Annotated in this window: 413 protein-coding genes, 12 tRNA genes, 1 other RNA gene and 3 pseudogenes (2 of these 429 only partly in view); 256 read left to right on the top strand and 173 right to left on the bottom strand. The window is 69.0% G+C overall.

The window, feature by feature from the left end:
• From M8445_RS07535 to M8445_RS07555, 5 genes are all read left to right on the top strand, one after another.
• A protein-coding gene (locus tag M8445_RS07535; protein ID WP_273990860.1) for an ImmA/IrrE family metallo-endopeptidase crosses the window boundary here: on the top strand, window positions 1-323 show its final stretch. Its footprint begins 469 nt before the window's first position; the window shows 323 of its 792 coding nt (coding positions 470-792); its start codon lies beyond the left edge, outside the window; its stop codon occupies window positions 321-323.
• Entirely contained in the window at window positions 320-1,279 is a 960-nt protein-coding gene (gene folP, locus M8445_RS07540) for a dihydropteroate synthase (protein ID WP_380090730.1), read from the top strand. Before M8445_RS07535 ends, folP begins: the two co-directional genes overlap by 4 nt.
• Window positions 1,276-1,638, top strand: a complete 363-nt coding sequence (gene folB, locus M8445_RS07545; RefSeq protein ID WP_273990780.1) for a dihydroneopterin aldolase — start codon at window positions 1,276-1,278, stop codon at window positions 1,636-1,638. The genes folP and folB overlap by 4 nt, the downstream gene beginning before the upstream one ends.
• Window positions 1,639-1,641: 3 nt before the next feature.
• Window positions 1,642-2,154, top strand: a complete 513-nt coding sequence (folK, locus tag M8445_RS07550; protein WP_273990781.1) for a 2-amino-4-hydroxy-6-hydroxymethyldihydropteridine diphosphokinase — start codon at window positions 1,642-1,644, stop codon at window positions 2,152-2,154.
• Between the two features lie 136 nt (window positions 2,155-2,290).
• Window positions 2,291-2,785: a hypothetical protein gene (locus M8445_RS07555; RefSeq protein ID WP_273990783.1), complete on the top strand. Its 495-nt coding sequence runs from the start codon at window positions 2,291-2,293 to the stop codon at window positions 2,783-2,785.
• Between the two features lie 143 nt (window positions 2,786-2,928).
• Here the strand turns inward: M8445_RS07555 and M8445_RS07560 are convergent, their stop codons facing one another.
• The 4 genes from M8445_RS07560 to M8445_RS07575 are packed head-to-tail and all read right to left on the bottom strand — an operon-like array spanning window position 2,929 to window position 4,771.
• Window positions 2,929-3,243, bottom strand: a complete 315-nt coding sequence (locus M8445_RS07560) for a hypothetical protein (protein ID WP_273990785.1) — start codon at window positions 3,241-3,243, stop codon at window positions 2,929-2,931.
• 55 nt (window positions 3,244-3,298) lie between these two features.
• Window positions 3,299-3,640: a YraN family protein gene (locus M8445_RS07565; protein ID WP_273990786.1), complete on the bottom strand. Its 342-nt coding sequence runs from the start codon at window positions 3,638-3,640 to the stop codon at window positions 3,299-3,301.
• Between the two features lie 19 nt (window positions 3,641-3,659).
• Window positions 3,660-4,325 (bottom strand): HAD family hydrolase, encoded by a 666-nt coding sequence (locus M8445_RS07570; protein ID WP_337961614.1) that lies wholly within the window; start codon window positions 4,323-4,325, stop codon window positions 3,660-3,662.
• Window positions 4,322-4,771 (bottom strand): putative dsRNA-binding protein, encoded by a 450-nt coding sequence (locus tag M8445_RS07575; RefSeq protein ID WP_273990787.1) that lies wholly within the window; start codon window positions 4,769-4,771, stop codon window positions 4,322-4,324. The genes M8445_RS07570 and M8445_RS07575 overlap by 4 nt, the downstream gene beginning before the upstream one ends.
• A 46-nt stretch (window positions 4,772-4,817) precedes the next feature.
• Between M8445_RS07575 and M8445_RS07580 the strand changes: the two genes are divergently transcribed.
• From M8445_RS07580 to M8445_RS07590, 3 genes are all read left to right on the top strand, one after another.
• On the top strand, window positions 4,818-5,354 hold the full coding sequence (locus M8445_RS07580; RefSeq protein ID WP_273990788.1) for a hypothetical protein: 537 nt from the start codon (window positions 4,818-4,820) through the stop codon (window positions 5,352-5,354).
• Between the two features lie 180 nt (window positions 5,355-5,534).
• Window positions 5,535-6,779, top strand: a complete 1,245-nt coding sequence (locus M8445_RS07585; RefSeq protein WP_273990789.1) for a uracil-xanthine permease family protein — start codon at window positions 5,535-5,537, stop codon at window positions 6,777-6,779.
• A 74-nt stretch (window positions 6,780-6,853) separates the two neighbouring features.
• Window positions 6,854-7,384, top strand: coding sequence for a hypothetical protein (locus M8445_RS07590; protein ID WP_273990790.1), 531 nt, complete (start codon window positions 6,854-6,856; stop codon window positions 7,382-7,384).
• A gap of 60 nt (window positions 7,385-7,444) precedes the next feature.
• Here the strand turns inward: M8445_RS07590 and uvrB are convergent, their stop codons facing one another.
• Complete coding sequence (uvrB, locus tag M8445_RS07595) at window positions 7,445-9,460, bottom strand: excinuclease ABC subunit UvrB (protein ID WP_273990791.1); 2,016 nt, start codon at window positions 9,458-9,460, stop codon at window positions 7,445-7,447.
• A 138-nt stretch (window positions 9,461-9,598) separates the two neighbouring features.
• Here uvrB and M8445_RS07600 point away from each other — a divergent pair, with 138 nt between their 5' ends.
• Complete coding sequence (locus M8445_RS07600) at window positions 9,599-10,819, top strand: TCR/Tet family MFS transporter (RefSeq protein ID WP_273990792.1); 1,221 nt, start codon at window positions 9,599-9,601, stop codon at window positions 10,817-10,819.
• Window positions 10,820-10,869: 50 nt separating this feature from the next.
• Here M8445_RS07600 and M8445_RS07605 read toward each other — a convergent pair whose 3' ends face one another.
• Window positions 10,870-11,796, bottom strand: coding sequence for a LysR family transcriptional regulator (locus M8445_RS07605; protein ID WP_273990863.1), 927 nt, complete (start codon window positions 11,794-11,796; stop codon window positions 10,870-10,872).
• 148 nt (window positions 11,797-11,944) lie between these two features.
• On the opposite strand from M8445_RS07605, the gene aceE reads away from it, so the two are divergent.
• From aceE to M8445_RS07625, 4 genes are all read left to right on the top strand, one after another.
• Complete coding sequence (aceE, locus tag M8445_RS07610; protein ID WP_273990793.1) at window positions 11,945-14,671, top strand: pyruvate dehydrogenase (acetyl-transferring), homodimeric type; 2,727 nt, start codon at window positions 11,945-11,947, stop codon at window positions 14,669-14,671.
• Window positions 14,672-14,761: 90 nt separating this feature from the next.
• Window positions 14,762-16,522, top strand: coding sequence for a dihydrolipoyllysine-residue acetyltransferase (aceF, locus tag M8445_RS07615; protein WP_273990794.1), 1,761 nt, complete (start codon window positions 14,762-14,764; stop codon window positions 16,520-16,522).
• A 131-nt stretch (window positions 16,523-16,653) separates the two neighbouring features.
• The gene (locus M8445_RS07620) at window positions 16,654-18,051 is read left to right on the top strand and encodes a DNA-3-methyladenine glycosylase 2 (RefSeq protein ID WP_273990795.1); all 1,398 of its coding nucleotides are present in this window, start codon (window positions 16,654-16,656) and stop codon (window positions 18,049-18,051) included.
• The gene (locus M8445_RS07625; protein ID WP_273990796.1) at window positions 18,048-18,896 is read left to right on the top strand and encodes an isocitrate lyase/PEP mutase family protein; all 849 of its coding nucleotides are present in this window, start codon (window positions 18,048-18,050) and stop codon (window positions 18,894-18,896) included. Before M8445_RS07620 ends, M8445_RS07625 begins: the two co-directional genes overlap by 4 nt.
• Here the strand turns inward: M8445_RS07625 and lepB are convergent.
• Genes lepB through M8445_RS07640 form a run of 3 tightly spaced genes read right to left on the bottom strand, consistent with a single transcriptional unit; the run spans window position 18,885 to window position 20,220 of the window.
• Window positions 18,885-19,574: a signal peptidase I gene (lepB, locus tag M8445_RS07630; protein WP_273987100.1), complete on the bottom strand. Its 690-nt coding sequence runs from the start codon at window positions 19,572-19,574 to the stop codon at window positions 18,885-18,887. The genes M8445_RS07625 and lepB overlap by 12 nt on opposite strands.
• A complete protein-coding gene (locus M8445_RS07635) occupies window positions 19,571-19,906 on the bottom strand; it encodes a hypothetical protein (RefSeq protein WP_273987101.1) in 336 nt (111 codons plus the stop codon). The genes lepB and M8445_RS07635 overlap by 4 nt, the downstream gene beginning before the upstream one ends.
• Complete coding sequence (locus M8445_RS07640; protein WP_273987102.1) at window positions 19,903-20,220, bottom strand: PadR family transcriptional regulator; 318 nt, start codon at window positions 20,218-20,220, stop codon at window positions 19,903-19,905. The genes M8445_RS07635 and M8445_RS07640 overlap by 4 nt, the downstream gene beginning before the upstream one ends.
• A gap of 175 nt (window positions 20,221-20,395) precedes the next feature.
• On the opposite strand from M8445_RS07640, the gene M8445_RS07645 reads away from it, so the two are divergent.
• The 4 genes from M8445_RS07645 to M8445_RS07660 all read left to right on the top strand — a co-directional run bounded on the left by M8445_RS07645 (window position 20,396) and on the right by M8445_RS07660 (window position 23,053).
• Entirely contained in the window at window positions 20,396-20,818 is a 423-nt protein-coding gene (locus M8445_RS07645; protein WP_273990864.1) for a DinB family protein, read from the top strand.
• A gap of 69 nt (window positions 20,819-20,887) precedes the next feature.
• Entirely contained in the window at window positions 20,888-21,682 is a 795-nt protein-coding gene (locus M8445_RS07650; protein ID WP_273987103.1) for an FAD-binding domain-containing protein, read from the top strand.
• Window positions 21,679-22,167, top strand: coding sequence for a hypothetical protein (locus M8445_RS07655; protein WP_273987105.1), 489 nt, complete (start codon window positions 21,679-21,681; stop codon window positions 22,165-22,167). The genes M8445_RS07650 and M8445_RS07655 overlap by 4 nt, the downstream gene beginning before the upstream one ends.
• Before the next feature lie 49 nt (window positions 22,168-22,216).
• Window positions 22,217-23,053: a hypothetical protein gene (locus tag M8445_RS07660; protein WP_273987107.1), complete on the top strand. Its 837-nt coding sequence runs from the start codon at window positions 22,217-22,219 to the stop codon at window positions 23,051-23,053.
• Between the two features lie 24 nt (window positions 23,054-23,077).
• On the opposite strand, the gene M8445_RS07665 is transcribed toward M8445_RS07660, so the two are convergent.
• Complete coding sequence (locus M8445_RS07665; protein ID WP_273987109.1) at window positions 23,078-23,248, bottom strand: hypothetical protein; 171 nt, start codon at window positions 23,246-23,248, stop codon at window positions 23,078-23,080.
• Between the two features lie 69 nt (window positions 23,249-23,317).
• Window positions 23,318-24,547 carry a S8 family serine peptidase gene (locus tag M8445_RS07670; protein WP_273987111.1) on the bottom strand — a complete coding sequence of 410 codons (1,230 nt, stop codon included), beginning with the start codon at window positions 24,545-24,547 and terminating at the stop codon, window positions 23,318-23,320.
• 125 nt (window positions 24,548-24,672) lie between these two features.
• Between M8445_RS07670 and M8445_RS07675 the strand changes: the two genes are divergently transcribed.
• The 3 genes from M8445_RS07675 to M8445_RS07685 all read left to right on the top strand — a co-directional run bounded on the left by M8445_RS07675 (window position 24,673) and on the right by M8445_RS07685 (window position 27,824).
• Window positions 24,673-25,458 carry an SDR family NAD(P)-dependent oxidoreductase gene (locus M8445_RS07675; protein WP_273987113.1) on the top strand — a complete coding sequence of 262 codons (786 nt, stop codon included), beginning with the start codon at window positions 24,673-24,675 and terminating at the stop codon, window positions 25,456-25,458.
• Between the two features lie 156 nt (window positions 25,459-25,614).
• Complete coding sequence (locus M8445_RS07680) at window positions 25,615-26,532, top strand: SDR family oxidoreductase (protein WP_273987114.1); 918 nt, start codon at window positions 25,615-25,617, stop codon at window positions 26,530-26,532.
• A 197-nt stretch (window positions 26,533-26,729) separates the two neighbouring features.
• Window positions 26,730-27,824 carry an App1 family protein gene (locus tag M8445_RS07685; protein ID WP_273987116.1) on the top strand — a complete coding sequence of 365 codons (1,095 nt, stop codon included), beginning with the start codon at window positions 26,730-26,732 and terminating at the stop codon, window positions 27,822-27,824.
• A gap of 254 nt (window positions 27,825-28,078) precedes the next feature.
• Here M8445_RS07685 and glgX read toward each other — a convergent pair whose 3' ends face one another.
• From glgX to M8445_RS07710, 5 genes and pseudogenes are all read right to left on the bottom strand, one after another.
• A complete protein-coding gene (gene glgX, locus M8445_RS07690) occupies window positions 28,079-30,202 on the bottom strand; it encodes a glycogen debranching protein GlgX (protein WP_273987117.1) in 2,124 nt (707 codons plus the stop codon).
• A 509-nt stretch (window positions 30,203-30,711) separates the two neighbouring features.
• Window positions 30,712-31,485, bottom strand: a complete 774-nt coding sequence (locus tag M8445_RS07695) for a hypothetical protein (protein WP_273987118.1) — start codon at window positions 31,483-31,485, stop codon at window positions 30,712-30,714.
• 117 nt (window positions 31,486-31,602) lie between these two features.
• Window positions 31,603-32,577: pseudogene (locus tag M8445_RS07700) on the bottom strand (ABC transporter substrate-binding protein).
• A gap of 147 nt (window positions 32,578-32,724) precedes the next feature.
• Window positions 32,725-34,209 carry a proline--tRNA ligase gene (gene proS / locus M8445_RS07705; protein WP_273987119.1) on the bottom strand — a complete coding sequence of 495 codons (1,485 nt, stop codon included), beginning with the start codon at window positions 34,207-34,209 and terminating at the stop codon, window positions 32,725-32,727.
• 195 nt (window positions 34,210-34,404) lie between these two features.
• Window positions 34,405-35,883 (bottom strand): carboxypeptidase regulatory-like domain-containing protein, encoded by a 1,479-nt coding sequence (locus tag M8445_RS07710; RefSeq protein WP_273987121.1) that lies wholly within the window; start codon window positions 35,881-35,883, stop codon window positions 34,405-34,407.
• Window positions 35,884-36,398: 515 nt separating this feature from the next.
• Between M8445_RS07710 and M8445_RS07715 the strand changes: the two genes are divergently transcribed.
• The 6 genes from M8445_RS07715 (at window position 36,399) to rplT (ending at window position 41,962) form a co-directional block, all read left to right on the top strand.
• Window positions 36,399-36,662, top strand: coding sequence for a DUF2171 domain-containing protein (locus tag M8445_RS07715; protein ID WP_273987122.1), 264 nt, complete (start codon window positions 36,399-36,401; stop codon window positions 36,660-36,662).
• A 282-nt stretch (window positions 36,663-36,944) separates the two neighbouring features.
• Window positions 36,945-37,781, top strand: a complete 837-nt coding sequence (locus M8445_RS07720) for an alpha/beta fold hydrolase (protein ID WP_273987124.1) — start codon at window positions 36,945-36,947, stop codon at window positions 37,779-37,781.
• A gap of 243 nt (window positions 37,782-38,024) precedes the next feature.
• Window positions 38,025-39,956 (top strand): alpha-amylase family protein, encoded by a 1,932-nt coding sequence (locus tag M8445_RS07725; RefSeq protein WP_273987125.1) that lies wholly within the window; start codon window positions 38,025-38,027, stop codon window positions 39,954-39,956.
• A 340-nt stretch (window positions 39,957-40,296) separates the two neighbouring features.
• Window positions 40,297-41,103 (top strand): GNAT family N-acetyltransferase, encoded by an 807-nt coding sequence (locus tag M8445_RS07730; protein WP_273987126.1) that lies wholly within the window; start codon window positions 40,297-40,299, stop codon window positions 41,101-41,103.
• Between the two features lie 302 nt (window positions 41,104-41,405).
• The gene (gene rpmI / locus M8445_RS07735) at window positions 41,406-41,609 is read left to right on the top strand and encodes a 50S ribosomal protein L35 (RefSeq protein WP_055362162.1); all 204 of its coding nucleotides are present in this window, start codon (window positions 41,406-41,408) and stop codon (window positions 41,607-41,609) included.
• Window positions 41,609-41,962, top strand: coding sequence for a 50S ribosomal protein L20 (gene rplT, locus M8445_RS07740; protein WP_273987127.1), 354 nt, complete (start codon window positions 41,609-41,611; stop codon window positions 41,960-41,962). Before rpmI ends, rplT begins: the two co-directional genes overlap by 1 nt.
• 127 nt (window positions 41,963-42,089) lie before the next feature.
• Here the strand turns inward: rplT and M8445_RS07745 are convergent, their stop codons facing one another.
• Together M8445_RS07745 and moaA are read right to left on the bottom strand one after the other, a co-directional pair.
• Complete coding sequence (locus M8445_RS07745; protein ID WP_189064093.1) at window positions 42,090-42,782, bottom strand: GntR family transcriptional regulator; 693 nt, start codon at window positions 42,780-42,782, stop codon at window positions 42,090-42,092.
• 296 nt (window positions 42,783-43,078) lie between these two features.
• Window positions 43,079-44,107, bottom strand: coding sequence for a GTP 3',8-cyclase MoaA (moaA, locus tag M8445_RS07750; RefSeq protein ID WP_273987129.1), 1,029 nt, complete (start codon window positions 44,105-44,107; stop codon window positions 43,079-43,081).
• Between the two features lie 613 nt (window positions 44,108-44,720).
• Between moaA and M8445_RS07755 the strand changes: the two genes are divergently transcribed.
• From M8445_RS07755 to acs, 4 genes are all read left to right on the top strand, one after another.
• Window positions 44,721-45,023 (top strand): DUF485 domain-containing protein, encoded by a 303-nt coding sequence (locus tag M8445_RS07755; protein WP_189064091.1) that lies wholly within the window; start codon window positions 44,721-44,723, stop codon window positions 45,021-45,023.
• The gene (locus M8445_RS07760) at window positions 45,020-46,615 is read left to right on the top strand and encodes a solute symporter family protein (RefSeq protein WP_273987131.1); all 1,596 of its coding nucleotides are present in this window, start codon (window positions 45,020-45,022) and stop codon (window positions 46,613-46,615) included. Before M8445_RS07755 ends, M8445_RS07760 begins: the two co-directional genes overlap by 4 nt.
• A 107-nt stretch (window positions 46,616-46,722) precedes the next feature.
• A complete protein-coding gene (locus tag M8445_RS07765) occupies window positions 46,723-47,934 on the top strand; it encodes an MFS transporter (RefSeq protein ID WP_273987134.1) in 1,212 nt (403 codons plus the stop codon).
• Between the two features lie 268 nt (window positions 47,935-48,202).
• Entirely contained in the window at window positions 48,203-50,188 is a 1,986-nt protein-coding gene (gene acs / locus M8445_RS07770; protein ID WP_273987135.1) for an acetate--CoA ligase, read from the top strand.
• A gap of 163 nt (window positions 50,189-50,351) precedes the next feature.
• On the opposite strand, the gene accC is transcribed toward acs, so the two are convergent.
• From accC to efp, 3 genes are all read right to left on the bottom strand, one after another.
• Complete coding sequence (gene accC / locus M8445_RS07775) at window positions 50,352-51,689, bottom strand: acetyl-CoA carboxylase biotin carboxylase subunit (RefSeq protein WP_273987136.1); 1,338 nt, start codon at window positions 51,687-51,689, stop codon at window positions 50,352-50,354.
• 98 nt (window positions 51,690-51,787) lie between these two features.
• Window positions 51,788-52,315, bottom strand: coding sequence for an acetyl-CoA carboxylase biotin carboxyl carrier protein (gene accB / locus M8445_RS07780; protein ID WP_273987137.1), 528 nt, complete (start codon window positions 52,313-52,315; stop codon window positions 51,788-51,790).
• A 198-nt stretch (window positions 52,316-52,513) separates the two neighbouring features.
• Window positions 52,514-53,071 carry an elongation factor P gene (gene efp, locus M8445_RS07785; protein ID WP_273987139.1) on the bottom strand — a complete coding sequence of 186 codons (558 nt, stop codon included), beginning with the start codon at window positions 53,069-53,071 and terminating at the stop codon, window positions 52,514-52,516.
• 238 nt (window positions 53,072-53,309) lie between these two features.
• Between efp and M8445_RS07790 the strand changes: the two genes are divergently transcribed.
• The 21 genes from M8445_RS07790 (at window position 53,310) to M8445_RS07890 (ending at window position 77,912) form a co-directional block, all read left to right on the top strand.
• Complete coding sequence (locus M8445_RS07790) at window positions 53,310-54,002, top strand: 50S ribosomal protein L25/general stress protein Ctc (protein WP_273987141.1); 693 nt, start codon at window positions 53,310-53,312, stop codon at window positions 54,000-54,002.
• Between the two features lie 107 nt (window positions 54,003-54,109).
• Window positions 54,110-55,699: a lysine--tRNA ligase gene (lysS, locus tag M8445_RS07795; protein WP_273987142.1), complete on the top strand. Its 1,590-nt coding sequence runs from the start codon at window positions 54,110-54,112 to the stop codon at window positions 55,697-55,699.
• A 387-nt stretch (window positions 55,700-56,086) separates the two neighbouring features.
• Complete coding sequence (locus M8445_RS07800; protein ID WP_273987143.1) at window positions 56,087-57,484, top strand: ROK family transcriptional regulator; 1,398 nt, start codon at window positions 56,087-56,089, stop codon at window positions 57,482-57,484.
• Window positions 57,481-58,716 carry an ABC transporter substrate-binding protein gene (locus tag M8445_RS07805; RefSeq protein WP_273987144.1) on the top strand — a complete coding sequence of 412 codons (1,236 nt, stop codon included), beginning with the start codon at window positions 57,481-57,483 and terminating at the stop codon, window positions 58,714-58,716. Before M8445_RS07800 ends, M8445_RS07805 begins: the two co-directional genes overlap by 4 nt.
• A gap of 312 nt (window positions 58,717-59,028) precedes the next feature.
• A complete protein-coding gene (locus M8445_RS07810; RefSeq protein ID WP_273987145.1) occupies window positions 59,029-60,153 on the top strand; it encodes a carbohydrate ABC transporter permease in 1,125 nt (374 codons plus the stop codon).
• Window positions 60,150-61,016, top strand: a complete 867-nt coding sequence (locus tag M8445_RS07815; protein WP_273987146.1) for a carbohydrate ABC transporter permease — start codon at window positions 60,150-60,152, stop codon at window positions 61,014-61,016. Before M8445_RS07810 ends, M8445_RS07815 begins: the two co-directional genes overlap by 4 nt.
• A gap of 206 nt (window positions 61,017-61,222) precedes the next feature.
• Window positions 61,223-62,374 (top strand): ATP-binding protein, encoded by a 1,152-nt coding sequence (locus tag M8445_RS07820; protein ID WP_273987147.1) that lies wholly within the window; start codon window positions 61,223-61,225, stop codon window positions 62,372-62,374.
• Window positions 62,375-62,839: 465 nt separating this feature from the next.
• Window positions 62,840-63,175 carry an NADH-quinone oxidoreductase subunit A gene (locus M8445_RS07825; RefSeq protein WP_273987148.1) on the top strand — a complete coding sequence of 112 codons (336 nt, stop codon included), beginning with the start codon at window positions 62,840-62,842 and terminating at the stop codon, window positions 63,173-63,175.
• A 97-nt stretch (window positions 63,176-63,272) separates the two neighbouring features.
• A complete protein-coding gene (locus M8445_RS07830) occupies window positions 63,273-63,809 on the top strand; it encodes a NuoB/complex I 20 kDa subunit family protein (protein ID WP_230283777.1) in 537 nt (178 codons plus the stop codon).
• A 20-nt stretch (window positions 63,810-63,829) separates the two neighbouring features.
• Window positions 63,830-64,507: an NADH-quinone oxidoreductase subunit C gene (locus M8445_RS07835; protein WP_420704103.1), complete on the top strand. Its 678-nt coding sequence runs from the start codon at window positions 63,830-63,832 to the stop codon at window positions 64,505-64,507.
• Window positions 64,508-64,677: 170 nt separating this feature from the next.
• The gene (gene nuoD, locus M8445_RS07840) at window positions 64,678-65,847 is read left to right on the top strand and encodes an NADH dehydrogenase (quinone) subunit D (RefSeq protein WP_273990866.1); all 1,170 of its coding nucleotides are present in this window, start codon (window positions 64,678-64,680) and stop codon (window positions 65,845-65,847) included.
• Window positions 65,848-65,859: 12 nt separating this feature from the next.
• Window positions 65,860-66,483 (top strand): NADH-quinone oxidoreductase subunit NuoE, encoded by a 624-nt coding sequence (gene nuoE / locus M8445_RS07845; RefSeq protein WP_273987149.1) that lies wholly within the window; start codon window positions 65,860-65,862, stop codon window positions 66,481-66,483.
• Window positions 66,480-67,823 (top strand): NADH-quinone oxidoreductase subunit NuoF, encoded by a 1,344-nt coding sequence (gene nuoF / locus M8445_RS07850; protein ID WP_273987150.1) that lies wholly within the window; start codon window positions 66,480-66,482, stop codon window positions 67,821-67,823. Before nuoE ends, nuoF begins: the two co-directional genes overlap by 4 nt.
• A gap of 103 nt (window positions 67,824-67,926) precedes the next feature.
• On the top strand, window positions 67,927-70,107 hold the full coding sequence (gene nuoG, locus M8445_RS07855) for an NADH-quinone oxidoreductase subunit NuoG (RefSeq protein ID WP_273987151.1): 2,181 nt from the start codon (window positions 67,927-67,929) through the stop codon (window positions 70,105-70,107).
• Complete coding sequence (gene nuoH, locus M8445_RS07860; protein ID WP_273987153.1) at window positions 70,107-71,267, top strand: NADH-quinone oxidoreductase subunit NuoH; 1,161 nt, start codon at window positions 70,107-70,109, stop codon at window positions 71,265-71,267. Before nuoG ends, nuoH begins: the two co-directional genes overlap by 1 nt.
• A 198-nt stretch (window positions 71,268-71,465) precedes the next feature.
• On the top strand, window positions 71,466-72,017 hold the full coding sequence (gene nuoI / locus M8445_RS07865; RefSeq protein WP_273987154.1) for an NADH-quinone oxidoreductase subunit NuoI: 552 nt from the start codon (window positions 71,466-71,468) through the stop codon (window positions 72,015-72,017).
• Between the two features lie 139 nt (window positions 72,018-72,156).
• Complete coding sequence (locus tag M8445_RS07870) at window positions 72,157-72,792, top strand: NADH-quinone oxidoreductase subunit J family protein (RefSeq protein WP_273987157.1); 636 nt, start codon at window positions 72,157-72,159, stop codon at window positions 72,790-72,792.
• On the top strand, window positions 72,792-73,094 hold the full coding sequence (nuoK, locus tag M8445_RS07875) for an NADH-quinone oxidoreductase subunit NuoK (protein WP_055362417.1): 303 nt from the start codon (window positions 72,792-72,794) through the stop codon (window positions 73,092-73,094). Before M8445_RS07870 ends, nuoK begins: the two co-directional genes overlap by 1 nt.
• Before the next feature lie 6 nt (window positions 73,095-73,100).
• Window positions 73,101-75,023 (top strand): NADH-quinone oxidoreductase subunit L, encoded by a 1,923-nt coding sequence (gene nuoL / locus M8445_RS07880; protein ID WP_273987159.1) that lies wholly within the window; start codon window positions 73,101-73,103, stop codon window positions 75,021-75,023.
• Window positions 75,020-76,462 (top strand): NADH-quinone oxidoreductase subunit M, encoded by a 1,443-nt coding sequence (locus M8445_RS07885; protein WP_273987160.1) that lies wholly within the window; start codon window positions 75,020-75,022, stop codon window positions 76,460-76,462. The genes nuoL and M8445_RS07885 overlap by 4 nt, the downstream gene beginning before the upstream one ends.
• 1 nt (window position 76,463) lies before the next feature.
• Complete coding sequence (locus tag M8445_RS07890) at window positions 76,464-77,912, top strand: NADH-quinone oxidoreductase subunit N (RefSeq protein ID WP_273987162.1); 1,449 nt, start codon at window positions 76,464-76,466, stop codon at window positions 77,910-77,912.
• A gap of 126 nt (window positions 77,913-78,038) precedes the next feature.
• Here the strand turns inward: M8445_RS07890 and M8445_RS07895 are convergent, their stop codons facing one another.
• Together M8445_RS07895 and M8445_RS07900 are read right to left on the bottom strand one after the other, a co-directional pair.
• Window positions 78,039-79,565, bottom strand: a complete 1,527-nt coding sequence (locus M8445_RS07895; RefSeq protein WP_273987164.1) for a CHASE2 domain-containing protein — start codon at window positions 79,563-79,565, stop codon at window positions 78,039-78,041.
• Window positions 79,549-81,201: a FecR domain-containing protein gene (locus M8445_RS07900; RefSeq protein ID WP_273987166.1), complete on the bottom strand. Its 1,653-nt coding sequence runs from the start codon at window positions 81,199-81,201 to the stop codon at window positions 79,549-79,551. Before M8445_RS07900 ends, M8445_RS07895 begins: the two co-directional genes overlap by 17 nt.
• Before the next feature lie 58 nt (window positions 81,202-81,259).
• Between M8445_RS07900 and abc-f the strand changes: the two genes are divergently transcribed.
• The 3 genes from abc-f (at window position 81,260) to M8445_RS07915 (ending at window position 84,202) form a co-directional block, all read left to right on the top strand.
• Window positions 81,260-83,152: a ribosomal protection-like ABC-F family protein gene (abc-f, locus tag M8445_RS07905; RefSeq protein ID WP_273987167.1), complete on the top strand. Its 1,893-nt coding sequence runs from the start codon at window positions 81,260-81,262 to the stop codon at window positions 83,150-83,152.
• A 133-nt stretch (window positions 83,153-83,285) separates the two neighbouring features.
• Entirely contained in the window at window positions 83,286-83,792 is a 507-nt protein-coding gene (locus M8445_RS07910; RefSeq protein WP_273987170.1) for a hypothetical protein, read from the top strand.
• 227 nt (window positions 83,793-84,019) lie between these two features.
• Complete coding sequence (locus tag M8445_RS07915) at window positions 84,020-84,202, top strand: DUF1540 domain-containing protein (RefSeq protein WP_055362967.1); 183 nt, start codon at window positions 84,020-84,022, stop codon at window positions 84,200-84,202.
• 138 nt (window positions 84,203-84,340) lie between these two features.
• Here the strand turns inward: M8445_RS07915 and M8445_RS07920 are convergent, their stop codons facing one another.
• Window positions 84,341-85,561 carry a toxic anion resistance protein gene (locus M8445_RS07920; RefSeq protein ID WP_273987171.1) on the bottom strand — a complete coding sequence of 407 codons (1,221 nt, stop codon included), beginning with the start codon at window positions 85,559-85,561 and terminating at the stop codon, window positions 84,341-84,343.
• Window positions 85,562-85,650: 89 nt separating this feature from the next.
• On the opposite strand from M8445_RS07920, the gene M8445_RS07925 reads away from it, so the two are divergent.
• The gene (locus tag M8445_RS07925; RefSeq protein WP_273987173.1) at window positions 85,651-86,214 is read left to right on the top strand and encodes a GNAT family N-acetyltransferase; all 564 of its coding nucleotides are present in this window, start codon (window positions 85,651-85,653) and stop codon (window positions 86,212-86,214) included.
• Window positions 86,215-86,270: 56 nt separating this feature from the next.
• On the opposite strand, the gene M8445_RS07930 is transcribed toward M8445_RS07925, so the two are convergent.
• Window positions 86,271-86,861 (bottom strand): flagellar hook assembly protein FlgD, encoded by a 591-nt coding sequence (locus M8445_RS07930; protein ID WP_273987175.1) that lies wholly within the window; start codon window positions 86,859-86,861, stop codon window positions 86,271-86,273.
• Between the two features lie 89 nt (window positions 86,862-86,950).
• Window positions 86,951-88,429 carry a serine hydrolase gene (locus tag M8445_RS07935; RefSeq protein WP_273987177.1) on the bottom strand — a complete coding sequence of 493 codons (1,479 nt, stop codon included), beginning with the start codon at window positions 88,427-88,429 and terminating at the stop codon, window positions 86,951-86,953.
• A gap of 62 nt (window positions 88,430-88,491) precedes the next feature.
• Between M8445_RS07935 and gatC the strand changes: the two genes are divergently transcribed.
• The 5 genes from gatC (at window position 88,492) to M8445_RS07960 (ending at window position 93,161) form a co-directional block, all read left to right on the top strand.
• A complete protein-coding gene (gatC, locus tag M8445_RS07940; RefSeq protein WP_078300654.1) occupies window positions 88,492-88,785 on the top strand; it encodes an Asp-tRNA(Asn)/Glu-tRNA(Gln) amidotransferase subunit GatC in 294 nt (97 codons plus the stop codon).
• The gene (serS, locus tag M8445_RS07945; protein WP_273987180.1) at window positions 88,785-90,062 is read left to right on the top strand and encodes a serine--tRNA ligase; all 1,278 of its coding nucleotides are present in this window, start codon (window positions 88,785-88,787) and stop codon (window positions 90,060-90,062) included. Before gatC ends, serS begins: the two co-directional genes overlap by 1 nt.
• Before the next feature lie 97 nt (window positions 90,063-90,159).
• Window positions 90,160-92,127, top strand: coding sequence for an endonuclease (locus M8445_RS07950; RefSeq protein WP_273987181.1), 1,968 nt, complete (start codon window positions 90,160-90,162; stop codon window positions 92,125-92,127).
• Window positions 92,128-92,190: 63 nt separating this feature from the next.
• On the top strand, window positions 92,191-92,718 hold the full coding sequence (locus M8445_RS07955) for a DinB family protein (RefSeq protein ID WP_273987183.1): 528 nt from the start codon (window positions 92,191-92,193) through the stop codon (window positions 92,716-92,718).
• Complete coding sequence (locus M8445_RS07960) at window positions 92,715-93,161, top strand: hypothetical protein (RefSeq protein ID WP_273987185.1); 447 nt, start codon at window positions 92,715-92,717, stop codon at window positions 93,159-93,161. The genes M8445_RS07955 and M8445_RS07960 overlap by 4 nt, the downstream gene beginning before the upstream one ends.
• A gap of 212 nt (window positions 93,162-93,373) precedes the next feature.
• Here M8445_RS07960 and M8445_RS07965 read toward each other — a convergent pair whose 3' ends face one another.
• Window positions 93,374-93,652: a hypothetical protein gene (locus M8445_RS07965; protein ID WP_273987186.1), complete on the bottom strand. Its 279-nt coding sequence runs from the start codon at window positions 93,650-93,652 to the stop codon at window positions 93,374-93,376.
• Between the two features lie 266 nt (window positions 93,653-93,918).
• Here M8445_RS07965 and M8445_RS07970 point away from each other — a divergent pair, with 266 nt between their 5' ends.
• On the top strand, window positions 93,919-94,437 hold the full coding sequence (locus M8445_RS07970) for a hypothetical protein (RefSeq protein ID WP_273987189.1): 519 nt from the start codon (window positions 93,919-93,921) through the stop codon (window positions 94,435-94,437).
• Between the two features lie 38 nt (window positions 94,438-94,475).
• Window positions 94,476-95,072, top strand: coding sequence for a ComF family protein (locus M8445_RS07975; protein WP_337961621.1), 597 nt, complete (start codon window positions 94,476-94,478; stop codon window positions 95,070-95,072).
• A gap of 15 nt (window positions 95,073-95,087) precedes the next feature.
• On the opposite strand, the gene M8445_RS07980 is transcribed toward M8445_RS07975, so the two are convergent.
• From M8445_RS07980 to M8445_RS08000, 5 genes are all read right to left on the bottom strand, one after another.
• Window positions 95,088-95,633: a DUF1684 domain-containing protein gene (locus tag M8445_RS07980; RefSeq protein WP_273987192.1), complete on the bottom strand. Its 546-nt coding sequence runs from the start codon at window positions 95,631-95,633 to the stop codon at window positions 95,088-95,090.
• Window positions 95,633-95,854 (bottom strand): RNA-binding S4 domain-containing protein, encoded by a 222-nt coding sequence (locus tag M8445_RS07985; protein WP_273987194.1) that lies wholly within the window; start codon window positions 95,852-95,854, stop codon window positions 95,633-95,635. The genes M8445_RS07980 and M8445_RS07985 overlap by 1 nt, the downstream gene beginning before the upstream one ends.
• A gap of 73 nt (window positions 95,855-95,927) precedes the next feature.
• On the bottom strand, window positions 95,928-96,479 hold the full coding sequence (locus M8445_RS07990) for a hypothetical protein (RefSeq protein WP_273987196.1): 552 nt from the start codon (window positions 96,477-96,479) through the stop codon (window positions 95,928-95,930).
• Window positions 96,476-97,036, bottom strand: coding sequence for a hypothetical protein (locus tag M8445_RS07995; protein ID WP_273987198.1), 561 nt, complete (start codon window positions 97,034-97,036; stop codon window positions 96,476-96,478). The genes M8445_RS07990 and M8445_RS07995 overlap by 4 nt, the downstream gene beginning before the upstream one ends.
• Window positions 97,033-98,067 carry an Ig domain-containing protein gene (locus M8445_RS08000; protein WP_273987199.1) on the bottom strand — a complete coding sequence of 345 codons (1,035 nt, stop codon included), beginning with the start codon at window positions 98,065-98,067 and terminating at the stop codon, window positions 97,033-97,035. The genes M8445_RS07995 and M8445_RS08000 overlap by 4 nt, the downstream gene beginning before the upstream one ends.
• A gap of 136 nt (window positions 98,068-98,203) precedes the next feature.
• On the opposite strand from M8445_RS08000, the gene M8445_RS08005 reads away from it, so the two are divergent.
• Window positions 98,204-101,191 carry an insulinase family protein gene (locus M8445_RS08005; protein WP_273987200.1) on the top strand — a complete coding sequence of 996 codons (2,988 nt, stop codon included), beginning with the start codon at window positions 98,204-98,206 and terminating at the stop codon, window positions 101,189-101,191.
• A 194-nt stretch (window positions 101,192-101,385) separates the two neighbouring features.
• Here the strand turns inward: M8445_RS08005 and M8445_RS08010 are convergent, their stop codons facing one another.
• The 3 genes from M8445_RS08010 to M8445_RS08020 all read right to left on the bottom strand — a co-directional run bounded on the left by M8445_RS08010 (window position 101,386) and on the right by M8445_RS08020 (window position 106,079).
• Entirely contained in the window at window positions 101,386-102,372 is a 987-nt protein-coding gene (locus M8445_RS08010) for an MBL fold metallo-hydrolase (RefSeq protein ID WP_273987202.1), read from the bottom strand.
• Between the two features lie 377 nt (window positions 102,373-102,749).
• Window positions 102,750-105,380: a sensor domain-containing protein gene (locus M8445_RS08015; protein ID WP_273987204.1), complete on the bottom strand. Its 2,631-nt coding sequence runs from the start codon at window positions 105,378-105,380 to the stop codon at window positions 102,750-102,752.
• A gap of 195 nt (window positions 105,381-105,575) precedes the next feature.
• Complete coding sequence (locus tag M8445_RS08020) at window positions 105,576-106,079, bottom strand: DUF3197 domain-containing protein (RefSeq protein ID WP_273987206.1); 504 nt, start codon at window positions 106,077-106,079, stop codon at window positions 105,576-105,578.
• Between the two features lie 95 nt (window positions 106,080-106,174).
• Here M8445_RS08020 and M8445_RS08025 point away from each other — a divergent pair, with 95 nt between their 5' ends.
• Together M8445_RS08025 and zapE are read left to right on the top strand one after the other, a co-directional pair.
• Window positions 106,175-106,873, top strand: a complete 699-nt coding sequence (locus M8445_RS08025) for a S4 domain-containing protein (protein WP_273987207.1) — start codon at window positions 106,175-106,177, stop codon at window positions 106,871-106,873.
• 10 nt (window positions 106,874-106,883) lie between these two features.
• Complete coding sequence (gene zapE, locus M8445_RS08030; RefSeq protein WP_273987209.1) at window positions 106,884-107,885, top strand: cell division protein ZapE; 1,002 nt, start codon at window positions 106,884-106,886, stop codon at window positions 107,883-107,885.
• A gap of 319 nt (window positions 107,886-108,204) precedes the next feature.
• On the opposite strand, the gene dnaG is transcribed toward zapE, so the two are convergent.
• Complete coding sequence (gene dnaG / locus M8445_RS08035) at window positions 108,205-109,977, bottom strand: DNA primase (RefSeq protein WP_273987211.1); 1,773 nt, start codon at window positions 109,975-109,977, stop codon at window positions 108,205-108,207.
• Between the two features lie 261 nt (window positions 109,978-110,238).
• Here dnaG and M8445_RS08040 point away from each other — a divergent pair, with 261 nt between their 5' ends.
• The 3 genes from M8445_RS08040 to M8445_RS08050 all read left to right on the top strand — a co-directional run bounded on the left by M8445_RS08040 (window position 110,239) and on the right by M8445_RS08050 (window position 112,144).
• Window positions 110,239-110,568 carry a cupin domain-containing protein gene (locus M8445_RS08040; protein WP_273987212.1) on the top strand — a complete coding sequence of 110 codons (330 nt, stop codon included), beginning with the start codon at window positions 110,239-110,241 and terminating at the stop codon, window positions 110,566-110,568.
• 154 nt (window positions 110,569-110,722) lie between these two features.
• Window positions 110,723-111,289, top strand: a complete 567-nt coding sequence (locus M8445_RS08045; protein WP_273987214.1) for a type 1 glutamine amidotransferase domain-containing protein — start codon at window positions 110,723-110,725, stop codon at window positions 111,287-111,289.
• 99 nt (window positions 111,290-111,388) lie between these two features.
• The gene (locus M8445_RS08050) at window positions 111,389-112,144 is read left to right on the top strand and encodes a sugar nucleotide-binding protein (protein WP_273987215.1); all 756 of its coding nucleotides are present in this window, start codon (window positions 111,389-111,391) and stop codon (window positions 112,142-112,144) included.
• A 624-nt stretch (window positions 112,145-112,768) separates the two neighbouring features.
• On the opposite strand, the gene M8445_RS08055 is transcribed toward M8445_RS08050, so the two are convergent.
• The 5 genes from M8445_RS08055 to gcvT all read right to left on the bottom strand — a co-directional run bounded on the left by M8445_RS08055 (window position 112,769) and on the right by gcvT (window position 119,261).
• Window positions 112,769-113,437: an HNH endonuclease gene (locus M8445_RS08055; protein WP_273987216.1), complete on the bottom strand. Its 669-nt coding sequence runs from the start codon at window positions 113,435-113,437 to the stop codon at window positions 112,769-112,771.
• On the bottom strand, window positions 113,397-114,638 hold the full coding sequence (locus M8445_RS08060) for an AAA family ATPase (RefSeq protein ID WP_273987218.1): 1,242 nt from the start codon (window positions 114,636-114,638) through the stop codon (window positions 113,397-113,399). Before M8445_RS08060 ends, M8445_RS08055 begins: the two co-directional genes overlap by 41 nt.
• Window positions 114,639-114,692: 54 nt before the next feature.
• A complete protein-coding gene (gcvP, locus tag M8445_RS08065; protein WP_273987220.1) occupies window positions 114,693-117,572 on the bottom strand; it encodes an aminomethyl-transferring glycine dehydrogenase in 2,880 nt (959 codons plus the stop codon).
• A 173-nt stretch (window positions 117,573-117,745) separates the two neighbouring features.
• On the bottom strand, window positions 117,746-118,108 hold the full coding sequence (gene gcvH, locus M8445_RS08070; RefSeq protein ID WP_273987222.1) for a glycine cleavage system protein GcvH: 363 nt from the start codon (window positions 118,106-118,108) through the stop codon (window positions 117,746-117,748).
• A gap of 82 nt (window positions 118,109-118,190) precedes the next feature.
• The gene (gene gcvT, locus M8445_RS08075) at window positions 118,191-119,261 is read right to left on the bottom strand and encodes a glycine cleavage system aminomethyltransferase GcvT (protein ID WP_273987225.1); all 1,071 of its coding nucleotides are present in this window, start codon (window positions 119,259-119,261) and stop codon (window positions 118,191-118,193) included.
• 138 nt (window positions 119,262-119,399) lie between these two features.
• Between gcvT and M8445_RS08080 the strand changes: the two genes are divergently transcribed.
• The 4 genes from M8445_RS08080 to msrB all read left to right on the top strand — a co-directional run bounded on the left by M8445_RS08080 (window position 119,400) and on the right by msrB (window position 122,949).
• A complete protein-coding gene (locus M8445_RS08080; protein WP_273987226.1) occupies window positions 119,400-119,954 on the top strand; it encodes a 2'-5' RNA ligase family protein in 555 nt (184 codons plus the stop codon).
• Between the two features lie 47 nt (window positions 119,955-120,001).
• Complete coding sequence (locus tag M8445_RS08085) at window positions 120,002-120,628, top strand: SDR family NAD(P)-dependent oxidoreductase (RefSeq protein WP_273987227.1); 627 nt, start codon at window positions 120,002-120,004, stop codon at window positions 120,626-120,628.
• A gap of 199 nt (window positions 120,629-120,827) precedes the next feature.
• Window positions 120,828-122,390, top strand: coding sequence for an acyl-CoA carboxylase subunit beta (locus M8445_RS08090; RefSeq protein ID WP_273987228.1), 1,563 nt, complete (start codon window positions 120,828-120,830; stop codon window positions 122,388-122,390).
• 106 nt (window positions 122,391-122,496) lie between these two features.
• Entirely contained in the window at window positions 122,497-122,949 is a 453-nt protein-coding gene (gene msrB / locus M8445_RS08095) for a peptide-methionine (R)-S-oxide reductase MsrB (RefSeq protein ID WP_273987230.1), read from the top strand.
• Between the two features lie 58 nt (window positions 122,950-123,007).
• Here the strand turns inward: msrB and M8445_RS08100 are convergent, their stop codons facing one another.
• The 3 genes from M8445_RS08100 to M8445_RS08110 form a co-directional block, all read right to left on the bottom strand.
• Entirely contained in the window at window positions 123,008-123,847 is an 840-nt protein-coding gene (locus M8445_RS08100) for a CAP domain-containing protein (protein ID WP_273987231.1), read from the bottom strand.
• A gap of 152 nt (window positions 123,848-123,999) precedes the next feature.
• Window positions 124,000-124,692 carry a hypothetical protein gene (locus M8445_RS08105; protein WP_273987232.1) on the bottom strand — a complete coding sequence of 231 codons (693 nt, stop codon included), beginning with the start codon at window positions 124,690-124,692 and terminating at the stop codon, window positions 124,000-124,002.
• A 233-nt stretch (window positions 124,693-124,925) separates the two neighbouring features.
• Window positions 124,926-126,377 (bottom strand): magnesium chelatase ATPase subunit I, encoded by a 1,452-nt coding sequence (locus M8445_RS08110; protein ID WP_273987234.1) that lies wholly within the window; start codon window positions 126,375-126,377, stop codon window positions 124,926-124,928.
• A gap of 128 nt (window positions 126,378-126,505) precedes the next feature.
• Between M8445_RS08110 and M8445_RS08115 the strand changes: the two genes are divergently transcribed.
• Both M8445_RS08115 and M8445_RS08120 read left to right on the top strand, forming a co-directional pair.
• The gene (locus M8445_RS08115; RefSeq protein ID WP_273987235.1) at window positions 126,506-126,853 is read left to right on the top strand and encodes a hypothetical protein; all 348 of its coding nucleotides are present in this window, start codon (window positions 126,506-126,508) and stop codon (window positions 126,851-126,853) included.
• Window positions 126,854-126,919: 66 nt separating this feature from the next.
• The gene (locus M8445_RS08120) at window positions 126,920-127,507 is read left to right on the top strand and encodes a DUF2268 domain-containing putative Zn-dependent protease (RefSeq protein ID WP_273987237.1); all 588 of its coding nucleotides are present in this window, start codon (window positions 126,920-126,922) and stop codon (window positions 127,505-127,507) included.
• Window positions 127,508-127,510: 3 nt separating this feature from the next.
• Here M8445_RS08120 and M8445_RS08125 read toward each other — a convergent pair whose 3' ends face one another.
• From M8445_RS08125 to M8445_RS08140, 4 genes are all read right to left on the bottom strand, one after another.
• Window positions 127,511-128,014: a hypothetical protein gene (locus M8445_RS08125; protein WP_273987238.1), complete on the bottom strand. Its 504-nt coding sequence runs from the start codon at window positions 128,012-128,014 to the stop codon at window positions 127,511-127,513.
• Between the two features lie 114 nt (window positions 128,015-128,128).
• Window positions 128,129-129,073 carry a hypothetical protein gene (locus M8445_RS08130; protein ID WP_273987240.1) on the bottom strand — a complete coding sequence of 315 codons (945 nt, stop codon included), beginning with the start codon at window positions 129,071-129,073 and terminating at the stop codon, window positions 128,129-128,131.
• A gap of 76 nt (window positions 129,074-129,149) precedes the next feature.
• Window positions 129,150-130,076: a DMT family transporter gene (locus tag M8445_RS08135; RefSeq protein ID WP_273987241.1), complete on the bottom strand. Its 927-nt coding sequence runs from the start codon at window positions 130,074-130,076 to the stop codon at window positions 129,150-129,152.
• Window positions 130,077-130,111: 35 nt separating this feature from the next.
• Window positions 130,112-130,633 carry a DUF1697 domain-containing protein gene (locus M8445_RS08140; RefSeq protein WP_273987242.1) on the bottom strand — a complete coding sequence of 174 codons (522 nt, stop codon included), beginning with the start codon at window positions 130,631-130,633 and terminating at the stop codon, window positions 130,112-130,114.
• Between the two features lie 64 nt (window positions 130,634-130,697).
• Between M8445_RS08140 and M8445_RS08145 the strand changes: the two genes are divergently transcribed.
• The 4 genes from M8445_RS08145 to M8445_RS08160 are packed head-to-tail and all read left to right on the top strand — an operon-like array spanning window position 130,698 to window position 133,693.
• Window positions 130,698-131,138 (top strand): GNAT family N-acetyltransferase, encoded by a 441-nt coding sequence (locus M8445_RS08145; RefSeq protein WP_273987243.1) that lies wholly within the window; start codon window positions 130,698-130,700, stop codon window positions 131,136-131,138.
• A gap of 4 nt (window positions 131,139-131,142) precedes the next feature.
• Window positions 131,143-131,544 (top strand): hypothetical protein, encoded by a 402-nt coding sequence (locus M8445_RS08150; protein WP_273987244.1) that lies wholly within the window; start codon window positions 131,143-131,145, stop codon window positions 131,542-131,544.
• Between the two features lie 45 nt (window positions 131,545-131,589).
• On the top strand, window positions 131,590-133,035 hold the full coding sequence (gene gatB, locus M8445_RS08155; protein WP_273987246.1) for an Asp-tRNA(Asn)/Glu-tRNA(Gln) amidotransferase subunit GatB: 1,446 nt from the start codon (window positions 131,590-131,592) through the stop codon (window positions 133,033-133,035).
• 16 nt (window positions 133,036-133,051) lie between these two features.
• Window positions 133,052-133,693, top strand: coding sequence for a hypothetical protein (locus M8445_RS08160; protein ID WP_273987248.1), 642 nt, complete (start codon window positions 133,052-133,054; stop codon window positions 133,691-133,693).
• Window positions 133,694-133,754: 61 nt separating this feature from the next.
• On the opposite strand, the gene M8445_RS08165 is transcribed toward M8445_RS08160, so the two are convergent.
• The 4 genes from M8445_RS08165 to M8445_RS08180 all read right to left on the bottom strand — a co-directional run bounded on the left by M8445_RS08165 (window position 133,755) and on the right by M8445_RS08180 (window position 139,880).
• Window positions 133,755-135,821 (bottom strand): cation:proton antiporter, encoded by a 2,067-nt coding sequence (locus M8445_RS08165; protein ID WP_273987249.1) that lies wholly within the window; start codon window positions 135,819-135,821, stop codon window positions 133,755-133,757.
• Window positions 135,822-135,916: 95 nt separating this feature from the next.
• Window positions 135,917-137,962, bottom strand: a complete 2,046-nt coding sequence (locus M8445_RS08170; RefSeq protein ID WP_273987250.1) for an ATP-binding protein — start codon at window positions 137,960-137,962, stop codon at window positions 135,917-135,919.
• A gap of 44 nt (window positions 137,963-138,006) precedes the next feature.
• The gene (locus M8445_RS08175) at window positions 138,007-139,317 is read right to left on the bottom strand and encodes a sensor histidine kinase (RefSeq protein WP_273987251.1); all 1,311 of its coding nucleotides are present in this window, start codon (window positions 139,315-139,317) and stop codon (window positions 138,007-138,009) included.
• The gene (locus M8445_RS08180; protein WP_273987252.1) at window positions 139,314-139,880 is read right to left on the bottom strand and encodes a hypothetical protein; all 567 of its coding nucleotides are present in this window, start codon (window positions 139,878-139,880) and stop codon (window positions 139,314-139,316) included. Before M8445_RS08180 ends, M8445_RS08175 begins: the two co-directional genes overlap by 4 nt.
• Window positions 139,881-140,020: 140 nt before the next feature.
• Between M8445_RS08180 and M8445_RS08185 the strand changes: the two genes are divergently transcribed.
• From M8445_RS08185 to M8445_RS08200, 4 genes are all read left to right on the top strand, one after another.
• Window positions 140,021-140,980: a carbohydrate kinase family protein gene (locus M8445_RS08185; protein WP_273987254.1), complete on the top strand. Its 960-nt coding sequence runs from the start codon at window positions 140,021-140,023 to the stop codon at window positions 140,978-140,980.
• Complete coding sequence (mltG, locus tag M8445_RS08190) at window positions 140,977-142,008, top strand: endolytic transglycosylase MltG (RefSeq protein ID WP_273987256.1); 1,032 nt, start codon at window positions 140,977-140,979, stop codon at window positions 142,006-142,008. Before M8445_RS08185 ends, mltG begins: the two co-directional genes overlap by 4 nt.
• A 143-nt stretch (window positions 142,009-142,151) precedes the next feature.
• The gene (locus tag M8445_RS08195; protein ID WP_273987258.1) at window positions 142,152-142,358 is read left to right on the top strand and encodes a hypothetical protein; all 207 of its coding nucleotides are present in this window, start codon (window positions 142,152-142,154) and stop codon (window positions 142,356-142,358) included.
• Window positions 142,355-143,191 carry a DUF421 domain-containing protein gene (locus M8445_RS08200; protein ID WP_273987260.1) on the top strand — a complete coding sequence of 279 codons (837 nt, stop codon included), beginning with the start codon at window positions 142,355-142,357 and terminating at the stop codon, window positions 143,189-143,191. Before M8445_RS08195 ends, M8445_RS08200 begins: the two co-directional genes overlap by 4 nt.
• Window positions 143,192-143,264: 73 nt before the next feature.
• On the opposite strand, the gene M8445_RS08205 is transcribed toward M8445_RS08200, so the two are convergent.
• The 3 genes from M8445_RS08205 to M8445_RS08215 form a co-directional block, all read right to left on the bottom strand.
• The gene (locus tag M8445_RS08205) at window positions 143,265-143,639 is read right to left on the bottom strand and encodes a 2Fe-2S iron-sulfur cluster-binding protein (RefSeq protein ID WP_273990868.1); all 375 of its coding nucleotides are present in this window, start codon (window positions 143,637-143,639) and stop codon (window positions 143,265-143,267) included.
• Window positions 143,640-143,672: 33 nt separating this feature from the next.
• Entirely contained in the window at window positions 143,673-144,239 is a 567-nt protein-coding gene (locus tag M8445_RS08210) for a 5-formyltetrahydrofolate cyclo-ligase (protein ID WP_420704084.1), read from the bottom strand.
• A gap of 89 nt (window positions 144,240-144,328) precedes the next feature.
• On the bottom strand, window positions 144,329-145,186 hold the full coding sequence (locus M8445_RS08215; RefSeq protein WP_273987265.1) for a DUF4394 domain-containing protein: 858 nt from the start codon (window positions 145,184-145,186) through the stop codon (window positions 144,329-144,331).
• Window positions 145,187-145,424: 238 nt separating this feature from the next.
• On the opposite strand from M8445_RS08215, the gene nucS reads away from it, so the two are divergent.
• The gene (gene nucS / locus M8445_RS08220) at window positions 145,425-146,228 is read left to right on the top strand and encodes an endonuclease NucS (RefSeq protein WP_273987267.1); all 804 of its coding nucleotides are present in this window, start codon (window positions 145,425-145,427) and stop codon (window positions 146,226-146,228) included.
• 52 nt (window positions 146,229-146,280) lie between these two features.
• On the opposite strand, the gene hisIE is transcribed toward nucS, so the two are convergent.
• Together hisIE and hisF are read right to left on the bottom strand one after the other, a co-directional pair.
• Window positions 146,281-146,955: a bifunctional phosphoribosyl-AMP cyclohydrolase/phosphoribosyl-ATP diphosphatase HisIE gene (gene hisIE / locus M8445_RS08225; RefSeq protein WP_273987268.1), complete on the bottom strand. Its 675-nt coding sequence runs from the start codon at window positions 146,953-146,955 to the stop codon at window positions 146,281-146,283.
• A 119-nt stretch (window positions 146,956-147,074) separates the two neighbouring features.
• Window positions 147,075-147,872: an imidazole glycerol phosphate synthase subunit HisF gene (hisF, locus tag M8445_RS08230; protein ID WP_273987269.1), complete on the bottom strand. Its 798-nt coding sequence runs from the start codon at window positions 147,870-147,872 to the stop codon at window positions 147,075-147,077.
• Window positions 147,873-148,120: 248 nt separating this feature from the next.
• Here hisF and M8445_RS08235 point away from each other — a divergent pair, with 248 nt between their 5' ends.
• The 3 genes from M8445_RS08235 (at window position 148,121) to M8445_RS08245 (ending at window position 150,848) form a co-directional block, all read left to right on the top strand.
• Window positions 148,121-148,558, top strand: a complete 438-nt coding sequence (locus M8445_RS08235) for a response regulator (RefSeq protein ID WP_273987270.1) — start codon at window positions 148,121-148,123, stop codon at window positions 148,556-148,558.
• Window positions 148,559-148,733: 175 nt separating this feature from the next.
• Window positions 148,734-149,846, top strand: coding sequence for a transposase (locus M8445_RS08240; protein WP_273987271.1), 1,113 nt, complete (start codon window positions 148,734-148,736; stop codon window positions 149,844-149,846).
• 132 nt (window positions 149,847-149,978) lie between these two features.
• On the top strand, window positions 149,979-150,848 hold the full coding sequence (locus M8445_RS08245) for a DUF72 domain-containing protein (RefSeq protein WP_273987273.1): 870 nt from the start codon (window positions 149,979-149,981) through the stop codon (window positions 150,846-150,848).
• 158 nt (window positions 150,849-151,006) lie between these two features.
• Here the strand turns inward: M8445_RS08245 and tnpC are convergent, their stop codons facing one another.
• Window positions 151,007-152,416, bottom strand: coding sequence for an IS66 family transposase (gene tnpC, locus M8445_RS08250; protein WP_273987275.1), 1,410 nt, complete (start codon window positions 152,414-152,416; stop codon window positions 151,007-151,009).
• A 140-nt stretch (window positions 152,417-152,556) separates the two neighbouring features.
• Here tnpC and M8445_RS08255 point away from each other — a divergent pair.
• From M8445_RS08255 to M8445_RS08300, 10 genes and pseudogenes are all read left to right on the top strand, one after another.
• Window positions 152,557-153,030, top strand: a pseudogene (locus M8445_RS08255) (recombinase family protein); the annotation flags it as partial.
• A 1,302-nt stretch (window positions 153,031-154,332) separates the two neighbouring features.
• Window positions 154,333-154,467 (top strand): annotated as a pseudogene (locus M8445_RS08260) (DUF72 domain-containing protein); the annotation flags it as partial.
• Window positions 154,468-155,445: 978 nt separating this feature from the next.
• Complete coding sequence (locus M8445_RS08265; RefSeq protein WP_255674718.1) at window positions 155,446-155,643, top strand: helix-turn-helix domain-containing protein; 198 nt, start codon at window positions 155,446-155,448, stop codon at window positions 155,641-155,643.
• Window positions 155,644-155,926: 283 nt separating this feature from the next.
• Window positions 155,927-158,452, top strand: a complete 2,526-nt coding sequence (locus tag M8445_RS08270) for a hypothetical protein (RefSeq protein ID WP_273987278.1) — start codon at window positions 155,927-155,929, stop codon at window positions 158,450-158,452.
• Entirely contained in the window at window positions 158,446-158,823 is a 378-nt protein-coding gene (locus M8445_RS08275) for a TubC N-terminal docking domain-related protein (RefSeq protein ID WP_273987280.1), read from the top strand. Before M8445_RS08270 ends, M8445_RS08275 begins: the two co-directional genes overlap by 7 nt.
• Window positions 158,820-159,038: a hypothetical protein gene (locus tag M8445_RS08280; protein ID WP_273987282.1), complete on the top strand. Its 219-nt coding sequence runs from the start codon at window positions 158,820-158,822 to the stop codon at window positions 159,036-159,038. Before M8445_RS08275 ends, M8445_RS08280 begins: the two co-directional genes overlap by 4 nt.
• The gene (locus M8445_RS08285; protein ID WP_273987283.1) at window positions 159,035-159,265 is read left to right on the top strand and encodes a helix-turn-helix domain-containing protein; all 231 of its coding nucleotides are present in this window, start codon (window positions 159,035-159,037) and stop codon (window positions 159,263-159,265) included. Before M8445_RS08280 ends, M8445_RS08285 begins: the two co-directional genes overlap by 4 nt.
• A gap of 75 nt (window positions 159,266-159,340) precedes the next feature.
• The gene (locus tag M8445_RS08290) at window positions 159,341-160,078 is read left to right on the top strand and encodes a hypothetical protein (RefSeq protein ID WP_273987285.1); all 738 of its coding nucleotides are present in this window, start codon (window positions 159,341-159,343) and stop codon (window positions 160,076-160,078) included.
• Window positions 160,075-160,260, top strand: coding sequence for a hypothetical protein (locus M8445_RS08295; RefSeq protein WP_273987287.1), 186 nt, complete (start codon window positions 160,075-160,077; stop codon window positions 160,258-160,260). The genes M8445_RS08290 and M8445_RS08295 overlap by 4 nt, the downstream gene beginning before the upstream one ends.
• Window positions 160,250-161,209, top strand: a complete 960-nt coding sequence (locus tag M8445_RS08300) for a hypothetical protein (protein WP_273987288.1) — start codon at window positions 160,250-160,252, stop codon at window positions 161,207-161,209. Before M8445_RS08295 ends, M8445_RS08300 begins: the two co-directional genes overlap by 11 nt.
• A gap of 1,176 nt (window positions 161,210-162,385) precedes the next feature.
• On the opposite strand, the gene M8445_RS08305 is transcribed toward M8445_RS08300, so the two are convergent.
• The 4 genes from M8445_RS08305 to M8445_RS08320 form a co-directional block, all read right to left on the bottom strand.
• Window positions 162,386-162,667 carry a hypothetical protein gene (locus tag M8445_RS08305; RefSeq protein WP_273987290.1) on the bottom strand — a complete coding sequence of 94 codons (282 nt, stop codon included), beginning with the start codon at window positions 162,665-162,667 and terminating at the stop codon, window positions 162,386-162,388.
• Complete coding sequence (locus M8445_RS08310) at window positions 162,664-162,960, bottom strand: hypothetical protein (protein WP_273987291.1); 297 nt, start codon at window positions 162,958-162,960, stop codon at window positions 162,664-162,666. Before M8445_RS08310 ends, M8445_RS08305 begins: the two co-directional genes overlap by 4 nt.
• Window positions 162,957-163,136: a hypothetical protein gene (locus tag M8445_RS08315; protein ID WP_273987292.1), complete on the bottom strand. Its 180-nt coding sequence runs from the start codon at window positions 163,134-163,136 to the stop codon at window positions 162,957-162,959. The genes M8445_RS08310 and M8445_RS08315 overlap by 4 nt, the downstream gene beginning before the upstream one ends.
• A 61-nt stretch (window positions 163,137-163,197) precedes the next feature.
• Window positions 163,198-163,641, bottom strand: a complete 444-nt coding sequence (locus M8445_RS08320; RefSeq protein WP_273987293.1) for a hypothetical protein — start codon at window positions 163,639-163,641, stop codon at window positions 163,198-163,200.
• A 161-nt stretch (window positions 163,642-163,802) separates the two neighbouring features.
• Here M8445_RS08320 and M8445_RS08325 point away from each other — a divergent pair, with 161 nt between their 5' ends.
• Both M8445_RS08325 and M8445_RS08330 read left to right on the top strand, forming a co-directional pair.
• On the top strand, window positions 163,803-164,048 hold the full coding sequence (locus tag M8445_RS08325) for a helix-turn-helix domain-containing protein (protein ID WP_273987294.1): 246 nt from the start codon (window positions 163,803-163,805) through the stop codon (window positions 164,046-164,048).
• A gap of 318 nt (window positions 164,049-164,366) precedes the next feature.
• Entirely contained in the window at window positions 164,367-165,365 is a 999-nt protein-coding gene (locus tag M8445_RS08330) for a tyrosine-type recombinase/integrase (RefSeq protein WP_273987295.1), read from the top strand.
• Window positions 165,366-165,461: 96 nt separating this feature from the next.
• Here M8445_RS08330 and M8445_RS08335 read toward each other — a convergent pair.
• The 4 genes from M8445_RS08335 to lon form a co-directional block, all read right to left on the bottom strand.
• A tRNA-Asn gene (locus M8445_RS08335) sits at window positions 165,462-165,536 on the bottom strand.
• Window positions 165,537-165,679: 143 nt separating this feature from the next.
• Window positions 165,680-166,207 carry a YqgE/AlgH family protein gene (locus M8445_RS08340; protein ID WP_273987296.1) on the bottom strand — a complete coding sequence of 176 codons (528 nt, stop codon included), beginning with the start codon at window positions 166,205-166,207 and terminating at the stop codon, window positions 165,680-165,682.
• A 56-nt stretch (window positions 166,208-166,263) separates the two neighbouring features.
• A complete protein-coding gene (locus tag M8445_RS08345) occupies window positions 166,264-167,136 on the bottom strand; it encodes a hypothetical protein (protein ID WP_273987298.1) in 873 nt (290 codons plus the stop codon).
• Between the two features lie 114 nt (window positions 167,137-167,250).
• Window positions 167,251-169,707 carry an endopeptidase La gene (lon, locus tag M8445_RS08350; RefSeq protein WP_273987300.1) on the bottom strand — a complete coding sequence of 819 codons (2,457 nt, stop codon included), beginning with the start codon at window positions 169,705-169,707 and terminating at the stop codon, window positions 167,251-167,253.
• 275 nt (window positions 169,708-169,982) lie between these two features.
• Here lon and M8445_RS08355 point away from each other — a divergent pair, with 275 nt between their 5' ends.
• The gene (locus tag M8445_RS08355; RefSeq protein ID WP_273987301.1) at window positions 169,983-171,050 is read left to right on the top strand and encodes an alpha/beta hydrolase; all 1,068 of its coding nucleotides are present in this window, start codon (window positions 169,983-169,985) and stop codon (window positions 171,048-171,050) included.
• On the opposite strand, the gene M8445_RS08360 is transcribed toward M8445_RS08355, so the two are convergent.
• Entirely contained in the window at window positions 171,051-172,193 is a 1,143-nt protein-coding gene (locus M8445_RS08360; RefSeq protein ID WP_273987302.1) for an acyl-CoA dehydrogenase family protein, read from the bottom strand.
• 106 nt (window positions 172,194-172,299) lie between these two features.
• Here M8445_RS08360 and M8445_RS08365 point away from each other — a divergent pair, with 106 nt between their 5' ends.
• The 18 genes from M8445_RS08365 to ppk1 all read left to right on the top strand — a co-directional run bounded on the left by M8445_RS08365 (window position 172,300) and on the right by ppk1 (window position 189,833).
• The gene (locus M8445_RS08365) at window positions 172,300-173,115 is read left to right on the top strand and encodes an AfsR/SARP family transcriptional regulator (RefSeq protein WP_273987303.1); all 816 of its coding nucleotides are present in this window, start codon (window positions 172,300-172,302) and stop codon (window positions 173,113-173,115) included.
• 168 nt (window positions 173,116-173,283) lie between these two features.
• The gene (locus M8445_RS08370; RefSeq protein ID WP_273987305.1) at window positions 173,284-173,721 is read left to right on the top strand and encodes a CBS domain-containing protein; all 438 of its coding nucleotides are present in this window, start codon (window positions 173,284-173,286) and stop codon (window positions 173,719-173,721) included.
• Window positions 173,718-173,891 (top strand): hypothetical protein, encoded by a 174-nt coding sequence (locus M8445_RS08375; protein ID WP_273987307.1) that lies wholly within the window; start codon window positions 173,718-173,720, stop codon window positions 173,889-173,891. The genes M8445_RS08370 and M8445_RS08375 overlap by 4 nt, the downstream gene beginning before the upstream one ends.
• Window positions 173,888-174,463 carry a cupredoxin domain-containing protein gene (locus M8445_RS08380; protein ID WP_273987310.1) on the top strand — a complete coding sequence of 192 codons (576 nt, stop codon included), beginning with the start codon at window positions 173,888-173,890 and terminating at the stop codon, window positions 174,461-174,463. The genes M8445_RS08375 and M8445_RS08380 overlap by 4 nt, the downstream gene beginning before the upstream one ends.
• The gene (locus M8445_RS08385; protein WP_273987312.1) at window positions 174,460-176,190 is read left to right on the top strand and encodes a b(o/a)3-type cytochrome-c oxidase subunit 1; all 1,731 of its coding nucleotides are present in this window, start codon (window positions 174,460-174,462) and stop codon (window positions 176,188-176,190) included. The genes M8445_RS08380 and M8445_RS08385 overlap by 4 nt, the downstream gene beginning before the upstream one ends.
• Entirely contained in the window at window positions 176,187-176,669 is a 483-nt protein-coding gene (locus M8445_RS08390) for a c-type cytochrome (protein ID WP_273987313.1), read from the top strand. The genes M8445_RS08385 and M8445_RS08390 overlap by 4 nt, the downstream gene beginning before the upstream one ends.
• A gap of 85 nt (window positions 176,670-176,754) precedes the next feature.
• Window positions 176,755-176,831, top strand: a tRNA-His gene (locus M8445_RS08395).
• Window positions 176,832-176,910: 79 nt separating this feature from the next.
• Window positions 176,911-176,995: transfer RNA gene (locus tag M8445_RS08400), tRNA-Leu, on the top strand.
• 211 nt (window positions 176,996-177,206) lie between these two features.
• Window positions 177,207-178,517 carry a trigger factor gene (gene tig, locus M8445_RS08405; RefSeq protein ID WP_273987314.1) on the top strand — a complete coding sequence of 437 codons (1,311 nt, stop codon included), beginning with the start codon at window positions 177,207-177,209 and terminating at the stop codon, window positions 178,515-178,517.
• Between the two features lie 147 nt (window positions 178,518-178,664).
• Window positions 178,665-179,702, top strand: a complete 1,038-nt coding sequence (locus M8445_RS08410) for a beta-ketoacyl-ACP synthase III (protein WP_273987315.1) — start codon at window positions 178,665-178,667, stop codon at window positions 179,700-179,702.
• Complete coding sequence (gene fabD / locus M8445_RS08415; protein WP_273987316.1) at window positions 179,699-180,604, top strand: ACP S-malonyltransferase; 906 nt, start codon at window positions 179,699-179,701, stop codon at window positions 180,602-180,604. The genes M8445_RS08410 and fabD overlap by 4 nt, the downstream gene beginning before the upstream one ends.
• A gap of 34 nt (window positions 180,605-180,638) precedes the next feature.
• Window positions 180,639-181,388, top strand: coding sequence for a 3-oxoacyl-[acyl-carrier-protein] reductase (gene fabG / locus M8445_RS08420; protein WP_273987318.1), 750 nt, complete (start codon window positions 180,639-180,641; stop codon window positions 181,386-181,388).
• 107 nt (window positions 181,389-181,495) lie between these two features.
• Window positions 181,496-181,726, top strand: coding sequence for an acyl carrier protein (gene acpP / locus M8445_RS08425; RefSeq protein WP_273987320.1), 231 nt, complete (start codon window positions 181,496-181,498; stop codon window positions 181,724-181,726).
• Window positions 181,727-181,932: 206 nt separating this feature from the next.
• Window positions 181,933-183,162 (top strand): beta-ketoacyl-ACP synthase II, encoded by a 1,230-nt coding sequence (gene fabF / locus M8445_RS08430; protein WP_380090686.1) that lies wholly within the window; start codon window positions 181,933-181,935, stop codon window positions 183,160-183,162.
• A gap of 607 nt (window positions 183,163-183,769) precedes the next feature.
• The gene (locus M8445_RS08435) at window positions 183,770-185,974 is read left to right on the top strand and encodes a hypothetical protein (RefSeq protein WP_273987322.1); all 2,205 of its coding nucleotides are present in this window, start codon (window positions 183,770-183,772) and stop codon (window positions 185,972-185,974) included.
• Between the two features lie 65 nt (window positions 185,975-186,039).
• A complete protein-coding gene (locus tag M8445_RS08440) occupies window positions 186,040-187,014 on the top strand; it encodes a hypothetical protein (protein ID WP_273987324.1) in 975 nt (324 codons plus the stop codon).
• Between the two features lie 37 nt (window positions 187,015-187,051).
• Complete coding sequence (locus M8445_RS08445; protein ID WP_273987326.1) at window positions 187,052-187,576, top strand: hypothetical protein; 525 nt, start codon at window positions 187,052-187,054, stop codon at window positions 187,574-187,576.
• A gap of 124 nt (window positions 187,577-187,700) precedes the next feature.
• Window positions 187,701-189,833, top strand: a complete 2,133-nt coding sequence (gene ppk1, locus M8445_RS08450; protein WP_273987328.1) for a polyphosphate kinase 1 — start codon at window positions 187,701-187,703, stop codon at window positions 189,831-189,833.
• Window positions 189,834-190,007: 174 nt separating this feature from the next.
• Here the strand turns inward: ppk1 and M8445_RS08455 are convergent, their stop codons facing one another.
• Window positions 190,008-191,732: a 30S ribosomal protein S1 gene (locus M8445_RS08455; protein WP_273987329.1), complete on the bottom strand. Its 1,725-nt coding sequence runs from the start codon at window positions 191,730-191,732 to the stop codon at window positions 190,008-190,010.
• A gap of 296 nt (window positions 191,733-192,028) precedes the next feature.
• Between M8445_RS08455 and M8445_RS08460 the strand changes: the two genes are divergently transcribed.
• Both M8445_RS08460 and treS read left to right on the top strand, forming a co-directional pair.
• A tRNA-Gln gene (locus tag M8445_RS08460) sits at window positions 192,029-192,102 on the top strand.
• Between the two features lie 170 nt (window positions 192,103-192,272).
• Window positions 192,273-193,928: a maltose alpha-D-glucosyltransferase gene (gene treS, locus M8445_RS08465; protein ID WP_273987331.1), complete on the top strand. Its 1,656-nt coding sequence runs from the start codon at window positions 192,273-192,275 to the stop codon at window positions 193,926-193,928.
• Between the two features lie 198 nt (window positions 193,929-194,126).
• Here treS and wrbA read toward each other — a convergent pair whose 3' ends face one another.
• Together wrbA and glpX are read right to left on the bottom strand one after the other, a co-directional pair.
• Window positions 194,127-194,741 carry an NAD(P)H:quinone oxidoreductase gene (wrbA, locus tag M8445_RS08470; RefSeq protein WP_273987334.1) on the bottom strand — a complete coding sequence of 205 codons (615 nt, stop codon included), beginning with the start codon at window positions 194,739-194,741 and terminating at the stop codon, window positions 194,127-194,129.
• A 188-nt stretch (window positions 194,742-194,929) separates the two neighbouring features.
• Window positions 194,930-195,967 (bottom strand): class II fructose-bisphosphatase, encoded by a 1,038-nt coding sequence (glpX, locus tag M8445_RS08475; protein ID WP_273987337.1) that lies wholly within the window; start codon window positions 195,965-195,967, stop codon window positions 194,930-194,932.
• A 360-nt stretch (window positions 195,968-196,327) separates the two neighbouring features.
• Between glpX and pgm the strand changes: the two genes are divergently transcribed.
• The 3 genes from pgm (at window position 196,328) to murJ (ending at window position 200,137) form a co-directional block, all read left to right on the top strand.
• The gene (gene pgm, locus M8445_RS08480) at window positions 196,328-197,962 is read left to right on the top strand and encodes a phosphoglucomutase (alpha-D-glucose-1,6-bisphosphate-dependent) (RefSeq protein WP_273987339.1); all 1,635 of its coding nucleotides are present in this window, start codon (window positions 196,328-196,330) and stop codon (window positions 197,960-197,962) included.
• Window positions 197,963-197,964: 2 nt separating this feature from the next.
• Complete coding sequence (locus M8445_RS08485; protein ID WP_273987340.1) at window positions 197,965-198,474, top strand: hypothetical protein; 510 nt, start codon at window positions 197,965-197,967, stop codon at window positions 198,472-198,474.
• Between the two features lie 91 nt (window positions 198,475-198,565).
• Entirely contained in the window at window positions 198,566-200,137 is a 1,572-nt protein-coding gene (gene murJ, locus M8445_RS08490; protein ID WP_420704104.1) for a murein biosynthesis integral membrane protein MurJ, read from the top strand.
• A 67-nt stretch (window positions 200,138-200,204) separates the two neighbouring features.
• Here the strand turns inward: murJ and M8445_RS08495 are convergent, their stop codons facing one another.
• Window positions 200,205-200,777, bottom strand: coding sequence for a YdcF family protein (locus tag M8445_RS08495; protein WP_273987342.1), 573 nt, complete (start codon window positions 200,775-200,777; stop codon window positions 200,205-200,207).
• A 226-nt stretch (window positions 200,778-201,003) separates the two neighbouring features.
• Between M8445_RS08495 and topA the strand changes: the two genes are divergently transcribed.
• The 3 genes from topA (at window position 201,004) to M8445_RS08510 (ending at window position 204,806) form a co-directional block, all read left to right on the top strand.
• Window positions 201,004-203,919 carry a type I DNA topoisomerase gene (gene topA, locus M8445_RS08500; protein WP_273987344.1) on the top strand — a complete coding sequence of 972 codons (2,916 nt, stop codon included), beginning with the start codon at window positions 201,004-201,006 and terminating at the stop codon, window positions 203,917-203,919.
• A gap of 1 nt (window position 203,920) precedes the next feature.
• Window positions 203,921-204,235: a hypothetical protein gene (locus M8445_RS08505; RefSeq protein ID WP_273987345.1), complete on the top strand. Its 315-nt coding sequence runs from the start codon at window positions 203,921-203,923 to the stop codon at window positions 204,233-204,235.
• Window positions 204,236-204,368: 133 nt separating this feature from the next.
• Window positions 204,369-204,806 (top strand): acyl-CoA thioesterase, encoded by a 438-nt coding sequence (locus tag M8445_RS08510; protein WP_273987346.1) that lies wholly within the window; start codon window positions 204,369-204,371, stop codon window positions 204,804-204,806.
• 73 nt (window positions 204,807-204,879) lie between these two features.
• Here the strand turns inward: M8445_RS08510 and M8445_RS08515 are convergent, their stop codons facing one another.
• The 3 genes from M8445_RS08515 to M8445_RS08525 are packed head-to-tail and all read right to left on the bottom strand — an operon-like array spanning window position 204,880 to window position 206,736.
• On the bottom strand, window positions 204,880-205,431 hold the full coding sequence (locus M8445_RS08515) for an SRPBCC family protein (RefSeq protein ID WP_273987347.1): 552 nt from the start codon (window positions 205,429-205,431) through the stop codon (window positions 204,880-204,882).
• 48 nt (window positions 205,432-205,479) lie between these two features.
• Window positions 205,480-206,235: a PIG-L deacetylase family protein gene (locus M8445_RS08520; RefSeq protein ID WP_273987348.1), complete on the bottom strand. Its 756-nt coding sequence runs from the start codon at window positions 206,233-206,235 to the stop codon at window positions 205,480-205,482.
• A 48-nt stretch (window positions 206,236-206,283) separates the two neighbouring features.
• Window positions 206,284-206,736, bottom strand: a complete 453-nt coding sequence (locus tag M8445_RS08525; protein WP_273987349.1) for a DUF4870 domain-containing protein — start codon at window positions 206,734-206,736, stop codon at window positions 206,284-206,286.
• A gap of 41 nt (window positions 206,737-206,777) precedes the next feature.
• Between M8445_RS08525 and rnhA the strand changes: the two genes are divergently transcribed.
• A complete protein-coding gene (gene rnhA, locus M8445_RS08530; RefSeq protein WP_273987350.1) occupies window positions 206,778-207,332 on the top strand; it encodes a ribonuclease HI in 555 nt (184 codons plus the stop codon).
• A gap of 123 nt (window positions 207,333-207,455) precedes the next feature.
• Window positions 207,456-208,838, top strand: coding sequence for an MFS transporter (locus M8445_RS08535; RefSeq protein WP_273987351.1), 1,383 nt, complete (start codon window positions 207,456-207,458; stop codon window positions 208,836-208,838).
• Between the two features lie 57 nt (window positions 208,839-208,895).
• On the opposite strand, the gene glmU is transcribed toward M8445_RS08535, so the two are convergent.
• The 5 genes from glmU to M8445_RS08560 form a co-directional block, all read right to left on the bottom strand.
• Window positions 208,896-210,344: a bifunctional UDP-N-acetylglucosamine diphosphorylase/glucosamine-1-phosphate N-acetyltransferase GlmU gene (gene glmU / locus M8445_RS08540; protein ID WP_273987352.1), complete on the bottom strand. Its 1,449-nt coding sequence runs from the start codon at window positions 210,342-210,344 to the stop codon at window positions 208,896-208,898.
• A gap of 115 nt (window positions 210,345-210,459) precedes the next feature.
• On the bottom strand, window positions 210,460-211,386 hold the full coding sequence (locus M8445_RS08545; protein WP_273987353.1) for a prolipoprotein diacylglyceryl transferase: 927 nt from the start codon (window positions 211,384-211,386) through the stop codon (window positions 210,460-210,462).
• A 133-nt stretch (window positions 211,387-211,519) separates the two neighbouring features.
• Entirely contained in the window at window positions 211,520-212,308 is a 789-nt protein-coding gene (gene tatC / locus M8445_RS08550; protein ID WP_273987354.1) for a twin-arginine translocase subunit TatC, read from the bottom strand.
• Between the two features lie 10 nt (window positions 212,309-212,318).
• A complete protein-coding gene (locus M8445_RS08555) occupies window positions 212,319-212,549 on the bottom strand; it encodes a twin-arginine translocase TatA/TatE family subunit (protein ID WP_273987356.1) in 231 nt (76 codons plus the stop codon).
• Between the two features lie 346 nt (window positions 212,550-212,895).
• Entirely contained in the window at window positions 212,896-213,624 is a 729-nt protein-coding gene (locus M8445_RS08560; protein WP_273987358.1) for an SDR family oxidoreductase, read from the bottom strand.
• A gap of 58 nt (window positions 213,625-213,682) precedes the next feature.
• Between M8445_RS08560 and mqnB the strand changes: the two genes are divergently transcribed.
• Complete coding sequence (gene mqnB / locus M8445_RS08565; RefSeq protein ID WP_273987359.1) at window positions 213,683-214,414, top strand: futalosine hydrolase; 732 nt, start codon at window positions 213,683-213,685, stop codon at window positions 214,412-214,414.
• Window positions 214,415-214,468: 54 nt separating this feature from the next.
• Here mqnB and M8445_RS08570 read toward each other — a convergent pair whose 3' ends face one another.
• Together M8445_RS08570 and M8445_RS08575 are read right to left on the bottom strand one after the other, a co-directional pair.
• The gene (locus M8445_RS08570; RefSeq protein ID WP_273987361.1) at window positions 214,469-214,894 is read right to left on the bottom strand and encodes a uracil-DNA glycosylase; all 426 of its coding nucleotides are present in this window, start codon (window positions 214,892-214,894) and stop codon (window positions 214,469-214,471) included.
• A gap of 69 nt (window positions 214,895-214,963) precedes the next feature.
• Window positions 214,964-215,101, bottom strand: coding sequence for a hypothetical protein (locus M8445_RS08575; protein ID WP_273987362.1), 138 nt, complete (start codon window positions 215,099-215,101; stop codon window positions 214,964-214,966).
• A 207-nt stretch (window positions 215,102-215,308) separates the two neighbouring features.
• Here M8445_RS08575 and tdh point away from each other — a divergent pair, with 207 nt between their 5' ends.
• From tdh to dnaJ, 3 genes are all read left to right on the top strand, one after another.
• Window positions 215,309-216,334, top strand: a complete 1,026-nt coding sequence (gene tdh, locus M8445_RS08580) for an L-threonine 3-dehydrogenase (protein ID WP_273990871.1) — start codon at window positions 215,309-215,311, stop codon at window positions 216,332-216,334.
• 284 nt (window positions 216,335-216,618) lie between these two features.
• Window positions 216,619-217,650, top strand: coding sequence for a tryptophan--tRNA ligase (gene trpS, locus M8445_RS08585; RefSeq protein WP_273990872.1), 1,032 nt, complete (start codon window positions 216,619-216,621; stop codon window positions 217,648-217,650).
• A gap of 207 nt (window positions 217,651-217,857) precedes the next feature.
• Window positions 217,858-218,982, top strand: coding sequence for a molecular chaperone DnaJ (gene dnaJ / locus M8445_RS08590; RefSeq protein WP_273987363.1), 1,125 nt, complete (start codon window positions 217,858-217,860; stop codon window positions 218,980-218,982).
• A 45-nt stretch (window positions 218,983-219,027) separates the two neighbouring features.
• Here dnaJ and M8445_RS08595 read toward each other — a convergent pair whose 3' ends face one another.
• Entirely contained in the window at window positions 219,028-220,488 is a 1,461-nt protein-coding gene (locus M8445_RS08595; protein WP_273987364.1) for a phytoene desaturase family protein, read from the bottom strand.
• A 231-nt stretch (window positions 220,489-220,719) separates the two neighbouring features.
• On the opposite strand from M8445_RS08595, the gene M8445_RS08600 reads away from it, so the two are divergent.
• Window positions 220,720-221,715 carry a ribose-phosphate diphosphokinase gene (locus tag M8445_RS08600; protein ID WP_273987365.1) on the top strand — a complete coding sequence of 332 codons (996 nt, stop codon included), beginning with the start codon at window positions 220,720-220,722 and terminating at the stop codon, window positions 221,713-221,715.
• An 89-nt stretch (window positions 221,716-221,804) separates the two neighbouring features.
• Here the strand turns inward: M8445_RS08600 and M8445_RS08605 are convergent, their stop codons facing one another.
• The gene (locus M8445_RS08605) at window positions 221,805-223,271 is read right to left on the bottom strand and encodes a hypothetical protein (RefSeq protein ID WP_273987366.1); all 1,467 of its coding nucleotides are present in this window, start codon (window positions 223,269-223,271) and stop codon (window positions 221,805-221,807) included.
• A 152-nt stretch (window positions 223,272-223,423) separates the two neighbouring features.
• On the opposite strand from M8445_RS08605, the gene M8445_RS08610 reads away from it, so the two are divergent.
• From M8445_RS08610 to M8445_RS08625, 4 genes are all read left to right on the top strand, one after another.
• Entirely contained in the window at window positions 223,424-224,332 is a 909-nt protein-coding gene (locus M8445_RS08610; protein ID WP_273987367.1) for a fructosamine kinase family protein, read from the top strand.
• Window positions 224,333-224,437: 105 nt separating this feature from the next.
• Window positions 224,438-225,307 carry a VOC family protein gene (locus M8445_RS08615; RefSeq protein ID WP_273987368.1) on the top strand — a complete coding sequence of 290 codons (870 nt, stop codon included), beginning with the start codon at window positions 224,438-224,440 and terminating at the stop codon, window positions 225,305-225,307.
• Window positions 225,308-225,382: 75 nt separating this feature from the next.
• On the top strand, window positions 225,383-226,270 hold the full coding sequence (locus M8445_RS08620; RefSeq protein ID WP_273987369.1) for a hypothetical protein: 888 nt from the start codon (window positions 225,383-225,385) through the stop codon (window positions 226,268-226,270).
• A 33-nt stretch (window positions 226,271-226,303) separates the two neighbouring features.
• The gene (locus M8445_RS08625) at window positions 226,304-226,621 is read left to right on the top strand and encodes a non-heme iron oxygenase ferredoxin subunit (protein WP_273987370.1); all 318 of its coding nucleotides are present in this window, start codon (window positions 226,304-226,306) and stop codon (window positions 226,619-226,621) included.
• A gap of 60 nt (window positions 226,622-226,681) precedes the next feature.
• On the opposite strand, the gene M8445_RS08630 is transcribed toward M8445_RS08625, so the two are convergent.
• The 3 genes from M8445_RS08630 to M8445_RS08640 all read right to left on the bottom strand — a co-directional run bounded on the left by M8445_RS08630 (window position 226,682) and on the right by M8445_RS08640 (window position 229,387).
• On the bottom strand, window positions 226,682-227,194 hold the full coding sequence (locus M8445_RS08630; RefSeq protein WP_273987371.1) for a hypothetical protein: 513 nt from the start codon (window positions 227,192-227,194) through the stop codon (window positions 226,682-226,684).
• A gap of 70 nt (window positions 227,195-227,264) precedes the next feature.
• Complete coding sequence (locus M8445_RS08635; protein WP_273987372.1) at window positions 227,265-227,963, bottom strand: ankyrin repeat domain-containing protein; 699 nt, start codon at window positions 227,961-227,963, stop codon at window positions 227,265-227,267.
• Window positions 227,960-229,387: a serine hydrolase domain-containing protein gene (locus M8445_RS08640; protein WP_273987373.1), complete on the bottom strand. Its 1,428-nt coding sequence runs from the start codon at window positions 229,385-229,387 to the stop codon at window positions 227,960-227,962. Before M8445_RS08640 ends, M8445_RS08635 begins: the two co-directional genes overlap by 4 nt.
• A gap of 157 nt (window positions 229,388-229,544) precedes the next feature.
• Between M8445_RS08640 and M8445_RS08645 the strand changes: the two genes are divergently transcribed.
• Window positions 229,545-230,516 (top strand): SMI1/KNR4 family protein, encoded by a 972-nt coding sequence (locus M8445_RS08645; protein ID WP_273987375.1) that lies wholly within the window; start codon window positions 229,545-229,547, stop codon window positions 230,514-230,516.
• Between the two features lie 101 nt (window positions 230,517-230,617).
• On the opposite strand, the gene M8445_RS08650 is transcribed toward M8445_RS08645, so the two are convergent.
• Window positions 230,618-231,790 carry an acetyl-CoA C-acetyltransferase gene (locus M8445_RS08650; RefSeq protein ID WP_273987376.1) on the bottom strand — a complete coding sequence of 391 codons (1,173 nt, stop codon included), beginning with the start codon at window positions 231,788-231,790 and terminating at the stop codon, window positions 230,618-230,620.
• Between the two features lie 142 nt (window positions 231,791-231,932).
• Here M8445_RS08650 and M8445_RS08655 point away from each other — a divergent pair, with 142 nt between their 5' ends.
• Together M8445_RS08655 and M8445_RS08660 are read left to right on the top strand one after the other, a co-directional pair.
• Window positions 231,933-232,574, top strand: a complete 642-nt coding sequence (locus M8445_RS08655) for a hypothetical protein (RefSeq protein ID WP_273987378.1) — start codon at window positions 231,933-231,935, stop codon at window positions 232,572-232,574.
• Between the two features lies 1 nt (window position 232,575).
• On the top strand, window positions 232,576-232,803 hold the full coding sequence (locus tag M8445_RS08660) for a helix-turn-helix domain-containing protein (RefSeq protein WP_273987379.1): 228 nt from the start codon (window positions 232,576-232,578) through the stop codon (window positions 232,801-232,803).
• Between the two features lie 133 nt (window positions 232,804-232,936).
• On the opposite strand, the gene M8445_RS08665 is transcribed toward M8445_RS08660, so the two are convergent.
• Complete coding sequence (locus M8445_RS08665) at window positions 232,937-233,356, bottom strand: DoxX family protein (RefSeq protein ID WP_273987380.1); 420 nt, start codon at window positions 233,354-233,356, stop codon at window positions 232,937-232,939.
• 69 nt (window positions 233,357-233,425) lie between these two features.
• Window positions 233,426-233,647, bottom strand: a complete 222-nt coding sequence (locus tag M8445_RS08670) for a hypothetical protein (RefSeq protein ID WP_273987381.1) — start codon at window positions 233,645-233,647, stop codon at window positions 233,426-233,428.
• A gap of 249 nt (window positions 233,648-233,896) precedes the next feature.
• Here M8445_RS08670 and M8445_RS08675 point away from each other — a divergent pair, with 249 nt between their 5' ends.
• Together M8445_RS08675 and M8445_RS08680 are read left to right on the top strand one after the other, a co-directional pair.
• On the top strand, window positions 233,897-234,661 hold the full coding sequence (locus M8445_RS08675) for a metallophosphoesterase family protein (protein WP_273987382.1): 765 nt from the start codon (window positions 233,897-233,899) through the stop codon (window positions 234,659-234,661).
• 95 nt (window positions 234,662-234,756) lie between these two features.
• Window positions 234,757-235,983 carry a hypothetical protein gene (locus M8445_RS08680; RefSeq protein ID WP_273987383.1) on the top strand — a complete coding sequence of 409 codons (1,227 nt, stop codon included), beginning with the start codon at window positions 234,757-234,759 and terminating at the stop codon, window positions 235,981-235,983.
• Window positions 235,984-236,063: 80 nt separating this feature from the next.
• Here M8445_RS08680 and M8445_RS08685 read toward each other — a convergent pair whose 3' ends face one another.
• The 5 genes from M8445_RS08685 to M8445_RS08705 form a co-directional block, all read right to left on the bottom strand.
• The gene (locus M8445_RS08685) at window positions 236,064-236,759 is read right to left on the bottom strand and encodes a Bax inhibitor-1/YccA family protein (protein WP_273987384.1); all 696 of its coding nucleotides are present in this window, start codon (window positions 236,757-236,759) and stop codon (window positions 236,064-236,066) included.
• A gap of 170 nt (window positions 236,760-236,929) precedes the next feature.
• A complete protein-coding gene (treY, locus tag M8445_RS08690; RefSeq protein WP_273987385.1) occupies window positions 236,930-239,770 on the bottom strand; it encodes a malto-oligosyltrehalose synthase in 2,841 nt (946 codons plus the stop codon).
• The gene (treZ, locus tag M8445_RS08695) at window positions 239,767-241,629 is read right to left on the bottom strand and encodes a malto-oligosyltrehalose trehalohydrolase (protein ID WP_273987386.1); all 1,863 of its coding nucleotides are present in this window, start codon (window positions 241,627-241,629) and stop codon (window positions 239,767-239,769) included. The genes treY and treZ overlap by 4 nt, the downstream gene beginning before the upstream one ends.
• 218 nt (window positions 241,630-241,847) lie before the next feature.
• Window positions 241,848-245,507 (bottom strand): ribonuclease R, encoded by a 3,660-nt coding sequence (gene rnr / locus M8445_RS08700; protein WP_273990873.1) that lies wholly within the window; start codon window positions 245,505-245,507, stop codon window positions 241,848-241,850.
• A 1,051-nt stretch (window positions 245,508-246,558) separates the two neighbouring features.
• Window positions 246,559-247,392, bottom strand: coding sequence for an exodeoxyribonuclease III (locus M8445_RS08705; protein ID WP_273987387.1), 834 nt, complete (start codon window positions 247,390-247,392; stop codon window positions 246,559-246,561).
• Window positions 247,393-247,490: 98 nt separating this feature from the next.
• Between M8445_RS08705 and M8445_RS08710 the strand changes: the two genes are divergently transcribed.
• Entirely contained in the window at window positions 247,491-247,799 is a 309-nt protein-coding gene (locus M8445_RS08710) for a hypothetical protein (protein ID WP_273987389.1), read from the top strand.
• A gap of 259 nt (window positions 247,800-248,058) precedes the next feature.
• Here M8445_RS08710 and M8445_RS08715 read toward each other — a convergent pair whose 3' ends face one another.
• Both M8445_RS08715 and M8445_RS08720 read right to left on the bottom strand, forming a co-directional pair.
• Window positions 248,059-249,210, bottom strand: coding sequence for an aminotransferase class I/II-fold pyridoxal phosphate-dependent enzyme (locus M8445_RS08715; protein ID WP_273987391.1), 1,152 nt, complete (start codon window positions 249,208-249,210; stop codon window positions 248,059-248,061).
• 153 nt (window positions 249,211-249,363) lie between these two features.
• Window positions 249,364-249,759 carry a hypothetical protein gene (locus M8445_RS08720; RefSeq protein ID WP_273987393.1) on the bottom strand — a complete coding sequence of 132 codons (396 nt, stop codon included), beginning with the start codon at window positions 249,757-249,759 and terminating at the stop codon, window positions 249,364-249,366.
• 221 nt (window positions 249,760-249,980) lie between these two features.
• On the opposite strand from M8445_RS08720, the gene M8445_RS08725 reads away from it, so the two are divergent.
• Window positions 249,981-250,517: a DUF2721 domain-containing protein gene (locus M8445_RS08725; protein ID WP_273987394.1), complete on the top strand. Its 537-nt coding sequence runs from the start codon at window positions 249,981-249,983 to the stop codon at window positions 250,515-250,517.
• A 31-nt stretch (window positions 250,518-250,548) separates the two neighbouring features.
• Window positions 250,549-250,833, top strand: a complete 285-nt coding sequence (locus tag M8445_RS08730) for a DUF1905 domain-containing protein (protein WP_273987395.1) — start codon at window positions 250,549-250,551, stop codon at window positions 250,831-250,833.
• A 114-nt stretch (window positions 250,834-250,947) separates the two neighbouring features.
• Here the strand turns inward: M8445_RS08730 and M8445_RS08735 are convergent, their stop codons facing one another.
• Together M8445_RS08735 and rpoB are read right to left on the bottom strand one after the other, a co-directional pair.
• The gene (locus M8445_RS08735) at window positions 250,948-255,594 is read right to left on the bottom strand and encodes a DNA-directed RNA polymerase subunit beta' (RefSeq protein WP_273987396.1); all 4,647 of its coding nucleotides are present in this window, start codon (window positions 255,592-255,594) and stop codon (window positions 250,948-250,950) included.
• 112 nt (window positions 255,595-255,706) lie between these two features.
• On the bottom strand, window positions 255,707-259,162 hold the full coding sequence (gene rpoB / locus M8445_RS08740) for a DNA-directed RNA polymerase subunit beta (protein WP_273987397.1): 3,456 nt from the start codon (window positions 259,160-259,162) through the stop codon (window positions 255,707-255,709).
• A 369-nt stretch (window positions 259,163-259,531) separates the two neighbouring features.
• On the opposite strand from rpoB, the gene M8445_RS08745 reads away from it, so the two are divergent.
• The 4 genes from M8445_RS08745 to M8445_RS08760 all read left to right on the top strand — a co-directional run bounded on the left by M8445_RS08745 (window position 259,532) and on the right by M8445_RS08760 (window position 262,263).
• Window positions 259,532-260,323 carry a hypothetical protein gene (locus tag M8445_RS08745; RefSeq protein ID WP_273987398.1) on the top strand — a complete coding sequence of 264 codons (792 nt, stop codon included), beginning with the start codon at window positions 259,532-259,534 and terminating at the stop codon, window positions 260,321-260,323.
• 439 nt (window positions 260,324-260,762) lie between these two features.
• Window positions 260,763-261,338: a DUF2239 family protein gene (locus M8445_RS08750; RefSeq protein ID WP_273987399.1), complete on the top strand. Its 576-nt coding sequence runs from the start codon at window positions 260,763-260,765 to the stop codon at window positions 261,336-261,338.
• Window positions 261,335-261,679, top strand: a complete 345-nt coding sequence (locus M8445_RS08755; protein WP_273987400.1) for a GIY-YIG nuclease family protein — start codon at window positions 261,335-261,337, stop codon at window positions 261,677-261,679. Before M8445_RS08750 ends, M8445_RS08755 begins: the two co-directional genes overlap by 4 nt.
• On the top strand, window positions 261,637-262,263 hold the full coding sequence (locus tag M8445_RS08760; RefSeq protein WP_273987401.1) for a variant leucine-rich repeat-containing protein: 627 nt from the start codon (window positions 261,637-261,639) through the stop codon (window positions 262,261-262,263). The genes M8445_RS08755 and M8445_RS08760 overlap by 43 nt, the downstream gene beginning before the upstream one ends.
• Window positions 262,264-262,341: 78 nt before the next feature.
• On the opposite strand, the gene rplL is transcribed toward M8445_RS08760, so the two are convergent.
• The 14 genes from rplL to M8445_RS08830 all read right to left on the bottom strand — a co-directional run bounded on the left by rplL (window position 262,342) and on the right by M8445_RS08830 (window position 268,591).
• Complete coding sequence (rplL, locus tag M8445_RS08765; protein ID WP_273987402.1) at window positions 262,342-262,704, bottom strand: 50S ribosomal protein L7/L12; 363 nt, start codon at window positions 262,702-262,704, stop codon at window positions 262,342-262,344.
• Window positions 262,705-262,800: 96 nt separating this feature from the next.
• Window positions 262,801-263,295, bottom strand: coding sequence for a 50S ribosomal protein L10 (gene rplJ, locus M8445_RS08770; protein ID WP_055362215.1), 495 nt, complete (start codon window positions 263,293-263,295; stop codon window positions 262,801-262,803).
• Between the two features lie 223 nt (window positions 263,296-263,518).
• Entirely contained in the window at window positions 263,519-264,211 is a 693-nt protein-coding gene (rplA, locus tag M8445_RS08775; protein WP_273987403.1) for a 50S ribosomal protein L1, read from the bottom strand.
• Entirely contained in the window at window positions 264,204-264,638 is a 435-nt protein-coding gene (gene rplK, locus M8445_RS08780) for a 50S ribosomal protein L11 (RefSeq protein WP_273987404.1), read from the bottom strand. Before rplK ends, rplA begins: the two co-directional genes overlap by 8 nt.
• A gap of 243 nt (window positions 264,639-264,881) precedes the next feature.
• Window positions 264,882-265,454, bottom strand: coding sequence for a transcription termination/antitermination protein NusG (gene nusG / locus M8445_RS08785; protein ID WP_273987405.1), 573 nt, complete (start codon window positions 265,452-265,454; stop codon window positions 264,882-264,884).
• On the bottom strand, window positions 265,454-265,630 hold the full coding sequence (secE, locus tag M8445_RS08790; protein ID WP_189065881.1) for a preprotein translocase subunit SecE: 177 nt from the start codon (window positions 265,628-265,630) through the stop codon (window positions 265,454-265,456). Before secE ends, nusG begins: the two co-directional genes overlap by 1 nt.
• Before the next feature lie 82 nt (window positions 265,631-265,712).
• Window positions 265,713-265,880: a 50S ribosomal protein L33 gene (rpmG, locus tag M8445_RS08795; RefSeq protein WP_022800165.1), complete on the bottom strand. Its 168-nt coding sequence runs from the start codon at window positions 265,878-265,880 to the stop codon at window positions 265,713-265,715.
• A 145-nt stretch (window positions 265,881-266,025) separates the two neighbouring features.
• Window positions 266,026-266,364 carry a hypothetical protein gene (locus M8445_RS08800; protein ID WP_273987406.1) on the bottom strand — a complete coding sequence of 113 codons (339 nt, stop codon included), beginning with the start codon at window positions 266,362-266,364 and terminating at the stop codon, window positions 266,026-266,028.
• Complete coding sequence (locus tag M8445_RS08805; protein ID WP_273987407.1) at window positions 266,361-266,717, bottom strand: pyridoxamine 5'-phosphate oxidase family protein; 357 nt, start codon at window positions 266,715-266,717, stop codon at window positions 266,361-266,363. The genes M8445_RS08800 and M8445_RS08805 overlap by 4 nt, the downstream gene beginning before the upstream one ends.
• An 89-nt stretch (window positions 266,718-266,806) precedes the next feature.
• Complete coding sequence (gene tuf, locus M8445_RS08810) at window positions 266,807-268,024, bottom strand: elongation factor Tu (protein ID WP_273987408.1); 1,218 nt, start codon at window positions 268,022-268,024, stop codon at window positions 266,807-266,809.
• A 180-nt stretch (window positions 268,025-268,204) separates the two neighbouring features.
• Window positions 268,205-268,279 (bottom strand) — tRNA-Thr (locus tag M8445_RS08815).
• Between the two features lie 9 nt (window positions 268,280-268,288).
• Window positions 268,289-268,361: transfer RNA gene (locus M8445_RS08820), tRNA-Gly, on the bottom strand.
• A gap of 7 nt (window positions 268,362-268,368) precedes the next feature.
• A tRNA-Tyr gene (locus M8445_RS08825) sits at window positions 268,369-268,454 on the bottom strand.
• 61 nt (window positions 268,455-268,515) lie between these two features.
• Window positions 268,516-268,591: transfer RNA gene (locus M8445_RS08830), tRNA-Thr, on the bottom strand.
• Between the two features lie 457 nt (window positions 268,592-269,048).
• Between M8445_RS08830 and M8445_RS08835 the strand changes: the two genes are divergently transcribed.
• Both M8445_RS08835 and M8445_RS08840 read left to right on the top strand, forming a co-directional pair.
• Window positions 269,049-270,971 carry an ABC transporter ATP-binding protein gene (locus M8445_RS08835; protein WP_273987409.1) on the top strand — a complete coding sequence of 641 codons (1,923 nt, stop codon included), beginning with the start codon at window positions 269,049-269,051 and terminating at the stop codon, window positions 270,969-270,971.
• Window positions 270,968-272,836 (top strand): ABC transporter ATP-binding protein, encoded by a 1,869-nt coding sequence (locus tag M8445_RS08840; RefSeq protein ID WP_273987410.1) that lies wholly within the window; start codon window positions 270,968-270,970, stop codon window positions 272,834-272,836. The genes M8445_RS08835 and M8445_RS08840 overlap by 4 nt, the downstream gene beginning before the upstream one ends.
• A gap of 66 nt (window positions 272,837-272,902) precedes the next feature.
• Here M8445_RS08840 and tsaB read toward each other — a convergent pair whose 3' ends face one another.
• Window positions 272,903-273,496 (bottom strand): tRNA (adenosine(37)-N6)-threonylcarbamoyltransferase complex dimerization subunit type 1 TsaB, encoded by a 594-nt coding sequence (tsaB, locus tag M8445_RS08845; RefSeq protein ID WP_273987411.1) that lies wholly within the window; start codon window positions 273,494-273,496, stop codon window positions 272,903-272,905.
• 107 nt (window positions 273,497-273,603) lie between these two features.
• Between tsaB and M8445_RS08850 the strand changes: the two genes are divergently transcribed.
• Entirely contained in the window at window positions 273,604-274,737 is a 1,134-nt protein-coding gene (locus M8445_RS08850; RefSeq protein WP_273987412.1) for a citrate/2-methylcitrate synthase, read from the top strand.
• Window positions 274,738-274,846: 109 nt separating this feature from the next.
• Here M8445_RS08850 and M8445_RS08855 read toward each other — a convergent pair whose 3' ends face one another.
• The 5 genes from M8445_RS08855 to M8445_RS08875 form a co-directional block, all read right to left on the bottom strand.
• The gene (locus M8445_RS08855) at window positions 274,847-275,299 is read right to left on the bottom strand and encodes a hypothetical protein (RefSeq protein ID WP_273987413.1); all 453 of its coding nucleotides are present in this window, start codon (window positions 275,297-275,299) and stop codon (window positions 274,847-274,849) included.
• Window positions 275,300-275,639: 340 nt separating this feature from the next.
• Window positions 275,640-276,101: a hypothetical protein gene (locus M8445_RS08860; RefSeq protein ID WP_273987414.1), complete on the bottom strand. Its 462-nt coding sequence runs from the start codon at window positions 276,099-276,101 to the stop codon at window positions 275,640-275,642.
• A 133-nt stretch (window positions 276,102-276,234) separates the two neighbouring features.
• The gene (locus tag M8445_RS08865; protein WP_273987415.1) at window positions 276,235-277,236 is read right to left on the bottom strand and encodes an MBL fold metallo-hydrolase; all 1,002 of its coding nucleotides are present in this window, start codon (window positions 277,234-277,236) and stop codon (window positions 276,235-276,237) included.
• Window positions 277,237-277,335: 99 nt separating this feature from the next.
• A complete protein-coding gene (locus M8445_RS08870; RefSeq protein ID WP_273987416.1) occupies window positions 277,336-278,199 on the bottom strand; it encodes a PEGA domain-containing protein in 864 nt (287 codons plus the stop codon).
• 347 nt (window positions 278,200-278,546) lie between these two features.
• Window positions 278,547-279,041: a hypothetical protein gene (locus M8445_RS08875; RefSeq protein ID WP_273987417.1), complete on the bottom strand. Its 495-nt coding sequence runs from the start codon at window positions 279,039-279,041 to the stop codon at window positions 278,547-278,549.
• Between the two features lie 133 nt (window positions 279,042-279,174).
• Between M8445_RS08875 and M8445_RS08880 the strand changes: the two genes are divergently transcribed.
• On the top strand, window positions 279,175-280,848 hold the full coding sequence (locus M8445_RS08880; protein ID WP_273987418.1) for a PQQ-binding-like beta-propeller repeat protein: 1,674 nt from the start codon (window positions 279,175-279,177) through the stop codon (window positions 280,846-280,848).
• 159 nt (window positions 280,849-281,007) lie between these two features.
• Here M8445_RS08880 and M8445_RS08885 read toward each other — a convergent pair.
• A tRNA-Ala gene (locus M8445_RS08885) sits at window positions 281,008-281,083 on the bottom strand.
• Window positions 281,084-281,199: 116 nt separating this feature from the next.
• Between M8445_RS08885 and guaB the strand changes: the two genes are divergently transcribed.
• Together guaB and trhA are read left to right on the top strand one after the other, a co-directional pair.
• Window positions 281,200-282,702 carry an IMP dehydrogenase gene (gene guaB / locus M8445_RS08890; RefSeq protein WP_273987419.1) on the top strand — a complete coding sequence of 501 codons (1,503 nt, stop codon included), beginning with the start codon at window positions 281,200-281,202 and terminating at the stop codon, window positions 282,700-282,702.
• Between the two features lie 105 nt (window positions 282,703-282,807).
• Window positions 282,808-283,452, top strand: coding sequence for a PAQR family membrane homeostasis protein TrhA (trhA, locus tag M8445_RS08895; protein WP_273990874.1), 645 nt, complete (start codon window positions 282,808-282,810; stop codon window positions 283,450-283,452).
• A gap of 75 nt (window positions 283,453-283,527) precedes the next feature.
• Here trhA and M8445_RS08900 read toward each other — a convergent pair whose 3' ends face one another.
• From M8445_RS08900 to M8445_RS08910, 3 genes are read right to left on the bottom strand one after another with little or no spacing between them, the layout of a single operon-like run.
• Window positions 283,528-284,139: a site-2 protease family protein gene (locus M8445_RS08900; protein ID WP_273987420.1), complete on the bottom strand. Its 612-nt coding sequence runs from the start codon at window positions 284,137-284,139 to the stop codon at window positions 283,528-283,530.
• A 24-nt stretch (window positions 284,140-284,163) separates the two neighbouring features.
• Window positions 284,164-285,288 carry a tRNA nucleotidyltransferase/poly(A) polymerase family protein gene (locus M8445_RS08905; protein ID WP_273987421.1) on the bottom strand — a complete coding sequence of 375 codons (1,125 nt, stop codon included), beginning with the start codon at window positions 285,286-285,288 and terminating at the stop codon, window positions 284,164-284,166.
• A complete protein-coding gene (locus M8445_RS08910) occupies window positions 285,269-286,540 on the bottom strand; it encodes a S1C family serine protease (protein ID WP_273987422.1) in 1,272 nt (423 codons plus the stop codon). Before M8445_RS08910 ends, M8445_RS08905 begins: the two co-directional genes overlap by 20 nt.
• Window positions 286,541-286,602: 62 nt before the next feature.
• On the opposite strand from M8445_RS08910, the gene M8445_RS08915 reads away from it, so the two are divergent.
• Together M8445_RS08915 and M8445_RS08920 are read left to right on the top strand one after the other, a co-directional pair.
• Window positions 286,603-287,631 (top strand): nucleotidyltransferase domain-containing protein, encoded by a 1,029-nt coding sequence (locus tag M8445_RS08915; RefSeq protein ID WP_273987423.1) that lies wholly within the window; start codon window positions 286,603-286,605, stop codon window positions 287,629-287,631.
• Window positions 287,632-287,721: 90 nt separating this feature from the next.
• The gene (locus tag M8445_RS08920; RefSeq protein ID WP_273987424.1) at window positions 287,722-290,256 is read left to right on the top strand and encodes an ExeM/NucH family extracellular endonuclease; all 2,535 of its coding nucleotides are present in this window, start codon (window positions 287,722-287,724) and stop codon (window positions 290,254-290,256) included.
• Between the two features lie 90 nt (window positions 290,257-290,346).
• Here the strand turns inward: M8445_RS08920 and hslO are convergent, their stop codons facing one another.
• Window positions 290,347-291,255, bottom strand: a complete 909-nt coding sequence (gene hslO, locus M8445_RS08925) for an Hsp33 family molecular chaperone HslO (RefSeq protein ID WP_273987425.1) — start codon at window positions 291,253-291,255, stop codon at window positions 290,347-290,349.
• A gap of 513 nt (window positions 291,256-291,768) precedes the next feature.
• On the opposite strand from hslO, the gene M8445_RS08930 reads away from it, so the two are divergent.
• The 3 genes from M8445_RS08930 to M8445_RS08940 all read left to right on the top strand — a co-directional run bounded on the left by M8445_RS08930 (window position 291,769) and on the right by M8445_RS08940 (window position 297,285).
• Window positions 291,769-293,520 carry an ABC transporter substrate-binding protein gene (locus M8445_RS08930; RefSeq protein WP_380091472.1) on the top strand — a complete coding sequence of 584 codons (1,752 nt, stop codon included), beginning with the start codon at window positions 291,769-291,771 and terminating at the stop codon, window positions 293,518-293,520.
• A gap of 107 nt (window positions 293,521-293,627) precedes the next feature.
• On the top strand, window positions 293,628-294,314 hold the full coding sequence (locus tag M8445_RS08935) for a response regulator (RefSeq protein WP_273987427.1): 687 nt from the start codon (window positions 293,628-293,630) through the stop codon (window positions 294,312-294,314).
• A 4-nt stretch (window positions 294,315-294,318) separates the two neighbouring features.
• Entirely contained in the window at window positions 294,319-297,285 is a 2,967-nt protein-coding gene (locus M8445_RS08940; RefSeq protein ID WP_273987428.1) for a sensor histidine kinase, read from the top strand.
• Window positions 297,286-297,317: 32 nt separating this feature from the next.
• Here the strand turns inward: M8445_RS08940 and M8445_RS08945 are convergent, their stop codons facing one another.
• Window positions 297,318-297,869, bottom strand: coding sequence for a VOC family protein (locus M8445_RS08945; protein ID WP_273987429.1), 552 nt, complete (start codon window positions 297,867-297,869; stop codon window positions 297,318-297,320).
• Window positions 297,870-297,885: 16 nt separating this feature from the next.
• A complete protein-coding gene (locus M8445_RS08950; RefSeq protein WP_273987430.1) occupies window positions 297,886-298,941 on the bottom strand; it encodes a YkoP family protein in 1,056 nt (351 codons plus the stop codon).
• A 192-nt stretch (window positions 298,942-299,133) separates the two neighbouring features.
• On the opposite strand from M8445_RS08950, the gene M8445_RS08955 reads away from it, so the two are divergent.
• Entirely contained in the window at window positions 299,134-300,315 is a 1,182-nt protein-coding gene (locus M8445_RS08955; RefSeq protein WP_273987431.1) for a glycosyltransferase family 4 protein, read from the top strand.
• On the opposite strand, the gene M8445_RS08960 is transcribed toward M8445_RS08955, so the two are convergent.
• Window positions 300,257-300,949: a glycosyltransferase family 2 protein gene (locus M8445_RS08960; RefSeq protein WP_273987432.1), complete on the bottom strand. Its 693-nt coding sequence runs from the start codon at window positions 300,947-300,949 to the stop codon at window positions 300,257-300,259. The genes M8445_RS08955 and M8445_RS08960 overlap by 59 nt on opposite strands.
• A gap of 95 nt (window positions 300,950-301,044) precedes the next feature.
• On the opposite strand from M8445_RS08960, the gene M8445_RS08965 reads away from it, so the two are divergent.
• Window positions 301,045-302,280 (top strand): MFS transporter, encoded by a 1,236-nt coding sequence (locus M8445_RS08965; protein ID WP_273987433.1) that lies wholly within the window; start codon window positions 301,045-301,047, stop codon window positions 302,278-302,280.
• Window positions 302,281-302,312: 32 nt separating this feature from the next.
• Complete coding sequence (locus tag M8445_RS08970; RefSeq protein ID WP_273987434.1) at window positions 302,313-302,999, top strand: polysaccharide deacetylase family protein; 687 nt, start codon at window positions 302,313-302,315, stop codon at window positions 302,997-302,999.
• Window positions 303,000-303,088: 89 nt separating this feature from the next.
• Here M8445_RS08970 and recR read toward each other — a convergent pair whose 3' ends face one another.
• The 4 genes from recR to M8445_RS08990 all read right to left on the bottom strand — a co-directional run bounded on the left by recR (window position 303,089) and on the right by M8445_RS08990 (window position 306,924).
• Entirely contained in the window at window positions 303,089-303,697 is a 609-nt protein-coding gene (gene recR / locus M8445_RS08975) for a recombination mediator RecR (RefSeq protein ID WP_273987435.1), read from the bottom strand.
• Window positions 303,698-303,704: 7 nt separating this feature from the next.
• Window positions 303,705-303,995: a YbaB/EbfC family nucleoid-associated protein gene (locus tag M8445_RS08980; RefSeq protein WP_273987436.1), complete on the bottom strand. Its 291-nt coding sequence runs from the start codon at window positions 303,993-303,995 to the stop codon at window positions 303,705-303,707.
• A 68-nt stretch (window positions 303,996-304,063) separates the two neighbouring features.
• Window positions 304,064-304,741: an NUDIX hydrolase gene (locus M8445_RS08985; RefSeq protein ID WP_273987437.1), complete on the bottom strand. Its 678-nt coding sequence runs from the start codon at window positions 304,739-304,741 to the stop codon at window positions 304,064-304,066.
• Window positions 304,742-304,824: 83 nt separating this feature from the next.
• Window positions 304,825-306,924: an amylo-alpha-1,6-glucosidase gene (locus M8445_RS08990; protein ID WP_273987438.1), complete on the bottom strand. Its 2,100-nt coding sequence runs from the start codon at window positions 306,922-306,924 to the stop codon at window positions 304,825-304,827.
• A 129-nt stretch (window positions 306,925-307,053) separates the two neighbouring features.
• Here M8445_RS08990 and infC point away from each other — a divergent pair, with 129 nt between their 5' ends.
• Window positions 307,054-307,716: a translation initiation factor IF-3 gene (gene infC, locus M8445_RS08995; RefSeq protein ID WP_273987439.1), complete on the top strand. Its 663-nt coding sequence runs from the start codon at window positions 307,054-307,056 to the stop codon at window positions 307,714-307,716.
• Window positions 307,717-307,949: 233 nt separating this feature from the next.
• Complete coding sequence (locus tag M8445_RS09000; RefSeq protein WP_273987440.1) at window positions 307,950-308,195, top strand: glutaredoxin domain-containing protein; 246 nt, start codon at window positions 307,950-307,952, stop codon at window positions 308,193-308,195.
• Window positions 308,196-308,264: 69 nt separating this feature from the next.
• On the opposite strand, the gene M8445_RS09005 is transcribed toward M8445_RS09000, so the two are convergent.
• Complete coding sequence (locus M8445_RS09005; RefSeq protein WP_273987441.1) at window positions 308,265-309,299, bottom strand: metallophosphoesterase; 1,035 nt, start codon at window positions 309,297-309,299, stop codon at window positions 308,265-308,267.
• A 60-nt stretch (window positions 309,300-309,359) separates the two neighbouring features.
• Here M8445_RS09005 and M8445_RS09010 point away from each other — a divergent pair, with 60 nt between their 5' ends.
• From M8445_RS09010 to M8445_RS09025, 4 genes are all read left to right on the top strand, one after another.
• On the top strand, window positions 309,360-309,803 hold the full coding sequence (locus M8445_RS09010; protein WP_273987442.1) for a DUF805 domain-containing protein: 444 nt from the start codon (window positions 309,360-309,362) through the stop codon (window positions 309,801-309,803).
• Between the two features lie 101 nt (window positions 309,804-309,904).
• Complete coding sequence (locus M8445_RS09015) at window positions 309,905-310,414, top strand: hypothetical protein (protein WP_273987443.1); 510 nt, start codon at window positions 309,905-309,907, stop codon at window positions 310,412-310,414.
• Complete coding sequence (locus tag M8445_RS09020) at window positions 310,414-310,914, top strand: GNAT family N-acetyltransferase (RefSeq protein ID WP_273987444.1); 501 nt, start codon at window positions 310,414-310,416, stop codon at window positions 310,912-310,914. The genes M8445_RS09015 and M8445_RS09020 overlap by 1 nt, the downstream gene beginning before the upstream one ends.
• The gene (locus tag M8445_RS09025; protein ID WP_273987445.1) at window positions 310,911-311,462 is read left to right on the top strand and encodes a GNAT family N-acetyltransferase; all 552 of its coding nucleotides are present in this window, start codon (window positions 310,911-310,913) and stop codon (window positions 311,460-311,462) included. The genes M8445_RS09020 and M8445_RS09025 overlap by 4 nt, the downstream gene beginning before the upstream one ends.
• Window positions 311,463-311,477: 15 nt before the next feature.
• Here the strand turns inward: M8445_RS09025 and M8445_RS09030 are convergent, their stop codons facing one another.
• Window positions 311,478-312,332, bottom strand: a complete 855-nt coding sequence (locus tag M8445_RS09030; protein ID WP_273987446.1) for a PH domain-containing protein — start codon at window positions 312,330-312,332, stop codon at window positions 311,478-311,480.
• A gap of 277 nt (window positions 312,333-312,609) precedes the next feature.
• Between M8445_RS09030 and thrS the strand changes: the two genes are divergently transcribed.
• Window positions 312,610-314,559: a threonine--tRNA ligase gene (gene thrS / locus M8445_RS09035; RefSeq protein WP_273987447.1), complete on the top strand. Its 1,950-nt coding sequence runs from the start codon at window positions 312,610-312,612 to the stop codon at window positions 314,557-314,559.
• Window positions 314,560-314,612: 53 nt separating this feature from the next.
• On the opposite strand, the gene M8445_RS09040 is transcribed toward thrS, so the two are convergent.
• The 4 genes from M8445_RS09040 to M8445_RS09055 all read right to left on the bottom strand — a co-directional run bounded on the left by M8445_RS09040 (window position 314,613) and on the right by M8445_RS09055 (window position 318,155).
• Window positions 314,613-315,749: a permease prefix domain 1-containing protein gene (locus M8445_RS09040; protein WP_273987448.1), complete on the bottom strand. Its 1,137-nt coding sequence runs from the start codon at window positions 315,747-315,749 to the stop codon at window positions 314,613-314,615.
• Entirely contained in the window at window positions 315,746-316,087 is a 342-nt protein-coding gene (locus M8445_RS09045; protein ID WP_273987449.1) for a PadR family transcriptional regulator, read from the bottom strand. Before M8445_RS09045 ends, M8445_RS09040 begins: the two co-directional genes overlap by 4 nt.
• Window positions 316,088-316,168: 81 nt before the next feature.
• Window positions 316,169-317,197 carry a DsbA family protein gene (locus M8445_RS09050; protein WP_273987450.1) on the bottom strand — a complete coding sequence of 343 codons (1,029 nt, stop codon included), beginning with the start codon at window positions 317,195-317,197 and terminating at the stop codon, window positions 316,169-316,171.
• A gap of 193 nt (window positions 317,198-317,390) precedes the next feature.
• Complete coding sequence (locus tag M8445_RS09055) at window positions 317,391-318,155, bottom strand: glycerophosphodiester phosphodiesterase family protein (RefSeq protein WP_273987451.1); 765 nt, start codon at window positions 318,153-318,155, stop codon at window positions 317,391-317,393.
• A gap of 326 nt (window positions 318,156-318,481) precedes the next feature.
• Between M8445_RS09055 and M8445_RS09060 the strand changes: the two genes are divergently transcribed.
• The 4 genes from M8445_RS09060 to M8445_RS09075 all read left to right on the top strand — a co-directional run bounded on the left by M8445_RS09060 (window position 318,482) and on the right by M8445_RS09075 (window position 320,297).
• A tRNA-Cys gene (locus tag M8445_RS09060) sits at window positions 318,482-318,555 on the top strand.
• Between the two features lie 40 nt (window positions 318,556-318,595).
• Window positions 318,596-318,670 (top strand) — tRNA-Val (locus M8445_RS09065).
• A gap of 253 nt (window positions 318,671-318,923) precedes the next feature.
• The gene (locus M8445_RS09070) at window positions 318,924-319,184 is read left to right on the top strand and encodes a hypothetical protein (RefSeq protein ID WP_273987452.1); all 261 of its coding nucleotides are present in this window, start codon (window positions 318,924-318,926) and stop codon (window positions 319,182-319,184) included.
• A gap of 84 nt (window positions 319,185-319,268) precedes the next feature.
• Window positions 319,269-320,297: a PIN/TRAM domain-containing protein gene (locus M8445_RS09075; protein WP_273987453.1), complete on the top strand. Its 1,029-nt coding sequence runs from the start codon at window positions 319,269-319,271 to the stop codon at window positions 320,295-320,297.
• A 156-nt stretch (window positions 320,298-320,453) separates the two neighbouring features.
• Here the strand turns inward: M8445_RS09075 and M8445_RS09080 are convergent, their stop codons facing one another.
• Together M8445_RS09080 and M8445_RS09085 are read right to left on the bottom strand one after the other, a co-directional pair.
• Complete coding sequence (locus M8445_RS09080; RefSeq protein WP_273987454.1) at window positions 320,454-323,189, bottom strand: AAA family ATPase; 2,736 nt, start codon at window positions 323,187-323,189, stop codon at window positions 320,454-320,456.
• 88 nt (window positions 323,190-323,277) lie between these two features.
• Window positions 323,278-324,456 (bottom strand): exonuclease SbcCD subunit D, encoded by a 1,179-nt coding sequence (locus M8445_RS09085; RefSeq protein ID WP_273990875.1) that lies wholly within the window; start codon window positions 324,454-324,456, stop codon window positions 323,278-323,280.
• 297 nt (window positions 324,457-324,753) lie between these two features.
• Between M8445_RS09085 and M8445_RS09090 the strand changes: the two genes are divergently transcribed.
• The 7 genes from M8445_RS09090 (at window position 324,754) to M8445_RS09120 (ending at window position 332,957) form a co-directional block, all read left to right on the top strand.
• Window positions 324,754-324,888, top strand: coding sequence for a hypothetical protein (locus M8445_RS09090; RefSeq protein WP_268243905.1), 135 nt, complete (start codon window positions 324,754-324,756; stop codon window positions 324,886-324,888).
• A gap of 128 nt (window positions 324,889-325,016) precedes the next feature.
• On the top strand, window positions 325,017-327,152 hold the full coding sequence (recD2, locus tag M8445_RS09095; protein ID WP_273987455.1) for an SF1B family DNA helicase RecD2: 2,136 nt from the start codon (window positions 325,017-325,019) through the stop codon (window positions 327,150-327,152).
• Window positions 327,153-327,314: 162 nt separating this feature from the next.
• On the top strand, window positions 327,315-329,318 hold the full coding sequence (locus tag M8445_RS09100) for a DUF4900 domain-containing protein (RefSeq protein ID WP_273987456.1): 2,004 nt from the start codon (window positions 327,315-327,317) through the stop codon (window positions 329,316-329,318).
• Complete coding sequence (locus M8445_RS09105; protein WP_273987457.1) at window positions 329,315-329,776, top strand: GspH/FimT family pseudopilin; 462 nt, start codon at window positions 329,315-329,317, stop codon at window positions 329,774-329,776. Before M8445_RS09100 ends, M8445_RS09105 begins: the two co-directional genes overlap by 4 nt.
• Window positions 329,763-330,212, top strand: coding sequence for a prepilin-type N-terminal cleavage/methylation domain-containing protein (locus tag M8445_RS09110; RefSeq protein ID WP_273987458.1), 450 nt, complete (start codon window positions 329,763-329,765; stop codon window positions 330,210-330,212). Before M8445_RS09105 ends, M8445_RS09110 begins: the two co-directional genes overlap by 14 nt.
• Entirely contained in the window at window positions 330,209-331,042 is an 834-nt protein-coding gene (locus M8445_RS09115; RefSeq protein WP_273987459.1) for a PilW family protein, read from the top strand. Before M8445_RS09110 ends, M8445_RS09115 begins: the two co-directional genes overlap by 4 nt.
• Window positions 331,043-331,316: 274 nt before the next feature.
• Window positions 331,317-332,957 carry a CTP synthase gene (locus M8445_RS09120; RefSeq protein ID WP_273987460.1) on the top strand — a complete coding sequence of 547 codons (1,641 nt, stop codon included), beginning with the start codon at window positions 331,317-331,319 and terminating at the stop codon, window positions 332,955-332,957.
• Window positions 332,958-333,157: 200 nt separating this feature from the next.
• Here the strand turns inward: M8445_RS09120 and coaE are convergent, their stop codons facing one another.
• Entirely contained in the window at window positions 333,158-333,835 is a 678-nt protein-coding gene (gene coaE, locus M8445_RS09125; RefSeq protein ID WP_273987461.1) for a dephospho-CoA kinase, read from the bottom strand.
• Window positions 333,836-334,233: 398 nt separating this feature from the next.
• Between coaE and M8445_RS09130 the strand changes: the two genes are divergently transcribed.
• The 3 genes from M8445_RS09130 to gatA all read left to right on the top strand — a co-directional run bounded on the left by M8445_RS09130 (window position 334,234) and on the right by gatA (window position 338,098).
• Window positions 334,234-335,436: a tetratricopeptide repeat protein gene (locus M8445_RS09130; protein ID WP_273987462.1), complete on the top strand. Its 1,203-nt coding sequence runs from the start codon at window positions 334,234-334,236 to the stop codon at window positions 335,434-335,436.
• Window positions 335,437-335,796: 360 nt separating this feature from the next.
• Window positions 335,797-336,372, top strand: a complete 576-nt coding sequence (locus M8445_RS09135; protein ID WP_273987463.1) for a CAP domain-containing protein — start codon at window positions 335,797-335,799, stop codon at window positions 336,370-336,372.
• A 250-nt stretch (window positions 336,373-336,622) separates the two neighbouring features.
• Complete coding sequence (gatA, locus tag M8445_RS09140) at window positions 336,623-338,098, top strand: Asp-tRNA(Asn)/Glu-tRNA(Gln) amidotransferase subunit GatA (RefSeq protein WP_273987464.1); 1,476 nt, start codon at window positions 336,623-336,625, stop codon at window positions 338,096-338,098.
• A 70-nt stretch (window positions 338,099-338,168) separates the two neighbouring features.
• On the opposite strand, the gene truB is transcribed toward gatA, so the two are convergent.
• Entirely contained in the window at window positions 338,169-339,095 is a 927-nt protein-coding gene (truB, locus tag M8445_RS09145; RefSeq protein ID WP_273987465.1) for a tRNA pseudouridine(55) synthase TruB, read from the bottom strand.
• 118 nt (window positions 339,096-339,213) lie between these two features.
• Between truB and M8445_RS09150 the strand changes: the two genes are divergently transcribed.
• The 3 genes from M8445_RS09150 (at window position 339,214) to rnpB (ending at window position 340,903) form a co-directional block, all read left to right on the top strand.
• Window positions 339,214-339,585: a hypothetical protein gene (locus tag M8445_RS09150; protein ID WP_273987466.1), complete on the top strand. Its 372-nt coding sequence runs from the start codon at window positions 339,214-339,216 to the stop codon at window positions 339,583-339,585.
• On the top strand, window positions 339,582-340,388 hold the full coding sequence (locus M8445_RS09155; RefSeq protein WP_273987467.1) for a pseudouridine synthase: 807 nt from the start codon (window positions 339,582-339,584) through the stop codon (window positions 340,386-340,388). The genes M8445_RS09150 and M8445_RS09155 overlap by 4 nt, the downstream gene beginning before the upstream one ends.
• Window positions 340,389-340,466: 78 nt before the next feature.
• An RNA gene (gene rnpB / locus M8445_RS09160) (RNase P RNA component class A) lies at window positions 340,467-340,903 on the top strand.
• Window positions 340,904-341,018: 115 nt separating this feature from the next.
• On the opposite strand, the gene M8445_RS09165 is transcribed toward rnpB, so the two are convergent.
• On the bottom strand, window positions 341,019-341,369 hold the full coding sequence (locus M8445_RS09165) for a DUF423 domain-containing protein (protein ID WP_273987468.1): 351 nt from the start codon (window positions 341,367-341,369) through the stop codon (window positions 341,019-341,021).
• Between the two features lie 356 nt (window positions 341,370-341,725).
• On the opposite strand from M8445_RS09165, the gene mraZ reads away from it, so the two are divergent.
• The 7 genes from mraZ (at window position 341,726) to M8445_RS09200 (ending at window position 348,691) form a co-directional block, all read left to right on the top strand.
• On the top strand, window positions 341,726-342,154 hold the full coding sequence (gene mraZ, locus M8445_RS09170; RefSeq protein WP_273987469.1) for a division/cell wall cluster transcriptional repressor MraZ: 429 nt from the start codon (window positions 341,726-341,728) through the stop codon (window positions 342,152-342,154).
• Window positions 342,155-342,159: 5 nt separating this feature from the next.
• Window positions 342,160-343,173, top strand: coding sequence for a 16S rRNA (cytosine(1402)-N(4))-methyltransferase RsmH (rsmH, locus tag M8445_RS09175; protein WP_273987470.1), 1,014 nt, complete (start codon window positions 342,160-342,162; stop codon window positions 343,171-343,173).
• Window positions 343,170-343,634 (top strand): hypothetical protein, encoded by a 465-nt coding sequence (locus M8445_RS09180; protein WP_273987471.1) that lies wholly within the window; start codon window positions 343,170-343,172, stop codon window positions 343,632-343,634. Before rsmH ends, M8445_RS09180 begins: the two co-directional genes overlap by 4 nt.
• Window positions 343,625-344,971 carry a peptidoglycan D,D-transpeptidase FtsI family protein gene (locus M8445_RS09185; protein ID WP_273987472.1) on the top strand — a complete coding sequence of 449 codons (1,347 nt, stop codon included), beginning with the start codon at window positions 343,625-343,627 and terminating at the stop codon, window positions 344,969-344,971. Before M8445_RS09180 ends, M8445_RS09185 begins: the two co-directional genes overlap by 10 nt.
• A 427-nt stretch (window positions 344,972-345,398) precedes the next feature.
• The gene (locus tag M8445_RS09190) at window positions 345,399-346,001 is read left to right on the top strand and encodes a 3D domain-containing protein (RefSeq protein ID WP_273987473.1); all 603 of its coding nucleotides are present in this window, start codon (window positions 345,399-345,401) and stop codon (window positions 345,999-346,001) included.
• A gap of 348 nt (window positions 346,002-346,349) precedes the next feature.
• Window positions 346,350-347,558: an ABC transporter permease gene (locus tag M8445_RS09195; protein ID WP_273987474.1), complete on the top strand. Its 1,209-nt coding sequence runs from the start codon at window positions 346,350-346,352 to the stop codon at window positions 347,556-347,558.
• A 113-nt stretch (window positions 347,559-347,671) separates the two neighbouring features.
• Window positions 347,672-348,691, top strand: a complete 1,020-nt coding sequence (locus tag M8445_RS09200) for a DUF4384 domain-containing protein (protein ID WP_273987475.1) — start codon at window positions 347,672-347,674, stop codon at window positions 348,689-348,691.
• A gap of 141 nt (window positions 348,692-348,832) precedes the next feature.
• Here the strand turns inward: M8445_RS09200 and M8445_RS09205 are convergent, their stop codons facing one another.
• Both M8445_RS09205 and M8445_RS09210 read right to left on the bottom strand, forming a co-directional pair.
• Window positions 348,833-349,408 carry an NUDIX hydrolase gene (locus M8445_RS09205; RefSeq protein WP_273987476.1) on the bottom strand — a complete coding sequence of 192 codons (576 nt, stop codon included), beginning with the start codon at window positions 349,406-349,408 and terminating at the stop codon, window positions 348,833-348,835.
• On the bottom strand, window positions 349,405-350,052 hold the full coding sequence (locus M8445_RS09210; RefSeq protein WP_273987477.1) for a MazG family protein: 648 nt from the start codon (window positions 350,050-350,052) through the stop codon (window positions 349,405-349,407). Before M8445_RS09210 ends, M8445_RS09205 begins: the two co-directional genes overlap by 4 nt.
• 139 nt (window positions 350,053-350,191) lie before the next feature.
• On the opposite strand from M8445_RS09210, the gene M8445_RS09215 reads away from it, so the two are divergent.
• From M8445_RS09215 to M8445_RS09255, 9 genes are all read left to right on the top strand, one after another.
• Complete coding sequence (locus M8445_RS09215) at window positions 350,192-350,674, top strand: hypothetical protein (protein WP_273987478.1); 483 nt, start codon at window positions 350,192-350,194, stop codon at window positions 350,672-350,674.
• A gap of 230 nt (window positions 350,675-350,904) precedes the next feature.
• Window positions 350,905-351,159 carry a hypothetical protein gene (locus tag M8445_RS09220; RefSeq protein ID WP_273987479.1) on the top strand — a complete coding sequence of 85 codons (255 nt, stop codon included), beginning with the start codon at window positions 350,905-350,907 and terminating at the stop codon, window positions 351,157-351,159.
• Window positions 351,160-351,248: 89 nt separating this feature from the next.
• Window positions 351,249-351,977 (top strand): SDR family oxidoreductase, encoded by a 729-nt coding sequence (locus M8445_RS09225; RefSeq protein WP_273987480.1) that lies wholly within the window; start codon window positions 351,249-351,251, stop codon window positions 351,975-351,977.
• A 101-nt stretch (window positions 351,978-352,078) separates the two neighbouring features.
• Entirely contained in the window at window positions 352,079-352,501 is a 423-nt protein-coding gene (gene smpB / locus M8445_RS09230) for an SsrA-binding protein SmpB (protein WP_273987481.1), read from the top strand.
• Window positions 352,498-353,895 carry an N-acetylmuramoyl-L-alanine amidase gene (locus M8445_RS09235; RefSeq protein WP_273987482.1) on the top strand — a complete coding sequence of 466 codons (1,398 nt, stop codon included), beginning with the start codon at window positions 352,498-352,500 and terminating at the stop codon, window positions 353,893-353,895. The genes smpB and M8445_RS09235 overlap by 4 nt, the downstream gene beginning before the upstream one ends.
• A complete protein-coding gene (locus M8445_RS09240; protein WP_273987483.1) occupies window positions 353,892-354,455 on the top strand; it encodes a GerMN domain-containing protein in 564 nt (187 codons plus the stop codon). The genes M8445_RS09235 and M8445_RS09240 overlap by 4 nt, the downstream gene beginning before the upstream one ends.
• 76 nt (window positions 354,456-354,531) lie before the next feature.
• A complete protein-coding gene (locus M8445_RS09245) occupies window positions 354,532-357,849 on the top strand; it encodes an AAA family ATPase (RefSeq protein WP_273987484.1) in 3,318 nt (1,105 codons plus the stop codon).
• A gap of 63 nt (window positions 357,850-357,912) precedes the next feature.
• Window positions 357,913-358,263, top strand: coding sequence for a hypothetical protein (locus M8445_RS09250; RefSeq protein WP_273987485.1), 351 nt, complete (start codon window positions 357,913-357,915; stop codon window positions 358,261-358,263).
• Window positions 358,264-358,389: 126 nt separating this feature from the next.
• A complete protein-coding gene (locus tag M8445_RS09255; protein WP_273987486.1) occupies window positions 358,390-358,791 on the top strand; it encodes a hypothetical protein in 402 nt (133 codons plus the stop codon).
• Between the two features lie 71 nt (window positions 358,792-358,862).
• On the opposite strand, the gene M8445_RS09260 is transcribed toward M8445_RS09255, so the two are convergent.
• From M8445_RS09260 to M8445_RS09270, 3 genes are all read right to left on the bottom strand, one after another.
• Entirely contained in the window at window positions 358,863-360,317 is a 1,455-nt protein-coding gene (locus M8445_RS09260; protein WP_273987487.1) for an alpha-amylase family glycosyl hydrolase, read from the bottom strand.
• Window positions 360,318-360,492: 175 nt separating this feature from the next.
• A complete protein-coding gene (locus M8445_RS09265) occupies window positions 360,493-362,985 on the bottom strand; it encodes a phosphoenolpyruvate carboxylase (RefSeq protein WP_273987488.1) in 2,493 nt (830 codons plus the stop codon).
• Between the two features lie 55 nt (window positions 362,986-363,040).
• Complete coding sequence (locus tag M8445_RS09270; protein ID WP_273987489.1) at window positions 363,041-363,829, bottom strand: TIGR00282 family metallophosphoesterase; 789 nt, start codon at window positions 363,827-363,829, stop codon at window positions 363,041-363,043.
• Window positions 363,830-363,934: 105 nt separating this feature from the next.
• Here M8445_RS09270 and M8445_RS09275 point away from each other — a divergent pair, with 105 nt between their 5' ends.
• From M8445_RS09275 to M8445_RS09300, 6 genes are all read left to right on the top strand, one after another.
• On the top strand, window positions 363,935-364,426 hold the full coding sequence (locus tag M8445_RS09275; RefSeq protein ID WP_273987490.1) for a universal stress protein: 492 nt from the start codon (window positions 363,935-363,937) through the stop codon (window positions 364,424-364,426).
• A 77-nt stretch (window positions 364,427-364,503) separates the two neighbouring features.
• Window positions 364,504-367,122, top strand: a complete 2,619-nt coding sequence (locus M8445_RS09280; RefSeq protein WP_273987491.1) for a U32 family peptidase — start codon at window positions 364,504-364,506, stop codon at window positions 367,120-367,122.
• Window positions 367,123-367,287: 165 nt separating this feature from the next.
• A complete protein-coding gene (locus M8445_RS09285) occupies window positions 367,288-367,809 on the top strand; it encodes a DUF402 domain-containing protein (RefSeq protein WP_273987492.1) in 522 nt (173 codons plus the stop codon).
• A 76-nt stretch (window positions 367,810-367,885) separates the two neighbouring features.
• Complete coding sequence (locus M8445_RS09290) at window positions 367,886-368,608, top strand: nucleotidyltransferase domain-containing protein (RefSeq protein WP_273987493.1); 723 nt, start codon at window positions 367,886-367,888, stop codon at window positions 368,606-368,608.
• 162 nt (window positions 368,609-368,770) lie between these two features.
• Window positions 368,771-369,559: an ABC transporter ATP-binding protein gene (locus M8445_RS09295; RefSeq protein WP_273987494.1), complete on the top strand. Its 789-nt coding sequence runs from the start codon at window positions 368,771-368,773 to the stop codon at window positions 369,557-369,559.
• The gene (locus tag M8445_RS09300; RefSeq protein WP_273987495.1) at window positions 369,556-371,268 is read left to right on the top strand and encodes a putative ABC transporter permease subunit; all 1,713 of its coding nucleotides are present in this window, start codon (window positions 369,556-369,558) and stop codon (window positions 371,266-371,268) included. Before M8445_RS09295 ends, M8445_RS09300 begins: the two co-directional genes overlap by 4 nt.
• Window positions 371,269-371,275: 7 nt before the next feature.
• Here the strand turns inward: M8445_RS09300 and M8445_RS09305 are convergent, their stop codons facing one another.
• Both M8445_RS09305 and M8445_RS09310 read right to left on the bottom strand, forming a co-directional pair.
• On the bottom strand, window positions 371,276-371,572 hold the full coding sequence (locus M8445_RS09305; RefSeq protein WP_273987496.1) for a YciI-like protein: 297 nt from the start codon (window positions 371,570-371,572) through the stop codon (window positions 371,276-371,278).
• Window positions 371,573-371,649: 77 nt separating this feature from the next.
• A complete protein-coding gene (locus M8445_RS09310; protein ID WP_273987497.1) occupies window positions 371,650-372,867 on the bottom strand; it encodes a saccharopine dehydrogenase family protein in 1,218 nt (405 codons plus the stop codon).
• A 54-nt stretch (window positions 372,868-372,921) separates the two neighbouring features.
• On the opposite strand from M8445_RS09310, the gene M8445_RS09315 reads away from it, so the two are divergent.
• Together M8445_RS09315 and M8445_RS09320 are read left to right on the top strand one after the other, a co-directional pair.
• On the top strand, window positions 372,922-373,386 hold the full coding sequence (locus M8445_RS09315; RefSeq protein ID WP_273987498.1) for a hypothetical protein: 465 nt from the start codon (window positions 372,922-372,924) through the stop codon (window positions 373,384-373,386).
• Between the two features lie 202 nt (window positions 373,387-373,588).
• A complete protein-coding gene (locus tag M8445_RS09320; RefSeq protein ID WP_273987499.1) occupies window positions 373,589-375,202 on the top strand; it encodes a catalase in 1,614 nt (537 codons plus the stop codon).
• Between the two features lie 293 nt (window positions 375,203-375,495).
• On the opposite strand, the gene M8445_RS09325 is transcribed toward M8445_RS09320, so the two are convergent.
• On the bottom strand, window positions 375,496-375,621 hold the full coding sequence (locus M8445_RS09325) for a hypothetical protein (protein ID WP_273987500.1): 126 nt from the start codon (window positions 375,619-375,621) through the stop codon (window positions 375,496-375,498).
• Window positions 375,622-375,764: 143 nt separating this feature from the next.
• Here M8445_RS09325 and M8445_RS09330 point away from each other — a divergent pair, with 143 nt between their 5' ends.
• The 4 genes from M8445_RS09330 (at window position 375,765) to M8445_RS09345 (ending at window position 381,038) form a co-directional block, all read left to right on the top strand.
• A complete protein-coding gene (locus M8445_RS09330; RefSeq protein ID WP_273987501.1) occupies window positions 375,765-376,646 on the top strand; it encodes an FAD binding domain-containing protein in 882 nt (293 codons plus the stop codon).
• Window positions 376,643-377,212 carry a (2Fe-2S)-binding protein gene (locus tag M8445_RS09335; protein WP_273987502.1) on the top strand — a complete coding sequence of 190 codons (570 nt, stop codon included), beginning with the start codon at window positions 376,643-376,645 and terminating at the stop codon, window positions 377,210-377,212. The genes M8445_RS09330 and M8445_RS09335 overlap by 4 nt, the downstream gene beginning before the upstream one ends.
• Window positions 377,209-379,587, top strand: coding sequence for an aerobic carbon-monoxide dehydrogenase large subunit (locus tag M8445_RS09340; protein ID WP_273987503.1), 2,379 nt, complete (start codon window positions 377,209-377,211; stop codon window positions 379,585-379,587). The genes M8445_RS09335 and M8445_RS09340 overlap by 4 nt, the downstream gene beginning before the upstream one ends.
• Before the next feature lie 314 nt (window positions 379,588-379,901).
• Entirely contained in the window at window positions 379,902-381,038 is a 1,137-nt protein-coding gene (locus M8445_RS09345) for an XdhC family protein (RefSeq protein ID WP_273987504.1), read from the top strand.
• Window positions 381,039-381,047: 9 nt separating this feature from the next.
• Here the strand turns inward: M8445_RS09345 and M8445_RS09350 are convergent, their stop codons facing one another.
• Complete coding sequence (locus M8445_RS09350; RefSeq protein ID WP_273987505.1) at window positions 381,048-381,473, bottom strand: hypothetical protein; 426 nt, start codon at window positions 381,471-381,473, stop codon at window positions 381,048-381,050.
• A gap of 131 nt (window positions 381,474-381,604) precedes the next feature.
• On the opposite strand from M8445_RS09350, the gene M8445_RS09355 reads away from it, so the two are divergent.
• From M8445_RS09355 to M8445_RS09420, 14 genes are all read left to right on the top strand, one after another.
• Window positions 381,605-382,588: an NAD-dependent epimerase/dehydratase family protein gene (locus M8445_RS09355; RefSeq protein ID WP_273987506.1), complete on the top strand. Its 984-nt coding sequence runs from the start codon at window positions 381,605-381,607 to the stop codon at window positions 382,586-382,588.
• Window positions 382,585-383,397, top strand: a complete 813-nt coding sequence (locus M8445_RS09360) for an MBL fold metallo-hydrolase (RefSeq protein WP_273987507.1) — start codon at window positions 382,585-382,587, stop codon at window positions 383,395-383,397. The genes M8445_RS09355 and M8445_RS09360 overlap by 4 nt, the downstream gene beginning before the upstream one ends.
• Window positions 383,394-384,719 carry a F390 synthetase-related protein gene (locus tag M8445_RS09365; protein ID WP_273987508.1) on the top strand — a complete coding sequence of 442 codons (1,326 nt, stop codon included), beginning with the start codon at window positions 383,394-383,396 and terminating at the stop codon, window positions 384,717-384,719. Before M8445_RS09360 ends, M8445_RS09365 begins: the two co-directional genes overlap by 4 nt.
• Window positions 384,716-385,717 (top strand): 3-oxoacyl-ACP synthase III family protein, encoded by a 1,002-nt coding sequence (locus M8445_RS09370; protein ID WP_273987509.1) that lies wholly within the window; start codon window positions 384,716-384,718, stop codon window positions 385,715-385,717. The genes M8445_RS09365 and M8445_RS09370 overlap by 4 nt, the downstream gene beginning before the upstream one ends.
• Before the next feature lie 362 nt (window positions 385,718-386,079).
• Window positions 386,080-387,405 (top strand): 3-phosphoshikimate 1-carboxyvinyltransferase, encoded by a 1,326-nt coding sequence (gene aroA / locus M8445_RS09375; RefSeq protein WP_273987510.1) that lies wholly within the window; start codon window positions 386,080-386,082, stop codon window positions 387,403-387,405.
• A 401-nt stretch (window positions 387,406-387,806) separates the two neighbouring features.
• Window positions 387,807-388,088, top strand: a complete 282-nt coding sequence (locus M8445_RS09380) for a YiaA/YiaB family inner membrane protein (RefSeq protein ID WP_273987511.1) — start codon at window positions 387,807-387,809, stop codon at window positions 388,086-388,088.
• Window positions 388,089-388,224: 136 nt separating this feature from the next.
• Window positions 388,225-389,391, top strand: a complete 1,167-nt coding sequence (locus tag M8445_RS09385) for a PQQ-dependent sugar dehydrogenase (protein WP_420704085.1) — start codon at window positions 388,225-388,227, stop codon at window positions 389,389-389,391.
• A gap of 175 nt (window positions 389,392-389,566) precedes the next feature.
• Window positions 389,567-393,106, top strand: a complete 3,540-nt coding sequence (locus tag M8445_RS09390) for a DEAD/DEAH box helicase (protein ID WP_273987512.1) — start codon at window positions 389,567-389,569, stop codon at window positions 393,104-393,106.
• Between the two features lie 256 nt (window positions 393,107-393,362).
• Window positions 393,363-394,799: an anthranilate synthase component I gene (gene trpE, locus M8445_RS09395; protein WP_273987513.1), complete on the top strand. Its 1,437-nt coding sequence runs from the start codon at window positions 393,363-393,365 to the stop codon at window positions 394,797-394,799.
• Window positions 394,800-394,957: 158 nt separating this feature from the next.
• Window positions 394,958-395,614 carry an anthranilate synthase component II gene (locus M8445_RS09400; protein WP_273987514.1) on the top strand — a complete coding sequence of 219 codons (657 nt, stop codon included), beginning with the start codon at window positions 394,958-394,960 and terminating at the stop codon, window positions 395,612-395,614.
• Entirely contained in the window at window positions 395,611-396,618 is a 1,008-nt protein-coding gene (trpD, locus tag M8445_RS09405) for an anthranilate phosphoribosyltransferase (protein WP_273987515.1), read from the top strand. The genes M8445_RS09400 and trpD overlap by 4 nt, the downstream gene beginning before the upstream one ends.
• Before the next feature lie 110 nt (window positions 396,619-396,728).
• A complete protein-coding gene (locus M8445_RS09410) occupies window positions 396,729-397,256 on the top strand; it encodes a (2Fe-2S)-binding protein (protein ID WP_273987516.1) in 528 nt (175 codons plus the stop codon).
• Entirely contained in the window at window positions 397,253-398,290 is a 1,038-nt protein-coding gene (locus M8445_RS09415) for an FAD binding domain-containing protein (protein ID WP_273987517.1), read from the top strand. Before M8445_RS09410 ends, M8445_RS09415 begins: the two co-directional genes overlap by 4 nt.
• Window positions 398,287-400,563 carry a xanthine dehydrogenase family protein molybdopterin-binding subunit gene (locus tag M8445_RS09420; protein WP_273987518.1) on the top strand — a complete coding sequence of 759 codons (2,277 nt, stop codon included), beginning with the start codon at window positions 398,287-398,289 and terminating at the stop codon, window positions 400,561-400,563. The genes M8445_RS09415 and M8445_RS09420 overlap by 4 nt, the downstream gene beginning before the upstream one ends.
• Window positions 400,564-400,566: 3 nt before the next feature.
• Here M8445_RS09420 and M8445_RS09425 read toward each other — a convergent pair whose 3' ends face one another.
• Genes M8445_RS09425 through M8445_RS09445 form a run of 5 tightly spaced genes read right to left on the bottom strand, consistent with a single transcriptional unit; the run spans window position 400,567 to window position 403,189 of the window.
• Window positions 400,567-400,962 (bottom strand): DUF6915 family protein, encoded by a 396-nt coding sequence (locus M8445_RS09425; RefSeq protein WP_273987519.1) that lies wholly within the window; start codon window positions 400,960-400,962, stop codon window positions 400,567-400,569.
• Window position 400,963: 1 nt separating this feature from the next.
• Entirely contained in the window at window positions 400,964-401,566 is a 603-nt protein-coding gene (locus M8445_RS09430) for a hypothetical protein (RefSeq protein WP_273987520.1), read from the bottom strand.
• A 44-nt stretch (window positions 401,567-401,610) separates the two neighbouring features.
• Window positions 401,611-402,063 carry a DinB family protein gene (locus tag M8445_RS09435; RefSeq protein WP_273987521.1) on the bottom strand — a complete coding sequence of 151 codons (453 nt, stop codon included), beginning with the start codon at window positions 402,061-402,063 and terminating at the stop codon, window positions 401,611-401,613.
• Between the two features lie 9 nt (window positions 402,064-402,072).
• Window positions 402,073-402,720: a hypothetical protein gene (locus tag M8445_RS09440; protein WP_273987522.1), complete on the bottom strand. Its 648-nt coding sequence runs from the start codon at window positions 402,718-402,720 to the stop codon at window positions 402,073-402,075.
• A gap of 7 nt (window positions 402,721-402,727) precedes the next feature.
• Window positions 402,728-403,189 (bottom strand): Lrp/AsnC family transcriptional regulator, encoded by a 462-nt coding sequence (locus M8445_RS09445; protein ID WP_055362353.1) that lies wholly within the window; start codon window positions 403,187-403,189, stop codon window positions 402,728-402,730.
• A 166-nt stretch (window positions 403,190-403,355) separates the two neighbouring features.
• Here M8445_RS09445 and M8445_RS09450 point away from each other — a divergent pair, with 166 nt between their 5' ends.
• Together M8445_RS09450 and M8445_RS09455 are read left to right on the top strand one after the other, a co-directional pair.
• Window positions 403,356-404,774 carry a KamA family radical SAM protein gene (locus tag M8445_RS09450; protein ID WP_273987523.1) on the top strand — a complete coding sequence of 473 codons (1,419 nt, stop codon included), beginning with the start codon at window positions 403,356-403,358 and terminating at the stop codon, window positions 404,772-404,774.
• 163 nt (window positions 404,775-404,937) lie between these two features.
• Window positions 404,938-406,311 (top strand): acetyl ornithine aminotransferase family protein, encoded by a 1,374-nt coding sequence (locus M8445_RS09455; protein WP_273987524.1) that lies wholly within the window; start codon window positions 404,938-404,940, stop codon window positions 406,309-406,311.
• A 114-nt stretch (window positions 406,312-406,425) separates the two neighbouring features.
• Here the strand turns inward: M8445_RS09455 and M8445_RS09460 are convergent, their stop codons facing one another.
• The 4 genes from M8445_RS09460 to M8445_RS09475 form a co-directional block, all read right to left on the bottom strand.
• On the bottom strand, window positions 406,426-407,961 hold the full coding sequence (locus M8445_RS09460; RefSeq protein ID WP_273987525.1) for a collagen-like domain-containing protein: 1,536 nt from the start codon (window positions 407,959-407,961) through the stop codon (window positions 406,426-406,428).
• Window positions 407,962-407,995: 34 nt separating this feature from the next.
• Window positions 407,996-410,335, bottom strand: a complete 2,340-nt coding sequence (locus tag M8445_RS09465; RefSeq protein ID WP_273987526.1) for an FG-GAP repeat domain-containing protein — start codon at window positions 410,333-410,335, stop codon at window positions 407,996-407,998.
• Window positions 410,336-410,375: 40 nt separating this feature from the next.
• A complete protein-coding gene (locus M8445_RS09470; protein WP_273987527.1) occupies window positions 410,376-412,772 on the bottom strand; it encodes an FG-GAP repeat domain-containing protein in 2,397 nt (798 codons plus the stop codon).
• A gap of 393 nt (window positions 412,773-413,165) precedes the next feature.
• Window positions 413,166-413,645 carry a peroxiredoxin gene (locus M8445_RS09475; protein WP_273987528.1) on the bottom strand — a complete coding sequence of 160 codons (480 nt, stop codon included), beginning with the start codon at window positions 413,643-413,645 and terminating at the stop codon, window positions 413,166-413,168.
• A 35-nt stretch (window positions 413,646-413,680) separates the two neighbouring features.
• On the opposite strand from M8445_RS09475, the gene tilS reads away from it, so the two are divergent.
• Complete coding sequence (tilS, locus tag M8445_RS09480) at window positions 413,681-415,291, top strand: tRNA lysidine(34) synthetase TilS (protein ID WP_273987529.1); 1,611 nt, start codon at window positions 413,681-413,683, stop codon at window positions 415,289-415,291.
• An 18-nt stretch (window positions 415,292-415,309) separates the two neighbouring features.
• Here the strand turns inward: tilS and M8445_RS09485 are convergent, their stop codons facing one another.
• Together M8445_RS09485 and M8445_RS09490 are read right to left on the bottom strand one after the other, a co-directional pair.
• A complete protein-coding gene (locus tag M8445_RS09485) occupies window positions 415,310-416,056 on the bottom strand; it encodes a glycine-rich domain-containing protein (RefSeq protein WP_273987530.1) in 747 nt (248 codons plus the stop codon).
• Between the two features lie 169 nt (window positions 416,057-416,225).
• Complete coding sequence (locus M8445_RS09490; RefSeq protein ID WP_273987531.1) at window positions 416,226-417,332, bottom strand: GTP pyrophosphokinase; 1,107 nt, start codon at window positions 417,330-417,332, stop codon at window positions 416,226-416,228.
• A gap of 109 nt (window positions 417,333-417,441) precedes the next feature.
• Here M8445_RS09490 and M8445_RS09495 point away from each other — a divergent pair, with 109 nt between their 5' ends.
• The 7 genes from M8445_RS09495 (at window position 417,442) to M8445_RS09525 (ending at window position 425,616) form a co-directional block, all read left to right on the top strand.
• Window positions 417,442-419,394 carry an N-acetylmuramoyl-L-alanine amidase family protein gene (locus M8445_RS09495; protein WP_273987532.1) on the top strand — a complete coding sequence of 651 codons (1,953 nt, stop codon included), beginning with the start codon at window positions 417,442-417,444 and terminating at the stop codon, window positions 419,392-419,394.
• A gap of 325 nt (window positions 419,395-419,719) precedes the next feature.
• A complete protein-coding gene (locus M8445_RS09500; RefSeq protein ID WP_273987533.1) occupies window positions 419,720-420,409 on the top strand; it encodes an SDR family oxidoreductase in 690 nt (229 codons plus the stop codon).
• 29 nt (window positions 420,410-420,438) lie between these two features.
• Window positions 420,439-421,452 carry an NAD(P)/FAD-dependent oxidoreductase gene (locus M8445_RS09505; RefSeq protein WP_273987534.1) on the top strand — a complete coding sequence of 338 codons (1,014 nt, stop codon included), beginning with the start codon at window positions 420,439-420,441 and terminating at the stop codon, window positions 421,450-421,452.
• 9 nt (window positions 421,453-421,461) lie between these two features.
• Window positions 421,462-421,947 (top strand): HAD family hydrolase, encoded by a 486-nt coding sequence (locus M8445_RS09510; RefSeq protein WP_273987535.1) that lies wholly within the window; start codon window positions 421,462-421,464, stop codon window positions 421,945-421,947.
• A 3-nt stretch (window positions 421,948-421,950) separates the two neighbouring features.
• Window positions 421,951-422,091 carry an HAD family hydrolase gene (locus tag M8445_RS09515; protein WP_273987536.1) on the top strand — a complete coding sequence of 47 codons (141 nt, stop codon included), beginning with the start codon at window positions 421,951-421,953 and terminating at the stop codon, window positions 422,089-422,091.
• A gap of 339 nt (window positions 422,092-422,430) precedes the next feature.
• A complete protein-coding gene (gene hrpB, locus M8445_RS09520) occupies window positions 422,431-424,926 on the top strand; it encodes an ATP-dependent helicase HrpB (RefSeq protein WP_273987537.1) in 2,496 nt (831 codons plus the stop codon).
• 3 nt (window positions 424,927-424,929) lie between these two features.
• A complete protein-coding gene (locus tag M8445_RS09525; protein WP_273987538.1) occupies window positions 424,930-425,616 on the top strand; it encodes a class I SAM-dependent methyltransferase in 687 nt (228 codons plus the stop codon).
• Between the two features lie 7 nt (window positions 425,617-425,623).
• On the opposite strand, the gene M8445_RS09530 is transcribed toward M8445_RS09525, so the two are convergent.
• Window positions 425,624-425,749 (bottom strand): hypothetical protein, encoded by a 126-nt coding sequence (locus M8445_RS09530; protein WP_273987539.1) that lies wholly within the window; start codon window positions 425,747-425,749, stop codon window positions 425,624-425,626.
• On the bottom strand, window positions 425,746-426,387 hold the full coding sequence (locus tag M8445_RS09535) for a Rad52/Rad22 family DNA repair protein (protein ID WP_273987540.1): 642 nt from the start codon (window positions 426,385-426,387) through the stop codon (window positions 425,746-425,748). The genes M8445_RS09530 and M8445_RS09535 overlap by 4 nt, the downstream gene beginning before the upstream one ends.
• Before the next feature lie 195 nt (window positions 426,388-426,582).
• Between M8445_RS09535 and hisB the strand changes: the two genes are divergently transcribed.
• From hisB to M8445_RS09550, 3 genes are all read left to right on the top strand, one after another.
• Window positions 426,583-427,170, top strand: coding sequence for an imidazoleglycerol-phosphate dehydratase HisB (gene hisB, locus M8445_RS09540; protein ID WP_273987541.1), 588 nt, complete (start codon window positions 426,583-426,585; stop codon window positions 427,168-427,170).
• Window positions 427,167-427,820 (top strand): imidazole glycerol phosphate synthase subunit HisH, encoded by a 654-nt coding sequence (hisH, locus tag M8445_RS09545; protein ID WP_273987542.1) that lies wholly within the window; start codon window positions 427,167-427,169, stop codon window positions 427,818-427,820. Before hisB ends, hisH begins: the two co-directional genes overlap by 4 nt.
• A 92-nt stretch (window positions 427,821-427,912) precedes the next feature.
• Window positions 427,913-428,953 carry a branched-chain amino acid aminotransferase gene (locus M8445_RS09550; RefSeq protein WP_273987543.1) on the top strand — a complete coding sequence of 347 codons (1,041 nt, stop codon included), beginning with the start codon at window positions 427,913-427,915 and terminating at the stop codon, window positions 428,951-428,953.
• Window positions 428,954-429,003: 50 nt separating this feature from the next.
• Here the strand turns inward: M8445_RS09550 and M8445_RS09555 are convergent, their stop codons facing one another.
• Window positions 429,004-429,816, bottom strand: a complete 813-nt coding sequence (locus M8445_RS09555) for a hypothetical protein (RefSeq protein WP_273987544.1) — start codon at window positions 429,814-429,816, stop codon at window positions 429,004-429,006.
• Window positions 429,817-429,944: 128 nt separating this feature from the next.
• Here M8445_RS09555 and M8445_RS09560 point away from each other — a divergent pair, with 128 nt between their 5' ends.
• The 8 genes from M8445_RS09560 to M8445_RS09595 all read left to right on the top strand — a co-directional run bounded on the left by M8445_RS09560 (window position 429,945) and on the right by M8445_RS09595 (window position 438,151).
• Window positions 429,945-431,957, top strand: a complete 2,013-nt coding sequence (locus tag M8445_RS09560) for a 1,4-alpha-glucan branching enzyme (protein WP_273987545.1) — start codon at window positions 429,945-429,947, stop codon at window positions 431,955-431,957.
• A gap of 96 nt (window positions 431,958-432,053) precedes the next feature.
• Window positions 432,054-432,362, top strand: a complete 309-nt coding sequence (locus tag M8445_RS09565) for a hypothetical protein (protein WP_273987546.1) — start codon at window positions 432,054-432,056, stop codon at window positions 432,360-432,362.
• Between the two features lie 167 nt (window positions 432,363-432,529).
• Window positions 432,530-433,504 (top strand): FAD:protein FMN transferase, encoded by a 975-nt coding sequence (locus M8445_RS09570; RefSeq protein ID WP_273987547.1) that lies wholly within the window; start codon window positions 432,530-432,532, stop codon window positions 433,502-433,504.
• A 72-nt stretch (window positions 433,505-433,576) separates the two neighbouring features.
• Complete coding sequence (locus tag M8445_RS09575; RefSeq protein ID WP_273987548.1) at window positions 433,577-434,173, top strand: DUF2271 domain-containing protein; 597 nt, start codon at window positions 433,577-433,579, stop codon at window positions 434,171-434,173.
• Window positions 434,151-434,810 carry a PepSY-associated TM helix domain-containing protein gene (locus tag M8445_RS09580; protein ID WP_273987549.1) on the top strand — a complete coding sequence of 220 codons (660 nt, stop codon included), beginning with the start codon at window positions 434,151-434,153 and terminating at the stop codon, window positions 434,808-434,810. The genes M8445_RS09575 and M8445_RS09580 overlap by 23 nt, the downstream gene beginning before the upstream one ends.
• A 96-nt stretch (window positions 434,811-434,906) precedes the next feature.
• On the top strand, window positions 434,907-435,695 hold the full coding sequence (locus M8445_RS09585) for a nitroreductase family protein (protein ID WP_273987550.1): 789 nt from the start codon (window positions 434,907-434,909) through the stop codon (window positions 435,693-435,695).
• Between the two features lie 138 nt (window positions 435,696-435,833).
• On the top strand, window positions 435,834-437,048 hold the full coding sequence (locus M8445_RS09590; protein WP_241899810.1) for a trans-sulfuration enzyme family protein: 1,215 nt from the start codon (window positions 435,834-435,836) through the stop codon (window positions 437,046-437,048).
• Window positions 437,049-437,146: 98 nt separating this feature from the next.
• Complete coding sequence (locus tag M8445_RS09595) at window positions 437,147-438,151, top strand: NADP-dependent oxidoreductase (protein WP_273987551.1); 1,005 nt, start codon at window positions 437,147-437,149, stop codon at window positions 438,149-438,151.
• 57 nt (window positions 438,152-438,208) lie between these two features.
• Here M8445_RS09595 and M8445_RS09600 read toward each other — a convergent pair whose 3' ends face one another.
• The 3 genes from M8445_RS09600 to mnmC2 form a co-directional block, all read right to left on the bottom strand.
• The gene (locus M8445_RS09600) at window positions 438,209-439,210 is read right to left on the bottom strand and encodes an isocitrate/isopropylmalate dehydrogenase family protein (RefSeq protein ID WP_273987552.1); all 1,002 of its coding nucleotides are present in this window, start codon (window positions 439,208-439,210) and stop codon (window positions 438,209-438,211) included.
• Between the two features lie 97 nt (window positions 439,211-439,307).
• The gene (locus M8445_RS09605; RefSeq protein ID WP_273987553.1) at window positions 439,308-440,303 is read right to left on the bottom strand and encodes an NAD(P)/FAD-dependent oxidoreductase; all 996 of its coding nucleotides are present in this window, start codon (window positions 440,301-440,303) and stop codon (window positions 439,308-439,310) included.
• Entirely contained in the window at window positions 440,303-441,031 is a 729-nt protein-coding gene (gene mnmC2 / locus M8445_RS09610) for a tRNA (5-methylaminomethyl-2-thiouridine)(34)-methyltransferase MnmC2 (RefSeq protein WP_273987554.1), read from the bottom strand. Before mnmC2 ends, M8445_RS09605 begins: the two co-directional genes overlap by 1 nt.
• A 167-nt stretch (window positions 441,032-441,198) precedes the next feature.
• Between mnmC2 and M8445_RS09615 the strand changes: the two genes are divergently transcribed.
• The 4 genes from M8445_RS09615 to M8445_RS09630 all read left to right on the top strand — a co-directional run bounded on the left by M8445_RS09615 (window position 441,199) and on the right by M8445_RS09630 (window position 446,183).
• On the top strand, window positions 441,199-443,211 hold the full coding sequence (locus M8445_RS09615; protein WP_273987555.1) for an elongation factor G: 2,013 nt from the start codon (window positions 441,199-441,201) through the stop codon (window positions 443,209-443,211).
• Between the two features lie 66 nt (window positions 443,212-443,277).
• The gene (locus M8445_RS09620) at window positions 443,278-444,297 is read left to right on the top strand and encodes a threonine aldolase family protein (protein ID WP_273987556.1); all 1,020 of its coding nucleotides are present in this window, start codon (window positions 443,278-443,280) and stop codon (window positions 444,295-444,297) included.
• A gap of 130 nt (window positions 444,298-444,427) precedes the next feature.
• Complete coding sequence (locus tag M8445_RS09625) at window positions 444,428-445,396, top strand: CPBP family intramembrane glutamic endopeptidase (protein WP_273987557.1); 969 nt, start codon at window positions 444,428-444,430, stop codon at window positions 445,394-445,396.
• 52 nt (window positions 445,397-445,448) lie between these two features.
• Window positions 445,449-446,183: a hypothetical protein gene (locus M8445_RS09630; RefSeq protein WP_273987558.1), complete on the top strand. Its 735-nt coding sequence runs from the start codon at window positions 445,449-445,451 to the stop codon at window positions 446,181-446,183.
• A gap of 98 nt (window positions 446,184-446,281) precedes the next feature.
• On the opposite strand, the gene M8445_RS09635 is transcribed toward M8445_RS09630, so the two are convergent.
• Window positions 446,282-446,782 carry a DUF456 domain-containing protein gene (locus M8445_RS09635; protein WP_273987559.1) on the bottom strand — a complete coding sequence of 167 codons (501 nt, stop codon included), beginning with the start codon at window positions 446,780-446,782 and terminating at the stop codon, window positions 446,282-446,284.
• Between the two features lie 93 nt (window positions 446,783-446,875).
• A tRNA-Met gene (locus M8445_RS09640) sits at window positions 446,876-446,952 on the bottom strand.
• A gap of 217 nt (window positions 446,953-447,169) precedes the next feature.
• Here M8445_RS09640 and fni point away from each other — a divergent pair.
• Complete coding sequence (gene fni, locus M8445_RS09645) at window positions 447,170-448,231, top strand: type 2 isopentenyl-diphosphate Delta-isomerase (RefSeq protein ID WP_273987560.1); 1,062 nt, start codon at window positions 447,170-447,172, stop codon at window positions 448,229-448,231.
• 21 nt (window positions 448,232-448,252) lie between these two features.
• Here fni and M8445_RS09650 read toward each other — a convergent pair whose 3' ends face one another.
• Window positions 448,253-449,599: a low temperature requirement protein A gene (locus tag M8445_RS09650; RefSeq protein WP_273987561.1), complete on the bottom strand. Its 1,347-nt coding sequence runs from the start codon at window positions 449,597-449,599 to the stop codon at window positions 448,253-448,255.
• Complete coding sequence (gene ruvA, locus M8445_RS09655; RefSeq protein ID WP_273987562.1) at window positions 449,596-450,198, bottom strand: Holliday junction branch migration protein RuvA; 603 nt, start codon at window positions 450,196-450,198, stop codon at window positions 449,596-449,598. The genes M8445_RS09650 and ruvA overlap by 4 nt, the downstream gene beginning before the upstream one ends.
• A 102-nt stretch (window positions 450,199-450,300) precedes the next feature.
• On the opposite strand from ruvA, the gene M8445_RS09660 reads away from it, so the two are divergent.
• Entirely contained in the window at window positions 450,301-450,915 is a 615-nt protein-coding gene (locus tag M8445_RS09660; protein WP_273987563.1) for a GNAT family N-acetyltransferase, read from the top strand.
• Window positions 450,916-451,060: 145 nt separating this feature from the next.
• On the opposite strand, the gene M8445_RS09665 is transcribed toward M8445_RS09660, so the two are convergent.
• Window positions 451,061-452,005, bottom strand: a complete 945-nt coding sequence (locus tag M8445_RS09665; protein ID WP_273987564.1) for a leishmanolysin-related zinc metalloendopeptidase — start codon at window positions 452,003-452,005, stop codon at window positions 451,061-451,063.
• Between the two features lie 328 nt (window positions 452,006-452,333).
• Window positions 452,334-453,557 (bottom strand): MFS transporter, encoded by a 1,224-nt coding sequence (locus tag M8445_RS09670; RefSeq protein ID WP_273987565.1) that lies wholly within the window; start codon window positions 453,555-453,557, stop codon window positions 452,334-452,336.
• 458 nt (window positions 453,558-454,015) lie between these two features.
• On the opposite strand from M8445_RS09670, the gene metG reads away from it, so the two are divergent.
• A protein-coding gene (gene metG, locus M8445_RS09675; RefSeq protein ID WP_273987566.1) for a methionine--tRNA ligase crosses the window boundary here: on the top strand, window positions 454,016-455,871 show its 5' portion. It continues 157 nt past the right edge of the window; only the first 1,856 of its 2,013 coding nucleotides appear in the window; it begins with the start codon at window positions 454,016-454,018; its stop codon lies off the right edge, out of view.

Genomic DNA, 455,871 nt, shown 5'->3' on the forward strand with positions numbered 1-455,871 from the left:
TGTGCGCCCTGACCCGCGCCGGAGCCGACGACGACGAACCTCACGCCGGACCCCCGAACGGAGCAGGAACTGGGGCCCCGAAAATCCTGACCGTGCGCGTGGCGGGCGGCGCGCCCGGCGTGAAGTACACCCTGCGGCCCGGCACACCCATCCCGGACGATCACCCGGTGGCCGTGGCGCTCGACACCCGCCTGCCGATCTCTCAGGCCAGTTACGTGCCGTTCCGCTCCGGGCGGCGCATGCCCGCGCAGGTGGACGCCTTCCCGGACCGTCAGCGGGTGCTGGTGAGCTTCCTGCTGCCCGACCGGCCCGGACCGACGTGAACGCGCACACCCTGACCTTCGGCCTGCAGGCTCCGGGGACAGTGCGCACGGCGCGCGGCTGGGAGTGGCGCTGGACCGGCGCGGCCGTGATGGGCATCCTGAACGTCACGCCCGACAGCTTCAGCGACGGGGGCCGCCACGCCGCGCTGGACGCCGCCCTGCACAGCGCGCGCGCCATGCGGGACGCCGGGGTACTGATCCTGGATATCGGCGGCGAGAGCACCCGCCCCGGTGCGGCCCCCGTCCCCGCGCACGAGGAACTCGACCGGGTGCTGCCCCTGATCCGCGCGCTGGCCGGGCAGGGCGTCCTGCTGAGCGTGGACACCATGAAGGCCGAGGTGGCCGCCGCCGCCCTGCGCGCCGGAGCGCACCTGATCAACGACGTGACCGGCCTGCGCGACCCCGAGATGCGCCGCGTGTGCGCCGCCGCCGGAGCGCCCGCCTGCGTGATGCACATGCAGGGCCAGCCGCAGACCATGCAGGCCGCCCCGCACTACGGCGACGTGGTGGACGAGGTGCACGGGTACCTGCGTGAGCAGGCGCGTGAGGCGCTGAACGCCGGGGTGCCCGACGTGCTGCTGGACCCCGGCATCGGCTTCGGGAAGACGCTGGACCACAACCTGAGCCTGCTGCGCGCCCTGCCCGACCTGACCGCAGGCCCGCACCCCGTCCTGATCGGTGCGAGCCGCAAGCGCCTGATCGACTTCATCGCCCACGTCCCGGACGCGGCCGACCGCGACCCCGGTACGCTGGCCCTGCACCTGCACGCCGCCCGCCAGGGAGCCGCCGTGGTCCGCGCCCACGCCGCCGCCGCGCACGTTCAGGCGCTGCGCGTCCAGGCTGCCCTGGACGTCCAGTCCGCGCCGGGCGCCGCACCCGCCCCGGCGCTAGACTCGGGGGCGATGAAGCCCGCCCTGAACACCGTCATGCCCCCCGCCGGGCAGGAACAGCCATGAGCCGCGTCGTCCTGCAGGGACTGGAATTTCACGCGCGACACGGCGTGTACGACACCGAGGCCGTGCTGGGCGCCCGCTTCGTGATCGACGCCGAACTGCACTACCCCTTCGCGCAGCTGAACGACGACCTGAACGAGGCCGTGAACTACGCCGAGGTGTACGCCGCCATTCAGGAGGAAGTCACGGGCACCCGCCACCAGCTGATCGAGGTGCTGACCGGCTTCATCGCCCGCCGCCTGCTGCGCGACCAGCCGACACTGGACGCCGTGACCGTCCGCGTGCACAAACCCTTCGCGCCGCTGCCCGGCGTGTTCCGCGACGTGTTCACCGAACTGACCCTGACCCGCGCGGAACAGTAACCCTTGAGTTCCACTGATGCCGGTACCGACGCCTTCATCGCCCTGGGCGCGAACCTGGGCGACCCGCTGGCCGCGCTGCGCCGGGCGGCCACGCACCTGGGCACGCTGGGACAGGTGGTGGGCGTCTCGGCGCTGTACCGCACCGCACCCGTCGGCGGCCCACCCGGCCAGCCCGACTACCTGAACGCCGCCGCGCAGCTGCGCACCACCCTGAACGCCGGACCCCTGCTGGCCGCGCTGCACGAACTGGAAGCCGCTGCCGGCCGCGAACGCCACGAACGCTGGGAAGCCCGCACCCTGGACCTCGACCTGATCACCCACGGCGACCTGATCATCACCCACGCCTCCCTGACCCTGCCCCACCCGCGCGCCTGGGACCGCTCCTTCGTACTGGCCCCCCTGAACGACCTGAACCCCGACCTGCGCCACCCCATCACCGGCGAGACCGTGCGCACCGCCCTGACCCGCCTGGGCATGGACGGCGTTCAGCGACTCGGTGTCCCCTGGCTGCCCTGACCGCCAGCGGCAGGCCCGGCCAGTTAAAGATCCGGACAGGGGAGAGGCCGGGCGCAGCGCTCCGCCGGCCGGTAACAGCAGACCGTCACGACTCACGCCGTCTGCGCCCCCCCGGGACGCTATGCTGGGAGGCGACATGAGCGAGCACATCAAAACCACCAGCCACGGAGGCGCAGGCCGCGCGCTGCTGTGGGTCGCCCTCCTCCTCACCCTGGCCCTGCTGGGCTTCGTGACGGCCACCGCCGTCCGCAACAACCCCATCTACAGCGACCGGGAAGCCAACGGCATCAGCAAGTACAGGTTCATCGAGAACTGCAAGGAACTCACGCACGACACCGAGGAACTCACGGTCGGTGCCGCCGGCCAGAGCATCCCCCTCAAGACCCTGATCGAGCAGAGCGCCCCTCTGAAAGCCGGCGATACCATTCACGCCGACCTGGACGCCGAACCCGCCGAGATCATCAAGGCCACCCAGACCATCGAAGGCGGCGGCTGGACCCTCACCGCCCCCGCGACCGTCGCCGTGCACAGCGGCGAGCGCACCAACACCCTGGGCCAGCTGCCCCTGCAGTGCGCGCACGACAGGAAAACCGGCAAGACCACCGCGCAGCTCAGCCTGCCCGGCCAGTAACCCCCAGACCACTGCAGGCCGCGCCCCCACCGGGAAGCGCGGCCTGTCTCTGTTGAACCCGTTCACGCCCGGAGGGGCGCTCTGCTCCTACTCGCATCCGATCGGATTGAAAGGCTTTGCAGGCCATTCAATCGGAGTCCGTCTTACATCACCACTTCCAGGCCACTGAGGCACTCCTCGGCAATCGCGCGGGCCAGGGGATCGCGGGTGCTGCGGGCGTAACTGACGCCCAGTTGCAGGTGCCGCTGACTGCCGGACGCGCCCACCAGTTCCAGCGTCTGGTAGAACGCCAGGTGCGTGTGCGCCAGCAGCACGTCCCGCGTGCGTTCGGGCGGCAGGATCGTCAGCAGGTTCAGGGCCTCGCCGTACGAGGACAGGGCGCGGTTCTGGTCCCCCTCGACCGCCCATTCACGGCCCAGTTGCAGGGCGCGGGCAGCAGTCAGGTACGCGCTTCTCATGACAGGGATTCTAGAGCATGACCGTTCGCGGCGGCCCCGACCTGCCCGTCCCCCTTCAGTCGAGGGGAATGACGCGCAGCGTGCCCGTCGCGGCCGGGCCGTCGATGGTCAGCACTTCCAGGTGGCAGGGCAGGTCGTCGCGGCCCAGTTCGCGCGTCAGGTAGGTCAGGGCGGCGCGGTGCATCAGGGCCAGCTTGCGCGGCGTGACGCTCTCGGCGGCGCTGCCATGGCGGGACGCCCCCCGCTGCCGGACCTCCGTGAACACAAGCACGCCCTGAGGGGTGCGGGAGACCAGATCGATCTCGCCGCCCGGAATGCGGTAATTGCGGTGCAGGATCTCGCGGCCCAGGGCGCGCAGGTGCGCCTCGGCGCGATCCTCGGCGTCCGCGCCCTTCACGGCCGGTACCGCGCGCCCGTCACGCCAGCCAGTCGGCCCAGGACGTGAAGTCCGGCGCGGTGCGTTCCGCGCCCGCCTCACGCAGGGCCGCGCCGGGCGCGGTGGTGGTCAGGGCGACCACTCGGCAGCCCGCGCCGGCCGCGCTGCGTACCCCGTTCACGGCGTCCTCGTGCGCCAGGCAGTCGGCGGCGCTGAGGCCCAGCCGCTGCGCGCCCAGCAGGAACGGTTGCGGGTGCGGTTTGCCCTGCGTGACATCCTCGCCCAGCACGCGCGGCCCGAAACGGCTCCCCAGCCCCAGCGCCTGCATGCCGAACTCCACGTTCACGCGGTCGGCACTGGTGACCAGCGCGAACGGAATTCCGCGTGATTCCAGCGCGTCCAGGTAGGCGCTCAGGCCCGCCACCTCACGCAGCGCGCCCGCCGCGAGTTCCCGGTACCGGCCCTCCTTGACCTCGTGGAAACGGGCGGCCAGGGCCTCGTCGGGGTACGTGCCGGTCAGGCGCTCGATGATCTCCGGGTTGCGGCCCCCGTCCACCTTGGTATCCAGATCGTGCCCGGACAGGGTCAGGCCCAGCACGCTGGCCGCCACCTCCTGCCACGCCTGCCGGTGAAAGTGATTGTTGTCGGTCAGGACGCCGTCCATGTCGAACAGCACGCCCGCCGGACGCCACGGCCAGCCGCTCACAGCACGTCTCCAGGCCGTTCCAGGTCGTCCGGGCCGTGCCCGAGTTCGCCCAGCAGGTCCCGGTACAGGCGCGCGGCGCGGCGGCGCACGTCGTCCAGCGTGGCATCCTCGGGAGCGAACTCCAGCGCGGCGTCCAGCGCGCCGGCCAGGACCGCCCCGTAGATCGGCCAGCGTTCCGGCGCTCCTGGCCCCTCACCGTCCGGCGTGGCCGGCACGTCCGGCAGGGAAGGCTCGCTGCCCAGCGCCCGCAGCGCCGACTCGGACGCCGCGCGCTCGGCGTCGCGTTTGCTGCGGCCCTCGCCACCCTCGCCGAGCACCTGCCCGCCCGCCCGCACCGTCACCCGGAACCGGCGGTCGTGCGGGGGGCCGTGCGTCTCGGCCTCGAAGGTGGGCGCGCCCAGCCCCAGCGTCAGCGCCCGCGCGATCAGATCACCCTTGGCATTCATGCCGCCCAGCGTAGCGCGGCGCGGCCCGCAGGGGCTACGCTGACCCATGCCGCGCCTCCTGCCGACACTGCGCCCCCTGTCAACGCTGTGCGCCCTGCTGCTGGGCACTGCCCTCACCGCGCCTCCTGCCGCCAGTCAGGCTGCCCCCGTCGCCATCCCCGCTACTGGGGGCGTCCCGCTGCCCAGGCCCGGTCAGCACTGGACCCTGGAGGCCCGCACGGCCGACGGCGAGACCTTCCGGACGACCCTGCGCCTCAGCGCCGCGTCCCCCGCCGACCCCGGCACCTTCCGCGCCGACCGGGGGACCCTGCTGCTGGACGCGCAGGCCGGAACGCTGATCGCCCTGGACCTTCAGGACGCCCGGGACGGAGGTCTGGGTCTGGCCTGCGCCGTCCGCCTGAACGCCGACCGCAGCGCTCTGGAGGCGTCCGGCGTGCTGGCCAGCGGCACCCTGACCGAACTGCCGGCCCGCCTGGAAGCCGCGCTGGCCGTCCTGAACGTCACCCGCACCCCGCAGCAGCAGGAGGAGGCCGCGCGGGAACTCGGCCTGGGAAGCTGCGCGCTGAGCGTCCAGACCCCCTGATTGACCGGGACCCCTGACGATACCCCCCCAGACTGACCCTGACGTGTGCGCTACCCTGAGCGCCCGGAGCAACCCACGCGAACGGCCTGTTCGCGCCCATCCGCCCCTGCCCTGGCCCCCATCCGGGCCGCGCGGGCGCCGTCATCCTGCCCCTTTTTTCCCTCCGGAGGTCATTTCACCTTGAGCGCATCCACCATCAACGATCCCGCCCGCCGCGTCGTGCTGGGCCTGCAACACTCGGTCGCCATGTTCGGCGCGACCGTCCTCGTGCCCATCCTGGTGGGCCTGTCGCCCAGCGTCGCGCTGTTCGGGGCGGGCGTCGCCACGCTGATCTTCCACCTGCTCACGCGCGGGCAGGTCCCGATCTTCCTGGGCAGTTCCTTCGCGTTCATTGCGCCCACCGCGCTGGTCGTGAAGGAATTCGGCCCCGCCGCCGCCGGGGGAGGCCTGATGGCCGCCGGCCTCATGTACCTGCTGTTCAGCGGCCTCGTGAAACTCCTGGGCACGGACCGGCTTCTACGGGTGTTTCCGCCCGTCGTGACCGGCCCGGTCATCATCGTGATCGGCCTGGGCCTCAGCAGCGTCGCCGTGAACCAGGCGAAAACGAACTGGTGGCTGGCCCTCGCCACCCTCCTGGCCGCCATTGTGGCCAGCATCTACGGGCGCGGCCTGTTCCGCATGCTGCCCATCCTGATCGGTGTGGTCACCGGGTACGCCGTGTCCCTGCTGACCGGGCAGGTCAGCCGTGAGGGCCTGGACGCCATCGCCGCCGCGCCCCTGCTGGGCCTCCCGGACTTCCACGCGCCCGCCCTGGACTGGCGGGCCGTGGCGATCATCGCGCCCATCGCGGTCGTCACGTTCATCGAGCACGTCGGGGACGTCATCGTGAACGGCCGCGTCGTCGGAAAGAACTTCCTGGAGAAACCCGGCCTGAGCCGCACCCTGTTCGCAGACGGACTGGCGAACATGAGCAGCGCCGCGCTCGGCGGGCCCGCCGCCACCACCTATGCCGAGAACACCGGCGTGCTCGCCCTGACCCGCGTGTACGACCCGCGCGTCCTCCAGATCGGGGCTGTGTTCGCCGTGCTGTTCGGCTGCTCCCCGAAACTCGCCGCCGTCCTGAAAAGCCTCCCGCAGGGCGTGCTGGGCGGCGTGAGCATCCTGCTGTTCGGCATGATCGCCAGCGTCGGCATTCGCACGCTGAGTGAGGCGAAGATCGACTTCGCGCACAGCCGCAACCTGATCATCGTGTCCCTGATCCTGGTCCTCGGGCTGGGCGGCGCCGCGTTCCCCATCCAGGTCTCCGGAACCAGCCTGGAACTGCACGGCATGGCCCTCGCCGCGCTGGTCGGCATCCTCGCCAACCTGATCCTGCCCCGCCAGCGCGACGAGATGGACGGCCCCCCGGAACGCACCCTGCACTGAAGTAGCCCCCGTACCCCGGCCCAGCCTGCCAGGTGAAGCAGTGGGCCGGGGCGAACATTGCTAGGCTCGTGGTCATGAGACGACACTTTGCGCTGGCCGCCCTGCTGACCCTCACGCCCCTCGCCGCTGCCGGCAGTGGCAACGCCGCGCCGCGCACCGTGACGCCCTTCGGCACCCCCACGGCCCTGCCCGCCAACGCCCCGGTGCGCCCCGGCCAGACCTGGGTGATGACCGGCACCACCGCCGGCGGCGAACGCATCACCCGCGAACTGAAGCTGAGCACCCAGGCCCCCGAATGGGACGACGGCTGGGACTTCGACGTCGAGAACGGCCCGTTCAGCTGGCAGCCCAGGAACCGCACGATCTTCGCCGCCGACGTCCTGACCGGCCTGAACGATGACGGCAACATTCACATGTGCATGGGCATGATTGAGGGCGCCAGTGCGCGCGGCGTGCTGTTCAGCGGCGATCTGGACGAACTGAAAGAAGTCCTGGCCAAGCTCGATGCAGTCACGGGCGACCCGCGCACCGCCGACGAATTCGTGCAGATCATCCGCAAGGCCGGAGTGCCCGCCGGGACCTGCCCCCTGATCCTGAAGCGCTGAGTCCCCAAGGCACAAGGGCCGCCCACGTTTCCGGGGCGGCCCTTGTGCGTTCTGCTGCGCTCAGCGTCGTCCGCGTGACCGGACTTTCTGCCCCGGCACGGTCGCCTGCTTGAACTCCTTGCCCTGCAACTTGGCCTCGATGGCGCGGATCTGGTCGCGCAGGCTGGCGGCCTTCTCGAAGTCCAGGTCCTCGGACGCCTGCCACATGTCCAGTTCCAGGTCCGTCAGCTGGGCGGTCAGGGCGTCGCGGTCTGTGCCGACGTTCTCGGAGCTGACCTCGGTGGGTTGCTCCTCGCCGCGAATGACGTTGCGCACGCCCTTGATGACGGTGGTGGGCGTGATGCCGTGCTCCTCGTTGTAGGCGGTCTGCTTCTCGCGGCGGCGGCGCGTCTCGTCCATCGCGAACTGCATGGCGGGCGTGATGGAGTCGCCGTACAGGATGACCTCACCGTTCACGTTGCGGGCCGCGCGGCCGATCGTCTGGATCAGGGCGCGCTCGCTGCGCAGGAAGCCGGGTTTGTCGGCGTCGAGGATGGCGACCAGCGAGACTTCCGGCAGGTCCAGGCCCTCGCGCAGCAGGTTGATGCCGACCAGCACGTCGTAATGCCCGAGTCGCAGGTCGCGGATGATCACCTGACGCTCCACGCTGTCGATGTCGCTGTGCATGTAGCGCGCCTTGACGCCCTTTTCGAGAAGGTACTCGGTCAGGTCCTCGGACATGCGTTTGGTCAGAGTGGTCACCAGGGTGCGCTCGCCGATCTTCGCGCGCTCGCGCACGCGGCCCAGCAGGTCCTCGATCTGCCCGTTGATGGGCCGCACCGTCACGGGCGGGTCCACCAGCCCTGTCGGGCGGATGATCTGATCGGCAATCGAGTCGCTGTGCTCGCGCTCGTACGGGCCCGGCGTGGCCGACACGAATACCACCTGCCCGGTCTTGCTCATGAACTCGTCGAAGTTCAGCGGGCGGTTATCCATCGCCGACGGCAGCCGGAAGCCGTAATCCACCAGCGTCTGTTTACGCGCCCGGTCGCCGTTCGCCATCCCGCCGATCTGCGGGACCGTCACGTGCGACTCGTCGATGAACGTCACGAAATCATCGTTGAAGTAATCCAGCATCGTGTACGGCGTGTGCCCCGCCGCGCGCCCATCAATGTGCCGCGAGTAGTTCTCGATGCCCGAGCAGTACCCCAGGACCTTGAGCATCTCCAGGTCGTACAGCGTGCGTTCCTTCAGGCGCTGCGCCTCCAGCAGCTTCCCGGTCGACCGGAAGTACTCCAGCCGCTCGTCCAGCTCCTGCTGAATGGTCACGATGGCCCGCTCGATGTTCCCCGCGCTTGAGACGTAATGCTTCGCCGGGTACACCACCGTCGCGTCCAGCTCCGCCAGCCGGTCCCCCGTCAGCGGATGCACCACCGTGATGCGCTCCACGTCGTCGCCCCACAACTCGATCCGCAGGGGCTGCTCGTCGTACGCGGGCCACACCTCGATCATCTCGCCCTTCGCGCGGAACCGGCCCGGCATCATCTCGATGTCGTTGCGTTCGTACTGCATGTTCACCAGCCGCCCCAGAATCTCGTCCCGGCTCACCTGCCCGCCCTTCTTCAGGATCAGGTTCAGCGCCGTGTACTCCTTCGGGTCGCCCAGGCCGTAGATGCAGCTGACCGACGCCACCACGATCGTGTCCCGCCGCGTCAGCAGACTGCGCGTGGTGCTGTGCCGCAACCGTTCGATCTCCTGGTTCACCGAGGCGTCCTTCTCGATGAACAGGTCCTTGCCCGGCACGTACGCCTCCGGCTGGTAGTAGTCGTAGTAGCTGATGAAGAACTCGACCGCCGCGTCCGGGAAGAACTCCCGGAACTCGCTGGCCAGCTGAGCGGTCAGGATCTTGTTCGGCGCCATGATCAGCGCCGGACGCTGGGTTTTCTCGATCACCTGCGCCACGGAGTAGGTCTTCCCAGTGCCGGTCGCCCCGAGCAGCGTCTGGAACCGGAGGCCGCTGTCCAGTCCGTCGACCAGGGAGCGGATGGCGGTGGGCTGGTCACCGGCGGGCGTGTAACTGGACTGGACTTTGAGCATGGGACCTCCGGGGTGGGTGGGGGAGAGGGCAGGGGCAGTGCCTGAACGAATCTGCTTATTTTACGCCCTGTACGTAAACGGATGGTAAGCGAGATGGCTGAAGGAAACCTTGACCGGCGACCCCCTACACTGCCTCCTATGCGTTCCCGTCCTGCCGCCCTGATCTTCATCCTGCTGACGGCCCTGATCGACATCATCGGGATCGGGTTGATCATTCCGGTGTTGCCGGGATTGGTGAAGGAGCTGGCGGGGTCGGAGGTGGCGGGCGCCCGCACCATTGGGCTGCTGACGGCGGCGTACGCGGTGATGCAGTTCGTGTTCGCGCCGATTCTGGGGGTGCTGAGTGACCGGTTCGGGCGGCGGCCGGTGCTGCTGTTCGCGCTGAGCGGCATGGCGCTGGATTACCTGCTGCTGGCGTTCGCGCCGACCCTGGCGTGGCTGTTCGTGGGCCGCATCCTGGCGGGCATCACCGGGGCGAGCCTGACGGTCGCGAACGCATACATCGCGGACGTGTCGCCCCCAGAGGACCGCGCGAAGAACTTCGGGTTGCTGGGCGCGACGTTCGGGGTGGGGTTCATCCTGGGGCCGGCGCTGGGCGGTCTGCTGGGCGAGTACGGGCTGCGGGTGCCGTTCATGGTCGCGGCCGCCTTGACGGGCCTGAACGTGCTGTACGGTCTGTTCGTGCTGCCCGAATCCCTGCCGGTTAGCGCGCGCGGCAAGGCCATGCGGCGCGCGGACCTGAACCCGTTGCTGCCGCTGCGGGCGCTGGGCGAGTACCCGATCCTGCGCTCGCTGGCGCTGACGTTCGTGCTGCTGGGCCTCGCGGGACAGGTGATCTTCAGCACGTGGGTGCTGTACACCGAACGCGTCCTCACCTGGACGCCAGGGCAGAACGGGGTGGCGCTGGCCTTCTTCGGACTGCTCACGGCGGCCGTGCAGGGCGGGTTGATCGGGCCGTTCATCGCGCGCTTCGGGGACCGCCGGACCATCATGACCGGACTGGTCGCCAGCATCCTGGAATTCCTGGTGCTCAGCGTGGCCCGCAGCGGCGCGCTGCTGTACGCCTCGCTGGTCGTGGGCGCACTGGGCGGCCTCGCCAACCCGGCCATTCAGGGCCTGATCTCCCGACAGGTAGGCGAGTCCGAGCAGGGCCGCGTGCAGGGCGCCATCACCAGCCTGAACTCACTGGTGGCGGTGGTGGGGCCCGTGCTGGCGACCGCCGTGTACGCCTACGGCCTCACGCACGGCTTCCCCGGCGCGGCGTTCCTGATGGGCGCGCTGCTGTCCGTGGCAGGCACCGTCCTGATCCTGGGCGTGCTGCGCGGGATGCCCGACACCGGGCGGCCAACGCAGGGGTGATGGTTGATGGGTGATGGTGAACGGCAAGCTCACACCTGACTGCTCACTCCCTACTTCCTGCTGCTCTCTTTCCCACTGCCCTCTTTTGCCGGCCCTGCGCGCAGCACCTCGTCGGCTACCGTCAGGAAGGCGCGCACGACTGGGCTGGCGCCGTCGCCGCGCCGCCACACGGCGACGATCTCGACGGTGGGGGCGTCCTCGACGGGGCGGTACACCACGCCGGGCAGGCTCAGGCGGCTGAAGAACTCGATGGGCAGGAACACGCCCACGCCCGCCGCGACGAGGGACAGCAGCGTGGGAATCTCGATGGCTTCCTGCACCACGTGCGGCGTGAAGCCGGAGGCGGCGCACCAGCGCATGACCTGATCGAAGTACGTGGCGCGCAGTTGCCGGGGGAAGAACACGAAGTTCTCGCCGCTCAGGTCACTGATCTTCAGGCGGCGTTTGCGGGCCAGGGGGTGCTCGGCGGGCAGGGCCGCGACCAGGGGTTGGCGCCAGAGGGGGCGCGAGTCCAGGGTGGGGTCGCGGACCGGGAGCAGCATCAGGCCGATGTCGATCTGCCCGCCGCGCAGCCCGGCTTCCTGTTCCTGGGCGGTCAGTTCGCGCAGGTCCACGCTGACGTTCGGGTACAGTTCGCGGAAGCGGCGCACGATTTCCGGCAGGCCCCCGAAGGCCAGCCCGCTGACGAAGCCCACGGTCAGGCGGCCCACCTCGCCCCGCGCAGCCCGGCGGGCGCGTTCCACGGTCTGCGCGGCCACGAGCAGCGTCTCGCGCGCGCCGATCAGGAATTCCTGCCCGGCGGGCGTGAGTTGCACGCGGCGGGTGGTGCGCAGCACGAGCGGCACGCCGACTTCCTCTTCCAGGTTGCGGATGGAGTTGCTCAGGGCCTGCTGGACCACGAACACGCGTTCGGCGGCCCGCCCGAAGTGTTCTTCCTCGGCGAGGGCGACGAAGTGCCGCAGGTGACGCAGTTCGATCATGGGCTGCGTGTGGTCATGAGGAGAGTCGTGTGGGGCGCTGGGGCATTGCCCTCCAGCGTAACTCCCGGAACCCACCAGTACCAGTGGTGAATCCTGTGAGAATCCCCTGTTGGAAGTGTGGAACGGCGGGGCCTAGACTGCTGGCATGACCTCATCTCCTCCGAACAGACCGCCCCGCACCGGCATGAGCGCGCAGGAGCGCGAGAAGCTGAACTCCGTGGAGACGCAGGAATGGCTCGACTCACTGGCGTACGTGTTCGCGAACGCCGGCGACAACCGCGCGGCGGAACTGCTCGAGGAACTCGACCACTACGCGTACTTCCACGGCGCGCCCATCACGTTCAAGCAGAACACCCCGTACATCAACACCATCGACGCCGACGCGCAGCCCGAGTACCCGGGCGACCCCGAGATCGAACGCAAGATCCGCAACATCATCCGCTGGAACGCCGTGGTCATGGTCATCAAGGCCAACAAGAAGAGTGACGGCATCGGCGGGCACCTCTCGACGTACGCCAGCGCGGCCGAGCTGCTGGAAGTGGGCTTCAACCACTTCTTCCGTGGGCACGGCGCCGGGCAGGACCGCGACCTGATCTTCTACCAGGGGCACGCCAGCCCCGGCGTGTACGCCCGCAGCTTCCTGGAGGGCCGCTTCGACGAGGCCCGCATGAACCGCTTCCGCCGCGAACTGCAACCCGAGGGCGAGGGCCTGAGCAGCTACCCGCACCCGTGGCTGATGCCCGACTACTGGGAATTCCCGACCGTCAGCATGGGCCTGGGCCCCATGCAGGCCATCTACCAGGCGCGTTTCATCAAGTACCTGGAGAACCGCGAACTGAAACCCAGGGGCGACGCGAAGGTCTGGGCGTTCCTGGGCGACGGTGAGATGGACGAGCCGCAGAGCATCGGCGCGATCCGATTTGCCGCGTACGAGAACCTCGACAACCTGATCTTCGTGCTGAACGCCAACCTCCAGCGCCTCGACGGCCCGGTGCGCGCGAACTCCAAGGTCATCCAGGAGTTCGAGGCGCTGTTCCGTGGCGCGGGCTGGAACGTCATCAAGGTCATCTGGGACAGCAAGTGGGACGAACTGCTCCAGAAGGACTACAACGGCACCATCGTCAAACGCTTCGAACTGCTCGTGGACGGCGAGTCGCAGCGCTACGCGGCCTTCGGCGGCAAGGAACTGCGCGAGAAGTTCTTCAATACCCCGGAACTCAAGGCCCTGATCGACGGCTGGAGCGACGCCGACCTGGAACTCCTGAACCGCGGCGGGCACGACATTCACAAGATCTACGCCGCGTACGCCTCCGCCGTGAAGCACAAGGGCAGCCCGACCATCATCATCCCGCGCACCATCAAGGGCTACGGCCTTGGCGAGAGCGCCCAGGCCCGCAACGTCGCCCACCAGGTGAAGAAGCTGGACTTCAGCACCCTGAAAGACCTGCGCGACCTGCTGGAACTGCCCCTGAACAACGATCAGGTCGAGCACATGGAGTACTACCACCCCGGCCCGGACAGCCCCGAGGTGAAGTACGCCCTGGAACGCCGCGCGGCGCTGGGCGGCAGCATTCCCGCCCGCCGGGTCGAGTACCCGCACCCCACCATCCCCAACGGCGAGTTCTACGAGGAGTTCGCCAAGGGCAGCGGCGAGCGGCAGGTCAGCACCACCATGGCCGCCGTGCAGATCATCAGCAAACTGCTGCGCGACAAGGAAATCGGCAAGTACATTGTGCCGATCGTGCCCGACGAGGCCCGCACCTTCGGCATGGACGCCCTGGTGCCCCGCATCGGCATCTACAGCCCGCGCGGCCAGACGTACACGCCCGTCGACTCTGGCAGCCTCATGGCCTACAAGGAAAGCGTGAACGGCCAGATGCTGGAAGAGGGCATCACCGAGGACGGCGCGATGGCCTCCTGGATCGCCGCCGGAACCTCGTACGCCAACCACGGCGTGCCCACCATCCCCTTCTTCGTGCTGTACAGCATGTTCGGCATGCAGCGCGTCGGTGACCTCGTGTGGGCCGCCGCAGACCAGCGCGCGCGTGGTTTCATCCTCGGTGCCACCGCCGGGCGCACCACCCTGGCCGGCGAGGGCCTCCAGCACCAGGACGGCAACAGCCACCTGCAGGCGTACGTCGTCCCGAACCTGAAGACCTACGACCCGGCCTTCGCGTACGAACTGGCCGTGATCGTCGAGAGCGGTATTCAGCGCATGTACGTGGACGGCATCGACGAGTTCTACTACGTCACCGTGGACAACGAGAACGAGGTGCAGCCCGCCATGCCCAGCGACGGCCGCAGCCACGAGGAAATCCGCGAGGGCATCGTGCGCGGCATGTACCGCTACCAGAAGAGCGCCAGCAAGGGCAAACTCAGGGCGCAGATCCTCGCCAGTGGTCCCGCCATGGGAGCCGCGATGGAGGCCGTGAAGGCGCTGGAAGCCTACGGTGTCGCCGCCGACCTGTGGAGCGTGACCAGCTACAAGGAACTCCACCAGGACGCCCTGCTCGCCCAGCGTCACAACATGCTGCACCCCACCCAGGAACCCCGCGTGCCGTACGTGGCGCAGCAGCTGAGCAAGGAGAACGCCCCCGGCGTCCTGATCTCGGTGAGCGACTACATGAAACTCGGCGCGGACGGCCTGAACGGCCACCTCGACCGGAAACTCTGGACGCTCGGCACCGACGGCTTCGGCCGCAGCGAGGCCCGCGAGGAACTCCGCGACTTCTTCGAGGTCGACACCAAGCACGTCGTCCTCGCCACCCTGTACGCCCTCCAGCGCGACGGCAAGATCAAGGGCGACGTGGTCGCCAAGGCCATTGCCGACCTGGGCATCGACCCGGAACGCGACGCCCCCGTCCTGCGTTAAAGGTTGAAAGTTGATGGTCGATAGAGCCCAGCTCTCCACCATCAACTGTCTACCACCGACCATCACCCCCTCTCCGAAGGAGAACTCCAAATGGCTACTGAACTGAAACTCCCCGACGTGGGCGACAACATCGAGCAGGGCACCGTCGTGACCGTGCTGATCAAGGCCGGCGACACCGTGACCGAGGGGCAACCCATCATCGAGATCGAGACCGACAAGGCCGTCATCGAGGTGCCCGCCGAGACCGCCGGGACCGTGGAAGCCGTGAACGTGACGGTGGGCGACACCGTGAAGGTCGGCGGCGTGATTGCCACCCTGGGCGGCGCAGGTGCCTCCCCGGCCACCTCCAGCCAGGGCGGCGGGGATCAGGCCGCGCAGGCTGAGAGCAGCGGCACGTCCGCTGACGCAGGACAGGCCAATCAGGTGGCGCAGGCGCAGCAGGCCGCGCAGAAAGAACAGGCCGGCACGACCGCCCCGGCCCAGGACAGCGCCGTCCAGGACAACGCCGCCCAGACCGGCGCGGCTCCGGCCAGCGGCGGCGCGCAGATCACCCTGCCGGACGTGGGTGACAACATCGAGCAGGGCACCGTCGTGACCGTGCTGGTCAAGGCCGGCGACACCGTGACCGAGGGCCAGCCCGTCATCGAGATCGAGACCGACAAGGCCGTCGTGGAGGTGCCCGCCAACGCCAGCGGCACCGTGCAGAGCGTCAGCGTGAACGTGGGCGACACCGTGAAGGTCGGCGGCGTGATCGCCACCCTGAGCGGCGGCAGCGCCCCGGCCGCCCCCGCACCCGCTGCTGCCCCTGCACCGGCTGCATCGGCACCCGCCGCACCTGCCCCGGCCCAGCCTGCCGGTGCGCCCGCCGCTCAGGCCGCCGCACCCGCGCAGTCCGGCACGCAGAACCCGCAGACCTTCGACGGTCGCCACGTCGTGCCCGCCGCGCCCAGCATCCGCCGCCTCGCCCGCGAGATCGGCGTGGACATTCACGCCGTGCACGGCACCGGCATCGCCGGCCGTATCAGCGAGGAAGACGTCCGCCGCACCGGCGGCAGCCCCACCGTCACCGCGCCCGCCGCCGCGCAGGCCAGCGCACCTGCCGCCCCCGCACCCGCTGTGGCCGCCGCGCCCCTGCCCAACTTCGAGAAGTGGGGCGCCGTCACCCGCGAGGACATGAGCGGCATCCGCAAGGCCACCGTGCGCTCCATGACCGCCAGCACCGCGATCCCCATGGTCACGCACTTCGACAAGGCCGACGTGACCCTCATGGAAGAGACCCGCAAACGCTTCGGCGCGCGCGTCGAGAAAGCCGGCGGCAAACTCACCATGACGCACATCCTCATGAAGGTCGTCGCGAACGCCCTGCGTCAGTTCCCCAAATTCGGCGCGAGCCTCGACCTGAACGCCCAGCAGGTCATCTACAAGGACTTCGTGAACATCGGCGTGGCCGTCGACACGCCCGTCGGCCTGCTCGTGCCCGTCATCAAGGACGCCGACCGCAAGAGCATCACCGACATGGTCCTCGAACTGAGCGAACTCGCCGGCCGCGCCCGCGACCGCAAACTCAAACCCGACGAGATGCAGGGCGCGACCTTCACGATCAGCAACCTCGGCGGGATCGGCGGGCACGCCTTCACGCCCATCGTAAACGCCCCCGAAGTCGCCATCCTCGGCGTCAGCCGCGGCGGCATGGAACCCGTCTGGAACAGGGAAACCGGCACGTTCGAACCCCGCAACATGCTCCCACTCAGCCTCACCTACGACCACCGCCTGATCGACGGCGCCGACGCCGCCCGCTTCGTGCGCTTCATCTGCGAGTCGCTGGAAGACCCCTTCCTGATCTCGCTGTAAGACAGGCTGATGGCAGAAGGCTGAAGGCAAGACAGAGCCCCCGTCCACGTGGCGGGGGTTCCTGCCGTGCCGGGAATTGCGGTGGAGGATTCCGGTAGAGGGCCGCTGCCCGCACCCGTGACAATGCGGGCATGACGGTCACGTTCACGCGGGAATTCATGCTGGAGCGGATGTTCGCGGGTGACGCGACGTTCGACGGGCTGTTCTACACGGGCGTGACGAGTACCGGGATCTACTGCCTGCCGTCCTGCCGGGCGCGCAAGCCGCTGGCGGGGAACGTGGTGTTCCACCCGTGCGCGGCGTCGGCGCGGGCGGCGGGACTGCGGGCGTGTCGTCGCTGCCAGCCGGACGCGTTCCAGGCGGGCGTGCCGGTCGAGGAGGCGACCTTCACGGCTGCGCTGGCCCGAGTGGACGTGCCGGGCGTCCTGTCCGTGCAGGCGCTGGCCCGCGAGTTGAACTTGAGTGGCAGCGCGCTGCACCGCCTGTTCCGTGAGCAGTTCCAGTGCAGTCCGGCCGACTGGCTGACGCGGCGGCGGGTGGAACTGGCGGCCGCGCACCTGCTGACCTCGGCGGACACGGCGGCGCAGGTGGCGTTCGCGGTGGGGTTCGGGAGCCTGTCGGCGTTCGGCGCGCAGTTCCGGCGGGTGATGCACCTGACCCCGCAGGCCTTGCGCGTGGCGGTCCGGACGGGCACGCTGCGGCTGACGCTGCCGGCCGCGTACCCGCTGGAACTGGTGCGCCGCGACCTGGGCCGCGATCCGCTCAGCGTGACGGGGCAGGTGCGGGAAGGTGCGGTGCAGTATGCGTGGACGCTGCCGGGCGGGCCGCAGGTCGTGACCGTGCAGTTCGGAGATCAGGAGGCCCGGGTGCAGCCGTCCTGTCCGGAGACCCTGAGCGGTCCGGACTGGCTGGCCCTGCACACGTTGACGGTGCGGGCGCTGGGCCTGCGCGGACTGTCGCGGCCTGTTCCGCTGGTGCCGGACCTCTTCGACGGGCTGGTGTGGGCCGTGGTGGGCCAGCAGGTCACGTTCCGGCAGGCCTGCACGCTGCGGCGGCGACTGGTGGAACGCTGCGGCCCACCCGCCGGGGACGGCCTGAGCGCGCCGCCCACCGCGCAGGCCGTGGCGGCCCTGACCCCCGCCGAACTGGGCAGCCTGGGCCTGACCGGAGCGCGGGCCGCGCTGCTGCACCGCCTGGCCGGACGGGTCTCGCGTGGGGAGGTGAACCTCGCGGCGCTGGCACGCGGCACGGTGGGAGCCGCTCGCCGCACCCTGCTGGCCGTGCCCGGCATCGGCCTGTGGACCGCCGAGTACGTGCTGTTGCGCGTGCTGGGCTTCCCGGACATCGTGCCCGGCACGGACGCCGCCCTGGCCGCCGCGCTGCGCCGCGCGCACGGGCTGCCCGCACGCCCGACGCCCGCAGAGGTGCAGCGCCTGCTTGACCCCTTCGCCCCTCACCGCAGTCACGCGGTCCTGCGCCTGTGGCACGCCCTGCCACCCACCCACGACCCTCACGGAGACACCCCATGACCCGATCCCAACCCCAATCCCGGCCTCAGCACGCCCACCTTCTGCGCGCCCTGCACGAACGCGGCCTGATCCTGCCCTGCGCCTGGGACGCCGTCAGCGCCCGCGTGTTGCAGCAGGCGGGCAGTCCCGCCATCGGCACGAGTAGCGCCGCCGTGGCCTTCGCCCTGGGCTTCCCGGATGGGCAGGTCGCCCCGCGCGACACCTTGCTGGCCGCACTGGAACGCACCCTGAACGCCGTGACCGTGCCTGTCACCGCCGACCTGGAGGGTGGGTACGCCGACACGCCGCAGGGCGTGGCCGACACGGTCCACACCGCCCTGAGCCTGGGCGCGGCGGGCCTGAACCTCGAAGACGCCACCGGGCAGCCCGACCGGCCTCTGCTGCCAGCGGACCAGCAGGTGGACCGGCTGCGGGCCGCGCGCGCGGCCGCCGACGCCCAGGGCGTCCCCGCGTACCTGAACGCCCGCACCGACACGTACCTCACCGGATACGGCGACACCGACGCAGACAGGCTGGATGAGACCGTCCGCCGGGGCCGCGCGTACCTGCAAGCCGGGGCGGACAGCGTGTTCGTGCCCGGCCTGACCGACCCGCCCACCATCCGTGCGCTGCGCGACCGCCTGGGCGGCGCGCTGGCCGTCATGCACGCCCCCGGCGGCCCGGACGCCCACACCCTGCTGCGCGCCGGGGCCAGCCGCGTCAGCACCGGCCCCTCCCTGTTTCTGGCTGCGCTGGGTCACGCTGCCACTCTGTCTGCACAGTTCCGGGAGCGCGGCACGCTCGACACGCCCGGCGCGCTGCCTTTCGGAACAGTGCAGGGTTGGTTCAGCCGTTCACCCGCCTGAGCGCAGCAGGCGCGGATTCCACTGCTGCGGGCCGTCCCGTTGTTCCGGCTTGCAGGGGGGCGTGGCAGTTCTGGGCACGGTCAGGGGCCACACGCTGGCCAAGGCGCGTCCGGCGATGTCGGCGGTGCCCACCGGGCCGAATACGCGGCTGTCGAGGCTGCCGCCGGGGCTGCGGTTGTCGCCCATCACGAAGTACGTTCCGGCCGGGACGGTGATGGGCGGCGTGTTGGCAAGGTCGCTGGTCGTGTCGTGGCACGCCCCGTTCCAGTAGGCGGTGGTGCGGGGTTCATTCAGGGGGCGGCCGTTCACGGTGACGCGGCCCTGCGTGACCTGCACGGTGTCGCCGGGCAGTCCGACCACCCGCTTGACGAGGTACGGGCGGTACGCCCAGGGAAGGGTGAGGCCCCGGTACGTGCGGGTCCACTCCTGGGCAGCGGTGCGGGGTGGTTTGAACACCACGGTGTCGCCCCTCCCGTAGGTGCCGACGCCCAGGGTGTGCGCCCACCCTTCGATTTTCGGGACGAGTAGCGTCTCGCCGTGGCGCAGGCCGGGCAGCATGCTCACGCCGTCCACGCGCACGGCGGTCGCGCCGAACTGCGTCAGCAGCAGCGCGAAGGCCAGCGGGGACAGCCAGTCGCGCCACAGGCGGCCCAGGCGGTTCCTGGCAGAGGCGGTCACGGCTGTGCCTGCGTGGTCGCGGAGGTGGGCGTGGCTGGGTGGTTGCCCTGGAGGGCGTACGCGGCCCCGCCGAGCAGGCCGGCGGCCAGCAGCCAGCGCAGGGCGAGCCCCAGCGTGTGCGTGCGGGCAAGGTGAAGGGCAGCGGGCAGGGCTGGGCCAGCCTCAGTCAGGGCGGCCGCCCAGGCGTCGCGTTCGTTCAGGCCGCGCAGGCGGGCGTCGAGCATGCTCTGGTGCAGGTTCCCGTGCAGTTCCGCCCGGACCCGGCGGGCGGCCGTGGGTGGCAGCAGCCGCGTCACGCGGCGCAGGTACGCCGGAACGGCGGGCGGGGTCACCAGAGGCTCCGCAGGGCCGCATCGAAGGCTCGGTAAGAATCACGTCTGCGGCGCAGTTCGGCGCGGCCCGCGTCGGTCAGGGTGTACGTGCGGACCGGGGGGCCACCACGGGCGGGGGTCGTCTCGGCGGCGCTCAGGAACCCACCCTTCTCCAGGCGGTGCAGGGCTGGGTACAGGCTCCCGGCGTTCAGGGTGATGCTGCCCTCCGTGACGGCACTGACGCGCTTGGCGATGTCCTGCCCGTAGCCGCCCTCGCGTTCCAGGACGCTCAGGAGGATCAGGTCCAGGTTGCCCTTGAACAGGTTCGTATCCACGAGTATCAGTGTCTGATATCAGAATGTGAGGATGGTGGGCCGACCACGCATAGTGGTGGGGCCTGTGTCCGTGGGATCTGCGTGTCCTTACACTCACGGCATGAACCCTGACCTCCATTCCCTCTACGCCTGGGTGAAGGTCTCACGCGAGCGGGTGTTCGCGTGAGCGGAGGCTCTGCCGGACGGCGTGTACACCCTGGAGGGCTCCGAGTTCGCGTTCGGCAGCCTGCGGAACGTGCAGGCGCACGTGGCCGGGTGTTACCGGGTGTGGGTGGGCGCGCGGGGCCTGGGAGAGGACGTGGGCGGCCCGGACCCGGTGAGCGTGCCGGACGTGACCGCCATGCGCCGCGTGTTCGCGGACGTGGACAGCATGATGGAGCGGGCGCTGGACACCTTCGCGGCGCCGGATGAAGCGTTCGATCTGGTCCTGCCGGGCGAGGTGCTGAGGGTCACGCAGCGGTGGCTGGTCATGCACCCGGTCACGCACGAGTTTCATCACAAGGGCCAGATGCTGACGATGGGCCGCGTGCTGGGGTTCCCGTACCCGCCGGGGCCAGACACGGACCTGGTCCTGCCGGGCGAGGTGCCGGGAGGCTGACCCTTCACCTGCCCGCGCGCTGTGCCGGGCCGTACGGTGTGCGGGGGCGTGGGCGGCGATGCTGACCGCATGACCGATGCCCTGCGCCTGCCACCCGACCTGCCGCCCAACCTGCCGGACGATCAGCTGCCCCGCGTGCTGGGCGAGGCCCTGACCGGCCTGTACACGGGCGAGCCGCGCCTCCCGGCCCGCGCGGGCGGCCGCACGGCGGGACTGGCGGCCCTGCACGCCTGGACGGGCGAGGGGTACGCGGGCCGCAACTTCCTGAGCGGGAACGTGTCGCGCCTGAGCATGTACCTGCGGCACGGCATGCTGGGCCTGCGCGAGGTCGCCGCGCACGCCCGCGCCGTCATGCGGGGCCGTGAGCGCGACGAGTTCCTGCGGCAGCTGACCTGGGCCGAGTTCTACCGGCTGGTGCTACGCCAGGAGGGCGCGCGGGTCCTGGGGAACCTGGAGGACCCCAAGTACCCGGCCCGCTGGACGGACACCCTGCCGGACGACGTGCGTGGGGCCAGCACCGGCCTGCCCTGCGCTGACGCGTGGGTCACGCACCTGATCCGGGACGGGTGGCTGCACAACCACGAGCGGCTGTGGTTCGCGGCGTACCTGGTGCACTGGCGCGGCGTGGACTGGCGGGCCGGGTACGCCCTGTTCCGCGAGCACCTGCTCGACGGCGACATCGCGAACAATGCCCTGTCGTGGCAGTGGGTGGCGAGCACCTTCAGCAACAAGCCGTACTTCATGAACCAGGAGAACATCGACCGGTACAGCGGCGGGCGGTGGTGCCGCACCTGCCGGGCCGCGTGTCCGTTCCGTGCCTCGTACGGTGAGCTCGAAACGCAGCTGTTCGGGACGCAGCCGTGACCGCCTCCCAGGTCCGCCGGGTCGTGTGGGTTCACGGGGACAGCCTGTCCGTCACTGACCCCGCCCTGAGCGCCTGCCCGGACGCCCCGGCTCTGTTCGTGTTCGACCGTCCGTTTCTTCAGGCGGTCCCGGTCGCGTTTCCGCGTCTGGCGTTCATGTACCAGGGCGTGCGGGACCTCGCCGCGCACCGCCCCGGCCCGACCGAGCTCCGCGTGGGGGCCGTGCCGGACGAACTCGCCGCCTTCGCCGCCGCGCACCACGCCGCCGAACTGCACGTCACCCGCAACTTCACGCCGGACTTTGCGCGCATTGTGGACGGCCTGCGCGCCGCCCGCCCGGACTTACGAATCATTGTTCACGAACCGGAACGCCTCACCAGCTTCAATGGGCCCCTGCGGCGCTTCTTCGGCTTCTGGAAGAAGGTGGAACGCGAGGTCCTGCACGGCGAACCCGCCCCGGACTTCCCCCAGCGCGGCCACCGCTAGAACAGATGGCGGATGCGCTGCAGTCAGGGCTGGCGGCAGACTGCCCGGCGTGAATGTCCTGAACATCCCGGTGTCCCCGGCCCTGCTGGACGCGTGGCGCGGCTGGCTGGCCCCGGCGCGGCAGCCGTTCTACCTGACGGACGCAGAGGCGCGGCGGCTGGCCTTGCCGACCCTGGCGCGCGCCTCGGTGACGCTGAATCCGGAGGAACGCGACACGTTCACGCTGTGGAATGTCGCGGCCGGGGCCGAGCGGCTGGCGTGGCTGACCCCGGCGGACGTGGACGCCCTGACTCCGGCCGCGCGCCGGGAACTGCTGCGCGCGCAGGTGCGGCACGGGCGGGGCAACGTGCCACTGGGCGCCCGTTTCGCGGACCTGCGGCCCGGCCTGCCCGCCGGGCGGTTCCTGTGGCGGCGCGAGGACCTGACCGGCGCAGTCCTGGCCCGCCTGATCAGCTGGGAAGGGCGGGCCTGTCGGCGGCAGGACGTGCCGAACACCGTGTGGGACGCGGCTGCCCACACCCTCCCGGCCGCCCGGACGCTGGCGGGCACCTTCCCGGCAGGCAGCGCCGGCAACTGCTTCGGCACGGTGATGGGCGCGGCGGGCGTGCCGGACGCAGCGCACACCTGGATGCAGCGCGAACCGTTCGAGGCGTTCCTGCGGGACAGGACGGTTCCCGGAGGTCAGGACGGTCAGCCGGGCACGCTGCTGCTGTGGCGTTCGGGCAACGGACTGGCGCAGCACGCGGCCGTCACGCTGGGCGGCGGCTGGGCGCTGCACAAACCCGCGCAGACGTGGTGGACACCCCGCACGGTCCTGAGCGTCCCGGAACTGAAAACCGCCACCCGCACGCGGGGGTGGCGGCTGGAACGCCGGACGCTGACCTGACCCTGGCGTCCGGGTCGGGGCGCGTTACTTGCCGTGCCGGGTCAGGCGGTACAGGGTGACGCCGTTCGTGATCAGCAGCAGGACGCTCAGGCCCGCCATGGGCCACTCCTGCCGGGTGCCGAAGCGAATGGCGAGGATGCCCCAGCCGCACATGAGTGCGACGACCAGCCAGATACGCCACGCGGGCGCGTTCACTGTTTGAACCTCATGCGCTCAGGGTAACGGGTGAGGTGGGGGCCGCGCGTCCCGCTGGTCCCGGCGCGCTTACTTGCCGAGGCTGCTTGACAGCGCGCTTTTCAGGGCGGCCTCGGCGTTCAGGGTGCCGGCGCCGCAACTGCGGGCGGGTTGCGGGTCGCAGTGACCGCCGGGAAAGGGCACGGCGGTGCCCGTCAGCAGGCGGCGTAGCGAGGCGGGAGTCAGGTTGGGGCGCACGCCCAGCAGCAGGCTGGCGACGCCCGTCACGTGCGGCGCGGCGAGGCTGGTGCCGTTCGGGTCGCGCACGCCGCCCGCGCCGCTGACGCTGCTGACGGTCACACCGTGCCCGACCTCCCCGCCGGGCGCGGCGAGTGCCACGCTGCGGCCCCAGTTGGCGTAAGCGGGCCGCGCGCCCTGCACGGTGACGCTGGTGACGGTCAGGACGTTCCGGCACCCGGCGGGCGAGTACCCGAATGCGTCCGCGCCGTCGTTCGCGGCCCCGGCGATCACCAGTGCGCTGCGCGCCGTGACGGCGTCCACGGCGGCCTGCACGCGCGGGTCGCAGCGGGTCAGGGGAATGAAGTCCGCGAACAGACTGAGGTTCAGCAGCCGCGCCGGGTTCGGGTTGACGGGCACGCCCGGCACGGTCAGTCCCGCCGCCCACTTCAGGCCGTCCACGAGGTCCGGCACGTCGATCTGCCCGTCCGTGCCGGCCACGCGCACGTGCACGACGCGGGCGCGTGGGTTCAGGCCGGCCATGCCGCGTCCGTCGTGCGCGGCGGCGATGATGTTCGCCACGACCTCACCATGGAACGCGTACGGTCCGACGCCGCTGCCGTCGGCGTCCCGGCCGCCGCCATCCCCGGCGCGGGCGGGATCGCTCACGAAGTCGTAGCCGTTCACGGCGCGGCCCGCGAGTTCCGTGCTGGTTACGAAGCCTGTGTCCAGCACGGCGACCGTCACGGGCTGCGCCGCCTGCGCGCCGGGCAGCGCCCATGCCTGCGGCGCGCGGATGACCGGCAGCGTCCACTGCTGCGAGTACAGCGGATCGGTGGGCGGGCGGGCCAGCGCAGGGGCCGCCGTGCTGGCGGGCGGACTGGCCACTGGCCCGCTAGCTGGGCCGGCAGCGGGATTGGGAATCAGGGCCGGTGCCGGGAGCTGCGCGGGCGCGCCAACCGGCAGAATTTCCGGCAGGGCGTCCAGCGGCGGCCGCACCGGGATGGTCAGGGCGGCGGCGGGCAGGGCACCCAGCAGCAGCGTGAGGCCCAGGCGGGACAGGGCAGTGGAAGCAGAGCGCATCTGCCCAGTGTCGGGCGCCCGCCTGACTCGCAGCTGAGCGCCGCTTGGGGATACCATCACCTCATGACACAACTCCGCAGGGCACACCCCCGCAGGTCAGGGCGCCGCACGCCACGGGCAGCGTCATGACGGCCCCCACCCCCCCGTGGAACACGTCCCGCCCCGTGGTGGTCCTGACCGGCGCGTCCAGCGGCATCGGGCTGGCCACCGCCACGGAACTCGCCGCGCTGGGCTACGCGCTGGTGCTTGCCGCGCGCCGTGAGGACGAACTGGGTGCCCTGGCCCGCCGCCTCGACCCGTCCGGGCACCGCGTGATCGCCGTCCCGACCGACGTGACCAACCCCGACTCGCGCCGCGCCCTGATCGCTGCCGCGCACGCCCACTTCGGCCGGATCGACGTGCTGGTCAACAACGCGGGCGTCACCATCGAGCGGGGCTGGTGGTGGGAGGACCCGGACCCCCTGCGCGTCCTGCGCGTGAACCTTGACGCGCCCATCGAACTGACCCGGCTGGTCCTGCCCGAGATGCGTGAGCGGGGCAGCGGCCACATCGTGAACATCGGCTCTGTGGCCGGGCAGGCCGCCACGAACGGCATGTACTCTGCCAGCAAGTACGGCATTCGCGGCTTCAGCCTCGGCCTGCGCCGCGAACTGCTCGGCAGCGGCGTGAACGTCAGCCTCGTCTCGCCGGGCTTCGTGAAGAGCGAGATGACCGCCAGCGCCCGCCTCCCCATGCCCGGCCCGGAAGTCGTGGCCCGCGCCGTCGCGGCCGTGCTGCTGCGCCCGCGCCGCGAGGTGCTCGTGCCGCGCGTGTACCACCTGTTCGCGTGGCTCGACCGCCGCCTCCCGGCCCTGGGCGACCGCGTGGTGCGCAAGCTGATCGTGCGGCGCTACGACCACAGCGGGCAGTAGGCCGGGAGTGGGTGCGGCTTGACAGGGGCGGTCAGGTCGCCCGCACGCTGCCACCCATCACCCATGAGCGGCGCGTCAAGGTGGGCCTTACGTCGGGCCAAGTGGGGTTCATGGGCGGGTCACGCGGCGGGTGGGTATGGGGGGGAGGCTGGGGGCATGAGTGATCAGGATGCCCGCCAGAGCCAGCCGCAGTTCGAGATGCAGGACCCCCGCGCGCAGTACCCGGCCCCGCCGTTTCCGCGTCAGCCGCAGGACGCGCCGGGCCTGACGGGCGCCATGCAGCCCCTGCCGGACCACGGTGAGGACAGTTACGTGGGCCTGGGCCGCCTGCGGGGCCGCCGGGCGCTGATCACGGGCGCGGACTCCGGCATCGGTCGGGCCGTGGCGATTGCCTTCGCCCGTGAGGGCGCGGACGTCGCCCTGAATTACCTGCCGGAAGAGGAGCAGGACGCGCGCGAGGTCGTGGCGCTGATCGAGGCGGCGGGCCGCAAAGCTGTGGCACTGCCGGGCGACATTACCGACGAGGCGTTCAGCCGTGAGCTGGTCACGCGCGCCGTGAAGGAACTGGGTGGGCTGGACATCCTGGTGAACAACGCCGGGAAGCAGGTGTCGCAGCCCAGCCTGTCGGACATCACGACCGAGCAGCTGGACCTGACGTTCCGCACGAACGTGTACGCCATGTTCTGGATCACGCAGGAAGCCCTGAAGCACCTGGGGGCCGGAGCCAGCATCATCAACACGACCAGCATCCAGGCGTACCGGCCCAGCCCCAACCTGCTGGATTACGCCAGCACCAAGGCGGCCATCGTGGCGTTCACGCAGGCGCTCGCGCAGCAGCTGGGCGAGAAGGGCATCCGCGTGAACGCGGTGGCGCCCGGCCCGTTCTGGACGCCCCTGCAACCCAGCGGCGGCCAGACGCAGGAGAAGGTCATGCAGTTCGGCAAGGACACCCCGCTGGGCCGCCCCGGCCAGCCGGCCGAACTGGCCGCCATGTACGTGTTCCTGGCGTCGCAGGAAAGCAGTTACACCAGCGGCAGCACGCTCGGCGCGACCGGCGGTATGGTCCTGTTCTGATCCCCGGCAGATGGCAGCCAGTCCTCACCCTGTGTTCCTTCATGCTCCCGCCCGGCGCTGTCTGGGCGGGAGCCCCTGTTTCCGGCGTGTGGAACGCGTGCTGGCTGACCCGTAGGCGTGTGGAGCGCCTCTCATGACCTGCTGCCCGGGAAGTCCCGGCTTGCCGCAGGGAACGCCGCGCCCGCTACACTGGGCGGGTGAATCCAGTAACGACTGCGTTCAAGACCGTGCAGCCCATGCTGGAAAGGGCGCTGCTGGCCGCCGATCAGGCGTTCGCCGCTTTCGTGCAGCCCCGGCGCGCCCGCGGCAAACTGCTGCTGCAACCCTACGTCGGGTGGGGCACGCCCACCCAGGTGGAACTGACCGGGCGGGTGCTGTTGCCGCGCACCATGCAGCCTCCCCGCAAGGGCGACCGCCGCCTGCGCAACGCGCAGAACGTCCTGCGCCGCCTGCTGTCGCGCGAGGTGGGCGGCGTGAAGGTCACGGGCACCCTCGACGGCCAGCAGGTCAGCGCCGTCAGTGACGCCGACGGGTACTTCACGCTGATCTTCACGCCGCAGGTACCGCTGCCCGGCGGGTGGCATCAGGCGGCCCTGACCCTGGACGGCCGGGACGTGACCGCCACCGCCCGCGTGCAGGTCGTCGCGGACGCCCGCTTCGGCGTGATCAGCGACCTGGACGACACCGTCATCCAGTCCGACGTGACCAGCCTGCCGCGCATGCTCGCCACCGTCCTGACCGGCAACGCCCGCACCCGCCTACCGTTCCCCGGCGTGGGCGCCCTGTACCGCGCCCTGACCCGCGACGGCGAGGCCCGCAACCCCATCTTCTACGTCAGCAGCAGCCCCTGGAATTTCTTCGATCTGCTGTGGCAATTCCTGGATTACCGCCGCATCCCGCTGGGGCCGATGTTCCTGCGGAACTGGGGCGTGGACCTGCTCGGCGGGCACGGCGGGTACAAGCACGGCGTGATCGAACGGATCTTCACGCGCTTCCCGGACCTGACGTTCGTGCTGATCGGCGACAGCGGCGAGAAAGACCCCGAAATCTATGCCGAGATCGTGCGCCGCCACCCGGGCCGTGTGCTGGCCGTGTACATCCGCGACGTGACCGAGGGCACGCGCGACGGCGGCGTCCTGAAACTCCGCGAGGAAGTCCGCAAGACCGGCACGGACCTCGTGCTGGCCGCCGACAGTCTGAACGCCGCCAGTCACGCCATGGCCATGGGTCTGATCACCGCCGGCGAGTACCGCAGTGTCCTGACCAGCGTGGCCCGCACCTACGAGACCTGACCGGGAAATGGGGAGTGGGCAGTAGGGAGTAGGAACAGAGGAGAGGCGGCCCGCACACTGGGGCCGCCTCTCCTCTGACTGCTCTGTCCTGAATGGGGGTTATCGGATTCCGTCTGTTTCGTTGACAACCCGGCACGGCACCGGCTTGCCAACTCCACGTCCGGAACCCGCTTGTCTCCCACTCGCTCTGCTTCGCAGCTCTGCGAGTCCGCTCGGATTGAACGGCTTTGCAAGCCATTCAATCGGAGTCCGTATTACTGACGGGGGCAGCGGTACAGTTTGACGCTGCGGGCCTGAAGCTGGGTTTCCTCGCCGGCCGCCGGGGTCTCGGTGGCGTGGTCGTCGCCGGTGTCCAGCAGCAGTTCCCAGTGCTGGCAGCCGGTCAGGTCGGGCAGCGTGAAGGGCAAGTCCACGTGCGAGGCGTTCAGCAATAGCAGCAGGTGGTCGTCCAGCAGCGGCTGACCCTGGCTGTCCACGTCGTCCAGGCCGTTGCCGTCCAGGAAGATGCCCATGCTCTGCGTCTGCGGGTTGTTCCAGTCCTCGTCGCTGATCTCGGCCCCGTCGAAGCGCAGCCAGACGATGTCGCGCACGTCCTCACCGCGGATGGTGCGGCCGCTGAAGAACTTGCGGCGGTGCAGCGCCGGGTGGTTCTTGCGCAGGCGGATGACCTTCTTGGTGAACGCCAGGAGGTCCTCGTCGAGGTTCGTCCAGTCGTACCAGCTGATCTCGTTGTCCTGGCAGTAGGCGTTGTTGTTGCCGCCCTGCGTGCGGCCGATCTCGTCGCCGCCTAGCAGCATGGGCGTACCCTGGCCCAGCAGCATGGTCGCCAGGAAGTTGCGCTGCTGGCGGGCGCGCAGCGCGTTGACCTCGGTGTCCTCGGTTTCGCCTTCCACGCCGCAGTTCCAGGTGATGTTGTGGTTGTGGCCGTCGTTGCCGCCTTCCTGGTTGGCGTCGTTGTGCTTCTGTTCGTACGTGACGGTGTCGCGCAGCGTGAAGCCGTCGTGGGCGGTCACGAAGTTGATGCTGGCGTAGGGTTTGCGGCCGTCGTTCTGGTACAGGTCGCTGCTGCCGGTCAGGCGGTACCCGATCTCGCTGGCCAGTCCGCCGTCACCCTTCCAGAAGGCGCGCATGTCGTCGCGGTAGATGCCGTTCCATTCGGCCCAGTTGACCGGGAAGTTCCCGACCTGATAGCCGCCCTCGCCCACGTCCCACGGCTCGGCGATCAGTTTCACCTGACTGATGATCGGGTCCTGGTGAATGATCGTGAAGAAGCCCGAGAGCTGATCGACTTCGTGCAGGCCGCGCGCCAGGGTGCTGGCCAGGTCGAAGCGGAAGCCGTCGACGTGCATCTCGGTCACCCAGTAGCGCAGGCTGTCCATGATCAGTTGCAGCGTCTGCGGGTGGCGGACGTTCAGGCTGTTGCCGGTGCCGGTGTAATCGAAGTAGAAGCGGGGGTCCTCGGCGACCAGTCGGTAGTACGTGGGGTTGTCGATGCCCTTGAAGGACATGGTCGGCCCCATGTGGTTGCCCTCGGCGGTGTGGTTGTACACCACGTCCAGGATGACCTCGATGCCGGATTCGTGCAGCGCCTTGACCATGTTCTTGAACTCGTCTACGGCGCCGGCCGGGTTGCCGCGCCGCGCCTCGGCGCTGTAGCGCACGTCGGGCGCGAAGAACGACAGGGTGCTGTAGCCCCAGTAGTTGGTCAGGCCCTTGTCGATCAGGAAGGGGTCGTCCACGTGCTGGTGTACGGGCATCAGTTCGATGCTGGTGATGCCCAGTTCGCGCAGGTAGAACAGGATGGGTTCGCAGGCGATCCCGGCGTACGTGCCGCGCAGTTCCTCGGGCACCAGCGGGTGCGTCATGGTCAGGCCCTTGACGTGCGCCTCGTAGATGACCGCCTGATGGAACGGGATGTTCGGGCGGTGGTCGCCGCGCCAGTCGAAGTTGGAGTCCGTGACGATGCCCAGGGGCGAGCCGCGCTGATCCTCTTCCTGCATCTGGGTGTCGTCGGTGCCGGTCACGTACCCGAACACGCCCTGGTCGAACTGCTCGGTCCCGTCGAGGGCCTTGGCGTAGGGGTCGAGCAGTACCACGTTCGGGTTGAAGCGCAGGCCGCGTTCGGGCGCGTACTCGCCGTGCACGCGGTAGCCGTAGCGCTGGCCGGGCTTCACGTCCGGCAGGTAGCCGTGCCACACGAAGGCGGTCTGCTCGCGCAGGGCCACGCGGGTCTCGGTGCCCTGCTCGTCGAACAGGCACAGTTCGACGCCGCTGGCGTTCTCGGAGTACAGGGCGAAGTTGGTGCCCTGGCCGTTCCAGCTGGCCCCCAGGGGGTAGGGCTGGCCGGGGTGAAGACGGGGTGGGGTGGGGTCGGTCATGTGCGTGAGGCTCCTTTGAGGACAGGCCAGTGCGGAGAACAGGCGGGGGGCCTGTGCCGCTGCGGTGTTCGTGCGACTGCGCAGGGCAGGGGATGTTCGGGGGGTGGGCTGGTGACCGGGGGCGGTCACTGCCTGTTTGGAAACGTTACCAGATGCCCCCCCGTTTGCAGTGGAGCGGCGCACACACCCAAGCGAAGCTCAAGGGCACTCACCGGGTACTCATGTGCAGGCGGGGAGGCCGCACACCCACCAGCCAGAGCGACCGCCCCGGCCGGAAAGCCAGAGCGGTCGCCCCGTACAGCGTTCAGTCGCCGCGTCACAAGGACTCCGATTGAATGGTTTGCCAGAACCGTTCCATCCGAGCGGACGCGGGTGGGAGCAAAGAGGATTCCGGGCGTGGAGTTGGCAACCCGGTGCCGTGCCGGGTTGTGAACGAAACAGACGGCAGTCCTTATCAGGTCAGGTCGTGAGCCCCTGACCCACCTGAGCGCCGTCCCGAAAGCCTGCCCTCAGAATTCCAGGCGGCCGCGCGGGCCGGACAGGCGCGCCAGTTTCTCCGGCGTCCACAGTTCGTACGTGTACATCGGGTACTGGCGCTTGAAACGCCCCACCCGGTCCCAGACTTCACGGGACTCGAACGGAATGACCAGGATCAGGCGGATCACGCTGTCCTCGGCGTCGTAGATGTAGAAATCGAAGTGGAAGGACTGCTCGCTGCCCCGGTCCGTGAACAGCGGGAACGCGAACGGCCGGTACCGCCACGCCTTCTTCTTCTCGGTCAGGATCTTCGCCGCGACCCGCTTGAGGTTGCTGTCCGGGAAGGTCAGCGTGTCGCCGTCGCGGTCCCGGAAGGTCGTGTCGGGCGCGGGGGCGTCCAGTTGCACGCGCTTGAGTTCCGGCAGCGCTTTCTTGCCGGGCTTGGGCGGACTGCGGCGAGCCGGGCCGCCCGACGTGAACCGCCGCTCCACCGCGCCGCGCCCCTCAGTGCGGCCCTCGTCGCTGCGGTTACCCTCGCCGGGCTTACGCCGCGCGGGGTTCTCACTGCCGCGCGCGCCCGCCGCGCCGCTGCGGCCGCCGCCCATGCCGGCGCGGGTGCTGCCGGGCCGGGCGTCACTGCTGCGTCCGGGGCGGGTGTCCTTGCGGGCCCCGTCCCGGCGGTCCGCGCCGCCGGAATCCCGCGTGGGTCCGGCCGGTTTGATGGTGTCGCGCGTGATTCCACCGCGACCCTGAGCTGTATTGCGTTGTGGGGCTCGGCCCCGTGAACCTTTCTTTGGCCCCGTCATCCCTTCAGTCTAGAGCATCCGGGGAAGACTCCCGCCCCGCCCGCCCCGTCTCCCGGCGCGCCACGTGGACGGGGGCCTTCCCCGGTCAGCCCGGCAGGGCCGCCTTTACCTGGCGCTTTACTTGGCGAGGCTGCGGATCAGGTCCAGGTTCACGAAGCGGTTCAGGTCCGGCACGTCACGCGCAAAGCCGGCCTCGCGGTTCAGTTCGGCGTACTCGGCCAGGGTTTTCAGGTTGATGTCCCAGGTGACCTTCGTGCGGGACAGGGCCTTGAACAGTTCGGCGGTGTTGGGGCGCTTACCCGTGAAGGCGTAGATCTGCTCAGCGACGGACTTCTGCGCGCCCGCGTTGCTGCCCCGGATGAACTCGATGGCCGCGAGGTGCCCCCTGAGCAGGCCCCTGAGCGTCTCGGGGTTCGCGGCGGCGTACTTCGTGTTCACGGTCAGCACGGTGGTGGTGTAGTTCCCGCCGGCCCAGATGGCTTTCTCGTTGGCGATCAGTTTCGCGCCCTGCGTTTCCATGACGGCGCCCTAGGGTTCCTGCACCAGCGCGGCGTCCACCTGCTTGCTGGCGAAGGCGGCGGGCATGTTCGCCGGGTCGATAGGCACGATGGTGACGGTGCCGCCCTCGTCCGTGGCTTTCAGGCCGTTCTCGTGCAGCAGGTGGCGCAGGCTGATGTCCTGCGTGCTGCCGCGCGTGGGCACCGCGACCTTCTTCCCGGCCAGAGCCTTGACGTTCCGCACGCCGCTGTCCTTACGCGCGACCAGCACCGCCCCGGCATTCGCGGCCCCGGCGTACACCTGAATGGGCACGCCGCGCATGAAGGCGTTCATGGCGGGGCCAGGGCCGACGTACGCGGCGTCGATGGCTCCGGCGGCGAACGCCTCGTTGATCTGGCTGCCGTTCGCGAATTCCTTGACGACCAGTTTCACGCCGCCCGGCAGGTTCTTCTGGATCAGGCCGCGCTGCACCCCGACCAGCCCGGCGGCGTGCGTGATGTTGGGGAACACGCCCAGGCGCAGTTCTTTGGCCTGTTGCGCGCTGGCGCTGGCGATCAGGGAGAGGGTCAGGAGGGGGAGGAGGGCACGCTTCATGCCGCGCAGCATAGCAGAGCAGTTGAGTAGATTTGTAATCTATTCAGCTGGCCGTATCAACAGCGAAAGAGCGCCCCCAACAGGAAGGCGCTCACGCTGAACTTCACCTTGAAACCGGAGGCGACCACCGCCCCCACCGCGCTCAGCTCAGTACTGACGGCCGAAGATCACGCGTTTGCCGTACGCGCTGGGCTTACCGCACTTCACGCACTGGCCCTCGCCCGGCTCGTTGAAGAACTCGGCGTCGTCCAGGGGGACGTTGCGGGTGGTGGCCTTGGTGGCTTCCTTGATGCTCTTCTCGCAGTCGGCGTCCCCGCAGTGGTACGCGCGCACCCAGTTGCCCTCCTCGATCTTCGCGGCGAACGTCTCGAAGTCGTCCACGGGAACGGTGTGCTCCAGCATGAAGGTCGTGGCGCGTTCCAGTAGCCAGTCGTGAATGCCGTCCAGGCGGGCGTTCATTCCCGCCACGGCTTCGGCGCGGGGCAGGGTTTCCTTCTCGTCGCCGTTGCGGTTCTTCACGACGACCACGCCACTCTCCAGGTCGCGGGGGCCCAGTTCGATGCGCACGGGCACGCCCTTGAGTTCCCAGTCGTTGTACTTGAAGCCGTTCGTCACGCCGTCACGCTTGTCGACCTTGACCTTCACACCCTGGGCGCGCAGTTCGGCGGCCAGTTTCTCGCCCTCGGCGACCATCTCGTCGAAGTTGTCCTTGCGCCCCACGGGAATCACGACCACCTGAATGGGCGCGATGCGGGGCGGCATGATCAGCCCGAAGTCGTCACCGTGCGTCATGATGATCGCCCCGATGATGCGGCTCGAGATGGCCCAGGAGGTCGTGTGCGCCAGTTCTTCCTTCTGCTCGCGCGTCTGGAATTTCACGTCGAACGCCCGGCTGAAGTTCTGGCCCAGGTAGTGGGAAGTGCCGCTCTGGAGGGCCTTCCCGTCGCGCATCATGCCCTCGATGGAGTACGTGGCGACCGCCCCGGCAAAGCGTTCGCTGGCGGTCTTCTCGCCGCGCACCACCGGCAGGGCCAGCACGTCGCGGCAGAACTCGTGGTAGATGTCCAGCATCTGCCGCACCTCGCCGCGCGCCTCGGTCTCGTCGGCGTGCGCGGTGTGCCCCTCGTGCCAGTAGAACTCGCTGGTCCGCAGGAACGCCTTGGTGCGCAGTTCCGCGCGGAACACGCTGCCCCACTGGTAGTGCAGGAACGGCAGGTCACGGTAGGAGTTCAGCCACCCGCTCCACATGTGCCCGATGATCGTCTCGCTGGTGGGGCGCATCACGTACGGCTCGGCCAGTTCCTCGGTGCCGATCTTGTTCACCGTGAACAGCTCTGGCGCGAAACCCTCCACGTGATCCGCTTCCTTGGTGATGAAGCCCATGGGAATCAGTGTCGGGAAGATCAGCGACTCGTGCCCCGTCGCCTTGAAACGGTCGTCCAGCCACCGCTGAATGTTCTCCCACAGCGCGCTGCCGTACGGGCGCACGACCATCGCGCCCGCCACGGGGCTGTTGTCGGCCAGATCGGCCTTCTTCACGACCTCGTTGTACCAGTCGTTGAAATCCGTGCTCTGGGGCGTCACGCCGTACTGCTGCGCCTTCTTATCCTGTTTGCCGCCGTCCTTAGTCATCGCCCCGCATGATACCGGGCGCGAGTCGGATTGTTCGGGAAGCTCCGGCATAGGAAACGGTGGCAGGGATGGGGTCAGGGAGACAATTCAAACAGGTGCCGGCTCCTCAACCGATTGAAGGGGCTGAGGAGCCGGTACTCTTCCTGCCGAGTGGACCGGCCGGGGATTTGGTTCAGCGTACTTCTGGTCCGGAGATCAGGGCAGAGAGATCGGCTGCTTGACGCCCGGTGTCCGCTGGACCTGATCGGAGTCGCCAACGGTTGAGATGGTGTTCACCGGAACGAGTTTCGGGACGTTCGGATCCGTCAGGTCCAGGGTGAACACGGTCCACAGATCGCCCTGTCCGTTGGGCACGTTGTAGGTCGCGACCAGCGCAGTGCCGCGGAAGACCTGCACGCGTGCGCCCGAGCTGCTCAGGGCTCCGGACTGGCTGTCGCCCTGGTTACTGTAGTCGTGCACGGAGTACCGCAGCAGTCCTTCGGGCGTTTCTGTCACGGTGATCGTCTCAGGGCCGTAGCTGCTGGTATCGTCCACATCAAGATTCACGCTGCCGAGGCTGTCCGTCGAGATTGGCGCGTAAAATGCCACATGGAAACGTCTGCCGTCAGCCAATGGACCAGTCAGGTGCGAGTCAAGGTCAGAGGGCTCTGCTCCCCAGTTAAGGACAAAACGCCACTCTCCGTTACCAGTGAGCTCGGGACTCAGGGCGCGGTCCCCCACATTCAGAGTCTGCTGGCCGATGACAGAGACAGTGCTGGAGGTGCTGATGTATCCAGACTTGCTAGCAGACAGGGAGTAATACCCAGTGGGCAGCGTCAGCGAGTAACGCCCACTAGCATCGCTGGTAACGCTCTGCGTGACCTGTCCACCTCCCAGTCCGGCGCTGGCCGTGATCGTCACGCCTGCGAGTGCGGTGCCGGTGGTAGCGTTCAAGATACGTCCCTGCACGGTGCCGTCACCTTGGATAGCTTGATTAAGGGCCAGGAACGGCTCTAAGACCGTCGTCTGACCAGCCGGCACAGTGAGATTTAGGTATTCGCCATTGCGGTATCCATCCTTGCGAATGATAAGCCGGGCGTAGGTGTCGCTGGGTACGTCCAGATTATAGACGCCGGCCGGATTGTCAGCTGGCCTTACGGTCACGCAGGCCTGGGTTGTACGGCAGAAGTCAAAGTTTACGCCGGACAACGCACTACGCGTCGCTGCGTCCCTGACGGTGACCTGCATGGTGCCGCGCGCTGCAGGTTCCGTGACAGTCAGAGAAAACGCAGGTGAGGTCACGCTGCCGCTGCGGGCAGTCAGGCTGGTCTGACCGGGCATCACACCAGTCACCACGCCGGATGCACTAACCGTGGCGACCCCAGCGTTGCTGCTGCGGAACTCGAAGGTGGGCTGCGAGGTCAGCACCGTGCCGGCCGCGTTCAGACCGCGGGCCGTGCAGGTCGACGTCCCGCCAATCTCGATACCATCCGCTGAGCAGGTTAACTCTATCGAGGCGAGTGTGGTGTCCTGGGGTGCAGTCACATTCACGCTCACGGCATTGGAAGCAATCTGTCCGCTCCGGGCGATCAGACTGGCTGTACCTGCCTTGAGTCCCGCAGCTGTTACGCTGCCTGACACAGCAACTACGTCCGGGGCACTGCTTGTCAAACTGATAACGGGGGGACTGGCCATCAAGACGCCTGCTGCCGTTTTAGCCTGGGTAGTGCAGGTGGCAGTGGCACCGATCGTGATGGTCTGAGGGGTGCAGGATAGTGTGAGAGAAGCAAGCGTCTCCGGTACTGCCTGATCGAAGCGGCAGGCACTCAGCAGGGCGGTACATAGCATGGCGGTCATCCAGGGTAACGGGCGTCGTGACATGAGTGGGGTCCTCCGGGCGGAAAGGTGGGTGAGCGATGAGGGAGCCGTCTGCGCGCAGGTGGGACGTTAAGCCGTCACGTCCTCTCAAATAAAGTAGGAGGGAGAGCGTGACTGCACCATGACTGTATGGGGCTGCATATCAAAGCACTGCTGGATGTGACCAGCGATCCATCTATTCGAGTTCTTTTGGCTAGACATGTTCTGGGGAGTATGCATAACCGGCATGTGACGGTTCCCTCAAGAGGGCGTGACGGTCGGCTTAAGGGTGCTGTCATCTGGCTGAAGGGTGCTGTCATCTGACGGCCATGTTCCGGGGTCAGACTGCGCTCATGACTCAGAACCAGACCGGAGAAATCACCGACCGTATCGCTCAGGATCTCCAGGCCCGCCTCTCCAGGGAAGGCGAGCACATGCAGGTCAAGGACGTGAACGGCGAGCACGTCGGGACCGTCGATCACCTGCAGGATGGCAAGCTGAAGCTCACGAAAACCGATTCCACGGACGGCAAGCATCACTTCATCGAGCTGTCGCAGGTGGAGAGCATGGATGAGGTCGCCGTTTACCTGAATGTGCCCCACAGCGCCATCGCCTGAACCTGACTCGCGGGAAACGTGCCTGTGCCCTGTCTGGGCGCGGCGTTTCCCGCTTCGCATGCCATGTGCCTGCTCGCCGGACGCTGCATGGAGGCCCGCTCTGGGTTCTCTGAATGCCCCTGAACGTACCTCTCAGAGTGCGGCTGACGGCCTGACCTACTCTTCTTCAGACGCTTCAGATCAGACCTTTCAACGTGATGACGTCCCAGCGCCGACATCCCAGCGCCGACGTGCCCCGGCCTGTCACTGCGTTCCGTTTCTCTCTCCTCAGGAGGTTCCACCATGCCGACCATTCAGACCAAGCACACCCTGGCCCCGCAGACCGAGCTGTACTACGAAACGTACGGTGAGGGCCGCCCCGTCGTTCTGATTCACGGGTGGCCGCTGTCGGGCCGCATGTGGGAAGGGCAGATCGACGCGCTGCGTCACGCCGGGTATCAGGTGATCTCTTACGACCGCCGCGGCTTCGGCCAGAGCGGCAAGACGGCCACCGGGTACACCTACGACGTGTTCGCCAGCGACCTGAAAGACCTGCTGGAAGCCCTCAACCTGAACGACGTGACGGTCGTGGGCTTCAGCATGGGCGGCGGGGAAGTCAGCCGTTACGCCGGGCTGTTCGGCACGCAGTACCTGCGTAGCGCCGCGCTGATCTCCTCGGTCGCGCCGTACCTGCTCAAGACCACCGACAACCCGGACGGCGGCATGGCGGAAGCCGACGTGGAAGGCATGGTGCAGAAGGTGGCTGCCAACCGCCCGCAGTTCCTGGCCGGGTTTACGAAGAATTTCCTGAACTGGGACGAGAACGGCAGCAAGTTGGGCGACGAGTTCCTGGACTTCACGGCCAGCCTGTACTTCCAGGCGTCCCCTGTGGCAACCCAGGAGTGCGTGCGCGCCTTTGCCATGACGGATTTCCGCGCGGACCTCGCGAAACTGACCGTGCCGCTGCTGGTCGTGCACGGTGACGCCGATCAGATCGTGCCGCTGGAAGCGAGCGGTCAGCGCGTGCCGCAGTACCAGCCGAATGCAGAGCTGCACGTGATGAAGGGCGCGCCGCACGGCCTGAACGCCACGCACGCCGAGGAGTTCAACAAGCTGCTGCTGGACTTCGTGGCCCGTTGAGCTGAGGCCAGCAGGAGGGGGGCCGGTCAGGCACACGCCCGACCGGCCCTCCTCCTTTCATGGGTGTGTCGTCCTGGCTGTTCAGGGGCCGCCCGGCTGCGCTGGGCACTGTCGTGGCGGTCGCTGCGGTACTGCGGCAGTGGTGGTTGCGGTGACCGGGGCGGGGGAGGGGCACCCCCTGCCGGGTGGACCGGTCAGGACACTGTTGGAAACAGTTCCAAAAAATGTTTATGCTGTGAGGGTATGCCGCAATCAGACTCATTCCGGACGCTGCTGGCCGGTCAACTTCGTCAGGCCTTCGACGATGACCGCGACGCAGACACCTTCCTGCTGCGCCTTGACCGCTACGCCCCGGAACTGACGGCCAGCCTTCAGGCCGCGTACGGCGACGCCGCCCCCGCCCTGATGGACCGCCTGCTGGAACTCATGCTGCACGCCTACCACGCCCGGCCCGCCGACCTGAAAAGGCTGGACGAGGCCCGGCTCCTGCGTCCCGACTGGCTACAGGAACCCGGCATGCTGGGGTACGTGGCGTACACCGACCGCTTCGCCGGAACCCTGAAAGGCGTGCGCGAACGCCTGGATTACCTGCAGGACCTGGGCGTCACGTACCTGCACCTGATGCCGCTGCTGCAACCCCGCCCCGGCGAGAACGACGGCGGGTACGCGGTCGCCGACTACCGCGCCGTGCGCAGCGACCTGGGCAGCATGGACGACCTGTCGGCCCTGGCCGCCGACCTGCGCCCGCGCGGCGTGAGCCTCGTGCTGGACCTCGTGCTGAACCACGTGGCGCAGGAGCACGAATGGGCGCGCAAGGCCCGCGCGGGCGACCCCACGTACCGCGAGTACTTCCATGTCTTCCCGGACCGCACCGTTCCCGACGCCTTCGAACGCACCCTGCCCGAGGTCTTCCCGGACTTCGCGCCCGGCAACTTCACCTGGAACGAGGAGGCCGGCGGGTGGGTGTGGACGACCTTCAACACCTACCAGTGGGACCTGAACTGGAGTAACCCCAGCGTGCTGGCCGAGTTCGTGGACATCATCCTGCACCTCGCCAACCGGGGCGTGGAGGTCTTCCGCCTGGACGCCATCGCGTTCATGTGGAAACGCCTGGGCACCGACTGCCAGAACCAGCCGGAAGTGCATCACATCACCCAGGCCCTGCGCGCCTGCGCCCGCATCGTCGCGCCCGCCGTGGCCTTCAAGGCCGAGGCCATCGTCGCGCCCGCCGACCTGATCCACTACCTGGGCACCGGAGAGCACCACGGGCAGGTCAGTGACATGGCGTACCACAACTCGCTGATGGTGCAGCTCTGGAGCAGCCTCGCCAGCCGCGACACCCGCCTGTTCGCCGAGGCGCTGCGCGTCTTCCCGCCCAAACCCACCAGCACCACCTGGGGCATGTACGTCCGCTGCCACGACGACATCGGCTGGGCCATCAGCGACGCCGACGCCAGCCGCGCCGGACTGGACGGCGCGGCGCACCGGCACTTCCTGAGCGACTTCTACAGCGGCGAGCACCCGGGCACCTTCGCGCGCGGCATGGTCTTCCAGTTCAACCCGCAGACCGGCGACCGCCGCATCAGCGGCACGGCCGCCAGCCTAGCCGGACTGGAAGTCGCGCTGGACGCCGCCGACCCCCGCCGTACCGACGACGCCGTCCGGAGACTGCTGCTGCTGCACGCCGTCACCCTGGCCTTCGGCGGCGTACCGCTGCTGTACATGGGCGACGAACTGGCGCTCCTGAACGACTACTCCTTCGCTGCCGTGCCCGAACACGCCGCTGACAACCGCTGGGTGCACCGCCCCCGCATGGACTGGGAGCGCGCCGCCGACGCCCAGGCCAACCCCGGCACCCCGCACGGCCGCGTGAATGCCGGACTGCGCCGCCTGATCAGCGTCCGCCAGGGCCTGCCGCACCTGCACGCCAGCGTCGAGAGCCGCCCCGTCCCCAGCCCGGACCCCTGCGTGCTGCTGCTGCGCCGCGACCACCCGCAGGGCGTCATGCTGGCCGCGTACAACTTCAGCGAACACACCATCAACTTCCCCGCCTGGGCGCTGCGTGACCACCTGGGCGACCACGCCCGCGACCACATCGCCGCCACCGCCTTCAACCTGGGGAGCGGCACCGTCACGCTCGAACCGTACCGCGCGCTGTGGCTCACGCAGAGCTGAACTGACAGAGCGGAACTGACGGTGTGAACTCCGGTGCGCGGCCCCTGGTGTTTCCGGAGGCCGCGCACCGCGCTTTGCCTTCACTTTCAGACCGGCCCGGCAGGGGAGAAGACCACCGGTCGTGCCGGAGTTGCGGCTGACCCCCGCACCCGCCTGCGCTACGCTGCGCGGCATCCCACTGCTGTACCGGAGGTTCCCATGACGCGACTTCAGACCGCTGCCCGTTCCGTGCCCGCCGTTCCTGCCGGGGTCATGGCCGCCTGATCCGGACTCTGCCCAGAGTCATAGCCCGGAGTCCCGGCGCGCCCCACTGACCCGGCCCCTGCCCCGAGGTCACTTCATGTCCACTGCTTTTACCCTTCAGGCGGCCACGCCCGACACGCTGGCCGACATTCACGCCCTGCACTCCGATCCGGTCGAGGCGGCCCGCCGGTTGACCGTCACGCAGGAGCGCGTGCGGGCCGGTCAACTCGACCCGGCGCGGTTCCTGCTGCTGCGCGCCGGCGGTGCCGTGCTGGGCGTGTGTTTCGTCGGGCCGAACGCCCGCGTGCCCCTGTTCCCCACCTACCGTGCGGACACGCCCGCTGGCGCCCTGACCGCGTTCCTGCGTGAGCTGCGCCGCCGCGTCTCGGACACCCCCGACCGGCAACTGCTGCTGGACGACACGCTGGTCACGCCGCGCCCGGAGGAGGCGGTGCAGGCCGGCTGGGTGCCCGACTCGCAGCAGGTGATCTACCGCACGGACCTGCGCGGCCGGCCCCACGCGCCCGACCCGGACGTGACGCCTGTTCATCCGGACGATCCCGGCATCCCGGAAGCCCTGCGGGACCTGGGCCACCCGGACTGGGAGGCCGCCGAGGGCTGGACCCTGCACGCCCTGCGCCGGGAGGGTCAGGTGCTGGCCCTCGGCGCGACCGGCCCCGGCGGCCGCCCCGGCGAGGCCGGCCTCGGCCTGATCGGCGTGCGGCCCGCGCAGCGTGGGCGCGGGTACGGCGCGCGGCTGCACGCGCACCTGCTGGGCGTGGCCGCACAGACCTTCGCCGCCCATACGGGCGGCACCGACGCCGGGAATCACGCCATGCGCCGTACCTTTGAACGTAGCGGCAGCGTGCTGCTCAGCACCCAGCAGTACTACCGGCAGCGCTGATACGGACTCCGATTGAAGGGGCTGCAAAGACCCTTCAATCCGAGCGAAGCGAGTGGGAGAGGAAGCGGGCTGCCGGGCGTGGAGTTGGCAGGGTCGGCGATGTTCCGGGTTGTCAGCGAAACAGACGGCAGTCCGTATGAGCCGCCCGGCCTTCCCCTTGACCCACCTGCGTGCGCTCGCGTATAGTTCTCTCTTGGTCAAGTGGGGCAGGGCGACCAACGGCTTCCAGCGAGAAGCGGCCCGAACCCCAGACAGAAGCGCCCGGCAACGGGATTGCGACTGGACTACGTAAGGAGGGCACCATGCCCAAGATGAAGACCCTGAAAAGCGCCTCGCGCCGGATCAAGATCACCGGTACCGGCAAGGTCATGGCGTTCAAGAGTGGCAAACGCCACCAGAACACCAAGAAGAGCGGCAACACCATCCGTGGCAAGGGCAAGGGCTTCGTGCTCGCCCAGAGCGAATGGGCCCGCATGAAGAAGATGCTGCCCTACGGAGGTAAATAATGCCTCGCGTCAAGACCGGCACCGTCCGCCGCCGCCGTCACAAGAAGGTCCTGAAGCGCGCCAAGGGCTTCTGGGGCAGCCGTAGCCGCCAGTACCGCAACGCGTTCCAGACCCTGCTGAACGCTGCGACCTACGAGTACCGCGATCGCCGCAACAAGAAGCGCGACTTCCGTCGCCTTTGGATCCAGCGTATCAACGCCGGCGCCCGCCTGCACGGCATGAACTACAGCACCTTCATCGGTGGTCTGAAGCGCGCGAACATCGACCTGAACCGCAAGGTCCTGGCCGACATCGCCGCCCGCGAGCCCGAGGCCTTCAAGGCCCTGGTCGAAGCGGCCAAGAACAACAAGTAAAACGGCTGACACGAACGCCGCCGCCCTTCGGAAACGGGGGGCGGCGGTATTCGTATCAGCTGGGGAAGGCGCAAAGAGGCCGGGGGAATCACTCCCCGGCCTTGTGCTTGTGTGGTGCTGCCCGGCGTTACGGCTCGAAGGTGTCCTGGAAGGCGTAGCGGTCGCCGCGCACCCAGTAGTTGACGTAACTGGCGCGTTTCTGGCCGCTGTAGGTGGTGCGGCGCAGCAGGAACGCGGCGGTACCCAGCGGGACGCGCAGCAGTTCGGCTTCTTCCTGGCGGAGGTTGACGGCTTCGAGGTTCTGTTCGACGCGTTGCAGGGGCACGCCCATGGTGATCATGGTTTCGTGGATGCTTTCCACGGCGAGGTTGTGGTCGAGCAGGCCGGGGACCAGCGAGGCGTTGATGTAGCGTTTCTCGATGACCAGGGCCTCGTCGCCGGCGTTGCGCAGGCGGTGGATGAAGATGACGGGGTCGCCCGGCTGGATCTGCAGCACGATGGCGATCTCGGGGGTGGCCTCGATCTGCATGGCGCGCAGGACGGTGGTGCGGTGGTCGGGGTGGCGGGCCCATTCCTTGAAGGGGCGCACGCGGAACATGCCCTGGCGGAAGCGTTTGCCGGTGGGGAAGGTGCCGGCGCCCTGAACGCGGTACACGTAGCCTTCGCGTTCCAGTTCGTCGATGGCGCGGCGGGCGGTCATGCGGGAGACTTCGAATTCGCGGGCAAGCTGCGGTTCGCTGGGCAGGGGGAGCCCTTCGGCGTAGTGACCGCCGAGCAGGCGGTCTTTCAGGGTGGTCTTGATAAGCGGGTACTTCGCCATGCATCCCTCCGGGTGTCCGCTGGCGGGCGGAGCCGACCTCATCTTAAGGTTAGTGTCACAGGTACACAAGCTTGTCTAGCTGTCACGCGGCCCGGTACAACGAGCGTTAGGAAACAGATCGTTCGCAAAGTTCAGGGCAAAAAAGCGATGAAAATGAATACCTGGCTGCTGGCATCAGGCGCAGACCACGCTCTTTTGCAGCCTGAAAAGGCCCACCCAGCAGACCAATTCTCCGTTGACCGACTGCCTCCCCGCACGCCACGGCGCTGTCATCGTGACCCCCGGCACACCTGATCCTACCCGCCGATATGGGACATCTCGACCTTCCCGGCACGCGCCTCGCGGCTGGCCGCCGTGAGTTCCCCGCGCTCCTCACTGTACCGGTCGCGGCGCTCCCGCCACACCCCGGCAATCAGCGCCTCCAGCCCCGCGTCATCCAGGGCCGCCTGTCCCGGCGTTCCCCGCATCGGGCCGCGCAGGTCCGTACCGCCCGACGCGAACAGGCACGAGTACAGCGTACCCACCGCCGAGATCCGCGCCCGCGAGCAGTCCCCGCAGAACGGCGCGGTCACGGAACTGATCAGGCCAACCTCATGCCCCTGCCCGTCCGTGTGGCGCGCGGCCACCTCGCCCCGGTACTCCGGGTTCACCGGCGTGAAGTGCAGGTCGTCGCCCGCCAGCCGCGCCAGCACCTCGCGGGACGGCACCACACTGTCCATGTTCCAGCCGTTGTGATTGCCCACGTCCATGAACTCGATAAAGCGCACCGGGGCCAGGTCCCGCAGCGCCAGCCACAGCCCGCGCAGGCCCGCGTCGTTCACGCCGCGCTGCACGACCGTGTTGATCTTCACGCCCAGGCCCGCCGTCAGGGCCGCCTCGATGCCGTCCAGCACCTTCTGCGGATGCGTGCCCAGGCCGTTCATGCGCCCGAACACCTCCGGGTCGAGGCTGTCGATGCTGACCGTCACGCGGTCCAGACCCGCCGCCTTCAGGTCGGCCGCCATGCGCGGCAGCAGCAGCCCGTTGGTGGTCATGGCGATGTCCTGCACGCCCCCGATACCGGAGAGCCGCCTGATCAGGTCCGGCAGGTCGCGCCGCAGGGTGGGTTCGCCGCCCGTGACGCGCAGCTTACTTACCCCCAGGTTCACGAAGGCCCGCGCCAGCCGCTCGATCTCCTCGAAACTCAGCAGTTCGGCGCGGGGCAGGAACGCGTAATCCGGGCCGAACACGTCAGCCGGCATGCAGTATGTGCAGCGCAGGTTGCAGCGGTCAGTCACACTGATCCGCAGGTCACGGAGGGGACGCCCCAACTGGTCGACGAGCATTATCCCGCAGCATACCCGCCCGGGGGTTGGGAATTGGCGGGAACGCCGCCATTCGCGGCGGCCGCCCCTCCAGTGGAAGCTGCCCCTTCAGGGTGTGATACGGACTCTGATCGAATAGTTTGCAAAACCGTTCAATCCGAGCGGACTCGTAGAGCTGCGCCGCAGAGCGAGTGGGAGACAGGCGGACTGAGGGGCGTGGAGTTGGCAACCCGGTGCATTGGCGAGTTGTTAGCGAAACAGACGGAGTCCGAATGATCCTTCCGATCCGGCCGGGCGTGAACGCACCAGACGGAGTCTGCCTGACGCGGTCTGCGGTGTTCAGCACTGCGGGGGTCCGGTCAGCCGCGCACGGCCAGGAATGCTGGCATTCGGCGCGGAGCACCGGGAAATTCTTTTGAAAGGAAACTCCTGCGGGGCCGCTGGTCACGCATGCGGATGGTCAGGCGCGGCTGGCTGTTCCGTGCGGAGGGACGGAAATATTGAACCCGGTTCATTGCATTCAGTGGGGTGGACTCCTAGGCTGAACTCCAGCCCATACAGTTCTTCTCACGCTCAAACGGCCGTTCGTCTGAGCACGGTTCCACCCGGCGCACCCCTTCTTCAGGAGGTTCACATGACCGTATCCAGCGTTCAGCCCGGCCAGACCACCGCCCCGAGAAACGCCGCGTACCAGCAACTGGTCGCGCAGCGGAACTCCTTCACCATCATCATGACCGTCACGTTCCTGGTGCTGTACTTCCTGCTGCCCGTCCTGGCCGGATACAACAAACCCCTGATGGCCACCAAGGTCTTCGGGAACGTCACCTTCGGCTACGTGCTCGCGTTCGCCGAGTTCGCCATGGGCTGGATCATGGCGTACGTGTACATCGTCAAGGCCCGCACCTTCGACCGCCTGGCCGAAGAGGCCAAACGATGACCTTCCTGCTCGCCGCGATCATCGTCGCTATCACCCTGGGCGTTACCTTCTGGGCCAGCGGGCGCAACACCAGCGCCGGGGACTTCTACGTGGCCGGGGGCCGCATCAGCGCCACGCAGAACGGCATCGCCATCGCCGGGGATTACATGAGCGCCGCCAGCTTCCTGGGCATCACCGGCCTGATCGCCCTGAACGGCTACGACGGCTTCATGTACTCGGTCGGGTGGTTCATCGCGTACCTGACCGTGCTGTTCATCGTGGCCGAACCGCTGCGCAACCTCGGCAAGTACACCCTGGCCGACATGCTGGTGTACCGCCTGAAAGACCCGCGCGTGCGCACCTACGCGGCCGTCAGCACCATCGTGATCAGCACTTTCTACATGATCGCGCAGGTCGTCGGGGCCGGCTCACTCATCAGCCTGCTCTCCAAGGGCGCCATCAGCGCGGACGTCGCCATTCCCCTCGTGGGCGTGCTGATGATCATCTACGTCGTCGTGGGCGGCATGCTCGCCACCACCTGGGTGCAGATCATCAAGGCCCTGCTGCTGATGTTCGCCACCATCGTCATGACTGTGCTGATCCTCAACCGTTTCGGCTGGAGCTTCTCGAACCTCCTCGGGCAGGTCGAGGCGAAGAACGGTGCGGAATTCCTCGGCGCCGGCGTGAAGTACAAGAACCCCATCGACCTGATCTCGCTGTGCCTCGCCCTCGTGCTCGGTACCGCAGGCCTCCCGCACATCCTGGTGCGCTTCTTCACGGTGCCCACCGCGCAGGACGCCCGCAAGAGCGTCGTGTGGGCCATGGTCCTGATCGGCGCGTTCTACGTCATGACCGCCTTCATGGGCAACGCCGCGAACGTCCTGCTCGGCAAGGACGCCATCGAGGCCGCCAACAAGGCTGGCAACATGGCCGCGCCCCTGCTGGCACAGGCGCTGTTCGGCGGTGAGGGCACCGTCGGCGGCGAGTTCGGACTGGCCTTCGTGACCGCCGTGGCCTTCGCCACCATCCTCGCGGTCGTCGCGGGCCTCACCATCAGCGCCAGCACCAGCTTCACGCACGACATCTACAACGGCGTCCTGAAAGGCGGACAGGCCAGCGAGAAGGATCAGTTCCGCGTGGCACGTCTGGCCACCGTCGCCGTCGGCATCGTAGCCATCATCCTGGGCCTGCTCGCCAAGACGCAGAACGTCGCATTCCTGGTCGCTCTGGCCTTCGCGCTGGCCGCCAGCGCCAACCTGCCGGTCATCCTGTTCACGCTGTTCTGGCGCAAGTTCAACGCCACCGGCGCCATGTGGGGCATCGTGGGCGGCATCCTGTTCACGGTGCTGCTGATCGCCATCAGCCCGAACATTATGAAGATCGACCCGGACACCCTGACGACCGGCCGCCACCTGATCCAGGCCAACGCCATCTTCCCGCTGGAGAACCCCGGCCTGATCAGCATCCCCATGGGCTTCCTGTTCGCGTACATCGGCACCATGATCGGCGCCGGCCGCCGCAACGAAGCGCAGGACGAACGCGACTTCGAGGACATGCAGTTCCGCGCCTACACCGGCGCCGGCACCGACGGCACCGTCGCCGCGCACGACTGACACGGAGGTGGAAGAGGGGGCCCGGATGGCGAGTCGCGTCCGGGACCCCTCATTGGCCTGTCGGATGCGCTGTTCTGCCGACGCGCCCGCTTGCGGCGTGTTCTAGCATGACGCGCGTGACTGCCCTGACCCGCGCCGCCTCCACCTACCCGACCGGGTTCTGGGTGCTGTGGTGGGGCACGCTGCTCAACCGCCTGGGCGAGTTCGTGGTGCCGCTGCTGGGCTTCTACCTGACGGCGCAGGGGCACCTGAGCGTCACGCAGGTCAGCGTGATCCTGGCGATGCTGGGCCTGGGCCGCTTCGTGTCAGAGGGGCTCAGCGGGCCGCTGACCGACCGGCGCGGCCCGGCCTTCACCATGATCCTCGCTCTGAGCGGCGGGGCCGTCATGATCCTGGCCCTGTCGTTCGCGCGGGGGTTCTGGTGGACGGCAGCGGGTGTGCTGGGCTTCTCGCTGCTGTCGGCGCTGTACAAACCCGCCGCGAGCACCGCCGTGGCGGAACTCACGCAGGGCGCGCAGCGGACCCGCGCGTACAACCTGCTGTACTGGGCGATCAACGTCGGGGCCGCCACTGCGCCCGTGCTGGGCGGCTGGCTGGCCGGGCGGTCCATGCGGCTGCTGTTCTGGCTGGACGCCGCCACCATGGCCGCGTTCGCGCTGCTGCTCGCGCTGCGCTACCCCCGCGTGCCCCGCACCGCAACCCTCGGTGCCCCGCGCACCCGCCGCCTGCTGCCCAGGGACGCGCTGCTGTGGCAGTTCTGCCTCGCGTCGCTGCTGTTCGGCCTGACGTACCAGAGTTACAAGCTGCTGGCCGTGGTGTTCGCGCAGGAGGGGTTCAGTGCCGCGCAGTACGGACAGGTTCTCGCCGTGAACGGCGCGCTGGTCGTGCTACTGGGCCTGCCGCTGGGTCACCTGATCGCCCGCAGTGGTCACCCGCGCTGGCAGGCACTGGGTGCGGCGCTGCTGGGCGCAGGATTCCTGGGGCACGCCTTGGCGCACACCCTGTGGGCGCACATGCTGGCCGTCGCCGTCTGGACGGTGGGGGAGATCATCGCGTACGGCATCAGCAAGACCATCATCAGCGAACTGGGCCCCGCCGCACAGCGCGGCACGTACATCGGACTGGTGGGCAGCATGGCGGGCCTGGCCACCCTGATCGCCCCACTGCTGGGCGGCGCACTCCTGCAGACGCTGGGGGCGGGCGGGATGTGGACCGTGATTGCCGGTCTGGCGCTCATGGCCACCCTGCTGCTGCTGGCCCTGGAAGGCCGCGTGCGGGGCCGCCTGTCGCAGCGGCAGAAGGAAGAAGCCCTGGTGTGACCCGCCCTGCTGCCCGTTTTCTCCAGGCCGGGCACGTCATCGGAGGACGGGCGCACCGGTCTGATCACGCGTGCCAGCGGGTGGGCGATCAGGCTGGGCAGGCCCGGTGCGAACTTGAACCGGGTGCAGTACCGCCGCAGTACCCGTGCAGCTTTCCCATCCGGAATCCCACCTCTGTGCGAGTATAGTGAACTCAACACACAACCAGCCCGACCCAGCGTCCGGGGCCACACCGACGGCCCCTGCCCCTTCCTCCGGAGGTTCCCGCATGACCCAGTCCCCCAGTTCCACTGGCACCCAGACGCAGCCCGGCCCCGCCAGCGATCACATCGACGCCCTGCTGCACGAGAACCGCGTCATTGCGCCCAGCGACGCCTTCCGCGAGCGCGCCCGCTACTCCACGCAGGATTACGACCGCCTGTACCGCCAGAGCCTCGACGACCCGGACACCTTCTGGAGTGGCGTGGCCGGAGAGCTGCACTGGTTCACGCCCTGGACTCAGGTGCTCGACTGGCAGCCGCCGCACGCGCAGTGGTTCGTGGGCGGGCAGACGAACATCGCCTTCAACGCCCTGGACCGCAACGTGGCGCGCGGCCTGGGTGACAAGCGCGCGGTCGTCTGGGAAGGTGAGGACGGCGAGGTCCGCACCTTCACGTACGCAGAGCTGCTGCGCGAGGTCAAGCGGGCCGCGAACGCCCTGCTGGCCCTGGGCGTGCAGGCGGGCGACCGCGTGACCCTGTACCTGCCCCTGGTGCCCGAGGCGGCCATCGCCATGCTCGCCTGCGCCCGCATCGGGGCGGTGCATTCCGTGGTGTTCGGCGGGTTCTCGGTCAGCGCCCTGGCCGACCGCATCACCGACGCGCAGAGCCGCGTGCTGATCACCGCCGACGCCGGGCAGCGACGCGGCGCGCTGGTGAACCTCAAGGCGAACGCCGACGCCGCCGCCGCGCTCGCACCGGGCCTGGAGAAGATGCTGGTCGTGTGCCGCGCCGACTGCGACGCGCCCATGCAGGAGGGCCGCGACGTGTTCTGGCACGACGCCCTGAACGCCGCCAGCGACGACCACGAGGCGCAGGCACTGGACAGCGAACACCCGCTGTTCATCCTGTACACGTCCGGCAGTACCGGCAAACCCAAGGGCGTACAGCACACCACCGGCGGGTACATGGTCGGCACGTACCTGACCACCCAGGCCGTGTTCGACCTGCGTGACGACGACGTGTACTGGTGCACCGCCGACGTCGGCTGGATCACCGGCCACAGCTACAGCGTGTACGGCCCCCTGCTGAACGGCGCGACCGTCGTCATGTACGAGGGCGCGCCCAACCACCCGGACTGGGGCCGCTTCTGGGACGTCGTGCAGAAACACCGCGTGACCATCCTGTACACCGCGCCCACCGCCATCCGCGCCATCATGCGCCAGGGCGACGAACTCCCCGCCAGCCGCGACCTGAGCAGTCTGCGCCTGCTCGGCTCGGTCGGGGAACCCATCAACCCCGAAGCGTGGATGTGGTACTACCGCGTGATCGGCGGGGAGCGCTGCCCGGTCGTGGACACCTGGTGGCAGACCGAGACCGGCTCGATCATGCTGACCACCCTGCCCGGCGCGCACGCCAGCAAACCCGGCAGCGCGGGCCTGCCCATGTTCGGCATCGAGCCCGCCATCATGACCCACACGGGCGAGGAACTCGGCCCCGACGACGGCGGCCTGCTGGTCATCAAACGCCCCTGGCCCAGCATGCTGCGCACCGTGTACGGCGACGACGAACGCTACCGCAAAACCTACTGGGGTGAAATCGAGGGCGTGTACTTCGCCGGAGACGGCGCCCGCCGCGACAGGGATGGGTACATCACCGTCACGGGCCGCGTGGACGACGTACTGAACGTGAGCGGCCACCGCCTGGGCACCATGGAGATCGAATCGGCCCTCGTCTCTCATCCCAGCGTCTCCGAGGCCGCCGTCGTCGGCCGCCCCGACGACGTGAAAGGCGAGTGCGTCGTTGCGTTCGTCCTCCCGCAGGGCGACCGCACCATCGACCCCGCCGAACTCCGCGCGCACGTCAGCCGCGAGATCGGCGCGCTGGCCCGCCCCGACGCCATCTATGTCGCCGACGCCCTGCCCAAGACCCGTAGCGGCAAGATCATGCGCCGCTTCCTGCGCCAGATCGCCGCCGGCAAAGAAATTCAGGGCGACACGAGTACGCTGGAAGACCCCGGCGTGCTGGACCGCATCGCCGCCACCGACCCCGTGTAAAGCAGGTCAGCGTCGCCATACCAGCAGCTGCGCGGCGTCCTGAACGGGAGAGTGTTGATCGGGGATGGAATGGGGGAGAACCTCCGCTCCATCCCCATACCTCAGCGGAGGCAGATGCCGGGTGTTCCCCAGCCATCTGCCTCCGACCATCTGCCAGCGGCTCTTACATCTCCATCCGGGTTTTCAGGAAGTTGGTCATGACCGCACCGCGTTTGTAGAACGGGTTGTCCATGATCTTCACGTACAGCGGAATGGTGGTTTTGGGCCCCTGGATGACCGTCTCCTCCAGGGCGCGTTTCATGCGGCTGATCGCCTGCTCGCGGGTGTCGTGGTGCACGATCAGTTTGCCGATCAGGCTGTCGTAGTGCGGGGGGATCACGTAGCCGGTGTAGCAGTGACTGTCCACGCGCACGCCGGGGCCGCCCGCGAAGTGCACGTCCTCGATCTTCCCGGCGGCTGGGCGGAAGTCCTTGTCGGGGTCTTCGGCGTTTAGGCGGCACTCGATGGCGTGACCGCGCAGCACCACGTCTTCCTGCTGGATGTTCAGGCCGTACCCGGCGGCGATTTCCAGTTGCAGTTTCACGAAGTCCAGGCCCGAGATTTCCTCGGAGACGCAGTGTTCCACCTGGATGCGGGTGTTCATCTCCATGAAGTAGTAGTTGCCGTCGCGGTCCACGATGAATTCCAGCGTGCCGGCCCCGGCGTAGTTCACGTGCCTGGCGAGGCGCACGCCGGCGTTCAGGATTTCCTGGCGCAGCGTGTCCGGCAGGGTGCTGGGGGCTTCCTCGATGAGTTTCTGGTTGCGCCGCTGGATGGAGCAGTCGCGCTCGCCGATGTGGATCACGTGGCCGTGGCCGTCGCCCATGACCTGCACCTCGACGTGCCGGAATTCCTCCAGGAATTTTTCCATGATGATGGCCGGGTCACCGAAGTACAGCCGCGCCTCTTCCTGCGCCTGCGCGAAGCCCTTGGCGAGTTCGTCCTGCGTGCGGATGATCTTCTGGCCGCGTCCGCCGCCGCCGGCGCTGGCCTTGAGCAGCACCGGGTAGCCAATCTGTTTGGCGGCCAGCAGGGCGGCGTCCGTGTCTTCCAGCACGCCGGTGCCGGGTACGACGGGTACGTTACTCAGCGCGGCGATCTCGCGCCCGCCGGCCTTGGATCCGAGGGCGCGCATGCTTTCGGGGGTGGGGCCGATGAACACGATGCCGTGCTCGCGGCACATCTCGGCGAAGTCCGGGTTCTCGGCCATGAAGCCATACCCGGGGTGAATGCCTTCGGCGCCGGTCATCAGGGCGGCCGACAGGATGTTCGGAATGTTCAGGTACGACTGGTTGCTGGCGGGCGGGCCGACGCACACGCTCTCGTCGGCCAGCAGGACCGGCAGGCTCTTCTCGTCGGCGGTGGAGTACACCACGACGGTTTTCACGCCCAGTTCTCGCGCGGTGCGGATCACACGCAGGGCAATCTCGCCGCGGTTGGCGATCAGGATTTTCTTGAACATGAACTTCGCTCCTTGCCGATGGCAGAAGGCTCAAGGCCGGATGGCGAGAGCGCAGGCGGGGAGTGGCCTTCTGCCTTCTTCTATCGGCCTTCTGCCTCTTATTCGATGATGAACAGCGTCTGGCCGTATTCGACGGGTTCGGCGTTTTTCACGAGGATCTCGCGCACCGTGCCGCCCATCTCGGCCTCGATCTCGTTCATGAGTTTCATCGCCTCGATGATGCACAGCACCTGTCCGGCGGCCACGGTATCCCCGACTTTCACGTAGGCGGGCGCGTCGGGGCTGCTGGACGCGTAGAAGGTACCCACGATGGGTGCCTTGACCGGCGTGCCCTTGCTGGGCGCGGGGGCCGGGGCGCTCGCGGCGACTTCCGGGGCGGGCTGTGGCGCGGCGGGCGTTTCGGCCTGCGGCGCGTCGAAGGTGGGGGCCGGGGCGCTGGGCGCGGGGGCCGGCATGGGCGCGGCCTGCGTGGGGGCGGGGCCGGTGGGGGCGCTGAAGGCGGGGCCGCTCATGGCCTGCGGGCCGCGCCGCAGGTCCAGGGCGAAGCTGCCGGTCTTCAGGCTGAATTCGCGTACGTCGGCGTGGCTCAGGGCATCGAGGATTTTCTTGAGGTCGTCTGGGTTCATGGGCCCCTCCTGGGTGGTGCTGTGGGTGATGGGTGCTGAAACAGAGTTGTCAGTCGCGCTGCCTCCCATCATGACGGGTGGTCCGCGCGGCGGGGTGTCACCGCCTGCCTAACGCTCGTTTGGCTGGACTGAGTCTAAAGCAAAGTGAAGTGCCGCCCACCGGATCACCGGAGTGGGCGGCACTTCACGCACGGACGATCAGGCGCGGCTGAGGTAAGCGCCGGTCCGGGTGTCGACCTTGACCATGGTGTCCTGCTCCACGAACAGGGGCACCTGCACGGTCGCGCCGGTCTCCAGCTTGGCGGGCTTGGTGCCGCCCGAGGCGGTGTCGCCGCGCAGGCCGGGATCGGTCTCCACGATCTTCAGGATCACCTGGTTGGGCAGGGTGATGCTCAGGGCCTTCTCGCCGTACATGGCCACGTCGACCTCGGTGTTCTCCTTCATGAACTTGGCGGCGTCGCCGACCAGGTTGGGAGACAGCGGCACCTGCTCGAAGGTTTCCATGTCCATGAACATGAAGTCCTCGCCGTCCTTGTACAGGTACTGCATGGTCTTGCCTTCCACGTAGATGTCCTGCAGTTTTTCACCGCTGTTGAAGGTGCGGTCCACGATCGCGCCGGACTCCATGTTGCGGAACTTCGTGACGACCTTCGCGCCGCCGCGGCCCATCTTCAGGTGCGAGTAATCCAGGCACTCCCAGAGGCCGCCGTCCATTTCCACTTTGGTGCCGTTGCGCAGTTCAGTAACGCTGATCATGTCATTCTCCTTTTACGCTCGCCAGGGCCGCCCTCACCGCCCGCCTGCGGGCCCGGGCCGACCGGCCAGGTGGTGGGACGCCTCGCGGCAACGCCCAAGAGTCTAGCAGACCCCCCCGCGGCCCTTCCACCGGACCGGGCGCGTTTGCTATGCTGTCACGGTTGCACGTCCGCCCCCGCCCCCGGACCCCCGGCGCGCGGCGAGAGCGAGGCGGCGAAGAACGCCAAGGAGAGAGCACATGGAACTGAACGCCAAACCCCGCAAGAGCCAGGAAAAACTGGCCGAAGGCATGATCCCCGCCATCGCCTACAACAAGGAGAACAACGTCTCCTTCGCCATCGACAAGAAGGCCTTCGACCGCGCCTTCCGCACCCAGAGCACCACCGGCCTGTTCGACATCACCGTCGAGGGCGGCGAGACCTTCCCCGCGCTGGTCAAGGCCGTGCAGATGGACAAGCGCAAGCGCGTGCCCATGCACGTCGACTTCTACATGGTCACCTACGGTGAGCCCGTCGAGGTCAGCGTGCCCGTGCACACCACCGGCAAGAGCCAGGGCGTCGTCATGGGCGGCCTGCTCGACATCGTCGTGCACAACCTGGCCATCGTGGCCCCCGGCCCCCGCCGCATCCCCCAGGAACTGGTGGTCGACGTGACCAAACTGGTCATCGGTGACCACGTCACCGCCGGTCAGATCGCCCTGCCCGAAGGCTGCAAGCTGGTCGGCGACGCCGATCAGGTCGTCATCAGCGTGCTGCCCCCCCGCCTCAGCGACGGCGAAGCCGCCGCCGAGCAGGAAGCGGCCCAGGTGGCCGGTCTGGTCGCCGCTGGCGAGATCACCGAGAGCGAAGCCGCCGCGGTCCTCGACGGCGAGGTCAGCCTCGACGAAGTCAAGGCCAGCAGCGAGAACGCCGAGAGCACCGAAGAAGCCTGAGCTTCACCCGGCAGGCGGCCCCCTTCCACACGGGAGGGGGCCGCCTGCTACCGTGATGGGCCGGGCGTCCCGCGTGGGTCAGGGTGGCCGCCGGTATACTTGAGCTTATGTCTGAAGGTTCTGCCCCCACCAACCGCCCCGAGGGTCTGCACGAGCAGACCGTCAGCCGCCTGAACAACCTGGACGCCCAGGTGGCCGCCGGCTTCGAAGCGCACCCCTACGCGTACGCCCGCACCCACCATGCCCGGGACGTGCTGGCCGCGCACCCCGCCGACGCGGTGGGCGAGGACGGCGAGGCGAAATGGGAGGCCGGGCAGGAATGGCCCGCCGAGGAGTACGCCCTGGCCGGGCGCGTGATCCAGATGCGTCACAAAGGCAAGGCGGCCTTCGCGGACCTCAGTGACGAGCACGGCAAGATCCAGCTGCACTTCTCCAAGCAGGAGACCGAGAACTTCGATCCGACCAAGAAGATCGACCTGGGCGACATCGTGGGTGTGCGCGGCTTCCCGTTCGTGACCCGCACCGGGCAGCTGACGCTGCGCGTGACGTCCTGGCAGCCGCTGGTCAAGAGTCTGCACCCGCTGCCCAGCAAGTTCCACGGCCTGCAGGACGAGGAACTGCGTGCCCGCCGCCGCTACGTGGACCTGATGATCAACCCGGAAAGCCGTGAGGTGTACCGCACGCGCTCGCGGATGCTGCGCTTTATCCGCACCTTCCTGGACAGCCGCGATTTCATGGAAGTCGAGGGCCCCACATTGCAGGTGGTGCCCGGCGGCACCGAGGCCAAGCCGTTCAAGACCTTCCACAACGCGCTGGGCCACGAGTTCAGCATGCGCATCAGCCTGGAGTTGTACCTCAAGCGCCTGCTGGTGGGCGGTTTCGAGCGGGTGTACGAGATCGGCCGCAACTACCGCAACGAGGGCATCGACCGGACGCACAACCCAGAATTCACCATGCTGGAAGCGTACTTCGCGTACGGCGACTACAACGACATGATGGTGCTGGTGGAAACGCTGCTGCACGACCTGGTCGTGGAACTGCGGGGCGAGCCGAAACTGACCTACCAGGGCCGCGAACTGGACTTCTCGCTGCCGTTCAAGCGGCTGGATTTCGTGACGGCCCTGAAAGAGCAGGCCGGGCTGGACTTCGATCCGCTGGACCTCGTGAAACTGCGCGAGTGGAGCGACGTGCGCCACCCGGAGCACCGCAAGACCCCGGACTACAAGCTGCTGGACAAGCTGGGCGGCGAGTACGTGGAGCCTTTGCTGCAGGACCCGACCTTCCTGACGGACATGCCGCTGGCGATCAGTCCGCTGGTGAAGGTGCACCGCGACCGCGAGGGGCTGGCCGAGCGCGCCGATCTGTACGTGGCGGGTTTCGAACTGGCGCCCATCTATTCCGAGCTGAACGACGCGCTGGACCAGCGGGCGCGCTTCGAGGCGCAGACGGCCCGCCGGGACGCCGGGGACGACGAGGCGCACGAGCAGGACGAGGACTTCCTGCTGGCCCTGGAGTACGGCATGCCGCCCACCGCCGGGATGGGGATGGGCATGGACCGTCTGGCGATGCTGATGACCGACCGGGATTCCATCCGGGACGTGCTGCTGTTCCCGTTGCTGCGGCCGGAAGGGACGGGCGGCAGTGAAGCCGGGACCGCCGAAGCCGGTGCCGCTGAAGGTGTTGCTGAAGAGGGCTGACGCCCGGTCATACCAGCACAGGGGTCCACACCAGCACTGGGCCGGAGGGACGCACGCAGACGCAGGAGCACACCGCTTCTGCGTTTTCGCGTTGCTGCTGTTCTGTGCTGGGACCGTGCCGCTAGGCAGACGGGCGGGTGGATGAAGCCTGGATGTGTGTGGGAGGGGGTTTCGTCATACAGCCGCTCTTGTCTAGACGTGTGGAACCGGTTCTATTAATTTGTTCGTTTGACAAACAAAACAGGCAACGTGCAAGATGACCGTACACAAGCCCCATCAACCCCGGCCCGGTGAGCCCGTAACAGACGGAACCCACCCGGTCCCGCTCCTGCCATTCACGCCGGCCGCAGACCCGGCCCGCCGCCTGTTCCACCGAGGTTCCCCCGCATGATCCGCACCGAACACCCCACCCCGGACACCCTGGACCTCGCGGCCATCCGCGCGCGGCACACGCTGCTGCTGCTGGACCTGCTGTGGGACGGGGACCTGGCACGGGTGGACATCTCGCGGGAACTGGGTCTGTCCCGCAGCGCCATCAGCTCCATCGTCACGGAACTGATCAGCGTCGGACTGGTGCAGGAAGTCGGCACGCGCGGCAGCGGCGGCGTCGGACGGCGCGCCACGCTGCTGAACCTCAACACCCGCGCCGCCGCCCTGCTCGCCATCGACCTGGGCGCCAGTCACGCCCGCGTGGACGTGCTGGACCTGCACTGCCAGTCGCTGGCCAGCCTGACCGTCCCGCACGACATCGTCAGCGGCCCCCAGGCCACCTACGACCTGCTGACCGACCTGAGCGCCCAGGTCATGCAGGCGGCCGACATCAGCGCCGACCAGATCGCGCTCGTCGGGATCGGCGTGCCCGGCCCGGTCGACCACGACACCGGCCGCGTCGTCCTGCCCCCCAACATGCCCGGCTGGGACGGCGAGGACATCCGCGAGGCCCTGCAGCGCCGCCTGAACCTCGAAGTCCTGGTCGACAACGACGCCAACCTGGGCGCACTCGCCGAGGCCCGCTTCGGCGCGCACCGGGGCACGCAGGACCTGATCTACGTGAAGGCCGCCACCGGCATCGGTGCGGGCGTTCTGCTGGGCGGCCGCCTGCACCGCGGCATGCGCGGCGGCGCCGGCGAGATCGGGCACATCAGCATCAACGAGCAGGGCCCGGTCGGCCGCAGCGGCAACCCCGGCAGCCTCGAAAGCTACGCCGCCGCGCAGGTCCTCGTCACGCTGGCCCGCAGCCTGCGCGCCGCCGGGGCCCCCACCACGCTGCCCAACCCCATCAGCCTGAACGACCTGCTGAACCACGCGAACACCGACCCGCTGGCCCGCGCCGTGTGGGAAGAAGCCGGGCATCACCTGGGCGTGGCGATCAGCACCACCATGAACCTGTTCAACCCGGAAGCCGTGATCATCGGCGGCCGCCTCGCGCAGGCCGGAGACGTACTGCTGGCCGCCATCCGCGCCAGCGCCCACAGCCGCACCATGCGCATCAACGTGGACCGCACCCGCATCGAACTCGGCACGCTCGGCGTGCACGCCGGGGTGCTGGGCGCCGGGGCCATGATGCTCGACTCGCTGTTCACGCCGCGCGGACTGCCGCACCTGTACGCCATCTCACGCCTGGCGCAGGGGGAAAGCAGCGCCGGGCGCGATCCGGCCAGCCGGGCCCCACCGGCCGGACCGTCCCCACCCCGGCCGGCTGAGACTCACCCGGCACCACTCCCGGCAGCACAGACTTCGCCCAACCGCACAACCCGCACCGTTTCGCACGGAGGAACACCATGAAAAAAGCACTCCTGATCGCCGCCGCCCTCGCCGTCACCACCAGCGCCTCTGCCGCTGGCAAGCTGGAAATCTTCTCCTGGTGGTCCGGCGATGAAGGCCCCGCCCTCGAAGCCCTGATCAAGATCTACAAGGCCAAGTACCCCTCGGTCACCGTGGACAACGCCACCGTCTCCGGCGGGGCCGGCACCAACGCCAAGGCCGTCCTGAAAACCCGCATGCTGGGCGGCACGCCCCCCGACAGCTTCCAGGCGCACGCCGGCCAGGAACTCATCGGCACCTGGGTCGTCGCCAACCGCATGGAAGACCTGAGCAGCCTGTTCAAGAGCGAAGGCTTCGACAAGGTCTTCCCCAAGGACCTGATCAAGCTGATCAGCACGAACGGCAAGATCTGGAGCGTGCCCGTCAACGTGCACCGCAGCAACGTCATGTGGTACAACCCCGCCAAACTGAAGGCCTGGGGCGTCACCGTGCCCAAGACCTGGCCCGAATTCATCAAGACCTGCAGCACCCTGAAAGCCAAGGGCGTGGCCGCGCCGCTGGTCGTCGGTGAGAACTGGACCCAGCAACACCTCTGGGAGAGCGTCATGATCGGCACGCTCGGCGCGCAGGGCTGGGAGAACCTCTGGTCCGGCAAGATGAAGTTCACGGACCCCAAGGTCGTGGGAGCCTTCACCACCTTCGGCAAGGTCATGGACTGCGCCAACAAGGACGCCTCGGGCCTCAGCTGGCAGCAGGCCAGTGACCGCATCATCGACGGCACCAGCGCCTTCAACGTCATGGGCGACTGGGCGGCCGGGTACTTCACGACCACCAAGAAACTCGCCCCGAACACCGGCTTCGGCTGGGCCGCCGCCCCCGGCACCACCAAGACCTTCGTGATGCTGGCCGACTCCTTCGGTCTGCCCAAGGGCGCCAAGGACCGCGCCGAGGCCGTCAACTGGCTGAAAGTCCTGGGCAGCAAGGCCGGCCAGGACGCCTTCAACCCCCTGAAAGGCTCGATCGCCGCGCGCACCGACAGCGACCTGAGCAAGTACAACACCTACAGCAAGAGCGCCGCCGCCGACTGGAAGAGCAACAAGATCGTCGGTAGCCTCGTGCACGGGGCCGTCGCGCCCGAAAGCTTCACCAGCGCCTTCGGGGCCGTGATCGACCAGTTCGTCGCCAGCAAGAACAGCGCCGGGGCCGCCGCCGCCGCGCAGCAGCTGGCCGTCCGCGCCGGCATCAGCAAGTAACCCGCCCGCCTGGGCCCCCACCGTGGGGCCCGGGCCGGATGCGGATCACGCTTCCCCAGCTGTCCGGTTGTGGGTTGTGGGTTTCAGGTCACGCGGGAACACTCCCGCCCCCTGAGCCCGCAGCCCACACCCCTTGATACGTGCTGGCCCTGCCGGCCGTGGGGCCGTTCCTGAAACGGAAGCGCTTCAACACAGCGCGCGTCCGATCACGTGTCACGATCAACCTGTCATCAGCGGTCAGGACGCCCCGCCCCACCACGTTCACTGGCAGGCACGGCCAGCAGCCAGACCCGCCAGAAAGGAGGCCCGATTTTGAAAGGCCTGAGTAAAGATCGCCTGTGGTCCATTGCCGTTCTGGCCCCCAGCATCATATTGATCGCCGTGTTCGTGTACGGCTTCATTGCCCGCAGCGTGTACGTCAGCATGACCGACTGGGGCAACGACCCCGCCCAGGCGCTGGCCATCGATCCCATCATCCGCTGGGTGGGCCTCGCCAACTACCAGGAACTGTTCAGCGGTTTCCTGCAGGGCCGCTTCCGGCAGGAACTGATCAACACCATCTTCTTCACGATCTTCTTCATCCTGGGCTGCCTGGGCCTGGGCCTGGGCTTGGCGCTGATCCTGGACCGCAACCCGAAAGGGGAGGGCCTGTGGCGCACCATCTTCCTGTTCCCCATGAGCCTGTCGTTCATCGTGACCGGCACCATCTGGCGCTGGATGCTGCAACCCCAGGGCGGCCTGAACCAGGCCCCGACTCTCTTCGGTGCTCAGCCCAGCACCTTCGGCTGGCTGAGCAGCAGTGACGCCATCCTGAAATTCGACTGGAACAAACTGCCGCTCCTGACCGCCAGCGTGGTCGGCGTCGTCCTGATCGTCATGGCCGTGCGCGCCGCCCGCAGCGGCGACCGCATCCGCACGGTGGTTGCGGCCGTCTGCGCCGCCATCCTGATCGTCTGGGCGCTGTTCGTCGGCCCGAACGTGAAGATGCTGCCCGCCCCGGAACTGCACGGCTTCAACCTCGCCCTGATCGGCATCATCATCGCCGCCGTGTGGCAGATGAGCGGCTACACCATGGCCCTGTACCTCGCGGGCCTGCGCGGCATTCCGGAAGAACTCCGCGAGGCCGCCAAGGTAGACGGTGCCAACGACCTGGGGCTGTACCGGCACGTGATCTTCCCGCTGCTGGCTCCCATCAGCCTGTCGGCGATGATCGTGCTGGGCCACATCAGCCTCAAGATCTTCGACCTGGTGTACGCCATGGCCGGCCCCGACAACATCGCGACCAGCGTTCCGGCGCTGAACATGTACCTCACCAGCTTCCGGCAGAACCAGTTCTCGCTGGGCGCGGCCATCGGCACCATCCTGCTGATCCTGGTGGCGTTCGTGATCGTTCCCTACCTCGCCTCTCAGTTCAAACAGGAGGATGGTCACGCATGACCAGCGCCCCCGCCAAGGCCGTCTCGGCCCCCACCACCCCCCGCAAACCCATCCAGCCCGGCCGGATTGTCATGTACGCCCTGCTGGTCGTGGCCGCCCTGTTCTTCCTGGTGCCGGTGTACCTGCTGTTCGCCACCGCCCTGAAAAGCCCGGACGCCATCAACCTCGCCACCACCTGGCACTGGCCGGCCGCGCTGAACTGGGCCAGTTTCAGTGAGGCGTGGGGCAAGATCGGCGGGAACATGCTCAACAGCCTGTTCCTGGCCGTGGTCGCCACGCTGCTGAGCGCCATGCTGGGTAGCCTGAACGGGTACGCCCTGAGCAAGTGGAAGTTCCGTGGGGCGAACACCCTGTTCGCGCTGATGCTGTTCGGGATGTTCATTCCGTACCAGGCGGTGCTGATTCCGCTGTTCCAGTTCATCAAGTCCATCGGCCTGTACGGCAGCATCTGGGGCCTGATCCTGGCGCACGTGGTGTACGGCATTCCGATCACCACGCTGATCTTCCGGAACTTCTACGCCGACGTGCCCGACGCGCTCGTCGAGGCCGCCACCATCGACGGCGCGGGCTTCTGGAGCATCTACCGCCTCGTGATCTTCCCGATCAGCATTCCGGGTTTCGTGGTCGTGATCATCTGGCAGTTCACGCAGGTCTGGAACGAATTCCTGTTTGCGGCCACCCTGACCAACACGACCTCTCAGCCCGTCACGTACGCCCTGTCGCAACTGGCAGGCGGCCAGGCGGTCAGCTGGAACCTGCCGATGGCCGGCGCGATCCTGGCGGCGCTGCCCACCCTGCTGGTGTACATCCTGCTGGGCCGGTACTTCGTGCGCGGCCTGCTGGCCGGGTCCGTCAAGGGCTGAAGCCCGCCGCACCCCTGCGGTTGTAACCAACGCGCCCCGGACAGTCAACGTCCGGGGCGCCGTTCTGGCATACCGGTCAGGTGCACCGGTCATCCGGATTCGGGCGTTCCCGCCGGGCAGAACGGGTGGCACACGAGTGGGGGTCGGCCGTGTGAACGTCTTCCCTGACAGGCCGGGCGGCGGCGGGGTACACTGCAAGGCACTTCATGACGACTACAGAGACTCTCAACGTGTTTGTCGTCGCTGCGGACCCGGGCCGCGCGCTGCAACTGACGCCGCTGCTGCCACGAACAGACGTGAAGTACGTCCCGGACGCAGAAAGCCTGCTGCGCGAATCGCACGTCGTCATTCCCGACGTGGTGCTGCTGTACACCAGTACGCCCGGTGTGCCGCTGCATCAGGTGCTGCCCATGCTGCGCCAGCGCGCCGAACTGAGCGGCACGCAGTGGCTGGGCGTGGGCACGCAGGGCCTGGGTGAACTGCTGGCCGCCGGGGCCGACGCCCTGATCAGCGACGCCACCCCGTCCGAGGCGGTGGCCCTGCAGGTACGGACCATGCTGGCGCGCGCGCAGCAGCACCGCGAGGCCCTGCTGCGCGTGGCGAGCCTGCAACGCCGCATGGACACCTGGGAGCACGAGGAACGCGTGCGCGACCAGCTGGTGCACATGCTGGTGCACGACCTGAAAAACCCCATCGCGGCCGTCATGGGCCTGATCGAGATCGTGCAGGACGACCCGCGGATTCCCGAGGACAACCGTGAACTGCTGAAGGTCGCGCACGACGAAACGCAGCACCTGCTGCACCTCGCGGCGAACATGCTGGACGTCCGCAAGATCCAGGCCGGGAAGATGAACCTGAAACGCGAACTGATGTTCACGCCCATGTTCCGCGAGGTGATCGAGCAGGCGCGCGGCGACGTGGGCAGCGGCCTGCGCGACCGGCACGTGCGCGTGGACATTGAGGCCGACATGAGCCCCGCCAGCGCCGACCCGGAAATTCTGCGCCGCGTCCTGGCGAACCTGATCAGCAACGCCCTGAAGCACACGACCACGGGCGGCGTGATCGCCATCCTGGCCAAAAGCATTCCCGAGGGCGTGCAGGTCATGGTCCGCGACGACGGCGAGGGCATTCCCGCCGACGACATTCCCAACCTGTTCGCCGCGTTCGAGCAGTCCCGCCTGACGCTGCACGGCCGCTTCGATACCGGCATGGGACTGGCCTTCTGCAAACTGGCGGTCGAGGAGCACGGCGGCACCATTCACGTGGAGTCCGAGCGCGGCAAGGGCGCGTCGTTCATCTTCACGGTGCCGTCCGCGCAGGACAACGACGACGACGACGATTTCGTGGAACTGGTGTAACCCGCCAGACGTACGGGCGGGAGCGGCGGCCCACACGAGCGTTCGCCTGTTCCGTGGGCACCCTGGGAGGACCGGGGTGCCCGTTTCATACGGACTCCGGGCGAATGGTTTGCAAAGCCGTTCGCTCCGGGCGGACTCGTAGAGCTGCGCCACAGAGCGAGGGGGAGACAAGCGGACTGAAGGGCGTGGAGTTGGCAGCCCGGCGCCCCTGCGGGTTGCTAACGAAACAGACGGAGTCCGGATGAGGGGCTGGGGAGTGACTGTCTGGATGGGCGGCGCCGATGGGGTGCGAGCGCGTGTGAAACGTGCTAAAACTGGGGTGTTCCACAGTTCAGAGTCTGAGAAGTCCGTAGCGCCTCTCTTTTTTTCCAGCCATTCGTGCCGTTTTTCACGAGCAGGGGTATCGGATCAGGAAGAGCGGCCGCAGAAAGGGGAATCCTTATCGAATACGCCAACTTCGTCATCATGCTCCTCGTCGCGCTCGGCATCGGCATCGTCGCCGTCATCGCCAGCGCCCTCCTCGGCCCCAAGAAGGGCAGCCGCGCCAAACTCATGGCCTACGAAAGCGGCAACGACCCCGAACACGGCGGCGTCGGCACCGGCCAGCGGTTCCCGGTGCACTTCTACCTCGTCGCCATGCTGTTCATCATCTTCGACATCGAAACCGCCTTCTTCTACCCGCTGGCCGTCGCCTACCAGAAACTCATCCCGTTTGCCTTCTTCGAGGCCATCACCTTCGTCGTGCTGCTGCTCGTCGGGTATGTCTACGTGCTGAAAAAGAAGGTGCTGGAATGGGCATGACGCATGCAGAAAGCAGAAGGCAGATGGCAGATGGCAGATGGCCCGCAGTCTTCAGGCCATCAGCCATCTGCCATTGGCCCCAACCGGAGGTCGCCCCATGCCGCTGAAGGAACTGTTCGAGAAGGATTGGCAGGAACTGGAATCCGAGGGTGTGCTGTTCTCCAGCCTGGAGAAACTGGTCGCGTGGGGCCGCAGCAACAGCCTGTGGCCCGCCACGTTCGGCCTAGCGTGCTGCGCCATCGAGATGATGAGCAGCACCGACGGCCGCAACGACCTCGCCCGCTTCGGCAGCGAGGTGTTCCGCGCCTCTCCCCGGCAGGCGGACGTGATGATCGTCGCCGGCCGCCTGAGCAAGAAGATGGCGCCCGTCATGCGCCGCGTGTACGACCAGATGCCCGACCCCAAATGGGTGATCAGCATGGGCGCCTGCGCCAGTTCGGGGGGCATGTTCAACAACTACGCCATCGTGCAGAACGTGGACAGCGTGGTGCCCGTGGACATCTTCGTGCCCGGCTGCCCCCCGCGCCCCGAAGCGCTGATCTACGCCGTCATGCAACTCCAGAAGAAGGTGCGCGGCGAGGCCTTCGATCAGCTGGGCCACCAGCTGCCCATGGTGGACGCATGGACCCGCTGAAACCCACGGACAGCAAACCCATGGGCCGCGAGGGCGTCGCGCAGTCCAGCACCAGCCAGCCGGTCGCCGCCGTCACGCCCGCCACCGTTGCCGCCCCGGCCGCGCCCAGCCGCGACGTGAGCCCCCTGATCCGCGAACTGGGCCTCACGGAAGACGACGCCGCCGAACCCACCGCGCTGGTCACCCCGGACGACCTGCTGCGCGTGGCCCACGCCCTCAAGGAACGCGGCTTCATGCTGATGGATACCGTCGGCCTGGACTACAGCACCTACACGCAGCCCCGCCCCAAGCGCTTCGCGGTGCTGCACAACATCTACCACCCCCGCGACCACCGGAGGGTGTTCCTGCGCGTCTGGCTGGACGACGGCGAGCCCCTGGCTAGCCTGTACCCCGTCTGGAAGGCCGCGAACTACCTGGAACGCGAGGTGTACGACCTGATGGGCGTGCCCTTCACCGGCCACCCCGACCTGCGCAAGGTCCTCACGCCCGACGACCTCGAGGGGCACCCGCTGCGCAAGGACTTTCCGCTGGGCGAGACGCCCACCCTGTTCCGCGACGGCCGGTTCCTGGACCCCGCCGCCTTCCGCGCCGGCCTGACCGGCCAGAGCAGCGGCCTGACCGGCTACCGCGGCGAACTGAGGCGCGGACAGGGCGACGACCGCACCCCGCCCGTCATGCCCGCTGGAGGCCCCAAGTGACCACCACCGATAAGCCCGGCACCGACAAGCCCGGCACCGGTCAGCCCAGCCGCCCCGCCCCCACGCACGGCGCGCAGGCCCCCGGCGGGACGCTGGCGCCCGAGCAGATGCAACCCGACCATCAGGAAAGCACCAGCGCCGAACGCCTGGACGGACAGACTCAGGGGCAGATGCACACGCAGATCATGAGCCTGAACGTCGGCCCGCAGCACCCCAGCACGCACGGTGTGCTGCGGCTCGTGGTGGACATGGACGGCGAGGACGTCGTGAAGGTCACGCCGCACATGGGGTACCTGCACACCGGCTTCGAGAAGACCTTCGAGAACCGCACGTACCAGCAGGGCGTCACGTACGCCCCCCGCACCGATTACCTGCACTGCTTCGGGCATGAACTCGCGTACGTCCTGAGCGTCGAGAAACTCCTTCAGGCCGACGTGCCCGAGCGCGCCACCACCGTTCGCGTCATCCTGCACGAACTCGGGCGCATGCACAGCCACCTCGTGTTCGTCGGCACAGGCCTGCTGGACCTCGGGGCCATCACGCCGTTCTTCTACGCCTTCCGCGAGAAAGAAGCCCTGCAGGACCTGTTTGAAGCGGTGTGCGGGTACCGCATGAACCAGGGGTACTTCCGCGTGGGCGGTCTCAGCCGCGACATCCCTGACGACTGGGCTCCCCGCGTCGAGAAATTCCTGGATCAGATGGAACGCGGCGTCACCGAGTACGCCACCCTGTTCGCGCAGAACCCCATCTTCCTCGACCGCGCCAAGGGGGTCGGTGTGATCCCGCCCGAAGTCGCCCTGGACCTGGGCCTCACCGGCCCGAACCTGCGCGCCAGCGGCGTCCCACTCGATAACCGCAAGGACAACCCCTACTGCGGGTACGAAACCTACGACTTCAACGTCATCACTAGCCCCGACGGGGACTCCCTGGCGCGGTTCAACATGCGCCTCCTCGAATTCGGCGAGAGCATCAAGATCGTCCGCCAGGGCCTGAAACGCCTGAAGCCCGGCCCGGTCAAGGACCCCAACCGCAAGATCAGCCTCCCGCCCCGCCCGGAACTCGAAACGAGCATGGAAGCCGTCATTCACCACTTCAAACTCGTCACCGAGGGATTCCACCCACCCCTGGGCGAGGTGTACGTGCCGGTCGAAAGTGCGCGCGGCGAGGTCGGGTACTACATCGTGTCCGACGGCGGCAGCATGCCCTACCGCGTGAAGATCCGGGCGCCCAGCTTCGTGAACCTCCAGGCCCTCGAATACGCCTGCGTCGGCGCGCAGTTCGCGGACCTGATCACCATCCTCGCAACCATCGACCCCGTACTGGGCGACGTGGACCGGTAAGGAGTCCTCACCTTGACGTATTTCGAGAATAAACAACCACTGGTGGCGGACATCTTCTCCCGTTACCCGGATTCACCGCAGGGCCGCCGCTCGGCGCTGATGCCGCTGCTGCGTGAGGTGCAGGACGCCGAGGGCTTCGTGTCCGAATCTCGCATGGCCGAGATCGCCGCGTTGTGCGGCACGACGGCGACCGAGGTGCGCTCGGTCATGAGCTTCTACAGCACGTACCACACGGTTCCGACCGGGCGGTATCACCTTCAGGTGTGCAGCACGCTGATGTGCGCGCTGGCCGGGTCAGACGAGCTGTGGGATCACCTGGTCGAGACGCTGGACGTGCAGCCGGGCGAGGTCAGCGCGGACGGGCGGTTCAGCGTGCAGAAGGTCGAGTGCCTGGGCTCATGCGGCACGGCCCCGATGATGCAGATCAATGATGACGGGTACTACGAGAACGTGGGGCCGTCGAAGTGCGCGCGGATTCTGGAGTCGCTGAGAAACGACCTGCAACCGCTGCCGGACAACCCGGTGCCGGTCACGGTGGGCGCGGACGGCCGTCAGGTGCTGGCGGGTGGCGGCGCGGTCGGGTCGAGCGTGACGGGCCTGCACCGCCTGCCCGGGCAGGCCGGAGGTGAAGCGTGACCGCCACCGCCCCCACGCCGCCCAAACCGATCACCAGCGCGAAAGACCCGCGCTTTGCGCCCACGCTATACGCGCATGTCGGGCAGCCGGACAGCTGGACACTCGCGTACTACCGCGAGAACGGCGGGTACGAACCAGTCAAACGTGCCTTTGCGATGGGCCCGGACGCCGTGATCGACGAGGTGAAGAAATCCGGCCTGCGCGGTCGCGGCGGCGCAGGCTTCGCGACGGGCCTGAAGTGGTCGTTCATGCCCCTGAAGGACGGCAAACCGCACTACATCATCTGCAACGCGGACGAATCCGAACCCGGCAGCTTCAAGGACCGTTACCTGCTGAGCGAGGACCCGCACCAGCTGATCGAGGGCATGATCATCGCCGCGTACGCCATGCGCGCCAGCGTGGGGTACATCTACATCCGTGGTGAGTACGTGCACGCCGCCGAGCGCGTCTGGGCCGCCATTCACGAGGCGCGCGAGGCCGGACTGCTGGGGCAGAACATCCTGGGTAGCGGCTTCGACTTCCAGCTGCACGTGCACCGGGGCGCCGGGGCGTACATCTGCGGCGAGGAAACCGCGCTGATGAACTCGCTGGAGGGCCTACGCGCCAACCCGCGCCTCAAACCCCCGTTCCCGGCGGCGGCGGGCCTGTACGGGTTGCCCACCACCATCAACAACGTCGAGACCTTCTGCGCCGCCACGCAGATCCTGCGCTACGGCGCGGACTGGCACGCCGGCATGGGCACCGAGAAGAGCAAGGGCATGAAACTCTTCCAGGTATCAGGCCCGGTCGCGCGGCCCGGCGTGTACGAACTGCCGCTCGGTACCACCTTCCGCGAACTCATCTACGACTGGGCAGGCGGCCCGCTTGAGGAGATGAAGGCCATCATCCCCGGCGGCAGCAGTTGCCCCATGCTGCCCTGGACCGACGCCATTCTCGACACGCCCATGGATTACGAGGCCATCGCCGCCGCCGGCAGCATGCTCGGCACCGGCGGCGTGACCCTCATCCCGAAGGCGGACTGCATCGTGAACGCCACCTGGAACCTCGTGCGCTTCTACGGCCACGAAAGCTGCGGCAAGTGCACGCCCTGCCGCGAGGGCATCAGCGGCTGGATGACCCGCATGTACCAGAAACTCGCCACCGGCCACGGGCAGCCCGGCGACGTGCAACTCATCCTCGACATGAGCGACAACATCGGCGGCCGCTCCTTCTGCGCGCTGGCCGACGCCTGCCTCGGCCCGGTCCTGAGCAGCATCAAACTCTTCCGCGAGGAATACGACGCGCTAGCCACGACCCAGCAGCCGTTGTACCCCGCGCGTAAGCGCTGGAAGGACAGCTGATGGGGTGGGTCGAGAGAGGACGGCCGACGGAACAGACGGGTTCTGGTGCGTGCTCCGTCACCCATCACCCATCACCCATCACCGCCTGCCGTGAGGTGAGGAAATGAAAGTCACTGTAGACGGAATCGAGATTGACCTGCCCGCCGGAACGTCCGCGATTGACGCGGTGTTCTCGGCGGGTGGGGACGTGCCGTACTTCTGCGCGCACAAGTATTTAAGTCCGGTGGGCGCGTGCCGCATGTGCCTCGTGGAATCCGGCTCGCCCCGGAAGAATCCGGACGGGTCGTTCGTGATGGAGGGCGAGGGAGACGCGGCCTCGCCGAAGATCTTCTGGTTCCCCAAACCCATGGCGTCGTGCACCATGCAGGCGACAGAGGGCATGCACATCCGCAGCGCGAAAACGTCGGAGGTCGTGGCGAAGGCGCAGGCGGGCATGATGGAATTCACGCTCCTGAATCACCCGCTGGACTGCCCGACCTGCGACAAGGGCGGCGCGTGCGAGTTGCAGGACCGCGCGTTCGAGTACGGGTACGGCGCGAGCCGCTTCGGCTTCGACCGGCGGCACGCGGAGAAGCATTACCCGCTGTCGGATTTCGTGATCCTGGATCAGGAGCGCTGCATTCACTGCAAGCGCTGCGTGCGGTACTTCGAGGAGGTGCCGGGCCAGGAGGTGCTGGACTTCATCGAGCGGGGCGGGCATACCTTCATCGACACGCAGGAGGGCGGGCTGCCCACGGGCTTTTCGGGGAACATCACGGACATCTGCCCGGTGGGGGCGCTGCTGGACAACGTGGCGCGCTTCCGGGGCCGCAACTGGGAGTACGACCATACGCCGACCACCTGCACGCTGTGCCCGGTCGGGTGCTCGATCACGGTGGACGCCCGCAACGGCCGCCTGGAGCGCATCGTGGCGGGCGAGAACCGGGACGTGAACGAGGCGTGGATCTGCGACGCGGGCCGCTTCGGGCACGTGTTCGCCAGCGAGGAGCGCCTGACCACACCCCTGATCCGCGACGAGGACGGGCAACTGGTTCCGGCCACCTGGGACGCCGCGATTGACGCCATGAAGCGCGGCTTCTCGGGCATGCGCACGGCAGACGTGGCGCTGTACCTGGGCGCGGACAGCACGCTGGAGGAAGGCGCGGCGCTGGAGGCCCTGGCGGCCGCGACGGGCGCCCGCAGCGTGGATCACTCTCCCCGCTACGAGGTGAGCGTGACGGCGCCGCAGGCGACCCTGACGGACGTGGCGACCGCCGACGCCGTCGTGGTGATCGGCGCGGACCTGGGCGAGGAAGCGCCCGTGCTGGAACTGCGCATCCTGGAGATGCTGCGCGGCGGCCTGATCCCGCCCGAGTTCGCGCACGGCACGGCCATCGCGGACCTGCGCCTCGTGGAACGCCCTGCCCGGCGGCCCGAGCGGCTGGCCGTGATCGGCCAGGAGAGCCGCCTGTGGGCGCACGCCGGGCACCGCGTCAGCGCGAACGGCAAGGGCGCCCTGGCCCGCCTGACCCACCCGGACACCGATGAACTCAGGGCCGTCCTGTCCCTGCTGGAGGGCGCCGAGCGGCCCGTGATCATCCTGGGCGCGGACGTCCTGAACGGCGCGAGCGGGTCGTTCAGCGCTAACCTGTCGGACCTCGCCTCGCGTACCGGCGCCAAGGTGATCGCCATTCCCGCCGCCGCGAACAGCCGGGGGCTGGGGGCGCTGAACCTCGTGCCGCGCACGGGTGGCCTGCCGCTCTCGCGGGCGCAGGAGGCACCTGCGGCGTTCATCAGCCGCCTGGACCCCGGCGTGCGCGCCGCCGGCTTCACGGTCGTGCACGACACGCACCTGACCACCACCGCCCGACTGGCGGACGTGGTCCTGCCGGCCATCACGAACTACGAGAAGCGCGGCACCGTACAGAACCTGGAAGGTCGCCTGCTGCCCCTGCACCCGGCCGCCATTCAGAGCGGTGAGTCGGCCGACCTGATCCGCACCCTGACCGCCCTGGCAGAGGCGCTGGGCGTGAAGGCCCCCGCGCGCGGGCTGCGAGGCGCGCAGGCGCTGCTGGCCGACCGGGTGGCCCTGAACCTGAGCGACCTGCCCGCACGCGGCGCGCTGCACACCTTCCGCCAGACCTTCGCGGGCCCCGCCGCGCCGCACACGCCCACACTCTGGACGGAGCGCATGCACGCCCGCCGGCTCACCTGGGTGGACCGCATCGAGGAACTCGTCCAGAACGACTGGCAACTGCCCGTGGCGCCCGCCGCGCCGCCCGCCCGCGCCGGAGGGGACGACTGATGCCGGACTGGCTCGCCACGCTGCTGATCTCGCTGCTCAAGGCCGTGCTGGTCGTTCTGGGCCTGCTGACCACCTTCGCGTACATGACCCTGATCGAACGCCGACTGCTGGGCCGCATGCAACTGCGCCCCGGCCCGAACCGCGTGGGCCCCATGGGCCTACTGCAACCCGCCGCCGACGCCATCAAGAGCATCTTCAAGGAAGACCTGACCGTCACGCTGGCCGACAAACTCGTGTACACCCTGGCGCCCATCATCGCGATTGGCATGGCCCTGACCGCCTTCGGTGGGATTCCCGCCGGACCGGCCCGCAGTCTGTTCGGGGAGAACCCCTGGGTGTACAACCTGGACGCCGGGATTCTGGCGCTGCTGGCACTGACCTCCATGGGTGTGTACGGGATCTTCCTGGGCGGCTGGGCGTCCGGCAGCAAGTACCCCATGCTGGGCGCGCTGCGCTCGAGCGCGCAGATGATCAGCTACGAACTCGGCATGGGCCTGAGCATCCTGGGCCTGCTGATGCTGGTCGGCACCACCTCCTTCCAGGGCATCGTGGGCTGGCAGGCGCAGAACGGCGTGCTGATCCTGTTCCAGGCGCTGGGCTTCGCGCTGTTCCTGATCTCCTCGTTCGCGGAAACCAACCGCACGCCGTTCGACCTGCCGGAAGCCGAGCAGGAGATCGTCGCCGGGTACCTCACGGAATACTCCGCGATCAAGTGGGCGCTGTTCCAGATGGCCGAGTACGTGAACATGATCACCGCGTCCGCCATCATGGCGACCCTGTTCTTCGGCGGCTGGAAAGGCCCGCAATTCCTGAACGCCGTCATTCCCGGCATGTCCGACTGGCCGATCGTGTGGCTGGTCGCCAAGATCGCGTTCTTCCTGTTCCTGTTCATCTGGGTGCGCGGCACGCTGCCCAGGTTGCGTTACGACCAGCTGATGCGCTTCGGCTGGAAACTGCTGCTGCCGCTGGCCCTGGCGAACACCGTCGTCACCGCCGCGTTCCTGGCGTTCCGCGGGTCGGGCGGCCTGTGGTTCCTGGGCGTCCTGAGTTTCGCCGGTCTGCTGGCCCTGCTGATCATGAGCGACCGCGTGCGCGTCCTGTGGAACCAGCCCACCGTGCGCCGCCCCGAGAGCGAAGCAGTCCGCGCCGGAGGCGACTGATGCCCGGCTGCCCACTCCCCACACGCCTCATACGGGTTCCGTCTGTTTCGTTGACAACCCGGAACCCCACCGGGTTGCCAACTCCACGCCCGGAACCCGTGTTGCTCCCACTCGCTCCGCTCGGATTGAACGGCTTTGCAAGCCATTCAATCGGAGTCCGTATCACCCCACTTTCTTCCCCCCATAAAGGAGCCACACATGGGCGTTCTTGAGATTGCCAAGGGCATGGGTGTCACGCTGGGGAAACTGTTCCAGAAGCCCGTGACCGTCAGTTACCCCGAACAGCGCGCCACGCTGCAACCCCGCTTCCGGGGACGGCACGTCCTGACCCGCCACCCCGGGCAGCGCCCCGGCGAACTGGGCCTGGAAAAGTGCATCGGCTGCTCGCTGTGCGCCGCCGCCTGCCCCGCCTACGCCATCTACGTGGAGGCCGCCGAGAACGACCCGGCCAACCCCGCCGCGCCCGGCGAACGCTACGCGAAGGTGTACGAGATCAACATGCTGCGCTGCATCTTCTGCGGCATGTGCGAGGAAGCCTGCCCGACCGGCGCGGTCGTCATGGGCAACGAGTTCGAGATGGCCGACTACCGCTACGGCGACTTCGTGTACGCCAAGGAAGACATGCTGGTCGGCGTGACCGGCAGCCTCCCGCAGCGCCGCGAGGCCGCCCGGAGCGGCAAACCCGTGCGTCTGGGCTTCCAGCTCGAGGGGCAGCCCCGCGCGGAACTGGAAGGAGTGAAGTACCCGTGACGAGGCCCGTAACGAGGAAAGGATGTGAACAGTTGATGGTTGATGGTCGGTGGCAGGTGACCCGTGACTGTCGTGCGCCCCTGGTCTGTGCTCCAGCACCCATCACGCATCACCCATCACCATCCCGTAGGGGCCGCCCATGATGCTGGCGTTCATCCTGCTGGGCGCGCTGGCCATCGTGGGCGGCGTGATCACCATTGCCGCGCGGAACGCGGTGCACGCGGCGCTGGGGCTGGTGGGGACGCTGCTGTGCGTGGCGGGTCTGTTCGCCACGCTGAACGCGTCGTTCCTGGCGGCCACGCAGGTGATCGTGTACGCGGGCGCGGTGATGGTGCTGTTTCTGTTCGTGATCATGCTGCTGAACGCCAACCAGCCGGTCACGTCGCGCGACCCGGTGCCGTACGTGCGGGAACTCGCCGGGATCGGCGGGACGCTGCTGGCGGGGGCGTTCGTGGTGCTGGCCTTCACGTTCGAGGACCCGCGCCCGCTGGCCGAGAGTGCCGGGGCGCTGCGCGGCGGGACGGCCCTGGTGATGGGCGAGACGCTGCTGACGCGTTTCCTGCTGCCGTTCGAGGCGGTCAGTGTGCTGCTGCTGGTGGCGATCGTGGGCGCGGTGGCGCTGGTGCAGCGTCCGGCGGCGCAACCGGACGGCGTGCCCGATGAACTGGCCGCCGACGAACTGGCAGGGCCGCTGGGCGCGGCGCAGCCGGAGCGCGTGGAAGCGCCGCGCGGGGCCGCTCCGGCGCTGATGACGGAAGGGGAGGTGCGTGCCTGATGGTGCCCACGACGTACTACCTGGCGCTGTCCGGGATTCTGTTCGCGCTGGGCATGATCGGCGTGCTGACGCGCCGCACCGCGATCATGGTGTTCCTGAGCGTGGAACTCATGCTGAACGCCGCGAACATCGCGTTGGTGGCGTTCGCGCGGTCCTGGGGTGACCCGACCGGTCAGACCGCCGTGTTCATCGTGATGACGCTGGCCGCCGCCGAGGTGGCGATCGGTCTGGCGATCATCGTCGCCATCTTCCGTAAGCGCGAGACCACCAACGTGGACGACCTCGCGGCGTTGAAAGGCTGAGTGGTCATGGATAGTCTTCCTGCTCTGTACCTGCTGCCCCTGCTGCCCCTGCTGGGCTTCGCGGTTCTGATGACGCTGCCCCGCCTGCTGCCCGGCAAGACCGGCGGCTGGCTGGCGACGGGTCTGGTCGGCGCGGCGTTCGTCGTGGCCGTCATCCGTTACCTGAACCAGGGCGCGCCCGCCCATGAGGTGCTGTGGACGTGGCTGCCGAACATGGCGCTGAACGCCAACCTGTCGGTGGGATTCTGGCTGGATCAACTGTCGGCCCTGATGGCCCTGATCATCACGGGCGTGGGGTTCCTGATTCACCTGTACTCGATCTCGTACATGGGGCACGACCCGAAGTTCACGCGCTTCTTCGCGTTCCTGAACTTCTTCGTGGCGATGATGCTGATCCTGGTCCTGGCCGACTCGTACCCGCTGATGTTCGTCGGCTGGGAGGGCGTGGGCATGGCGTCGTACCTGCTGATCGGCTTCTGGTTCAGTGGCCGGAACAGCGAGGCCAGTGACGCTCAGGTGCGTGCCGCCAGTGACGCCGAGGCGGTCAGCAACTCCAACGCCGCCCGCAAGGCGTTCATCATGAACCGCATCGGAGACCTGGGCTTCATGCTGGGCATGTTCCTGCTGTTCAAGCTGTACGGCACCCTGTCGATTCCCGAACTGGCCGAGCGGGTCGAGGGCGCGCAGGTCGCGCAGGCTGGCATCGAACTGGCCTGCCTGTTCCTGCTGGTCGGCGCGGTCGGCAAGAGCGGCCAGCTGCCCCTCACCACTTGGCTGCCGGACGCCATGGCGGGCCCCACGCCCGTCTCCGCGCTGATCCACGCGGCGACCATGGTCACGGCCGGCGTGTACCTCGTGGCGCGCAGTCACTTCCTGTACGACCTCGCCCCGAACGCCAGCACCTGGGTCGCGTGGGTGGGCGGCCTGACTGCCCTGTACGGCGCCCTGTCCGCACTGAACCAGTCGGACATCAAGAAGATCCTGGCGTACTCCACGGTGTCGCAGCTGGGGTACATGTTCATGGCGGTCGGCCTGCACGCGTACTCGGCGGGCGTGTTCCACCTGCTGACGCACGCGTTCTTCAAGGCGCTGCTGTTCCTCGCGGCGGGCGCCGTGATCCACGCGCTGCACGACGAGCAGGACGTCCGCCGGATGGGCGGCCTGCATAAATTCATGCCGTTCACGCACCTCGTGTCCGTGGCGGGTGTGCTGGCGATTGCCGGCATTCCCATCTGGAGCGGCTTCTTTTCCAAGGACGCCATCCTGGCCGCCGCGTACGAGCAGAACATCGCGCTGTACCTGATCGGGCTGGGCGTGGCGCTGCTCACTGCGTTCTACATGGGCCGCTGGTACTTCCTGGTGTGGCGCGGCGCGTACCGCGGGCACGGCCACCCGCACGAGGCGGACACCCTCACGAAGATCCCGCTGGGCGTGCTGGCCGCGCTGGCGACCCTGGCAGGCTTCCTGAACATCCCCACCTTCCTGGGCGGTAAGCACGCCTTCGACGACTACATCGGGCGGGCCGTGCCGCTGCACGCGCACGAGATCCCCGTCAGCACCGAGTGGCTGCTGACCGTCTTCGCCGTCCTGGCCGGCGTGCTGGGCCTGGGCTGGGCGTTCCTGGCGCACCGCCGGAATGCTCTGGCCACCGGCCCGCTGGGCGAACTCAGCCGCAACAGCCTGTACCTGGACGCCCTGTACGACGGCGTGATCGGCAATCCCAGCCGCGCCGTCGCGGGCGGCCTGGACACCCTGGACCGAGGCACCGACGACGCCCTGAGCGGCATTGCCCGCAACGCCAGCGGTCCCGGCGGGCTGTTCACGCTGTGGCAGAGCGGCTTCGTGCGCGCCTACGCCGTCAGCATGCTGCTCGGAACGGCCGGCATCATCGGCTACTGGGCCCTCAAGACCATTGGAAGTGGCGCATGACCTTCACCGACTGGCTCCCCACCCTCATGATCTTCCTGCCGCTCCTGGGCAGCCTGCTGCTGCTGGTCACCCCGAAAAGCTTCCGGGACGAGGTCGCGGGCTTCATCGCCGCCCTGACGCTCGGCGCGGGTCTCGCCATCTGGCGCGGCGGCGGCTCCGAACTGTTCCGCTGGGACTGGATTCCGCCGCTGGGCATCACGTACTCGGTGCAGCTGGGCGGCGTGAGCCTCGCGCTGGCGCTCGTCACGGCGTTCATGTCCTTCATCGCGATCCTGTACGCCGCGCGCCGTATTCCCAACCCCGGCCCGATGCTGTCGCTGATCCTTGCCATGGAGACCGGCCTGATCGGCATCTTCGCCGCGCAGGACCTGATGCTGTTCTACGTGTTCTTCGAGGACGCCCTGATCCCCGCGCTGCTGATGCTGGCCATCTACGGCAAGTCCGGGCGCATGGCGGCCCTCACGAAATTCGCGGCGTACACGCTGTTCGGCAGTCTGCTGATGCTGGTCAGCATCATCGGCGTGCGCTACATCGGCGGCAGCCCCACCTTCGCCATGACCGACCTGAAACAGAACCTCGTGCAGGGCCCCGCCCAGACGTGGCTGTACCTGGGCTTCCTGGCCGCCATGGCCGTCAAGCTGCCGCTGTGGCCCATGCACGCGTGGCTGCCGGACTTCCACGAGCAGAACCACGACAGCGGCATTCCCGACGTGATGGGCACCCTGTACAAGGTCGGCGGGTACGGCCTCTTCACCTTCGCCATTCCGCTGTTCCCGGATGCCAGTCTGGAACTGCGCCCCGTCCTGATGGGCCTCGCGGCGTTCACGGCGCTGTACGCCGCGTGGATCGCCTTCGGTCAGACCGACTGGAAACGCCTGCTGGCCTATGCCGGCCTCAGCCACATGGGCTTCGTCGCGCTCGGGGTGTTCTCCCTGAACGAGACGGCCGTGATCGGCGCGATGTACCTGCTGGCCTTCCAGAACCTGTACACCGGCGCGCTGTTCCTGTCGGTCGGCATGCTTCAGGAACGTATCGGCAGCCTGGAGACCCGTGTGGGCGGCGTCATGACCCAGGCGGGCGCGCTGGGCGGCCTGACCATGGCCCTGTGGTTCGCCAGTATCGCCGTGCCCGGCATGGCCGGCTTCATCGGGGAGTTCAGCATCCTGCTCGGCGCGTACCAGGTGTTCCCCTGGCTGGCGTTCATCGCCGGGATCACCACCATCGCCGCCGCCGCGTACGCCCTGACCGCCTTCCAGACGACCTTCTGGCAGGCCCGGCCCGCCGGGGGCCTGCGCGTGCCGGACCTGGTGCATACCGAGTGGCTGATCCTGGGCCTGCCGCTGGCCGTGGCCGTGCTGTTCGGCGTGTACTCCGCGCCCGCCCTGAACCTCATGCAGCCCGCCGTGCGCGCCGTCCTGACCGCCCTGGGAGGCAACTGACATGCTCCAGCCACCCGAAGTGTCCCTGACGCCGCTGCTGCCCATCCTGATCGTGCTCGCGGGCGCGGTCAGCAGCACCCTGCTGGGCTTCTGGGTCAGCCGCCGCACCCTGACCTTCATCAACCTCGCGGCCACCGTGCTCGCCGCGCTGAGCCTGAGCACGCTCTGGAACCGGGGCGTCAGCTCGTTCGGCGGCAGCCTTCAGGCCGATAACGCCGCGCTGCTGCTGGCCTTCGTGATCCTGACCGGCACCCTCATGACCCTGCTCGTCACGCTGGACACCGCCTGGCGCGCCCGCGTGTCCTTCCCGGAATTCGACGCGATGCTCATGTACGCCGTGACCGGCTGCCTGCTGATCGCCTTTTCCGGCGACCTGATCGTCATGCTGATCGGCCTGGAAATCATGAGCCTCAGCGGCTACGTACTGGCCACCCTGCAAGGCTCACGCCGCGCCGAGGAAAGCGGCCTGAAGTACTTCCTGCTCGGCGCGGCCGGCAGCGCCGTCCTGATCTACGGCATCGCCTTCGTGTACGGCGCGACCGGCAGCCTCAACTACGCCGCCATTGCCGCCAAGGCCAGCGTCCTGACTCCCGAGAACACCGGCATCCTGGTCGGCGGGGCGCTGCTGATGCTGTGCGGGTTCGCCTTCAAGGTCGCCCTGGCCCCCTTCCACCAGTGGACGCCCGACGTGTACGGCGGCGCGCCCACCAGCGTCAGCCTGTTCCTGAGTACCGTCGTGAAGGTCGCCGCGTTCGCCGGGATGCTCCGCGTCTTCGGCGGCGCACTGGCCGACGCACCCGGCTGGCATTCCGTGCTTCAGGTCCTGATCGCCGCGACCCTGATCATCGGGAACCTCGCCGCGCTGCGCCAGATGAACTTCAAACGCATGCTGGCGTACTCGGCCGTCGCGCACACGGGCTTCCTCGCCATGGCCCTGCTCGGCACGCCCCAGGCGGGCGGCGCGGCCCTGACGTACTACCTGCTGGTGTACACCCTGATGACCGCCGCCGCGCTGGCTATCCTCGCTGCCCTGCAACGGGGCGAGGAAGGCATGACCATCTCCGACCTGCGCGGCCTGTACTACCGCCACCCCGCCTACACCGTCGCGCTGGCCGTGTGCCTCGCCTCGCTGGCCGGCCTGCCCCCCTTCGCCGGGTTCTTCGGCAAGTACCTGGTGTTCCAGGCGGCCTTCCAGAACGGTTACGAGTGGCTGAGCGTCCTGGCGGCCCTGACCAGCGTCGCCGCGCTGGTGTACTACCTGCGCCCCGCCATGCTGATGTTCATGCCTGACCGCACCCCCGCCCGCGAGTACGCCCACGGGCAGCGCACCCCCACCACCCTGGCCGTCACGCTCGGCGTGGTCGGCGTCACCGCCCTGGGCCTCCTGCCCAACATCTGGTACAGCTGGGTCGCCAACCCTGCCATCTGGACGCTGCTCGTCGGGCGGTGAGGGGAGAGTAGGGAGCGGGTCGGGTGCTGTCGTTCGCCCCGCTCCCGGAACACCGGAAAGATTCACCCATGAAAGTGGCCCGCCTCTGCAACGCAGACGGCGGGCCACTTCCTGCCGCCTGTACGTTCAGCCGCGCTGTTCGCGCTGGTACTTGGCGCGGTAGCGGCTGCGGCTGGCCGCCTCGACCAGATCGGTGGGCGTCTGGATGTCGGGGCCGGTGCGGGCCGCGCCGATGCTGATACGGACCGGCACGTCACGGTACGTGAGTTCCTGCAGGGCGTCCTGGATGCGCTGGGTGGTGGCGGTCATGTCCTGCACGCTGGCACCCTCGAGCAGCACCGCAAACTCGTCGGGACCCCAGCGGAACAGCAGGTCGCTGCGGCGCTTGTGTTTCAGGATGCGGCCCGAGAGGTCGCTGAGCAGTTCGTCGCCGGCACGCAGGCCGTAGACCTCGTTGACCTTGCGGAAGCCGCTCAGGTCCACCAGCAGCAGGCCCAGCGGTCGGGCGGCGCGGGCCGTCCAGCGCTGCTCGAGCGCGCGGGTGAAGGCCACGCGGTTGCCGAAGCCGGTCAGGGGGTCGCGCATGCTGAGGTTGCGCAGGTTCCACCAGCGTTCCAGGGCGACCAGGGCCGTGCCCAGAATCGCGGCGTACGAGAGGGTCACGCCCGGCAGCAGGATGTTGCCCAGCCACAGGGGAATGGCGAGGGCCAGCATCAGCAGGGCCAGCGCGAACCCCCACACGCCGCGCGCCAGGACGGCGCTGACGGCGGTCGCGACGGCCATCAGCGCGATCAGCCACGTGGGCAGGCGCGTGAAGGGCGGGCTCAGCAGGCTGGAGACGGCGCGGGCCTGCATGGCGACGCCCGGCACGACCTGCCCGGTCACGTCGCGCAGGGTGAGGTTGCTGGTGCCGCTGGCGGTCAGACCGATGATGACGATCTTGCCCTGAATGTCGCCGTAGCGGACGTTGCCGTTCACGACGTCCCGGAACGGAATGACGGGCAGGCGGTCCTGGCTGGGGGCGCTGTAACGCAGCAGTTGCGGCTGGGTGTCCAGCGGCACGTTGCGGCCGGCGGCGACTGCCAGTTGCCGCGCGAAACTGGGGTGCAGGGTGGCGCTGGCCTGCGCAGCGGCGCTGGCGCTGTCCGTGACCGGGCTGGCGTCCCCCTGCGTTTCCGGCGTGCCGGGGTACCCGGTCTGGAAGGTGCGGACCACGCCGTCCGGGCTGACGTTCAGGGCGCTGACGCCGGTCGGGGAGAGCCAGTCGGGGCTGGCCAGCTGGCGGCTCTCGCCGGGCGCGGTGGCCAGCACCACGTTCGGCTGGCTGAACGCGTCGGCTAGGCGGCTGTCGTTCCGGGCGGGGTCGCTGAACAGCACGTCGATGCCGATGGCGGTCGCGCCCGCCTGTTCCAGCGTTCCGAGGGCCTGCGCGTACAGCTCGCGGGGCCAGTTGCCGATGCGGCCGTAGTCGCGCAGCGAGGCGTCGTCGATGCCGACCACCACGACCCGCTGCTCGGGTGCGCCGGGCAGGGCGCGGTTCAGGGCGTCCCACAGGCGGGTGTTGTCCGGCAGGATGAAGGTCAGCAGCAGCGCAAGGATCGCCGCCACCGGGACGGTGTACAGCGCCAGCGAGCGGTCAGGGGATCTCAACATGGCGTTCGTTGCCTGCCTCGTCTGTGGCGTTCAGGGTGACCGGGCTGCCCGGCGTGGCCAGCGGCAGCGTCCACTGGAAGTCCGGGCGGCCGGCCGTGACCGTGCGGGTGTATGCCACGCCGTTCACGGTGACCCGCAGCGTCACGCGGTTCCTGGCGGCCCTGCTGCCGTCCGTGATGGTCAGGCTGGCGTCCTGCACGCGGCCCGTGAGGGTCAGCACGCGGCCCTCGCGGCGGCCCTGCACGGTCACGGCCGGCGCGGTCCGGTCGATGACCAGCGGCACCTGGCGCGTCAGGGTCTGCCCGAAGCGGGTGGCGGTGACGGTCACGGCGTACGTGCCTTCCGGCAGGGTGTCTTCCAGGCGTTCCAGGCGGAACACGCCGTCCGTGCCGCCCAGCGTGACGGTGCGCCCGGCCACGCTGGCCTGCACTGCCGCGTCCGGCAGGCTGCGGGCCAGCAGCGTCAGGTCCTGCACCTGCAGCTTCCCGGCCGGCAGGTCCAGCGTGAGGGGCCGGGCGCGTTCGGCGTCCAGCGACTGGTTGAAGCGGTCCAGGGCGTCGAGTTGCAACGTTCCCACGCCGCCCGCCTCGGCGCGCTGCTGCCCGGCACTGACGGGCTGGTCGCCCTCGCCGGGCAGCGCCACCTGACCCTCGAAGACCTTCACGACCCCGCTGGCATCCACCCGGAAGACCGTGCCGCGCACGGCCGTGCTGACGACCGGGGTGTCCAGGCGGTAGCCGCCCTGCCCCTTCTGCACGACGTTCCAGGCGGTACCGCGAGACAGTTTCAGCAGGACCTCACGGCCCCGTTCGGTGCGTTCCACGGCCAGCACGTTCAGTTCGCTCTGCTCGTTCAGGCGCAGGTACCCGCCGCCCGTGAAGCCCACCTCGGCCCACGCGCCGGCGGCGGTGTTCAGGGTCACGCCGGGGTCCAGCGCGTCCCCGATGACGGCCACGCGGCTCTGCCCGGCGCGGTCCACGCGCACCTGCCCGCGCGTCGCCTCGATGTTCGCGTCGCCCAGCCCCCGGTACTGCGAGGCGTACCAGGGGTCCTGCTCGCGGAAGGCCGTGACCTTCCCGCTGTCCAGATCCACCTGCTGCGCGGCGCGCACGGTCACGAGCTTGCCGTTGAGGCTCAGGCGCGCCTGCCCCTGCAAGACGGCCACGCGGCGGGTCGCCCTGCCGCTCAGGTCCACCCGCATCTGCCCGGCGCCCTCCATGACGACGTGCGTGCCCTGCACGTGCACGGCGACCGGGCCGCGCAGGAAGAAGCGGCCGTCGAGCAGGTCCGCCTCATCCAGGTAGCGGCGCAGCCGCGACGCGCTGCCCACCACGATCTGCCCGGCCCCGGACTTCAGTTCGGCGCGGCCCGTGCCGGTGCGCAGCGACGTGTTCAACTCGGTGCCCGGCGCGCTCCCCGGAGCCCAGGTGCCCGAGGCGCCCAGGAATTCCACGCTACCCTGCGCCTGCGCCAGACGCGGCGTGGTCGTGCCGGCCGTCTGGGTGCCGCCAGTCTGCGCGCTGGCCCGGCCCAGCGGAACGAGCGCGGCGCCGCCCAGCAGGAGCAGCGCCGTCAGGGGAGCGACCCGGAGGTTTACGTGGAGCTTGAGAACTGCTGAGCGGGCCGTCACCTTCATCACGTCATAGTTTACGAGAAAAATCTGACAATTTCGTAACGCGCGTATACTGCGGGGCGTGCTTGTTGCCGCCGTGGACGCCAGTAAGGAGTACGGTCCGCTGACCGTGCTGAGTGAAGTGAATTTTGCCGTGCAGCCGGGCGACCGGGTGGGTCTGGTCGGCCGCAACGGTGCCGGGAAAAGCACGCTGCTCAAGCTCCTGACCGGGCAGCTTACCCCCGACGGGGGCAGCATGAAACGCGCGCCCGGCGTGCGGGTCCGCTCGCTGCAACAGGACCCGGTGTTCCCGGACGGGGCGACCATCGACAGCGTCCTGAACGCCGCCTTCCAGGACCTCGATGAACTGGAGGCCGAACTGAGCGCCGCCGCCGCCGCCATGAGCAGCGGCACGCCGGACAGCATCCTGCACCACGAGGCGCTGCTGGAGAACTACCAGCGGCGCGGGGGGTTCGAGCGCCGCAGCCGCAAGGACGCCGTGACCCTGGCCTTCGGGTTCCGGGGCCGCGAGAACGACCTGGCGTCCAGCCTCAGCGGCGGGGAACGCACCCGGCTGGGCCTCGCGGCGCTGCTGGTCGAGAACCCGGACGTGCTGCTCCTCGACGAGCCCACCAACCACCTGGACATCGTGATGGTCGAGTGGCTCGAGGCCTTCCTGGGCCGCTACCCGGGCGCGGTGCTGGTCATCAGTCACGACCGGACCTTCCTGGACACCGTGACCCGCGAGACCGCGTACCTGCGCGGCGGCACCCTGAAGATGTACGCCGGGAACTACACCAAGTTCCGCGAACTGCTGGAAGTCGAGCAGGAGCAGCAGGCCGCCCGGCACGCCATCGAGAGCAAGCAGATCGCCAGCCTGCAGGCCAGCGCGGACCGCATGAAGATCTGGGGCCTGGGCATGAGCAAACTCGCCCGGCGCGCCAAGGCCATGCAGGCCCGCGTGGACCGCATGCAGAACCGCGCGACCGCCGCCCCGGCCGCCGATCAGCGCACGGCCCGCATCACCTTCCACGCGCCGGAAAGTGGCGACGTGATTCTGGACGCCCGGCACGTGACGCGCGTGCTGCCCGGCGGGCGCACCCTGTTCCGGGACGTGAACGTGCAGATCCGCCGGGGCGAACGCATCGCCATCATCGGGCGCAACGGGGCGGGGAAGACCACCTTCCTGCGCACCCTGCTGGGCCTGGAGAAAAGCGACGACCCCCGTACGCGCCTGCTGACCGGGGCGCGCGTGACGGTCGGGTACTACGATCAGGCGCTGCGCGGCGTGGACCCCAACGACACGCTGTACGACGTGGCCCGCACCTACACCCAGAAGGACCCGCAGGCGCACGACCTGCTGGGCACGTTCATGTTCCCATACGACCAGCACGACAAGCAGGCCCGCATCCTCTCGGGCGGCGAACGCGCCCGCCTAGCCCTGCTGAAACTGGCGCAGGAGGACCACAACCTGCTGGTCATGGACGAACCCACCAACCACCTGGACATGGAGATGGTCGAGAGCCTGGAAGTCGCGCTGGAGGACTTCGGCGGCACCCTGATGATGGTCAGCCACGACCGCGCCTTCATCGAGGGGCTTGCCGACCGCATCTGGCTGATCGAGGACGGGCAGTTCTTCGAGTACCCCGGCTGGGAGGACTACAAGGCCAAGCACCGCACGGCCGCCGAACTGGAAGCCGAGGCGCTGGCCGCCGCGCCGAAGGCCGCCCCCAAGCCTGCCGCGCCCAAAGGGAAGGGCCTGTGGCACCTCAAGCGCGAGGTCGAGGCCATCGAGGCGGACATCGCCCGCCTGGAAACGCAACTGGAAGAGGCGCAGGCCGCCCTGAACGCCGCTCCCGCTGACGCGGACTTCGTGGCGCTGGGGCAGGCTGCGCATGACCTGGAAGTGCAGCTGGAGGCGAAGATGACTGCGTGGAGTGAGCGGCAGGCCGAGGTCGAGGAGAAGGGTGGCTGACAGCCGGGAGGCTGGGGGGGCAGCTGGACGGGTCCGGCCTTCCCGGACAGCGCCGCCCCAGACGGCGCCCCCCCCGGACGGTGCTTACGAATCTCACCCGGGCCGCCCTATCCTGAGTCCGGAAGTCAGGATTATGACCAGCCCCCACACCCAGACCCCCCAGGCCCCCGCCCCCACCGCCGCGCACGCTCGCTCGCTGCACCGGGCCGCCGAGGCATTCCTGGCGCACACCCACCCGCGCGCCCCGCTGCGGCTGGAACGTGTGACCCTGCACGGCGTGACGTACGCCGCCGCGCCGGACCCGGCCGCACTGCGTCTGAACCGCGCGCTGGCCGAGGAAGTCGTGATGGTCGCCCTGGCCCCCGCCGAGGCCGCCCACCTGAGCGGCACGCCCACCCCCGACGGTGGCCGGGACGCCCGCATGCTGCTTGACTGTGCCCTGACCGACCCGGACGAACGCGACACCCTGGACGCCTACCTGAGCGTCCTGCGGGGCCGCACCCGCGCCAAACTGCGCCGCGCCTGGACCGAGATCGAGGTCCTGGCCGCCGGACTGCGCGAACACGGCGAACTGGACGCTGCGCAGGTCGCGCACCGCGTCGCCTGCGCCCAGGGCATCCGCGCCAGCCTGCTCAACTGAACCGGATTCCGGTCGAACACTCTGTTGCCGGGCATGTGAAGTGCATGAGTGGGTCCGGCGGCCCCAACCAGCACAGAGGCGCCCACAGTCTCCTCCAGCAGCCGGAAAAGCGCCTGGAACGAAGAAAACAGACCTGTTTACTCGGAATCCACGCCTTCCCTTCACCGTGCAAGGCAGCTCACCATCCACCCGACCCACCGGCCGCACGCTGAAGGCAGGAGGGTCCCATGAACGACGACACCCAGAGCATGGTCAGCCGCTGCGACGCCACCACCTGCCGCTTCAACGAGGACATGAACTGCACCGCCGGCCAGATTGAGGTCAGCATGAGCGGCCAGACCGCCCAGTGCCTCACCTTCGCCCCGGCCGACGCCATGAACGAAAGCCAGAGCGCCCGCGCCGACAACTGAACGCAACAGACCCTGCACAGAAGTGGGCCGGACGCCTCCCATGGGGGTATCCGGCCCACTTCTATCTGACCAGCTGCCTGATCGCCCGTGCAGGCACCCCCTGCGGTCGCGTCGGGTCCGTGCGGTACGGGGTCCGTATCAGATTTTCAGCTCGCCCTGTGGCGTGACGTTCAGGTCCTGCGCGAGTTCGCGGGACGCCTGCTGCCGCTCGCGGTCCAGGTACGTCTGTGCCTGCGCGACCTCCTTGTCCAGCACCTGCATGGTGTCCTGGAAGCGTTCCAGCGCCTGCTGCCGGTACGAGCTGATGGCGTCCAGCGCGCCGTACACGTCCCGGAACGCCGCCTGAATGATCTGCGGGTCCACGGTGGCGCTGCCCGCCTGCCTCTGGATCTCGGTGCTCTGCTGGCGCAGCAGGCTGGCGGTCGAGCCGATCATCTTGCCGGTCGTGTCATTCAGGGCCGTCACCTGCCCCAACACGGCCTGCTGCGTCCCAAGGGCCTGCGAGACCATCAGCGCGGTCTTCAGGGCGCTGACGGTGGTGGTCGTGGCGCGGTCCACGCCCTTGATCAGCTCTAGGTTGTTGCGCCGCACGAGGTCCAGCGCCAGGTACCCCTGAATGCTCACGGCCAGTTGGGTCAGCAGGTCCGTCACGCGCTGCCGCACCGCGAACAGCAGTTCCTCGCTGACCATGCGGGCCTTGTCGGGGTCCGTGACCTGCAACTCCTGAAGGCGCTGCGTGAGGGCCTCATCCACGGCCTTCCCGACGTGCGCGTACTGCCGGAGTTTCTGCATGGTGTCCCACAGGTGCACCTTCTCGGTCTCGATGGTGGCGTTGTCGCGCCGCAGTTCGTCCTGCCCGCGGTACAGCGCCTCCAGGATGCCGTTCAGGTGCGACTGCGCGCTCTGGTACTTGTCCAGTGCGCTTTGCACCTTCTTGCCGCCGGGCAGCAGGCCCAGGAACCGGCGGGGCGTGGCCGTGCGGCTGGGGTCCAGGTCCTCCACCGTGCGGCGCAGGTCCGTCAGGCCGCGCAGGATGTCGCTCCCCTCGGCCAGTGCCCCGACCTTGGTGGCGCGCAGCGGGCGGTCCAGCATGCGGTTGCTGCTCTGCGCGGCGGCCCGCTGTTCGGGCAGCCCCAGTTCATGCACGGCGTCCAGCTTGCGTTTGAATTCCGGGGTGTGCGCACCGGCGCTCAGCACGTCCTGCGCGAACGCGCGGGCCATCTGGTCGAGCCGCGTGCGGTCCTCGGCGGACAACGGCACCATCTCCGGCGCTTCCTGCGCCCGCACGGCCGGAACGGCGTCCGGCGCTTTCAACAGGGAATCGGGAGGCGTCAGCGGACCGGAAGTACCATCGCTCATACCCCCATTACGCACCCGGAACGTGAGGAGTTGCATCCGGCAGAAGGCGTATGCCCACAGGCCCCCCGGCCAGGGTACGCTGCGCGCCGATGCCTGCCCTGACCCTGCCCGTCCTGACCCTGCGTGACCGCCATGACGACGACCTGCCCACCCTCTGGCGCTGGCTGCACGCCGAGAGCGACCCGGAATGGAAACGCTGGGACGCCCCGTACTTTCACGCAGACAGCGGGCCGTCCACGCTGTCCCTGACGGACTTCACGGCCCGTGAGCACTGCCGCGCGCCCGACCCGCACGGGCGGATCATCGCGCTGGACGGCGCGTGCATCGGGCAGGTCACCCGCCATGAGGAAGCCCCGGCCGGGGGCGGATGGTGGGAGGCGGGCCTGCTGATCTTCGACCCACATCACTGGGGTGGCGGACTGGGCACGCAGGCGCTGCGGCTGTGGACCGACGCGACCTTCGCCCAGACCGGCGCGCACGTCCTGACGCTGACCACCTGGGGCGGAAACGAACGCATGGTGCGGGCCGCCGCCCGCGCCGGCTTCCGCGAGTGCGCCCGCATCCCGCAGGCCCGCGCCTGGGCCGGGCAGCGCTGGGACAGCGTGAAACTCGCGCAGCTGCGAACCGACTGGGCAGGCGGTCAGGCCCCCTGACAGACCGGCATGAAACAGCGGGCCGCGTGTCAGGCGGCCCGCTGCCCGGTTGATGGTCAGTTTTCCAGCGTGACCGGGTAGTCCTCGGCGACGATGCTCACGCCCGCCCCGTTGAAGTACGCACGGATGGTGTACTCCCCGGTGGGCAGCGCCTTGCCGTCACTGCCCCGGCCGTTCCAGCGGACGCTCTGCACGTCCATGGTCTCGCCGGGCGCGACGTTCGTCAGGACGAGTTGCATGGTGCAGACCGTGTTCGTGGGGTTGGCCCGCACGACCTGCCCGGCGGCGTTCAGAACCTCGAAGCGCACGTCGCACGCACCGTGTTGCAGGTCAATCGCTTCCTCGCCCAGGTTGGTCAGGTTGAAGGTCCAGGTGGTGTCCTGCCCGCCGCTCAGGCTGCCGGGGCCGCTGAGGTTGGCGCTGTGCGGGGTGGCCAGCGCGGGGTTCAGGGCGGGCCGGGCCGGGCTGACAGGTGCCGGCGTGGCGGGTGCTGGCGTGGTGGGGGCCGGTGCGGGCGTCGTGACGGGAGGAGTCGCGGCGCTGCGGGGCGGCAGGGCCGGAATGGTGAAGATGCTCACCTGGGCCTGGGCGGACAGCGTGCCGAGCAGGGCGATGGACAGCAGGGCCGTGCGGATGCGGGGCGTCATGCCCCTCACTGTGCGCGGCCCTGCCTGACGCTGCGTGAGGAACCCTGAGCGAACCTTCAGGGAAGGCGCGGTGTGTGGTGGGAGCGGGGTCAGCGCAGCAGGCGCAGCACGCCGCCGTACAGAGCCAGGAACTGCGGGTCGTTCAGGGCGCGGGCGTCATTCCAGGTGGCGCTCACGCAGTACGTGCGGCCCGCCTGCGTGGTGACCTGAGTGGTCAGGTTCAGCACGCCGGGCTCGTTGCCGCCCTTGAAGCTGACGCTGCCGAAGGCGGCGGGGTCGGCCACGCCGGGATTCAGCTGCGTTTCCTTCAGGGCGACGACTGCGCCCATCAGGCGGCACAGGCGTCCCGTGCTGGCGAACCATTCCACGTCCCGCGCCAGGGGGCCGCCCGCGAAGGCCGAGGCGGCGGGCAGCGGGGCCACGCGAGCGCGCTCCAGCACCGCCCGCCGCGCCGGGACGTTCAGGACGGCGGCGCGGTACTCCGCGAGCAGCGCGGCGTTCGCGGGGTTCTTCAGCGCGAAGGCTTCACGGGTGCCCGGCAGGGCGTTTTGACCCAGCCGGGCCTCCACGCCCGCGCGGCCCACGGCGTTCAGCAGCAGGTCCGTGGCGGTGTTGTCACTCTGCGAGATCATGCGCGCCGCGAGGTCCCGCAGCGTGTACCGACTGCCGGTCGGCGCGTCCTGCAACGTGCCGCTGGGGAGGCTGCGGTCGGCGTCCGTCAGGGTCAGTTCGTCGGTCCAGGCGCGCTGCCCGGCGCTGATCTGCGCCTGCAACTCGCCCAGGATCGCCAGTTTGAAGGTGGACCCGACCGCCAGGGGCCGCGCGGCGTTCAGGGCGATGACCGGGGCGCCGCCCTGAACGCCCACCTCCTGCACCAGCAGGCTGACCTGTCCGGGCAGCGCGTCGAACGCGGCGCGCGCCTCGTCGGGCGAGCCGAAGGTCACGTCCGGCGTGACGGGCGCGACGACCAGCCCGGTCACGCGGCCCTGAGCGTCCAGCGTGAACTGCGTGACGTTCAGCGGGCCGTTCTCGAAGATCAGGGTGGCGCCGGTCGCGCTGACCTGCACGTCCTGAAGCGGGCCGTACTGGGCGCGCAGGCCCTCCAGGAAGGACCGCAACTGCGCTTCGGGCAGCGCCTCCAGAAACGCCGGGGCGAACAGCGCCGGGTCCAGCGGCCCGCTGAAGATGCGCTTCAGCAGCTCACGCGGCGAGCCTGCTCCGGTCGCGTCCGCGTTCGCCACCAGCGGCGTGAAGCGCAGGCCCGTGAAGCGCCCTTGGTCGTCCAGCGCGGCCTGCACGCCCAGGCGGCCCTTCTCGAACACGGCCACGGCCACCCCGCCCTGCGTTTCGACGCTCCGGAAGGCGCCCAGCTGCGCGCGCAGGCCGTCCAGCGCCGTCTGAAGCTGCGCGGCACTCAGGGCCGCCTGGAAGTCCGGGGCCAGCCACGCCGCCTGCACCGGCCCGCTGAACAGCCGCGTCACGGCCTCCAGTACGCCCAGCGGGGCCTGCGCCTGCGCGCAGGTCAGCAGCGAGAAACTCAGCAGGACAGCCGGACGGGTGGGTCGCATGTCGCCACGGTACGCCACGAGACGGGTACGGGAGGCCGCACCTGCCGCCTATACTTCTGGGCATGATCGACGCGGCCCAGATAGACCACCTCGCGCAGCTTGCCCGGCTGCACCTGACCCCGGAGGAACGCACCGCCATGCAGGGCGACCTGACCCGCGTGCTGGGGTACTTCGACCTGCTGGGCGAGGCGGACACCAGCGGCGTGCAGGAAATGCAGCGCCCGGTCGACCTCGTGAACGTGCTGCGCGACGACGTGCCCGGCGCGGTCTTCCCGCAGGCCGCCGTGACCGCCCTGGCCCCCGAGAGCATGCCCGACGGTCACATCCGCGTGCCCCGCACCGTGGAGGCCGACTGATGCTCGACCTCAAATTCATCCGTGAGAACGCCGGGGCTGTCAGACACGCCGCGCAGGTGAAGGGCGTGGACATCGACATCGACGACCTGCTGCGCGTGGACCGCGAACTGGTGGACCTGAAGCAGCGCGTGGAAGCCATGCAGGCCGAACGCAACGCCAACGCGAAACTCGTGCCGAAAGCCGCGCCCGACGAGCGCGCCGCCCTGATCCAGAAAGGCAAGGACCTCGCCGAGGAGCTGAGGGGCCTGGAACCCGCCCTGCGCGCCCACGAGGACACCCTGAAAGTCATGCTGCTGCGCGTGCCGAACATCCCGCACGCCTCGGTGCCGGTCGGGAAGGACGACAGCGAGAACGTCGAACTGCGCCGCGAAGGGGTGCTGCCCACCTTCGACTTCACGCCGCTGGACCACGTGGACCTGCTGGAGAAACAGGGCTGGAGCGACCCGGAGCGCGTGGCCCGCGTGTCCGGCAGCCGCAGCTACCTGCTGAAGGGTGAGGCGGTCATGCTGGAGATGGCCGTGCTGATGTTCGCCATGGACTTCCTGTCCGGGCGGGGCTTCACGCCGCTGTCCACCACCGCCCTGGCCCGCCCGGACGCGTTCGTGGGCAGCGGGCACTTCCCTGGCGGCGAGGATCAGGTGTACAAGATCGAGGGCGACGAGCTGATGCTGGCCGGGACCGCCGAGGTCCCCGTGAACAGCCTGTACGCCGGAGAGCAGCTTCAGCACGAGCAGCTGCCGATCACGTTCGCTGCGATCAGCGCCGCGTTCCGCAGCGAGGCCGGATCGGCCGGGCGGGACGTGCGCGGACTGATCCGCGTGCACGAATTCCGCAAGGTCGAGCAGTACGTGCTGTGCGAGGCCAGCGAGGAAGTCGGCCTGGAATGGTTCGCGAAGATCCTGGGCAACGCCGAGGCGCTCCTGGCGGCCCTGGAACTCCCGTACCGCGTCATGCAGAACTGCACGGGCGACATGGGCGCCGGGAAGGTCCTGATGTACGACATCGAAACCTGGGTGCCCAGCGAGCAGGTGTACCGCGAGACGCACTCCTGCTCGTACCTGGGCGACTGGCAGGCCCGCCGCACCGGCCTGCGCTACCGCGACGCGGGCGGCAAACTGGTGTTCGCGCACACCCTGAACAACACGGGTGTCGCCGCGCCCCGCATCCTGGTGCCGCTGCTGGAAAACCACCAGCAGGCCGACGGCACCATCCGCATTCCCGCCGCGCTGCGCCCGTACCTGGGGGGTAAGGAAGTGATCGGCCAGCCCGTGCGCTGACCGGGAGGAAGTGGGTTGTGGGGTGTGGGTCGGTGGCCTGTCTGCCGTCCCGCACCACACCTTCATTACGCCCAGAGCGTAATGGTATGCTGACCGCATGGACATTCCAGCGGAGTTGGTGCAGGACACCCAGGCCCGGTTCCTGAACCGCCGGGCACAGCGGACCGAGCAACTGGAGCGACTGAACGTGGGCGGCCTGATCGAGGCCGATTCCGCCGCGCGGGTCGAGGCCCGCCTGGCGCGGCTGGGTGTACCCATGCCGGACGCCCGCGCGCTGGTCGAGGGGCACGAACCGCTCGCGCAACTCACCTCGCGCCTCCCGCAGGACACCCGGCAGAACGTGGAACGCCTGCTCGGCGCGAACGATCTGGTGGGCGTGGCGTACCTGGACCTCGCGCGCGCCGCCGCCCGCGCCGTGGCCCGCGTGGTCCTGCGCGACCGCCGTGGCCGCACCACCGGGTACGGCACCGGCTGGCTGTGCAGCCCCCGCCTGCTCATTACCAACAACCACGTCCTGACCGGACCCGACGATGCCCGCACGGCCGCCGCCGAATTCGACTACGAACTGCGCCCGGACGGCACCCTGCGCGACCGCGTGACCCTCTCCCTGGACCCCGACACGCTGTTCCTGACCAGCGAGGCGCTCGACTACACGATTGTGGCTATGCAGGGCGACACGGCGCCGTTCGGGTGGATTCCCTGCTTCGGCGGGGCCGACCGGAACGTGCTGGGCGAGGCCCTGAGCATCATCCAGCACCCCAGCGGCGAACCGAAACAGGTGGCGCTGCGCGAGAACCGCCTCGTGGACCGCCTGCCGGACTTCCTGCACTACGAGACCGACACCGCCCCCGGCAGCAGCGGCAGTCCCGTCTTCAACGACGCCTGGGAGGTCGTGGCCCTGCACCACAGCGGCGTGCCCCGCACCGACGCGCAGGGCCGCGTGCTGCGCCGCGACGGGCGGCCCACCGCGCCCGGTGACAGCGACACCGACATCGACTGGATCGCCAACGAGGGCGTCCGCATCAGCCGCATCCTGGAGGACCTGCGCGCCCGCCCGGACGCCGCGCACCCCCTGATCTCGGAACTGCTCGCCGCGCCCCGCCCGCCCCGGCCCGCCCCCGAAACGGCTGCCGGCAGTCCCGTCCCGCCGCTGGACGGCGCCACCCTGGACCTGGGTGAACTGGACCTGAACGCCCTGAAGGCCGACCCGGACGGCCGCGTGACACTGCCCGTCACGCTCACGCTGCGGCTGAAAGCGCCGGAGGGGCGGCCCGCGCCTAGCCGGGACCGCCTGTACCTCGACCCGGCCGACGCGGACGCCACCCGCGCCTACTACGCCACGCTGAACGCCGACCTGAACGCAGATGCCACGCCCCGCGAGCGGTTCCTGGCGCTGTCGAAACTCGTGACCGGCACGCACGCCCGCGTGCTGGCCTACGCGCCTGCCGAGCAGCTGTACCCCTGGGTGGACGTGTGGCCCGACGGGCAGCTGCGCAGCCTGTACTCGGCCCGCGAGCACACGCCCGCCGAACTGATCGCAGCGGACCGCGCCGCCCAGGCTCGCCGCGACCGCCTCGCCGCCGCCGAGGGCCTGAACGCCGACGCGCTGGAGGACGCCCTGCCGTACAACTGCGAGCATGTCGTGCCGCAGAGCTGGTTCGCCAGGCGGCAGCCCATGCGCGGCGACCTGCACCACCTGTTCGCCTGCGAACCCGACTGCAACTCCTTCCGGGGGAACACGCCGTACTTCGACTTTCCCGACTACGGCGAGGCGATCCGTAGCGACTGCGGCCGCCGCGAACCCGGCGAGTTCGAACCCGCCCACGGCCAGGGCGCCGCCGCCCGCGCCACGCTGTACTTCCTGCTGCGTTACCCCGGCGTGGTCCGCCAGTACGCGCCCCGGCACCTTCAGACGCTGCTGGCGTGGCATGCCGCGCACCCGCCCGGCGACTGGGAACGCCACCGTAACGCCGCCATTCACGCCGCGCAGGGTAACCGCAACCCCCTGATCGACCACCCGGACTGGGCCGCCACGACCGATTTCACGGAGGGCCTGGGCCGCTGACCCACCCCTGGGAACTGCCGGGGAGACAGGGTGCCTGCGCGCGCCGGACGCTACACTGACGGCATGACACAATCCCTGACGGACCCGGCGGTGCTGGCCGTGATGGGCGCCACGCCCGACGACGTGCGCGCTCGCCTGACCAAGGAACTCGACCGCTTCGAGGCGCAGCTGCGCACCCGGCAGGCCGACTGGACCCGCGTGCAACCGGACCGCGAGTGGAGCCCCGCGCAGGACGCCGAGCACGTCATCCTGATCAACGACTCCATCTCGCGCGGCGTGGCGCTGCTGCTCTCGGACCGGGAACTGCGGCCCACCCCCCGCGCGCCCGGCGAGACCACCCCGGACGGCCGCCGCGTCGCCCCGCCCCACACCCGCCCCAGCGACACCGGCCTGGCCTGGGAGGACCTGGATACCCGCTGGGCGCAGAGCCGCGCTGGCCTGGAACGCGCCGTGACGGACCTGCGCCACACGCCGGGCCGCACGCTGTGGCACCCGTTCTTCGGGGAACTGGACGCCATGGACTGGATGCGCATGGTCGCCATTCACCTGAACAACCACCGCAAGCAACTGGAAGCCAGCGCCAGCGCATGACCGACCCCGCCTCCACCCCGCCCGCCAGCACCCGCACCGACAAGGGCGTGCGCGGCTTCGAACTGGACATCCACGTGGCGTTCACGCAGCCGCTGCCGGCCACGCAGGCCCGCGCCGCACTGCTGACCTTGGACGGCTTCACCGTGGACCTGTACCGCCCCCACCCGGCCGCGCTGCACGCCGACCAGTCCGGCGGTGACGCTCCCGACGAGGTGCCCTCGGCCCGCCTGACCGGCCCCCTGCGCGACCCGGAAGCCCTGCGCGCCGGCCTCAGCGCCCTGCTGGGCGGCCCGGCCCGCTACGTGGAAGTCGGCGTGCGCGGCTTCCTGCGCAGCGCCGCCGGGCAGACCGAATGGATGCCCTGGAAACGCAACGCCGTGCTGCCCCGCGCCGACGTGGCGCGCGTGACCTTCGAGGAAGGCGTGCGCTTCGTGCTGGAGTGACGTAATACGGGTTCCGTCTGTTTCGTTAACAACCCGGAAGGACGCCGGGTTGCCAACTCCACGTCCGGAACCCGTTTCTCTCCTGCTCGCTCCGCTCGGGTTGAAAGCTTTTGCAAACCTTTCAACCGGAGTCCGTATAAGCAGGTATCAAGGGGCCGCCCCGCACCTCTGTTCAATTCAGGTGCGGGGCGGCCTCCCTGTCTGCCGTGCCTTCAGGCGCTGTGTGGCAGGACCAGCGCGCGGGCTTTCACGCCCGCCTCGCCCGGATGCAGAGCGAGGATCAGCAGTTTCGTGTCGGGGCGCAGCAGGTACGGCAGGACCGTGTCGTTCAGGGCGTTCAGGGCGCACGTGGCTTCCCCGACCGGCAGGTCGCGCAGGACGAGCACGGCGCGCGCGGCGGCCACGTCCGTCCAGATGTCCACGCGGCCTAGCAGGTCCTCGCCGCTGCGGGACCGGTACTCGAATTCGTGGTGGCGTCTGAGCTGATGCATGAAATTGGTCTTCTCCTCTGGTTCGGTCAGGGCAATGGGACAGGAAGGCGGAGTGAACGCAGGGGGAACGCGGGCGCGGAAGCTGCCGGCACAGCGGGCATGGGCTGGGGGGTTGTGCTGCACAGCTTAAACGCTGCGGATGTGTCCTTTGTCCCGCCTGTCTGTGTTCCGTGTGATCCTGCCCGGCCCTGACCGGGACAGACTGGCGCCCCCTGATCAAACGTGCGTGAAGACGCCGGGAACGGCCGGCCCGTACACTGAAGGGGATGACCACGCCAGTCAGCGAACTGCTGCGCGAGTACCAGGGCTACGTTCTGGCGTACCGTCTGCGCCGCGCCGTGGGCGGCCGGGTCGCGCCGGCCCGCGAGCAACTGACCCTGGCGCAGTACGCCGCGCTGCGCCTGGAACGCCAGGACCTCGCGCGGTCCCTGATCCGCCGGGGCATGGGCAGCGGGCAGATGCGCCGCCTGGACGACCTGTCCGACGAACTGATGTTCGGCTTCTGGCTGAACCCGGCCGAGGTCGCCGCGTTCCTGCGCGCCGCGATCCGCGAGGGCAGCCACCCCGCGCTGGGCGACCCGGCCGCCTTCGCCGCGCTGCTGAGCCCCGCCGAACGCGCCCGCCTGGGCGAGAGCGGCGTGCGGCGCGTGTGCGCGCACCACATCGCGAGTTTCTCGCTGGCCGCGCCCATGCTCGACCCGACCGGCCTGAACGCCGCGTGGCAACGCATCGAGGACAACGAGCCGCCGCTGTTCGTGGATGAACTGCAACCGGTGGGCTCCTGAACGCCGCGCAGCTTCTCGGGGACGCCCTGCGCGCCCTGCTGCCGCGCGCCTGCCCCGGCTGCGGCGGGCAACTGGGCCGCGCCGCCGGACTGTGCGCCGCCTGCCGGGGCGCCCTGCACGCCCGCGTCGAGGCGCACAGCCCCCTGCGCGCCCAGCCGGTCCCGCACCTCGTGACGCTGGGCGCGTACCGGGGTGTGAACCGCCGCGCCGTCCGCACCCTGAAATTCGGGGAGGCCCGCGACCTCGCCGCCGTGCTGGGCGAGGCCCTCGCCGGGGGCGTGCCCGCCCACTGGAACGTGCGGGCCGTCGTGCCCGTGCCTCTGCACCCGGCCCGGCAGCGGCAGCGGGGCTTCAATCAGGCGGAACTGCTGGGCCGCGCGGTGGCCGCGCAGCTGGGCGTACCGTGCGTGCCAGGGCTGCAACGCACCCGTCACACCGCTCAGCAGGCCCGTCGTCACGCCGCGCAGCGCGAGGACCTGCACGGCGCGTTCCGCGCCCGCCCGGACGCACTGCCGGGCGGTCCGGTCCTGCTGATCGACGACGTGTTCACCACCGGCAACACCCTGCTCGCCTGCCAGGACACCCTGAAACAGGTGGGCGTGACGGAGCTGTACGCCGCCGTCATCGCCCGCTGAGCGCCGGTTCCCCGGTCAGGGCAGCCGCTCACCCGCCGTGACTGCGTCCGGCAGCCAGTTCTCACGCGGGGGGAGCGGGCAGGTCCAGCCGTCCCCGTACGCGCAGTACGGGTGGTACGCGAGGTTGAAATCCACCCGCACCAGCGCGCCCTCGCCGCCCAGCTGCCGGTCCAGCGCGGCGTCCAGGTAACGGCCCGCGCCGTACGTGCCGCCCTCGGCCGCGCCGCTCGTGGCGTCCCGGAACGGAATGAACACCCGCGCGGGCTGCTCGTCGCCGGGCGGCGTGAACACCCACAGCGTGCGCTCGCCGCCCGGCAGGGGCAGCGTCACCTGCCCGTACCGCACCATGACGCGCGTCTGGCCGGTGTTCGTCTCCAGCGGAAACTCGGCCCCCTCGTCCTGCGGCAGGCGGTCGAGCAGCACCGTGAACGCCCACGACTCGTCCGGCGCGAAGTACCGCAGGCCATGAAACGACTTCGGGTCCACCGGGCCATTCCCGGCCGCGAAATGCTGATCCTTGCGGTTCCGGAAGTCCAGCACGGCCTCCTCGTACAGGCCCATTACCACTCCACCGTCACACTCTTCCCGGCGTACTCGATGATGTCACCGCGCCTCAACTTGCGGCGGCGGCGCGTCTCGATCTGACCGTTCAGTCGCACCTCGCCGCCCTGCACGCGGAACTTGGCCTCGCCGCCCGTCTCGACCAGCCCGCGCATTTTCAGGAAATCCTGAAGGTCGATGGTGTCCGGGTCGTAAGGGGAGTAACTGGGATCGCTGGTCATGCCGGGCAGCGTAGCAGGGCGGGCGGGGCGGGGTCTGTACGCCCGTTCCGCCGCGCGCCCCCACCCGCTGCCCTCAGCGTTTGCCGTACTGCTGGCTGAACAGGCGCAGGTCCGCGTCGTCCACGCGGCGGTCCTGGTTCAGGTCGCCGGTCGTGCCGCTCTTGCCGTAGTTGTTCATCAGGATGGCCAGGTCGGTCAGGTCGATCTGACCGTCGCCGTTCAGGTCCGCGCCGCTCAGGCCGGTGCGGGCGGCGGCGGGCGTCCAGGCACTCAGGCCCAGTTCGCGGGCCAGTTCGGCCTGCACGGCCTCCTGAAGGGAGAGCGGGCCGCGCGGGTTGAACTCGATGCGGCGGTCCGTCCCGCTGACGAACAGGCGCGCGGCGACATCCGGGTTGAACGGCGCGGCGCTGGCCCCGCTGCCCCCCAGCGTCAGGAGCGGGCCGCCGCTGGTGTCCAGCGTGACCGGCAGTTCCGGCGTGCTGATGGCCGCCAGCGCCGCCTGCACGGCCTTCGTCAGGGCCTCGCCCTGCGGGCGGAGTTTCACGCTGGCGGCCCCGGCGGGGCCAGCCAGGAAGACGGCACTCAGGGCGGCGACCAGCAGAGCGCTCAGGCGGGTGCGCCTCACGGGCGGGCCTCCCGCGCGGCCAGAATCGCGGCGCGCAGCTTCGCCGGGTCCGTGATCGCTGCCTCTGGAGTCACGGCAGGACTGCCGGGCGCCGGGGCGGGCGGGGTCACAACGGGCGCCGCCCCGCCGGACGCGGGCACGATGGCCCCGTTCACGACCGGATACAGGCCCTGATTGAAGCCCACCAGTGGGCTGTCCAGGCGGGCGGTGTACAGCAGCGCGATCACGTCCTGACCGGCGCGCAGGGCAGGCAGGTCCGCCACGCCCTTCAGGAAGAACAGCGCCGGAGCGCCCCCCTGCTGCGGCAGCCCGGCCGGGTCGCCGGCCAGGGTTTCCGTGACGGTCAGCGGGTACGCCACGTACGTCACGCCGCCCTCCCGCACGTCGGCCGGCTGGCCGAGCGTGGCACGCACGATCACCTCGGCCTTCTTTGCCTGCTGCGCCAGTGTCAGCGTGGGGGCGGTCGTGGCCTGCGCCGTGAGCAGCGAACCCGGCAGGATCGCCAGCAGCGTCCCCAGCAGCAGGACCGGACCGCGCCGGACGGAGGAGCGCCTCACGGAGTCCCCCCGGGCGCAGGCGTGACCGGTACCGGCGCGGGCGTGACTGGCACTGGCGCGGGCGTGACCGGAGTCGGCGTTCCTGGCGCTGGCGTCCCGGAAGCGGGGGCCGTGGTGCCGGGTGTCACAGCGGGCGCCGGGGCGGGGGCTGCGCTTCCCGGTGTGGCGGGCGCGGTCTTCTCGGTGGCTGCCTTCTCGGCCGCCGCTTTATCAGTCGCCGCCTTGTCTGCGGCTGCCTTGTCCGCCGCTGCCTTTTCCGCACTGGCTTTCGCGGCGGCCTCGTCGCGTTTCTTCTGCTCTTCGGGCATCAGTTTCTCGCTCAGCAGTTTGCCCTGCCCGTCGCGCGCCTCGAAGCCCAGGTTGGCCGCCGCCAGCGTGACGGGTTTCGTGACCTTCAGGCTCAGCAGGGCCACGCGCGCGCCGCTGCGGGGCACGTTCTTGAAGCCCACGTCCACCGTCACGCGCTGGCCGTCCTGCCGCCAGAACAGCACGCCGCCGGACTCGCCGGGCTGCGCCGCGCTGACACTCACGCCCGCCGGGAGGTCCCACACCAGCCGCGCGGCCCGCACCGTGCGGGGCGCAGTGATCGTCACGGGAATGCGGGTGTTGCCGCGAATCTCGCCGCCGGGCAGTGTGGGCGTGAGGCTCAGGGGCGGCAGGTCCTGCACGGTCACGCGGAACTCCTTGCTGCTGGTGCTCAGCTTCGAGTCCGTGACCTTCACCGTGAACGCGAACGTGCCCGTCCGGGTGGGCGTGCCGCTCAGGGTCAGGCCGCTCAGTTTCAGGCCCGGTGGGAGCGTTCCGCCCGCCACCTGCGCCGTGTACGTTCCCGCGCCGCCCGCCACGGTGATGGGGGCGGAGTACGCCTCGTTCACGTACAGGGGCGGCATGCCGGACGGACTGTCGGCGAAGTACAGGATGTCGGTCGCGCTGCTGGCGGACGAACCCGTGATCTCCTGCCCGCAGGACGCCAGCGGAACGGTCAACAGGCCTGCCAGGACCAGTCGGGCGGCCACGCGGTGAAGTGCCATATGCCCAGCAGTGTACCCGCCGCCGCCCGCCCCGGCGGTGAGATTCCCATGACATCCGCCCCTGCCGGGGCCGGGCGGCGGGAATCGTCGCGCATCCCAGCGTTCCGGGCGGGGGCGCGGGATTAGACTCGGGGGCATGACTTCACTGCCAACTACTGCGCTGGTATCTCCTGCGCTGCCCGCCGCGCCCCGCGTGGGCGAGCGCCTGGGCCGCTACACCGTCGAGCGGGTCGAGACCCTGCCGGAAATGCAGGGCACGCTGGTCCTGCTGTCGCACGAGCTGGGCGCGCGGCACGCGCACGTGATCCGCGACGACGACAACGCCGCGTTCGCCGTGACCTTCCCGACCGTCCCGAAAGACAGCACGGGCGTGGCGCACATCCTGGAGCACATCGTCCTGATGGGCAGCCAGCGTTACCCGGTGCCGGACCCGTTCTTCGCGATGCTGCCGCGCAGCCTGAACACCTTCATGAACGCCATGACCAGCAACGACTGGACCACGTACCCGTTCAGCACCCGCAACGAGCAGGACTTCTTCAACCTGCTGGGCGTGTACCTGGACGCCACGTTCTTCCCGCTGATGCGCTACGAGTCCTTCCGGCAGGACGGGCACCGCTTCGAATTCCAGACGCCCGAGGACCCCACGACCCCGCTGAAGTTGCAGGGCGTGGTGTACAACGAGATGAAGGGCGGCATGGCCAACCCCGGCTCGGTCATGTGGCGGGCCTTCGGGAAGGCGCTGTACCCGGACCTGACGTACGCGAACAACAGCGGCGGCGCGCCCGAGAACATCCCGGAACTGACCTACGAGAACCTGCGGGCCTTCCACGCGGCGCACTACCACCCCAGCAACGCCTTCTTCTACACCTACGGGAAACTCCCGCTTCAGCGCATCCTGGACGGCATCGAGGCGCACGTCATGTCGCGTTTCGAGCGGCAGGTGCTGGACGTCAGCATTCCCGACCAGACGCCCTTCACCGCGCCGCGCGCCGAGCGGGCCGAGTACCCGGGCACCGACACGGAGCGCGGCTCGCAGGTCAGCGTCCTGTGGAAACTGGGCCTGAGCAGCGACGCCGACGCCAACCTGCGCTGGAGCGTCCTGAGTGACGTGCTGCTGGGCAACGCCGCCGCGCCCCTGACCCGCCCGCTGATCGAGTCCGGGCTGGGCGCGGGCCTCGCGGACCTCAGCGGTTACCGCGACTCGTTCCGCGAGGGGGCGTTCGCGGTGGGTCTCAAGGGCCTGGGGGCCGGGCAGGTGCAGGCCGTCGAGACGCTGGTGCTGGACACCCTGCGCGCCATCGTGCAGGGCGGCATTGCCCCGGAACTGATCGAGAGCAGCCTGCACCAGTTCGAGATCGGGCAGAAGGAAGTCAGCAACGCCGGGTACCCATTCGCGCTGCAGGTGATGTTCCGCATGCTGGGGCCGTGGCTGTACGGCGGCGACCCCCTGACCGGCCTGCGCCTGGACGCCGAACTGGACCGCCTGCGCGCCGACCTGAGTGCCGGGCGCGTGTTCGAGACCCTGATCGAGCAGGGACTGCTGAACAACCCGCACCGCGTGACGCTGGAACTCGCGCCGAACCCGGAACTCGCCGCGCGCACCGAGGCCGACGAGCAGGCCCTGATCGACCGCCTGAGCGCCGACTTCACCGACGAGGACCGCGCGCGTGTCGTGGCCGAGAGCCTGCGCCTCAAGGAGTTGCAGGCGCAGGAGCACCCGCTGGACACCCTGCCCACCCTGAGCCTGTCGGACGTGCCGCCCAGCGTGCCGCGCGTGCCGTACCGCACCGAGGACGCGGGCCGCGCCCTGATCGCCCGCATTGCCCAGCCGACCGGCGGCCTGACCTACCTGGACGTGCAGGTGCGCCTGCCGGACGTGCCGGAAGACCTGCTGGACGCCCTGCCGCTGTACGCCTTCGCCGTCACGCGCGGCGGCGCGGCTGGACAGGACTACGCGGAACTCTCGCGCCGCATGGAGGCCGTTACGGGCGGCGTGAGCGCCAGTGTCAGCGCCGGCGTGCGCCCCGACGACCTGAACGCCCTGCGCCTGAGCCTCAGCTTCAGCGGCAAGGCCCTGGCCCGCAACGCCCCCGCGCTCGCCGGGGTGATCCGCGACCTGCTGGCCGCGCCGGAATTCACCCGTGACCGCCTGGAACAACTGCTGCGCCAGCGACTCGCGGGCCTGAAAGCCAGCGTCGTGCAGAGCGGCAACGCCTACGCCGAACGCCTCGCCGGGGCGCAGGTCAGTCCCGCCGGGGTGCTGGGCGAACGCTTCGGCGGTCTGAGCGCCCTGAACACCCTCAAGGGCATCGTGGAAGGCCAGCCGGGCGCAGAGGAAACCGGGGCAGGTCAGGAAGGCGGGATCAGCGGCCTCGACGACCTGCTTGCCCGCTTTGGCCGCATCCGCGACCTGATCCTGACCGGCACGCCCGTCCTGGCCCTGACCGCCACCGAGGACGACCTGAACCTGGACCTGGGCGGCATCACCGGCCTGTTCACGGGCAGCGCTCCTGTCGGCCGCCCGGCCCCCGCCACGGCCCCCCGCACGCCGCAGGCCCGCACGACCGACTCGCCCGTTGCGTTCAATGCCGTGGCGTTCCAGACCGTGCCGTACACCCACCCGGACAGCCCCGCCCTGCTGGTCCTGTCGCGCCTGCTGCGCAGCAACTACCTGCTCAAGGAAATCCGTGAGAAGGGCGGCGCGTACGGCGGCGCGGCCAGCTTCGATACCCGCGAGGGCGTGTTCGCCATGAGCAGCTACCGCGACCCGAACATCGCCCGCACCTACCGCGTGTTCCGCGACGCCCGCGCCTTCCTCGACACCCCCCTGGGCCAGCGCGAACTGACCGAGGCGATCCTGGGCGCCAGCAAGGTCCTCGATCCCCTGACCAGCCCCGACACGGCCGGCCGCATGCGCTTCTACAGCGATCAGGCCGGGTACACGCCCGAGGTGCAGGACGCCTTCAAGGCCCGCCTGCTGGCCGTCACGCTGGACGACCTGCGCCGCGTCATGGACACCTGGCTGACCCCTGAGCGCGCCGCGTACGCCGTCGTCACGGGCCGCGACCCCAACGACGACACCCTGAAAGAACTCGGCCTGACCTTCGACGTGCAGGGCGTGTAACAGGGGAGAGAGGGGTAGGTGGCAGGAAGAGAAGTGGGGGCGGTTGGAACCGTCCCCGCTGCCACTGCCGGACACGACAGGAAAGGCCCGCATAGATCTGGTTCCGTGCGGGCCTGCTCTGTTCTCAGCGGGCGGCGGTCAGCAGCGCGGGCGTCCGATCGGGATGCCTCCCACTGCCCACTCCCCTCCCTGGTTTAGCTCCAGTTCCAGACGGTCGGCTCGAACTCGTATGAGCGGGCGTTCAGGCGGCGCAGGTGCCCGATGGCGTGGAACGGGAAGTGGTACCCGGTCACCCACAGGTTCTCGGTGACGATGCGGTTGAAGATTCGCTGGCGGGTCTGTGCGGCCAGGGCGCCGTTCGTGTCGAAGCCCACGTACGCGCCCTGGTGCTTGAGGGAGATCAGGAAGTGCCCGCCGGCGTCCCCGAGGATCATGACGCCCTGCCCGGCGCTCTGCGCCAGGACGCTCAGGTGGTTGAGGGTGTGGCCGGGCGTGGCGATGGTGGTCATGCCGGGCACGATTTCCTGGCCGGGCTGAATCAGTTTGAACTTGTCTTTCAGGCCGATCAGGTTGTTCTTCACGGCGTCGTTGGGGTTGGCCTGCGTGACCCAGAAGTTGAATTCGGCCTCACCCATGATGTGCTGCGCGTTCGCGAAGGTGGGTTTTCCGGCGGTGGTCAGGCCGCCGATGTGGTCGCCGTGCCCGTGCGTGATGAACACCACGTTCACGGTGTCCGGCTCGATCCCGGCGCGGCGCAGGTTGGTGACCAGCTGCCCGGCCGCGCCGCCCCGACCGGTGTCGATCAGGATGCGCTTGCCGTCCAGTTCGACCAGCACGGGGTTGTAGTGGTTGACGGTGTTCGTGCCGGCCACGTTGTACTCGGCGAGCGTTTCCGTGAATTCCGCCTGACGGTCCGGGTTGGCTCCCCAGGTGGGCAGCAGCGCGGCCAGCGGGGTGGTGCCGTCACTCAGGACCGTGACGGTCATGTTCCCGATCTTCTGCCGGTAGAAGCCGTTGCCGTTCATGGGCGCGGCCGGAGCCGGGGCGGGCGCAGCAGGAGCGGTCTGCGCCGAGGCCAGGGGCGCGGCGGCGGCCAGCGCGCTGGCCGTGCCGAGCAGGCGCAGGGCGTCGCGGCGGGTGGGGCCACTGGTCGTATCGGACTTGGTGCGGGGCTTGGTCATGGCGGTACCTCTATCAGGGGAGTGAGGGACGGACACCTGGGGAGGATATCCGGGAAGGCGGCTGGATTGACGGGCAGACAGACCCCTTCACGTTAAGGGACTGCTGGTAGACCAGAAAGCAGCCGGGCACACCCCGCGCCCTTCAGCGACCATTCATGGTACCGATTCCGTCTGTTTCGTTAACAACCCGGAACCACACCGGGTTGCCAACTCCACGTCCGGAATCCTCATTGCTCCTGCTTGTTCCACTCGGATTGAACGGTTTTTGCAAACCACTCAATCGGAGTCCGTATGAAATACCCGGCCCCCACGCGTCAGGAAAGGTCCTCACGGGTCGGGGGCCGGGCGCCCAGTTCAGCTTGATGGACTGATCCGGATCAGTGGTGGCGTAGCCAGTCCAGCAGTTCCGCGCTGCCCAGCGGCGGCGTGATCGCGTACCCCTGCGCGGCGTCGCAACCCAGATCGCGTAGCACGTCCAGCTGATCGGTGGTCTCGACGCCCACGGCCACCACGTTCAGGCCCAGGCGGTGCGCCAGATCAATGGTGGCCTGCACCAGTGTCAGGGACTTGTCGTCGCCGGGCAGGCGGGCCGTCAGGGTGGGGTGCAGTTTCACGGCGCTCAGCGGGAAGCGCGTCAGCGAGGCGAGGCTGCTCGCGCCGTCCCCGAAGTCGTCCACGCTCAGGCGCGCACCCAGGGACCGCAGCTGCTCCAGCAGGCCCAGCGTCTCCTGACTGTGATCGAGCAGGCTCCCGGCGGCCACCTCGATGTCGGGGGCGCCCTCGGCGGACAGCAGCGGCAGCAGGCGGCGCAGGCCACTGCTGCGGCGCAGTTCCTCCAGGCCCAGGTTCACGCTGACCGTCCAGTCCGCGAAGCGTTCCGGCAGGGCCGCGCGCACCGCCGAGCGGCCCAGCACGGCCTCCTGCACCACCCACTCGCTGATGCTGGTGATCAGGTCGCTGCGGCTCGCCAGGTCCAGGAAGCGGTTGGGGCTCAGTATGCCCAGCGTCGGGTGGTTCCAGCGCAGCAGCGCCTCGGCCCCCACCGCCCGGCCTTCACGCAGCGAGATGGCCGGCTGGTACAGCAGCGTGAACTGCTCGCCCTCGACCGCGCCGCGCAGTGCCTCCTCCAGTTCAAAGGCGCGGGCCACCTGTTCGCGCAGGTCCGGGTTGAACACGCTGACCTGATCGCGGCCCTGGCGTTTGGCGTGCTGCATGGCCACCTCGGCGTCCCCGAGGGCCGCGTCACCGGGCACGCCCGCCTTCAGTGCGGCCACACCCAGCGCCACGCTGACCGACACGTCGCGCTGACCCACCCGCAGCGGCACCTGCTGCAGCGTGGCCCGCACCCGCCCGGCCGCGCCCGCCGCGTCCACGCCGGGCAGCGTCACCGCGAAGGAATCGTCGGCCAGTCGCGCCGCCAGTCCGCGCTGCTCGTTCGCCATGTCGTTCAGGCGGGCCGCCACCTGAATCAGCAGGCGGTCGCAGCCGGTGCGGCCCAGCGCGGCGTTCAGCGCCCCGAACCCGTCGATGTCCAGGCACACGACCGTGCCCGCCTCGGGAACGGCGTTCAGCGCCTCGCGCAGCCCGGTGCGGTTCAGCAGGCCGGTCAGGGCGTCGTGCCGCGCGTCGTGCCGGATCTTCGCCTGCGCGCGGCGCAGCGCCGTCAGGTCCCGCAGGGTCAGCAGTACGCTGCCGCGCGCCCCGCCCGCCTCGCCGCCCACGCCCGTGGCGCGCAGTTCCATCTGCCGCACCGTGCCGTCCGGCAGCGCCAGCAGTACCTCCCGGCGGAAGGGCAGGGTCACGTCCTTCCATTCCGGTACGACCAGCGGGTCGCCCTCGGGCGTGAACATCCGCACGCCCAGTTCACCCAGCACCCGCGACACGCCCAGCCCCACCAGCCGCGCGGCCTCCACGCCCAGCAGCGCTGACGCCCGCTCGCTGACCAGTTGCGCGCGGCCCAGGTGATCGACCAGGATCGTGGCGTCCTCCGAGAGGGCCAGCACCTGCGTCATCACGCCCAGCGGCGCCCGCCCGTCCCGGCTGCCCGCCGAGCCCTCGGCGACCAGCAGGCCCTCCTCGGTCGTGCGGCGCACGCTGAGGGTCAGGGTGCCGCCCCCCTGCAATTCCACGTCCGCGCGGGCCGCGCCGCCCGTCGCGGCCAGCCGCACCAGGTCCCGCACCGTGTCGGACGGCACGTGCGCGAAGCACGGCCACGCCCACAGCGGCGCGCCCGTCACCACCGGTGACGCCGCCGGAAGGAGTTCCAGCAGCCCGTGACTGGCCTGCAGCACCGCCCCGGACTCTGACAGCAGCGCCGACGGCGTGTCGGTATCCAGCAGCGCCGACACCCGCGCGGCCCGCTCGTACTCGCCCGTCACGTCCTGCAGGGTCAGCATGACGCCCGCCACGGACCCCCCGTAGTACGGGCGGGCCTCGCCACGCACCCACACCAGACCGCCGGCGCGGCGCACCTGCTCGTCCGGCAGGCGCACCGACCGGCCCGCGCCCGCCTGCGACAGCACCTCCAGGAACGCCGGGCGGCCCGCGAAGACCTCCTGCACCCCGTGACCCACCACCTGCGCCTCGGACAGACCGAACAGTTCCAGGAACGGCCGGCTGACCTTCCGGAATGCCAGCTCCGAGGTCAGCCACGCCGTCGCCACCGGCAGTTGCGTGACCAGCACCTCCGTCTCGCGGTTCGTGCCGTCCACCCGCGCGGCGGCCAGCAGCATGGTCAGCACCTGCACCGCCGCCTCGGGAATCACGCCCGACTCGGCCCACAGCAGGCCCAGCAGCGACCCGTCCCGCGTGAGCCACGTCATCTCGCCCCGGTCGAACCACTCGTCGGGCGGCACCAGGTCCGGCCCGACCGACACGGCCGCCGCGTCGGCCCGCACGCGCAGCACCTCGTCACCCAGGGAAGCCAGCAGCGTCGCCTGCGGCGCATGAACGCGCAGCAGGTCACTCAGGGTCGCGTGAACGGCAGAAAAAGCAGCAAGTGGAGTCACTTCTGGATTACCTCGCGCCCCTGGCCGCCTGGGCCATGAACGCATGAAAGAAACGGAAAGAAAAGCGGCGGACAGCACTCACGCCACGAATCTTTCCACGGCGACTCTTACCGCCTTCATGCAAGTCCCTGCAGTCCCTCCCGCACGCACCCCGGCGCGCACCCGTCCCGGCCGCACCCGCCCCGCACCAGCCGCCTACGCCTCTCCCGGCGCCTTCCCCTGCGCCGCCAGGCGGGCCGCGCGCTCCGCCTCCAGACGCGCCTCCCAGTCCGCCCCCAGGTACAGGCCCGGCTCGACCGGACTGCTGGCCGCCACCACCCGCGCCACCAGCGCCCCGTCCGGATCACCCAGCCCCCGCACGTCCCCGGCCCCCACCACCGCCTCGCGCAGCAGCACGCCCGCCCCCACCGCCCAGCCCAGCAGGCCAGACAGCGCCGCCCCGCCCGCCGCGCCGAACGCCGGCCCGAACGACCACGCCACCGGCACCACCCGCCCCGACCCGCCCGAGCCCACCAGCGACCCCATCACCAGCAGCGCCCCGTACCCCGCGCCCACCCGCTCGCCCGTCCGGTCCGTGACCAGCACCAACCGCGACCCGCCCAGCGTGCCGCGCACCTCCGGGTGGCCCACGTACCCCAGCACGGCGTCCAGTGTCTCCAGCGGCGCGCCCGGCACGCCCAGCAGCTCGGTGATGTTCATGCCGCAGTGTAAGCCCCGCCCCGACGAGCGGCCGGGGCCGGGCCTGCAATCCCCCTCACGGCGCGCCCGCCGCCCGGCGCACTATTCTGCAACCCATGAAGCAGAAGCTCTCCACCCTGGTCGCCCAGGCACGCGGAGGCCGGGTCATCCGCACCCCCTTCCTCGACAGTGACGACATCGACCGCCGCCTCCTGACCGGCGACGACCTCAACCACCGCATCGCCGGCGGCTTCCCCGACGCCCGCCGCGTCATCCTGACCCTGCACCCCGCCCACATCCCCGAAGTGGACAGCGGCGTCAGCGTCTACCACGTCACCCCCGAAGACGCCGCCCCCCACTGGGACGTGCAGGACTTCAGCGTGCACCTGCGCCGCCTCGGCCTCGACGAGGACCAGCTCGGCGACCTCCGCGAGGACCGCAGCGGCTTCCTGATCGCCGCGACCGGCAAGGCCGCCCAGACCATCGAAACCCTCACTGAACTTAGCGGCCGCCACGTCACCGTGAACCCCATCGGCGAGAGCGCCGGCAAGAGCAGCAAGGTCCGCGAAGTCGTCGTGCCCAGCATGCGCGTCGATGTGGTCGGCGCCAAAGGCTTCGGCGTCAGCCGCGCGTACTTTCAGCAGGGCATCGACGGCGGAAAAGTCCGCCTGAACGGCAGCCCGGCGCGGGCCAGCAGCGAAATCCGCGAAGGCGACAGCCTCAGCGCCGACGGCCTCGGCCGCATCGACTTCAAACGCGTCGTGAACGAAACCCGGCGCGGCAACTACAAAGTCGAACTCGACGTTCACAAGTGAAGCCCCGCCCGTGATCGACCTCACCACCCGCAACCCCACCCTGCAACCAGAACAACTCACCCACGACCTCACCCCCAGCCACCGCTACCAGCACGTGCGCCTCGACACGTACGCGCCCAACCCCGACTACCCCAGCCAGGCGCAGGCCCGCACCGCCATCCAGGCCTTCCTGAAAGGCGCGCAGGTCCGCCCCGGCGGCTTCCGCCTGTTCCGCCGCGCCAAACCCGAAGGACGCGGCCTGTACCTCGACGGCGGCTTCGGCGTCGGCAAAACCCACCTGCTCGCCAGCGCCTACCACGCCACCGACGGCACCCGCGCCCTCATGAGCTTCCAGGACCTCATGTACATCATCGGCGCGCTCGGCATGACCCGCGCCACCGACGCCTTCCGCACCCACGACCTCCTCCTCATCGACGAATTCGAACTCGATGACCCCGGCAACACCCACATGGCCAACACCTTCCTCGGGCAGCTCATGCCCGGCGGCACCAGCGTCATCGCCACCAGCAACACTGAACCCGGCGCACTCGGCCAGGGACGCTTCAACGCCAGCGACTTCCAGCGCCAGATCCAGGGCATCGCCGACCGCTTCGACACCTACCGCATCGACGGCCCCGACTACCGCCAGCGCGGCGTGCGCCCCGAAGACACCATGACCCAGGACGAGTACCACACCTGGGAAACCCGGCAGAACCCCGCTGGCCTCGCCCACCTGACCTACCGCGACCTCAGCCGTCACCTGCTCAACGTCCACCCCAGCCGCTTCAGCCGCCTCCTGGCCGACGTGCAGGCCGTCGCCATCACCGACCTGACCCCCACCCCCGACCAGAACGTCGCCCTGCGCTTCGTTTACTTCATCGACAAACTCTACGACCTCGGCCTGAACGCCACCTTCACCGGCACCAGCCTCACAGGGCTGTTCAGCGACACGTACCGGCACGGCGCGTACGCCAAGAAGTACAGCCGCTGCCTGTCCCGCATGTCCGAGATGCTGCAAGAGGCCCGGCAGTAGGGGAGGGCTTTTGCATTCTGGGTGATTGAGCTTCCCCACCCCCCAGCCCCCATCCCCAGGGGGGACGGGGGGGCTTTCGTTGGCACTGGGCAGGTATTTCTCTGGCTTGCTGGGTGAGGATCGGGCGGGGACGGCCACAGCTCACACGCCATCCTTCGCCCCCGCTGCGGTCGCCCCGCGCGCTGCGCGCACGACGGGCTTGGTGGCCGTGACGGTTACGTCAGCCAGTCCCCAGGCTCCCCTTGAGGGGAGCTGTCAGCGAAGCTGACTGAGGGGTCCTGCGAAGCAGCCGCCCTTCCCACTCCCTACTGCCCCCGCTTCAGGCGCTGCGGCGGCTGCGTTTTTCGGCTTCGATGGCGCGTTGGAGGTCCTGGATCTGGCGGAGCATGTCGAGTTGCTGGGTGGGCGCGGCGGCGGTCAGTTGGGTTTTGAGGTTAGTGACTTCGGCTCGGAGGGCGTCGATGCTCATGCTGACCTGAATGTCGTCGACGGCGGTGGCGGCGTACGCGCCGACTTTCTGTTCGTACTGCTGGCTGTTCTCGCGGCTGATGCTGCCGGCGTCGCGGCCTTCGAACATCAGGCGGATCAGGAGTTGCTCCTCGGGTTGCCCCCGGAAGATGTCCAGGACGCCTTCGGGGGTGGGGGAGCCCTGGAGAGCCAGCATGACCTTGCGGACCATCTCGTTGCGCCAGGGGGTGGTGCCGTCCAGTTTGGCGCGGAGGCTGGGGTCGACCAGCAGTTGCCGCAGCAGGGCCATCTCGCGGTCCTCCTCGCCCCGGTGGTTGCTCATGCCTGCGAGGTGCGTGTCGGTCAGGACGCGGCGTTTGGCCTTGCTGGCAATCCATTCCAGCAGCGCTTCGGGTTTGATGCCGAGCGTCTCGCAGGCGGCGGTGCGCACTCCCTCGGCAATGTCGTCGAGGGGGTCGAGGTTCTGCATGCGCGGCAGGAGTTCCATCAGGATGCGGCGTTTGCCCTCGCTGGTGCCCACTCCGTGTTTCTCGATGGCGGCCTGCACGCGGTAGTGCACCTCGTCGAGGCCGCCGCCGATGGCCTCACGCAACTGCTCGTCCCCTCCCGCCAGGAGGGTGTCGGCGGGGTCCTTGCCGCTGGGGACGCTGGTGGCCCGCACGCGGAACTTGGCGCCCAGCACCTGATCCAGCCCGGACAGCGTGGCTTTCAGGCCCGCCTCGTCACGGTCGAACAGCAGCACGAGGCTCTGCGAGCCCAGCCGTTCCAGCAGCGTGGCGTGCTCGGCGGTCAGGGCGGTCCCCAGGCTGGCGACCGCGCCGGTGAAGCCGTGCTGGTGCATGGTGATCACGTCCATGTACCCTTCCACGACCGTCAGTTCCGCGCCGCTGCTCAGGCCCGCGCGGGCCTTGTCCAGCCCGTACAGCAGTTCACCCTTGCGGAACGCGTCGGTTTCCGGGGTGTTCAGGTACTTCGGTTTGCTGTCGTCCAGTACGCGCCCACCAAAGCCCACCAGTCGCCCCAGGTGATCACGGATGGGGAACATCACGCGCCCACGGAACCGGTCGTACACCCGCCCGGATTCCGGGTTCTCGATCAGCAGCCCGGCCTCCAGCAGTTGCCGTTCCGTCAGGCCCTTCACGCGCGCGTGCTTCAGCAGGCCGTCCCACCCCTCGGGCGCGAAGCCGATCTCGAACGACTCGATGGTCGCGTCCGTCAGGCCACGCCGCCGCAGGTACGCCAGCGCCCCCTCACCCGCCGCGCCAGTCAGGTGCTCGCGGAAGTACGCCAGTGCGAACGCGTTCACGTCGTACAGGTCGCGGTTACTGCGCTCCCCGTACTTCGCCTCGACCTGCACCCCGGCCCGCTCCGCGAGCTTACGCAGCGAATCCCCGAAACTCAGGTTCTCCGTGCGCTGCACGAAACTGAACACGTCCCCGCCCGCCTTACAGCCAAAACAGTAGAAGTACCCCTGATCCGTATCCACCTGAAACGAAGGCGACTTCTCCTTATGAAACGGGCACAGCCCCTTCAGGCGGCCCTTCCCGGCAGGGGAAAGGCGCACGTACTCACCCACCACCTCCGCAATGTTCAAGCGTGAACGAACCTCTTCTTTCGTTCCCATGCACCCTCACCCCCCCTGGACAGGCCGCCCGCACAACTGCACGGACGGCCCGGTAGACCCGCAGTGTACTCCACCCCCCACCCACACCGCTACACCCCGAAATGTGCGTCTGGTACGAATAAAAACATGAGAGGTGCGGCGCGGCCCGTGCCACACGCGCCCGCCCACGTGAACGCACGCCCAGCACTCCCTTCAGACCCCATGACCACCCCTGAAGGCCCCCCTCACACCCCCCACCCACCCACACGCCACCCTGAACACATGCCCACCGACACCAACACCAGCTACAAAGTCAGCCAGAGCAACACCACCCACGGCCAGGACGGCGAACACCACCTCGCGCGCGGCCAGCACAGCAGCATGCGCCTGTGGCACAACGAACAACCCAACCCCGACAAACCCGAACACACCCACGACTACGAAACCCTCGGGTACGTCATCAACGGCAAAGTCGACCTGATCATCGACGGACAGGCCATCCCCCTCCAGAGCGGCGACTCCTACCACGTGCCCGCAAACACCCCCCACACCTTCCGCGTCACCGAAACCCTGACTGCCGTCGAAGTGAACACGCCCGGCACCGACAAGTAAGCCGCCCGCACCCGCACACCCTTCCCTCTCCCCACAGAGAGGGACTTTTCATGCCCCGCCACGCACACGCAACTCAAGCCCCGCTCAACCCCCCATGAACCACCCTTCAGACCCCCATCACGCCCCCCACCCTCCCACACGCCACGCTGAACGCATGACCGACCAACCCCTGAAAGGCAAAACCATCGCCATCCTCGCCGCCGACGGAGTCGAACAGGTCGAACTCGTGAAACCCCGCGAAGCACTCGAAGCTGCCGGGGCCACCACGCACCTCATCAGCCTCAAAGCCGGGCAGATCCAGAGCATGAAAGGCGACATGGAACCCCAGGACAAATACGACGTGGACCACACCGTCACGCAGGCCAACCCCAGCGACTACGACGGCCTCCTCCTGCCCGGCGGCACCGTCAACCCCGACAAGCTGCGCCTGGACCCCTACGCCATGAAGTTCGTCCGCGCGTTCTACGACCACGGCGCACCCATCGCCGCCATCTGCCACGGCCCCTGGAGCCTCAGCGAAACCGGCATCAGCAACGGCCTGAAGATGACCAGCTGGCCCAGCCTGAAACACGAACTCACCCTCGGCGGCGCCGAATGGGTCGACCAGCAGGTCGTCGTGGACAAGGGCATCGTCACCAGCCGCAACCCGGACGACATCCCCGCCTTCAACGCCAAAATGATCGAAGAATTCCAGGAAGGCGACCACAGCAGCAAACGCTGAAGACGCAGACCAGACAGCACAGATGGGCAGGGGGCCGCACTCCACACCGGGACGCGGCCCCCACCCTGTTCCCCCGGTCCTGTCCGTACACTGCACCCCATGACCCGACCCTGGCTCGTCACCGGCCTGACCGGCACCCTCGCCCCGCACGTCGCCCACGCCCTGCAAGCACAGGGGCACACCGTCACCGGCTGGGACCGCCACACCACCCCCGCTGACGACAGCGCCGCCGCCCACGCCTACCTGCAAGCCGTGAACCCGCAGGGCATCCTGCACCTCGCCCTGGGCAGCGAAGCCTGGGCGCACGCCCTCGCCACGCACGCCCACACGCACGACCTGCCGTTCGTGTTCACCAGCACCGCCATGGTCTTCCACCACCACCCAGACGGCCCACACCACCCCGGCGACCCCACCACCGCACAGGACGACTACGGACAGCTGAAAGCCCGCACCGAACAGACCATCCGCACCGCGCGCCCCCGCGCCGTCATCGCCCGCATCGGCTGGCAGATCCACCCCACCGCCACCGGCAACAACATGACCCAGCAACTCCAGGCACAACACGACCAGAACGGCCATATCCGCGCCAGCCGCCACTGGACACCCGCCACCTCCTTCATGACCGACACCGCCCACGCCCTCGCAGCCCTCGCGCAGGACGGCACCAGCGGCACCGTCCACCTGGACAGCAACGCCCACAACGCCCTCACCTTCCCGGAACTCGTGCGCGGCCTCGCCCGGCACCTGAACCGCGACTGGGTGGTCGAGGAGACGGACGACTACACGCACGACCAGCGGCTCGTGGACGACACCACCCGCCTGCCCGGCCTACGCGAACGCCTCGGGCTGGCGTAAACGTCACTTGAGATCAGCGGGCGGCTATTCCGGCTGAGTTGCGTGCTGCCCCACCCCCCAGCCCCCTACCCCAGAGGGGCAGGGGGAGCAGTCGCTGCGCTCGGCAAGAGGTTCTACTGCCACGCCGCACCTGCAATGGGCGGTGACGTGTCCGGCCTCGACGCCATCCTCCCGCCCCCACTGGAAGGCCCGCGCGCTTCGCGCACGACGGCTCGGGGGGAGAACGGCGACGACCATTCCCACCCCCCGCCCCGTTCGACAGCCAGAGGCCAAAGCGGGAGCCGGGGCGCGAATCTTAAAACGTTTGTGCTTTTGACCTGAGCGAAGTTTAGTGTGGAATTAACGAAGTAAGGCAGTCCTAAAATATGACACTGAAACTCATGTGGCCTCAGCCGGGATATACTAAATTGGCTGGATTCTGCCCCTCTAGGGCATTTTCCCGAATTACAGTATCAGAAAAAAGACGTCTGATGGGTCTATTCTTCCAAATACTCGATATAATTCACTCGCTTCACTCGGTCATAAATATTGGATCTTCATGACAAATGCTCTAATATGTGTTATCGGATACGATTTCGACTAGTCCATTTATGCATATTAGAAAGTCAGCTGCCATGGTTTGTTTCAGATATTTGCGTTTTCCTTATCGTAATTTCTTAAAAAAACAATTAATGATTTTGGGTTATTCGACATTAGTAAACTCATTGATGCGTGGAAGAATTCTTTATCGTCAGTTTCCAATCCTGTCAGGAAGTCTAGAGCAATTCGATCAAGATTGCATACTTCTTTTGTCTTTTTCCCCTTTCCCTTCCTACCAACATAAAATCCGCCTATTATTTCAATATGATCCGAATATCTATCTAGTCTGGGATGTACTATCTTATAATTAGATGAGCTCAGAGAATATTTATTTGAAGATGGTATTCTGTTGATTATTCGCTCTCCGCTTTTATTTCTGTTACACCATTTACAAGATAAAACTAGATTGGCCGAAGTGAATACATGCCTGTCATCCTCGTTAATTGAGACTATATGATCAATCTGCCAGTCTTCCCTGGTCAGCTCTAAAAGAGCTCTCTGGCAATAAAAACAGCAGGAGCGCTGTTTAATTAAGAGTTTTCCCTTAATTTTGGCGAGGATGGGCTGTATATCTTCATGAGACCACATCTCCCTGGCAGAAAGCCCGAGCTTTACTACCTTAGCTATGGTAGTTTTGTCCTCATCTGCAAATAGTTCTTCTTTATCTACGAAATCAATTCTTATCATCGTAGATATTCCGCTTGAGAATTTCATGAATCAAGGTTTTACTATCATTTTCATCAATATGTCTATAAAATTCTCTAAGCATTTTTTTGTATTGAGTAAACTCTGTACTATCATTCCTTTCGTATGCGTCTATAGCCTTAACTATAGTTGACTTTACTAGATAGCTATCGGGAGTAATTGTGTCGAAATACTCCAAATAAATTTCCTCGATTGACGTTGGGTTATCGACGTCAACTGCATGTAAGTTGCTCTCCTGTCCTAAATTATATATTTCAGATAATTCTTTATCAACGCAGGATATAATTATAGGTGAATGAGTGGCTATAAAAAAGCAGCAGTTTCTATGAAAAGCAGCAATTTTATATAATATTTCACAGTACTTTATCTGCCACGCAGGATGCAGACTAATTTCAGGCTCATCTATGAGTACTACTGAGCCATCCGTAATTGTGCTGGCAAGAACCATAAGGCCAACGAAAAAACTTAGCTGACCAGAACTCAAATTATCGGCGTCCTCCCATTCTCCCGCCTTATAATTTAATATCCTCCTCACTCTCAAAATCCCAAGTCGGCGTAATTCAAGCAACGCGTCAACCAGATTTGTTTGTGGAAATAGTCCTTGATTGACGAGTTCAACACCGATAAGGATACCACTATGCTTTAATTGGTTTTTATCTACTAATCTGATTTCACCTGGCTTAATATTTAATTCAAAGCTCTTCAACTCAATTAAATCTCTTGCTGTGCTTGATAGGCTATCCATACTTCTCAGTCGTGCAAATGTACTAATATTAGTGGATATAGTGACCACAAACTCAGGAGACATATTTGCGATTTGTGAAATTTCTGAGAAAAGAGACTCTTTGTTGTCACTTGACTTCGCAAATTCAACTGCCGCTTGGAAAAGTAAGGAAAATTTAGCTGCTCCGGGAGAGAAGCCTATCTTTTCAATAGGAATTTCCCTTGATTTAAATGGTCGATCAGAAAATTTATTAAATGGAGCCATGGAGTACGCGATCAATTTCTCGGGCCTGCCCTCCATAACTATTTTTGGAGCACTGAATTTAGACCGCCGACCATTCATATAGCTGGACGTAATATAGGTTGCAATGTCAAGAAGACGCTGACTTTTGCCTGATCCGTTATCGCCAGTAAAAAAGATAAATTCATTCTGTCGTTCAGGCTTGTGCTTAAAGTGAAACTTACTATCAACAATTTCAATAATCACGGGTTAGCCTGAATTATGCATGCCACACGCCAGTGATAACCAGATTCTATGCATTTATGCTGAACTATTGGCATACTCCTCCACCGGCGGGCAGCTGCACACGAAATTCCTGTCGCCGTACACGTTGTCCACTCTATTCACGCTGGGCCAGTATTTCCACTGCTTTTGCGTGCTCGTGGGGTAGGCGGCGGTGGCGCGGCTGTACGCCCTCTCCCACTCGCCCTCGATCAGGTCGTCCTGGGTGTGGGGCGCGTGCTTCAGCGGGCTGTCGGCGGCGGCGATCAGTTCGTCCTGCACGTCCTGAATCTCGCGGCGTATGCCCAGCATGGCGGCAATGAACCGGTCGAGTTCCGCGCGGGGTTCGCTTTCGGTGGGTTCGATCATCAGGGTGCCGGGCACGGGGAAGCTCATGGTGGGGGCGTGGAAGCCGTAGTCCATGAGGCGCTTGGCGACGTCTTCCTCGGTGATGCCGCTGGCGGCTTTCAGGGGGCGCAGGTCGATGATGCACTCGTGCGCCACGCGGCCGTTCAGGCCGGTGTACAGCACGGGGAACGCGCCTTTCAGGTGGTGGGCGATGTAGTTGGCGTTCAGCAGGGCGACCTGCGTGGCCTTCTTCAGGCCGGGCGCGCCGAGCAGGCGGATGTACAGGTACGAGATGGGGAGGATGCTGGCGCTGCCGTACGGGGCGGCGCTGACGGCCCCGGTGTGGCTCTCGCTGGTGGGCCGCACGGCGTGGTTCGGCAGGTACGGCGCGAGGTGCGCCTTGACGCCAATCGGGCCCATGCCCGGCCCGCCGCCGCCGTGGGGAATGGCGAAGGTCTTGTGCAGGTTCAGGTGGCTCACGTCGCTGCCGATCAGACCGGGTTTGGTCAGGCCGACCTGGGCGTTCATGTTCGCGCCGTCCAGGTACACCTGCCCGCCGTGCTGGTGGATCAGTTCGCACGCTTCGGTCACGCGTTCCTCGTACACGCCGTGCGTGCTGGGGTACGTGATCATCAGCGCGCCCAGGTTCTCGCTGTGCTTCTCGGCCTGGGTTTTCAGGTCGTCCATGTCGATGTTGCCGTCCGCGTCGGTCTTCACGACCACGACCTGCATGCCCATCATGGCGGCGCTGGCGGGGTTCGTGCCGTGCGCGCTGGCGGGGATCAGGCAGATGGTGCGGTGGCTCTCGCCCCGGCTCTCGTGGTACTTGCGGATGACCAGCAGGCCCGCGTACTCGCCCTGCGCGCCGCTGTTCGGCTGGAGGCTCACGGCGTCGTACCCGGTGATGTCCGCCAGCCACGCCTCCAGTTCGGTCAGCATCTCGGCGTAACCTTCGGTCTGGTCGGCGGGCGCGAAGGGGTGCAGCTGGCCGAACTCGGGCCACGTCACGGGAATCATCTCGGTGGTGGCGTTCAGTTTCATGGTGCAGCTGCCCAGCGGGATCATGCCGTGCGTCAGGCTGTAATCCTTGTTCTCCAGGCTCTTCAGGTAGCGCAGCATGCCGTGCTCGCTGTGGTGCGTGTTGAACACCGGGTGCGAGAGGTACTCGCTCTCTCGCTTCAGGTCGCCGGGGATGCCGTCCACGTACACGCCGTCCAGGTCGAGGTCAGCATCGGGCCGCGTGCCGGTGATGGCGTGAATGAGGTCAATAACGTCGCCGGGCGTGGTCGTCTCGTCCACGCTGACCGTCACCCACACGTTCCCCTTGCCGTAGCGCAGGTTCATGCCCAGCCCCAGCGCCCGCTCGCGCACGGTGTCCACGTCGTCCGGTTTCACGGTGACCGTGTCGAAGTACGTGTCCGAGCCCAGGCGCAGGCCTGCGGCCTTCAGCGCCCCGGCCAGCGCCCCCGCGAGGCGCTGCGTGCGCTCCGCGATGGTCTGAATGCCTTTCGGCCCGTGGTACACGGCGTACGCGGCGGCCATGTTCGCCAGCAGGGCCTGCGCGGTGCAGATGTTGCTGGTGGCCTTCTCGCGGCGGATGTGCTGCTCGCGCGTCTGCATCGCCATGCGCAGCGCGGGGCGGCCCTTCACGTCCTTACTCACGCCGATCACGCGGCCCGGCATGCTGCGCTGGAAGTCGCTGCGGCACGCCAGGAACGCCGCGTGCGGCCCGCCGAAGCCCATCGGCACGCCCAGGCGCTGCGCGCTGCCGATCACGATGTCCGCGCCCATCTCACCCACGGGTTTCACCAGCGCGGAGGCCAGCAGGTCCGTCGCCGCGACCAGCAGCCCGCCCTGCGCGTGCACGGCGTCAGCAACGGGCGACAGGTCGTGCAGGTCGCCGTACGTGCCCGGCGTCTGCATCAGCACCCCGAAGCACTCCGGCAGCTCGGCGGCCATCTGAGCGGCCTTCACTTCCACGATCTCGAACCCGAAGTACTCCGCGCGGGTCTTGATCACGTCCTTCGTCTGCGGGTGCACGTCGTGCGCCAGCACGAACACGTTGCTCTTGCTCTTGCCGGCGCGCTTGGCGAGGGTCATGGCCTCGGCGGCGGCGGTCGCCTCGTCCAGCAGGCTGGCGTTGCTGACCGGCATGGCGGTCAGGTCCATGACCGTCTGCTGGAAGTTCAGCAGCATCTCCAGGCGACCCTGCGAAATCTCGGCCTGATACGGCGTGTACGCCGTGTACCAGCCCGGGTTCTCCAGCAGGTTGCGCAGGATCACGCCCGGCGTGTGCGTCCCGCTGTACCCCATCCCGATGTAACTGCGGAACACCTTGTTCTTCGCGGCGACCGCTTTCAGGTCGGCCAGTGCCTGCGCTTCCGTGACCGGCCCGCCCACCTGCAACTCGCCCCGGAACTGAATGCTGTCCGGCAGGGTCGTATCACTCAGTTCATCCAGGCTGCCCACGCCCAGCTGCTCAAGCATGGCGGCCTGTTCGGCCTCGGTCGGCCCGATGTGACGGTCAGTGAAATCAGCGGTCTGAAGCAGGTCGGTCAGGGAACGGGTCATGGAGTACTCCTGGGGGTGGGGCGTTGAGGCTGGGTTCGCGTCCCCTCACCCCGGCCCTCTCCCGCAGGGGGAGAGGGAGAAAAAGAATGCCAAACTCCCCTCTCCCCTCGCGGGAGAGGGGTCGGGGGTGAGGGGGAAATTCAGCGACTCACTCGCCCATTCCCCTCACGCCTTCAGTTGTTCGCGGCTTCGTACTCGGCGGCGTCCATCAGGTCGCCTTCGCCGGTCACGTCGAGTTTGAACAGCCAGCCGCCCTCGTAGGGGCCGCTGTTCACGAGTTCGGGCGTGCCGGTCAGTTCGTCGTTCACGGCCACGATGGTGCCGCTGGCGGGCGCGTAGATGTCGCTGGCGGTCTTGACGCTCTCGACGACGGCGACGGTCTCGCCGGCGGTCACGACGCGGCCCACTTCGGGCAGTTCGACGTACACCACGTCGCCCAGCTGGTCCTGCGCGAAGTGGGTGATGCCGACGGTGCCGTCAGAGGCGAGCCATTCGTGCGAGGCGGCGTACTTCAGTTCGGTGGGGGTGTTCGTCATGGTCGTATTCTCCGGGTTTCGGGGGTGGGGGGTGTGTGCGGGGGGCCGCAGTGCGCGGGAGGCGGGGTGTGCCGCGTCCGGCTTAGCGTTTGTAGAACGGCAGTGGCACGCGGGTGGCGGGGTGATCCTTACCGCGCACCTCGACCTCGAACGATTCGAGGGTGGCGTGCGCGGCGTCGACCAGTGCCATGGCGATGGGGTGCCCGAAGGTGGGGCTGCTGCTGCCGCTCGTGACGTGCCCGACGACCACGCCGCCAACCTTGACGGGGTAGCCCTCGCGGACCGGCACGCGCTCCAGCTTCAGGCCGATCAGGGTCTGCGTAGGGATTGCGCGGATGTGTTCGTGGCCGACGTGAGTCTTGTCTTTCACGACCCAGCTGTAGGTGCTGCTCAGCGGGTGGATGGTGTCGCTGAACTCATGCCCGTACAGCGGGAAGCCCGCCTCCAGGCGCAGGGTGTCGCGCGCGCCCAGCCCGGCGGGCGTGAAGCCCACGGCCAGGAGTTTGTCCCAGATGGTTTCGGCCTCGCTGGCGTCCGTGAACACCTCGAAGCCGTCCTCGCCGGTGTACCCGGTGCGGGCCAGCCACACGTCGAAGCCGAACAGTTTGGCGGGGAAGAAGGCGTTCTTCTTTCTGGCACTCAGGTCGGTGTCGGTGTGGGGTTGCAGCAGCGCCTCGGTCTGCGGGCCCTGCGCGGCCAGCAGGCCCCAGCGGTCGCTCTCGTCGGTCAGGGTCACGTCGAAGCCCTCGGCGTGCGCGTTCAGGTGCGTCCAGTCCTTGGCGATGTTGCTGGCATTCACGACCGTCAGGTACTCGCCTTCGGCGACCATGTAGATGTAGATGTCGTCTACCAGACCACCGGAGACGCCCGGCAGCCAGTTGTACTGCGCGCGGCCGGGCTTCAGTTTGCTCACGTCGTTGGTCGTCACGTTCTGCAGGAACGCCAGCGCACCCGCGCCCTGCACGCGGAATTCGCCCATGTGGGACACGTCGAACACGCCAGCCTTCGTGCGCACGGCGTCGTGTTCGGCTTTCACGCCCGCGTACTGCACGGGCATGTCCCACCCGCCGAAGGGCACCATGCGGGCCCCGGCGCGCAGGTGCGCGGCATGTAACGGCGTCCGCTTCAGCGGCTCGGTGGGGGACTGGTTCACACCTGAAACTGTAGCCGAGCAGCCCCCAGTGCGTCCAAGCGGGCTGGACGCACTGGGAGGCTTCTGGATGGCACGCGGAACCCGTCACGGTCGTCTGGAACGCACTTGCGGCCCTGAGCAGCGCGTACCCTGGGAGGCGTGTCTCCCTCATTCCTGCTGGCTGCTCTGCCGCCCCCTGACCTGACCGGGCGGGTCCGTGCCTTCCGCGCCAGTCACGCTTTGCGGGACGCGGCCGACACGCCGCACGTGACCGTCAAGGCCCGCAGCGGACTGACCGGGGACCTGCACTGGGTCCCGGCAGCGCGGGCGGTTATGGCAGCCACTGCGCCCCTGACCCTGACTGTGGGCGGCCCGGCCGTCTTCGGGAACGGCAGTGCCCTGTTCCTGCGGGTGGAGAGTGCGGACCTCGTGCGCCTGCACGTGGCGCTGCTGGACGCCCTGCGGCCCGCCCGGCGATTCGGGTACGAGGGACCGCACCTGACGCCACACCTGTCCGTGGCGCTGGCCCGGCGCGGCCTGGACCTGCCCGCCCTGCTGCCCGCCGCGCAGGCGGCCTTCGCGGACCTGACGGACCACCCATTGACCTTCACCGCGCAGGCCGTCACGCTGATGCGCAAACCCGGTCCCGGCGCCCCGTACCAGCCCGCCGGGGACTGGCTGCTCGGTACAGACGGGCCGCCGGGTCTGGACTGAACGCCCGCGTACCGTCCATGCCCGCCACCTGCGGTTCACTGATGGGCATGAACACCCTGATCATCGGAGCGACCGGCGGGATCGGCGCAGCCACGGCCCGCGCCCTGGCCGCGCAGGGCGACACCCTGACCCTCAGCGGGCGGAACGAGGCGACCCTCGGCGCCCTGGCTGCCGAACTGGGCGCGGCCCACCACGTCGCCGACGTGGGGTACGAGAGTCACGTCCGCGCGCTGCTGGACGGCCTCGAACCGCTGGATACGCTGATCTACGCGGCGGGCGCGGCCCTCCCGGAACCCCTGAAAGACGCCGATCCCGGCCACGTGCGGGCCGTGTGGAACGCCAATTACTTCGGGGCGCTGTGGGTCCTCAAGCACGGTCTGGGCCGCCTGAATCCCGGTGCGCGCGTGTACCTGATCGGCGCGAAACCCGAACTGGTCACCGCGCGCGGTTTCAGCCAGTACGCGGCCAGCAAGGCCGCCCTGGCCCGCGCCGCCGAGATCGCCCGCCTCGAAACGCGCGGCACCGACATTACCCTGGTCCTGCCACCCGCCGTGGACACGGCGCTGTGGGCGCAGGTGGGTCGCGTGCCGCGCGGCGCCGTGACGCCCGATGTGGTCGCCCAGGCCATCGCCGCCGACCGCGCCGGCCCCGCGCAGACCGAACTGATCCTCTGATACGGACTCTGGTTGAATGGTGGGCAGAAACCGTTCCATCCGGGCGGATGCGAGTGGGAGCAGGGCGGAATCCGTATGAGGACGAGAAGATAGAAGTTGTCGGGGATGGGGGTGGAGGTCAGGCTGTGCCCCTGCCCCTGCCCCCTGTTCCTGGTGCAGTCACGGCCGCGCCTAACGCGCGTTTGGATACCATGCAGGCATGACAAATCCGGGCGTGGAGTTACAGGAACTGATCGCGGCGATGGAGCAGCGCCGCACGCGGGTCGAGCAGGGCGGCGGGCCCGAACGCCTGAAGAAGCAGCGGGACGGCGGGAAACTCACGGCCCGTGAACGGATCGACGTGCTGCTCGACCCCGGTTCCTTCCTGGAGATGGGCACGTTCGTGGAGCACCGGGGCGGCCGCCTGATGCAGGGCGTGGACGCGCCGGGCGAGGGCGTCGTGACCGGGCGCGGCACGATCCAAGGGCGGCAGGTGTTCGTGTTCAGCCAGGATTTCACGGTGCTGGGCGGCTCTCTGGGCAAGATGAACGCCGCGAAGGTCACGAAGATCATGGACATGGCCGCCAGGACGGGCTGCCCCGTGATCGGCCTGAACGACAGTGCCGGGGCGCGCATTCAGGAAGGCGTGGATTCTTTAAGCGGGTACGGCGAGATCTTCTACCGCAACGCCGTCTACTCGGGAACCGTACCGCAGATCAGCGCGATCCTCGGCCCCTGCGCGGGCGGCGCGGTGTACTCGCCGGCCCTGACGGACTTCATCCTGATGAGCGGCGGCAGCAGTTACATGTTCATCACGGGCCCCGAGGTCATCAAGTCCGTCACGCGTGAGGACGTGACCTTCGACTCGCTGGGCGGCGCGGACGTGCACACCCGCAAGAGCGGCGTGGCACACCTGGAGTACGACGGCGACGAGGCGGTCCTGGCGGGCGTGCGGGACCTGCTGGGCTACCTGCCACAGAACGCCCGCGAGAAAGCCCCCAGCCAGCCGACCAGCGACCCGGCCGACCGGACGAACGAGAAACTGCTGGACATCGTCGTGCCGGACCAGCGCAAACCGTACGCCATGCACGCCGTGATTCACGAACTGGTGGACGACGGCACCTTCCTGGAAATCCAGCCGAACTGGGCGAAGAACATCGTGGTGGGCTTCGCGCGCCTGAACGGCGAGTCCGTGGGCATCGTGGCGAACAACCCGCGTGTCATGGCGGGTACCCTGAACATCGACGCCTCGGACAAGGCCGCGCGGTTCATCCGCACCTGCGACTGCTACAACATCCCGATCCTGACGCTGGTGGACGTGACGGGCTTCCTGCCGGGCGTGGCGCAGGAGCACGCCGGGATCATCCGGCACGGCGCGAAGATGCTGTACGCGTACGCCGAGGCGACCGTTCCCAAGGTCACGCTGATCACCCGCAAGAGTTACGGCGGCGCGTACCTCGCCATGAACAGCCGCGACATGGGCGCCGACGTGGTGTACGCGTGGCCGACCGCCGCTGTGGCCGTCATGGGTGCCGAGGGCGCGGCGAACATCGTGTACCGCCGCGAAATTGCGGGCAGCGACAATCCCGACGCGACCCGCGCGCAGAAGATCGCGGAGTACAAGGACGCCTTCGACAACCCCTACGTGGCCGCCAGCAAGGGCTACATCGACGACGTGATCCCCATGGAAGACACCCGCCGCGTGCTGATCCAGACCTTCGCCATGCTGCGCGACAAGGAAGAGGCCCGGCCCTACAAGAAGCACGGCAACATCCCGCTGTAAGGAAGGTGTGGGCTGTGGTGAGTGGGTGGGACGCTGGCCCCGACCCGCTCACCACTTCCTACTCTCGGTCACCGTCGTGCGGGGCGCTCGCGCCTAGACTGCCCGCATGACTGACAAGCCGTTCGTGAAACCGTCGGATGCCGAGCTGCGCGAGCGGCTCTCGCCCGTGCAGTACAGCGTGACCCAGCACGAGGGCACCGAGCGGGCCTTTACCGGCGAGTACTGGGATCACACCGGGGAAGGCATCTACGTGGACGTGGTGAGCGGCGAGCCGCTGTTCTCCAGCCTCGACAAGTACGACGCCGGGTGCGGGTGGCCCAGCTTCACGCAGCCCATTCCCAGCGTGACCCTGACCGAGAACACGGATTACAGGATCGGGTACGCCCGCACCGAGGTCCGTTCGGTCGCGGCGGACTCGCACCTGGGGCACGTGTTCCCGGACGGCCCGCAGGACCGGGGCGGGCTGCGCTACTGCATCAACTCGGCCGCCATGCGCTTCGTGCCGCTCGCGGAGCTGGAAGCGCAGGGGTACGGCGAGTACCGGCAACTGTTCGGGTAAGGCTCATACGAGAGGAGGGGGAGGCTGCGACAGGCCTCCCCCTCCTGCGCTGCGTGCTTCAGCGCGCGCCGAAGTCCTGCACCCAGTAGTGCTTGTAGGTGCTGGTGCTCGTGTAGGCGTACCCGACGCCGAGTTCCTTGAACGCGGGATTCATGATGTTCTTGCAGTGGCCCTCGCTGGTCAGCCAGCCGGCGACGACCTGCGCGGCGGTGGCCTGCCCGGCGGCGATGTTTTCGCCCCAGGTGCGGTAGGCGTACCCGGCGGCGGCGATGCGCTGCGCGGCGGTGCGGCCGTCCTTGCTGGTGTGGCTGAAGTAGTTCTGGGCGGCCATGTCGGCGGCGTGCCCCTGCGCGGCCTGCCCAAGTTGGGCGTTCAGGGTCAGGGCGGGCGCGGCGGCGTATGGCGTCGCGCCGCAGGTGCGTGCCTGGGTGCGGGCGGCGTTCACGAGGTCCAGGACCTGCTGCGCGAATCCCGTGGCGGGCGCGGGGGCCGGTGTCGGGGACGGGCTGGGCGCGGTGATGGCGCCGCTGACGGTCAGCGGGAAGTCGATGAAGGCCGCCGCGTTGCTGGTCAGGGCGGCGCGGACGGTGGCGTTCCCGCTGCCCACGGGCGTGACCAGTCCGGTCTGCGTGACGGTGGCGACTGCCGCGTTGCTGGTGGTCCACACGAGCTGGCCGGCCGTGGGGGCGCGGCCGCCGACCGTGACGGTCAGTTGCTGTGGCTGCCCCAGCGTGAGCGTGACGGGACTGGCGACGCCCTGCGGGGCGAGCGTATCGCTGATGGTGCCGGCCGTGTCGGTCGGCGCGGCGGGGCTGCTGGGACTGCCGGTGCCGCCGCAGGCGCTGAGGGTCAGGATCAGCAGGGCGACACCAGCGCCGCGCAGGGGTTGTGGAAGCATGAGCGCATTAGAACGTGCCGAAGTCTCTTTACCATGAGGAAATCTTTCTCATTTCTCATGTCTGCTTAGACAGGCTGCCGGTGGGCGGAAAGCCTGCCTTTGCGGGAATTCTCACACGAGGGTTTTCTCATGACTTTCAAATGGAAAGCCGGTCAGTTGTGGTTCTCATGCTCGCCGGTCAGCAGGCCGTACGTCACGGGCTCTTGCCTGCCCAGGCCCGCCCACCCGTCCGGAACCGTCACGCGCAACCCGTCCCCCAGTGCCGCCGCCGCGTCCAGCAGCGCCGCGCCCGCACTGGCATCCAGCGCGCCCCACAGATGCGCCGCGCCGCCCGCCCCGCGCGCCTGCCACAGCAGCGACCCTGCGGCCTGCCCGTCCCGGTACGCCATCAGCAGCGCGAAGGCCCCGGCGGCGGCCTCCAGCGGCCCCGCCAGTTGCCGCGCCAGTCCCGCCGCCCACTCCGGCGTGCCGTGCGCCGCGCACAGCGCCCCCGCCCACGCGCTCAGGTGCAGGCGGCCCACCTGCTCGACCACCACCGAGGCGTCAGGCGGGTCCGGTTCACCGACCCAGTCGCCCACCCACACCCGCGCCACCGGCTGCACCGCCAGCCCCGCCGGGGCATCCGCGCCCGCCCACGCCACCAGCGGCGGCAGCCCCTGCCCCTCATGCCAGTCCTGCACGGCCCGCAGGTCCACGTCACCCACATCACCCGGCAGGAACGTCGCATTCAGCGCCAGCACATTCACGCCCGGCGTCAGCAGCGTCACTGCGCCCCCCTGCTCCCGCTGCACCACTGACAGCGGCGCGTGAAACTCGATCAGATCAGCCAGGGCAGAGGGCAGCACCCCACCAGGGTAATAGGAAGCAGGCAGCAGGAAATGGGGAGCGGATGGGACGCCCGCCCCGATCCACTCCCCGCTGTCTGTGCTTCGCCTGCTGTCTCATACGGATTCCGTCTGTTTCGTTGACAGATCGGAACACCACCGATCTGCCAACTCCACGCCCGGAACCCGTTCCGCTCCCACTCGCATCCGCTCGGATTGAAGGAGCTTTGCAGCCCCTTCAATCGGAGTCCGTATCAGTTCCAGCGGCCGCCGCGCTGCTGGCGCGTTTCGGCTTCCGGCGCGGCATACAGTTCCTCGGCGCGCGAGAGTTTCTTGCGGCCGTACAGGCCTTCCAGGATGAACTCGGCGGCACTGACGCGCACGGCGTCGTCGCTGCTCGCGGCGACCTCGGCGGCCAGATCACTCAGGCCTGGCACTTCCCCGGCGGCTTTCAGCGCGGCGGCGCTGTCCCCACCCTGCGGGAAGCGGAACACATTCCCAGCCTCGAACCATTTCTCTAGGTCGCGGGTGTTCGCGCTGCCGTAGTTGCGGGCGTACGTGGCCCCGGCCGCCTTGCGGATCACGTCCCGGGCGACCTGATCGGCGCCCTTGAGTTCACCCTCGTACTCCAGTTCCATCTTGCCCGTGATGGCCGGCAGGCCCGCGTACACGTCACTGACGCGCACGACCGGGGCGTCCCCGGCCACGAGGCTGCGGCGTTCGGCGTTCGCGGCGGCGACCTCCATCAGCGAGATCGGCAGACGCTGCGACACGCCGCTCAGTTTGTCCACGCGGCCGTCCTCGCGCGCCTGGAACGCGATCTCCTCGATCAGTTCCGCGATGAACGGCGGCACGATCACACCCTCGGCCCGCGCGGCCTCCTGCGCCGTGATGTCCATGCCCAGGCGCACGTCGGTCGGGTAGTGCGTGCGGATCTCGCTGCCGATGCGGTCCTTGAGCGGCGTGACGATCTTCCCGCGCGCCGTGTAATCCTCGGGGTTCGCGCTGAAGACCAGCATCACGTCCAGTTCCAGCCGGACGGGGTAGCCCTTGATCTGCACGTCCCCCTCCTGAAGGATGTTGAACAGCGCCACCTGCACCTTCGGGGACAGGTCCGCCAGTTCGTTCACCGCGAAGATCCCCCGGTTAGCGCGCGGCAGCAGCCCGAAGTGCATGCTTCTCACGTCGCCCAGGCTGGTGCCCAGACGCGCCGCCTTGATGGGGTCCACGTCGCCCACGAGGTCCGCGACCGTCACGTCCGGCGTCGCCAGTTTCTCCACGTACCGGTCGGCGCGTGGGAGCCAGCGGATCGGCAGGTCCATCCCATGCGCCTCCAGCAGGTGACGGCCCTCCGCGCCCACCGGGTTCAGCACGTCGTCCGGCATGTCCACGCCCGCAATGACCGGCACTTCCTCGTCCAGCAGGCCCGTGATGGCCCGCAGAATCCGGCTCTTCGCCTGACCGCGCAGGCCCAGCAGAATGAAGTTCTGCCGCGCCAGCAGCGCGTTCACCAGTTGCGGAATCACCGTGTCGTCGTACCCGACCACACCGGGGAACAGTTCCTCGCCGCTGCGCAACTTGCGGGTCAGGTTCTCCCGCACCTCGTCCTGCACCAGCCGAATGCGGCCGTCGAACGGCGCGCGCCCGGCGTACTCTGCCGTCTGAAGCAATTCACCCAACGTTCTCGCCTTCGTCGTCACCGTCATGATGGGCGGAACGTACCACGCACCCACACGCGGGAATGTGCGGCTTGCTGGGAATTCCTCACCGCCGCGCCCGCCCGGAAGCCGCAACCTCGCGTGCAGGCCGGATCGCCACCCACTACGCTGACCGTATGACCAGCACCCGGACACCCACCAGCCCCGCCGCCACGCTGCTGCTGATCCCCGCCGCCGCACTGACCGTCTGGGCACTCGCCGCCGCCGCCCCCGACCTCCAGACCAGCGGCAGCGTCCGCATCCTCCTCTCCGCCGCGTTCCTGCCACTGACCCTCATCACCGTCAGCCGCCTCCCCTGGACCACCTTCGCCCTGCTCGCCTGCGGCTGGATCCTCGGCATTCTGGGCCTCACCGTCACCCTCGCCGGAACCGCCAGCTGGGCCACCGGCGCGCCCGCCGTCCTGCTTGCCCTGGGCAGCGCCGCCGGATTCTTCCTGCTGCGCCGCAAGGAGGGCAGCGAGTAAACCCAGGTGAACGTCCTGCATGTCATGAACGCGGCCGGGACCCTGCCTTCGCCCCTGGCGGATGAGATGAGGCGTGTGCTGGAGGCGACCCTGCAACGCCACACCGCTCAGCTGGGTCTGACCGGCGTGGACGTGGCCCTGCGGGTGCTGCCCTGGGGGCTGCCGGAAACCGGGATTCACGGATTCGCCCCCACCGGGTCATATGTGGAACTGACGGTCAGTCCCGATAACCCGGAGTTTCTGCCCGGCTGGCGCACCGAACTGCCCGCCACGCTGGCCCACGAACTCCACCACGCCCGCCGCTGGCGCGGTCCCGGTTACGGCCGCACCCTGCTGGAAGTGCTGGTCACCGAGGGCCTCGCCCAGCACCACGAACGGACCGAGCGGGCCGGGCAGGCACCCCCTTACGCGCAGGCCCGTATCGACCGGGCCGCCCTGTGGCAGAGGGCGCGGCCGCTGCTCCAGACCAGCGACTTCGGGTTCGAGGCGTGGTTCTACGGGTCCGGGGCACACGGCCTGCCCCGCTGGGCCGGGTACACCCTGGGATTCGAGCTGGTCGGCCACGCCCTGAAACGCCTTGGGGGGACCGCTCAGGATCACGTTGACACGCCTGCTGCGCCCATTCTGAACGCAGCGGGCGACGCCTTCCCTTAGGATTTACCCCCCGCTGCTGCTGCTGGCGGCGGAGGCGTCGTGCGCCTGCTGGTCTTCGAGGGCCTTGTACGCGCAGGCGGCGGCCAGAGCGGCGACCTCCACGGGCACTCCGCCGAGGGTAAGGTTCACATCCTTGCCTTCCACGATTCCGCCGATGCGGCCGTGCAGGCGGTCACCGCTGACATGCAGGTCGATGTCCTTGCCGTCGATGCGGCCAGAGTAACGGCCCGGGACGCGGTCGCCGCTGATCTGGAGGTGCACGTCGTCCCCGTCGATGTGGCCGCCGAGGCGCACGCTGACGCTCTGGGCGGTCACGTCGCCGTCGGCGTCGAACCCGGCGAAGGTGCCGCCGATGCGGCCGTCCACGTCCCCGGCGCGGACCGTGAGCTTGATGTCCTTGCCCTGGAAGGTCCCACCGATGCGACCGTCCAGTCGTTCGCCGTTCCAGTCGGCGTGCAGGTCGTACCCCTGGGTGATGCCGCCGATCCGTCCGTTCAGTTCGCTCATGTCAGGCAGTACGCGCCGGGCGGGCGGTGGGTTGCCGGGCACACAGGGATCCTTGGGATTGACCCGAGGCAGGGCGCCTCTGTTGTGTTGGGTTTCCCGCTGACGCGCTGCCGTTCAGTACGTGAATTCGAATTTCACGTCGTACTGCTGAAGGCTCTTGGTGCCGTTCATGCGGGTCTGGCCGGGACGGGGGGTGAGGGCGAAGGTGGCGGTCAGGGTGCGTTTTCCGAAGGTGCGGCGCACGGTGCTGATCAGTTCGGAGCCCTTGCGGGTGCTGCTGGTGGTGGCCCAATCCTGCGCGTTCAGGCGGCCCACGTAGGCGGCGCGGACCTGCTCGGCGCTCAGCGAGGAGAAGACTTTCGCGTACGTTTTGTAGTACGAGCCGCTGTACTCGTTGCCGCTGGGTTCGATCAGGGCTTCGGCGGGGGCGGGCAGGACTGGGATGGTCACGCCAGAGCTCAGCAGGGTCTGAAGCGGGTCAACCGCATTTTCGTAGACAGATTCGTAGGCATTCGGGGTTGTCCGGGCTCTACCGGAAGGGCAGGCGGCGCCGAAGGCCTGGAACGAATAGTTGACCTGCGTCAGCCCGGATCCGTTCGGGAATACGTTGATGTTCATCTGACCGCCCAGGCCGGGTTTGCACAGCAGCGGCGCGCCTCGGGTGGTGCTGCCCGGAGCGTCCTGAAAGACCTCCATAGTGGGGTTGGTGGGGTACATGTCCAGCCACCCGTCCCGGCGGAGCAGGCCCTCAGCGATGGCGCTCGCCGTTTCGGGATTCAGGGTGGTGCGTACGACGACTTTCGTACTGAACGGCTGGATGACGCTGCCCACGACCGTGCGGTTCATGAACGGCGCTACCCGGAAGGGCAGGTCAGGTGCGATCACGCCGGGCAGAAAACCGTTCGGGTCGAGGAGGTCCGTGGCGGACAGCAGTAGGTCAAGCTCGGCGTCTGTCAGTCCCTGCAGTGGAGCGGCGCTCTGGGCAGACGCCGGTCCGGGCAGACCTGCACCGATGGTGAGCAGGGCGAAACAGCCGGCAGCGCGTATGGAGGGAAGCATGTAATCACGGTACCGTGCGGGTTGAACGCGGGGTGCCTCAGGTGTGGCGCGCGCCCGCCTCCTTCGGCTGGACTGGTCACGGTCCGTCCTGTCGTAAGGGGGCGGTGGGTTGCCGGGCGGCGAGGGCAACGCCTGCCACGCACAGCAGCAGGCCGCCCAGCGAGAGGGTGCTCAGGCGTTCGCCGTACAGCGCCCAGCTTTCCAGCACGGCCAGTGGCGGCACGAGGTAGAAGAGGCTGTTCACGCGCGCGGCGGGCAGGTCGCGCAGCAGGCGCATGAGCAGCAGGATCGCCCCGACCGACAGGACCAGCACCAGCCACGTGAGGGACAGGATGAATTCCGCGTTCCAGTGGATCACGCCGCCCCCGCGCGCCAGGGTGACGGCCCCGAGGGCAGCGGCGCTGACGACGTACTGCGCGGCCGTGCCGCCCAGCAGGGGCATGTCGGCCCCCACGCGGCGCTGGTAGAGGGTGCCGGCGGTGGTGCACAGGAGCGCGAACGCGGCGGCCAGCAGGGCGGGCAGGCTGGCTGACTGACCGCTGCTGGTCTGACTCCCGATGCCCTGGCCGCCCACGACCAGCAGCACACCCGCAAAGCCCAGCAGCAGCCCCGCCCACTGCGGCCGCGTGACCCGCTCGCCCAGCACCGGCCAGGACAGAAAGCCGGTCAGCAGGGGCTGCACGCCCACCAGCACGCTGGTGATTCCGGCGGGCAGGCCCAGCCAGATGGCGGTGGTCACGCCGCCCAGGTACCCGGCGTGCAGCAGCAGGCCCGTCACGCCCGCGCGGCCCGCCTGCGCCCGCGTGGGCCACGGGGCGCGCAGCGCGGCTGTCAGGGCCAGCATCAGCAGGGCCGCCAGGGCAAAGCGGACGGTCAGGAACGCGAACGGGTCGGCGTTCCGGGCGGCACCCTTGGTCCCCAGGAAGCCGGTGCTCCAGAGCAGCACGAACAGCAGCGGCGCGGCCGACAGGAACGCGGCGGGCGGGGACTTCAGGCGGGCCATGCGGTAGGCTACGGCAGGAACGGGCGGCGCGCGGCTCAGGTGTCCAGCAGGGCGGCGATGGCCCCCACGGTGCGCTCGTTGCGGACGGTCACGCCCACGCCCAGCACCCGTTCGATCACGGCGGCCGACAGCTTCATGGTCCGCACGCCGTCCGGGACCGTCTGGTACAGCGTCTGCCCCACGATCTCCCAGCGTTCCGGCGTTACGTCCCGGGCACGCAGGGCCTCCACATGCTCCGGGGCAGGCGGGTCGCGCAGGAACGCCACCACGACCGCCTCGCTGCGCAGGTGGGCGGGGCAACCGGTTGCCGCTTCCTGCCACTCGTGCGCCGTGCGGAGCGTCACGGGCACCGGGAAGCCGAACTGCGCTTCCAGCGCCGCCTCCAGCCGCCCGCGCAGGTCCGGTTGGGGGTCCGCGCTGAACACGGCGTTCCCGCTCTGGATGTACGTGCGGACTTCCCGCAGGCCCAGACCGGTCAGCAGGGCGCGCAGGTCGGCCATGGGCACCTTGCGCCGCGCTCCCAGGTTCACCGCGTGCAGCAGCGCCACGAAAGTCATATGCAGCCGTTCTACCAGACTCCGCGCCGCCGGGCGCGCTCCTGTGCGGCAGACTGGGGACCTGATGCGTCCTGTCACTCCGGCCGATGCGGCCACCGTCGCCGCGCACCGCTACCCGGACGCCCGGGACCTCCCCGAGCGGGCCGTGTACGCCGCGTGGGTGGAATCCGCTCTGCGGGAGGGGTCGTACCTGGGCTTCCTGCTGGAGGGTGGGGGAGAGGTGATCGCCGGGGCGGGCGTGACCCTGCTGCACTGGGGCCCCACGCGCGGCGACCCGCAGCCGTGGCGGGCGCGGGTGGTGAACGTCTGGACGCACCCGGACTGGCGCCGCGCCGGGCACGCCCGCACGCTGGTCATGGCCTGCCTGAACGCGCTGCGGGAACGCGGGATCACGCGCGTCAGCCTGGGCAGTAGCGACATGGCCCGCCCGCTGTACGGGGCGCTGGGTTTCGCGGCCAGCACGCACGAGATGAACCTGATACTGCGCGCCGCGCAGGCAGAATAGCCACATGACTTCCTTCAAGCGTGCCTTCACGCAGGCGACCGCCCGGTACGGCCGATTCGGGCACGCGGCACACCTGTTCGTCGCGTGGACGCTGCTGCGCGACCGGCCCGCGCTGGCTGCCCTGGCCGAATTCCGCGCGGGCCTGCGCGCCCTGGCCGACAGCCTGGGCCTTCAGGACAAGTACAGCGAGACGCAGACCGTCGCGTGGTTCTTCGCGGTGCTCGACCATCTGGACCGCACCGGGAACAGTGCGGAGGACTGGGAGGCGTTTGAGGCCCGTAACCCGGACCTGTTCACCCCGGCCTACCTGCACGCCTTCTACCTGCCCGGGGTGCTGAACAGTCCGGCGGCGCGGCTGCACTTCCTGCCGCCTGAACCGGCGCCCGGATCTGCCGGGACCTCCTAGCCCGCGCAGGCCGGTGCCGTGCGGCGCGGCGGTATCCTGCGTGGCATGTCGTATGTGGCGGTTATTGGTCTGGAAGTTCACCTGCAACTGAAGACAAGGTCCAAGATCTTCAGCTCGTGCCCGCAGGAGTATCACGGGGCGGACCCGAACACGTTCACGGACCCGTTCACGCTGGGCCTGCCGGGCACGCTGCCCACCCTGAACCGCGAGGCGGTGGAACTCGCCATGATGTTCGGGCTGGGCCTGAACTGCGACGTGAGCGGCTTCACGCAGTTTCACCGCAAGAACTACTTCTACCCGGACGCCCCGAAGAACTTCCAGCTGTCGCAGTACGACCGGCCCATCGCGCGTGACGGGTTTCTGGATGTGACGCTGCCGGGCGGCGAGGTGAGCCGCGTGCGGATCAAGCGGGCGCACCTGGAGGACGACGCGGGCAAACTGACGCACCCCACGTACGCGCCGTACTCCATGCTGGACCTGAACCGCGCCGGGTCCAGCCTGCTGGAGATGGTCACCGAGGCCGACATCACCGGCGCCGAGCAGGCCCGCGCGTTCCTGGAGAGCGTGCAGGCCATCGCGCAGGCGCTGGGGGTCAGTGACGCCACGCCCGAGGAAGGCAAGATGCGCTGCGACGTGAACCTCAGCCTGCACAGGGTCGGCGAACCGTGGGGCACCAAGTGCGAGGTGAAGAACCTCAACTCGTTCCGCAGCGTGGCGCGCGCCATCGAGTTCGAGACAGTGCGGCAGGCCCGCATCCTGGACGCCGGCGGGCGCATCACGCAGGACACCCTGGGGTGGGACGAGGGCGGCCAGAAGACCTTCCTGATGCGCACCAAGGAAGGCGAGGCGGATTACCGCTACTTCCCCGAGCCGGACCTGCCCCCGCTGGACATCACGCCCGAATGGATCGCGCGCGTGCGGGAGCGCATGCCCGAACTGCCCGCGCAGAAACTGGACCGCTACCGCGCGGCGGGCGTGCGCGAGGCCGACGCGCAGACCCTGAGCCTCAGCATGCCGCTGTCGCGTTTCTACGACGAGGCCCTGACCGGCGAACCCCAGTCCGGTGCACAGCCTGACGCCCAGAAACTGGCGAACTGGCTGCTGGGTGACGTGTCCGGCCTGCTGGCCGCGCAGGAGCGCAGCGTCGCGGATGCCGACCTGAACCCCGCGCACCTGGCCGCTCTGGTCCGCCTGATCGACGCGGGCACCATCAGCGGCAAGATCGCCAAGGACCTGCTGCCCGACGTGATGGCCGGCCACGACCCGGCCACGCTGGTGCAGGAGCGCGGCCTGAGCGTCGTGACCGACACGGCCGCCATCGACGCTGCCATCGACGCCGCCATGACCGCCGACCCGGCCACCGTCGAGAAGGTCCGCGCGGGGAACGCCAAGGCCATGAACGCCCTGTTCGGGCCGGTCATGAAAGCCATGGGCGGCCAGGCCAAACCGGAAGTGGTGCGCGAACGCCTGAGCGCCAAGCTGGGCCTGTGAACGGCGCGGGGCGCGCGTGACCCCGGCCCGCTGGCGGTCCCTGGCGCTGGGTGCGCTGTGGGTGCAGGTCGCGGCGCTGCTGGGCACGGCGGCGTTCTCGCTGTGGCGCTCGGCGGACTTCAGCCGCTACTTCAACGCCGCCGAGGCCCTGCTGGCCGCGCTGGTCATGGCGTGGTGGACCACGCTGCTGGGCCGCGCCCTGAACGCCCAGCCCACGCCCGGAACGGACGGCGTGCAGCGCGCCCTGACGCTGGTCTTCCCCTGGCTGACCTCGCTGCGCGGCGCGCTGTGGGGCATGACGCTGTTTGGCGTGCTGGGCGGCGCCACCCCCGAGGCGAACCCGGTGGCCCTGACGGCCCTGCTGACCATCTGGGGCGCGGCGATCATTGCCAGTAACGCCACGTACGGCAGCCTCGCGCGCGTCAGCAGCGAGCCGCTGGCCGCCGCGCCCCGCCGCAAGCTGATGGACTGGCTGAACCTCTCTGCCGCCCTGAGCCTCGGCATGGCCGTCCTGAACGTCGTGCCCATCCCCGGCTTCAGCGGCGACCCGGACCTGAGCACGCAACTCGTGTACGGCCTGGGCGGCCTGCTCGACGTGACCGCCACCCTGCTGGCCCTGCGCGCCCTGCAGGTGCAGCCCGTTCCGGGCGGGGAATAGGGGAAAGTTGATGGTTGATGGGTAATAGGGGCTGGTCCTCTATCACCCATGCTCCATCTACCTATTTCGTCCAGTGGTGCTCGTAGCAGTACGCCCAGGTTTCGCCCGGTTCGGCGCTGCGGATGATGGGGTGATCCTGCCGCCGGGCGTGCGCGGTGGCGTGTTTGTTCTTGCTGGAATCGCAGCAGCCGACGTGTCCGCAGGTCATGCACACCCGCAGGTGAACCCAGGTGTCGCCCAGCGCCACGCATTCCAGGCACACGTCCGCCTCCGGGGTGACCGGCCCGGCGTTGTGCGCGGCGTGATCGCACTGCGCGCGTTGCGTGGCGCTGAGGGTCACGGCGGGATGCTCGGCGAGGTGGCGGGTGATGTCCGCGCGCGTCACCTCGGGTGGCGTCAGCAGGTCCAGGATTCCGGCGGCGATCTCCCGGCGGGCGCTCAGGATGTGCTGCGCGCCCAGCTGTTGCAGCCCGTGAAAGCCCTCGCTGGACGTGGCCTGCGTGATGATGTTCAGGTCCGGCGCGACCGAGCGGGCCACGCTCACGGCCCGCTCGGTCATCTCGGTGTCGTCGTCCGCGATGACCAGCGCGCGGGCCGAGGCGATGTTCAGTTCGCGCAGCAGACCGGCCCGCGTGTAATCCGCGATCAGCACGGGCGCGCCCCGCCCCTCCAGTTCACTGGCCCCGTCCGGGTTGCGGGTGATGACGCTGTACGGCAGTCCCGCGCGGCTCAGGGCGCGGGCCGCGAGGCGGGCGTGCGCGCCGTACCCGGCGAACACCACCCGCCCCGACACCGGCAGGCCGTGCGCCTCGCCGCCCCCCGCAGGGACCGCGCCCGGCACGCTCCCTGAGCTGCCGGCACCGCCACCCGCCGCGCTGGCCAGTGCCGGTGCGGGCAGGCGGCGGCCCAGCGCGTCCGCCAGGGCGTTCAGGGCGGGCGTGAACGCCATCAGCAGCACCGTCGCCGCGATGAACACCCCGCCCCCCTGCGCGCCCATGCCCGCGAAACTCAGGCCCAGCGCCGTACCCGTCGTCGCCAGCACGAACGAGAACTCACCCACCTGCGCCGTCAGGAACGCCACGGGCAGCGCCGTCCGCGTGGACTCGCCCAGCAGGCGCACGCTGACGAACGTCACCAGCACCTTCAACGCCACGATCAGTAGCGCCGCGCCCAGCACCACCCCCAGGTGCCCCACCAGGAACCCCAGGTTCAGCTGCAACCCCACCGACAGGAAGAACGCCGCGCTGAACAGAATCTGCAGCGGCAGGATCTCACCCATCGCCTGCGCCCCGTAGCGGCTCTCACTGACCAGCAGCCCCGCCAGGAACGCCCCCAGCGCCAGACTCACGCCCGCCATGGCCGTCAGGCTCGCCGTGCCGAAACACAACGCCACGACCGTCAGCAGGAAGATCTCGCTGCTGCACGTGCGCGCCACGACCTCCATGATGGGCGGAACGATCCGCCGCGCCGCGATCAGCACGAACGCAATGATCCCGCCCGCCTTCGCCAGTGCGACCAGCACGCCCAGCGCGCCCCCACCCTGCCCGGCCAGCATCGGGATCAGCAGCACCATCAGCACCACCGCCAGATCCTGGAAGATCAGGATGCCCAGACTCACCTGCCCCGCCGGGCCGTTCGTCTCACCCCGCTCGCCCAGCAGGCGCATCACGATCGCCGTGCTCGACAGCGCGATCAGGCAGCCCGTGAACACCGCGTCCGGCGCGCCCACGCCCGCCAGCAGCAGCGCCCCCGCGCCCGCCAGCACCGTCAGGCCCACCTGCAACCCGCCGCCCACGAAAATCTGCCGCGCAATCCGCGACAACCGCTCCAGGCTGAACTCGATCCCGATGGTGAACAGCAGCAGCATCACGCCCACCTCGGACGCCGCCGAGATCAACTCCTGATCCCGGATCAGACCCAGCGCGCCCGGCCCCGCCACCACACCCGCCACCAGAAACCCAATGATCGGAATGAGCCGCAACCGGAACGACAGGTACGCCGCCAGCGCCGACACGCCCAGCAGCAACGTCAACTGCAGTAGAAACGCCGGCGGCCCCGTGTGAACTTCCGGAGCGGCGGCCAGGGCAGACCCGGCCAGCAGGGGCAGCAGGAACAGAAAACGCGACATGCCCCAGCATGGCACCCCCACCCCCCGACCGTCAGGGGCCGGGCAGATCAGGCAGTGGGCAGATCAGGCAGTGGGCAGTTCAGGCGCGGGCCAGATCAGGCGCTGGCCGGCGCACCCAGCACCAACCCCGGCGTCGCCGGCAGGTACACGAAGAACGACGCCCCCTCACCCGGCCGCCCCTCCGTCCGCACGTGCCCCCCATGCGCAATCACCACGCGCCACACATCCGCCAACCCCAACCCCAACCCCTCAAACGACTGCCCCGCCGGCAACTGACTGAACACCCGGAACAACCGCTGCGCCGCCCCCGGATCAAACCCCACTCCGTTATCCCGCACCTCGATCACGTGCATGCCCCCCTCCAGACTGGCCCGCACCACCACCCGCGCCCCCTCCCGACCACGGGAATGCTGCGCCGCGTTCGCCAGCAGATTCCGGAACACCAACCCCAGCGCCGCCGGATCACCCACCACCACCGGCAACGGATTCACCACCAACTGCACCCCGTCACCCAACGCCAGCTCCGTCCACGCCTCCCCAACCAACTCACCCACCGACACCGGCCGCGACTCCAGCGGCTTCAAATGCCGCTCCGCGTACCGCAGCAGCCCATCCAGAATGTCCGACATCCGCCCGATCGACTGCACCACCGCGTCCGCATGCAGCGCCCGCTCCGCCTCCGGCACGCTCACCAGCAGGTCCGCGTGCCCCATCACCAGCTGCATCGGCGTGCGCAGGTAATGACTCAGCGACCACGCGAACGCACTCAGTTCCTCATTCGCCGCCTGAAGCTCCCGCGTCCGCTGCTCCACCCGCGACTCCAGATGCGCGTGCAGCGCCGCCACCTCACCCCGCGCCTGCCCCAGCGCCGTCCGCTGAATCTCCGCGACCGCCTGCGTCCGCTCGAACTCCAGCTCTGCGAACGCCACCTCCAGGCGCTGCTGCTCGGCTTCACGGTCCAGACGCACCTGCAATTCCCGGTGCTGCTCACCAACCTCGTACGCCTGCCGGAACTCCCCAAGCGCCGCGTACCCACGCGACGACACATGCAAAGCCCTAGACCACAGCTTGGGGTTCTTCTTGCTGCTCTCAAGCAAATTCATTGCTAGCGAAGAGTAGTGAAGTGCTTGCTGACTGCTGTGTGATAGCTCTAATTCGGCTAGATTAATCGCGGTCTCGGCTTGGCTTGTTATGGGGCCGATCTCGGCGAAAATTTGCAGGCTTTCTATAAAAAATAAGCGAGCCTTGTCTATTTCTCCTTGGCCTCTGTATGCCTTGCCGAGAATATCTAAGGCATTAGCTCTTATCTTAAACACTGGACTTTTGTGAAGTTCGCGCTTTTCTACTATATCTATCGCGTCATTATATTGGTGTAAATCTACAATAATATCAGCTTTGTTTACTAAAAGAAATCTTTCGTGTAAAACTGTTGGAGAGTTATCAATTTCTTCTAGATAACTATCGATAACGAGGAGAGCCTCATTGATTTTTCCTATCTCCCTGTATATAGCGGCCATTTGCAGAACTACAACAGCCCTACGATCACCTTGGCAATTAAGATGGGCGCTCCGTATTTCTCTTATTGCTCTTGGAAAATTACCTAATGAAGAATAAATAGAAGCAAGATTGCCGGATATTGTTGATTGGCTTTGCATGTCTTCTTTATTACGCGCTATTTCTCTTGCTTCATTCAATTTTGATATCGCATCATCTATTTTTCGCCGCGAGTAGTCTATTCCGGCAAGAACATTGAGAGCTGAAATCTTCTCTGAGTAATTCTCGAAAGAATGGTAGATTTTCAGGAGAAGCAAGTAGTCAGACCCAATATCTTTATACTTATTATTGTTGATATAGCTTTGCAATCTTTCTTTGACAACAAGCGCCAGGATTTCCTTTTTGCCCCCCGATTTCTCTTCAGCCTGTGCAAATAGATTTAGGCTCTCGTCAAAAAATCCGAGATGTAGCTGAGATACACCTATGGCGACCAAGATCGCTGACTCTGCTGCATGGTCAGCATCTTCCTTTGCCTGCTTTAAAAGGGCCGCCGTCAGCTCCATGACCACCTGAGGCTCCTGCTTGGCCTTCCTGATCAGGTCATACAGGTGGGTGAGGTCGAGGGGGTTGGGGTGGGCGTCGGGCATGAGCTTTCAGGGTAGTACATCGGGTGGGGTGGTTGCGGGTGGGGTCAGGGGGTGGGGTGTTCGGGGGTGGGGGGTGGTTCGCTGGTGGGGAAGGTGACGCGGGCTTCGAGTCCGCCGCCTTCGGGGGAGTGCAGGGTGATCTCGGCGTGGCTGGCGCGGGCGAGTCGGCGGGCGACGGGTAGGCCCAGGCCCTGGCCTTCGCGGTGGGGGGTGCCGGGTTTGCGGTAGCCGACGTCGAACACGCGTTCGAGCAGGTCGTGGGGCAGGCCGGGGCCGTTGTCGAGGACGCGGATCATGGGGCCGCGTTCGGGTGTGGGGCCGTCGAGGGTGATGAGGATCAGGTCCTGGGAGTAGCGTTGGGCGTTCTCGATGAGGTTTTCCAGGATCTGGCGCAGGTGGTTGGGGTCGGCGTGGACGTGGGTGGGTGTGGGGGGGCGGCGGGTGCGGACGCGTTCGGTTTCCAGGCGGCCGAGCAGGGCGTTCAGGTCGGTGCGTTCGGGGCGGGGTTCGATGTTCACATACATCAGTTCGAGGCGTTCGAGGTCGGTGCGCACGGCGAGTTGCGCGGCCTGATCTTCGATGGTGCGTAGCAGGTGTTCGCGCAGGCGGGGGTTGTCGGTGCCGCGCAGGGCGTCGGTGGAGAGCAGCAGGGCCTGGAGGGGGCGGCGGAGTTCGTGGGCGGCCATGCCGAGGGCTTCGCGGTGCTGGGCGTCGCGGGCGGTGCGGGCGTTCTGTTCGCGGCGGGTGGTGTTCAGGGCGCGCAGGATCAGGGCGGAGCCGAGGCTGCCGCTGAGGAGCGCGGCGAGCAGGACGGTGATCTGCATGAAGTGCAGGTTGCGGGTCAGTTCGTCGCGCACGCCGGTCAGGTGGGTGTGCGCGGCGGAGTTCAGTTGTTCGGCGATGCGGACGGCCCGTTCGGCGTCGGCGGGGGTGCCGCTTCTGATCAGGGGAACGATGTCGTTCAGGCGTACGCCGGCGTCGCGTTCCCGTTCGGGTAGTTCGGCGAACAGGGAGTCCGGGTGGTCGCCGGTGGCCTGCTTGTTGGCGGCCAGGATGTCCGAGAGGACCTGGTAGCGTTTGGTGGTCTGCTGGGCGGGTGTGGCGTCGGGGTCCGTGGTGGTGCGGGCGTACTGCAGCACGCGGTTCAGGAACCTCTGGTAGTTGTAGCCGCTCCAGGTGGTTTGCGGGTTGTTCAGGGACTGGAAGGCGGGCAGGAACGCCACGGTCAGCAGCGCGACCGACAGGAGGGTGGGCAGCAGGGCCAGTAGCAGGTCCTGGCGGCACAGCAGGATGCCCAGCAGGCGGCGCGGGGTGGTGGTGGGGGCGGGGTCCGCTGTGGGTGTGCTGGGGGTCATGGGGTGCGGGGGCTGACGCCCGTGACGTACCACGCCCACTGGCTGCCGTACTGGCTGGTGGGGAAGCGGCGGTCTGGGGGGAACACGATCAGCAGGGGGCCTTTGTTCAGGATGGGGACGTCGCGGCCGTCGGCTTCGTACGCGACCATGATGGGCGCCTGCCGGTAGTCGTCGGCGCGGATGATGGCAATGAAGCCGTCGTCGGCGGTGACGCGGATGTCGCGGCCCAGGAACCCGCCGCGCTGCGCGAGGTCCCGCAGAGGCACGCCCCGGTACGTGAAGGTCTGCTGGAGTTGGGGGTGCCGGCTGGCGTACTGCGCGGCGGGCAGGGCGCGCAGCTGGTTCAGGGTCAGGCGTTCGGTGCGCGTTCCGGTCAGGGTCAGCAGGGCGGGTTCGCCGGACCGGGCTTTCGGGAAGGGCCGGGCGGTCTGCACGTACTGAAAGCCGCTGCTGCCGGGCTGGGCGCTGGCCGGGGCGCCGGGTTCGGCGTCGGCGGCGTTCAGGCCCAGCGTGCCGGCCAGGAGCAGGCCGCACAGCAGCAGGTGTGACTTGTGGGGGAACACGCCCTGCATGCTAGCGGTTCTGACCCGCCGGTCTCAAGACCTTCCGCCCGGCGGGTGGGAAGACCGGGGGCCGGGGGGGGGTGCTGGGCGGTGCGGGCGTGTCCGGGGCCGCGCGGGCAGGCGCTATGCTCTGTGCTGGAATGACTGACCGTAAACCTCTTGTTTCGCTGGGTGACCTGACGTGGGACGTGCTGGCGAAACCCGACACCATGCTGCTGCCGGGCGGCGACAGCACGGGCCGCATCGAACTGTCCGGGGGAGGAAGCGCCGCGAACCTGGCGGTGTGGGCCGCCCGCTGCGCGTACCCGGCCCGGTTTACCGGCAAGATCGGCCTGGACCGCTTCGGGGAACTGGCGACCGCTGAACTGCACGCCGAGCACGTGGGCACGGACCTGCTGCTCAGCCGGGAGCATCCGACGGGCGTGATTCTGGGTCTGATCGACCGGCGCGGGCAGCGGGCCATGCTGACCGGGCAGGGCGCCGACTGGGAACTGCTGCCGGAGGAACTGCCGCTGGACACGCTGCGCGGCGCGGCGCACCTGCACCTGACCGCCTGGAGTCTGTTCCGCGATCCGCCGCGTGCGGCGGCGCTGATGGCGGCCGGGGTGGCGCGCGGGGCAGGCGCGACCCTGAGCCTGGACCCCGGTAGTTTCCAGATGATTCAGCAGATGGGCCGCGAGTCGTTCCTGCGGGTGCTGGAGGACGTGCCGTTCGACGTGTTCTTCCCGAACGACGACGAGGCGCGCGCCATGAGCGGGCACGCGGACCGGCACGCGGCCATGGACTGGTTCCGGGCGCGGTACCCACGGGCGCTGATCGTCATGAAACTCGACGAGGACGGCGTGATGATTGAGGGTCCGGCGCAGGCGCGGGTGCAGGTGCCGGCCACGCAGGACCGCGTCATCGACGCCACGGGCGCCGGGGATTCGTTCGGCGGGGCGTTCCTGGCCGGGTGGCTGACGCACGGGGACGCGGTGCGGGCGGCGGGTCTGGCCGTGCAGGTGGGCGGCTGGGTCGTGTCGCGGTTCGGGGCGCGCCCCCCGGCCGACGCGGACCTGCATGAGCGGTTACGGCGTTACGGCGTGACGGTGGCCCTGTGACCCGCCTGGGAGCGCGGCGCGGTCTGCCTGTGTGGGTACGGGTGCTGCTGGTCCTGCTGCTGCTGGCGTTGCTGGCGGTGGGGGGCGCGCTGCTGTACGCGCGCAGTCTGCTGGGCGCGGCGGGCGGTGGGGCGTACACGCTGGAAGTGAAACCCGGTGACACGCTGGGCGGCGTGGCCCGCACCCTGCAGGAGAAGGGTGTCGTGAAGAACGCCGACGCGCTGCGTTTCATCATGCGGCGCAACGGCACGGCCGGCAGCCTGAAGGAGGGTCTGTACGACCTGAACGGGCAGATGACGGCCGCGCAGGTCGCGGAGAAGCTGGCTGGCCCGGCCCGCATTCCAACAGTCGGCGTGACCATTCCCGAGGGGCGGCGCGTGAAGGACCTGCCCGCCATCTTCCAGAAGGCCGGGTTCGACGGCGCGGCCATCCTGAAGGCACTGCGGGACACCAGCCTCAGCCCGTACGCCAGGGGTCAGCCGGACCTGGAGGGCTTCGTGTTCCCCGCCACGTACGAGTTCCGCCCGGCGGAAACGCCCGCGAAGATCGTGCGGACCATGCTGGACCGCATGCAGACCGAGTTCACGCCCGCGAACGTGGCGGCCGCCAAAGCCCTCGGCCTGGGCGTGCGTGACTGGGTGATCCTGGCCAGCATGGTGCAGGCCGAGGCTGCCAACGACGCCGAGATGCCGGTCGTGGCGGGCGTGTTCCTGAACCGCCTGCGCGACGGCATCGCGCTGGGCAGCGACCCGACCGTCGCGTACGGGCTGGGCAAGGACCTGCCGGAACTGGACCGCAGCGCCGGGGACTTCACGAAGGACACGCCGTACAGCACGTACACCCGCCAGGGCCTGCCGGCCGGGCCGATCAACAACCCCGGTCAGGCGGCGCTGCTGGCCGTCCTGAAGCCCGAACGCAAGATGGCGGACGGCCGGGACGCGCTGTACTTCCTGCACGGCCTGAACGGCAAGATCTACGTGAACAACGATTACGCCGCGCACCTGCGGGACGTGGCCCGCTACCGCTGAAGCAGGCCCCAGGGGGCGGGTCGTGGTCACTGTGGACTGCGCCCGCCCCTTCTGCGTGCCCGCGCCTGCCGGGCTGGATGGGCGCGCGTGTTCCTGAACCGTTGCTCAAGACCCGGTTGTGTGTGTCCCACTACACTCCGGGCATGAACGGACAGGCTGAGCGCGGGGCGAACCGCGCGTTTCTGGAACGGCGCAACGCCCTGTGGAGCCGCCTGCGGTCCCTGACGCCGGAAGGTGACGGCGTGCCGGGGGCGGACTTCGAGGCGACCCTGACGGAACTTTCAACCCTGACCGGCTGGGACCGCGCGCGCATCCTGGCCGGGCTGGGCCTGCCGGTCAGGCAACCATGAGCGCCGAGATCGTTCCGTTCGACTGGGCGCGGATGCTGCTGGGCGACACGCCCCCCCTGTTCCTGCTGGAGATCGTGTTCCGCACGGCCGTGATGTTCCTGTGGCTGGTGCTGCTGCTGCGCGTGACCGGCAAGCGCGGGCTGGCGCAACTCAGTCCGCTGGAGGTCGCCATCGTGATCGGGCTGGGGTCGGCGGCGGGCGACCCGATGTTCTACCCGGAAGTGCCGCTGCTGCACGCCATGCTGGTCATGGCGCTGGTCGTGGGCCTGCAACGCCTGATCGCGCATCTGGTGATCGTCAGCGAGCACGTCGAGACGTTCGTGGAGGGCACGCCGGTCGAACTGATCCGCGACGGCATCCTGACCCCACTGGGCATGGAACGCGCGAACCTGAGCCGCGAGGACGTGTTCGAGCGCCTGCGCGCCCAGGGCGTGCGGCAACTGGGCGCGGTGCAGCGCGCGTACTTCGAGCAGGATGGAAACCTGACCGTGTTCACGCACCCGCACGACCCGCCGCCGGGCCTGCCGGTCGTGCCGCCCTGGGATCTGGAACCGCCCCGTGAACTGGGCGTGGCCGAGGCGCAGGCGTTCGCGGGCCCGCTGGCCTGCCTGCGCTGCGGTCAGGTCCGGCCCGCCCCGCGCGCGGGCCCCCCGGCCGGCGCACCGCAGGAAAGCAGCGGGGCGTGCGCGTGCGGTGAAACCCGCTGGACGCCCGCCCTGACCGACCCCCTGGACCCGCAGGCCACCCAGACTGCCACCCCGGACGGCCCCCCGGACTCCGGCGAGCCGACCGACGGCGGAACGGGTTCTCCGGCCGCCACTGGCCCACGCTGAGCGCCTCCTGCCGCGCCTCACGGCTGCGGCGGCGACGGCCTGCGCTGGGTGTTGCGGGGCCTTCAGGCGTGGATCAGCCCTCGGTGGACGCGCCGGGCCGGGTACTCCAGACGGGTTCCGGTTCGATCTCCTCGGCGGGGGCCTTGCCGGGCTCCAGTCCCGTGCTGGCCGCCGTCTGAAGCGGCGTGACGCTCATGCCGGGCGCGCACTCGATCTGGCAGGACAGGCGCGCCTGCCCGATCAGGTCCTTCTCGGTCAGTTTGTCGAACTCGGCGGCCGTCATGGCGCTCGGCTCTCCCTCCTGAAAGCTGACGCGGCAGGTCGTGCAGCGCGCCACGCCGCCGCAACGGTGCAGGACATCCACGCCGCCGCGCTCCAGCGCCAGCACCAGCCGTTCGCCGCTGCGCGCCTGAATCTCCCCGAACCCCTCCACCTGCACCGTGATCATCTGCGTCATGCGCCCAGCATGGCACACGCGCCGCTACGGGCCAGTCAGGGCCGTCGTGACGCCCTCCTCGGTCGCCAGCCACGCGGCCGGGCAGTCGTGCGCGTCACGCGGCAGGCGCGCTGCCACCAGCGCCCGCGCCGTCACGCCCACCGTCACCCCCGCAAAACCCGGCAGCAGGCGGTCGTAAAACCCGCCCCCGTACCCCAACCGCACACCCCGCACGTCGAACGCCAGCGCCGGCAGCAGCACCACATCCACCGACGACAGCGGCACCCCCGGCGCGCCGGGCGGCGGTTGCAGCGCCCCGAACCGGCTGAGTTCCGTCGCCGACTCCCACGCGTGCAGCGTCAATCTCGGCACGGGGCGAAAGCGGGCACGGGTGGTCAGTAGCTCGAACTCGCCGTGCAGGGCCGCCACGTCCGGCTCACCCGGCAACGCCCGGTACGCCAGCACCCGCCGCGCCCCCACCGACCGCAGGAACACCCGCAGGCCCGCCACGACCTCACCCGACACGTCCGGCAACTCCGCCCGCGTGGCCCGCGCCCATGCCCTCCAGGCAGCCTTGCTGGGCAGGTCGGCGGGTGGATCGGGTCGGGTCACGCCCGCCATTGTGCCCCGCCCGCGCTGCACAACGGTGAACGCCCCCACCGCGCGGGCAGGGGCGTTCACCGGAAACAGGCGCGCGGGGGTTACTGCGCGGCGAGTTTCAGCGCGAGGGACTTGAGCTTGACGCCGCTCAGTTTGCCGCTCAGGGCAGTAGCGGCGCCGCTGGTCAGGTTCACGGTGTACAGGTTGGTGTCGTTGCCCGACACGCTGCTCAGGTACGCGCTGTTGGCCCCGGCGATGTCGAAGCCGGTCATGCCTTCCATCACGTTCACGCCGAGGGTACCGACGGTCTGAAGGGTGTTGAACTGAGGCGCTCCGATGGCCGGGTGCGCGACCAGAATGTCGAGATCGGCGTCAATGGTGAACAGAGCCGTCGTGGTGGGGGCAGTCTTGCCGGTGGCGTCGAACGAGTTGGTGTACGCGGCGGCTACGAGATTGGGGTTCTTGCCCGCGTTCGTGTCACCCGTGGGGTAAGGGGCGAACGTTCCGTCAGCGGTGGTGCCAGCGGGCACAGGTGCATTGGGCACCGGGGTACTAACCAGCGTGTGGCGGAAGTTGGTGTCGTTCGTGCCGATGACGCGCAGGCGGTTGGCGGCCGGGTTGAAGTCAACCCCGACCACCGTGGCGCCGGTGATGGTGCTGTCCACCGTCGCCGCGCCGTTCTCGGTGCTGATCTTGTAGATCTTGCCGCTGGCAGTCACGCCGTACAGCAGGCCGTCGGTGTTGCGCACGTCCAGGTCCACCAGGGTGTCGGTGCCCAGGCCCGTGATGTCCGTCTTCACGTAGCTGGCGTCGGGGTTGCCCAGGCCGAAAGTCACGAGTTTGCCGTCGTTGCTCAGGCCGTAGGCGAGCTGGCCGGTGGGGGCGTCGGGCGTGCGGTTCATGTTGCAGGAGGCGAGGGCGACGGTGGAGATCAGGGTGAGCAGGGCAACTTTTTTCATGGTGGTTCCTCCGGGAAAGGGGCCTTCGTGGTCCGTTGGTGCGCAGGTCGGGCTCTCGGGCGGGGCGGGGCAGTCGGGGCGGGCGTGAAGGTGCAGCTTAGTGAAGGTCAGGCGCAGTGAAGCTGGAGTGATGCTCTACCCAGGTGTATGCGGCGCGGCCCGGACTGGATCACGGGTCACGTTCACGTGAACTTTGGCGAGTTGCCATGGAGTTCACATGCGGGTTTCATGGGATTGGTTGGATTCAGCTGCGTGCGCGCTATGCTGCCCGGCGCGCGCCGCGCACCTGCCCATGCTGATCGACTCCCTGACCCACCCGACCCCGGACGCCCTGCTGACCTTCCTGCGCGCTCAACTGCACGCCCGCGTGACCCTGCACCTGGCGGGTGAGGTCGAGGTGCTGTACGCCGGGCGGGCGACCAGCATGGCCGAGGCCGGGGACCGCCTGCTGCTGCTCAAGCCTGACGGGTCTTTGCAGGTGCACGGGCCCCGCGGCGTGAAACCCGTGAACTGGCAGCCGCGCACCGATCACCTGAGCGCTGAACTGGAAGACGGGTGCGTGGTGCTGCACGCCGAGCGCCGCAGTCCCGCCGAGGTGGTGCGGGTGCGCGTGATCGGGTGCGCGCAGGTCACGGCCCTGCACCTGGGCGACGAGGCGTTGTTCCTGCTTCAGGGCAGCGAGGCGCAGATGCAGGCGGCGCTGGCCCGCACACCGGACCTGATCGAACCGGGCCTGAGCGTCCTGAACCGCGAACTGCTGGTCGGGGTGGGCGGCATCGACCTGTATGCCCGGGACGCGCAGGGCCGCTTCGTGGTCGTGGAACTCAAGCGCGGCAAGGCCGGTCACGAGGCCGTGCATCAACTGGCCCGGTACGTGCAGGCCGTGCGGGAACAGGTGCCCGGCACCGTGCGCGGCATCCTCGCGGCGCCCGACATCACCGTCCCGGCCCTGAAGGTCGCGCAGGCCGCCGGACTGGAGTACGTGAAAGTCGAGGCGCTTCCCCAGGTGCCCGAGGAAGCGCTACAACCCACGTTGTTCTGAGGAGGTGGGTTGCGGTGACTGCGCACCGCTGCCCGCGCCCTTACGGTCTTCCTCAGCCCACTTCTTTCGGGCCTTTCAGGCCGGTTTTCCCCTCGCGTTCGTGCAGCACGGCAGCCACGTCGGCGGGCGAGACGCCGACCTCGGCCATGGCGAACAGGGTGTGGAACAGCAGGTCGGCGACCTCGGTGGCCAGTTCGGCGCGGTCGTGGTTCTTGGCGGCCAGCAGGACCTCGCCGCTTTCCTCGCTGATCTTCTTCAGCACGCGGTCCAGGCCTCCGGCGTGCAGGCGGGCCACGTAACTGTTCTCGGGCAGCGTGGCAAGGCGCTCGGTGATGGTGGCAAACACGCGGTCCAGCGTGCCGTCCAGCCCGGCCTGGGGGGCCTGGGTGGTCAGTAGCGGCTGGTGGTAGCAGGAGTACGCGCCGGTATGGCAGGCGGGGCCGGTCTGCACGACGCGGTACAGCAGGCTGTCGGCGTCGCAGTCGGCCTGCACGTCCACGACCTGCTGGGTGTGGCCACTGGTCGCGCCTTTCACCCACTGCTCCTGCCGGGAGCGGCTGTAGTAGGTGGCCTCGCGGGTGTCCAGGGTGCGCTCGACGGCGGCGCGGTCGGCGTACGCCTGCATCAGCACGGCGCCGCTGCGGGCGTCCTGCGTGACGACCGGGATCAGGCCGGTCTGCGGGTCGAAGTTCAGGGCGTCAAGGCTCAGGGTGTCGGGGGTGGTCATGTCAGGCCCCTCCGGGGGCAGGGAAACAGGCAGGAAAAGCAGGGGAGAGGTTCACCGTGCGCGGCTCACCGCCGGTCGTTCACGGCTGGCGACGTTTGGGCGGGCGCCTGTGGGTTGTTTCAGAGGTGCGTGTCGTGCCAGTCGGGCCGCACGGGCAGCCCCTCGCCTTTCAGGTACGCCTTGACCTGCGGGACGGTCAGTTCTCCGAAGTGAAAGACGCTGGCGGCCAGCGCCGCGTCGGCCCAGCCGCCGTCCTCGCCGCCGCGCAGCACGTCCCGGAAGTCCTCGAGTTTCCCGGCCCCGCCGGACGCGATCACGGGAATGTCCAGCGCGCGGGCCACCGTGCGGGTCGCCCCCAGGTCGAAGCCGGCGCGGGTGCCGTCGGCGTCCATGATGTTCAGGCAGATCTCGCCCGCGCCGAGTTCCTGGCCGCGCACGGCCCACTCGATCAGGTCCAGGCCGGTATCCACGCGCCCACCGGCGCGGTACACGTTCCAGCCCTGGCCGTCCGGGCGACGTTTGGCGTCGATGCTCAGCATCACGCACTGCGCGCCGTGGTGGTCGCTGGCCTCGCGGATCAATTCGGGGCGGGTCACAGCGCCGCTGTTCACGCTGATCTTGTCCGCGCCGGCCATCAGCAGTTGCCGGAAGTCCGAGAGGTGGTTCACGCCGCCCCCGATGGTCAGGGGCATCATGACCTGCTCGGCCACGCGCGCCGCGACGTCCAGCATCAGACTGCGGCCCTCGTGCGTGGCGGTGATGTCGTAGAACACCAGTTCGTCGGCCTGCTGCGCCTCGTACGCCTGGGCCAGTACCAGGGGGTCCCCGGCGTCGCGGTGGTCCTCGAAGAACCGGACGTTCTTCACCACGCGGCCGCTCTGCACGTCCAGGCAGGGAATGATGCGCTTGGTCAACATGACGGCAAGTCTACGCGCTCGGCGCGGCCCGGACCGTGGGCAGGAGCGGGCTCGTCTGCACGCCTGCGGGCCACCTGCAGGGGCGCGCGGCACTCGCCACGCAAAAGGTCTTTACTGCACAGAACAGGTCCTCAAATGTTAAACTAACTTTAGAAAACCCTCATAGACCCTGCTAAGCTGATGGTCACCAGTGACACCCGGTCACAGGTTCTCCTCGCACTGACCCGGCCAGCGGCCGTGGGGGCACCGTGAATACCCGCAGGATCCTGCTTATCGACGACAACCCCAACGACGTGGAACTCGCCCTGACCGCCCTCGACGAAACTCCGGCCGGTCCCGGCGGCCACGAGGTCAGTGTCGCCAGCAGCGGCCCGGAAGCCATCGCTCTGCTCGAACAGGCCCGCGTGCGAGGCACGCTGCCCGACCTGATCCTGCTGGACCTGAAAATGCCGCACATGGACGGCATCGCCGTGCTCGACGCCATCCGCGCCAACGCCGCGCTGCGCGGCATTCCGGTCGTCATGCTCACCACCAGCGGCGAGGGCCGCGACATCCGCGAATCCTACGCGCACGGCGCCAGCGCCTACGTCATCAAACCCATGGACTTCACGCAGTTCCGGGACGCCATGCGCACCATCCAAGCCTTCTGGACCACCCTGAACCGCCCCCCCAGCCTCAACGGCTGATACGGACTCCGATTGAATGGCTTATAAAGCCTTTCAATCCGAGCGGATGCGAGTAGGAGAGAAACGCCCCTCCGGGCGTGGAGTTGGCAACCCGGTGTGTTTCCGGGTTGTTAACTGACATGTTGCAGTTTTAGAAAAGGACGTCTGGCACGGCGCTTTGGCCTCAGAATGAGGTGTGAACCCAAAGAATGCACGTGCCAGACGGCTCTATTCTGACATCCTCACCTGCTTTTCGCGCAAACAACATCGCGATTCCTTTCAGGTCTTCCTGGACCTCCTCCTCGACGGTTCCGGTCGTCCCCTGCCCACTCGCGCAACCGTCAAATCGCCCTCCGCGATCAGTCGATTCCTCAACCACACGATCTGGGATCTCCGGACACTCTGCCGCTTCATGCGCCAGGCTGCACTCCAGCTCTTCAATGACACCTGGAAACATGCTCCACACCAGCGTCCCCGGGTCGAATTCCTGGTCGACCTGACCAGCCTCGAAAAGGCAGGAAAGTTCCCCGGACTCTCCGACTGGATGCACGTCCTGAACGCCGTGAACGGCGTTCACCTGGTCGTCCTGTACATCTGCTGTGGAGACCTGAAGCTCCCCTGGGCCTTTCAGATCTGGCGTGGAAAAGGCACGTCCTCACCCGCCGCGTTAGCCCTCAAACTGCTCCGCACTGTTCCACCCGTCATGCTTCAGGGGAAGCGCCGCCCCCGTCTGCATGCAGACGGGGGCTTCGAAAGTGCGGAGTTCATTGAGGCCGTCCTGGAAAGAGAAATAGACATCGTGATTGGTGTCCGGCGCAACAGAACACTCGCGAATGGGACACCCATTCACGAGCTGATGACCCGCGGGTACAAGGCACAACTCCAGGGTCTGAAACCCACCATGTACGTCTCGTGGGCATGGCTATACCGGAACAAAGAGCCAGAGCAGCGCTTCGTCATGTCGAACATCAACCTGGGCGGCAAGTACCTGGCCAGAGTCGGGAAACGCCGCTGGCGGATCGAGGGCTTCTTCAAGACCATCAAGGGGCGGTTCGGCCTGGAGCGGTTCGCGCAGCACAGCAAAACAGGTGTGATGCGGTGGTGGTGTCTCTCAGGGCTGGCGTATCTGCTCTGCCACTTGGCGGATCAGGATGTGCCGCCCAGACCACCGGGAACATGGCCAGATTGGGGAGCGTTAGCGAGAACCGTTCGGTTCTCGTTTATCCCAGAAGTGCGTCGTAGAGCGCTTCAACTGGAACTCGCCGAGCTTGATGCCTTCCAGGACGCACTTTCTGCTCCCGCCCCCTAAACTGCAAGATGTCAGTTAACGAAACAGACGGAATCCGTATGACCCGCACCACCCGCCGCGCCCGGAACGCTCAAGGCCACCGCAAGGGCGCGGCAGGCTCAGCACGTACCCCGCGCCGTTACCCTGGACCTTATGCGCGTGTACATTGGCTGCGGCGGCTACAGCAACGACGACTGGACAGAACAGGGCCTGATCTACGAGGGCGTCCGCAAGGACGACTACCTCGCCACCTACGCCCGGCATTTCGACGCCGCCGAACTGAACAGCTCCTTCTACGCCATTCCCGGCCTGAAAGCCTTCGAGGGCATGGCCCGCAAGAGCGGCGGCCGGGTGCGCTTCACCGTGAAACTCCACCGGGTCTTCACGCACGACCGCGCGCCCACCGACGCCGACTTTGACCGCATGCTCCAGAGCCCCGAACCGCTGCGGGAGGCGGGCGTCATGGGCCCCTACCTCGCGCAGTTCCCGTTCTCGTTTCACCGCACGCCCGCCAACCGCCGCTACCTGGGCCAGCTGGCCGAACGCTTCGCCGGGCACGAACTGGCCGTCGAGATGCGCCATGAGGGCTGGGACCGCCCGGAAGTCCGCGAAGGCATGGCCGAGCGCGGCCTGATCTGGGTCAGCCCCGACTACCCGCCCGCCGGAGGCCTGCCCGAACCGCAGCTGCACGTCACCGGCGACGTGGGCTATCTGCGCCTGCACGGCCGCAACGCCGGCAGCTGGTGGGAAGGGCAGAGCGCCGCCGAACGCCACGACTACCGCTACAGCCGCGCCGAAATGGACGAGTGGGCCCAGAAGATCGCCCTGGCCGCCGACGACCTGAGCGAACTGTACGTCCTGTTCGAGAACACCACTACTTACAGGTCACAGAAGGGTGAACTTAACATCTTCCGTCAGATACGCACTTTCCAGCTCCTTATGGCTGAAAGATTCGGCTACCAGCCCCCTGAAGGTGCCTCAGAGCTAGCGCACTATGACTACCCCCAGACCCTAGGGCTGTAGGCCCCACAGACAGGCGCTACACTCCTACAGGGGCTAGGCACTACCCCGCCTAGCCACCACTTCCAGCAGGGCTACCAGTTGAGCGGTAGCCCTGAATTCTTGCCCCATAAAAAAGCCCCGTCTGTGATTAGCGGTCGGCCGAAAGGTCAAGCGTCCAGTCAGCGCATCAGGCCGGTCAGGACCGCGACGGGGTCCTGACCGCGCAACCGCGCGGTCTCCACGGTGGACTTGATCCGCATGTACGTCTGCGCACCCACCGCGTTCTTGCTGCACTGCGAGACCTTCCTCGCCATCACCACCGTCCGCAGGCTCCGTTCCGCTGCGTTGTTCGTCGGTGGAATGTCCGGGTCCTTCAGGAACCGCCACAACCGATCCAGTACGCTCTGCTTCAGGATTCCCAGTCGAAGTCGCTCGTTTGCCTTCGACTTCAGTGGTGCCCGGTTCAGCAGGGCGTCCAGACGCAGGGTGAGTACCTCACCCTGCTGCGCGTAGTCCTCTCGCGTACACACGCCCGTCGTCACGTCCTGGTGCAGTCGGATGCCGTCCCGGAACACCTGCGCGACCCGTTGCCCATACAGTTCTCCTCGCCCGGGTTGCCGCTGGAGAACAGCGGCAACCTCATCCGCGTTGCGGATCAGGTGCGCCAGGCACTTCTGCTGCCGGACGTCCTGCAGGAAGCGGCTGTCGTACGAGGAGAAGCGGTCGCTGATCAGCACGCCGGCGAAGTTGTGCCCCAGACCTTCCCGGACTTCCACGTTGGTGTGCCGCAGGTTCGCGCGGAACAGCACGGTGTCCGCGCTGCGGAAGGCGCCTACCCAGGCGTTCTGGGCGCCGACCCGCCAGCCGGTGTCGTCGTGATGCACGTAGGGCGCCTGCTGGATCTGTGTCTGCAGCGCGTCGACGTGGGCCGCCAGGGCGCTGCCGTCAGCTGCAAGCCGCTGTGCGGCTTGCGTGATCGCACCCTGCGTGATCTGGAGGCCGCCGAGGAGGTCCATGACCCGACCGATGCGGCGGACCGGCAGGCCCAGCTCGTGATGCAGGGTCTGAAGGGTGGCGTGCAGGACGGGACCGAGTCGGTGGGCAGTCGCACCGACCTGATCGGCTTTCAGATCAGGATGGTCACCACGCATCGCGTGGTGACACTGCGGGCACTCCATAACGGGCACGTGATACTCGGTGATCTGCATGGCGTTCTGGGGGACGAGTTCCGTGACCCAGGCCTTGTCCTGACGGGTGAAGATCAGCAGGCCCGTGAACCCACATCGAGGACAGGTGTTGGGCGTGTCGACCTCTACGGTGGCCGTGATCTGCTCTGGCGTGGGTGAGGCCTTGTGCGCGAAAGTGCCTTCACCAGGACGGCGTCCTGGTGATTTGGGATCGGCGGTGCGCTTCTCCCGGCTGAAGGGGGCGGCGTACTTGCGTTCCCGCCGTTCGAGTTCCTCGATGCGCTTCTTCAGGCGGGCGATTTCCGCTTTGAGGGCTTTGTTCTCGGCGATCAACTGGTCGATCTGCTCGGACTGACGACGGATGATCTCGAAGAGATCCTTCTCAGTCGCCCCAGTGCTCATGCACAGCATGGTAACGGCAGGAGTGCCCGGCCGGAAGCCGGGCACTCGAAAGCGCGCTAATCACAGACGCGTGACCTTACGTAAATAGGATAGAATAACCCCGCTGGGAGTCTGGAAGCTTCCGCAAAGGGGTAGGAAAAATGAACCTTAGAGACACTGGTTTTGCCGACAGGTACGCTATTTACACTCGGGTATCTACTGATGGTCAGGAAGACAACACCAGTCCAGAAGGGCAGATGAGGGCCTGTGAGAAGTACGCAGAACAGCAGGGCTGGGAAGCTGCTAGCCCTAAGAGCTGGTATCACGATACGGTTAGCGGTACTAAAAAAGGTATTGATAGGAAAATGCTTGCTGAGGTCTATGACCTTATTGAAGAGAAGAAGATTAAGCACGTAATTATCAAGAGGGTTGATAGGATAGGTAGAGATGCTGCTGTTATTAGGGAAATTATTAAAGCAGTTTATGATTTAGGTGGGAAAGTCAGCATTGCTGATAAGGGGCGCACGTATAAAACTTATCGAGAGTGCGAAAAGGATATCAAGTTTGAAGGCTTCTTTGCACAATACGAAAGAGATAATATTGTAGAAAAGAACTTGGAAGGCAGGGTAAACCAGTTCAATAGAGGCTCTGCTTTGGGCAAGCAAGCTTTCGGATACAGAACCGAATTAGACCCTAACCAGAAGACTAAGTTTAGGGTTGTAGTTATCAACCCTTCTGAAGCTGATTCTCTGGTAGACTTCCTGTCATATTTTGCGGATAAAAAGAACATCAAAGAGGCTATTGATTACTCGATTGAAAAAGGCTACAGGGTTAGAAGTGGTGGATATTTCACCCATCATTTTTTCAGGGATACCCTTAAGCTGCTGGATAAATACAACGGTAGGCCAATCGAGGAAACATACAGCTTTGATGAAGAGGTTTTTAATAGAACAATCTCTTACCCTAAAATAGTTTCTGACGATTTATACGCTAGGGTTATGGAAGCCTACAGCCTAAAGAATAAGGCTGGTAGGGGGAAATTTGAGGGTATCCGTCCTTTTGGTGGTCTGGTGTCCTGTAGCTGCTGTGGTGAATTTGCAACAGTGAGAGTTAAGAGCATCAAGCGCAGAGAAGGTTATTCTACTTTTATTGTCGGCTGTTCTTCTTATGGGCGTAATGTCCAGAGGGCTTACAGGAATGAGGGTAAGAGCAATAATCCTGATTGTGCTAAGACCTTTAGATACACAGACCTTGTAACTGCTCTTATGAAGTTCCTTGATGAAGCTAGTGAATTGGGTTTAGAAGAGAATTACTCTAGAGAGTTGTCTAAGGTACTGGTTAAGCTGAATACCCTTCTGAAGCACATAAATCTTTATACCTTAGAGAGGGATAATTTAGCTAGTGAAAAAGAGGATTTGAGGACTACTGTAAACACCCTGATTAAAATTGGTGGAGATGCTAAGAGTTTTATTGATGCAAACAAAGATAGAATAGAAGATATTGAGATTAAGATTGAGGATTTTAGCGAGAGAATCAAAGGCGCTAGGAAGGAATACAACAGGTTAGCTGAGATGCTGACGGCTTCAGGGCTGCCTATTACCCCTGAGTTTGTACAGAGTGTGTACCAGCGTCAGAACAGCGGCATAGGGGGCATTGTGGGTATGGCGTTTGCTGCACTCGCTAGGGGGGAAGATGAGTTTGAACTTCCCGACGAGATGCGGCTAGAGGAAGTTGTGCTGCCTGATGTGGTGAACCAGCTAGCCGCAGAACTGGCAGAGGGTCTGAGGCTGCTGAAGGGGCTAGTGCAGGCTGAAGAGTGGGCAGAGGTGAACAGCCTTCTGTATCGCTTGGGTATCAGGTTCTATGCCGACTTCAACACCCCCAAGGGTGAAGAGGTTGAAGTGTCTGTGGTGGTGAATCTGAGTGACCCTAAAAATGTCCAATTTGAGAACACGACCAAAGGCCACGCGCTGCACAACATTCCCCAGTTGCGCGAGGCCCTGAACGCCCACGGCGTTCCCGTGCAGACCCCCGACCCCGGCCACGGTCCCGAACAGGGCCGCCTGCTCTGAGCGCGACCGCTTGGGCCTGGGCCAGACATGAAAAACCCCCACCGAAGTGGGGGCTTTGCGTGGCTCGGCAGGTTGGGGTCGAACCAACGACCGTCCGATTAACAGGGGGACGCTATCTCATCCCGATTCACCCCGGCACCTTCCGGCATGGGCTAAATAGTCCCTCTGGAACGTGCTTTTTTCATTATAGGCGGGCGGGGCTGTGACTTCCTATGCCCGCTTATGCCCTCTCATCCCGTATCGGTTGGGCACGGGTTGGGCATAAGCGCGTAAGTCGAAACCAGAACATCCGCAACCTAGGCGGGCGCACGAAGGAACACCTCAAAGCGACCTTCGAGGACTTTTTCAGACAGTGCAAGAACCTGTATTCGTATACGAAACGCACTTCATGGCGGGAACTTTTACACGCGGCGGGACGTGCCGTGAATACCGCTGTTTCTGCGGCCGACCTATAAGCCCGTGCCGACTTTCACAAGCTGTGGATAACTGCCCTGATAACGTACCAGACGGGAGAAAACCGCATTTGCTAGCGCGGAAACGGCATGAATTGATTAGAAGAGTGATTGGTGACCTCTTGCAATACTTGATCCCAGGTGATCCCGATTGGCTAACGCCGCCCGGTCATCGAAACACAGTGTGGCTCCAGCCATGTGACGTATGAAAAAAGAATCCACAGGTTATCCACAGGAAACACCCGGTTTTACACAGTTTTATCCACAGGTTATATGCGTGCTGGGACGGGATGAAATAGGGTTATCCACAGTTTCCACAGGCCCTATTACAGCTTTACGGGCAGGGTTCCATAATTGAATTGTCATCAAACAGGAGGTGACTACATGAACCGTGATTCGCCAAACTCAACAGAAACAGCGAATAGGAGCGCAACCCGCCAAGATCGCCGCTCCTACTCGCCTCAGTTAGCCGAAAGCCCCACTAGGGGCACTCTCAAGCCGTAACGACCTCAAGGGAGGCCGCACCATGACTGTAATCCAAGAAAGCCCCGCTCGACTCACCCGTAAGCCTGAAGAGGCCGCCCCCATGCTGGGCGTAGGCCGGAACGGGGTGTATGACCTCATCCGCTCTGGGCAGCTTCGCAGCATCCGCGTAGGCCGGAAAATCCTCATTCCTCTGACTGCCATTGAGGACTTCCTGAACGGCACGGGCGGCAGCAAATGAAAGCGGCCCGTCAGTGGAATGACGGGCGCGGGGGTAGCAATCGGGACACCCGCAGCTTATCAGACTTGCACGCCCTGGCCTTACTCGACATGCAGCGACCCGGCAACATCGGCGCGGGCCTGAAGGTGGCAGAAATGCTCATGGCCCTTCCGGGCTTCCGGCCCCGGAATGGCGGTCAGGCGTGAGTGCGGCCGCAGACTTCGCCCAGTTCTTCCCCCCTAACCCCGTAAAGCATGGCCGTGTGACGGGGCGGGACGCTCAGGGGCACAAGCTGGCCTCGACGGTGAAAGACGCCCCGGTGACCCTACAGGCGCTTGCTACGCACCTGGGCGAGGGTGGCCGCAGTGCGGATAACGCGCTGGGCTACCTGCCCGGATATGCAGACGGTACGGATGTGGGCGCCCTGGACCTCGACGCAAAAGACTTCCCCGGTGAGGGGATGGGGGAAGCACTGCGGCGCGTGCTCGATACCTTCGCCGGTCAGGGCTTGAACGCCTACCCGGAACGCAGCACGAGCGGCAAAGGCTGGCATGTTTGGACGTTCGCAGACGGCCGCCTGACCTGGGCGGAAATGATCGGCGCACTTGCCCGGATACGGGAACTGTCCGGGTTGCCGGTGACCGTCGAGACGTACCCGATGGGGAAGCCGGATGCGGCGGGGCGGTGGATTATCACCCCCTATGCCCTGGCCCTGGCAGAGCGTCAGGGCGTCACACCCAGACTGGGCCGGACCTACCTTGAAAACGCAGACGGGCAACCCATCCCGGTAGACGAACTGGGGGAATGGATTCAGCGTGGCCCCGCGCAGACGTTCCGGCGTCTGGCCGCCCAGGTGCCGCCCGCCTGTGCGCCCGAATCACCCGCCCGGAAGTCCGGGTCTGACCTCGCGGCCCCGGCAGTGGACGTGCTACTGCGCCTCGCGGCGTCGAAAGCCCCGCCCGCCCGTCATGATGCGGCGGCCGCGTTCCTGAACCTGGGGGCGCGGGCCGGTGACCTTCAGGGAATGCTTGAGGGGCTGGGCGGGGCTGACGTGTTCAGCGTGTGGTGTGCGGATGGTTCACGCACGCCCGCCCAGTGGGAAGAGGAATTACAACGCTGGGCTGTCACGATTGAAGCGGGGGGCGGGGAAGGGCGCGGCGTGCCCTACCTGCGGGACGTGTGCGGCTATGACATTCCCGCCCTTCCCAAGGCGGGCGGGGATGACGGCGAAAGCAGGCGCCCCCCGGCTGGAACGCGGGCGCTCGAATACGCGCAAGAGGACGGCGCGGAACTCTGGCACGATCAGACAGGCGGAACGTTCCTGACTGTGGCTGTGAAAGGGCACCGTGAGCACTACCGCCTGCCTGGGCGGGCCGTGCGTGACTACCTTCAGGCGCTTTTCTGGCAGAAGGAACGCCGCGCCCTGAACGGTCAGGCACTCAGTGAAGCCGTGGGCCTCATGCAGGCCATAGCGAGGCGGGAAGGGCAGGAATACCGCACGTCGCTCAGGGTGGCGCATCTCGACGGGCGCACCTTCCTTGACCTGGGCACAGACGCCTGGGAAGCGGTGGAAGTCAGTGGCGGTGACTGGCGAGTGATCGCCCCTGACGCCTGCCCTGTCCGGTTCACCCGTCCCCCTGGCCTCTTGCCTCTGCCGGTGCCGGTCAAGGGTGGCGAGCTGGGCGAGTTGAGCAGCTTCCTGAACACAGACGAGCGGGGCCTGATGATGTGCGCGGCGTGGCTACTCGCGGCCCTGTCCGGCATGAGTCCCTTCCCCGTGCTGGCGCTCAGTGGCGAGCAGGGCACCGGCAAGAGCACGGCCGCAACGGCACTAAGGAACCTGATAGACCCGAATCAGGCTGACCGGCGCCGCGCCCCGAAAGAGGAACGTGACCTGTTCGTGGGGGCGCAGAACGGGCACGTCATGAGCCTGGATAACCTGTCGAGCATTCCCGCGTGGCTCAGTGACGCACTGTGTGTCCTGTCCACAGGCGGGGCGTTCACTGCCCGCACCCTGTACAGCGACGGCGAAGAGACAATCCTTGAGGCCGTGCGGCCCGTGATCGTGAACGGGATTCCTGACCTATTGGCCCGCCCTGACCTTGCGGAACGTGCCCTGACCGTCACCCTGTACCGCATCCCCCCAGAGCAGCGCCGCACAGAGCGCACCTTCTGGAAGGCGTATGAAGAGGCCCGCCCGCGCCTGCTGGGGGCGCTTCTCACGGCTCTGTCTGAAAGTCTGCGGAACCTCGACAGTGTGGAACTCAAAGAGGCCCCGCGCCTAGCAGACTTCGCCCGCCTGATCGTGGCAGGGGAAAAGGCCCTGCCCTGGGCTGAAGGGGCGTTCATGACGGCATACGGGGACATGCAGACAGAAGCGGCAAGTACCGTGCTCGACGGTGACCCCGTGGCAGAGGCGTTACGCCGCCTGATGCACGATCAGGAACAGTGGACCGGCACGGTCAAAAAGCTACTTGGCATATTGGGAGAAAGAGAGTACCCAGACGGGCGCGTTCCGCAGACGTGGCCCCGCACACCCCGCGCCCTGGGCGCAAGTCTGCGCCGCCTCGCCCCCGCCCTGAGTAAGACGGGGTACACGGTCACGCCCGCTGGGCGCTCGAAAGACGGTGAACGCTACCACCTGTCTAAAGTGGGGGAATCAACCTACACCACGTTCACCACATACACCGGGGACGTGTCAGACGAGGAAAAACCGGGTGAACATTGCGCGGCCGAAGTACACCCGCCCCTGATCGAAGTACACCCCGCCCCCGTGAAGCGCCCTGTGCCCGCCCCCGTCCCTGAAATGGAGGTGATTCACGAATGGTGAGTCCTGACCTGCTGCAAGAGTTGGCCGCGCGAGGCGTGCGGCTGGAAGTCGAGGGCGGGCGCCTGATCGCCCGCGCCCCTGACGGCGCCGTGACGCCGGAACTGTCGGCACAGATCAGGGCACACAAGGCTGACCTGATCGCGGCCCTACAGCCCAGCCGGGGCACGCTTGCGCCTCTGCCGGAAGCCCTGGTCAGGCTCATTCGTGCCGCCGTGGGAAACCATCTGAACTTCCCCGCGCCCCTTCCGGGCGGGTTGGTATCCAACCTGGGGGAATACGTACTCGCCACGGCGGCCATGTACGCGGCGGGCGTCGAGCCGGAACGGCAGATACAGGCCCTATGGGAAGCGCGGGGCGCGTGGGCAGCATGACCGCCTTCAGATGGGGACCGCTTGACCGTGCGCCCCTCTCGCCCCTGAGCCTGGAAGCGGCACAGCGAGCGGGCCTGCACCCTGACACGTACCGCGCCGGGTACGCCCTCGCTACTCGCGCACCGTGGCACATCCTGACCGCCTGGGAATGCGAAGAGGTCAGCACGCCGGAAGCCTACGCGGCCCTCACAGCCTGGGAAGGGGGGCGGGCATGACGGCCGCGCACGGTGTCCCCGCTGGCATCCCTCACGGCCTGACGGCTGGACAGGTTGCCCGCGCCCTGAACCTGAAGGAAGAGACGGTCAAGCGGGCACTCACTACCGGCGCTCTGCCTTCCTGGCGCGTCGAGCATGGGCGCGGGTGGCGGTACGTGCGCCCCCATGACCTCGCTACGTTCGCTGCTGACCGTGGGTTGCCGCTGGACTGGGGCGAGCTGCTGTAACCCCGTTCACCCCGTTTCCACCATTCACCCCGTCCGGCCTGAATAGCTGGGCGGGGTTCCTGCATTGTGGAAGGCATGAGTAAGCAGAGACTAGACCGGGAAATTAAAGAGACACAGAAAGCCTTAGAAAACCTGCGGGCGGATGAATTGCAACTCGCCACACTGGAAGCTGAGAAGGCGGCCACACTGCGGGAATTGCAGAGCGGCAAGTCACGCGACTTCGCCCGCATGGCAGAGGTGGAAGGGCACCGCGCGGCCCTCGCCTCGATGCTGGAAGATCAGCGGGCAGAGATTGAGCGCACGGCCGCGCACCTGGAAGCCCTGGGCGTTCAGCGGGACCGGGAAGGGCACCTTGAGCGCGTCGAGTCCCTCGCGGCTCAGATTGAGCAGAGCCGCGCCCAGCTTCACGGCGGTCTGCGGGGGCTGGTGGAGAGTCTGACGCCGGAACTTGAGCGCCTGATAGGACTTCACGGCCGGTGGGCTGATCTGCGGGCGCAGTGGATCGAAACGGCCCGCGAGATGGGCGAAGTCACTAAGAATGACTGGGGGCGCTCTGTGGTGAGTGACGCCCTGCTGAGTGAGCTTCAGGGGCGGGGCGTGAATGTGGACGCGCTGCGCTACTCGCGGAACTTCCAGCCGGAGACAACCGCAGACGTGACCGACCCCCTGCCCCTTCAGATCGTAGAACCGTTCAGTTACGCGGCGTTCCCTGAGCGTGTCGAAACGTTCACCGGCACCCTCTTCAGGGAGGCCCTGATCGGGTGGCACGCGGCCCGCAGTGACCGCGCACGGGCGCACCGGGGCGAGCTGTGACCGGCAAGCCGGACGGGGCGCTGGGGCTGCTGATCGCCCGTCTGTTCCCCAGGCCAGACCCGGCCCGCCGTCCGTATGACCCGCTGGAAGAGGTGCGCCGTCTGGCCCTGGGGCTGGAACGCGGGCAGGAAGAGGCCGGACGGGACCGCGCCCAGGTGGAAGAGGTGAAGCATGAACAGTGAAAACTACGAAACAAACGCCGCCCCCGTCGAGCGTGACCCCAGGGGCGCAAACGCCCAGAGGCACGGCATCCTGAGTGAGCACGTCCCCCCGGCAGAGCGGGCCGCGTACCTCGCGCACGTCGAGGCGGTCAGGGCGTCGAGCGGCGCACGCGGCTACCTGCAAGAGCGCCTAGCAGAGCGGGCGGCCCTCGCCCTGTGGCGACTTGACCGCGTGGCCCGCTTTGAGGCGGCTGAATCCGCGAGTGAGCAGCGGCGCGTGCTTCAGGGCATCTCTGAAGCCGTCGAGTACGGGCACGCCGGGGCCGTCACCAAGGCATTCAACCGCCTTCACCGGATGGTGGGCGAGAGTGCCGCGTGTCTGCGGGCTGACCCGTCCCTGAGTGAAGCGGAAGCCCTGAGACTGGAAGGGACGGCCGCGCACCTGGAAGCCCTCGCGGCTGGGCATGACGGGGCGGGACTGTCTGACAATGAGTCTTACCCCGTGGGGTACGCCCTGGGCACGTACATGCTGACGGTGAAAGTGAAGCCGGGTGAGATGGTGCAGGCCATGACCGGCCGGAAGCCCAAAGCGGGGGACGTGGAAGCCGTCGAGTGTGGCGACTGGGAATATGAAGCGGAAGAGTTGCCGGGACTGGTCAGCCTGTGGCGTGCGCGACTGCCTGAGTTTGGGGACCGGGTGCTGCTGAGTCTCGCCCTGACGCAACGGGAACGCGCGGCGGGCGTGCGGGCGGCGGCCCTGGAAGCCCAGCATGTGAAGCGGGACGCCCTGAACCTCGCGGCCCTGCCTTCCGGTGAAGTGCTGGAGAAGGTCACGCGGTATGAAGCGCACCTTGAGCGGGTGCTGTACCGGGCCTTGCATGACCTGGAAGCGGCGCGGCGTCAGGATGAGGGACAGGACACGCCGGGGCCTCTGCGGGGCGTTGTGGACGCTGGCGAGCGGCACGCCTGACCGGGCGGCACCCTGACAATTCCGAACATTTGCGCGGCCCTGGGATGACCTGGGGCCGCGTTCCTGTGCTCACTGGGGATATCCCCAGTCACGGCGGGGCAGCTCATCTGTGAACGGTTCACAGATGCCGCGCTTCACTGTAAATAGTTGCAGTGAGGCGTCACTGTCCGATTCAGGCAGTGACCCGTCCATCTGGCGGAATCCTCCAGATAGACCGGCACGCCTGGGGACACTGTTCAGAGTGTGGACAGTCTGACCGGCACACCTGACGGAAGCTAACGCCGTGCCGTGCGAGGTTCCGCCGTTTCAACCGGCAGCACACAGGTAAAGGCGGCACGTATGAGGGGGGCCGGACCCCCCGCTTACCGTCGATTCCACCGACCTATTCAGCCTGCACCATTTTGCCGGAGGGGACAAAATGATGTGATTCGCCCGCGCACGCGTGGGGGGCACACCCTGGAGTCAGATGGCTCCAGGGTCGGAGCCCTCGCGCCCGCGTGCGCGTGGGGGGCACACCTTCCGGTTGAAACGGCGGGTGGCAAGAGGTGGCAACTCGACGCGGTGCGACCTTCATCAAGTCTTAACTGTGCATTTTGCTCAGTTAAGGAATTATTAAGAGGCCGGTATTTCTCAAGTTGAAACGGAGGGTGGCAAGAGGTGGCAACTCGACGGGGTGCCGGTTGAAACGGCGGCCCGAAGGATCCCGAAAGTCTGAGCGGTGCAGGTTGTGGCATTCCGCACAACCTCGCAGGAACGCGAGGCCCGCCCGTCCCTCTGTGTAAAGTTTGTCCGGCCTTTCTGTGTCAGCTTTGTACGCCCTGACCGCTGGAATAAGTCACGCTGGCTGCACTTTTTACCGGCGCGGGTAAATTGATCGGGGGCACTGTTGCTGATAGCAACGGCGGGCGCTGTGTGGACCTGTCATGGGGTGCGCCTGTGCCTGCACCTGTCATGGGGTCTGCCCTGACTTCCTGGGGTTGACCCCGAAAACCTAAGCTGGCCTAAGTCTGGCGTAGGGTGCCCTATCGCCTGAATTGTCCGGTATCGCCACACGGGCACCGCTGGAAGTCCGCGCCTGGAAGCCTGGAATAAATGGAGCTGGCTACATGAATTGCCCCGCCCTGTGATCGGGGCGGGACTTTCTGCGGTGCGGGCTGTAAAGGGCAGAACCAGGCGCTAGGGGGCGCGGCGCTCTGCCATGAGGTCACGCATGACCGCGCGGGCCTGATGCGCGGCCTCTTCCTCTGAGCCGGTCAGGAAGCCGGGGCGGGTGCCGTACACGTCGAGCCACTCGCCCAGGGCGCGGGCGAGCACCTGAGCCATGTACGCTTCCGCGCCTTGATGCTCGATGACTGACAGGCGGCACGGGGCGCACAGCATCTCTTCCGTGCCGTGATCGTGCGTGAAGGGCGCGGCGTGCGGGGCGTCACACTGGGCGCAGATCGGGGCGGGCGTCATGCCTGACCGCCTGTGATGCGGTGCAGGTAGGCGAGGGCGTTTTCATCCGGTTCACCGGCAGGGCCGCCCCAGGCTTCCCCTTCACAGGCGAGCAGGGCCGCGAGTTCCACGGGCCGGAACGTGTGCGCCCAGTGCGCGGCCCACTGCCGGACAACGGGGGTCATGAGTTCGTGCAGGTGCGAGGCGGCCGCCTCTTCTAGCCCTACCTGAGCGGTGCAGGCGGGGCACAGGGGCGTTTCCCTGAAGGGCAGGGCGGGCACGTCCCCGCAGCGGTCACAGGTGGCGGCCGTCACGCGCGGGCCTCTTCCAGTGCGCGGGTGTGCCCGGTCTGGATTGCGTCGAGCTGGGCGAGTTCCGCCGTGAGCTGGGCGCGGCGTTCCTCGATACGGGCGAGTGCGGCGCGGCGCTCTGCGGGGGTCAGGGTGGCGTGCTGTGCGGCGCGGGCGGTCTGTTCGTGGGTGTCAGTCATGGTGTCCTCTGGGGGTGTGAGTGAAGGGGGGGCGTCATCCGGTGACGCCCCCGGTGAGGGGTCAGGCGGCGGTGCGGGCCTGGGGGTACAGGCGGCACAGGTGCGCCCAGACGGTGCGGGCTTCCTGTTCGGTGAGGGTGGCGAGACTGGGCAGGGGTGCCCACTCGCCCAGGGCGGCGGCCGCGAGGGCGTAATGCTGGGCGCTGGGAAGCCCCAGGCGGCCCATGAGGCGGTGCAGGCGGGCGGCGCGGGGCTTCCCGATGGTGGGGGCCGGTTCGGGGGTGCGGTACTCGCTGACCAGTTCGGTACGGGTGGCGTAGTGCAGGACGCGCACGGCGTCAGCGACGGGGGCGGGCTGGCCGTCGAGCTGGGCAGTCAGGGTGCCGTGCTGATCGGCAGTCAGGGTGACGGTGTGCAGGGTGTCGCCCCAGTATTCCCCGTGGGGGCGGTGTTCCGTGACCGTTTCCCAGGTGCGCGTGATGTTGCGGGGCTTGCTATCTTTCATGGTGATTCCTTCCGAACGTGGGAGTCAGAGAAGGCCGGGAACTGTAGGAGGTGACCGGCCTTTCTGCTGTTGATATTATTAGGCATAGTGCCTATACTGTCAATAGGCAAAGTGCCTATAAGACAAGGGAAGGCAGAGCGCCTAACCTAGACTCAGGGGGAATGAACGTGAATGAAGAAATCCGCGCCCGTATACGCGAGGAAATGAACCGGCAGAACATCACGCAAGCTGAACTTGCGCGGCGGCTGGGCGTAAAACAGCCTTCAGTCGCTCAGATCATGAGCGGGAAGCGCGGCACCATGCCTGAAAGCCTGCTCGACTTGCTAGGCGCTCTGGGGCTGACCCTGAAGGCCGTTCCGATTGACGCACAGGCAGAGCGCCCAGGCGGTGCAGGTGATGAACATTGACCGTCAGGCCCGCTTGAACGTTCACCCGTAAAAAGTGCGTCTGGGACACGCCCGGTGTACGTGGTGAACTTGGTGTAGGTTGATTCCTTTCCTTTATGGGTGCGGGGGCAGACAGTGGCAAGAAAGGGTGACAAGCCCAAGAGAGGGAACGGGCGCGGGTCAATCCGTCGCCTGACCTCTGGGCGGTATCAGTGGCGGGCAACCGTCGAGCTTCCGAACGGCGAAGTGCAGCGGGTCAGCGGAACCGCAGACACGAAAACAGAAGCAGAGGAAGCACTGAGCCAAGTGCGAACAGACGTAAGGCGCGGTCAGTTCACCGTGACGCCGCAGACGACCCTGAAGGAATACGTGCTCGCGTGGCATGACCTACGCCGTGACGCCCAGGCAGCGAAGTACAGCCACGGGCAGAAAAACATGATTGACACGCACATTGTCCCCGCGCTGGGCGGGCGGAAACTTGCCAGCATCACGCCGCGTGACCTGGAAGTGTTCTACTCGGAACTTCAGCACCGTGACGAGCGCCGGACAAAAACGCTTGGGAAGCCCCTCAGTGATTCCATGAAAAGGCAGGTTCACAACATCATGCGGCAGGTGTTCGCGGAAGCCGTCAGGCATGGCGACCTTCTGCGGAATCCCGCAGACGTGGTGCGCCCCAGGTACACCCGCGAGGCTGCACAGGATGAAACGTCGAAAGCCTGGACAGAGGAAGAGGCAGGGCGCTTCTATGCCGTGGCAAGGCAGGACCGGCGCGGTGTGGCCTTCTGCTTCATGCTCTCGACGGGAATGCGGATAGGGGAGACTCTGGGGCTACGGTGGGAGAACGTAGACGTGGAAAACGGGCTGGTGCATGTGCGGGAAGCCCTGGTCAGTCTGAGCGGGAAGGCGCACCGGACCACCCCGAAAACGGCGCGGTCACGCCGGACCATCCGTGTATCAGGGGACGCCCTGACCATCCTGCGAGACATGCCGGGGCAAGTGCAGCTCGACAGGGAAGCCCAGGGGGTGCGGTATGTGGGCAGTGACGCCGTATTCACCACCTCGCGCGGTCTGCCCATCCTGCCGGACAACGTTTACAAGCTGATGCAAGCCCTCTGCCAAAAGGCGGGAGTGACGTACAAGGGGACGCACGTACTCCGGCACAGCTTTATTTCCATTCACGGGCAGAAGGGACAGGCCGTCGAGGTCATTAGTGCCCATGTAGGACACGCCCGCGCCTCATTCACACAGGACAGGTACAGGACCGTATTCCAGAAGGAACGCGAGGCCCTGACTCTGGACTTTGCACCTCTCACGAAAGACTCAGAAGAGGAAGTCTAGGAATGCCGTTGGGCACGGGTTGGGCACGCCAGAGGGGGCGCGGTGTGTTGGGCACGCGAGACAAACGAAAAAACCCCCTCTGGGAGGGGGTTTGCATGGCTCGGCAGGTTGGGGTCGAACCAACGACCGTCCGATTAACAGTCGGATGCTCTGCCACTGAGCTACTGCCGAATACCTGTGGCGGGCCGTTTCCGGCGCGAGAGGGATAGTAGCACGCACCCATATGCCGCGCAAGCCCTCCGGGTGTGAGGCCCCCACCTGTCCAGACACCCGGCCCGGTTCAGGGCCAGTTCGGGGCTGGTCCGGGGGCCAGTTCAGGCCTGAGCGCCGCCCGGCATGATGGTTTCCGGCGTCACGCCCAGCCGGTCCAATGCCTCCTGCCAGCGCTCCCCGGCGGGCACGTCCCACAGCAGCTCCGGGGTGTCCTGCTCCACCCACACCCAGCTGCCCTCACGGGCTTCCTCGGTCAGTTGCCCCGCGCCCCACCCGGCGTACCCGAGGACCAGCATGAAGCGCTGCCCCGAGGCCATCACGGCGCGCAGCACGTCCAGACTGCTGGACACGTTCAGGTCCGCCGTCAGCCGCATCTCGCCGTCCAGGCCCACGGGTTGCGGGTACAGGCACCACCCGAGCGTCGGGTCGACCGGGCCGCCCATCCAGGCTGGATCGGGTTGTCCCGGCGTGTCGGGCAGCAGGTCGCTGACACTCTGGCCCATGGGGGCGTTCACGATCAGGCCCATCGCGCCCTGCCGGTCGTGTTCCAGCAGCAGGATCACCGCGCCCCCGAACACCTCGCCGCGCAGGTGCGGGCTCGCCACGAGAAAAGTCAGTGGGCCGCTCATCACCCGGCAGGATACCGCGCCCTGAGCGGCTGTTCGGGAATGTCCAGCAGGAACGTTCAGTACGTGATGCGCCGCGTGACGGTCATGAACGTCTGCCCCTGCATGGTGCCGGTCTGCGCCGTCCAGTTACCCCGGTCGTCGTAGGTGAAGGCCCACTGTTCCTGCACGTCGCCCAGGTCGGCCATGCGGATGCGCGTCACGCGCCCGGCCGGGTCGGTGTCCATCAGTTGCGCGGGAAGAAGCTCACCGTTCGCGCGGTCCTCCACGCGGATGCCCGTGCCGTCCGGGGCGTAGGTGTACGTGGTCTGGCGGGTACTGCCTGCGCCTGATCCGGGGAGGCTGACGGTGATCTCCCGCCGGATCAGGCGGCCGCGTTCATCCAGCCGCGCGGTCGTCACCTGGGACACGGCCCCGGCGCGCGTGACCCGCTCCACCACCTGCCGGTTCGCGGTGGAGTAGGTGCAGCTGACCTGTTCCTTCACAGCCTGGAAGGTTTCAGTCTCCCAGACGCCGCTGTAGCCCGTCAGCCGCCCCTGCGCGTCGAAGGTCAACGTGATCGGCTCGCGCGGCTGCTTCTGCAACTGCGCGAGCGTGACACTCTTCCCGCTGAACACGCCCTCCAGGCCGACCCAGGCGCGCTGGTAGCTGGTCTTGCCGGTCAGGGTCAGCAGCGTCCGGGTCTGGTCGCCCGGGGCCTGCGTCTGGATCTGCGTCAGGCGGCCGCTCTGGAAGGTGAACGTGCGGGTAGTGGTGCGTGGGGGCTCGTCCGGCGCGGCGGGATTCGCTTCGCTGCGAATCTCGGTCACCTGCCGTGGGGTGCCCATCAGCCGGGGCAGCAGCGTGCGGTCCTCGCCGGGCACGTCGAAACAGTACGCGGCGTGGGCCATGCCCAGGGTCGCAAGCAGCAGCAGGGTCAGGAGGCGGCGCATCGGCCCGCAGCATAGCTTCACCCTGGCAGAGCTGCGCCCGTGCCGGAACAGAAAAACCCCCACCGCAGCGGGTGGGGGCAGGGGAGGGCGCCGGGGCTTGACCGGAGCTTCGGCTCAGGCGCGGGCGTCGGGGCTGCGGCGGGTGCTCTTGCGCTTGGCCGGTGCGGGCGCGGCGGGGGCGCTGCCGTCGCGGGGCGTTTCGAGGGCTTTCAGGCCGCCCACGAGGGCCACGTCGAGCACCTGATCGACGGTCTCGCAGGGGTGGAAGCGCATGCTGGTGCGCAGGTGCTCCGGGATGTCGCGCAGGTCGCTCTCGTTCGCTTTGGGCATGATGATGTGCTTGATGCCGGCGCGGCGCGCACCCAGCACTTTCTCTTTCAGGCCGCCGATGGGCAGGTACCGGCCGGTCAGGGTCATCTCGCCGGTCATGGCGACGTCGTGGCGGGCGGGAATGCCGGTCAGGGCGCTGATGAGGCTGGTGACCATGGCGCCCCCGGCGCTGGGGCCTTCCTTGGGGATCGCGCCGGCGGGTACGTGAATGTGAATCTCGCTGTCGTCGATACGGGCCTTGTCGATGTGGAAGCGTTCGGCGTTGCTTTTGATGTACGTCAGGGCGGCGCGGGCCGACTCCTTCATCACGTCACCGAGCTGCCCGGTCAGAACCAGGCCCTTGCCGGGGCTGATGCTGGTCTCCACGAACAGGATGTCGCCGCCGACCGGGGTGTAGAACATGCCGGTGCTGACGCCCACGGTGTCCTCCTTGCCCTCGGTTTCCGGGGTGTGGCGGGCCTGCCCGAGGTACCGGTCGAGTTCCTTGTCCGTGACCTTGGCGCGTTTGGTCTCGCCGGTGGCGATGCGGCGGGCGACCTTGCGGGCGACCGTGCCGATCTCGCGTTCCAGGTTACGCACGCCGGCCTCGCGGGTGTAGTGGCTGATCAGTTTTTCCAGCGCGGCGTCCGTGAACGCGATCTGGTTGCCTTTCAGGCCGTTCTGGGTCAGCTGGCGGGGCAGCAGGTAGCGTTTGGCGATCTCCAGTTTTTCCTGCTCGATGTAGCTGGAGAAGTCGATGACTTCCATGCGGTCCATCAGGGCCGGGGGGATCTGCTCGGGGTAGTTGGCGGTGGCGATGAACATCACTTCGCTCAGGTCGAAGGGTACGCCCATGTAGTGGTCCGTGAAGTGCTGGTTCTGCGCGGGGTCCAGCACTTCCAGCAGCGCGGCCGAGGGGTCGCCCTGGTAGCTGGAGCCGAGCTTGTCGACCTCGTCGAGCAGGATCACGGGGTTCTTGGTGCCGGCGGTGCGGATGCCCTGGATCAGGCGGCCGGGCATCGCGCCGATGTACGTGCGGCGGTGACCGCGGATGTCACTCTCGTCACGCGCGCCGCCCAGGGCGATGCGCACGTACTTGCGGCCCAGCGCCTTGGCGATGCTCTGCGCGATGCTGGTCTTGCCGACGCCGGGAGGGCCAGTGAACACCAGGATGGGTCCCTTGTTCACGTCCTCGGCGCTCAGTTCGCCGCGCGCGGCGCGTTCCTTGCGCAGTCGGCGCACCGCCAGGAATTCCAGCACGCGGTCCTTGACCTTCTCCAGGCCGTAGTGGTCGTCGTCCAGGATGGCGGCGGCGGCCCCCACGTCCAGCTGGTCCTCGCTGCGTTCGTTCCAGGGCAGTTCGGTGATCCAGGTGAGGTACGTGCGGATCACGCTGGCCTCGGCGGCGTCGGGGTGCATGCGGGCCAGGCGGTTGACCTCGCGGTCGATTTCCTTCTTGACCTCGGGTTTCAGGCCCAGCGCGTCGATCTTGGCGCGCAGTTGCTCGGCCTCGTCGCCTTCCTCGCCGTCCTCTCCACCCTGGAGTTCTTTCTGGATGACTTTCATCTGCTCGCGCAGGTAGTACTCGCGCTGGTTCTTGTCGATCTCTTCTTTCACCTGCGCGCGGATCTTGGCCTGCACGGCCTGCACTTCCTGTTCAGTGTCGAGCAGGGTCAGCAGTTTGCGGATGCGGGCGGTCAGGCTGGGCAGTTCCAGCAGCGCCTGCTTGTCTTCCAGTTTAAAGTCGAGGTTGAAGGCGATGTGGTCGGCCATCTCGCCGATGTCTTCCTTACCGCCGATGCTCTGCACGTTCTCGGCCGTGAACTTGCCGCCCGAGGAGATCGCCTCGAAGCGTTCGCGCAGTTCGCGGCTCAGGGCCTGCAGTTCCACGGGTTCGTCGGTCTCGGTGGGCATGGGGGTGATGTCGGCGCTGAGGTAGTCGCCGCGCGTGTAGTTGCTGGCGCTGACGCGGGCCACGGCGGATACGAGCATCTGCACGGTGCCGTCCGGGTTCTTGCGGACGCGCAGGACGTTGCAGGCGGTACCCACGTCGTACAGGTCGCTGCCCTTGGGGTCGTCGATGTCCTTGTCTTTCTGCGAGACGATCAGGATGACCTTGTCGCTGGCCATGGCCGCCTCGATCGCGCCGATGGAGATGGCGCGGCTGGCGTCGATGTGCTGGACCATGGTGGGGTAGATGACGCTGCCGCGGACGGGGCAGACGGGGACGTTGCTGGGGAGGGTGTGGGTTTCGGTGGGCATGCGGAACTCCTTTGGCCCGGTCGGGTCTGGCTGAGATGCGGGGTTCCTGGCGTGCTCGATACCAAGAAACTTGAGTGCCACTATATCAAGTTGAAGGAGTTGCGGCAAGCCTGCCGCGCCCCTCCGCCGAACGGCCTATTCCTCGTGCTTCACGCTGAAATCCTACGCCCGGAAGCCTGACACAACCCTCACGGCAACCTGACGAGGCGTTTACACATGCCCCGCCTGCCCCCACGCCGGCCGCCCGCGCGCAGGGTGCCGCTATGCTGCGCCGCATGGCACGCCTGCGCTGGCGCATATCCCACCGTCCGCCCCTCCCCACCGGCGGTGCGCTGTTCCTGACCGGCGACCACCGCGCCTGGAGCAGCGAGCCCGGCGGCTGGACCTTCGACTCCGCCGGAGAACTGCTCAGCGAACACCCGGAAGGCACCCTGCTGAGCGTCAAGGTCCGCGCCCGGCACCCGGACGGCACCATCACGGAAGAAGGCGACGCCTGGGGAGGCCGCGCCGCCCCCCACCGGCACGTCGTGACCGGCGACGCTGGCATCGACCTGCACGTGGCCGGATGGCAGGACGCCAGTGAAGGCAGCAACCGCCCCGCCCGCAGCGCCCCACCGCGCGAGGAAACCGTGCTGGACGCCCCCTGGGGGGAACAGCCCGTGCGCCTGTGGTGGCCCGCCGGGCACGACGGCCCGCTGCCGCTGCTGATCCTGCACGACGGCCAGAACGCCTTCGACGAGGCCCCCACCTTCGCCGGGGAGAGCTGGGACGCCGCCGGGGCCGCGCAGACCCTCGCGGACGCCGGGCACCCGGTGCGCATCGCCGCGCTGCCCGTGAACCACGGGCGCAGCCGCCGCTACGTCCCGTTCCCCTTCGAACTGAACGACTTCGACAGCGGCGCGGACGAGTACGCCGACTGGCTGAAAGGCAGCCTCCTGCCGCACCTGCACGCCCGCTTCGGCCCTGTCCCTGCGCAGGACACCGCGCTGGCCGGCTCCAGCTTCGGCGGCCTGATCACCGCCTACGCCGGCCTGCGTGACCCCGGCACGTACGGCACGCTGGGCGTCTTCAGCCCCGCCCTCTGGCCCGCCGACCACGCCTTCCTGTGCTGGCTCGCCGGGCGCTGCGACCCGCAGGCGCGCGTGTGGATCGACATGGGCGACCACGAGGGGGGCACCCTGGCCGCCTCACGGGACCTCGTGACCCGCACCCGCGACCTGACCGACCAGCTCGCCCCGCACGTCAGAGAGGCCCGCTTCACCGTCGGCGCAGGCCACTGGCACGACGAACCCGCATGGCGCGAACGCCTGCCCGCCTTCCTGCACTGGTGGCGGGAAGGCTGATCAGCGCAGCAGGTCGCCCGCGATGATGATCTTCTGGATTTCGCTGGTGCCCTCGTAGATGCGCAGCAGGCGCTGGTCGCGGTAGTAGCGTTCGACGGGGCTGTCTTTCATGTACCCCATGCCGCCCGCGACCTGCACGGCCTTGTCGGCCACCTGCGAGAGCGCCTCGGTGGCGTGGTACTTGGCCACACTGGCCATGCGGCGCACGTCCTGGCCCTCGTCGACCATCCACGCGACTTTCTGCCACAGGACGCGGCTGGTCTGCACGGCGATTTCCATTTCGGCCAGCATGAACTGCACCGCCTGGAATTCCGCGATGGGCTTCCCGAACTGTTCGCGGGCCTTGGCGTGCGCGACCGAGAGGTCCAGCAGGCGCTGCATGGCGCCCGTGCTGCGCGCGGCGATGCCGACGCGGCCGTTGGTGAGGATGCCCAGCGCCTCGCGGTAGCCCATGTGTTCGGGGCCGAGCAGGTTCGCGGCCGGGATCTCGGCGTCCTGGAAGATGACTTCGGCGCTCAGGGCGCCTTTCTGGCCCATCTTCTCGTCGATCTTGCCGATGCTCACGCCGGGCGTGGTCTGCGGCTCGACCAGGAAGGCACTCATGCCTCTGGTGCCCTGGCTGGGGTCGGTGATGGCGATGACGGTCAGCAGGCCCGCGATGGGCGCGTTGCTGATGTAGTGCTTGGTGCCGTTCAGGACGTACACGTCGCCTTTTTTCTCGGCGCGGGTGCGGATGTTCGCGGCGTCGCTGCCGGAACTGGGTTCCGTGATGGCGAAGCCCGCGACGCACTCGCCGGTCGCCATGCGCGGCAGGAAGCGCGCTTTCTGCTCGTCGCTGCCCAGTTTCACGAGGCCGCTGGTGCCGATGCTGGCGTGCGCACTGATCACACCGCCGAAACCCATGTGGCCCATGCCGAGCGCCTCGTACGCGGCGCAGCGGCCCAGCGCGCCCAGGCCCACCCCGCCGTACTCCTCGGGGATGCTCAGGCCGAACAGGCCCAGGTCGGCGGCCTCGCGCAGCAGTTCCGGGGGCACGCTGTTCGTCTCCTCGATCTCGTGCGCGCGGGCCTCCACGCGCGACAGCATGAAGTCACGGATGGTCGCCTGCACCTCGCGCAGGTCCTCTGGCAGATTGAAATTCATGTGAGCACACACTACCGCTCCGGGCAGGCAAGGGAAGTGCACATCACACGCTGACCGGCCGGAACCTGTCAGGATACTTACAGTTCTCCCGTTGCCCGGAGGTCGCATGACGACACCCCAGACCCAGACGCCTTCCGCCCTTCCCGCGCCCACCTGGCTGCTGCGCACGCTGGGACAGGCGGAGGTCCTCGTGAACGGCGCGGCCGTCGTGTGGCCCGCCCGCAGCGCCGGGGAGCTGCTGTGGTACCTGCACGCCCACCCGGACGGCCGTTACCGGCACGACCTGCTGCGCGACCTGTGGGACCTGGACGACACGCCCGCCGCCCTGAACCGGTTCCGGGTGGCGCTGCACCGCCTGCGGCACGCGCTGGGCCACCCGGACGCCGTGAGCGAACGCGGGGGCCGCTACGCGCTGCACCCGGACCTGCTGGCCGCCAGCGACACCGCCACCCTGCACGACGCGCTCCGCGGCGCGCGGCAGGCGGCCCCCCCACGCGAACGCGAGGAACTGCTGCGCCGCGCCCTGGCCAGCGCGGACGGCGAGTACCTGCCGCACCTGAGCGGCGAGTGGGTGCAGGCGGCCCGGCAGGCGCACCGCGCGGCCGTCGTGGAAGCCCACCTGACCCTGGCGCGGCTGCACTGCGACGCGCACGAATGCCCACTGGCCGCGCAGGAACTCGTGCGGGCCGCCGCGACCGACCCGCTGATCGGCGAGGACCACCACCAGCGCCTGATGGCCTGCCTCGCCACGACCAGGGGGCGCTATGCCGCCACCGAACACTACCGCCGCTACAGGGCGTTCCTGGCTGCCGAGATCGGCGACACGCCCATGGCCGACACCGTGGCCTTCGCCGAGCGCCTGAAAGGCGGCGAGTTGCCCTGCGTGGACACCCCGTTCCGCCCGGCCGGTTCCCGCGACTGATCCGGACCCCGCTCGAATGGTTTGCACAACCGTTTAATCCGAGCGGACGCGAGCAGGAGACGGGCAGGAAAGAAGTAGGTTCCGGGCGTGGAGTGAGCGGGGCCCGGCGCGCAGCCGTAATGCCCCGGTAATGCCCTCACCGGACCCTCCAGGCATGGAGGGTTCCCCATGCGAATTCATAACCTGATGAGTACCCCGGTGATCACGGCTGTTCCCACCCTCTCGCTGCTGGCGGCGGCGCACCTGATGCGGTCGCACGGCATCCGGCGCCTGCCGGTCGTGGACGCCGGCACGCTGGTCGGGATCGTCACCGACCGTGACCTGCGCGAGGCGATGCCCAGCCGCGTGTCCAGCCTGTCCCCCTGGGAGGCCACCACCCGGCTGGCCGCCGTGACGGTCGCCGACGTCATGCGGCGCTCGGTCCTGACCACCACCCCCGACGCGGACGCCCGTGACGCGGCTCACACCATGCTCCTGCACCGCGTGGGCGCGCTGCCCGTGATCGACGCGGCGGGGTGCGTGGTGGGTGTCGTGACCGTCAGCGACGTGCTGCGCGATTACGCGGCGGCCGGTCCGTCCGCAACCGGTGCGGGGGCCGCGCGGTGAGCGTCCCGCCTCCCGAGGGGCGCGGCGCGCCGCCAGCAGGCACGCTCTCACAGGGCAGTCCCTCACAGGGCGCGGCTCCACGCGGCACGCTGGCCGTGGTCCTCACGCTGCTGCTGAGCATCCTGGGCCTGTGGATGCTGGTGCTGGGCGTATTGCAGGGGCGCGCGTGAGCGGCACCGACCCCGCCGCCCGCCTGGACCACCACACCCTGGAACGCTACGAGACGGCGTGGCTGGGCGTCGCGGTCGTCCTGACGGTCCTGCTGTTCGTGGGCGTGCTGGCCAGCCTGATCAGCGGCACGTACCCGCTGCTGAAGGCCGGCACCGGCCACGCGCACGACGGCCCGGTCGTGAAGGGCCGCGTGGACCCCGCGCAACTGGCCGCCACGCCCTTCGCGACACCGGGCCTTGTTGTGGACCGCGCCGGGCAGTCGGTCCTGAACGCCCAGGGCACCCTGGACGCCTACCTCGTGGCCGGGGGCTTCACGTTCCAGCCAGCGGTGCTGCGCGTCCCGGCGGGCGTGCCCGTCACGCTGCACGTGACCGCCACCGACGTCGTGCACGGCTTCCAGGTGACCGGCACGAACGTCAACGTGGAGATCCTGCCCGGCCACGTCGCCTCGCTCACCGTGACCTTCCGCCACCCCGGCGAGCAGCACGTCATCTGCAACGAGTACTGCGGCGCGGGTCACCACAACATGATCACCCGCTTCATCGTCGAAGCGCCCACGGAGACCCCATGACCACTGCCCTTCCGTCCCAGTCGGCTCCCAGCCCGGCGCTGCCCGGCCTGGACACCGCCACCCTGACCAACCTGAAGAAACTGACGCAGTACTACGCCGTCACGGCCTTCCTGGCCCTGCTGATCGGCGTGCTGCTGGGGCCACTGCAGGCCCTGAACTACGGCGGCGTGAACGTGTACGAGTTCCCGTTGCTGAAGGTGCTGATCAAGTCCTACTACCAGGGCCTGACACTGCACGGCGTCCTGAACGCGCTGGTGTTCACGCAGTTCTTCATCAGCGGCTGGATGCTGTACCTGCCGGCCCGCGACCTGAACGTCCGGCCCAACATGCGCTTTGCGTGGTTCACGTACTTGACCATGACCGCCGGACTGCTCACGGCCGCCGTCCCGCTCCTGATGAACAACGCGACCGTGCTGTACACCTTCTACCCGCCGCTGGAAGGCAGCCCCGTGTTCTACATCGGCGCGGCCGTCATGGTCGCCGCGAGCCTGCTGGTCGCCGGGCAGGTCGTAGGCCTGTGGCTGAGCTGGAAACGCGCCAACCCGGGCCGCGTGACGCCCGTCGTGACGTACATGAGCGTCGCCACGTGGCTGATGTGGGCCGTGGCCGCGCTGGGCCTGGTGGTCGAGGTCGTGGGCATGCTGATTCCCTGGTCGCTGGGCCTCACGCGTGGCGTGGACCCGCTGCTGGCCAGAACGCTGTTCTGGTGGACCGGGCATCCCATCGTGTACTTCTGGCTGCTGCCGGCGTACATCTCGTGGTACGCGTTCCTGCCCCGGCAGGCGGGCGGCCGCATGGCCAGCGAGGGCCTGACCCGCTTGGCCTTCGCCATGTTCCTAGTGTTCAGCGTGCCGGTCGGCCTGCACCACCAGTACGCCGACCCGAACGTGCAGAACACCTGGAAGGTCATTCACATGTTCCTGACGTTCCTGGTGGCCGTGCCCAGCCTCCTGACCGCCTTCAGCGCCGCCGCGTCCCTCGAAGACGCCGCCCGCGCCCGGGGGGGCCGGGGCGTGGTCGGCTGGGTGCGCCGCCTGCCGTGGGGGAACGCCAGCGTGACCGCGCAGGTGCTCGCCATGGTGTCGTTCATCTTCGGCGGGGCGGGCGGCATCGTGAACGCCTCTATGGCCTTCGCGCCGGTCGTGCACAACACCGCCTGGATTCCCGGTCACTTTCACATCACGGTGGGCACCGCGACCACCCTGACGTTCATGGGCGTGATGTTCTGGCTGGTGCCGCACCTGACCGGCAAGCGCCTGTTCGCGCCCCGTCTGGCGCTCGCCTCGGCGTGGTGGTGGTTCGGCGGCATGATGCTGTTCGCGCTGGGTATGCACTGGCAGGGACTGGCGGGCGTGCCCCGGCGCGCGCAGGTCAGCGCCTCGGCGCAGCAGGCCGCGTACGACAGCATGAACATGGCCCTGCCCAAACTCCTGACCGCGATCAGCGGCGGCGTGCTGTTCGTCGCGGCGGTCCTGTTCTACACGGTCCTGATCCGCACGCTGCTCTCGCCGCGCCTGGACGACCCGGAAAGCACCCCCATCCCCACCAGCGAGGCCATCAGCCCCGCCGGTCAGAACCTGCGGGAGGCCAGCCTGCTGGTGCGCCGCACCGAACCGCTGCTGGCCCTGACCTTCGCCGCGCTGATCCTGGTGATCCTGGTGTACGGCCCGGTGATCGCCCCGATGCTCGCGAACTACCAGTTCATTCCCGGTCAGAGGCTCTGGTGAGCGGCTCACGTACCGGCCCGCCCGCCGCCCCCCACGCTGGTCCCCCCGCCGGCTCACTGACCAGCCCCGAGGACCGCTGGTTCACCCGCCGGCAGGTCACGGCCTTCATGACCGTGCTGGCCCTGGCCGCCGCGCTGGGCACCGCCGCGTACCAGGCGGGAGAACGGCTGGCCGGTACCGCCGGCGGGGCGGTCGTCACGGCCGCCACCGGCACCGTCCCCGACGGCGGCGCGCTGTACGCCGGGAACTGCGCCGGTTGCCACGGCGCGGACGCCGGGGGAGCCCTCGGCCCGGCCCTGAGTGCCCCGGCCGGCTGGAGCGCCGCGGGGTTCACGCAGGCCGTTCTGCACGGCCGCACCCCGGACGGCCGCACCCTGAGCGCCGTGATGCCCCGCTTCGACGCCGCAGGCCTGGACGGCTCGGCCCCCACCCAGGCGCAACTGAACGCCATTCAGGCCTACCTGAACACCCGGCCCTGACCGGCGCGGCGCGGGGGCGGGATTGACACGCCGCCCCCGTGCCTTTAAGCTGTGTGGGCCTGACAGGACGTGGGTGCAAGGTACGGTGGGTTTAGCTCAGTTGGTTAGAGCGCCGCTCTGTGGAAGCGGAGGCCGGGGGTTCAAGTCCCCTAATCCACCCCAGACCGGTTCCGGCCCCCGCAGCAATGCAGAGGGCCGGAACTTCTTTATCCCCTGACCGCACCAGGGTCAGGGAACACACGCGGGGATGGCGGAATTGGTAGACGCACCAGACTTAGGATCTGGCCCTTCACAGGTTGTGGGTTCAAGTCCCATTTCCCGCACCAGCACGGCGCAGCGGCGGCCGGATCTCTCAGGGGGTCCGGCCGCCGCTTCCCGCAGGTACCGCCGGGCAAATGCACTATGATGTTCGGCGGCATGTCGCGCGCCCCTGCCCGGGTGGGGGCGCGGCCGGCACGGCAGAATCAACGAGAAACGCGCCCTGGCGGCTGGTCCCACCTGTGGGGCGGGGCGCTGCGGGCGCAGACGGGAGACCCAATGGCAGAGCTGATCAGCAGAGAAGGCAACAAGGTGGAATTCAAGGTGTCGGTGCCGGCCGCCGAAGTGAACCGTGCATACGACCAGGTGTGGTCCGGACTGGCGCGCGACGTGCGCGTTCCCGGCTTCCGCCCGGGCAAGGCGCCCCGCAAGGTCATCGAGGGCCGCGTCGGGAAGGGTTACGTCGAGCAGGAAGTGCGTGACCGTCTGCTGGAAACCCACTACTCCCAGGCTGCCCGTGAACTGAAACTCAGCCTCGTGGACGCCAACATCGACCCGCAGCCCCTGAAGAGCGGTCAGTCCTTCGAGTTCACCGTGAAGGGCGAAACCTACCCCGAAGTGAGCCTGGGCGACTGGAGCGGCCTGAGCCTGACGGCCGCCGCGCCCGAGATCACCGACGAGGTCCTGGACCGCACCCTGAATGACCTGCAGGAGCGCAACGCGACCTTCGACGACGCCGACCGCGCCATTGAGGCCAGCGATCAGGTGACCATCGAGGAGCAGGGCGAGGATGGCGGCACGTACCCCGTGTACCTGGACGTCGCCGAGGCGCACGTGCGCGACGCGCTGCTGGGCAAGAACAAGGGTGACACCGTGGAAATCACGGTGCCCGCCCACCAGCACGGCGACCACGAGCACGCCGAGCACACCGTGACCGTGAAGATCATGGACGTGAAGACCAAGAAGCTGCAGGAACTGGACGACGAGTTCGCCAAGAGCCTGAACTTCGACTCGCTGGAGCGCCTGCGCACCGACCTGAAGGGTGAACTGGAACGCCGCGCGCAGCAGGAAGGCGAGGCCGGCCGCCGCGAGGAGTTCATCAACCACCTGGTCGAGGGCATGACCGCCGACATTCCCCAGGCGCTGCTGGACCGCCGCCGCGAGGCCATGCAGGCCGAGATTCAGGACGACCTGGGCCGCCAGGGCGTCAAGTGGGGCGAGTACGAGACCTTCATGAAGGAGCAGGGCAAGCTCGACGAGTTCATGGCGGACCTCGGCAAGAACGCCGAGACCCGCGTGAAGCGCGACCTGGCCCTGGAGCGCCTGGCCGAGGACCTGAAGGTTGAGGTGAGCGACGCCGAGTTCAACCAGACCATGATGGCCCTGGCGCAGGCGAACGGCCTGAGCCCCGCCGACCTGAGCAAGCAGCTCGGGCCGAACGGCATCAACTCGTACTACACCAGCCTGATCCGTGAGAAGGCGCTGCAGCAGGCCATCGCGCAGCTGGCGGGCGGTCAGACCGAAGCCGCTGCCGATGAGGCCAGCGCGGAAGCCAGCACCGAAGAGAGCAGCACGGAAGCCGCCGAGTAAACCGGCGTCCGGTGAAGGGGGGGAGTGTCCTGCGGGGCGCTCCCCCTTTTTCTGCTGGGCTGGGGCGTGCCCGTCCTCATGGACTCTGCCCTGAACTCTGTACCGAATTCATTGAACGGCCGTTCAAAGAATGCTAGCGTGCGTGGCATGAGTGACCCCGCCGCCCGCCCCAGCCTCGGCATCACTGCGTTGGGCATGTACGTGCCAGAACGCATCGTGCCCAACGCGGAATTCGAGGCCCGCATCGACACCAACGCCGACTGGATCGAGTCCCGCACCGGCATCCGCGAACGCCGCTTCGCCGCGCCGGAACAGTTCACGTCCGACGTGGGCGTCATGGCCGTGCGCAACATGCTGGAGCGCGATCCGCAGGCCCTTCAGGGCGTGGACGCCATCATCTGCGCCACCGTCAGCCCCGACGCGCTGATGCCCTCGACTGCCGCCCTGATCGGCATGCAGGTCGGTCTGGTGGGCGCGGCCGCCTTCGATCTGAGCACCGCGTGCAGCGGCTTCGTGTACGGCCTGAGCGTTGCGCAGGGCCTGATCATGAGCGGCGCGGCCCGCCGCGTCCTCGTCGTGGGCGCCGAGGCCCTCAGCAAGATCGTGGACCAGGACGACCGCAACACCGCGATCCTGTTCGGGGACGGCGCGGGCGCGGCCGTGGTCGGCCCGGTCCCCGCCGGGTACGGTTTCCAGGAATTCGTGATGGGCGCCGACGGCAACGGCGGGTCCAGCCTGTACCTGCGCTGCGTGGCGCCCACCCTGCCCGGCGGCTTCGACATGGGCCACTCGGTCGGCATGAACGGCCGCGAGGTCTTCAAGTTCGCGGTGCGCGTGCTGGGCGAGAGCGGCGCGCAGGTGCTCGCCAAGAGCGGCCTGACCAGCGCCGACGTGGACTGGGTCATTCCGCACCAGGCGAACGTGCGCATTATCGAGGCGGCCATGGACCGCTTCGGGCTGCCCATGGAGCGCGCCGTCGTGAACCTCGACCGCTACGGCAACACCAGTTCCGCGACCGTGCCCATGGCCCTCGACGAGGCCGTGCAGGACGGCCGCGTGCAGGACGGCCAGCAACTGCTGCTGATCGCGTTCGGCGGCGGCCTGAGCTGGGTGGCGGGCACCATGAAATGGTGGGGCGGCGCGCCCAGCCTGAACCCCGCACAGGCCGTCGAGGTGAGCGCATGAAGATCGCCGCACTGTTCCCCGGTCAGGGCAGCCACAGCGTCGGCATGGGCGCTGACCTGACCGCCGCGTTCCCCGAGGCTGCCGAGGTCTACACGCAGGTCGAGCACGTCCTGCCGGGCCTGCGCGCCCTGATCGAGTCCGGCCCACTGGACGACCTGACCCTGACCGCCAACCAGCAGCCCGCCCTGGTGGCCGCCAGCGTCGCCGCGTACCGTGCGTGGCGCGCGCAGACCGGCCTGACACCCGCGTTCGCTGCCGGGCACTCGCTGGGCGAGTACTCCGCACTGGTCGCTGCCGACGCCCTGAGCCTCGGGGACGCCCTGCGCCTGACCCGCCGGCGCGGCGAACTGATGCAGGCCGCCGTGCCGGTCGGCGCAGGCGCCATGAGCGCCGTCATGGGCGACCCGGCCGTCGTCCAGGAGGTCTGCGCCGCCACTGACGGTGTGCAGCCCGCCAACTTCAACGCGCCCACCCAAACCGTCATCAGCGGCACGAAAGAAGGCGTGGAAGCCGCGAACGCCGCCCTCAAGGCACGCGGCCTGAAAGCCATCCCCCTGAAGGTCAGCGCGCCCTTCCACTGCCCCCTGATGGACCCCGCCGCCAGCGGCCTCGCCCCGGACCTCCAGACGACCGCGTTCGCGCCGCCCGCCTTCCCGGTGTATGCGAACGTGACCGCCCAGCCGAACACCGACCCCACCGCCCTGCCCGGCCTGCTGACCGAACAGATCACCGGCGCCGTCCGCTGGGTCGAGACCATCCAAGCCCTCGCGGCGGCCGGCGCGGACGTGTTCATCGAATTCGGCCCCGGCACCGTCCTGACCGGCCTGATCAAGCGCATCCTGCCCGACGCCCGCACCATCAACGTCGGCACGGCCGCGCAGGTGCAGGACTTCACGCTGTGAACCGCCCATCCCCCTTTTCTCAGAGGACCCACCCATGACCGAAACCCCCCGTAAAGTCGCCCTGATCACCGGCAGCAGCCGTGGCCTGGGCCGCGCCATGGCCCTCAAACTCGCGCAGGACGGCTTCGATGTCGCCGTTCACTACGGCCGGAACGCTGACGAGGCCCGCAAGGTCGCCGACGAGGCCCGCGCCTCCGGCGTGCGCGCCGAGGTGTTCGGCGCCGACCTGACCGTGCCCGCCAACGCCGGGACGCTCGTCGAGACTGTCATCAAGGACATGGGCCGCCTGGACGTGCTGGTCAACAACGCCGGGATCACCCGCGACAACCTCGCCATCCGCATGAAAGACGAGGACTGGGACGCCGTCATCCAGACGAACCTGTCGAGCGCCTTCATTGCCTGCCGCGCCGCGATCAAGCACATGATGCGCGCCCGCTCGGGCCGGATCATCAACATCGCCAGCGTAGTCGGCCTGACCGGCAACCCCGGGCAGGCGAACTACGTGGCCAGCAAGGCCGGACTGATCGGCCTGAGCAAGGCGCTGGCCAAGGAGTACGGCGGGCGCGGCATCACCGTGAACGCTGTTGCACCCGGTTTCATCGAGAGCGACATGACCGCGCAACTGCCCGAGAACGTGCAGCAGGGGTACCTGGGCAGCATTCCCCTGGCGCGCTTCGGCCAGCCGCAAGAGGTCGCGGCGGTCGTGGCGTTCCTCGCCAGTGACGCCGCCGGGTACGTGACCGGGCAGACCATCGGCGTGGACGGCGGCCTGAACCCCCACTGACCCGACGCGTCCACAGGCGGCCGAGTTGAACCCCGTTCAGATCAGCTGCCTCTCATGGGCACCGCGTGTAGACTGGCGCAGACTTCAGTATCAGGAGGTACGAACTCATGGCAACTTTTGATGATGTGAAAGACGTGATCGTTGACAAGCTCGGCGTGGACGGCGACAAGGTGGTTCCCGAGGCCCGCTTCGTGGAGGACCTGGGTGCCGACAGCCTCGAAACCGTGGAACTGATCATGGGTCTCGAAGACAAGTTCGGCATCACCATCAGTGATGAGGACGCCGAAACGATCCGCACGGTCCAGGCCGCCGTGGATTACATCGAGACCAAGCAGTAAACGCGCTGGCCCCCCACTCTCGGGGGGCGCAGGATGACGGGGCGGGGCGCGGTGCATTGCCGCTCCCGCCCCCATCCGTTGCGTGACCGAACACCTGCCACGCCGCAGGTCAAGCCAATGCCAGCATCAATGCCAGCAGGTCGCGGCGCCGTTTTCGCGCGCACCTCCGGCACACCAAAGGGGGGGATGCAGTGAGCGTCTCAGGGTTGAAACGGGTTGTTATCACGGGCCTCGGGCCGGTCACGCCGATCGGCGTGGGCGCGCAGGCCTACGCGCAGGCGCAACGCGCCGGAAAGAGCGGCATTGCCACCATCACGCACTTCGATCCGGCCGACACGGCCAGCAAGATCGCCGGGGAAGTCAACGACGACCTGTCGCCCTTCGTGGACCCCCGCGAGGCCCGCAAGCTCGACCGGTACGTGCAACTCGCGCTGGCCGCCGCCGCCCTGGCTGTGCAGGACAGCGGCCTGACCGAGGAACAGCTGCGCGGCGAGGGCACTGGCACCATCGTCGGCAGCGGCATCGGCGGCGTGAAAACCTTCGAGGATCAGGCCGGGGTGCTGCACTCGCGCGGCGCGGGGCGCATCAGCCCCATGTTCATTCCCATGATGATCGCCAACATGGCCACCGGGCACGTCGCCATGCGCTACGGCGCGACCGGCCCCAGCAGCACCGTCGTGACCGCCTGCGCCACCGGCACCGGCGCCATCGGTGACGCCGCCCGGTACATCCAGCTGGGCCTCGCGGACACCATGATCGCCGGGGGCAGCGAGGCCGCCATCACGCCCATCGCCATCGGCGGCTTCTCGAACATGAAAGCCCTGTCCACCCGCAACGACGAACCCCAGCAGGCCAGCCGCCCGTTCAGCGCCACCCGCGACGGCTTCGTGCTGGGCGAGGGCGCGGGCGTCGTGATCCTCGAAGAGTACGAGAAGGCCGTGGCGCGCGGCGCGACCATCTACGCCGAGATCGTCGGGTACGGTACCAGCGCCGACGCGCACCACATCACCACGCCCGCCCCCGAGGGCCGCGGCGCGCAGGTCGCCATGCGCATGGCCCTGCGCACCGCCGGCGTGAACCCCGAACAGGTCGGGTACATCAACGCGCACGGCACCAGCACGCACTTCAACGACCTGCACGAAACGCAGGGCATCAAGCACGTGTTCGGCAAGCACGCCCACACCCTGGCCGTCAGTTCCACCAAGAGCATGACCGGGCACCTGCTCGGCGCGGCCGGCGCCATCGAGGCCATTGCCGTCGCACAGGCGCTGCGGGACGGCATCCTGCCGCCCACCATCAACCTGACCGACCCTGACCCGGAACTCGACCTCGACTACATCCCCGAAGGCGCGCGCGAGCAGCAGGTCGAGTACGCCCTGAGCAACTCCTTCGCGTTCGGCGGCCAGAACGCCGCGCTACTGTTCAAACGCGCCTGACGGATGGTGAGGCCAACTGGCCTGTTCCTCGCATCCTGCGCCCAGTGAATCAGACCCTGTAAGAAGCGGGCTGCGATTACATCAACCCCGACCCTGGCGGGCCGCCTTTCGTTTGAAGGGCGGCCCGCTGCGCTGCCGTCCCACGCCCGTTAAGGGGGCGTTCATGAGGGTCACCCCTGGTCATTTTCGCTTGGCGAGACGCCCGGTCAGCTCTACACTTCTCCACAAACTGCCCTCTGCTGGCTTCTCCCGCTGCGCTGCCGTCTGTGCGCCTTCCATCCCCTCAGGTGACGTGATGTTCGAAACTCCCCAGGTTCCCGTCCGCAAGAAGCCCAAGGCTCAGGCCGCCGCGCCCACCCAGGCCCGCGCGCCCGCCTCGTCCGCGCAGACCAGGGTGGGCGCAGGCAGGAACACAGCCAGCCACAAGGGGGCGGGCAGTAAGGCGTCAGGCAACAAGGGAACCGGCGGAAATCGGACGGCAAAAGCTGCCGCCACCGCCGCCCGACCGGGCCGCACGCCCCCCACCCCGAAACCCGCCGCGAAACTCGGGCCGCAACTGCCCAGAAACGCAGCCAAACCGGCACCCGGCGGACCCCGCACGGCCGTCATGCGTCCTGCGCCCCGTTCTGCCACGCTTCAACAGCCGGCCCTGAACCCCAACTCTCTCAAGGGTCGTCCCGCCAGACCGACAGCCGCCGCCACTCCCAGCGCCGGTGGCGTGATGGGCTTCTTCCGCCAGAAACTCAGGGCCCTGCACGACACCACCCGGAAGGCCCTGCCAGCCCTGATGAGCGGCGCCCGCAAGATCACCGCCGACGCCGCCGCATTCGCCGCGAATCCTGTCAGGAACGCTGCCAGCGCCGCCGGGCGGTTTGCCAGCGCCAAAGTCACGCAGTTCAGGAAGTGGTACGCCACGCCGGAAGGCAAGGCGAAATTCTGGAAAGGCGTCGCCCTGACCGCTGTCGGGGTCGCCACCGTCGCCAGCGGCGGAGCCCTGACTGCCCCCGCCCTGGCCCTGGCTGCCGGCATCAGCGCCGCAGGCGGCGTGGCCGCGCAGGTCGTGGAGAACAAGGTCTTCAACGCCGCCGCCAAAGCTAAAGCGCAGAAGGACAGCACCTACCGGTTCAAGAAACGCTCCACCCTGGAAGGCGTCACCGCCAGGAGCGTCGCCATCGACGCCGTCGTCGGCAGCGTGGGCGGCCCCATCTTCAAGTTCGCTGGGAAAGCCCTGGTGGGGACGGCCAAAGCCTTCGGCCAGGGTGCGCTGCCCGCCGCGCGCGGCCTGGGCCACCTCGCCGCCGCCGGAGCCAAACGCATCGGAGCCGCCGCCGCGACGGTCGCCCGCAAATACCTCCCGCAGGGCGTGCAGAAAGCCGCCGCCACCGCCGCCCACTACGTCCGGGCCAACGCCCGCCTGCTGCGCCGCACCGTCACCCGCCACGCCAGGGGTGCCGCCGCCAGCCTGACCAACCTCCGGAACGCCGGCGTCAAACGCCTCAAGGACGCCACCGCCGGGCCCCGCGCGGCCCTCACCGACGCGCAGAAACGCGCCGCGAAGTTCCTGCACGACCAGACCCCTACCCTCCGCCGCCTCGCCACGGAACTCCCCCGCAAAGCCAGACAGACGGCGCGGAACACCGTCCGCCGCGCCCGCGTGTACGACCGCGCCCTGCGCGACCACCTCAAGCAGAAGGTCGCCAACAGCCCCGGCGTGAAACTCGCCCGCCGCGCCCAGAAAGCCGTGAACACCCTCGGCGACCGCCTCGGCCGCAACCTCGTCAAGGGCAAGGTCGCCGCCGCCGACCGGCTCGACGCGGCCCGCGCCAGCATGGGCGGCAAGATCGCCCAGACCAGCGTCGCCCGGCAGGCCCGGCACCTCAAGGAACACACCGTCAAACGCCTCGACGACCTGATCGCCCGCAACCCCGGTGGGCACGTCGCCAAAGCCATCGTTGAATTCCGCGCCAGCGGCACCGCCATCCGCACGCACCTGAACAAGGTCTGGGGAGAGGCCAGCAAGGACCTGAACAAGGACCTCTCCGGTCTGCTGGGCCGCCACGGCAGCGTCCAGGCGGACTTCAAAGCCCTGGCCGAACAGGGCGCCCCCACGCTGTACGCCCGGGAAGTCGCCGCCGCCCGCGCCCTCGCCGAGAAACGCCTGCGGGACAAGGTCGCGCAGGACACGGAAGCGGTCCTGCTGGGGCAGCGCAGGGCGGGGCCGGTCAGTGACCGTGCCATGCAGCAGATCAGGCAGCGTGCGCAGGCGCAGGCAGAGGAAGCAGTGAACAAGGCTGGCGAGCAACTCACGCGTCAGGCGCAGACCTTCGTGGCCCGCCACCCGTCTACCACTCTGGAGCATCTTGCCATCAAAACCGAAGCTCTGGACGCCTCGAAGAAGGTGCTGGAACACTATTTCGGTCAGAACGCGGGCCGCAAGGGCGCGCTGGAACGCCTGGGCATGGCCCTGAGCACCCCGGTCCGCGCGCCCATCAACGACCGCATCGAGAAGTACCAGAAGGTCGTCGAGGCGCTGCGTAGCACCACCCCGCTGGCCTCGACCGTCATGCTGGGCTCCGAGGCCGTCAACGAGGTGCTGACCAAGACAGCCGGGAAGGCGGTCGCTGAACCCTTCAAGGCCAAAGCCAGCGAACTCAAGGGCGAGAAGAAGGAGAAGAAAGCCACCGAGGAAGACGGGAACGTCCTGCTGAAGGTCGTGACCGACACCCTGGATGAACTGTTTCCCAGCCTCAACCCCGACAGCATCGTGGAAGACGCCGCCAAGCAACTCAACATGAAAGACGAAGAGGACTGATGTTCGGACTGTTCAACAAGAAGAAACCAGAACCCCACCTACGCAAAGGCGTAGAGGTCGGAGAAATGCGTTTTTCGGCCACCTGGGCGCTTGAGGAGCTGTGCCTCAGTGATGACAGCTTCACGAATTACGTTATGGACGAGGAATTCCAGGATATCGAATTCGACTACCGGGGCATTCACGTATCGGCCCCGTTCATCGACAACGCTCTGGGCCTGTCCCTGTCCGCCCGGATTCCCGAGTGCAACATTCGGTCGTGCGTGTCGGTGGAGCAGAAGGCGTTCGCGTACCGCTGCCTTGATCACGTGTGCGGTTCGTGCGCGGGGGTGCGGGCGTTCTTCGATCCGGTGTCGGGGGAGCTGGTGGTGGCGGTGCAGTCGGCGGGCTTCGATGAGCAGTTCCGGGCGGACACGCTGATCGACGTGGCGCTGTTCATGCTGGAAGAGGGAGTGATGGCGGCGCGGGCGTACCTGGGCCTGCCGTTCTCGGAGGCGCTGCGGCCTTCGGTGACGCAGTGGCAGGGCGGCTTTCATTACGGCGAGGGGTTCAACGTGTACGCGACGGCGGCGGATGCGTTCGCGGTGTTCATGTGCAAGAAGTACCAGTGCGTGGAGGTCGGGCGGGACGACACGTCGATCCTGCTGGAGTCCGGGCCCCTGCGGTACGATGTGCGGTTTTTCGGGTGGCGGTTCGGGTACATGATCGAGACGGCCACGCGTGGCTTCCGGCACGCCTACGCGGATGATGAGCGGTACGTGCAGGTGCAGGAGCGGCTGGCCCTGCCGGTGCGCAGCCGGGACCCCGGGAGTGAGTTCTCGTGGTGGTTCCGTGACCCGCAGGGGTCCGCCATCGCGTACTTCCAGCCGGATGGGACGTTCGTGGTGGGGCAGTATGGGTTCGGGAACGCGAAGACGGAACACAACGGCGCGGCGTTCGGGCGGGTGGCGACCAGTCACCTGCTGAACGTGAAGTTCATGACGTGGCTGGCCGAGGAACTGCCGGACGCGTTGTACTCGGATGAACTGAACCGCCCGAATTGAGGGCAGGTCAGTTGGTCTCAAGAAGAGGTGGTGTGAAGTGGCGGAACAGAGGATTGCGAAAGTCAAACCCGTGAGGCGTGCCGCGTCGGCCGCCGGGGCGATCGTGATGGCGCGGAAAGCTGGGGAGAGCGGCGCAGGCCCGGAGGCGGCCGGGCTGGCGGACCTGATGGCCGCGCAGGGCTTCGGCGTGCAGGTGAACCCTGGCGTGGGCCTGTCGTTCATGTTCGAGGGCGGGCAGTATTTCGTGCCGCAGCAGGAGCAGGACAGCCTGTTCTACCACCTGCTGTTCCCGAACTTCTGGGAGCTGGAGTCGGACGAGGAGTACGGGCGGGCGCTGCTGGCGTGTGACGCCGTGAACCGCGAGGCGAAACTCGTGAAACTGCACACGGTCGAAGGTGACGTGTGGGCGGGAATCGAGGCGCTGCATGACGGTCCGGAGGCGTTCATGGCGTTCCTGCCGCGTTACCTGGGGTTCGTGCAGGATTCGGTGCGGGCCTTCCGGGACGTGATGCTGGCCCCGCTGGACGGCGAGGAAGACCCGGAGGACGACACGGCCGGATAAGAGTACCGGGCGGCGGGGCGCGGGCTTCTGCTTTAATGCGGGGAAGAGTTGACTGCGTGGGCGTCACCGGAAGGATCAGGGGTGACGTTCCCCTGACTACCTGCCCGTCTAGTGAAGAGGAGTCATGACTGTGTCCCCCAGTAAATCCAAGCGTTCCGATCCGTCCTCACCGGCTGCTACGGTTTCCCGTAAACGTCGCGCGCCGCAGCCTGCCGGAGTGGGTGAGACGGTCACGCACAGCACGGTCGCGAACCCCGACAGTCCTTTCCTGAACCGCGAGTTGTCGTGGCTGGCGTTCAACGAGCGGGTGCTGGCCGAGGCGCGTGATCAACGCAACCCGCTGCTGGAGCGCCTGAAGTACACGGCCATCTGCGGCAGTAACCTCGACGAGTTCTTCATGGTGCGCGTGGCCGGCATTCACCGGCAGATCGCGGCGGGCGTGAACACCCCCGGCCCGGACGGGTTGCAGCCGCTGGAGACGCTGGCGCTGGTGCGTGAGCGGACGCAGGTGATGCTGCGGGAGATCGAGCGGGCCACGCGCCGCACCCTGAAGGACCTGCACGTGCAGGGCGTGAAGCTCACGCGGGTGCATGAACTGGGCAAGCGGGCGCGCGCGCAACTGCGCGAGCATTACCTCACGGAGATTCAGCCGGTGCTGACGCCGCTGGTCGTGGACCCCAGCCATCCGTTCCCGTACCTCAGTAACCTCAGCCTGAACCTGGCGGTACTGCTGGAAGCCCGCAACGACGAGGAGCCGGAATTCGCGCGCGTGAAAGTCCCGGTGGGCGTGCTGCCGCGCACCGTGGTGATCGGCGAGGCGCTGCTGCTGCTGGAGGACGTGATTGCGGCGCACATCGCCGAGCTGTTCAAGGGGCGGCAGGTGCTGGCCGCGCACGCCTTCCGCGTGACCCGCAACACCGATTACGAATTCGAGGAGGAAGAAGCCGAGGACCTGCTGGCCACCATCGAGGACGGCCTGCGGCGGCGCCGGTTCGGGGCGGCGGTCCGGATGGAGGTCATGCGGGACACCCCGCCGGAGATCGTAAACTTCCTTCAGGTGCGGCTGCGACTGGCCCCCGAGGACATCTACCAGCTGGAAGGGCCGCTGGGCACCGCCGACCTGATGGGTCTGCCCGTGAACCGCCCGGACCTGTCGTACCCGGCTTACGCGCCGGCCGTGCCGGACCTGGACGGTGACGAGGACAGCGGTATCTTCGAGACGCTGCGCGGCGGCGACGTGATCCTGCACCACCCGTACGACGGATTCACGAACATCCTGGATTTCCTGGAGGAAGCCAGCCGTGATCCGCAGGTGCTGGCGATCAAGCAGACGCTGTACCGCACCGGTGACGACCCACGCCTGCTCGGGGCACTGAGGACCGCCGCCGAGAACGGCAAGCAGGTCGTGGCGCTGATCGAACTGAAGGCCCGCTTCGACGAGCAGCGCAACATCTCCTGGGCACGGAAACTGGAGCGGGCGGGAGCGCACGTGGTGTACGGCGTGCCGGGCCTGAAGACGCACGCGAAGGTGGCGATGGTCGTGCGGCGCGAGGCGGGCGGCCTGCGCCGCTACGTGCACATCGGCACCGGGAACTACAACGCCAAGACCGCGCGTCTGTACACGGACCTGAGCCTTCTCTCCGCGCATCCGGACCTGGGCGCCGACGTGGCCGAACTGTTCAACCACCTGACCGGGTACGCCGCCGCCGAGTACACGCACCTGCTGGTCGCCCCCGACACCGCCCGCCCGGGCCTGGAGGCGCTGCTGGAACGCGAGGCCATGCACGCCCGCGCCGGACTGGACGCCTGGGTGCGCGTGAAGGTCAATCAGCTGACCGACCCCGGCATGATCGACGCGCTGTACCGCGCCGCTGAGGCGGGCGTGCGGGTCGAGATGATCATTCGCGGCGTGTGCTGCCTGCGCCCCGGCGTGAACGGCCTGTCCGCCAGTATCCGCGTGCGCAGCCTGCTGGGCCGTTACCTGGAGCACGCGCGGGTCTTCGCGTTCGGGAACGCCGGGAGCCCCGAGGTGTACTTCGGCAGCGCCGACTGGATGAGCCGCAACCTGGACCGCCGCGTCGAGGTGATCGCGCCCGTCCTGGACGACCGCCACCGCGAGACCTTCCTGAGCATCCTGGATACCGAGTGGGCCGATACGCGCGGCTCCTGGGAACTGAGCGCCACAGGTGAGTACCAGAAACTGCCGGGCGACTTCAGTGCCCAGCAGGTCTTCGCGGCGGCCCGTCACCCCGCCTGAGCTGGAGGGATTCCCGAAGGGTCCACCGTGAACTTGCGCGGCGGCCCCTTCCTGATGGGGCTTCCTGATGGCTCGTGAAAACCGGATAACGCAGAGCGCCCGCAACCGTTTCCGGTGCGGGCGCTGCCTGTCAGGGCTGCGGAGGCTCAGGCGCGGTGGCCCGAGCGGTCCGGTTCAGCTCTGGTTTTCTTCGGTGCTGGTGTCGGTGCCGGCGTCAGCCTGCACTTCTTCCTTCTTGTCGCCGCCCAGGCCGAACTGCGCGAACAGGTCCGCGTAGACGTCGCCGAGCTTGGTGCTGATCTTGCCACCCTGGCTGGCGTCCTTGGCGTTGTAGGCGTAGTCCGCGTCGCCGCGGCGGCCGCCACGGCCACCGGCGCGGGGAGCGCCGCCCTGACCGCTGCTGTAGCGGTCGCTGCGGGCGCCGCCACCCTGGCTGACGTAGTCACGCTGGGTGGGGACCGGGCCGCCGCCCAGGAAGCGGCGACGGCTGAGGCTGGCGCGCTGCTCGACGGGGTCGATGTTCAGGATGACGGCTTCGATCTCGTCACCCTTCTTGAACAGGTCGGCGGGGTTGTTGACGCGCTGCACGTCGAGTTCGCTGATGTGGATCAGGCCCTCGATGCCTTCCTCGATCTCCATGAACACGCCGAAGTCGGTCATGCCGGTGATCTTGCCCTTCACGGGGGTGCCGGGCGGGTAGCGGTCAGGCAGGGCGCTCCAGGGATCGTCGGTGGTCTGACGAATACCGAGGGAGATGCGGCGGTCCTTCGGGTCGATGCGCAGGATAACGGCCTCGACCTCGTCGCCTTCCTTCATGACTTCGTTGGGGTGACGCACGCGCTTGGTCCAGCTCATCTCGCTGACGTGAACCAGGCCTTCCAGGCCGGATTCCAGTTCGATGAAGGCGCCGAAGTTGGTGAGGTTCGTGACCTTACCGGTGACCTTCTGGCCGATGCTGTAGCGGTCGGTGGCACCTTCCCAGGGGTCCTGGGTGAGGGCTTTCATGCTCAGGTTGATGCGCTCGCGGCCGCCGTCGACGTCCATGACCTGCACCTGCACCTTGTCGCCCACCTTGACCACGTCGCGGGGGTGGTTGAAGCGGCCGTAGGTGAGTTCGCTGCGGTGAACGAGGCCGTCGATGCCGCCCAGGTTCACGAACACGCCGAAGTCGGTGATTTCCACGACTTCACCCTCGAACTGCGCGCCGGCTTCGAGCTGGCCGACGGTTTCTTCGCGGGCCTTGGCTTTCTGGGCTTCGAGGATGGCGCGGTGGCTGATGATCACGCGGTTGCGTTTGCGGTTGAGCTCGATGAGCTTGACCATCAGGGGCTTGGCGACGTAGGGGTCGAGGTCGTTCACGCGGCGCGTGTCGACCTGGGACGCGGGGAGGAAGGCGCGGATGCCTTCGACCTGCGCGACCAGACCGCCGCGCACCTTCTCGAGCACCTCGACTTCGAAGGCTTCGTCGGCCTCCTGCATCTTCTCCAGGACGCGCCAGCCCTTGTCCTGATCGGCGCGCTTCTTGCTCAGCACGATCTGGCTGTTGGGCAGGTCGACGCGCACGACGTACGCCTCGATCTGCTCACCGGACTTGTACATCTCCTGGGCCTGTTCCAGCGTGACGGGCTCGTCGCCGAGCTGGTTGAGGGGGATGATGCCCTCGACCTTCGCGCCGATGTCCACGGCAATGCCTTCCTGGCCGATGAACACGATGGTGCCGTCCACGATGTCCCCACGCGTGACGCTCTGGGGTTCCTGCGCCTCACTGGCGAGGATGTCCTCCATGGTCATGGCGGGGTATTCGCGTTCCTCCACGGGGGTGGGAACGCTGGTCTGGGTGGTGCCCGTCGCGGGCTGAGTCCCGCCTTGCTGGGCGGGGGTCTGGGTGTTGTCTTCCATGAACTCCTGTCCTCCTGGGCGCGCGGCCTTTCGGTCTCGCGCCAGCCTGATACCTGCTATCCGTGCTATTCCGCCCCCTGGGGGTCCGGTGCATACGGCGCGGCAACACCTTAGTGTATCAGAGTCGGCCCAAGGCGGCAACTGCGATCTGTACGCAGTTCAGTGAGTTTTCAGTGACGTTCGCTCAGGCGGGACTGGCACGCGTTTCAGGGGGGAGGCTTGACGTGCAGGCCAGGCTGTGGCTATACTCCCTCACGCTTCCCCCCAAGGGAAGATCGGTCAGAGCGAAGCCGCGTTGGGGCATCGTCTAATGGCAGGACAACAGTCTCTGACACTGTCGATCTAGGTTCGAGTCCTAGTGCCCCAGCCAACTGAAAGAACCTCGTCTCCGGACGGGGTTCTTTCTTGTTTCGTGCCTGGATACCCTTCCGGTGTACCGGTCCCTGAAGGGCCGCGCGCATTCCAGGGTGGGGACGGGACCCTCATGGCAGCACCCTCATGGCAGCGCTTCCAGCCGCAGGCTGAATTACACTGCGGGGCATGACCCAGACCATGCCCGAGTGGTACAAGAGTGCCGTCTTCTACGAACTGTCCGTGCGCACCTACGCCGACGGGAACGGCGACGGCAGGGGTGACTTTCCCGGCCTGACCGGCAAACTGGATTACCTGAAAACCCTGGGCGTGGACTGCCTGTGGCTGCTGCCCTTCTACCCCAGCCCCCTGCGCGACGACGGCTACGACGTGGCCGACTACACAGGCATCCACCCGGACCTGGGCACCCTGGACGACTTCCGGGTGTTCCTGCGCGAGGCGCACGCACGCGGCCTGCGCGTGATCAGCGACCTGGTCACCAACCACACCAGCAGTGATCACCCCTGGTTCCAGGCGGCGCGGCGCGGCCCCACCCTGCCCGACGGCAGTCCCAACGAGTACCACGACTACTACGTCTGGAGCGACACCGGCACCGAGTACGCCGGGGCCAGGATCATCTTCACGGACACCGAGACGAGCAACTGGACGCTGGACGAGCAGACCGGCCGGTACTACTGGCACCGGTTCTTCTCCAGCCAGCCGGACCTGAACTTCGACAACCCCCGCGTGGTCGAGGAACTGCTGTCGGCAGCGCGCTTCTGGCTGGACCTGGGCGTGGACGGCTTCCGGGTGGACGCCGTGCCGTACCTGATCGAGCGGGAAGGCACCAACTGCGAGAACCTGCCGGAAACGCACGACATTCTGAAAAAGATGCGCCAGATGGTCGATCACGAGTACCCCGGCCGCCTGCTGCTGGCCGAGGCGAACCAGTGGCCCGAGGAGGTCGCCGAGTACTTCGGAACCGATCAGGACCCCGAATTCCACATGTGCTTCAACTTCCCGGTCATGCCGCGCCTGTACATGAGCCTGAAAAAAGAGGACACCACCTCCATCCGCGAGATCATGGACCGCCTGCCCGCCATTCCCAGCTTCGGGCAGTGGGCGACGTTCCTGCGTAATCACGACGAACTGACGCTGGAAATGGTCAGCGACGACGAACGCGCCTTCATGTACGCCGCGTACGCGCCTGACACCCGCATGAAGATCAACGTAGGGATCCGCCGGCGTCTGGCGCCGCTGCTGGACAACGACCGCCGCCGCATCGAACTGCTGAACACCGTCCTGCTGGCCCTGCCGGGCAGCCCCATCCTGTATTACGGCGACGAGATCGGCATGGGTGACGACCTGTCGCAGGCCGACCGCAACGGCGTGCGCACCCCCATGCAGTGGAACGCCGGCATGAGCGGCGGTTTCTCGACCGCCAACCCCGAAGCCTGCTTCTTCCCGCCCATCAGTGACGCCGTGTACGGCTACGCCCGCGTGAACGTGCAGAGCCAGGAACAGGACCCGGGCAGCCTGCTCAAGTGGACGTCCCGGCAACTCGAACTGCGCCGCCGCCACCCGGCCTTCGCGGTCGGAGAGCTGGAATTCATCGACACGGACAATCCCGCCGTGCTGGCCTTCGTACGCCGCACCGACGACGAGACCCTGCTGATCGTCAGTAACTTCGCCGCGAACGCCCAGTCCGCGCACCTGGACCTCGGGGCGTACGCCGGACGCACGCCCGTCACCCTGGCCGGTGCCAGCCCCTTCCCGGTCGTGGGGGAAAGCGCTTACCCGATGATTCTGGGCAAGTACGACTACTACTGGCTACGCCTGAACTGATACGGACTCCGATTGAATGGGTTGCAAAACCCGTTCAATCCGAGCGGAGCGAGTAGGAGCAAAACGGGTTCCGGGCGTGGAGCTGGCAACCCGGCGATGTTCCGGGTTGTCAGCGAAACAGACGGAAGCCGTATGAACCCGCCGCGCACAGAAGGCCCGCACGCTGAACGCGGCGGGCCTTCTCTTGTGCCTGTTAGGTCAGCCGTTGAGGCGGGCCGTGACCTCGACGAGGCGGCGGGCCTGATGGGCGATGGTGGCGCGGTCCTCGTCGCTCAGGGGCTGGCCACCGGCCGTGACGCTGGCGCCGTAGGGGTTCCCGCCGGACGCGAAGATGACGGGGTCGGTGTAACCGGGCGGCACTAGGATGGCGCCCCAGTGCATGGCCATGGTGTACAGGGTCATGAGGGTGGTTTCCTGCCCGCCGTTGGGGTTCTGGGCGCTGGTCATGGCGCTGAAGGTCTTGTTGGCCAGTTTGCCGGTGCCCCACAGGCCGCCGAGCGTGTCGATGTAGGCGCGCATCTGGCTGGTCGCGCCGCCGAAGCGGGTGGGGCTGCTGAACAGGTAGGCGTCGGCCCATTCCAGGTCGTCGGGCGTGGCGGTCTGGACATCGGCGCTGCGTTCCTGCTGGGCTTTCCAGGCGTCCTGGGTGTCGATCACGGCCTGCGGGGCCGTCTCTGGCACTTTCAGCAGACGCACTTCCGCCCCGGCGGCGCGGGCGGCCTCGGCGGCGACCTGGGCCATGGCGTGGTTGGTGCCGTACGTGGAGTAGTACACGATGGCCAGTTTCACCGGGGTGGGGGTGGGGTTCGTCATGACCGGAGTGTACGCCTGGAACTCAAATAGTTCAATGTTAAGGCATTTAGTAAACGTGAAGTGACACCTCATCATTTCTCATGCCGGGCGTGGGGGCGCCGGGCCCGGCCGACAGCACAATCCCCCACCCCAGGAGGCGCAGGGCCATCCCGGAGCAGGGGAGAACAGGACGGGGCAGTTGCGCCAGATCAGACGCGGATCGTGACGCGCGCCCCGTCGTCTTCCAGGTGCACCGAATCGATGAACCGCACGACCCGCGTGGCGTACCCCATCACCAGCGTGTGCGTTCTGGCCCCACCACCGAAGTGACGAACGCCGTTCAGCAGCTCGCCGTACGTGATGCCGGTCGCGCTGAACACCATCTGCGATCCCGGGGCCAGGTCGTTCGTCTTGTACACGCGCTTCTCGTCCACGCCCATCGACACGAACCGCTCACGCATGGCGTCGTCCTCGGCGATGAATCGGCCCTGGATTTCCGCGCCCAGGCACTTCATGGCCGCCGCCGACAGCACCCCCTCGGGCGCGCCGCCCGAACCCATCAGCGCGTGAACGCCCGTGCCGCGCACGCCGACCTGCAGGCTGGCGACCACGTCGCCGTCACCGATCAGTTTCACGCGGGCGCCCGTGGCCCGCACCTGCCGGATCAGGTCCGCGTGCCGCTCGCGGTCCAGGATGGTGATCATCAGGTCGTCCACGTCGCGTTCCAGGCTCTGCGCCAGCACGTTCAGGTTCGCTTCGACCGGCCAGTCCAGGTTCACCTTCCCGGCGGCGGGGGGCGGCACGACCAGCTTGTCCATGTAGCAGTCCGGCGCGTGCATCAGGCCGCCCCGTTCGGACAGGGCGATCACGGCCAGTCCGTTCGGGAGGCCCTTGGCGGTCACGACCGTGCCCTCGACCGGGTCCACGGCGATGTCCACCTCGTACTGCCCGCTGCCGACCTGCTCGCCGATGTACAGCATGGGGGCCTCGTCCATCTCGCCCTCGCCGATCACGACCGTGCCCCGGATGTCCAGCGAGTTCAGCAGTTCCCGCATGGCCTCGGTGCCCGCGCCGTCCACGGCGTTCTTGTCGCCCATGCCCATGAAGCGGCTGGCGGCCAGCGCCGCGCCCTCGGTCACGCGCGCCGTTTCCAGCACCAGCGCGTGCTCGAAGTGGTTGCTGCCCGCGCGCGTCTCTGCGCCCTTCTCGGAGGCCCTGTCTGCACCTTTCTGCCGTTTCGCCGTCATACCCCGAACGTAACACGGCACACATGAGACGCGGCGCTGGGAACGATTCCACCCCCGCGCGCCGCGTGTCACCCGCCGGGGGAACGGCCTCCCCCGCCACCCACTACTTCAGGACGCCCGCCCACACCAGCAGTCCCCACAGCACCACCGGAATCGCCAGCGACCCCACGATCAGCTTCAGCAGCCGCCACCAGTCGTTCAGGAACTCCCTCATGCCGCCCAGCGTAGCAGCCGCCCGTCACCACGACCGGGTCACCCGTCACCGGTCGGACTGCAACGGGGGACCGGTCACCGGGCGGCACTTCACGCTGTCTTACCGCAAGCACCTGTGCGGGGGCCTCACTCCGTACACTGGGCGGCATGACCATCAGCGAACTGGCCGGTAAACGCGCTCCCCGGAGCCTGCTGACGAATATTCCCCGCCTGGTGGCGCACTACTACGAGACCCGCCCGCTGCCCAGCGACCCCCTGCAACGCGTGGCGTTCGGCACCAGCGGCCACCGCGGCAACAGCATCGCTGGAACCTTCAACGAGACGCACATCCTGGCCATCGCGCAGGCCGTCGCCGAGTACCGCGCGCAGGCAGGGATCACCGGGCCGCTGTACATGGGCCTGGACACCCACGCCCTGTCCGAACCCGCCTGGATGACCGCGCTGGAAGTCCTGATCGCCAACGGCGTGCGCGTGCGCGTGCAGCCCGGCCTGTTCACGCCCACGCCCCTGATCAGCCACGCCATCCTGGAACACAACCGCGCGGGCGTGGACGGCGTGGCCGACGGGATCGTGATCACGCCCAGCCACAACCCCCCGCAGGACGGCGGTTTCAAGTACAACCCGCCCAGCGGCGGCCCGGCCGACACCGACGTCACGAAAGTCGTGCAGGCCCGCGCGAACCAGATCATGGAAGACGAACTGCGCGACGTGCAGCGCGTGTCCCTGGAAGACGCCATGGCGGCCCTGGAGGAATTCGACTTCATCACGCCCTACGTCACGCAACTGCCGGACGTGATCGACCTGGACGCCATCCGCCGTAGCGGCGTGCGCATCGGCGTGGACCCGCTGGGCGGCAGCAGCCTCCCAGTCTGGCAGGCCATCCAGGCGGCGCACGACCTGAACCTGACTATCGTGAACGACGTCATCGACCCCAGCTTCGCGTTCATGAGCGTGGACCGCGACGGCAAGATCCGCATGGACTGCTCCAGCCCCTACGCCATGGCGGGCCTGCTGGCCCTGAAAGGCGACTTCGACGTGTCCATCGGGAACGACCCGGACGCCGACCGGCACGGCATCGTCACCGCCGACGGCCTGATGAACCCCAACCACTACCTGGCGGTGATGATCGAGTACCTGTTCCAGAACCGCCCCGGCTGGCGCGCGGACGCCGCCATCGGCAAGACCCTGGTCAGCAGCGCCCTGATCGACCGGGTGGGCGCCGGCATCGGCCGCCGCGTCGTGGAAGTCCCGGTGGGCTTCAAGTACTTCGTGGCGGGCCTTCAGGACGGCTCCTTCGGCTTCGGCGGCGAGGAGAGCGCCGGGGCCAGCTTCCTGCGCCGTGACGGCCGCGCCTGGAGCACCGACAAGGACGGCCTGATCCCCGGCCTGCTCGCCGCCGAGATGACCGCCATCACCGGCAAGACCCCCAGCGTGCGCTTCGCGGACCTGACCGCCCGCTACGGCGCGACCGCCTACGACCGCCAGGACGCCCCCGCCACGCCCGACCAGAAGAAGATCCTGGGCAGCCTCTCGCCCGAACAGGTCACCGCCACCACCCTGGGCGGCGACCCCATCACCGCAAAGCTCACCCGCGCGCCCGGCAACGACGAACCTATCGGCGGCCTGAAAGTCACCACCGACCAGGCGTGGTTCGCCGCGCGCCCCAGCGGCACCGAGGACGTCTACAAGATCTACGCCGAGAGCTTCCGGGGCCAGGAGCACCTGAAGCAGGTTATGAACGAGGCGCGCGACGTGGTTTCCGCCGCGCTGGGCGGCAAGTAACCATGAGCCACGCCCCTACGGAAACCCCCCTTACCGAGGAGGAACTGCTGCAGGTCGTCATCACCCGCGAGGAAATCCGGGACGTGGAATTCGACTGGTTCGCCGCCGACACGCGCGGGCAAGTCGCGCAGTTCCTGGCCGCCGGGGACGACACCGTCCCGCACGCCGCCCTGCAGAGCGAGGGGCTGCTGGAACGCACGCACGTCTGGATCGACCTGCGACCCGAAACCGAGGACCCCAACGCCCCCGCCGGCGGTTTCGACGAGCACCTGACGCCCGCCCAGCGGCGCGGCGCGTTCGTCTACGACCGCCTGCCCGGCCAGACTGGCGTGTACCGCCTCGTGGCCGCCCCCCGCACCCCCTTCACCGTCAGCGACATGCCCGCGCACCTCCAGGCGTACCTGAACACCCTGCGCCTGAACGTCACCTTCGGCGCGCCGCACCTGTTCATCGGGCCGGAAGGCAGCGCTCACGAGGTCACCCCCGGCGAGCAGAGCCACCACCCGACCTGAACGCCCCGTGAAGGCCGGGCGGGGCGGGCGGTACAGTGACCCCGTGAGTCTCCCGCCGTCCGGCCCGCCCCCCGCACCACCCGAACTGAACATGTCCTTCGAGGACGCCGGACCGCCCGACGCCCCCCCACCCGCCAAGCCGAACAGGTCCCTGCGCGCCAACACCATCATCGTTATGCTCGGCACGCTCGGCTCGCGCCTGAGCGGCATCCTGCGCCAGATGGCCCTGAACAACCTGTTCAGTGTGACGCTGGTCGAGGCGTTCAACACAGCCGTCACGATCCCGAACCTGCTGCGCGAACTGCTGGCCGAGGGCGCCCTCGTCAACTCGTTCATCCCGGTGTACAAGACCCTGGACGACGCCGAGCGCCGCCGGCTGGCCCAGGCGTTCAGCGGCATCCTGATCGCCGTGAACCTGCTGCTGATGGCGGCGGGCATCCTGGCGGCCCCGTACCTCGTGGACCTCCTGCTGGCCGGGCAGTCGAACATCGACCGTGAACTGGCACTGTTCATGACCCGCATGGTCATGCCGTTCCTGATGCTGATCAGCCTGTCGGCCATCGCCATGGGGCTGCTGAACGCCGACGAGCACTTCCGGGAAAGCAGTTTCGCGCCCGTGGCCTTCAACATCGCCAGCATCGCAGCGCTGGTGCTGCTCCCCAAACAGGCCGAGTGGCTGGCGTTCGGCTGGCTGATCGGCGGGGTGGCGCAACTCGTGGTGCAGCTGCCCGCCCTGAACCGCTTTGGGCTGCTGCCCACCCCGGCCCTGAGGGGGCACCCGGCGGTGGGACGCGTGCTGCGCCAGATGGCCCCGTTCACCCTGACGGCCGGGGCACGGCAGTTCCTGAACGTCTACGTGCTGCGCCTGCTCTCCGACGCGCGGCTGTTCGATTCCGGCACGCAGGCCGGGTACTTCAACGCGCAGGCGCTGTTCACCACCGTGAACGGCCTGTTCGTCGTGTCACCCGTCCTGGCCGTCTTCCCGCGCTTCTCGCAGGCCGCCGCCGAGAAGGACTGGACGCAGTTCCGCACGCTGACGGCCAGTACCATCCGCACGACCACGTTCCTGGCCGCGCCCATGAGTGCCCTGATGATCGCACTGGCCCCCTACGTGATCAGCGTCATCAACACCCACGCTCCCCGCACTTCGGAGGAAACCGTGAAATTCCTGGCCGGGGCGGGCATCCTGAGCAGCTGGTCCCTGGCTCTGGTCCCGTGGGCGCTGGTCACGGTGCTGCTGCGCACCTTCTACGCCCGTGAACGCACCCGCGAGGCCGTGACGATCAGCGCCATCGGCTTCGTGCTGGAGGTTGGGCTGTACCGCCTGCTGGTGCCCAGCCTGGGCTTGATCGGCTTCGGCCTGAGCACCACCATCAGCGGCCTGCTGATGACCGCCGCCCTGATCGTCCTGTACCGCCGCGCCGTGGGCTTCCCGGCGCGCGAGGTGACGGGGCACCTGCTGCGCGTCGTGCCGCTGGCCGTCCTGTCAGGCGGTGCGGCGTGGCTGATCGCGCGGGCACTGCCGATCCAGCCAGGCTTCATCCTGACCAGCATTCCGGTGCTGGCCCTTGCTGGCGGCGTGGGCCTCGCCGTGTACCTGGGCGGCGCACTCGTCCTGAGAATGCCGGAAGTGGCGGCGATCACGCGCCGACTGAAACGGTAACCGGGTTGCAGGAAGGTGGGGTGTGGGAGCAATCTCCTACAACCCACACCCCACCTCCTATAACCCCTTACAGCCGGATGCCGATCAGGGCGTAGGCGACCAGGGCGACTTTCTCGCGCAGCAGGTACGAGCGGCTGACGCGGGTGCTGAGGGGGCTGGCGCTGACGTTGGCGTTCAGGCCGATGGCGCGGGCCAGGGCCAGGGCGCGGGGGGCGTGGGCCTCGTCGGTGACGAGGGTCAGGGGGGTGTGGGGGGGCAGGGCGGCGCGGGCGTTCTGGAGGTTCTGCACGGTGGTGCGGCTGCGTTCCTCGGCGATCAGGTCACCTGCGGGGACGCCCTGGCGGGCGAGGTAGGTGGTGCCGACACCGCCTTCCGTGTAGGGGTCTCCGGCGCGGCGGCCGCCCGTGACGACGACCCGCTGCACGCCTCCGGCGCGGTAGAGGGTCAAGGCGTGATCCAGGCGGCGCTTGAAGGCGGGGCTGGGTTTCCCGGCGTACTGCGCGGCTCCCAGGACGACTAGGGTGGCGTGCGGCGTGGCGGCGTTCGGGACGCGCAGGTTGGGGGTCAGGACGAATCCTGCCACGAGCAGGGCCGCCACGGCCAGTGGCAGCAGGGTGAGGGTGGCGCCCCGGGAACGCATCAGTGGCAGCGTAGCATGAAGAAAATGATAAGCCTGACGGATTGTGCGCCGGCTCTCTGCGGCTCCGTCCGGGCGTGTGGGCCGTGCCCGCCTGGACGAGGCCGGGGCGGCCCAGCGGGAGCCGGGGCGCGGGTGGGCGGACAGTGTGGAACTTCAGCCGGAGCGGGAACGGGAACGCGTGCTACGCTCGGCACGTACCCCTGCTTACGGGGGAAAGACCTTACTTATGCCCAGAACCCTTGTCATTGTCGAGTCGCCTGCCAAAGCCCGCACCATCGAGAAGTACCTCGGACAGGGGTACGCGGTGGAGTCTTCCATCGGGCACATCCGCGACCTGCCGAAAAGTGCGGCGGACATCCCGGAGAAATACAAGGGCAAGGCCTGGGCCCGCCTGGGCCTGGACGTCGAGCATGACTTCCAGCCGCTGTACGTCGTGTCGCCCGAGAAGAAGGCGCACGTGGCGAAACTCCGCAAGATGGCGGCCGAGGCTGACGAGATCATCCTGGCGACCGACGATGACCGCGAGGGCGAGAGCATCGCGTGGCACCTGTTTCAGGAACTGAACCCCAAGGTGCCGGTCAAGCGCATGGTGTTTCACGAGATCACCAGGGAAGCCATTCAGGCGGCGATTGCCAGCCCGCGCCAGATCGACACGAACCTCGTGGAGGCGCAGGAGGCCCGCCGCGCCCTGGACCGCCTGTACGGCTATGAGGTCAGCCCGGTCCTGTGGAAGAAGGTTAGGCCGAAGCTCTCGGCGGGCCGCGTGCAGAGCGTGGCGACCCGCATGCTGGTGGAACGCGAACGCGAACGCATGCGCTTTGTCAGTGCGTCGTGGTGGGACCTGCTGATCACCGGGAAGACGGCGGACGAGCAGACCTTCCCGGCCCGCCTGACCGACGTGGCTGGCCCGGATAAGACGGTGCAGAAGCTGGCGCTGGGCCGTGACTTCGACCCGCTGACCGGGCGGCTGAAAGCGGGTGTGACCGCCCGCCTGCTGACCGAGGCCGAGGCCCGCGCCCTGGCCGACGGCCTGACCGGGCAGCCGCTGACGGTCACGAGTGCCGAGGAAAAACCCTTCACGCAGCGGCCCTACCCGCCGTTCATCACGTCCACGTTGCAGCAGGAGGGAAGCCGCAAGCTGGGCTTCGCCGCCACGCGCACCATGCGCGCCGCGCAGCGCCTGTACGAGCAGGGCTACATCACGTACATGCGCACCGACAGCACCAACCTGAGCACCGAGGCGGTCACTGCCGCCCGCACGCAGGTCACGCAGATGTACGGCCCCAGTTACCTGTCGCCGCAGCCGCGCGTGTACGCCAAGAAAGCCAAGAACGCCCAGGAGGCTCACGAGGCGATTCGCCCGGCCGGGAGTGCCTTCCGCACGCCCGACAGCCTGCGCAGCGAACTGAGCGGCGACGAGTGGCGCCTGTACGACCTGATCTGGAAACGCACCGTCGCCTGCCAGATGGCCGACGCGCGGGGCCGCGGCCTGCGCGTACGCCTGGGCGGACAGACGAAGGCTGGTGAGGAGGTCGGCCTGAGCGCCTCGGGCCGCACCATCGACTTCCCCGGCTTCCTGCGCGCCTACGTGGAAGGCAGTGACGACCCGGGCGCCGCCCTGGAAGACCGCGAGACGCCCCTGCCGCCCCTGAAGGAAGGCGAGCGCGTCACCGCCGGGAGCGTCAAGCCCGAGGGTCACGACACGCAGCCCCCCGCCCGCTACACCGAGGCGTCACTGGTGCAGTCCCTGGAAGGCGCGGGCATCGGCCGCCCCAGCACGTACGCCAGCATCCTGGGCACCATTCAGGACCGTGGGTACGCCACCAAGAAAGGGCAGGCGCTGGTGCCGTCCTGGACGGCCTTCGCCACCAGCGCCCTGCTGGAACACCACTTCGCCTCGCTGGTGGACTACGACTTCACCGCCAAGATGGAAGAGGACCTCGACGACATCGCGGGCGGCCGTGCCCAGCGGGTGCCGTACCTGCGGCGCTTCTACCTGGGCGATCACGGCGAGGGCATGGCCCTGCGGCCCCTGATCGACCGGCAGATGGGCGAGATCGACGCGCGCAGCATCGCCACCATCAGCGTTCCCCGCCTGGAAGGCACCGGTATCGAGGTCCGCGTGGGCCGCTACGGCCCGTACATGGAACGCGCCGAGCAGAAAGCCAACCTGCCCGAGGACATGGCCCCCGACGAACTGACCGCCGAGAAGGCCGAGGAGATCATGGCCCGCCCCAGCGGCGACCGCCCCCTGGGCGTGGACCCCGAGACCGGGCACCCCGTCGTGGCCCGCGCCGGACGCTACGGCCCGTACGTGACGCTGGGCGACACGAACCCCCCGGTACGCAGCGCCAGCCTGTTCCCCACTGACGACCTGGGCACCCTGAGCCTGGAGCGCGCCCTGAAACTCCTGAGCCTGCCCCGACTGGTCGGCACGAGTGGCGGCGAGGAAGTCTGGGCGCTGAACGGCAAGTACGGCCCGTACCTCAAGCGCGGCACCGACAGCCGCAGCCTGACCGGCCACGAGCAACTGTTCGAGGTGGGCATCCAGGAGGCCGAGGCGCTGTTTCTGCAACCCCGCTTCGGGAAGGGCCGCGTGGCCGCCCCGCCCCTCCAGACCTTCGAGATCGAGGGCCGCGCGCCGATCCTGCTGAAATCCGGCCGTTTCGGACCGTACCTGACCGACGGGGAACGCAACGCCACCCTGCGCAAGGGCGAGGACGAGGGCACCCTGAGCGCCGAACGCGCCCTGGAAATCCTGGAGGAACGCGGCAAGGAACCCAAGAAGAAACCCGGCAAGGCCGGCGGCACGAAAAAAGCCGCCGCGAAGGCCCCAGCCAGCAAGGGCGCAGCCAGCAAAGCCCCGGCCAAGGCAGGCGCGAAGAAACCGGCCACCACGACAGCAGCTGTCAAGAAACCGGCCGCCAAGGCTGCGCCCGCCAAGGCGACCTTCACCTGGGCGCAACTCAAACCGCACCTGGGTGTCCTGAGTGCCCAGGAGCAGCAACTGGTGACCGCCACCCGCGAACAGGGCCGCAAGGTCGACGACGTGGCCCCCGAACTGGGCCTGGACGTCAAGAAGGCCAAGGGCATGGCGTTGCAGGCCAGCAAGAAACTGAACCAGGCGGCGCGCGGAGAGTAACGTGCCGACCCGCGCCCGCCCCGACACCCCCCAGGCCCTGCACCTGCCCCGGCTGGCGCAGGGCACGCCCGGCGAGTGGGTGCGGCTGCCCGGCGGGAACGTGCAGGTCGTGACCCTGACCGGCACGCTGACCGGCCCGGCCACGCCCGGCTGGCTGGTGTGCCTGACCGGCGAGGCGGTCGTGGACCTGCCCCTGAGTAACTTCGTGCGCCTGCGGGCCGGCGAGGGCTACCACGTGACCCCGGAGCAGCCCTGGACGGCCTTCGGGACCCGCGACGGCACCACGCTGCTCCTGAGCGCCGGAGAGCCCGCGTGAAACGGATTCCGTTTGTTTCGCTGACAATCCGGAACTTCACCGGATTGTCAGCTCCACGTCCGGAACCCGTTTCTCTCCCACTCGCATCCGCTCGGATTGAATGGTCTTTGCAGCCCATTCAATCGGAGGCCGTATGACCCGCCCGGCCCCGCACACCCGCGCCGAGTACCCGTACCACCACCCCACCCCGACCCGCTGGGCGGACAACGACGTGTACGGGCACGTGAACAACGTGACGTACTACGCGTACTTCGATACGGCCGTGAACGCCTACCTCGCCGCTCGGGGTGCGCTGGATATTCACGCGGGCGCGGTGATCGGGCTGGTCGTGGAGAGCGGCTGCGCGTACTTCGCGCCCGCCGCGTTCCCCGAATCCCTCAGCGTGGGCCTGCGCGTGGGCCGCCTGGGCAGCAGCAGCGTCCGTTACGAACTGGCCGTGTTCCGCGAAGGGCACGACACCGCGTGTGCGCAGGGGCATTTCGTGCACGTGTACGTTGACCGGGACACCCGCCGCCCCGCCCCCCTGCCCCCCGCCCTGCGCGCCGCGCTGGAAGCCCTGCAACCCGGCTGACTGTCGCCTGTCTGCTGGAAGGTATGTGCCCCGCAGCTTCCGTGCGGGGCGCGTGTTTCTCAGTAGCTGAGGTTCAGCGTTTCTTTTTCGCGGCCTTCGCCGCTTCCTTCGCGGCTTTCTGCTCGGCCTTCTGGCGCTCCTGCATCTCTCGGCCCATGTCCTCAAGCAGTTGCGCGCCCTGGGCGTCCACGCTGCGCTGCAATTCCAGCAGGGTCGTGGCGACCATGTTATGCAGCACCCGCTCGATGGGCGTCTTGATCCACCGGTACATCACGCGGGCGTTCAGGGTCAGGGTCACCTCGGTCCCGCCGGGCATGGGTTTGAAGGTCCAGCCCTGCGTGAGTTTCTCCAGTGGTCCCACGTTCCGCACGCTCTCCCAGCCGCCCCGCTGCGGCGCCTGCAACTGCCCGTACTTCGCGGTGAAGCTCAGGCCCAGCAGGCGGCGCGTGAACTTGAAGCGCACCAGCGCGTTGTTCGCCAGCCGGGCATTCTCGCCCTCATAATCGGCTTTCGCGAGGTTAGGGTCCCACTTGACGCGCCGCCTGGGTTCCAGCGCCAGCCGGTACAGCACGTCCGGACGGGCCCTGACCACGATGGTCTGCTTGATGCTGATGGACTCGGACATAGTAACCGTCACTGTAGCGCGAAGCTGCCCGCACCCGCGCAGGGGCGGTCAGTCAAGGAACGCCCGCGCCGGCAGGTGCGTCACGCGCAGGTTGAAGCGCTCGGCGTACTTCACGCCTGCCAGCCGCCCCACGCCCGCGCGGCCCTCCAGGAACTGCTCTTTCGTCCACTGCCAGCGGTAGAAGTCGTGGTAGTACTCCATCACGCGCCCCGCCACGTCGATGGTGTCCGTGACGTCCACACTGAAATCCGGGTACGGACTGGCCGGCGCGTGGTACTGGTAGAAGCGCACCGGTTCCCGCCAAGCGTCCAGGCGGCGCACGTCCTCGCCACTCTCGATGGCGTCGTCGCCGCTCAGGTCCGGCGCGGGCGGCATGGCAGCCCCGCCGCCCACCTCGTTCACGATCTTCGGAATGCGGGCCAGCGTGATCGCGTCGAAGGCGATCTTCGCGGTCATGCGGTGATCCGGGTGCGGGTGGTCGTCACTCCAGGTGATCACAGCGTTCGGCCGGAAGCGCGCGTACAGCCGCGCCAGTTGCAACGCCTCGCCGCGCCCGCCTGTCATGCGGCTGTCCCCCATATCGAAGAAGTGATGCTGCGCCCCGATCTGCGCCGCCACCCACGCGCCGTGCTCGCGGCGCACCCGCGTGACCTCCGCGTGCGGCGCGTCCCCGAACTGACTGGCCAGTTCCCCCAGCGTCGTCCAGACCAGCATGACCTCGTCGCCACGCGCCGCGTGCTTCGCCAGGGTCCCCATGCACCCGATCTCGTCGTCCGGGTGCGCAAACACAGCCATGATTCGCATGCGCCCCAGCATACGCGCTGCGGTTTCCGACCGGCGCCGCACTGGCCTTCAGCGCAGGAAGCGGATGCTCAGCGGGTACCGGTACGGCTGCCCCGCACTGACCCGCACGACCGCCACGATCATGAACACGAACGGCACCAACCCCAGCACCGCCATGACCGGCAGGAAGAACAGGAAGAACGCCCCGAACGTCCCCAGGAACGCCAGCGCCCCCAGGTCCGGCGTGCCTGCCGCCGCCCCACCGATCAGCCCCGCGCTGAACAGCACGAACGCCAGCACCCCCACCACCAGCCCGTACAGCCAGAAACTCAGCTGAAAATTCAGGGCTTCCTTCCCCTGCTCATCCAGCGCGCCGCTGCGGTCCCGGAACGCCAGCCACGCCACCAGCGGCCCCAGCACGTTCCCCAGCGTCGGCAGAACAAAACCCGCCAGCGGCGACAGGTGCGTGATGATCGCCGGAGTACGGTCGGATTCCGGAATGACAGGTAGCGGACGGCTCATGCTTGACAGTACGCCCCGCGCCTCCCTACAGTTCCCGCACGATGACCCGCCCCCGCCCTGCCCCCCGCAAGTCCCCCGCCCAGAAAGCGCAGGACGCCGCGCGCGACCGCCAGCCCCTCCCGGCCGGCATTCAACCCGCGCAACCCGTGATTGGCGACCACGTCGAACTGTACAGCGACGGCGCCTGCGACACGCAGGCCGGACACGGCGGCTGGGCCACCATCCTCAACTGCAAAGGCAAGGAACTCGTCCTCAGCGGCCACGAGGAAGGCACCACCAACAACCGCATGGAACTGCGCGGCCTGCTTGAGGGCCTGAACGTCCTCAAACGCCCCTGCCACGTCACCGTCATCACCGACAGCCAGTACCTCCGCAAGGCCTTCACCGACGGCTGGATCCTGAACTGGCAACGCAACGGCTGGAAAACCGCCGCCAAAGACCCCGTGAAAAACCAGGACCTCTGGGAAGAACTGATCGCGCACGCCCGCACCCACGCCCTGACCTTCGTCTGGGTCAAAGGCCACGCCGGCCACGGCGAGAACGAACGCGTCGACGAACTCGCCGTGCAGGAACGCAAGAAACTGCGGCAGAAGTAGCTCAGCGCGTGAGCGTGCAGCGGGAGCGGCGCAGCATGTCCAGCATGGTAGAGGAGCGGGACGCGGGGGTGCATCGGCCAGTGTGCGGATTCGCGGCGGTGGGCGCTGGCCTAGGCTGGGCGTATGACCCTGCCGCCTGCTGACCCGCTGCCCGACCCGCCCGTCCTGTCGGATGCGGCGCGCTGGCGGACGTTCCTGTGGCTGTGGGGTTCGCAGGCGCTGAGTGTGCTGGGGGGCGGCCTGAGTGCGTTTGCCATGAACATCTACCTGACGCAGTCGCGTTTTCCGCTGGAGGGGCAGAAGCCGGAACTGGCGGCGGCGCTGGCCCTGACCGGGCTGGGGTGGGGCGCGGCGGCGATTCTGGGAGCTCCGCTGGCGGGGGCGCTGGCGGACCGCTGGAACCGGCGGCGCATGATGATCACCTGCGACCTGCTGGGGGCGCTGCTGCTGGCTCTGGGCGTGCTGATGGTCACGCTGGGCACGCCGCCCGTGTGGCTGCTGACGCTGTTCACGGCCGCGCTGGGTCTGGTGGGTACGTTTCACGGGTCGGCGTTCGACACGAGTTACTCGTCGCTGGTCACGCGCGACCGTCTGCCGCGCGCGAACGGCCTGATGCAGACCCTCTGGAGCCTATCGGGGCTACTGAGTCCGGCGCTGGCGGCGCTGCTGATCGGACTGCCGGCCCTGGCGCGGCAGGGGGAGGCGCCGGGCGTGCTGGGGGGAGCGCTGGCGGGCCTGCCGGACGGCGTGCCGCTGGCGCTGGGGATCGACGCGGCGTCGTTCCTGCTGGCGGCGGCCGTGGTGTCGCGCCTGCACTGGCCGCAACCGCCGCGCCGGGACGGGGGGCGCGGCCGGCCCTCGCTGGCACAGGACATGCGCTTCGGGTGGACGTTCATCGGGCGGCGGCCCGCGCTGCTGCACCTGCTGCTGACCTTCGCGGGCGTGAACCTGCTGACCAGCGGCGTGGGCGTCCTGCACCCCTTGCTGGTGCGGTTCACGCTGGGCACCCCGGCTGACGGGGCCGGCGCGGCCCTGGCGACCGTCTGGACTGCCCTGAGTGCCGGGGGTCTGCTGGGCGGGCTGCTCGTCAGCGTGACGGGCGGCCTGAAGCGGCGGCGGGTGCTGGGCGTGCTGGTGCCCATGATCGCCGCCGGAACCGCGCACGCCCTGAGCGGCGTGGCGGGTAGTCTGCCCCTGACGGCCGCGTGCGTGCTGGCCTTCGGGGTGATGACGCCGATCATGAACGCGCACTCGCAGAGCATCTGGCAGGCGCAGGTCGCGCCGGAACTGCAGGGCCGGGTATTCAGCGTGCGCCGCCTGATCGCGCAGTTCACCGCGCCGCTCAGTACCGCGCTGGCCGGGCTGCTCGCCGCGCGGGTGGGGGCCGGGTCGATCCTGCTGTGGTCCGGAGTGTTGATGGCCGTCCTGGCGACCGCGCAACTCCTGAATCCCCACCTGCGCCGCGTGGAGGATCCGCTGCCCGAAGCGCCGCCGCTCACGGCGTGAATCCGGCAGTAGTGGGGGGACGCCACCGGTCGGCGTCCCCCCTTCATGTGTCGTGCTTCAGCCCTGCCGGTCGAGCCAGCCGGCCAGCCACGGCAGTTTCGTCTGCACCTTCTCGCGTAGGCCGCTCCAGTACCGGTGGGACCAGCCTTCGAGGTTGCGCTGCTTGCCGCGCGCGACGGCCAGGGCTCCCTCGGGCACGTCGTCGTGGACGGTGCTGCCGCCCGCGATGAAGGCGGCGTCGCCGATCACGCGGGGCGCGACGATGGTGCTGTTACTGCCGATGAACACGCCGGCCCCGATGCGGCTGGGGTGTTTGTTCACGCCGTCGAAGTTCGCGATGATGGTCCCGGCCCCGACGTTCGTCTCGTCGCCGATGCTCACGTCGCCCAGGTACGCGAGGTGCCCGGCCTTCACGCCCTGCGCGAGACGGGCGTTCTTGGTTTCCACGAAGTTCCCGATGTGCACCGCCTCGCCCAGCACGGTGCCGGGGCGCAGGCGCGCGAACGGCCCCACGTCACTGCGGGCGCCCACCTGCGCGCCTTCCAGCACGCTGTGTGGCTTCACGATCACACCCTCGCCCAGCACGCTGTCCGTGATGACCGAGTACGCGCCGATCTCGGCACCGTCGGCGACGCGCGTGGCGCCGCGCAGGATCACGCCGGGCTCCAGGGTCACGTCGCGGCCCAGCACGACCGTGTCCTCGATGTACACCGTTTCCGGCATGTGGATGGTCACCCCGGCCCGCATGTGCGCCAGCGTGATGCGCGCCCGGATGATGTTCTCCGCCTCGGCCAGCCCCGTGCGGTCGTTGGCGCCCATGACCTCGTCCGGGTCGTTCAGGCGGAACGCGTGCGCCTCGGCCCCCTCGGCGCGGTACAGGCCCAGCAGGTCCGTCAGGTAGTACTCGCCGCTGGCGTTCTCGTTCGTGATGCGGTGGGCCAGGTCGTTCGCGCGGGCGTCCATCAGGTACACGCCGCTGTTGAATTCTCCCACGGCGCGTTCCTCGGGCGTGGCGTCCTTCTGCTCCACGATGCGTTCCACGTTCCCCTGCGCGTCCCGGATGATCCGGCCGTACCCGGTCGCGTCCGGCAGCACGCCGGTCAGGACCGTGAACGCCCCGCCCCGCGCGCGGTGGTCGGCCAGCAGGTCCCGCAGCGTCTCGGTGCGCAGCAGCGGCGTGTCGCCGTACAGAACCAGCACGTCCGCCTCCCGGTGGTCCTCCAGGGCGTCCATGCCGGCAAGGAAGGCGTTCCCGGTGCCCAGCTGCTGCTCCTGCCGCGCGAACACCACGCCGGTCCCCGCCAGGGCCGCCTCGACCGCCCCGGCCCCGTGCCCGGTCACGACAACCACGCTGCGCGCGCCCAGCTCCTGCGCGGCTTTCACGGCCCACGCGACCATCGGGCGGCCCGCCACCGGGTGCAGCACCTTGGGCAGCGAGGATTTCATGCGCGTGCCCTGACCGGCGGCCAGGATCACCACGTCCAGCGGACGGTTCGTATCAGTCATACCGCCCAGAAGTGTACCAGCGCACCCACACTGCTCGCTGTCAGGGCGCCGGGCCGCCCGGAACGGCAGCGGGGCCGCCACGCGTTGAACGTGGCGGCCCCGGCAGGTGCGTGAATCAGGAAGGCTTGAGGGTCGTGTCGGTGGGGGCGGCGGCGGGCACACCCTGGCGGCGCAGGCGCACCAGGAAGTAGATGCTCGCCAGGATCAGCGGAATGCTGATCACGTGAGTGTCCGTGAACAGGCCGATCCCGGGGGCGTCCAGACCCTGGTTCAGGTACGCCTTGGGCGACAGGGGGTTCAGGCGGAAGGTTTCCTCCCAGCCGGCGCGCAGGATGGAGTACCACAGCCAGAACTGCCAGAACGCCCAGCCGGGAATGCGGCTGCGCAGCCAGAAGTAAGACGCGACCGACAGGATCACGCCGATGATCACGCCGTACATCTGCGCGAAGTGAACGGGGGCGGTCATGACGATCTGCCCGCCGATCTGCTGGCAGTACTGCGAGAGGTCCAGGTCCGGGTTGGGGTTCTTGATGCACATGCCCTCGTGAAATGCGCGGGCGCTGTCGGGCCAGCGGTACCCGACGGCCCAGCCGGTCACGCGGCCCACGGTGTCCGTGCCGTTCATGATGTTCCCGATGCGCCCGCCGATGATCCCGAACGCCACGCCGGGCACGCACAGGTCCGCGTAGCGGTAGAAGTCCATGCCCTTGCGCCGCGCGTAGTACAGCATGACCAGAATCCCGCCGATCAGGCCGCCGTGAATGCTGATGCCGCCCTGCCGGAGGTTGATGATGTCCAGCAGCACGCGCGGGAACGGCGTGTTCTCAAACTGGTTCCAGGAGGTCACCACGAACACCAGCCGCGCGCCCACCAGTCCCCAGATGATCATCCAGAGAATCATGTCGTTGAACAGGTCCACGTTCAGGCCGCGCTCGCGCGCCATTTTCGTGCCGACCCACACGCCCGCCACGATACCGAGCGTGATCAGCACGCCATACCAGGCAATCGTAAAACTGCCTATCTGAAGAAATACAGGATCCATACGTGCCTCGCAGTCTAGGGCTTTCTGCCCGCCGGGGTCCGGGCCACTGAGCCCGGGACCCGGCAGTCAGGGAAAGGCGCGTCCGGCTGCTGCGAGCCTGGACGCGCCAAGTGAAGGGGGAGAGCGACGAGGGTTACAGGCCCAACGCGGGCGTCTCGTCGGGCGCCGTCTCGGGGGGCGGCAGGCGGAACACGCGGGACAGGATCACGCCCAGTTCGTACAGCACGTACAGCGGCACGGCCACGATCAGCATGCTGGTGGGGTCCGGGGTGGGCGTGATGATCGCGGCGAACACCATGATCACGACCAGCGCGATACGCCAGCCCTTGCGCAGCAGCACGTGGTTCACGATCCCGATCCGGGTCAGGATCACGGCCAGGATCGGCAGCTCGAACGACAGGCCGAACGCCACCAGGAAGGTCGTGACCGTCCCGATGTAACTGCCCAGACTCAGGATCGGCGTGACCGCCCCGTTCAGGAAGTCCAGCAGGAACCGCACCATGGTCGGCAACACCAGCGTGTACCCGAAGATCGCGCCCACGATGAACGAGAAGCCCGCCCCGATGATGAACGGCAGTGCCCAGCGGCGCTCGTGGTCGTACAGGCCCGGCGCGATGAACGCCCACACCTGCGTCAGCATGAACGGCAGCGCGATCGCCAGTCCCGCCCAGAACGACAGGTTCAGGCTCAGGATGAACTGATCGGTCAGGTTCAGCGTGACCAGCTGCACCTTGTCCTGCTGGTACAGCACCGAGGCGTTCAGGGGCACCTTGACCAGTTCCAGCAGTTGCAGGCGGTACTGGAAGGCGGCAATCATGCCGATCACCAGGAAGACCGCGCTGATCACGATACGTTTACGCAGTTCCTCCAGGTGGTCGAACAGCGGCGCGCTTTTCAGGTTGGCGTTGGGATCGGCGGTCATGGTCCGGTCCTCAGTTACGCCGTTCGGTGACGGGCGCAGCGTGCTCGGTGACGATGGGCGCGCCTGTCACGGGGTCCAGCTGACGCGAGGCGACGTCCGTGACGGGCACGACCGGCTCGTGCGTTTCCTTCTTGAATTCCTTGATGCCCTGCCCGAGGCCCTTCCCGAGTTCCGGGAGTTTGCGGGCGCCGAACACCAGGGCGATAACGACAACGATCAGGATGATTTCCAGGGGTCCCATGAGTGGCTCCTTACGGGCCGGGCAGGTGCGCGGCCACGGGTGAATGAGGTCGGGGGTGGCGGAGGGGGCGGGCAGAGGGGGCCGGAGCGTCCGGTCACGCGGTCCGGGCGGGCAGGCTCTTCTAACATGAAGGTATGCGATGAGGCCGGAATCGGATCAGGCGCAGCTCACCTATCAAACCTTAATGGGGGTCTGTCAAACAGGAGTGAGAGGCGTGCCGGTCGGCGCGGTACCCCTGTCTCCTGCCGCCCTACAGCGGTTTTCGGTTCTCCTTCGCAGCTCTGCGAGGCCGCCCGGTTCAGGTCGATTTCGGGAATCATACCCGGGGCTGACCTGAACACCGCTCTCAGATGCTCCAGCCACCGTCGACCAGCAGTTCCTGCCCGGTGGTGTACGCCGCCTCGCGGGAGGCCAGGAACGCCACGGCCGCCGCGACCTCGTTCGGCTCTCCGAAGCGCCGGGCCGGAATGCGCGCCGCGAGCTTCTGCGCCTCCTGCGGGTCGGCGTGCAGCTGCCGCAGCCGCTCGGTGGCGGTGTAGCCGGGCGCGACTGTGTTGCAGGTCACGCCGTCCGGGGCGACCTCCAGCGCCAGCGTCCGCAGGTAATTGGTCACCCCGGCCCGCAGCGCGTTGCTGACCGGCAGGGTGGGGGCGGGGCGGCCCACCGTCAGGCTCGTGATGGCGATCACCCGCCCCCACCCGCGCGCGCGCATGCCCGGCACGGTCGCGTTCGCCAGCCGCACGGTGCTCATGAAGGTCGTCTGGAAGCCCTGCGCCCAGGCGTCCTCGCTGACCCCGCTGGGCAGTCCGGCCGCCGGGCCGCCCGCGTTACTGACCAGGATGTCCACGTCGCCCGCCGCCGCCACGGCCGCCTCCACACCCTCAGGTGTGCTGACATCCGCCACCACCCAGCGCGCCCCGATCGCGTCGGCGGCGCATTTCAGGGCGTCCTCGCCGCGCGCCGCGACCGTCACGTGCGCCCCCATGCGGATCAGGTCGTGCGCCGCCGCCAGCCCGATGCCCTTACTGCCGCCCGTCACCAGCGCGCGCCTGCCGTCCAGTCGAAACAGCGTCATACCCACCAGGGTACACCCACCCCCCATGACCCCGCCGGGCAGGCGTTACCCTGCCGCCATGACCCACCCCGACTCCGCCCTTCCCGACCCTGCCCGGCTGGCCGCCCTGATCGTGGTCGCCACGCCCGGCGAGGCCGCGCACCTGACCGACCTGAGCGCGCCCTTCCGGGAGCGGCTGCGTGTGCAGGTTCTGGTCAGTGGCGTGGGGCCGGTCGCGGCGGCCCTCGCCACGCAGCGCGCCCTGCTGGCCGCCCCGTACGCCCTGGCGATCAGCGCCGGGATCGGCGGCGCGTATCCCGCCTCGGGCCTGCAGGCGGGCGATCTGGCCGTGTCCAGCCGCATCATCCAGGCGGACCTGGGCGCGTGGGACGACGGGCAGTTCCTGGATTTCACGGCGCTGGGCCTGTCCGTGCTGCCCGGACCACTGGAGTCACCCGAACCGCACGCTGATCCGGACGTGCAGGCCGGGCACTTTCCCGCCTGGGAGAAGGCCGCGCAGGTCGCGGCGCGCAGCGGGGCGCGGCTGGGGCCACTGCTGACGCTGGGCAGCGTCACGGGCGACCACGGGGCGGCGCGGCACCTCCAGGCCCGGCACCCCGGCGCACTCACCGAGGGCATGGAGGGGGCCGGGGTGGCGCACGCCGCGCTGCTGGCGGGCGTGCCCAGCCTGGAAGTACGCGGCGTGAGCAACCCCGTCGGCCCGCGCGACCGCGCCGCGTGGCGCATCCCGCAGGCACTGGCCGCGACCCGCCGGGGCGTGGAGGCCGCGCTGCTGACCCTGCTCGACTGAACCGCGCCGCCCCACTGGACTGGGGGCGGCGCGGTATCGGTCCAGCCGGTCAGGTCAGTTGGGGTTCAGGAGCGTCTGCACCGGCGTGACCTGCGCGGGGAAACTGACCGTGACGTTCACGGTCGTTCCAGCGGGCGTGGCGGGGTCCACGTTGATCCAGTGGCTCGCCAGGACCGGCGGGTTCGGCTGCGGGTCGATGGCGCGCACCAGCACGCGCCCCTGCGCCGGCACGAACGCGCACCAGCTTTCCGGCGCGGCTGTGAACGCCCGGACGGGCAGCACGCTCTGCAGGGTCAGGTCGTCGGGCGTCGCCCAGTACTCGATCAGCAGGCTCGCCTGCGTGCGGTTCAGGTCGGGGCGGGCCACGTCCAGTTGAATCTCGACGCTGTCGGCCTTGCCGGACACGAGGTTCATCCAGCCCGGGACCACCAGGCGGCCGCTGCTGGCGCTCTTGAACTGTTGCGGGGCGGGATCAGTCATGCGCTACAGACTACCGCCTGAACGGTCACACGGTTCCGACAGGGCCGCCCGGCGCAGGTACGCTGTGAACTACTCGCTCTGAATGGTGCGGGTCAGAGCGCGCACGGCCAGGAAGCCCACCACGAAGAACAGCAGGGGCAGCAGGTTCACGCTGAGCTCGGAGTCTTTCTCGGGTTCCAGCGGGTTCTGACGGCGGTACTTGATCATGCGCCCCAGCCTACGGCACCCGCCTCCCGGAAACGCACGCCGGTCTTAAGGGTCGCTTGCGAGTCCCGACCACCCGGCCTCCTGTCCAGCCCATACGACCCCCGGGGGCCCGCCTGTAAGCCCGGCCGTTGCACCCGCCCCGCGCCGGGGGGTAGAACTGCGCCCGTGACCTCCACCCCTTCCCAGGCCCCCGGCGAGCCCGCCACCATGCGCGCCCTGAGCAAACAACACGCCCAGGAGGGCATCTGGATGACCGAGGCGCCGGTCCCCACGCCCGGCCCGAACGACCTGCTCATCCGGGTGCGCAAGGGCAGCATCTGCGGCACCGACGTGCACATCTACAAGTGGGACACCTGGGCGCAGAACACCATCCCCGTGCCCATGATCGTCGGGCACGAGTACGTCGGCACGGTCGCCGCGATCGGCAGCGAGGTTCGCGGCTTCCAGATCGGGGACCGCGTCAGCGGCGAGGGGCACGTCACCTGCGGGCACTGCCGCAACTGCCGCGCCGGGCGCCGCCACCTGTGCCGCAACACCCTGGGCGTCGGCGTGAACCGCCCCGGTTCTTTCGCCGAGTACCTCGTGCTGCCCGCCTTCAACGCCTTCAAACTCCCGGACGACATTCCCGACGACATCGCCGCGATCTTCGACCCGTTCGGGAACGCCGTGCACACCGCCCTGAGCTTCGACCTGGTCGGCGAGGACGTCCTGATCACGGGCGCCGGCCCCATCGGTGTGATGGCCGCCGCCGTCGCCCGGCACGTCGGCGCGCGCAACGTGGTGATCACCGACATCAACGACTACCGCCTGGACCTCGCGCGCCGCATGGGCGTCACCCGCGCCGTGAACGTCGCCCACGAGGACCTGCGCGTCGTCATGCAGGAACTCGGCATGACCGAAGGCTTCGACGTGGGCCTCGAGATGAGTGGCTCCGGCCCCGCCTTCGCGCAGATGGTGGACGTCATGAACAACGGCGGCAAGGTCGCCCTGCTCGGCATTCCCAGCGGCCGCGTGGACATCGACTGGAACGCCGTCATCTTCAAGATGCTGACCATCAAGGGCATCTACGGCCGCGAGATGTTCGAAACCTGGTACAAGATGGCCGCCCTCATCCAGTCCGGCCTGGACCTGAGCCCCATCATCACGCACCACTACCCCATTCATGACTACCAGAAGGGCTTTGACGCCATGCTCGGCGGCCAGAGCGGCAAGGTCATCCTGAACTGGGAGTAAGAGGGTGTAGGACGTGGGTTGTAGGTTGTAGGGTGTGGACGCTGTTTCGTCCCACAACTCACACCCCCTTCGCCATCTGGCGGATGCCCCCAATCCCTCTGGTGCGGCATGCTGCGGCCCATGAGCGTTCTCGTGCAGGTGTGGTGGCCCGGTGATCCGGGTGCCCTCGCCTGCTGACGTTCATCGTCGCGCCGCGCCCGGATCTCGTGTCCGGGCGCGGCTTTTTTATGTCTCTGGTGGAGGAGTGGATCATGTCGAATACAGGAAATGGAATGGGGCAGAGGATGGAGGGGCGGCCGCGTGTGCTGACCGGGGACCGCCCGACGGGACGGCTGCACCTGGGGCATCTGGTGGGGTCGCTGCGCTCGCGGGTGGCGCTTCAGGACTCGCATGAGGTGTTCGTGCTGGTCGCGGACGTGCAGGGCCTGACCGATCACTTCGAGCGGCCGGACGTGCTGCGCCGCAACATTCCGGAGGTGATGCTGGACTACCTGGGCGCGGGCCTGGACCCGGCGCGGGTGACGTTCGTGCGGCAGTCGGGCGTGCCAGAACTGACCGAACTGACCGTGTACCTGCTGAACCTCGTGACCGTGTCGAAGCTGCGGCAGAACCCGACCGTGAAGACCGAGATCGCTCAGAAGGGTTTCGGCGATTCGGTTCCGGCAGGGTTCTTCATCTATCCGGCGGCGCAGGTGGCGGACATCGTGGCGTTCGGCGCGCAGGTCGTCCCGGTGGGCGAGGATCAGTTGCCCATGCTGGAACTGACGCGCGAGGTGGTGCGGCGCTTCAACGGGCTGTACGGGCCTACGGCAGATGGAACGGCGGTGCTGCGGGAGCCGCAGGCGCTGCTCTCGGCGTCGCCGCGTCTGCCGGGCCTGGACGGGCAGGCGAAGATGGGCAAGAGCCTCGGCAACGCCGCGTACCTGAGCGACCCGCCGGACGAACTGCGCCGCCGGGTAATGGGCATGTTCACGGACCCGGCCCACCTGCGCGCCAGTGACCCCGGGCAGGTCGAGGGGAACCCGGTCTTCGCGTACCTGGACGCCTTCGACCCGGATGCGGCCCGCGTGCAGGCCATGAAGGACCACTACCGCGCCGGGGGCCTGGGCGACGTGACCGTCAAACGGCACCTGCTGGACGTACTGGAGGCCGAACTGACACCCATCCGCGAACGCCGCGCCGCGTACGCGCAGGACCCGCAGGCCGTCATGGACCTCCTGCGGGGCGGCACCGGGCGGGGCCGCGAGGTCGCTGCGCACACGCTGGGGCAGGTGCGGGCGGCGCTGCAACTGGGGGAGCAGGCAGCTCGGCTGTAGCAAGGAGGGAGCGGGGAGTGAGTCGGCTGTTCCCACTGTCCACTTCCTGCTGTCCACTGCCCACCGCCTACGACCCCCCCGTGTGCTCCCGTGCCTACTTTTCCTGAGTGTGGTCGTGTTAACCTGCTTGCCGGAGGCCCGGCACTGGCCCTGGCGGCGTGAAGCTGGCTGTGGGAGTCTGGAAGGTGCCGCGGCGATAAACGACTCATGGACTACTACGAACTGCTGGGCGTGGCCCGTACGGCAAGTGCCGATGAAATCAAATCCGCTTACCGCAAACTGGCCCTGAAGTACCACCCGGACCGGAACAAGGAAGAGGGCGCGGCCGAGAAGTTCACGCAGATCAACGAGGCGTACGCGGTCCTCAGTGACGCCGAGAAACGCGCGCACTTCGACCGGTACGGCAGCGCGCCGGGCGCCGGAATGCCGGGCGGCGATCCGTTCGGCGGGATGGGCGGCGCGGGCTTCGACCCGATGGACATCTTCGAGCAGCTGTTCGGCGGCGCGGTGGGCGGCCGGGGTGGCCGCCGTGGCCCGGCGCGCGGCGACGACCTGGAAACCGAGGCGCACGTGACGCTGGCCCAGGCCCGCGCGGGCGAGGAGATTCAGGTCAGCGTGGACCGCCTGACGGCCTGCGATCACTGCCACGGCACGAAAACCGAGCCGGGCGGGAAACCCCCGAAAACCTGCTCGACCTGCGGCGGCGCGGGCGCGGTGCGGGCTCAGGCGCGCACGATCTTCGGCGTCGTGGAGACGCAGCAGGCGTGCCCCACCTGCCGGGGCGAGGGTCAGATCGTTCAGGACCCCTGCACGGTCTGCAAGGGCCGGGGCCGCACCCTGAAATCCGAGCAGGTCAGCGTGAAACTCCCCAGGGGCATCGACGAGGGCTACCGCATCCGCGTGAGCGGCATGGGCAACGAGGGTCCGGGCGGGAACGGCGACCTGTACGTGCACATCGAGATGGAAAAACACCCGGAGTTGCGCCGCGAGCAGGAGCACCTGATCTATGCGGCAAAAATCGGGTTCGCGAAGGCCGCGCTGGGCGGGCAGGTCACGGTCCCCACCCTGGACGGCCCGCAGGTGGTCGAGGTGAAGGCCGGCACGCAGCACGGCGAACTGCACCGCCTGCGCGCCCAGGGCATGCCGCGCCTCCAGGGGTCCGGCAGCGGCGACCTGATCGTCGAGTACGACGTCATCGTGCCGAAACCCGGTCAGTTGACGCCCGAGGCGCGCGAGGCCCTTCTCGCCTACGCCCGCGCGGTCGGTGACGAGGTGAACGAGAAGCACGAGAGCCTGCTCGGCAAGGTCGGGAAGATTTTCCGGGGCGAGTAGAGAAGTAGATGGTTGAAAGTTGATGGTTGATGGGGTTTGACTCCATCAACCATCAACTTTCAACCTGAATTCATCGTGCAGGGCGGCCAGCGCTGCGTGGTGGCCGGCCATGCCGTGAATGCCGCCGCCGGGCGGAGTGGCGCTGGAGCACAGGTACACGCCGCGCACGGGCGTGCGGTACGGGGTGGGGGTGGGGACGGGGCGGGCCAGCAGGCCGGGGAGGTCGCCGCGCCCGCCGTTCACGTCGCCGCCATGAAAGACCGGGCTGAAGGCCTGGAGTTGCGTGGCGGTCGTGCGGGTGCGGGCCAGGATCAGCCCCTCCCAGCCGGGCGCAAACCGGTCGATCTGCCTCTCGACCTGTGCCTGGGCGTCGTGGTCGCTGCCGTTCGGGACGTGCGCGTACGCCCAGAAGGTGTGCCGCCCGGCAGGAGCACGGCTGGGGTCGAACAGGGTGTGCTGCGCGGCCAGCACGTACGGGCGCGGGTGCAGGTGCGCCTGCGTGACGGCTTCCGACGCGGCGATGTCGGCCGCGTGCCCGCCGATGTGCACGGTGGCGGCGCGGGCCACGCGCGGATCCTGCCAGGGCATCGGGCCGGACAGCGCGTAATCGAACTTCTGAATGCCTGGGCCGTAGCGGTAGCCTTCCAGCGCGTCCCGGTACGCGGCCGGGGCGCGGTCGCCCAGGATGCCCAGCAGCACGGCGGGACTGCTGTCCACCAGGGTCACGCGGGCGGGCGGCAGGTCGCGGGCGTCCGTGACGGTCACGCCGGTCACGACGCTGCCGCCCAGGTACTCCAGGTAGGCGCGCATGGCGTCTGCCAGGGACTGCGCGCCGCCACGCGGGAACGGCCACCCGACCGCGTGGCCCAGCAGCGCCAGCACCAGCGTCATGGCGGACGTGCCGGGCGTGCTCAGTGGCAGGCAGCTGTGCGCGGCCAGTCCGGCCCACAGCGCGCGGGCCTCGGGTGTGCGGAACAGGGTCTGGCCCAGCAGCGCGGCGGGCGGCAGGCCCCGCACGCCGAAGCGCGCCAGGGTCACGGGGTGGCGCGGTACGCGCGGCAGCGGGCGCAGAATGTCGTCCAGCAGGCCCTCCCAATCGGCCAGCAGCGGGGCCATCAGGCGCACCCAGGTGGGACCGTCGCGGCCCAGGGCGTCGGCGGTGGCGTGCAGGTCACGTTCCAGCGTCACGCTTCGCCCGCCGGGCAGCGGGTGCGCGACCGGAGCGGTGGGCTGCACCCAGTCCAGCCCGAAGGCATGCAGCGGCCACTGCCGGAACGCGGGGCTCGCGGCGGCCAGCGGGTGAATGGCCGACCCGTAATCATGCACGAAGCCGGGCAGGGTCATGTGCGCGCTGCTCAGGCCGCCGCCCACCTGCGCGCGCGCCTCGATCACCTGCACGCGCAGGCCCGCGCGGGCCAGGGTGATGGCCGCCGACAGGCCGTTCGGTCCGGCTCCGACAATCACGGCGTCCAGCGCGGGGGGCGGTCCTGCGGGGGGAGCAGTCATGCGGGCAGCGTACCGCCCGGCGCAGGCCGTCCCTGTTGAACAGACGTTCATGAGCCGCGCGGGCAGTGTTCCCGGCGCGGGCACGCCTGCGCTCCATGACACCCGGCGCGGCGGACAGGTATGCTGCTTGGCGGTCGGTTCCGCGCCGGGAGGCTCTCCTTCCGGCGGTGTTCACGGGAACCGCGTTGCGTGCCGCCCCACCGCCCCCCTTTCCTTCCGGAGGATCACCCCTTGCCCGTTTCACACCGCGCCCCGTCCGAACTGCTGAACAGTCGTCGTTCCCCCCTGCTGGTGTTCGCCGGTCAGAGCAACCGCGCCCTGGCCCAGTCCATCTGCGATCACCTGGGGGTCCCGCTGGGGCGCAGCAAAACCGAGAAGTTCACGAACGACAACATCATCGTGCACTACGAGGAATCCCTGCGTGAAGGCGACGTGTTCATCGTGCAGACCTTCAGCACGCCCGTCAGCGACGCCATCATGGAACTGATGCTGATGATCGACGCCGCCAAGAGCGCCAGCGCCGGGCGCGTCACGGCCGTCATCCCGTACTACTCGTACGCCCGCAGCGACAAGAAAGACAGCCCCCGCATCAGCATCGCCGGCCGCCTCGTCGCGGACCTGCTGCAGGAGGCCGGTGCGGACCGCATCCTGACCATGACCCTGCACGCCCCGCAGGTGCACGGTTTCTTCAAGGTCCCGGTCGATCACCTGTCCGCCGACCTGGTCCTCAGCCACCACTTCAAGAGCTGCGTACCCGACGCGCACAACGGCGTGGTCCTCGCGCCCGACGCCGGGAGCATCAAACGCGCCAGCCAGATCGCGCGCCGCCTCGACAGCGGCCTTGCCATGATCGACAAGGAACGCATCTCGGACACCGAGGTCCGCCCCCGCGCCCTGATCGGCGACGTGGACGGCAAGACCGTGTTCATCGTCGACGACGAGATCAGCACCGCCGGGTCACTGGTCGAGACCGTGAACATCGCCCGCAGCATGGGCGCCAAGGACGTGTACGTGGCCGTCACGCACGGCGTGTACACCGGCCCCGCCATCCAGCGCATCGCCGGACTGGACGTCACGCAGGTCGCCAGCACCAACACCGTGCACGTCAGCGAGCAGAAGCAGGAAGCGGCGGGCGGCAAGCTGGCCGTGCTGGACGTAGCCCCGCTGTTCGCAGACGCCATCACCAACATTCACACCGGAGCGAGCGTCAGCACCCTGTTCACCTGAACAGGAGCCGTGGGGCGTGGGCAGCGGAGAACTTCTTTCCGCTGCCCACATTCTGTTGCCCGCGTTCTGTTCGGGCGGGTACCCTCCGGTCAGGTGGCGACTGGCGTGGCCCGCGCCCCGCGCAGGAGCAGCAGCAGGGTAGTGGCGGCAAGGCTGGTGACCAGCAGGCCGGCGTGTCCGCCCGTCAGGAATGCCAGTGGTAGGGCCGCGCACAGCAGCAGCGGCACCAGCAGGGTGCGGGGGCCGCCCAGGGCTGTCCAGGCGAGCAGCAGGGCGCTGGCGCTGCCCAGCAGTTCGGCGGCCTGTGGGGGCAGGTAAGCGCCCAGAACGCTGCCCAGCGTGAAGCCCAGGCTCAGCCCCAGCAGGGCCGCCGCGAACGGCAGGGGCGGCAGGGGCAGGCGGCGCGTGGCGGCCCAAAGCGGGAGCAGCAGGGCAGTCAGCAGTAGCGCGGCGCTTTTCATCAGGCCGACCTTGGTCAGTGTTTCGCGCACGCTGCCCTGCGTGAATGCCACGGCGATATCCTGGGCGGTCACGGCGTCCGTGAGTTGCCATTTCAGGGTCTGGCGGCCGCTCAGGGCGCTGCGGGTCTGCGCGGTGGGGAACAGGGTATACCGCTGGAACCGGGCGGGCCGGTCGGTGTTCAGGGTCAGTTCGAACGAGCGGATGGCTTCACGGCGGCTCAGGACGTAGCTCCAGCCGCGCGCGCCCTGGTTGCGGTAGGTGGCCTCGACCCGGACGGCGCCACGCGCCGGGACGGTGCCCTGCCAGACGCTGCCGTTCAGGAGGTCGCTGGCGTGGAACGTCTCTCCGTTCACGGTCAGCTGGAAGCCGTTGAGGGTGCCGCTGCCCTGCGGGAGCGGGAACTCGAAGCGCAGGGTGGCGGGGGTATCCAGGGGGTTGCTGAAGGTGTACGAGGCGCGGAAGGAGGCGTTGTAGTACGTGCCGCGCCCGCCGGCGGGGTCCACGAAGTTCAGGTCGGTGGTGATGGCGGCGCGGTCCATGTCGAGCGGGCGTTCGCCCAGCATGGTCACGTCGCGCGTGTACACGAGGCTGCCGCCGCGCGTGCGTGTGAACCCCTCGCGCAGGTTCTGCACGGTGCCGTTCTCGCCGCCCAGGTAGGGCAGGAGCTGCTCCCAGCCGTTGTTCACGCGGATGCGGGCGTAGACGTCTGGCGGCAGCACGAGGCTGCGGGAGTACGTGCGGGTCTCGACCAGGGTGGCGTGCGGGGCCTGCTGCGTGGTGGGGCCTCCGTCCGGGTCGGCGGCGTTGGCGTAGCGGGCGTTCTGTCCGGCCGCGAGGCGCAGTTCGGTGACGTGCCGGGCCACGGTCAGGGTCAGCAGGCCCGCGCCGAGGGCCAGGGCGGCGGCGGCCCAGCGGGTCAGGGTGGGTGCGTGGCGGGTCAGGGCGGTCAGGGCCGTCTGCGCGCGGGCGCGGTCCAGCAGGCCCAGCAGCAGCAGGCCCGCCAGGACGGCGAGAACGGTCAGCGCGGCGGGCGCGGCGAGGCCCAGCAGGTCGTGCAGGGCGGCTGTCAGGGTGCTCAGGGTGGTCTGGACCATGCTGAAGGGACCTCCGGGGGGTGGGGGCGGGCAGGAACGACAACCGGCGGGCAAAGCGGCAGTGATGGCAGGTACTCACATGAGTACACATCCCCAAGGAACGCTGAGCATCCGTCTTTAGTTGCAGCGGCCCGCAGGGGCGAAGATGAACCATGAACACTGTGCTGCCGGACGCCCTGCGTCCCCTGACCCCGCTGATCGAGGCGCACCTGGGCGCGGCGGTGCAGGGCGGGGCGCGCCTGCAGGGCGGGGATATCAGCGCCGCCTACCGCCTGCGGACCACGCGGGGCGAGTTCGTGCTGAAGGCCGCGCGGCCCACCGGAGGAACGCACCTGCCGCTGTACGCGCCGGAAGCCGAGGGGCTGGCGCTGCTGCGCGCGGTGGGACCGCTGGCCGTGCCGGACGTGATCGCGTTCGGGGAGGGACCGGGCGGCTGGCAGTACCTGCTGCTGTCCTACCTGCCGCCGGCCGACGACACGCCCGCCCTGCACGGGGCGCTGGGGCGGGGGCTGGCGGCCCTGCACGCGCGGCCCGCGCCGGGCTTCGGGGGTACGCCGGACAACCTGTTCGGGTCGCTGCCGCAGCAGAATCTGGCGGCGGGGTCGGCCGCCGAGTTCTTCTGGCACAGTCGCCTGCTGCCGCAGCTGGAGCGGGCCGGGGCGGCGCTGGGCGCGGCGGACCGGGCGCGGTTCGCGGAGTTGCGTGAGCGGTTGCCGCGCCTGATCCCGCCGGAGCCTCCGTCGCTGGTGCACGGTGACCTGTGGCACGGGAACCTGCTGTTCACGGTGCGCGGCCCGGCCCTGATCGATCCGGCCGCAGCGTTCAGTCACCGGGAGGTGGATCTGGCGGCCATGCGGTTGTTCGGCGGGGTGCCCGGACAGGTGTTCGCCGCGTACGCCGGGGCGCTGCCGCCCGCCGAGGGCTGGGAGGATCGCGCGGCGCTGTGGAACCTGTACCCGCTGCTGGCGCACGTGAACATGTTCGGGGCGGGGTATCTGGCCCGCACGCGTGAGGCGCTGGAGGCGGCCCTGCGTCTGCCGGAACGCTGGGCTGGGGATTGACGGGGGGCGGGCGCTGCCCTGCCGGGACGAGTCGGGCAGGACCGGGACCTTGTTGTGGTAAATAAACCGCTTGATTTTATAAACCAACAGGATCAGAATGCAGCCATGACCACTGCATCCACCCCGCCCGTCCTGCCCGGCAGCACCCACGTCGGCACGGTCCAGCTGAACGCCCGCGACCTGCCCGGCCTCACGCGCTTCTACGCTGACCTGCTGGGCCTGAACGTCACCTGGCCCAACCCCACCCAGGCGGTCCTGAGCGCCCACGGCACCCCGCTGCTGCACCTGCACGCCGCGCCCGACCTGCCCGCCCCCGCCCCCACCCGCCCCGGCCTGTACCACACGGCCTTCCTGTTGCCTACCCGCGCCGACCTGGGCCGCTGGCTGGCGCACGCCGCCCGCCTGGGCCACCGCATCGGCAGCGGCGACCACCTCGTCAGCGAGGCCTTCTACCTGAGCGACCCCGAAGGCAACGGCATCGAGGTCTACGCCGACCGCCCCCGCGACACCTGGACCTGGAAAGACGGACAGGTGCAGATGGCCACGAACGCCGTGGACGCGCAGGGCGTCCTCCAGGCGGCCGGAATCGACCCCGCCACACTGGACGGCGCCGCACCCTTCAGCGCCCCCGCCGGAACCACCATCGGGCACATTCACCTGAAAGTCGGCAGCGCCGCGCAGGCCGCCCGCTGGTACAGAGACACGTTGGGCCTGGACGTGGTCGCCGACATGGGCAGCGCCGCCTTCCTGTCCTGGGGCGGGTACCACCACCACATCGGCCTGAACGAATGGCACAGCGCCGGGCAGCCCACCCCAGCCGCGCCCGCCGCCGGCCTGCGCGACTTCACGCTGCTCGCCCTGGACCTGGAGCCCCTGCGTGCCCACCTGGACGGCCGCCCGGATGTGCAGAGCGGCCCGGACTCCCTGAGCGTCACTGACCCCTGGGGCAATCGCCTGAGCGTGCAGCAGGGCTGATACGGACTTCCGATTGAGTGGTTTGCCAGAACCGTTCAATCCGAGCAGAGCGGGTGAGAGACAGACGGAGTCCGTATGACCCGCACAGCGCCCCGCACCGACCCGGTACGCTGGAGCATGCACACCCTGTTCCGGTCACTCCCGATGGCCCTGGCACTCGTCACGGCGCAGGCCGCCGCGCCCGCCGGGTTGCACCCCACGCTGGCGGTCATGCCGGGCGAACCCACCGCGTACCTGCTGGGCAGCTGGCAGGGCGGCCGCTGGCTGAGCGCCCCACAGACCCGCGCCCGCCTGCAGGGCACCGAGTCGTACCGCCGCCTCGCGCCGGGGGTAACGCCCACCCAACTGCGCGCTGGCGGCATTGCCACATCACTGGGTGCCCCCTGCGAGGACACCTTCGAGGTGCCCGTGCCGTCCCTGCCGCGCGGACTGGCGGTCCTGACCCCCGCTGCCCTGAACGCCCAGCCCCGCCCCGTCACGGAACTGCCCACCCGCAACGCCACGTACGAACGCATCGTGCGCGACGAACTGATCCGCCGGGGCGTGGTGGCCCCGCAGGTCACCCTGACCCGCCTGACCCGCACCGACCTGGACGGCAACGGCACGCAGGAAGTCATCATCGAGGCCCGCCGTTTCCGGGGCGCCAGCGGCGACTTCCCGCCCCCCACCGGGCAGCCCGGCGATTACAGCCTGCTGCTGCTGCGGCACGTGACTGCCGGACGCGCCGTGACCACCGTCCTGGGCGCGCACGTCGCCCCCCGCACCCCCTGGAATCCCGAGAGCAGCGACCCCATGCCCATGGCCACCCAGTACCGGCTGGTCGGCGTGGCCGACCTGAACGGCGACGGCCGCATGGAACTCGTGCTGCACGACGCCTACTACGAGGGCGCGGGCTTCACCGTGCAGGAGTGGACACCCGCCGGACTGCGTCCCACCCCGCTCGATAGCGGCTGCGGTGCCTGAACGCCGGCGCGCCGGGCGCTACACTCGGCAGTCATGAGCGACTCCCAGCGCGTCCTGGCCGGACCCACCACCGAGATGCCCGAAGGCCACCAGAGTACCGTCGACCTGAACGGCGTCAGCGTGCTCGTCGTGAACTTCGAGGGCACGTACTACGCCCTGCGCAACAACTGCACCCACAAGGACTACCCGCTGCTGGGCGGCGACGTCAGTATGGGCCGCATCACCTGCGAGAAGCACGGCGCGAAATTTGAACTCGCGACCGGCAAGGCTAGGACCCTGCCCGCCGTGAAACCCGTGAAGCTCTACCGCACCGAGATCGAGGACGGCGCGGTGTACGTCTCGGAGCTGTAACCGCAGAAGGCGGGATGCCATGACTGTCACCGCGCCCCGCCTTCCTCTCACTGCGTCCCCTCAGAATCCCCGGTCGCCGTCGCCGCGGACCTGATGCTCCAGTTCGCTCGGCTCGCCTTCCGGCAGGTCGCCCGGACGCTGACTCACGCGGGGCGGTCCCTGCTCGCTGGGCGGCGTGTACCCGGGATTCGGGTCTATCGCCGCCTGACGCGTCTCCAGCGCCGTGACCGTGGACGCCGTGATCCCCACGCCCGCCGACGGCACGATGGCGTCCAGGTGCTCGCCGCCCAGGCCCGCCACCGTCTGCGCCCCGGCGAACTCGGCGTCCTGCTGCGCGTGCTCCATGGCCACCACATCCCGCGTGGCGAGGTGATCGAACTGCCCCGTCACTTCCCTGGCGTCCGGCACGTCTACCGGTGTGTACCGGCTCTCGTCGGCGCTGCCCACGCGGTCACCTTCGGGCGTGGTCGTGTACGCCTCCTGATGGTCGTCCTTGCGGTCCGGGGTGTCGAAACCCGTCTGCGCGCCGTGCTCACCCGTCAGGGGAGCGTTCCCACTACGTTCGTTGTCCATACCCGCCAGTCTGCGCCGCCCCGGCCCGCCCGCGCATTCCGGCTTTCTTCAGGCACTCCGGCCGCAACCTTCAGGAAAGTGCGCCCGGCCCCGACTCCAGCGCGTTCGCCAGCGCCGCGTGCCCCTCTTCCCGCGCCAGATCCGCCGCGCTAAGACCTTCATCCTCCGTGCGTGCGCCCACCCGCGCCCCCTGCGCCCGCAGGAACGCCACGAGGTCCGCGTCCCCACTGCGGGCCGCTGCCATCAGCGGCGTGAACCCACCCTGCTGCGCGGCATTCACGTCCGCGCCCGCCGCCACCAGCGCCCGCGCCAGCCCCGCGTGCCCCCCGGCCACCGCCGAATGCAGCGGCTGCACCCGCATGGCATTCCGGCTGACCGCGTTCACGTTCGCCCCGCGCGACAGGAGTTCCTGCGCGGCTTCCATGCGACCGAAGAACGCCGCGAGTCCTAGCGGACTGAACCCGTCGCTGCCCACGCCGTTCACCCGCGCCGGATCGGCGTCCAGCTCACGCGTCAGGGCCGCCCCGTCACCCAGCGCCGCCGCCGCAAACACGTCCAGCGGCGCACCCAGCTCTGCGAGCACCCGCGCCATGTCCGCCCGCCCGTACGACACCGCGAACAGCACCGGACTCGCCCCCAGCGGACTGGACGTGCCCAGCAATCCCGCATCCGACGCCACCAGCGCGCGTAGCAGCGCCTCATCCCGCGTCTTGATCGCCAGGAAGAACGCCGCCTCCTGGTCCCCCACCACACCCGTGCCGTCAGTCATGCGCCCAGGGTAGAGGCTCGGGCACTCAGCGTGTGGTCCTCGCCGTAGTGTGGGGCGCACAGTTGCACGGTCAGCGCCGCGCCCGGCCCGGCCCAGCGCACCTCCCAGCGCGCCCCGTCCTCGATCAGCAGCAGGGTCAGGACCAGCGCGCCGTCTGCCTGCCACCCGGCCCGCACCGTGAGCGCCACGTTCACGCCCCAGGTGGTGATCCGGCCGTCCTGCCAGCCGTTCAGCCGGAACGGGACGGTGTGCGGCGTGGCCCCGAGGATGTCCAGCGTGCCGCGCCCGCCCGAGACGGTCAGCTGCGCGGACTCCCAGCCCTCGCCGTTCGGGTCGAACACGAACTGCGCCTGCACGTCCCGCAGTGGGGGCGGGTCGAGAAGGTCCGGCACGTCCAGCGTGAGGCCCGCGCAGCGCACCCGCAGCGCCTCCTCATCTGGACTGGGCGGCAGGGGAGAGGGCTGAAGGCGGCCCAGCAGGTGTGTCCAGGTGTGATCCAGCACGCGCTGCATGTTCCCCACGCCCGCCGTGACGGCCAGCACCATGTCCTGTTCCGGCATCACCACGCAGAACTGCCCGAACGCGCCGTCCGCCCGGTACGCCCCGTGACGGCAGCGCCACAGCTGATACCCGTACCCCTGCGCCCAGTCGCTGTTCCCGTCGCCGGGGTTCGTGCCGGGCGGAACGTGTGCGGCACTCATGGCGTCCACCCAGGCCGGAGCCAGCACCTGCCGCCCCTGCCACCTGCCCCGGTTCAGGAGCAGTTGCCCGAACCTCGCCACGTCCCCGGTGCGCAGGTGCAGGCCCCAGCCGCCCAGATCCACGCCCTGCGCGTTCGACGGCCACGCGGCCTCCCCGATGCCCAGCGGGTCCAGCAGGCGCGGCGTCAGGAACTCCAGCAGGGTCTGCCCGGTCACGCGCTGCACCAGCGCCGACAGCAGGAACGATGCGCCGCTGTTGTACACGAAGTGCGTGCCCGGCGTGAACTCGACCGGCTGTGCCAGAACGGCCCGCACCCAGTCCTCCTCACCCGCCGCGTACAGGACGTCCGTCGTGTCTGCCGCGTGCCCGGTGCGCATGGTCAGCAGGTCCTCGACCCGCATGGCCCGCAGGTGCCCGCCCACCACCTCCGGCAGCGCGTCGGGGAAGAAGTCCACCACGCGGTCATCCAGCCGCAGCCGACCCTCATGGATCAGCAGGCCGGCCCCCGCCGCCGCGAACGCCTTGCTCAGCGAGTACAGGTGATGCACCCGCCCCGGTACATACGGAAACCAGTGGCCACCGGCCAGCACCCGCCCCGAGCACAGCAGCGTGAACCCGTGCAGTTCCAGTCCATCCGCCGCCAGCGCGTCCAGCCACGCCAGCATCGCCCCGGACGGCAGACCCAACGACTCCGGCGAAGCTTGATCAGGTGAAAGAGGCACGCCCCAGGGTAGGGGACATGCCTCTGCGGCGGAATCCGCCAGTTGGCGCACCTGCCGGTGATCTTCCGTGCTTGGGACTTGATGCCTTGCACATCGTTGCCCTGCGGTCGTCCAAACCCGCAGTCTCTCTGCTGCGCTGTTCGTGCCAGGATGCCGCATGCATTCCCCGATTCAACTCCTGAACGAGGCAGGCGTGACCTTCTTTCCGCCTGCCACTATGGCGCAGATTCAGGTTGTCGAAGACAGACTCGGGATCCCCGTTCCAGACGAGATCAGGGCCCTGTACCTTGATCACGATGGGGAGCAGGAGAGTATGGATCCTGTTCTCCTGGCGAGACTCCAGAGCCTCGCTGAATTGAGCAACACCCTGGACGAGATGGACGAATTCCTGCTCAATGAGGCCCCGACTCTCCGAGGATTGTTCGTGCCGCTATGGTCGGACGACGGCAGTAATTACTTCGTGTTCTTCCTGAGCGGACCCGAGCGCGGAATGATCGGCTGGACGAACCATGAGGAGCCGTGCTTTATCGCGCCACACTACCGGACCATGGCTGGGTTGTATGCGTCTCTCGTGTCGGCATATAACCGCAACGGTTTCGAGCTTGAGCGAGAGTACACCGGAGACTCTGGGATAGGTGAACGTGAAGGGCGAGTGTTCGACGCGCACCTTGCCGCCTACGATCCTGCCTTGGACGCGTCGGTACGGGATTACCACGGGGCATTCCTCCTGACCTTGTGTCCTCTGGGCCGTGAGCATGAGCTGCTGCCTTTGTTGCAGGACGATCGCCTGGCGGTCCTCACGGGTAACCTTCTGTCCCGGCGGGAATGTCAATGGGTATTGCCAGCGCTGATTGAAGCCGTGAGAGATTTTGCCTCGGACAGTTCCATAGCGTTCAATCTGCTGAATGCCATCACCGACCTGGACGCCCCGAACACCGGCGAGGCGCTGGTAAATCTGGCGCGCGACTACCCCGTCGCATTGAGCGCGCACTATCTGGCCGAGGCGCTGCAACGCTGTGGCTTCAAGGTGGAACGTCCGCAGAATGCACAGGGTCGTTTCGTGCAGGCCCGGATCAGCGTCGAGACGGAACCTGACGGTTGGCTGGTCCTGGCGTGGGCAAACAGTTGATGGACGTGCGGCCTGCGCAGGGACGCTGAGCGGCATGTGAAAGACACGCCCCCATTTCTGGGGACGTGCCTGCACAGTGGAATCCGCCAGTTGGCGCAGCGTTACGCCCGCGCGCGCACCACGATGGCGATGCCCATGCCGCCGCCGATGCACAGGCTGGCGACGCCGGTTTCCTTGCCCAGGCGGCGCAGCTGGTGGATCAGCGTGACGAGCACGCGCGCGCCACTGGCCCCGATGGGGTGCCCGAGGGCGACGGCGCCGCCCGTGACGTTCACGCGGGCGGGGTCGGCGTTCAGGTCGCGCACGACGGCCAGGGACTGCGCGGCGAACGCCTCGTTCAGTTCGAACAGGTCTACGTCCGCGACCGTCATGCCGGCGCGGTTCAGGGCGACGGGGACGGCCCTGGCGGGCCCGATGCCCATGATGGCGGGGTCCACGCCGATGGCGGCGTAACTGGCGATCTCGGCCAGGATGGGCAGCCCGTGCGCCTGGGCGTATTCCTCGCTGGCGACCAGCAGCATGGCGGCGCCGTCGTTGATGCCGCTGGCGTTCCCGGCGGTGACGGTGCCGTCCTTCCTGAAGGCGGGGCGCAGTTTGGCCAGGGCCTCGGCGGTGGTGGCGCGGGGGTACTCGTCGGCGCTGAAGGTGGTGGGGCCCTTGCGGCCCGGCACTTCCACGCTGACCAGTTCGTCTGCGAAGAAGCCTCCGGCCTGCGCGGTGGCGGCGCGGTTCTGGCTCTCCAGGGCGAAGGCGTCCTGTTCCTCGCGGGTCAGGTTCCACGCCTCGGCGATGTTCTCGGCGGTGATGCCCATGTGGTACCCGCCGAACACGTCGGTCAGGCCTTCCGAGAGGATGGAATCCAGCGCCTGCGCGTGCCCCAGCCGGTAGCCTTCGCGGGCGCGGGGCAGCAGGTACGGCGCGCCGCTCATGCTTTCCGTGCCGCCCGCGAGGTACAGCTGCCCGTCCCCGGCCTTGATGCCCTGCGCGGCGCTGATGACGGCCTGAAGGCCGCTGCCGCACACGCGGTTGACGGTCAGGCCCGGCACGTCATTGGGCAGGCCCGCGCCGATGCCCACCTGTCGGCCCACGTTCATGCCGTTTCCGGCCTGAAGGACGTTGCCCACGATCACGTCGGCCACGTCCGCGCTGTTCACTCCGTCCAGCACGGCTTTCGCGGCCGTGATGCCCAGGTCAGCGGCCGAGACGTGTTGCAGGCTGCCCATGAAGTTCCCGATCGGCGTGCGCTTCGCCGCCACGATCACCAGTTTGCTCATGCCCGGAGAATAACGGTCGTTAGGGGGCCGCGCCGGTCACCGGGGTGGGAACGGAGGTGGGTATGTCCGCTTGACGGCCTGCGAACCGGGAAGCATATTGAAAAACGATAATATCGATTATCAATAAAACCCTGGAGGCTCCATGCTGACCCCCGCCCGCGCCCAGACCATCCTGTCCTTCACGCTCACGGTCATGCTGATCCTGACTGCCCTGTCACTCCTGCTGCTCCTGCTGGGTGGCCTGTTGCAGCACACGTTCAGTCTGACCCTGCCCCTGAACCTCACCCTCGACCTCGCAGGCGGTCAGTACGGACTGTCGAGCGTGCACCTGCCACTCGCCGACCTGCCGATCTGGGTGAAAGCGGCCTGGATGGTTAGCATGGCCCTGCTCTTGACTGGCCTGATCGCCCTGCTGTGGGGCGCCCGGCAGTTCACGCGCCGCCTGCTGAGCGACCCGTTCCACCCCGCCAACGCCCGCGACCTGACCCTCGCCGCGCGACTGGCTCTGTCATGGCAAGGCCTGTCCCTTTTGGCCCCATTCGTGAATCGCTGGCTGATCGCCCAGACCCACCCGCTGGACGCACTGAACCGCCAGTTCCCGGCAGATGCCGTCATATCGGGACAAGAAGTGGCCCTGACCACGTCTTTCGGCATCCTCGGCGTGAATCTCACGCCCCTGCTGATCGCCGCGGCCTGCGTGCTGTTCTCCGCCGCCCTCACCCAGGCCGCACACATCCGCGAGCAGGAACGGCAACTGCGCGCCGAACAGGAACTGACGGTCTGACATGCCCATCCGCGTGCACCTCGACGACCTGCTGGCGCAGCGGGGCATGACCCTCTCGGAACTCTCCTCGCGGGTGGAGATCACCCTGGCGAACCTCAGCATCCTGAAGACCGGGAAGGCCCGCGCGGTGCGCTTCAGCACCCTGGACGCCCTGTGCCGCGCGCTGGACTGTCAGCCCGGCGACCTGCTGGTGTGGGAAAGCGGCCCGCCCGAACAAGACGACCCATGATACGCACGCCGCTCAAATGGTTTGCAGAACCATTCAATCCGAGTGGACCGTAGTAGGAGCAGGGCGGGTTCCGGGCGTGGAGTTGGCACCCCAGTGGTGTTCCGGGTTGTCAACGAAACAGACGGAATCCGTATCAGTTGGCGTGCGTGTAACCCCTGGGCGCCGCGTCTAGGCGCCCCGCGCGCCACACGGCCCACATCAGCAGCGGTTGCAGCGGCAGCCTCGCCCAGAGCGCCCAGCCGGGCAGCCCGAACTGCTGCGGGTGCTGCGCCATGTTCACGTTCGCGGGCAACACCGCCAGCAGCAGGGCCAGCAGGCCCCAGCGGGCTGCCGGGCGCGTGGCGGGGTGCAGCAACCCCAGGCCGCCCAGCAGTTCGGCCGCGCCGCTGAGCAGCGTGGCCGACCGCGCGGGCAGGGGCACCCAACCGGGCACGATACTGTCGAACACGCGCGGCGTGACGAAGTGCAGCGTGCCCGCTCCGACGAACAGGGCGCTCAGCAGCAGGACGCCGGGCGTGGGCCGCTGAAGTTCACGGGTGGGTTGATCGGGCATGGCGCAGCCTCGCGCATTTCACGGCAAAAGAAAAGGAGCCCGTAGGCTCCAGAAGAAAGTGAAAAGGGTTCAGCCGTTGCTGGAGGGCACGCTGCGGGCTTCCTCGCGGTCCTTGAGCTGCTTGTCGCTCAGTCCGTCGTCGTTGTTGCGGGGGGCTTTCGCTTCGCGGTCGTTGGCGCTCTTGACGGACGGGTCGTTGTCGTGCTCGATCTCGTGCACTTCTTTCTTGTCACGGTCGTAATCCTGGGGCTGGCTGGTGTGGCCCTTGTTCTTGTCGTCTTTGTCAGGCATGCCCTTACCCTGACAGGCGGCCGCGCGTTCTTTCTGGGGGCGGCGTGAATGCCACTTGATCTCTGAAGCGACGCTCAAGGGCGCGGCGCTGCGTACACCCGCGCCCAGGGGTGCGTGCCGTCCGGGTTGGCCCAAGTTGCGCGGGTCTGTCCGGCCAGCGTCACCCGGCCCGTTAGTACAGACGCACGGCCGGCAGGCTGCCCTCGTATCAGTGTGGGGGCCGCGCGGCAGGCGCTACCCTGCGGTGCGATGAGGGCCGCAGTGATCAGTGATGTCCATGGAAACGCCTTTGCGCTGGAGGCCGTGCTGCGAGAGGTCCGCGCCGCCGCCCCGGACCTGACCGTGAACCTGGGTGATCAGGTCGAGGGCAGCGCCGACCCGGCCCGCGCCCTGAGCATGCAGGCGGAACTGGCGGCGGCCGGGGCGCTGGAAGTACGCGGCAACAACGAGGAGAAACTCTGGCCGGGGGGCCGCCGCTCACCGCTCTCCATGTCGTACGGGGCGTGGCTCGCGGCGAATACCGACCCGGCCCTGCTGGCGCGCGTGGCCGCCCTGCCGCTGACTGCGCGGGCCGGGGACCTGCTGGCCTTTCACGGCACGCCGGACAGCGCCTGGGACAGCCTGCTGTGGGTGTGGGACACGGACGGGTACTACCGTGCACGCGACCCCAGGAGCCTGCTGGCGCTGGTGCAGCCGCTGGACGCCGCCGTGGTCGTGTGCGGGCACACCCACCGCCCCGGCGCGACCCGCGTGGGCGACACGCTGGTCGTGAACGCCGGCGCGGTCAGCGATCAGGTGGACGGCGACCCCCGCGCCCGCTGGACGCAGCTGGACCGCGTGAACGGCCACTGGAACGTCACCTTTCACGCCGTGCCGTACGACATCGAGGCCGCCGTCGCCTGGGCCGCCACGCACACACCCTTCGGAGGAGGGGAGGGCAGCCTCCTGAGAACCGGCACCATGGACGCGCGCGGCGACGGCGTGTGGGAAGGCCCCACCCCCGCCCCCGAATGACCGGAGAACTCGGGGTGAGGGCAGCAGCCCCCTGCGCCGCGCGCTGCCGGGCCGGGGTCCGGTCCTGACCGCCCGGCGCGCGGTACGCTGACACCATGCACAACAGGGCGGAGCAGGCCAGGGCGGGACAGATCAGCACAGGACGGAGCAGCGCAGGACCGACTGGGGCGGAACAGAACGGGGCGGGACGGCGCAGGACGGAGCAGCAGGCCACGGGCAGCCGGGCGCGGCTGGGTGCGGCGGCCCTCCCGGCGCTGCTGCTGGCAGCCCTGGCCGGCAGCGCCGGAGCGCAGGCTGCGCCCCCCTGCGGCGGGACTCCCGGCGTGCCCGGCTGGGCCCGGACCGCCGCGTACCGGGGCACGCTGGGCACGCTGCCCATCGCCCTGCAACTCACGCCCGGCCGCTTCGAGAGCCGGTACTTCTACGAGCGCCGCAGCCTCGACATCTCCCTCGAGGAATTCCGGTCGGGCGAACAGCTGATCCTTCAGGAGACCGTGCGCCTGGCACGCGGCGGTGACAGCGTCGTGACCGGCTGTTTCACGCTGATGCCGGCCGCCACCGGCCTGAAAGGCACCTGGCAGGCTCCCGGCGGCCGCGCGGCGCAACCCGTGACACTGAACGCCCTGAACGCCCTGAACCTGCCGCTGAACCTGCCGTCCTCGCCGGGCCTGCAACGCCTGCGCCGCGACGACCCGCTGGCGTTCCTGAAACTCAACCGCACCTGGGTCCGCAGCGCCTCCAGTGTCCGCGAGCCGCTGTCCGGCCTGAGTTACCCGCGCGTGCCGGCCGCCAGCGCTCCCCTGAACGCCGCGCTGCAGGACCGCCTGCTGGAGAATGCCGTGAGCGCCCTGGACTGCCGCAGCATGCTCCCACAGGACCTTCAGAGCGGCGACGGGGCCGGGTACGAATTGCAGGCCGCCGTCACCCTGCAGCGCACCCGCCTGCTGAGCCTGCGAGAAGACGTGTACTACGACTGCGGCGGCGCACACCCCGACAACTACAGCCTGGGCCTGATCCTGGACCGCGCCACGGGCCGCGAGGTGAGCCCCGCCGTCATCTGGCCGAAACTCACGGCGGCACGCCAGCAGAGCCTGTACCTGACCGGCGTGCGCCGTCAGGTCGAAGCCGACTGCCTGGATGTCCTCACGCAGTCCACGCTGGATTTCACGGCCAACCTCACGCCGGCCGGCCTGAACCTGACGCCCACCAGCCTGCCGCACGTGGCCGCCGCCTGCGCCGAGACGGTCGTGATTCCCTACGCTGCCCTGCGCCCGGACGTGAACGCCGCCAGCCCTTACTTCCCGGACCTGTACGCCCGCTGATACGGACTCCGTATGAGCGGCACAGAGGTAACAAAACAGCCCCGGCATGACGCCGGGGCTGTTTGTTGAGGGGTTGAAGATCAGTCGCGGCTGCTGCCACCGATGCCGAACAGGCGCAGGATGAACAGGAACATGTTGATGAAATCCAGGTACAGGGCCAGCGCGCCGTTGATGGCGGCCCGCTCGGCCTGCTCACCCTGAATGCCGCTCAGGGCGAGGTTGCGCAGCATCTGGGTGTCGTAGGCGGTCAGGCCGGCGAACAGCAGGACGCCCACGATGCTGATGCCCAGCGTCAGGGCGCTGCTGGCCACGAACAGGTTCACGATCATGGCGACGAACAGGCCGATCACGGCGAACATGAAGAAGCGGCCCATGGCGCTCAGGTCCTTCTTGATCACGAAGCCGGCCACGCTCATCAGGCCGAAGGTGCCGGCGGTCGTGGCGAACGCGGCGGTCACGGCGCTGGCGTCGTAGGCCAGCAGGATCGAGGAGAAGGTCAGGCCGGTCAGGGCGGCGTACGCGACGAACAGCACGCCGGCCAGCGCGCTGGGCAGCCGCTGCGCGCCGAGGCTCAGGACGAACACCAGGGCCAGCTGCGCGATGATCAGCGGCATGCGCAGGTTCAGGACCTGCAGGGCGAGGACCTCGTTACTGGCGGTCAGCCACGCGATCCCGGCCGTGAGGGCCAGACCGGCGGCCATCCACGAGTACGTGCGGGCCATGAACGTCCGGACGAGGTCCGTCGTGTTGGTGCGGGTGGTGGGATAGGTCTGCATACACCCCAGAATACGCGGGGAGCCTGAGGCGAGTTCCCGGTTTGACGGGCGGTCCCTGAGCGTGCCTTTATCCCCGTGGGGCCGGTCCCCGACCGTGTCTCCGCACCCGGCCTGAAGGGCTGAGGTGGCCCATTCAGACGGGGGAAGGAGGAGCCGGGCCGGGGGGCGGGTTACTCGCGGATCAGCAGGGCCAGCGGGAAGTCTTCGAGGACCTTGGCGAGCGGCACGCGGGCGCCGCGCACCTTGAGGCTCTCGCCGGTCAGGACGCTCCGGTACGTGCCGGTGGGCAGGCTGATCTGGCGGGTGCCCCAGACTTCTGCCATGGCCCACGGCGTCTGTTCGCGGGTCAGGGTGAAGGTCAGGCGGGGCGCGACGGTCACGGCCACCTGCCCGGCGTGCTCGCGGCGGAAGGCCAGCGCGTGCCGTCCGGCGTCGATGGAGTGGTAGGCGCCGCTGCGGAACAGCTCCGGGTGCTGCGCGCGGGCGTGCAGGGCGGCCCAGGTGACCATGACTTTCACGTTGCCGTCCTCGAAGCTGCCCAGCAGGCGGCGGGCCAGGGCGTGGCCTGCGCCGCGTTCCAGTCTGCCTAGCGTGCGGTTCAGGGCGGCGTAGTCCACGGGGCGGCGGTTGTCGGGGTCAACCAGACTCTGGTTCCAGCCCTCGCTGCCCTGGTAGGTGTCGGGCACGCCGGGCGCGGTCAGGCGGACCAGCGCGGCGCTCAGGCCGTTCTGCGCGCCGTACGGACTGATCCGGCCGTGCAGTTCCCGCAGGGACGCGGCAAAGGCGTCGTTGCCGAGCAGGCCGCGCACCATGGCGTCCAGCGCGGCCTCGTACTCCTCGTCGGGCGCGGCCCAGCTGGTCCGGAGTTTCGCCTCGCGCGCGGCCTTGAGCAGGTACGCGCTCAGCCGGTCCGGGAAGTCCGTCAGGTTGCCGTCCAGCGGGTAGGCGCCCAGCGCGTTTTGCAGCAGCACGAAGGCGTCCAGCGTGGTGGGGGCGCGGCCCAGGTCCAGTTCGGTTTCCAGGGACCGGATCAGCGGCGACCAGCGGCTCAGGTACGCCGCCCAGGTCTGCGGCATCTCCGACAGCACGCTGATGCGGGTGCGGGTGTCCTCGCCGCGTTTGGTGTCGTGCGTGCTGCCGCCCAGCATTGCCTGCGGCCAGTGTTCCGCGCGCGCCGCGACCGAATCATGGAAGGACCGTAGCGGCGTGCCGAACAGCGCCGGGTCGCCGCCCACCTCGTTCAGGGACAGCAGACGCGCGTAGCGGTAGAAGGCCGTATCCTCGGCGCCCTTGGCGGTGACGGGGCCGGTCAACTGCTGGAATTTCAGGGTGAAGTCCGCGTACGCCGCGCGCGTCGGCTCGTCCGGGGCGTTCAGGGTCAGCACCGAGTGCAGGTAATCGAACACGCTGGGGTCCAGCGTGGCCCCCGCCCGTCGGTTCTGCACGCGGGCGTCGCGGATGGCGTGCCCGATCTTGGCGTCGTCGCCGGGTTCGCGTTGCCCGTCGGCGCGGATGTACGTGCGGTACACCGGGAAGGTGGCGATCACCTCGCGGATCGCGGCGCGCAGGGTGCTCAGCGTGAAGTCACGGGCGCTGCGGTCCGCCTCGGCCAGCCGCTCCAGGTGTTCGGCCAGCACGTTCACCTCGCCCGGCAGGCTGACCCGCTGGATCAGGTGCTTGCCGTGGTACAGGTGCTCGCTGTACGGCGCGCGGTCCCCGGTGAAGCGCCGGTATACCGCGCTGACCTCCTCCTCGTTGGTTCCGTCCACGAACACGCCGTTCAGCTGCGCCAGGAAGTCGTACCCGGTCGTGCCGTGAATCGCCCAGTCGTTCGGAAGCTGCTCGCCGGGCTCCAGGATCTTCTCGGCGACCACGTACAGCGGCAGCGGCCCCCCGGCGTCCAGCGCCTGCGGGTCCAGGCCCAGGGCGTGCGCCGCGCCCGCCTGCAGGCCCCGGAAGTACCCGGCCGGGTCGAACAGCCCGTCGGTATGGTCGAGCCGCACGCCCTGGATCAGGCCCTCGCGCAGCAGTTCGAACAGCGTGGCGTGCGCCCAGGCGAACACGCGCGGGTCCTCCATGCGCAGCGCCGCCAGGTCGTTGATGTCGAAGAACCGGCGGTAGTTGATCTCCTCGGCCGCGACCTTCCAGAACGCCAGCCGGTAGTTCTGCTCGCTGATCAGGGCGTCCAGCTGGTCGGGGTCGCCGTTCGCGGCCGTCACGGCCTGATCGAGCGCCGAGCGGACGGCGGCGGAAGCCTGCGCCAGTTCACTCAGGCGGCGGGTCATGACCTCGACCTCCTGCGCGCGGATCACGCGGTCCGTGTCGGTCAGGTCCCCGGTGGTGCTGCGCGGCAGGTTGTCCACGCTGCGGCGGATGCTGGCCAGTTCCGCGCGCACGGCGGTATCGGCGCTGCGGGGCAGGGCCGCCTCGACCCAGCTCAGCAGCCGCGAGAGGCTGCGCGGCGACAGCGGCAGCGTCCGCTCCCAGTACTGCAACGTGAAGTGCCCGCCCTCGCGGCGCAGTTGCAGTTCGCCGCGCTCCAGCACCCGGCCGTACTGGTCGCCCAGCACGGGCAGCAGCACCCGGCCGTCCAGCGCGCGCTTGAGCGGGTGCCACGAGATGTCGAAGAAGTGCGCGTAGCGGCTGGCCTGCCCGTGGCGCAGCACGTCCTCCCAGTAGGGGTTGTGGCCGCCCTGGATGCCCATGTGGTTCGGCACGAAATCCACGATCAGGCCCAGCCCGAGTTCCCGCGCGCGGGCCGACAGGCGGCGCAGACCGCCGGGACCGCCGAGCTCCGGGTTGATCTGCGTGTGGTCGGTCACGTCGTAGCCGTGCGTGCTGCCAGGGGTGCTGGTCCAGATGGGCGAGAGGTACACGTCGGTCACGCCCAGCCGCTTCAGGTACGGCAGGACCCGCCGCGCCGCCGCGAAATCGAAATCACGGTGCAGTTGCAGGCGGTACGTGGCCGCCGGAAGGTGCGGCATGGGCGCTGCCGGTTCGGCGGGCGTCATGCGTCCTCTCCGAACAGGATGGCCTCACCGGGTTGCAGGGGCCGCCCGGACAGACTGGCGGGGGCCGCGCTGCCCGTCAGGTCATCACCGGAGCGCAGCATGACCCGCGCCGGCAGCGTGAACGGCAGACCGGCAGGGGCGTCCAGCGGCGTTTCCCCCAGGTTCCACAGCAGCGCGCGGGTGCCCTGCGGGGTCGTCCACTGCACCCACAGCGTCCCGGCACGGCGGCCCGTGGCTCCGGCCTCGCCCGGCACGTCCAGCGACCCGGCGCGCACCGCCTGACGGGACCGCACGCTCAGGACCGGGTCCTCGCGGCGCAGGCGCAGCAGCGTGCGGTACAGCGCCAGCGTCCGCGCGTGCTCCCCGGCCGCCGGCTCGGACCAGTCGAGTTTCGCGCTCTGGAAGGTCGCCCCGGCCTGCGGGTCCGGCACGTTCTCCCCGCTGAAGCCCGAGAAGTAAGCGAACTCACGCCGCCGCCCCTCGGACACCAGATGCCCCAGTTCCCCATGATGGTCACTGAAGAACGGGAACGGCGTGCCCGCCGCCCACTCCTGCCCCTGGAACAGCAGCGGCGTCATGGGCAGCGTCAGCAGCAGCGTGCTGGCCCCCAGGTACTCTTCCAGCGTCACGCCCTGCGACTGGTGCAGGCGGTCGCCCAGCGCGCGGTTGCCCACCTGATCGTGGTTCTGGATGCAGTACACGAAACTCGGCGCTTCCAGCGCGTCGGCCGGCTCGCCCCGGTGGTGCTCCTCGCCCGGCACGTTCCAGAACTGCCCCTCGTACTTCCAGCCGCGGTTGATCACCTGCGCCAGTTCGGCCGCGCCTCCCTGGAAGCCGCCGTAGTAGCCTTCGTGCTCGCCGGTCAGCGAGACGCGCACCTCGTGGTGAAAGTCATCCACCCAGATGCCGTCCAGGCCGTACCCGGTCACCAGGGCCGGGTGGTTGCGGTGATCCTCGGCCAGCATGACGTGCAGTCCGCCCAGGGCGTGCACCGCGCTGGCCAGCTCGCACAGGATGTGCACGTCGCTGTCGTCCTGCATGGCGGCCGTGGCGTCCAGGCGCAGGCCGTCCATGCGGTAATCCTCCAGCCACATGCGGGCGTTGCCGGTCACGTACCGGCGCATGTGCTTCTCGGCGTAATCCAGTCCCTGTCCCCACGCGGTATGAAAGCGGTCTGTGAAGTACGACGGGCTGTAGCTGGGCAGGTAGTTCCCGTCCGGCCCGAAATGGTTGTACACCACGTCCACGAACACCGCCAGCCCCAGCCCGTGCGCGGCGTCCACGAAGGCCATCACGTCCTCCGGGCGGCCGTACGGCGCGAACGGCGCGTACAGCGCCACCCCGTCGTACCCCCAGCCGCGCGCGCCGGGAAAGGCGGCCAGCGGCATCAGTTGAACGGCCGTGACGCCCAGGTCCTTCAGGTACGGCAGGCGCTCCAGCGCGGCCCTGAAGGTGCCCTGCGGCGTGAAGGTCCCCACATGCAGTTCGTAGAACACGCACCCGTCCAGCGGCAGTCCCGCCCAGTCCGTGTGCTGCCACGCGAAGGCGCTCAGGTCCGCGACCTCGGCCTCGCCGTGCACGCCGTCCGGCAGGGACCGCGCGTACGGGTCCGGGACAGCCTGACCGTCCAGCACGAACTGGTAGCGCGCTCCGGCCCCGACCGGCAGCACCGCCTCGAAGTACTCACCGGGAAGCGCTTCCATCGGGTGAAGCTCGCCGTTCACCCGCACCTGCACCTGCGAGGCGAGCGTACTCCACACACGGAAGCGGGTCTGCTGCCGGCCGGGCAGCAGGTGCGCTCCCAGCCTCGACTGCAACCGATCTGCCTGCCCCGCCTGATGTTCCTGTACGTCGCTCATGATCTCACTCCTTGGCACGCCACCCAACAACGGTGACCATCAAGTCAGGCTAGACGCCCCACTACCCCCCACCATGAGAACCGCCTCAATGCAACATGAGCAGTTCCCCCTTCAATCGGAGCCCGTATGAAACAGAGGGAGCGGCGCAGCAGGGGTGATTCCCCGCGCGCCGCTCCCTCTGACTGTTCTGACGTTAGGCCGGGTGTCAGCCGTGCCTGTCAGCTCTGCGGGCCGCTGCTGCCGTTGCCCCGGCGGCCCCGGCGACGGCGGCGACGTTTCGCATCGTCCGCGCTGGTGGCCGTTCCGGCCGCCGTGTCGGGCACCTGGGCCGTCACGGACTCCCGCTGGGTGTTCTGCGCGCCGCGCCCACCCTGCGGACTCTGGCGGCCGTTCACGCGCTGCACCGCGCCACGGTCACTGCCGCCCCGCGTGAAGCTGCGCCCACCGCGGTCCGCGCCACGTTCGGCGGCCCGGTCACCCCGGCCGGCCGGGCGGCTCCCACGGCCTCCCTGACTGTCCTCGGGCGGCATGTTCTCCAGCGTCCAGTCCCCGAAGTACATGCGCTGCACCGTGATGTTCACGGGTCGCAGGTGCTCGTTGCGGGGGCGTTCCAGCGTGATCACGCGGCGGCTTCCCCGGCCCGCGCTCATGCTGACGCCGCCGAAGGTCCGGCCACGGCCCTCGCGTCCACCCTCACGGCCGTCACGGCCACCCTCGCGGGGACCACGGCCACCACGGGGCGCGCGTTCCTCCTGGGCGGGCGCGGCGGCCTGCTGCGAGGGGTCCTCCAGCGTGAACTTCTTGGGTTCGCTCACGGCAACGGTCTGCAGTTTCTCGCGTTTCTCCTGCTCGCGGTCTTCGCGGCGGCGGGCGCGCGGTTTAACGGGTGAATCCATGTCGGTCTCCTGATGAATGTCGCCCGGTCGGTAATCCGGGCTGGTCGGGTCGGCCAGCGTGAAATCCGTCTGGCGGGCCAGGGGGTTCACGGTACCAATGGTCACGTGCACCGGGTCGCCCAGGCGGTACGAGCGGCCCCGGCTGCGGCCACGCAGCATCTGCGCGTCCTCGATGAACGCGTAGTAATCGTCGTCCAGGTTACTGATGTGCAGTTTACCTTCCACACCGTTATCCAGCGCCACGAACAGCCCGCTGGCCACCACGCCCGACACGTTCCCGGTGAAGCTCTCGCCCAGGTGCTCCTGGGCCCACTTCGCCTGGTAGTACTTCGTCAGGTCGCGTTCGGCCTCGCTGGCCGTGCGTTCGCGGTCACTGGTGTGGTCGCCCATGGCCGGCAGGCGGCCCTGGAGTTTGGCGACCTCGCGGTTCCCGGCCTTCAGTTCACCGCTCAGCATGCCCTTGAGCACGCGGTGCACCAGCAGGTCCGGGTAGCGGCGGATGGGACTGGTGAAGTGCAGGTACTCCTCGAACGCCAGCCCGAAGTGCCCCAGGTTCTCCCCGGCGTACTTCGCCTGCTGCATGCTTCTCAGTAGCAGCGTGTTCACCACGCTCTCGCGCGGCGTGCCCCGTACCTGCTTGAGCACCGCCTGGTACGCCTGCGGCGTCGGCTCCCCACCGGGGAACGAGAAGCCCAGCCGCCCGATGGCGTTCGTCACGTCCTGGAAGCGTTGCAGGGTCGGTTCCTCGTGAATGCGGAACAGCGCCGGAATCTCGCGTTGCAGCAGTTCGTGCGCCACGACCTTGTTCGCCAGCAGCATCAGGTCCTCGATCATGCCGCGCGCCGTCTCCTCGCGGATCGGGATGAGTTCCATGCGGCCGTCGGCGCCCACGTCGACCTTCACCTCGCGCAGCTTGAAGTCCAGCGACCCCTCACGCAGACGCTTCTGGCGCAGCTTGGTCGTGATCTTCAGCAGCAGGTGCAGGTCCCCTTCCAGCTGACGGGCCTGCTCGGGCAGCGTGGCGGTCGCCTCGCTGTACGCCTGCACCTCGTCGTATGTCAGGCGGGCCTTGGAGTTGATCACGCTGGGCGCGATCTGCACCTTCAGGATCTCACCCTCAGCCGACAGTTCCACCATGGCCGTCATGGTCAGGCGGTCCTCGTACGGCACCAGGCTGCACACGCCGTTACTCAGGTGCTCGGGCAGCATGGGTAGCACGCGCCCCGGCAGGTACACGCTGGTCGCGCGGGCGTACGCCTCGTCGTCCAGCGGCGTGCCCTCGGTCACGTAGTGGCTGACATCCGCAATGTGAATGCCGACCACGAACGTCCCTTCCGGCGTGGGCTGAATATGAATCGCGTCGTCGAAATCCTTCGCGTCCCGGCCGTCAACCGTGAATATATTGAACTCCCGCAGGTCCAGGCGGCCTCTGAGGGCCTCCTCGGGAATCTGCTTGGGAATGGCGTTCGCCTGCTCCTCGACCTCGGGCGGGAACTCGCCGCGCAGACCGAACTTCACGATTACGGCCTCCGTCTCGGTCACGGGATCGTCCTCGGCGCCCAGCACCCGCGTGACCTGCCCGAAGACCTCGTCCTCGCCGGTATTCTCCGGCCAGAACAGTTCCGTGACCACGCGCGCGCCCGCCTCCAGCTCGTCCAGACCGTCGGGCAGCACCAGAATGCGGTGCCGTGCCCGGTGATCGTCCGGCTTGAGAATCGGGTGCCCGTGATGGAATTCCAGCGTCCCGACCAGCTGTTTGTATGCGCGCTGCACGATCCGCACGACGCTGGCGCGCGGATTCCCGTCGCCCTTCTGCCCACGGCGGGGCCCGCCGCTGCGGCCCGTGTCGCCGCGTCCCTCCATGCGCACCAGCACAATGTCACCGTTCCAGGCTTCCATGGTCTGCTCGGCCGGAATGTAGAAGTCGTCGCCGCCACTGTCCGGAATCACGAAGCCGAAGCCCGCCGCAGACGCCTGGAAACGCCCGCGCACCAGACTCATCGCCTCGGGCAGCCCGTACGTCTTCTTGCGCGTGCGGATGACCTGCCCCTGCTCGACCAGCGATTCCAGCAGGTCCGTCAGGTCCCGCCAGTTCCCCAGGCGGCGGATGGTCTGCCGCGTGAAGGTCCGCTCCAGGTCCTTGACGTGCACCGGGCGGCCCAGCTTGCGCAGCTGCGCGACCACGATGTCCCGCGCCGGGTTCGCTTCCAGCATGCCCGTCCCGTCGTCCGCCTCGTCCGAGGCAACCTCGCTGTCCGCCTCGTCTCTCCCGGCACCGTCGCTCCCGGCACCTTCAGCCAGTGAGAACTGATCATCCGGGGTTTCGTGAGGCGCGTCAGCCGGGCTGATCTCGCCGCTGGACTGGACCCCGGCAGCTGCCGGAGTCTCGGCCGGAGCGTCGGTCAGCTCCTGCGCGTCGCCCTGCACGCGCGGCTTGCGGCCACGCCGGGCCGGTTTCGCCGGAGCGTCCGCCTGCACGGCCCCGGCGGCCGGAACGGCCTGCTCGCCGATGGCCTCCACGCCCGACAGCACGTCCGGCAGCGTCTGATGCTCGGGCAGCGCCGCGCGGCGACCACGCCCGCCCCGTTTCTTCGGCACTTCCAGAATCACGGGATCAGTCGCGGAGTCCAGATCAGCGGCCTTCAGACCGGTAGGGGAGACGACCTGAGGCTCTGCGGGTGATTCGGCCCCGGGCAACGTTTCCGTGCGGGGCTTGCGGCCACGGCGGGCCGGGCGTACCGGCTCCTGCGCCGCGCCGATCTCAGCACCGGACTCAGTGGCGATCCGGGTGGCGACCACACTGGCCGGTGACTGCTTCGTCCCGGCGGGGCGCCCGCGACCACGGCGGGGCGCGGGGGCGTCCACGACGGGCTGGTCATCTGCTGATCCGGCGGCCACTTCCGGCACCGGCACCTGGGCGACAGGTGCGTCAGCAGCGGTCAGTTCGGCCGCAGGTGCCTCAGGGGCAGCCGCTTCGGGCATGACGGGAGCCACCGTTTCCGCGCGGGGTTTACGGCCACGGCGGGGCTTCACGGGCTGCCCGGCAGTCTCACTGGCAGTGTCAGCGGCAGGGCTGACCTCGCTCACCGTCGCGGAACGGTCAGCGGCACGGCGGCCACGTCCGGACTTCGCTTTCGCAGTGTCGGCGTTCACCTGCTGGGACGCCGGCACCTGCTGGGACGCCGGAGCTTCCACCGCACTGCTGTCCGTGCTGGTCAGGACTTCGGTGGGCTGCACGTCGGCTGCACCGTCAATGGTGAGGGCGCGTTTGCCACGCCCGCGTTTCGCCGGGGCCGCAGGAGCGGGGGCCGCGTCTGCCTGGGCCACCGCCTGCGCCGCAGGCTGGGCCGCAGTTCTGGTGCGGCGGGCCGTGCTGGCCGCCTTCTCAGGCTTGGCTGTCCGGGTCGTCTTTTTCTGTCTGGGTGAAGCCACGGCAGTCCCGGTCTGTACGGGATCGGCAGCCGGCGCGGCGACCTCGCTGCTGGTGATGGTCGTTGTGGGGGTGGCCTTACGGGCCGTTTTTCTGGGAGTTTCTGCCAATGCACTCGCCTCCGGGCGGGGTTGAGCGCCGCTGGAGCCGCGGCGACCTGCGCCCGCAGGCTTCCGGGCCGCTCTGGATGCGCCGGTCGCGGCGGGCGCGTCCGGCTGGCTGGTCGTGGGGATCGTGGCGTCCGCCTCGGGTTGGGTCGCGGTCACGTCCGGCCGCTGCTTCTGCTTGCGCTGCACTTTCTGGGTGGCCCCGGCGGCGGCACTCCGGGGAGACACCGCCGTTTCCGTCTTCTTCGTTTTCGGCATGGAACGTACCTGGTCACTCAGGACGCGCCCGTGGGGGTGAACTCGTTTGGGACGCGGTCAGTCTGCCTGCATCTGGCACGCGGAACACGCGCGCAACCCGCCCACGGGAACTGGTTTTCGCTTCCTCGGGTTGCGCCTTGAACCCACCGTCCGAACAGGCGATTGCCCTGATCGGGCGTGGTGGGGGCGCTGTCCTGAACCCGGCAGCACGGTCAGCATAACACGCGCCGCGCCGCTCTCACCTGACCGGGCCTTCACCCGCCGGGGTGCCTGCCGCGCCGGGCAGCACGTACCCGCTGAGCGGCGCGTGATCGCTCAGGCGCGCGTCGCGGGCCACCCGCACGTCCCGCACGTTCACACCCGCCGCCAGCAGGTAATCGATGCGCCACCCCACGTTGTTCGCGTAAGCGTTGGCGCGGTTACTCCACCAGGTGTACTCGGCCTGCTCGCCCAGGCAGGCGCGGTGCGTGTCGGTCAGGCCGCCCGCGAGGTGACGGGTCATCCACTCGCGCTCGTGCGGCAGGAACCCGCTGTTCTTCTGATTGCCGCGCCAGTTCTTCAGGTCCACCTCGCGGTGCGCGACGTTGTAATCCCCGCCGATCACCACCGGCTGCCCCCCGGCCAGCAGCGCGTCCGTCCACGCCTGAAAGTCACCCAGCACGCGGTCCTTGAACCCCTGACGCTCCGGGCCGCTGCTGCCGCTCGGCAGGTACACGCTCACGAACCGCACGCCCTCCACCAGCGCACTGACCACGCGGCCCTCGGCGTCCATCTCGGCGTGCTGCATCCCGATCCGCACGTCCTGCAGGCCCCGGCGCGACAGGACCGCCACGCCGCTGTACCCGGCCTTCCCAGCCGGGAACCACGCCCCCTCGTATCCCAGGTGCGCCAGCGCGTCCGGCATGGGGTCGGCGCGCACCTCCTGAAGCAGCAGCACGTCTGGGCCCTCGCGCTCCACCCAGTCTGCCAGTCCCTTGCGCAGCGCGCTGCGCAGTCCGTTCACGTTCAGGGTCGTGACCTTCAACCCGCCGCTCCGGTCCAGTTCCATGTCCGTCATCGCCCCATCTGTCATCGCGCTGGAGCATACCGCCCCGGCCGCGCGTGCCTGAAGAGACGCTCAGGACCGTTCGTGTCCCCGGTACGCGGCCGGTCTGTTACGCTACACGCACCATGGTCGAGATCAAGTTCCGCAACGAGGCAGACGGCAAGGAATTCGAAATGACCCACCCCAAGGCCGGCCGGGTCCTCACGGACATTCAGGTCTGGGCCGAGAAGAACGCCTTCGAGCACGTCGGATTCTGGCGCGACCCCGAGGACGAGCACAAGTTCTGGGTGCAACTCGGCGACGACCGCCTCAACTACTGGATTCACGACAGCACCTTCACCGAAGGCAAGCACGAAACTGTCGAGATGCAGATGGACTACGCCCGCGGAGCGCAGCGCCGCAGCGCCGCCGGGTACGGCAAGTTCGACAAGTAATACGGACTCCGATTGAATGGTTTGCAAAAACTATCCAATCCGAGCGGAGCGAGCAGGAGAGAAACGGGTTCCGCGCGTGGAGTTAACAACCCGGCGTCCTTCCGGTTTGTTAACGAAACAGACGGAATCCGTATAAACACTTTCTGCCGCCTGTTTCGCCGGCACCCCTGCGATCCCGTGGGCTGTCATTAGAAGGCCATGCAGATAGAAGGGCCGTGAGGCGCAGCCGACATGAACGGTCCGCGCCTCACGGCTGTTGTCAGTCGACCGGGACGGTGCCCAGCAGACGCGCCGCTTCCCGCAGCACCTCCGGCGGCTGAACCAGTGCGAAGCGCACGAAGCCCTCGCCACCCGCCCCGAACGCCGCGCCCGGACTGACCGCCACACCCGTGTGCCGCGCGGCTCGCACCGCGAACGCCACACTGTCCCGCAGGCCCGGCACGCGCGCCCAGGCGTACATGCTGGCCTGCGGCGTCGCGACCTCCCAGCCCAGTGCCCGCAGCGCCGGGATCAGCGCGTCGCGCCGCGCCTCGAACACCGCTGCGCCCGCCCGGCCCACTGCGTCCGGCAGTCCCAGCGCGTGCGCCGCCGCCCGCTGAATCCCCAGGTAAGGGTGGAAATCAATGGCGCCCTTCACGCGCGCCAGCGCCGCGATCGCCCCGGCGTCTCCCGCTGCGAACCCCACGCGGAACCCGCCCATGTGGTGCGTCTTGCTCAGCGAATGCAGCTCCACCACGCCGTCCAGCCCGGCCTCTAGCGCACTCGGCGCGCGGTACTCCCCGAAGGTCAGTTCCGCGTACGGGTGATCATGCACCAGCAGGGTGCCGCGCGCCCGGCACCACGCGGCCGCCTCCCGGAAGAACGCCACGTCTGCCACTGCCGACGTCGGGTTATTCGGGTAGTTCAGCAGCAGCACACGGGGCCGCACCCCCTGCGGCACGCTGCCAAGGTCCGGCAGGAAGCCCCGCTCGGGGCGCAGCGGCAGCGTCAGCACGTTCAGGCCCGCCACGGCCGCTGCGCCCAGGTACGGCGGGTAGCACGGGTCCGGCAGCAGCAGCGTCTCACCTGGGTCCGTCACGGCCAGCAGCAGGTGCGCCAGTCCCTCCTGCGCGCCGATCAGCGGCAGAACCTCGCGCCCGGTGTCCACCCGCACCCCGAAGCGTCGGCTCAGGTAGTCGGCGACCGCCTCCCGCAGCGGGGCGGTGTCGCTGAACAGCGGGTAGCGGTACGTCGCGGCGTCGCGCGTCGCCTCCCGCAGCACCTCCAGCACCGCGTCCGGCGGCGGCAGATCACTGCTCCCGATACTCAGGTCAGTCACGCTCAGCCCCGCCGCCCGCGCCTCAACCTTCGCCGCGTCCATCAACGCGAATACACTTCCCGGCACCGCCCCCGCCCGACCTGACAACCACATACCCCCAGGGTAGCCCAGCCGCCCCGGCAGGCCCAACCACAGCCGCAGGCCCAGTCGCCGCAGACTCACGCAGCAGGGTGGTGCTCAGCCCACCCCACGCACGGCGAGGGGCTCACCTCCGAAGAAGTGAGCCCCTGAACCGAAAATCGGGTGTTACTGGTCCACGCCGCCGTACACCGGAAGGCTGACGGTCGTCAGGGCCTTGCCACCGGCGTTCACGGTGATCTGCGCCATATCATTGACAGTCACGCCCGTATCAGCGCGTTCCACGCTCACGTACAGCAAAGCGTATCCGCCCTGGGTATCGACGCTGTCCAGCGTGATGGTCGTGCCGTTGCTCAGGCCAGCCGTGGTGATGCTCAGGTCGTCGGGCAGCGTGCCGCCCAGGTCAGCCAGGGGCACTTCGATGGCCATCCAGCTCGACTCGGTGTACAGCGCGCTGTACTGCAGGCCATTGCCGTCCGTGGCGTACGCGGGCGCAGCGAAGGCATTGCCGGCGGCGAAGGTCAGGGCGAGGGCAGCGGTTACGGTCATCAGGGTCTTTTTCATGGTGGGTCTCCTTGGGTGGCGGGTGCGCCTCGCGGCTGCCTCCCGTCTTGAAACAGAGAATGCGCCCACCCCGTGCAGGGACCATGCAGGCCATGTGCAGATTTATCGAAGGGCCACGCCGGGAGGGCCTGCATCCTGCTGGTCAATGTGAGAGGGGGGGCCACTACCGGAATGCAGACCACGCCCCCGCCCCGGCCTGCTTCAGCGCGTACCCTGAAGACATGGCAGATTCCGGCCTTCAGGTCCTCACCGCCATGATCACCCCGGCCGTTCTGATCAGCGGCGCGGGCACGCTGCTCATGAGCACCAGCAGTCGCCTGGGCCGCGTGACTGACCGTGTCCGGCAGCTCACGGCCCGCTTCAAGGTTCTGGTCACCGAGGACGGCCGCCAGGAAGGGCTGGCCCGCGAGGAGAAACGTCTGATCGTGCAGCAACTCCCGCGACTCGCGCGGCGCAGCCGCATCATCGTGCGGGCCATGACTTCGCTGTACCTCGCCGTGGCGATGCTGGTCCTGACCAGCATCCTGATCGGCAGCAGCGCCCTGCTGAACCAGGCGGCCGGACTGCTGCCCGTCATGATCGCCATTGCCGGGTCGGCCAGCCTCGCGTACGGCGCGCTCCTCCTGAGTTTCGAGACGCGCCTGAGCGCCAGCACCACCCGCGAGGAAATGAAATTCCTCGTTGCCCTCGGGGAACATTACGCCGGACTGTACGATGAACGCCTCATGAAAGAGGTCGGCGAGAAACTCGACGCGTAACCACCCGCCCGCGACCCGCTACGCTACTCGCATGTCCCTGACGTTCACGGCGACCCTGTTCCAGTGGCGCGGCCCGGCCCCGCATTACTTTTTGCGCTTGCCGGACGAACTGGTGCCGGACCTGCGGGACGCGGCGCGGCTGGTCACGTACGGCTGGGGCATGATTCCCTGCCACGCGCGGGTGGGGGAGACGACCTTCCGCACGGCCATCTTCCCGAAGGACGGCGGGTACCTGCTGCCGGTCAAGGTCGCCGTGCGCCGTGCCGAGGCGCTGGAGGAAGGGCAGGACGTGACCGTGACCGTCACCCCCGGCTGAAGCCCAGCGCATCACAGCCCCGCGCATCACAGAAAGACCCCCACCCGTTTCCAGGTGGGGGGTTTTTCTGTGAACTGTGGTCAGCTGTTGACCGTCAACTTTCGTTCATCAACTTCAGTTGGTGTACGTGACGTTGTCGTTCACGACGCCCGGGCGGGTGTCGTCGTAGCTGCGGTCCCCGGTGACGGAGTCGCTGCTGGTGTTGTTCTCGCCGTACTTCTCGAGCGTGCGGTCGTCGGCGACCTGCATGTCGCGCACGGTCTGAAGGCCGGTCCCAGCGGGAATCAGTTTCCCGAGGATGACGTTTTCCTTCAGGCCGATCAGGTCGTCGACCTGGCCCTTCATGCTGGCCTCGGTCAGGACGTGCGTGGTGTGTTGGAAGCTCGCGGCGGACAGCCAGCTCTTGGTGGTCAGGCTGCTCTTGGTGATGCCCAGCAGGACGGGCTTCCAGGAGCTGGGCGTCTGGCCTTCCTCGAGCAGGTCGTTGGCCTGATCGACTTCCCAGCGTTCCACGGTCTGCCCTTCGAGCAGTTCGGTGTCGCCGCCGTCGGTGATTTCCACCCAGCGGAGCATCTGGCGCACGATCACTTCGATGTGCTTGTCGTGGACCTTCACGCCCTGGCTGCGGTACACGCGCTGCACTTCTTCCACCAGATAGCGCTGGGCGGCGTCCGTGTCCTTGTACAGCAGCAGGTCGTGGGGGTTGATGGCGCCGCGCGTGAGCGGCTGACCGGCCTCGACGCGGTCGCCGTCCTTGACGATCATGCGCAGGCTCTTGCTGATCTTGGTGGCGGTCTTGCTGCTGTACTGGTCGTCGTCGGCCTCGATGCGCACGAGGTAGCGTTCTTCCTCTTCCTCAATGCGAACGGTGCCGTCACGGTCGGCCACGGCCGCCGAGGTCTTGGGCTTGCGGGCCTCGAACAGTTCGATCACGCGGGGCAGACCCATGGTGATGTCACCGCCGCCGCTGCCGGCGACCCCACCGGTGTGGAAGGTACGCATGGTGAGCTGCGTGCCGGGTTCCCCGATGGATTCGGCGGCGACCACGCCGACCGCTTCACCCATGCTGACGGGCTTGGCCTGCGAGAGGTCGTAGCCGTAGCACTTCTGGCACACGCCACTCTTGACGCGGCAGTTCAGCGGGGTCCGCACGAACACGCTCTGGAGGACCTTGGCGTTCTTGGTGATCGCCTTGACGTCTTCCAGGGACAGCATGGCGTCGGCTTCGATGGTGCGGCCGTCGATTTCCACGGCGTCGGTCAGGGTGCGGCCGTAGATGCTGGTTTCGATCTCGCTGGCCTTGCGGCTGCGCCATTCGCCCGTGCGCTCGTCCACGGCGCCCAGCGGGATGGAGGTGTAGTCGGTGGTTCCGCAGTCCACGTCGCGCACGACGACTTCGTGGGCCACGTCGACCAGCTTACGGGTCAGGTAGCCGGAGTCGGCGGTACGCAGCGCGGTGTCGGCCCCACCCTTACGCGCGCCGTGGGTGCTGATGAAGTACTCCAGCACGGACAGGCCCTCGCGGAAGCTGGCGCGGATCGGCACTTCGATGGTGCTGCCGTCGGGGCGGGCCATCAGGCCGCGCATCCCGGCGAGCTGCGTGATCTGCTGCGCGTTACCACGGGCACCCGAGAGGCTCATGATCCACAGGGGGTTGAAGGGGTAGTTCTTGCCGAAGTTGTCGAACATGGCGTTCTTGACTTCGTCCTTGGTGTCGTTCCAGAGCTGCACGACCTGCTTGTAGCGCTCTTCCTCGGTCATGAAGCCGAACTCGAAGTTCTGCTCGATCTCGGCGACCTTGGCGTCCGCTTCGGCCAGGATCTCGGTCTTGGCGGGCGGGATGACGATGTCGTCGATGCCGATGGTGATGCCGGAGGTCGTGGAGAGCTTGAAGCCCGCGTCTTTCAGGCCGTCGAGCAGGCCGGCGGTCGCCTCGATCCCGAGGTGTTTGAAGCACGCCATGATCATGTCTTTCAGGTGGTCTTTCTCGTACGCCGTTTCCAGGTTCACGAGGGTGTCGACCAGGGCGGCCTGGGTGCCCAGGGCTTCCTGCACGATCCGGCGGAACATCACGCGGCCCGCGCTGGTGTCGTACGTCACGCCGTTCAGGCGGATGCGCACGAAGTCCTGGTGGTCGATGGTGCCGCGGTTGACGGCCATGATGGCCTCATCCGGGTTGCTGAAGACGTACTTCAGGCGTCCGGCGCTGGTTTCCCTGCCGTTCACGGTGACCGAGCTATTCAGCGCGATCTTGCCAGCGTCCAGCGCGGCCAGGGCGTCCTGCTCGCTGCTGAACTCGCTGCCCGCGCCGAGGTTGTCGGTGCGCAGCAGGGTCAGCGTGAAGATCCCCAGGATGATGTCGCGGCTGGGCTTGACGTTCGGCTCGCCGTTCGCGGGGGACAGCAGGTTGTGCGCGCTGAGCATCTGGATGCGCGCTTCGGCCTGCGCCTGGGCGCTCAGGGGGACGTGGATGGCCATCTGGTCGCCGTCGAAGTCGGCGTTGAAGGCTTCACAGACCAGCGGGTGCAGCTGGATGCTCTGACCCTCGACCAGCACGGGCTCGAAAGCCTGGATGCCCAGTCGGTGCAGGGTGGGCGCGCGGTTGAGCAGCACGACCTTGTCCTCGATGACCTCTTCCAGGGCGTCCCAGACGCTGTCGCGGGTGTCGCGGTAGCGTTCGAGCATCTTGCGGGCCTGCTTGATGTTCGTGACCTCGCCCTTCTCTTCAAGGACCTTGAACAGGAACGGCTTGAAGAGTTCGAGCGCCATGCGCTTGGGCACACCGCACTGGTGCAGTTTCAGCTGCGGGCCGACCACGATCACCGAGCGGCCGGAGTAGTCCACGCGCTTACCCAGCAGGTTCTGACGGAAGCGGCCCTGTTTCCCGCCGAGCAGGTCGGTCAGGGAACGCAGCGAGCGGTCGGAACCGGGGTTGGTGACGGGGCTGCCGCGGCGGCCGTTGTCGATCAGGGCGTCCACCGCTTCCTGAAGCATGCGCTTCTCGTTGCGGATGATCATGTCCGGCGCGCCCTGGCCCATCAGTTTCTTCAGGCGGTTGTTGCGGTTGATCAGGCGGCGGTACAGGTCGTTCAGGTCGCTGGTCGCGAAGCGGCCGCCGTCCACCTGCACCATCGGACGCAGGTCCGGGGGCATGACGGGCACGGTGTTCAGGATCATCCAGCTGGGGTGGTTGCCGCTGCGTTTGAACGCACGGGTCACTTCCAGGCGCTTGCGGGCCTTGGCGCGCTTGTGGCGGCTGGAGTCCTTCATCATCTCGTTCAGTTCGACTTCCAGCTCGTCGAGGTTCAGGTCGTCCAGGAGTTCCTTGACGGCCTCGGCGCCCATCTTCGCTTCGAAGTCGTACGACTCGATCACGCGGACCTGCTTGCGCACCAGGTCGATCTCGATGCGGCCGCTGATGTCGCTCTGGAGGTTGCCACCGTCGGCGAGTTCGTCGCCGGGCTCGACGCGGTCGCCGTTCACGACGAGGGGCTCGTCGTCGTAGGTGTAGACCTTGGCCTTGCTGACGATGATGCTGGCGGGGTTGTGCAGGGTGATGACGCCGTCGGCCTGCGCGATGACTTCCTCTTCCTTGTCGATGGCTCCGATGATCTTCTGGCCACGGCGGACGTCGCTGCCGTCCCCGACCAGAACGTGCATCTGCGGCTGGATGCCGTGCTCAGCGCGGCGGGTCCAGTGCGCGGTGACGGTCACGTCACCCTTCTTCTTGGGGAAGGTGACGGCGCTCAGGCGGCTGTCACGGCTGACGCGCAGGCGCGTGCCGCTCGCGGCGTCGGCCAGTACGGTGCCCGCCTCGATGATCTCGCCGTGCACGACCTGCACGTTCATGCCGTGAGGCACGTACACGCGGCTCAGGACCTCGCCCATGGGCGCGGCGGCCTCTTCCTCGTCTTCGGCGGTGGGCGCGGCGGCCAGGGTCTCGCGAATCTCGACCATGACGCTGTCCTCGCCCATCTCGTGCAGGAACACGGTGCCGTCGACCGGAGCGGTCAGCGTCACGTCGGCTTCCAGTTCCGCCAGGATCTCACCGGCGCGGAAGGTTTCCTGCTCGACCAGTGCGTCGGCGGGCAGCGGCAGGCTGGCCTCCACTTCCTCGGCGTACGCGATCACGGCGCGGCGCGGGAAGCGGTACTGAGCCAGGCCGTCCATCTTGCTGACGACCGTGCCGCCCAGCACCTGGCCGCGCGTGACGTACTCGCCGTCACGGATGTCCGCCTCGATACCGCCGGTCAGGGCGTAGGTTTCCTGACGGCCGAAGCGCAGTTCGCGGTACTCGTCGTCGCTGAGCAGCTCGCCGCGCTTGAGCGGGCGGCCGTCCTTCTGGGCGTTGCGGGGCGTGGTGACCAGGAAGGAGCTGAAGTACAGCACCTTCTCCAGCTGACCGGCGCTCAGGTCCAGCAGCGTGCCGATCTTGCTGGGCGTGTCCTTCACGTACCAGATGTGCGCGGCGGGCGTGGCCAGGTCGATGTGACCCATGCGGTAGCGGCGGACCTTGCTGCTCGTGACTTCCACACCGCAGCGCTCGCAGACCTTGCCCTCGTAGCGCTGGCGCTTGTACTTCCCGCAGGCGCACTCATAGTCCTTCTGCGGCCCGAAGATGCGCTCGTCGAACAGACCTTCACGCTCGGGTTTCAGGGTGCGGTAGTTGATGGTTTCGGGTTTCTCGACCTCACCGAACGACCACTCGCGGATTTTCTCCGGGCTGGCGATGGCGATACGAACTTTGCTGAAATCTTTCATTGATTCTCCCTCGGAGAATGGTGGCGGCTTATGGATGATGGGTGATGGACCCGGTCAGACTGTGTTGTTCCATCAACCATCACCTCTCGACTCCTGGCAGTGCCGCAGGCGCTCAGCGCTTGGGCATCATGCCTTCGAAGATGTCGACGTTCTTGTCGTGCGTGTCGAGCACTTCGACGTCCAGGCCCAGCGAGTGGAGTTCCTTGACGAGCACCTTGAACGACTCGGGGATGGTGCTGCCCGACACTTCCTCACCCTTGACGATGCTCTGGTACGCGGCGTCGCGTCCGTCGATGTCGTCGGATTTGATGGTGAGCATTTCCTGCAGGACGTGCGCGGCGCCGTACGCTTCGAGCGCCCACACTTCCATCTCGCCGAAGCGCTGACCGCCGAACTGCGCCTTCCCGCCCAGCGGCTGCTGGGTGATCAGGGAGTACGGGCCGGTGCTGCGGGCGTGCAGTTTGTCTTCCACCATGTGGTACAGCTTCATGACGTACATGGTGCCGACCACGACCGGGCCGCTGATGGGCTCGCCGCTGCGGCCGTCGTACAGCACGCTCTTGCCGGTGCGGGCGAGCTGCATCTGCGCGCGCTCGTAATCGCCGCCGGGCGCGTCGACAACGCCGACCTTCCCGGCGCGGTCGAGGACTTCCTGCTCGCGCTTGTCGAGTTCGAAGCCGTCGTCCTTGCGGGCCTGGAGGCGTTCGGCCGCGGCGACTTCCAGCATTTCCTTGATGGCCGCTTCGGTCACGGAGTCGAACACGGGGGTTTCGAACTTCTGACCGGTCAGGCGGGCCACTTCACCCAGGTGGGTTTCCAGGATCTGCCCGAGGTTCATGCGCGACGGCACGCCTAGCGGGTTGAACACGAGATCGACGGGGGTGCCGTCTTCCAGGTAGGGCATGTCCTCGGGGGCCATGATCTTGGAGACGACGCCCTTGTTCCCGTGGCGGTTGGCGACCTTGTCGCCGACCTGCAGCTGGCGTTTCTGGGCCACGTACACGCGGACCATTTCACGCACGCCGGGCTTGAGGTCCACGCCCTCGTCGCCGCGGCGGAAGCGCACGGTCTTGACGACGATGCCGCCCTGGCCGGACTGCACGCGCAGGCTGGTGTCCTTCACTTCGCGGGCCTTCTCACCGAAGATCGAGCGCAGCAGGCGTTCTTCCGGGGTGGGTTCGCTTTCACCCTTGAAGGAGGTCTTGCCGACCAGGATGTCGCCGGGTTTGACTTCGGCGCCGACGCGCACGATGCCGTCCTCGTCGAGGTCGCGCAGCGCGGCTTCCGAGAGGCCCGGGATGTCGCGGGTGATCTTTTCGGGCCCGAGTTTGGTGTCACGCGCCTCGATCTCGTCTTTCTCGATGTGCACGGACGTGTAGAAGTCCTTGCGCACCAGGCCCTCGCTGATGCAGATGGCATCCTCGAAGTTGAAGCCGTCGAAGGGCATGATCGCAATGGTGATGTTCTGACCGAGCGCGAGGCGGCCCAGGTCGCTGGCGGGACCGTCGGCGATGACCTGCCCGGCCTTGACCATGTCACCGATATCCACGATGGGGTGCTGGTCGAGGTTGGTGCCCTGGTTGCTGCGGGTAAAGCGCACGGTCTCGAAGGTGCGGACGTTCCCGGTGCTCAGGCCCGCCGTGGGGGCGTCCTCGGTCAGGGTGATCTGGATGACGCGGGCGTCCACGTAGGTGACCTTGCCGGTCACGTCGCTGACGACGCTGGTGCCGCTGTCGGTCACGACGCGGCTCTCGACGCCGGTGCCCACGGCGGGGCTGTCGGCGCGCACGAGCGGCACGGCCTGCGACTGCATGTTGGAACCCATGAGCGCGCGGTTGGCGTCGTCGTGCTCCAGGAAGGGGATCAGGCTGGTGTTGATCGAAACGATCTGCTTGGGCGACACGTCCATGAAGTCCACTTCTTCAGGGGTGTACCAGAGGGGATCGCCCTTGCGGCGTGCCAGAACGCGCTCGTCACTGAAGGTGCCGTCGTCGTTCAGCGGGCTGTTGGCCTGCGCGACGGTGTAACGGTCCTCGATGTCGGCGGTCATGTAGACCACGTCACTGGTGACCAGTCCGTTCTCGACGCGGCGGTACGGGGCCTCGATGAAGCCCAGGTTGTTCACCTTCGCGTAGGAGGCCAGACTGCTGATCAGGCCGATGTTGGCGCCTTCCGGCGTTTCGATCGGGCAGATGCGGCCGTAGTGGGTACGGTGAACGTCACGCACGTCAAAGCCGGCGCGTTCACGGGTCAGGCCGCCCGGCCCCAGTGCGGAGATACGGCGCTTGTGGCGCAGATCCGACAGGGGGTTGGTCTGGTCCTTGAACTGGCTCAGCTGGCTGCGCCCGAAGAATTCGCGCATGGCCGCCACAATGGGGCGGTTGTTCACGAGTTTGGTGGGGGTGGCGGCGTCCGGGTTGCCCAGCAGCATGCGCTCGCGCACGCCACGCGCCATGCGGCCCATGCCGACGCGCAGCTGGTCGGCCAGCAGTTCGCCCACGGTGCGCACGCGGCGGTTCCCGAGGTGATCGATGTCGTCCTCGCCGACCGGGATGTCGTTCATCACGCCGTCCGCGTCGGCCATGCCCACGGTTTCCTTGCCGTACTGCAGGGCCATCAGGTAGCGGATGGTGTCGACCAGACCGGCGTCCGTGAACTTGCCGTCCTCGAAGTTCAGCAGGGTGCGTTCTTCACGCTGCACGCCCAGCTTGGTGTTCATCTTGAAACGGCCGGGCTCGCCCAGGTCGTAACGGCGCGGGTCGGCCAGCAGACCGTACAGGTACTGGATGGCCTTGTCACGCTTGGGCGGATCGCCGGGGCGCAGGACCGTGAACAGGCGCAGCAGGGCCTCGTCGGCTCCCATGCCCGCGCTCTTGTCCTCGGGCAGTTCCATGTCCGGCTCGAACTCCGTGAACAGCGACTTGAGGCTGGCGTCGTCATAGCCGAGGACGCGCAGCAGCATCGCCACGGGGAACTTGCGCTTGTTGACCTTCATTTCCAGGATGCCGCCCGCGAACTCCAGCTCGATCCAGGGGCCGCGTTTGGGCATGGGAATGATCGCGCCGGTGTACATCTTCTTGATGCCCTTGTAGGAGCTCGTGAAGTACACGCCGGGGCTACGGTGGATCTGCGAGATGATCACGCGGTCCGCGCCGTTAATGACGAAACTGCCGTCCTTGGTCATCAGGGGCAGGTCGCCCAGGAACACCTGGTCTTCCTTGATCAGGCCGCTGTCCTTGTGGATCAGTTGCAGTTTGGCGTACATGGGCGCCTGGTAGGTGACGTCCTTCTCGCGGCATTCCTCGGGCGTGTAGGGCGGCTCGCCCAGGCGGTACTCGAGGTAATCGAGGACCAGGCCCGTGCTGCGGCCCTTCTCGGTCTCGTCGATCGGGAAGACTTCTTTAAAGGCGCTCTGCAGGCCCACGTTCTCACGCTGCTCCGGGGCCTTGTCGGCCTGGAGGAACGCGCGGAACGAGTTCACCTGGATTTCTGTCAGGTTGGGAAGGGGAATCACTTCCGCAATGTCACCGAAACGCTCGATGCGGGGTACTTTACCGGTCAAACTCATGTCCACCTCGCACGCACCCTGGGTCCTGCGCTGCGCCTTCCGGGGCTGGAAAAGGCGTAGGCGGAACACGCAACCCCTCCGGTCGCGGTCCCTGAATTAAGGCTTAGTTTTGCAGACCCGTTCGCCGCAACTAGCTCCTGCCCGACCCATCATGGTCAGCACAGGGCAGTATAGACCCGCCGTGCATGACAGGTCAACCGCCCCGGAGTGCTCGCGCCCGGTCTCTAATGTCCGGAAGTATGCCGCAGCCGCGCCCCAGAATCAATCGACTTTACGCACCCCGCCCGGCCTCCCGCAGCGGCCCCGGCAGGCGCTGACCTTGCCTTCAGATTGACAGTCTGACCCGCCCCCATTCCGTAGGATGAACGCGTGGACGCCCTGCAACCCTACCTGCCCCTGATCTACACCATTCTGCGCGGACTGGCCGTCGTCGGCCTCGTTCACGCCCTGATCACCCGGCAGCCACCGTACTGGATGCTCACGCTGGGATTCGCCGCGTTCCTGGGCGGCATCTTCAGCATGGTGTTCTCGCTGGTGTACGTGTTCACGGTCCTGATCCCCAGCCTGCGCGGCGGCACACGGGTGGCCGGGAGGGCCGTGGCGCGCGGCGTGGAATCCCTGAAGCCACTGGACCTGCGCATCCGCGAGGCGCACGAGCAGTTGCAGGAAAGCGACACCCTCCAGAACCGCGCCGATCTGGCCGCCCTGCAAGCCCGCGCCGGCCGCCCCGACGACGCGCAGGCCACCCTGGCCCCCCTCCTGAGCGGCATCTACGCCGACGATCCAGTCGTGCTGCTCACCAGCGCCGAACTGGACCTCGCCCGGCAGGAACCCGCCCCGGCCGCCGCGAAACTCAACCGCGTGGACCTGAAAACCAGCGCCGCCACCCGCACCCGCACCCTGACCCTCCTGGCCCAGGCGCAGGACGCCCAGAACCTCCCCGAAACCGACCAGACCTACCGCGACGCCATCACAGGCGCCACCACCGAGGAACCCCGCGCCCGCTACGCCGCGTACCTGATCCGGCAGGGCAGGGAAGACGAAGCCCGCGCCCTGCTGGACGCCCTGGCCAAAACCGAGAAGAAGGCCAGCGGCCTCTACCGCCGCCAGGAACGCGAATGGTTCCAGATGGCCGCCGGACTGAGGAAAGAGCTGAAGTGAGCAGGTACATGCATGACACCGTGACGGTCTGGGCGGCCCACGCACCCGCGGAAGCGGAGTTGGCCGGAGCAGTGAGATTCGACTCCGCCGCAGAGGAAGGGGAATCGAGGTCAGCCTTCTCCATAGCCTTCCGAACAGGCTGGTACGACGACGATTTCGCCTTCTACCTTTACGGTGACGAGCTTGCCTCGCTCCTGACTGACTGCTCTGCGTCCTGGCTCACGCTGGATCAGCAGGCCACGTCGCGTCTTTCATCTGGGGGGGAGTGGAATGCGCTGTATGTCATCAGTGGAGGGGCCGGCGACGAGTGGCGGGGCGAGGAGGCCCGCCCTCCCATGCCGCACGGGTCTGTTTGCGCCTCGAAATTCTGACGCTCTAGGTCATCTTTATTACCCGGCTAATATTGCCTTTCTGTAATTCATCCGGGTAAAATACAGGTATGGATACCGCACCCACCTTCACCACCTTCGACCGACATACCCGCTGCCTGACCGCGCCCCTCACCGACACACTCACCCTGTTGCACTCCCAGCCCCGCGCGGGCCTGCTGACCTTCGACGATCAGACCGGGCGCAGCGTGGACTTCAACCTGAGCGGAACCCTGGACGACGTGCTGGCCCGATACGCTCCCGAAACGCCCCGCACCGGCCCCGGCCGCCCGAAACTGGGCGTCGTGTCGCGCGAGGTCAGCCTGCTGCCCCGCCACTGGGAGTGGCTGGAACGCCAGCGCGGCGGGGCGTCGGCGGCGCTGCGGCGCCTGATCGACGAGGCTCGCAGGGTCGACCCGGACAGCGAACGACGCGCGCAGGCCCAGGCGGCTGCCGACCGCTTCCTGGGCGTGATGGCCGGCGACCTGCCCGGTTACGAGGAAGCCACCCGCGCCCTGTACGCCGCTGACCGCGACCGTTTCGAGGCCCAGTTGCACCTCTGGCCCGACGACCTGCGCCTGCACGCCCTGTACCTCGCCGCGCCAGCCTTCCCCGTCGCGCCCGCGCCTGCCCCCGGCCCCGCATGACCGGCCCTGAAGGCCTACGCGAGCACCGCCACACGCCACGTCCTGGCATCATCCGCATCACGCACGTGCCCAGTGGCCGCACGCACCTGAACTGCAGCACCGACGCGCCTGCCCTGCTCAACCGCACCCGCTTCGAGTTGCAGACCGGCACCCACCGCGCACCCGCGCTGCAACGCGACTGGAATACTGACGGCCCAGACTCCCTGACCTTCGAACTGCTGGACGAACTCCCTTCACCCCGCACCGGGACCCGCACGCCCGCTGCGTTGCGGGACGACCTGAAGGAGCTGCTGACGCTATGGCAGGAGACACTGAACATCCCACCCGACCGGACGGCCTGACCGCGCCCTCCCCAGCGTTGCCGCTGCCGCCTGGCACCCCAGCGGCCATGCTGGAAGCCCTGGCCCGGCAGGATCACGCCGGACTGCGCGCAGCGGTAGCGCGGCACCCCAACACGCCGCCCGCGCTGCTGGAAGCCCTGGCCGCCACCGAACCGGGCGCGGTCCTGAGCAACCCGGCGCTCCCGCTGTTGCGACTGGCGCACCCACGGCTGCTGCTGAATACCCCGCGCGCCACCCTGCTGGCCCTGGTCGGCAGCCCCGCCGCACCCGACTGGCTGAGGCGGCACGCCCTGGCCCACCCGGATACCGGGGTGGTCGCGGCGGCCGCCAGCCACCCGGATCTGACGCCCGCCCAGCTGGCAGCCCTGGCGGAGCACCCAGCCTGGCAGGTGCGTTCCCGCGTGGCCGCCCGGCCAGACCTGCGAGACGACACACTGCGGGCACTGGCCGCCGACCCGGATTACGGGGTGCGGATGTACGTGGCGGCCCGCCCGGACCTGCCGCCAGCCGTGCAGGCGCAGTTGCGCCAGGACCCGTCGGCCTTCGTGCGGCAGGTGCTGGCCCGCCCCGCACCGCAGCGCTGAATCTGCATCAACCGGACCGCCGGGCACGGAAAAACCCCCAGCCGAAGCTGGGGGCCTGCACTCCCGGTTAGGGGGGACTTACTTGAGTTCGACGCGGGCGCCAGCAGCTTCCAGCTGGGCCTTGATCTTCTCGGCTTCGTCCTTGCTGATGCCTTCTTTCAGCGCGCCGCCCTTCTCGCTCATGTCCTTGGCTTCTTTCAGGCCCAGGCCGGTGATGGCGCGGATTTCCTTAATGACGTTGATCTTGCTGGCGCCGGCGTCGATCAGAACGACGTCGAACTCGGTCTTCTCTTCAGCGGCGGGGCCGGCAGCGGCAGCGGGGCCAGCGGCGACGGCGGCGGTGACGCCCCAGGTTTCCTTCAGACCGTCGATGAGGTCCGCGAGTTCCATGATGGTGAGCTGGCCGAGCTGGTCGATAAGAGCCTGTTTGTCGTAAGCCATGATGTATTCCTCCGAAATTGAAATAGGTGATTGAGATGGTGAAGCGGTGAAGGACGGTCGGGTGGCGCGTGGCCGGAGCCCGGACCGTTCAGGCGTTCAGGCCTGTTCTTCGAGCTTGGTCTTGTACGCTTCGAGGACGCCCACGAAGTTGCTGAGGTGCGCGCTGAGCACGCCCACCAGCTCGCCCTGAAGGCTCTGCTTGCTGCCCAGGCTGGCCAGACGCTCGACGACTTTCACGTCGACGCGGTTGCCCTCGACAAAGCCGGCCTTGACGGTCGGGATGCCCTTGTCGTTGCCTTTGGCGGCGTCGCTGAGAGCCTTGGCGACCCCGGCGGGGTCTTCCTGAGCGACAACGATGGCGCTGGGGCCTTTCAGAGCGTCGGCAAAGTCACGGCCGCCGTCCTGAAGGGCGAGGTTGATCAGGGTGTTCTTGGCAACAATCAGCTGCCCGCCCTTCTCGCGGATGTCTTTACGCAGTTTGCCCAGCTGGCCGGCGGTCAGGCCCTGGTAGTCGACCACGTAGAACGTGTCGACGCCCGTAAGGCTGCCCTTGAGGCTGCTGAGGGTCTGCTGGTTCTTGTCGTTCGCCACGCAGTACCTCCTAGGTGGGAACAAGTCCAGGTGCAGTGCTCGTCACCTGACAACTCGGCGGGATGTTTAAACCTGGCAAGGGTCCCCGCTGTCATGGATGCCTGAAAAGAAACGGATTGGAAAGGTGCGAGAAGTGCACCGGGGTGCCAACGGTTTGGTGAAACTCAGTGGGTACAGCCTGTCGGGAACCGCGCCGCCCGGAGACGGGCAGTTCCCGGCGCGCTTAGCCCTGCGACAGGCTCAGCGGAATGCTGGGGCCCATCGTGGTGGTCAGGAAGGCGCTGCGCAGGAAGACGCCCTTGGCGCTCCCGGGCTTGGCGGCTTCCAGCGCGCTGACGAGCGAAGCGTAGTTCTCGCTCAGGGTGCCGGGCTCGAAGCTGGCCTTCCCGATGGGCGCGTGAACGACGCCGGTCTTGTCGTTACGGAACTCGATCCGACCGGCTTTCAGGCTCTTGACCATGCCGGCCACGTCGGGACCGACGGTGCCGCTCTTGGGGTTGGGCAGCAGGCCGCGCGGCCCGAGCAGACGCGCGAGCTTCTGGCCGACGGCGGCCATCATGTCGGGGGTGGCGACAACAGAGTCGAACTCCATGAACCCACCGGCGATGCGGTCGATCAGTTCGTCGCTGCCGACCACGTCGGCGCCGGCGGCTTCGGCGGCCTGCACGTTCTCACCCTTGGTGATCACGGCGACGCGCACGCTACGGCCGGTGCCGTGGGGCAGGGCGACCGTGCCACGCACGTTCTGGTCGCTCTTGCGGGGGTCGATGCCGAGGCGGAAGTGCACTTCGACGGTCTCGTCGAACTTCGCGGTGGCGATGTCCTTGACCAGGGCGGCGGCTTCGTCGATGGTGTACTGCTTGTTGCGGTCCACCTTGGCGATCAGCGCCTCGTAACGCTTACCGTGCTTAGGCATTCGGGGCCCCCTCGATGGTCACGCCCATGGAGCGGGCGGTGCCAGCAACCGTGTTCGCGGCGGCTTCGATGCTACCGGCGTTCAGGTCGGGCATCTTGGTCTTGGCGATTTCCAGAACCTGATCCCAGTTGAGCTTGCCGACCTTGGCCTTGTTGGGGGTCGCGCTGCCTTTCTGCAGGCCAGCGGCCTTGCGGATCAGGTAGCTCATGGGGGGGGTCTTGGTAATGAAGGTGAAGGAGCGGTCGGCGAAGATGGTGATCTCGACGGGGATGATCGCGTCACCCTTGTCGGCCGTCATCGCGTTGAACGCCTTCGTGAACTCCATGATGTTCGCGCCGTACTGGCCGAGCGCGGGACCCACGGGGGGGGCCGGAGTGGCCTTACCTGCCGGGAGTTGCAGTTTGACTAAACCTGCGACTTTTTTCATGTATTCCTCCTTAGCTCCCCCTGCCGCGCCGCCTGGAGGAGGCCGGTCGGGGTGCTGACGCTAAGTTCTGCGCTTCCACCCTGGGGTGGATTGACAGCAACTTTTCGATTTTACTGCCTTCTGCTGCATTTGCCAAGGTGTGCGCCCCGGAAGGGGTGACCGTGACGACAGATCCAGCGGATGGATGGGCGGCCCGGAAGATACGGCGGGGTGAGCGCCACGTCGTCTGGGCCGCGCCGGAAACTACTTGGCGACCTGACTGAAGTCGAGTTCGACCGGCGTTTCACGGCCGAAGATGCTGACCAGCACCTTGACCTTCGCCTGCGGAATGTTGACCTCGCTGATGACGCCGCTGAAGTCCGCGAACGGACCGCCCGTGACGCGCACCATGTCGCCCGCCTTGAAGTCGACCTTCACGCGCGGCACTTCCTCGACCACTGGCTGCGCAGCCACACCGACCGAGGCCAGCAGACGCTGCACTTCCTCGGGCGACAGGGGCACGGGGCGGGTGGCCGTTCCGACGAAGCCGGTCACGCCGTTCGTGCCACGCACGACTTCCCACGACTCGCCCAGTTCGCCGGGCGCGTCGTCGTCCTCGATGTCCATCTGCACGAACACGTAGCCGGGGAACAGCTTGCGTTTCACGGTTTCTTTCTTGCCACCGTCACGGAGTTCCACGGCTTCCTCGGTGGGTTGAAGCACCTGGAAGATCTTCGTGCCGCGCATGCCGAGTTTGCCGGCGCGGTCCATCAGGTGCTGCTCCACGCGGTCTTCCTGACCCACGTAGGTATGCACGGCGTACCATTCAATACCCATCAAAGCACCGCCCGAATCAGGTTGCTGAACAGCAGGTCAAGCGCGTACACGATGAGGGTCAGGGCAATCACGAAGATCACCACGGCCTGGGTTCCCTCCAGCACCTGCTGACGGGTAGGCCACGAGACACGCGACAGTTCCGCGCGCGAGTCACGGAAGTACTGAATCAAGTTCATGCGTTCACCTGCGCAAAGAGAAAGAGTCGACACCGGACTGCCGGGCCGCTGCCATCAGGCCGCGCACGCCCGGCAGGGGAAATCAGACCTTCTTCTCCTTGAAGACAACGTGCTTCTTGGCAACGGGGTCGTACTTACGCAGTTCCATCTTGGCCTGCGTGTTGCGGCGGTTCTTGGTGGTCGTGTAGTAGAAGCCGGTGCCTGCGCTGCTTTCCATTTTCACGATGATGCGGGGGCCGTCTTTCGCCATGATGTTGCTCCTTCGCAGTCCCTCTGTCCGGGGGTCTGCTCCCAGCGTTCCTTTCTGGTGGTCGTTCTGCCACGGTGGGCGTCCGGACCCGCTGGTAAAAGCCCGCCTTGTGGCGGGCAACATTCCAATTATAGAGAGTCCAGGGTCAGGTGTCCACTGTGCCCGGCAGTCCAGTCGGGAAACCGTCGATGCTGACGGCGTTTTTTCGTGCCTGATACTTCTGGAGTCCCGCCGGGCCCTGCCCGGACGCCCAGGTGTTCAGGTCCTCACGGTCCTGCGCGAACTCCATGAGCGGCACCGCCATCCCGCAGGAGGTCTGCACGAGATCCACGTCCATGACGAATACCTGCCGCGCGCCCGGCAGCGGGGCCAGCAGAGTCACCCAGTCCGCCCAGTCGGGGTCGGCAGAGTGAACGGCGCGTGCCTGTCCGTACGGGCGCAGGATCAGCGGCGGCCCCTGCAACGCGCAGAACATCAGTGTCATGCGCGGGCTGATACGGACTCCGATGGAATGGTTTGCAAAAACCATTCCATCCGAGCGGATGCGAGTGGGAGCAAAGCGGATTCCGGACGTGGAGTTGGCAACCCGGTGCTGTCCCGGGTTGTCAACGAAACAGACGGAATCCGTATGAGGCGTAGGTGGGCGGCCGTTTCGTTCCCGCTGCCAGTCACGTTCAGCCACGCCACCCGGTTCGGCCCCAGTACCCGCAGGCTGTCCAGGCCCTTGGGTGACACGTTCACGCGCCCGTCCGGGGCGGCCGTGCCCGCGAAGAACAGGTGCTGCGCCTCAATGAACGCCCGCAAGTGGTCACTGATACCCGGAAGCTGCTTCGCCATACGGCAGGGTAGCAACGCCACCGGGTAGTGCCGGGCCAGTCACGCAGAAAGGGGGAGACCCGAAGGCCTCCCCCTTTCCTGTGTCTTGATTACTCCAGGACCTTGGCGACGACGCCGGCGCCGACGGTACGGCCGCCCTCGCGGATCGCGAAGCGCAGGCCTTCTTCCATCGCGATCGGCTTGATCAGCTCAACCACGAACGTGATGTTATCGCCGGGCATGACCATCTCCACGCCCTCGGGCAGTTCCACCACGCCTGTCACGTCCGTCGTGCGGAAGTAGAACTGGGGACGGTACCCGCCGAAGAACGCGCTGTGACGCCCGCCTTCGTCCTTGCTCAGCACGTACACGCTCGCTTCGAACTTCGTGTGCGGCTTGATGCTACCGGGCTTCGCCAGCACCTGACCGCGCTCCACGTCGTCACGCGCCACGCCACGCAGCAGCACGCCCACGTTGTCGCCCGCCATGCCGCTGTCCAGCAGCTTGCGGTGCATTTCGATCCCGGTCACCGTGGTCTTCTTCGTGTCGCGCAGACCGATGATTTCCACTTCGTCCTGAACCTTCACCACGCCACGCTCGACACGGCCGGTGGCGACGGTGCCGCGCCCGGTGATCGTGAAGACGTCTTCGACGGGCATCAGGAAGGTCTTGTCCGTGGCGCGCTCGGGGGTGGGGATGTAGCTGTCGACGGCGTCGAGCAGTTCCCAGATGCGGTCAACCCAGTTGTTCTCGCCGCGGCCGGTCTTGGGGTTGGCCTGCAGGGCTTCGAGGGCCTGCAGGGCGCTGCCCTTGATGACGGGGAGGTCGTCGCCGGGGAACTCGTACTTGCTGAGGAGTTCACGGACTTCCATTTCGACGAGCTCGAGGAGTTCTTCGTCGTCGACCATGTCGACCTTGTTCATGAAGACGACGATGTAGGGCACGCCGACCTGACGGGCGAGCAGGATGTGCTCGCGGGTCTGGGGCATGGGGCCGTCAGCGCTGGACACGACCAGGATGGCGCCGTCCATCTGGGCGGCTCCGGTGATCATGTTCTTGACGTAGTCGGCGTGGCCGGGGCAGTCAACGTGGCTGTAGTGGCGGCTGGGGGTGTTGTACTCGACGTGGGCGGTGTTGATGGTGATACCGCGGGCTTTTTCCTCGGGGGCCTTGTCGATCTGGTCGTAGGCCAGTTTTTCGATGGTGGGGTCCGAGGCGGCGGCGGTGAAGGTGATGGCCGCAGTCAGGGTGGTCTTGCCGTGGTCGACGTGACCGATGGTGCCCACGTTCACGTGGGGCTTGGTGCGTTCAAACGTTCCCTTAGCCATGTGTGTGTCCTCCTGAGGTGGAACTGCCCGGTTTCCGGGCAAGCCTTGACAGTGTACAAGTCCGCGCGGGAAACGCAAAGAGCCTAACAGCTCAGAGTTCTCACGGCGGCCCGGTGGTGATCTGACAGTGTGGGCGAGTAGAAGAGGCGCGACCCACAAGTTGAGGGTCGCGCCGGTTGTTGGAGCTTCTGATCGGGTTCGAACCGATGACCTCTCCCTTACCAAGGGAGTGCTCTGCCACTGAGCTACAGAAGCGCTAGGGAAAGCGGGAAACGAGACTTGAACTCGCGACATTCAGCTTGGGAAGCTGACGCTCTACCAACTGAGCTATTCCCGCGTGATCGTGGTGGGCAGGGGCGGATTCGAACCGCCGTACACGTACGTGAACAGATTTACAGTCTGTCGCCTTTAACCACTCGGCCACCTACCCGGATTGTCATACCCACTGTCTCGAATCTAGCACGCTTGGGCTTGTGGAAGTCCTTTGCGCTTGGAGCCACCCAGGAGAATCGAACTCCCAACCTTCCGATTACAAGTCGGGTGCTCTACCAGTTGAGCTAGGGTGGCACCGTCCCTGTTCGAATGCTGGAACAATGTCCGGCCTCTGAGTGCGGTTGCTGCGGCGCTTTTCGGCGCGTTCACTTCCGGCTGTGAATAGTAGCAGTCACCCCCGAAGGTGTCAATCATTCCCGCCACGTGCCCGGCCCCCACCCGGTCCCGGCAGTTCCCCGGGCACCACCCGAACGGCCCTGGGACGCACTTCAGTGCCGCTCCGCGCAGCCCGGGGTTCCGCTGACTGCCCCGACCTGGCGCCCCCTTGAGCAAACCCTGAACGAGGCAGTGGTATGCGCCATGTGGCGCATTTGCCCCTGAGCCAGCGGGCGTATGCTGACCCGCGCACGGGACCGCGCGGCCGCCCCGACTGGCCCCGGCAGGCCAGAGCGGCTGAGGCCCCCTGAAAGACCGCCCACCTTCCCAGCCTACCCTCACTTGTTTGCCCCTGTTACCCCCCACGAGGTTCCCCTTGGACAGTTTCCGCACCCTGATCCCGTACCTGCGGCTGCACCAGCGCCAGTACGTGATCGGCCTGATCGCCGTCGTGATCGCCAACTCGTTCAGCCTGCTGCCCTACTACTTCATCCGCCTGACCATCGACGGCCTGACCGGGCAGGTGGACGCCGACCCCGCCACGACCGGCATCGCGCTCGGCACCGCCGGCCTGTACGCGCTGGGGATCGTGGGCGCCGCGCTGACCTCCGGCGCGTTCATGCTGCTGATGCGGCGCATGATCGTCGTCGCGTCCCGCCAGACCGAGTACGAGATCCGCCGCGACCTGTTCGCGCACCTGCAGGGCCTGGACAAGCCGTACTACGACCGCGCCCGCACCGGCGACCTGATGAACCGCCTGACCGGCGACCTGAGCGCCGTGCGCGAAATGCTGGGGTTCGGCGCGTGGCAGATCGTGAACATCGTCTCGGGGTTCATCACGGCCTTCTCGGTGATGTTCAGCCTCAGCTGGCAACTCACGCTGATCGTCCTGGCCATCGTGCCGGTCATCGTGGGCGTCCTGACGTACCTGGCGCGGCAGATCAACGTCCGCCACCGGCTGGCGCAGGAGCAGAACTCACTGATCGCCGCCAAGGCCCAGGAGAACTTCAGCGGCGCGCGCGTCGTCAAGGGCTACGCCATCGAGAACCGCGAGATCGACGACTACCGCGCCATGAACCTCGAACTGCTACGCCGCAACATCGCCCTGACCAAGGTGGACGGCCCCCTGCGGTCCTTCATGAGCCTGCTGCTGGGCCTCGCCTTCGGCCTGATCCTGCTGGTCGGCGGACGACTGATCCTGGCGCCCGACAGCACCTTCACGGTCGGCATGTTCGTGCAGTTCGTCGGGACCCTGGAACGCCTGACCTTCCCGATGCTGATGGTCGGCTGGATCACCGGCGTCACCCAGCGCGGCCTGGCCTCCTGGCTGCGCCTGAAAGAAATCTTCGACTCTCAGGCTCTCGTGCGTGACGAATCGGGCCGCACCGACGGCTCGCTGCGCAGCGTGAGTGGCGACGTGACCTTCGACAACGTCACCGTGCGCTACGGCGACAAGACCGTCCTGAGCGGCGTGAACCTGCACATACCCGCCGGAACCTTCCTGGGCATCACCGGCCCCACCGGCAGTGGCAAGACCGTGCTGGGGCAACTGCTGACTCGCTCGATGGACCCCACCAGCGGGCGCGTCCTCGTGGACGGCCACGACGTGCGCGTCATGCCGCTACGCACCCTGCGCGACGCGATCAGCGTGGTCCCGCAGGAACCGTTCCTGTTCAGCGACACCATCGCCAACAACATCGGCTTCGGCCTGGACAACCGCGACCTGCCGCCCGTCCCGACCGGCGTGAGCGTGGTCGGCGCGCCCCCACCCGACGACATTCCCCAGCAGCCCGACCCCGCCCGCGTGCGTGAGGCCGCCCGCCTCGCCGGCCTGACCGAGGACGTGGACGGCTTCCCGCAGGGCTTCGACACCAGCCTCGGCGAGCGCGGCGTGACCCTCAGCGGCGGGCAGCGGCAACGCACCGCCATCGCCCGCGCCATCGTCCGCGAACCCCGCATCCTGATCCTCGACGACTCCCTGAGCGCCGTGGACACCGAAACCGAACGCCGCATCCTGGACGGCCTGCGCGAGATCAGCCAGGGCCGCACCGTCATCCTGATCGCGCACCGCGTCAGCACCCTGCGCCACGCCGACCAGATCCTGGTCCTCGAGGACGGCCGCGTCACCGAACAGGGCAGCCACGACGACCTGCTGGAGCAGAATGGCCACTACGCGCAGCTCGAGCGCCTGCAACGCCTCGCCAGCGACCTCGACGCGGACGACGAGACTCCCCTCGATCCCGAAGCGGCCGCCGACAGGCTGGAAACCGCCCCCACCCCCGAACAGGTGACCCGATGACCCGCCCCGACGCCAACGACGCCTTCCAGAAAGGCTTCGACACCCAGCTGACCCGCCGCATCCTGCACTACGTCCGCCCGTACCTGCCGCTGGTGATCGGCGGGGTGCTGCTGGCCCTGCTGATCTCGCTGGCCGCGCCGCTGTTCGCGCTGATCCAGCGGCACGCCATCGACACCTACCTGTCGCCGCTGGCGCTGCGTACCGAACCGGACCGCGACCTGCTGCGGCGCGGCCTGACCGGCGCGGCCCTGCTGTACATGGGCCTGAAAGTCGTGGAATTCGCCCTGCAATACGCCTTCACGCTCGCCATCGGCTACCTGGGGCAGAACGTGCTGCGCGACATCCGCGCCGACGTGTTCGGCAAGTTGCAGAGGCTGCCGCTGTCGTACTTCGACCAGAACCCGGTGGGCCGCCTGATCACCCGCGTCACCAGCGACGTGGACGCCATCAACCAGTTCATCACGGGCGGCCTGGTCAGCCTGATCCAGAGCAGCTTCATCATCGTCGTGTACGTGGTCATCATGCTCAGCGTGAACTGGCAGCTGGCGCTGATCTCGTTCACGGTGCTGCCCGTCCTGTTCCTGGCCACCAACTACTTCCGCGCCCGCCTGCGCGACGCGTTCCGCGAAACCCGCACGCAGCAGGCCACCGTGAACAGCAAACTGAACGAGAACATCACGGGCATGCTGACCGTGCAGCTGTTCGGCCGCGAACGCCGCAGCGCCCTGGACTTCAACCTGAGTAACCGCGCCCTGCTGAGCGCCAACGAGAACTCCGTGAAGTGGTTCTCGCTGTTCATGCCGGTCGTGGCGGTCCTCGGGCAGGTGGCCGTCGCGCTGATCCTGTACTTCGCGGCCCGCCAGATCCTGGGCGTGGACGCCAGCGGAGCCGTGGCCGGCGCCATCACGGTGGGCACGTTGTTCGCGTTCGTGCAGCTCTCGCAGCAGCTGTTCCAGCCGATCCAGGACCTCGCGGACGTGTTCAACAACCTCCAGGCGGCCATGGCCAGCAGCGAACGCATCTTCGGCGTGCTGGACACCGAGGAGAGCATCACCGACAAGCCGGACGCCAGGACCCTCACAAACTTCGAGGGCAGCGTGGACTTCCGGAAAGTGTGGTTCGCGTACGACCAGACCGTCACCGCCGACACCCCAGACACGGACGACCGCTGGATTCTGCGCGGCATCGACCTGCATATCCGCCCCGGCGAGAGCGTTGCCCTGGTCGGTGCGACCGGCGCGGGCAAGACCAGCGTCACCGCCCTCGTCAGCCGCTTCTACGACGTGCAGCGCGGCAGCGTGAACGTGGACGGCATCGACGTGCGCGACCTTGCGCAGCACGACCTGCGCCGCCACGTGGGCGTCGTGTTGCAGGACGTGTTCCTGTTCGCCGGGACCATCGAAAGCAACCTGACCCTCAACAACCCGGACATCCCCCACGAACGCGTGATCGAAGCCTGCCGGTACGTCGGCGTGCACGACTACATCCTGAGCCTCGAACACGGCTACCAGACCGAGGTGCGCGAACGCGGCGCAACCCTCAGCACCGGCCAGAAACAACTGCTGGCCTTCGCCCGCGCCCTCATCCAGAACCCGGACATCCTGCTCGTCCTCGACGAGGCCACCGCCAACGTGGATACCGAAACCGAACTGCGCATCCAGCAGGCCCTGACCCGCGTCATGCAGGGCCGCACCAGCGTCATCATCGCCCACCGCCTCAGCACCATCGAACACTGCGACCGCATCGTCGTGATGCGCAAGGGCCGCATCGTGGAACAGGGCAGCCACCACCAGCTGCTGGAAAAGGGCGGTTACTACGCCCGCCTGCACCGCCTCCAGTACGCGCAGGCCGACGCCGCCGACTGACCGGGCAGGCCGACAGGGGGCGCAGGGTGCGGTGTCGACCGCTCCTGCGCCCCCTTCCCGTGCCCCTTACAGGTACGCCAGTTCCCACCCCTCCGCGCCGTGATCCAGCCCGGCACGCAGCAGGGCCAGTCCGTCCGGGGCGGGATCGCGGTGATGGGGGAGGGGAGCGGTCAGGGCCTCGAAGTCCTCCAGGCTGTGCTTGGCCGGCGCGTGGCGCACGCCGACGACCGTTGCGGACTGCACGTCGTACGCCGCGCCGTACAGGTTGCCCTTGCGGGCGTCCATGGAGACCGCCTGCGGGCCGTCGCCGGTCACCAGGGACTCCAGGGTGCTCACGCCGCGCACCGCCGCGCCCCATACCCGGGCGAGGCCCAGCGCGTAACTCGCGCCGACCCGCACGCCCGTGTACGAGCCGGGGCCGGTCCCGATGATCACCAGATCGGCCCGCAGCGGCAGCCCCGCCCCCGCAAACAGCTCAGCGACCGCGCCGGGCAGCTGCTCGGCGTGCGCGCGGCCCACCTCGCGCGACACGGTCCGTTCGCCGCCGGGCCAGCGCAGCGCCAGCGTCAGCCAGGGCGTGGCGGTATCCAGGGCGAGAATCACGGCGGGCAGGGCGGGGGGCACAGGGGAAGCAGGAACAGGGGGTACAGGGGCGGTCATCGCCGGGCATTCTAGGCCGCGCCGCTTCCCCGGACAGGCCGCTGTCACCGCTACGGGAACGTCCGCTGGACCCGGTTCAAAGCGGGCGGGTGGTATGCTCGATCATCATGACGAACATCGCCAAAGGGCTTGAAGGCGTCCTCTTTACAGAGAGCAAACTCACGTTTATCAACGGGGCCGAAGGCGTCCTGACGCACCTGGGCATTCCCATTCAGGAATGGGCTGAGAACAGCACCTTCGAGGAACTGTCCCTCGCCCTGCTGAACGGTCAGCTGCCCACTGCCGCGCAGCTCGCCACCTTCGACGCCGACCTGAAAGCCAACCGCGCCATCCCCGACGCGTTGGCCCAGGTCATCGCGCATATGCCCCGGGGCGTGCACCCCATGCAGGCGCTGCGCACCGCCGTCTCGTACCTGGGCCTGCTGGACCCGCAGTCCGAGGACACCAGCGCCGAGGCCCGCCGCGCTATCTCCGTGCGCATGATCGCTCAGTTCTCGACCATCATTGCCGCCATCAACCGCGCGCAGGAAGGCCAGGAGATCGTCGCGCCCCGCATGGACCTGACGCACGCCGGGAACTTTCTGTACATGCTGACCGGCAAGGAACCCAGCGCCGAGCAGTCCCGCCTGTTCGACATCGCGCTCGTGCTGCACGTGGATCACGGCATGAACGCCAGTACCTTCACCGCCATCGCCACCAGCAGCACCCTGTCGGACATGTACTCCTGCATGACCAGCGCCATCGGCGCCCTGAAAGGCCCGCTGCACGGCGGCGCGAACGAGGCCGTCATGGACATGCTCGACGAGGTCGGCACGCCCGACCGGGCCGAGGCATACATCAACGCCAAGCTGGACGCCAAGTCCAAGATCATGGGCGTCGGGCACCGCGTGTACAAGTACTTCGATCCCCGCAGCCGCGTCCTGCGTGACTACGCCGAAGTGGTCGCCAACAAGGAAGGCAAGAGCAACTACTACCAGATCCTCGAAACCATCGAGAAGGTCGTCGTGGACCGCATCGGGTCCAAGGGCATCTACCCGAACGTCGACTTCTACAGCGGCACCGTGTACAGCGACCTGGGCATCCGTAAGGAGTTCTTCACGCCCATCTTCGCGCTGGCCCGCATCAGTGGCTGGTGCGCCAGCGTGATCGAGTACACCGGCGACAACCGCCTGCTGCGTCCCGACGCTGTGTACACCGGCGCCACCGACGCGCACTACGTGCAACTGCAAGACCGCCAGTAACAGCGGCACAAAGGATGGATGGCAGGCGTGCCCGTGCGGGCGGCCTGCCATCCTCCTGTTGAGGCTCGGGGAGCACTGACAGACGTGGATTCGTCTCTCGCCCCAACCGTCAGGCGCTGAGGGGTTCGACCACCCACGCGCCGTAGTGGTTCACAAAGTGCGCCCCGCTCTCCCGGAAGGCCTGCGCCACCTGCGGCGTCCGACCGGGCTGGCCGGCCACATCCACGCTCAGCAGGATTTCCCCCCAGCCGAGCGCTTCCACGTAGCGTTCCACGTGGGCGCGCTCGTCGGTCATGCCCTGCATCAGTCTCAGCAGCCGCGCCCACAGCCCGTGCCGGCGGCCGTCGCAGTCCAGCGTGGCCGCGCCCTCGTCACCCATCAGCAGCTGCACGGACTGCCCGGCCAGCCCCAGGTCCAGCAGCCGCGACGTGCAGGCCTGCACGTCCTCCAGCGACCGGAACAGGCCGTACACCCGGCCCCGGCTGAGCATGGTCAGCGGCATGGGAGCCGGGCGGACCGGCCGCCCCTGTGAAGGAGAGCGGCCATCAGTGAATCGGGTCATGGAAACCACCTTCGCGTGCCGGGCACGCCTGCGCGACAGGGCCCCCAGACGCTACGGGGCCGGAAGCGACCGAACGGACGCCGCACCTGAAGTGAAATTGACCCCGCCAGGGTAGCCGCCCCGCCGCCGCGTGACCATAGGGGAACACACACAGCACGCCCCCGCCGCCGTGTGGGGCGCAGGGGCACGCGTGCGGAACCTCTGGTCATACGGATTCCGTCTGTTTCGTTAACAACCCGGAAATACGCCGGTTTGCTAACTCCACGCCCGGAATCCTCTTTGCTCCCACTCGCTTCGCTCGGATTGAACGGCTCTGCAAGCCATTCAATCGGAGTCCGTATCAGGCGCTCATGCCACGGCTGCCGTGCAGGGTGCGTTCCACGGACTCCGTGACTTCCGCCTCGAAGCGGCGCAGGTGCTCACGCAGGCGGTCCATCTCGGCCACGCCCAGGTCCGGCAGCCACAGCACGCTGCGGCCCAGCACCGCGAAGGTCAGCGGGGCCTCCTCGTCCGCGTCGTCTTCCGGGTCGACCGGGTCGAGGTTCAGCGCGCCGTAATCCAGGCCCTGGTTCATCAGGTTCATGCCCATCAGGATGTCCGGCAGGCTGTCCTCTTCCACGTACAGGTCCAGGTCCAGGTGCAGGCGCACGATCACGCCTCCCTGCTCGTCACTCTCTGCGAACAGGGCCACGCGTGTCTCGCCGTCCTGAATCAGGGCGCCGTCCTCGATCGCCTCGACGGTCAGGCCGCTCTCTTGCAGCGCGCTCATGATCCGCTGCAGTTCCGACTGGGATGCCGTCATGCGCTGGAGTATAGAGCGCCCACGCGCCGTGCACGGTCACGGCGTCCACGGTCCTCTGGGGGTTGATGGTCGATGGTTGAAAGTTGATGGGGCCTTCTGCTGTCCATCAATCTTCGACCATCAACCTGCACCGTCACGCGTGGTACAGCCACACGCTGCGTTCCTCGTTCCAGGTGCGGTACAGCTGCCCCAGCAGCCGCAGGTGCTCCAGGTGCGCCAGCGTCTCGGCCAGCGCGAAGCGGCGCCCCGAGACGTTCAGCTCGCGGTTGAACATCGCCAGCGACAGGTCGTAGGCGCTGCGGGCCTCGCGGGCCGCTTCGGCCTTCATGAAGTCCAGCCGCTCGTGGTGATGGTCACGCAGTTCACGCGCGCGGGCCTGCACGCCCCCCATGACCGGCCCGTGATGCCCGACGACCGCGCGGGCCGGGTTCAGGGCCTCCAGTTTGCCCAGGGTCTGAAGGTAGTCGCCCAGCGGGTCCGGGCGGGTGTAGGCGTACAGGCCCACGTTCGGACTGATGCGCGGCAGGATGGCGTCCCCGGCGATCAGTACGCTTTCCTGCTCATTCCACAGGCCCAGGTGCCCGTCCGCGTGACCGGGCAGCCACAGCACCTCCCATTCCAGGCCGGACAGCGTGACGTGCTGACCCTCACGCAGCGGATGCACGCGCGAGGCCGGGTGGACCCGTTCGCGGCCCCGGCGGTTGTCGGCGCCCATGTCGCTCAGGGATTCGGCTGGCAGGCCGTGGTCGCGCATGTGCTTGAGGTGGCCGGGCAGCCATTCCTCCCACAGGTGCCAGTAGCGTTCGCCGCGCCCGATCTCCACGTCCAGCATGTGCACGGACGCCCCGCTGCGTTCCTCGACCACGCCTGCCAGCCCGTAATGGTCCGGGTGGTGGTGCGTGATGATCACGCGGTCCACGTCGGCCCAGTGCAGGCCCAGCGCGCCCAGCCCGTCCTCGATGGCTTGACGCGCCTCGGGCGTATCGAGCGCCGTGTCGATCATGGTGACCGGCCCGCCCGCAGGCCGGTCGATCAGGACCGTCACGTACTTCATGGGGTACGGAATCGGGACCTGCAGGGCGTACAGGTCGCCCAGCACGGGCGTCAGCAACGGTGTGGAGGGCTCGGCAGTCATACCGGGCAGCGTAGCGCCTGACCCGCCGCCGCGACCGTGGAGTAAGCAGAGCGGGCGCAACCGGCCCGGGAACACCCGGCGCTCAAGCGTGAGGGCAGCTCAGCGGACGCCGCAGCGGTACTCGCCCGCCGTGACGCTGCACACCAGCGCCGTGACCCGGCTGGCATTCACGCGCACCAGCACGTTCTGCGCCTTCAGGCGGCGATCGGTGGGAACCACGTTCACGGAGAACACGCCGGGCCGCACGTTCAGGTCCAGCGGCGCGTCACCCGCCGCCTCTCCCTCGATCAGCACGGCCGCCGGAACGTCACTGCGGACACTCAGGATGCCCGTGACGCGCCGCAGGGCCGCGCTGACCTCGCTGGTGGTCTCCGGTCGGACGATCACGCGCTGCGTGAAGGTCTGGTAACCGCCCAGCGACACGCTGACCGTCACCTGCCCCTGCGGCAGGTCTGTCACCACGACCGGCGCGGTGCCTACCGGGCGGTCGTTCACGCGGACCTCCGCGCCCGGCTGGGACGCCCGGACGCTCAGGGAACCGAACTGCTCGACGCGGTAGGTGGTCGTGGCGACCGTGTACGCCCCGCGCGGCAGACTGGCGGCGGTCGCCTCAACCGCGCGCGAGATCTCGCCCACGCTGCGCGCTCCGGCCGCGCCGCCCAGGTTCAGGGGTTCCAGACTGGCGACCGTGAACACCTGCGTGAAGCCCAGCGTGCCGGGCAGAGCCGTCACCTGCGCCTGACCCGGCATGACCGGGGCGGCAGGCAGCACGGCCGCCCGGCCGCCCTGCGGCAGCACCACGCTGGTCACGAACGCCGCGCGGTCCGAGGACACCAGCAGCGTGCCCGGCCCCGGCTGGCGGTACAGGCCCTGCTCGCCCGTGACCGGCTGAACGGGGGGCGTGCCCGGCGTGACCCGCAGGTGCAGCTGCGCGTCCGGTTGCGCCCGCAGCGGCGCGGGCACACACCCGCACAGAAGTCCTGCCAGTACCAGCCCCGCCCACGCCCGTGTCATATGCACTCCGATTGAATGGTTTGCAAAAACCATTCAATCCGAGCGGACGCGAGTACGAGCAAAGAGGATTCCGGGCGTGGAGTTGGCAACCCGGTGCATTGGCGGGTTGTTAACGAAACAGACGGAATCCGTATCATGCCCACAGGGTAGTGCAGCGGCCACCAGCGGCGGGTAAGGGTGTCTGACGCGCCCTTCACCCACTCCGGTCACCGACTGACGGAGTGCGCCGCCGTCCGGATGCCGGCAACAGGAAAGGCCCCGATCCGTAGACGGGGGCCCCTCGTGAAGAATCTGGATTACTGCAGGCGCTTCATGATGGACTGAAGGCTGGCGCTGTCGGCCCAGTTCATGCCCTTCTCGACGTACATGCGGGCGGTGGCGTTGTCGCCGCGCTGCAGGGCCAGGTAGGCCAGTTTGGCGGCGCTCAGGGAAGCCCACTGCTTCTCCTGCTCGCTCAGGTCGCCCAGGCGGCCCCAGGCGTTGTAGGCATTGATCCACCACTGGGTCTTGGTGTACAGCTGCGCGAGGTACGCGTTGTAGTCGCGGTTGCCGGCTTCCATGCTGGCGGCGTAGTAGGAGTGGTCCACGGCGGCTTTCCACAGCGTGCGGTCGTAGAAGGGAACCGGGTAGGCCACGTCGGCCTGCACGGCGTACTCCTGAGCCTTCGCGAAGTTCTCGCTGGCGCTCATGGCGGCGGGACCGGCCATTTCCATGGTGTCGGCGGGGGCGGAGTCCTGCGCGGCGGCAAGGCCGGTAAGCGCGAACGCGGTCAGCATGAGAATCTTCTTCATAACAGTTCGCATCTTAGGCCGTACCCTGTCAGGCGTCCACACTCGACGACCCCCCGTGGCCCTACCGTAAAGGGTCTGTAAAGGAGCTTACCTTCACATGAGGATCACCCACGCACTCCCCCTTGCTTCCCTGATGACACTGGTGGGTTTCTCAGCCGCCGCTGCCCAGTCCCAGTCCGCCCAGACCCAGTCCACCCCCGCTCCTGCCTTCGTCGCGCCCAAGGTGGGCGTGTTCAAGGAGCTGCGCGTCATTTCCGGCGTGACCGTCAGTCCCAACGGCGACCTGACCTTCATCGGCTCGGACGCCCGCGTGCACCGCACCGACGCGACCGGCAGCGAGAAATGGTCGTTCCTGACCGGCGACATCGGCCGCGCCTACCCGGTCGTGACGCCCCAGGGCATCACCATCGCCGCCTCATACGACGACACCGTGTACGCCCTGGACCCCGCCGGGAAACTGCTGTGGAAGACCAAGCTCGACGGTGACATCTTCGCCACGCCCGCCCTGCGCGCCGACGGCAGCGTGATCATCGCCACTGCCGGCGGCACCGTGCACGCCCTGGACGCCCAGGGCAAGACCCTGTGGACTTTCAAGGTCGGCGCGCCCGTGTTCAGCAGCCCCGCCATCGCCGCCGACGGCACCATCTACTTCGGCGGGCAGAACAGCCGCCTGCACGCCCTGAGCCCCGACGGGAAACTGAAGTGGGCGTACGCGGCCGGGTCGCTGGTGTTCAGCAGCCCCGCCATCGGGCCGGACGGCACGGTGTACTTCGGGTCCAGCGACCGCCGCATCTACGCCCTGAACCCCAACGGCACGCCCCGCTGGTCCCTGCCGACCGGCCTGTTCGTGAACGCCAGCCCCATCGTGACCAGCGCCGGGCTGGTCGTGGTCGGCAGTTACGACGGCAGCGTGTACGCCGTGAACCCCACCGGCGAGATCGAATGGTCGTACAAGGCGGGCGCCGGCATTGCCGGGAGTGCCGCCGAACTGAGCGACGGCAGCGTGATCGTGCCGGACCTCGCGGGCACCGTGCACGCCATCAGCAAGGCCGGGCAGTCCCTGTGGCAGATCAAGACCGGCCGCAAGATCGACCTGGGCATCAGCGTCAGCGATCAGGGCAGCGTGTACTTCACGACCGAGGGCGGCGGCCTGAACATCGTGCAGAAGCAGCGGCCACTGGCGGTCGGCGCGTGGACGACCTTCCACGCCAGCCCCGCCGCGTGGGGCCGCGTGCCCAGCGAGGCCGAGTTGCAGGCGCAGGCCAGGGCCCGCCGCGACGCCGCGACCGCCCAGCTGGGTGCCCCGGTCGCCGTGAAACCCCAGACGCCCGCACCCGCGCCGGCCCCCGCACCGGCCCCTAAGCCCACGCCGGTCCCGCAACCGGCACCCGCACCGGCACCAAAACCGGTTCCGCAACCCACACCGAAACCGGCCGCCACCCCCGAACAACTGGCGCAGGCCGCCGCCAGCCGCGTGCGCGTGCTGGACGGACAACTGTTCCTGCCGCTGGAGGACAGCGTGGGCGCGCTGCGCCTGAAACTGCGGGCCGTGACCGCCACGACCGCCACCGTGCTGGTCGGGCAGACGGCCGTGCCTGTCACCGTGCGCGTGCTGGACCGCGTGCCGTTCGTGCCGCTGGCCGCCCTGACGGCCCTGCCCGGCGTGCGCGCGCAGCTGACGACCGGGGCCGCGCCCACCGTGACCCTGACCCTGAACGCCCAGACGACCAGCTTCCCGCTCAGCATCGGGAAACTGCTGCCCCTGCGCGGAAAACCCGAGTTCCTGGGACCCCTGCAGAAAGGCTGAAGTCCGTTCGTCCGGCCTGATGCGGAACGGCCCCGCGCCCCCTGGCAGTTGCCTCGGGGCGCGGAGCTGTCCTGTGTGGCCTGCCTCCGGTGCAGGATCTGCCCTTACCGGGCATACGGAACGCACCCACCTGCGTTGAAACAGGTGGATGCGTTGAGTTGGTGGAGCCAAGCGGGATCGAACCGCTGACCTCGTCATTGCGAACGACGCGCTCTCCCAGCTGAGCTATGGCCCCACGAGCGAGAGGGAATCTACCACGCTCTCTGCGGCCCGCGCAAGGGCGCGCCGGGCGGTCAGGCGACATGGACACGCTTACCTTCTCTTTACCTTCAGTCGCTTACACTCGCCTGCATGAGTGCGCCCGCCACGCCCGCCCCCACTGCCCAGGGCAGTGACCGTTTCGCCTACAAGTTCGCGCAGGAGGGCATCACCTTCGATGACGTGCTGCTGCAACCCCGGCACTCGCAGGTGCTGCCGCACGAGGTGAACATCGAGGCGCAACTGACGCGCCGCGTACGTCTGAACATCCCGTTCCTGTCGGCCGCCATGGACACCGTCACCGAGACGAACATGGCGGTCGCCATGGCCCGCGAGGGCGGCATCGGCGTGGTGCACAAGAACATGCCCATCGACGCGCAGGCCGAGATGATCCGCAAGGTCAAACGCTCCGAGAGCGGCATGATCGTGGACCCCATCACGCTGCCCCCGCACGCGCCCGTGGCGGACGCCGAGCGCCTGATGGGCGAGTACCGCATCAGCGGCGTGCCCATCACCGACCCGAACGGGAAACTGCTGGGCATCATCACCAACCGCGACATGCGCTTCATCGAGGACATGCACACGCCCATCGCGGACGTCATGACCCGCGAGAACCTGATCACCGTGCCGGTCGGCACCACCCTGGAAGAAGCGCAGGAGATCTTCAAGCGCCACCGCATCGAGAAACTGCTCGTCACGGACGCCGACCACACCCTGCGCGGCCTGATCACCATCAAGGACCTGACCAAACGCGTGAAGTACCCGCGCGCCGCCAAGGACAGCCTGGGCCGTCTGCGCGTCGCCGCCGCCATCGGCGTCGGCGCCGACCTGATGGACCGCGCCGGGGCGCTCGTGCAGGCCGGCGTGGACGTGCTGGTGCTCGACAGCGCCCACGGGCACAGCCAGGGCATCCTGAACGCCCTGAGCCGCGTGAAGGAAGCCTTCGACGTGGACGTGATCGCCGGGAACGTCGCCACGCGCGCCGGCACCCGCGACCTGATCCTGGCCGGCGCAGACGCCGTGAAGGTCGGCATCGGGCCGGGCAGCATCTGCACCACCCGCGTCGTGACCGGCGTGGGCGTCCCGCAGATCACCGCGATCTTCGAGGCCAGCGCCGCCGCCATGGAAGCCGGCATTCCGATCATCGCGGACGGCGGCATCAAGCAGACCGGCGACGTGCCCAAGGCCATTGCCGCCGGAGCGAACGTCGTCATGATGGGCAGCATGCTGGCCGGCACCGACGAGAGCCCCGGCGAGAGCATCCTGCGCGACGGCCGCCGCTACAAGAGCTACCGGGGCATGGGCAGCATGGGCGCCATGGACCAGGGCAGCGCCGACCGTTACTTCCAGAGCGGCAGCCGCAAGTTCGTGCCCGAAGGCATCGAGGGCATCGTGGCGTACAAGGGCACGGCGGGCGAGGTCATCTACCAGTTCGTGGGCGGCCTGAAAAGTTCGATGGGGTACTGCGGCGCGCCGGACCTTCAGACCCTGCGTGACGAGGCTCAGTTCGTGCGGATCACCGGGGCCAGCCTGGTGGAAAGCCACCCGCACGGCGTGACCATCACCAAGGAAGCGCCCAACTACGGCGGTCGCTGAGGCGCTGCCGTACAGGCGGGCCGGGAAGCGTGGGGGGCGGGGGAGAGGATTGCACCCCGTCCCAGTTGACAGACTGTCATCAGCGGGTGGGGGTAGGGTATGAACATGCAGCGCTTCCTGACCGCCCCCCGCGAACCCGTGAACGCCCTGACCCACTGGGCCGGCGTCCTGGCGGCGCTGATCATTCTGGGACCGCTGCTGTGGTGGGCGCACGCCCGCGAACTGGCCCTGTGGCCGTTCACCGTGTTCGTGATCAGCATGACCCTGCTGTACGCCGCCAGCGCCAGCTACCACTCGTTCTTTCCCGGCGAGCGCGGCATGCTGTGGCTACGCAAACTCGACCACGCCGGCATCTTCCTGCTGATCGCCGGCAGTTACACCCCGATTGCGTACTTCGGCCTGCCCGACCCCTGGCAGGGCGTGGTCCTGTGGGTCATCTGGGGCATCGCCCTGAGCGGCATCACCCTGAAACTCGTGACCATGAGCCTGCCCCGTTGGGTCAGCACCGCCCTGTACCTCGGCATGGGCTGGCTGGCCGTGGCCTTCCTGCCGCAACTGGCCCGCCACCTGCCATCCGCCGCCATCTTCTGGCTCGCGGCGGGCGGCGTGCTGTACTCCATCGGGGCCGTCATCTACGGCACGAAACGCTGGAACCCCCGACCCGGCGTGTTCGGCTTCCACGAGATCTGGCACCTGTTCGTGCTGGCCGGCACCGCCGCGCACGTCGTGATGATGTTCAACCTGCGCTGAACAACCTGTCCTGAACACAGCAGACAGCCGGGCCGGAGGTCGAGTGATCACCTCCGGCCCGGCTGCTGTTAAAGGTCACACGCCTACGAAACCGATCACCCAGCTCTGCACCGTGCCGATCAACTGCCCGATCTGCGGGCGGAACAGGTAGATGAAGCCCATCACGATCAGGAACGAGTACGGCATCATCTCGAACTGATTCAGGGCGCGGCCCAGCGACGGCACCAGCGCCCCCAGAATGCGGCTGCCGTCCAGCAGCGGAATCGGAATCAGGTTGAAGACCGCCAGCACCACGTTGATGCCCAGCACCGTCATCAGGATCGTGTACGTCAGGTCCGTCAGGGGTAGCACCTTGAGCAGCAGCGCGCACACCACCGCGATCAGCAGGTTACTGATCGGCCCGGCCGCCGCCACCCACATGGTGCCCCAGCGGCCCAGGTTGTTCGGATTGATTGGCACAGGCCGTGCGAACCCGAAGCCCACCAGCAGCAGCAGCAGCGTCCCGAACGGATCGAGGTGCTTGATGGGATTCAGGGTCACGCGCCCGTAGCGGCGGGGCGTGGGATCACCCAGGCGGTCCGCCACGTACGCATGCGCGAACTCGTGAAAGGCGAGGGACAGGACCAGCGCCGCCGCAATGATCACGAACGCGGTCGGGTTGCTGCTCAGCAGAGAGATGAGGCCCATACCCCGGCATTCTAGAGGGTCCGCCTACCGGACTTTCGTCTCCAGGAACGCTTTCAACGCCGCCCGCTCCGCCTCGGCGCTGCCCAGCGTCCCGGCGCGGCGCAGGTCAGCCAGGTGCGCCAGCGCCTCGCCCACGCCCCGGCCCGGCGGGACGCCCAGCGCCAGCACGTCCTTCCCGGTCAGGGGTTCGTGCGCGTCCGGGCGGAGCAGGGCGCGCAGTTCGCGTTCCGGCATGCCGTCCGGGTAGAAGGTGTCCGACAGGGCGCGGGCCAGCAGCGCGGCGGGCCGGGTGCCCAGGTCCAGTCGCGCCGCCAGCGCCTCCGGGTCCGGCGCGGCGTGCAGCAGCGCCGCCGCGTAGGCGTTCATGGGCAGGGTCGCCCCCGCGTCCCGGCGGGCGTCCAGGGCGTCCAGCAGCGCCGTGTCCGGTAGCAGCGAGGCGGCCCCCCAGTCACGCAGCCGCGCGGCGGCCCGTCCGGGGCGGGGCTCATGCAGCAGCAGTTTCAGTTCTGCCCACAATCGGGGCGTGTGCCCGGCCATATCCAGCGCGGCGGGTACCTGAGAGAGCAACTCCGGCGCGGCGCTCAGGTTCAGTCGCGCCGCCAGCCGCGCCGCACGCACCAGCCGGCTGGCATCCTCACGCAGCGAGTCGGTGTGCAGGGGCCGCAGCACCCGCGCGCGCAGGTCCTCCAGGCCGCCCGTCACGTCCAGCAATTCTGCGCGCCCATCCGGGAAGACCCGCAGGGCCAGCGCGTTCAGGCTGAAATCCCGCCTCCGCAGATCGTCGGTCAGTGAGGCCGGCTGCGGCAGCGGATTCCCGCCCGGCACCGGGTAGACTTCCCGCCGCGCCCGCACCAGATCCGCCGCGCGGCCGTCCGGCAGGGTCACGGTCGCGTTCCCGAACGCCGGGTGGAACACGAACGGCAACCCCGTCCCGGCCGCCAGGGCCTCCACGTCCGCGTCGGGAATCACCACATCCAGGTCCAGCGGCGTCACGCTCAGCAGCGCGTCCCGCACCGCGCCGCCGACCAGCGCCGCGCCGCCCGGACCCGCCTGCGCCGCCAGCCCTAGCAGCCACGCCCGGTCCTCCGGGCGCAGCGCCTCCCAGACGGCCTGCGCCTGCGCTGCGCCCTCAGCGGAACGAGGTTTCATCCAGCGTGACCTTCACCTCACGCGACTCCCCGGCCCGCACGACCGTCAGCGTCACGGTATCCCCCTCTTTCCGGTCGATCAGGCCCGCCTGCAGGTCCTCCAGCGCGTCCACCGGCTTGCCGTTCACGGCCGTGATCACGTCCCCGCCCAGTCGGATCGCGCCGCCCCGGAACGCCTCGGTACGCGTGCCGCCCTGCAACCCCGCCCGTGCGGCCGGCGTGCCCGGCGTGACCTCCCCGATCACCAGTCCCCGCTCCGGCAGGCCCAGTTCCTGCTTCCCGGCCGACGACAGCACGCTCAGGCCCACCGCCAGCGTCTGCTGCTGCCCGCGCACCAGCAGGCCCGCCGCCACGCCCAGCGTCGGCGCGCGCACCTCCTGCCCACCGGCCGCCTGCAGGCGCGGCAACAGATTCTTGGCCGTGTTCACGGGGATCGCGAAGCCCACCCCGGCACTCTGACCCACGCCGGTACTCTGCCCGCTGGGCGAGTAGATCTGCGTGTTGATGCCGATCACGCGTCCCCCACTGTCCAGCAGCGGCCCCCCGCTGTTCCCCGGGTTGATCGCCGCGTCCGTCTGAATGGCCTTCTGTGTGATGCCCTCGCCCGCGCCGCTGCCCGAGAACCCGATCGGAATCTGCCGCGCCGTGCTGCTCACGATGCCCTCGGTCACACTGAAATCCAGCCCGAAGGGCGCGCCCATCGCGATGGCCTTCTGCCCCACCTTCAGGGCGTCGCTGTCACCCAGCGGAATCGGCCGGATCAGTTTGGCGTCCAGGCCCACCGGGCGGATCAGCGCCAGATCGTACTGCGGGGCCAGTCCGATCACGCGCGCCTCCACGCTCTGCTCCTGCCCCATGACCCGCACGCTGATCTTCTGAGCCGCGCCCGACCCGGACTCGCCGGCCACCACGTGATAGTTCGTCAGGATGTCCCCCGCGTCATTCACGAAGAAGCCACTCCCGACACCCTGCTGAACCTCCGTGCCGCCCCCGAACATCCCGAACGGATCCTGCCCCATCACCTCGTTCTCGGTACTGATGAACACCAGCCCCGGCTCGAAACGCCCCACCACGTCAATGGTGTTCTGCTCGTTCTGAAGCCGCGCGCCCGCCTCCGCCGCCACCGGATCGGCCGCCGCACCACTCACGGCCGGAGCCTGCGCCCCACCCACCGGCACCTGATCGCGCAGCAGCGTCGCCCCCAGACCCAGTCCCACCAGCACCAACACGATCCCAACGCCACGACCCTTCATGAGAGGCATTATCCGCCAGGGGGCGGATGCCGGGTGGGGACGCGCTGTGGTGTGCTTCATGCATGGACCCCTCCCATGTAGACCACGACCGCGCCATGCAGGACCTCCGCACGTATCTGGGCGACTTCCTGGCCGGCCACCGCCCGGACGGCGTCTTCCACGTCCAGACCGGCGGTCCCGGCAGCGTCCCCGCGCTGGCCGACCTGGACAGCCCGGAACTGCACCTGGACCTGCTGCCCGACCCACCCACCCAGGAGCAGCGCGCCGCCCTGAGCCGCCTCGGCTACCAGCCGCGATCGGAGCGCACCTGGACGCACCCCGGCGGCTGGCGACTGGTCATCAGCGACCACGGCAGCGGCTGGCGCGCCGAACAGGCCGCGCTGCAAGGCGTGCTGCGCCACGACCCCCACGCCGCCCGCACCTACCGCGCCGCCTTCACCGCCGCCGGCCGCGACCACGCCGACCACACCCTGCGCCCCGCCGCCCTGGCCCACCACGCCCGCACCGTCGGCCTGACCCCCGCCCGGCAGGTCGCCCGCCTGCTGGCCCCGCTGGACGCCCCTTGGATGATCGCCGCCGGCGTCGCCCTCGACCTGCACCTGGGGTACGTTGCCCGGCCCCACGACGACCTCGACGTGATCCTGCCCCGCGAAGCCCAGACCCGGCTGCCCGACCTGCTGCGCGGCTGGCGACTCGACGCGTCCATCCACGGCACCTACCGGCCCTACGCGGCCCCCCTCGACCCGCCCCACTTCCAGATTCACGCCCGGCACCCCGACCTGAGCGGCGTGCTGATGCTCGACCTGATGCTCAGCGACCTGAGCGGCGGCACCTGGCACTACCGCCGCGACCCCCGCCTCACCCTGCCCCTGAGCCGCGCCCGCTGCGTCAGCCCCGAAGGCCTGCCGTACCTCGCGCCTGAAGCCGTCCTGCTGTTCAAGGCAGGCGCAGCCGGACGCCCCCCACGCGGCAAGGACGAACAGGACTACCAGCGCGTCCAGCCCACCCTGACCGCAGACGCCCGCGCGTGGCTGCGCGGCGCCCTGACCCTCACCCGACCGGACCACCCCTGGCTACACAGCCTGGAATGAACGCTGGCTGATGACCGCCTGACATGGCTAAGGCAGCCTGAACGCGCTAAGATCCGCTTCACACGTTTCAATCATCACACAGGAGTTCACATGAAGAAGAACATCTTGACCGGCAGTCTGGGCCTGTTGGGCCTGACCGCCTTGCTGGCCGCCTGCACCCCCACCCCCACCCCCCCCACGTACGCATGCCCGGCCGGCAGCACCATCACGAATATCGGCGCTGTTCAGGGTGCCGCTGACGCCAGCCCGCTGGCCGGTCAGACCGTCACCGTGCGCGGCGTTGTCACGCTCGACGCGCAGGCGGGCCTGAGCGGCTTCTACCTGCAGGACGTCACGCCCGACGAAAAGGCTGACACCAGTGACGCCGTGTTCATCTACACCGCCACCAAGCCCGCAACCGTCAAGGTCGGAGAGGTTGTCGAGGTCACCGGAACCGTCAAGGAATTCAACGGCCTGACCCAGCTCGACACCGTCACCACCGTCACCAGCTGCGGCGAGACGACCCTGCCCGCCCCCATGACCGTCACCCTGCCTCTGGCTTCCGCCACCTCCCTGGAAGCGTCCGAAGGCATGCTGATCAAGATCTCCCAGACCCTGACCGTGACCGACACCTTCACGCTGGGCCGCTTCGGTGAACTCGGCCTGTCCAGCGGCGGCCGACTGTTCAACCCCACCAACGGCCAGGGCGGCGACGCCACCAGTAACAAGCTGCGCACCATTCGCCTGGACGACGTCAGCAGCAAGCAGAATCCCACCACCATTCCCTACCTGACTGGCACCGACCCCCAGACGGCCACCCGCCGCGCCGGGGATACGGTCACGGGTCTTCAGGGCGTGCTGCACTACGCCAACAGCGCCTTCAAGGTGCAGCCCACCAAGGCTCCGGTCTTCGTGGCCGCCAACCCCCGCGCGGCCGCGCCCAAGGACGTGGGCGGCACGGTGAAAGTGGCGGGCGCGAACGTCCTGAACTACTTCACGACGCTGGGCAGCGCCGGTCGCGGCGCCAGTAACGCCACCGAGTTCACCCGCCAGAAAGACAAGATCGTGGCGGAACTCCGGGCCCTGAATGCCGACGTGATCACCCTGATGGAAGTCGAGAACAACGGCGAAACGGCGCTGGACGACCTCGTCGCGTCCCTGAACGCCGCCGCCGGAAGCGCCGAGTACGCCAGTGTCAAGACCGGCAAGGTCGGCACGGACGCCATCCGCGTGGCGATCATCTACCGCCCCGCCCGTGTGGAACCCATCGGCGCGGCGCAGATCGACACGAACGCCGTCTACTCCCGCCCGCCGGTCGCGCAGGTCTTCCGGGACCGCGCCGGGAAGGGCGTGTTCACGGTCATGGCCAACCACTTCAAGAGCAAAGGCAGCTGCCCCACGACGGGCGACACCGACCAGGGCCAGGGCTGCTGGAACACCCTGCGCGTCGAGCAGGCCAGGGCCGTGCTGGCCTTCAGTGACAAGCTGAAAGTCACCGACCCGGACGTGCTGGTCATGGGCGACCTGAACGCCTACGGTGCCGAGGACCCCATCAAGACCATCGAGGCCGCCGGTTTCGAGAGCCTGAACAAACGCATTCCCGCCGAGGACCGCTACAGCTACCAGTTCAACGGTGAGTTCGGCTACCTCGATCACGCCCTGGCCAGCAGCAGCCTCGGCGCGCAGGTCAGCGGCATCACCGAGTGGCACGTCAACGCAGACGAACCCGTGGTGCTCGATTACAACATCGAATTCAAGAAGCATCCCGAGTGCACCAGCACCACCTGCGAAACCCCGGACCTGTACGCCCCGACTCCCTACCGCAGCAGCGACCACGACCCGGTGCTCGTCGGCCTGAACCTGAAAGCCGACGCCGACCCCGCCCTTCCCCTCACGGTCAACGCCAGTGGGAACGACACGGTCACGGCCGGACAGCCCTACGCGTTGACCTACACCGCCGGCGGCAACCCTGACTCCGTGACGGTCACCTGGGGCGACGGCAAGACCGACACCGTCACCGCCCCCACCGGGACGGCCACGCACACCTACGCCACCGCCGGGAGCTTCACGGTGACCGTCACGGCCAAGCGCGGCGCGACCACCACCACGGCGACCAAGGCCGTGACCGCGCAGCCCGTCGTGACCGCCGGAGGCGTGTACTTCAGCGAGTACGTCGAGGGCAGCAGCAACAACAAGGCCATCGAGATCTACAACGGCACCGGCAGCGCCATTCCCGCCGGGAGTCTGGTCGTGAACCTGTACAGCAACGGGTCCGCCACGCCCAGCACCACCAACGCCTTCACGCTCGCAGAGGCCCTGCCGGCCGGAGCCACCTACGTGATCGTCAACTCCGGTGCGAACGCGGCCCTCAAGGCCAAGGCGAACGCCGAGAGTGGCGTCACCAACTTCAACGGCGATGACGCGCTGGAACTCGTGCTGAACGGAACGCGCGCCGACGTGTTCGGGCAGATCGGCACGGACCCCGGCACCGGCTGGGGCTCGGGCCTGACCTTCAGCGTGGACAAAACCCTGCGCCGCAAGGCCGCCGTGAATGCCGGGGACACCAACGGCACCGACGCCTTCGACCCGGCCGCCGAGTGGGACGGCTTCGCCACCGATACCTTCGACGGCCTCGGCCAGCGCTAAGCAAACGGCCAGCGCGCAGCGCTCAGGACAGCAGGAGCACCGGAAAAGTCGGTGCTCCTGCTGTCCTGTCGGGCGGGCCTGCCCTGCTGTTCAGGCGCGGGCGGGGGTGTCGGTGGCGTCCAGCGCGGCGATCTCGTCGGGGGTGATCTGGTAGTGTTCGCCGCACCAGTGGCACACGATCTCCTGCCCGCCGGCGTCGATCATCTCCTGGCGTTCGCCAGCGTCGAAGAATTTCAGGGAGTCGCTGGCCTTCTCGCGGGAGCAGCGGCATTCGAAGCGGGAGCCCTGCGCCTCGGCGGCGAGTTGCACGTTCAGGCCGTCGGTGGCGCGGTTGATGGCTTCCATCAGGCCGCCCCGGCGGAGGTTGTCGGTGATCTGGCCCATGGCGCGGATGTTCGCTTCGAGTTTCCCGAGGGTTTCGTCGGTGACGCCGGGCATCGCCTGGATGAGCAGGCCGCCGGCGTGCGCGACGCGGCCGCCTTCCTCGTACACGCCGAGCAGCACGGCGTTCGGGATCTGTTCGGAGACGCCGAGGTAGGTGCTGATGTCCTCGGCGATCTCGCCGCTGACGAGGTGGGCGCTGCCGGTGTAGGGCTCGCCGTTGTCGAGCAGGCGGGTGACGCTCAGTTCGCCCTGCGTGCCGACGATGCCGCTCACGTCGAGTTTGCCGTCGCGTTCGCGCAGGGGCAGGTCCGCGTCGGGCTGGCGCACGTACCCGCGCACGCGGCCGTCCACGCTGCCCTCGGCGACGATGAAGCCGACCGGGCCGTCGCCCTCGACGCGCACGGTGACGCGGCTGTCGCTGCGTTTGCCGAGCACGGTGGCTAGCAGGACGCTGCCGGTCAGGGTGCGGCCCAGCGCGGCCGTGGCGGTCTTGCTGAGGTGGTGGCGCACGCGGGCGTCCTCGACGACCTGCGTGGAGTCCATGCCCACGATGCGCAGGGTGCCGCCTGCGGCGGTGCCGCGCAGGACGTAGGAGGCGGGGGTGGAAGCAGTCATCCCGAAACCTTAGCGGGCTGCGCGCAGGTACGCTGTGGGTGACATTTCATTTATGAGGGCGTCCCGGCTGGTCCCGCCCGGAGCACAGGTATGCGTCAATGGTATACGGGTCAGTTGTGGTGCGCACCTCGTGGAGCACGTTGTTCCTGTCTCCCGGACAGCCGGACTGGCGCTGGCCGGCTGCATACAGTACCTTCAGCCTTCTGGGGCGGAGTTCTCATCTGAGCTCCCTACGATGAGAAGCCGCGAACGCCCTGTTCTGAAGGTCGGAAGCCGCAGGTGGCCGCGCGTGAGGTTGGAATGGCTGACCGGCTTTTCGCCACGCATGCACAGGCACCCGCGGACGCACTGCACCCCCTGACGACACCGCGCCCCCGGCAACACCGCGCCCCCGGCAACACCGCGCCCCTGACAGGACGCCCCCGGGAGTTTTAGCCCAGACCGGCGCTGCCGGTGGTGACACCGGGCTCAGCGCACGGGCGGAGGGCGCGCCCCCCAGCCAAGGAGACAATGATGAACCGTAACAAGATCTTCGGAGCCGTGGCCCTGACCACGCTCGCCATGACGCTCGCCGCCTGCAACAACAAGGAAAACGCCGGGGGCGGCGCGGGCAGCACCCTGGTCATTCAGGAATCCGCCGACATTCCCACCCTGGACCCCGGCACCACCTACGACACCGCCAGCGGTCAGGTCGTCGAGAACCTGTACGAGACCCTGGTGGGGTACAAGGGCAACAGCCTGACCGAACTGGCGCCCGTGCTGGCCACCGAGTGGACCGGCAACGACGCCGGTACCGAGTACCGCTTCACGCTGCGCGAAGGCGTGAAGTTCCACAGCGGCAACGACTTCACCTGCGCGGACGCCGAGTACACGCTGCGCCGCAACCTCGTGACGAACACCGCCGACAGTGGCAACTGGTTCATCGCCGAGAGCCTGCTGGGCACGCCCGCCAACGCCAACGACGACAAGAGCATTACGTGGCAGCGCATCACGGACGCCGTGAAATGCGACGGTAACGTGCTCGTCCTGAAACTCCCGAAGACCGACCCGGCCTTCCTGGCGAAACTCGCGTACATCGGGCAGGGCATCGTGGACAGCAAGCACGCCACCGAAATCGGCGAGTGGGACGGCACCGAGGCCACCTGGAAGGAAGCCGTGGGCAAGGACCTGGCCGGCAGCCCCCTGTCGCAGAAACCCAGCGGGACCGGCGCGTACAAACTGGTTGGCCGGGACGCCAGCAGCGTCAGCGCTACCGCCTTCGACGGGTACTGGGGCGAGCAGAAACCCAGCATCAAGAACGTGGTCATCCAGAAGATTCCCGAGCAGGCCGCCCGCATTCAGGCGTTCCTGAAGGGCGACGCGGACTTCATCGAGGAAGGCGGGCGCTCCATCATCTCCTCGCAGTTGCAGGGGAAACCCGGCGTGAGCGTGCTGGACGACCTGCCTAACACCACCGCCTCGGGCTTCAGCATGAACGAGAACATCGCCAAGGGCGGCGCGCTCGGCAGCGGCAAACTGGACGGCCAGGGCATTCCCGCGAACTTCTTCAGTGACGCCGACGTGCGCCGCGGCTTCGTGGCGGCCTTCGACGTGCCCACGTACATCGAGCAGGTTCAGGAAGGCAAGGGCGCGCCCCGCAACTTCCTGCTGCCCGACTCGTTCCCCGGCTACGACACGAACATTGAGGCCGCCGCCTTCGACCCCGAGGTCGCCAAGGCCGCCTTCCAGCGCGCCTGGGACGGGCAGGTCTGGGAGAACGGCTTCAGCGTGAACGTCTCGTACCGTGCGGGCAGCGTGACCCAGCAGACCGCCATGGAACTCCTGAAGAAGAACATCGAGTCGCTGAACCCCAAGTTCAAGCTGAACATCGTGGCCAAGGAATGGAGCGAGCTGATCAAGTCCGACAACGCGCCCAAGGAAGCCATGATCCTGTCCGCGTGGGCTCCTGATTACGCCGACCCGGACAACTTCGTCACGACCTTCTACGCCAGCACCGGCTACTACGGCCCGCGCCTGAACGTGAAAGACACCCAGATGGACGCCCTGATCACCGAGGCCCGCACCACCACCGACCAGGCCAGACGCGACGACCTGTACGCGCAGATCGCCAAGCGCGGACTGGATCAGGCGTACTACGTGGTCATGCCCGCCTCCCCGAACGTCTTCACGTACCGTGACAACATTGGCGGCGTGAGCGAGAGCACCTACAACCCCATGATCGCCTTCTGGGCCGGCACGTACTGGAAGAACCTCACCAAGAGCTGACCCTTCCCGGCACGTCCGGACAGACCGGGCCGTCCTCCTGCGGGGGGCGGCCCGCTGCCGTTGCGGGCGGGGTCTTGCACGAGCGGGTCTTGCACTATCCTGCCCGTATGCTTGACGCCGATACGCTGGAATCCGGGGGCGCGCGCCCCATCACGCTGCTGCTGGTCGACGACCACCCGGTGGTCCGCAAGGGCACGCGCGAACTGCTGGAATCGGGCGCGGACCTGCGCGTGATCGGTGAGGCCGGCAGCGGCGAGGAAGCCATCGTCAAGGCCCGCGCCCTGAACCCGGACGTGATTCTGATGGACGTCAGCATGCCCGGCATGAACGGCATCGACGCCACGCGCGCCATCAAGGCCGAGCGGCCCGGCGTGGGCGTGCTGGTCCTGACCAGTTACGACGACGACGCGTACGTGTTCGCGCTGCTGGAAGCCGGAGCGGCCGGGTACCTGCTGAAGAACGCCAGCGAGGACGACCTGCTGGGCGCCGTGCGGGCCGTCGCGGCCGGCGAGAGCGCCCTGCACCCCAGCGTGGCCCGCAAGGTCCTGGAACGCTTCAGCGCGCACACCACGCCTACCCCGCCCGAGGACGACCTGTCCCCGCGTGAACTGGAGGTCCTGCGGGTCGCCGCGACCGGCCGCACCAACAAGGAGATCGCGCGGGACCTGGAGATCAGCCCGCGTACCGTGCAGGTGCACCTGGCGAACATCTTCTCGAAGCTGGGCGTGGGCAGCCGCACCGAGGCCGTGTTGCACGGCATCAAGCGCGGCTGGATCGACCCGCAGACCATCTGAGCGCGTGAGCGGTCACCTTCCGGACCGCGCTGGCGTGGCGCTGCCTCCGTTGCCACCCGGCCTGTCGGCAGCCTCCACGGTCGCGCAGTTTGCGGGCCTGCTGGCCGCCTACGCCTGCCGCGCCACGCACGCGCACGGCGTGCAGGTGTGGGTGGTCACGGACGGGCAGCTTCAGGCGGTCGCCGAGGAGGGGCGCGGGCTGGCCCTCAGTGACGGCACGCTGGTCAGCGAAGCCCTGACCGGCGGAACCCTCCTGCACGAAGGGATGCTGGCGGCCCTGCCGTTCGGGTGCGGGGTGCTGGAGTTCGTGGGAGCCGACCCGGACGGCCTGCACGCCCTGCTGGGAACCGGGCCGCTGCTGGCCCTGGCGGTCGAGGGTGTGCAGGCCCGCGAGGCCCGGCGCGGCCACGGGCGCATCGCCGAGACCGTGGAGGGCCTGATGCGCCGCCTGGGCGGCAGCCTGGACCTGTCCGAGGTGCTGACCGTCACGGCGCAGAGCGCCGCGCTGGCCCTGGGGTTCCGGCGGGCGTTCGTGGCGCTGTTCAGCGAACTCAGCGACGGCGGGGCGCGGACCGGGGAGGTCTTCACGCACGGGTTCACGCAGCCGTTCACGGGCGGGATCGGCGTGGGCCCCGTGACCTTCGAAACGCTGGTCCGCCGGGGCGAGGCGATCCGCTTTGAGCGTGGCCGCGACCACGAGTCGCCGCTGGCGCGCGGCCTGCGGGAACTGAACCCGGAAACGGCCGTCATCGCGCCCCTGAACGCGCGCGGGCAACCGCTGGGCCTGCTGTACGTGGACACCACCGAACACGTGCCCGCCACCGAGGACGACGCCCGCATCGTGCTGGCCCTGGCCGAGCAGGCCGCCCTGGCCATCGACAACGCCCGGCTGTACGGCATCGAGACCCGCAAGCGCGAGGCGGCCGAGGCGCTGCGCGAGGCGGGCGCGGCCCTGGCCGGCAGCCTGCACCTCAGCGAGACCCTGGAACGCGTGCTGGAACGCGCCGTGACCCTGTTCCGCGCGGACGCCGCCGCCGTGTACGAGAAACAACCGGACGGCCGCAGCATCAACATCCGCTCGGCGGTGGGCCTGAGCAGCGAGTACATGCTGCGCGTGAAAGCCAAGGTGGGCCTGGGCGTCACGGGCCGCGCGGTCGGGGAAGGCACCCTGATCGCCGCGCACGACCTGACCACCGAGAACGGCGGCGGCAGCAGCCGCTACACCCGGCAACTGCTGGCCACCCACACCTACCCGTACCGGGGCGTGATCAGCCTGCCGCTGCGGGTCGGTCCGAACGTGTTCGGCGCACTGACCCTGTACTGGTCGGCGCCGCTTCCGCTGGACAGTGACGACCTGGCGCTGGCCGGGGTGTTCGCCTCGCAGGCGGGCCTCGCCATCGAGAACGCCCGCCTGTACGAGGAAGAGCAGCTGCGCGAGCGCGAAGCCGGGGCGCTGCTGGCCATCAGCCGCATGCTGGGCGAACGCCCGCAGGGACAACCCGACGACGCTGCGCTGCGCGACGTGATCCGCGAGGCGACCCTGGCCCTGCACGCCGGACGCGGCCTGCTGGCCCTGTTCCCCGACGCCACCGGCAGTTTCCCGGCAGACACGCCGCCCGGCCCTGACAGCTGGCGCGTCACGCGTTGCGCGGCGTACAACCTGCACCCCCCGGACGCCTCCGAACTGGCCGACCTGAGCGCGCAACTCGGCCGCGGCCCCCGCGCCCTGACCCGCCGCTACGCCCTGCCCGTGGCTGGCAGCGCCCTGATCGTTCCGCTGCTGACCGCCCAGACCGACGCCCGCACGCCGCTGGGATTCCTGTACTTCGACGATCCGGGCCGCGACCTGCCGGGCGACCGCACCCTGCAACTGGCGCGCAGTCTGGCCGACCAGATCGCGCAGACCCTGACCCGCGAACGCCTGCTGGCCGCCCTGGAACGCGAGGAAGCCCGCTACCGGCAGCTGGCCGAGGGCGCGCACGACCTGATCATCAGCAGCGACGCGCACGGCGTGATCGACTACGCCAACCCGGCCGCCCGCACCCTGCTCGAACCCCTGACCGGCCCGCTGACCGGCGCGAACCTCCTGACCCTCCCCACCCGCGACACGCAGGCGGCCCTGCAGGTCGCGTGGGCCGACGCGCAGGCCCGCACCAGCGGCAGCCGCGCCGAGATCCGCATCGGCCCGTACCACCTGGAAGTCCGGGTGGGCAGCGTGGACCACGGGCGCGGCGTGCTGACCGTCAGCCGCGACCTGAGCGAACTGCAGACCCTGGCCGACGAGATCGCGCGGCGCGGGCAGGCGCTGGAAGCCGCCACCAGCCGCCAGAGCGAACTGCGCAGCTTCCTGACCCTGTTCACGCAGGCGCAGGAGGAAGAACGCCGCCGCATCAGCCGCGAACTGCACGACGACACCGCGCAGGTCCTGACCGCCACCACCCGCCGCGTGGCGAGACTGGCCCGTGACCTGAGCGGCGAACAGAAAGCCCGCGCAGACGACATCCTGCTTGACCTGAACGCCGCCATCGACGGCGTGCGCCGCTTCGCGCGGAACCTGCGCCCCAGCGTCCTGGACGACCTGGGCCTGCTCCCGGCCCTGGAATGGCTGGCCACGCAGGCCCTGACCACCACCCGCCTGGAAGTCAGCGGCGCCGACCGCCGCCTGAGCCCCGCCACGGAACTCACGGTGTTCCGGCTGGCGCAGGAAGCCCTGAACAACGTCGACAAGCACGCCCGCGCCCACACCGCCGCCATCCGCGTGGCCTTCGGCGAGCCGCCGCAGGGCGGGGTGCGGGTCGCCATCACCGACGACGGCCGGGGGTTCACGCCCGAACAGGCCCACGCGCAGGCGCAGGCCGGACACCTGGGCCTGCTGGGCCTGCGCGAACGCGTGACCCTGGCCGGCGGCACCCTGGCCGTGCAGAGCGCCCCCGGGGAGGGCACCACCCTGACCTTCACCCTGCCCGGCTGACCTTCACCCTGTCGGAGCAGGCGGGCGCGGCGTCAGCGGCGCAGCAATTCCTCGATGGCGTCCGCGAGGTGTTCGGGGCTCAGGTAGTCGTCGCCGCGTGCTACGCGCAGTTCATAGGCGCGGCGCAGCACGTCCGCGTCGCGCAGGCCCTCGGGCGTCTCGAACTTGTAGCAGGCCAGTTCGACCTTCATGCCGTTCGGGTCGCGGAAGTACAGCGAATCCATGAAGCCCCGGTCGCGTTCCAGTACCTCAATGCCGCGTGCGCGCAGCCGCGCGGGAGCCAGCTGGAAGGTCGCGCGGGACACGTTGAACGCGAGGTGCTCGACGGTCCCCGGTTCGCGCGGCGCGTCCCGCCCGGCGTCCACGCGGCCCTCGTCGGTGAACACGGTCAGCAGGCGGCCGTCGCCGGGGTCGAAGTACAGGTGGTTCTCGGCCGGGTTGCCGAGGTTGGGTTGCTCGAACACGAACGGCATGCCCAGCACGCCCTCCCAGAAGTCCAGTGCGCTCTGGCGGGTGGAACCGACGATGGTGACGTGATGCAGGCCCTGCACCTGCACCCTGCTGCTGATGGCGCTGCGGATCATGCTTCAGGGTACGCGATCAGCCGTAGCGGCGCAGGAAGGCCTCGCGGGGCAGCCACGCCATCTTCGGCGTGCCCTCGCTGGGCGTTCTGGTCGTGCCGTACGCGCCACGCAGCAGCCGGAAGCCCAGCCCGTACCAGCGGGCCCGTGCGGGTGGCAGGTCCAGCAGTGTGAAGCCCGCCTGTTCCAGCGGTCCGTGAAACAGCGTGACGGCGAACACGGCCTGCGCAGACTCCAGTTCCGGGCGTTCGCGTAGCGCGCGGGCCACGTCCTTCAGGCTCCGCTGGTACGCCCGGTACGCGCCGAGCACGCTGCGGGACGCCAGCCCCACGATCCGGGGTGAGTGCAGGTGCAGTTCGGCGGTGGGCGTGCCGGGCGGCAGGGGCAGGGGAGAGGGCGCGTGATCCAGCGGCGCGACCCGCATGACCGCGTCGACGCGGGCGGTCAGGTCGATCACGCCGTGAGCGCGCGCGAAGCGGTCCTCGACCACGCGGGTGTACGCCAGGGTCAGCAGGTCGCGCGGCGTGCCGGCCCGCCGGCCCGGCAGGTCCCGCAGCGGCACCGGCCGGTAGCCCAGCGCCCGCCACGCTGTCAGGGTCGCGTCCAGGTCACCGGGCCTGACGACGCGCAGCGCTCCGGGTTCGGGCCGCTCGCCGGTGCTGGGCAGGGGCCGCAGCCCACGGGCCAGCAGGCTGCGCAGGGCGGCGGCGCTGTCCGGCGCGGCCCAGTCCGTGACGGCCTGACCGGCCGCAGCTTCCAGCAGGGTCACGCCGGCCGGGTCGCCCTGGCCGGCCAGTTCATGCCCGGCCTGCACGGCCGCCCGCACGCCCTGCGGGTCCAGGCGGGCCAGGGCGGGAGGGATCAGCAGGGTGGCCGGCGTGCCCACCAGCGCCGTCAGGGCGGCCTGCAACTGCCCGGCGTCCGCGACCGGCACCAGCAGCGCCACCTGCGGAGCGCCCGGATGCCCGCCGTGCCACGCGCCGCCCACCCCGGCCCGCAGGGCCAGCCGCAGCAGCCGCCCCTGTGCGGCGCGGTCGTGGGTCGCGCGTTCCTGCGGACTGTGAGAGGAGGCCATGCCGTGAAATCTACCGCATGAGCCGCCTTCCGCCCGGCCTGCGGGGACCGCGTGCAGGGCAGGGTGGTGGGGGTATCCACCGAAAGTCGGGGGACAGTCTCATGTCCGGCGTCGTATGCTCCTCAGAGCGATGCTTCAGGATTCCTTAAACTTGTACGGGCTCCGGATCTCCGGCCCACGCGGCGGCCGGGCATGAAACCGTTGCGGATCGGGCTGTTCACCGACACGTTCCTGCCGGACCAGAACGGCATCGTGACCAGTGTCGCCCTGCTCAGCGATGAGCTGCGTGCCCAGGGGCACCACGTGGACGTGGTCGCCCCGGACTTCCCGGAACACGTGGACACCCGCAGCGACGTGGTCCGCGTGGACAGCCTGCGCTACATGTTCCTGCCCACCTACCGCCTCGCGTGGCCCACCCGTAAGGACTTCCACCAGAAGTACGACGTGGTGCACACCCACACGCCCCTGACCCTGGGACTGGCGGGCGCGCGGCTGGCCCGCAAGTGGAACGTGCCGCACGTGGCCACGTACCACACGCACATCGAGGCGTACACGCACTACGTGCCGGGCGTCACGGCCCTGCAACGCCACACGGGCGTCGTGACCCGTGTCATGAGCCTGCTGTACGGCCGCGCCGACGCCGTCATCACGCCCACTGCCGGCATGCTGGACGTGCTGCGCGCCATGCGGGTGCGTCATCCGGTCGTGATTCCCACCAGCATCGACCCGCGCGTCCTGGAGGCCGCCCCGGCCATCGACAGTCCCTGGCCCGCCGGGAAACGCCGCCTGCTCAGCGTGGGCCGCCTCGCCCGCGAGAAACGCTTCGATCATGTGCTCGACACCCTGACCGGCCTGCCCGACGCTCACCTCGTGATGCTGGGCGAGGGCCCGGAACGCCAGCACCTCGAGGCGCACGCCGCCCGCATCGGCGTGGCGGACCGCGTGACCTTCCTGGGCGTGCGCCCCTGGGAGGAGATCGGCGCGTACTACCGCCTCGCGGAACTGTTCGTGTTCGCCAGCGACACCGAAACGCAGGGTCTGGTGTTGCAGGAAGCGCAACTGATGGGCGTGCCCGTCGTGGCCGTCGGCGCGCGCGGCACCCTCAGCGGCGTGGCGCACGAACGCAGCGGGTACCTCGTGGCGCCCGCCGACGTGAACGCCCTGAGCCGCCACGCCCGCGACATCCTGGACGACCCGCAGCTGTGGGCGCGGCTGTCGGCCGGCGCGCGCGACTTCGGAACTTCGACCACCCCGGCCGGCGTGGCGCAGCAGGTGCTGGACGTGTACGCCACGGTTCTGGGCATGGCGCGCGAGGTCAGTTTTCCGGTGGAGGCCGGCGCTCCTCCCCGAAATAACCTCGCGTATGACCAGTGATGTTCCGCAGGTGCTGCCACGCGAACGGCAGCACGCCCCGGTCCAGGCGGCGCGCACTGGTCTCCACCAGCGCGCCCGGCACGAACGCCACCTCGCCCAGCCGCGCCAGGGCCTGACCCAGGATCACGTCCTCGTAGGCTTCCACTTCCGCGTACCCGCCGGTCAGCAGCGCCGCCTCCCGCGAGTACGCCATGTTCGCGCCCGCCAGATTCGGTTTGCCGAGCACCCGGCAGACGTGCAGGAACGCGCTGTACCCGGCGCCCGACAGCCGCGACCAGTGCGGCGCGACCCCGCAGAACCGCATGGGGCCGTACAGGGCTGCGCGGCCCGGCGCGGCCTCACTGAGTTTCTCCAGCCACTGCGGACTGGGCAGCGAGTCCGCGTCGGTCGTGGCGACCCACTCGCTTCTGGCCGCCTCCAGTCCCATCTGGCGGGTGTGGGCCACGCCGGGCCGCTCGCAGCGCAGTACCGTCGCGCCCCAGTCCCGCGCGACCTGCACGGTCCGGTCGGTGCTGCCGTTGTCCACCACGATCACCTCGTCGGGCGCGTGGCGCTGCCCGGCCAGCGCGCGCAGCGTCAGGGGCAGGTAGACCTCCTCGTTGCGGGCGGGAATGACGACGGTAAATCCGGGCACGCGCACAGGCTAGCAGGCCCGCGCCCCCTTCATGCCCACTTCATGAGGACCGCGCGGCCCCCGGCTGCCGCGCAGGCGTCAGAATGGCAGGCGCCGTGACCTTCCGAGACCGCCTGCCCCTCCGCCCCGGCACCGCGCGCGCCGTGTCCGCCGCTGCGTTCTCGCTGGCCTGCGCGGAGATGATCCGCTCGGGGCTGTACCTGTCGTACCTGGGGCAGAGCACCCTGGCGCAGGACGCCCTGGGCGTCACGCCGTCCGTGGTGGGCCTGGCGTGGGCGCTGCATATCGGCGCGGACACCGTCATGCGCGGCCCCGCCGGCCTGCTGATCGCCCGCTACGGCCTGCGTCCGGTCATGATCGCCGGGGCGGCCCTGAGCCTGCTGGCCCTGGCGCTGCTGCCCGCCGCGCACGCCGGCTGGGCCCTGCTCCTGATCGCCGTGCTGCACGGCGTGGGCTTCAGCGCCGCGTGGCCCGGCGCGATGAACCTCACGGCCGACGCCACCCCGGAAGGCGTGCAGGGACGCGCCCTGACCGCCGTGTCCATGGTGATCCTGCCGTTCATCGGCCTGGGGTACTTCCTGTTCGGCGCGCTGCGCGACGCGCCCCTTCAGAGCGTGTACCTGCTCAGTCTGGGCGTGCTGGGCCTGTCGCTGCTGGCGGCGTTCCTGCTGCCTGCCCGCGCCGTCCGTGGCCCCGCCCGCGAGGTCATGAACGCCGAGGCGCGCCGCGAGGTGCTGCGCCGCCTGCGCCCCCTGCTGCCCGCCGCGCTGATGCAGACCGTCACGCTCTCGCTGTTCGGACAGGTGCTGTTCCGCGTGACCGACGACCTGAATCTGACGTACTGGACCATGATCGCCATCCTGGTCACGGGCGGGGCCGCCGCGTTCGGCAGCCTCCCGTTCATCGGGAAGGTCGCCGACCGGGGCCGCGCCACCCTGACCCTGACCGCCGGGTTTGGCCTGATCGCGCTCGGCATGGGGGGCATCGCCCTGCTGCCGCCCACCTGGGCGCTGTTCCCGCTGGCCGCGCTCGTCGGGCTGGGCTTTGCCGGCGTGCAGCCCGGCTGGGGCGCCCTGGTCACCCGCACGCTGCCCGAACCGCAGCGGCCCGCCGCGTGGGGCGTCCTGATGACCCTGGAGAACATCGGCACGGCCGTCGGGCCGCTGCTGGGCACCCTGGCCTTCGTGCAGCTCGGCGCGCGCGGCCCCTTCGCGCTGGGCGCACTGTTGTCCCTACTGGCGACCGTCTTCTACGTCCTGTTCCGCCACGCCTTCCCACCCGCCCAGGGGACCGACGGACCGGCAACTGGCGTGGGCGAGGCGATCTCCTGAGCCGCTCACTGGCCCGCCGGGCGCTGACCTGGGTGGGCAGTGGCCTGGGCCTGCTGGCCCTGACGGACCTGCTGGGCCGCGCCGCCGGACTGGGCGCCCTGGGCGCCGGCCCCCGCCCCGCACCCCGCGTCGCCCTGACCTTCGACGACGGCCCGGGCCCCCGCACCCCGGACCTGCTGGCCGTCCTGGCAGCCCACGGGGCCCACGCCACGTTCTTCGTGACCGAGTCCGCCTGCCGCGCCCACCCCGAGGAGCTGCGCGCCCTGCACGCGGCCGGGCATCAGGTCGAGGCGCACGGCCGCTGGCACCGCCACGCCCTGCTGCTGCCCCCCTGGCAGGAGTATGCGCAGATCGCGTGGCACCCCCGCGCCGACCAGAGTGGCCCGCACCTGTACCGCCCGCCCTACGGCGGACACAGCCCACTGACCCGTCTGCTGGCCCACCTGACCGGCCGCCAGATTGCCCTGTGGGACGTGGAAAGCCGCGACTGGACCGCGCTGCCCCCCGGACAGCTGGCCGCGCAGACCCTGGCCTGCACCCGCCAGGGCAGCGTGATCCTGCTGCACGACGGTCCCCAGGTCACGCCCGCCCTGCTGGGGGCCCTGCTGACCGGCCTGCGTGAGCGCGGTCTGAAGCCGGTCACCCTGAACGACCTGCGCCCCCGCCGCATTGGCCTGAGAGAAGGCTGGGCGCGCCTGCGCGGCAGTTACGGAGGGTAAGAGGGCAGCGGAGTGCAGGAAGCCGGCCGTGGGAACAGAAAAAAGCCCTCTCCGTTGGGGAGAGGGTTGGGTGAGGGGTCTTGCCCCCGTCAGCTGACCGGGGGTTTGCTGACGCGTTGACGGCCCGCCAGGGCGCGGCCCAGCGTAACCTCGTCGGCGTATTCCAGCGCGCCGCCCACCGGGAGGCCGTACGCGATGCGGCTCACGACGGCGCCCAGCGGTTCGAGCAGCCGCTGGAGGTACAGCGCGGTCGCGTCGCCCTCGACGGTCGTGCCGGTCGCCAGGATGACCTCCTGGTTCGCCTGCACGCGCGGCAGCAGCGGCCGGATGTGCAGTTTGTCCGGGCCGACGCCGTTCATGGGGCTCAGCACGCCGTGCAGCACGTGGTACAGGCCACGGTACTCGCCGCTGCGTTCGATGGCGATCACGTCACCGGGTTCCTCGACCACGCAGATCAGGTCCTGATCGCGGGTCGGGTCGCTGCACACGTCGCAGCGGTCTGCGTCCGTGATGTTGAAGCACACGGGGCAGGTGTGCAGGTCCCGCTTGGCTTCCAGCAGCGCCCGCGAGAGCCGCTCGATGTCCTCGCGCGGCTGCTCGAACAGGTGGAACGCCAGCCGCTGCGCGCTTTTCGGGCCGATGCCCGGCAGGCGCGACAGTTCGCGGATCAGCGCCACCAGCGATGGAGGGTACTTCAAGCGCGCCTCAGAATCCGGGGATGCCCAGGCCGCGCGTGGCGTCCTGTTGCAGGGCGTCGGCCTTGGCGCCCGCGTCCTGCAGGGCCACCAGAATCAGGTCTTCCAGGGCTTCCACGTCGTCCGGATCCACGGCCTCGGCCTTGATCTTCAGGGCCGTGACCTTTCCGTGCCCGTTCATGGTGACGGTGACCAGTCCGCTGGCGCTGCCTTCCACGCTCTTGGCGGCCAGGTCGTCCTGAATCTTCGCGGCGGCGGCCTGCGCCTGCTGCATCTGCTTCATCAGCTTCTTCATGTCCATGACACGCAGTCTAGCGGGCCGGGGCAGGGGAGAAGGTGGCGCGCGGCGCTGATGGGCAGAAACCGGCTTTACAGTGCGGGCGTGCGGGTGCCCTTGGCGCGGCGGTACAGTTGCGCGGGGCGGCCCACGCCGCTGCGGCGCTCGCCGCTGACGGTCAGGGTGCCCTGCGAGAGCAGCCGCTTGCGGAAGTTGCGTTTGTCCAGTTTGCGGTTCAGGATCGCCTCGAATACGCCCTGAAGCTCGGGCAGGGTGAAGGTGTCGGGCAGGAATTCCAGCGCCAGGTTCGCGTACTCCAGGCGCAGTTGCAGCCGGGCCAGGGCGCGGTCCAGGATCGCCTGGTGGTCGAAGGCGAGGCGGGGCGGGTGGTGCGCGCTGACCCACTCGGCGCCCAGGGTGTGCCCGCCGCCGCTGACGCTGACCGTGCCGTGCGGCAGGACCGCGAGGTGCGCGACGCTGACGATCCGGCCGCGCGGGTCGCGGTTGACCTCCCCGAACGTGAAGAACTGTTCGAGGTGCCTGGGTTCGAGTTCCACGCTGGTCTCGGTGCGCAGTTCGCGCAGGGCGGCCTCGTGCAGTTCCTCGCCGGGGTGGACGAACCCGCCGGGCAGCGCCCAGTCGCGGGCGTGCGGCAGTTCGCCGCGTTGCACCAGCAGCACCATCAGTTCTCCGGCGTGCATGGCGAAGGCGGCGACGTCCACCGCGAGGCCGACCTGGGTGGCCTGCGGGGGAAGGGCGAGGCTGTTCATCCCTGAATGCTAGGGTTTGTGTCCCTGGTACGTCAAGGATAAGTGTCGCCCCGGTGCCCGCCGGACGCCTACGCCAGCGCGCTTCAGGTGAGGTTTTGGGTGGACAGCGGCAGCGGCCCGGCTGGCACGGTGGCCGGGGCTGGCCGCGCCGCGCGCGCCTCGGCCAGCGACACCAGTACGTGCGCGCGCAGCAGTTCCGCCGTGCTCCACGCCTGGAAGGGGCAGCCGCCGGGCCGCAGGCTGTCCCCGGCGAACACCTCGGACACGTGCCCGATCCCGGCCTCCCAGACGTGCCCGGTCAGGCCCGCCAGGGCCGCGCGCGCCCGCCGCACCTCGCCGCGCGAGAGCAGCAGTTCCACGAACGCCGTCAGCGGCCACGGCCACACGGTCCCCTGGTGGTAGGCGGCGTCGCGCTGCACCTGCGCGCCCCCGTAATTGCCCCGGTAACGGGCGTCCAGCGGCGACAGCGTGTGCACCCCGACCGGCGTGAGCAACTGCGCCTCGACCTCGCGGATCACGCGGTCCACCTGCGCGGGCGTGGTGGGCGTGTCCGGCAGCGCCAGCGCCAGCGCCACGTTCGGGCGCACGCTGCGGTCCGGCGTGCCGTCGGCCGCCAGGGCGTCGGCGTACGCGCCGCCCTGCCAGAACGCCGGGAAGGACTCGCGCGCGCGGGCCAGGGCGCCCACGTACTGCGGGCGTTCCCCCAGCGCGTCCGACAGCCGCGCCTCGGCCCCCAGCGCCGCCAGCCACAGCCCCTGCACCTCGACTGGCTTGCCATGCCGGGGCGTGACCACCCAGCCCTCTATCTTCACGTCCATCCAGGTGAGCTGCACGCCCGCCTCGCCCGCCAGCAGCAGCCCGTCGCGGTCGTCGGCGCGGATGCCGTGATCCGTGCCGCGCAGGTGCCAGTCCAGCAGCTCCCGCAGCGCCGGCAACGATGAGCGCGCAAAACTCAGGTCGCCGGTCACGCTCACATAGCGTTCCAGCGCCACGGCCAGCCACAGCGCCCCGTCCACCGTGTTGAAGCCGGCGCCGCCGCCGTCGTCATGAAAGTTGTTGGGCGTCAGGCCCCGGCGCAGGCTGGCCAGGAATGTGCCCAGCAGGTCGCGCGCCTCGGCGTGCCGGCCGGTCAGCAGGGTCAGGCCCGTCAGGGCGATCATGGAGTCCCGGCCCCAGTCCGCGAACCACGGGTACCCGGCGATCACGGTCACGCCCGCCGGTCGCTCGCGCCGCACCAAGTATGCGTCGGCGGCGACGGCCAGCGTGGCGACCAGTTCGTCGCGCACGCCGCTCGTCTCCTGCGCCCGCCGCGCCAGCTCACGCCGCCGCGCGGCCTCCTGCGCGTACGCCGCCCAGGGGTCCGCAACCGTCTGCGCGGCCGTCACGGGGGTCACGCCCTGCACGACCAGCGCCGCGCGCCCCCCGCCGGCCGGAAGGCTGACCTCCCACAGGTCGCTGCCCAGCGTCACCTCGTGGTCCGGTTCGCCGCGCGCCGCGTCGTGCCGGTAGTACACCCGCTGCGGGTGTGGCTGCGGGGTCAGGGCGTCGATCACCGCGCCCGGCGCGTGCAGCGTGGCCCGCGTGAACGGCCCCCCGTCCACACTGCCGCCCGCACCGCGCACCGTCACCTCGCGCCCCCCCGCCCCGAAGTGCAGCTCTGGCACCCGCTCGTGCACGTGGTGCATGTCGCGGTTCACGAACAGCCCCCCCAGGCGCAGTGTGACCGGCTCGCGGCTCTGCACGTCGTACAGGAACACAGCCGCGCCGGAAGCGGGTGGCATGAACACCCGCCGCCGCACCCGCACGCCCGCGAACAGCTGCTCACGCTCGGGCAGCAGGTCCCACACGGCCGCGCCGGTCAGCAGCTCCAGGCCCCGGCCCTCGAACACGCCGGGCGCGATCTCCAGCGCGTGCAGCTTCGCCTCGCGCCCCGCGACGTGCAGGGTCTCCAGTGGCGAGACGAACAGCGTGCGGCGCCGCACCGGCGGCTGCTCACTGACCACCAGCCCCGAGTAGCAGCGGGTGGGGACGCCCGCCACGCTGCCCAGCGCGAAGCCGCCCAGCCCGTCGGTCAGCAGCACCTCCAGGTCCGGGTCGCGGGCTGCCAGCGGACCGTACGTGTAGGCCGAAACGGGGCCGGGGGCGACGGGACGGGCAGGGCCGGAAGTTGAGGAACTGCTCATGCCCACAGCATGCCAGAACCCCGCCGGGTCCGGCGCAGTGACCCTGCGTGATAGACTGAGATTCATTCGCCCGCGGACTGCGCGGGCAACAGCCGCCCGGACGGCCAGCGTGCACCGGGCGCGTAAGAGGTGATGAACATAGCGAAAGAACACAAGGTCAACGAGCAGATTCGTGTGCGCCAGATCCGGTTGATCGGCGCGGAAGGCGAGCAGGTGGGCATTATTGACACTCGCGACGCCATGAACATGGCCCGCGAGGCCTCGATGGACCTCGTGATGGTCAGTCCGCAGGCTGTGCCCCCCGTTTGCCGCCTGCTCGACTATGGCCGCTTCCGCTACGAGCAGCAGCAGAACGAGAAGGAAAACCGCAAGCGCGCCCGCGCCCAGGAAGTCAAGGCCATCAAATTCCGCGTGAAGATTGACGGCAACGACTTCAAGACCAAGACCGGGCACGTGCGCCGTTTCCTCGAGGAAGGCCACAAGGTCAAGGTCACCATCATGTTCCGCGGGCGCGAACGCACCCACCCGGAACTCGGTGAGCGCATTCTGGTGCGCGTGGCCGAAACGCTGGCCGACATCGGCGCTCCCGAAGGAACCCCCAGCATGATGGGCATGGACATGAACATGATCATGACCCCCAAGGCTGCCCCGGTCCCCAAGAAGGAACGCACGGACGACGCCCCGGCGGAAGGTGCGCCCACCACGGCCGCCGCCGCCCCGGCCGAAGCTGCCGCCAAAGCCGACGTGGCCGACGCGCCCGCCGCTGCTCCCAGCGAAGCCGCCAGCGCCTGACCCCCGGTCAGACCACCCACCGCTGAGCACACAGAACGCGGCCTGCCCTGTACCGGGGTGGGCCGCGCTTCTATAGCGACGGTCCGGCCCGGAGGTTGCCCGCATGAATGGACGCTCAGTGCGCCAGCGGCCCGTATTGTTGCCCGCACCTCAATCCACCGGATGCTTTATTTTATAAACTGACGTGCGATTCGGGCCGGATCACCCCGGCCCCCCACCAAGGAGAACCCACCATGATCAAGATGTACACGACCAGCTGGTGCCCCGACTGCCACGCCACCAAACGCGCCCTGACCAGCAAGGGCCTCGCCTTCGAGGAAATCAACATCGAACAGGACGACCAGGCCGCCCAGTACGTCATGAGCGTCAACGGCGGGCGCCGCAGCGTCCCCACCCTCGTCCACGGCGACGTGGCCGCCAGCCTCAGCGGCTTCCGCCCCCAGAAACTCGACGCCTTCCTGGCCGAAGCCGGACTGTAAAAGACGTCGAAAGTCAAAAGTTGATGGTTGATGGAGGACACCCCTCTATCAACCATCAACCATTGACCATTACCCCTTGCGCAGTCGGGCGGCCTCGCGCGCTGTCACCACGCCGTCCTCTGCCACCGTGTACGCCCAGACGGTCAGCACATCCGGCGTGATCTCCAGGCGCAGGAAGCCCGGCTGACCGTACGCCGCAAAAGCCGCCGGGCGCGTCCCGACCGGGCCGCCCCCCACCTCGCCCGCCGCGCCCGACACCGCCGTCCACGTACCCGGGCACTCCGGCTGCGGCGCGAAGACCTCCAGCGCGTGCACATGCCCACTGAGAATCACGTCGGCCACCCCGCATGCCGCGCCGTACAGGTCCCGCACCGCGCCGCCCTTCTGGAACGTCAGTGGCAGGTCGTCGTACTCACCGGCGTTCCCGTGCTTCCCGTTACTGAACAGCGGGTGATGCCCCAGCACCAGCCGCCAGCGCGCCCCGCTGCCCCGCACGGCGCCCGCGAGCCACGCCCGCTGAGCGGCGTCCCACGCGCCACCCGGCCGCTCCGCAGGGCGCAGGCCCGGCAGGTACGCGGCCAACGGCGTCGTATCCACCGCGAAGAACTCCGCCAGTGCCCCGACCGGCGCGCGGTACGAACGGCCCGGCATCACCCACTGCGCATTCAGCCGCGAGTACGCCACCTGAACCTCCGCGCCACGCGCATCGGCACCGTCACCGCCCACCAGCCACGACTCGTCATGATTGCCCAGCACCATCAGGAACGGCACGCCCAGCGGCCCGTACAGGTCCGCGAACCGCTCCCGGAACAACGGCGAGTGCACCTCACGCGGCCCGGCCGGGTAGAAGTTATCCCCCAGCCCCACCCCCAGGTCACAGCCCTCCCGCGCGCAGACCTCCCGCATGGCCGCCGCCACCCGCCGCTGCACGTCCGTCCCCGTGCCCTGATCCCCCATCACCAGCACCCGCAGCCGCTCAGCAGGCAGGGACGGGAGCGCCGCCCGCACGTCCGTCACGGTCACGGCGCCCGTCAGGCGCGGCGCGCAGGCCACCAGAAAACCCCCCAGGACCAGCGCCAACCCCATCCTCAACCTTGGCAACATGCGCCCACTCTCCTCCCTACACTGCCCTCAAGCAACACACCGCACCACTAGGGAGACACCATGAACGACTACATCAACGTCATCCGCAACAACTACGCCAACTTCCAGGGACGCGCCCGCCGCCGCGAATACTGGATGTACACCCTGATCAACGGCATCATCCAGTTCGTGCTGTCCATCCCGCTCTCCGGCGTCCTCATCGGCCTGAGCATGCAGACCGACGCTGGCATGGACCCCAGCGCCGCCCTGACCGGCAGCACCCTGATCTTCGGTGTGATCTACCTGATCTACGTACTCGCCACCTTCATTCCCAGCCTCGCCATCGCCGTGCGCCGCCTGCACGACGCGGGTTTCAGTGGCTGGCTGTACCTCCTGAACTTCATCGGCCTGGGCATCGTCGTTCTCGTGCTGTGCGTGCTGGACAGCAGACCCGGCAGTAACAAGTGGGGGCCCAACCCCAAAGGCGTGACCGACGGCACTCCTGTCCCTGCGCAGAACTGGTAAGCCTGTGCCCTGAACGCCGCCTCCGTCACCCGGGGCGGCGTTCCTGCATGAGTGCCTCACCTGCGCCCTGCCGGGACTGCGCGCACCGTTACGCTGAGGGCATGATTAGAACGTCAGGAATGATGCGGGCCGCCCTGCTCCTAGGCTGGATGGGGCTGGGCTGGGCGGGCGGCGCACACGCCGCAGACTGGAGTGTCGGAGCGCAGGTCGCGGGCGGCGCAGCAGTCAGCGGGTCAGGGACGGCCGTCGCCGAGGGAGGCGTGCAGGTCGCCGTGACCGGCACGCTGCCCGGTGCGGCCGGCGCGGTACGCGGCACGCTGGAACTGAACACCGCCACGCCCGCCGCGTTCAGCCGGGCGTTCGTGTGCGTGGACGGCACCTACCTACGCCCCAGCGGCAACTGGTACTACGGGGTGGGGGTGGGGTCGGGCGTCAGTCTGGACGTGTGGACGTCCAATTCCGGGTTGCCGGACGCGCTGCTCTCACCGGTCGCACTGGCCAACGCGCACGCACTGGTGGGCTGGCGCGGCCCCGGCGTGAACGTGGAAGGCATCGTGCGGGCCGGACCGACCAGCCTGATCGGCCTGCGCGTCCTGGTGCCGCTGCGCTGATGAACGAAAGTAACCTCAGGGTTCGTCCGCTCGTCTCCACCGATTTCGAGCAGGTGCGGCCCATGCTGCTGGACATGGGATTCGTGGAGGATGAGGGGGCGCTGGCCGCGCGTTTCCCTGCCCTCTGCACGCACCTGGACTGGGGGCTGCTGGGCGCGTTCGAGGATGAACGCCTGCTCGGGTACGCCGCCGCCCAGGATTACGGGCCGCACGTCCGCTCCGGGGACAGTCACCGCACGGCGAAGCTTCACGACCTGTACACCGCGCCGGATTGCCGTCGCCGGGGGGTGGCCCGCGCCCTGATGCGCGGGGTCGAAGCGTGGGCCTGCGCCCGCCCGCTGCGGTACGTGTTCTGGTACGCGAATACCCGTGAGGCTGGCCCGGCCTACGAACGCCTGGGGTACACGGCGGCGGATGCCGGGCAGGAGGGGTACCTGTTCTTCGAGATCGACCTGGGGGACCCGGCGACCCGCATCCCGCACCCGGAGCGCGGTTCGTGACCCTGACCACGCATGTCACGCCCCGCGCGGCCCTCACGCCGGAACTGGAGGCCGGACTGCGGTCCCTGCTGATCGCGGCGTACCCGCACTTCGCGGACTTCTGGGCGGGCACGTCGTACTGGGGCAGCGAACCGGAGTGGCATCTGTGGCTGGCTGACCCGGCAGGAGTGCCAGTGGCGCAACTGGGATTCGGGCGGCGTGTGGCGCAGATCGGGGGGCATGACGTGACACTGGTGGGCGTGGGCGGCGTCGCCACGCACCCCGCATTCCATCGCCGGGGCGTGGGCGGCCGCCTGCTGCGCGACCTGCACGCCTTCCTGCTGACCCGTCCGGACGTGGAATTCGCGTTCCTGCAATGCCGTGAGGAGGTCGCGCCGTTCTACGAGCGTGGCGGCTTCACGCGTGTGCCGAACGCCGCTCATTACCTCGACCCGGACGAAGGGCACTGGGTCACGGACGCCGGGCTCACCCTGATCCTGCCCGTGCACGGGGCCCTGGGGGACTGGCCGGTGGGGGAGAGGGTGAACCTGCGCGGGCTACCGTGGTGATAGGACAGGACCGGATCAACTCCCGGCCGGGTGGACAGCCTGGGGGACAGTTCCGGAACGGAACCAGTCGATCAGCGCCTGCGGGTCGGCGGGTGTCAGGTAGTACTCCCGGTCGTTGTGGGTGAGGATCACGGCCTGCCCTGGGCGTGCGGCCCCCGCTGCGGCCTGGATCTTCCCGCCGGTTCCGGCGTGGCTGATGAACGTGCCGGTGTAGTAACCGGGCGTGGCGGTGCCGAACAGCCGCGTGCCCAGGGGGGTGTGCGTCAGGGTGGCGCGGGTGTCGTGCCGGGGGAACCGCAGGGTGGTCGCGGCAGTCCGGACGGTCAGAGTGTCACCGTCCAGCCGGTAGGTCAGGCGCGGCCGAGCGAGCAGCAGAACAGCGATGGGCACGAGCGGCAGCAGGAGCGGCAGCGTCCAGTCGGGCCGGGCAGGACGGGCGGGCCGGAAGGTGCCGTTCTCTCCGACCTGCCAGGCGCGCAGCAGCGCCTGCGGGTCGGCGGGCGTCAGGACGGTGGGCGTCCGGGTGGCGAACACCAGCGCCGAGCGCCCCTGCGAACCGTCGCTGAACACCTGGGCGCGACCGGTGGGCGTGCGGAACAGGCCGACCGTGTACCCCGGCAGGACGCTGCCGATGAGCTTGCCGTGCAGCGTGATGGCCTGCGACTGGACGGGCGTGCCAGGCGGAATGACGACCCGTGCGCCCAGCGACCGCGCCGTGAGCGTGCCGCCCTGCACCGAGTATGCCGGCAGCTTCAACACGGGCGGAAGCAACAGCAGGGCTGGCAGGATCAGCAGGGAAAGAATCAGCAGCAGGCGCGCGGCGGGCCACCAGCGCGGCGTTTCCTCGACCTGTACAGGGAGCGGTGTCATGCTGTTCAGTACGCGCCGCGCGCGGCTCCGGTTGCCGCTGCGTGCTCCCGGGCGCTATCCTGCCTCCATGAAGCTTCCCGCCCGTCACTCCGGTCTGGTGATGCGTGGCGTGAGGCTGCACCGAATGCCGCTGTTGCCCGGACTGGTCACGCGAACTCTCAGCGCCTGAGAACCCACTTTCCGTGGTTTTCAGGCGTTCTGCTGGGTGTGGTCAGACCGGGCTTTCTCTATGGACGCTGGTGGGCGCTGAAGGCGGCCTGCCGGAAAAGAGGTTGATATGCACGTAGTTCTTCCCGACGGTAAACAACTGGAACTCGCTCAGGGTGCGACCGCGCTGGACGCCGCGCGGGCCATCGGTGAACGCCTCGCCGGTGACGCCGTGGCTGCCACCGCGAACGGTGAACTGGTGGACCTGATGACGCCCCTGCCCGACGGCGCGGCCATCACGCTGATCACCAAGAAGAACCCGGGCGACGCTGCGCCGCTGTTCCGGCACTCGCTGGGGCACGTGATGAGTCAGGCGGTCGGTGAGTACTACCGCGCCAAAGGGTACGCGGACGACCAGATCAAGCGGGGCGTGGGCCCCAGCATCGAGAACGGCTGGTACCAGGATTTCGACCTGCCCGAACCCATCAAGGAAGAGGACCTGCCGGAAATCGAGAAGGTCATGCGGGACATCATCAGCCGGAACCTGCCGTTCACGCGCCGCGAGATCACCCGCGCCGAGGGCCTCGCGCAGTTCCCGCACGACCCGTACAAGCAGGAACTCATCGCCGGCCTCCCCGAAGACGAACCCATCACCTTCTACACCCAGGGTGACTACACGGACCTGTGCCGCGGGCCGCACTTCCCCGCCACGGGCCGCCTGCCCGGCGCGTTCAAGCTCATGAGCACGTCCGGCGCGTACTGGCGCGGCAACGAGAAGAACCCCATCCTGCAACGCGTGTACGGCGTGGCGTTCGCTGGCCAGAAGGAACTCGACGAGTACCTGCACCAGCTGGAAGAAGCCAAACGCCGCGACCACCGCAAACTGGGTAAAGAACTGGAACTGTTCACCATCGACCCCATGGTCGGCAAGGGCCTCCCGCTGTGGCTGCCGAACGGCACGGTCCTGCGCGAGGAACTCACCGCGTTCCTCAAGGAACAGCAGTTCAAACGCGGCTACCAGGGCGTCATCACGCCCAACATCGGGAACCTCGACCTGTACCGCACCAGCGGCCACTACCCGTATTACGCCGAGTCGCAGTTCAACCCCATCGAGGTCGATGACGAGCAGTACATGCTCAAACCCATGAACTGCCCGCACCACGTGCGCATCTACGGCAGCAAACCCCGCTCCTACCGCGACCTGCCGGTCAGGCTGGCGGAATTCGGGACGGTGTACCGATACGAGCAGAGCGGCGAACTGAACGGCCTGACCCGCGTGCGCGGCTTCACGCAGGACGACGCGCACATCTTCTGCCGCCCCGACCAGCTGAAAAAGGAATTCCTGGACGTCCTCGACCTGACCGTCCTCGTCCTCAAGACCTTCGGCATGACCGACGTGCGCTTCCGCGTCGGCACCCGCGACCCCGAAAGCGACAAGTACGTCGGCGACGAGGCCAACTGGAACCTCGCCGAGAAGCAGATCATTGAGGCTGTCGAGGAAGTCGGCCTGCCCTACACCATCGAACCCGGCGACGCCGCCTTCTACGGCCCCAAACTCGACTTCGTGGTCAAGGACGTCCTGGGCCGCGAATGGCAGCTCGGCACCATCCAGGTCGACTACAACCTCCCCGAACGCTTCGACATCAGCTACGTCGGCGAGGACGGCCAGGACCACCGCCCCATCATGATTCACCGCGCCCCCTTCGGCAGCGTCGAACGCTTCACCGGCATCCTCATCGAACACTACGCCGGGGACTTCCCGCTGTGGCTCGCGCCCCGCCAGATCATGATCATTCCCATCGCCGACCGCCACAACGATTACGCCTGGCAGCTGCGGGACGAACTGCACGCCGCCGGCCTGCGCGCCGAAGTCGACGACAGCAGCAACCGCATGAACGCCAAGGTCCGCACCGCCGAACTGAGCAAGATCCCCGTCATGCTCGTCGTCGGCGACAAGGAACAGGAAGGCCGCGAAGTCAGCGTCCGCGAACGCACCCCAGACGGCCTCAAGGAACGCAAAGGCGTCGCCTTCGACGACCTCAAGAGCGAACTACTCACGCGGTACAAGACCCGCAGCTGAAGCTGAACCGCAACAGAAACGCCCGGTCCATGGAGGCCGGGCGCTGTTCTTGATCAGGGAGTGAACGGCAACGGAGTCAGGTCAACCGGCGCATCGGTCCGGTCAGGTAAGGCCACGAGGATGGCCGGGAAGGTGCTGTTGTCTGCCATGAGCCAATCGTTCATGTTCGACTTGAGGGTCAGGTCAACGACCTTCATGGCGTGCGGTACGCGGACTGGAAGATTGACCGTGCCCTGATCGCTGACCGGTAGCGTGAATGAGATGAACATGGGTGCCGAATACGACACCTTTTCCGGCCAGGAGATTCCGTTGAGCTGGAATCGGACGAGCAGCCCCACATGTTGGGCCGTCGTCTCGACGTGGCGTGCGCTCCATCTGATCTTTGATAAGTCGTTCGGGTAGGCGATCACGCTGGGCTCGTCCTGCGGAATGGGTGCAGTGGGACTTGACCACAGGTGACGTGGCAGCTGACTGAGGCTCTGGCTGACTTGCGGCACGTAGAACATGTTGGCGATTTCCCTCGTCCACGTGTCAGGGAACGCCTTGCCCTGCAATCTGATCTGTTGTCCGTCGAGTTCAAGCGGCCAGCCGGCCTCACTCATGCAGACCAGCAGGGCGGAAGGATTGACGTAGGCGACGGTCGGCACGCCAGAAAGCAGGTATCGGGGCTGATCGGCGGCCATGGACGTCACGGGTCCCTGACAGTTCCAGGATGTTGCCGATGCAAGGCTTGCGGTTGGGAGTCCTGCATGCCGTAATTCCCATGACTCGTTGTGGTGCCGGAGTTGAATGCCGTATGGCTTCAGCTGAGAGTTCGCTTCCCGGACGGTCAGGTAACCCTCTGCACGGAGTTCGCGGACGGACTGTCCAGTCGTACTGTTGAATGGATCAGTCCGTGCGTACAGCAACTCCGGCACGGGCCATAGCAGTAGCGTGGCGAATGCAAGGAGGGCGGCGGCACTCAGGGCGGGGTGGACGTGCTGGGTGCGGCGTAGGCTGCGGGCGACGGTGGGGGCCGGGCCGAGTTCCTGCATGGCTTGCGTGCTGGCCTGTTCGGGGGTCAGGCCGGTCAGGGTGAGTTGTCGGGTACGTTCGGTGAGGTGGCTGAGCAGTTCGGTCTGAGTCTCCTGGCGCTCCTTGCCGCGCAGGCCGCGGGTGGCGTTGCGGACGTAGTGTTCTTCGGGGCTCATGCGAATTCCAGGTAGGGGCGCAGGGCGCTGGCGTGGGCGCGTTGTTCGTTGCGCTGGCGGGTCAGTTCGGTGTGGCCGGTGTCGGTCAGGTGATAGTACTTGCGGGGGGGGCCGCCTGTGTCGCTGGGGCGGGTTTCGGCGCGGATCAGGCTGCGTTTTTCGAGGCGGTGCAGGGCGGGGTAGAGGGTGCCTTCCTTGAAGTTGAAGTGGCCGCTGGTTCTGTGCTGGACGTCCTGGATGATGCGCAGGCCGTAGAGGGGGCCGTGTTCGAGGCTGGCGAGCAGCAGGAAGTCGAGTGTGCCGCGCAGCAGGTTGCCGTCCGCGTTGCTACTTTGCATGGCTACATAGTGATGCAAAGTAAAGGCGGGAGTCCATACCCCCGCCGGTGGTGTGACCCGCCAGAAGCGGGCCGACCCTGATTACCGGAACAGCTTGAGCCGCGCGTCAATCAGAATGGCGGCTCCCGGCGTGGCGGTCGTCACGGCCCGCACCTGCGCCACCTCGGCCGTGTCCGAGTAATTCCTGAGTTTCATGCCGTTCAGGAACACGGTGGGGGTGCCCTGCACGTTCACGCCCACGCCGGCCTTCATCTGCGCGTCCACGTCGGCCCGGAAGGTCCGCTGGCCCACGCACGTCTTGAAGGCGGCCGTGTCCAGTCCGGCAGCCTTGGCGTACCCGGCGTACTTCGCGGGGGCGTCCTTCGGGTCCAGTGGGGTCCAGGTGGCAAAGTTGGCGAACAGCTGATCCGCGAACGCCCAGAATTTCCCCTGCGCGCCCGCGCACTCGCTCGCCTCGGCGGACCCCTGCGCGTTCCGGTGGAACGACAGCGGGAACTCGTAGTGCACCACCCGGAACGACGCCGGAGCGGCCCGCCAGTCCCGCATGGACGAATCCCACAGCTGCTTGCAGTACGGGCACTGGAAGTCACTGAACACCCGCAGCACGTTCGGAGCGCCTGCCGTGCCCACCGCGGCCTTCACGGGCGGGAAGGCGCTGTCCGGCCAGATCTTCACGGCCACGTACCCCAGGTACCGCGTGGCCGAGCCGGTCCCCGTGACCTTTAATGCGATCAGATCCGTGCCGCTGTCGTCAGTCAGGTCCACGTACCCGGTGCGGGCGGCGGCCAGCAGAGCCGGGTTCGAGAGGTTCTGCGTCAGCTTCGGCAGGTCCTTCTCGGCCACATTCCACCCGGCTCCCAGGCCGCGGGCCAGTCCGTCCACCGAGTCGGCTTCCACTAACACGCCCACCACGCGCCCGCCCGCCACGTCCGCCGTGACGCGCGTTCCACCGCTGACCAGCAGGCCGCCCTGCGCCGCGAAGCCCTTCAGAGCCGGTTGCGCCGCCAGTTGCGCCGGCGTGCCCATCAACTGCGCCTGAGACACGCCCAGGGTCAGGGCCGCGCCGAGTGCGACCACGCGGGCCGTCAGAACCAGATTCGTTCGTTTCACCCCGGCAGTCTAGAGCAGTTCTCCGAATGACGGCATCAGGAACAGGGACTCCTGACGCCTCCATTCTTCGTCCTGCTCGGCTAAATTCACTCGCTCTGCTCGGCCATGAAGATGCTTTCTTTAGGGCACATGCTGTAGAGGCACGCCCGCGCACACGCGTCCCATTCCCGCTGCGGTGAGGGCTGCCGGACAGTCAGGGTGTGTTCGCGCCGCCCAGTACGTCTCGCAGCAGGTCCGGGCGGTCCGTGATCAGGCCGTCCACACCCATGCCGATCAGGCGGCGCATCTCGGCCGGGTCGTTGATGGTCCACACCTGCACCGCCACGCCCCGCGCGTGCATGGCCCGCACGAAGCCCGGCGTGACCACCTCGATCCCACCGGCGCGCACCGGCACCTGCGCCACCTGCCCCGGCACGCGCGCCAGCCCGGACAGACTGACCTTGCTCAGCAGCACCAGCGGCCGCAATTCACGCTCGGTCATGCTGGTCATGACCTCCGGGCACAGCGTCCGGAACTCCGCCAGGGCCGCGTCACTGAAACTCGCCACGACCACCCGGTCGGCCGCGCCCGCCTCCCGCAGCGCCCCGCACAGCGCCCCAGCGACGCTCGGCTGCGCCTGCTTGATCTCGATGGTCAGCGGCAGGTCCGGGAAGGCGGCCAGCACATCGCTGAGCTGCGCGGGCGGCACGCCCTGCCCCCGGTACGGGTGGGTCACCCCGCCGTCCGGCGTGAAGGCGTACCCCGCGTCGGCGGCCAGGACCTCCTTCAGCGTCAGGTCCGCGACGCGGCCCGGCGTGTCGGTCAGGCGGTCCAGCGTCTCATCGTGCGACAGGACCAGGGCGCCGTCCCGCGTGCCGTGCAGGTCCATCTCCAGCATGTCCACACCCAGGTCCGCCGCGTGCCGGTACGCCAGCATGGTGTTGCTGGGCCGCACCAGCTCGCCGCCCTGATGCGCCACGTTCCACGTCCGTCCGGAAATCAACGGGTTGCCGCGCGTGGCCCCGGCCTCCGTGCGTGCCGTCCCAGCGCAGCCCGAAAGGGCGAGTGTCAGCACCGTTGCCGCCCCCAGCGCCCACGGCCCGCGCCCCCTGCGATTCCATCCCGCCCAGGCTTCCGAATTCATACCCCAGCGTAAACCAGCGCCCGCCCGACCCCCCCTGTTTACAGCGCAGAAAGTCCGTGCTAACATTCCTTCCGCTGGAGAGGAAAGACCTGCCAGCCGCCCGCAAGGGACAGCCTGACGCCAGATGGAACCAACGCCGGACGGCACGGACCAACGGGCATGGCGCTGTAGCCAAGTGGTAAGGCAGAGGTCTGCAAAACCTCCACCACCGGTTCGAGTCCGGTCAGCGCCTCCAACACACCCCCGCCCACACAGCACTGCGCTGCACGGCACACAGACTCGTAGCTCAGGGGTAGAGCACTACATTGACACTGTAGGGGTCAGGAGTTCAAATCTCCTCGAGTCTACCAACCGGAAACTCCCGCTCAGGCGGGGGTTTTTCTTATGTACTTCTGTGCACGGTGCCGCTGCCCCGCACGCGGCACGGGTTGAGCGACGGGTATCCGGCACATGAACGGTTCCCACGAAAACCCCGAAGAAGCCATCAAGAGAACGGCGCGGAATGGCACCAGCAGGCAGAGGTAAAGAGGTACGATGCCTGACCGAATGTCTGACCTTGAGTTCTTTCTCACGGTGGTTGTCCTTGGTGCCAGCGTGTATACCATGACGACCCTCAGGCGGGCCTCCCGCCGCCTGCATTACCGCGACCGTTCCCTGTTCTGGCGGGGGGCCGCCCTGCTGATCGCGGGTGGCGGCGCGGCCCTGGCCTGCCTGACCGCCGCCCTCCTGACCGCTGCGGGTCCCTGGGTACTGTACCTGGGGTGCCTGACGGCTACCGTGACAGCCGCCCTGGCGTGGTGGGTGGACCTGGAACCCGGACGGGTCGTGCAGGCCGTTCAGTCCCGGCGTCACCCGTCACGCTGAGCCCGCAGGCCGGGGCCAGGTGGACTGGAAAGGGGAGGGGAAGATGGGGACGTTTGCTGCGCCGCAGCGGTTAGACTGATGGGCGTGCTTCCTGTTCGCCTGTTCGTGACGCTGCTGGGCCTGCTGCTCGGCGCAGTGGCCGGGCGTGCGCTGGCCGCCGCGCAACCTACCGAGCTGGGCTGGGTGAACACCCTGAGCCTCATGCTGGCCGGAACGCTGATCGCGCTGCTGATCGCGCCCCGCATCGAGAGTGCCGCGCAGGTCCTGCTGACCCGCTACGGCCGCTGGTACGCGGGCCTGTCGCCGCGCACGGTGGCCGCCGCGACCTTCGGGCTGATCGTGGCGCTGCTGCTGAGCGTCCTTATCAGCACGCTGTTCAGGAGCCTGCCGCTGTACAACTGGGTGTGGAACGTGATCATCACGCTGAGTCTGGGTGCGTTCTTCGTGTCGTTCGCCGTGCGGAATGCCGAGGCCTTCGGGTTGCTGGCCTTCCCGCAGGTGCGCCGCCGCCCCGGCAGCAAACTGCTGGACAGCAATGTGATCATCGACGGCCGCATCCTGGAACTGGCCCGCACCGGCTTTCTGGACGGCGATATCGTCGTGCCGGGCTTCATCCTGCGGGAATTGCAGACCCTCTCGGACAGTCACGACGCGCAGAAACGCACGCGCGGCAAGCGCGGCCTGGCCGTCCTGGAGGAACTGCGCGAGGTCCGGCCCCTGCGGGTCGAGGACTGGGATGACCCGGCGCTGCCCACCACCGACGACAAACTGATCCGGCTGGCCCGCGAAACCGGGGCGCGCATCATCACCAACGACGGGAACCTCGGCAAGATCGCCCGGCTTCACGGCGTGCAGATCCTGAGCATTCACGAGGCGGCCGTGGCCCTCAAACCCCAGGTGCAGGCCGGGGATCACCTGACCGTGACCATCAGCAAGGGCGGCCAGCAGAAAGACCAGGGCGTCGGATACCTCGAGGACGGCACCATGGTCGTCGTGGAGGAAGGCCTGAAGTTCCGTGGCAAACCCACCCGCGTGCTCGTGGTGAACAACGTGCAGACGAACGTGGGCCGCATGATCTTCGCCAAACTGGACCGGGAAGAGAACCAGCCGTAACCGGGGGCAGTGGTCAGGAGGAAGTGGTGAGTGGGTCGGATGCCTTGGCATCCGACCCACTCACCACTCTCCATTGACCACTCTCCATTGACCACTCTCCATTGACCACTTTCCGTTGACCACTGACGGCGTACGGATGCCCGCGAATCGCTCCCGCTACAGGTCCAGTCGCTGCACGCTGCTGCCCGCCACGCTCTTGGTGACGAGCAGGCGGCTGGGCAGGCGTTCGGACAGGCTCTCGACGTGCGTGACGACGCCCACCATGCGGCCCTGCGTGCGCAGGTTCTCCAGCGCGTTCGCCACCGCTTCCAGCGCCTGGGGGTCCAGCGTGCCGAAGCCCTCGTCGAGGAACAGCGCGCCCAGCACCTTGTTGCCCGCGAGGTAATCGCTCAGGGCGATGGCCAGGGCCAGGGACGCGAGGAAGGTCTCGCCGCCGGACAGGGTTTTCACGCCGCGCACCTCGCCGGCGTTCCAGAGGTCCTGCACGACGTACTCGCCGGTCTGGAGGGCCAGCCGGTAGCGGCCGTCGCTGATCTCGTGCAGCAGGATGCCGGCGCGGGTCAGGAGTTGCGCCTCGATCTCGGCCAGCAGGAATTGCTGGAATTCGTTGGCCCTGAGGCTGTTCGTCAGGGACTGCCAGGTGTCCAGCGTGCGGGAGGCGGCCAGCGCGCGGTCCTGAAGTTCTGCCTTGCGTTCCAGGCGTTCGCGCACCGAGCGTTCCTGCTCGGCGAGACTGCCGGCGCGTTCGCGGGCGGCGCTCAGGGCGGCGTCGGTGGCCGTCAGGTCGCGCGCCGCCTGCGCCAGTGCGGCCGGGTCGAACGGCGCGGCGCCCAGTTGCCGGTCCAGTTCGCTCAGGGCTTCCCGCAGCTGCGCGAGTTGCGCCGTGTGCGTGCGGGCCGTTTCTTCCAGCGCGGCGATGTCGGCCTCGGGCAGGGCGGCCGCGCGGGCCTGCGCGGCGTCCAGGTTCAGGGCGTTCAGGGCGGCGCTCAGGGTGGCCAGGGCCTCGGCGGCTTCCTGCTCGCGGCGGTCGGCGGTGCCCTGCACGCCGCGCAGCGTGGCGGCGGTCGCGGCGGCGTCGCCCTGCGCGCGGGCCACCGTGCCCAGCGCGGCCTGCGTGGCGGATCGCAGGGCCTGAATGTCGGCCAGGGCGGCGCGGCGGGCGCGGGCCGGGTCGGGGCCGGCGGCGCGCACGCGGGCGGCCAGTCCGGCCAGCAGGCGGGTTGCGTCGGTCTGCGGGTCGCCGACGACCAGGGCCTCGGCGGAGCGCAGGTCCGCCTCGCGCTGCGTGAGCTGCTCGTCCCAGTTGCGGTACTCGCCGCGTTTCTCGTCCAGCCACGCCTGCCGGACCTTCTGCGTGCTTCTCAGGTCCGTGAAGCGGGTGCGGCGGTCTTCCAGGGTGGCGCCCAGCGCCGCGACCTGCGCTTCCCAGTCGCTCAGGTCGGCGGCGGGCGCGGCGGGTAGCGTGCGGACCGTCTGGGCGCACAGGGGGCAGTCGTCCCCGACGTGCAGGTGCGCGCGGTAGGAGGCGAGGCCCGCGTCGATTCGGGCCGCCTCGAGTGCCTTCTGTGCGGTTTCCAGATCCGTTTTCGCCTGGGTGCCTTCGCGCTGCACGCGCGCCAGTTCTGCCTGCCCCTGCTCCTGCGCGCGTTCCTCCGCCGCAAAGCGGTCCTGCGCAGCCCGCAGGCTGGTGCGTTCCGTGGAGATCAGGGTGCGTTCCTGCCGGTTCTTCTCGGCCCGCTGCGCGCCCTCGCGGGCCGTCTGGAAGGCGTCCTCGTCCCAGTCGAGCGGCTGGGCGTGCGTGGTCTGCGGGGTGCCCCCGGCACGCTTGAGGCGCGCGGCGTCACCCTCGGCGTCCCGCAGGGCCTCGGCGCGGGCCTCCAGGCTGGGGATGGTCGCCTCGGCGGTCTGCGCGGCGTCCAGCGCGGCGGCAGCCACCTGCGCGGCGCGGGCGGCCACGTCGGCGGCGGCCCGCGCGGCCTGCAGGTCACGCACCTCACGTTCGGCGGCGATGCGGGCGCGTTCCGCGGCGTCCAGCAGGGGCAGCACGCCCGACACGCGCCGCGCGCGGGCCGCCTGCTCGGCACCGGCCTGCACGCCGGCCGCGCGGGCTTCCAGGGCCGTGACTCGGCGGGCGGTGTCCTCACGGGCCTTCCAGACGCGTTCCTGCTCGCGCAGCCGCAGTTGCGCGGCCTGAAGCGCGTCGCGCGCGTCCGTCAGGCGTCTGGCCTCGGCGTCCGTGACCTCCCGCTCGCGCCGCAGCGTGTCGGCCGCCTCGGCGGTCACGCCCGCGTACTCGGAGTCCAGCAGGCCGCTCAGGCCCTGCGCTTCGAGTTTCAGGGTCTTGGCGCGGTCCGAGGCGACCCGCTGCATGGCGGCCACGTGATCCAGCCCGGTCAGTTCGCCCAGCAGCGCCTGCCGCTCCTTGCCGGTGCCGTGCAGCACGCGTGAGAACTCGCCCTGCGGCAGCATCACGCTGCGCGCGAACGTCCGGAAGTCCAGGCCCACCGCCCGCCGGATGCGTTCGCTGATGCCCTTGGCGCCGCCGTCCGACAGGTTCGCCCAGCGGCCGTCCGCGTCCAGCCGCTCGAAGCGCACCTCGTTCTCGGCCTGCTTGCGGCCCTTCGTGCGGGACGCCCGGTACGTCACGCCGGCCACCTCGAACGTCAGGCTGACCGACAGGCCCCGCTCGCCCTGCGAGATCAGCGCGTCCAGTCCCGACGCGCCCAGCCGAGCCGTCTGCCCGTACAGCGCGAACGTCATGGCGTCCAGCAGACTGCTCTTGCCGCTCCCGGTCGGCCCGACCAGCGCGAACAGTTCCAGGTCCCCGAATTCCAGACTCGTGAACTGCCGGAACGCCGTGAAGCCCTGCAATTCCAGTTTGATCGGCTTCATCGCTTCGCCTCCGGCGTGGTGATGGTTGATGGTGGATGGTTGATGGTCTGACTTCTATCAACCATCAACTTTCTACTTTTCACGGCGCTCACGCGCTCTCCTCGGTGCGGGCGAGTTCGTCGGCTTCCAGGAAGGCGGCGCGCAGGTCGTCCGGGAGTTCGCCGCGTTTCTCCTGGTGGTAGCGTTCATAGAGGTCCATCAGGCTCAGGCCCTCGCGTTTCAGGTCGGGGGTGGCGAGGTCCTCCTGCGCCGCGTCGAGTTCGACGGCCAGGGTGGTGGGCGCGAGTTTCAGCACGCGGTCCTTCAGGCCGGGCAGGGCGGTTCCGGCGGGGGCACGTACCACGACTTTCAGCAGGCCGCCGAAGTCACTCAGGGCCGCGAGGCGCGACTCGACGTGTTCCAGGTCCACGCGCAGGGTTCGCAGTTCCCGCCCGCTGGCGAGCGGCAGGGCGTGGACCTGCGCGGGCCGCCCGGCCTCGACCTCGATCAGGTTCACCTGTTTCTTTTCGCCCGCCTCACCGAAGTCCAGCTGAATAACACTGCCGGGGTAGTACGCGGGGGGCGCGTCCGAGACCTGCTGCGGCTTGTGCACGTGCCCCAGCGCCACGTACTGCGCGCCGGGCGGCAGTTGCAGGCCCGAGAGGGTGTAACTGTTCGTCAGGTCGAACTGCATGGTGCGCTCGGACCCGCTGGGAACGGCGCCGTCCATGGTGGCGTGCGCCATGAGCATGTTCACGCTGCTCCCGGTAAAGCCCTCGCCCAGGCGGCGCAGGAAAAAGCCCATGCCCTCGCGGTACTTCTGCCGCCACGCGCCGGTATCGCCGCCCAGTAGGTCGGCGGCCTTGACCAGCCGCCGCTCGGACAGGTACGGCAGGGCGCCCACGACCAGCCGCTCGCCGCTGCGCGTCTCGACGGTGCGGATCATGTCGGCCGGGTTCGCGGTGGGCTGCGCGACGACCTGCACGCCCACCCAGCCCAGCAGCCCCGTGACCGAGGCGAGGCGCGCGGCGCTGTCGTGGTTCCCGGCGATGACCACGCCCGGAATGCCCTGGTCGCGCAGACGCAGGAAAAAGTCGAACACGGCCGCCTCGGCGTCGGCGCTGGGGTTGCCCGTGTCGAACAGGTCGCCGGACACCAGGACCACGTCCGCGCGTTCCGTGCGGGCCAGTCCGGCGATCTCGGTCAGGGCGTCGTGCACTTCCGGCGTCCGGTCAAAGCCACGCAGGGATCGCCCGGCATGGAAATCAGCAGTATGAAGTACGCGCATCACAGAAAAAAATAGCATGCAGCCCGCCACGCCCCGACCCCGACGTGCCCCGGCCGCACCTGCATACGGATCGCCTGCCAGTGCATACGCTGCCACGGCCGCCGAACCGTCATTCCTGGCACCTGCGCGGCCCTGACTCCTGCGTGGCTGGCAAAAGGCAGGTGCTGGTGTCTGCATGCTCGCCAACCAGCCTGTTCTGTCCAGAGAGAAAAGATGAATACCTGAAAGGCCCCTGAATATGTATTCAACGGGTCATTTATCATATTTATTTCTGGCCAACACTGCAAAGATACTGGCATGTATAGCAATGACCTCGACCTGTACACTAAAGCCCGCCTGCGGGAAACGCAGGACGTGGCCCGCTCCCAGCGCCCCGCCCGCTCCCTGACCCGCTGGGTGCGCCGCGCCGCCCGCCGCCTCAGCCGCCGCTGAACCCGGCCCACCTTTCCCGACTCCGCAGGCGGTAATCGCCGGTCAAGGAGTCGGGTTTTGCACTGGCCAGCCCCCGGCCCCGTTTTGTTCCTGGCGGAATGGGCCGGGGCTTGCTATGCTGTGGGTCTATGTCGTTTGCCTCTCCTGCCGAGACTTTCCGCGTGTCTGGCGGTGTGAACAGGGTGCGTTTCCGTTCGGATTCGGGCTTCACGGTCATGACCGCCCGCATCCGCAACGAGGAGGGCGAGGACCCGGACGCCACCGTGATCGGCGTCATGCCGCCCCTGGAGGCCGGGGACACCTTCAGCGCCGACGTGTCCATGGAAGAGCACCGCGAGTACGGGTATCAGTACCGCGTGCTGAACCTCGTGCTGGAAGCCCAGCCGACCGACCTGACCGAGGCGGGCATCGCCGCGTACCTCGAGGCGCGGGTGGGCGGCGTGGGCAAGGTCCTGGCGGGCCGCATCGCCGGGATGTTCGGCGCGGCGACCTTCGACATCCTGGAAAACGACCCGGACCGGCTGTTGCAGGTGCCGGGCGTGACGGCCAGCACGCTGCACAAGATGACGTCCAGCTGGTCGCAGCAGGGCCTGGAACGCCGCCTGCTGGCCGGACTGCAGGGCCTGGGCCTGAGCATCTCGCAGGCGCAGCGGGTCGTGAAGCACTTCGGAGAGGCGGCGCTGGAACGCCTGCAAGCGGACCTGTTCGTGCTCACCGAGGTCGAGGGGATCGGCTTTCTCACCGCCGACAAGCTGTGGCAGGCGCAGGGCGGCACGCTGGACGACCCGCGTCGCCTGACGGCCGCCGCCGTGTACGCCCTGCAGCAGGCCGCGCAGCAGGGCGGGCACTCGTTCCTGCCGCGCGCCCGCGCGGAGCGGGGCGTGGCGCACTACACCCGTGTGACCCCCGCCCAGGCGCGGCTGGCCGTGGAGACCGCCGTGGAACTGGGCCGCCTGAGCGACGACACGCCCCCGCTGCTGGACACGCAGGACGCGCTGCACGATGCCAGTCGCATCTACCTGCCGCCCACCCTGCGCGCCGAGAAGAAACTCGCGGGCCTGATCCGCACGCTGATCGCCACGCCCCCCGCCGGGGACGAGTGGATCGTCCCGAACGGTGCGGCAAAGGGCCTGTCCTCCGAACAGGCAGGCGTGCTGGACCTGCTCGCCGAGCACCGGCTGGTCGTCCTGACCGGCGGCCCCGGCACCGGCAAGAGCACCACCACCCGCGCCGTCGCTGACCTTGCTGAGAGCCTGGGCCTGGAAGTCGGCCTGTGCGCCCCGACCGGCAAGGCCGCCCGCCGCCTGGGCGAGGTGACGGGCCGCAGCGCCAGCACCATTCACCGCCTGCTTGGGTACGGCCCGGCGGGCTTCCGGCACAACCACCTGGAACCCGCCCCGTACGACCTGCTGATCGTCGATGAGGTCAGCATGTGCGGCGACGGCCTGATGCTCTCGCTGCTCTCGGCGGTCGCGCCGGGCGCGCGGGTGCTGCTGGTGGGCGACACCGACCAGCTGCCCCCCGTGGACGCCGGGCTGCCCCTGCACGCCCTGACGCAGACCGCGCCCACCGTGCGCCTGACCCAGGTGTACCGGCAGGCGGCCGAGAACCCCATCATCCGCGCCGCGCACGGCCTGCTGGAAGGACAGGCTCCGCAGTGGGGCGACCCCCGGCTGAACATCACGGAAACCGAACCGGACGTCGGCGCCCGGCGCGTGGCCCTGCTGGTGCGCGACCTGGGCGGCCCCACGCAGGTGCAGGTCCTGACGCCCATGCGCAAGGGACCGCTGGGCGTGGACATGCTCAACCACCACCTGCAGGGCCTGTTCAACCCCGGCGAGGGCGGCGTGCGCATCGCCGACGCGCATGCCCGGCCCGGCGACGTGGTCGTGCAGACCAAGAACGACTACACCAACGAGGTCTTCAACGGCACGGTCGGCACCGTCCTGAAAGCCGACGGGTCCCGCCTGACCGTGGATTTCGATGGGAACATCGTGGAACTCGCCGGGGCGGAACTGTTCAACCTGCAACTCGGGTACGCGCTGACCGTGCACCGCGCGCAGGGCAGCGAGTGGGGCACCGTGCTGGGCGTACTGCACGAGGCGCACATGCCCATGCTGAGCCGCAATCTGGTGTACACCGCCCTGACCCGCGCCCGCGAACGCTTCTTCGCGGTGGGGTCCGGCAGCGCGTGGCAGCGGGCCGCCGGCCGGCAGCGTGAGGAGCGGCACACGGCGCTGCTGGAACGCATCCGCGCCCGCTGACGCAGGGCCCGGAAGGCCCACGCTGGCTCCCATCGGGGCCCGGCGCTGAAGCGGACCAACCATCTTACAGAACTGTCACCGGAAGTCACGCAGATTTGAGGATTTTCACAGTCCCCGCATTGGGGGTGAGATTTTTCTCATTCACAGCCCATACTGGGGGATATGCGGCCATCAGATCGTACCCAGGGCGCGACCCTCATCGTGTCGCTGCTGTTCGTCATGCTGATCCTGGCCGTGATCATGAGCGTCACCGCTCAGGTCACGCTCGCCACCCGGCGCTCCAGTGTTGACCAGGACGCCATCCTGCGCGCCCAGTTTGCCGCCGAGTCCGGCGCGGCGCGCGTGCAGGCCCGGCTGCGCGTCATGGGTAACCTGCTTGGCAGCGCCAGCCTGCCCCCGGACGGCGCGCAGGTCTTGAGCGACCTCGCCGCGCTGTGCGGGCTGAGCAGCCTGCCCACTGCCGCTGACGGCGCGACCCTCTGCACCCTGAACCCCACGACCGGCCTGAACAGTGCCGGCGGCGGCGTGAACTCCCGCGTGGCCCTGCTCGTTAACGCTGTGGGGCAGCAGGCCTTCGAGGATGCTGGTATCGCGGCCGCGACCCCCGAGGTCCGCAGCCGCTTCTGGTCCGACCTGTTCTCCGGCACGCAGGGCGTCCCCCTGAACGGGGATCAGGACGCCTCCACGTACGCCGTCAGTTACGGCCTGAAACCCCTGGCCGTCATCCGCGACAACGCCACCCAGTACCGCCTGACCTTCGAGGTTCCCGACGTGACCGTCACGGGCCGCGCCGGAACGGCCACCCGGACGGTCCGGGTCCGGTCGAACCTGCCCACCCTGAACCTGACCGTCAGCCAGCCCTCCCTGGCCCCCTACGCCCTGCTCACCAACCACCACTTCAACAACGCCGCCTCCGAGGCTGGCCAGAACCGCATCACATTCACCAGCCGCACCCTGTTCAGCGGCCCCGTCCACACCAACCAACAGTTCATGTTCCAGGGCAAACCCTGGTTCGGTGGGGCCGTCACCAGCGCCGGATGCCCCGCCGGGAGCCTGGGGCCACAGTGCAACGCCATCAGCAAGCCTGCCGCGCAACCCGGCGCCTTCTTCGCCGGGTTGGAACGCAGCGCCGCCGGCATGTACCCCAGCCCCGACGCGCCCACCGAGTGCGCCTCCGACGACACGGTCTGCGCCGCCAACCCCAACGTGCAGCCGGCCTTCACGCAGGGCGTGAACTGGAACTCACCAGTCCTGCCGCTGCCCATCAACAGCAACAACCAGCAGGCGGCGGCGCAGTCGGGCGGGATCGCCATTGCCGGGAACGTCAGCAGCCTCAGCCTGTACCGCGACACGGTCGCCGGGCAGGACGTGCAGCGCGTCAGCTTCACCAGCGACGCGAGCGGCGCGCCCGTCACCACCCAGCTGGCCTTCGGCGCGGACCGCCGCCTGCGCATCCTCGCGCCCGACGGCAGCTGGCAGGACGCCACGCGCAACCCGGACGGCACCTTCACGCCCGGCAGCCCCGCCGCCACCTTCAACGGCGTGATCCACGTCAGCGGGAACGTCGGCAGCCTGAACGCCGGCCCGAACGCTGCGGCCGGCGCGGCCATCGCCCCCTTCGCCGGAGTGACCCTGGCCGCCACCGGCGACATCGACATCACCAGCGACCTGCGCTACGCCGACCCGCCCTGCAGCGGCGCGCACACCCGCAACGCGGACGGCACCGTCACGCCCGCCCCCTGCGACAACCTGAACGCGCAGAACATCCTGGGCATCTACGCCAGCCAGGGCAACGTGAACCTCATCCGCCCCGGCAACGGCAGGGCCACCGAACTCGGGAACGACCCCACCATTCACGCCGTCCTGATGGCCGGGCAGGGCGCCGTGCAGGTCGACGGGTATAACACCGGCAGCGCCCTGGGCAGCGTCAACCTGATCGGCGGCGTCATCGAGAATTACTACGGCGCGTTCGGCACCACCAGCGGCGACGTGCAGCAGACCGGGTACAGCCGTAACTTCGTGTTCGATCCCCGCACCCTGGCCGGGCTGCGCCCCCCATACTTCCCCAACGCGGAAACCTGGACGGTCGGTCTTTACGACGGCGCCACCCCCGTCGCTGAACCCCGCCTGCGCGGCGATACCGTCAGCACGGCAGGCAACCCGTGACCCCCGCAAACCCCCGCGCCTGGCAGGCCGGATTCACGCTGCTGGAACTGCTGCTCGCCATGAGTATCCTGGCCATCGTGGCGGGCATCTTCGGATTCACGCTGCTCGGTACGTACCGCGCCAATCAGGTGCGCGAGGCCGCCTCGCAACTGACCGGCGACCTGCGCCAGGCGCGCAGCGAGGCCCTGAAAACCGGGCAGTCCGCCAGCCTGACCGTCGCGGCCAACTCGGCCGCGTACACCTTCACCCGCGCCGGCACGCCGCAGACGCGCACGCTGCCGGCCGGGGTCACCCTGACCAGCGTGGTCGGCTCAAGTAACGTCGTGTACACCGCCCCGACCGGCACGACCGGCGGCAACGGTGCCATCTGGACCCTCACTAGCCCCGGCGGCACCCGCAGCCTGAAAGTCAAGGTCATCGGAATTACCGGAAAGGTCATGATCGATGCAACGAACTAACCGCACCCAGACCACGCCCACGCAGACGAGCCACACGCAGGGTTTCACGATCATCGAGGTACTCGTGGCTGTGTTCCTGACCAGCGTCATCGCCCTGGTTGTCCTGACCCCCCTGACCGGCTTTTTCGGCCTGACGCGGCGCAGCACCCAGCAGGTGACCGCCACGCAGCAGGCCCAGCAGATCATCGAGGCCGTGCGCGGCGACTGGCTCAGTGTCGCCAACTACGACCAGCGCTGCGCCACCCAGCCCGTCCCGGCCGGCGCGCAGGTCACCCTGACCAACTTGGACGTGAACGGCAACCCCACCGGCACCCCCGCCCTGAATACCACCTGCGGCAGCAACCCACCGGACACCGCGCCCGTGCGGCGCATCAACGTGCAGGTCACGCTGGGCGGCGCGACCTCCAGCCTCAGCGTGGACGTGGCCCGCCCATGACCACCCCGCCGCCCGCTCGCCCCGCCGTGCACACGGCCGCCTTCACCCTGATCGAACTGCTGGTCGCCGTCGCGCTGGCCCTGATCATCATGTTCGCGGCGTCCTCGCTGCTGATCTCGTCGTCGCGGTCGTCCGGTGACCTTCAGGCGCGCAACGACCTGCTTCAGGAATTCCAGATCGCGCAGAACTACCTGATCGCCAACGTCCGCGAGGCCGCGTACGTGTACCCCCAGGGCACCACCCTGAACCTGGGCGGCGGCGTCACCACCAGACGGCCGGGCGGCGGCAACTGGGTGGTCGGCAGCGCCTCGGCCCCCATCCTGGCCATCGTGAAAGCCCCGCAGGAAGCCGTGAGCGGCTGCGTGGCAGGGAACGAGGACGCCTGCTACAAGTTCAAGGCCTACTACCCGGTCCGGCGCGGCACCTGGGTCGCAGGACTGGGCGATACCCAGAACAACCCCGGCGCGGACCCCAGCAACGAGGACGCCTGGCTGCTCGTCGAGTACACCAAGAACCTCGTGCAGACCACGCCCCCCACCGTCAGCCAGCTGACCGCCCTGCCCCTGACCCCCGGTGGCCTGAACGGCGAGAGTGGCAAACTGCTGCTGGATTACGTGCAGCCCGCCGTGACCGGCCTGCCACCCCTGTTCACCGCGCCGCCCGCCGGGCCGCAGGTGGCCGGGCAGACCCGCGTGACCGTGAACCTCAGCGTCAGCCGCACCGTGGCAGGCAAGGCAGCGGTCGTCCCGGCCCGCCCCAGCACCGACCCCGCCACCTGGGTGCAGGGCGTGCTGGTCTCGCCGCGCAACGTGGGCCGCCTGAACCCCTGACCCGACCAGTCACCGGCCTGCTCACCGGGTGGGCCGGTGTGATACGGATTCCGTCTATTTCGCTGACAACCCGGAACCCCACCGGGTTGCCAACTCCACGCCCGGAACCCGTTTTTCTCCTTCTCGCATCCGCTCGGATTGCATGGGCTTTGCAGCCCACTCAATCGGAGTCCGTATGATAGGATCAAATCCCGGAGGCCGAGCGCCCCGGTTTTTCTTTTTGGCCCCTTTGCAGTGGGGTGGTCCCACGTGGGGCGGGCGCTCGCGGTCAGACATGAAATACATCTTCGTTACGGGCGGCGTGGTCAGCAGCCTTGGAAAAGGCGTGGCCAGCGCCAGCCTCGGAGCCCTTCTTCGTGCCCGCGGCTACCGCGTCACGGCCGTCAAGATCGACCCGTACATCAACATCGACGCCGGTACCATGCGTCCCTACGAGCACGGCGAGGTCTTCGTCACAGCCTCGGGCGCCGAGACCGACCTGGACATCGGCAACTACGAACGCTTCCTGGACCTGGACATTCCGCCGGGCAGCAACATCACGACCGGGCAGGTGTACCAGGAAGTCATCCGCAAGGAACGCGCCGGGGATTACCTGTCGCAGACCGTGCAGGTCATCCCGCACGTCACGGACGAGATCAAGAGCCGCATCCGCGCCGCCGGCGAGCGCGCCGGGGCTGAGATCGTCCTGATCGAGGTCGGCGGCACCGTGGGCGACATCGAGAGCCTGCCGTTCCTGGAAGCGATCCGGCAGTTCAAGTTCGACGAGGGCGACGAGAACGTCCTGTACCTGCACCTGACCCTGGTGCCGTACCTGGGCACCAGCAACGAGTTCAAGACCAAACCCACCCAGCACTCGGTCGCGGAACTGCGCAGCGTGGGCATCAGCCCCGACATCGTGATGGTCCGCAGCAAGGAGAAACTCCCGGCCGAGATCACCCGCAAGATCGCCGCGTTCACCAGCGTGCGCGAGAACCGGGTGTTCTCCAGCTTCGACGTCTCGCACGTGTACGAGGTGCCCCTGGCCCTGGAGGAACAGGGCCTCGGGAAGACCGTCGAGGACATCCTGTCCCTGGAACGCACGCACCCGAACCTGGGCGTGTGGCAGAACGCTGTGCGGACCATCAAGCAGCCCACCCGCGAGGTCACGATTGCCATCGCCGGGAAGTACACCGCCATGCCCGACGCGTACCTGAGCCTCATGGAGTCCCTCACGCACGCCGGGATCGCCAACGACGCCCGCGTGAACATCCAGTGGGTGAACGCCGAGGACCTCGCCGACGCCAGCGTCACGCCTGACGACGTGCGGGAACGCCTCGCCGCTGCCGACGGCATCCTCGTTCCTGGCGGGTTCGGTATTCGCGGCATCGAGGGCAAGGTCCGCGCCGCGCAGTACGCCCGCGAGAGCGGCACCCCGTACCTGGGCATCTGCCTGGGCATGCAGATCGCCGTGATCGAGTACGCCCGCCACAAGGCCGGTCTGGAAGGCGCCAACAGCGCCGAATTCGACGAGTACGCCCCACACCGCGTCATCGACCTGATGCCCGAACAGCTGGAAGTCGCCGGGATGGGCGGCACCATGCGCCTGGGCGACTGGCCCATGGACCTGAAAGCCGGCACGAAGATCGCCGAACTGTACGGCGTGCCGCAGGGCGGCACCGTCCGCGAACGCCACCGCCACCGCTTCGAGGTCAACCCCGCCTACACCGGCCGTCTCCAGGACGCCGGACTGGTCATCAGCGGCGTCACCCCCGGCGTGGAAGGGCGCGGCGCGGGCCTCGTGGAAACCATCGAGATTCCCGGCCACCCGTTCTTCGTGGCCCTCCAGGCCCACCCGGAATTCAAGAGCCGCCCCATGCGCCCCAGCCCTCCCTTCGCCGCCTTCGTCAAGGCCGCACTGGACGCCCAGCAGGCGTAAACACGTTCAGTAGAGGGGGGCGGCGGCGCGAGGCGTGGTCGCCCCCTCGCTGTTGGGGTTGTGGGGAGTAGGGAGTGGGTGGCCTTGACTGGACTGGTCAGGTCGCGCATACGCTGTTGACCATCAACCATCAACCATCAACCATCAACCATCAACCATCAACCATCAACCATCAACCATCAACCATCAACCATCAACCATCAACCATCAACCATCAACCCCAGCTGGCGTAGCGCCGCGTCCACCTGCGCTTCCAGGTGGGGGAGGTCGCCGCTGTTCTCGATGATCACGGTGGCCCGGCTGCGTTTCTGCTCGGCGGGCATCTGGCGGGCGTCGCGGGCCAGCACCTCGGGTTCACTCAGGCCGCTGCGCTGCATGACGCGTTGCACGCGGAGGGTCAGGGGGGCGTCCACGACGATCACGGCGTCCATCTGCGCGTGCAGGCTTCCCTCGAACAGCAGGGGCACGTCCTGCACGACGGTCTTCTCGCCCCGTGCGGCGGCCTGCTGCTCCAGCGCCGCCATGCGCGCCCGCACGCGTGGGTGCGTGACGGCGTTCAGGTCCGCCAGGGCAGCCGGGTCGCTGAACACCCGCGCAGCCAGCGCGGCGCGGTTCAGCTGACCGCCGCTGGTCCCGCCGGGACTGACCACGCCGGGAAAGCGGGCTGCCAGCAGGGCCAGCACCTCCGGGTCCTGCGTGACCAGCCGGGCCTGCTCGTCGGCGTCCAGGACGGTCAGGCCGCGCGCGCGTAGCAGGGTGGCGACGGTACTCTTGCCCGCGCCGATGCTGCCGGTCAGCCCGATCCGGCGGACGGAGGGCGGGGTGGTCGGCGGCGGGGTGGGCGCGTTACCTGCTGGGTGACGGTCGGCAGGACTCATACGGACTCCGATGGAATGGTTTGCAAAAACCGTTCCATCCGAGCGGACGCGAGCAGGAGCAGAGAGGATTCCGGGCGTGGAGTTGGCAACCCGGTGTTGTCCCGGGTTGTTAACGAAACAGACGGAATCCGTATCATGCCTCCGACTGTAGCAGCCGGCCCGGAACGGACGGGGGATCCGCCTGAAGCTGCCGTGGGCGGCCAACGACCCGGAAGCCTTTCCTATCAGACACCAGTCATGCGGTCGGTGAAGACTGTCAGAATGAGCTTCTGCGCATCTCACAGCGACTTCACCCGGGCTGTGTTGGTTCTCACGTATTATTCGCTCATGCCAAATTCTGGCAGGGCGTGGTTGGTCCGGCGCGCAGTTGCCGGTCCGAACCCCACGGAGGTTTCCGAGTGAATCGACGCACGACTGTTTCTGGCCTGCTGGGCCTGCTGACCACCCTGGGTCTCGCTGCGGCCCAGACTGCCCCCACCACGCCCACTCCTGTGGTCCCGGCGGCTCCTGCCCCGGCCACCACGCCCGCTCTGGTGACGCCACCAGCGGCCGCGCCGACCCGGACCATTCCGGCGGTGAACTACGTGGCGCTGGGCGTGTACTACTACGAGCAGGGTCAGTTCGATCAGGCATACGTGGCGTACCGCGCGGCCAGCGAGATCGACCCCCGCAACACGGACGCCCTGATCGGCCTGGGCCGCGCGCAGGTGAAACTGCGCCTGTACAGCGCCGGGATCGAGACCCTCAAACGCCTGATCAGCGTGGATAGCCGCAACTTCGATGCGTACGTCTCGCTGTCCCAGGCGTACGTGCAGCAGTACATCGGGGCGGGTGACCGCGCGGCCGTCAGCAGCAACCTGGGCGAGGCGCTGCGCATCCTGACCGACGCCGAGGCGCTGGCGCAGACGCCCACGGCCGGCAAGAACGTGCCGCTCAGCCGCGTCTGGAACGAGCGCGGGTACGTGTACAAGTTGCAGGGCGACGCCACGAAGGCCATCGAGGCGTTCCGGCAGGCGACCACCCTGAACCCCGACAACTCGATCCTGCTGTACAACCTGGGTGACATGTACTACGCGACCGGGAACATCCCGCAGGCGCTGGACTACCTGCAGCAGGCCGTGATCGTGGACCCCCGCGACGCGTACAACCGCGCGTACTACGCCAAGCTGCTGGCCCTGAGTGGGAACGTGGCGGCCGCCCGTCCCGAGGCGGCGCAGGCCGCGAGGCTGGCCCCGAAGAACGCCTACGCGGTCGGTCAGTACGGTGTGGTCAGTTACCTGGGCAAGGACACGGCTACGGCCCGCTCGCAGCTGACGCAGGCCGTGACGCTGGACCCGCTGCGCTACCCAGAGTTCTACTACTACCTGGGCCGCCTGAACCTGGACGGCGGTGACCTGAAGACCGCGCGTGAGAACCTGACGCGCGCCGCCGCGCTGGGCAGCGCCACCCCCGAGTACCTGTACTACCTGGGCCTGAGCTACGAGCGGGGCGCCGGAGCAGTGGCACCCGACCGACTGAAGGCCCGTGAGAATTACGAGGCGGCGCTGAAGCTCAGCCCCAGCTACCGGGTGGCGCAGGACGGCCTGAACCGCGTCCGCTGAGGCGGGCCGGACCTGCCAGACGGGTCCGGGCCGTTTCTGTCACAGAACTCTTACAGGCCTTCACGGGACTCACACAACACTTTTTTGGCGGGGCGGTCAGCGAAATACAGCAGACCGCCCCGCTTCTGTGCCGGGCTGACCCTGGTCTTCTGCTGCCGATACTGGCGCAAATGCCGTCTGGGAGGCAGAAAAAACGGACATAGGTCGGGGGAAAACCGGGCAGTCCTATACCCCCGGATGGGGGTGATCGCTTGGGCGGCGCTTCATCCACTGCGTCGTGAGCGGCCTGAAAGGGACGTCTGGCTAAGGTAGGGGCACTTCAACCGCTGACCCCACTCAGGCAGCGAAAAGGACTCCCTCATGCCCACCCTGAACCTGCCCCTGACCCTCCTGATCCCGGCCACCCTGCTGCTCGCCTCCTGCGGCGGCGGCCCCAGCGCCCCCAGCGCTGCCATCGGCAGCAGCGCCACCACGGGCGGGCAGGGCAGCGCCGCGCGTGACGCCGGCAGCCAGACCATGAGCAGCGAGGAAGCCCAGATTCTCAAGGAGATCAACGAGGCCCGCGCCGTGCCGCGCACCTGCGGCACACAGGCCTTCGCGGCGGCCGCGCCCGTCACCTGGAACGGTTACCTGGCCGGGGCGGCCCGCACCCACGCCGGCGACATGGCCGAACGCGCCTACTTCGACCACGTCACCCCCGAGGGCCGCACGCCCGCCCAGCGCGCCGAGGCCGCCGGGTACACGGGCTGGCAGGAGATCGCTGAGAACATCGCCGCCGGGTACACCCTGGGCAACGTCACGCAGGGCTGGCTGGACAGCCCCAGCCACTGCAAGACCCTGATGGACCCCACCCTGAAAGAAGTGGGCGTGGGCTACCTGTACAAGCCCGGCAGCAAGTACGGCACCTACTGGGTGCAGGATTACGGCACGCGCTGAGGCGTGACCGCACCGCGCACCAGGGTTGAAGCTGGGCGCACGCGACAGAAAAAGGGCGGGACGGTTCTGTGAGGGGAGCCGTCCCGCCCGGCTTGTTGTGCCCCTGCCACGGAGCGGCTCAGCGTGCCCGGTCCGGAGGGGCCACGCCAGACATTCGTTCCAGCGCAGCCGGTTCAGACGGCCAGTTCAAGATGGCCGGTTCAGGCAGCCGGACGCACCGGGCCGGGCCGCGCCGCTAGACTGACCGGGTATGCCCGTGCCCGCCACCCCGCCCACCAGCGCCCCTGACAGCGCCGCCGCCCTGGCCCGCGCCGTGCAGTCGCGCGATACGACCCCCCAGGACCTGACGGCCGCCGCCCTGGCCCGCATCGAGGCGGCCCGCGAACTGAATGCCGTCCTGAGCGTCAACCCGCACGCCGCCGAGCAGGCCGGGCAGGTGCAGGCCCGCCTGAACGCCGGCCAAGCCCTGCCGCTGGCCGGCGTGCCCGTGATCGTCAAGGACAACATCAACGTGACCGGCACCGCCACCACCAGCGGCAGCCGCATCCTGCGCGGGTACGTCAGCCCCTACGACGCCACCGCCGCCGCCCGGCTCGTGCAGGCGGGGGCCGTGATCGTCGCCAAGGCCAACATGGACGAGTTCGCCATGGGCAGCTCCACCGAGAACAGCGCCTACGGCCCCACCCTGAACCCGTACGACACGGCCCGCGTGCCCGGCGGCAGCAGCGGCGGCAGCGCCGTGGCTGTCGCTGCCGGCCTGAGCGCCGTCAGTCTGGGCAGCGATACCGGCGGCAGCGTCCGCCAGCCCGCCGCGTTCACCGGCGTGTACGGCCTGAAACCCACTTACGGCCGCGTCAGCCGCTACGGCCTGATCGCGTACGCCAGCAGCCTCGACCAGATCGGGCCGTTCGCCCGCAGCGCCGAGGACCTCGCGCTCGTCATGAACGTCATCGCGGGGCATGACCCGCACGACGCCACCAGCCTGCACGCCCCGCCCGCCTTTGCCGCCGGGACGCCCGACGACCTGCGCGGCCTGCGGGTCGGCGTGATCACCGAGAGCCTCGCCGGGAATACGGCGGGCGTGAACGCCACGCTGAACGCCACCCTGGACGCCCTGCGCGGTGCGGGCGCGACCACCGCCGAGGTCAGCCTGCCGGAACTGCGGTACGCCATCGCCGCGTACTACCTGATCGCCATGCCCGAGGCCAGCAGTAACCTCGCCCGTTTCGACGGCATGGTGTACGGCCAGCGCGTGCCCGGCAGCGACGTGACCGAGGCCATGACCCTGACCCGCGAACAGGGCTTCGGCCCGGAAGTGCAGCGCCGCATCATGATCGGCACCTACGCCCTCTCAAGCGGCTACTACGACGCCTACTACAGCAAGGCCATGAAGGTCCGCCGCCTGATCGCCGACCGTTTCACGCAGGCCTTCGCGCAGTTCGACGTGCTCGTCACGCCCACCAGTCCCTTCCCGGCCTTCCGGCGCGGCGAGAAGACCAGCGATCCGCTGGCCATGTACGCCGCCGACGTGGACACGGTTGCCGTCAACCTCGCGGGCCTCCCCGCCCTGAGCGTCCCCGCCGGGTTCGAAACCGTGGACGGCACGCCGCTGCCGGTCGGCATTCAGTTCATCGCGCCCGCCCTGCAAGACGAACGCCTCGTGCAGATCGCTGGAGCCCTGGAAGGCATCGGGATCGCGCAGCCGCAGGTGGCTCCCGGCTACTGATCCTGGAAGTGGTGAGTGGGAAGTGGAGGGTCACGCGCCCACTCACCACTTCCCACTTTCTACTGCTTCTTCACGCCCAGGCGCGCACGACTTTCAGTTGTTCGCCGTTGCCGTCCACGACGGCCACGAGGTCGCCGTTCAGCGTGACGACGTGGCGGCCCAGGGCGGGGTGGGCCGGGCGTTTGCCCTGGCGGAGTTCGCGGGCCACGCGGTCGTCGGCCTCGATGACCGGGAAGTCCAGCGCGGCGAGGTCCGGGATGCCCGCCGCCTCGGGTAGCCCGTCCAGGGTGGCGGCGTCCCGCAGGTCGTAGCGGCCCACGCGCGTGCGGACCAGTCCGCCCAGGTGGGCGGGCACGCCGAGCGCGCCGCCCACGTCGCGCGCCAGCGAGCGCAGGTACGTGCCGCTGCCCACGCGGGCGCGGACCAGCAGGGTGGGAAACTCGCCCAGCGCGGGCGGCAGGGTGAAGGTATGACCTGTGTCCGCAGGGGTCCAGCTCTGCGGGTCGAAGGTGCGCGGCGCGGCCTCCACGCTGGGGTAGATGCCCAGCAGGTCCAGCGAGTGGATGGTCACGTTCCGCGCGGGCAGGTCCAGCGCGCCCCCGGCGCGGGCCACCGCGTACGCCCGCTGACCGCCCACCTGAATGGCGCTGTACTGCGGCGGCACCTGCGCCTGCGGCCCCGTGAAGGATTGCAGCAGCGTCTGCACGTGCGCCGGGTCCAGGGGCGGCACGTCGCCCGTCTCCTCGACCGGCCCCTCGGCGTCCAGGGTGGGCGTCCCGGCCCCCAGGCTGATCCACGCGAGGTAGTCCTTGCTGTCGGCCTCCATGAACTGCACGACCTTGGTGCTGTCGTCCACGCACAGCACCAGCACGCCGGTCGCCAGGGGGTCCAACGTGCCCGTGTGTCCCACGCGTTTCGTGCCGCGCGCCCGCCTCGCGCGGTTCACGACATCGTGAGAGGTGAGGTTCAGAGGTTTGTCGACGGCGATCACGGGCATAAGCGCGAGGCTAGCAGAGGACAGGGCGCGACAGTGGGCAGTGGTGCCGGGGGATTCCCGCGGTCTCCTTCCTGCCGCCCGCTCCCCACTCACCTGCTTCCCGCGTAGACTGAGCCCCGTGTTGCGTGTCGCGTTCTGGCTGACCGCCCTGCTGTTCGTTCCGCTGGGCCTGTACCTGTACTTTCTGTCGCCGGGCGTGGCGGCCCTGGTGGGCGTCTCGCCGCTGTGGCTGGCCCGCGTGAGCGGCGCGCTGCTGCTGGCGTGGGGCGCGTTCCAGGTGGCGGCCAGTTTCAGGCCCGACGCCGTGAAGGTCGCAGGCCTGGCCGGCGGAAACCTGCTGTGCGTGGCCGCGCTGCTGCCCGCCGCGCTGCGCGGCGCGGAGTCCCTGCCGCCGGCCCTGCGCTCGCTGCTGCTGGGCCTGTCGGCCTTCCTGCTCGTCCTGGCCGTCCTGGCCATTCTTTCCTTTCCATCCCGCCGGGGGCACCTATGACCGACCGATCCGCTGACCACCCTGACTCCACGCCCGCCAGTCCCGGCGGGGAACGCCTGCAAAAACGCCTCGCGCGCGCCGGGATCGCCTCACGCCGCGCCGTGGAGGACATGATCAAGGCGGGCCGCGTGACCGTGAACGGCGAGGTCGCCGTGCTGGGCCGCACCGTCACCGACGCCGACGACGTGCGCGTGGACGGGCAACTGGTCGAGACGACCGCCGTCGAGAACGTCACGTTCATGCTGCACAAACCCGCCGGGTACGTCACGACCGCCCGCGACGAGTACGGCCGCCGCAACGTCCTGGACGCCATGCCCAGCATTCCGGGCTTGCACCCGGTCGGGCGTCTCGACAAGGACTCCGAGGGCCTGCTGCTGCTCACCACCGACGGGCAGCTCACGCTGAACCTCACGCACCCCCGCTACGGGCACGAGAAGGCCTACCGCGCCTGGACCGAAGGGGACGCGCCGCCCACCGCCGAGGAACTCGAAGCCCTGGTGACGGGTGTGGAGCTGGAAGACGGCGTGGCGCGCGCCGTCAGTGCCGAGCAGGCCCGCGAGGGCGCGTTCGTGGTGCTGGGCGAGGGCCGTAACCGGCAGGTGCGCCGCATGCTGGAAACCATCGGCCACCCGGTCTACCGCCTGCTGCGTTACCGCGTGGGTGGCCTGTGGATGGGCGACCTGGAACCCGGCGAGTTCCGTCAGCTGAACCAGAAGGAACTTCAGGATCTGCTGCACCCGGACCGCATGCCGCCCGCCGTGTGGGACCGCGCGCAGCGTGAGACGATGGCCCGCTGGGGCTGAGCCTCCCCGTCCCTGCGCCCTCACGCGCCTGCCCGCCCGGGTGGGGTCCGTGGGGGCGGTCTGCTATGCTCTGTCCTTGCGGGGGAATGTTCGGCCGCGCCCAGGCGTGAGTCTGGGTGAGGAAAGTCCGGGCACCGCAGGGCAGGGATGCCAGCTAACGGCTGGTCGGCGAGTCAAGTACCCGGTGCGCGCGCCTGCGCCCGGGTGGCGGCGAAGCCGAAGGACAGTGCCACAGAAACCAGACCGCCACCTGCTGGCGTGCAGAACGTGAAGCCCCGGCGCGGGCGGGCAGGTGGTCAGGGTGAAACGGTGCGGTAAGAGCGCACCAGGCTCCCGGGAGACCGGGAGTGTCTGGTAAACCCCATCCGGTGCAAGACCCGACAGTGCGCGAGGGTGGCCCGCCCTATGACCGCCAGGATGGTCGCTTGAGGCGCGCGGCGACGCGCGTCCCAGAGAGATGGCCGAACAGTCACGAGAGTGACGGACAGAACCCGGCTTACAGTTCCCCCGCACCACACGCAGGCAGGCCGCCCCGCTCAACCGGAGGCGGCCTGCCTGTTCTGGTTGTGGGCTGTGGGTTGTCGGGTACGGACCTTTCCTGCAACCCTCCTGCAACCCACCACCCACGTTCTACTTCCGGGCGTCCAGTGCGGCCAGCACGAATCCGGCGATCATCAGGACGCCGCCAATGGGCGTGACGGCGCCCAGGATCTTCACGCCGGTCAGGGTCAGCAGGTACAGGCTGCCGCTGAAGATCACGGCCCCCGCCAGCAGCGGCCAGGGCGCACGCGTCTGGGCGGGCTGGGTGCCCAGGATCAGCAGGGCCAGCGCGGCGTACATCTGGTAGCGCACCCCGGTCTCGAAGGTACTCAGGGCTTCGGGCGTCAGCTGGGTTTTCAGGGCGTGGGCTCCGAAAGCGCCGAGCGCGACGCCCACGGCGGCCAGGACGGCGCCGGTACGCAGGGCATTGAGGGCAGGCATGCCGCTGATGCTAGTGGGGGAGGGCAGGGGGAAGTGTCCTGACTGCCCTGATGGGCTGGTGTCCTGACGGGGCGGGCCGGTGCGGCAGGCGGCGGCTGGTGGGAGCTGGCCGGCCTGATGCGGGGAAGGCGGGGCCGGATGGGGGCTCCGGTGGGGACGGGAGCGGCGCAGGTGGGCGCGGGTGGGTGAACGGTGGGAATTGGTGGTAATTGGTGGGGATGACTGTTACACTCGCCGCATCAACCTCAATACGTTTAGTTCGTGTTCATGGTTGAACGTGTCGGCAGCCGGGCGTCACCTGACGCTGCGCCGGGCCGACCGGTGAAACGAAACGCGCAGGAGTTGAGGGGGAGACGTTGCCGTTTGGAGAGTACCCGTACACCATTGACGACAAGGGGCGAGTGGTCATGCCACCGCCTTTTCGTGAGTTCGTGGAGGACGGCATGATCCTGACGCGCGGCATGGAAGGCTGCCTATACGTGTTCCCGCTGACCAGCTGGAAACGCGTGGAAGAGCAGCTGGAAGGTCTGCCCCTCACGGACGCCGGTTCGCGGGCGTTCGTGCGTTTCTTCTACTCCGGGGCCAGCAAGGCCCGGCTGGATAACCAGAGCCGCGTGTCGGTCCCGCAGACGCTGCGGGCCTTCGCGGGACTGGACAGTGACGTGATCGTGGCGGGCGCGCCCGGCCGCCTGGAACTGTGGAACCCGGCCCGCTGGGACGCGGCCATCACGGCCGTGCAGGACAACCCACCCAAACCCGACCTTCTCGTGAACTTCGTGGCGTGATCAGCATGAACCCAGATACAGAGCATCCCAACTTCCCGGACCGCACTGACGGCCCGTCCGAATCCGGCCCCCTCAACTCCGACCTTCTCACCGCCAACCTGTCCGCCGATCCATCCCTGACCGACCCCGACGCCCCTGACGCGGCCGGGGCCTTCTCGCACGTGCCGGTGCTGGCCGACGAGGTCACCGAGGCCCTGGCTCCCGCGCCGGGCAAGGTGTTCGTGGACGGCACGCTGGGCGGCGCCGGGCACACCGGGCTGCTGCTGGCGACCGGCGCGACCGTGTACGGCATCGACCAGGACCCCTTCGCCCTGAACCGCGCGCGGGCCGCGAACCACCCGGGCCTGCACGTCCTGGAAGGCAACTACCGCGACATGGTCTCGCTGCTGGCGGGCGCGGGCGTCACGCAGGTGGACGGCATCCTGCTGGACATCGGCGTGAGTTCCTTTCAGCTGGATGACGGTGGGCGCGGCTTCTCGTACCACACCGAGGCTCCGCTGGACATGCGCATGAGCCAGTCGGGCGAGACGGCCGCCGACGTGGTTAACGAGTACGACGAGGAGGACATCGCCGCGATCATCTACGAGTACGGCGAGGACCGCCTGTCCCGCCGGATCGCGCGCGGCATCGTGTACGCCCGCGAGAAAGCGCCCATCGAGACCACCGTGCAACTGGCCGAGATCGTCAAGCGGGCGTACCCGGGCTTCAGTAAGGGCATCCACCCGGCCCGGCGGACCTTCCAGGCGCTGCGGATTCACGTGAACGACGAACTGGGCGCGCTGCGCGACGGTCTTCAGGCTGCCGAGACGTTGCTCGCCCCCAGCGGACGGCTGGCCGTGATCAGCTTCCACTCGCTGGAGGACCGCATCGTGAAACGCTTCCTGCTGGGCAGCCAGGTGCTGTCGCCGCTGACCAAGCGTCCCGTGATCGCCTCCGAGTCCGAGCAGGCCGTCAACCCCCGCGCCCGCAGCGCGAAACTCCGTTCGGCTGTCCGGGTGGACGGCGGGCAGGACGCATGATGTGGCCGCCCCTGAACCGCGCCCGGCCTGACGGTGAGGGCCGCCCGCCCGCCGGGCCACGTTCCGGGCCGCTGTTCGGGTCTCTGCGCCGCGTGTGGCCGGCCACCCTGGTGGTGGATACCAGCCTGCCCACCTGGCGGGGCCGCGCAGTGCGGTACGTGCTGATCTACCTGCTGATGGTGGTGACGCTGGTGATCGTGCGCGGCGCGACGCAGCACATCCGCCCGGACCTGCGGGCCGCGCAGGTGCGCGAGGCTGAACTGACCACGCAGCGCGACACGCTGGTGTTGCAGGTGCAGGCGCTGGAGAACCCGCAGCGGCTGCGGAGCTGGGCGTTCGCGAACGGCATGCGCCGGTTCACGGACGCCGACAAGGTCACGGAAACCATTCCGCCGGTGCCGTCCGTGCGGGTGCCGGGCGTACCGGAACACAAACTGGAGGTGAGGACGCAGTGGAGGTGAAGATCCGCAACCGCTCGGCCCTGATGCGGGTGCTGGCACTGGGTATGTTCCTGACGCTGGTGTGGGCGTACGCGCAGCTGGAGTGGGGGGTGCCGCAGACCGTGAGAAGCTCGGTGGTGCAGGCGCGCGGTCCTATCGTGGCGTCCGACGGGAAGGTGCTGGCCACCAGCGTGAACGGCAAGCGCGTGTACCCGCAGGGCAGCATCGCGGGGCAACTGGTTGGCATGATGGGCACCACCGACGGCCTCGAGGGCCTGGAAGCGGCGTACAACGGGCCGCTGAGTGCCGGGCAGCCCCTGAAACTCACGCTGGACACCCAGGTGCAGGCCTCGGCCGAGGCGGCGCTTGCCAAGGCCGTGCCGGAGCATCAGGGTCAGTACGGCACGGTGGTGGTCCTCGAAACCCGTACCGGGCGCGTGCTGGCCGCCGCCACCTACCCGCCCTTCGATCCGAATGTCTGGCGCCGATACAACCAGGAGACGCGCCGTAACCGTGCGTTCGTGGATAACTTCGAGCCGGGCAGCACCGTCAAGGCGCTGGTCGTGGCCGCCGCCATGAACGAGGGCCTGACCACCCCGGAGACCGTGTACGACACGCCCATGCGCCGCTTTGTGGGGGGCCGCTGGGGCAGCACCATCGGGGACGCGGTGGATCACCCGGGCGCGCTGAGTACGCAGGGCATCCTGCGCTACAGCAGCAACGTGGGCATGAGTCACATCGTGGAGCACTTTCCCATGGAGTCCATGCGGGGGTACCTGCAGCAGTACGGGTTCGGCCGTGACGTCAGCATGCCGGCCATTCCCACGGCGTCCGGGCAGTTGCAGCCGCTGCCGCGCTGGAATGAGCTGGTGCGCGCCACGAACGCGTTCGGGCAGGGCATGAGCAGCACGACGCTGCAACTGGCGGCGGCCTTCAATACCCTGGCGAACGACGGGCAGTACATCTCGCCCCGGCTGGTCGAGGGGGCCGGTGGGGTCGAGCGGCGCGAGGTGGTGCAGCCTGAGGTGGCCCGCACGACCCGCCGCCTGCTGCAGACTGTGATCACTGAGGGCATCTTCTCGCAGGCCGGGATCAAGGGGTACAACCTGGCCGGGAAGACCGGGACGGCGCAGACGGTGGACGCCAGGGGCCGGTACTCGGCGACGGTGTTCGACAGCGTGTTTGCGGGCTTTTTCCCGGCCGAATCGCCCCGCGTGACTATCGCGGTGATGGTGCACGCTGCGAAATTTAAGTACCACGGGTCGCAGCTGGCCGCGCCCATCTTCAAGGAGATCTCGGCGGACGTGCTGTCCGGCTGGGCGGCTGCGCCCGGGAGGGCCCAGACGGAAGGTGAGTGAAAGGTGAGTGCGGGCTGCGAATTGACCGGCCGGTCAACAGCTTCCGGCCACTTCTCACGCTAAAGAGGTTGCTACCAGAGTAAGTTGCGTCACAAGTTCGGCCATTTGTTCCCCGAAAACTGGGGTTCAGATGGCCGATTTTGTCTGGAACAGAACAAATCTATGAGAAACTAAATGAGAGGATTAGAACTTATCTCATTTTTAGATTGCTGTCTGGAAAAGCCAATTTAATGATTAATATACCGAGTACAAAAATAATGGATCTTTAAAATGAGATCATAAACCAGTTTTTCCCACAAAGGTGCCATCTTCCCCCCGTACGCTCATTCTCAAGAGAGGGAAAGCCTTCATGCTGGCACCCGCACCTGAATCCCACCACACCAACGCCGGGCACAGCCGCTTGACAGCCGCGCCTGCAGGAGACCACATGCTTCAACCGCTTATCCGCTGGACCCGCACCATCCTGTTCAGCCTCGTTGGAATGACCGCCGCGTCCGCCCAGACGGCCGCCACCGTCGCCCTGACCCAGCCCGCCAGCCCCGCCCTGCCTGCCAGCACCGTCGCCACCGACGCCGTCCGCAGCGCCCTGAGCGTCGTGCCCGCCCCCGCAGCACCCACCGCCCAGAGCGCCGCGCAGGTCCGCGCTGAGGCCGTTGCCCGCGCCGAGGCCCAGTCCGCGACCCTGGCCGTTACCCCCATCCGCGGCAAGAGCGCCATTGCCCGCTCGACCGCCTACAACAGCGTCCCCGGACAGACCGACGCCACCCCGTTCATCACCGCCACCGGCACCCGCACCCGCCCCGGCGTGGTCGCCCTGTCCCGCGACCTGCTGCGCACCTTCCCCTACGGCACCAAGGTCATGCTCGAAGACCTCAGCGGGAAGTACAGCAACATGCTCAAGGGCCGCATCTTCGTCGTCGAGGACACCATGGCCGCCCGCAAGACCAACTCGGTCGACGTGTGGATGGCCACCCGCACCGAAGCCCTGAACTGGGGCGCCCGCCAGATCCGCATCACCGCCGTCCGCTGACCGGGCCACACACCCCATACCACCCAGGCCGGGCCGCTCCACGTGAGCGGCCCGGCCTGCTGTCATACGGACTCCGTCCGTTTCGTTCACAACCCGCCAGGGCACCGGGTTGCCAACTCCACTCCCGAAGTTTGTTCTGCTCCTCCTCTGCGGGGCAGCTCTACGAGTCGCGTCCGCTCGGACCCAGCGGCTTTGCAAGCCATTCAATCGGAGTCCGTATCAGAAGGGGGCGCAGGCCCCGGCCAGAAGAACAGCCCCCGGTCAGAAGAAACAGACCGGCCAGTCCCTGCGCCTGCGGCCAGCCGCCGCAGCGGGGCTCCGGGGCCTCTCTGGTATCCTCCGCCTTGCATGACTTCAGCCCCGGCCACCCCATCCGAGCGCGGCCCCGCCGCTCCTGACCGCTCGCTGGCCTGGTCCCTGGCCCGCTCCCACCTGCGCCGCCGCCGCACCCAGAACGTCCTGACCATTCTGGGCATCGCCGTGGGTGTCATGGCGCTGATTGCCGCGCTGAGCCTCACCAACGGCTTTACCCGCGCGCTGATCGACGCGACCCTGCGCGCCAGCCCGCACCTGAGCGTCACGGCCTTCACGCCCTCCCGGCCCGACCCGGAACTCCAGGCAGCCCTGCAGGCCGACCGGCGCGTGCAGGCCTTCACGCCCTTCCTGGCAGACAAGGGTCTGCTGACCCGCCCCGCCAGTGAGGGCCGCGCCGCCGGAGTGGATTTTGCCACGCTGTTCGGCATGACCGGCGCGGCCGGACAGGTGCTGGACCTGCCCGACGCGGAAAGCGCGGCCCTGTCGAACCTGAAGGCCGGCGAGGTGATGCTCGGCTCCGCCCTGGCCCGCAACGTCGGCGCGTTCACGGGTGACGAGGTGCGCCTGCTGAACAGCACGCAGCGCCGCACCAGCCTCACCGTGCGCGGCGTGTTCACCACCGGCAACTACCTGATCGACTCGGCGTACGCCTTTACCAACCTGCAGACCCTCCAGACCCTTCAGGGCACGCAGAACATCACGGGTTACCAGCTGCGCCTGACCAATCCGGACCTCGCCCCGGCCGTCGGCAACGACCTGACCCGCACCCGTGCCTACTCCGCGCTGCCGTGGCAGAGCCTGTACGGCACCCTGCTGGATCAGCTGGCCCTGCAGAAGAAAGTCATCGGGTTCGTGGTGCTGCTGATCGTCGTCGTGGCCGCCTTCGGCATCGCGAACGTCCTGACACTGGCCGTGTTCGAGAAGACGCAGGAAATCGCCATCCTGCGCGCTATCGGGGCCACCCGCAGCCTGATCACCCGCGTGTTCCTGCTGGAAGGCCTGGCGCTGGGCCTGGGCGGCCTGCTGCTGGGGAACCTGCTGGGCCTGGGCATCAGCGCATACTTCACGGTGCGGCCCTTCACGCTGCCCGGCGACCTGTACTTCATCACCAGCCTGCCGGTCGAGGTGCGCCTGACCGACCTGCTGGGCGTGAACGCCATCGGCCTGATCACCACCCTGCTGGCCGCCCTGATTCCCGCCCGCCGCGCCGCCAGCATCGAACCCGCCCGCATCATCCGCTGACCCGCCGCGCTCCCCGCTCCCGCCGCGCGAGCCTGATCGCCAGCTGAACCGTCATAAATATTTGCCCCTGCGCCGCTCATGGTGCGTCATCTACCGCCCGCTAGGCTGACCCCATGAAAAAGTTCCTGATGATCCCGGCCGCCCTGCTGCTCAGCACCGCCGCCGCCGCCCCCAAGATCAGCGCCCAGAGCATCATCGTGAACCCCACCCAGCCTGACCTGAACGTCAGCGTGCGCGTGGACAAGGACACCAGCGGCGCGCAGAACCCCGCCTACCGCATCGACGACAAGATCAGCATCAGCGCCACCGTCAACCGTGATGCGTACGTGTACCTGTTCAACGTCAACCCCGACGGCAGCGTCGACCAGATCCTCCCCAACCGCCTGAGCGACAGCAACTTCGTGAAGGCCGGCACCACCAAGACCTTCCCCGCACCCGACGACAAGTTCAACTACACCGTCGCCGGCCCCATCGGCCAGAACAAGGTCCTGGCCCTGGCCAGCGCCACCGAACTGGACCTTGCCCAGATCAGCACCTTCAAGACCACCCAGGACCAGTTCGCCACCGTGAACGCCAAGAACCAGAACGGACTGGCCCAGGCGCTGAGCATCGTCGTGACCCCCCTGCCCCAGAACAGCTGGGTCAGCGACACCGCCTTCTACACCGTCGCTGCACGCAACCCGGTCAGCACCGGCAGCCTGTTCGTCGGCACGAACGTCGCCAATGCCAGCGTGATCCTGAATGGCCAGACGCTCGGCGCGGCCAACGTCACGTACAGCAACCTGCGGGCCGCCACCTACCCCGTGCGCGTCAAGGCCCCCGGCTACCGTGACTACACCACCACCATCACCGTCCGCGCCGGCGCTACCACCAACCTGAACGTCGAGTTCGCGCAGGCCGTCACGCCCGCCCCCGTCACCGGCCGCTACACCGTCACCATCCGCACCAGCGTGAACGGGGCCCGCGTGTTCGTGGACGGCCAGGAAGCCGGCGCGGTCAGCGGCGGCCTGCTGAACCTGCAGCTGACGCGCGGCACGCACGAGATCCTGCTGATCGCCCCCGGCTACCGCACCTTCAGCAACACCTACAACATCACCCAGGGCGGCCAGATCACCATCACCCCCACCCGCTAAACCCAGCGCGGCACAACAGAAAACCCCCCACCCGATCACGCGGTGGGGGGTTTTCCCTTACGCCCCGACACAACTGGGGGCGCGGCGTGCCGATCCTGTCTGGTCTCGCCCCGGGCCTCACGGAACCGGGCCGGGTGCGTCTCAGCCCGGGCCGTCGGTCAGCAGGTCGTGCAGCACGCGGGCCGTCATGCCCCAGATGTCGTGGCCCTGCCAGGGGTATCGGTATAGCGGCACCCGCTGACCATCCGGCAGGGCGCGCGTTTCACGCACAACCGGCGTGGCCCGCAGGTCCGCCAGGGACGGCAGCAGCAACTGCGCCACCTCACCGCTCAGGGTCAGGGTCGGTTCGGCCGGCACGCGTGCCAGCACCGGCGTCACGTGAAACCCGACCGGCGTGAACACGTCGTCCAGTTCACCCAGCACCGTCACCTGGGCGGGATCCAGGCCCACTTCCTCCCAGGCTTCCCGCACGGCGGCCTGCGTGGGGGTCTCAGCGGCCTCCAGGCTCCCGCCGGGAAAACTGATCTGCCCCTGGTGGGTCGGCAGGTCCGCCGAGCGCACCGTGAGCAGCACGCGCGGATCCACCTCGCGGGTCAGGGCGACCAGCACGGCCGCGCGGCGGTACGTGGGCAGGTGCAGGCTGCGCCGCTCACGCTCGCCCACCCACAGCGCCCAGGGGTCCGCCAGCGCCGAATCCAGCGGGTCCACGCTGCTCACGGCTCTGAACCCTGATCCGGCAGGGCGCGCAGCGTGGCCAGCGAACGGTCCCGCAGTGCCAGTTCCGGGTCCACTCCCGCGCTGCGCGCCCAGGCGACCACGGCCGCCAGCACGTCCGCCACGCCCCCAGCGGTATCCGGGGCCTGCGCGGCGGCCTGCGCGACCGCCGCACGGGCTGCTGCCTCCGCACCCTTCGGGACGCCCGCCAGCTTCTGCGTTTTCGCCTCACGGGCCAGCGCTCCCAGCCCGGCCGGCACGCGGTCCTCGGCGCGGCGCGGCTGGCCGCCGCGTTCCTGCGCCTTGATCTCCTGCCAGTTCCTCATGACGTCCGCGCTGTCCTGTACGTTCACCTCACCGAACACATGGGGGTGACGGCGCACCAGTTTCTCCACCACACCGCGCTCGACGGCCGCGTAATCGAACGTGCCGGCCTCCTCGGCAATCACGCTGTGGAACGCCACCTGAAGCAGCACGTCGCCCAGCTCGTCACTGAGCGCCGCCGGGTCGCCGCTGCCCGCCGCGTCAGACGCCTCGGCCGCCTCCTCCAGCAGGTAGGGGCGCAGGGATTCGTGGGTCTGCTCCTGATCCCAGGGGCAGCCGTCGGGGGCGCGCAGGCGGCGCATGATTGTCAGCAGGTCCTGCATACCGCCAATGTAACGCGCTGGCCCACACCTGTTCCCGTCACCGCCACCCCACGGCCAACATGAGGCCGGGCCGCCCACTGCGCGCGGTCCCTCACCCTCACTTCACGCGGCGTCAGGTGGCATGTGATGCACTGCTGCCATGACCCTTACCGCACCCCGCACCCTGACCCTCCTGCCCGCCGCCCTGCTGCTCACTGCCGGCCTCCAGGGGGCCGGCGCCCAGGTCGCCCCGGCCAACTGGAACGGCGCGGCCCTGTCGTCCGCCACCTTCGTGATCCTGGACCCCCAGATTCAGGGGAACCCCAACGCCGTCAGCGCCCAGCAGCGCCAGGGCGTCCTGGAAGCCATGAAACGCGACTCGGCCGGAGCCATCAAGCGCCGCTACCCGAACGCCGTGATCGCCACCGACCCCGCCGCGCCCGGCGCCGTGCAGGTCAAGCCGGTCCTGGTCACGCCGTCCGTGCTGGCCCCCTGGAACAAACTGACCGCCCAGCTGGAATTCCGTATGCCCGCCGGGAACAACGTGATTCTCAAGCAGGACTTCGGCGTGCTGACCCTCTGGCAGAAGCAGTCCGAGGCGGCCAACTACATGTACGACGTGCTGGCCCAGCGCCTGCCCTGAACGCCGCCTGATCCTGCCTGTCCGGCTGGAACGGGCAGGCGTTTTACTGTACGCTGGGCGCAGAACCTCTCATTTGACCTGTGGGTCAGTGAGCTGGGATTGCCGGGTGGACGCCCACTGCTCAGGCAATGCCGACGCCCACTGAGCTTACCCGGCTGAGACGTTCGGAACCGGAACGATCCATGACACGCGACTGAACAACTGGGCGCACTGTGGAGGTGAGGGTTGAGATGACCAGAAAAGAGTACCTGATCCGTTGCGCACTCATCAGCGTCCGCCGCCGCCTGGGCCGCGTGGTCCTGACCGGCCTCCTGCTGGGAGCCGCGGCCGCCGCCCTTGGCCTTCCGCTCGCCCTGGCCGCCCTTGGCCTGCTGCTGGGCATGGCCGGCACGGCCGCCTGGATCGCCGTTCAATCCTCTCAGCGCCACGCGGATGACGTGCTGCCCGCCTCGGTCACGCGGGGCGATACCGTGCAGCCCTCCTGACTGCAGACAGCCGCTGCGTGCGGCCAGGAGAACGTTCATTCGGAAGCCTGCTTACATGGACGCCCCGGTTCCCGTGTTAACGTCCGGACATGACGGATTCCAGTAATTCCACTACCAGCACGAAGAAAAGCGCCTTCATTACCGGGGCCAGCAAGGGCATCGGTCTCTCGGTCGCGCGCGCCCTGATCGCCGACGGGTACGCCGTGACCATCACCAGCCGGAACGCCGCCGAGATCGCGCAGGTTGCGGGTGAACTGGGCGCGCAGGCACGTGGCGTGGCCTGCGACGTGAAGGACCCGGCGGCCGTGCAGAGCGAGGTGGACGCCCACGTGCAGGCCTTCGGTGGTCTGGACGTGCTGTTCGTGAACGCGGGTGTGGGGCACTTCGGGAATATTGCGGACCTGAGCATTCAGGAGTGGCAGGACGTGATCGACACGAACCTCAGCGGTGCGTTCTACACCGTCAAGGCGGCCATTCCGGCCCTGTCGCAGAGCGGCGGGTACATCTTCACGCTGTCCAGCCTTGCCGGGAAGAACCCCCTGCCGGGCGGCGGGGCGTACAACGCCAGCAAGTTCGGCCTGAACGGCCTCAGTGAGGTCATGAACCTCGACCTGCGTGACCGGGGCATCAAGGTCACGCAGATCATGCCGGGCAGCGTCGCCACGCACTTCGCGGGGCACACCCCGGACGCCCAGAAGGACGCCTGGAAGATTCAGCCGGAGGATCTCGCTCAGTTGACCGTGGACCTGCTGCACATGCCCGCCCGGACCCTGCCCAGCCGCGTGGAAGTGCGCCCCAGCCAGCCGCCGAAGAAGTAACCGGAAGGTGGGTGATGGTTGATGGAAAGGGGAGAGCCCGGTCCATCAACCATCACCTTTTGACCATCAACAGCTTTTGCCCGTGCTGCTAGAATGCGCGGGTGTACACGAACCGCCGCGCTCATTACGAGTACGAACTACTGGAGCGCTTCGAGGCAGGCATCAGCCTGACCGGCAGTGAAGTCAAGAGCATCCGCGCCGGTGGCGTGGATTTCCGTGACGCGTTCGCGCGCCTGAGCGGCGGGAACGTGGACCTGGAAGGTCTGTACATCCCCACGTACATGGAAGCGACCTACAACAACCACGAGCCGCGCCGCACCCGCCGCCTGCTGCTGAACCGTGACGAGATCAGCAAGATGAAGCGCGGCCTGGACCAGAAGGGCCTGACCCTGGTGCCCACCCGCCTGTACCAGAAAGGCCGGTACTTCAAGGTGGAACTGGCCCTGGCGCGCGGCAAGAAACTGCACGACAAACGCCGCGCCGAGGCTGACAAGACCGTGCGCCGGGAGCTGCGCGAACTGTGAGGGCCGGCCCAGTGACCCGCGCGGCGCGCGGACGGACCAGAGCGGCCTGGACGGTCCTGGCCGGCAGTCTGCTGCTGGTCGGACTGGCGAGCGCGCAGATCGCGTTCAGCCGCCTGAACCTGGCGGGCAAGCAGGTGGAGAGCATTCAGCTGTACGGCGCGGAGTACGCCAGTCAGTCGGCCCTGAGCGGCCTGCTGACCGTCGCGCGTGACGGCGGCGTGGTCCGCGTGACGGGGCTGGGGCACACGCTGCTGCTGCCCATCGACGAGGATCAGCAGCGGGCCACGACCACCTTCAACACCGTGCAGCTCGACACGCGCCGCCTGAACGCCCGCGCCGCCACGCTGGTGAACGGCAACCTGTACCTGCCGCTGGACACCCTGGCCAACGGTCTGGGCGCGCAGTACCAGAAGGGTGAATTCAAGGTGGCGGCCCCGGCCCTGCTGTCGGTCAGCAGCCGCGCCGGACGGGACAGCGACCGCATCGTGCTGGACCTGAGCCGCGACGTGGAGATCAGCGACGAGCAGCGCGGCGACCGCGTGGTCGTCACGCTGCGCGGCCTAAGCGGCGACGCCCGCCGCTACACCACGCGCGGTGCGTTCGTCCCGAGCGCTGAGGTTAAGCGCGAGGGCAGCGACCTGACCCTCACGCTGCCCGTGACGGCCGCCACCGGGTACCGGGTGTTCAAGGTCGTGCGGCCCGGTAGCGTACGCGTCGTCGTGGACGCCGGACCGGGTGTCGGCCGCCGCAGCCCGGAACTGCTCAGGCGCGTCACGCGGCCCCTGGTCGTGCTGGACCCCGCGCGGGTCAGTGGCGTGGGCCGCGACGTGACGCTGGACGTCGCCCGGCGCGCGGCGGAACTGCTCACCCGCGCCGGGTGGCAGGTGCAGGTCACGCGGGATACCGGCAGCGCCCTGAGCCGCGAGGACACCCTGAAACTCGCCCGTCAGAGCGACGTGTACCTGGGACTGGACCTGGGCCGCTTTCCGGGTTCGTCGCGTGGCGGCGTGACCGTGTACGAGCAGACCGGGCAGGCCCCGGCGCGCATCGTGAATTCCATCCGCACCGGCACCAGCGTCCCGTACGGCGGACTGGTCGTCGCCGGGACCGGCAGCACCCGCCGCCTGAGCGAACTGCTGCGCGGCGAACTGAAAGGCGGGGGCGTGAACGCGGCGCAGGAAACCACCTCGCGCGTGCTGACGCTGGGCGAGGCCCCGCAGGCGGCCCTGCTGCTGGAACTGGGATGGTCCAGTAACTCGCAGGACCTCGCGAACCTGACGGTGGATGACCGCCTGCAGGTCATGGCGGTCGCCGTGGCCCGCTCGGTCGCCACGTACCTCACAGCCCGCGCGAACAACAACGCCAACATCTCGGCCGAGGGAGCCGCGCAGTGAGCGGCGCGCTGGGCGGTGTGGCGCGGGTGTTCTCGCTGTTCAACGTGGTCGCGGCGGGCCTGCTTGCCACGTCGGTGCTGGCGCTTCAGGCGGTGCAGCGCCCCCCGGTGGCCCCCACGCCTCCCAAACTGGAACTGACCGAACGGACGTCCCTGAAAGTCAAGGTGTACTTCACGGACAGCAAGGTGCAGCTCCTGAAACCCGAGACACGTACCGTGCTGGTCACCAAGAGTAACGCCCGCGCGGTCGCCCAGGCGGCCCTGAACGTCTGGGCGGACGGCCCGTACGACCGGAACCTGCTGGCCGTCGTGCCGGCCAAAACGGCCCCGCCGAAGGTGTACCTGCGCGGGCAGCATTTCTTCGTGGACCTGCCCGCCGCGTACGCCAACCTGCGCTACGGCACCAGCGGCGAGCGGATGCTGCTGTGCACGGTGACGCGCACCCTGCTCGAGGACCGGGGTGAGGACGTGACCTTCCTGGTCGGCGGGGAGAACGTGGAAAGCCTGGGCCACCTGGATCTGCGCGAGCCGTACACCCGCCGGGACTGCGCCGACCAGTGACGCCCGCCGCCCCCCGCCCCGGAGGTCCGGCCTGAGCCTCAGGTGCCCCGCCTGAGCGCCCAGCGCGCGACCCGTCATGCTTCAGAGCGTCACCCTTCAGGGTTTCAAATCCTTCGCTGACCGCACCCGCCTGGACTTCGGTCCCGGCGTGAGCGCCGTCATCGGTCCGAACGGCAGCGGCAAGAGCAACGTGGTCGAGGCGATCCGCTGGGCCACGCATCAGGCCCGCGCGCGTGAACTGCGGGCGGCGCGCGCCCAGGAACTGATCTTCCACGGCAGCGGCGGCAAGGCCCCGCTGGGACTGGCGGAAGTGCAACTGGAACTCCGCACGCCCGCCGGGGAGCGCGTGAACCTCGCGCGGCGCATCTACCGCGACGGGGCGGCCGAACAGGACCTGAACGGCCGCCCCGCCCGCGTGCGCGACGTTCACGGGGCGCTGCGCGGCACCGGCCTGGGACCGGGCGGACTGGCCGTGATCGGGCAGGGCGAGGTCAGCGGCGTCGTGCAGGCCGAGGGGAAGACCCTGCTGGGGTACGTGCAGGAGGCCGCCGGGCTGTCCCGCGCCGTCACCGCCCGCCAGGAAACCGAGGCGCGGCTGCGCGAGGCCGACACACACCTAGACGCGCTGAGGCTGGTGCTTCAGGAACGCGCCGCGACCCTGGCCCGCCTGGAACAGGCCGCGCTGGACGCCCGCCGCTGGCACGACCTGACCCTGCGCACCCTGACGCTTCAGGACGCCCTGAAACGCGAGCGGCAGGCCGCGCTGGCCCGCGAGATCGCCGCCGCGCGCGCTGAGGCCGCCGAACTGGACGCCCGCAGCGCCGCGCTGGGCGGCGAGGTGCAGGCCGCCGCCGCTGCCGTCGAGGCCGCCCGCGAGGCCGCGCAGGCCGCCCGCGCCCGGCGCGACGCGCACGCCGGAGCCCTGGAGACCCTGCGGGCCGCCCGCGCCGCGCACGAGCAGGCCGCCCGTTACCGCGACCACTTGGACCGCGAGCAGGTCAGCCTGAACGCCGAACTGGCCGCGCTGCCCACCCGCATGCCCGACCAGCTCGCCCCGGACCTGGGCGCGCTGGACGCCGCGCTGCACGCCGCCCGCGAGGCCGCCGCCGCTGCCGAGGCCCGCGCCCGCCGCCTGGACGCCGACCTGACCCGCGCCCGCGCCCTGGTCGCCCGCGCCGCCGAGGCGCACGCCCGCCAGGACGCCAGCCGCGAGACCCTGCGCGCCGAACTGGACCGCGCGCAGGGCAACCTGGAAGTCACGCTGGAGAACCTCGCGGCGGCCCGCGAACGCCTGGACGCCGCCCGCACCGCGCACGCGCACGCCGCGCAAGGGCACGCCGCGCTGCACACAGAGCGCGAGGCCGCCGCTGCCCACGAACGGCACCTGGACGCCGAACTGGCCCGCGTGAACGCCAGCGTCGCCCCGCTGCGCCGCGAACGCGAACGCCTGGAAGCCGCCCTGAACTCCTACGCCCGCTACGGCGAGGGCGCCCGCAACGCCCTGCGCCTCGACCATGCGGGCATCGTCGGGTCCGTCGCGGACCTGCTGACCGTCCCCGCCGAGTACGAGGTCGCGGTGGGCGCCGCGCTGGGCCGCCGCCTGGAACAGGTCGTCGTGAACCGGGCGGACGACGCCCGCGAGATCATCGAGGAACTCCGGCGCAGCGGGGGCCGCGCGACCTTCCTGCCGCTGGACCTGATCCGCGCCCGCCCCCGCCGCGACGCGGCCCTGCTGCGCGAGGACGGCGTGATCGGCAACCTCGCGGACCTGTGCCCCAGCGACCCGCCCCTGGTCGCCGAGAGCATCCTGGCCGACACGCTGATCGTGCGGGACCTGCGCGCCGCGAACCGCATCGCCCGCACGCACGCCAGCCGCCCGCGCCTCGTGACGCTGGACGGCGAACTCGTTGAACCCGGCGGGGCCATCACCGGGGGCCGCGCCCGCGATACCGGCAGCGGCGTTCTGGCCGACCAGCGCCGCTTCCAGGAACTCGACGCGGAACTGGAGGACGCAGACAGCCAGGGCGCACGCCTGAGTGCCGAACTGAAGAAGGTGCAGGCCACCCTGGGCGGCAGCGACGAACGCCACGCTGCGCTGCGCCGCGCGCTGGACGACGCCACCCGCGAGGAGCAGGCCGCCGAGCGGCGCGTCACGGAACTTGCCGCGCAGGAACGCAGCCTCCAGGCCAACCGCGACCGCCTCGCCGCGCGCCTCGGGCCGGACGTCGATCCCACCCCCGCCGACCTCCCGGAACCCGGCGCGCCCCTGCCGGACCTGATCGCCCTGGAAGCCGACCTGCACACCGAACGCGCCGCCGCCGAGACGCACCGCGCCGCCGAACGAGGGGCCGCCGAGGCCCTCGCCCTGGCCCGCGAGACGGACGCCGCGTGGCGCGCCTTCCGCGCCGGCCGCGCCCGCGCCGGGGAACTCCGCGAGCGCCTGAACGCCAGCGCGCAGGCCATCGCCGCGCAGGACGCGCACCTGCACGCCGCCGCCGCCGAGGTCACGCGCCGCGAGGCTGCGCTCGGCACGCTCGACGAACACGAGGCCGCCCGCGCCGACTACACCCGCGAGCAGGCCGCGCAGACGTACAGCAACCTGATCGCCACGCAGAACCGCGCCCGCATCCGCCTGGAAGACCTGCGCGTTCTGATCGCCCGGCGCGAGGGCAGCCTGGAACCCATCCCCGACGGCTGCCTGCCGCCCGGCACGCCCCGCGAATGGACGGCCGAACTGAACGCCGCCCGCGCCGCGCTGGACGCCCTGGGACCCGTGAACGCCCGCGCCGAGGCCGACCTGCACGCCGAACAGGCCGCGCTGGACGCCCAGCAGGCCGAACTGACCGACGCCGACAGCGCCGCCGCCGAACTGCGCGCCCACCTGCACGACCTCGAAACCGCCGAGGGGACCGCCACCGCCGCTGCCTTCGACCGCGTGAACACCGCCTTCCGCGAGTACAGCGCCGAACTGCTCGGCGGAACCGGCGAACTGGAACGCGAACTCGACGACCAGGGGCGCCTGCGCGGCCTGCGCCTCGCCGTGCAGCCACGCGGGAAACGCACCCGCTCCATGACCCTGCTCTCGGCCGGGGAACGCACCATGGCGGGCCTGGGGTTCCTGTTCGCCCTGAACCACGCCGGCGGGGAGGGTAGTGCGGGTGGCCTCCCGCTGGCCGTGCTGGACGAGGTGGACGCCCCGCTGGACGAGGCGAACATCCGCCGCTTCACCGCCTTCCTGAAACTGTTCAGCGAGCGCGGCGCGCAGTTCCTGCTGGTCACGCACCAGAAGGCCACCATGGAAATCGCGCACGCCCTGTGGGGCGTCACCACCGACCAGACCGGCGCCAGCCGCGTCCTGAGCATCAAACAGCCCGGCGAGGCACAGGCCGGGTAAGCGGAGCTGTCAGCACGGGCAATTCTGCTGGCAACTCCCCGCCGCGCCCGCTACAGTCACGGCATGAACCCAGCCCGCGCGCCCCAGTCCGTCCCGGCCCGCCTTGCCCAGATCGCGCTGTACGGCGTGGCGGCCGCCGCTGTGGCCGGGTTGGTCGCCCTGATTGTCAGTGCCGTCCTGAACGGCAGCCTCACCCGTAGCGGGACGGCCGACGCGCTCGGCTGGGGCGCGCTGATCCTGGGCTTCCTGTCCGGCGCGGTCGCGTACTCGCAGTCCGGGCAGAGCCGCATCGAAAGCACGATGCGCGCCCGCCTGGGCGAAGGCTACCGCGCGCCGGGCCTGCCCTGGCCGCAGATTCTGGCGCCGCTGATCGGGGCGGGCATCCTGTCGGCCATCGTGTTTGCCCTGAACTGACCTGGACGCTGGCGGATGACCTTCCTCCTGTTACGGCATCTGCCAGATGAGGGAGGGGCTGCCCCCGCCGGGCTGCGCCATTCGGGCAGTGGTGCCGGGGGGCCGGCGCGTGCCATGCTGCTGGGTATGAACGACATGCAGACCAGTGCGGTGAACCCTTCGCCCCAGCAGGCGCTCATGGCGTTCCTGACGCACTGGCAGGGTCAGGAGTACCGCGCCATGGCGCTGTCCATGCCCGCGCGGGTGTTTCCCAGCGGGCGGCGCAGCGTGCGGCAGGTGCGCCGCGTGTACCCCGGCAGCCTGCGCGAGTTCAGTATTCTCGCGGCGCGCGACACGGACCCCGCCGCCACGAACATCGACGTGCAGATGCTCTGGCGCGAGCGGGGCGGCCTGGAGATGGGCCGCGTGCGCTACCGCATGGTGTACGTGAACGAGCACGACCAGCCCATCGCCCGTCACCACGAGGGCGGCGTGTGGAAGCCGTTCGCGACCTACACCCTGCCCGTGCCCCGGCCCCTGCGGGCCTGACCTGACCGGACGCAGGAAGCGGGGCGAGTCACACAGACCTGCCCCGCTTCCTGCGCTCCGCGTCCCGCTACCTATTCGACCCGGAAGGCGGCGGCGTCCCGCGCGGGGAGGCTCAGGTGCAGGTAGCCGCCGCTGACGCTGACCCTGGCGTTCTGCCCGGCGAACAGGGAAGGGGTGGCGGCCAGCGTCTTCCACTTCACGCCCAGCGAGGCGAGTTTCAGGGAGTACGTGCGGCGTTCGCGGCCGCCGTGCCACGTGGCCAGGACGGTCTGGCCGTTCAGCTGGCGGGTGAACAGCAGCAGGTCGCCGCTGAGGCTGTCAGGCGTGGGTAGCAGCGTCTGCGAGCCGCGACTCAGGGCGGGGCTGGCCCGGCGGGCGGCGACGGCGGCCTGGGTGGCGTCGAACACAGCGCGTTCCTCCGGGGTCCAGCTGTCCTCGAAGCGCATGTCGCGGCGGTTGTCGGGGTCGGGGCCGCCGCGCAGGGCGATCTCGGTGCCCTGCCAGATGACGGGCACGCCGCGCAGCGTCATCAGGGCGCGCAGGCCGTAGCGGGTGCGGTCGCGGCCCTCGTCCTCGAACAGGCTACCCTGCGCGAAACGGGGCACGTCGTGGTTGTCCAGGAACAGCGCGACCTCGCCGGGACGGGGCAGTTCGCCCTGGCGTTCCAGCACGGCCCGCACCGCACCGAGGCTCTGGCCGCCCATCACGCTGCGTTTCATGGCGTCTTGCAGACTGAACAGGAACAGGCTGTCGAATCCTGCCTTCTGCCAGTCCGCGACGGTGCCGGTGTCCGCGTCGAACCACTCGCCGAGCGTCCAGGTGCCGGCGGCTCGGTCAGCGGCCAGCAGGTCGTTCAGGAAGGGCCGCTCGACGTGCTTGATGGCATCGTAGCGGAAGGCATTCACGCCCTGCTCGCGCCAGAAGTCCGCGTTGCCCAGCAGCAGCTCACGCACCTGCGGGGTGCTCTGCCGCAGGTCCGGCAGGCCCGCCAGGGCGCAGTCCACGTCCTTGTTCGCTGTCGCGTCGCACTGGGCCTGGGTGTTGAACCACGCGGGGCGGAGCTTCACGGCGGCCGCCTCGTACCCGTAATGGTTGATGACCTGATCCAGCACCACGCGCATCCCGGCGCCCTGCGCGCCATCCACGAACGCCCGGAAGTCCGCCAGCGTCCCGAAATGCGGGTCCACCGCCCGGAAGTCCGCCGGCCAGTACCCGTGGTACGGCGCGGTCCCGAACGAGTTCACCGTCTGCTGCGCGTACACGGGCGTCAGCCACACGGCGGTCGCGCCCAGCCGCTGGATGTACGGCAGTTTCTGCGTGAGGCCCGCGAGGTCCCCGCCGTGCCACGCGCGCGGATCGGCGCGGTTGACCCCGGTATTGTTCCCGGCGTTTCCGTCGAAGAAGCGGTCCGGCATGACCTGATAGATCACCTGCCCCTCGAACGAGGACAGAGGGAGGGCCGTCTGCGCGCCCGACCCGCCCGCCAGGGAGGTCAGCAGCGCGCCCAGCAGGGCGAGGTGTCGCATGGCTGCATGGTATCGCTTCCAGCGATGGGGGGGATGGAGGATGGTTGAAGGTGGATGGGTGATGGTTGATGGAAGGTGCGCCCCGCGCCACTGCGCCTCACCGCGCCCCACCTTCCCAGGCCACGCACGGGAAAGGGGAGAGGTCGCCCCCTCCCCCACAACCCGCAATTCAGCTTCAGCCGGTGTTGCGGACTCCCGCCGCGATGCCCTGAATGCTCAGGAGCAGGGGACGTTCGAACTCGTCCAGGCCGCCGTCGGTGGCGCGGCTGCGGCGCAGCAGTTCCACCTGAATGCGGTGAATGGGGTCGATGTACGGGTTGCGCAGGCTGATGCTTTCTTTCAGGCGCGGCTCGCTTGCCATGAGGTCCGCACCGACGATCTGCTGCACCAGCGTGACCGTGTCGTGGTACGCGGCTTTCAGCATGACGGCCAGCGGGTGGTTCTGCTGGTCGTTCAGGCGCAGGTACTCGTCGAAGATCAGCGGGTCGCTCTTGGCGAGGCTCATCTGCGCGTTGTCCAGCACCGTCCGGAAGAACGGCCAGGAGGCGTACATCTCACGGGCGAGGTCCGGGCCGATCTCGTCCAGGCCGTCTTTCAGGCCGAACCAGCCGGGCAGGTTCGCGCGGTTTTGCGTCCAGCTCATGACCCACGGAATGGCGCGCAGGTTCCCCAGGGTGGGCGCGCCGGGGCGCCGCACGGGACGGGACGCGATGTTCAGGCGCGCAATCTCGTGAATGGGGGTCACGTTCTCGAAGAACGGCAGGAAGTCGCCGCTGTCCACGAGGTCACGGTACGCCTGCGCGCTGCGGCGGGCGGCGCGGCTCATGGCGTCCGTCCAGGCGGGGTTCAGGTTCCCCGCCGGGCGCGCCGCGGACAGCAGCAGGCCGTACAGCGCCTGCTCCAGGTTGCGGCGCGCCAGGACCGGGTGGCTGTACTTGTCGGCCAGCGCCTCGCCCTGCTCGGTGATGCGCAGGCCCGCGTCGATGGTCCCGGCCGGCTGGCCCAGGATGGCGCGGCTGGCCGGGCCGCCCCCACGCCCGATACTGGTGCCCCGCCCGTGGAAGAAGCGCCAGCGGACGCCCGCCCGGCGGCACACGTCACTGATGTTCCGCTGCGCCTCGTGCAGCGCCCAGTTCGCCGCGAGGAACCCGGCGTCCTTGTTGCTGTCGCTGTAGCCCAGCATGATCTCCTGCACGCTGTCGCCCAGCACTGCGCGGTACTCGGGCAGCGAGAGTAGTTCCCACACGACCTGCGGCGCGCGGGTCAGGTCGTCCAGCGTCTCGAACAGCGGCACGGGCAGGATCGCCAGCCCCACCTCGCGCGCCAGCAGCAGCGGCTCGAGCACGTCACTGACACTTTCCGCCATGCTGATCACGTACCGCCCGAACGCGCGCGGCCCGGCCAGCGCCACGGCGCGCTGCACCTCACGGATCGGGCCGATCGCCGTTTCCAGTGTGTCCGTCAGGGCCTCCCCGGCCGGCCACAGCGGGCGGCGCGACCGCAGCTCGCGGGTCAGCAGTTCCAGGCGGGCGTGCTCCGGCAGGCCCAGGTAATCGGCCTCCACGCCCGCCGCGCTCAGCAGTTCCGCGACGGCCGCGCCCGTCTGCCCGCTGTGCTCACGGACGTCCAGGCTCACCAGATGCTGCCCGAACACCCGCGCGACCGTCAGCAGCGGCGAGAGCAGCTGATCGGCCGTGCGGCGCTGCCCGTCCGCGATCAGCCGGGCCGACAGCGCCTCCAGGCGCGGCACGAGGTCCACGTTCTGCCCGTCCCGCACCGCGTTATGCAGCGCCTGCAATTCCGCGCGGTACGCTTCGTGCCCCTCATCCTCCTGACTGAGGTCCGCGAAAGCCTCGCGGATGCCGCCCAGCAGCACCTCACGCGCCCGCTCCCGGTGCAGTTCCAGCGCCTCACGGGTCGCTTCCGGCGTCACGAACGGGTTCCCGTCGCGGTCACCGCCCATCCAGGACGAGAAACTCAGCGGCAGTGTGGCCTCCGTGTCCCGCCCGAACGCCTCACGGAACGCGCCGCGCAGGTCACGCTGCAACTCCGGCAGCGCCTGCGCGATGTTCGTGATGTAGTTCAGGCCACCCTTCACCTCGTCCAGCACGGTCGGTTTCAGCCGGCGCAGTTCCGGCGTGTTCCACATGGCCTCCACGTGCGCCGTGATCCGCTGCGCCTCCGGCCCGTCGATCCCGCCGGCACTCAGGCCCGGAATGGCCTGCGCCACCTGCACCAGATGGTTGCGGATGGTCCGCCGCCGCATCTCGGTCGGGTGCGCCGTGAACGTCAGGCCCAGATCCAACCGCGCCAGGAGCGCCTCGACCTCCCCGGCACTCAGGCCCTGCTCCTTCAGGTCCAGCACCGCCTGCTTCAGGCTCTGCGGGCGCACGCCCGTCGCGCCCTGAAGGACCCGCACCCGCTCGTACTCCTCAGCCAGATTCACCAGCTGGAAGTACCACGTGAACGCCCGCGCCAGATTCCCCGCGTCCTCACCGGACAGGCCCGCCAGCATCGCCTGCAACTCCCGGTCGTCGCCGCCCGCGCGGACCTCGCGGACCAGCGCCCGCGTCCGCTCGACCAGATCAAAGAACGCCTCGCCTTCCTGTTCCTTCAGAACCTGACCGAGCGTGCGGCCCAGCAGGTTCACGTCACTTCGAATGCTCATCGGTTACCTCGGTTGCAGAGAGTGGGCGCGCGGCAGAGTTCCAGCGTGGCCGCCTTCACGCCTCTTCCACGTAACGGTACCGTTCCACACCCACCGCCCGCCCCGCCTCTATCTGGACAAAGACGCCGTTCAGTTCCGCCGGGCCGTCCGCCGCGCCGTACCGGTGCGGGCGCTCGGTCACGAAGCGCTCGATCGGGCCGTGCGGGTCACTCCCGATGATCGACTCGTACGGCCCCGTGAACCCCGCGTCCGCCTGGAACGCCGTGCCGCCCGGCAGGATCCGCGTATCCGCCGTGGGTACGTGCGTGTGCGTGCCGATCACGGCCGCCACCCGCCCGTCCAGGTACCGCGCCATGCCCTGCTTCTCGCTGGTCGCCTCGGCATGGAAATCCACGAACACGCTGCCCAGATCATCGCGTTCCAGCAGCGTATCCATCGCCCGGAACGGATTATCCACCGCCTCCATGAACACCCGCCCCAGCAGGTTCACGACCGTCAGGCGCTCCGTGCCCTGCGCGGTCTTCACGTCGAAGGACCGCCAGCCCACGCCCGGCGTACCCGGATCGCTGTAATTCAGGGGCCGCACAATCGGGTACTTCCCCTCATCCTGCATCAGCACATAGATGTCCTTGTGATGCCACGCGTGATTCCCCAGCGTCAGGCAGTGCGCCCCGGCCCGCAGCGCGCCGTCCGCCGCCTCGCGGTGCATCCCGAAACCACCCGCCGCGTTCTCCATGTTCACCACGATGAAATCCGCCCGCGAACGAAGCGACGGCAGGTGCGACCCCAGCACCCGCCGCCCCGGCGAAGCGAACACATCCCCCACAAACAACAACCTGATCATGACGCGCAGGCTAGCGCGCTTTGCCGGTAAGCCGGGCGGGGCAGTCCAGGCCCGTAACGCCCTGGTAATGCGGGGCGCGCACGCTGCGGGCAGGAGGCGGTAATCATGACGAGAATCCTGGTCACGACGGACGGTAGCGAACTGGGTCACGCGGCGCTGGGGCACGCGCAGGCCCTGGCGGGAGCGGCGCACGCGGCGGTGACGGTGCTGTGCGTGCAGGCGGACCCGGCGGTGCTGGTGGGTGAGTTCGCGTACGTGCCGCCGGTGGACCCCGCCGAGTTCGCCGCGCAGACCCGTGAACTGCACGCCGACCTGCAGGCGCGGGTGACGGAGGCCCGCGTGCGGGTGGAACCGGCGGGAGGTCGCACGCTGGTGCGCGCCATCCTGGATGTGGCGCGCGAGGAGAATGCCGCGCTGATCGTCATGAGTACCCACGGGCGGGGCGGGCTGGGCCGGGCGTTGCTGGGCAGCGTGGCCGAGGCGGTCGCGCACCACGCGCCGGTGCCCGTGATGCTGGTCCGTGCGGGGCAGACTCCGGCTGTGTGGGCGGCCACGGAACCGGACCGCCCGGCGGCGCGGCACACGCCCACCGCGTAAGCGGCGGCGGGCCGGGGGCGCGCGGGTCGGTGTCAGCTTACCGTTGCCCGCGCGGCCGTTCGGTACACTGGCGCGTTATGCCGCGTGTCCCCGTTAAACCCGAAGTGATGAGTCCCGTGGGCGGTGAGGCCCAGTTGCGCGCCGCCGTCGAGGCCGGCGCGGACGCCGTGTTCTTTGGCGTGAATCCCGCCCGTGATCAGGTGGGCCGCGCCGGCCGGGCCGATGGGGCGGGCTTTCACGCGCGCGCCAAGGTGGGCTTCGAGCTCGAAGCCCTGCCGGAGATCATGTCCGGGCTGCACGCGCGGGGTGTGCAGGGGTTTGTGACGTTCAACGTGCTGGTGTTCGACCGGGAACTGCGGCAGGCCGAGGCGCAACTGATCGCGCTGGCCGAGGCGGGCGTGGACGCGCTGATCGTGCAGGATCACGGGGTGGCGCGGCTGGCGCAGCAGATCTGCCCGGACCTGCCCATTCACGGCAGCACGCAGATGAGCATCACGTCCGCCGAGGGCGCGGAACTCGCGCGGCGCTTCGGCGCTAGCCGCGTGGTGCTGGGCCGCGAACTGAGCCTGCTGGACATCGAACGCATCGCGAACCAGACGGACATTGAACTGGAGACCTTCGTGCACGGCGCGCTGTGCGTCAGTTACTCCGGGCAGTGCTTCTCCAGTGAAGCCTGGGGTGGGCGCAGCGCGAACCGTGGGCAGTGCGCGCAGGCCTGCCGCCTGCCGTACGACCTGTTCGTGGACGGCCTGCAACGCGACCTGGGCGACGCCCGCTACCTGCTGTCGCCCGGTGACCTGTACGCGCTGCATCAGGTGCCGGACCTCGTGCGGATCGGCGTGGACTGCCTGAAGATCGAGGGCCGCTACAAGGACGCCGAGTTCGTCGCCCTGACCACCGCCGCGTACCGCAAGGCCGTGGATGAAGCCTGGGCGGGCCTGCCGCTGAGCGTCACCCGGCAGGAAGAGCAGGACCTGGAGCAAGTGTACTCGCGCGGGCTGGCGCCGCACTTCATGGCCGGCACGAACCATCAGACGGTCGTGCGTGGCCGCGCCCCCCGCCACCGGGGCGTGCGGGTGGGCACCGTGCGCGGCGTGACCGAGCGCGGCGTGCTGGCCGAACTGAGTGAGCCCCTGAAACCCGGCGACGGACTGGTGTTCGACCCGGCCAACTGGCGCGCCCCCGAGGGCCGCGAGGAGGGCGGCTTCCTGTACGGCCTGTGGCAGGAAGGCCAGCAGCTGGACGACGCGGCCCTGGCCCGCGTGCGGCCGGGCGGCGTGTACGAACTGCGCTTCGGGCGCGGCGCCGTCGATGGCCGCCGCGTGCGCGAGGGCGACCCGGTCTGGCGCACCCAGGACCCCACGCTGGCCGCGCGCGTCAGACCGCTGGTCGAGGCGGCCGACCCGGTGTACACCCGCCCGGTCACGGCGCACTTCATGGGGCACGTGGGCTTCCCGCCCGCCCTGACCCTGACCGATGAGCACGGCCACAGCGTCACCGCGACCCTGCCGGACGCGCTGGGCGAGGCCCGCAACCGCGCGCTGGACGCGGCGGGCCTGCGTGAGCAACTGGGTAAACTGGGCGGCACGCCGTTCCACCTTCAGGATCTGACCACCGACCTCAGCGGCGCGGGGTTCCTGCCGATCAGCGCCCTGAACGCCCTGCGCCGCGACGCGGCCGCGCAACTGACCGACCTGCGCGCCCAGGCGCCCGAGCGCCGCACGGCGCCCCGCCTGGACAGCGCCCTGGCCGCCCTGCCCCGCGCGGACCGCGCGCCCGCCGACCACACCCCGAGGCTGCACGTGCTTGTCCGCACGCCCGAACAGCTGGACGCCGCGCTGGAGCAGCGCCCGGACTCCATCACGCTGGATTACCTGGAACTGTACGGCCTGAAACCCAGCGTGGAACGCGTGCGGGCTGCCGGTATTCCCGTGCGGGTCGCCAGCCCCCGCATCCTGAAACCCACCGAGCAGAACCTCCAGAAGTTCCTGCAATCCCTGAACGCGGGCATTCTGGTCCGCAGCGGCGGCCTGCTCGAAGGCCTGCAGGAGCAGCGCGGGCCGGAGTCGGGGGGGCAGGAGTCGGGCGGGGCGGAACTGACCGGCGACTTCAGCCTGAACGCCGCGAATGTCCTGACCACCCGCGCGCTGCTGGACCTGGGATTGAGCCGCCTGACGCCCACCCACGACCTGAACGCGCAGCAGATCACGGAACTCGCCGGACTGGTCGGCGGGCAGCACCTGGAAGTCATCGCGTACGGACACCTGCCGGTCTTCCATACCGAGCACTGCGTGTTCTGCCGCTTCCTGAGCAGCGGCACCGACTACACCAACTGCGGGCACCCCTGCGAGACGCACAGGGTCGCCCTGCGCGACGAACGCGGCCACACCCACCCGGTCATGGCGGATGTCGGCTGCCGCAACACTGTGTTCGAGGGCCGCCCGCAGGTGGCCGCGCCGCACCTAGGTGAGTGGCAGCGCGCCGGTATCCGCGACCTGCGCCTGGAATTCGTGCACGAAACGCCGCAGCAGGTCACGGGCGTCATCGAGGCTCACCGCGCGTTCCTGGCGGGCGCGCTATCGGCAGCCGGGCTTCAGGACACCCTGGACGCCCTGTCTGCCAGGGCCGGCGTGACCGAGGGCAGCCTGTTCGTGCCGCACGACTTCGGCACGCTGGACGCCCTGCCGGTCCTGTAAACCCTGCCCGGCTGACCCGGGTCTGACCGGCCTGCGACTCTTCAGGAACGATGAACGGGCCGTTCGGGCCGCCGCTGCCACCAGACGCGCCTTCCACCCGGTGGGGGAGGCGCGGTTCTCATGTCGGGTCTCATCCGCATTCCGGCCGGTTCTGTACGCTGGGTCATGACCCCACAGGCGCATCCGGTGAAGGTGGAAAGACACGACGTGTCGGCACGTTGCCATTACACCAATACCGGCGCGAGGGCCGTCCACACCTACCGCGAGACGCCGTTCGGGCTGTTCGTAGCGCGAGATTTTCATGCGCACCCCCGCATCCGGCACTGGCAGGCGCACCTGTTGCCCGCCCTGAACCTCGTGGTGTGCCGCTACGATTTTCACGGTCGGCGCGAACACGACTATTACCTGGACGTGGCCGACATCACCCGCCACGGCGACGTGTGGCACGTGCGGGACCTGTACCTGGACCTGATCGTGCACGACGGCCTGATGGCCGAGATTGCCGACACCGACGAACTGCTCGCCGCGCGCGAGGCCGGGTACCTGACCGAAACCGAGATGCACCGCGCGGTCGCCATCGCGCACACGGCGCTGTCCGGGCTGGGTCGCGCCCGGTATGTGCTGCCCGACTGGCTGGCCCGCCGCGACCTGCACCTGCACTGGTGCGACGCGGCCGCCCTCGCCTGATCCGGACGCGGCCTGAACGGCTGCCCACGCGAACCTGTGTCCCGTGAGGGTGGCCGGGCCGGGTATCTTCCGGGGCATGCCGACCGACCCGCCCGCCGATGCCCAGGCCCGACTGGAAGCTGCTCTGCCCGCCGCGCTGGAGCGGATCCGGCAGACGCCCGGCGTGCTGGGCGCGTTGTGGTGCGGCAGCGCCGCGCGCGGCGAGGCGAACGCGCACAGCGACCTGGATTTCCATGTGCTGGTGGAAGGCGACCGGCGCTGGCGGGCGAATTACGTGGTGGACGGCGTGCCGGTCGAGGCGTTTCACAACCCGGCGCGCAAGGTCCGGGCGATGTTCGCGACCGCGCAGGGCGACACCATCACCATGTTCGCCGAGGGCCGCGTCCTGCTGCCGCACCCGGAACTGGACGCCCTGGTGGCCGAGGCCCGCGCCCTGCACGCCGCCGGTCCCGCCCCGCGCCCCCCGACGGGGCAGGAACGCTTCCGGCTGATCGAGGAGGTCATGGACGCCCGCGCCCTGGCCGACGCGGGCGACCCGCTGCACGTGCTGCTGGCCTGCCACGCGGCGGAACTGGCCCTGGAAGGCCTGTTCGGCATGCGCGGCTGGTGGCGGGTCAAGCCCCAGCGCTGGCTGCCCACGTTGCAGGAGCGGGACCCGGCCGCCGCCCACGACCTGCGCACGTTGCTGACCACCCCGGACGCCCACACGCGGCAATCGGCGCTGGAAGCCCTGGCCGTCCGCGTGACCGGCGACCTGACGTACCAGGAAGGCGGCAGCGAACCGGTGCTGGTGCCATAGTGCCGGTGTCATACGGATTCCGTTTATTCCGCTCGGATTGAACGGCTTTATAAGCCATTCAATCGGAGTCCGTATCATAGGGGCTGGTGCCCTGAGCCGGGGCTGCCCGCAGGACGCGTGGGCTAAGGTTTCCGTCAGAGCCGCCCCGGTACGCTGCCCGGCATGATCGAGGTCAGTGGGTACACCAAACGCTACGGGCGGCACGAGGCCGTCAGCGACCTGAGTTTCAACGTGCAGCCCGGCGCGGTGTTCGGCCTGCTGGGCAGCAACGGGGCAGGGAAGACCACTACCATCCGCGCGCTCGTCGGCCTGACCCGCCCCACGAGCGGCACGGTGCGCGTGCAGGGCTTCGACGTCTGGAAGGACCCCATCAGGGCCAAGGCGGCGTTCGGGTACATCCCGGACCGCCCGTACCTGTACGGCAAACTGACGGCGCGCGAACTGCTGCGCTTCGTGGCCCAGCTGTACAGGGTGGACGGTGCCGACGCCGGGATCGACCGCTGGCTGGAGTTCTTCCGCCTGACCGACTTCGGGAACGAACTGATCGAGACGTACTCGCACGGCATGCGGCAGAAGGTCGCCATCATCGCCGCGCTGCTGCCCGACCCGCCCGTGCTGATCGTGGACGAACCCATGGTGGGCCTCGACCCGCACGCCGCGCGGCAGGTGCGTGAACTGTTCCGCGCGCACGCCGACCGGGGACGCACGGTGCTGCTCACCACGCACTCGCTGCCGCTGGCCGAGGCGGTATGCGACCGACTGGTCGTGCTGGACCGCGGCAAGGTGCTGGGTCAGGGCACCATGGACGACCTGCGCGCCCGCACCGGCACCGAGGCCGGAGGCGTGCACGGCGACAGTCTGGAACGCATCTTCTTCCGCCTGATCGAGGAGGAACAGGCCGAGGCGCAGGCCCACGCCGAACACCAGACCGGAGCGGCGGAACGCGCGTGACCACCGCTCCCAGTCCGGCCCCCACTCCCGCCCCGGCGTCTGCGCGCCCACCGGCCCGGCCCAGCCTGCTGCGCGTGAAACTGCTGTCCCTGCGGCACACCCTGCAACGCGGTCCGAAATGGGGGTACGCGCTGGTCGGCACGCTCGCCGCGCTGCTGGTCGTGGCCGAGGTGATCGGCACCTGGCGGGCGCTGACCTTCCTGGCCACCTTCGGGGACATCGGCCTGAACGTCTTTTCCCGCGTGCTGGAAATCGGCCTGATCACCCTCGCCAGCGGCGTCACCTTCAGCGCCACCACCGCCGCCATCAGTACCCTGTACCTCAGTGACGACCTGAACTTCCTGCTCACGCAGCCCGTCCCCACCTGGCGGGTGTTCGCCCTGAAGGTCAGCGAGACATTCCTGAACGCCGCGCTCGTCCCGGTGTTCCTGACGCTGCCGCTGCTGCTGACCGTCGCCGCGTACTTCCACGCGCCCGTCTGGGCGTACCCGGTCATGCTGCTGGCCGACCTGCTGGTGTTCGCCGCGCCCGTCGGACTGGGCGCGCTGCTGGCCGTCGCCCTGATGCGCTTCGCGCCGGTCGGCCGGGTCCGCGAGGTCAGCACCGCGCTGGGCGTGCTGATCAGCGCCGGACTGGTGTACGCCATCCGCGCCCTGCGCCCCGAGGTGCTGGTCCAGAAACTCCAGGACCCCAGCAAGGTCGAGGCGTTGCTGCGTGACTTCGCCGGGCCGTCCAGCCCGCTGCTGCCGCCCTCCTGGGCCGCGCAGGGCATCTGGCAGGCCGCGCACGGTCACCTCGCCGCGCCGCTGCTGCCGCTGCTGCTGCTGACGGGCACGCTGCTGCTCGGCGCGACCCTGCTCGCCACGAAGGCCTACCAGGAAGGCTGGGCACGTGCCCTGGACTCCAGCACCCCCCGCCTGGACCCCACCCCCCGCCGCGCCGGACGCACCGAACGCCTGCTGAACCGCCTCGGCCCCGGCGGCGCGCTGGCCGCCAAGGACCTGCGCGTCACGCTGCGCGACCCCACCCAGTGGAGCCAGCTGCTCGTCGTCGTCGCGCTGGCCGGCGTGTACCTCGTCAGCGTCAAGGCCGTGCCCATCCCGGTGCCGCAGTTCCGGGGCATCCTCGGGTACATCCAGCTGGCCTTCCAGGGGTTCATCATCGCCGGGATCGCCGTGCGCCTCGCCTTCCCCGCCGTGTCCACCGAGGCGCGGGCGTACTGGCTGCTGCGCACCGCGCCCATCGACCCGCGCCAGATCGTCCTCAGCAAGTTCCTGGGCGTGCTGCCCGTCACGCTCACGGTCGGCCTCGTCATGGGTGTCGCCAGCGCCCTGAGCATGAGCCTCGGCCCCACCCTGCTGCTGCTCAGCGTACTCGTCAGCGTCAGCAACGCCTTCGTCATCACCGCGCTCGGCGTCGGCCTGGGCGCCGCCGCCCCCAAATTCGACGCCGACAACCCCGCCGAGATCGGCGTCAGCCCCGGCGGCCTCGCCTTCATGGGCCTCAGCCTCGCGTACTCGGTGCTGTGCCTGCTGCTGCTCGCCCGGCCCGCCGCCGGCAGCGTCCTGCGCCCCGACCTGTACCCCGGTTACAGCGCCCTGACCACCCCGGAAGGCATCCTGGGATTGATCGGACTGGCACTGGCGACCATCCTCGGCACGTACCTCAGCCTCCGCACCGGCTGGCAACGCCTCGACCGGCTGGAATAGCCGTCAGTCAGGGCCGGTGCGCGGCGCCCGCCCCGACCACCGTGTGCCAGCGCCGCACCTCCCAGGTGCCCACCAGTCCGCCCAGCACGTACGGGTCCGTGCGGGCGAACAGCTCGGCGGCGTCCGGGGTGTCGCCCTGGAACAGCAGGGCGGCGCCGTCCACCGGGTCGGCCAGCGCGCCCCCCAGCAGCAGGTCGCCCCGGTCGGCGGCGGCCTGCGCGTGCGCGAGGTGCGCCGCCCGCAGCGGTTCGCGCCGCGTGACGTAGTCGGGGACGAGGTCGCGGTACAGCAGCAGGAAGTGCATGCGGGCAGTGTACCGGGGGGTGGAAACGGACGTGCGCCGCCCTGTGGCTGGGCGGCGCACGGTCCTGACGGTTCGGTTCAGTCCTTGACGAGTTCGATGTCGGCCAGTTCGCTGATGGGCAGGCCCCACTTGTTCATCGCGTCGAAGAAGGGATCGGGGTCGAGCTGCTCGACGTTCCACACGCCGGGCTGCATCCACTCGCCCTGGAGCATCAGCATCGCGCCGATCATGGCGGGCACGCCGGTGGTGTAGCTGACGCCCTGCGCCTGCACCTCGCGGTAGCAGTCGGCGTGGTCCTTGACGTTGTACACGAAGTGCACCTTGGGCTGGCCGTCCTTGCCGATGCCCTTGGCCTGCACGCCGATGCAGGTCTGGCCGCTGTACCCGGCGGCAAGGCTTTCGGGGGCGGGGAGGACGGCTTTCAGGAACTCGATCGGGGCGACTTTCATGCCGCGGAAGTCGATGGGTTCGATGCTGGTCATGCCGATGCCTTCGAGGACGTTCAGGTGCTTGATGTACGCCTCGCCGAAGGTCATCCAGAAGCGGGCGCGCTTGATGGTCGGGAAGTGCTTGACGAGGGACTCGAGTTCCTCGTGGTACAGCACGAAGCTCTTGCGGGTGGCGACTTTGGGGTAGTAGATGTCCTGGCTGATTTCCAGGGGCTGGGTTTCGACCCACTGGCCGTTTTCCCAGTAGCGGCCGTTGGCGGTGATCTCGCGGATGTTGATTTCCGGGTTGAAGTTCGTGGCGAAGGCCTTGCCGTGGTTGCCGTTGTTGCAGTCCACGATGTCCAGGTAGTGGATTTCCTGGAAGTGGTGCTTGGCGTGGTGCGCGGTGAACGCCTGGGTGGCGCCGGGGTCGAAGCCGCAGCCGAGCAGCGCCATCAGGCCCTTCTCCCTGAAGCGGTCCTGGTACGCCCACTGCCAGGAGTACTCGAACTTGGCGACGTCCTTGGGTTCGTAGTTGGCGGTGTCCAGGTAGTGCACGCCGGTTTCCAGGCAGGCGTCCATGATGGTCAGGTCCTGGTAGGGCAGGGCGACGTTGATGACCATCACGGGTCCGAAGTCGTTGATCAGCTTGACCAGTTCCGGGACGTTGTCGGCGTCGACGGTGGCGGTGGTGAACACGGCCCGGCTGTCAGGCATGTGCTCCTTGATTTCGGCGACGATCTTGTCGGCCTTGGCGACGGTGCGCGTGGCGATCAGCACTTGGGTGAAGACGCTGTCGTTCTGGGCGCATTTCTTGGCGACGACGTTGGCGACGCCGCCCGCTCCGATGATGATGACCTTGCTCATGGGCGCATCTTACCGTGCCGGGTGTGGCCGGCTGGTCAGGGTAGGGTGTGGGGCGTGAGCAAGCGTCCCGGCCAGATCAGTCAGAAAGACCAGTCCCGTCAGAAAGCCGCGCAGTCCCAGCCGTCGGCCCGGCAGCGGTCTTCATCCCGGCAGGCCGTGTCGGCTGCGCCGGGTGGGGTGCGGGAGGTCACGCCGGAGATGCGGGCACGCACGGCCCGCACGTTCGGGCTGGTGATTCTGGGCTTCGTGGCGGGAATCGCGTTGATGGTGGCGGTCCTGTCGGCGCAGGGGCGCGCGCTGCGGGAGTACGCGGTGCGGGTGCAGACGGCGGTGCTGGCGACCGGGCCGTCCGTGAACGTGTCGTACGGGCAGCCGTGCGTGGACGCGCTGCCGGGGGCGTTGCCGTCCGGGGTGCTGTCGTGTGACGTGCAGGTCAGCAGCGGGCAGGTGTCGGTGCTGATGCAGCTGGAGCGTGACCGTGAGTTCCGGCTGGCGCCGAAAGCGGCCGCCGCGCCGTGAGGCTGGGCTGTCAGGCAGGACTGGTCGGCATTCACGCCGGGTGCCAATCAGGGTGAGGCGGGGCTTGACTCTTGCCTTAGTATTCCCTCACGCTATTGAGAAGCCTTCCTATTAAGGTAGGAGGGTTCAGCGTCCACCCACCCACTCCCGGTCCCCGCAGCGGCCCCTGCCCCCCAGGCGCCCATCCACACAGGAGAGCACCATGCCCGACCAGAAAGACACCGTCTACGCGCCTAACGAGTCCGCCGACATGAAAACCACCGCCCCCCAGGCCCCCCAGGGACGCCTGACCAACCACTCCGGCAACGCCGCCCCCAGCAACACCAACAGCCTCACCGCCGGCGAGCGCGGCCCCGTGCTGCTGCAGGACTGGCACCTGCTCGAACGCATGGCGCACTTCAACCGCGAGCGCGTCCCCGAGCGCGTCGTGCACGCCAAGGGTAGCGGCGCGTTCGGTACCTTCCGCGTCACGCGCGCCATCCCGGAACTGACGGCCGCAGGGCTCTTCCAGAAGGAAGGCGCCGAGTGCCGCATGCTGGCCCGCTTCAGCACCGTCGCCGGTGAACGCGGCTTCCCCGACACCGTCCGCGACCCGCGCGGCTTCGCGCTGAAGTTCTACACCGAGGACGGCAACTGGGACATGGTCGGCAACAACACGCCGATCTTCTTCGTGCGTGACGCCATCAAATTCCAGGACTTCATCCACAGCCAGAAACGCCACCCGGTCACGGGACGGCGCAGCAACGCCATGCAGTTCGACTTCTGGGGCCTGCGCCCCGAGAGCCTGCATCAGGTCATGTACCTGTTCGGCGACCGTGGCCTGCCCCGCTCCTACCGCTTCATGAACGGCTACTCCAGCCACACGTACAGCCTCTGGAACGAGCAGGGCGAACGCTTCTACGTCAAGTGGCACTTCCACAGCCAGCAGGGCGTGCAGAACCTCACCGAGGACCTCGCCGCGAAGATCGCCTCCGAGAACAGCGACTACCACTTCCAGGACCTGTTCGACGCCATCGACCAGGGCGACTACCCCAAGTGGACCGTCAGCATCCAGGTCATGCCCGAGGCGGACGCCGAGACGTACCACATCAACCCCTTCGACCTCACCAAGGTCTGGCCGCACGCCGACTACCCCCTGATGCAGGTCGGGGAGTTCGAACTGAACGAGAACCCCCAGAACTACTTCGCCGAGATCGAGCAGGCCGCCTTCGAGCCCAGCAACATGCCGCGCGGCTTCGGTGCCAGCCCCGACAAGATGCTCCAGGCCCGCCTCATGAGCTACGCCGACGCCCACCGCTACCGCATCGGCATCAACTACGCCGCGCTGCCCGTGAACAAGGCCGCCTGTCCCGTCATGACCTACCACCGTGACGGCCAGACGCGCTTCGACGGGAACTTCGGCGGTACGCCCGTGTACGAACCCAACTCGTACGGCGGCCCCGACGTGCCCGCGGACACCCTGCAGGAACCCCCCATGCCGCTGGGCAGCATGGCCGACCGCTTCGGCTGGCCCGAGGACGACGCCGACCTGTACGGCCAGCCCCGCGAGCTGTACCGCGTCATGAGCGAAGGCGAACGCGGCCGCCTCGCCATGAACTTCGCCGGAGCCCTGGCGGGCGTGCCCGACTTCATCGTGGACCGCTTCGTGGGCCACCTGGAGAAAGTCTCGGCCGAACTGTCCAGCGGCGTCCGCGACGGCATCGCCAAGAAACGCGCCATAGCCAAACCCGAACTGACCGACCTGCTGACCGAAACGCACACCCACGCGGCCGGCGGCGACCAGAAACCCCAGATGGCCGTCAGCGCCGACGACTGATCCGCAGCCCGGATTGACAGGCCCGCGCGGCCTCCCGATCCGGTCCTGATACGGATTCCGTTTGTTTCGTTAACAGATCGGAACACCACCGATCTGTTAACTCCACGTCCGGAACCCGTTTTGCTCCCACTCGCTCCGCTCGAATTGAATGGCTTTATAAGCCATTCAATCGGAGTCCGTATGAGCAAGCGACAGCAAGATCAGACAGCACAGAGGTGGACCCTGGGTGAAAGCCCGGAGGTCCACCTCTGTGCTGTCTGCCGTTCTGTTCCGCTGTTGCTGCGAGCCTCTCCCTACAGTCTGCCCGGCTGCCGGAGCACGTCCTGCACGCCTTTTTCCTGCGCCTGCACGCGCGCGCTGCCGGGCCGGGCGGGTTTTTCTTTCTCCCAGTGCGGGCGCAGGGCCTCTGTTGTGGTCATTCTCGCTTTGCGTTTCTTCAGAAAGGCTTCATACTGAGGTGAATCAACCGTAACTCACAGTTCCGTCATTCACCTGAACGCTGCTCAGGACCGCTTTACAGGGAAGTTTCACGTGCCGGGGCATACCCGGCAAGGGGGAGAACGTGTTTCCAGCTGCATTCGATTACATCCGCGCCCACTCAGCAGAGGAGGCCCTGGCCGCGCTCGCGCAGCATGGCGCCGAGGCCCGCATCCTGGCCGGCGGGCAGAGCCTGATTCCTGCCATGCGCCTGCGACTCGCCCGCCCGGCCGTGCTGGTCGACCTGGGTGGCGTGAAGGACCTGGGCTACCTACATGAGGAAGGCGGCGAACTGCGCGTCGGCGCCATGACCCGCGACGTGACCCTGGAACGCAACGCGAACGTCCGCGCCCGCTACAGCCTCCTGACCGACACCGGCGCTGTCGTGGCCGACCCGGTCGTGCGCTGCCTGGGCACGGTTGTCGGCAGCCTGTGCCACAGCGACCCCAGCGGCGACTGGGGCGCGGCGGCCCTGGCCGCGCGCGCCGTGATGGTCGCCCGCAGCGCCAGCGGCGAACGCCTGATCCCCATCGACGAGTTCCTGGTGGACTCCTTCCAGACCTCGCTGGAAGAGGGTGAACTGGCCGTCGAGGTGCGCTTCCCCACGCCGGACGGCCGCACGCACGGCTCGTACCAGAAGATCGAGCGCAAGGTCGGCGATTACGCCACCGCCGCCGCCGCCGTGCAGATCACGCTGGGCGAGGACGGCCGCGTCACGCACGCCGGGGTCGCCCTGACCGCTGCGGGCCCCCGCCCGGTGCGTGTGGACGCCGCCGAGAAACTACTGCTGGGCCAACTGCTGACCGAGGACGTCATCCGCGCCGCCAGCGAGGAAGCCCGCGCCGTCAGTGACCCGTTTGCGGACACGCGCGGCAGCGTGGAGTACAAGAAAGACATGGCCCGCGTGCTCGTCGCGCGCGGCCTTCGCGCCAGCGCCGCCCGCCTGGGCACGGGAGTGACCGCATGACCGCCACCGAAACCACCGACACCGCCCTGCGCACCGTGACCCTCAAGGTGAACGGGCAGAACATCCGCCAGGAAGTCGAACCCCGCACCCTGCTTGCCTACGCCCTGCGTGACGCCGGCCTGAAAGGCACGCACGTCGGCTGCGACACCTCCTCGTGCGGCTGCTGCGTCGTGCTGATCGACGGCGACACGCCCGCCAAGTCCTGCACCATGTTCGCCGTGCAGGCCGAAGGGCACGAGATCACCACCGTCGAGGGCCTCGGCAGCCCCGGCGACCTGCACCCCCTGCAACAGGCCTTCTGGGACCAGCACGGCCTGCAGTGCGGGTACTGCACGCCCGGCATGCTCATGACCGCCAAGGCCATGCTTGGGCACAACCCGGACCCCACCGACCAGGAAGTCCGCGAGTTCCTGAGCGGCAACCTGTGCCGCTGCACCGGCTACAACAACATCGTCAAGGCCGTGCAGCAGGCCGCGCGCGTCATGCGCGACGAGGCGCAGGCGCAGGCCCTGGCCGGCATGGTCCCCACTCCCAGCACCGGCACCGCCGAAGGAGGAGCGCAGTGAGCATCGAAACCGACGCCGCGAACAACGCCGGCCCGCAGACCCTGACCATGGGCAAGAGCATGAAACGCAAGGAAGACCCCCGCTTCCTGACCGGGAACGGCAACTACGTGGACGACATGCGCCTGCCCGGCATGCTGTACATGGCCATCGTGCACAGCCCCTACCCGCACGCGAACATCAAGGGGATCGACAAGACGGCCGCGCTGGCCATGCCCGGCGTGAAGGCCGTCATCACCGGCGAGGACCTCGTGGCCGCGTCGCTGGCGTGGCTGCCTACCTTCCACGGCTTCGACAAGCAGATGGTCCTGGCCGTCGGGAAGGTCCTGTTCCAGCATCAGGAAGTCGCGGCCGTGTTCGCCGAGACCCGCGAGGCCGCCCGCGACGCCGCCGAACTGGTCGACGTGGACTACGAACCCCTCGACCCGGTCATCAGTCCCTTCGACTCCATGAAAGACGAGATCATCCTGCGCGACGACCGCGAGGACAAGACCAACCACATCTACCACTGGGACAGCGGCGACAAGGACGGCACCCAGACCGCGCTGGACGACTCCGAGGTCGTGGTCACCGAGCGCATCTACGCGCCCCGCTGCCACCCCGCCCCGCTGGAACCCTGCGGCTGCGTCGCGCAGTTCGACGCCATGGGCCGCCTGCACTTCTGGGTGACCAGTCAGGCGCCGCACGTGTACCGCACCGCCATCTCGCTCGTGACCGGCATCCCCGAGGACAAGATCCGCGTGATCTCCCCGGACATCGGCGGCGGCTTCGGTAACAAGGTCCCGGTGTACCCCGGCTACGTGTGCGCCATCGTGGGCGCCCTGATCCTCAAGACGCCCGTCAAGTGGATCGAGACCCGCACCGAGAACCTCACCACCACCGGCTTCGCCCGCGACTACCACATGGACGTCACCATCGGCGCGAAGAAGGACGGCACCGTCACCGCCCTGAAAGTCAAGACCGTCGCCGACCACGGCGCGTTCGACGCGGCCGCCGACCCCAGCAAGTACCCGGCCGGAATGTTCGGCGTCGTGACCGGCAGTTACCAGTTCCCGGTCGCGTTCGCGGAACTCGATGCGTATTTCACGAACAAGGCGCCGGGCGGCGTCGCGTACCGCTGCTCGTTCCGCGTGACCGAAGCCAGTTACGCCATCGAGCGCGGCATGGACATCCTGGCGCAAAAACTCACCATGGACCCCGCCGAACTGCGCCGCAAGAACTTCGTGCGCAAGGACCAGTTCCCGTACGACAGCGCCCTGGGCTTCACGTACGACAGCGGCGACTACGAAGGCACCATGGACAAGGCCCTGAACCAGATCGGGTACGCCGAACTGCGCCGCGAACAGGTCGAGAAACGCGCCCGTGGCGAGTACATGGGCATCGGCATCAGCACCTTCACCGAGGTCGTCGGCGCCGGACCCAGCAAGCACTTCGACATCCTGGGCATCAAGATGTTCGACAGCGCCGAGATCCGCATTCACCCCACCGGGACCGGCATCATCCGCACCGGCACGAAAAGCCAGGGCCAGGGCCACGAAACCACCTGGGCGCAGATCGTCGCCGAGGAACTCGGCCTGGACCCCCAGAACCTGCTGGTCGAGGAAGGCGACACCGACACCGCCCCCTACGGCCTGGGCACCTACGCCAGCCGCAGCACCCCGGTCGCCGGAGCTGCGCTGGCCCTCGCCGCCCGCCGCGTGCGCGAGAAAGCCAAGAAAGTCGCCGCGCACCTGCTGGAAGCCGCGACTGAAGACATCGAATGGGTCGAGCATAAATTCCAGGTGATGGGTGCCCCCAGCCGCAGCGTCACCATGAAAGAAGTCGCATTCGCGGCGTACACCAACCCCGGCGAGGGCAACGAACCCGGCCTGGAAGCCAGCCTGTACTACGACCCGCCCAACATGACCTTCCCGCACGGCGCGTACATCGCCGTCGTGGACGTCGACGCCGAGACCGGCGAGGTCAAGGTCCGCCGCTTCCTCGCCATCGACGACTGCGGCACCGTCATCAACCCCATGATCGTCGAGGGACAGGTGCACGGCGGCCTCACTGAGGGCTTCGCCATCGCCTTCATGCAGGAAATCCCCTACGACGAACAGGGCAACAACATGGCCCCGAACTTCATGGAGTACCTGATCCCCACCAGCGTCGAAGCGCCCGTCTGGGAGACCGGCAGCACCGTCACGCCCAGCCCCCACCACCCCATCGGCGCCAAGGGCGTCGGCGAGAGCCCCAACGTCGGCAGTCCCGCCGCGTTCGTGAACGCCGTCATGGACGCCCTGTCGCCCCTGGGTGTCACGCACATCGACATGCCCCTGACCCGCGAGAAAGTCTGGAAGGCCATCCGCAACGCAGAAGCCGCCGCCGCGAGCGACTGACCCCTCCGGCCCTGCGGGCCACCTCCCCTTAGAGGGGAGGCTGAAACTGAAGTGGCTCCCCTTAAAGGGGAGCTGTCACCGCAGGTGACTGAGGGGTTGCAGGTGACCCAGGAGTTGCCCCCGACATCGACCTTCTTCCCCCGCCCCTCACCGGGCGGGTGTATCCATTGGAGACCGTATGACGAGGATTCCGTCTGTTTCGTTACCAACCCGGAAGGGCGCCGGGTTGCCAACTCCACGCCCGGAACCCTCTTTGCTCCTTCTCGCTCCGCTCGGATTGATCGGTTTTTACAAACCGTTCAATTGGAGACCGTATGACCCCTGATCCCCAGCGTCCCACCGGGGACACCGAATTCATTCCCGACCTGCCCGAACGGCTGGCATGTCTGGCGCGCGAGGGTGCGTCGGCGGTCGTGGCGACGGTCGTGTCGCGCCGCGCGCCCGTGTCGGCGCAGGTGGGCGATAAGGCCCTGATTCACGCGGACGGTCGCATGGAGGGCTTCGTGGGCGGCGCTTGTTCCCGCGAGATCGTGCGGCGGCAGGCACTGCTGGCGTTGCAGGGCGGGCAGGCGCGGCTGGTGCGGATCGTGCCGGGCGCCGCGCCGGACGCCGAGCACGCCTTCGCCGAGCGGGTCACGGTGCCCATGAACTGCGCGTCGGAAGGGGAGAGCGAGGTGTTCCTGGAACCGCTGCTGCCGCCGCGCCTGCTGATCGTGGTGGGCCACACGCCGGTCGCGCGGGCCATCTCTGCGCACGCTGGCCTGATGGGTGACCGCGTGTGGCGCGTGCTGGACGACGACGAGGTGGCGGACGAGCCGGACGCCGTGCCGCTGGGCACCCTGACCGCCCGCCTGTCGGCCCTGCCTGCCGCGCAGCGCGCGCGGGTGCGCAGCGTCGTGGCCTCGCAGGGACATTACGACGAGACGGCAATCGAGGCGTTGCTGCGCGCCCAGCCGAACCCGGTGGGCCTGCTGGCCAGCCCGAAACGCGCCGCGAACGTCCGCGAGACGCTGGCCATGCTGAGCTCCTTCGGGGAGGCGGACCTGGGCCGCATCCGTGCGCCCGTGGGCCTGAACGTGGGCGCCCGCACCCCGCACGAGGTGGCGCTGAGCGTGCTGGCAGAACTGGTGCAGCTGGACCGGCAGGCGTCCGGGCCGACCCGATCAGTGTCTGAGCAGCTCCCGGCCGTGCCCGCCGCGCCCACTGCTGAACCGTCACCTGCGCCACCCACGCTGCTGGCGCAGGTGATGGACCTGCCTGCCCTGACCGTCCTGAACGCCGCACCTACCGCCCCGGCAGAGGCGGGCAGCGCCGTGGACCCGGTGTGCGGCATGACCGTCACCCTCCCGGCCCGGCATACTGCCGAACTGGACGGGCAGACGTACGCCTTCTGTTGCCCGCACTGCAAGGCCCGCTTCCTGAAAGACCCGGCGCGCTACCTGACGGCCTGAGCGCGGCGTTCAGCGGCGGTTCGTCTTGCCGAACAGGCCGTCCACGGGTGCCGGGGCCACTGCCTGCCCGATCAGGTTCAGGATCTCTGCGAGGGTCAGGGTGAACACGCCCGCCTCACCCCGGTCGGCGGCCTCGCGCCACTGGCGGTAACCGCTGTCGTCGGCGGGCAGCGGTCCGCCCGTCCCGATCAGCTCCAGCACGCTGGCACGCAGGGCGTCCGCGGTGACCGGGGCGTGGCCCAGTTGCGGTTGCACGCCGCCCCGCAGGTGCGGGTTCCCCAGTCGCAACCCGTCCAGCGCCACGTGCAGCACCGTGCCGGTCGGTTCGTCGTCGCGGCGCAGGATCAGCACGGTGCTCGTGTCCTCGCCGGGGCGGGTGCGGTACGTCCAGCGTTGACCGGCCTGAAAGTTGGCGTGAACATCGGGAGTCGTCATGGGACGCAGCGTAGCGGGCGGCCCCTGGCCTGCGCCTCGGCCTAACGGCGCAGTCTCCTGTGCGCCGCATGGCCTGAACGCCGTTCAGATCTGGCGGTGCCGGGCGGGCCGGGCGTCCATAATCACGGGCGATGAACATTCTGGTGACGGGCGCGACCGGGTTCCTGGGTGGGGTGACGGCCCGTGAACTCGCGCGGGCCGGGCAGACCGTGACGGGCCTGGGCCGCGACGGGGCACGCGGCGCGGCGCTGGAGGGGGCGGGCGTGCGCTTCGTGGCGGCCGACCTGCGCGGCGCGGACTGGGACGCCCTGCTGCGCGGCGTGGATGGTCAGCCGGTAGGCGGCGTGGTACACGCGGCGGCCCGCTCGACCCTGTGGGGCCGCGCGCAGGACTTTCACGCGGATAACGTGCAGCCCAGCGCGGCGCTGGCCCAGGCGTGTGCGCGGCGGGGCGTGCGGCTGGTGCATGTCAGTACGCCCAGCGTGTACAACGCGACCCGGCGCACGGATCAGGTGCGTGAGGACACCCCGGTCGGCCCGCGCTTTGACAGCCTGTACGCGCGCAGCAAATGGCAGGCCGAGCAGGCGGTGCGGGCGGCGCTGCCCGACGCGACCATCCTGCGTCCACGCGGCATTTATGGCGTGGGGGATACCAGCATCGTGCCCCGGTTGGCGGCGGCGCTGCGCGCGGGCCGCCTGCCCCGCCTGACTAGCAGCGAGGTCTGGACGGAACTGACCGACGTGCGCAACGTCGCGCACGTGATCACGCTGGCCCTGACCCGCCCCGCGCCGGGCGTGTTCAACGTCACGGACGGGCAGGCCATTGCGCTGTGGGCGACGCTGGACCGGCTGGCCGACACGCTGGGCGTGCCCCGCCCCACCCGGCGCGTGCCTGCGCGGCTGCTGGAGGGGGCCGCCCGCCTGCTGGAACTCGGCGCGAACCTGCACCCCGACCGGCCCGAACCGCCCCTGACCGCCAGCGGCGTGCGCCTGCTGACGCGGCCCATGACGCTGGACCTCACGCGTGCCCGCGAGCGGCTGGGCTACGCGCCGGTCGTGACGCCAGAACAGGGTTTCGCGGACGTGTTTGCTGGGCTGCGGGGAGGGGAGGCATGAGCGTCCGCGTCATTCCCCTGCGGGCCGGATCGTGCCTGAACCTCGCGGCAATCACCGAGCGCGGCTCGCCGTGGCGGGTGCAGGCGTACCCGGCGGGCTTCACGCTGATCCTGCACCCCACGCGCGGCCCCGTGCTGTTCGACACCGGGTACGGCGCGGGTGTGGTCGCCGCGATGCGCCGCTGGCCGGGCGTGATCTACGGCCTGATCACGCCCGTGCAGTTCGGTGCCCACGACTCGGCCCGCGAGCAACTGCGCGTGCTGGGCTTCCCGCCAGAGGAGGTGCGGCACGTGATCGTCTCGCACCTGCACGCCGATCACGTGGGCGGCCTGCGCGACTTCCCGCAGGCGACGTTCCACCTTGACCGCCGCGCCTGGGAACCGCTGCGGGCCCTGCGGGGCGTGCGGGCCGTGCGCCGCGCCTTCATGCCGGAACTGCTGCCCGACGATTTCGAGGACCGCTGCACGTGGCTGGACTTCGCAGCGGCCGGGGACGACCTGCACCCCTTCACGCAGGTCGCGGACGTGTTCGGGGACGGCCTGCTGCGCGCCGTGCCGGTCCCCGGACACGCGCCCGGCATGATCGCCCTGCTGGCCCAGGAGGACGCGGGCCTGACCGTCCTGGCCGCCGACGCCGCCTGGAGTGCCCGCGCCGCCCGGCACGACCGCCCCGTGCATCCGCTGGCCCGCGTGGCCTTTGCCGACCCCGCCCAGGAACGCCGCAGCGGCGCGGCCCTGCGCGCCTTCCTGCACGCCAACCCCGCCGCGCGCGTGCACGTCAGCCACGACACGCCGGAAGGGTGGCCGTGAACGCCCTGCCCACCCTGCTGGCCGCGCTGGACGACGCCCGCCTGGACTTCCGTACCCGCGCCGCCCTGGAACGCCACCAGGAGCGGCTGGCGCACGACCACCTGCGCTGGGTCGCGGTGCACAGCCCCGCCGTCGCCGCCCGCTTCCGCGCTGCCGGGTTGCCCCTGAGCCGCTGGCGCGAACTGCCCCCCACCGACAAGACCGGAATGCTCGCCACCTTCGACACCCTGAACACGGTGGGCGTCACGCTGGAGCGGGCACTGGAGGTCGCCCGCCACGCCGACACCACCCGCGACTTCACACCCACCCTGCCCGGCCCGCGCGGCCCCGTCACGGTCGGCCTGTCCACCGGTACCAGCGGCACCCAGGGCGTCTTCCTGGTCGGCCCGGACGAACAGGCCCGCTGGGCCGGCACGGTCCTGCGCCACCTGCTGCCCGGCGGCCTGCGCGGCCTGACCCGCCGCCACCGCGTCGCGTTCTTCCTGCGCGCCGACAGCCCCCTGTACCGCAGCGTGCAGGGCGGCCGCCTGGGCCTGCGCTTCTTCGACCTGCTGCGTCCCGTTCCCGACCTCGCCCACGACCTCAGCGCCTACCGACCCACCCTGATCGTCGGGCCGCCCAGCGTCCTGCGGGCCGTGCAGCGCGCCGGAGCCAGCGTGCAGGGCCAGCGCGTCATCAGCGTCGCCGAGGTCCTCGAACCCGACGACGCCGCCCACCTGAGCGCCTGGGGTGAGGTCGTGCAGGTCTACCAGGCCACCGAGGGCCTGCTGGCCCTGCCCTGCCCGCACGGGCACCTGCACCTGAACGAAGCGCACGTGCACTTCGACCTTGAACCCCTGGATGGTGGGGAACCCCTCGGAGACGGCCTGCACCGACCCGTCATCACGGACCTGCGCCGCCGCACCCAGCCGTTCATCCGCCACCGCCTGAACGACGCCCTGCGCCTGCACCCCGACCCCTGCCCCTGCGGACAGGCCGCCCGCCGCGTGCACAGCATCGCCGGACGCCAGGACGACGCCCTGCACCTGCCCGGCGCGGCAGGGGAGACCGTCACCGTCTGGCCGGACTTCCTGCGCGGCGCCCTGGCCAGCGTGCCCGGCCTGAACGAGTACCACGCCGAACAGACCGGCCCCGCCGCCCTCACCCTGCACCTCGACCCGCACGACCCTGCCACCCACGCACTCGCCCTGCACGCCGTTCACGCCGCCCTGCTGCGCACGCCCGCCGACCCGGAACGCCTCACCCTGACCACCCGGCCCCTCGACCCGCCCGCCCCCGGCACCAAACGCCGCCGCGTCACCCGCACCTGGAACCCCACATGACCCAACCCAACCCCGCCATGCTGGGCGTGCGCCTGCTCGCCACCGCCCAGGCGCTGCCCGAACGCCGCGTTCCCACCGCCGAGGTCGCCGCCCTGTGCCACGTCCCCGCCGACCTCGCCATCAAACGCACAGGCGTCCACGAACGGCGCTGGCTGTCCGGCACCGAGACCGCCCTGAGCCTCGGCACGCAGGCCGCCCGTGAAGCCCTGAACCGCGCCGGACTGGACATCAGCGACGTGGACGTCCTCCTGAACGCCAGCGGCAGCCAGCTGCAACCCATCCCCGACGGCGCCGCCCTCTACGCCCGCGAACTCGGACTGCAAGGCAAGGCCACGTACTCCCTGCACGCCACCTGCCTCAGCTTCCTCATCGCCCTCCAGCACGCCGCGCTCCTCATCCACACCCGGCAGGCCCGGCACGTCCTGATCATCAGCAGCGAAGGCGGCAGCGTCGGCCTCAACCCCGCACAACCCGAAAGCACCCTCCTGATCGGAGACGGAGCCGCCGCCGTCCTCCTCGGCCCACCCGAACACCCCCACCAGGGCCTGCACGCTGGCCGCACCGAAACCCACCCCGCCGGAGCCGACCACACCCGCATCACCGGCGGCGGCACCCTCCGGCACCCCAACCACCCAGACGCCACCCCCACCGACTTCACCTTCGACATGCAGGGCCTGCAAGTCCTGAAACTCGCCAGCCGCGTCGTGCCCCCCTTCCTCGAACGCCTCCGCCCCGGCCTCAGCAGCGGCCTGCCCGGCATCACCCGCGTCATCCCCCACCAGGCCAGTCAGGCCGGCCTCGACCTCATGCGCCGCTACCACTGGCCCGAAGAACAGGTCGAAGTCACGCTCCGCACCCTCGGGAACGTCATCGCCGCCAGCCTTCCCCTCACACTGCACCAGGCGCTCGAAGCCGGGCGGCTGGGCGCGGGGGACACGGCTCTGCTGGTCGGCACGGGGGCGGGGCTCATCGCGGGGGGGGTGATCTGGGAGTTGTAGAGGTTGTCTGGCTGCGGTTTCCCCACCCCCCAGCCCCCTACCCCAGGGGGGCAGGGGGAGCCAGCGTTGGCACTGGGCAGGTATTTCGCGGGCGTTTGTGGTGGGTGTCGGGCGGGGACGGCGACTCCTCACACGCCATCCTTCGCCCTCGCGTCGTTCGCCCCGCGCGCTTCGCGCACGACGGGCCTCGTGGCGACGACGGTTACGTGAGCCAGCCTCCTGGCTCCCCTTGAGGGGAGCTGTCAGCGAAGCTGACTGAGGGGTTCCGCTGCGCAGCAGCCTCCCTTCCCCCTGCCCACAACCCACTTCCCTTCCTGTACAGCACCCCGGCCCGGTTCCTGTGTGCGGGCTACGCTGGCCCCATGAGTGTTGACGGCCTGCCGGAGAAGTTTGACGTGATCGTGCATCCTGCGCCTGAACTGCGGGGGGAGTTGCGGGCGCAGCCGAGCAAGAATTACACGACGCGGTACCTGCTGGCGGCGGCGCTGGCGGTGGGGGAGTCGCGGGTGGTGGGCGTGGCGACCAGTGAGGATGCCGGGGCGATGCTGCGGTGCCTGGGGGACTGGGGTGCGGGCGTGGAGCTGGTGGGTGGGGACGCGGTGATCCGGGGCTTCGGTGCGAGTCCGCGTGCGGGCGTGACGCTGAATCCGGGGAATGCGGGGGCGGTGGCGCGGTTCCTGATGGGCGTGGCGGCCCTGACGACCGGGACGGAGTTCGTGACGGACTACCCGGATTCGCTGGGTAAGCGGCCGCAGGGGGATCTGCTGGAGGCCCTGTCGCGGCTGGGCGCGCGGGTGCAGAGCCGGGACGGCATGTTCCCGGTGTCCATCTCGGGGCCGATACGGGGCGGTGTGGTGGAGGTCAGTGCGGAGCGCAGCAGTCAGTACGCCAGCGCGCTGATGTTCCTGGGGCCGCTCCTCCCGGACGGGCTGGAGTTGCGCCTGACGGGGGAGATCAAGAGTCACGCGCCGCTGCGGCAGACGCTGGATACCCTGGCGGCGTTCGGGGTGCGGGCGTCGGCCAGTGAGGACCTGAGCCGCATCTCGATTCCGGGTGGGCAGGCGTTCCGGGCGGGGCGGGTGCTGGTGCCGGGGGATTACCCGGGCAGCGCGGCGATCCTGGCGGCGGCGGTCACGCGGCCCGGCGAGGTGCGCCTGTCGAACCTGCGTGAGCAGGACCTTCAGGGCGAGCGGGAGGCGGTGGCCGTGCTGCGCGAGATGGGCGCGGACATCGTGCGGGACGGCGACGTGCTGACCGTGCGGGGCGGGCGGCCCCTGCATGGCGTGGTGCGCGACGGGGACGGCTTTACGGACGCCGTGCAGGCCCTGACGGGCGCAGCGTCGCTGGCGGGCGGCACGACCACCTGGGAGAACGTGTACACCCTGCGCCTGAAGGAATGCGACCGCATCAGCGACACGCGCCGCGAACTGGAACGCCTGGGCCTGAGCGTCAGTGAAACGCAGGACAGCCTGACGGTCACGGGTACGCCCAGTCTCGCCGGGGGCGTCACCGCCGACGGGCACGGCGATCACCGCATGATCATGCTGCTGACCATCCTGGGCCTCAGCGCGGCCGCGCCGATCCGCATCACGGCCGCGCACCACATCCGCAAGAGTTACCCGCTGTTCTTCCGGCACCTGGAAGAGCTGGGCGCGCGGTTCGAGTATCCGGAAGCCACGCGCGCCTGACGGGCCAGAGCACCAGCGGGAACGGGAAGGCTGCCCTGGACCGGGGCGGCCTTTTTTGTGTCTGGGGGCGGGTTGGAACGGCTTTTCTGGAGTGCGTTCAGAAGCTGGCGTGGGACGTCTGTCCCGCTCCTATGCTGGGGGCGTACCGGGCACAGCCGGACGGCGGGTCACTAGCACCTGTCCCGGCCCGGTGCAAGGGCACCTGAGCGGCGCGTGCCGGTCACGGCAGAATCATACGGATTCCGTCTGTTTCGTTGACAACTTGGGAAGGCGCCAAGTTGCCAACTCCACGTCCGGAACCCGTCCAACTCCCACTCGCTCCGCTCGGGTTGAACGGTTTGTGCAAACCATTCAACCGGAGTCCGTATCAGACCCAGTGCAGGTCACAGGAGGTTCCAGTCATGACTCAGTTCAACACCCCGGATCTTGTCGGTGATTCCCCCGCGTGGCTCAGTTTCATCTGGATCGCGTTCCTGATCAGCATCAGCCTGATGCTGCTGGGCATCTTCTTCATTCCCGTCGACTGGTGGGTCAAGGGCTACCTGTACATGGGCACCCTGTTCCTCACGGCCAGCACCCTGACCCTCAGCAAGAGCCTGCGTGACAGGCACGAGTACGAACGCCTCGTGAACCGCGTCAAGAGTGCCCGCACCGAGCAGGTTCTCAGCAAATTCGAAAGCTGATACGGGTAGGGAGCGGCTGTCGGTGAGTGAACGGACCTGACCGCGTCGCCCCCTTGCCCCCTCCCCCATAGCTGGCGTGAAGCTGCGCTTGAGGCCGCTGGTGGGCGCGGCTCATGAGGGGCTGCTCTCCTGAAGCATGTTCTCAATTCGTGCCCGCCGTCCGCTGCCGTCCTTCCCGTCCGCGTCGTCTGCCCGCTCTGGGGTGGGGCGCGCGGCCGCAGCGCTCCTGGCGGGAATGCTGGCCGTGTCGGGGACCGGCTGCGCTCAGGGTGCCCCGGCCGCCGGCCTGAACGTTCCGGACGGGTTCAGTGTCACGCTGTTCGCAGACGGATTCAAGAAACCGCGCTTCATGGTCGTGGCCAGTAACGGTGACGTGCTGATCAGCGACCAGAGCGCCGGAACGGTCACGGTCATGCCGGACCGCAACCGTGACGGGAAGGCCGACAGTAAGCAGGTGTACGCCAGCGGCCTGAACCAGCCGCACGGGCTGGCCATTCACGGCGCTTACCTGTACGTGGCGAACACGGACGGGGTGGTGCGCTACCCGTACCGGCCCGGTGACACGAAGGCCAGCGCCGCCCCGCAGAAGATCGTGAGCCTGCCGGGCGCGGGCGGTCACTCGACCCGCACGGTGGAATTCGGGCCGGATGGGCGGATGTACGTGGCGGTGGGTAGCACCTGCAACGTCTGCGAGGAAAGCGACCCGAAACGCGCCGCCATCTGGGTGTACGACGCCGACGGCAGGAACGGTAAACCCTACGCGACTGGTCTGCGCAACGCCGTGGGCATTGAGTGGTTCGGGGGTCAGCTGTTCGCCACGAACAACGGCCGTGACATGCTGGGTGACGACCTGCCGCCCGAAGGCTTCTACCGCGTGAAGGCCGGCGGGTTCTACGGCTGGCCGTACTGCTACACCACGCAGCCCGGACAGGCGCAGGTGTGGGACAGGGACTTCGGGAAGAAGACCGCCGATGCCTGCAAGGCCGCCACGCCCGCCTTCTCGCTGACCACCGCGCACTCCGCGCCGCTGGGACTGGCGTTCTACGACGGCAAGACGTTCCCCGCCGCGTACCGGGGGCAGATGTTCGCGGCGCTGCACGGCAGCTGGAACCGCAGCGCCAGGAGCGGCTACAAGGTCATCATGATCGACCCGCAGAGCGGCAAGACCACGGACTTCGTGACGGGCTTCCTGAAAGGCCAGACTGTCGCGGGGCGTCCCGTCGATCTGGTCGTCGCGGCGGACGGGGCCATGCTGCTCAGTGACGACGGGGCCGGGCGCGTCTGGCGCATCCAGGCCCGCTGAAGCCCGGGCGCTGGCCCTGGTGCCGGAACGCGCTTCGTGTCGGTGTGCAGCTTCGTTCAGGGCAGCGGCGCGCTAGACTCCGGGGCGTGTTTGTTACTGGCGTTCCGTCCTTTCCGTCCCGCTCGACCGGCCGGACGCCTGTATGGCGCGTCCACGCTGACGGCCGGGTGAGCGCATGAAGCTCAGCCGTCTGCCGCCGGGCTTCGCGCTCGACACGGCCGCGCAGGGCCTCTCGCTGCGCGAGGAGAGCGTGCAGAGCGTCACGCGCCACTGGACCGACGCGGGCTGGCACGCCGAGGCGACCGTCGTGGACGCCGGGCAGGCCTACCACGCCACCGTGGACCTGCTGCCCCCCCCGGACCCGCAACTGCGCGGCAGCAGCTGCACCTGCGGCCGCTACCGCTGCCGGCACGTGGCCGCGCTGGTCCTGGCGACCGACCCGCCCGACGGTCCCCGCCCCGCCCGTACGGAACCCGCGCCGGACGCCGCGCCCACCGAGGAACCCCTGGACGCCCGCACGCAGCAGTGGCTGGCGTCGTTCACGGAGACCCGCGCGCCCGCCCGTGGCCGGCAGTTCGAGCTGCGGTACGTGCTGCGCTTCCTGCCGCCTGGCACCAGCGTCGGCGGCACGCGCCGCGTGGCCGTGCAGCTCACGCGCGTGCCCCTGCGCGGCGACCTGCCAGACCTGAGCGGCGCCGAACGGTACTCGCTGCCCCGCAACCTCGCCAGCGCCCCGGCCTTCGTGCGGCGCGACACGCACCTGCTGCGCCTGCTGGACGTCGCCACGACCGCCACGCACGAACCCGGCCGCTGGCAGGACGAACTGCACGTCCTGGGTGACCACCCGGCCGCCGACCTGCTGATTGACAGCATGCTCGACTCGGGCCGCCTGTGCTGGGAACGCCCGGACACGACCCTCACGCGCGGCCCGGACCTGCACGGCCACCTCGCCTGGATGTCCGATGCACGCGGCGCGCAGACGCCCACCCTGCACGTCCCGGACGCGCCGGACGCCGTCATCCTGCCCACCCCGCGCCCCTGGGCCGTGCAGCGCCTCGCCCCGGACAGCCAGCAGAACGCCGCCCACCAGAGCGCGGCCCAGCCGCAGAACCAGAACCGCCGCAGGGCCGCGCCCACCCCGACCACGCTGCTCTCGCGCGTGCAGACCGACACGCCGCCCGATCAGGTGGCCCGCTTCCTGACCGGGCCGGTCCTGCCGCCCGCGCAGGCGGTGGCGCTGGCGCACGCCATCACCGCGACCGGCCTGAACCTGCCCATCCCGCAGACCGTGCGCGTGCGCGAGGAACGCCTGCCGTACACCCCGCAACTGCACCTGTCGTCCCGGCCCGGCGCACGTCACGACTCTGCCTACCACACCCCTGGCGCGCGTCCGGAACCCGTGACTGTGCCCACCGCGCACCTGCGCCACGCCTACGCCGGCATGACCGTCCCCGACGCGCACGCCGAGGGCGGAGCCGGACCCACCGTGTACCGCGAGGGCGTCCTGACCCGCGTGGCCCGCGACCTGGCCGCGGAACGCGACGCCGAACACACCGTCGCCCTGGCCGGATTCATGCCGCTGGAAGAGGCCCTGGGAGACACCTACCACCTGACGGCCCCCGACCTCGACAGCCTCCTGACGCTGGGGGACGACGAGGACGCCTGGATGACCTTCATGCGCTCGGGCCGCGCCGAACTGGAAGCGCAGGGCGTCACCGTGCACGTCCACCCGGACTTCCCCATGAACTTCGCCGAGATCACCGACTGGTACGGCGAGACGAACGACTCCTTCGGCGGCTGGTTCACGCTGGACCTGGGGATCGTCGTGGACGGCACCCGCATCAGCCTGATTCCGGTCCTGGCGGACCTGATCGCCCGCCAGCCGGGGCTGTTCACGCCAGAAGCCCTGGCCACCCTCGACGACACCGAAACCCTGCACGCCGCCCTCGACGACGGCCGCCGCGTCGCCCTGCCCGCCGGACGCATCCGCGCCATTCTGGGCGTGCTGGTCGAACTGAACCTGCGCGACCTGCCGCCCGGGCCGCTGCGCCTGCCGCTGCTGGACGCCGCCCGCGTCGCGCAGCTCGAAGAGGCCGTGCAGGCCCGCTGGCTCGGCGCCGAACGCCTGCTGGAACTGGGGCGCAAACTCCGGGATTTCAACGGCATCCGCGACGTCACCCCGCCCGCCAACCTGAACGCCGACCTGCGCCCCTACCAGCGTCAGGGCCTCGCGTGGCTGCAATTCCTGCGCGAGTACGGCATGGGCGGCATCCTCGCCGACGACATGGGTCTGGGCAAGACCGTCATGACCCTGGCGCACCTGCTGGTCGAGCAGGCTTCGGGCCGCGCGGACCGGCCCAGTCTGGTGGTCGCGCCGACCAGCGTGATCGGGAACTGGCAGGCGGAAGCGGCGAGGTTCGCGCCGGACCTGCGGGTGCTGACGCTGCACGGCAAGGACCGCCGCGCGCTGTTCCCGCAGATTCCGCAGCATGATCTGGTGCTGACCACGTACCCGCTGCTGCCGCGCGACATCGACGAGCTGGGCGCGTTCGGGTACCACCTGGTGATTCTGGACGAGGCGCAGAACATCAAGAATGCCCGCACGGCGGCGGCCAAGGCGGCGGGCGCTCTGAACGCCCGGCACCGGCTGGCGCTGACCGGCACGCCACTGGAAAACCACCTGGGCGAGCTGTGGTCGCAGTTCAACTTCCTGGCCCCGGGCCTGCTGCACGACGAGAAAACCTTCCGGGAGCTGTACCGCACGCCCATCGAGAAGCGCGGCGAGGCGGGGCGGCGCGCCGCGCTGGCCGCGCGGGTCCGGCCGTTCATCCTGCGCCGCGAGAAGCGGGACGTGGCGCGCGAACTGCCGCCCAAGACCGAGATTCCGGTGCGCGTCACGCTGGACGGCGACCAGCGGGACCTGTACGAGACGGTGCGCGTCACCACCGAATCCCGCGTGCGTGAGGAACTGCGCGCCCGGGGCCTGTCGCGCAGCACCATTGCCATCCTGGACGCCCTGCTGAAACTCCGGCAGGCGGTCACCGACCCGCGCCTCGTGAAACTGGAAGCGGCGCGCAGCGTGGAAGGCAACGCGAAATTCGAGTGGCTGAGCACCAACCTGCCGCAGATGGTCGAGGAAGGCCGCCGCGTCCTGATCTTCAGCGGGTTCGCCACGCTGCTGGGCCACCTGGAAGACTGGCTGCGCGACATCCGCATTCCGTACTCCATGATCACGGGCAGCACCCAGGATCGCCAGAGTCAGATCGAGGCGTTCCAGAGCGGTAAGACGCACGTGTTCCTGATTACCCTGAAGGCCGGCGGGGTCGGCCTGAACCTCACGGCGGCCGACACGGTCATCCACTACGACCCGTGGTGGAACCCGGCCGCCGAGGATCAGGCGACCGATCGCGCGTACCGCATCGGGCAGGACAAACCGGTGTTCGTGTACAAACTGATCGCGGCGGGCAGCGTCGAGGAACGCATCCTGGACCTCCAGGCGCGCAAGGCCAGTCTGGCGCGCGGCATTCTGGACGGCGGCCTGAGCGACGCCACGCAACTGACCACCGCCGACCTCGACCGCCTGTTCGCGCCGCTGGAAGACGGGGCCGACAGCGACGCCGGGCCGGACAGCCGCGACCCCGACGAGGACGACAGCACCGACGGCAACGGCCGTGACGGCGCCCTGACCCGCCCGGACGTGCTGGTCCGGCGGTGAGGCGCATCCACCGACAGGCCGGACGGTGTAGACCGGCCCCCGCGCCCCGCTTGAGTCCCGCCCGGCCGGGGCGCTATGCTGCGCCGCATGAACGCGAACGGCAAGTGGTGGTGGCCCGGTTTCCCCTGGGCTTGACACGTCTGCTGTTCCCGCACGGAACGCGCCCAGGTGGATCACTCCACCGGGCGCGTTCTCTGTACGGCCCACCTCACCTCACCCGGCCACCCTGCCCCCGGCGGCGACACCCAGGAGCGTCATGACGAATCCCACAGCCCACCCCCACACCCCGCACGCGCTGGCCGTCGCCGCGCAGGAACTCAACGCCGACCTCGACACGCCCGTCACCGCGTACCTGAAGGCCGCGCAGGGCGAACCCGTCGCCTTCCTCCTCGAAAGCGTCGAGGCGGGCGAGAAACTCGGCCGGTACTCGTTCATCGGCGTGGGCGAACAGGGCCGTTTCGAGGCGCGCGGCACGCACGTCACCAGCAGCGGCACCTTCGGCACGCACGACGGCCCCGTGCCCGACCCCCTGGCGCACCTGTACGCCGCCGCCACCCGCCCCGCCCCCGTTCCGGCCGGGCTGCCTGCCCTGATCGGCGGGGCCGTCGGGTACGCCGCGTACGACCTGATCCGTGCGTACGAGACCCTGCCCGACAGCAACCCCGACGAACTCGGCGTGCCTGACGCCTGCTTCATCGCGCCACGCGGCATGGTCATCTTCGACCACCTCAAGCACCGCCTGATCGCCGTCGCCACTGCCCCGCAGCAGGCCGACGCCGACGCCGAGGTCGCCGCGCTCGTGCAGCGCCTGCGCGGCCCGCTGCCCTACGTGCCCGGCCAGAACCCCACGCCCGCCCCCACCTTCACCAGCAACTTCACGCCCGACACCTACCGCGACGCCGTGAACCGCGCCCTGGACTACATCCGCGCTGGAGATATCTTCCAGGTGGTGCCCAGCCAGCGCTTCAGCGCGCCCCTGGGCGACCTGCACCCCTTCGCGCTGTACCGCGCCCTGCGCCGCGTGAACCCCAGTCCGTACCTCGGGTACCTGCAACTCGGGCCGGTCACGCTGGTCGCCAGCAGCCCCGAGAGCCTGCTGGCCAGCGACGGCCGCACCGTCACCACCCGCCCCATCGCCGGCACCCGCACGCGCGGCACCACCCCCGAACACGACAACGCCCAGGCCGCAGAACTTCTGGCCGACGAGAAGGAACGCGCCGAGCACCTCATGCTCGTCGACCTGGGCCGCAACGACCTCGGCCGGGTCAGCCGGTACGGCAGCGTCCGCGTGCACGACGCCTTCACCATCGAACGCTACAGCCACGTCATGCACATCGTCTCCAGCGTCACCGGCACCCTCCGGGACGACCAGACGCCCCTGCACGCGCTGGCCAGCGTGCAACCCATGGGCACCGTCAGCGGCGCCCCCAAGATCCGCGCCATGGAAATCATCGACGAACTCGAACCCACCCGCCGAGGCCCCTACGGCGGCAGTTTCGGCTACATCGCCCACGACGGCAGCATGGACATGGCCCTCACGCTGCGCACCATGGTCATCACGGGCGGTCAGGTTCACATCCAGGCCGGCGCGGGCGTCGTCGCCGACAGCGACCCCGCCAGCGAGGAACTCGAAACCCGCAACAAGGCCGCCGCCCTCATGCGCGCCGTCGAACTGGCCGCCGGAGGGCTGTGAGTGCAGGGTCGGGAGTGGGGCGGCCGCGCCCGGCAGCCCACCGCCCGGCCCCGCCGTTCAGGCGCTGACCGTCCCGACCCGCCGAATCTCCAGTGCCGAATTTCCAGCGCCGTCGCCTACCCGGACACCCGCTCTGCGCGCATGAAAGGACAATCACGATGACCACCCCATCTGTTCCCACCCCCCACCCCGCACCCCGCATCCTGCTGATCGACAATTACGACTCGTTCACGTACAACCTCGTGCAGTATTTCGGGGAGCTGGGCGCGGACCTGACCGTGTGGCGCAACGACGCGTTCACGCTGGACGAGGTGCGGGCGCTGAACCCGGACGCGATCGTGGTGTCGCCGGGACCCTGCACGCCGACCGAGGCGGGACAGAGCGTGGCGGTGATCCGGGAACTGGGGCCGACTGTGCCGACGCTGGGCGTGTGCCTGGGCCACCAGAGTATCGGGGAGGCGTTCGGGGCGCAGGTGGGCCGCGCGATCCTGCCGGTGCACGGCAAGACCAGTCCGGTCCGGCATGACGGCTCCGGGCTGTTCGCGGGCCTGCGGGACGGGGTGACGGTCACGCGGTACCACTCGCTGGTGGTGCGGGACCTGCCGCCGGAACTGGTGGCGACCGCCTGGACGACCGACCCGCAGGAAGAGGTCGTGATGGCGCTGCGGCACCGTGAATTCCCGGTGTTCGGCGTGCAGTTCCACCCGGAGAGCATCGCCACGGAGGGCGGCATGGAGATGATCCGGAATTTCCTGGCGGAGGTGCGGGCCTTCCAGGCAGCGCGGGCCGCGCTGGCGGGGGAGGCGGGCGCATGATGCACGCGAGGCTGATGAACGGCGAGCGGCTCTCGCAGGGGGACGCGGCGGCGTTCATGCGCGAGGTCATGGAGGGCGACATGAGCGGCGTGCGGCTCGCGGCGGCCCTGGCAGCCCTGCGGGTGCGCGGCGAGACGGCCGAGGAGATCGCGGGCTTCGCGCAGGCCATGCGGGAGAACGCGGTGCGCGTGAACGTCACGCCCCGCCCGGTGCTGCTGGACGTGGTCGGCACGGGCGGCGACGGCGCGCACACCTTCAACATCAGCACCACGACGGCGTTCGTGGTGGCGGGCGCGGGCGTGCCGGTCGCCAAGCACGGCAACCGCGCCGCGAGCAGCCGCGCCGGCAGTGCGGACGTCCTGGAGGCGCTGGGCGTGAACCTGGACGCCAGCCCGGAGGTCGTGGCGGACGCCGTGAACACCCTGGGCATCGGGTTCATGTTCGCCCGCAACTACCACCCGGCCCTGCGGCACGCGGCGGCCGTCCGGTCGGACCTGGCGGCCAGGACGGTGTTCAACATACTGGGACCACTCAGTAACCCGGCCGGCGCGACGCATCTGGTGGTGGGGGTGTTCAAGCCCGAGCTGACGCGCACGCTGGCCGAGGTGCTGCGCCTGCTCGGGGCGGGTGGCGCGACCGTGGTGTACGGCGACGGGCTGGACGAATTCACGGTGAGCGGCGTGAACACCGTCTCGGGCCTGCGGGACGGCGAGATCATCGACCGCACCCTGCACCCGGAAGAGGCGGGCGTGGACCTGCACCCCAGAGAGGCGATCGTGGGCGGCACGCCCGCCGAGAACGCGGAGATCACGCGCGCCCTGCTGACCGGCGGCGGCACACCTGCCCAGCGGGACATCGTGGCACTGAACGCTGGGGCGGCCCTGCGCACGGCGGGCGCGGTGGAATCCATCCGCGCCGGGGTGGAACTGGCGCGCACGGTCATGAGCAGCGGGGCGGGCTGGAACGTGCTGCAACGCTACGCCACCCGCACGCGCGGCAGCTGACCCGTCCGGCCGGAGATAGGACGCTGACAGGCCTTGGTTAATACCTGCTGAACCTCCGTCAGATACGGGGTTTTCTTCCGGCGTTTAGCGTGGAGGTCGGAGGAACCCCCATGTCCCAGAGCACCACCCCGCCCGGCCTGGACCTCGCCCTGACCGTCACGGTCAACGGCGAGCGTCAGGAAATCCGTGTTCCCGTGCAGGCGACCCTGCTGGACGTGCTGCGCGAGCGGCTGCACCTGACCGGCACCAAGAAGGGCTGCGATCACGGGCAGTGCGGCGCGTGCACGGTGCATGTCGGCGGCCAGCCGCACCTGAGTTGCCTGACGCTGGCCCTGAGCTGCGAGGGCCGCGAGGTCACGACCATCGAGGGCCTCGCCCCGGCGGGCGGAGAACTGCACCCCATGCAGGCGGCGTTCATCGAGCATGACGCCTTCCAGTGCGGGTACTGCACGCCGGGCCAGATCATGAGTGCCGTGGCGTGCGTGCAGCAGGCGCAGGCGGGCGACGCGGACGCCATCCGGGAGTTCATGAGCGGCAACCTGTGCCGCTGCGCGGCGTACCCGCAGATCGTGGCCGCCATTCAGGACGTGGCCGGGCAGTCAGGCCAGGGTGCAGGCACCGCCGGAGCGGTCCAGTGAGACCCTTCGCGTACGTCCGCGCGCACGAGATCGGCGAGGCAGCCGGGCAGCCCGGGAAATTTCTGGCGGGCGGCACGACCCTGATCGACCTGATGAAACTGGACGTGGAACGCCCGGCGCAGGTGACGGACATCACGGGCCTGCCGCTGGCGGACATTGCCGAGCAGGGCGACGGCGTGCGGATCGGCGCGCTGGCCAGTATGGCGCAGGTGGCCGATCATCCACTCATCGCGGCGCGGTACCCGGCGCTGCGTAACGCCCTGCTGGCGGGCGCGTCGCAGCAGATCCGCAACATGGCCAGCATGGGTGGGAACGTCATGCAGCGCACCCGCTGCCCGTACTTCCGGGACACGTCGTTCACGGCGTGCAACAAACGCGAGCCGGGGTCCGGGTGCGGCGCCATCGCCGGGAACCACCGCAAGCAGGCGATCCTGGGCACGTCGGACGCCTGTGTGGCCCTGCACCCGTCGGATGCCAGCGTGGCCCTCGTCGCGTACGACGCCACCCTGACCCTGCGCGGCCCGGACGGCGAGCGCGAGGTGAGTCTGCAGGACTTCAACCTGCTGCCCGGCCAGACGCCCCACCTGGAACACGACCTGCGGGAAGGCGAACTGATCACCGCGATCAACCTGCCCGCCCCGCCCGCCGGGAACGGCGTGTACCTGAAGGTCCGCGACCGCGAGAGTTACGAGTTCGCGCTGAGTTCCTGCGCGGCCATGCTGGACGTTCAGGGAGGTGTCATCCGCGCGGCGCGCGTGGCGCTGGGTGGGGTCGGCACGAAACCCTGGCGGTCCCCGGAGGCCGAGGCGGCCCTGACCGGCCAGCCCGCCACCCGGGAGACCTTCGAGGCGGCTGCCCGCGCCGCGCTGGCCGGGGCGACCCCGCTGGAGCAGAACGTCTTCAAGGTCCCGCTGACCGCGAAGGTCATCGTCCGCGCGCTGCTGGCCGCGCTGGCGGGCGAACCTGCCGACGGACATGGGGACGGCCAGAGCACCGGGCAGGGCCAGAATGCCGATCAGGGGGGAACCGCATGACCGCCGGAGAGCAGAAGAAGTACGTGGGTGCGCGCGTCAGCCGCGTGGACGGCCCTGCCAAGGTGCGAGGCGAGGCCACCTTCGCCGCCGAGCATGACATCCCCGGTGCACTGCACGCCGTCCTGATCAGCGCCGCGTGCGCGCATGGCCGCATCAGCCGCCTGGACACGGAGGCGGCGCGGCAGGTGCCGGGCGTGCTGGACGTGTTCAGTTACCAGTCGGACGGCTGGAAGATGCACAAGATCAAGGGCTACCCGAAAGGCCCGGCCGGGACCAGCCTCCTGCCGTTCCAGGGGCCAGAGGTCTCGTACCGGGGCGAGCCGGTCGCGCTGGTCGTCGCCGGGACGCTGGAGGCCGCCCGGCACGCCGCGCTGCTGGTCGAGATCGAGTACGAACAGCGCCCGCACCACGCCACGTTGCAGGCCGCGCTGGACGGCCCGTTGCTGGCCCGCAAGCCCATGCCGCCGCTGGGGCACTCGCGCGGGAACGCCGGGAAGGTGCTCAAGGGGGCCGATCACGTGACCGGGCGGACGTACGACACGCCCACCCAGCATCACAACCCCATGGAGATGCACGCCGTGATCGCCGACTGGGACGGCGACGAGCGCGTCACGATCTACGAACCCACCCAGTGGATGCAGTCCGCGCAGGGCACCCTGGCCGCCGCGCTGGGCCTGGAACCGGAGAATGTGCATGTGGTCAGTCCGTTCGTGGGAGGGGGCTTCGGCAGCAAGGCCACCAGCTGGCCGCACCTGCTGGTCACGGCGCTCGCCGCGCGCACCCTGCGCCGCCCCGTGAAACTGGTCCTGACCCGCGCGCAGATGTTCGCTGCCGTCGGGTACCGGGCCGCCACCCGCAGCGAGTACCGCGCCGCGCTGGACGGTGACCGCATCAGCGCGCTGGAACTGCACGCCCACACCCAGACCGGCCCCGCCGACCTGTTCCCCGAGCAGGTCGGCATGATCCCCAAGATGCTGTACGCCACCCCGAACATGGAGTTCAAGCAGACGCTGGTGCAGACGAACGCCGGGCCGAACATCATGATGCGCGCCCCCGGCGAGGCCAGCGGCAGCTTCGGCCTGGAAGTCCTGATGGACGAACTGGCCGCCCAGGTCGGACTGGACCCCCTGGAGTTCCGCCGCCGCAACCACGCGGACACCGACCCGGAAAGCGGCAAACCGTACTCCAGCAAGCACCTGCTCGAATGCTACGACCGCGCCGCCGAGGCGTTCGGCTGGCAGAAGCGCACGCCCGAGCCGGGCAGCATGAAAGACGGCGAAACCCTGATCGGCTGGGGGATGGCGACCGCCGCGTACCCTGTGTACGCCAGCGCCGCGACCGCCCGCGCCCGCCTGCACGCCGACGGCCGCGTGGAGGTCGAGGCCGGCTCGCACGACATCGGGACCGGCACGTACTCCATCCTCGCTCAGATTGCCGCCGACGCGCTCGGCACCGACCTGGACCGCGTGACCGTGAAACTCGGGGACAGCCGCCTGCCCAAGAACGGGTACAGCGGCGGCAGCCGCACTGCTGGCAGCGTCGGCAGCGCCGTCCTGGCCGCCGCGCAGGGCCTGCGGCAGGAACTCGTGGATCTCGCCGTGAACGACCCCGAAAGCCCCCTGTACGGCGTGGCACCCATCGACATCGAGGCGCGGGACGGCGCGCTGCACGCCGGAACCCGCACCGACACCCTGAGCGGCATCCTGACCCGCGCGGGCAAGGAGCAGCACGAAACGTACCGCGAGATCATCCCCAACGGTGGCGGCCAGAAGGAACTCGACGCCCTGAAAAAGGGCCAGGACGGCATGATCCAGGCCGTCACGGACACCCACGCCCGCTACTCGTTCGGCGCGGTGTTCGTCGAGGTGCGCGTCGACCCGGACTTCATGACGCCCCGCGTGTCCCGAATTGTCGGGGCGTTCGATATCGGGCAGGTCCTGAACGCCAAGACCGCCGAGAGTCAACTGATCGGCGGCCTGATCTGGGGCGTGTCTGCCGCGCTGCACGAGCAGGGCGAGACCGATCCCGCCACTGGCCTGATGCTGAACAGCAACCTCGCCGATTACCACATTCCCGTCAACGCCGACATCCGCGAGGTCCGCGCCATCGCCCTGAACGGCCACCCGGACTTTCACACCAGCGCTCTCGGTGCGCGCGGCGCCGGGGAACTCGGCATTGTCGGCACGGCCGCCGCCATCGCCAACGCCATCCACCACGCGACCGGCAAACGCATCCGCAGCACGCCCATCACCGTGGACAAACTGCTGGGCTGACCGTCAGCCGTGATCGGTGGGGGAGGGGGCCGCCGGGTCGTCCTCCCCCTGCCAGTTCTCCCGACTCAGGGCGGCGGCGTTGCGCAGCATCCAGCCCTGCACGGGTAGACCCTCCAGCCAGTCCTGCACGGTCGGAATGCGGCCCAGGTCTTCGAGCACGTGCTGCTCGCCGATCAGGCGGGTGGGTACGTGCCGGCCGTCGCTGGCGCGGACCACGGTCGGCCCGAAGAACTGCTCGCACAGGAAGATCCCGAATGTGCTGTGCAGCACGGCGCGGTGCCGGGCGTCGGCCCAGTGCCCCTTGGTCTGGTCGAACCAGCCGTGCACGGCCAGGTAATCGTCGGGCACGCCCCCGAAACGGCGGGCACTGCTCTGCGCGTGGTGCCAGGGGTGCGCCATGTCAGACCGGCAGCCCGCTGGCGTAGCGCCGCCCGAACAGCCGCGTCACGCGGTTCAGGCGTTGCACGGCCGGATCGTCGCTGTCCTCGATCACCTGACGGGGCACGTCCAGTTCCGCGCCGGTGTCGTCCTCATGGTCGAAGGTCAGGTCGATGGGTGGCCGTCCGGGCGTCAGGGCCAGCAGGGACTGAGCCAGGGCGAGTTCGAAGGCCGGCACGCGCGTGTCGATGATGTGGAACAGGGTCAGCCCGGTCCGGTCGAGCAGGTCGCCGAGCTGTTCGTCGGTCAGCCACGCTGGCAGGGGACGCTGCCGTGACTGGAATCCCCGGTACGCCGCCCGCAGGGTCGGGTCGAGTCGGCCCGGCGTGTCCAGCAGCGCCGTGAGGGCCGTGTCGGTGTCCTCGTCCACCTCGAGGTCGTCGAAGTTCGCGCCGCGCATGGCCTGGATGCTCAGGCGGCGGGCGGCGGCCTCGGCCGCCTCGCGCGAGGCGTACAGGCCCGCTGGATTCACGCCCTCCAGCGATAGCGTGTGGTCGGCGTACCACTCGTCGTTGAACTGCGCGAGTCTGCGGATCAGCAGATAGGCCGGGTGACCGTGAGTCATACTCACATATTATGTTATTGGCGTAATTGTGGCAAGAGGAGGTTTCAGCCCGCCGCCACCATCCGCCGGTGGTAGTTCACCTGCCCCAGGTGCCAGTTCAGGTGCCCGTACAGGTGAATCAGGAAGTACTGCGTGGTCATGCTCTGCGGAAAACCGGGCAGTTGCGCCGGGTGCGGCGCGTCCAGCGCGGCCGGGTCCAGCCGGTCCAGCGTACCCGCCACCAGCGCCGACACGCCCCGCACACCCGCGATCAACTCGGCGCGCGGCACGTCCCGCCGCGCGAACTCCGCCGGACGGTCCCGCATGAACGCCACGCCCCCCAGATCCGCCCCCACGAACTGCGACAGATTCCCGATCAGGTGCAGCGCCAGCGTCCCACCCGAATTCAGCACGCCGTCCGGCACGGCCCACACCGACGCCTCGTCCGGGTACGCCTCCAGTTCCAGCGTCAGCTTCTCCAGATCCCGCACGAACAGATCCCGCAATTCAGGCAGCATGCGCGCAGCTTACCGGGCCTGACGGGGACCGCAGGTCACCAGAAGCCCACCTGACTGGTAGAACCCCGTCTGGAACGGGTGTAAACCCAGTGCCGAGGCGTACGCTGTGAGCATGGGCAGATCGAACCGGCGTCTGCGGCGGCGCAGGCGATACCGGTCCACTTCTTCGAACGCAAAAGGCTCGCCCAGTTGCCAGAACCGCCAGAAGCCCTCCGTGTTCCGCAGACCGACGGATCGCCGCCAGCCGCTGCCTTCCGTGTCCAGCACGGTCAGGCCGAGCGCCTCCGAGGCCTCTCCGTTCGTACCCAGCGGGACAGCCTCGATCAGTACGGCTCGGCACTTCAGCGCCTGCGCCAGTCCGGGGAGCACGCTGCTGGCATTCGTGCCCAGCGCGTAATTGTTGAAGTATGCCGTCCATCCGGGCGTGGCGGTCGGGATGAAGAGGTGCCGCTGTCCCAGGAACGACAGGGATTCCAGGCGGGTGAGGCTGACCGGTACGTCTTCCGGAGGGCAGGGGAGAGACACGCAGGGACGACCCTCCGCCACCTGCATGGCGACGAAGGCCCGCGCCGCCGCGTCCGGTGGGCAGCCCAGGAAGCTCAGGTGTGTGCCGGTGGGTGGCGCGAACGGCAGGTCCGCAACGCTCAGCAGCGTCATAGGCTGTTTACCGGGGCGGCAGCAGCAGTTTGCCTTCCAGTGGGGTGCTCAGGACGATGCTGGTGTCGCAGGTGAAGCCCATGTTGATCAGTTCGGTCAGCATGTTTTCCAGGGCGCCCACGTCGGGCACGGCGACTTTCAGGATGCAGGAGTTGTCGCCGGTGACAGAGTGGCATTCCAGCACGCCGTCGTGTTTGGTGGCCCAGCGGACCAGGGTGGGGTCGTTGCGGCCGCTGTCCTGCACGCCGATGAACGCGGTGATGGTGCGGCCCAGGGGTTTGCTGGCGACGCGCACGCCGTAGCCGAGGATCACGCCGGCGTCCTCGAGGCGGCGGACGCGTTCCGTGACGGCGGGGGCGCTCAGGCCGACGCGGCGGCCGAGTTCGCGCATGCTGAGGCGCGAGTCGGTCTGGAGCTCCTGAAGGATGCTGTGATCGAGGGGGTCGAGGTGGCCGCCGGACTGTCTCATGCCCCTAGCCTAGCATTTGGAAGGTTGGGGGTGGCGTTTGAGAGTTTTGTGTGTGTGAAACCTGCCCGCAGGCGGGGTGTGCGCACATTCCAAAGTGGGCCGCGCGGCACGGACAATAAGCGGGCACCCAATTCACGTTTCGCCCCCCAGCACCCCGGAGGCTGCCATGCCCATTCACCCGAACGCCACCACCGACAGCCAGACCATGCTTCCCCGCAACCACCGCGCGCCCAGGTGGGCAGACGTGCCCGACGAGCAGTGGTACGACTGGAAATGGCAGCTCAAGAATCGCATCAACACCGTCGAGGAACTCGAATCCGTCATCCGCCTGACCGACAGTGAACGCCAGGGCGCCAGTGCCAAGGGCATCTTCCGGCTGGACATCACCCCGTACTTCGCGTCCCTGATGCACCCCACGGACCCCACCTGCCCCGTCCGGCGACAGGTGATCCCCACGCACCACGAACTCGAACCGTTCACGTCCATGATGGAAGACAGCCTCGCCGAGGACAAGCACAGCCCCGTACCCGGCCTCGTGCACCGCTACCCGGACCGCGTGCTGATGCTGGTCACCACCCAGTGCGCCAGCTACTGCCGCTACTGCACCCGCAGCCGCATCGTCGGCGACCCCAGCGAGACCTTCAACCCCGCCGAGTACGAGGCGCAACTGAACTACCTGCGCAACACGCCCCAGGTGCGCGACGTGCTCCTCAGCGGCGGCGACCCCCTCACGCTCGCCCCGAAAGTCCTGGGCCGTCTGCTCGCGGAACTCCGCAAGATCGAGCACATCGAGATCATCCGCATCGGCACGCGCGTGCCCGTGTTCATGCCCATGCGCGTCACGCAGGAACTCTGCGATGTCCTCGCCGAGAACCACCCCGTCTGGATGAACATCCACGTCAACCACCCCCGCGAGATCACCCCGGAAGTCGCCGACGCCTGCGACCGCCTCACCCGCGCCGGCGTGCCCCTCGGCAACCAGAGCGTCCTGCTGCGCGGCGTGAACGACCACCCCGTCATCATGCAGAAACTCGTGCGGGAACTCGTCAAGATCCGCGTCCGCCCCTACTACATCTACCAGTGCGACCTCGTCCACGGCGCCGGGCACCTCCGCACCACCGTCAGCAAGGGCCTGGAAATCATGGAAAGCCTGCGCGGCCACACCAGCGGCTACTCGGTGCCCACCTACGTCGTTGACGCGCCCGGCGGCGGCGGCAAGATCCCCGTCGCACCCAACTACGTCCTCAGCCACAGCCCCGAGAAACTGATCCTCCGCAACTTCGAAGGCTACATCGCCGCGTACAGCGAACCCACCGACTACACCGGCCCCGACATGCTCGTCCCCACCGACTGGCAACGCAAGGAACCCGGCCAGAGCGGCATCTACGGCCTCATGGAAGGCGAACGCATCAGCATCGAACCCAAAGAATTCAGCGAAAGCCGCAACCGCCCCGGCGCCACCAAACACCGCCTGAACAGCCGCGAAGACAAATGGGCCGCCCACGGCATCGGCCTGGATGTGGCCGTGACCGACACTGCGCCCGACGGCATGGTACAGACCGCGCAACCCGTCAGCGGGGACTGAAAGAAAGGCGACCCCTCTGCTTCGCAGCTGTACCAGCCAGTCCGCTGCGCGGCCAGCTCCCCTCAAGGGGAGCCAGAAATCACGCCTCCCCTTGAGGGGAGGTGCCCCGAAGGGGCGGAGGGGTCGTCCGCGACTCTGCCGTCCCTCCCCCAGGAGAACCCCAATGACTACCCTTCCCAAACCCCGTCAGCCTGAACTCAAGACTTCTCTGCCCGGTCCCAAAACTGCGGCGATCATGGCCCGCGACGCCCAGCACCTCTCGACCTCGTACATGCGGCCTTACCCGTTCGTGCCGGATCAAGGGGAGGGCGTGTGGCTCACCGACGTGGACGGCAACACCATGCTGGATTTCTTTGCGGGAATCGCGGTCAGCACGACCGGGCACGCGCATCCGCATGTGGTGAAGGCCGTGCAGGAGCAGATCACTAGGTTCGCGCACGTGTGCCTGACGGATTACCCGCAGGAGATCACGACCAGCCTCGCCGAGCGCATGGTGAAGCACGTCGAGAAACCCGGTGAGAAGTGGCGCGTGTTTTTCGGGAACAGCGGCGCGGAGGCCGTCGAGGCGGCCGTGAAACTGGCCCGCAACCATACGGGGCGGTCGCACATCATCAGCACGCTGGGCAGCTTCCACGGGCGCACGTACGGCGCGATCACGCTGACGGGTAGCAAGACGAAGTACAAGCGGGGGTTCGGGCCGTTGCTGCCGAACGTGTCGCACGTGCCGTACCCGAATCCGTTCCGGCCGCCGCTGGGCAGCACGCCGCAGTTCTGCGGGGACGCGGTGCTGGCGCACGTGAAGAACCTGTTCCAGACGGTCCTGCCGCCGGATGAGGTCGCGGCGTTCATCATCGAGCCGATGCAGGGCGAGGGCGGGTACATCGTGCCGCCGATGGGCTTCCTGAAGAAACTGCGTGGGCTGTGCGACCAGCACGGCATCCTGCTGATCTTCGACGAGGTGCAGGCCGGGATGGGCCGTACCGGGAAGATGTACTCCTTCCAGCAGTTCGAGGAGTACGGCGGTGTGCAGCCGGACATCATCACGGTCGCCAAGGGCATCGCGTCGGGCCTGCCGATCAGCGCCATGCTGGCGAAGGAAAGCGTGATGACGTGGCCGGTCGGGTCGCATGGCAGCACCTTCGGCGGGAACCCCGTGGCGGCCGCGGCGGCGCACGCCACGCTGGACCTGCTTGAAGGCGTGGTCAAGCACCCCGGTTGCGGCGACAGCCTGATGGAGAACGCGGCCAGCGTGGGCGAGTTCATCCTGACCGAACTGAAGGGCATGCAGGCGGAATTCCCGTTCATCGGGGACGTGCGCGGCCAGGGGCTGTTCATCGGACTGGAATTCGTGAAACCCGACGGCAGCCCCGACGGGAAGCTACGCGACGCGGCCAGCATGGCGATGTTCGAGCGCGGCCTGCTGAACCTCGACTGCGGCGAGGCTGTCATCCGCATCAGCCCGCCCCTGATCCTGACGCGCGAGGAAGCCGCGACAGGCCTGGAAATCATGCGGGACGCCCTGCGCGCCCTGAAGTAACCCCCCTGAAATAACACGGTCAGCTACCGCCGATCACGGGTCCTGCGCCGACAAGGCAGAGGACCGCACGCTCCGACTGGAGGTGCGGTCCTCTCTTCATGACCGGACGTGGGTTCAGATCAGGCCGGTCATCTCCTGCTCACGGCGTTCCGTCAGCGGAATCACGGACGGGCCAGCCGGACCCTGCGGTCCCTGGGGGCCCTGCGGACCAGTCGGGCCAGTCGGGCCGGTGTCGCCCTTGTCACCCTTCGCTCCCTGCGGACCCTGAGGTCCGACGTCCCCCTTCGCTCCGGCGGGTCCGGTTGCCCCATCTGGTCCCACCGATCCGGTGTCACCCTTGTCGCCCTTCACGCCCTGCGGACCCTGAGGTCCGGCGTCACCCTTCGCTCCGGCAGGTCCGGTCGCCCCAGCTGGCCCGACGGTGCCGATCTCACCCTTGATGCCCTGCGGACCGATGGGGCCAGCGGGACCAGTCAGGCCGATGGCGCCCTGAGGCCCAACGGCGCCGATCTCACCCTTGACGCCCTGCGGACCGATGGGACCAGCGGGACCAGTCAGACCGATCGGGCCAGTCGCGCCGACTTCGCCCTTGATGCCCTGCGGACCGATGGGACCGGCGGGACCAGTCAGGCCGATGGCGCCCTGAGGCCCGACGGCGCCGATCTCGCCCTTGATGCCCTGCGGACCGATGGGGCCAGCGGGACCAGTCAGACCGATCGGGCCAGTCGCGCCGACTTCGCCCTTAATGCCCTGCGGACCAATGGGACCGGCGGGACCAGTCAGGCCGATGGCGCCCTGAGGCCCGACGGCACCGATCTCGCCCTTGACGCCCTGCGGACCGATGGGGCCAGCGGGACCGGTCAGGCCGATAGGACCAACGGCGCCGACTTCACCCTTGTCGCCTTTCATGCCCTGCGGTCCGGCCGGTCCCGTCAGGCCGATCGGGCCAGTCGCGCCGACCTCACCTTTCGCGCCTGCGGGTCCGGCGGCTCCTGCGGTGCCGGTGTCGCCCTTGTCGCCTTTAGCTCCGGCAGGGCCAGTCGCGCCGACCTCACCTTTCGCGCCTGCGGGTCCGGCGGCTCCTGCGGTGCCGGTGTCGCCCTTGTCGCCTTTAGCTCCGGCAGGGCCAGTCGCGCCGACCTCACCTTTCGCGCCTGCGGGTCCGGCGGCTCCTGCGGCGCCGGTGTCGCCCTTGTCGCCTTTAGCTCCGGCAGGACCAGTCGCGCCGACCTCACCTTTCGCACCTGCGGATCCGGCGGCTCCTGCGGCGCCGGTGTCGCCTTTGTCACCTTTAGCTCCGGCAGGACCAGTCGCGCCGACCTCACCTTTCGCGCCTGCGGATCCGGCAGCACCTGCGGCGCCGGTGTCGCCCTTGTCGCCCGCAGGGCCAGCGGGACCGGCTGCGCCCGTATCACCCTTCGGACCGGCGGGACCAGCAGGACCGGCGGGACCGGCTGGCCCCTGGATGACTTTCAGTTCGGGCGCGGTGCGCGGGTCGATCAGGACCAGTTGCCCGTTGCGGACGATCACGATCTTGCCCTCGTCGGCGGAGGTCAGGGTCATGCCAGCAGGCGTGGGGATGACTTCCTGCGCGTGGGCGGCGGCGGACAGGCCCAGCAGGGCGGTGAGGATCAGTGCCGTTCGTTTCATGGTGCGCTCCTGTACGTGCAGAGAGAGGAGAGGCTTACTGGTTGAGGGCGACCGATACGGTGGGGCTGTTCAGGGTGTAGGAGTAGTAGTTGTTGAGACCGTCGAGCTTGCCGTCTCCGTTGAAATCCCCGAGGGCCTTGTTCTGAGGCTGCAAGAAATAGCCGTATAGCCCCGTATTGACGGGTGTGCGGTCGAAGGTGCCGTTGCCGAAGCCCCGAGTCAGCTGGTTGTTGTTGATCAGGTCTAGGTGCCCGTCACCGTCCAAGTCTGCCAAGGCATAACCGCTGGCGTCCAACTGCGTGACCGTGAAGCCAAACTGTCCGTTTCCGAGGAGCAGTGTTGTGCTGTTGCGGTGGTACAGGTCCATGTGCCCGTCCTCGTTGACATCCGCCGGGACCAGATCGGAGGAGTACACATTTGCTGGCCCAGTGGCAGCCGCCTCTGCGGCAAACGTTCCGTCGCCGTTGCCGGACATGATGTACAGCCGGTCTGAAGACGCCGCGAAGTCCAGGCGACCGTCGTGGTTCAGGTCGGCCAGTGGAGGTGCTGAGTAGATCCCGTAGTTAAATGCAGTAGTACCCAGATTGGGCAGGGCGTTGATAGCAGGTGCGAACGTGCCGTCCCCGTTACCCAGGCGTGTACGTAGACCGTAGCTGGAGTAACTGGCGTCGCGTATCCAGGCAATCAGATCGGGTTTCCCGTCGCCGTTCACGTCCTTCAGGGTGTACCCGCTGAGGTCCGTCACACCTGCTTCAATCTCCAGGCTGGTCATGGGGTTGAACTTGCCCAGGCCCTTGTTGATCAGGATGCCCAGCGTGCTGTCGTTGCGGCGCACGGTCAGGTCCAGTCGCCCGTCGCCGTTCAGGTCGGCGGCCGCCAGGTCAGTCGGGGCCTGGCCTGTTCCGGCGGTGTACGCGGTGCGGGCCTGCAGGGTGCCGTCGCCGTTCCCGAGGAACACGCTGACGGTGTTGGCGCTGCTGTCGGTGCTGATGGCGTCCAGTTTGCCGTCCTCGTTCACGTCGGCGGCCAGCAGGTCGCGTATGTCCTGTCCGGCGGCCCGTTCGGTCTGCGCGGTGAAGGTCGCGGTGGCGGGGGCAGTGGCGGTGCGGAACGAGAACACGAACGGCGTGCCCGGCGCGGCGCTCCCCCCGGCGGTCAGGGTGTTGTGCAGCGTCACCTCGACCTGTTCGCCCGCGTGGTACCCGCCGGTCCGGGCGGGAATCAGCAGGCGGTCGCCGCTGGCGCTGGGTGTGCTGGCTGCCGGGGCGCTCTGGCTGGGGCGCACGCTGACGCTGGTCGCCTGCGCGCTGGCGGCGTCTAGGGTCACGCCGCAGAAACGGGCGGTCAGAGTGTCGGTGCGGCCTACCGCGTGCCCGTTCGCGCCCGGCACGGCCAGGGGCGGCGCGGTGAACACCGTGCCGGTGGGCGCGGCGGCGCTGCCCGCGCTGCGCACGTTGCACATGGGGTCACCCGGCACGGGGCTGAACGGCTGCACCTGTAATGTGGCGTTCAGGCTGGCGGCCAGTTGCCGCACGTTCAGGCTGTTGCCGCTGCGCAGTCCCTCGGGCGTTTGCGTCACGCGGCGGGTGCTGTCGCGCACGGGCACGGCCGTGAACGCAAACCCGTATGGGTCGTCCTGCGGGGTGGCCTGCAGGGGCAGGCGCATACCGACGATCATGCGGTTCGCTTCCGTGCCGGTCGCCAGCGTGCGGCCTCCCTGTGGACTCAGGACCGTGAAGCCGTACGGGAGGAGGCCCACGAAACCGGGCGGCGTGAAGGTCAGTTCGTCTTCCGGCAGGAACTGCACGCTGTCGTCACTGCCGGGAATGGTGTGAACACGCAGGGTGGTGGTGTTCAGGGCGCTGGCCTGCGCAGGCCGCACGCTCAGGGCCAGGGCGTCCAGTTCGGTGGCGGTGTACGCGGCCCCGCCGGGCGCACGGACGAAGGTGCTGATGGCCGTGTCGTGCGTGGCGGCAGGCAGCGTGCCGGGCGTGCGCACGCCCAGGAACGACACGTTCTCCAGCGCACTGGGACTGGTGACCGACACCACCGCGTAGATGTACCGGTAGCCCTCGGCGCGGGGGCGGCCCGCTGCGGGCAGGACGTCCGTGCTGCCGCGCGAGACGACCCGCACGGGCGTCACGTTGCCCTGCTCGCTGGTCAGGGCCTGAGCGCCCAGCGTGGGCTCGATGCTGGCCGCGAAGTCCGGGGTGCCCAGCCCACTGAAGCGCAGCGTGAACGCCGCCCCGGCGGGCGTTAAGGGGCCGCCGGGGTTGTTGGCTGTGGGAGGTGGAGGCGTACTGGTGTGGGCGGGCTGAGCACACGCGCCGAGCAGCAGCGCCGTGGTCAGCAGGAACGGAAGGGGTCGTTTCATGCGTGGTCCTTTGCCCGGTCAGGGCCGGTCACTGCGGTAGTCACTGGGGGGTGAGTTGCGTGTACGTGTCGTCGCCAAGCGTGTAGGGGATCAGGCGATTGCCGTAGTTGTAATAGCCTCCAAGCTGAGCCAGTCGGTTCGGTGCCTTCGTCAGCGCCGTGGGAGCCTGTGCGGTGAACCTGTTCGCCCCGCCCAGCAGCACGCTTAGGGAACTGCTGTCGTAATCGGCGGTCAGCACGTCCAGCCAGCCGTCCCCATTCGCGTCCCCGACCAGCAGGTCACGCGGGTCGCTGCCCACGCTCAGGGTGGTCGGCGCGGCGAAGGTGCCGTCCCCATTGCCCAGCACCACATGCACCCCGGCGCTGCTCAGGGCCGCCATGTCCTCGCGCCCGTCGTTATTGAAGTCCCCGCTCGCCACGCGGATCGGGGCCGTGACCGGAATGTCGGCGGCTGCACTGAAGGTGCCGTTCCCGGCCCCCAGGCGCACATTCACGGCGTTCCCACCCGTCGCGGCGACCAGCAGGTCCATGCGCCCGTCGCCGTTCACGTCCGCCGTGACCGCGTCGGACGGCTGCGCACCCACGCTGACCGCAAGCTGCGCGCTGAACGTGCCGCCGCTGTTCAGCAGCACCGACACGGTGTTCGCCGTGCGGTTGGCGGTGATCAGGTCCAGCTGCCCGTCGCCGTTCAGGTCGGCCCGGTCGATACTTTCCGGCCCGGCACCCACCGCGACACTCGTGGCGGGCTGCAGCGTGCCGTCCCCGTTGCCCAGCAGGACCGAGACGTCCCCGCTGCCCGCGTTGCTGGTGAAGGCGTCCAGCTGCCCGTCGCCGTTCAGGTCACCGGTCCCCACGTCACTGGGAGCCGTGCCGACGGCATAGACGCTGCCAGATGTCAGCCACAGTTTGTTTGCGGTGCGACTGGTGATCAGCGTGTGATTGCCTCCATACCCCGCACCGTTCAGGTCTGCCAGGGTGATCGCGGAGAGGTTGGTCAGCTGTTGACCATTGGTGGGATCGTAGATCTGGGGGCTACCGCCATCGGTGTACGTGCCGCTGGCGGGCGCGGTCTGCACGCGGGCGCGGTACACGAACGGCAGGCCCGGCGCGGGCTGCCCCCCGGCAGTCACGCCAGCAGTCAGGGTCACGTCCACTGTCTGACCCGACAGGTAGTCGGGCCTCTGGTACCCGTTGCTGTCCGCCCAGACCGGCACGGTCACGCGGTTACCCACCACGGTCGGTGTGCCGCGCGACGGGGCGTTCTGCGACCAGTGATTCACGACCGTCACGCCGTCCACCGACGTGTCGTCCAGCAGGTTCGTGCGGCACAGCGCCAGCGACAGCGGCGAGTACTGATCCAGGCGCGGGCCGTCCGGTGCGAACACGGCCGGGCCGTTCAGCATCAGGCCTGTGGGGTTCGCGGCCGTGCCGCCCAGGCGCACACCGCACACCGGCCGCACTTGTGTGTTAGGGGTCTGGTACGGATTGTTCAGGCTAGTCCGCCGCGCCGTGCCGGGCAGTACCCGCACTTCCCGCGACTGGTACTGCGGGAACAGTTGCGGGAGCATCCGGTCGAATGCCGCGCGGTTCCCCGGCAGCTGCGCTTCCAGAGATTCGGTTGCCGTCGTGACGGTGTCCTGAGCGAACGTGAACCACCCGCTCAGGCTGTACAAGTCATCTTTCGCCTGCGCCTGCAGCGGCACCCGGAAGCCCAGCGTGACCGTCCCCATCCCCGGATGCGTCCCGTCGAACCCCGGAATGGTGCGGCTGCTGCGGTTGTGCGCCACGAACCCGTACGGCAGGTTCTCACCGCTGAACCCGTTCGCGATGCCCAGCAGCGACACCTCGGACTCGTCGAACAGTTGCAGCGTGTCTTCCTCGCCGGGCAGCAGTGTCGGCTGCAGGGTCATGGGGTCCTGTGTGACCGGACTGGCCGGGCGGATACTCAGTGCCAGGGCCTGCGCCTCGCTGGCCGAGTACGCAGGCAGCCCCGGATACCGTTGCAGGTCCGTGAAGGCCGACCGCGCCGTGTTGGTGTCCAGCCCCGCCGGGATCACCGTCAGGTTGGGCGCCGCGCTGTACGCGCCATTCTTTACGGTCAGGGTCACCGACACGTACCGTGCGCCCGCCGCGCGCGCCTGCCCCGGCGGGACCAGGTCGGTCGTGGCGCGCACCAGCACGTCCCCGATCTCCACCTGATCCAGGCTGTTCAGGGCCTGCGCACCCAGGCCGGGCCGCGTGACCTGCGCTGTAGGCGAACCCGACCCCAGGCCCATGACCGTCACCCGGAAGGGCCGCGACTGCTTGGCGGGCGTGGGCGCTGGAGAGGGCGCGGGTGTCGGGGACGGGCCGGGCGGCGGTGTGGTGTGCGGCGTGCCCGGCCCACCACAGGCCGTCAGTAGCGCCGCACTCAGCAGCAGCAAGCGAAATCTCGACATGAACACTCCTTGTCTGGTCGGGTGCTTTCCGTTGCCGCGCGGCGCCCCTGCGGCCCGGCCCGCACGTCGCAGGCACAGCAGGCAGGACGCGCCCCACCCGGAAACGGGGCACCGTGAGGGTCCGCGCGCCCGCAGGCAGCGTTAGGACGGATGCGGAACGGATGTGTTCAGCCGGTCAGGGGTGGCGCTCGATTCATGGTTTCCCTCCATGCCCCACGTGACCGCCCGGCCGGAACTCCCGGCCTGCGCGGCGTCTTCCCCTGGGGTGACGTCAGCGTGCCAGCCGCACAGTGACCGCACCGTGACTGCCCGCAGCCCGCCGGTCACGCGCCGAGGAGCGGGCGGCGAGCAGGACGGCCCGTTCCCTGCCACGGGGCGGCGCCCCCTGTGACTTCAGGTTCGGGACTTCAGCTGGTGGGGGGCGGCGCTGAGTTCTTTCAGGGCGCCCGTGACGTGCGTCATGGGGTTGGGGCTGCGGTGAATCCAGGTGACGGTGCCGTGCGGGTCGATCAGGAACGTGGCGCGGCCGGTCATGCCGAGCAGGCCGCTCAGGCCGCCGATCACGCCGTACGCCTGCGCGAGGCTGCGGTCGCTGTCAGGAATCATTGGGAACGTCAGGTGGCAGGTGTCGCGGAAGCGGGCCTGCCGGGCTTCGGTGTCGGTGCTGACGCCGATCACCTGCGCGCCGTGTCGTTCGAATTCCGGCAGGGCCGCCTCGAACCGCTGCGCTTCGATGCTGCATCCGGCGCTGCTGGCGCGCGGGTAGAAGTACAGCACGGTCCACTGGCCGCGCCGCTCCTGCAGGGACACGGTGCGGCCGTCGTCGCTGCGGCGCGTGAAGTCCGGGGCGGGCTGACCGACTTGGAGGCTCATGCGCCCGATTGTACGCGCCGTCCTACAATGCGCCCGTGTCTGACGTTGCTGATTCCCTGCTGCGGCCCCTGCGTCCCTACGCGGGAGAGGTCGTGGTGGTGGGCGTGTCGGGCGGCGCGGACAGCGTGGCGCTGCTGCGGGCGCTGCTGCTGGTGGGTGCGCGGCCGGTCGCCGCGCACCTGGATCACGCGCTGCGGGCGGACTCGGCGGCGGACGCCGCGTGGGTGCAGGCACTCGCGGCGCGGCTGGACGTACCCTTCGCGGGGGGGCGGGTGGACGTGGCGGCGGTCGCGGCGCGGCGCGGCTGGAACACCGAGGACGCCGCCCGCCGCCTGCGGTACGACTTCCTGACCCGCACGGCGAAGGCGCACGCGGCGCAGGTGATCCTGACGGCGCACACGCGGCGCGATCAGGCCGAGACGGTCCTGGCGGCCCTGCTGCGCGGCGAGGCGGTCCTGCACGGCATTCCCGCCGCGCGCGGGCCGCTGCGCCGCCCCTGGCTTGACGTGCCGCGCGCCGATCTGGAAGCGTTCCTGCACGCGCACGGGCAGGACTGGCGCGAGGACCCCACGAACGCCGACCCGGCATACACCCGCGCCTGGATTCGCCGGGAGGTCATGCCGGTCCTGACTGCCCGCTACCCGGCCGCCGGGGAGGCCCTGGCCCGCGTGGCCCGCACGCAGGCCGAGGACGACGCCGCCCTGACCGGACAGGCCGCCCGCCTGACCCGGCACGCCCCGCTGCGCAGCGCCCCGCCGGCCGTGCTGCGCCGCTGGGTGCGCGCCGAATTGCGCCGCGCCGGACTGGACTTTCACGCCCCGCACCTGGAACGGCTGGCCGGGGCGCTGCGGGCAGGGGAGACCGCGCACGTCACCCTACCCGGCGGGCACGACGTGACCGTGACCGGCGGCCAGTTGCACCTGACGCCGCAGGCGTACCCGGAACCGGACTTCCCGCTTCCCGACGGCTGGGAGAGGCGCACCCGGTACGACGGGGACCGCGTCACCCTGTTCGGCGGGACGCGCAAGCTCAGCGATGTGCTGACCGACCGGCACGTGCCCCGCGCCGACCGGGACCGCGTGCCGCTGCTGGTCAGCGGCGCGGGCGTGCAGTGGGTGGGCCTCCAGCCGCCCGTCTGGGCGACCGGGGCGCGCAAGGTGGCCGCCCAGCCCCCGGACCCGCTGCACGCCGCGATGGGCGAGGCCCTGGCACAGGCGCACGACGCCGCCCGCGCGCAGGAAGTCCCGGTCGGCGCGGTCGTCCTCGGCCCCGGAGGTCAGGTGGTCGGACGGGGCCGCAACACCAGCCGCGAGCACGGCGACATGACCCGCCACGCCGAACTGGCCGCCCTGAGGGACGCCGCCCGCACCCTCGGCACCCCGTACCTGAGCGGGTGCACGCTGGTCGTCACGCTCGAACCCTGCCCCATGTGCCTCGGCGCGGCCCTCGAAGCCCGCGTCGGGCACATCGTGTACGGCGCCGCGAACCCGAAGGCCGGTGCGCTGGGCGGCGTGACTGACCTGCTCGCCGCACACTGGGGGCACACCCCGACCATCACGGGCGGTGTCCGTGCCCACGAGGCTGCCCGCCTCCTGAAAGACGTGTTCGGCCGTCTGCGTGAGGATCGGCACAGGGACGACCGGTAGGGGCCGTCACGCAGGGGTTCAGCTGCTGCATCCGCCGCCGCAACTGCTTCCACAGCTGCTGCCGCCATCTGAACCGCCGCTATCTGAACCGCCGATGTCGGCGCCGCCCCCGTCGCCGTCCCGGCGATCCCGCCGGGCGCCGGTACCGGTGGGGTTCGCCTGCGCGGTCGTCAGGAGAATCAGCGCCAGCACGAACACTCCCAGCGCGGCCAGCACCCCGAAGCGCGTGGACAGGAACGTCAGGAACGCCACGCCGCCCGCCAGGGCTGCCAGCAGCAGCGCCGACACCCGCACACCACCGGCCGTGCGGGTGGCCGTGTGCGTGGCTGGGGCCGCCCTGACCGTCGGGTCGGGCCACACATCGACCGGGGCCACCTCGCCGAAGAGGCGGGCGTAGCTGTCCAGCGTGCAGCGGTACTGCGCGGCGAAATCCGTGTCGCTCGCCTCGCCCGTGGCGGGCTCGTGGTGCAGCGGCGCGGGCAGCAGCGGGGTCAGGCGCTCCCAGTAGTCGCGGGTGAAGGTCAGGTGCTCGTGCCACAGGGCGTCCACGGCCCGTGACGGCGTGACCGGGTGCCCGGCCGCAGCGGTCAGGATCAGGAACCGCCGGTACTCGTGGGCGGCGCGGTCCGTGAAGGCGTGGCCCCAGCCGTGTTCCTGCGCGGCGCGGCGCAGCATGGCGGGCGGGAATTCATAGTGGGTCAGCGCGGCGGTGGGACTGACGGTCTCCTGACCGGAAAGGGGGAAGGTGCGCGCGGTTCCTGTCATGCCCGGCTCCTGGCAGCAACCCGGAGGAAGGGCGGCCTGGAGGGCGAGAAACGCGGGGCCGCCCGCGCGGGTTCCTGCTGAATGCAGCGTGATCCGCGCCTGTCAGCGCCGCGTCAGCGCCCGGGGGGTGCCTCCCCCCAGCGTCAGGGGAAGGTAAACCCGCCCTCCGTCATCCGCCGGAGCGGGCGCTGTCCGGCAGGCTGCGCTGCACGTCCGCGTACGCGCCCCGCACCGCCTGCACCAGCTGATCGCTGCCCAGCACGCCGCGCATGTCCAGCATGCTCACGATCTCGTGCGGGTCCAGGCTGGGGTTCGCGCAGGCGCGCAGCAGCCCGTAATGCACCACACTGGTGCCGGGCCGCGCGCCGCCCGCCGGGGTCCACGCCTCGCGCAGCATGGGCATCAGGCGCGCCGCGAACGCCAGGATCTCGTCGTGGTGACGGCGTAACTCCTTCTGGAGCGCCCCCACCGAGTGCACGCCCACGTAATGCAGCAGGCTCGCCAGCCGCTGCGGACGCTCCGGGTCCGGCCAGCCGGTCAGCAGCAGCACGTTCAGCGCCTGCGCCACGCCCCCGTCCAGGTCCCGCACGGGCGGAATGCCCAGCAGGTGCTTCATGCTCTGCGCGTCGATGAACACACTGTCCGGCGCCTCCTGCACCCGCTTGGGCAGCGTCTCGGCGTAATCGCGTGACAGGCGGTGCAGGGCCATGAACTCCTCGTCCGCCATTTCCAGCAGGCCCGCCAGCCGGTAGAAACGCCGCTGCACCTCACGCGGGATCGCCTCGCGGTTCTTGTACCCCAGGTCATGCTCGATTTCCGCCCAGGCGTGCTGGAGGATCGAACGGATCTGCACCTCGAAGCCCAGGCCCGCGAACGCCGCGAGTTCCGGCGTGTCCGGCGTGACCTGCACCACGTAATGCACGCCCATGTACCCGAAGCGGTCCGGGTCGTGCATCTTGCTCTTGTCGATGGAGTTCTCCCAGTCCACGCGGTGGTTCGCCTCGATCAGGCGCGATACCGCCCCCACGTCCGACTCGAAGTACGTGATCACGCGCACCGCCACGAGGTCCGTCACGTCCGACAGCGACCGGTACCGGCCGGGCTTGCGGCGCAACTTGTCCTCCAGGCTCATGGGCTTTTTCACGCGGCCCGTGACGTGGTGAATGTTCAGGCCCGCCTGCTCCAGCAGCCGCGCCGTGTGCGCCACCGCCGCGTCCCGCAGCGCCTCGAACTGCGGCAGGTTCGTCTCGTAGTCTCTTGCCAGCCCGCCAGTCATGAGTGACCGCAGCATACTCCCGACCGGCCCGCCCGCAGTCCCCACCTGCGGCCCCCACCTGCCGCCCCCGCACACGGACGCCCGCGCCCGGCGTGCTACACCCAGGGACATGCGCGTTCCCACTGCCCTGGCCGCCCTGACCGGACTGGTCCTGCTCTGCGCCCCGGCGGGCGCCACGCACGCCAGCGGCGTGTTCGTCTCGTACCCCCCGGAAGGCCACCGGGTCGCGCACGCCAACGTGATCCTGCAGGGGCACGTGCCGCCCGGCTCCAGCCTCAGCGTGTCCGGGCGCGCCGTCCCCACCGGCCCCGACGGCCTGTTCATGGAGTGGTGGCCGCTCAAGCCCGGCGTGAACACCCTCACCCTGACCGCCCGGCAGGGGAGCCGCGTGACCGGCAGCCGCACCCTGCGCGTCACGCGCGCCGCCGCGCCCATCCTGCCCGCCCGGCCCACCCGCATCCTGCCCGGCAGCGTCACGCCCGCCCAGCCGGTCGAATTCTGGGACGTGACCGGCGACACGCCCGCCGAACGCCGCGTACCCGTCAGCGTGCAGGGCAGCGCCGGAGCGCGCGCCAGCGTCCGCCTGGGCAGCGCCCTGCCCACCCCCATGCGCGAGGGACCGCCCGGCACGTATCGCGCCGACCTGACCGTCCCCGCTGCCCCCCAGGTCAGCACCCCGCTGACCGTCAGCCTGACCGGCCCGGACGGCCGCACCGTGACCGCCACCGCGCCCGGCCGCGTCACCGTGCAGAGCGGCGCCGCCCGCAGCGGCACCCAGCGCCCCGGACAGGTCCCCGGACCCGGCCTGAACGCCAGCAGCACCGTCCTGACCACCCTGACCGGCCAGTCCCTGCTGTACCCCCGCACCGACATGACCTTCACCGTCGTCGGCCGGCAGGAAGGCGACCTGCGCGTCCGCCTGAGCGGCGGCCAGAGCGCCCTGATCACCGCCACGCAACTCGACCTGGGCACCCCCGGCAGCGCCCCCCTCCCCTGGACCGGCGGAACCGTCCGCCTGGAACCCGACCGCCTGTACGCGCCCAATCTGGCATCCATGCCCGACCCCAGCCCCGCCCCCCTGCCTGGCGTGAACGACCTGCCCGCGCTGCCCCCCACCGAGTCCGGGAACGCCGCCACCCCACCGGCGCCGCCGCCCGCCGCCCCCATCACACCGCCCGTCATCCCCACCCCCACCCCGGCGGACCCGACCCGCCTGACCCTCCTCATCCCCACCGGCCCCGCCCGGCCCCCCTTCACCCTCGAACAGACCGACCCACGCACCCTTACCCTCACCCTGTTCGGCCCGCACCTCACCCCCCTCACCCCGCCCGCCCCGCACCCCCTGCTGACCCGCACCGACCTGAAAACCACGCCCGACACCACCCGCCTCACCCTCACCCTGACCGCCCCCCTCTGGGGCTTCACCGCCGACCACGACGGCCCCCACCTGCGCCTCACCATCCGCACACCCCCCACCCCCAATCCCGCCCAGCCCCTCCAGGGCCGCACCATCACCCTCGACCCCGGCCACGGCGGCACCCAGAACGGCGGCGCCGGCAGCCTCGGCACTCCAGAAAAAGACCTCGTGCTGCCCATCACCCTCCGCGCCGCCGAACTCCTGCGCGCCCAGGGCGCCACCATCCACCTCACCCGCACCACCGACACCACCGTCGGCCTGTACGACCGCGGCCAGCTCGCCCACGACACGGGCAGCGACCTCCTCATCAGCGTCCACGCCAACGCCCTCCCCGACGGTCGCGACCCACGCGGCATCCGCGGCCCCGAGATCTACTACACCCACCCACAGGCCCAACCCCTCGCCGCTGCCCTCCTCGCCGCCCTACGCACCAGCCTCCCCGACCTCGGCCCCGGCACCGGCCTGAAACCCGGCGCGGACCTCGCCCTCACACGACCCACCAGCCAACCCAGCGTCCTGATCGAAACCGGCTACCTGACCGACCCCGGCAACCTGCGCCTGCTGAACAGCCCGGCCGGACAGGAACGGCTCGCTCAGGCCATTGCGGCGGGGGTTCTCGCGTATTACCGGGGGCTTGGGCGGTAGGTGGGCGCCTGCGGCGGGCTGCCCCACCCCCAGGGGGGACGGGGGAGCCTGCGTTGGCACTGGGCAGGTATTTCTCTGAGGTTGCTGGCGGGTGTTGGGCGGGGACGGCCACGCCTCAGACGCCATCCTTCGCGCCCGCGCCGTTCGCCCCGCGCGCTGCGCGCACGACGGGCTCGGTTTCCACGACGCTCGCCTTCAAGGCTCCCCTCTAAGGGGAGCTGTCAGCGAAGCTGACTGAGGGGTCCTGCGAAGCAGCTGGGTCCTGCGAAGCAGGTGGGTTGTCCTTCCCACATCCCACTGCTTCCTTCCCCCGTACCATCTGGTTATGAGTGTCGTTCGGCCGGTGACGTTGGTGACGGGAGCTGCGGGTGGGATTGGGGTGGCGTTGGCGCGGCGGTTGGCTGCGGGGCATGACCTGATCCTGTCGGGCCGGAATGTGGGGGCGCTGGAGGCCCTGTGTGCGGAGGTGGGGGGTTCGGCGCTGGTGCTGGACCTGACGCGCCCGGAGTCGTTTGAGGAGGCACTGGCGGGGGTGGGGCGCGTGTCGAACGTGGTGCATAACGCGGGCGTGGTGGAGCTGGGCGCGGTGGGGGCGCAGGGCCACGCGGTGTGGTCGCACACGCTGGCGGTGAACGTGGTCGCCCCGGCGGAGTTGACGCGGTTGCTGTTGCCGCGCGTGCGTTCGGAGCGGGGTTCGGTGGTGTTCGTGAACAGCGGCGCGGGCCTGCGCGCGAACGCGGGGTGGGGCAGTTACGCGGCCAGTAAGTTCGCCCTGAAAGCCCTGGCGGACGCCCTGCGGGAGGAGGAGGCGGGCAGCGGGGTGCGCGTGTCGAGCGTGTACCCGGGCCGCACGGCGACGCCCATGCAGGCGAAGGTGCGCTCTCAGGAGGGCGCGGCGTACACGCCGGAAGCGTTCATTGATCCGGATTCGGTGGCGGCCATCATCGAGTTCGTGCTGAACGCCCCGCGTGACGCGACCCTGCCGGACGTGAGCGTGCGCCCCGGACCGCGTTGATGGGCGCGCCGGTGGAGGTGCCGGTGGAGGTGCTGCCGCCCCCCCGGGCCGGTGAGGTGCAGGCGGACCTGCTGGACGTGGTGATCGTCGGGGCGGGCCCGGCGGGCCTGAGTGCCGCCCTGACGCTGGGACGCTCGCGGCGGCGGGTGCTGCTGCTGGACGGCGGCCCGCCCCGCAACGCGCCCGTGGGAGCCGCGCACGGACTGCTCACGCGCGACGGGATGCACCCGGCAGACCTGAAAGCGCAGGCGCTGGCGGACCTCGCCCCGTACGACGTAACCGTCTGCCCCGATGGAGCGCGCGAGGTTCGCCGCGACCCCGACGGGGCGTTCAGCGTGCGGGTCGGGCAGGACTGGCACCGCACGCGCGTTCTGCTGTTCGCCACCGGCGTGCGCGATGTCCTGCCGGCCGTGCCGGGCCTGCGGGACCGCTGGGGGCAGGGTGTATACCACTGCCCGTACTGCGACGGCTGGGAACACGAGGGCCGCGCGCTCGCCGTGTACGGCTGCGGCCAGAGCGCCCACCACCTCGCCCTGACCGTGCGCGCGTGGTCGGACCGCGTGACCCTCCTGTGCGACGGCGACCCGGCCCTCACGCCCGAACAGACCCGCGACCTGCGCCGCGTCGGCGTCCGCATCCGCACGGAACCCGTCCGGCACCTGCGTGGCGGTCCCCTGGAAGACCAGCCGGTGTGCGTCACGTTCAACGGCGCGCCCCCCCTCAGCGTGGACGCCGTGTTCCTCGCGCCCGAACAGCAGCAGGGCAGCCACCTGCCCGCCGCGCTCGGCTGCCAGCTGAACGACCGGGGCCGCGTGCAGGTCGACGACCAGCAGGAAACCAGCGTCCCCGGCGTATTCGCTATCGGAGACATGACGGGCGCCCCGCAGTACGTGGTGCAGGCCGCCGCCGCCGGAATGCACGCCGCGCAGGTCATCAACACCCGCCTCATTCACGCGGCCGTGCATTCCCTGGGCGCCGCATTCCACAAGACCCCCGATGACGGCGCAGAAGTGACCCGCCCCCCCGAACCCGACGATGAGTAGCATACTCGTGTGAGTATTCATGCAGTTCTCTTCGACCTCGACGGCACCCTCCACGACCGCGCTGCCACCCTCCGCGCGTGGCTGGTCGAACACACCCGGCAGTTCAGCCTCCCCGACACCTACGCCCCCCGATTCCTCGAACTCGAAGACCACGGTTACCGCCCCAAAGCCCAGGTCATCCCCCAACTCGTGCAGGAACACGGCCTCCCACACGACCCCCAGACCCTCCTCGACACCTACGCCCACCACGTCCGACATGCCGTCCCCATGCCCCACACGCACGCCGTCCTGCGCGAACTGCGCGCGCGTGGCATCCGCACCGGCATCGTCACCAACGGCTGGGCAGACCTCCAGCGCACCTGCGCCGACCGCTGCGGCCTGACCGACCTCACCGACGACCTCGTCATCAGCAAAGCCGTCAGCCTCAGCAAACCCGATCCGCGCATCTACCGGCTGGCACTGGAACGCCTCGGCGTCAGCGCCCAACACACGTGATTCGTGGGCGACTCGCCCCGCAACGACATCGCCGGGCCGCAGGCAGTGGGGCTGCGCGCCGCGTGGCTCCCCACCACTCACCCGCTTCAGGGCGAGGTTCCGGATGCGGTTCTCGGTGATCTGCGTGAGGTGCTGGGGCTGTAGGTGGGCGCCTGCGGCGGGCCGCCCCACCCCCCAGCCCCCATCCCCAGGGGGGACGGGGGGGCCAGCGTTGGCACTGGGCAGGTATTTCGCGGGCTTGATTGGTGGGTATCGGGCGGGTTCGGGCACGCCTCACACGCCATCCTTCGCGCCCGCTGCGTTCGCCCCGCGCGCTGCGCGCACGACGGGCCTCGTGGCGACGACGGTCGCCTTTCAAGGCTCCCCTTGAGGGGAGCTGTCGCCGCAGGCGACTGAGGGGTCCCCTGCGAAGCAGCTGTGTTCCGCTGCGAAGCAGCCGCCCTTCCCACGCTCCGCGCCCCTGCGGCGCGTACCATCGGGGGTGTGAGTTCTTTCGTGTTGCCGATTGCGGAGGTGGTGCCTGCGGTGCGTGGGGCGCTGGCGGCGCATTCGTTGGTTGTGGTGCAGGCGCCTCCGGGGGCGGGGAAGAGTACGGGGTTGCCGCTCGAGTTGCTGGGTGAGCCGTGGTTGGCGGGGCGTGGGATCGTGATGCTTCAGCCGCGGCGGGTGGCGGCGCGGGCGGTGGCGGCGCGGCTGGCGGAGGGGTTGGGGGAGGAGGTCGGCGGGACGGTCGGGTACCGGGTGCGGTTCGATTCGCGGGTGTCGGCGGCGACGCGGTTGGAGGTCGTGACGGAGGGCATCCTGACGCGGCGGCTTCAGCGGGATCCGGAGTTGTCGGGGGTGGGGCTGGTGATTCTGGATGAGTTTCACGAGCGGAGCCTGAACGCGGATCTGGCGCTGGCGCTCCTGCGGGAGGTGCAGGGGGCGCTGCGGGATGACCTGCGGGTGCTGGTGATGAGTGCCACGCTGGACCCGGGTTTGCCGGGGCGGCTGGGGGCGCCGCTGATCGAGAGTGCGGGGCGGGCGTTCCCGGTCGAGGTGCGGTACCTGCCGGTAGACCCGGTGGGGCGCGTGGAGGACCTTGTGGCGCGGCAGGTGCGGTTGGCATTGGAGGCGGAGCCGGGGGACGTGCTGGCGTTCCTGCCGGGCGTGCGGGAGATCCGCGCGGCGGCCGGGTTGCTGTCGGACGTGGACGCGGCCGTGCTGCCGCTGTACGGGGACCTGCCGGTTCGGGAGCAGGCGCGGGCGCTGCGGCCCGATCCGGGTGGGCGGCGCAAGGTGGTGCTGGCGACCAGCATCGCGGAGACCTCGCTGACCATCGACGGGGTGCGGGTGGTCGTGGACGGCGGCCTGAGCCGCACGCAGGCGTTCGATCCGGCCAGTGGGCTGTCGCGGATGGTGACGGGCCGGGTCACGCGGGACGCGGCGGCGCAGCGGGCGGGCCGCGCGGGACGCACCGCGCCGGGCGTAGCGTACCGCCTGTGGAGTGAGCGGACGCAGCCGCTGCTACCGGCCGCGCGCCCGCCGGAAGTCATGGAGGCGGACCTCGCGCCGCTGACGCTGGAACTCGCGCAGTGGGGCGTGCCCGACCCGGCGGACCTGCACTGGCTGGACGTGCCCCCGGCGCGGCGCGTGGAGACGGCGCGGGGCGTGCTGCGGGACCTGGGCGCGCTGGACGCGGCGGGGCGCATGACGCCGGAGGGCGCGCGGCTGCTGGACTTCCCGACGCACCCGCGCGTGGCGCACCTGCTGACGGCGGCGGACGACGCGGCGCTGGCGGCGGACGTGGCGGCCCTGCTGGAGGAACGCGACCCGCTGCCGCCGGGGTCCGGGGCGGACTTGACGGACCGCGTGGCGGCCCTGCGTGCGTGGCGTGGCGGTGGGCGCACGCCCGGCGACGTGACGGTGCTGGAGCGGGTCGAGCGGCTGTCCCGGCAGTGGCGCACCCTCCTGAAGGTCCGGCCGGACGACTCGGCCCCGGACGGGTTCGCGGTGGGCGCGTTGATCCTGCGGGCGTACCCGGAACGCGCCGCGCTCGCCCGCGAGGCCGTGGCCGGGCTGGGCCGGGGACGGTTCCTGCTGTCGGGCGGGCAGGGGGCGGCCCTGCCGGAAGGGGACGGTCTGGCGGGCGTGCGGGCGCTGGCGGTCGCGCACCTGGACGCCGCCCCCATGAGTGCCGCGCAGGCCGAGGGGCGGATCTTCCTGGCGGCCCCGCTGGACCCGGCCGCGCTGGACGCCGGGGCCGCGTGGGTGGACTCGGTGCGCTGGGACGCCCGCACCGGCACGCTGGTCGCGCAGCGCGAGCGGCGCTTCGGGGCGCTGGTCCTCGAATCTCGCCCCTTGCGGGACCTGCCGGCCCAGGCGCGGGTCGCGGCGCTGGCCGGAGCGGTCCGTGAGGAGGGCCTGCACCTGCTGACCTTCAGCGCCGAGGCGCAGGCACTGCGGGACCGCGCCGAGTCTGTCCGGGCGTGGCGGCCGGACGAGACCGACTGGCCGGACCTCAGTGACGCCGGCCTGCTGGACACGCTGGAGGACTGGCTGGGACCGCACCTGGGCGCGGCCCGCTCGCGGGAGGACCTGGGCCGCCTGAACCTGCTGCCGGCCATGCAGGCGCTGCTGCCGTGGCCCCTCCCGGCCCGGCTGGACGAACTGGCCCCCACGCACCTGACCGTCCCGACCGGCACGCGCGTGCGCCTGAGCTACCGGCCCGGCGAGGCGCCCATCCTGGCCGTGAAGTTGCAGGAACTGTTCGGGCTGGCCGACACGCCCAGCGTGAATGGAGGCCGCACGCCCGTGCTGCTGCACCTGCTGTCCCCGGCGGGGCGGCCCGTGCAGGTCACGCAGGACCTCCGCTCATTCTGGAACTCCTCTTACTTCGAGGTGCGTAAGGACCTGCGCGGCCGTTACCCCAAGCACCCCTGGCCCGACGATCCCTGGACGCACGCCCCCATGAAAGGCACCAAGAAACGGGGCGTGTAGGCCGTGCAGTCCCATCTGGACGCCCTGGCCGCCACGCTGTACGGCCCGGTCGGCTGGCCGCGCGCCCGCCAGATCGCCGGTCGCCTGGGTCCGTACCTGCCCGCCAGCGGCCCTGCGCAAGGGCGCACGCTGCTGGACCTGGGGGCCGGGACCGGGCACACCGGGGCACTCCTAGCCCGGCGCGGCTGGACCGTCACCCTGGCGGACGTGCCGCCGCATCCCGGTGCGTTCGGTCAGCGCCTGATCGCGCACCCGTGCGCCCGCACGCTGGCGCGGCGCGGCGGCCTGACCCGCGTGCTGTGCCGGGGGTCCCTGCCGTTCCCCGACGGTCAGTTTGGCGTGACGTTGCTGGCGTTCGTGCTGCACCACTGCCCGGACCCGCTGGCTGTACTGCGCGAGGCGGCGCGCGTGTCGGGCCGCGTGGTCGTCCTGGAAGACCTGGAGGATGGCGGGCGCAGGCCGGGCCGCGCCGGGCAGTGGCTGGACGCTCTGCTGAACCTGGAGGCCGGGCACCCGCACGCGCACCGCTCGCAGGCCGACTGGCACGCCCTGTTCCGCGCCGCCGGGTTGCAGGTGCACGCGCAGGAGCACTGGACGACCCGCCCCCTGGGCGTGCGCACCGGGCACACACTGTTCGATCTGCGCCCGGCAGGAGAGAGCCCGCCGGGAGAGGCGGGCCGGGGCTCATAAAGGTTGTTTACAGCAGGCGGGCGAGGGTGCCGCCCAGCAGCATCAGCAGGAGCAGGGCCAGGGTCACGCCGAGCAGTTGCTGGGGGGCGGGGCGGGCCGTTCCTTCCTGGCGGGGGCCAGCGCCGGGCGTCACGCGGCCCGTCCGGCGTGCGGGCCGGAGTGGTTGCCGGGCTGGCCCTGGGGTGGGTCGTGGGGGGCGGGGTGCAGGCTGCCCAGCGCGGCTTTCAGGTGGCGGTACACCTCGCGCTGCAGGTCGAGGTCCTCGGGCAGTTCGTAGCGCAGCTGGTCCATGGCCTGCATCAGGTGCGCGCCGCCGGGGGTGCGTTCATGGTCGGGGCGCGCCCAGTCCGGCAGTTCCGGGGTGTGGGTGGGTTGGCGTTTCGTGTCGTCCCAGTCGCCCCAGGTGCGGGGCAGGTCGTACAGGTAGCGGCCGATGCCGAAGTGCACGGCGCAGCGTTTCAGGGCGTCGCTGGCGGCGGCTTTCAGGGTGCTCAGGTCGCCGTCCGGGGCCTGTCCGATGTCCTCGCGGCTGACGCCCAGGACGGTCAGGCGGCCCTTGACGGTGGGGATGGGCGCGCCGGGCACGACTTCTACACTGAATGCCCAGTCGTCCGGGCAGATGGCGTCCAGGCGGTCCTGAACGGCGCGGGCGTCGATGTGGGCCAGGAGCAGTGCGCGGCTGCGATCCTTGCTGATGGCGACGGCTTTCCACGCCACCATGTGAGCGGGAAACGGGGACTGGAGTCGTTTCTGGACATCGCTCAGTTTCATAGATTTAGTCTATAACAGAATGCAATTACGGTCAAGACAGAATGACCGGCTGTCCGGCACCCAGTCCCGGTGACCGGAGCAGCCTGCCCACGACCTCCCGCGAACCGCGCCCTGCTTCCTTTTCACCGCCCACCGCTCCCCCTTCCATCGACAACCCCACACTCCTGGCCCGCCGCGCCCTCTACCATGCGTGGCATGAGTCGCGCGGCCACCGTCACCCGAACCACCAGCGAAACCGACATCACCGTCACGCTGGACCTGGACACCACCACCTACCAGCACCCGCAGACCGGGCACGGCTTTCTGGACCACATGCTCGACGCGCTGGCCCGCCACGCCCGCATCGGCCTGAGCGTCCGCGCGACCGGCGACCTGCACATCGAACCGCACCACCTGATTGAGGACACCGGCATCACCCTCGGGCAGGCGCTCTCGCAGGCGCTCGGCGACCGCAAGGGAATCGAACGCTACGGCAGCGCCTTCGTTCCCATGGACGAGACCCTGGCACACGTCGTGCTGGACCTGTCGGGCCGCGCGCACCTCGCCTTCGAACCCGAAACCCTGAACGTCTGGGGCGACGCGGGCGGCATGACCCACTACCACCTGCGCGAATTCCTGCGCGGACTGTGCAATCACGCCGGTATCACGATGCACGTGCGCCTGCTCGCGGGCCGCGAGGCTCACCACGTCATCGAGGCCATCGTGAAAGCCGTCGCCCGCGCCCTGCGCGACGCCGTGCAGGTCACCTCGCAGACCATGCCCAGTACCAAGGGCAGCCTGTGACTGCCCCCGCACCTGTCCCCGAGGACCGCCCGGAAGTTCTGCTGCTCGACTACGGCGCAGGCAACGTCCGCAGCGCCGCCAAGGCCCTGGAACGCGCCGGCATGACCGTGCGCGTCAGCAGCGACCCCGCCGACGTGCCCGGCGCGCGTGCCCTGGTCGTGCCCGGCCAGGGGCACTTCCGGCAGGTCATGGACGCCTTCGACAGCAGCGGCTTTCGCCAGCCGGTCCTGAACGCCGCCGCCAGCGGCACGCCCATCCTGGGCATCTGCGTGGGCATGCAGATGCTCCTGGAAGGCAGCGAGGAAGCGCCGGGCGTCCGGGGCCTGGGCCTGATTCCCGGCACCGTCCTGCGCTTCCCCAGTGACCCGCAGCGCAAGGTCCCGCAGATGGGCTGGAACAGCCTCGACAAGGTCGGGGACAGCCCCCTGCTGGCGGACCTCGCCTGCCCCGCCTACGCGTACTTCGTGCACTCGTACTACGTGCCCCTGACCGTCGAGGTCGACGCCGGGGCACTCACCGAGTACGGCGTGCCCTTCTGGGCCGCCCTGAGCCACGGCAACCTGCACGCCACGCAGTTCCACCCGGAGAAGAGCGGCGCGGTGGGACTGGCCATCCTCGAACGCTTCCGCCGCAACGTCCTGGAAGGTTGATGGTCAAAAGTTAATGGGGAAGACCGGGCGCCGTCCCGCCATCCGCAACGGGCAATAGACCGGCGGGGCACGCCTGAGCCACAATGAACGGCATGACGACCCAGACCCCCCGCCCGCCCGTGGACCTCGACTGGAACACGCTGGGATTCAGTTACATCCGCACTGACGAACGCTACCTCTCGCACTGGCGGGACGGCGCGTGGGACCAGGGCAGCCTGACCCTCGATAACGTCCTGCACATCAGTGAGGGCAGCACCGCCCTGCACTACGGCCAGCAGTGCTTCGAGGGCCTCAAGGCGTACCGCGCCGCCGACGGCAGCATCAACCTCTTCCGCCCGGACCAGAACGCCGCGCGCATGCAGGCCAGCTGCCGCCGCATCCTGATGCCCGAGGTCAGCACCGAGCAGTTCATCGACGCCTGCCGTCAGGTCGTGAAAGCCAACGAACACTGGATTCCCCCCTACGGCACCGGCGGCGCGCTGTACCTGCGTCCCTACGTGATCGGCGTGGGCGACAACATCGGCGTGCGCACCGCACCGGAATTCATCTTCGGGGTGTTCGCCATTCCTGTCGGCGCGTACTTCAAGGGCGGCCTGACCCCGCACAACTTCATCACGTCCGGCATGGACCGCGCCGCGCCGCACGGCACCGGCGCCGCCAAGGTCGGCGGGAACTACGCCGCCAGCCTCCTGCCCGGCGCGCAGGCCAAGGACCGCCACTTCGCGGACGCCATCTACCTCGACCCCGCCACGCACACCAAGATCGAGGAGGTCGGCGCCGCGAACTTCTTCGCCATCACCCGTGACGGCCAGACCTTCGTGACGCCGCAGTCGCCCAGCATCCTGCCCAGCATCACCAAGTACAGCCTCCTGCACCTAGCCGAACACCGCCTGGGCCTGAACGTCGTCGAGGGCGACGTGTTCATTGACCGCCTGGACGAGTACGCCGAGGCCGGCGCGTGCGGCACCGCCGCCGTCATCACGCCCATCGGCGGCATCCAGCACGAGGACACCTTCCACGTGTTCCACAGCGAAACCGAGGTCGGCCCCGTCACCCGCCGCCTGTACGACGAACTGGTCGGCATCCAGTACGGCGACCGTGAAGCGCCCGAAGGCTGGATCGTCAAGGTGTAACGGCAGGGGAGGCGGGGGGCGGGTTCGCAGTGCGCGGGCCGCCCCCCGCCTCATGCCGGCCGGGAGCGGTAGATGGGGGTGACGGTCACGGCTTGCAGGCCCAGATCTGTGTCCGCCTGTGTTTCTGCGGGCGTATCGCCCCAGGCCTGCATGATTAGTTGCTGCGCTCCGTGCAGGCGGGCGGCGTCGCAGGTGGCGCGGAGTAGCGCGTGCCGTAGCGCGGTGTGCCGCAAGTCAGGGTGGACGCCGGGACTACCGACCGTCAGGGTGTCGCCGTCCAGCCACGCGCGGCAGATGCCGACGCCCCGACCGGCCCCGTCCAGCGCGATGTGCCCCACGCGGTCGTCGGCTTCGTGGGCACCCGGAACGATGTCGGCGTCGCCGACCAGGGTGTGGCCCAGCCGGTCAGCGTACGTGCCCTGCGCGTCCTGCCGGACGGTCAGAGCGGACACGGCGGCCAGCGGCAGGACTCGCAGCCCCGCCGGGACTGACGTGCCCAGGGTGGGCAGAGGGCCGCGCCACTCCGTGTACTGCCCCGCGTGTTGCCAGCCCAGCGTCCGCAGGGTGTTGCCGGGCAGCAGGGTGTCGTCCGCGTAGGCACTCAGGAGCGTGCCGGTCGCCGAGGCGGCGCGCAGCAGGGCCGCCGCGACCTCTGCCTGCTGCGGGCCGGGCCGGGCGCCCCCCAGTACTTCCAGGTCCGCGCGGGGGGTGCGGCGCAGCACGATCACGCCTGCTCCATCGGCCGCCAGCCACGCGGCTGTGAGCTGGGGCAGCAGGGGGCGCAGATCGTCGGCGCCGCCCCCCAGCAGAGCGGCCAGCGCCGGGAGGGCCGCGTCGGGCGAGGTGGCGGGCAGGAGTGTCACAGGGGGCAGCATACGCGGCAGGTTCCGCCTCTCACGGCGAACATGCCGCCCCGGCACTCTCTGACCGTTTCTTCATGTTCGCCGTCTGGGCGGCGTGTGTGGCGTGGGGCGCGGCTACACTCGTGGGCATGAGTGAAGCGCTTCCGCTGGATCATGGTCACCTTCAGAAGCTCGTCACGGCGGATCTGGTGCGGCCCGATCATCTGCTGGGCGCGCATCCTGTCACGCAGGACGGCGTGGACGGCGTGCGCTTTGGCGTGTGGGCTCCGAACGCGCATCACGTGAGCGTGGTGGGCGACTTCAACGGCTTCAACGGCTTCGATAACCCCATGCAGCGCCTGGAGTTCGGGTTCTGGGGGGTGTTCGTGCCGTCGGCGCGCAACGGGCAGCGGTACAAGTTCCGCATTACCGGCCCGGACGGCCGCACCGAGGACAAGATGGACCCGTACGGGTCGTTCTTCGAGGTGCGCCCGGCGACGGGCAGCATCGTGTGGGAGCAGCCGTTCGACTGGACGGACGGCGCGTGGATGGAGGGGCGCAGCGCGGGACTGGATCAGGCGGTCAGCATGTACGAGGTGCACCTGCCGTCCTGGGCGCGGCGCGAGGACGGCTGGTTCCTGAATTACCGCGAGGTCGCGCACCGGCTGGGCGAGTACGTGACGTTCATGGGGTACACGCACGTGGAGTTGCTGGGCGTCATGGAGCACCCGTTCGACGGGTCGTGGGGGTATCAGGTGACCGGGTACTACGCGCCCACGAGCCGCATGGGGAACCCGGAGGATTTCAAGTACCTCGTGAATCACCTGCACTCGCTGGGCATTGGCGTGATCCTGGACTGGGTGCCGGGGCACTTCCCGACGGACCCGGCGGGCCTGGGCCGCTTCGACGGCACGGCGCTGTTCGAGTACGCCGACCCGCGCAAGGGATACCACTACGACTGGAACACGTACATCTTCGATTACGGCCGTAATGAGGTCGTGATGTTCCTGATCGGGTCGGCCCTCAAGTGGTTGCAGGACTTCCACGTGGACGGCCTGCGCGTGGACGCCGTGGCGAGCATGCTGTACCTGGATTTCTCGCGGACCGAGTGGATTCCGAACGTGCACGGCGGCCGCGAGAACCTGGAGGCCATCGCGTTCCTGCGGCGCCTGAACGAGGTCGTGCATCACATGGCGCCGGGCTGCATGATCGTGGCCGAGGAGAGCACGTCGTTCCCCGGCGTGACCACGCCCAGTCCGCACGGTCTGGGATTCGATTACAAGTGGGCGATGGGCTGGATGAACGACAACCTCCGGTACTTCGAGGAGGACCCGCTGTGGCGCCGGTACCATCACCACGCGCTGACGTTCTTCAACGCGTACCGCACCAGCGAGAACTACGTTTTGGCGATCAGTCACGACGAGGTCGTGCACCTGAAGAAGAGCATGGTCATGAAGATGCCCGGCGACTGGTACGCGCAGCGCGCCGGGTACCGGGCGTTCCTGGCGCTGATGTGGGCCACGCCGGGCAAGAAGCTGCTGTTCATGGGTCAGGAGTTCGCGCAGCCGACCGAATGGAACCACGACGTGAGCCTGCCCTGGCACCTCGCAGATCACCCCGACCACCGGGGCGTGATGCACCTGGTGCGGGACCTGAACGGCCTGTACAGGGGCCGCCCGGACTGGCACGTGGCCGACACCCGCGACGAGGGCCTGCAGTGGATCAGCGCGGACGACGTGGAGAACAGCGTGTACGCCTTCCTGCGCCGCGACCCGGTGGGCGGCGCGTGGAGTCTGATCGTGGCGAACCTGACGCCCGTGTACCGTGACCTGTACCCGGTGGGCGTGCCGGTGGGCGGCGAGTACCGCGTGCTGCTGTCCACCGACGACGGCGGGTACGGCGGCTTCGGCACGCAGCAACCCGACCTGACCGCCCACGCTGAAGGCTGGAACGGGCAGCCGCATCACCTGCGGCTGAACCTGCCGCCGAACAGCGTGCTGGTGCTGTCCTCCGCGACCGCCGACGACGCGGCGCAGGCACAGGCGTCACAGGTACACGCGGCGCAGGCAGATGCAGTGTCGGCAGAAGCGGTGCAGGTCCAGGGCACCGGGAAGGTAGTCAGTCAGGATGCTGGCGCGACTGATCCGGGCCGCGCCGACTGAACAGTTGAGCCCTGCCCCCTGAGCGCAGGCCGTCCCGGAGAGAACGGATTCCGGGGCGGCCTGCGCTGGGCAGGGTGGGTCTGCTTTAATGCGGCGGTGACGGATTCTCCTTCCCCTTCTTCCGGTTCCGGTCGTCCGGGGCCGCAGCGGCCCGCGCCGGACGCTCTGACGGCCGCGAGTTTCCTGCTGCTGGCGGTCCTGGCGGGGCTGCTGCTGTGGCCGCTGATCAGCGGCGGCCCGGCCCCCAGTCCTTACCTGATCGGGGGGCTGCTGGTGGTGCGCCTGGGCATTCAGTTTCTGCGGTCCCGGCGGGACGAGCGGTTGCGGCGGCCCGCCAGCTGGGCGCTGGACATCCTGCTGATTGCGCTGATCTTCTATTCGGCCAGCACGCAGCCGCCCGCGTGATGTGGGGCCGGGTGCGCCGCCGGTGGCGGGCGGTGGTGGCGCTGGCCGTTCTGGGGGCCGGGGTGGTCTGGTCTGCGCTGGTGTGGGTGGGCCGTGCTGGGGGGGGCCGCCGGGGGGGTTCTCATTTTTTAACCCGGTTCAAAACAATCTCGGTCAGAATACCGCTCGTGATTCCGGCCGCCCTGCTGAACGTCCTGCGCCCCCCGCAGCGCCTTCACAGCACCTACGAACGCCTGCTGGGCACCGAAGTGGAACTTCAGATCGTGGCCGGCACCGCCGCTCAGGCGCAGGAAGCCGAACAGGCCGCCCTGACCGAAATCGAACGCCTGACCCTGATCCTCAACCGGTTCGACCCGGACAGCGAACTGTCGCGCTGGCAGGCCACGCCCACCCCTCACACCCCCCTGAGCCTGGACCTGCTGAACGTCCTGCGTCTCACCGACCACTGGAACACGCAGAGTGGCGGCGCGCTGCACCCCGGCGCGGACGCCTTCGGGGCCCTCTGGAAGCACGCGACCTTCAGCGGGTACCCCCCGACCCCCTCCACCCTGGCGCGGCAGGTCAGCGCCCTGCGCGCCGAACCCTGGATCCTGCACCCCAACGGCAGCGGCACCCTGCTGGCCCGCTACCCCATCGGCCTGAACGCCCTGGCCAAGGGGTACATCGTGGACTGCGCCGCCACCGTCGCCTCGCGCTGCGTGGGGGTCCGCAGCGTCCTCGTGAACGCCGGGGGCGATCTGCGCGTGATCGGGGGCCGCGGCGTGAACGTGGCGGTCGCCAATCCCTTCACCGCCCGTGACGACGCGCCCCCCCTGACGCATGTGCGCCTGCGGGGTGGCGCGCTCGCCACCAGCGGCTCCTCCCACCGGGGGTACCGGGTGGGCGACGAATGGTACTCGCACGTGATCGATCCGCGCAGCGGGTACCCGGTCCGGGACGTGCCGGGCGTGACGGTCCTCGCGCCGGAATGCGTGACCGCCGACGCCCTGGCCACCATCCTGAGCGTGCTGCCGCCGCAGGCAGGACTGGCCCTGACCGCCTCCATGCCGGGCTGCGAGGCCCTGATCATCACTGCCACCGGCGAGCAGCACGCCACGGCCGGATGGAAGGCAGCCGGACGCCGGCGCCTCCTGTCCCGCTGAGCGGCGCACGGCCAGGGCGTTAACGGATTCTTAGCAGAGGTGCGTCATGCTGCGCTGGCAAGGAGATCCACCATGACTGACACGCACCGCACCGACACCAACGTCGCCGTAACCACCGGCAGCCGCCGCAGCTTCCTGGGCACGCTGGCCGCCGCCACCGCCGCCCTGACCCTCTCCCGCATCGCCCCTGCCCAGGCTGCCGCCGCCAGCACCGCCAAGAAATGGGTGAGCGGCATGGCCCTGGACATCAACTTCACGGTCGCCACCAAGGCCACCGGGCGCGTCAAACGCCCCTACGTGGCCGTCTGGATCGAGGACGAAGCCGGGAACACCGTCCGCACCCTGACCGTGTGGGTGCAGCAGTCCCGCATGAACCCCCGCTGGCTGGCAGAACTGCGCCGCTGGACCCGCGAGAACAGCGGCATGGTCGCCACCGTGTCCTCGGCCACCCGCAACCCCGGCACGTACGCCGTCGCCTGGGACGGCAAGACCGACAAGGGCGCCATGGCTACCCAGGGCAACTACTACGTGTGCGTCGAGGCCGCCCGCGAGCACGGCCCGTACTCACTGATCCGCGAGAAAGTCACGGTGGGCGCCGCCGCGTTCAGGAAGACACTGGGGACCAACAACGACATCGAGGCCTCCAGTGTCGCCTTCAGCAAGGCCTGAGCCGGCGGCGGGCGAGGCGGCCGCGCGGGTCCGGCCCGCGCCCCGCCCCCGCACCCTGAAAGCCCGCACGAACGTCTGGCTGCGTTGGGTGCACACGTACACCAGCATGATCAGCCTGCTGGTCGTGCTGTTCTTCAGCCTGACCGGCATCACCCTGAACCACCCGGACTGGGTGTTCGGCACGAAAGAAACCACGAAAACGGTGACTGGCACCCTCCCGGCCGGCTGGATCAGGAACGGCGAGGTCGACTGGCTGACCGTCGCCGAGGAACTCCGCGCGCAGCAGGGCCTCAAGGGCCGCGCCAGCGAACCCCGCGTGGACGGCCAGGAAGCCAGCATCTCGTTCCTGTCCCCCGGTTATAGCGCCGACACCTTCATCGACACGCAGACCGGCGGGTACGAGACGACCATCCTGGCGCAGGGAGCCGTGGCCGTCATGAACGACCTGCACAAGGGCCGCGATACCAGCTCCCTGTGGAAATGGGTGATCGACCTGAGCGCCGTCTTCCTGACCGTCATCTCGCTGACCGGCCTGGGCATCCTGCTGTACCTGAAAAAGACGCGCGTGCAGGCCCTGACCGTCATGGGCGCCGGCGCAGTCCTGACCGTCCTGCTGGCATGGCAGGCCAGCCGGTAGGGTCCCGGCCAGTGGGGGCGGGCGGCGCACCGTGATCCAGGCGCGCCGTAATCCAGCTTCCCGTTCCGGCACGGCGCGGCGCGTATCGTTGCCCGCATGACTGTTGCCACGAAGACCTACACCCCCGCCGAAGTCACCGCGTTCTACGACGCGCACCGCACCGTCCGCCAGTACCAGACCACGGCGGACGGCTCGCCGCTGCCCCTGCCCGCCGATCACCTGGAAGCCATCCTGCACGCCACGCAGCGCGCCCCGACCGACGCGACTGCGCAGCTGTATTCCCTGATTCGCATCACCCGCCCGGAGCTGCGCGCCCGCCTCGCGGAACTGACCACCAACGCGCATATCGCCACCGCCAGCGAGGCGTTCGTCGTGTGCGCCGACGTGCGTCGCGTGGAGCGCGTGCTGGAAGTCAGCGGCAAGCAGGCCGGGCAGTGGCCCGCCATCGCCGTTCACTTCGGCATCGGGGACGCCGTCATGGCCGGCACCAACCTCCTGACCGCCGCCGAGATGCTCGGCTACCAGGGCTGCTGGATCGGCGGCGTCCTGAACGGCCTTCAGGGCATCATCGATGAACTGGGCCTCCCGCAGGGCGTGCTGCCCTTTGCCGCGCTGACCATCGGCACGCCCGCCGAGAACGCCCCCTACCGCCCCCGCGTACCGCGCCCGCTGGTCATTCACACCGACACGTACCACGACGGCAGCGACGAGGAGATCCGCGAGGCCGTGCAGGTCATGAACCCCATCGCAGCGCGCGGTGACCAGCCCGGCGACTGGGCCCGACTGCTGACCATGTACTTCGGTCAGGGCGGCGGCATGGAAGCCCGCGAACCCGGCCTGGTCGCCGCGCTGAAACAGCAGGGCCTCTGGGCGGGCAACGAGTAAAACCGCAGCACGAGAAAAGTCAGCAATCACCCCGCGCATCCGGGAATCCTGCCGGGCACGCACGCTGACCGGGCGTCCGCTCACCTGCCTGCCTCTGCACGGCCCCACCTGGGCACGGCGCTCCGTACAATGCGCAACGTGAGCCAACCCAATCCTGATGCCCCCGGCGAGCCCGCTGCGGCGCCCGTGAAGTACGACCTGACCACCCTGGCCGCCCGCGCGGGCGAGGAGGCCCGCCCGAACCGCGCGGCCGCGCTGGTGGAACCCATCTACCAGAGCACCGTGTACGCGTTCGCGGACCTGGACGACCTGGACCGCGCCATGAGCGGCGAGGACCCTGCCAGCTTCTACTACCGCAACGGCACCCCGAACGCCGCGACCCTGGAACGCGCCCTGGCGACCCTGGAAGGCACCGGGGCCGCCCTGGTGGCCGCGAGCGGCATGGCGGCCATCAGCGCCGCGCTGCTGGGCGTGCTGAAGGCCGGGGATCACGTGATCACGGACGCCCGCGTGTACGGCGTGACGTACGCGCTGCTGGCCGAGGAGTTCCCTCGCCTGGGCATCGAGGTGTCGTTCGTGGACGCCTGCGACCTGAACGAGGTCGAGGACGCCTTCCGGCCGAACACCCGCGTCGTGCACGTGGAAAGCCTCACCAACCCGCTGCTGACCGTGCCGGATGTGCCCGCCCTGGCCCGCCTTGCTCATGAACGCGGCGCGCTGCTGAGCGTGGACAACACCTTCGCCAGTCCCGCCGTGTTCCGCCCGGCCGAGCACGGCGCGGACCTCGTGACGCACTCGGTCAGCAAGTACCTCAGCGGGCACTCCTCGGCGTTCGGGGGTGTGCTGTGCGCCTCGCCGGAACTGGTGGCGCTGGCCCGCACGCGCCTGCTGCGCCTGGGCGGCACCATCAGCGCCTTCGACGCCTGGATGACCATGCAGGGCCTCAAGACCCTGGGCCTGCGCATGCGCGCTCACAGCGGCAACGCGCAGGCGGTCGCGGACGTGCTGGTCAACCACCCGCGCGTGAAGGCCGTGTACCACCCGGGCCTCAGTGACCACCCGCAGTTCCACCTCGCCATGGACCTGTTCCCGCAGGGCTTCGGCGGGATGCTGAGTGCGGACATCGAGGATGCGCCGCGCTTCGTGAAGGCCCTGGCTGGCCGCATTCCGCTCGCGCCGTCCCTGGCGGACGTGATCACCACGCTGTCCTGGCCGTGGGGCACCTCGCACCGCCCGCTGCCGGAACCCGAACGCCGCCGCCTGGGTATCACGCCGAACCTGCTGCGCCTGAGCATCGGCATCGAGGACATCGGCGACCTGCTGGGCGACTTCGAAGCCGCGCTGGACGCGTAAAAGATCTGTGGTTCAGGGGGGTGTCCTCGGGTACGGAACACCCCTAACGTTACCTGCCTCACCGTGTTGGGTTCTCATGAAGGCGCACAGTGGGCCGCATGACGACTTCACGAGAAGTGCAACTCGCGGCCCGCCCCCAGGGTGAACCCCAGCACAGCGATTTCAACGTTGTGGATATCGAACTGGCCGCCCCTGGCCAGGGTCAGATTCAGGTGCGCAACCTGTTCCTGACCGTCGACCCGTACATGCGCGGCCGCATGAACGACGTCAAGAGCTACACCCCTCCGTTCGCGCTGGGTGAAACCATGACCGGCGGGGCCGTCGGCGTCGTCACGCACAGCGAGGACGCCCGCGTGCCCGTCGGCGCCCACGTCCTGCACGACCAGGGCTGGCGCACCCATGCCAACATCGACGCCGGGCGCGTGAAGGTCCTCCCGGAACTCGACGGCGTGCCCTTTAGCGCCTACCTGGGCGTCCTCGGCATGCCCGGCCTGACCGCCTACGCGGGCCTGCTGCGCACCGCTGAATTCAAACCCGGTGACGTTGTGTTCGTGTCCGGCGCGGCCGGAGCAGTCGGCAGCGCCGTCGGCCAGATCGCCCGCCTGAAAGGCGCGGGCCGCGTGATCGGCAGCGCCGGCAGCGCCGAGAAAGTTGCGCACCTGACCGACGCCCTCGGCTTCGACGCCGCCTTCAACTACAAGGAAGGCCCCGTCGGCGAGCAGCTGAAAAAGGCCGCGCCGGACGGCATCGACGTGTACTTCGACAACGTCGGCGGCGAGCACCTCGAGGCGGCCATCAGCGCCATGCACTCCATGGGCCGCATTGCCATCTGCGGCATGATCAGCCAGTACAACTCCACCGAACCCACCGTTGGTCCCCGCAACATGGTGCAGATCATCGGCAAGCAACTCACGGTGCGCGGCTTCCTGGTCACTCCCCACTACGACCTGTTCGACACTTTCGCGCAGGAAGTCGGCGGCTGGATCTCCAGCGGCCAGATGAAATTCGACGAGACCATCATTGAGGGCATCGACAACACCCCTGCCGCGTTCATGGGCCTGCTCAAGGGCCAGAACACCGGCAAGATGATCGTCAAGCTGTAACCACAATGAAGGGGGGCCGGACACGCTGAGCGTCCGGCCCCTCTCGTTGTGCTGCGTTTACGCCAGTGCGGCGATGACGGCGTTCGTGAATTCCTCGGTGCCGGCGGTGCCGCCGAGGTCACGGGTGCGGGGACCCTCGACCATGACCTTGTTCACGGCCGCGTCGATGCGGCGCGCCGTTTCATGGTCACCGATGTGGTCGAGCATCAGCACGGCGGCCAGCATGGTCGCGGTGGGGTTGCTGATGCCCTGCCCGGCAATGTCCGGCGCGCTGCCGTGCACCGATTCGAAGATGCCGAACTTGTCGCCCACGTTGCCGCTGGCAGCGATGCCGAGCCCGCCGACCAGTCCGGCCGCGAGGTCGCTCAGGATGTCGCCGAACATGTTGGTCATGACCATCACGTCGAACTGCTGGGGGTTACGGACCAGCTGCATGGCGGCGTTGTCGACGATCATGGTGCTGGTGTTCAGGCCGTCCACGGTGGCGGCATGGTCGAGAATGGTGTTCAGGAACAGGCCCTGCGTGACGGGCAGCACGTTCGCCTTGTGCACGACCGTCAGGCGCTTGTCGCGCTTCATGGCGAGGTCGGCGGCAAACTTGCCGATGCGCTCGCTGGCGTCCTTGGTGATGACCGTGTCGGCGATGGCGGTGTCGCCGTAGCGGCGTTCCTGTTCCACGTACAGACCCTGGGTGTTCTCACGGACGATCACGAGGTCGACGTTCTCGTACGCGCCGGGGACCGGGCGGGTCTTGGTGGGGCGCACGTTGGCGTACAGGCCGTACTTCTGGCGCAGGTGACGGATCGCGCCGGAGAACCCGGCGGGTTTCTGGCCGGTGGGGCTGGTGGCCGCGCCGAACAGGGTGGCGTGCGTGTTCTCCACGGCGTCGTAGGTGGCCTGCGGGGTGCTGGTGCCGTGGTCGAGGAAGTACTCGTACCCGGCCTCGGCGTGCACATACTCGGCGCTGAAGCCGGCGGCGTCCAGCACGCGGCGGGTCGCGGGAATGACTTCGTGGCCGATGCCGTCGCCTTCAATTAAACAGATGCGGTAAGTCGCCATAACCTGCACAGTCTAATGCACCTTTGTATTCCTCTTCACCCTTGCGGGGGTCGTGGCAAGTCACCCGCCGCGTGACGCACCCCCCGCTGGAAGCGTTTCAACCGGCTGGGCGCGGAGATTCCGGGGAGGCCATGATCTGCCCGGCCAGCCCGTGGGCCAGCAGTGGCCCCAGCAGGAAGCCCTTGCTGCTCAGGCCGCTCAGCCGCCACGAACCGTCGGGTTGCAGTCCGGCGCGCAGGTCCGACAGGCGCGACCCGGTCCAGCGGCCCGTGACCTGCGCGCCCCGCAGCCCGGTCAGTGCCGCGCCCTTGCCGAGCAGCCACCCCAGCGAGCCCAGCGGCAGGCCTTCCGGCATCCAGGCCGGGGCGGGCGTCTCGAAGGTCGCCCCCAGCACCCCGCCCGCCGCTGCCGGGGCGAGGTACGCGCCGAAACTGACGGGCACGCCGGTCACGGCGCGGTCCAGGGTCAGCAGGGTGCCCATGCGGTGCGTGCCCGCCTCGCCCCGCCACGTGCTGCCCACCGAACCGCCGCAGAAGACCACGGCGTCGGCATGCAGGGTCTCGGCTGGCAGGGTATCGCCGCCCGCCAGCGTGACGGTGCGCGCCGTCCAGTCCTGCGCCCGCCCCCGCACGACCCGCGCGCCCGACGCGCCCAGCAGCGCGTCCGCCAGCGCCCCGCCGTCCAGCCAGCCGCCCTGCGGCAGGTGCAGCGCGTGCGCCCAGCCGGGTGCCAGGGGTGCGGGCGCGTCGGCCAGGGTCAGCCACTCGTGGCGCAGCGCGGCCGGCAGGTTCCGCTCGAAGCGCGCCCGCGCCCGGTCGTCCGGGATGGGCCGCAGCACGCCCGTCTGCCCGTGCGGCACGGTCCAGCCCGCCGCGCCCAGGTCGCGCAGCAGCGCCCAGGTGAAGGCCATGCCCTCCAGCGCCCGCGCGTCCACGCCGCCCGACTGCCCGCGCACCGGGTTCACCAGCGCACTCGGCACCCGGCTGGCCGCGTGCTGCGCGGCGTCCACGACCGTCACGCGTGCGCCCGCGCGGGCCAGGAAGTACGCCACCGACGCCCCCGCGATTCCCGCCCCGATCACGATGACGTGCATCAGCCCTCCCGCACGGCGCGCAGGCACTCGCGTTTGCCGGGCGCACCGGGGCGGCGTTCCACGCGCAGCCCGGCCGCCTCCAGCGCGCGGCGCACGTGCCCGGCGGCGCTGTAGGTGCCCAGCACCCCGCCCGGCGCGAGCGTGCGCGCCACCCGCGCCACGAACTCCGGCGTCCAGACCTCCGGGTTGCGGGACGGCGAGAACCCGTCCAGGTACAGCGCGCTGGCCCAGGCATCCGGCAGCGGGGCGGTCAGCACGTCCGCGAAGCTGACGGTCACACTCACGCCACCCGCCTGCACCTGTAGTTCCTGCGGTAGGTCCTGCGGGCTCAGTCCCGCCTCCGGCCACGCCGAGAGCAGCGCCTCCCAGACCGGGTGCGCCGCGCCCTGCCCGTCGTTTCCCACCTCGCGCAGCAGGGCGCGGGGGGCCGGGTCGAACTCGAAGGCGTGGTAAGCCAGCGCTGCGCCGCGCGCCGCCGCGTCCGCCACGGTCGCGCGGAAGTTCACGCCCAGCCCGAACCCCACCTCCAGCACGCGCGGGGCCGGGTGGGCGTGCGTGCCCGTGCCCTCCACGAACACATGCCGCGCCTGCGCCGCCGCGCCGTGCCGCGACCCGTACGCCTCACCAAAACGGGCGTTGTGTGCCGTGCGCGACCCGTCCGGCGTGAGCAGAATCCCGCCGGGCGCGGCGTCAGGCAGGGTGGGCAGGGGAGAGGCGTCGTCCGGCATCACCCCCCACGATACGGGAGGGCCAGCGCTGCGGCACAGGGACAGGCGGCCGGTCCATGAGGGTGGGGGCGCGGGGTGTACACTCGGCAGTACCCAGCTTTCACGTTCACGGTTGCCGGTGTGCGTTCGCCCGCCTCCCAGTCCCCCACAAAGGATCGGTGGTTCGTGTGCCCGTTCGGATCGTCAGTCTCGCCGCCCACAGCGGCGCCGGTAAAACCACGCTCTCAGAGGCCCTGTTGCTGCGCAGCGGGGCCATTTCACGTGCCGGACGCGTCGAGGACGGCACCGCCCGCAGCGACCACACCGACATCGAGAAAGCCCACGGGTTCAGCGTCACGACCGGCGTGCTGCGCCTCACCCACTGCGGCACGGACATCACGCTGCTCGACACGCCCGGTTACGCGGACTTCGTGCGCGAGATCCGGGGCGGCATCCGCGCCGCCGACACCGCCGTGATCCTCGTGAGTGCCGTCAGCGGCGTTGAGGTCGGCACCGAACGCGTCTGGGCGACCGCCGACCGCTTCGGCATGCCGCGCCTGATCGCCGTGAACCAGATGGACCGCGAGCGCGCCGACTACCACGCCGTCCTCGCCGACCTGCGCGCCAGCCTGAGCGGCCCGGTCGCCCCGGCGTTCCTGCCGCTCGGCGAGGGCGCCGACTTCCGGGGTGTAATCGACGTCCTGACCGGCGAGGTCAGCCCCCCCCAGGACCTGCCGCCCAGCGACCGCGCCGCCCTGGGGAGCGCGCAGGCCGCCCTGACCGACGCCATCGTCGAAACCGACGACGACCTCATGAACCGCTTCCTGGACGGCAGTCCCATCAGCACCGACGAACTGCACGCCGCCTTCACGCGCGCCGTGCACGCCGGCACCCTGTACCCCGTCATTCCGGTCAGTGCGCACAGCGGCGTGGGCGTGGACGCCCTGCTGGACCTGATGGTCACGGGCCTGCGCAGCGCCCGCGAACGCGGCCCGGTCAGTGGCGTGGACGGCCAGACCCGAGACCCCACCCCGGACGCCCCCTTCAGCGCCCGCGTGTGGCGCGTCAGCCTCGACCCCTTCGTGGGCAAACAGGCGTTCATCCGCGTCTGGAGCGGCACGCTGCGCCCCGGCGACACCATCCGCAACACCACCCAGGGCGGCGACCTGCGCGCCGCGCACCTGTACCTCCCCAACGGCCGCGACCTGACTGAGGTGGGCGAACTGCCCGCCGGGAGCATCGGCGTCCTGACCAAACTCCCGGACCTGCACGCCGGAGACACCCTCGCCGACCCCACCGACCCCATCCTGTACGACCCGCTGTGGCTGCCCGACCCCGCGCACACTGTCGCCATCCACCCCGCAGGCCGCGCCGACGAGGACCGCCTGGGCCCCGCCCTGACCCGCCTGACCGACGAGGACCCCACCCTGCACTACGCCCGCGACCCCCAGACCGGCGAGGGCCTGCTGTCCGGCATGGGCGACCTGCACCTGGGCATCGCCACCGAACGCCTCGCCGCGCTGGGCGTGAACGTCACCGCCACCACCCCCCGCGTCCCGTACCGCGAAACCATCCACGCGCCCGCCCAGGCGCAGGGCAAACATAAAAAACAGAGCGGCGGGCACGGCCAGTACGGCGACTGCCACCTCCGCATCGAACCCGGCGACGGCTTCAGCTTCCGCTCGGCCGTGGTGGGCGGCGCCATCCCCGGCAAGTACCTGCCCAGCATCGAAAAAGGCGTGCAGGACGCCATGCAACGCGGCCCGCTCGCCGGGTACCCCCTCCAGGACCTGCACGTCACCGTCCTCGACGGCAGTTACCACGACGTGGACAGCAGCGACCTCGCCTTCCGCGCCGCCGGAGCCCTCGCCCTGCGCGGCGCCCTGGAACACGCCCGCCCAGGCCTGCTCGAACCCACCCGCCACCTGAAAGTCCGCGCGCCCGCCCGCTTCACCGGCGACCTCCTCGGCGACCTCCAGACCCGCCGCGCCCGCGTGCAGGGCATCGACACCACCGGCACCGTCACCACCATCACCGCCCTCGTCCCACAGGCCGAACTGCACGACTACAGCGCCGCCCTGCGCTCCCTGACCGGCGACCGCGCCGCCTTCAGCGTGACCGCCGGCCCCTACCAGCCCGTCCCGGACCACCTGACCAGAAAGATCATCGACGCCCGGCAGGAAGAACTGACGCAGGCGTAGGCGGGACGGTCAGCTCCGCGCCGCTGCTGGTGCCGCCAGCACAGCCCAGGGCGTAGCATCCGGGTCATGACATTGCCTGCGCCTGTGATTGCCGATCTGCGTTCTGATACCGTCACGACCCCCACGCCCGCCATGCGCGAGGCGATGGCGCAGGCGCGGGTGGGGGACGACGTGTACGGCGAGGACCCCACCGTGAACGAGTTGCAGGTCGAGGTGGCCCGCCTGACCGGCCATGAGGCGGGGTTGTTCATGCCGTCGGGCACGATGACGAATCAGGTGGCGATTGCGCTGCACACGAGGCGGGGTGAGGAGGTCATCTGCGCGGAGGGGTCGCACATCTACGAGTGGGAGCTGGGCATGATGGCGGCGTTCAGTGGTGTGGTGCCGCGTTTCGTGCCGGCGCCGCTGGGCGTGCCGGCCCCGGAGGACGTGCGCTCGGCGGTGCGGCGCAGCGTTCACCAGTCCCCGAGCGGGCTGATCAGTCTGGAGAACACGCACAACAAGGCAGGCGGGACCGTGATTCCGCTGGCGGTGCTGGACGGCATCCGGGAGGTGGCGACGGGGGAAGGCCTGCCGCTGCACCTGGACGGCGCGCGCGTGCTGAACGCGGCGGTGGCGCTGGGCGTGCCTCTGAGTGACATCACGGCCCGCTTCGACACGGTCAGCGTGTGCCTCAGCAAGGGCCTGGGTGCCCCGGTGGGCAGCGTGCTGGTCGGCAGCGCCGCCCACATGCGGCAGGCGCACCGGTACCGGAAGATGATGGGCGGCGGCATGCGGCAGGCGGGGGTGCTGGCGGCGGCGGCGCTGGTGGCCCTGCGGGAAGGTCCGGCCCGGCTGGCGGAGGATCACCGCCGCACCCGCCTGCTGGCCGAGGCGCTCGTGAACGCGGGCTTCGACGTGAACATGGCCGCCGTGCAGACGAACATCATCTATGCCACCGTGCCGGACGCCGCCGCGCACGCCGACCGCTGGGCGCAGCAGGGCGTGCTGTGTAACGCTCTGGGGCCGGACAGTGTGCGGTTCGTGCTGCACCACCAGATTGACGATGAGGCGCTGGCCGGAGCGATCCGCGTCCTGACGGCGTAGGGGAGGCGGTGCGCGGGAGGCGGGGCGCAGTGAAGGCCTGACGCGGGGGCGCGGACACGCTGTTCCCGCTTCCCGCTCCTCAACTTTCCGTTGACGCGCCGTGCGGGGTGGGCGCGGTAGGCTCGGGGGCATGACCGTTCCGGATTCCGTGCCTGCGACCACCCACCCGCCTGATGTACCCGCGCCGCGTGGGGTGCGGGCCGTGGATGGTAACCGGGCGGCGCTGGCGCTGCTGATCATTCAGAACGTAGTGTCGGCGGTGCTGCTGTCGCTGAAGGTGCCGCTGGGTGCGTCGTTGCTGGGGGCGTTCGTGGTGGTGGTGCTGGTGGGCCTGACCGTCTTCCGGGGGCCGATGGACGCGCTGTTCCGGGATGTGCGCTGGCGTACGCCGCCCGCGTGGGGGGTGGCGGTGGCGGCGTTCGTGCTGGCGTTCCTGGCGTCACGGGCGTTCGTGCTGGCGTTCGTGACGCTGTTCCCGGAGACGGCGGACAGCACCCCGCAGTTCCTGAGTACCGGCGTGGACCTGTGGGTGCTGCTGCTGGCGGCGGGCGTGCTGGTCCCGGTGGCCGAGGAGGTCGCGTTCCGGGGCCTGATGATGCGCGGGCACGAGCGCGCGGTGGGGTTCGGGGTGGCGGCGGTCACGTCGTCGCTGGCGTTCTCGCTGGCGCACGGCGCGCCGGTCAGTGTGGTCGGCATCCTGCCGCTGGCGTACGTGCTGGCGCGGGTGACGCAGCACACGGGCAGCGTGTGGAACGCCGTGATCATTCACGTGCTGAACAACACCATCGCGCTGAGCCTGGGTGCGTTCCTCGCCGGGCGACTCCCGACCGACCCGGCGCAGGCGACCGAGATGCTGTCGAACCCGGCCCTGAAGTTCCCGCTGGCGATCGGCGCGGCCCTGTTCGGGACGGTGGTGCTGGTCGTGCTGCACCTGTGGTTGACGCCGAAACCCGACCCGCAGGCCGGGTCCGCGCCGGGCCCGTGGCTCAGCGGGGCGTACGTGGCGGTGCTGCTGTTCGGCCTGACCGCGCTGCTGCTGACGTTCCCGCCCGTCGCCGAGTGGCTGGGTACGGTCCGCGCCGCCCTTCAGGCCCGCTGAGGAGGCCCGCGCGGGGGTGTTTGCGGTGGTGGGGGCTACCATGGCGGTGCTTATGGCCCGTCCTGATTCCCGCCCCTCCCGCCGCCCGAAGGGGACGGTCCGCCTGCCCGCTGCGCCGCCCGGCCCGTCCGCGCCGCTTCCTACCGAGTTCCTGACCGGCCCGCGCGTGTTCGCGCAGCGGCTGGCCCCGACCGACCCGGTCGTGTGGCGGTACCTGGGCGTGGTGGTGCTCAGCGCGGTCCTGTCCGGCGTGGCGTACGCGGCGCTGGTGCGCCCCTCCGTGACCCTGGCGGCCGAGGTGGCGGGCGGCGCGTCCCCGCTGCTGGTGCACGTGACGAACGCCATTGGTGGGGCGTTCCTGGCGATGTTCACGTTCCTGCTGATGTGGCTGCTGGGCTGGCTGGGAGCCGGACGGCCGGGCCGGGCGGCCGAGGTGTACGGCGCGAGTTTCGCGCTGCTGCCGCCGCTGTACCTGCTCGTGACGGTCGTGGCGCTCTCTACGTCCCAGCAGGCGTGGCTGCCGGATGCGGGCGCACTGGCGCAGGCGGGGACCGACAGTCAGGCGGTGCAGCGGCTGGCACTGGCCGGACTGGCACGCACGCCCGCCGCGTTCCTGCTGCTGGCCGTGACGATGCTGGGCACAGCCGCGCAGTGCGCCCTGAGCTTCCCGGCGTTCCGTGAGTTGACCGGGCGGCCCGGCCGGGCGCTGCTGGGGGCGCTGCTGCCGCTCCTTCCGGCGCTGGCGGTGGGGTTCATCGCGCTGGCCCCGCTGCTGTTCCAGCGCTGAGCGCGGCAGCCAGGACAGAAGCGGGCAGGGCAGACAGGACAGAGGGGGCCGCCCGGCAACTGGGCAGCCCCCCCCCCTTCTGCCGTGCGGCCAGTCCGTCAGCCGAAGACGGACCGGGCGGGGTCCCACAGCCGCCACAGTTCGTACAGACCGATCAGCAGGTGCAGGATGACCTTGGCGGCCAGTCCGGCCAGCAGGCCGATCAGGGTGCCCCACGCGGCCCGCGCGGCGTCCAGTGGGGGCTTACGCACGACCAGCAGTTCCGCGATCAGCGCGCCAGCCAGCGGGCCGACGATCAGACCGAAGGGAATGAAGATACCGACCAGACCGCCGATCAGCGCGCCCCACACGGCCTGACGGCTCCCGCCGTACTTGCGGGCCCCCCACGCCGAGGCGAGGTTGTCGACCATGCTGATGGCGACCGTGATCAGCAGGAACGTCAGCAGAAACGGCAGGTCCGGCCACGGCTGGAATCCGTCGACCAGGGTCGCGGCGACGGACCCCAGGAAGATGATGATGGTGGCGGGCACGGCCGGCACGAACGTACCGATCATGCCGATCACCCAGGCAGCCAGGAAGATCAGGAAGGCAAGACTCACGCCGTACAGTACGCCGCGCGGCCCAGTGCCGTTCCTTCTTTCGGGGTTGTCGGGCCAGCAACAATGAAAGACCCCCACCGAAGTGGGGGCGTTTGGTTGCAGGGACAGGATTTGAACCTGCGACCTCCGGGTTATGAGCCCGACGAGCTACCAGACTGCTCTACCCTGCGTTACTCTGGTTAAACTTTCTGCGTCTGCGTCGCGGTTTCTTTCGTTGCCGTTCTCAGCGCTCAGGAATAGTACCTCGGGTTTCCGGAACTGTCAACATTGTGTCACGCTGCACGTTATTGCCGTGCTGCACGCGGGTCCGGTCGCGCACCCGCCGGCCGGTCCTGTTCGGGGGGAATCCCACCCCCCGCGCCCGCCGCGCCCGTTACCCTGAACCGCGTGACCGACGCCCCTTCCATCCCGCCAGCCGCCCCGGACACCAGTGCCGGCAGCGGCATCGAGCAGCGCAAACTGCGGCATATCGAGGCCTGCCTGCGCCTGGACAGCCAGTACGCCGCGCGCACCACCGGCCTGCACGGGGTGCCCTGGCCGTACCACGCTCTGCCGGAACTCGACCTGGACCGCGTGGACCTGCGCACTGGCTTCCTGGGCCGCCCCCTGAGCGCCCCGGTCCTGATCGGCGCGATGACCGGCGGGGCCGACGCGGCCGCGCGGATCAACCGGAACCTCGCCACGGCCGCGCAGCGCCTGGGCATCGGCATGATGCTCGGCTCGCAGCGCGTGATGCTGGAACGCCCGGCGGCCCGCGCCAGCTTCCTGGTGCGCGAGTGGGCGCCGGATATCCTGCTCGTCGGGAACCTGGGCGGCGCGCAGTTCCTGCTCGGCTACGACGGCACGCACGCCGCGCGGGCCGTGCAGGAGGTCGGGGCGGACGCGCTGGCCATTCACGTCAACCCGCTTCAGGAGGCGTTGCAGGCGGGCGGCGATACCAACTGGGCTGGCCTGACGGACCGGCTGGCGGCCCTGGTCCCCACGCTGCCGTTCCCGGTGATCCTGAAGGAGGTCGGGCACGGACTGGACCGCCGCACCGTGCAGGCCGTGGCGAGCGCAGGTTTCGCGGCGCTGGACGTGGCCGGTGCGGGCGGCACCAGCTGGGCGCGGGTCGAGCAGCTGGTGCACCACGGGCGGGTGCGCACGCCGGACCTGTGCGACCTGGGCATCCCGACCGCGCAGGCCATCCGTGACGCCCGGCAGGCCGCGCCGGGCACGCCACTGATCGCCTCGGGCGGCATCCGCACGGGCCTGGACGCCGCCCGCGCCCTCAGCCTCGGCGCGCAGGTGGTCGCCGTGGCCCGCCCGCTACTGGAACCCGCCCTGGACAGCGCGGACGCCGCCGAGGACTGGTTGCGGCAATTCATTCACGAGCTGCGGGTGGCGCTGTTCGTTGGTGGGTACTCGGGCCTGGACGACCTGCACGCCCGGCCACCCTCTGCCGGCTGAGGGCCAGTCGCTCCCCCGCGCTCAGCTGGTCGGGTCGGGCGGGCCGTCCTCGGGGTCGGTGTCCACGCTCTGTTCCTCAATGACGTTCAGGCGGCGCGTGGCGGGGTCGGTGGACACCACGCCGGCCACGGTGACGCTCAGGGCCGTGACCAGCAGCAGCAGCCGGGGCGTGTCCAGGTCCGGGACTGCCAGGGCCGCCGCCAGCACCCCGCCCAGCAGCAGGGCCAGCAGGCTGCGGTCCCGCCGGGTGCGCCGCGTGATGCGCAGGGCGTTCAGGCGCAGGAAGGCCAGGGACAGGAACGCCCCGGCCAGCGGGAACGTCAGCAGTTTCTGGTACGCGGCGTCCTCGGCCGGGTCGGCGCTGCCGAGGGTGTGGCCCAGGCCCACGCCCAGCGTGACCACGCTCAGCGTGAACGGCAGGTGCGCGTACAGCCACGCCAGCAGGTGCCGGATCTGCCCGGCGCGGCGGGTCTCAAGGAGCGGCAGCGTGCGCGCCTGCGAGAAGTACAGCTGCCACAGCGCCACGACGGTCAGGACGCCCCCCATGGCGGGCAGCAGCGTGGCGGGCGTCAGGGCCTGCTGGCGGCCCCCGCCGACGATCTCGGTCACGATGGCGCCCAGCGCGATGATCTGCAGCAGCCCGACGCGTTCAGGCAGGTGACCCGCGTGCGGCGGGGCGTGCTGGTGGCCACTGCGGATCAGCGGGGCGCGCAGCACGTCGACCAGCAGGGCGACCACCCACACGCTCAGCTGGGCGGCCCCGCCACCCGGCAGGAACGCCGAGGCGATCCACAGGGCGGCCGCCAGCGCGAACAGCCCCGCCATGTGCCGCGCGAACAGCGCCCGGCCCTCCACGCTGCCGTCCCCGGTGCCCCCGGCCCCCGACGGCACCTGATCGGCCGTGACCGTCCGGGACGCCCGCAGGTACAGGCCCGCCTGCAACAGGTGATTCACGGCGTACGCCAGGGCGAACCACGCGCCGGTGTCGCTCAGGTCGCCGCGCAGCGTCATGGCCAGCAGCGTCATGGTCAGCAGTTGCGCCAGCGTCACCAGCCGGTAGGTGCGCCGCTCGTTGCCGTAACGCGCCGCGAACAGGGTGTTGTTCGCCCAGGCCCACCACACCGCCGTGAACGTCAGGCCGAACACCAGCAGGTTCTCAGGACTGTGCGCGTCCCCCAGCCGCAGCGCCAGCTGATCGAACGCCACCACGAAAATCAGGTCGTAGAACAGTTCCAGCCACGTGACCCGCTGCGTCGGCTCGCCCTGAGCGTCCTCCCCGCCGTCCCCGCTGATCGGGCTGGTGCCGTCTGCGGCCCCGGCGGCGTCCGGGCCACCGGGCAGAGGTGCTTCGTGATCCCCGGAGGTCACCGAAGGCGACCGAGCGCCCGGCGGATCAGGCCGTCGGCACTCAGGTCCGCGTCGGCCGCCACCAGTTCGGCCACGACCGCCCGCACCTGCGCTTCCCGGAAGCCCAGCGCCAGCAGCGCGTCCACCGCGTCACGCCCAGCCGTGGTGGCCACGCGCGCCGGTTTCGCTCCCGCGCCGCCCGCCGCCGGGGCCGCCAGATGCTCGGGCACCTTGTTCTGCAATTCCAGGACCAGCCGCTCGGCGGTCTTCTTACCCACGCCGCTCACGCTGCTCAGGAGTTTCACGTCTCCGCCCAGCAGTCCGGCCGCCAGCGCACTAACCGGCATGGCCGACAGCATCGCCAGTCCCATGCGCGGTCCCACGCCGCTCACGCCGGTCAGCAGGTCGAACAGGCGCACGCTGTCGGCGTCCGCGAACCCGAACAGCAGTTGCGCGTCCTCACGCACGACGAAGCGGGTGTTCAGTTCGGTGGGCTGCCCGACCGTCATCTTCGCGAGCGTGCCTGCCGGGCACTGCACCTCGTAGCCCACGCCGCCCGTCACGACCACGGCGCTGGCATCCCGCACTTCCCGGACCACGCCGGACAGGTAAGCAATCATCCCCACCAGTGTACATTCCGCTCTGAACAGAAACAGCGGTGAGCGGCAGGTTCGCACCACCCCCCGCCCCGCGCGGCCCTCCGGTGTGCTGCACTGCGGGGCATGGTCACCCTGCGCCCCGCCCGCGAATCCGACCGCGCCGCTCTGCTCGGCATCTGCCTGCACACCGGCGACAGCGGCCAGGACGCCGCCCACCTGTACCGCGACCCGCTGCTGCTGGGGCAGGTGTACGCCGCGCCGTACCTGAGCTTCGCGCCGGACTTCGCCTTCGTGCTGGAGGACGCCCTGGGCGTGGGCGGGTACGTGCTGGGCGCGCCGGACACCGCCGCCTTCGAGGACACTCTGGAACGCGCGTGGTGGCCTGCGCTGCGCCGGGCGCATCCCGACCCGGCCGCCACGCCGGCGCCAGAGCGCACCCCGGACCAGCGGATCACGCACCTGATCCACCACCCGCCCCGCGCGCCGCGTGAGCTGCTGGCCGCGTACCCCTCGCACCTGCACATCGACCTGCTGCCCCGCGTGCAGGGAGGCGGACGGGGCCGCGCCCTGATGCACACGCTGCTGGGTGCGCTGCGGGCCGCCGGTTCGCCCGGCGTGCACCTGGGCGTCGGGGCGCGCAACGTGAACGCCCAGGGCTTCTACCGGCACCTGGGCTTCACGGAACTGACCCGCACGCCGGGCGCCGTCACGTTCGGTTTACGACTGCGTGGAACTTGACCGGAGTCCCTTATACGGATTCCGTCTGTTTCATTAACAACCCGGGACTACACCGGGTTGCCAACTCCACGCCCGGAACCCGTTTCTCTCCTGCTCACTCCGCTCGGGTTGAAAGTTCTTGCAAACCTTTCAACCGGAGTCTGCCTTACTCGGTGCGGTAGCGGGGCGTGACGATCTCCTCGCGCCCACCCAGGTCCACTTGCCTGAGCGTCAGCGCCGTGGTGGCCGGGATGGTGTACGCGTTGGCGGCGGCGTAGTTCACGGCGTACCCCATGTCCTGCAGGGTGCCCACGCTGACGCGGCTCAGGGGGTTGACGACACCGCTGTTCAGGTAGCCGGTCATCAGCTCGGTCCCGAAGGTCGTTTCACGCCAGTGGGCCCCGGCGGTGCCGCCCCCACCCTGGTTCTCAACCGGCACGGCACTCAGCGTGCCGCCCGCCGCGCGGTACTCGCGCAGGGCGTTGGAGCCGCTGTAGGTGGGGTTGGTCGTGCCCAGACCGCTGACCAGACCGAACCGTGACCACAGCGACCCGATGCCCAGCGAGTGCCCCAGTTCGTGCACGGCAATGTCGGCCAGTTGACTGCTGAACTGCGCGAGGTCGGCCGTGTCGAACACCAGCGTGGAGTAGGTGGTCAGGCCGGTGCTGCTGCGCACGCTGCACGGCCCGCTCTGTGCGAGGATGCCGCCGGGACCGTCGATGGTCCTGTTGCCCGTGAAGACCAGAATGTCGTCGATGGTGCCCCGGTAGGCGGCGTTGCTGCCACAGGCACCGGCGGGAATGTTCACGGTGGCGCTCGCCTGCCCCCGCGTGATGACGCCCTGCCAGCGGGTCGCGGCGGCCTGCATGGCGTTCATGACGGCCGCGTCGCTGCCGGTCGCGAAGTTCAGGGTGACGTTGTACGGTTCGGTGGCCTGCTCGCCCAGTGTGATTCTGGCGTAGGGGTCCACGGGCAGGTCCGCCACGTTGACGGTGCCGGGCGCCACGCTGGCCTGAAGGCCGCTCTGGAGGCTGGTCTGGGTGGTGCCGCAGGAGGCGAGCAGGGCGCTGAGGGTCAGCAGGGAAGCGGCAATGGGCAGGGAACGGCGCATGGGTGAACCTCCGGCACTGGGGGGGGTGACTGGCCGGGAACGGCCCCGGATGTCACGGGGTTCGGCGGCCGGAACGCGCGTGGCCGCCAGCGGGGAACGGTGGGCGGAGGATCACCCCGCCATGACCCAGCTTAGGCAGGGGCGCGGCGGCTGGATACCCGCCCCGGAAGGGACCCCCGGCGTGGGCAGCCCACTTCCGGCGCTCTTTAGAATGCTCATGCATGCTGCCAGATGCCTCTATCAGAAGAGGCCCCCGCCCTGGCCCCCCGGATTGGCGGGGGGCAGAGCGGGGGTCGGGTCAGCCGGGGGCAGGTCGGCTGGGGGCAGGTCAGCCAGCCCTGGCTGTTGGTGTGCGGCGCAGGCTGAAGGCCACCAGCGCGGCGCTCATCACGGCGGCCAGCAGCGCTCCCACCCGGAAGATCAGGCCCTCGTGGCCGGGGGCGCTGGTCAGCAGGACCGGGCTCAGGAACTGCCCCAGGAAGATGGCGCTGCTCATGCCGGCCGTGACCCGGCCGCGCCACGCGGGAGGCGTCAGGTCGGCCAGCCAGGTGTACAGGTTCGGGAAGACCAGCCCGCCGCCCGTGCCGCCCAGGATCAGGCCCAGCAGCGCGCCCGTGACGGTGTCCGCACCGGAAACGGTCAGCCATCCGGCGGCCAGCAGGATCAGGCCCAGCGCCGCCGTGCGCTGCGCGTGGAACCGCCCGGTGAACCGCGAGTACACCAGCGAGGTGATCGCGGCGACCAGCGTGAACGCGCCCAGCAGCAACCCGGTCACGGCGGGCGCGGCGCCCAGGGTGCGCAGCAGGAACGGTCCCTGGGTGGGCATCAGGTAGAACACGATCATGTACCCGACCGACAGGGCGTAGATCACGCCGATGCTGGCCCAGCGGGGCCTGGAGTCCTGCGCGCTGTCGGTCGGCAGCGGGGCTGGCAGGCCCCCGGCCAGACGCAGGGTCAGGGGGATCAGCAGCAGCGCGATCAGGTACAGCGCGAACGGGGCGCGCCACGACGCGGCGGCCAGCAGGCCTCCCAGCGGCATCAGGACCGCGCCGCCGAAGTTGCCGAACGCCGCCTGCTGACTCAGGAACTTCCCGCGTGCCGGGCCGCTGAACAGGTCGTTCACGAGCGCACCGGCGGCCGTCATGGTGCCGGCCACGGCCAGTCCCAGCACGATCCGCCCGGCCAGCAGGGAACCGATGGAGTCCGCGATCAGGCCCGCGCCGCCACCCAGGGCGTACAGGGCCAGTGAGGCCAGCAGGACCGGGCGGCGGCCGTAGCGGTCGGCCAGCACGCCGCTGAGCGGAGCGGTCAGCGCGATGACCAGTCCCACGATGGTCAGGGACAGCTTGACCAGGAACGCGGCGTTCGGGACGTCCGCGAAGTGCGCCTGCATGGCGGGCAGGGCCGGAGCGATGGTCGCGCCGGACATGATGGTCAGGGTCGAGAGCAGCAGCAGGGTCAGCTGGGTCAGGCGGTCGGGTGCGGCGCCCGAGGTCGGCGCGGGTGGGTGGGCGGAGGCGAGCACGGTGGGTCGGGTGGCAGGCACGGACATGCCCGCATAGTAACTTTATTTTATCAAGTGCCATGAGGATTAAACCTTCAGTTGAGGCAGGCCAGATGGCCTATCCGTTCCACCTTGCCCGCCCGGTACAGTGAATGCATGCCGCACCGACCCCGCTGCGCCGCCCCCAGCTCCCCGCCGGCCCCCGGACGGCGAATGCCGGGCCGCGCCGCCTGAACGCAGCGCCCACGCCGGGCTGACCGAGTGCGCGCCGCCGGGCCACCCTCAACCCCCACTGCGACACCTTTTTCCGGTGCTCCGCCCTTCCGCAGCGCCTCGCAGGGCTGCTGGGAACCTGCCAGGAAGCTCTGGGGGACCGGGAGGGGGACCGGCGCGCAGCCGCAGGGTTGGTGGACTGGACCGCATGACCGACCCGCAAAATTCCGTATTCTGACAGGGTTGCCCGACCCTCCTCTCATCAGGGTGCCGGTCGGGAAGGAAGGGAAATCATGAGTCAAGCAGCATCCACCCCGTTTTTCATCACGGCCGCCATCGATTACGCCAACGGCGCCCCACATATCGGGCACGTGTACGAGAAGATCCTGACCGACGCCATCGCCCGCTACCAGCGCCTCGCGGGCCGCCCCGTGACGTTCGTCATGGGTACCGACGAGCACGGCGAGAAGATCAGCAAGGCCGCCGCCAAGGCCGGCGTGACCCCCCAGGAACTGGTCGACGATCTCTCCGAGCGCGCCTTCCAGGGCCTGTGGAAGAACCTGGGCATCAGCTACGACGAGTTCGTGCGCACCACCTCCGCGCGCCACAAGCGCTTCGTGCAGGAAATCCTCCAGCGCGTGTACGACGCCGGCGACATCTACTTCGCCGAGTACGAGGGCCTGTATTCGGTGGGCGCTGAACGCTACGTCACCGAGAAGGAACTCGTCGAGAACCCCGACGGCGTCCGCCGGTTCCCTGGCGACAAGGACCCCCCCGAACTGCGGCGCGAGGCGAACTACTTCTTTAACATGGAAAAGTACCAGCCGTGGCTGCTGGAATACCTCCAGACGCACCCCGACCTGATCCAGCCCGCCGGGTACCGCAACGAAGTTCTGGAAATGCTGAAAGAACCCATCGGGCCGCTCAGCATCAGCCGCCCCAAAAACCGCGTGCCCTGGGGCGTCGAACTGCCCTGGGACGCCGACCACGTCACGTACGTGTGGTTCGACGCGCTGCTCAGCTACCTTACGCCGCTCGTCAGTAACGGCCAGGACGCCAGTGTCAGCGGCACCGCCTGGCACGTGATCGGCAAGGACATCCTCAAGCCGCACGCCGTGTTCTGGCCCACCATGCTGCGCGCCGCCGGGCTGCCCATGTACCGCCGGCTGGTCGTGCACAGCCACATCCTCGCCGAGGACGGCCGCAAGATGGGCAAGAGCCTCGGGAACGCCATCGACCCCGAAGCGCTCGTCTCGGAGTACTCCATCGACGCGATCCGCTACACCCTGCTGCGCGAGGCGACCCTCAGCGCCGACAGCCCCTACGGCGAGGGTATCCTGATCTCGCGCCTGAACAGCGACCTCGCCAACGACCTGGGCAACCTGCTCTCACGTACCATCAGCATGATCCAGAAGTACCGGGGCGGCGTTGTCCCCGCCGCGCAGGACCTCGCGGACCGCGACCGGAGCATCGAGGCGGCCGCGCTGGCCCTGCCCACCCAGATCCTGGCGCTGGTCGATGACCTGAAGATCAACATGGCCATCGAGGCCGCCATGAACTTCGTGCGGGACCTCAACCGCTACATCGCCGAGAGTGCGCCGTGGAACCTCGCCAAGAGCGACGACACCCAGCGCCGCCTGGATACCGTGCTGTACACCGCCGCCGAGGGCCTGCGCGTCGCCAGCGTCGCCCTGGAAGCCGTGATTCCCACCAAGGCCCGCGAACTGCGCGCCCAGCTGGGACTGGCCGGGCAGACCTACGCCCTGGCGCCCGCCTGGGGCCTGACGCCCGCCGGAACGCGCGTGGTGGGCGGCCCGATCCTGTTCCCGAAACCCGAACCGAAAGAAGTCCCCACCCCTGCCCCGGGCGCCCCGAAACCCGGCAAGAAAGAGAAACCCATGACCCAGACTGCCCCCGAAACGGCCACCCCCACTGCTCCGGCCAACGTTGCTGCCCCCGTAACTCCGGCCCCCGCCGAGAACCTGATCAGCATCGACGACTTCGCCCGCATCGACCTGCGCGTCGCGGAAGTGCTGGCTGCCGAGGCCGTCGCCAAGGCCGACAAGCTCCTGAAACTCACGGTGAAACTCGGTGACGAGACCCGCACGGTCGTCAGCGGCATCCGCCAGTGGTTCGAACCCGAGGCGCT

The sequence above is a fragment of the Deinococcus aquaticus genome (assembly GCF_028622095.1).
Taxonomy (GTDB): Bacteria; Deinococcota; Deinococci; order Deinococcales; family Deinococcaceae; genus Deinococcus; species Deinococcus aquaticus.

Bases quoted from the DNA above. Each gene is read 5' to 3' on its own strand.
- folB (WP_273990780.1), top strand. From the start codon at position 1,276: ATGAGCCGCGTCGTCCTGCAGGGACTGGAATTTCACGCGCGACACGGC.
- M8445_RS07555 (WP_273990783.1), top strand. From the start codon at position 2,291: ATGAGCGAGCACATCAAAACCACCAGCCACGGAGGCGCAGGCCGCGCG.
- M8445_RS07560 (WP_273990785.1), bottom strand. From the start codon at position 3,243: ATGAGAAGCGCGTACCTGACTGCTGCCCGCGCCCTGCAACTGGGCCGT.
- M8445_RS07575 (WP_273990787.1), bottom strand. From the start codon at position 4,771: ATGAATGCCAAGGGTGATCTGATCGCGCGGGCGCTGACGCTGGGGCTG.
- M8445_RS07580 (WP_273990788.1), top strand. From the start codon at position 4,818: ATGCCGCGCCTCCTGCCGACACTGCGCCCCCTGTCAACGCTGTGCGCC.
- M8445_RS07590 (WP_273990790.1), top strand. From the start codon at position 6,854: ATGAGACGACACTTTGCGCTGGCCGCCCTGCTGACCCTCACGCCCCTC.
- uvrB (WP_273990791.1), bottom strand. From the start codon at position 9,460: ATGCTCAAAGTCCAGTCCAGTTACACGCCCGCCGGTGACCAGCCCACC.
- M8445_RS07600 (WP_273990792.1), top strand. From the start codon at position 9,599: ATGCGTTCCCGTCCTGCCGCCCTGATCTTCATCCTGCTGACGGCCCTG.
- aceE (WP_273990793.1), top strand. From the start codon at position 11,945: ATGACCTCATCTCCTCCGAACAGACCGCCCCGCACCGGCATGAGCGCG.
- aceF (WP_273990794.1), top strand. From the start codon at position 14,762: ATGGCTACTGAACTGAAACTCCCCGACGTGGGCGACAACATCGAGCAG.
- M8445_RS07620 (WP_273990795.1), top strand. From the start codon at position 16,654: ATGACGGTCACGTTCACGCGGGAATTCATGCTGGAGCGGATGTTCGCG.
- M8445_RS07625 (WP_273990796.1), top strand. From the start codon at position 18,048: ATGACCCGATCCCAACCCCAATCCCGGCCTCAGCACGCCCACCTTCTG.
- M8445_RS07650 (WP_273987103.1), top strand. From the start codon at position 20,888: ATGACCGATGCCCTGCGCCTGCCACCCGACCTGCCGCCCAACCTGCCG.
- M8445_RS07670 (WP_273987111.1), bottom strand. From the start codon at position 24,547: ATGCGCTCTGCTTCCACTGCCCTGTCCCGCCTGGGCCTCACGCTGCTG.
- M8445_RS07675 (WP_273987113.1), top strand. From the start codon at position 24,673: ATGACGGCCCCCACCCCCCCGTGGAACACGTCCCGCCCCGTGGTGGTC.
- M8445_RS07680 (WP_273987114.1), top strand. From the start codon at position 25,615: ATGAGTGATCAGGATGCCCGCCAGAGCCAGCCGCAGTTCGAGATGCAG.
- glgX (WP_273987117.1), bottom strand. From the start codon at position 30,202: ATGACCGACCCCACCCCACCCCGTCTTCACCCCGGCCAGCCCTACCCC.
- M8445_RS07695 (WP_273987118.1), bottom strand. From the start codon at position 31,485: ATGACGGGGCCAAAGAAAGGTTCACGGGGCCGAGCCCCACAACGCAAT.
- proS (WP_273987119.1), bottom strand. From the start codon at position 34,209: ATGACTAAGGACGGCGGCAAACAGGATAAGAAGGCGCAGCAGTACGGC.
- M8445_RS07710 (WP_273987121.1), bottom strand. From the start codon at position 35,883: ATGGCCAGTCCCCCCGTTATCAGTTTGACAAGCAGTGCCCCGGACGTA.
- M8445_RS07715 (WP_273987122.1), top strand. From the start codon at position 36,399: ATGACTCAGAACCAGACCGGAGAAATCACCGACCGTATCGCTCAGGAT.
- M8445_RS07720 (WP_273987124.1), top strand. From the start codon at position 36,945: ATGCCGACCATTCAGACCAAGCACACCCTGGCCCCGCAGACCGAGCTG.
- M8445_RS07725 (WP_273987125.1), top strand. From the start codon at position 38,025: ATGCCGCAATCAGACTCATTCCGGACGCTGCTGGCCGGTCAACTTCGT.
- M8445_RS07730 (WP_273987126.1), top strand. From the start codon at position 40,297: ATGTCCACTGCTTTTACCCTTCAGGCGGCCACGCCCGACACGCTGGCC.
- rpmI (WP_055362162.1), top strand. From the start codon at position 41,406: ATGCCCAAGATGAAGACCCTGAAAAGCGCCTCGCGCCGGATCAAGATC.
- rplT (WP_273987127.1), top strand. From the start codon at position 41,609: ATGCCTCGCGTCAAGACCGGCACCGTCCGCCGCCGCCGTCACAAGAAG.
- M8445_RS07745 (WP_189064093.1), bottom strand. From the start codon at position 42,782: ATGGCGAAGTACCCGCTTATCAAGACCACCCTGAAAGACCGCCTGCTC.
- moaA (WP_273987129.1), bottom strand. From the start codon at position 44,107: ATGCTCGTCGACCAGTTGGGGCGTCCCCTCCGTGACCTGCGGATCAGT.
- M8445_RS07755 (WP_189064091.1), top strand. From the start codon at position 44,721: ATGACCGTATCCAGCGTTCAGCCCGGCCAGACCACCGCCCCGAGAAAC.
- M8445_RS07760 (WP_273987131.1), top strand. From the start codon at position 45,020: ATGACCTTCCTGCTCGCCGCGATCATCGTCGCTATCACCCTGGGCGTT.
- M8445_RS07765 (WP_273987134.1), top strand. From the start codon at position 46,723: ATGACGCGCGTGACTGCCCTGACCCGCGCCGCCTCCACCTACCCGACC.
- acs (WP_273987135.1), top strand. From the start codon at position 48,203: ATGACCCAGTCCCCCAGTTCCACTGGCACCCAGACGCAGCCCGGCCCC.
- accC (WP_273987136.1), bottom strand. From the start codon at position 51,689: ATGTTCAAGAAAATCCTGATCGCCAACCGCGGCGAGATTGCCCTGCGT.
- accB (WP_273987137.1), bottom strand. From the start codon at position 52,315: ATGAACCCAGACGACCTCAAGAAAATCCTCGATGCCCTGAGCCACGCC.
- efp (WP_273987139.1), bottom strand. From the start codon at position 53,071: ATGATCAGCGTTACTGAACTGCGCAACGGCACCAAAGTGGAAATGGAC.
- M8445_RS07790 (WP_273987141.1), top strand. From the start codon at position 53,310: ATGGAACTGAACGCCAAACCCCGCAAGAGCCAGGAAAAACTGGCCGAA.
- lysS (WP_273987142.1), top strand. From the start codon at position 54,110: ATGTCTGAAGGTTCTGCCCCCACCAACCGCCCCGAGGGTCTGCACGAG.
- M8445_RS07800 (WP_273987143.1), top strand. From the start codon at position 56,087: ATGATCCGCACCGAACACCCCACCCCGGACACCCTGGACCTCGCGGCC.
- M8445_RS07805 (WP_273987144.1), top strand. From the start codon at position 57,481: ATGAAAAAAGCACTCCTGATCGCCGCCGCCCTCGCCGTCACCACCAGC.
- M8445_RS07815 (WP_273987146.1), top strand. From the start codon at position 60,150: ATGACCAGCGCCCCCGCCAAGGCCGTCTCGGCCCCCACCACCCCCCGC.
- M8445_RS07820 (WP_273987147.1), top strand. From the start codon at position 61,223: ATGACGACTACAGAGACTCTCAACGTGTTTGTCGTCGCTGCGGACCCG.
- M8445_RS07825 (WP_273987148.1), top strand. From the start codon at position 62,840: ATGCTCCTCGTCGCGCTCGGCATCGGCATCGTCGCCGTCATCGCCAGC.
- M8445_RS07830 (WP_230283777.1), top strand. From the start codon at position 63,273: ATGCCGCTGAAGGAACTGTTCGAGAAGGATTGGCAGGAACTGGAATCC.
- M8445_RS07835 (WP_420704103.1), top strand. From the start codon at position 63,830: ATGGGCCGCGAGGGCGTCGCGCAGTCCAGCACCAGCCAGCCGGTCGCC.
- nuoD (WP_273990866.1), top strand. From the start codon at position 64,678: ATGCACACGCAGATCATGAGCCTGAACGTCGGCCCGCAGCACCCCAGC.
- nuoG (WP_273987151.1), top strand. From the start codon at position 67,927: ATGAAAGTCACTGTAGACGGAATCGAGATTGACCTGCCCGCCGGAACG.
- nuoH (WP_273987153.1), top strand. From the start codon at position 70,107: ATGCCGGACTGGCTCGCCACGCTGCTGATCTCGCTGCTCAAGGCCGTG.
- nuoI (WP_273987154.1), top strand. From the start codon at position 71,466: ATGGGCGTTCTTGAGATTGCCAAGGGCATGGGTGTCACGCTGGGGAAA.
- M8445_RS07870 (WP_273987157.1), top strand. From the start codon at position 72,157: ATGATGCTGGCGTTCATCCTGCTGGGCGCGCTGGCCATCGTGGGCGGC.
- nuoK (WP_055362417.1), top strand. From the start codon at position 72,792: ATGGTGCCCACGACGTACTACCTGGCGCTGTCCGGGATTCTGTTCGCG.
- nuoL (WP_273987159.1), top strand. From the start codon at position 73,101: ATGGATAGTCTTCCTGCTCTGTACCTGCTGCCCCTGCTGCCCCTGCTG.
- M8445_RS07885 (WP_273987160.1), top strand. From the start codon at position 75,020: ATGACCTTCACCGACTGGCTCCCCACCCTCATGATCTTCCTGCCGCTC.
- M8445_RS07890 (WP_273987162.1), top strand. From the start codon at position 76,464: ATGCTCCAGCCACCCGAAGTGTCCCTGACGCCGCTGCTGCCCATCCTG.
- M8445_RS07895 (WP_273987164.1), bottom strand. From the start codon at position 79,565: ATGTTGAGATCCCCTGACCGCTCGCTGGCGCTGTACACCGTCCCGGTG.
- M8445_RS07900 (WP_273987166.1), bottom strand. From the start codon at position 81,201: ATGAAGGTGACGGCCCGCTCAGCAGTTCTCAAGCTCCACGTAAACCTC.
- M8445_RS07910 (WP_273987170.1), top strand. From the start codon at position 83,286: ATGACCAGCCCCCACACCCAGACCCCCCAGGCCCCCGCCCCCACCGCC.
- M8445_RS07915 (WP_055362967.1), top strand. From the start codon at position 84,020: ATGAACGACGACACCCAGAGCATGGTCAGCCGCTGCGACGCCACCACC.
- M8445_RS07920 (WP_273987171.1), bottom strand. From the start codon at position 85,561: ATGAGCGATGGTACTTCCGGTCCGCTGACGCCTCCCGATTCCCTGTTG.
- M8445_RS07925 (WP_273987173.1), top strand. From the start codon at position 85,651: ATGCCTGCCCTGACCCTGCCCGTCCTGACCCTGCGTGACCGCCATGAC.
- M8445_RS07930 (WP_273987175.1), bottom strand. From the start codon at position 86,861: ATGACGCCCCGCATCCGCACGGCCCTGCTGTCCATCGCCCTGCTCGGC.
- M8445_RS07935 (WP_273987177.1), bottom strand. From the start codon at position 88,429: ATGCGACCCACCCGTCCGGCTGTCCTGCTGAGTTTCTCGCTGCTGACC.
- gatC (WP_078300654.1), top strand. From the start codon at position 88,492: ATGATCGACGCGGCCCAGATAGACCACCTCGCGCAGCTTGCCCGGCTG.
- serS (WP_273987180.1), top strand. From the start codon at position 88,785: ATGCTCGACCTCAAATTCATCCGTGAGAACGCCGGGGCTGTCAGACAC.
- M8445_RS07950 (WP_273987181.1), top strand. From the start codon at position 90,160: ATGGACATTCCAGCGGAGTTGGTGCAGGACACCCAGGCCCGGTTCCTG.
- M8445_RS07955 (WP_273987183.1), top strand. From the start codon at position 92,191: ATGACACAATCCCTGACGGACCCGGCGGTGCTGGCCGTGATGGGCGCC.
- M8445_RS07960 (WP_273987185.1), top strand. From the start codon at position 92,715: ATGACCGACCCCGCCTCCACCCCGCCCGCCAGCACCCGCACCGACAAG.
- M8445_RS07965 (WP_273987186.1), bottom strand. From the start codon at position 93,652: ATGCATCAGCTCAGACGCCACCACGAATTCGAGTACCGGTCCCGCAGC.
- M8445_RS07970 (WP_273987189.1), top strand. From the start codon at position 93,919: ATGACCACGCCAGTCAGCGAACTGCTGCGCGAGTACCAGGGCTACGTT.
- M8445_RS07980 (WP_273987192.1), bottom strand. From the start codon at position 95,633: ATGGGCCTGTACGAGGAGGCCGTGCTGGACTTCCGGAACCGCAAGGAT.
- M8445_RS07985 (WP_273987194.1), bottom strand. From the start codon at position 95,854: ATGACCAGCGATCCCAGTTACTCCCCTTACGACCCGGACACCATCGAC.
- M8445_RS08000 (WP_273987199.1), bottom strand. From the start codon at position 98,067: ATGGCACTTCACCGCGTGGCCGCCCGACTGGTCCTGGCAGGCCTGTTG.
- M8445_RS08005 (WP_273987200.1), top strand. From the start codon at position 98,204: ATGACTTCACTGCCAACTACTGCGCTGGTATCTCCTGCGCTGCCCGCC.
- M8445_RS08010 (WP_273987202.1), bottom strand. From the start codon at position 102,372: ATGACCAAGCCCCGCACCAAGTCCGATACGACCAGTGGCCCCACCCGC.
- M8445_RS08020 (WP_273987206.1), bottom strand. From the start codon at position 106,079: ATGAACATCACCGAGCTGCTGGGCGTGCCGGGCGCGCCGCTGGAGACA.
- M8445_RS08025 (WP_273987207.1), top strand. From the start codon at position 106,175: ATGAAGCAGAAGCTCTCCACCCTGGTCGCCCAGGCACGCGGAGGCCGG.
- dnaG (WP_273987211.1), bottom strand. From the start codon at position 109,977: ATGGGAACGAAAGAAGAGGTTCGTTCACGCTTGAACATTGCGGAGGTG.
- M8445_RS08040 (WP_273987212.1), top strand. From the start codon at position 110,239: ATGCCCACCGACACCAACACCAGCTACAAAGTCAGCCAGAGCAACACC.
- M8445_RS08045 (WP_273987214.1), top strand. From the start codon at position 110,723: ATGACCGACCAACCCCTGAAAGGCAAAACCATCGCCATCCTCGCCGCC.
- M8445_RS08050 (WP_273987215.1), top strand. From the start codon at position 111,389: ATGACCCGACCCTGGCTCGTCACCGGCCTGACCGGCACCCTCGCCCCG.
- M8445_RS08055 (WP_273987216.1), bottom strand. From the start codon at position 113,437: ATGAAATTCTCAAGCGGAATATCTACGATGATAAGAATTGATTTCGTA.
- gcvP (WP_273987220.1), bottom strand. From the start codon at position 117,572: ATGACCCGTTCCCTGACCGACCTGCTTCAGACCGCTGATTTCACTGAC.
- gcvH (WP_273987222.1), bottom strand. From the start codon at position 118,108: ATGACGAACACCCCCACCGAACTGAAGTACGCCGCCTCGCACGAATGG.
- M8445_RS08085 (WP_273987227.1), top strand. From the start codon at position 120,002: ATGAACACCCTGATCATCGGAGCGACCGGCGGGATCGGCGCAGCCACG.
- M8445_RS08090 (WP_273987228.1), top strand. From the start codon at position 120,828: ATGACAAATCCGGGCGTGGAGTTACAGGAACTGATCGCGGCGATGGAG.
- msrB (WP_273987230.1), top strand. From the start codon at position 122,497: ATGACTGACAAGCCGTTCGTGAAACCGTCGGATGCCGAGCTGCGCGAG.
- M8445_RS08100 (WP_273987231.1), bottom strand. From the start codon at position 123,847: ATGCTTCCACAACCCCTGCGCGGCGCTGGTGTCGCCCTGCTGATCCTG.
- M8445_RS08110 (WP_273987234.1), bottom strand. From the start codon at position 126,377: ATGACGGTGACGACGAAGGCGAGAACGTTGGGTGAATTGCTTCAGACG.
- M8445_RS08115 (WP_273987235.1), top strand. From the start codon at position 126,506: ATGACCAGCACCCGGACACCCACCAGCCCCGCCGCCACGCTGCTGCTG.
- M8445_RS08120 (WP_273987237.1), top strand. From the start codon at position 126,920: ATGAGGCGTGTGCTGGAGGCGACCCTGCAACGCCACACCGCTCAGCTG.
- M8445_RS08125 (WP_273987238.1), bottom strand. From the start codon at position 128,014: ATGAGCGAACTGAACGGACGGATCGGCGGCATCACCCAGGGGTACGAC.
- M8445_RS08130 (WP_273987240.1), bottom strand. From the start codon at position 129,073: ATGCTTCCCTCCATACGCGCTGCCGGCTGTTTCGCCCTGCTCACCATC.
- M8445_RS08135 (WP_273987241.1), bottom strand. From the start codon at position 130,076: ATGGCCCGCCTGAAGTCCCCGCCCGCCGCGTTCCTGTCGGCCGCGCCG.
- M8445_RS08140 (WP_273987242.1), bottom strand. From the start codon at position 130,633: ATGACTTTCGTGGCGCTGCTGCACGCGGTGAACCTGGGAGCGCGGCGC.
- M8445_RS08145 (WP_273987243.1), top strand. From the start codon at position 130,698: ATGCGTCCTGTCACTCCGGCCGATGCGGCCACCGTCGCCGCGCACCGC.
- M8445_RS08150 (WP_273987244.1), top strand. From the start codon at position 131,143: ATGACTTCCTTCAAGCGTGCCTTCACGCAGGCGACCGCCCGGTACGGC.
- gatB (WP_273987246.1), top strand. From the start codon at position 131,590: ATGTCGTATGTGGCGGTTATTGGTCTGGAAGTTCACCTGCAACTGAAG.
- M8445_RS08165 (WP_273987249.1), bottom strand. From the start codon at position 135,821: ATGTCGCGTTTTCTGTTCCTGCTGCCCCTGCTGGCCGGGTCTGCCCTG.
- M8445_RS08170 (WP_273987250.1), bottom strand. From the start codon at position 137,962: ATGCCCGACGCCCACCCCAACCCCCTCGACCTCACCCACCTGTATGAC.
- M8445_RS08175 (WP_273987251.1), bottom strand. From the start codon at position 139,317: ATGACCCCCAGCACACCCACAGCGGACCCCGCCCCCACCACCACCCCG.
- M8445_RS08185 (WP_273987254.1), top strand. From the start codon at position 140,021: ATGACTGACCGTAAACCTCTTGTTTCGCTGGGTGACCTGACGTGGGAC.
- M8445_RS08195 (WP_273987258.1), top strand. From the start codon at position 142,152: ATGAACGGACAGGCTGAGCGCGGGGCGAACCGCGCGTTTCTGGAACGG.
- M8445_RS08200 (WP_273987260.1), top strand. From the start codon at position 142,355: ATGAGCGCCGAGATCGTTCCGTTCGACTGGGCGCGGATGCTGCTGGGC.
- M8445_RS08205 (WP_273990868.1), bottom strand. From the start codon at position 143,639: ATGATCACGGTGCAGGTGGAGGGGTTCGGGGAGATTCAGGCGCGCAGC.
- M8445_RS08215 (WP_273987265.1), bottom strand. From the start codon at position 145,186: ATGAAAAAAGTTGCCCTGCTCACCCTGATCTCCACCGTCGCCCTCGCC.
- hisIE (WP_273987268.1), bottom strand. From the start codon at position 146,955: ATGACCACCCCCGACACCCTGAGCCTTGACGCCCTGAACTTCGACCCG.
- hisF (WP_273987269.1), bottom strand. From the start codon at position 147,872: ATGTTGACCAAGCGCATCATTCCCTGCCTGGACGTGCAGAGCGGCCGC.
- M8445_RS08245 (WP_273987273.1), top strand. From the start codon at position 149,979: ATGCGCGTGTACATTGGCTGCGGCGGCTACAGCAACGACGACTGGACA.
- tnpC (WP_273987275.1), bottom strand. From the start codon at position 152,416: ATGAGCACTGGGGCGACTGAGAAGGATCTCTTCGAGATCATCCGTCGT.
- M8445_RS08265 (WP_255674718.1), top strand. From the start codon at position 155,446: ATGACTGTAATCCAAGAAAGCCCCGCTCGACTCACCCGTAAGCCTGAA.
- M8445_RS08275 (WP_273987280.1), top strand. From the start codon at position 158,446: ATGGTGAGTCCTGACCTGCTGCAAGAGTTGGCCGCGCGAGGCGTGCGG.
- M8445_RS08280 (WP_273987282.1), top strand. From the start codon at position 158,820: ATGACCGCCTTCAGATGGGGACCGCTTGACCGTGCGCCCCTCTCGCCC.
- M8445_RS08285 (WP_273987283.1), top strand. From the start codon at position 159,035: ATGACGGCCGCGCACGGTGTCCCCGCTGGCATCCCTCACGGCCTGACG.
- M8445_RS08290 (WP_273987285.1), top strand. From the start codon at position 159,341: ATGAGTAAGCAGAGACTAGACCGGGAAATTAAAGAGACACAGAAAGCC.
- M8445_RS08300 (WP_273987288.1), top strand. From the start codon at position 160,250: ATGAACAGTGAAAACTACGAAACAAACGCCGCCCCCGTCGAGCGTGAC.
- M8445_RS08305 (WP_273987290.1), bottom strand. From the start codon at position 162,667: ATGACGCCCGCCCCGATCTGCGCCCAGTGTGACGCCCCGCACGCCGCG.
- M8445_RS08315 (WP_273987292.1), bottom strand. From the start codon at position 163,136: ATGACTGACACCCACGAACAGACCGCCCGCGCCGCACAGCACGCCACC.
- M8445_RS08320 (WP_273987293.1), bottom strand. From the start codon at position 163,641: ATGAAAGATAGCAAGCCCCGCAACATCACGCGCACCTGGGAAACGGTC.
- M8445_RS08325 (WP_273987294.1), top strand. From the start codon at position 163,803: ATGAACGTGAATGAAGAAATCCGCGCCCGTATACGCGAGGAAATGAAC.
- M8445_RS08340 (WP_273987296.1), bottom strand. From the start codon at position 166,207: ATGAGCGGCCCACTGACTTTTCTCGTGGCGAGCCCGCACCTGCGCGGC.
- M8445_RS08345 (WP_273987298.1), bottom strand. From the start codon at position 167,136: ATGCGCCGCCTCCTGACCCTGCTGCTGCTTGCGACCCTGGGCATGGCC.
- lon (WP_273987300.1), bottom strand. From the start codon at position 169,707: ATGCCCACCGAAACCCACACCCTCCCCAGCAACGTCCCCGTCTGCCCC.
- M8445_RS08355 (WP_273987301.1), top strand. From the start codon at position 169,983: ATGGCACGCCTGCGCTGGCGCATATCCCACCGTCCGCCCCTCCCCACC.
- M8445_RS08360 (WP_273987302.1), bottom strand. From the start codon at position 172,193: ATGAATTTCAATCTGCCAGAGGACCTGCGCGAGGTGCAGGCGACCATC.
- M8445_RS08365 (WP_273987303.1), top strand. From the start codon at position 172,300: ATGACGACACCCCAGACCCAGACGCCTTCCGCCCTTCCCGCGCCCACC.
- M8445_RS08370 (WP_273987305.1), top strand. From the start codon at position 173,284: ATGCGAATTCATAACCTGATGAGTACCCCGGTGATCACGGCTGTTCCC.
- M8445_RS08385 (WP_273987312.1), top strand. From the start codon at position 174,460: ATGACCACTGCCCTTCCGTCCCAGTCGGCTCCCAGCCCGGCGCTGCCC.
- tig (WP_273987314.1), top strand. From the start codon at position 177,207: ATGGCAGAGCTGATCAGCAGAGAAGGCAACAAGGTGGAATTCAAGGTG.
- M8445_RS08410 (WP_273987315.1), top strand. From the start codon at position 178,665: ATGAGTGACCCCGCCGCCCGCCCCAGCCTCGGCATCACTGCGTTGGGC.
- fabD (WP_273987316.1), top strand. From the start codon at position 179,699: ATGAAGATCGCCGCACTGTTCCCCGGTCAGGGCAGCCACAGCGTCGGC.
- fabG (WP_273987318.1), top strand. From the start codon at position 180,639: ATGACCGAAACCCCCCGTAAAGTCGCCCTGATCACCGGCAGCAGCCGT.
- acpP (WP_273987320.1), top strand. From the start codon at position 181,496: ATGGCAACTTTTGATGATGTGAAAGACGTGATCGTTGACAAGCTCGGC.
- M8445_RS08435 (WP_273987322.1), top strand. From the start codon at position 183,770: ATGCGTCCTGCGCCCCGTTCTGCCACGCTTCAACAGCCGGCCCTGAAC.
- M8445_RS08440 (WP_273987324.1), top strand. From the start codon at position 186,040: ATGCGTTTTTCGGCCACCTGGGCGCTTGAGGAGCTGTGCCTCAGTGAT.
- ppk1 (WP_273987328.1), top strand. From the start codon at position 187,701: ATGACTGTGTCCCCCAGTAAATCCAAGCGTTCCGATCCGTCCTCACCG.
- M8445_RS08455 (WP_273987329.1), bottom strand. From the start codon at position 191,732: ATGGAAGACAACACCCAGACCCCCGCCCAGCAAGGCGGGACTCAGCCC.
- treS (WP_273987331.1), top strand. From the start codon at position 192,273: ATGACCCAGACCATGCCCGAGTGGTACAAGAGTGCCGTCTTCTACGAA.
- wrbA (WP_273987334.1), bottom strand. From the start codon at position 194,741: ATGACGAACCCCACCCCCACCCCGGTGAAACTGGCCATCGTGTACTAC.
- glpX (WP_273987337.1), bottom strand. From the start codon at position 195,967: ATGACGGCGAAACGGCAGAAAGGTGCAGACAGGGCCTCCGAGAAGGGC.
- pgm (WP_273987339.1), top strand. From the start codon at position 196,328: ATGACCATCAGCGAACTGGCCGGTAAACGCGCTCCCCGGAGCCTGCTG.
- M8445_RS08485 (WP_273987340.1), top strand. From the start codon at position 197,965: ATGAGCCACGCCCCTACGGAAACCCCCCTTACCGAGGAGGAACTGCTG.
- murJ (WP_420704104.1), top strand. From the start codon at position 198,566: ATGTCCTTCGAGGACGCCGGACCGCCCGACGCCCCCCCACCCGCCAAG.
- M8445_RS08495 (WP_273987342.1), bottom strand. From the start codon at position 200,777: ATGCGTTCCCGGGGCGCCACCCTCACCCTGCTGCCACTGGCCGTGGCG.
- topA (WP_273987344.1), top strand. From the start codon at position 201,004: ATGCCCAGAACCCTTGTCATTGTCGAGTCGCCTGCCAAAGCCCGCACC.
- M8445_RS08510 (WP_273987346.1), top strand. From the start codon at position 204,369: ATGACCCGCCCGGCCCCGCACACCCGCGCCGAGTACCCGTACCACCAC.
- M8445_RS08515 (WP_273987347.1), bottom strand. From the start codon at position 205,431: ATGTCCGAGTCCATCAGCATCAAGCAGACCATCGTGGTCAGGGCCCGT.
- M8445_RS08520 (WP_273987348.1), bottom strand. From the start codon at position 206,235: ATGCGAATCATGGCTGTGTTTGCGCACCCGGACGACGAGATCGGGTGC.
- M8445_RS08525 (WP_273987349.1), bottom strand. From the start codon at position 206,736: ATGAGCCGTCCGCTACCTGTCATTCCGGAATCCGACCGTACTCCGGCG.
- rnhA (WP_273987350.1), top strand. From the start codon at position 206,778: ATGACCCGCCCCCGCCCTGCCCCCCGCAAGTCCCCCGCCCAGAAAGCG.
- M8445_RS08535 (WP_273987351.1), top strand. From the start codon at position 207,456: ATGACCCTGCCGCCTGCTGACCCGCTGCCCGACCCGCCCGTCCTGTCG.
- glmU (WP_273987352.1), bottom strand. From the start codon at position 210,344: ATGACTGATACGAACCGTCCGCTGGACGTGGTGATCCTGGCCGCCGGT.
- M8445_RS08545 (WP_273987353.1), bottom strand. From the start codon at position 211,386: ATGGATCCTGTATTTCTTCAGATAGGCAGTTTTACGATTGCCTGGTAT.
- tatC (WP_273987354.1), bottom strand. From the start codon at position 212,308: ATGACCGCCGATCCCAACGCCAACCTGAAAAGCGCGCCGCTGTTCGAC.
- M8445_RS08555 (WP_273987356.1), bottom strand. From the start codon at position 212,549: ATGGGACCCCTGGAAATCATCCTGATCGTTGTCGTTATCGCCCTGGTG.
- M8445_RS08560 (WP_273987358.1), bottom strand. From the start codon at position 213,624: ATGACGCTGTTTCGACTGGACGGCAGGCGCGCGCTGGTGACGGGCGGC.
- mqnB (WP_273987359.1), top strand. From the start codon at position 213,683: ATGACCCACCCCGACTCCGCCCTTCCCGACCCTGCCCGGCTGGCCGCC.
- M8445_RS08570 (WP_273987361.1), bottom strand. From the start codon at position 214,894: ATGACTGATCCCGCCCCGCAACAGTTCAAGAGCGCCAGCAGCGGCCGC.
- M8445_RS08575 (WP_273987362.1), bottom strand. From the start codon at position 215,101: ATGATCAAGTACCGCCGTCAGAACCCGCTGGAACCCGAGAAAGACTCC.
- tdh (WP_273990871.1), top strand. From the start codon at position 215,309: ATGCGCGCCCTGAGCAAACAACACGCCCAGGAGGGCATCTGGATGACC.
- trpS (WP_273990872.1), top strand. From the start codon at position 216,619: ATGGAGGGGCGGCCGCGTGTGCTGACCGGGGACCGCCCGACGGGACGG.
- dnaJ (WP_273987363.1), top strand. From the start codon at position 217,858: ATGGACTACTACGAACTGCTGGGCGTGGCCCGTACGGCAAGTGCCGAT.
- M8445_RS08595 (WP_273987364.1), bottom strand. From the start codon at position 220,488: ATGACTGCTCCCCCCGCAGGACCGCCCCCCGCGCTGGACGCCGTGATT.
- M8445_RS08605 (WP_273987366.1), bottom strand. From the start codon at position 223,271: ATGGTCCAGACCACCCTGAGCACCCTGACAGCCGCCCTGCACGACCTG.
- M8445_RS08610 (WP_273987367.1), top strand. From the start codon at position 223,424: ATGAACACTGTGCTGCCGGACGCCCTGCGTCCCCTGACCCCGCTGATC.
- M8445_RS08615 (WP_273987368.1), top strand. From the start codon at position 224,438: ATGACCACTGCATCCACCCCGCCCGTCCTGCCCGGCAGCACCCACGTC.
- M8445_RS08620 (WP_273987369.1), top strand. From the start codon at position 225,383: ATGACCCGCACAGCGCCCCGCACCGACCCGGTACGCTGGAGCATGCAC.
- M8445_RS08625 (WP_273987370.1), top strand. From the start codon at position 226,304: ATGAGCGACTCCCAGCGCGTCCTGGCCGGACCCACCACCGAGATGCCC.
- M8445_RS08630 (WP_273987371.1), bottom strand. From the start codon at position 227,194: ATGGACAACGAACGTAGTGGGAACGCTCCCCTGACGGGTGAGCACGGC.
- M8445_RS08635 (WP_273987372.1), bottom strand. From the start codon at position 227,963: ATGACTGACGGCACGGGTGTGGTGGGGGACCAGGAGGCGGCGTTCTTC.
- M8445_RS08645 (WP_273987375.1), top strand. From the start codon at position 229,545: ATGCATTCCCCGATTCAACTCCTGAACGAGGCAGGCGTGACCTTCTTT.
- M8445_RS08650 (WP_273987376.1), bottom strand. From the start codon at position 231,790: ATGAGCAAACTGGTGATCGTGGCGGCGAAGCGCACGCCGATCGGGAAC.
- M8445_RS08655 (WP_273987378.1), top strand. From the start codon at position 231,933: ATGCTGACCCCCGCCCGCGCCCAGACCATCCTGTCCTTCACGCTCACG.
- M8445_RS08660 (WP_273987379.1), top strand. From the start codon at position 232,576: ATGCCCATCCGCGTGCACCTCGACGACCTGCTGGCGCAGCGGGGCATG.
- M8445_RS08665 (WP_273987380.1), bottom strand. From the start codon at position 233,356: ATGCCCGATCAACCCACCCGTGAACTTCAGCGGCCCACGCCCGGCGTC.
- M8445_RS08670 (WP_273987381.1), bottom strand. From the start codon at position 233,647: ATGCCTGACAAAGACGACAAGAACAAGGGCCACACCAGCCAGCCCCAG.
- M8445_RS08675 (WP_273987382.1), top strand. From the start codon at position 233,897: ATGAGGGCCGCAGTGATCAGTGATGTCCATGGAAACGCCTTTGCGCTG.
- M8445_RS08680 (WP_273987383.1), top strand. From the start codon at position 234,757: ATGCACAACAGGGCGGAGCAGGCCAGGGCGGGACAGATCAGCACAGGA.
- M8445_RS08685 (WP_273987384.1), bottom strand. From the start codon at position 236,759: ATGCAGACCTATCCCACCACCCGCACCAACACGACGGACCTCGTCCGG.
- treY (WP_273987385.1), bottom strand. From the start codon at position 239,770: ATGACGCCCGCCGAACCGGCAGCGCCCATGCCGCACCTTCCGGCGGCC.
- treZ (WP_273987386.1), bottom strand. From the start codon at position 241,629: ATGAGCGACGTACAGGAACATCAGGCGGGGCAGGCAGATCGGTTGCAG.
- rnr (WP_273990873.1), bottom strand. From the start codon at position 245,507: ATGCCCGAAGCGGCTGCCCCTGAGGCACCTGCGGCCGAACTGACCGCT.
- M8445_RS08705 (WP_273987387.1), bottom strand. From the start codon at position 247,392: ATGACAGATGGGGCGATGACGGACATGGAACTGGACCGGAGCGGCGGG.
- M8445_RS08710 (WP_273987389.1), top strand. From the start codon at position 247,491: ATGGTCGAGATCAAGTTCCGCAACGAGGCAGACGGCAAGGAATTCGAA.
- M8445_RS08715 (WP_273987391.1), bottom strand. From the start codon at position 249,210: ATGTGGTTGTCAGGTCGGGCGGGGGCGGTGCCGGGAAGTGTATTCGCG.
- M8445_RS08720 (WP_273987393.1), bottom strand. From the start codon at position 249,759: ATGAAAAAGACCCTGATGACCGTAACCGCTGCCCTCGCCCTGACCTTC.
- M8445_RS08725 (WP_273987394.1), top strand. From the start codon at position 249,981: ATGGCAGATTCCGGCCTTCAGGTCCTCACCGCCATGATCACCCCGGCC.
- M8445_RS08730 (WP_273987395.1), top strand. From the start codon at position 250,549: ATGTCCCTGACGTTCACGGCGACCCTGTTCCAGTGGCGCGGCCCGGCC.
- M8445_RS08735 (WP_273987396.1), bottom strand. From the start codon at position 255,594: ATGAAAGATTTCAGCAAAGTTCGTATCGCCATCGCCAGCCCGGAGAAA.
- rpoB (WP_273987397.1), bottom strand. From the start codon at position 259,162: ATGAGTTTGACCGGTAAAGTACCCCGCATCGAGCGTTTCGGTGACATT.
- M8445_RS08750 (WP_273987399.1), top strand. From the start codon at position 260,763: ATGGATACCGCACCCACCTTCACCACCTTCGACCGACATACCCGCTGC.
- M8445_RS08755 (WP_273987400.1), top strand. From the start codon at position 261,335: ATGACCGGCCCTGAAGGCCTACGCGAGCACCGCCACACGCCACGTCCT.
- M8445_RS08760 (WP_273987401.1), top strand. From the start codon at position 261,637: ATGGCAGGAGACACTGAACATCCCACCCGACCGGACGGCCTGACCGCG.
- rplL (WP_273987402.1), bottom strand. From the start codon at position 262,704: ATGGCTTACGACAAACAGGCTCTTATCGACCAGCTCGGCCAGCTCACC.
- rplA (WP_273987403.1), bottom strand. From the start codon at position 264,211: ATGCCTAAGCACGGTAAGCGTTACGAGGCGCTGATCGCCAAGGTGGAC.
- rplK (WP_273987404.1), bottom strand. From the start codon at position 264,638: ATGAAAAAAGTCGCAGGTTTAGTCAAACTGCAACTCCCGGCAGGTAAG.
- nusG (WP_273987405.1), bottom strand. From the start codon at position 265,454: ATGGGTATTGAATGGTACGCCGTGCATACCTACGTGGGTCAGGAAGAC.
- secE (WP_189065881.1), bottom strand. From the start codon at position 265,630: ATGAACTTGATTCAGTACTTCCGTGACTCGCGCGCGGAACTGTCGCGT.
- rpmG (WP_022800165.1), bottom strand. From the start codon at position 265,880: ATGGCGAAAGACGGCCCCCGCATCATCGTGAAAATGGAAAGCAGCGCA.
- M8445_RS08800 (WP_273987406.1), bottom strand. From the start codon at position 266,364: ATGACACTGATGTTCTGCGCGTTGCAGGGGCCGCCGCTGATCCTGCGC.
- M8445_RS08805 (WP_273987407.1), bottom strand. From the start codon at position 266,717: ATGGCGAAGCAGCTTCCGGGTATCAGTGACCACTTGCGGGCGTTCATT.
- tuf (WP_273987408.1), bottom strand. From the start codon at position 268,024: ATGGCTAAGGGAACGTTTGAACGCACCAAGCCCCACGTGAACGTGGGC.
- M8445_RS08840 (WP_273987410.1), top strand. From the start codon at position 270,968: ATGACCCGCCCCGACGCCAACGACGCCTTCCAGAAAGGCTTCGACACC.
- tsaB (WP_273987411.1), bottom strand. From the start codon at position 273,496: ATGACCGCCCCTGTACCCCCTGTTCCTGCTTCCCCTGTGCCCCCCGCC.
- M8445_RS08850 (WP_273987412.1), top strand. From the start codon at position 273,604: ATGACGAACATCGCCAAAGGGCTTGAAGGCGTCCTCTTTACAGAGAGC.
- M8445_RS08855 (WP_273987413.1), bottom strand. From the start codon at position 275,299: ATGACCCGATTCACTGATGGCCGCTCTCCTTCACAGGGGCGGCCGGTC.
- M8445_RS08860 (WP_273987414.1), bottom strand. From the start codon at position 276,101: ATGACGGCATCCCAGTCGGAACTGCAGCGGATCATGAGCGCGCTGCAA.
- M8445_RS08865 (WP_273987415.1), bottom strand. From the start codon at position 277,236: ATGACTGCCGAGCCCTCCACACCGTTGCTGACGCCCGTGCTGGGCGAC.
- M8445_RS08875 (WP_273987417.1), bottom strand. From the start codon at position 279,041: ATGAAGAAGATTCTCATGCTGACCGCGTTCGCGCTTACCGGCCTTGCC.
- M8445_RS08880 (WP_273987418.1), top strand. From the start codon at position 279,175: ATGACACTGGTGGGTTTCTCAGCCGCCGCTGCCCAGTCCCAGTCCGCC.
- guaB (WP_273987419.1), top strand. From the start codon at position 281,200: ATGAGTGCGCCCGCCACGCCCGCCCCCACTGCCCAGGGCAGTGACCGT.
- trhA (WP_273990874.1), top strand. From the start codon at position 282,808: ATGCAGCGCTTCCTGACCGCCCCCCGCGAACCCGTGAACGCCCTGACC.
- M8445_RS08900 (WP_273987420.1), bottom strand. From the start codon at position 284,139: ATGGGCCTCATCTCTCTGCTGAGCAGCAACCCGACCGCGTTCGTGATC.
- M8445_RS08905 (WP_273987421.1), bottom strand. From the start codon at position 285,288: ATGAAACCTCGTTCCGCTGAGGGCGCAGCGCAGGCGCAGGCCGTCTGG.
- M8445_RS08910 (WP_273987422.1), bottom strand. From the start codon at position 286,540: ATGAAGGGTCGTGGCGTTGGGATCGTGTTGGTGCTGGTGGGACTGGGT.
- M8445_RS08915 (WP_273987423.1), top strand. From the start codon at position 286,603: ATGGACCCCTCCCATGTAGACCACGACCGCGCCATGCAGGACCTCCGC.
- M8445_RS08920 (WP_273987424.1), top strand. From the start codon at position 287,722: ATGAAGAAGAACATCTTGACCGGCAGTCTGGGCCTGTTGGGCCTGACC.
- hslO (WP_273987425.1), bottom strand. From the start codon at position 291,255: ATGACTGCTTCCACCCCCGCCTCCTACGTCCTGCGCGGCACCGCCGCA.
- M8445_RS08930 (WP_380091472.1), top strand. From the start codon at position 291,769: ATGAACCGTAACAAGATCTTCGGAGCCGTGGCCCTGACCACGCTCGCC.
- M8445_RS08935 (WP_273987427.1), top strand. From the start codon at position 293,628: ATGCTTGACGCCGATACGCTGGAATCCGGGGGCGCGCGCCCCATCACG.
- M8445_RS08945 (WP_273987429.1), bottom strand. From the start codon at position 297,869: ATGATCCGCAGCGCCATCAGCAGCAGGGTGCAGGTGCAGGGCCTGCAT.
- M8445_RS08950 (WP_273987430.1), bottom strand. From the start codon at position 298,941: ATGGCCTCCTCTCACAGTCCGCAGGAACGCGCGACCCACGACCGCGCC.
- M8445_RS08955 (WP_273987431.1), top strand. From the start codon at position 299,134: ATGAAACCGTTGCGGATCGGGCTGTTCACCGACACGTTCCTGCCGGAC.
- M8445_RS08980 (WP_273987436.1), bottom strand. From the start codon at position 303,995: ATGGACATGAAGAAGCTGATGAAGCAGATGCAGCAGGCGCAGGCCGCC.
- M8445_RS08985 (WP_273987437.1), bottom strand. From the start codon at position 304,741: ATGAACAGCCTCGCCCTTCCCCCGCAGGCCACCCAGGTCGGCCTCGCG.
- M8445_RS08990 (WP_273987438.1), bottom strand. From the start codon at position 306,924: ATGAGCAGTTCCTCAACTTCCGGCCCTGCCCGTCCCGTCGCCCCCGGC.
- M8445_RS09000 (WP_273987440.1), top strand. From the start codon at position 307,950: ATGATCAAGATGTACACGACCAGCTGGTGCCCCGACTGCCACGCCACC.
- M8445_RS09005 (WP_273987441.1), bottom strand. From the start codon at position 309,299: ATGTTGCCAAGGTTGAGGATGGGGTTGGCGCTGGTCCTGGGGGGTTTT.
- M8445_RS09010 (WP_273987442.1), top strand. From the start codon at position 309,360: ATGAACGACTACATCAACGTCATCCGCAACAACTACGCCAACTTCCAG.
- M8445_RS09015 (WP_273987443.1), top strand. From the start codon at position 309,905: ATGATTAGAACGTCAGGAATGATGCGGGCCGCCCTGCTCCTAGGCTGG.
- M8445_RS09020 (WP_273987444.1), top strand. From the start codon at position 310,414: ATGAACGAAAGTAACCTCAGGGTTCGTCCGCTCGTCTCCACCGATTTC.
- M8445_RS09030 (WP_273987446.1), bottom strand. From the start codon at position 312,332: ATGACACCGCTCCCTGTACAGGTCGAGGAAACGCCGCGCTGGTGGCCC.
- thrS (WP_273987447.1), top strand. From the start codon at position 312,610: ATGCACGTAGTTCTTCCCGACGGTAAACAACTGGAACTCGCTCAGGGT.
- M8445_RS09040 (WP_273987448.1), bottom strand. From the start codon at position 315,749: ATGAGCCCCGAAGAACACTACGTCCGCAACGCCACCCGCGGCCTGCGC.
- M8445_RS09045 (WP_273987449.1), bottom strand. From the start codon at position 316,087: ATGCAAAGTAGCAACGCGGACGGCAACCTGCTGCGCGGCACACTCGAC.
- M8445_RS09070 (WP_273987452.1), top strand. From the start codon at position 318,924: ATGACGACCCTCAGGCGGGCCTCCCGCCGCCTGCATTACCGCGACCGT.
- M8445_RS09080 (WP_273987454.1), bottom strand. From the start codon at position 323,189: ATGAAGCCGATCAAACTGGAATTGCAGGGCTTCACGGCGTTCCGGCAG.
- M8445_RS09085 (WP_273990875.1), bottom strand. From the start codon at position 324,456: ATGCGCGTACTTCATACTGCTGATTTCCATGCCGGGCGATCCCTGCGT.
- M8445_RS09090 (WP_268243905.1), top strand. From the start codon at position 324,754: ATGTATAGCAATGACCTCGACCTGTACACTAAAGCCCGCCTGCGGGAA.
- recD2 (WP_273987455.1), top strand. From the start codon at position 325,017: ATGTCGTTTGCCTCTCCTGCCGAGACTTTCCGCGTGTCTGGCGGTGTG.
- M8445_RS09100 (WP_273987456.1), top strand. From the start codon at position 327,315: ATGCGGCCATCAGATCGTACCCAGGGCGCGACCCTCATCGTGTCGCTG.
- M8445_RS09110 (WP_273987458.1), top strand. From the start codon at position 329,763: ATGCAACGAACTAACCGCACCCAGACCACGCCCACGCAGACGAGCCAC.
- M8445_RS09115 (WP_273987459.1), top strand. From the start codon at position 330,209: ATGACCACCCCGCCGCCCGCTCGCCCCGCCGTGCACACGGCCGCCTTC.
- M8445_RS09120 (WP_273987460.1), top strand. From the start codon at position 331,317: ATGAAATACATCTTCGTTACGGGCGGCGTGGTCAGCAGCCTTGGAAAA.
- coaE (WP_273987461.1), bottom strand. From the start codon at position 333,835: ATGAGTCCTGCCGACCGTCACCCAGCAGGTAACGCGCCCACCCCGCCG.
- M8445_RS09135 (WP_273987463.1), top strand. From the start codon at position 335,797: ATGCCCACCCTGAACCTGCCCCTGACCCTCCTGATCCCGGCCACCCTG.
- gatA (WP_273987464.1), top strand. From the start codon at position 336,623: ATGCCCGTGCCCGCCACCCCGCCCACCAGCGCCCCTGACAGCGCCGCC.
- truB (WP_273987465.1), bottom strand. From the start codon at position 339,095: ATGCCCGTGATCGCCGTCGACAAACCTCTGAACCTCACCTCTCACGAT.
- M8445_RS09155 (WP_273987467.1), top strand. From the start codon at position 339,582: ATGACCGACCGATCCGCTGACCACCCTGACTCCACGCCCGCCAGTCCC.
- M8445_RS09165 (WP_273987468.1), bottom strand. From the start codon at position 341,369: ATGCCTGCCCTCAATGCCCTGCGTACCGGCGCCGTCCTGGCCGCCGTG.
- rsmH (WP_273987470.1), top strand. From the start codon at position 342,160: ATGAACCCAGATACAGAGCATCCCAACTTCCCGGACCGCACTGACGGC.
- M8445_RS09180 (WP_273987471.1), top strand. From the start codon at position 343,170: ATGATGTGGCCGCCCCTGAACCGCGCCCGGCCTGACGGTGAGGGCCGC.
- M8445_RS09190 (WP_273987473.1), top strand. From the start codon at position 345,399: ATGCTTCAACCGCTTATCCGCTGGACCCGCACCATCCTGTTCAGCCTC.
- M8445_RS09195 (WP_273987474.1), top strand. From the start codon at position 346,350: ATGACTTCAGCCCCGGCCACCCCATCCGAGCGCGGCCCCGCCGCTCCT.
- M8445_RS09200 (WP_273987475.1), top strand. From the start codon at position 347,672: ATGAAAAAGTTCCTGATGATCCCGGCCGCCCTGCTGCTCAGCACCGCC.
- M8445_RS09210 (WP_273987477.1), bottom strand. From the start codon at position 350,052: ATGCAGGACCTGCTGACAATCATGCGCCGCCTGCGCGCCCCCGACGGC.
- M8445_RS09215 (WP_273987478.1), top strand. From the start codon at position 350,192: ATGACCCTTACCGCACCCCGCACCCTGACCCTCCTGCCCGCCGCCCTG.
- M8445_RS09220 (WP_273987479.1), top strand. From the start codon at position 350,905: ATGACCAGAAAAGAGTACCTGATCCGTTGCGCACTCATCAGCGTCCGC.
- M8445_RS09225 (WP_273987480.1), top strand. From the start codon at position 351,249: ATGACGGATTCCAGTAATTCCACTACCAGCACGAAGAAAAGCGCCTTC.
- M8445_RS09245 (WP_273987484.1), top strand. From the start codon at position 354,532: ATGCTTCAGAGCGTCACCCTTCAGGGTTTCAAATCCTTCGCTGACCGC.
- M8445_RS09250 (WP_273987485.1), top strand. From the start codon at position 357,913: ATGAACCCAGCCCGCGCGCCCCAGTCCGTCCCGGCCCGCCTTGCCCAG.
- M8445_RS09255 (WP_273987486.1), top strand. From the start codon at position 358,390: ATGAACGACATGCAGACCAGTGCGGTGAACCCTTCGCCCCAGCAGGCG.
- M8445_RS09260 (WP_273987487.1), bottom strand. From the start codon at position 360,317: ATGCGACACCTCGCCCTGCTGGGCGCGCTGCTGACCTCCCTGGCGGGC.
- M8445_RS09265 (WP_273987488.1), bottom strand. From the start codon at position 362,985: ATGAGCATTCGAAGTGACGTGAACCTGCTGGGCCGCACGCTCGGTCAG.
- M8445_RS09270 (WP_273987489.1), bottom strand. From the start codon at position 363,829: ATGATCAGGTTGTTGTTTGTGGGGGATGTGTTCGCTTCGCCGGGGCGG.
- M8445_RS09275 (WP_273987490.1), top strand. From the start codon at position 363,935: ATGACGAGAATCCTGGTCACGACGGACGGTAGCGAACTGGGTCACGCG.
- M8445_RS09280 (WP_273987491.1), top strand. From the start codon at position 364,504: ATGCCGCGTGTCCCCGTTAAACCCGAAGTGATGAGTCCCGTGGGCGGT.
- M8445_RS09285 (WP_273987492.1), top strand. From the start codon at position 367,288: ATGACCCCACAGGCGCATCCGGTGAAGGTGGAAAGACACGACGTGTCG.
- M8445_RS09290 (WP_273987493.1), top strand. From the start codon at position 367,886: ATGCCGACCGACCCGCCCGCCGATGCCCAGGCCCGACTGGAAGCTGCT.
- M8445_RS09295 (WP_273987494.1), top strand. From the start codon at position 368,771: ATGATCGAGGTCAGTGGGTACACCAAACGCTACGGGCGGCACGAGGCC.
- M8445_RS09305 (WP_273987496.1), bottom strand. From the start codon at position 371,572: ATGCACTTCCTGCTGCTGTACCGCGACCTCGTCCCCGACTACGTCACG.
- M8445_RS09310 (WP_273987497.1), bottom strand. From the start codon at position 372,867: ATGAGCAAGGTCATCATCATCGGAGCGGGCGGCGTCGCCAACGTCGTC.
- M8445_RS09320 (WP_273987499.1), top strand. From the start codon at position 373,589: ATGCCCGACCAGAAAGACACCGTCTACGCGCCTAACGAGTCCGCCGAC.
- M8445_RS09325 (WP_273987500.1), bottom strand. From the start codon at position 375,621: ATGACCACAACAGAGGCCCTGCGCCCGCACTGGGAGAAAGAAAAACCC.
- M8445_RS09335 (WP_273987502.1), top strand. From the start codon at position 376,643: ATGACCGCCACCGAAACCACCGACACCGCCCTGCGCACCGTGACCCTC.
- M8445_RS09345 (WP_273987504.1), top strand. From the start codon at position 379,902: ATGACCCCTGATCCCCAGCGTCCCACCGGGGACACCGAATTCATTCCC.
- M8445_RS09350 (WP_273987505.1), bottom strand. From the start codon at position 381,473: ATGACGACTCCCGATGTTCACGCCAACTTTCAGGCCGGTCAACGCTGG.
- M8445_RS09355 (WP_273987506.1), top strand. From the start codon at position 381,605: ATGAACATTCTGGTGACGGGCGCGACCGGGTTCCTGGGTGGGGTGACG.
- M8445_RS09360 (WP_273987507.1), top strand. From the start codon at position 382,585: ATGAGCGTCCGCGTCATTCCCCTGCGGGCCGGATCGTGCCTGAACCTC.
- M8445_RS09370 (WP_273987509.1), top strand. From the start codon at position 384,716: ATGACCCAACCCAACCCCGCCATGCTGGGCGTGCGCCTGCTCGCCACC.
- aroA (WP_273987510.1), top strand. From the start codon at position 386,080: ATGAGTGTTGACGGCCTGCCGGAGAAGTTTGACGTGATCGTGCATCCT.
- M8445_RS09380 (WP_273987511.1), top strand. From the start codon at position 387,807: ATGACTCAGTTCAACACCCCGGATCTTGTCGGTGATTCCCCCGCGTGG.
- M8445_RS09385 (WP_420704085.1), top strand. From the start codon at position 388,225: ATGTTCTCAATTCGTGCCCGCCGTCCGCTGCCGTCCTTCCCGTCCGCG.
- M8445_RS09390 (WP_273987512.1), top strand. From the start codon at position 389,567: ATGAAGCTCAGCCGTCTGCCGCCGGGCTTCGCGCTCGACACGGCCGCG.
- trpE (WP_273987513.1), top strand. From the start codon at position 393,363: ATGACGAATCCCACAGCCCACCCCCACACCCCGCACGCGCTGGCCGTC.
- M8445_RS09400 (WP_273987514.1), top strand. From the start codon at position 394,958: ATGACCACCCCATCTGTTCCCACCCCCCACCCCGCACCCCGCATCCTG.
- trpD (WP_273987515.1), top strand. From the start codon at position 395,611: ATGATGCACGCGAGGCTGATGAACGGCGAGCGGCTCTCGCAGGGGGAC.
- M8445_RS09410 (WP_273987516.1), top strand. From the start codon at position 396,729: ATGTCCCAGAGCACCACCCCGCCCGGCCTGGACCTCGCCCTGACCGTC.
- M8445_RS09420 (WP_273987518.1), top strand. From the start codon at position 398,287: ATGACCGCCGGAGAGCAGAAGAAGTACGTGGGTGCGCGCGTCAGCCGC.
- M8445_RS09425 (WP_273987519.1), bottom strand. From the start codon at position 400,962: ATGGCGCACCCCTGGCACCACGCGCAGAGCAGTGCCCGCCGTTTCGGG.
- M8445_RS09430 (WP_273987520.1), bottom strand. From the start codon at position 401,566: ATGACTCACGGTCACCCGGCCTATCTGCTGATCCGCAGACTCGCGCAG.
- M8445_RS09435 (WP_273987521.1), bottom strand. From the start codon at position 402,063: ATGCTGCCTGAATTGCGGGATCTGTTCGTGCGGGATCTGGAGAAGCTG.
- M8445_RS09440 (WP_273987522.1), bottom strand. From the start codon at position 402,720: ATGACGCTGCTGAGCGTTGCGGACCTGCCGTTCGCGCCACCCACCGGC.
- M8445_RS09445 (WP_055362353.1), bottom strand. From the start codon at position 403,189: ATGAGACAGTCCGGCGGCCACCTCGACCCCCTCGATCACAGCATCCTT.
- M8445_RS09450 (WP_273987523.1), top strand. From the start codon at position 403,356: ATGCCCATTCACCCGAACGCCACCACCGACAGCCAGACCATGCTTCCC.
- M8445_RS09455 (WP_273987524.1), top strand. From the start codon at position 404,938: ATGACTACCCTTCCCAAACCCCGTCAGCCTGAACTCAAGACTTCTCTG.
- M8445_RS09460 (WP_273987525.1), bottom strand. From the start codon at position 407,961: ATGAAACGAACGGCACTGATCCTCACCGCCCTGCTGGGCCTGTCCGCC.
- M8445_RS09465 (WP_273987526.1), bottom strand. From the start codon at position 410,335: ATGAAACGACCCCTTCCGTTCCTGCTGACCACGGCGCTGCTGCTCGGC.
- M8445_RS09470 (WP_273987527.1), bottom strand. From the start codon at position 412,772: ATGTCGAGATTTCGCTTGCTGCTGCTGAGTGCGGCGCTACTGACGGCC.
- M8445_RS09475 (WP_273987528.1), bottom strand. From the start codon at position 413,645: ATGAGCCTCCAAGTCGGTCAGCCCGCCCCGGACTTCACGCGCCGCAGC.
- M8445_RS09485 (WP_273987530.1), bottom strand. From the start codon at position 416,056: ATGACAGGAACCGCGCGCACCTTCCCCCTTTCCGGTCAGGAGACCGTC.
- M8445_RS09490 (WP_273987531.1), bottom strand. From the start codon at position 417,332: ATGACTGGCGGGCTGGCAAGAGACTACGAGACGAACCTGCCGCAGTTC.
- M8445_RS09495 (WP_273987532.1), top strand. From the start codon at position 417,442: ATGCGCGTTCCCACTGCCCTGGCCGCCCTGACCGGACTGGTCCTGCTC.
- M8445_RS09500 (WP_273987533.1), top strand. From the start codon at position 419,720: ATGAGTGTCGTTCGGCCGGTGACGTTGGTGACGGGAGCTGCGGGTGGG.
- M8445_RS09535 (WP_273987540.1), bottom strand. From the start codon at position 426,387: ATGAAACTGAGCGATGTCCAGAAACGACTCCAGTCCCCGTTTCCCGCT.
- hisB (WP_273987541.1), top strand. From the start codon at position 426,583: ATGAGTCGCGCGGCCACCGTCACCCGAACCACCAGCGAAACCGACATC.
- M8445_RS09550 (WP_273987543.1), top strand. From the start codon at position 427,913: ATGACGACCCAGACCCCCCGCCCGCCCGTGGACCTCGACTGGAACACG.
- M8445_RS09560 (WP_273987545.1), top strand. From the start codon at position 429,945: ATGAGTGAAGCGCTTCCGCTGGATCATGGTCACCTTCAGAAGCTCGTC.
- M8445_RS09575 (WP_273987548.1), top strand. From the start codon at position 433,577: ATGACTGACACGCACCGCACCGACACCAACGTCGCCGTAACCACCGGC.
- M8445_RS09585 (WP_273987550.1), top strand. From the start codon at position 434,907: ATGACTGTTGCCACGAAGACCTACACCCCCGCCGAAGTCACCGCGTTC.
- M8445_RS09595 (WP_273987551.1), top strand. From the start codon at position 437,147: ATGACGACTTCACGAGAAGTGCAACTCGCGGCCCGCCCCCAGGGTGAA.
- M8445_RS09600 (WP_273987552.1), bottom strand. From the start codon at position 439,210: ATGGCGACTTACCGCATCTGTTTAATTGAAGGCGACGGCATCGGCCAC.
- M8445_RS09605 (WP_273987553.1), bottom strand. From the start codon at position 440,303: ATGCACGTCATCGTGATCGGGGCGGGAATCGCGGGGGCGTCGGTGGCG.
- mnmC2 (WP_273987554.1), bottom strand. From the start codon at position 441,031: ATGCCGGACGACGCCTCTCCCCTGCCCACCCTGCCTGACGCCGCGCCC.
- M8445_RS09620 (WP_273987556.1), top strand. From the start codon at position 443,278: ATGACATTGCCTGCGCCTGTGATTGCCGATCTGCGTTCTGATACCGTC.
- M8445_RS09625 (WP_273987557.1), top strand. From the start codon at position 444,428: ATGACCGTTCCGGATTCCGTGCCTGCGACCACCCACCCGCCTGATGTA.
- M8445_RS09630 (WP_273987558.1), top strand. From the start codon at position 445,449: ATGGCCCGTCCTGATTCCCGCCCCTCCCGCCGCCCGAAGGGGACGGTC.
- ruvA (WP_273987562.1), bottom strand. From the start codon at position 450,198: ATGATTGCTTACCTGTCCGGCGTGGTCCGGGAAGTGCGGGATGCCAGC.
- M8445_RS09660 (WP_273987563.1), top strand. From the start codon at position 450,301: ATGGTCACCCTGCGCCCCGCCCGCGAATCCGACCGCGCCGCTCTGCTC.
- M8445_RS09665 (WP_273987564.1), bottom strand. From the start codon at position 452,005: ATGCGCCGTTCCCTGCCCATTGCCGCTTCCCTGCTGACCCTCAGCGCC.
- M8445_RS09670 (WP_273987565.1), bottom strand. From the start codon at position 453,557: ATGTCCGTGCCTGCCACCCGACCCACCGTGCTCGCCTCCGCCCACCCA.